Origin of the sequence: Streptomyces sp. NBC_01012 (genome assembly GCF_045162755.1) — a bacterium.
In the GTDB taxonomy this organism is placed as follows: Bacteria; Actinomycetota; Actinomycetes; order Streptomycetales; family Streptomycetaceae; genus Streptomyces.
On sequence record NZ_CP108688.1, the window covers coordinates 1,429,481 to 1,890,853 of the forward strand.

Below are 461,373 nucleotides of genomic sequence, written 5' to 3' on the forward strand. Positions count from 1 at the left end.
ACGCTTGTGAACACGACAGGCGCCCTTCCGCTTCATCTCGTCGGCCGCAGGGACGACCGCTGTTGCTGAAACCATCCTTCCCCGCAGTCGCACGGGGTTGCAGGACCTAGTCTGCCCATCCGGGGCTAACCGGAACGGGTTATTCCGCTAAGTGTCAGATCTTCCCGTACCGACTGAAGAGGAATCCTGCCTCCTCCAGGAGCGAGATGAGGGAGAAACGTTCCGGCACGGTGACGGCGGGGCCTCCCGCGATGCGCTGAGCGGCTCCGGCGGTGAGCAGCGGGGACAGGGTCAGGCAGAGCTCGTCCAGCACCCCGGCCGCCACGAACTGGCCGAGGAGCCGTGGCCCCCCTTCGGTGAGGAGCCTGCCGAAACCCCGCCGCCCCAGCTCCGTGACGGCGCGCGCCGGGTCGACGGCGGCTCCGTCCCCGGCGAACAGCACCTCGGCCCCCGCCTCCCTGGCCGCCGCGACCCGGTCCGTGGGTGCCGTCGCCCCGGTGACCACGAGGGTCGGGACCAGCGGCGAAGCGAAGAGCGGGAGTGAGAAGTCCAGGTCGAGGCCCGCGCTGACGACCGCGACGGCCGGGACGGGCCGCTGCCCCGCGGCAGCGCGCCGGGCGGCGAACGCGTCGCGGACCCGTGCGGGCCTGTAGCCCTCCTGACGCGCCGTCCCGGCGCCGACGACGACGGCGTCGGCCAGCGCCCGCAGGGTGCCGAAGATCCGCATGTCGGCGGGGCTGGAGATGCCCTGGGAACGGCCGTCGTGCTGGGCGGCGCCGTCCAGGGTGGAGACCATGTTGGCCCGGAGCCAGGGGCCGTCGCCGTGCGGATACGCGTAGGCGTCGGCCAGCTCGTCGAGCGTCCACTCGCGGTCGGCGGCGGAGACGGCCGGGGTTGTCAGGTCCGTCACAGGCAGCAGGCGTCGCATGCGCAGCAGTCTGGCACGGCCTCTACCATGGAGCGTTGTGTCGTCCTCCACAGCCGTGCCGGGGCAGAGCCCCATAGCCGAAACGGCCCCGCAGTCCCTGTGCGCCCTCGAACCGCGCGTCCCCGCCGACCGGCTGGTCGCGGAGATGGTGCCGCCGCCGCGCTTCGACTCGGTGCGCTTCGATACGTACGTACCCGACCCGAACCAGCCGAGCCAGACCGAGGCGGTCGAGGTCCTCGGCTCGTTCGCCGCGGGGCTCGGCGGAGCGCATGCCACGGGGTCGGGCAAGTCGGGAAGAGGCTGGTGGCGGGCGACGGGTGGGCGGTTCGGCAAAAAGACCCCGGATGCGTCGAGCGGGCCGCGTGGGGTCTATCTCGACGGCGGCTACGGCGTCGGCAAGACGCACCTGCTGGCCTCCCTCTGGCACGCCACCCCCGCCGCGCCCTCGCTCAAGGCCTTCGGCACCTTCGTCGAACTGACGAACCTGGTCGGCGCGCTGGGCTTCCAGCAGACCGTGCAGACCCTGAGCGGGCACCGGCTGCTCTGCATCGACGAATTCGAGCTGGACGACCCGGGCGACACCGTCCTGGTCTCGTCCCTGCTCAGCAGGCTCGTCGAGGCGGGCGTCGCGCTGGCCGCCACCTCGAACACGCTGCCGGGCAAGCTCGGCGAGGGCCGTTTCGCCGCGGCCGACTTCCTCCGCGAGATCCAGGGCCTCTCCGCACACTTCAGGCCGCTGCGCATCGACGGCGACGACTACCGCCACCGGGGCCTGCCCGAAGCCCCGCCGCCGTACTCCGACGCCCAGGTCACCAAGGCCGCGTACGCGCACCGGGGCGCCGCCCTCGACGACTTCCCGGCCCTGCTCGACCACCTCGCCCGGGTCCACCCGAGCCGGTACGGCGCGCTGACGGACGGGATCACCGCGGTCTGCCTCACCGGTGTGCAGCCGGTGCCCGACCAGTCGACGGCACTGCGCCTGGTGGTGCTCGCGGACCGGCTGTACGACCGTGAGGTCCCGGTGCTCGCCTCCGGCCTCCCCTTCGACCAGCTGTTCAGCGACGAGATGTTGAACGGCGGGTACCGGAAGAAGTACTTCCGGGCGATCTCACGGCTGACGGCACTGGCGCGTGACGCAAAGGGACTGGTGGAGCAGTAGGTTCGGGGGTCGAAGGGTGTACGGGTGCCTCGCGGCGCCGGATACACCCCTCCGACCGCGCACACCGTTTCGAAGGGATCCAGCATGGCTACCACGCGTCAGGCGCACACGGTCTGGGAAGGCAACCTGCTCGAGGGCAATGGCGTTGTCACCCTCGACTCCTCAGGGATCGGGGCGTACCCGGTGTCCTGGCCGTCCCGCGCGGAGAAGGCGAACGGCAAGACCAGCCCCGAGGAGCTCATCGCGGCCGCGCACTCCAGCTGCTTCTCGATGGCTCTGTCCAACGGCCTGGCCACGGCGGGCACCCCGCCCACCCGGCTGAACACGCAGGCCGAGGTCACCTTCCAGCCCGGCACCGGCATCACCGGCATCCACCTCACGGTGGAGGGCGAGGTTCCGGGCCTGGACGAGGCGGGCTTCGCGAAGGCCGCCGAGGACGCCAAGGCGAACTGCCCGGTCAGCCAGGCGCTCACGGGCACCACCATCACGCTCACCGCGTCCCTGGCCTGATCGACGGCTGATCAGCGGCTGATCGACGGCCTGATCGATCGTGGGTGTCCCCGGGGCCATCACCCGCCCCGGGGACACCCTCGGACACCCTCGGGACGCATGAGACGCGGTGACGCGCGTTGTTCACGAGCGCCATCGCGCGTGCTACACACATGCGGGTCACTTCACCTGTCCGCCAACAGGGAGTTGCCTCATGTCATCCGCACCTCGACGACTCGCAACACGACGACAGGTCCTGGCCGGCAGTGCCGCGACCGCCGCATCGGTCACCTTCACCGGGGCCTTCACCGAACTCTTCTCCGGCACGGCCGATGCCAGGGGCCACAGCGGCTACGGCCCGCTCCTGCCGGACCCCGACGGCCTGCTCGATCTGCCGAAGGGCTTCCGCTACCGGGTGCTCTCCCGGGAGGGCGACCCGCTCCGCTCGGGCGAGGGCCGGGTGCCCGGCCATCACGACGGCATGGCCGCCTTCGCCGGCCGCGGTGGCCGGGTCCGCCTGGTGCGCAACCACGAGAACCGGGAGGACGCGGAGATCGCCGTCCCCACGGTCGAGGGCCTCACCTACGACCCGATGGGCAGGGGCGGCTGCACCGCTCTCGAGGTCGACGGCCGGGGCGTGGTGCACGGCGAGCGCGTCGCCATCGCGGGTACGGCCGTCAACTGCGCGGGCGGTCCCACCCCCTGGAACACCTGGCTGACCTGCGAGGAGACCGAGGACAAGGCCGGCACCAACGGCTACACGAAGGACCACGGCTTCATCTTCGAGGTGGACGGCGCGGATCCGCACCGCACGGGCGCCGTCCCGCTGACCGCGATGGGACGCTTCCAGCACGAGGCCATCGCGATCGACCCGCACAACGGCATCGTGTACGAGACGGAGGACGCGTTCGACCGGCCGTTCGGGCTCTTCTACCGCTTCCTCCCCGAGAAGCCGCTCGGCGGTACGGGCTCCCTGCGGGCCGGCGGCGCGCTGGAGGCCATGCGGGTACCCGGTGTCCCCGACCTCTCCGTGATCCAGGAGACGGGTGCGAGCTTCGACCGGATCGAGTGGGTTCCCGTACCGGATCCGGCGGCCGCGCGGACACCGATCAGGCTCCAGGACTTCGGGCCGAAGGGCATCACGCACGCCCAGAAGCTGGAGGGCTGTTACTGGGGCGGGACATCGGTGTACTTCGTCTCCAGCTTCGCGCACAGCTCGGAGGGGTCGGCCGCCGACCACTTCGGCCAGGTGTGGCGGTACGAACCGGAGCGGCGCCGGCTCACCCTGGTGATCGCCTTCGGCCCGGACACCGACATCCAGCTGCCGGGCGAGTCCCCCGACAACATCTGCCTCGCCCCAGGGGGCGGCCTGATGGTCTGCGAGGACGGTGGCGGCGCGCAGTACGTGCTCGGGGTGACGCGGCGCGGCGAGGTCTACGCGATGGCCGGAGGGCGGCAGAACATCGGTACGGACGAGGAGCCGGAGTGGGGTGAGTTCGCGGGCGTGACGTTCTCGCCGGACGGCGGGACGATGTTCGTGAACTGCTACACACCGGGGACGACGTTCGCCGTGACGGGCCCCTGGCGCTGACCGAGGCCCTGACGGCAGTGGGCAGACGGGTGATCCGGCGGGGCGCCGGAGCGGCGTGAGGACCATCCGGTCGACCGACGGCTAGCGTCCCTCAGTGATCAAATCCGTTCGTACGACAATCGCCCTGGCGGTATTGGGCGGGGTGCTCGCCGGCTGCGGAAGCTCCGGCACCGCCCCCGCCGGAACCGCCGCACGTCCGACAGTCTCCCCGCGGCCGGCGACAGGGTCCCCGTCCCCCTCGTCCCCCTCGTCCCCCTCGTCGGCCGCGGAGAGCGAACCGCCCGTCCTGGCCCCCGGCCCCGGTGGTCTCACACCGGTCTTCGAACGACGGGCGGGCGGGTCCGCGGCGGGCAAGGTCGTGGCGCTCACCTTCGACGCGGACATGACGGCGGATCAGGGGCCGCGTGCCGCGGACGGCGAGCACTTCGACAATCCCGGCCTGATCGCGTCGCTCCGCCGGCTGAAGGTCCCTTCGACGGTCTTCATGACCGGCAGCTGGGCGCAGGAGTATCCCGAGCAGGCCCGCTCGATCGGCACCGACCCCCTGTTCGAGATCGCCAACCACTCGTTCAGCCACTACGCCTTCGCCTCGCCCTGTTACGGGCTGCCGACCGTCGAGAAGCCGGACATGCGGGGCGAGGTGGAGCGGACCTTCGCCGCGATCCGCGAGACGGGTGCGCGCAACGTCGTGCCGTACTTCCGCTTTCCCGGCGGCTGTTACGACGACGCCTCGCTCAAGGCGCTGGCCCCGACCGGGGTGACCGCGGTCCAGTGGGACGTGATCAGCGGCGACGCCTTCGCCACGGACACGGACGCGGTGGCCGAGCAGGTCCTGGACGAGGTGAAGCCGGGGTCGCTGGTGGTCATGCACTGCACCCGCAGCGCGGCCCCCGTCACCGAGGACGCCGTACGCCGGATCGTCCCGGAGCTACGGAAGCGCGGCTACCGCTTCGTCAAGGTCTCCGAGCTGATGCGGGGCTGAGAGCTGAGCCGCTCGACCGACGCCCGCGCCGTCAGCCGGAGCAGGCGGTGCGCGCGGCCTCCTGCCAGGCACAGACCGGGCAGAGTGTGTTGCCCTTCGTCGACTCCGGGTACTCGGTCGGCTTCCGGCACAGCACGCACTCGGCGTAGGGCGGGCCGGCGTCCACGGGTGCGCGGTCCGGCGCGGGCGTCTCGCAGTACGCATCGTCCATACGTACGAGCGTACTCACCCGCGCAGCGCGGCGATCCTGGAGGTGAACGCGGCCACCGCGACGGCGACCACGGCTGCCCCTGCCAGGGGCAGCAGCGGCATCCGTACCGTGCCGGTCAGCGAGCCCGAGACCAGCCCCGACACCGCGGCCCGCGCGGGCAGGTCCAGGTCGGGCCCGCGCAGCACCCAGGGGCCGCGCAGGCCGTACCGGCGGCCCGCACCTCGCAGCATCAGTTGGCCGACGACTTCTCCGGCTTGAGCTCACTGGGCCGTACGATCACGAATCCCTCGCCCTGGAGCATCAGCTGGACCGCCTCGCCCGAACCGCCGCGCACCATCGAGCCGAAGCTCTGCGAGCGGTGCAGCGAGGTGGACAGCTGGGCGCTCCAGCCGACGACCGCGTCCGTGTCGACGTACACCGGCTGCTGTGCGGTGACGGGGATCACGATGGGGTGGCCCTCGCAGATCAGGCCGAGCTTGCCGTATCCGCTGAAGACGCTGTTGAAGAGCCCACCGCCGGTCATCCCGGCGCCCTTCACCGTCTTGATCTCGTAGGAGAGGCTCGCGTCGAAGCAGAGGACGTTACGGCCGTTGACGGTCAGGACGTCGCCCTGCTCCATCTCGACGATGAAGCAGTTGGCCGCCTCGTGGGCGAACCATGCCTCGCCCTGGCCGGTCACCGCCATCAGCGGCAGCCCTTCGCCGGTCACGGCGCGCTTGAGCAGGCCTCCGATGCCCTGGCCCTTGCGCTCGAACTGGAGACTGCCCCGGAAGGCGATCATCGAGCCCTGCCGTGCGTGCATCTCACCGTTGACGGCGTACTTGATGGATTTGGCGTTCTGCAGGGTCATGCCGGGGACCGTGGTCTGCCGGGCCATGTGCTCATCGGCAAAGAGATCGCTCTTCATAGCGCGCATCCTCACCCGGAGCCCTCCCTTCCGCCAAGAACCGGTGGTCACGGTGGCCTGGCAGACTGGGTGCGTGAGCAGCGACAGCATTCCCGAGACCATTCCCGCGGCGCCGGCCGCCCCCGTCGAGAGCCCGTTCCGTACGGAGCCGACGGCCCGTGACGAAGCCCCGCAGTTCGTCCTGCCGCTGGTGGTGCACCTGGAGAAGACGGCACCCCCGGCGCGCAACGACGCCCTGGTGACCGCCGCCCGCGCGGTGCTCACGCTGCTCTCGGACCCCCGCTCGCTCGGCGGCGAAGGCGAAGGCGAAGGCGAAGGCGGCGTCGAGGGCGAGTGGGCGCAAGCCGTGCGCGACTGGCAGGACGCCCGCATCCGCAAGGTGGTGCGGCGAGCGCGCGGCGCTGAGTGGCGCAAGGCGTCCGCGCTGCCCGGGATCACGGTCACGGGCGAGCACGCCGAGGTCCGGGTGTTCCCGCCGGTGCCCCTGGACGGCTGGCCCAAGGAGCTGGCCAAGCTCCAGGTGTCGGGCACCGACCTGGACGACCCCGAGGCCCCGGCGGCGCCCGACCTGACCGGCCCGGTGCTGTGGATGAATCCGGACGTCGCCATGTCGGCGGGCAAGGCGATGGCGCAGGCCGGGCACGGTGCGCAGCTCGCCTGGTGGGAGCTGTCCGACGCGGAGCGCGCGGCCTGGCGTGAGGCCGGGTTCCCGCTCTCCGTCGCCACACCGGACGCCGCCCGCTGGCGCGAACTCACCGCGAGCGGACTGCCGGTGGTGCGGGACGCCGGATTCACCGAGGTCGCCCCCGGCTCCTGCACGGTCGTCGCCGACCACCCGGCGCTGCACCGCTGAGTCAGGTCGTCACCCCTGGCGCCTGACGTACAGCCGGTTGCCCTTCGGGCCGGTCCATTCGACCCGTACGACGCCGGGCACGGCCGCGTCGGCCAGGCGCGCCGGGTTGGACCAGTGCCCGAAGTTCGGGTTGCGGAAGAACGTCGCCCACAGAGCGCCGTCGGAGTCCTCGAAGAAGTTGTTGTGCCCCGCGCCGACGCCGACGGTCCAGCGCTGGGAGTACGGCCCTTCGAAGCTGTCGGAGACGGCGGCGATGGCGTCGTACTGGTACTGCACCCGGCCGGTCCCCGCCTCGTCGTAGCCCTGGCGCGCGGTGCCGTCGGCTTCGATCGACGTCCGGTCCCAGGCGGCGTGCAGGAGGAAGTACTTCCCGCCGTGCTTGAAAACGTACGCGCCTTCGAGGTACGGCTCGGGCGTGTAGGGCGTCTGCCGGAACTCGGGGAGGTCCGTCGGCGTGACGATGTCCTCCATGTCGTCGCGGAACTTCGCGTACAGGTTGTTGTGCAGCACGAGCCAGGCGTCGTCGCCCTCGGAGTAGAGGCTGCCGTCGATGTGGTGGTAGGCGCCGGGCTCGATGAAGGCCGGTCCCCCGATGAACGAGTCGCCGAACGGCTTCTCCAGATTGCCCTCGACGAGCCGGTACGGGCCCTCGACCCCGCCCTCGCTCACCAGCATGAAGGAGCCGACCTTCCGGGAGTGGTCACCCATGCACGCGACGATGTACCACTTCCCCCTGAAGCGGTGCAGCTCCGGCGCCCACGCCTGGCCGCGCTTGCCGAACTCCTCGTCGTGCCAGTACTCCTGCCACGGAGCGACGACCGTGCGCCCGGCGCGGTTCTCGTCGGCGAACTCGGGCGACCAGACCTTGCCCTTCTCCGCGTCCGGCCGGATCCCGGTCGTGTCGGCCAGCTTCCAGGGCCCCTCCAGGTCGCGGGCCACCCACACGAAGATGCCGTCGTTCCACGGGCCGGCAGCTTCGAGGCCCGGTACGCGGGTGGTGCCCGTGGCGACGTAGAGCGGACGGCCGTCGACGACGAAGCAGTTGACGTAGGTGTCTCTCATCCAGACCACCCCGCGCTCCTTGTCGCGGGGTCGCAACTCCAGCGGCAGGACGAAGGAGTTGTCCTCACGGGGCCACAGGTCCGGCCGGGTGTCCGCGAGACCGTAGGGCTCCTGGGAGGGCCAGTTCTCCGGGTGGCGCTTCGTCGTGGTCCGGTCGGGGCGGCCGCTCGCCGGGGCGGCGGAGGCCCGTGCGGCCGGCGCGGCGGCCACGGGCAGCGCGGCAGCCGCGCCCACTCCGGCCGCTCGGCTCAGCAGGGACCGCCGGCCGAGACCCGGCCTGTTCTCGGTGCTGGTCATGGGGCACGTTCTCCTTCGTCCGGCTCACCGGGAATGTCATGGACCGCCTGCACGGCCCTTGGGGCACGGCGCTCAGGATGCGAACGGCTGTTGATCTCCGTCAACGGAGCCCGGAATTAATCCGGCGTGTCCGGCAGGTCGTCATATCCGTGCTACTCCGCGTCTCCGCAGGTCATCGGGGTGTCGTTGAGTCCGAAAGGTGCATCACGATCAGATAACGGCGCCTATACGGGCCGCTCGGGAACCTCAAATTCAGCTGTCAACCAACTCGGGCCTGAAGGGGCCGAGCTTGGGGGCTGAGTCCTTGTCAGGGCGTTGCTTATGCTCCCGACTACCCCCTACGGCAGGGCGGTCACGGGGCACATCCACCGGTCGCCACGTTATGCGGGGACCGGGTCGGGCATGTTGACGAATACCCACGCCGAGCGTGCGCGGTCGCGCACGTTGACCCCGGCGACGTGGTCGGCGGGCCCAGCGAGGCCGCACCGCCGACAGGAGAAGTGGTCCCGGGTGGGCCGGTTGGCCCGTTCGGTGTTCCCGCAGCGCGGGCAGCGCTGCGAGGTGTAGGCCGGATCCACCTCCAGGTAGGGCACCCCGGCGCGGCGCGCCTTGTATTCGATGAAGGTGCCGAGTTGGTGGAAGGGCCAGGAGGACAGTCGTGCTCGCTGGTCGCGTCGAACCGTGACCCGCTCGCGGATGCCCCTCAGTTCTTCCAGAGCGATGCCGCGTTCGGTGCGTTGGGCGACAGCAACGACTGTCTTGGCGATCTTGTGGTTGATGTGCGTGGCGTGCCGGGCCTCCCGGCGCGCCCGCTTCTTCAGCAGCTGCCTGGAGGACCGTGTCCCTTTGGCCTGGATCTCGGCCTTCTTGCACGCCTGCCACCTACGGTATCGGCCGAGGCGGCGCCCGGAGTGGTTGTCGCCGTCGCTGGTGGTGGCGAGGTTGGCGATACCGCGGTCCACTCCGATCCAGCCCTTGGGCTCGAACACCTCCGGCTCGGGGATGTCGACGGTGGCGACCAGGAACAGCTTTCCGTCCCGCCGGACCAGGTCGGACTCACCCTGGCGGTGCTCGGCGAGCTGCTTGAGCGCCCCAGCCGAACAGGCGAAGCGGATGTTCTTGATCCGGCCCGCGAGCGTCCAGATCGACACCGTCCGTGCGTCGTAGTTCCACGACAGACACCGGTCGTCGTACGTGTGCGCCGCATCCGGTCGGAACACGATCGGCTTGGACTCCGCCTTCACGCGCCGCTTCGAGCCCGCAGCACCGAGGTTTCCGGCCTTGATGCCGGCCCGCAGCGCCTGGTAGGCGTCCGCGACCCGCTTGATCACATGCTGCGCAGCCTGGGCACCGAACCCCCGGCCCTTCAACTCGACGTAGCACAGCCCGCGCAGCTCACGGACCGATCCCTTCAACCCGAAATGCCGCCGGGAGACCTCCGACACCCAACAGGCCGCCTCGTTCGCCGCGCGCAGGGTCGACTCGACAGCCGACGCCTGCACGGCATCCGGCACGAGCTTGACCTGCACCACGAGCTTCATACCGATGACCGTACAAACCTCACCGGACATGTGGCCGACTTCCGTAAACCAGTCCCACCTTCCAGCGAACCAGCGACCACCTGTTCGACCCCCGGCGTTCTCCAGCTCCGCCGGACACCCCCTTCCGGGCGCGAACGCCCGGGATTCCTCGCAAGATCACGCTGAACGTCCCCCTTTCCGAGTTCACCGGCGTGTGGGCCATGTCCGAGGCCGGGCACGGGGCGGCAGCCGTCCGGATTCGGCCGCCGATGACCGGCCGTGACCGACATCGGTCCATATCGTGAACAGGGCATAGCGCTTTCCTGCCTGGTTCGCATAGAAATCGGCCATGCTCTGGGTCCTGCTTCTTGTGGTCGCGTGGGGCGCGGCCGCCGCATCCTGTATCCGTCTGTGCCTCGTCACCTCGGGTGCGGCGCAGCGACCGGCCGGTGCCGCGCGGGCGCCCGCCTCCCCCGAACTCAATCTGTACGAGACGGCGTTCCTTGCGGGCGGACCGCAGCGGGTGGCCGATCTGGCGCTGGTCTCCATGCATCTGCGGCGCAGGCTGCTGCTCGCCCGCACGGGCTGGGCGACGGTCGTCGACCCGGAGGGGCGGGACGAGGTCGAGCGCACGGTGATCCGCGCGATCGGCCCGGAAGGGCAGTCCCGGATAGCCCCGATACGGGCCGCGGCGGCGGCCACCGACGCCGTACGCGCCCTCGCCGACCACCTCGTCGCCGCGGGGCTCGCCGTGCCGCACGCGACCACGACGGTCCTGGAGTCGGCGGTGCGGGCCGTGCGCGGGGCGGGAGTGCTGGTGGTGGTCCTCGCGGTCACCGCGATGCTGATGCCGGGTCAGGGCACGGGCTACGGAGGCCCGGTGGCCGCCTGGTTCGGGCTGCCGCTCGTGCTGACGCTGGGCTGCCTGGCCATCGCACGGGTGGAGAACCCTCCGTACAGCCGGTGGGCCTCCCCCACGGGGCAGCGCTGGCTGGATTCGCTGCCGGCCCCGGCGCGTGGCGCGGACCGCGATCTGCTGGCCGCGCTGGCGGTGCGGGGCGTGGGAGCCCTGGAGGACCCGGACCTGAGGGCGGCACTGTCGAGCGGACCGCGCACCGGCGTCTGACGCGCGCGGTACGGGACAGAACAGCACCGGGGCCGCCTCCGTGGGGAGGCAGCCCCGGTGCTGTGTCCGGACCCGGTGTCGCTGGAACGACGGGCGGCGGCGTCACACGCGCCGTTGCCCGCCAACTGATCTTCCGGGTCGGGATGACCGGAAACGCTGGCTATGCGAGTCCGGCCACCAAGTCTGCGACGGACTTCCTGCGTCCGGTGTAGAACGGCACCTCTTCCCGCACGTGGAGCCGCGCCTCGGAGGCCCGCAGATGACGCATGAGGTCGACGATGCGGTACAGCTCGTCGGCCTCGAAGGCCAGCACCCACTCGTAGTCGCCGAGCGAGAACGAGGGCACGGTGTTGGCACGCACATCGGGGAAGCCGCGGGCCATCTTGCCGTGGTCCGCGAGCATACGGCGGCGGTCCTCGTCGGGGAGCAGGTACCAGTCGTAGCTGCGCACGAAGGGGTACACGCTGACGTAGCCGCGCGGCTCCTCGTCGGCCAGGAAGGCCGGCACGTGCGACTTGTTGAACTCGGCGGGGCGGTGCAGCGCCATGTTCGACCAGACCGGCTCCAGCGCGCGGCCCAGCTTCGTGCGCCGGAAGAGGTTGTACGCCTCCTGGAGCGCTTCGGAGGTCTCGGCGTGCCACCAGATCATCAGATCGGCGTCGGCCCGGAGTCCGGACACGTCATAGGTGCCACGGACCGTGGTGTCCTTCGCGTCGAGCTGGTCGAACAGCTCCTGGACCTCGTCGGCGTAACCGGCGCGGTCCTCGGGAAGGACGTCCTTCAGCTTGAAGACGGACCACAGGGTGTAGCGGATGACCTCGTTGAGGTCCTTGGCCTTCTTGCCTGCGTTCGGAAGCTTTTCTGGCGCACTCATACGGCTATTGTCCCGCCTCGCTCCCCGTGCCCCGAACCCGGGTCGGCGTGTTGCCGATCTCCCCTTCGGCATCGCCCGTGAGGTCCCGGGCGATCTCGTCGGCGGCGCGGTGCGCGCTCGCCACGCAGGCCGGGATCCCGACGCCGTCGTACGCCGCTCCGCACACCCGCAGGCCCGGCAGTTTGGCGACCTCGTCGCGGATGCGGGCGACCCGGGTGAGATGACCGACGGGGTACTGGGGCAGCCCGCCGATCCATCGGGTGACCTCGGTGTCCACGGGCCGTGCCGTCAGGCCGGCGGCGGAGGCGAGGTCGCCGAGGGACGCGGCGACGAGCTCGGAGTCCTCGCGGTGCAGATGCTCCTCCTCGCCGTAGCGGCCGACGGAGGTGCGCAGCACGAAGAGGTCGGGGGCCGCGTCGGCGACCCACCGCCACTTGTTGCTGGAGAAGGTGGAGGCCTTGATGGTGCGGCCGTCGACGGGCGGTACGAGGAAACCCGAGCGCCCCAGGAGCGCGTCGTTGCCGGCGATGTCGGAGCGCCTGAAGGCCATGGTGACCAGGGCCATCGAGGCGTACTCGACGGCGGCCAGCTCGACCGAGGCCGCTGGGCACTCGGCGGCGAGCAGGGTGGACGCGGACCAGGCGGGGGCGGCCAGGACGACGGCGCCGGCGGCGATCACCCTGCTGTCGGTGCGCACGTCCCAACCGTCGCCGGTCCTGGTGAGGCCGAGCACCGGGGTCTCGGTGAGGATCTCGGCGCCCCCCGCCCGTACGGCGTCGGCCACGGCGCCCGGCAGGGTGCCGATGCCGCCCTCGATGCCCTGGAAGACCGGTCCGGTCTGCTGCCGGGCGGCGGCCCGCTCCTGGATGCGGAGTACGCCGTCGAGGAGCGGGCCGCCCTCCTTCACCGCGTCGAAGAGCTGGGGTACGGCGGCGCGCATCGAGATCCGGTAGGCGTCGCCCGCGTAGACCCCGCCGAGCAGCGGCTCCACGAGCCGGTCGACGACCTCACGGCCGAGCCGGTCGGCGACGTAACTGCCGACCGCGACGTCGTCGCCGACGGCGGTCGGGGTGAGGTCGCGCTCCTCGGCGATCCTGGCAAGACCCTCGGGCGAGAGCACACCGCTGAGCGCCGCCGGGTCGCCGGGGACGCCCATCACATGTCCCTTGGGCATGGGGCGCAGGGCGTCTCGGGTCCAGATCGACGCGGTGGCGGTGGCGGGCGGCTGGAGCCGGTCGCCGATTCCGGCCGCGGTCGCCAACTCCACCGCTTCGGGCCGGCGCGCGAGCATCGACTCGGCCCCCAGGTCGACCCGGGTGCCGGCGATCTCACCGGTCATCAGCTTGCCGCCGAGCCGCGCGGTCGCCTCCAGGAGGGTGACCCGGATGCCGGAGGCCAGCAGCCGGTGGGCGGCGGCCAGTCCGGCGATGCCGCCGCCGATGACGACGACGTGGCCCGTACGCGTGGTGTCGCGCTGAAGAGAACGCTGCATGGGTCCACTCTCTCAAACCCGTCCCGAGTCCCGAACGTGACCGCTTCGAAACCGCTGACAGGAAACCCGCGCACCGGCCCCCCGCGTCGAACAGGCACCAGCAACCACAGCCCGGGGGGACGCGACATGCCTATCGACCGACACACGGACAGTCATCCACCGGTCAGCCGCCGTTCACGCGCGCTGGCGGCCTCCGCTCTGCTCGTGGCGCTCCTGGCCACCGCCGCGTGCTCCGGCTCCGACAGCGGTACGAAGGACCGGGGAGCGGTGTCCGACGGCAAGGCGGCGGCCCCCGCCGCGACCGGTGCCGGCGGCGAGTCCGCCACGCGGTCCACGGACGGCTCCTCGTCGGCTCCGAATGCGGACTCCACGGTCGCGGTCCACGTCATCCGCACGGCGACGCTCTCCGTCGAGGTGAAGGACGTCCCTGACGCCGTCGAGGCGGCCCGGGGCGCCGCGGAGGACGCCGGTGGACTCGTGGCGGACGAGAGCACGCGACGGGTCGACGACACCCACGACACGTCCCGTCTCGTCCTGCGGGTTCCCCAGGCCGGCTACGAGGAGGTGCTGAGGGGCCTCGCCGGGTCGGGGAAGCTGCTGTCCCGCACCTCGAACGCGAAGGACGTCACCGGGGAGGTCGTCGACGTCAAGAGCCGGATCGCCACCCAGCGGGCGAGCGTCGCGCGGGTCAGGGACCTGATGGACAAGGCCGAGGAACTCTCCGACGTGGTGACGCTGGAGGGTGAACTGAGCAGCCGGCAGGCCGACCTGGAGTCGCTGCTCGCACAGCAGGCGTCCCTGAAGGACCGTACGACGCTGGCGACCATCACCCTCGAACTCAGCGAACCGGCAGCGAAGTCCGAGGAGTCGGACGACGAGGACAGCGGGTTCGTCAACGCGCTGAGCGGCGGCTGGGGCGCGTTCGTGACGACGCTGCGCTGGATCGGGATGGCGATCGGTGCCGTGGCGCCGTTCCTGGCCACTGCGGCCGTCGTGGTGCTTCTGTGGCGGCTGCTGCGCCGCCGGCTGCCCCCGCGCCCCCGTACGGCACCCCGGCAGGCCACGGGAACCGCAGAAGCCACGGAGCCCACGGAGGCCCCGCAGCCCCGGTAGTTCACGCGGGCGCCGTAGCGTGGGCTCCTGACCCTGCACACGGCGGCGAAGGGACCTGGCAATGGCGGCGGAGCGACTGGTGGTCGTCGGAGGCGACGCGGCGGGCATGTCCGCCGCGTCGCAGGCCCGCAGGCTCAAGGGGCCGGACGCGATGAGCATCATCGCCTTCGAGCGGGGCGACTTCACGTCGTACTCCGCCTGCGGCATCCCGTACTGGGTGAGCGGCGACGTGGAGGGGCCCGACGCGCTCATCGCCCGTACGCCCGACGAGCACCGGGCCCGTGCGATCGATCTGCGCACCCGCACCGAGGTGACCGGGATCGATGTCGCCGGGCACCGGGTGCGGGCGCTGGACCGCGACAGCGGCGAGACGTACTGGACGGGCTACGACAAGCTGGTGATCGCCACCGGCGCGCGTCCGGTGCGCCCCCGGCTGCCCGGGATCGACGCCCCTGGTGTCCACGGGGTGCAGACCCTGGGCGACGGCCAGGCACTCCTGGAGTCGCTGGAACGGGCCCCGGGGCGCCGTGCGGTCGTCGTCGGCGCGGGCTACATCGGCGTCGAGATGGCCGAGGCGATGCTGAAGCGCGGCTTCGAGGTCACGGTGCTCAACCGCGGCGCGCAGCCGATGGCGACGCTCGACCCGGACATGGGGCGGCTGGTCCACGACGCGATGGACGGTCTGGGCATCACCACCGTCGACGGCGCCGAGGTCACCCGGATCGACACCGGCGACGACGGACGTGTCAGGGCGGTCGCCACCGAGGATGCCACCTACCCGGCGGACGTCGTCGTGCTCGGCATCGGCGTCGAGCCCGAGACGGCCCTGGCCCGCGAGGCCGGTCTGCCGCTCGGACCCCACGGCGGCCTTCTGACGGACCAGTCGATGCGGGTCGTGGGGCACGACGACATCTGGGCGGGCGGTGACTGCGTCGAGGTCCTGGACCTCGTGGCCGGCCGCACCCGGCACATCGCGCTCGGCACGCACGCCAACAAGCACGGCCAGATCATCGGGTCCAACGTCGGGGGCGGCTACGGCACGTTCCCCGGTGTGGTGGGTACGGCGGTGAGCAAGGTCTGCGACCTGGAGATCGCCAGGACCGGGCTGCGCGAGAAGGACGCCCGCGCGGTGGGCCTGCGCTATGTCACGGTGACCATCGAGTCGACCGGCCGGGCGGGCTACTACCCGGGGGCGGAACCGATGACGGTGAAGATGCTCGCGGAGTTCCGCACGGGCCGGCTCCTGGGGGTGCAGATCGTCGGCCGTGAGGGTGCGGCGAAGCGCGTGGACGTCGCCGCGGTGGCACTCACCACCCGGATGACGGTGGAGGCCATGACCGCCCTGGACCTCGGCTACGCCCCGCCGTTCTCCCCCGTCTGGGACCCGGTCCTGGTGGCCGCCCGCAAGGCCGTGACGGCGGTGCGGGCGGCGGGCAGCTGACCGGCGGGCAGCGGTACGGCCGGCAGTCGGCTAACGGGCCGTCCGCCGGTGGACGTACTCCACCAGGCGCGTCAGGGCGTCCGGGTCGGTGTTCGGCATGACGCCGTGGCCGAGGTTGAAGATGTGGCCTTCGAGGCCCGCGGCTGCGTCGAGCACCTCGCGGGTCTTGGCCTCCACCGCCTCGGTCGGCGCGAACAGCACCGCCGGGTCGAGGTTGCCCTGAAGTGCCTTGCCGGGGCCGACCCGGCGGGCGCCCTCGTCCATCGGGACGCGCCAGTCCACGCCGACGACGTCCGCGCCGGCCTCGCCCATCAGGCCGAGCAGCTCGCCGGTGCCGACGCCGAAGTGGATGCGGGGGACGCCGTACGACGCGACGGCGTCGAAGACCTTCGCGGAGGCCGGCATCACGGAACGGCGGTAGTCGGCGGGGGCCAGGGCGCCGACCCAGGAGTCGAAGAGCTGCACCGCGGAGACGCCGGCCTCGATCTGGACCTTCAGGAAGGCGCCGGTGATCTCCGCGAGCCGGTCGAGCAGGTCGGCCCAGAGCTCCGGGTCGCCGTACATCATGGCCTTGGTGCGCTCGTGGTTGCGGGACGGGCCGCCCTCCACGAGATAGCTCGCCAGCGTGAACGGCGCACCGGCGAAGCCGATCAACGGCGTGGCCCCGAGCTCGGCGGTCAGCATCCCGATGGCCTGGGTGACGTACGGGACGTCCTCGGGCGTGAGGTCGCGCAGCCTGGCCAGATCGGCGCGGGTGCGGATCGGCTCGGCGACCACCGGGCCGATGCCGGGCTTGATGTCGAGGTCGATGCCGATGGCCTTGAGGGGTACGACGATGTCGCTGAAGTAGATCGCGGCGTCGACCTTGTGGCGGCGCACGGGCTGCATCGTGATCTCGGTGACCAGCTCCGGCATCATGCAGGAGTCCAGCATCGCGATGCCCTCGCGGACCTTCAGGTACTCGGGCAGCGAGCGCCCGGCCTGACGCATGAACCAGACCGGGGTGTGGGGCACCGGCTCACGGCGGCAGGCCTTGAGGAACGCCGAATCATGGGTGGCGGAGGTGGTCCGCAGGCCCGCGGACGGGCCCTCCCCTGATCGGGCGGAGCTGGAGTCTGGGGGAAGGTCGTTGGCACTCACGCACAGAATCTTCGCATGGAGCGGGAACGAGCCGGACGTCGCATGGGTGTCCCTCCCTGCACGGCGCTCCGGTTCCGCCTACTCTTCCCCGCATGGCTCGGGCTCAGGGACAATTTTCCGATCAATCCGATGGCACCGACGGCGAGGAGGGCGCGGACGGCGACAGTGTCCCGCTCGTGTTCCGGTCGGCGGTCGAAGCGCTGCGTTCCGCGCGCCTGCGCCCCGAACTGGAGGTCGAGTCCACGCGGCCGCCGAAGCGGCTCGCCCCGCACGCGTACGCCCTGGAGGCCGCCGTCGTGGACGGCGAGGAGGATCTCGCCGACGGGCGTCTGGTCCTCCTGCACGACCCCTCAGGACATGACACCTGGCAGGGCACGTTCCGTCTGGTGACGCTCGTACGAGCGGAACTGGAACCGGAGATGGCGGCCGACCCGCTGCTGCCCGAGGTGTGCTGGTCCTGGCTCACGGGGGCACTGGACGCCCGGGGGCTCTCGTACGGGGAGGCCGGCGGGACGGTGACGCGTGCGGGGTCGCACTACTTCGGCACCCTGTCCGCGCGCCGCCCGGCGACGCAGATCGAGATCCGGGCCTCATGGACACCGCGCGAGGGACGGGGCGGGGTGCCGGACACGGCGGGGCACCTGGTCGCCTGGGGTGATCTGCTCTGTCAGCTCGCCGGGCTGCCGCCCTCGGGCACGGCGGACACGGCCGTGGTGACACTGCCCCAGCGGCGCGGGCCGCAGGTCTCATAACGCTGCGTCATCTTTCGGGAGAGCCGGTCGCACAGGGACCGGCTCTCTTTTCGTACAATCGATCGCGCGTCCTATTTGCCCGAATTGTTACTCACTAAATCGTGATCTTCCTCTAAAGGAGGACGCACCTGCTGCCGAAGAGGTCAATGACCCTTCAAGCATGGTTCGCCCCGGCTTCACCCCCCGAGCCGGCCCGTCCCACCACTCCACTCCCCCCAGGAGGCCTGGTGTCCGTTCTCCTCGAGCAGCCCGCAAGCCTGGTCGCCTACCGCCCGAACAAGCCGACGGCCATGGTCGTCGTGGCCGACCCGCGCGTCCGTTCCACCGTCACCCGCCATCTGTGGGCCCTCGGAGTTCGTGACGTCATCGAGGCGTCGTCCATCGCGGAGGCCCGCCCCCGCGTCGGCAACCCGCGCGACATCTGCGTTGCCGACGTCCACCTGCCCGACGGTTCCGGGCTGACCCTCCTGTCCGAGACCCGAGCCGCCGGCTGGCCGAACGGCCTCGCCCTCTCCGCCGCCGATGACATCGGCGCGGTGCGCAACGCCCTCGCGGGCGGCGTGAAGGGCTACGTCGTCACCGGCACCCGTACCAACATCGGCCACCCCACCCGACCGGGTGTCGCCCCGATCGGCGCCAATGCCGCCCGTATGCACCGCAGGCCCCCCGGCTCCCCGAGCCACCCGGGCGGCTACCGCGAACTCTCCGGCCGTGAGGTGGAGGTGCTCCGCCTGGTCGCCGAAGGCCAGTCCAACAAGGCCATCGGCGTCTCGATGGGCCTCTCCGCCCTCACGGTCAAGAGCCACCTCGCCCGTATCGCCCGCAAGCTCGGCACCGGAGACCGTGCCGGAATGGTCGCCGTGGCCCTGCGAACAGGCATCATCCACTGATCGCGGCACCCCGCCGGCACCTGCGTGGATGCGTAACCGGCCGGTTTACATGCATCGTCGCCCGTCGGCGGAACGTTCCGTCGACGGGCGACGCGCATACACAGATACCCTTGGCATGTGACCGACGCCCAAGAGACCGCAGCAGACACTTCACTGCGAACCACCGGGGGCGCTCCCCCGGACGACGTCGCCCCGGCGCCGATCCCCTTGCTCGAACCACGCGAGGGCATCCCCCCGGTGGTGGCGACGGACGACACGCTGGCCCAGGTGGTCGCGGACTTCGCCGCGGGCACAGGCCCCGTGGCCGTCGACGCCGAGCGCGCCTCGGGCTACCGCTACGGACAGCGCGCCTACCTCGTGCAGCTGCGCCGCGAGGGTGCCGGGAGCGCACTGATCGACCCGGTCGGCTGTCCCGACCTGTCCACGCTCGGCCAGGCGCTCACCGGAGCCGAGTGGATCCTGCACGCGGCCACCCAGGATCTCCCCTGCCTGCGCGACATAGGCATGACCCCGACCTCGCTCTTCGACACGGAGCTCGCCGGACGGCTCGCGGGATTCCCGCGCGTCGGCCTGGGCGCCATAGTGGAGAACGTCCTCGGCTACGCCCTGGAGAAGGGCCACTCCGCGGTCGACTGGTCCACGCGCCCGCTGCCCGACCCCTGGCTGCGTTACGCCGCGCTGGATGTCGAGCTGCTGGTGGACCTGCGCAACGCCCTGGAGGAGGAGCTGGACCGGCAGGGCAAGCTGGAGTGGGCGCTGGAGGAGTTCGCCGCCATCGCGTCCGCGCCGCCCGCTCCCCCGCGCAAGGACCCGTGGCGCCGCACATCCGGCATGCACAAGGTGCGCCGCCGCCGTCAGATCGCGGTCGTACGGGAGCTGTGGACCGCCCGTGACCAGGTGGCGCAGCGCCGTGACATCTCTCCGGGCAAGGTGCTCGGCGACGCCGCGATCGTCGAGGCCGCGCTCGCGCTCCCGGCGAACGTGACCGCGCTGACCGCCCTGCCGGGCTTCGGCCACCGCATGGGGCGCCGTCAGCTGGAGCAGTGGCAGGCGGCCGTCGACCGGGCGAAGGCGCTGCCCGAGTCGGATCTGCCGCAGCCGGGTCAGCAGCCGGCGGGCCCGCCGCCGCCCCGCTCGTGGGCGGACAAGGACCCGGCCGCCGCGGCCCGGCTCTCGGCGGCCCGTACGGCCGTGTCGGAGCTGGCCGAGCGGCTGCGCATGCCGCAGGAGAATCTGATCACCCCGGACACCGTGCGCCGGGTCTGCTGGGAGCCGCCCAAGGTCCTGACCCCGGACGCGGTCGAGACCGCGCTGGCCGGACACGGCGCGCGCCGCTGGCAGATCGAACAGGTCGGACCGCTGCTGCTGCGGGCCCTGGACACCAGCGCCTGACCCGCCCGTACGCGTCCGTGCCCCCTGCCGGCCTCCGGCAGGGGGCACACGCGTGTCGGGACCACCCCATGGACGGTGTCGTCCAGGAGGATCGGGGATCGGAGGGTCGAAGGGGATCGGAGGAGGATCGAATTCACGCCAGTTCCCCGGCCCTCCCTGGCCACCCGCCACGCCCCCTGCGCATGTGACGTTCGCCGCTCCGGCGACGGGGGGTGGGCAGTCCGGTTACCCGCAAGTAGCATGAGGGTCGTGGCGCGCCGATGCGTGCGCCCGCAGCAGTGCCATCCCGCACCCTGGAGGAGAGCCACCGTGCCTCGTACCATCCGGGACGTCGTCTTCGTCGACGGCGTCCGCACCCCGTTCGGCAAAGCGGGCCCGAAGGGCATCTACCACGAGACCCGCGCCGACGATCTCGTCGTGAAGGCCATCCGGGAGCTGCTGCGCCGCAACCCGGACCTGGACCCCGCGACGATCGACGAGGTCGCCATCGCCGCGACCACCCAGATCGGCGACCAGGGCCTCACCCTCGGCCGCACGGCGGGCATCCTGGCCGGTCTGCCGCAGTCCGTACCGGGCTACTCCATCGACCGCATGTGCGCGGGCGCCCTGACCGCCGTCACCTCGACGGCGGGCTCCATCGCCTTCGGCGCGTACGACGTCGTCATCGCCGGTGGCGTCGAGCACATGGGCCGCCACCCGATGGGCGAGGGCGTGGACCCCAACCCGCGTCTCGTGTCGGAGAAGCTGGTCGACGAGTCCGCCATGTTCATGGGCATGACCGCGGAGAACCTGCACGACAGGTACCCCACGATCACCAAGCAGCGCGCCGACGAGTACGCGGTCCGCTCGCAGGAGAAGGCCGCCAAGGCGTACGCCGACGGCAAGATCCAGCAGGACCTGGTGCCGATCTCCGTACGCCGCACCAATGCCGAAGCCGGGGAGACGGGCTGGGGCCTGGTCACCGCCGACGAGCCGATGCGGCCGGGCACCACGCTGGAGTCGCTCGCCGGTCTGAAGACCCCGTTCCGCGCCCATGGCCGCGTGACGGCCGGCAACGCCGCGGGTCTCAACGACGGCGCCACCGCCTCGCTGCTCGCCTCCGAGGAGACCGCCCGCGAGCTGGGCCTCCCGGTCAAGATGCGCCTCGTGTCGTACGCCTTCGCGGGTGTCGAGCCCGAGGTCATGGGCTACGGCCCGATCCCGGCGACGGAGAAGGCCCTGGCCAAGGCCGGTCTCTCCATCAACGACATCGGTCTCTTCGAGATCAACGAGGCGTTCGCCGTGCAGGTGCTCGCCTTCCTTGAGCACTACGGCATCGCCGACGACGACCAGCGCGTCAACCAGTACGGCGGCGCGATCGCCTACGGCCACCCGCTCGCTTCCTCCGGCGTCCGCCTGATGACTCAGCTGGCCCGCCAGTTCGAGGAGCAGCCGGAGGTCCGCTACGGCCTGACGACCATGTGCGTCGGCTTCGGCATGGGCGCGACGGTCGTCTGGGAGAACCCGAACTTCGACGGAGGCACCAAGTGAGCGAGCGCAGCGAGGGAACAGGCAAGAGGTGCAGCCTGAGCGAATGCTGGGCCGAGCGAAGCGAGGGTCAGGCATGAGCTCCACCACTGAGCTTCTGAAGGGTGCGGCCGAGCTGTTCCCCGGCGAGGTCGTCACCGAGGCGCACGTACGCCATCTCGACCTTCCCGGCGGTGCGGGGCGCTTCGCGCTCATCACGCTGGACAACGGCTTCGACCACACCAAGCCGACCACCATCGGCCCGCAGTCGCTGGCGAATCTGAACGCCGCCGTCGACCAGGTCGAGAAGGAGGCGGCCGAGGGCACGATCGTCGGTGTCGGTGTGACCGGCAAGCCGTTCATCTTCGCCGTCGGCGCCGACCTCAAGGGCGTCGAGCTCCTCAAGAACCACCAGGACGCGCTGGCCATCGGCAAGGGCGGCCACGACGTCTTCCGCCGCCTCTCCGGCCTCGCGGTGCCCACCTTCGCGTACTACAACGGCGCGGCGATGGGCGGCGGTGTCGAGATCGGACTGCACTGCTCGTACCGCACCGTCTCCAAGGCGCTGCCCGCCTTCTCGCTGCCCGAGGTCTTCCTCGGTCTGGTCCCCGGCTGGGGCGGCTGTGTGCTGCTTCCCAACCTGATCGGCGCCGACCGCGCCGTCTCGGTGATCATCGAGAACTCGCTGAACCAGAACCGCCAGCTCAAGGGCAAGCAGGTCTTCGAGCTGGGGATCGCCGACGCGATCTTCGAGGGCGCGGACTTCCTGGAGCAGTCGCTGATCTGGACCGCGTCCGTCCTCAAGGGCGAGCTCGCGGTGGAGCGTCCCGAGGTCGACCGCGGTGACGCCTGGGACCAGGCCGTCGCCCGCGGCAAGGCCGTCGCCGACTCCAAGGTGCACGGGGCGGCCCCGGCCGCGTACCGCGCGCTGGAGATCATCGCCGCCGCGAAGAGCGGCGACCTGGGCGCCGGCTTCGACTCCGAGGACCAGGCACTCGCGGACCTGATCATGGGCGGTGAACTGCGCTCCGGGATCTACTCCTTCAACCTGGTCCAGAAGCGCGCCAAGCGCCCGGCAGGCGCCCCGGACAAGGCCCTGGCCCGCCCGGTCACCAAGGTCGGCGTGGTGGGCGCGGGCCTGATGGCCAGCCAGCTCGCCCTGCTGTTCCTGCGCCGCCTCGAAGTCCCGGTCGTCCTCACGGACATCGACCAGGAGCGCGTCGACAAGGGCGTGGGCTATGTCCGGGACGAGATCGAGAAGCTGCTCGGCAAGGGCCGCATCAACCAGGACAAGGCCAACCGCCTGAAGGCCCTGGTCTCCGGTGTGCTGGACAAGGCGGAGGGCTTCTCCGACGCCGACTTCATCATCGAGGCCGTCTTCGAGGAGATCGGCGTCAAGCAGCAGGTGTTCGCGGAGGTCGAGGCGGTCGCCCCGGCGCACGCGATCCTCGCCACCAACACCTCGTCCCTCTCGGTCACCGAGATGGCGTCGAAGCTGAAGAACCCCGAGCGGGTCGTCGGCTTCCACTTCTTCAACCCGGTCGCGGTCCTCCCCCTCCTGGAGATCGTCCGCGGCGAGCAGACCGACGACGCCTCGCTGGCCACGGCCTTCGGTGTCGCGCGCAAGCTGAAGAAGACCGCGGTGCTGGTGAAGGACGCCCCGGCGTTCGTCGTGAACCGCATCCTCACCCGCTTCATGGGCGAGATCCAGAACATCATCGACGAGGGCACCCCGGTCGGGACGGCGGAGAAGGCCATCGAGCCCCTCGGCCTGCCGATGTCCCCGCTGGTGCTGCTCGAGCTGGTCGGCCCGGCCATCGGTCTGCATGTCTCGGAGACCCTGAACCGGGCCTTCCCCGACCGCTTCACGGTCTCGGAGAACCTCGCGGCGGTCGTCAAGGCCGGCAAGCGCGGCTTCTACGTCTACGACTCGGGCGCGCCGGTCCTCGACCCCGAGGTCGCGGCCCTCCTCAAGCAGGGCGACAGCGTCCTGACCGAGGACCAGGTCCGCGACCGTGTCCTGGACGCGGTGGCGCAGGAGATCGGCCTGATGCTGGCCGAGGGTGTCGTCGCCGAGGCCCAGGACATCGACCTGTGCCTGATCACCGGCGCGGGCTGGCCCTTCCACCTGGGCGGCATCACGCCGTACCTGGACCGTGAGGGTGTCTCGGAGCGGGTGAACGGCAAGCCGTTCCTCGCGCAGGGCGTGGCGAGCGTCCCGGCCTGAGCCGAGGCCTCACCCTTCCGCGCGGGACGCCTGGGACGCGCGGGACGCGCGTGAGCGGCGGGAGCGGGTCGTACGGATCGGATGGATCCCGTACGGCCCGCTCTCGCATGCTCGGGCCCTCAAGGCGTCCTCAGACCCGGGACCAGCCCTCCAGGGCCATCCCCTGCTGGTCCGGACGCTGTCTGGTCACGCTCAGCCCGCCCTCGCGGCCGATCGCGGCGACGACCAGCCGGCCCGCGCGGTCCCGGGCGAGCGCGGGCGCGCCTTCGCAGGGCTCGCGGGTGTCGGTCCACCACGTACCGGCGGACTCCAGCTCCGTCGGACAGGCGCTCACCGCGAGCGTGCCGCCCCCGACGGCCTGGGCCAGCACGGTGCAGTCGTGGCCGTCCACATCGCAGCGGGACAGGGCGACGGGGCCACGGCCCGAGCGGCCGTCCAGTGCGGTGGGCGCGGTGTCCTCGCCGCCGGGTCCGGGCAGCCGGTGGGCCATGACCTCACCCGTGGCGTCGTCGCGCCAGAAGTGGGTGACCCTGTCCTCGTAGGAGCCGATGCCCGACACCGACTCCGGGCGGGCGGTGAACGCCAGGTCGGCGACGGGCTCCAGCGGGACGCCCGGCTTCTCCTGACGCCACACGTACACACCGTCGTCGGCCGGCATGAGGAGCTCGACACGGCCCGACCCGGTGACGACCGGGGAGAGCCCCTCGCGCACGCCCTCGCAGGGCAGGGCCGTCCACTTGCTCCAGGTGCCGTGCTGACTGCGCCGGCGGGTGAACACCCCGCCGGTCGCACTGCGGACGAAGACGTGCACCTTGCCGCTCCCGTCGACGACGGCCACCGGCGCACCGATGGACGCCGCCGGAGCCGCGTCCTTGCCGTGCGGGTTGCCGATCGAGTGCCAGCCGGTCAGTGGACGGCCCGCCTGGTACTGGGTCGCGTAGACGATCTCGACGGGTGCCGCGGGGCTCCCGCCCTTGCGGCGCATCGCGAACAGGTCGATGTAGCCGCGGGGGCCGCGTGCGACGGAGAGGTACGGGAGTATCCGCCCGTCGGCGAGGAGGAGTTCGGGCGGGGTCCATGCGTCGGGCCGGGTCGCGGACTCGGTCCAGCGCACGATGCCCCCGCCCCTTCCGGCGGCGTACGCGGTGAGGCGGCCATCGCCGTCAGGCACGAGCCAGCCGGTCGTGCGCGGTGCGGCGGCAGCGGTGCCGGGCGGCGGGGCGGCCGGTCTGTCCGCGGGCCTGGACGAGGTCTCTTCGGCAGGGTGACCGGCACGCCTGAGTCCTGTACGCAAACCCATGGTGTTCCCCGCCCGTCCTACCGCATGCGCTTGACCGGTTCTGCTTTCACAGCGTCAACTGGCGTTCCGATCATACTCGACAGAGATCAACCGCGGCCTGCGCCCGCCTGCCTCCCTACGGTGCGGAGGTGTTCGCCATACGGCTGTGCCGGCGCCCGTACGTGACGTAGATGATCACGCCGATCAGCATCCAGACCCCGAACCGCAGCCATGTCTCCGCCGGCAGATTCAGCATCAGCCAGACCGAGGCCGCGACCGAGACGACCGGGAGCAGCGGGACCCAGGGGGTGCGGAAGGCGCGGTGGAGGTCCGGGCGGGTGCGGCGCAGCACGATGACACCGAGGGCCACGACCACGAAGGCGAAGAGCGTCCCGATGTTCACCAGGGTCGCCAGCTCGTCGATGCTCGTGAAGCCGGCCACGATCGCGATGATGACGCCGAGCAGGATGGTGGGGCGGTACGGGGTCCCGAAGCGTGGGTGCGTCACCGAGAAGAACCTCGGCAGCAGCCCGTCGCGGCTCATCGCGAAGAACACCCGGGTCTGGCCGAGCAGCAGGATCATGCAGACCGTGGTGAGTCCGACCGCGGCGCCGAAGCTGATGACGCCCGCGTAGAAGGGATGTCCGACGGCCTTGAAGGCGTCGGCGAGCGGGGCGCTCACGGAGAGTTCGGTGTAGTGCTGCATGCCCGTGACGACGATCGACACGGCGACGTAGAGCACGGTGCAGATGATGAGCGAGGCGAGGATGCCGCGCGGCATGTCACGCTGCGGGACCTTGGTCTCCTCGGCGGCGGTGGCCACGACGTCGAAGCCGATGAAGGCGAAGAAGACGATGGACGCCGCGGTGAAGATCCCCATGATGCCGAAGTTCGTCGGCGCGTATCCGAAGATCAGCTGGACCAGCGGTGCGTCCAGGCCGGATCCCGAGGTCTGCTTCTCCGCCTCGGGGATGAAGGGCGAGTAGTTGGCGGACTTGATGAAGAACAGGCCGGCGATGATCACGATGCCCACGACCGCCACCTTGATGACGACGACGATCGTGGTCACACGGGCGGAGAGCTTCATCCCCAGGACCAGGATCACTGTCAGGGCCAGCACCAGGGCGAAGGACAGGATGTCGAAGCCGAAGCCGTTCGTCGCATCCGTGCCGGAGAGCGCGTCGGGCAGCGACCAGCCGATGTTGTCCAGGAGCGAGCGGACGTAGCCCGACCAGCCGACCCCCACGACCGCGGTGCCCAGCGCGAACTCCAGCACCAGGTCCCAGCCGATGATCCAGGCGACCAGTTCGCCCAGGGAGGCGTAGGAGAAGGTGTACGCCGATCCCGCGACCGGGACGGTGGAGGCGAATTCGGCGTAGCAGAGGGCCGCGAGCGCGCAGACGATGCCCGCCACGACGAAGGCGAGCGCCGTGGCGGGGCCCGCCGTCTCCTTGGCGACCTTGCCCGTGAGGACGAAGATGCCGGTGCCGATGACGACCCCCACTCCGAAGACCGTGAGGTCGAGCGCGGAGAGGGATTTCCTGAGCGCGTGCTCCGGTTCCTCGGTGTCCTGGATGGACTGCTCGACCGTCTTGGTCCGGAACAGCCCCTTTCCGCTGGGGGGCGTGTCCTGCTGCGTGCTCACCGGCGTACCTCCGCGCACTCGTCGTGCACGCCATGATTCGGAACCGGGAGCCCCATCATGTCCGCGAAGGCATGGTACGGCCCGTTTTCACGCGAATGGGCCGGTCGGACCACCCGAGTGGGGTGGGCGACCGGCCCGGTGCGGCGCGGAGCCGATCAGTCGCGGACGGGCTCCACGGCGGGGCTCTCGTACCGGCCGTCGAGCTTCGCGACCAGGCCGGTGACCTGGCGGGCGACGTCCGGTGCGGTCAGCCCGATCTCCGCCATGACCTCGCCGCGCGAGGCGTGGTCGAGGAACACCGGCGGGATACCGAAGTCGCGCAGCGGTACGTCGACGTCCGCGTCGCGCAGCGCCTGGGCGATGGCGGAGCCGACACCGCCCGCCCTGCTGTTGTCCTCCACCGTGACGACGACCCGGTGCCGGGCCGCGAGCGGCGCCAGCGCCTCGTCCACGGGCTTGACCCAGCGGGGGTCGACCACGGTGGTGGAGATGCCCTGGGCGTCCAGGAGAGCGGCGATCTCCAGGCACATCGGGGCGAGGGCCCCGACGGAGACCAGGAGGACGTCCGGCGTCTCCGTGCCCGCCAGGCGCAGGATGTCCATGCCTCCCGCCTTGCCCACCGCGTCGACCGCGGGGCCGACCGCGCCCTTGGAGAAGCGGACGACGGTGGGTGCGTCGTCCACGTCGACGGCCTCGCGCAGCTGGGCGCGCACCTGGTCGGCGTCGCGCGGGGCCGCGATGCGCAGGGTCGGCACGCACTGGAGGATCGACATGTCCCACATGCCGTTGTGGGACGCGCCGTCCGTGCCCGTGACACCCGCCCGGTCCAGGACGAAGGTCACTCCGCACCTGTGCAGGGCGACGTCCATCAGGACCTGGTCGAAGGCGCGGTTCAGGAAGGTCGCGTAGACCGCGAAGACCGGGTGCAGTCCGCCGGTGGCCAGGCCGGCCGCGGAGACCGCGCCGTGCTGCTCGGCGATCCCGACATCGTAGATCCGGTCCGGGAAGGCCTCCTCGAACTTGCCGAGGCCGACGGGCTGGAGCATGGCCGCCGTAATGGCGACGACGTCCTCGCGCTCATGGCCGAGCTTGACCATCTCCTCGCCGAAGACCGAGGTCCAGTCGAGACCGGAGGTGGAGATGGGCAGTCCGGTGTCCGGGTGGATCTTGCCGACGGCGTGGAACCGGTCCGCCTCGTCCTGGAGGGCCGGCGTGTAACCGCGTCCCTTCTCGGTGATGCAGTGCACGATGACGGGGCCGCCGAAGCGCTTGGCGCGCTGGAGCGCGGACTCCAGGGCCTCGATGTCGTGGCCGTCGATCGGCCCGACGTACTTCAGGCCGAGGTCCTCGAACATGCCCTGCGGGGCGATGAAGTCCTTGAGGCCCTTCTTGGCGCCGTGCAGCGTCTCGTACAGCGGCCTGCCGACGACCGGGGTGCGCTCCAGGAGGTCCTTGCCGCGGGCCAGGAAGCGCTCGTACCCGTCGGTGGTGCGCAGGGTGGCGAGGTGGTTCGCGAGGCCGCCGATGGTGGGTGCGTAGGAGCGCTCGTTGTCGTTGACGACGATGACGAGGGGGCGGTCCTTGGCCGCGGCGATGTTGTTCAGCGCCTCCCAGGCCATACCGCCCGTGAGCGCGCCGTCACCGATGACCGCGGCGACGTGGTCGTCCTTGCCCAGGACCTCGTTGGCCTTGGCGAGGCCGTCGGCCCAGCCGAGCACCGTCGAGGCGTGGGAGTTCTCGATGACGTCGTGCTCGGACTCGGCGCGGGACGGGTATCCGGAGAGTCCGCCCTTGCTCTTGAGCTTCGAGAAGTCCTGCCGGCCGGTGAGCAGCTTGTGCACATAGCTCTGGTGGCCGGTGTCGAAGAGGACCTTGTCCTTCGGGGACTCGAAGACCCGGTGCAGGGCGATGGTCAGCTCGACCACACCCAGGTTCGGGCCGAGGTGTCCGCCGGTCTTGGAGACCTCCTCGACGAGGAAGGTACGGATCTCCCCGGCGAGCTGGTCGAGCTGCTCGAGGCCTAGCCGGTCCAGGTCGCGCGGTCCCCTGATGCGGGTCAGCAGGTCCACCCGTGCCTCCTTGCGTGTGAGCTGGTCGAGCGTGGCGATCCGATGAGTCTAATGTTCCGCCGGCGGCCCCGGTCATCGGGCGGCGCAATCGGTCGCGGCGCGCCGGGCGGGGCCGTACGCGCAGGTGCCCGGCATCACGGGGGATGCCGGGCACATGTGCGCAGGTACGACGGTCAGGCGCGACCCGCGGTCTTCTGCGTCTTGCGGGTGACGGAGTCGATGACGACCGTGGCGAGAAGCACAGCGCCGGTCACCATGTACTGGACCGGCGTCTTGATGCCTTCCAGCGACAGGCCGTACTGGATCGAGACGATCACCATGACGCCGAGCAGGGCGTTCCACGTGCGGCCCCGGCCTCCGAAGAGGCTGGTGCCACCGATGACGGCCGCCGCGATCACGTTCATCAGGAGGTCGCCGGTGCCGGAGCCCTGGTTGACGGCCGCGATCTTGGAGGCCCAGAAGAGGCCGCCGATCGCCGCGAAGGTGCCGGCTATGGAGAACACCGAGATACGGATCGCGGTGACGTTGATGCCGGCGCGGCGGGACGCCTCGACGCTGCCGCCGAGCGCGAAGATCTTCCGGCCGTAGGTCGTGCGGCGCAGGAGGAAGTCCGTGCCGATGAGGACGACGAGGAAGAGCACCAGGGCCAGCGGGAGACCGCGGTACTGGTTGAACATGATCGCCGCGGCGAAGGCGAACACCGCGAGCACGACGGTGCGCACCACGATGTCGGTGAGCGGACGGGACGGGACGCCCGCTGCCTCGCGGCGCCGGCTGTCCAGGAACGCCGAGAAGAAGAAGGCGATCACCAGGACGGCGGCCACACCGTAGGCGGCGGCGACGTCCGTGAAGTAGTACGTGGTCAGCTTGCCGACCACACCGTCGCTGTCGAGGTTGATCGTGCCGGTGTCACCGAGGAGCTGGAGCATGAGCCCCAGCCAGAACAGCAGTCCCGCGAGGGTCACGGCGAAGGCGGGGGCGCCGATCCTGGCGAAGAAGAAACCGTGCAGCGCGCCGATGACCGCACCGCTCACGATGGCGAGGACGAGGGCGAGCCACTCGTTCAGCCCGTGGGTCACGCTCAGTACGGCCACGACGGCACCGGAGACACCACTGACCGAGCCGACCGACAGGTCGATCTCGCCGAGCATCAGCACGAAAATGATGCCGACGGCCATCATGCCGGTGGCCACCATCGCGACGGCGATGTCACTGATGTTCTTCGCGGAGAGGAACTCGGAGTTCAGGCTCTGGAAGACCACGCAGATGATGATCAGGCCGATGACCACGGGGATCGAGCCGAGGTCGCCACCGCGCATCTTGCGCTTGAACTCGCTGATGTATCCGCCGAAGCCCTGCTCGCGCACGAGCAGCCGGGGGTCGACCACGGTGTCCGCACCCTCGGCGGCCTCCGGGTTGATCACGGCCGTGGACGTCTTGTCGGTCGTCACTTCTGGACCTCCGCGTTACGGGCCGCACGACGGGTCACGGCGTTCTCCGTGGCGCCCGTGATGGCGGAGATGATCTCTTCCTGCGAGGTGGTCTTCACATCGAAGATCCCGTTGTTCCGGCCCAGCCGGAGCACGGCGACCTTGTCGGCGACGGCCTTCACATCGGCCATGTTGTGGCTGATGAGGATGACCGCGTGACCGCGCTCACGCAGCCGCTCGACGAGGTCGAGGACCTGGGCGGTCTGCTCGACGCCGAGGGCGGCGGTGGGCTCGTCGAGGATGACGAGCTTGGGCTCCCCGAGCATGGAGCGGGCGATGGCCACGGTCTGGCGCTGACCGCCGGAGAGCGAGGCGATCGGGATCCGCACGCTGGGGATGCGGATCGACAGCGTGGACAGGAGCTCGCGCGAGCGGCGCTCCATCTCGACCTCGTCGAGGATTCCGAACTTGCGGATCTCCCGGCCGAGGTAGAGGTTGCCGACGACGTCGATGTTGTCGCAGAGCGCGAGGTCCTGGTAGACGGTCGCGATGCCCAGGGTCTGGGCGTCGTTCGGCTTGTTGATCTGGACCGGCCGGCCGTCCCACTCGATGACTCCGTCATCGATGGGGTGCACACCGGCGATCGTCTTGACCAGCGTTGATTTACCGGCACCGTTGTCGCCCACCAGGGCGACCACTTCACCGGCGTGGACCTCAAGCTCTACATCGGTGAGCGCCTGGACGGCACCGAATCGCTTGGAGACCCCTCGCAACGCCAACACGGGCGTAGCGGACACGTGAACCATCTCCTTCGCCGCCTGACCCGGCGGGGATACCGCTCCTGGGGGGAGGCGCGGTGGTCGAGCAGAAGAATTGAGAAACTGCGGAGTGTTCCGTCCGGCGCCCGGCCCGGTAGCGGGACAGTTGGTGGGCGGGGCGCCGGACAGGCTCTCGGTCCGCGCGGCCGGTCCTGCCGGCCGCGCGGGGGGGTGCTAGTTCTTCAGGTCGATCGCGTCGCAGGCCTTCTTGTACTTGGCCGTGCAGATCTCGTCGATCGTCCAGATCCCATCCTTGATGATGGTTTCCTTGATGTTGTCCTTGGTCAGCGAGACGACCGGCACGAGGACGGTCGGAACGCCCTTCGTGCTGGAGTTGTCGGCCTTGGACGTGGCGATGTCGTCGAGCGCGTCGCCCTTGGCCAGCGCCACCGCCATCTCCGCGGCGATGATGCCCTCCTGCGGGTACGACTTGTAGACGCTCATGTACTGCTCACCGGCGACGATGTGCTGCACACCGGCGAGTTCGGCGTCCTGGCCGGTCACCGGCGGGAGCTTGCTGATGCCCGCGGACTTGAGCGCCTGGATGGAACCGCCGGCCAGACCGTCGTTGGCGGCGTAGACGCCGTCGATCTTGTCCTTGCCGAGGGCGGTGATGGCGCCCTCCATGTTGGCGTTGGCGTTCTCGGCCTTCCACTCCTTGGTGTCGTACTCCTTGCCGTACGTCACCTTGCCGTCGAGCACCGACTTGGCGCCCTTCTTGAAGAGCGCGGCGTTCGGGTCGGTGATCGCGCCGTGCATCATCACGACGGTGGGCTTGGTCTTGCCGTCCAGGGCCTCCAGCAGGGCCTTGCCCTGCACACGGCCGACCTCTTCGTTGTCGAAGGAGGTGTAGGCGTCGATCGGGCCCTCGGCGAGGCGGTCGAAGGCGACGACGGGGATGCCCTCGTCCTTGGCCTTCTTGATGCTGGTCTCGATCGCCTTCGAGTCGACGGCGTCGACGATGAGCGCGTCGACCTTGTTCGTGATCATCGTGTCGACCTGCTGCGCCTGCAGCGTGGCGTCCTGGCGGGCGTTGGAGTAGACGACCTCCGCCTTGCCGCCCGTGAGCTCGCTGACCTTCTTCTCGATGATCGGCTTGTCGAACTTCTCGTAACGGGCCGTGGCGTTCTCGGGAAGGAGCAGACCGATCTTGAGATCGTCGCCCTTCTTCGCCGAGTCGGAGCCGGTCTTGTCGCCGGACTCCTTGGCGCTCCCGCAGGCGGCGAGAGAGACGGCCATGGTGGTGGCGGCAACGGCAACGGCGGCACGACGCATGCGCGTGTTCATTTCGAACCTCCCTGACGAGGCCGCGACGTTGCGGCCGAGGTGGCTGGAAGTCAACTCGGCCGCGACGCCAGCGTCAAGGAGTAAATCCTTAACGAGATGACAACGGTGCCATTCGTTATCTAAGTGAAGGCAGGAGTGGCCGAAGGGAGGGTGCTCTCCAAAAGGGTTGAATCCCCCATCTCGCTGAGCACGAGGGCCAGCGCGCCCAGCACCTCGGCCCGTCCGCCGAGCGCCCCGGGGAGCACGGAGAGCTGTCGCCCGGCGCTGGGAATCGCATAGCGGGAGACCGAGTCCCTGATGGGCGCCAGCACCAGTTCCCCCGCCTCCGCGAGTGATCCGCCGAGCACCACACGGCTCGGGTTGAGCAGATTGCACAGGTTGGCCACGCCGCTGCCGATGTGCCGCCCGACGTCCCCGATGACCCTGCGGCAGCCCGGATCGCCCTCGCGGGCCAGCTGGACCATCCGCTCCATGGTGAGATCGGCCCCGTGGCTGGGCTTCAGCAGCGGCAGGACGTACCGGGCGGCGGTGAAGGTCTCCAGGCAGCCGCGGTTGCCGCAGCGGCACACAGGGCCCGCCTCGTCGAGGGTGATGTGGCCGATCTCGCCGGCCGTACCTCCCGGGCCGCGGTAGATGTGCCCGTCGATCACCAGACCTGCGCCGACGCCGCTGGCGACCTTGATGTATGCCAGGTCCCTGACACCTCTGCCGCCGCCCCAGACGAGCTCACCGAGCGCGCCGAGGTTGGCGTCGTTGTCCACGTACACCGGGACGCCGAGGCGCCCCGCGAGCTCCTGGCTGGGGTTGATGCCCGTCCAGCCCGGCAGGATCGAGGTGGAGCCCAGGGTGCCGGATTCGACGTCGATGGGGCCCGGCACACCGAGGCCGACGCCGATCACCTTCCCCGGGTTGACCCCGGTGGTCTCGACGAGGCGGTTGACCAGCTGTTCCGCCCGGCCGAAGCCCTCCGCGGACGAGGCGTCCACATCGAGCGGCTCGGATTCCTCCGCGAGCACCTGGTGGGCCAGGTTGCCGATGGCCACCCGAAGGTGCGTATGCCCGAAATCCACCCCTATGACAATGCCGGCGTCACCGCTCAGGGAGACGCTCCTGGCACGGCGCCCGCCCGCCGAGGTGGGGGTCACCTCGACCGTGCCGGCTTCCTTGAGTTCACGAACGATGTTGGAGACGGTGGCTGCGGAGAGACCGGTGCTCCTGGCGATCTCGGCCTGGGTCAGGGACCCGGCCATCCTTACGGCACGCACGACCCGCTCAAGGTTGGCCCGATGCAGAGATGTCTGCGACCCCGGAGTCTCCATCGACTCACTCACTCCTGCCGTTTTCTCTAACATGTGAACCCTAAGCTGAGCGTTTTGGGGTGCCCCCCGTCAAGACCTTGAGCAGCGGCAGCCTCCGATGAGCATCGAGCCTCCACATCCGAACGGACCAGAAAGCGTCGCAAAGCGCATGAAACCGCCCCCGGCCGGTGACCGAGGGGCGGTTCGCTGCCCGGAGACTCTGTCTCCTGTCGATGACGGGTGCCCTCCCGCTGACGACAAGTCCTGTCGGCGGGGGCGCCCGCCCTACTTGAGCGCCCCCGCGGTCAGTCCGGCGACGACCTGGCGCTGGAAGACGACATAGGCGGCGAGTACCGGCAGCATCGCCATCACCAGTCCGGCGAAGAGCCCCGACCAGTCCCCCTTGTACCCCTGGCTGGTGGCCAGTTCGACGAGGCCCTGGGAAAGCACCTTGCCGTCCGGGTCGGTGTTCAGCACCGTCGGCAGCATGTACTGGTTCCACTGCCCCAGGAAGTTGAAGATGCCGACGCTGATCAGGCCCGGCTTCGCCATCGGCAGCATCACCTGGAAGAACGTCCGGGTGTGCGAGGCCCCGTCGAGCATGGCCGCTTCCGCGATCGAGGTCGGCAGCGTCCGGAAGAACGAGGTGAGGAAGAAGACGGTGAACGGCAGCGAGTAGGCGATGTAGACCAGGATCAGTCCGTGCACCGAGTTCAGCAGGCCCATGTTGTTCATGACGAAGAACAGCGGGACCAGCGCCAGGATGATCGGGAAGCTCATCCCGCCGATGAAGAGGAAGTAGATGAAGCGGTTGCCCGGGAAGTCGAACCGCGCCAGCACGTACGCCGCCATCGACCCCAGCAGCAGCGTGCCGATGAGTGAACCGCCCACCACCAGGATGGTGTTGAGGAAGTAGTCACTCATATGGGCCTGGTTCCAGGCCCGTGACCAGTTCTCGAAGTGCAGCTTGTCCGGCAGCGCCCAGGGCGTCGACAGGATCGAGTCGTCCGTCTTGAAGGACGCCATCACCGCCCAGAGCAGCGGCATGACGACGAGCACCGCCCAGATGACCAGCACACCGTGCGAGAAGACGTTGAGGACCTTGCCCTCGCTGCTCTTCGCCGGCTCCACGGCCGGGGCGTCCGTCTTCGTCACCGGCGAGCGCGGGGCCGGGACGGCGGGAGGAGTCTCAGTGACCTTCACGTGTGCTCACCTCGTGCAACTGTCGAGCCGGCCACCGGGACCGAACTGTTCCGCGCGCCACCGGTGCTCCGGTCGCCGTACTCCGCAACGAACCGCATCAGAACTCCAGCCGCTCACGCCGGCCCAGCTTCATCACGATGCCCGCGAAGAGCATGGTGACGATGAGCAGCCCGACGCCGATCGTGGTGGCGTAACCGGCCTGGGCGTCCCTGAAGGCCGTCTGGTAGACGTACAGCGGCAGGACGGTGGTGGAGTAGGCGGGACCACCCGGACCGACCGTCATGACCTGTACGGCGGTGAAGGCCTCCACCCCGAGCGCCAGGATGCCCATGTAGACCCAGCCGGACTGCACGGTGTCCCAGAGCAGCGGCAGCGTGATCCTGAAGAACGTCGTGATGCGGCTGGCGCCGTCGAGCAGCGCCGCCTCGTAGAAGTCCTTCGGGATCGACGCCATGCCTGCGGAGAAGAGGACGACGAAGAATCCGACCGTCGACCAGATCAGGACGACCATGATGCAGTAGAGCGCCAGATTCGGGTCGCCGAGCCAGTCCGGCTGAAGGCTCTTGAAGCCGACGGCCTTGAGCGTCGCGTTCAGCATTCCGGACGTCGGGTTGAACGCGAACTGGAACAGCAGGGCCACGATCACGATCGACAGGACCTGCGGGAAGAAATAGGCGATCTTGTAGAACGAGGAGCCCCGCACGCCGGCGACCGCGGCGTTCTTACGCCGCCGGCCGCCGACATTGAGCATGAAGGCGAAGAAGAGCGCGAGGCCCAGCGTCACCAGCGGCAGCAGCAGTGCCAGCAGCACACTGTGCTGCAGCGACTTCCAGAAGATGTCGTCCTTGAGCATCCGGCTGTAGTTGTCGAAGCCGACCATCTTGAAGTCCGAGCTGAGCCCGGTCCAGTCCGTGAACGAGTAGTAGATGGACTGGACGAAGGGCCAGATGACGAAGATGGCGTACAACGCCAGTGGGGCTACCAGGAACCCCACGATGAACCGGTACTTGCCGTGCTGCATCGTTTACCGACCCCGATTTCCGAGCGGGTGCCGCCGCTGGTGACGGTTGCTCACTGGTGCTTGTAGTGCTTGATGGACTGGTCCTTGGCCGCCGCGTCGGCGAAGGCCTGGATCTTCTTGATGGTCTCCGCCGGGGTCGCGCGGCCGGCCATCATCTCGCCGATACCGGCGATTCCGATCTGCTCCTTCTGCAGCTTCACGTACCAGTCCTGCATCCGCGGGTTGACCACGTTGTCGCCGGCCTTCGCCAGGACGTCGACGCCGGACTGCAACGCCGTGGACAGCTCCAGGCCGTCGGTACCTCCGTTGAAGGCACTGAGGGACTTCACCGACTTGGTGAAGTTCTTGGAGGACTCCTCGCTGAGCATGATGCGCAGCTGCTCCATGCCTCCGTCGGGGTTCTTCGCCTTCGCCGGCACGATGAAGGGCTCACCACCGGACGCCCAGAGGGTGCCGAAGGGCATCTTGTCGGAGGAGTCGAGGCTGGACGGCGCGCCGACCATCATCTTGAAGTCGTCGGGCGTGGTGGGCGCGGCCTCGTTCTCCACCCATGAACCGTTCGGGATGAAGAGCGCCTTGCCCTTGGTCCACTCGGTCTGCGACTGGATGTGGGTCAGACCGGGCGTGCCCTTGAGGACGTAGCCCTTCTGGAAGAGCTCGTAGTACGCCTCGAAGGCGGCCTTGACGGCCGGGTCCTTCCAGGCGTTGGGCTCCAGGTTGTCGATCTTGTCGAGGACCTCGCGGCCGCCGATCTTGCCGATGAAGGGGTAGAGCGAGAACGGAAGGTAGTACGGGTACTTGCCCGGGTACGTCCAGCCGGCGATGCCCTTCTTCTTCGCCTTCGCGCAGAGCGCGAGCATGTCGTCCCAGTTCTCCGGGTACGTCGCGTCGAGCTTCTCCAGGTTGGTCTGGGAGTACCAGACGCCGTAGACCGTGTACGCGTAGTACATGATCCAGACCGGGTCGCCGTCGAACTGGCCCATCTCCAGGACACCGGGGCGGAGCGTGTCGCGGACCTTCTTCGCCGGATCGTCGTAGGACGGGGCGTCCATCAGCGGCGTCAGGTCGGCGAGCTGCTTCTTGCCGACGAGGACACCCATGTCCATCTGCTCGGCACCCGAGTTGTCGATCAGGTCCGGCGGAGTGCCCCCGTTGAAGCGGGGCTGGAGGATCGACTGGATCTTCTCGGTCGCGGAGTGCTTGACCTTGGGTGCCTTGGGGAAGGCCTCGTTGTACTTCTTCTCGGCGTCGATGGCGTACTGCTCACCGAAGCCACCGTTGAAGATGACGACCTCAAGGGCTGCCGTCTCATTGACACCGAGCGGGTTCTTCTCGCTCTTGGTGCCCTTTTCGGCCTTCTCGTCGCTTCCGCTGTCGCTGCTGGCGCAGGCCGACAGGAAGCTCATCGTCGGGACGGCGATCAGGCCGAGTGCGGCAGAACGCTTGATCAGGTCGCGACGGCCAAGGCCCTCATTCGTGCGGCCGGAGGTGGATCCCATGCTCAAGTCCTCGCCTTCTCCAGGACTCAGGCGGTGTACCGGTCACCCGTAGTGAATTCGCCTACGGCGAAGGGCCCCGCCACCGCGGTCAGTTGCGCTTGGGTCGTGCAGATTGCCGGATTACCAGGTGCAGTGGGGGAGTTTCGGGGAAACGCACGGCGGGCCGCTCTCACGCCCACAGCTGTTCCCCCTCCCCCGTGTCCGCGTGCCGTTGTGAAGCGGCTGTGCAGACGCCGACAGGTATAGTCCACTTGCCGCCAACTGAGCAAGATCGAATGCATGGTTGAGCGGCAGTCTTTCCCGAGTTGAGACCTCACGGACACCTCGACACCGCGCGCCTGCGCGCGCGAGCACCTTTTTCCGCAATAGGGTCGAATCGCCGACGTAGACCCTGCGCAACACCCTTGACACATCCGGCCACTTGGCTCCCTACTGGAACCCGTATCCCATGATGACAACGTTGTCCATGCATGTCCCGGGAGGAACGGCTTCGTATGCAGCCCCCACGTGGTCCCCAGCAACGCTCGCGCCCCAGACACACCCAGTTCGCCACGGTCCTCGCGGCCTCTCTCGCCCTGGCCCTGGCGGCCCCCACCGCGGCACTCGCCCAGCCGTCCGCGACCGACCGGAAGCCGTCCGGCGACACGTCGTTCAGTTCCTCCTTCGAGGACGACGAAAAGCAGCCGGACTGGCGTAATACAGTCGAAGAAGACGCCGATGGAAAGAAAAGGGCATCGGGTGTCAACGGTGGATTCGCCGGCGGAATACCGGGCAATATCACCGATCAGGTCACGGATCTGCGCGCCAGCGACGAGAATGCCGACGGCGGCGAGGTCAAGGAAAACCTGATCGACGGGGAGCCCGGCACCAAGTGGCTCACCTTCGATTCCACGGGCTGGGTGGAGTTCGATCTCGCCGATCCCGCCAAGGTCGTGACGTACGCGCTCACTTCGGCCAACGACCACGAGGAGCGGGACCCCAAGGACTGGACCCTGAAGGGGTCGGCCGACGGCAAGACCTGGAAGGACCTGGACACCCGCACCGGCCAGACGTTCTCCGAGCGGCTCCAGACCAAGTCCTACGACTTCACCACGGACACCGCCTACCAGCACTTCCGGCTGGAGATCACGAAGAACAACGGCGCCGACGACGCGATCCAGCTCGGCGACGTGCAGTTCTCGGACGGGGACACCTCCGCCCCCGCCCCCGACGAGATGCGCACCCAGCCCGACCGGGGCCCCTCGGGCTCCCCCACCGCCAAGCAGGGCGCCGGGTTCACCGGAAAGAAGGCCCTGCGCTACGCGGGTACGCACAAGGCTGACGGCCACGCCTACTCGTACAACAAGGTCTTCGACGTCAACACGGCGATCACCAAGAACACGCAGCTGTCGTACCTGGTCTATCCGCAGATGAGTGAGACGGACCTGGACTACCCCGCGACGCATGTGGCGGTGGACCTGGCCTTCACCGACGGCACGTACCTGAGCGAGCTGAAGGCCACCGACACCAACGGCGGTGCGCTCACCCCGCAGGGCCAGGCCGACGCCAAGCGGCTGTACGTGAACCAGTGGAACAAGGTCGACGCCCGCATCGGCACGGTCGCGGCCGGCAAGACCGTCGACCGGATCCTGGTGGCGTACGACTCCCCCAAGGGCCCCTCGAAGTTCCAGGGCTGGATCGACGACATCTCGATCGCCCCGAAGGCCCCGGAGAAGCGCAAGGCGCACCTCTCGGACTACGCGTCGACCGTGCGTGGCACCAACTCGAGCGGTGACTTCTCGCGCGGCAACAACTTCCCCGCGACCGCCGTCCCGAACGGCTTCAACTTCTGGACGCCGGTCACCAACGCCGGTTCCACGAGCTGGCTGTACGACTACGCCAAGGGCAACAACGAGGACAATCTGCCCACGCTCCAGGCGTTCGGCGCGAGCCATGAGCCGAGCCCCTGGATGGGTGACCGCCAGACCTTCCAGATGATGCCGTCGGCGGCCTCCGGCACCCCGGACGCGGCCCGTACGAAGCGGGCGCTGCCCTTCCGCCACGAGAACGAGACGGCGACCCCGCACTACTACGGGGTGACCTTCGAGAACGGTCTCAAGGCCGAGATGGCGCCCACCGACCACGCGGCGCGCATGCGGTTCACCTATCCGGGCGATGACGCGAGCCTCGTCTTCGACAACGTCTCCAACGACGGTGGTCTCACCCTCGACCCGAAGACCGGTTCCTTCAGCGGCTTCTCCGATGTGAAGAGCGGCGGCTCCACCGGCGCCACCCGGCTCTTCGTGTACGGGTCCTTCGACGCGCCGGTCACCGACAGCGGCAAGCTGAAGGGCGGCGGCGGTGACGACGTCACCGGTTTCTTCCGCTTCGACGCGGGCAAGGACCGTACGGTCAACCTCCGTCTGGCCACCTCGCTGATCAGCGTCGACCAGGCGAAGCAGAACCTCGCCATGGAGCTGCCGGCGAAGAAGTCCTTCGACACGGTGCGCAAGGACGCGCAGAAGGCCTGGGACAAGATCCTCGGCAAGGTCGAGGTCGAGGGCGCCAACGCCGACCAGCTGACCACGCTCTACTCCAGCCTGTACCGGCTCTACCTGTACCCGAACTCGGGCTTCGAGCAGGTCGACGGCAGGAGCACCTACGCGAGCCCCTTCTCCGAGAAGGCCGGTGACGACACGCCGACCCACACCGGAGCGAAGCTCGTCAAGGGTGAGGTGTACGTCAACAACGGCTTCTGGGACACCTACCGGACGACCTGGCCGGCGTACTCCTTCCTGACCCCGAAGCAGGCCGGCAAGATGGTCGACGGCTTCGTCCAGCAGTACAAGGACGGGGGCTGGGTCTCCCGCTGGTCCTCCCCCGGCTACTCCGACCTGATGACCGGGACCAGCTCCGACGTGGCCTTCGCCGACGCCTACGTCAAGGGCGTCGACTTCGACGGCGAGGCGGCCTACGACGCGGCGGTCAAGAACGCCACGGTGACCCCGCCGTCCCCGGGCGTCGGCCGCAAGGGCATGGACACCTCGGTCTTCACCGGCTACGCGAACACCGAGACCCACGAGGGCCTGTCCTGGTCGCTGGAGGGCTACCTCAACGACTACGGCATCGCGCAGATGGGCAAGGCCCTCTACAAGAAGACGAAGAAGCAGCGCTACAAGGAGGAGTCGGAGTACTTCCTCAACCGTGCGCAGAACTACGTCAAGCTCTTCGACGACAAGGCGGACTTCTTCCAGGGCAAGAAGCCGAACGGTGACTGGCGGCTCCCCGCCGACGAGTACGACCCCCGCGTCTGGGGTTACGACTACACGGAGACCAACGGCTGGGGTTACGCCTTCACCGCCCCGCAGGACAGCCGGGGCCTGGCCAACCTCTACGGCGGGCGGGACGGTCTGGCGAAGAAGCTGGACACGTACTTCTCGACCCCGGAGACGGCCGGACCCGAGTTCACCGGCTCGTACGGCGGCGTGATCCACGAGATGACCGAGGCGCGCGACGTCCGCATGGGCCAGTACGGCCACAGCAACCAGGTCGCGCACCACGCCGCGTACATGTACGACGCGGCCTCGCAGCCCTGGAAGACCCAGGAGAAGATCCGCGAGGTGCTGGGGCGGCTGTACACGGGCAGCGAGATCGGGCAGGGCTACCACGGCGACGAGGACAACGGCGAGCAGTCGGGCTGGTTCCTCTTCTCCTCGCTCGGCTTCTACCCGCTGGTCATGGGCAGCGGTGAGTACGCGATCGGCTCGCCGCTGTTCAAGAAGACGACCGTGCACCTGGAGAACGGCCACGACCTGGTCGTCAGGGCGCCGAAGAACAGCGACAAGAACATCTACGTCCAGGGCCTGAAGGTCAACGGCAAGAAGTGGAACTCCACCTCGCTGCCGCACGACCTGCTCGCCAAGGGCGGTGTCCTGGAGTTCGACATGGGCTCGAAGCCCTCGTCGTGGGGCACGGGCAAGGACGCGGCCCCGGTCTCCATCACCAAGGACGACAAGGTGCCCACGCCGAAGGCGGATGTGCTCAAGGGCGACGGCGCGCTGTACGACAACTCCTCCGAGACCTCGGCCTCGGTCGAGTCGGTGGACCTGCCGGCCGCCGAGGGTACGAAGGCGGTCCAGTACACGCTGACCTCGGACACGGCGAAGAAGGCCCCGACGGGCTGGGTGCTCCAGGGGTCGACGGACGGCACCTCCTGGAAGGACCTCGACAAGCGGTCCGGCCAGACCTTCGCCTGGGACAAGCAGACCCGGGCGTTCTCGGTGCCCTCACCGAAGGCGTACACGAAGTACCGGCTGGTGACCACGGAGGCGGCGACGCTGGCGGAGATCGAACTGATCTCCTGAGTCTTCACCTTCCGTACGCATGAGGACGGGCCGCCCGAGCATCCGGGCGGCCCGTCCGCGTGTGCGGGGCGTCTCAGGACCGCTGGTCCGCCTTGTCCTTCAGGGCCTGTTCCACTGCCTCACGCACCCGCTCGTCCTCCTGCCGCGCGCGCCTGGCGCGCGCCCGCCGGACGAGGACGAACGCCGCGGCTCCCCCGCCGAGTACGAGGATCACGATCAGCAGGAGTGTCCAGGGAACGGCCCAGCCGTGGCCGGTGGCCGTGACGGGGTCGAGGGCGGTGGTGGAGCCGGCGGCGTCGGTGATGAGCGGGGTGACGGCGACGGTGGCGGTGAGCCGGAAGGCCGGGGTGACGTCGTGGACGGGGACCTTCACCTTCCAGTGCTCTCCCGGCAGCAGTTCCGGCGGCGCGTCGAGGGTGCCGGCATCGGTGCTCAGCGTCCCGAAGGGGCCGGTGAGGGTGACCTTCTGCTTCCCGGAGAGCAGCGCGTTGCCGGTGTTGTGGAGGTCGTAGGTCACCGTGGCGTCGCCCCGGGCGAACGGGTCGGCGGAGCCTCGGTAGTCGACGTGGGTGTCCTCGACGGTGAGTTCGGGGCGCAGGGCGCCGCTGACCCGCAGCTTGATCCGGATGCCGAGGCGCCGGTCGACGGCGATGCCCTCGGCGTCGTCGGACTGCTTGAGCGATGTCAGGATGCCGCCGACGTGGTCGCCGGGGGTCGCGTTGCGCGGGACCTTGACGGTGAAGGGGATCTCGGCGCTCTTGCCGGCGGCTATCCGGACGCTCTTCTTCTCCGCCCGGACCCAGGATCCGACGGAGCTGGACCTCTTCCCCTCGGTGAGGAGGTCGAGCTGGCCCTTCTCCGTCGTGAAGCCGTCGGCGGCGTAGACGGCGAGGGTCAGCGGTTCTGTGCCGTGATTGGCCACGACGAGGGCATCCTCGGCCTCACCGCCGGGGTTGACCGTGTAGCTGAAGCTCGACCGGTCCTCCCCGTAGTCGTTCGCGGCCGTCCGGACCGTCCAGGTGACGTCGCCCTCGGCCGCCCGGGCCTGCGGGGCGGCGAACGTGCCGGACACCAGGGCCGTGAGGAGGACGAGGAGGGCGAGGAGCGCGGTGCGGACGAGGAGGGCGGTGGTGGTGCGGCGAGGTGGTGCCACTGCGTGCATGGGGTCTCTCTCGGAATGGCGGCGTGGCAGGCCCCGGCGGACCGGAGCCTGCCACGCCGGTGGTGCGGGGAGGGTCAGCTGCTCAGCGCGGTGATGGTCAGCGTGGCGCGGTAGCCGCCCTTCTGGACGGAGTCCGGGATCTTCAGATCCAGGTCGGCGCCCAGCTTGGCGGTGCCGCGCTCGTGGCCCTGGGGCGCAGAGCCGAGGCCCCGGGAGAGGGACAGGCCGTCACCCTTGCCGTCGTAGCCGGAGGGGACCGCCGCTCCGGCCTTGGCGCCGGCGCCCTGGTCGAGGATGTACGGCGACCAGCCGAGGTAGGAGCCCGCGAACGTCTTCTCGGCGTCCTTGAAGTCGCTCACACCGGCCGATACGGCCCACGGGGACAGGGTGCGGCGGGTGTCCGACACCAGGATCGGGTTGATCTTGCCGGAGGCGGTGAAGTGGTCACCGTTCGCCTCCTTGGCGGTGCCGAGGTCCACCAGGCCGTTGTAGCCGTCGATGGTCCAGCCGAACTCGCCCGGAGCCGGCTTCGGCACGTTGACCTGGAGGGACTGGCCGTCACCGTGGTACGGGTGGACGCTCACCTTGTCGACGACCGAGCCGACGGGCTGGTCGGCGGTGGTGTTCTTGCACCAGTCGCCCTTGGAGACCTGGGAGTTGGGGGCATCGCAGCTGCCGCTGCGGATGTTCTCCACGACCAGCTTCTCGTCCCGGACCTGGACCTTGACGTAGCTGCGGACGTGCTCCTGGTTCTGGACCGAGTTGTACCAGTAGCTGTCCGGGTTCAGCGGGTCGGCGCCGTTGCCCGCGCCGCTGGTGCCGCTGTTGTCGGGCGGGGTGATGTCGTAGTACTTCGAGCCCGAGGCCGAGTTGGCCGTGACGTAGAGGACGCCGCCGGGGCCGGGGTAGACATCGGCCTGTCCCGGCTGCTCCTCGGGGTCGGCCTTCTCACCGTTCTTGATGAGGTAGCTGCGGGAATAGCTGTGGTCGTGGCCCTGGAGGACCATGTCCACGCCCAGCTTGGAGAAGGTCGTCGGGAAGTCGACCCGGCGGGCCTTGTTGTCCTTGTCCTTGGCGTGCGAGGCCGGGGAGTAGATGGAGTGGTGGTAGACGAGCACCTTCCACTTGGCCTCGGAGCCGTGCTGGTTGATGACATCCGTGACGTACTGGGTGTGCGCCTCGTCGCCTCCGCCGCCCTGGGAGGTGTCGTAGCTGTTGCTGTTGAGGTCGATGAACAGCACATCCTTGTAGATGTACCAGTAGTTGCCGCCCGAGGTGTCGGACGCCGGGTCGCCGTTGGCGTACAGCGCGTCCGAGTTGTCGGTGTTCGGCGTGGAGAAGTGCTGCTCGTACGCCTTGCCGCCGACGTCGTGGTTGCCGATGGTGGCCGCCCACGGGTACTGGCGCAGCTGGTCGGGCGCCAGGAAGGAGTCCCACTGGGACTCGTTGTTGGCGCTCTCGACCTGGTCACCGCCGGAGACCAGGATCTCGGCCTTCGGGTTGGCCTTGGTGGCCACGTCGAGGGTGTCCTGCCAGCCGGCCTGGTCCTGCGCCAGGTCCCCGGAGGAGCCTATCTGCGGGTCGCCGAGGAACAGGAAGTCGTACTCGCCCTCGAAGTCCTGGGTCGCGAAGGCGTACGTCTTGGACCAGTTGCCCTCGGCGCCGACGCGGTAGGAGTAAGCGGTGTTCTCCTTGAGGCCGGTGAGGGTGGCGTTGTGGTTGTAACCGTCGGTTCCGGCCGTGTTCTTGGCGCCCAGGGCGTCGAAGGTGGCGGCGCCGGAGGGGAATTCACCCCCGTCGAGCTGCGCGGTGGGCGCGAGCTGGACCTTCTGGGCGCTGCCGTCCGAGGCGTACCAGTTGACGGTGCGCTGGGTCTCGTTCGCGCCGACGCCCAGGACGATGCCGGTGAGGGTGGAGGACTCCGCCGCGGCGGCGGTCGTGGCCTGCCCGCCCGCGAAGGCCACGGTCAGACCGAGGAGCGCGGCGGTGGTGCCGGTGGCCACACGGTGCCGCAGGGGCTCTCTTCGGGCCTGCTGGGAAGAGTGCGTTCTCATGAAGTATCGATTCTTTTGTGTTCAAACGGTGTGCACGATGTGCACACTCGAAGGAGGACACCAAGCTCTCGGCACCGGGTGAACGGCGTGCGAATACCGCCGGGGCCACGGCTGAACATCACCGCCCGCCTGCCTCCTGCCTGCGGTTCTACGATGCGGTGACGCGCTGGACGAACCAGGCAAGGCCCATGACGGCGACCCCCGCCGACAGGGCTCCGGTGACCCACCGGGCGGATCGGGGTGAACGGCGTCCGAGCAGCAGGAGAAGCGGGAACAGCACGGCGGTCACGCCGAGTTGGACGGCCTCGATGCCGATGTTGAACACCAGCAGGGACCACAGCAGGGTCCAGGACCACGCGGCGTCGATGCCCAGCGCTCCGGCGAAACCGAGGCCGTGCACGAGGCCGAAGCAGAACACGACGCCGAGGCGGATCCACCCGGCGCGGTCCAGGGCGAACCGGCTCCCGCCGGGCGCCCTGAGCTCCGCGACATGGTCGCCGCCCCCTCGGAGGCGCCAGAGGTGCCAGCCCGCGACCACGGCGATGGACAGCGCGATGACGGGCTCCACCAGCGCTGCGGGGACATCGACCAGGCCCAGGGCGGCCAGCAGGAACGTCACCGAGTGGGCGAGGGTGAACGCGGTGGCGGCGAGGACGACTTCACGGGGCCGCCGGGATCCGGCGATGAGGGCGAGCAGGAACAGGATGTGGTCGGTGCCCGTCAGCAGGTGCTCGGCGCCGAGGCGGAAGAACTCCCAGAAGCGCTCCGGCCAGGACTGGCTGATCGAGAAGGCGGGGTGGCCGCTGTCGACCGCGGCACTGCCGGTACGGCCGTCGACGTCGTAGGTGACGATCGTCTTGGTCCCCTTGACGTAACCCTCCGGGTCGGGGAAGAGGGCGCTGCGGATCTCGTGGTCGCCGGTGCCGTGTTCGGCGCAGGTCCAGTCGAGCGTGAGCTGCGCGTAGGGCACGCCCTCCTCGGTGCCCATCCTGGTCCTGCCGACGGGTGCGGGCTCGCAGTCGGGGCCGCCCGTGGTGACCGAGAACCGCTGGGTGACGTAGTCGACGACGGTGGCGCGGTGGGAGTCGAGGGCGGCGGCCTGGGCGCGGGCGTCGCCGTTCTCGAACGCCTCGGTTCCGGCGCGGAAGAGGGGGTCGTCGGAGCCGGCGTCGGCGGCCGAGACGACGAGCAGGTCGTACTCCAGCTTCAGTTCGGTCCGCAGCGGCCCGTCACCGTCGGCGGTGACGTGTGCGTACACGGTGGAGGTGAATCCATGGGCGGCCGCGGGTCTGACGAGGCCGAGGAAGAGGAAAACCGCCGCGGCCAGGACGAGCAGCGGGCGGCGGACACGGTGCGACATGAGTCTCCTTGGGGTTGCCCGTGCACCGTGCTGGTCGTGGATGAACCACCGACGACCGATCAGCGAACCATGAGAAAATAAACGTTCGAAAGCCGTCGGAACGATGGAGATCGTGTGGAACGGGCGAGCAGGATGTGGGAAAACCGCCCCGTGCCGGCGGTGTGCGTCCCGCTCGCCCACCGGCCCGCCACCACACCCGCCCCTCCCGGAGGACGATCGTCGTGCACCGCCCGCCCCTGGCCGCCGTACTGGTGATGGCCGCCGCCCTGCTCGCCGGATGCGCTTCGGGCGACGACGACTGGTCGCAGCGGCGCCCGAGCCCCTCCGCCGTCGGCGCGCTGGGGGCGGGTTTCATCGGCCAGGACACCTCACCCGCACCGGAGTCGACGGTCACGCCGCGCCCGGGTTCCTGGTCCGAGGTACGGCCGGCGGCCGGCACCCGGGTCGTGCTGCTCGGCGCGGGCGGCGACCGCCCGACGAAGACCCTGGTGAAGGCGGTGAAGGCCTGGGCGGACGAGGCGGACGTGGATCTGCGGACCGAGACCGCGTCCGACGACACGGACCTGCTGCCCGCCGTCATCCGCGCCATCGACCTGCACCCGGACCTCGTCATCAGCGTGGGCAACGACCTCATCGACCCGCTGACGACGGTCAGTCCGAGCCATCTCTCGCAGGACTTCCTGGTCGTCGGGGCGGAGCTCGCCGAACCCACCGAGAACGTGACGGCGGTCGACTGGTCGGGGGCCTCGTACCGCGGGGAGGGGCTCGGCATGTCATCGACCTACGACCCCGCCTCGTTCACCGACGCCCGCTGCGCGGCTGCCGTCCGGGCGGGCACGGCGGCGGTGCTGACGGGGCATACGGGGATCGTGGTGTGGCTGGACGACCACTGAGGCCCCGCCCCTTGCCTGAGACCGCCCTTCGCCGGCGCCCGATGAGATAGTGCTCCGCATGTCCTCATCTCCCGTCCCCTCCCCCTGCTCCTGGATACGGACGACCGTGCGGGTGGGGATCGCCGTCCTCGCGATGGCCGCCGTGACCGCCACCCCGGCTTCGGCTTCGGCTTCGAAGAAGGTCGCGCTGACCCTGAAGGACGTCCCGCGGACCGTGGTCGCGTACAACGCGGACGAGGGGGCCGAGGCCAGGAACGGGGACTTCGTGGTACCCGTCGCCGTCGTCCCCGGCAACAAGGAACCGGCCCGCGACGTCAAGGTCGTGGTCGACGCCTCGGGACTCAAGGACATCGCCCGTGTGACCAAGGGCGGTTACGGCAACTGCACCGGCAGCGGCTGGGTCTACACCTGCGTGTACGGCACCCTCCAGAACGACGGCGAGAGCAACGCCCCCTTCGACATCATCGGCCTGGACGGCGTGAAGCCGGGCGACAGCGGCACGGTCACCTACACGGCGAGTGCGGACAACACGGAGCCGGTCACCGGCACCACCCGCCTGGTGGTGGGCGGACCCACGCTGGGCGCCCCGGACAAGGAGGCAGAGGTGAGCGGGGTGAAGCCGAGCCGACCAGCCACGTTCACACCGAAGTTCGCCAATCACAGCCGCTTCGCGGCCGACCGGGGCGTCGCACTGCGCATCCGCGCGGACGGCGGCCTCACCCTGAAGACCCGGCACAGCAACTGCTACTACACCGGGACGTCGCCCACATCGGCCTGGTGCCTCTTCTCCGCGAAGGCCGCACCCGGCACCGCGTACCGCACCGGTGCACCGCTCCCCTACGTCGCGGCCGACAAGGAGTTGAACGGCACCCTGTCCTACGACTGGTCCGCCACCCCGGAGAAGCCCGCCGGCCACACGGTGCGCGGCACGGGCGCTCCGATCACCCTGGTCCCCACGTCCGACGGCGCGTTCGGGAGCAACAGCGGTGTCGTCAAGGTGGAGACCACAGTGCAGGCGGACTACCGCCCGGTCACCGCCACGGTCCGTGGACGCGTCGGCGACACGGTGCGGGTACGCCTCGGCGTACGCGACCTGGGCCCGGGCAAGCTGCGGGGCGACGAGGCAATGGGCCGCTTCGAGGTGGTCCCGCCGGAGGGCGCCACCGTCACCTCCGTCCCGTACTCGTTCGAGGACACGGACCGGGACTGGGGGTGCGACCGACCGGAGAGGCCCGGCGGGGCCTTCGTCTGCGACCTCGCGGGCGAGGCGCTCTCCTGGGCCGGCCGGGATGACGGGACGACCGCCATCGAGTTCCACATCCGCATAGACCGGCAGGTCGAGGGCGCGCAGGGCACGATCCGCACGTACAACCCGTACGACCGCACTCCGGGCAACGACACCGCCGCCATCCCGCTCGATGCCTCACCCGCGCCGGCCTACCGCGCGCTCCTGCGCCCCGTGACCTGGGCCGCGATCGGAGGCGCCGCCGTCCTGGGCACGGCCCTGGCGGTCGTGTACCTGCGGCGCCGGAAGCGCACCGGCTGACCACACGGCCCCCGATGGACTCGCCTCCACCTGCCCTTTCGCCGACCGCTATCGGCTAGTCAGGGTACTTTTACGCGCTTTTACGGTGTCCCTACAGACTCTTTCCGTGATCCATGTCATCTCTTAGGCGATCAGGTGATCAGTACGACAATCATCTCGACTTGAAGGAGCCCCAGCATGCGCATTTCCGCTTCCGTCCGCTCCCGCAGTGCCCGCACGGGCATCACGATGGCCGCCGCGGCCGCCTTCGCCGGCGTCACCCTGGCCGCCGCCCCCGCCGCTTACGCCCTGCCCGGGGACAGCGGTGACATCGACGTCACGTCGGTCGGCTGGCACTCGCGTGGCGACCGCGACGGCGTCGAGGTCTGCAAGTTCGTGCTCAAGGCGAACAACTTCGAGTCCTTCCCCTCCGTCCCCTGGACCATCACCGCGCAGCCGCCGACCGTCCCCCCGGGCGACACGCTGCTCGGCACCCTCCCGCTCGTGAACGGCAAGGCCACCAGCCAGGAGTACCTGCTCCCCGAGGGCACGTACCAGCTGGTGTGGACCGTCCCGGCGGGCCCGAAGCAGAAGAGCTTCGAGGTCAACTGCGACCCCAAGCCCGGCCAGGGCGGCAGCCGCGGTGAGGGCAAGGACCAGGGCTCGTCGGGCGCCGAGAAGTCGTGGGAGAAGCCGTCGGGCGCGGTGCCCGCCGGCGGTGGCGGTGTCCCGGACATGGAGAGCGTCAGCTCCGAGAGCGACTCGAACATCGGCGCGTCGGCCGCGCTGGTCGCCGGCGCCGCCGGACTCGCGGGGCTGATCGTGGTGCGTCGATCCGCACGCCGCCGTGCCCGCAACGAGGCATAACCCGCGCGGCAGACGGCGACGACGAGGGCCGAGTCGTGCATGCCGGCTCACGATGACCCTGAGCGTGACCTTCTCGCTGGTGACCGGCGTCGTGTGGGCGAGCTCCGACTCGCCGGATGACGCCTCGTCGGTCACCGCCGCCCGCGGCAGCGACGCCGCGGGCGGCGGGGCCCCGCCGTTCCGCAGGGCCCCGCACGAGCCGCAGAAGAAGGTGCCCGCCTCGCACGCGCCGCTGGTCCACTCCCGGCCGGTGAAGGTCGCCATCCCCGCCATCTACATCGAGGCCCCGGTCGTGGGCCTCGCCCTCGACAAGAAGGGCCGACTCGGCGCCCCACCGCTGAACAAGCCCAAGCAGGTGGGGTGGTTCCAGAAGGGCCCCTCCCCCGGCGAGGCGGGAACCTCGCTGCTCGTCGGCCACCGCGACACCGCGACGGGACCCGCGATCTTCCTCAATCTCAACGCCCTGCGCCGCGGAGACACGGTGACGATCACCCGGGCGGACAAGAGGACCGCGGTCTTCACCGTCGACGAGATGAAGACGTACACGAAGGACAAGTTCCCCGACGACAAGGTGTACGGGGCGACGGGCCGGCCCGAACTCCGGCTGCTGACCTGCGGAGGGCGCTTCGACAAGAAGGCCGGCTACTCGGCCAACGTGGTCGTATTCGCCCACCTCACCTCGCTCAAGAAGAAGGCGGCCTGACACCGCCACGGGCTCCGGCTGGTACCTCGGGGGCAGAGGTACCAGCCGTCCGTGCTTCCCCGCAACACCGTACGGGTGACGCCAACTGATGCACCGTATAAGGGGACGGGGCAGCCGCTACGTTGCCGATATGCCGCTTCCGAAGGACCTCGACCCGTATGCCAATCCGCGCGCCTTCTACGGCGCCGAGCTCCGCCGCCTGCGCGAGGCGGCTGGACTGTCGCAGAACGAGCTGGGTGAGCGGGTGTTCTGCTCTGGTGCGTACATCGGGATGTTCGAGGCGGCGGAGCGACAGCCGCAGGAGGAGATCTCGCGGGGGCTGGACGAACTCCTTGGCAGTGGTGAGCACTTGCAGCGGCTGTGCCGACTGGCGCGGACGTCGAAGGTGGCGGGGTACTTCGCGGACGCGGCGGAGCTCCAGCAACGCGCCGTCTCCATCGCGGAGTACTCGCCCATGGCAGTCCCGGGGCTGTTGCAGACCGAGCAGTACGCGCGAGCGCTGACACGTACGGCTCAGCCTTACGCATCGAGCGAGGTCGTCGACAACCATGTCCGAACCCGCATGGAACGCGGAGAACTGCTCGACTCCCCCACGGCGCCCGTCCTCTGGGTCATCATCCACGAGGCGGCGCTCCGCGTTCCGTTGGGTGGGCCCGCCGTCATCGCCGAGCAGCTCGACCACCTTCACGCACAAGGCAGTGAGCGCCCGCGTGTGGTGGTCCAGGTGCTGCCGTTCGCAGGGGCAAGTCCCCTGCTGCACGGACCGGTTACCCTGATGCACTTCTCCGACGCCCCTCCCGTCGCCTACACGGAGTCCGCGTACAGCGGTCAACTCGTGGAGGACCCTGGGCTGGTGGAGCAATTCTCCTGCGCATACGATCTGGCCAGGGCTTCCGCGTTGTCCCCGGAGGCATCACTGTCCCTCATCAAGTCGGCTGCGAAGGGCTATGCGTCAGATGTTCACCTCTCGTGACATGTCCTCGGTAGCGTGGCGCAAGTCCTCGTACAGCAACGGGGACGGCGGAAACTGCGTCGAGGTCGCCGACGGCGTCCCCGGCCTCGTGCCCGTGCGCGACAGCAAGACACCCGACCGCACCCCACTCACCTTCTCCGCCGTGCGGTGGTCCCAGTTCGTCGATGCGCTGAGGTGCGGCTCCCTCTGAGTACCGGCGCGTCACTCCTGGCCGGACGGCCTCCGCTGGACGTTCACCGTCACCTGGACGCCACCGGCGACGGCACCGCCCGCGACTCCGACGGCCGCTGCGGCCTCGGCGTGGCCGGTGAGCGCCAGGACGACCGTGGCGACGCCTGAGCACAGGCCGGTGGCGGCAGTCAGCCAGGCCGGGATTCGGGCGTCCGTTCCGGGTACCGCCGGAGGGCGGGTGCTGGAGGTCATCGGGGTGTCTCCGTCCGGTCCAGGCGTGCGCTGACGGCCTGTTCCAGGGTGAGGCCGTCCGACGCGTCTGCGGGTTCCAGGAAGGCGTGGATCACGGCCAGGGCGACCGTGCCCATGAGTGAGCTCTCCCGTTCCCGGTCGACGACCCGGGCCCCCGGGTCGCCGATGGAGCGCAGGATCACGCCGTCCGTGGCGGCGGACAGGGCGTTGGCGAGGTCGTCGAGGTCGAGCCCGGCGCGCAATCGCAGGCCGCGTGCCTGGAGGACGTCGGCGTAGACGTGTTTCCAGGAGGAGAGGTAGCCCCGGTACGTCTCGGTGAGCGCCCGCTGGACCGTGTCGTCGCCGTCGGCGAGCGCCATCAGGACGAGGCTGAGCCGGACCGACGGCATACGGGCGCTCTCCGCCGTGTGCTGGTAGGCCGTCTCGTGGACGGCCTCCACGAAGTCCTCGCCGGTTACCAGCCTCCGGGTGGTGGCTGCCCGCTGCTTCAGATAGCCAGGATGGTAATTCGCGGGCCACATAGCGAAGTTGATCAGGTCGGCGACGAAGTCGGACTGTGAGCGCCAGGTGGTCCGCAGCCTCGGTACACCGCCCCGGGAGATGAACGGGGGCGGGTTCTCCGCCGCTGCCGCCGCGACCGCCCGCTGGGACAGGAAGCCCAGCAGCGGACGTTCAAGGGCGTGCGCGTTCCCGGCGGCGGCGCTCCGTAAGGCACCCGGCCCCAGGTGCTGCTGGATCAGCCGCATGCCCGCGGCCAGGTAGCCGGCGGTACTCAGACTGTTGGCGAGCTTCTTCCGGCCGGTGGCCGTGATTCTGCTGAGATGCCGCAGGACGTGGGAGATGTCCTGGTCGTAGGGGTAGGGCAGATGTGCCTTGTGCGAGATGTGCGGCTCGTTGGAGTTGTTCACCACTCGATGCTGACGTCGTGTCCCGGTCGGCACCAGGTGCGCACCTGCGCGAAATCCTCCGGCTCCTCAGCGTTCAGAGGTGCTCAGGGACGTTCACGGGCGGGCCGGTCGAGCCGGAGGCGGCCGCGGAGTTGGTGGGCGGCGTACGGCGCTGCCTGGAGGGCGAGACCGACCGCGCCCATGAGGGTCGCTGCGAGCGCGGCGCCCGGGTGTTCTTCGGCGATCCGTTGGCCCTGGATCACGGAGAAGGCGGAGCCGATGGCCATGACGGCGGTGGACGACACCCCCGCGATGGTGCTGGGGAAGCGGGACATGCGGCGCGCCTCGGCTCCCGAGCCGGGCAGCAGACTCGGGCCGAGCGCCGGCCCCTTGGGCCACAGTGCCTTGCCGCTCAGCCGGCGTTCGGACACGGTCAGCCCGGCGGCGCGGCGCAGGCGTGACCAGCCGTCGGCCCCTGCCGCGCCGCCGAACCAGAGGTCCCACGGGAACACGGCCCGCACCTGCTCCCCCGGTCCCCTGAGCTCCACCCCGAGTGGGACGCCGGTGCGGTCGTTCACCCGGACCAATGCGGTCACGGCGTGCGGGCCGGTCAACGGGAACCAGTACTCCTGCCCGCCGAGGTCCCGCAGTACGAGGTCGCGCTCCTGTACCCGGAGCACGGTGTCCCGGCAGAATCTGACCGTGGCGCCGAGTGCCGGATCCGGTGCGGGGCTCACATGTGCGCGGATGACGGGGTCGCAATGCCGCAGGCTCCACCAGGTCGCGGCCCGCAGCGCCAGCCGTGCGACCGGTGCGACGAAGGCGGCAGTGGCCAGCAGCAGGACGGCCCAGGCGGCCTCGGTGTCCGAGAAGAGGACGGCGGTGAAGGCGGCGAACCACACCGTGCCGGCCACGGCCCGCACAGCCCAGTACCAGTACGGGAACGCGCTGCCCGGCCCGAGTGCGGCGCCTCCGCCCCGGGCCACCAGCGGATCGTTCCTGTCGCGCACCACGTGCAGGGGGATGTCCGCCGCTGCCAGCAGGGCCTTCACTCCCGCCCGCTGGAGGAGTTGCTCGCCCTGCAGCCACCGTCGGGGCAGCGCGGGTGACTCGGGCAGCCAGTCCTCGACGTCGAACCGGCCGATGAGTGCCCCGTCCCGGTCCTGCAACTGGATCTCGCCCCATGAGCCGGGCAGGGCGGGCCCCATGCGCGTGCGGTCGTCGCCGGGGATGTCGACGAACACGGCCCGGGTGATGCCCGTACCGCCCACCGGATGGCGGACCGTGCGGCGGGGCGTACGCAGCACCAGGGCGCCGTCCTGCGCGTAGAGCCGCGAGACGTGGCACAGGCCGAGGCCTGGTCCGCGTGAGGCGGCGGGCCTGAGGGCGTGCTCGGGAACCCGCGCCCCCGGTTCGGGTATCGGCGCCCCCCGCGTTCCACAGGCCCTGCTCGGAGGGGTGTTGGCGCTGGACTTCACACGACTGACCGTATCGCGGTGCGGAGCGGTGGCACCGGTCTCCCTTCCTCCCGGCCGGTGCCCCGGAGGCGGCGGACCACCGTCCGAGCGGTGCCCGCCGCTCGGGGCCGGGTGTGACCGGTGTCCTCTACCATCGGTGCATGAGCGAGGAATGGGCCTGGCTGGAGGAGCGGCCGGTCTTCACCACCCACGGGGAGAAGGGTGGGAGCGTCACCCGGGTGCCTCCCGGTGCGGCGCTCGCGCGGCTGACGAGCGGATTCGTGCTCCTCGTCGCAGGTTTCGCCGTCAGTCTCGGGCTCACGATCGCCGGTTTCGGGCTCGTGTTCGCCTCCCGTGCGGAGACCGGTGGCGGCACGGGATGGTGGTGGCTCGTGCTGGGTGTCCCGGCGGCCGTCGTCGCGCTCATCACCTTCTCCGGGACCTTCACGACCGGCACCGAACTCATCATGCGAGGCAACGCACGCAACCTGGTCATGTTCGCCGGCGTGCTCTGCGGCGTCGCCATCGGGCTGGGCGGCCTTGCGCTCCGGTGGTCGTGGCGCGCGAGCGACATCCGGCTCCATCCGGAGGCGTTCGACTACCCCGGCTGGAACGACCACCAACGCTTCAACAGTGAACTCCTCGCCGTCGGGGCCGTCTTGGCGGCCGTCGCAGGCCTGGTCCTGGCGGTACTCGCCGTCCGGAGCGTGCGCCGGGCGCGGCGTGACGTCGAGCGCATCCTCCACCTGCGGCAGACCGCGCCCCGCAGTCCGGGCGTCGTCGCGAAGCTTCCCGATCCGCGCAGCTGGAACGGCGGCGGGGATGTACCGATCCGCTACGACGACGAGCACGGCCGGCACGAGATCCGCGTACGGGTCAACACCACCGCCGGGAAGATCCCCGTGCCCGGCACGCACGTCATCGTGTTCACCGGCCCGGACGGCGACCTACTGGTGGAGATCGACCCGGAGCACGCGCTCGAATACCACCCGGACAACCGCCCCTACGAGTCGAGTTCGAGCATGGGCGGAAACTGAGCGAGGGCCCGGCTCACGCCTCAGTGACCGCGCACGTGCAGGCCGAACCCCTGGCGACCCGGCGCCTCCAGGCCTTCCTTCAGTCGCAGTGACGGGATCTCGTAGTCACCGAAGTTCTGGCGCCGGAAGGCGATCGGCTCGATCGTCTCCAGTGTCAGCAGCCGCTCCTCCCAGGCCTTCGCCGCGTCCGCGAAGGCTCCGCCGCTGATCCTGTCGGTGCCGTACAGCACGAACGGCGGCAGCACTTCGATGCCCGGGTAGTACAGGATCCCATGGTGGATCGGGAACAGCAGGTCCTCGATCGGGCCGTTGATCCCGCGGTCCGTGTAGTGGGACTCGGGGCCGCCGACGGTCACCGACAGGATCGCCCGGCGGCCCTGGAGCGTGCCCTCGCCGAAGCGATCGCCGTACCGCGTCTCGTCGTGGACGCCGACCCCGTACGCGAAGTGGAAGGAGAACACCCGGTCCACCCAGCCCTTGAGGATCGCCGGCATCGTGTACCACCACATCGGGAACTGGAAGATCACCGTGTCGGCCCACAGCAGCTTCTGCTGCTCGACGGCCACGTCGGGCGTGAGCTCGCCGGCATCGTACGCACCGGCCGAACTCCGTACGACCCGGAGCGGGTTGGTGGCGTGCTCGCCGAAGTCCGCGGCGTCCACCACGGCCTTCCAGTTCATCGCGTACAGGTCGCTGACCCGTACCTCGTGCCCGGCGGCTTCGAGAGTGGAGACGGCGATGTCCTTGAGCGAGCCGTTCAACGAGCGGGGCTCCGGGTGGGCGTGGACGATGAGCGTCTTCATGGCTGTTCCTTTCCTGCCGGTCCTTCCGGCGAGGTGTGTCGCCACAGATGCTCGGCCGCCCGGTCCCATGTCGTACAGGGTCGGCCTCTTCCGTCGGACGGGACTTCCTGGTAACGCCAGGACCACCCTCACCTGCCCGGCCGAGGCCCATACTGGGGACATGGACGACCTCGCGGGCTTCCTGCGGATCCGGCGTTCCCGGGTCGACCCGGCCTCCGTCGGCATCCCCGTCGACAGCCGCCGCCGGGTCGAAGGGCTGCGCCGCGAAGAGGTCGCGCATCTGTCCGGGGTCAGCGTCGACTACTACGTACGCCTTGAGCAGGGCCGCGCGACCCAGCCGTCCGGGCAGATCCTCGACGCGCTCGCACGTGTTCTCGGCCTCGACGAGACCGAACGCGGCCACCTGCACCGGCTCGCGCGGCAGCGCCGCAGCCGGGCGAAGACACCGGGCGGGCGGGTACGGCCGGAGCTGCTGCGTGTCCTCGGCCTGATCCCCGACGCGCCCGCGCTGATCATGGACCACCGCCTGGACGTGCTCGCCGGGAACCGCCTGGCCGGGGCCCTCTACGGCCGGCCCGTGCCGGGCATGAACACCGCACGGCACATGTTCCTCGACGAGGCCGAGCGCGGCCTCTACGCGGACTGGGAGACGTGCACACTCGACGTGGTCGGGCATCTGCGGCTGGCCGCGGGCAAATACCCCGATGACCCCCGACTGGCCTCGCTCATCGGCGAATTGGCCATGGGAAGCGAGCGCTTCCGCCGCCTCTGGGCCCGCGCTGACGTGCGCGCCCGTACCCATGGACGTAAGGCGTACATGCACCCGCTGGTCGGGCTGCTGGAACTGCACCAGGAGAACTTCGCACTGCCGGGCGAATCAGGCATGGAACTGCTGGTGCTGTCCGCGGCCCCCGGCAGCCCCGCCGAGGACAGGCTGCGCCTGCTCGCGAGCCTGGGTGCGGACAGCACCGACGCGCATCCCACGGTGGGCGACCGGGTCAGCGAGTAACTCAGCGACGCTCGCCCGCCGCCCGCTGGGTCAGACCGTCGAGGATGAGGGCGAGGCCCGCCTCGAACGCCGACTCGTGATCGATCACCGGTACGTCCTCCGGTAGCTCCGCGGCGTTGCCCGAGTCGGGGTCCGCCTGCTCCTCCAGGACGCTGCCGACCGTGAAGCGCCCGGCCGCCAGCATCGCCGTCTGCGCGTCCCGCTCGGGAACGCCGGAGGTGACGAGGAAGGCCAGCTTGCGGCGGATCCGGTCGAGGTCGCCGGTGGGGACGGTGCCGGCGTGCAGCCGTGCGCCGTCCCGGCGCGCCAGCAGGGTGTTCCTGAAGCTGCGCGTGTTCTCCAGGAACCAGTCGCGCCAGTCGTCGCCCGGCTCGGGCAGCGGGGATGCCGCGTGGGGCGCCATCGCCGCTTCCGCCATGGCGGCCAGGAGGTCCTTCTTGGTGCGGAAGTGCCAGTAGAGCGACGGCTGCTCGACGCCCAGGCGCTTGGCCAGCTGCCGCGTGCTGACGGCGTCCAGGCCGACGTCGTCGAGCAGGCGGAGCGCCTCGGTGATGACGGTCTCGCGGTTCATCTTGGTCACGTTGACAATCTATCGCTGATAGATGACGCTGAAAAGCGGGACCATTCACCGATAGATTCTGGTCACGGACATGGATATGGACACAGGCATGGACACAGGCACGGGCGCAGGCGCCGACACAGGCGCAGGCAAGGGCGCAGGCCCGGGAAAGCGGCCCCTGCGGGTCCTCGTCGCCGGTGGCGGGATCGCCGGGCAGGCCCTGGCCTTCTGGCTCACCCGGGGCGGCCACCGGGTGACCGTCGCCGAGCGCTTCCCCGCCCTGCGGGCCACCGGCGCCCAGGTCGACCTGCGAGGACAGGGCATCGAGGCCATCAGCAGGATGGGGCTCCTCGACGCCGTGCGCGGCGCGCTCGTGGACGAGGCGGGTGTCGCCTTCGTCGACGAGCGCGGCAGGGCCAGGGCGACGATCCTGGCCAACACCTCAGGGAAGGGCCGCCAGACCCTGACCTCCGAGTACGAGATCATGCGCGGCGATCTGGTGCGCATCCTCAACGACGCGACGAAGGACGACACCGAGTACGTCTTCGGCACGAGCGTGGACAGCTTCGAGCAGGATGAGCGCAGGGTCGTCGCGCAGTTCTCCGACGGTTCGTCCGGAGAGTTCGATCTCCTGATCGGCGCGGACGGACAGGGGTCACGCATCCGGCGGGCGCTGCTGCCGCAGGACTTCGATCCGTACTGGCGCGTCGGCATTCACATGGCCTACTGGTTCGTCCCGCGCATCGCCTCCGACAGCAACATCCGGGACACCTACATGGCTCCGGAAGGCCGCCAGATCATGCGCCGCAGCCACAACCCGACCGAGACCCAGGCGTACTTCGTGATGCGCGAGGAATCCGATGAGGCCTCCGCGATCCACCGTGCGCCCATCGAGCGGCAGCAGGAGTTCTGGGCCGACCGTTTCCGCGACGCGGGCTGGCAGACCGGGCGTTTCATCGAGGGCATGGGGACGAGCCCGTTCTTCTACTCCCAGGAGATCGTCCAGGTCCGTACGGACACCTGGCACAAGGGCCGCGTGGCACTGGCCGGCGACGCCGCGCACTGCGCCTCCCCCTACAGCGGCATGGGCGTCTCGGGCGGCCTGGTCGGCGCCCATGTCCTGGCCGGTGAGATCAACCGCCACCCCGGCGACCTGCCGACCGCCCTGGCGAACTACGACAGGATGCTGCGGCCCTTCGTCGACCGGATCCAGGGCGAGGTCAACCCGCGGCTGCTGCGACTGGGCATGCCGATGACGCGGCGCGCCATAGGCGCCTTCCAGGCCACCACCGCGCTCGCCTGTTTCCTCCGCGTCCCCGAACTCGCAGCACGCCTCTCCCGGGAGGACCGCGGCGGGGACTGGCAGCTCCCGGCAGACCCGGCACCGGTCGGCACCGCGCCGTCATCGGGCAAGCACGTCACCTCTCGGCTCGAAGATCGGAGACCTGCATGAACGTGCCGGACCACCACAGCTCGCGCCCGGGAGACGGCCCCGTGTGGGGCAGGCGGGACTTCCTCGGCCGGACGGCCGGGGTCGCCGCAGGCGCGGCGTTCGCAGGCGCCCTTGCCTCCGAACCGGCGTCCGCGTCTCAGACATCGGGCGAACCGGCCTCCGCTTCACCGACCCCCGCTGCGCCGACCTCCGCTTCACCGGCGGCGTTCGAGGCCCGGCCGGTGCGGACCGAGTCCGGCCTGGTGTCCGGAGTCCCCGGCGCACGGCACGGTGTCACCGCGTACAAGGGCATCCCGTACGCCGCTTCCACCGCGGGCGAGAACCGTTGGCGTGCACCCAGACCCGCCCCGGCCTGGAAGGGCGTACGCAAGGCCGACACCTTCGGCGACGCGCCCCCTCAGGCCGGCAGCGGTTTCGCGATGAGCGAGGACTGTCTGAACCTCAACGTGTGGACGGGCGCGTCGAACCCGGGTGCGCGTCGCCCGGTGTACGTCTGGCTGTACGGCGGCGGCTTCTCCGGAGGGATGGGCTCGGACCCGCTCTTCGACGGCTCGACGCTGGCGGGCAAGGGCGTGGTCGTGGTGACCATCAACTACCGCCTCGGCGCACTGGGTTTCCTCTCCACGCCGGAGCTGAGCCGGGAGTCCGGCCATGACGCCTCGGGCAACTACGGCCTGCTGGACCAGATCGCGGCACTGAAGTGGGTGCGGCGCAACATCCGGGCGTTCGGCGGCGACCCGGACCAGGTCACGGTGGGCGGCCAGTCCGCCGGAGCCGGCTCAACGGACCTGCTCTCCATCTCCCCGCTGGCGACCGGCCTCTTCCGCAGGGCTGTCGCCCAGAGCCAGGTGCGCTTCCCCAGCGACCCCGAACTGCGCTATCTCGGCACATCGCACCGTAAGAAGTCCGTCGCCGAACAACAGGGTGCCTCCTACGCGGCGGACCACGGGGCAACGACCCTGGCCGAACTGCGTGCACTGCCGTGGCAGGACATCAACGACGCCGCCACGCTCAAGGACGAGACGGTCGACACCGGGACCGTCGCCAAACCACCGCTGTTCCGGCCCGTGATCGACGGCTGGGTGCTTCCTCTCAACGCACGTACTTCTGGACCCACCGTCCGCCCGGAGCCGACCACGACCTGCGCGGCGCCTACCACGGCTCCGAGATCGCCTACTTCTTCGGCAACCTTCACCCGGCCGACCAGGGATGGACCGACGAGGACCGGGAGACGGCCGACATCATGTCGTCGTATCTCGCCCACTACATCACCAAGGGCGACCCCAACGGCCCAGGGCTGCCCGAGTGGCCCGTACACGCCCCTGATTCACCGACGGTGATGGAGGTGGGCGAGCACTACGGGCCGATACGGGTCGCCCCGGCCCGCCGGCTCGACTTCTGGAAGCGGTACTTCGCCACGCAGGATGCCTGGTAGAAGGGCGGCCCGCGTCGGGGGCCCGTCGGCGGTATCCGTGATCTGTCGGCGCCGTGTCGGTGGGAGGTGCGACCTTGGACGGGTCGGTGCTTCCCGTGAGCACACTGCCCCGAAACGCAAGGAGCCTGTCATCGTGTCCTCCGCATCCCGGTGCCGACCGTGGAATGTTCACCGCCTGCCCTCCGCCGAGGCCAAGGTCTTCCTGGTCACCGGAGGTAATGCCGGGATCGGCTACTTCATCGCGGAGCAGCTCGCCTCCACCGGCGCCGTCGTCGTACTCGGCAGCCGGGACGCGGCGAAGGCCGACGCCGCCATGACCTCGATCCGCTCGCGCGTCCCCGGCGCGCACGTGCGGCACCTACAACTGGACGTCGCCGACCTGTCGTCCCAGAAGACCGCCGTGGAAGGGCTGGGCCTCGATCATCTCGACGCGGTGGTCCACAACGCGGGGGTCGCGCTCGACAACCCGCCGCGCCGAGAGACGAAGGACGGTCACGAGCTGATGTTCGGCACCAACCACCTCGGCCACTTCGCGCTCACCCAGTGGCTGGCTCCCCTGCTGCTCGCGGCGCCGGCTGGCCGCATCGTAACGGTGGGAAGCTTCGCGGCACGGTCCGAGCGGCTGGACCTGCGCGACCTGCAGTCGACCCAGGACTACCGGCCCAAGCGCACCTACGGCCGATCGAAGCTGGCGCAGATGTGCTTCGGCTTCGAACTCGATCGCCGCCTGCGCGCCGTCGGCAGCACGGTGCGCAGTGTGGTGGCCCACCCCGGCGGCGCACTGGACTCCCTCACCCCCTCCCGCCCGCCGGTGTGCGTGACCACCCCCGGCGAGCGGCTGCGCGCCCTGCCCGCCGGGCTCCTGGTGCAGGGCAAGGACGCCGGGGCATGGCCCGTCGTCCGCGCCGTCCTCGACCCGGAGGTGCGGGGAGGACAGCTGTACGGTCCGAGGTTCTTCGGCCTGCGTGGCACACCACGGCGTGAGCCCGTCCCCCCTCACATGGCCGACCCGGCCGTCGCCGCCGACCTGTGGTCAACCAGCGGGGAACTGACCGACACCGATGCACACCTCGGCTTCCGGTAGGCGCGGTCCACGCGGGGCTCGGCCCCCGATCGCCCGTCCCGAGCCGTGGACCAGACGCCCCGGACCTCGGCCCTTCGTGACGTCGCGCAATGTTCTAGTGACCTGAGTCAGAGGTTTGGCGTTAGTTGGTTATGAGTCGTCCAGGGCCGAAGATTCCGCCGTTGTCACTGACCGATGCTCAGCGGGCTGTGCTGGAGGGCTGGGTGCGTCGGCGGACGACCGCGCAGGCGCTGGCTCAGCGGTCACGGATCGTGCTGGAGTGCGCGGACGGTCACTCGATCATGGAGGTGTCCCGTCGGCTGCGGGTTGCACCGGACACTGTCCGCACCTGGCGGCGGCGCTTCCTGGAGAACGGCCTGGACGGCTTGTGTGACGAGCCCAGGCCGGGTGTCCCGCGGAAGATTACCGACGCGGATGTGGAACGAGTGATCGTCAGAACGCTCGAGGAGACGCCGAAGAACGCGACACACTGGTCGACGCGCTCGATGGCCGCCGCGACGGGCATGTCGCAGTCGACGGTATCCAGGATCTGGCGTGCGTTCGCTCTGGCCCCGCACCGCTCGCAGACCTTCAAGCTCTCCACCGATCCGTTCTTCATCGACAAGGTCCGCGACGTCGTCGGCCTCTATCTCGACCCGCCGGAGAAGGCTCTGGTTCTCTGCGTGGACGAGAAGTCGCAGATCCAGGCCCTGGACCGGTCCCAGCCGGTCCTGCCGATGATGCCCGGGGTTCCCGAGCGCCGCAGCCACGACTACATCCGCGCCGGCACCACCACTCTCTTCGCCGCCCTGGAAGTCGCGACGGGCAAGGTGATCGGATCGCTCCACCGCCGCCACCGGGCCGTCGAGTTCAAGAAGTTCCTGGCCAAGCTCGACAAGGAAGTCCCGGCCGGCCTTCAGGTCCACCTGATCCTCGACAACTACGCGACGCACAAGACACCGGCGGTCAAGAAGTGGCTGCTGGCACACCCGCGCTTCCACCTGCACTTCACACCTACCAGCGCGTCGTGGCTGAACCTGGTCGAGCGGTGGTTCGCCGAACTCACACAGAAGAAACTCAAGCGCGGAGTACACCGCTCCGTCCAAGCCCTCGAACGCGACGTCCGGGCCTGGCTGGCCGACTGGAACGACCAACCCAGGCCCTTCATCTGGACCAAGTCGGCCGACGAAATCCTCGACAAAGTCGCCGCCTACTGCCACCGAATCTCTGACTCAGGTCACTAGTTGTTGTTTCCCATTTCCTTGTTGAAGGCGTTCCCGAACTGGCGCATGTATTGGGTGGTGGCACCGACGCGCTGCTGCAGTCCGACGCGGGTTGCGACGTCCACGCTGGTGGCGACCCTCGTGCCCTCCGAGGGGGACTTTGCGTGTTCGGCGCTCCAATACGCGTACTCCTGCTCAGCGATCGCCTTGTGCGCGGCCTTGGCACGCGGATCGTCGTTGGGGATCTTGTACAACTCCTTAAACGCGGGATTGGCGAAGACCTTGTCGATTTCTCGCGAGCCGTGCTCACCGGCCACCGTCTTGATTCCGTCGATGGCATCGGCGACACGTGCACCGACCGTGTCCTGCCCTTCGAGGCCCTCCTCCTTGAGCACGCCGCGAATGTGCTGGATGGCCTTTTGGCGCGGAGCACCCGGCGCTACCGTGTCGCTCCTCAGGCTGAAGAGGCCCGCTGCTGCACCGATCTGCTTCTTGATCTCCTCCATCCGCTGCACCGGTGGCGCTTCACCGGTACGCGGCGCCTCGGCCGTGTCTCGCAAGGCCTCGTCCCTCCGCATGGCTCGGCTCACCGGTACGGGCCCGGACATCACGCGGCTCGCGTTCGCCTCAGCCTCGCGCTCGAACCGGTCGGAAGGATCACTGACGCGCAGCCCGTTGCCGTCGTCCGTACCGGCCACCGGCCCTGAACGCTGCTGGATGACGTGGGTCAGTTCGTGAGCGAGTGTCCGCTTGTCCTCGCCGCCGCTTCCGATGACCACGTGGCTGCCCGAAGTGTAGGCGTGCGCTCCTATCTCCGCCGCGGATGAACTCGCGGCACTACCGGTGTGGACGCGGACATCGGAGAAGTCGGCATCGAGTCGCGCCTCCATCTCGACCCGGGTGGTCGCGTCCAGGGGAGTGCCACTCTCGCTCAGGACTTTGTGAACGGCGGAGCGCTGGATCGGCGACTGGTCCTTCCCGTGACCACAGCCCGCGTCGTGCTGGTGCTGCTCCTGGGCCCGCAAGTGTCCGCTCTGGTGGAGCAACTGGACGACGGCGGCGTTTCCGGCGGCACGCTGCAGCCCGAGGAGCCCCCCGAGCGGTGTGCCCTTGCGCGGCGCCTTGAAGCCCGGGGCGTTCCGTCGGCCGTCTTCGGCCCGGAGGCCGCTGTCCTTGGCTGAAGCGTGCATGATGCTCTCTCCGCAGTGAGGGGTCGTCCATTCTCTTTCTACACGGTTGCGTTACCGGGGAGCCAGAAGCCTATTGACCAGAGCCTCGTCGGGTTCACTCGTCGAGGGTGTACCGGACGTGCGGGGCTTTGAGGTAGCCGGTGATGACGTGAGGGTGGCGTTACCGCCGGTGGAAGAACCTGCGGGTCCGGGCGGCGAGTTCGGTCCGGTTCCCGGCCAGGTGGGCGTGGGGCAGGCTGCGCTTGAGATCGGCGTTGCCGAGCTCGTCCGGGTTCGGCTCGGGTGAGTACGAGGGCGGGAAGTGGAGTTCGGCCTCGTCCTGGCGGTCGGCGATCAAGCCGCCGAACGCCACTTGCGGACGTGCTGGGCCCGGGAAAACGCCCTGATGGTGTCCTCAAACGGCCTCCGAAAACGGCCTCCGAGTCGGGCGTGAGGAGCCGGCTGGGTGTGCACCGTCGAAGGCAGGCGTGGGCCGGCCGTCAGTGGATGGCGTCGAAGAGGCGTTCCGGCAGGGCCACGTTCAGCGCTGTGACCACCGGCTTGCCGTGTTCTGTGCCCAGGCGTGAGACCGCGCCCGTGGCGAGTTGGAAGAGTTCGCCGCTTGCCGGTGTCAGCCGTAGGTAGCGGGCGATCAGGACGCGCAGGAAGTGGGAGTGGGCGACCAGCGCGATGTCCGCCTCGCCCAGTCGGGAGGCCGCTGCCCTGGCCTCTGCCAGGATGCGGTCCGCACGGTCGCCGACCTCCTGGGGGCTCTCCCCCGGGTGCTCCGTGGGGCCGGGGGCTACGCCGTCGGTCCAGAGGTTCCAGTCGGGACGGGTGCGGCGGATGTCGACCGTGGCGATGCCCTCGTACGCCCCGTAGTCCCACTCCCGTAGGTCCGGCGTCTCGCGGGGTGCGGTCAGGCTCGCCAGTTCGGCGGTGCGGCGGGCGCGGAGGTAGGGGCTGACCAGGGTGAGCCCGATCTCGCGTTCGGCGAGGAGCGGTACGAGGGCGCGGGCCTGGCGCTCCCCGAGCTCGGTGAGGGGCAGGTCGGTCCAGCTCGTGTGCTGGCCGGACCGGGACCACTCGGTCTCGCCGTGCCGGATCAGGATCAACTCACCCATGGGATGCTTCCGCTCTCTGCGCTGTGCTGCTGGTGCTTACGTGCCACTGGGGCAACCTGTCTGCCCACGATCGCATTCCGTCCGGTCCCGCGCAGAGTGGTGACCTGGGACATGGCGGGGCATGAGGGCGAGCGGCGAGTATGAGCCGATGCGCATCTCCGAGACGGAACGGACCGGCTCGGGCCACAGCTCCGGCCCCGCCCCCGGTCCCGATTACGGCCCCGGCCCCACGCTGGCGCAGCTCCTCGCGCTGGTAGCCGCCGGGACGCTCGACGTCGTCGTGGCGCCCTGCGGTACGGATGTGCCGGTGTCCGACGTGGTACTGCACGACCCGGGCGAGGAGAGGGACGAGAGGACGTGGGCCGTCACCGGGCTGGTCCTGCTCGTGGTCGGGGTCGAGGCCGCGTCGCCCGAGGCGGTCGACGTGCTGCGTGCCGCCGACCGTGCCGGGGCTGCGGCCGTGGTGATGCGGCGCGGCACCCGGGGGCCACGGGCGGCTCTGCTGGAGGCCGCGGAGCGGGGGCGTACGGCCTTGCTGACCCGGGGGTCAGGACAGGGGTGGACCGATGTGCTCGGGCGGTTGCGGACGGCCCTGGTGCACAGCGTCCCGGACCGGTTCGCTGGTGCGACCGGGGTGGCCGGGACGGACCGGGTGGACGGGCTGCGGCTGGGTGATCTGTCGGGGCTGGCCAACACCGTGGCGGACCTGGTCGGCGGCGCGATCACGATCGAGGACCCGCAGTCGCGGGTCCTGGCGTACTCGCGTATGGACCATGAACCCGATCCGATGCGCAGGCTCACGATCCTCGGCCAGGAGGTACCCCGCTGGCGGGTGGTCGAACTGCGCGAGAGCGGCTTCTTCCAGGCCCTGTGGAACACCGACGACGTGGTGCGGCTGCCCGCCGACGAGCGGTACGCCGAGCGGCTGGCCGTCGCGGTGCGGCACGGGTCCGAGGTGCTCGGCTCGATCTGGGCCGCCGCCGACGGGCGGCCACTGGCCGAGGACGCGGTCGCGGCGCTCGCGACGGCGGGCCGTGCCGCGGTCCCGCATCTGTCGCACCACAGGACATGGGGCCGGGCCGCCGCCTGGGCGCGCGAGGGCGCGGTGCGCGCGCTTCTGGCGGGAAACCCGGAGGCGGCCTACGACGTGGGAATCGCCCGGGACCGGCCGCACGCCGTGATGGTGGCGGAGGTGCACGAGGGTCGCGAGAGTGTGCCCGGTGACGCCGGTCAGCGGGTGCTCGACGTCCTCGCGTTGCAGGCCGCCGCCTACCGTCCGGGGTGCGTGACCGCCCGTTCGGGGCAGCGGCTGTACGCCGTGGTGCCGGCCCTGGACCGTGAGACGGACCCCGCGCGCACTCTGCTGGCCACGGTCCGCTCCGCACACGGCGGCGGAGTACCGGGCAGCGTGGTCTTCGCCGGGGCCGGGCCCGTCGTGGCTGACCTGGCGGAGCTGCCCGCATCCCGCGACGCCGCCGAGCTGGTGGTACGGGTGCTGAGGGAGCGGGCCACCCGTCGGCCGGCCGCTGGGGCCGGATCAGCGGCGGCGGTGGCTGTGGCTGTGGCGTCGTACGAGGATGTGGTGGCCGAGGCCTCGGTCCTGCGGCTGCTCGACCGGGTGGAGCCGCTGTGGGGCGCGATGCAGGGCCCGGTGCACGCGATGGTGGAGCACGACCGGGCGCACGGCTCGCGGTACGGCGATTCGGTCGCCGCGCACCTGGACGCCTTCGGGGACACGGCCGCTGCCGCGCGGCGCCTCAACGTGCACCCCAACACGCTGCGGTACCGGCTGCGCCGGGCCCGGGAGCTGTTCGGAGTCGACCTGGCCGATCCGGCCGTGCGGCTCCTGGCGGACGTCGGACTGCGCCTGGGCCGACGTCCGCCAGGGTGAGCACCGCGCCTTAGACCGTCCGGCACATGGTGGGTGGAAGAAGGAGCGGAGCTGGGTGCGTGCAGCTGCAAGGCGGAGGATTGAGGCAACGCGGAGCGATTGGGGTCTCCCCTGGTCGAGCGAAGCCGAGACCTCGGGGAAGATTGACGACAACGCCGCAGATGCGCGTGCCCAGCTCCGCGACGCCACCCACCATGTGCCGGACGGTCTTATTCATGATCATTCAGTTGTGGGGCCGGACAGGTGTACCGGTCAGGCCTGGTGGTGGCTGACGAAGACGTGCCGGGCCTCGCGCACCGAAGCTGTTCACGACGCCCCGCGACCGGACGAGCGCGGCGCACGAGCACAACCACAAGCAACGAGCACGAGCACGAGCCACCTCACGTAGGAGTGTGTATCAGGTGACATCCGATTCGGCCTCTCGACGCGAGCGCGCCCGCGAGGCGGCGCTCGCCCGCGCCGTCGATGAGGGCCTGCTCGGCCCCGGCTCGCCCCTGGTCGGTCTGCTCGACGTCGACGGGGTGCTGGCAGCGGTGGACGCGCTGAACGAGGCGTTCGACGGGCCGGCCACCGTCCACCACACGTTCGCGGCCAAGGCGTGCGGCCTGGTGCCGGTCCTGCGGTTGCTCGCCGAGGCCGGGATGGGCTGCGAGGTGGCATCGCCCGGCGAGCTGGAACAGGCGCTGGCAGCCGGTTTCAGCCCCGACCGGCTGGTCTTCGACAGTCCCGCGAAGACGGTCGAGGAGCTGGAGTACGCGCTGGAGCACGGCATCGCGATCAACCTGGACAACTTCCAGGAGCTGGAGCGCGTCGACCGCCTGCTGGCCGGCCGCGAGCCCGCCGGACCGATCGGACTGCGGGTGAACCCCCAGGTCGGCGCAGGCGCCATCGGTGCGATGAGCACCGCGACCGCGACGTCCAAGTTCGGCGTCGCCCTGCGTGACCCGGGGGCCGTGGACGCGGTGATCGACGCCTTCACCCGGCGCCCCTGGCTCAACCGTCTGCACGCGCACGTCGGCTCGCAGGGCTGCCCTCTGCCGCTCATCGCCCAGGGGGTCAGCGCCGCGTACGAGCTCGCGGAGCGGATCAACGACCGGCTGGGCCGGGCCAGGATCACCGGCCTGGACATCGGCGGCGGCCTGCCCGTCAACTTCGACAGCGAGGACGACGACCCCACGTACGCCGACTACGTCGCCGCACTGCGCGACGCCGCCCCTGGGCTCTTCGACGGCCGCTACACCCTCGTCACCGAGTTCGGCCGCTCGCTGCTGGCGAAGAGCGGCACCATCGCCTCGGTCGTCGAGTACACCAAGTCCGCCGGCGGCCGGCGGATCGCGGTCACCCACGCCGGAGCCCAGGTGGCCACCCGCACGGTGTTCATGCCGGACGCCTGGCCCCTGCGGGTCGGGGTGTTCGATGGCGCGGGCCGCCCCAAGGACGGGCCGCTCCAGGTCGTGGACATCGCGGGACCGTGCTGCTTCGCCGGGGACCTGACCGCGACGGCACGCGAACTCCCGGCGATCGAGCCCGGGGACGTGGTGGCTCTGTACGACACCGGGGCGTACTACTTCTCCTCGCACTTTTCGTACAACTCACTGCCCAGACCTGCCGTATACGGCTATCGGACGCACTCCCCCGGACAGGTCGGCCTCGCCACGGTCCGCGAGGCCCAGAGCGTGCGCGAAGTCGTCGAGGAGAGCGGCCTCTCCCACGCGGGCGCCCTCGTGGCGCTGTGTGCGGACGGCCCGGAGCGAGAGACGAAGGAGCAAGGAACGAAGAAGGAGGTGGCGGAGTGAAGCGTGTCCTCATATCCGCCGACATGGAAGGGGCGACGGGCACCGTCTCCCCCGCGGACGTCGCAGCGGGGACACCCCGCTACGAGCGTTTCCGCCGTCTGCTCACCCAGGACGTCAACGCCGCCGTCGCCGGGTTCGCCGAGGGCGGCGCGGACGAGATCGTCGTCAACGACGCGCACTGCGGCATGGACAACGTCCTCATCGAGGAACTCGACCCGCGCGCGGTCCTGATCGTCGGCCGGCACAAACCCCTCGGCATGATGGAGGGTCTTGAGGACGGCATCGACGCGGTGGCGTTCGTCGGTTACCACACCGGTGCGGGCGAACAGGGCGTCCTCGCGCACACCTACCTCTCGCACAGCATCCTCGGCGTCCGTATCGACGACGAGCCCGTCGGCGAGGGCCGCTTCAACGCTCTGGTCGCCGCCGAGGCGGGCGTGCCGGTCGTTCTCGTCACCGGCGACGACGTGACCTGCCGCGAGGCATCCGCATACGCCCCCGGCTGCCGGACCGTCGCCGTGAAGAGGGCGATCTCCCGGCACGCCGCAGTCTGTCGCACCCCGTCCGTCACGACGGCCGACATCCGCCGCGAGGCCGCCGAGGCCCTCTCGGCGCCCCCACCACGCCCCACCCCGCGTCCCGCACCGCACACGGTGGAGGTCGACGTGGACAGCCCGCACCTCGCGGACCGGGCGAGCGCGCTGTCCGGAGTCGAACTGTCCGGCCCCCGGACCATCCGCACCCACACCCCTGACGCCGTGACGGCACTGCGCCGCTTCCGGGCGCTCAGCTGGGTGATCGGCGGCGGTCGCGAGGGGGACTGGACCTGAGGACCCGGCGGCCCGGCGGCCCGGATCCGTGCCGCCCGGTCGCGAATCCTCGACGGCGCCCCGCACCGCCACGAGGGGTTTCCACCTCCCCGTACGGCGTCGCCCTGTACACCGTTGCCCATGACTGGAGCTGCCATGACTTCTTCCGTACCGCAGAGAGAGCCGCAGGCAGAACCGCAGACTCCTCGACCCGAGCTCAGCCGGTCCCTGCGCAACCGCCATATGTCGATGATCGCGATCGGCGGCGCGATAGGCGCCGGACTGTTCGTGGGCAGCGGATCCGTGATCAAGACGGCGGGGCCCGCCGCGATCGTCTCCTACTGCCTCGCCGGCGCACTCGTGCTGTGCACCATGCGGATGCTCGGCGAGATGGTCGTGGCGAAGCCGTCATCGGGCTCCTTCGCCGACTACGCCCGTACCGCCATCGGGCCGTGGGCGGGCTTCACCATCGGATGGCTGTACTGGTACTACTACGTCATCATCGTGGCCGTGGAGGCCGTCGCGGGTGCCGCGATCCTGCACGCGTGGATCGGGCTGCCGCTCTGGGTGCTGGCCATGGGCCTGATGGTCGTGATGACCGCGACCAACCTGCTCTCCGTGAAGTCCTTCGGCGAGTTCGAGTTCTGGTTCTCCTCCGTCAAGGTCGCCGCGATCGTGGCCTTCCTGATCGTCGGCGGTCTCTACGTCTTCGGCGGCTGGCCGGGCTCGTCCTTCGACTTCTCCAACCTGACCGCGCACGGCGGCTTCGCGCCGAACGGGTTCACCGCGATCTTCTCCGCGATCGTCGTGGTCATCTTCGCGTTCGGCGGAGCCGAGATCGTCACCATCGCCGCTGCCGAGAGCAAGGAGCCCGAGCGTTCGGTGGCCCGTGCCACCACCGGGATCATCTGGCGGATCATCCTCTTCTACGTCGGCTCGATCGTCCTGGTCGTCACCATCGTGCCGTGGGACAGCGCCAAGGTCCTGGCCAGCCCGTACGTCGCGGCCTGGAACATCATCGAGCTGCCCGGTGCGGGCGTCGTGATGGACGTCGTCATCCTCACGGCCGTCCTGAGCGTGCTCAACTCCTCGGTCTACGTCTCCTCGCGGATGCTGCGGGCGCTCGCCACCCATGGGGACGCCCCCGCCTGGCTGGTGGCGACGAACAAGCGCCGGGTGCCCGACCGCGCGATCCTGGCCGGAACGGTCGTCGGCTGGATCTCGGTACTCCTGGCCTATCTGTCCCCGGACACCGTCTTCACCTATCTCGTGAACTCGTCGGGCGCCGTCGCCATCTTCATGTACCTCATGATCGGTGCGTCCCAGCTGCGCATGCGACGCCGCCTGGAGCGTGAGGAGCCCGAGCGGCTGACCCTGCGTATGTGGCTCTTCCCGTACCTCACCTGGGTGGTCATGGCCGGCTTCGCGGCGGTGCTGGTGGCCATGGCCGTCATCGCCGACCAGCGCACCCAACTGCTGACCAGCCTGGGCAGTCTGGCTGTCGTCCTCGTCGCGTACGCGGTCCGCAGGGCACGGGGCAGCAGCCCGGCACGCGCCGAGGATGCACCGGTGCCCGCGGCACCCACCCGCTGACACCGCCGAGCACCGCGCCACCCTCCCACCCGCCGACACCACCGCACACCGGACCGCCCGCCCCTCGACAGCAGGGGCGGGCGGTCCGGTACTCGTACAAGCGGTGTCAGGCCTGCTCGCCCACCACCGTGACCGTGTACGGCCGGTCCGTGTCCACGGTGACGCGGACCTCACCGCCCTCGCGGACCACCTCGTACGTCGCCGCCACCGCGCCCGTGCGGTCGGGGACGGTCACCGTACGGGTGAAGTCGCCCGTGCCCGCCGGGGCGAACACACGCAGCTCCAGGTCGTCGAGCCACTCGCCGTCCGGGCGGCTCTCGTCCGCGCCGAGCGCCAGGACCGCGCCCTGGCGCACCAGCAGCGGCAGGCTGTCGAAGCCATGGGTCTCCTGGCGCCAGACGGGGCCCGTGACCGTGTCGCCGGTCAGCAGGTGGGTCCAGGTGCCCTCGGGCACGTAGTACTCGACGTGGCCGTCCTCGGTGAAGACCGGGGCGACCAGGACGTCCGGGCCCAGCAGGTACTCGCGGTCCGCGGTGCGGGCCGTCGGGTCGTCCGGGAACTCCAGCAGCAGCGGGCGCATCGTGGGGACGCCCGTACGGTGCGCCTCGACGGCAGCGCCGTACAGGTACGGCATGAGGCGGTGCTTGAGGCGGGTGAACTGCCGGGCCACGTCCACCGCCTCCTCACCGAACTCCCACGGCACCCGGTACGACGAGGAGCCGTGCAGCCTGCTGTGCGAGGAGAGCAGGCCGAAGGCGAGCCAGCGCTTGAAGACCGCCGGGTCGGGGGTGCCCTCGAAGCCGCCGATGTCGTGGCTCCAGAAGCCGAAGCCGGACAGCGACAAGGAGAGACCGCCGCGCAGGGACTCCGCCATGGCCTCGAAGGAGGACCAGCAGTCGCCGCCCCAGTGCACCGGGTACTGCTGGCCGCCCGCGGCTGCCGAGCGGGCGAAGAGCACGGCCTCGCCCTGTCCGCGCTCCGTCTCAAGCAGCTCGAAGACGGCCTTGTTGTAGAGGTGCGTGTAGTAGTTGTGCATGCGCTCCTGGTCGGAGCCGTCGTGCCAGACGACGTCCGTGGGGATGCGCTCGCCGAAGTCCGTCTTGAAGCCGTCGACGCCCTGGTCGAGCAGGCCCTTGAGCTTGCCCTGGAACCAGGCGGTGGCCTCGGGGTTGGTGAAGTCCACCAGCGCCATGCCGGCCTGCCACTTGTCCCACTGCCAGACGTCGCCGTCCGGGGTGAGGACGAAGTAGCCCTTGCGCACCCCTTCTTCGTACAGGGCGCTCTTCTGCCCGATGTACGGGTTGATCCAGACGCAGATCTTCAGGCCCTTGTCCTTGAGCCGGGCGATCATGCCCTCCGGGTCGGGGAAGACGGCCGGGTCCCACTCGAAGTCGCACCACTGGTACTCGCGCATCCAGAAGCAGTCGAAGTGGAAGACGCTGAGCGGGATTCCGCGCTCGGCCATGCCGTCGACGAAGGAGGTGACGGTGGCCTCGTCGTAGGACGTGGTGAAGGAGGTGGTCAGCCAGAGGCCGAACGACCACGCCGGAGGGAGGGCGGGGAGGCCGGTGAGGGCCGCGTAGCGGGAGAGGACGTCCTTCGGGGTCGGGCCCGCGATGACGAAGTACTCGAGCGTCTGGTCCTCGACGCTGAACTGCACCTGCCCCACGGCCTCGGAACCGACCTCGAAGGAGACCTTGCCCGGGTGGTTGACGAAGACGCCGTAACCACGGGACGAGAGGTAGAACGGGATGTTCTTGTAGGCCTGTTCGCTGCTGGTGCCGCCGTCGGCCTGCCAGATGTCGACGGCCTGGCCGTTCTTCACGTACGGCGTGAAACGCTCGCCCAGACCGTGGACGGTCTCGCCGACGCCCAGGGCGAGCTGGGCGAACATGTGGTGGCTGTTGTCGTCGTCGACCGTGGCGAACGCGCTGCCCTTCCGGCCTGCGGACGTCAGGAGCCGGCCGTCCCCGTCGAGGAACTCCAGGCCGAAGGCGCCTTCGGTGGGCAGCCGCAGGGTGAGCGGGCCGCTGGTCAGCTCGGCGGCCGTGCCCCGGGTACGGGTGGTGGCGACGGGTCCTGTTGCGGCGCCCGGGAGCTCGAAGTCGGGGCCCTTGCGCCGCTTGCCGGCGTGGTGGGTCAGGCGCACCGCGATGACGCCGTCGGCGGGGGCGTGGGCCTCCACGGTGATCAGCGGAGCGTTCAGAGTGTCGCCGCGGCGCTCGACGCGCTTGACGGCGGCGTAGGCGGCGAGGCGGTCCTCGTCGAGGCGGATGTCGCGGACTTCAGTGGCGTAGGAGGCATGCACACCACTGCGCATCTGCCAGAAGCCGTCGGTGAACTTCATGGGGGTCCGTTCCTGTGGGGTCCTGATTTTGATCGTACACAAAACAAATGCTTTTCGAAGCGCTTCGACGATCACCGCAGAGGATTCGGAACCCACCCCTCCGGGGGTCGGTGGACGCCCCGAAGTCCGCCATGATTCCCCTACGTGACATGCATGTCACAGACATGGTCTAGAAACAAACGCCACGATGCCGTATTAGTACTGTCAGCCAACAAATCGGCCGGACGGCAGCGCAGCCGACGGCCCATGTCGACAAGAGGCAGCACAATGTCGAACCGCTTCACTCCCACCCCGGCGGACAGGTTCACCTTCGGTCTGTGGACCGTGGGCTGGCGTGGCAATGACCCGTTCGGTGACGCGACGCGTCCGGCGCTGGATCCGGTGGAGTCGGTGGAGCGGCTCGCGGAGCTCGGTGCGCACGGTGTGACGTTCCATGACGACGACCTGATCCCGTTCGGGTCCTCCGAGGCCGAGCGTGCCCGGCTGATCGGCCGGTTCAAGGACGCCCTGGAACGGACCGGGATGAAGGTCCCGATGGCCACGACGAATCTGTTCACCCACCCGGTGTTCAAGGACGGCGGGTTCACCTCCAACGACCGTGACGTGCGGCGTTTCGCGCTGCGCAAGGTCATCCGCAACATCGATCTGGCCGCCGAGCTCGGCGCGAGCACGTATGTGGCCTGGGGCGGGCGTGAGGGCGCCGAGTCCGGTGGTGCCAAGGATGTGCGGGTGGCTCTGGACCGGATGAAGGAGGCCTTCGACCTGCTGGGCGACTACGTCACCGAGCAGGGCTACGACCTGCGGTTCGCGATCGAGCCCAAGCCCAACGAGCCCCGCGGCGACATCCTCCTGCCCACGATCGGACACGCCCTGGCCTTCATCGAGCGCCTGGAGCGCCCCGAGATGGTCGGTGTGAACCCCGAGACCGGACACGAGCAGATGGCCGGCCTGAACTTCCCCCACGGCATCGCCCAGGCCCTGTGGTCGGGCAAGCTCTTCCACCTCGACCTCAACGGCCAGTCCGGCATCAAGTACGACCAGGACTTCCGCTTCGGCGCCGGAGACCTGCGCCAGGCCTTCTGGCTCGTCGACCTCCTGGAGACCGCCGGCTACGACGGCTCGCTCCACTTCGACTTCAAGCCCGTGCGCACCGACGGCATCGACGGGGTCTGGGAGTCCGCGAAGAACTGCATGCGCAACTACCTCATCCTCAAGGAACGCGCAGCCGCCTTCCGCGCCGACCCCGCGGTCCAGGAAGCCCTGACCGCCTCCCGCCTCCACGAACTCGCCCGGCCCACCGCCGACGACGGCCTCAAGGCCCTGCTCGCCGACCGGTCCGCCTACGAGGACTTCGACGCCAACACCGCCGCGGAACGCTCCATGGCCTTCGAAGCACTCGACCAGCTCGCCATGGAACACCTCCTCAACGTCCGCTGACCCACCCACCGGGGTGCCCACCCGAACACAGGGCACCCCGGGCACCACCCCCTCCGTGACACCGCCGGAACCGCGCAGGGGTTGACGAAGAGGCCGTGGGAGCGTTCCCATGGGCCCCGGCCCCCCTCTCACCGCAAGGGCACCACCGTGACAGAACCTTCCCCGGACGGACGGCCAGGGCGCGGCAGCCGCCGCACCAGGCGGATCGTCGTTCCTCTCACCGTCGTCTCCGCAGTCGTCGCCGGCACCGTTCTTTCGGGGTGCGTCCAGCAGCGGGACGAGGACGTCTACACCGTCATGAACTCCTCGACCGACGAGTCGTACCACCGCTGGGACGGTGACACCCTCAAGCGCTGCAGCAAGCAGCTCGGGGTCACCATCGAGCAGCAGAGCGTGCCTGCCTCACAGCTGATGACGAAGGCGCTGCGCATGGCGTCGTCGAAGTCGCTGCCCGACGTCCTTCAGCTGGACGCGTCCGAGATGCCGACCTTCGCCGAGGCCGGCGGGCTGATCCCGCTGAAGGACCTCGGGCTGACCACGACGGACATCCCCGAGGGGATCGTCGACTTCGGCTCGTTCGACGGGAAGTACTACGGGGCCGCGCGCACGGTGAACACCCTGGCGCTGTTCTACAACAAGGACACGCTCGACAAGGCCGGCCTGGAGGTGCCCACCACCTGGGCCGAGATGCAGTCGACCGCCAAGAAGCTGACCCAGGGCAAGCGGTACGGCCTGGCGCTGAGCGCGGGCGGCGCGGAGGACGGCGTCTTCCAGTTCACCCCGTTCATGTGGTCCAACGGCGGCGACGAGTCGAAGCTCGACACCCCTGAGGTCGCCGGGGCGCTGGACTACTGGAAGGCGCTCCTGAAGGACGGCTCGCTCTCCAAGTCCACGGTCAACTGGACCCAGGCGGACGTGAACGACCAGTTCATGGCCGGCAACGCGGCCATGATGATCAACGGCCCGTGGCAGGTCGAGACCCTGAACACCAAGAAGGGGCTCAACTGGGGCATGGCCGAGATCCCGGTCCCCAAGGCCGGCGACGACTCGGTCGGGCCGCTGGGCGGCGGTGTGCTCACCGTGCCCAACACGGGCGACACCGAGCGCGAGAAGATGTCCGGCAAGATCATCGGCTGTATGTCGGGCGAGCAGGAGGAGATCTCCTACGCCATCAACAGCTGGATGGTCCCCGCCAACACCAAGGCGGCCGACATCTGGCGGAAGAAGACCCCCGAGCTGGCGGCGCTGGCCGACCAGGTCGCCACGGCCCGCTCCCGCACCGCGAAGGTCGGCGCGCAGTGGTCGTCCGTGTCGCTCGCGCTGCAGAGCGCCTTCCAGTCCGCACTCACCGGCCAATCCAGCGAGGCCGCTCTGAAGCGTGCCCAGCAGCAGGTCACGAGCGGGAACTGAGGTAACGAACCATGTCATCCACCACAGCCTCGGCCTCCGCGCTGCCGGCCGGCCCGAAGGCCCCGACGACCGGTGCGGCCGGTTCGGTCGGCAAGCCGGTGAACCCGCGTAACGCCAAGCGGCGCAGGACGCTCGCCCAGTGGGGGTTCATCGCCCCCGCCGTGATCTTCATGGCGCTGTTCTTCGGCTACCCGCTCGTCCGCAACATCGTGATGAGCTTCCAGGACTACTCGCCGTCCACGTTCTTCACCGGCGAGGCGCCGTTCAACGGCTTCGACAACTGGAGCAACGTCTTCAACGACGGGCTGTTCGGCAAGGCCCTGTGGCAGACGATCCTGTTCACCGTCGGATCGCTCGTCGGCCAGTTCTGCATCGGCCTCGCCCTCGCCGTCTTCTTCACCCGCCGCTTCCCGCTGAACGGGATCCTGCGCTCGCTGATCCTGCTGCCGTGGCTGGTACCGATGGTCGTCTCCGGCATCGTGTGGCGGCGCATCTTCGACCAGGACACCGGTGTCCTCAACTCCTTCCTCGGCACCGTCGGCCTCCCCGGTGACACGCCCTGGCTGACGAGCACCAGCATGGCGCTGATCTCGGTGATCCTGGTCAACATCTGGATCGGCATCCCGTTCAACATGGTGATCCTCTACGGCGGCCTCCAGGAGGTCCCCAGGGAGCTGAACGAGGCCGCCGCTCTCGACGGCGCGTCCGCCTGGCGTACGTTCCGCTCGGTCACCCTGCCGATGCTCAAGCCCGTCATCACCGTGGTGCTGGTGCTCGGCTTCATGTCGACGGTCAAGATCCTCGACCTGGTCCTCGCCCTCACCGACGGCGGGCCCGCCGACTCCACGCAGACGCTCGGCACGCTCACGTACCAGAACTCCTTCGTCCAGATGGACTTCGGTGCCGGTGCCGTGGTCGGCAACATCCTGATCCTGATCTCCGCCGTCTTCGCGGTGTTCTACCTGCGGGTCAACCGCAACGAGGGGAAGTGACCGGCATGGCGACCACCACCCAGATCCCCGCCGCCCCGGCTCCCGCCGTCCACCGGCCCAAGCGCCGCTGGGGTGCGACCGTCTTCGGCGTCGTCGTCCTCGCGGTCATGCTGTTCCCGCTGTACTGGATGATCAACACCGCGCTGCAGCCGGACGCCAGCCTGGTCGAGGTGGGCCCCGTCCCGACCGGCTTCGACTTCTCCGGCTTCACATCGGCGATCACCGAGCAGGGCACCAACCTGCTGACCTCGCTGGCCGTGGCGCTCGGCGCCGTGGCCATCTGTCTGGCGATCTCCGCGCCCGCGGCGTACGGCTTGGCACAGTTCAAGCTGCGTGGCAGCAAGACCATCGTCTTCGGCACGCTCATCACGCAGATGGTGCCGGGCATCGTCATCGCGAACGCCCTGTACAGCGCGTACGTGGACCTCGGCCTGGTCAACTCCTACTTCGGCCTGATGCTGGCGGACGCCTCGCTCGGCATCCCCTTCGCGATCGTCCTGATGCGGTCGTTCATGGTGTCGATCCCGCGCGAGGTCATCGAGGCCGCCGAGGTGGACGGCGCGGGCCGTATCCGTACGTTCGTCCAGGTCGTCCTGCCGATGAGCCGCAACTCGCTGATCACCGCCGGGCTGTTCTCGTTCCTGTACGCGTGGAGCGACTTCATGTTCGCGCTCACGCTGAACACCACGGACGACGTCAAGCCGATCACCCTGGGCATCTACCAGTACATCGGCGCGCACGTCGGCGACTGGGGCTCGGTCATGGCCGCCTCGGTGCTCTCGGCGGTGCCCGCCGCCGTCCTCCTCGTCCTGTCCCAGAAGTACATCGCTGCCGGAATCACCGGCGGCTCCGTCAAGTAAGGGTTTCCATGAGTGACTTCCCCGTCTTCCCGCCCGGATTCGTCTTCGGCGCGGCCACGGCCTCCTACCAGATCGAGGGTGCCGTGGAGGAGGACGGCCGCGGCCCGTCCATCTGGGACACCTACAGCCACCTGCCCGGCAGGACGGACGGTGGAGACACGGGTGACGTCGCCTGCGACCACTACCACCGCTACCCCGAGGACGTGGCGCTGCTGCGCGACCTGGGCGTGGAGTCCTACCGCTTCTCCGTCGCCTGGTCCCGCATCCAGCCCACGGGCAGCGGGGCGGTCAACGCCAAGGGCCTGGACTTCTACTCCCGGCTCGTCGACTCGCTCCTCGAAGCGGGCATCGAGCCGGCCGCCACCCTCTACCACTGGGACCTGCCGCAGGCCCTGGAGGACCAGGGCGGCTGGCGGGTGCGCGAGACGGCGGAGCGCTTCGGCGAGTACACCGCGATCATGGCCGAGCACCTGGGCGACCGGGTGCCGCGCTGGATCACCCTCAACGAGCCGTGGTGCAGCGCCTTCCTCGGCTACTCCGTGGGCCGGCACGCGCCGGGCGCCAAGGAGGGCCGGGGGGCGCTGGCCGCCGCCCACCACCTCCTGGTCGGCCACGGCCACGCGATGAGCGCGCTGCGCGCGGCGGGTGTCCGCGAGGCGGGCATCACGCTCAACCTGGACCGCAACGTCCCGGCCACCGAGTCGGACGCCGATCTCGCCGCGGTCGTACGCGCGGACACCCAGCACAACCTGGTGTGGACGGAGCCGATCCTCGCCGGCCGCTACCCGGCCACCGAGGAGGAGACCTGGGGCGAGCTGATCACCGGCCAGGACTTCCGCCGCGAGGGCGACCTGGAGCTGATCTCCCAGCCGATGGACTTCCTCGGCATCAACTACTACCGGCCGATCGTCGTCGCCGCCGCCCCGCACCGCGAGGCGGACCCGTCGCTGCGCGTGGCGACGGACAACCGTTACGCGGAGGGGAGCTACCCGGACGTCCGCAGGACGGCCATGGGCTGGCCGGTCGTGCCGGAGTCGTTCACCGATCTGCTGACGGTGCTGAAGCAGACGTACGGCGACGCACTGCCTCCGGTGCACATCACGGAGAACGGCTCGGCTGAGTTCGACAGCGTCGAGGCCGACGGTTCCGTCCACGACGCCGACCGGGTGACGTATCTGCGGGACCATCTGACGGCGCTCCGGGCGGCCATGGACGCCGGTGTCGACGTACGCGGCTATTACGTGTGGTCGCTGCTGGACAACTTCGAGTGGGCGCTGGGCTATGCGAAGCGGTTCGGGATCATCCGGGTCGACTACGACACCCTGGAGCGCACCCCGAAGGACAGCTACCGCTGGTATCAGCAGCTGATCGCCGCACACAAGGCCTGATCACCTGGTCCTGTGCCCGGAGCGGGGGCGTACGCGTGCACGAGGGCGCGTACGTCCCCGCTCCGCGTTTCGCGGGCGGTCACGGATCCTCACGGATCCGGGTGCGGCGCGACGAAGGCCCGCAGGAGAGGACGGTCGTCCCCTCGGCGGGTGGCCAGGAAGATCCGGCTCACGGTGGGAGGCCCTTCGAGCTCGATTCGGCGGGCACCCGCGGGGAGCAGCGTCGTGACGCTGTACGGAGCGACGCTGACCCCGCGGCCGGCCGCGACGAACATGAGGATGGTGTGCCAGTCCGAGTGTTCCTGCGCGACCCGTACGTCGACGCCGGCCTGCCGGAACGGCCGCGTGTTCAGGTCGAACGCCCGGGGGCCCGCCGCACGCGGGAACAGGATCAGCGGATCAGCGGCGAGCGCCCCTGCGTTCACCTGGTCCCCGTCGGCGGCGGGGTGCGTCGCGGGGACGACGGCGACGAGCCGTTCCGAAGCCAGGAGCACGAGATCGATGGCGTCGCGCTCCTCGGGGTCCCGCACGATCCCGATGTCGGCGGTGCCACGCTCCAGTGCCGCCAGGACATCGGTGGTGAAGCCGTCGTGCAGGGCGACCTGGACCTCGGGGCGGCGCCGGGAGAACGCGCGGAGGTGCTCGCTGACGATCTCGGTGGCGGAGGTGATGAAGGCGATGTCCAGGCGGCCGGCTTCACCGCGCCCGATACGGCCGGCCTCGTCGAGGTCGGCCGCCAGCCGGTCCAGCAGGCTCCGGGCCCTCGGCCGGAACGCCGCGCCCGCTTCCGTGAGCCGGACACTGCGGGAGGTCCGTCGGAACAGCTCGGCGCCGACGATCTTCTCCAGCCGCCTGATCTGCTGGGACAGGGCGGGCTGGGCGATGTGCAGCCGCTGGGCGGCACGGCCGAAGTGCAGTTCCTCCGCCAGAGCCAGAAAGTACCGCAGGTGGCGAAGTTCGATGCGGTGATCCATAAGCTGATCTTATCGATGGGCACTGGGCCTAGTATTGGACATATCGGTGCGTGGGGCCGGAGGCTGAGGGGAGCCACATCGGAAAGGTGATCCGTCCCATGCCGCATGCCTCCACCTCCGACTCCTCCGCCGACTCGATCCTGGTCTCCTCGATCGCCTCGCAGAGTGACGCCGACGCGTTCCGGGCGCTCAACGAGGAGTGGATCTCGCGCCTGTTCACCCTTCAGGCGGAGGACCGGGCCGTACTCGGGGATCCGTCCGGCCGCATCGTGGGCCCCGGCGGCGACGTGCTCATGGCGCGCGAGCCGGACAGCGGCACGGTGATCGGCTGCGTCGCGCTGCTGGCCTATCCGGATGGTGTGTTCGAGCTGGCGAAGATGGCCGTGGCTCCCGCCGCACAGGGCCGCGGCATCGGCCGCCTGCTCGTCGCAGCGGCGATCGACCGGACCCGGACACTGGGCGGTGCGCGGCTGTTCCTCGGCACGAACAGCAGGCTGACGCCCGCCCTTCACCTCTACGAGGACGCGGGCTTCGTGAGGATCGCCCGCGACCGTCTCCCGGTGGCCGACTACTACGCCCGCGCCGATGTCCTCATGGAGCTGGATCTCGGCCGGAGCGCTCCGTGATCAGTCCTCCGCGTCACGGACCAGGAGCGCGATCTGTACCCGGTTCTCGACCGCCAGCTTGGCGAACAGGCTGCCGGTGTGGGCCTTGACCGTCGCAACGGTGATGCGCAGCCGCTCGGCGATCTGCGGATTGCCCAGTCCGTCCGCGATGGCCCGGGCGGTCTCCCGCTCCCGTTCGGTCAGCGCGGACAGCCGCTCGCGCGCGGCCTCGCGGGAGCGGTCACGGGTGTGCGAGGACGTCGGTCCCGTGGCCGCGGCGATCACCCGTGCCGTCGCCGCGGGGGACAGCACGGGGTTGCCGTCCGCGACGGTCCGCACCGCGTCGAGGATGCGTGAGGGCGGAGTGTCCTTGAGGACGAAGCCGAGCGCCCCGGCGGCCAGCGCCCCGAGCACCAGGCCGTCGGAGTCGAAGGTGGTCAGCATCAGTACGTGCGGTGGCGCCGGTCTGGTGAGCAGCTCCCGGGTCGTCTCCAGACCGTCCCGGCCAGGCATCCGTACGTCCATCAGCACCACATCGGGCCGCTGTTCGTCCACCACGGCGAGCGCCGCGTTCCCGTCGGCCGCCTCCGCCACGACGGTCAGGTCCGGTTCGCCGTCGATGATGAGCCGCAGGGCCATGCGCACCAGTTGCTCGTCGTCGACGATGACGACGCGTACGGGACCGTGTCGGTCTTCCACTCATGCGCTCTTTTCGTGGCTGTGGGCGGGGCTGTGGGCGGGGCTGTCCGGCCAGGGCAGCCGTGCGGTGAGAACGTACCCGCCCTCGGGCGTGGGGCGGTGGTCGAGTTCGCCTCCCGCGAGAGTGATCCGTTCGCCGAGGCCCAGCAGACCGAAGCCGGAGGCCGGTGGCCGTGCGGCGTGTCGCAGGGAGGCCGGTCCGTTGCGGACGCCGATGCCGAAGGTGCCGCCGGCGGCACCGTCGAGGGTGACCCGCACGACCGCGCCGGGTGCGTGCTTGGCCGCGTTGGTCAGCGCTTCCTGGACGATCCGGTAGCAGGTGCGTCCGACGCCGTCGGGCGGGATTCCGGTCACGGCGTCGGTGAGTCTGATGTCGAGGCCCGAGGCGCGTGCGTCGGCCACCAGGTCGGGGACCCGGTCGAGCGAGGGCTGCGGAGGTTCCGGCCGGCCGGGGTCGGCCCGGAGCACGCCGAGGACCTCCCGCAGCTCTTCCAGTGCCTGGTGGGAGCTCTCGGCGATGCTGCGGACCAGGATGCGGTCCTCGTCGGCCGAGAGGTCGTCGCGGTGGTCGAGCACCCCGGCCTGCATCGCGACCAGGGAGATGCGGTGCGCGAGGACGTCGTGCATCTCGCGGGCGATCCGGTTGCGCTCCAGGGCCCGTGCCTGCGCCGCCCGCGCGCTCTGCTCCCGCTCCGCGCTCTCCGCCCGCTCCCGCAGGGACCGCAGCTCGACCCGCCGCGCCCCGGCCGCCATGCCGACGGCCACCGCGATCCCGGCGGTGGCCGCAGGCACCACGACCTGGATCCACCACAAGGTGTCGGTCGAACCGTCCACCGGATACACCCTGTTGGCGAACTGTGTCGCTGCCACATAGGCCAAGGTGACGGCCCCGATCTCCACCGCGCGGCGGCGGGTGCCGACCGAGCACAGGGCCAGCAGCGCGGCGCCGGTGGCGAGAGCCGACACCGTCGAGGCGACCGTGACCGCCAGGGCGATGGCCAGGGGCCACCGGCGCCGCCACAGGAGCACCGTCAGACAGCCCAGGGCCACCAGCGGGTCACCGACGAGGATCCAGGAGCCCGGGCCGCCGGGCCTGTGCCGCATCAGCGCGAGGGTCGTGAGCCAGATCGGCAGGCTCACGACCACAGCCACCATGAGCCGCCAGGCCTGCTGCCACAGCCCGAGCCGCGGCGAAACGTCCGTGTTCACCGGTCCATTGTCGCCACATCGTGCGTCCGGTGGATCAGCCCGAGGGTTGATACGCCTTGGACCCAGGTCCAAGGCGCACCTCTCCCCCGGTAGGAGCCGGTGCGGTCCGCCGGGCCGATGCGCCGGCCCGCCCCTGGTGAACAGACTCGTCCGCGTACCGGTAAAGCCCTCACAGGAGGACACCACATGCGCAGAAGTCTGTCCCTCGCTCTCACCGCCGCCGCTCTGACGGTGACCGCTCTTCCGGCGTCGGCGGCCACGGCGACGCCCATACCGAGCACCCTGCGGTGGGGCCCGTGCCCCGAGGGAGCGTCCGCGCCCCGTCTGGAGTGCTCGACGCTCGAAGTCCCGCTGGACCACAGCGATCCGGGAGGCCGTCAGATCGAGATCGCCGTCTCCCGGCTGCCGAGCGAGAAGCCGTCGCAGCGGCGCGGCGTCCTGCTGACCAACCCGGGTGGCCCGGGCGGCTCGGGGCTGACGTACCCGGCCGTCCTCGCCGCTTCGAAGCTGCCGCAGAAGGTGCTGGACTCCTACGACATCATCGGGTTCGACCCGCGTGGTGTCGGCCGCAGTACGCCGGTGACCTGCGACCTGACCGAGGAGCAGCAGCAGCGCGGCAACTTCCCGCCGTACGCGCACACCGCGGCCGACGTCACGCGGGAGGCCGGGTACGCGCGGAAGATCGCCGAACAGTGCCGGAACTCGTCGACGGCGTGGATGCTGCCGCACACCACCACCGCGAACACGGCGCGCGACATGGACCTCCTCCGGACGGCCCTGGGCGAGCCGAAGGTGTCGTACCTCGGCGCCTCCTACGGGAGTTACCTCGGCGCGGTCTACACGACGCTGTTCCCGGGGCGCGGCGACCGGATCGTGCTCGACAGCAACATGGGCCCCGGCGGCTACGACGCCACGGCCATGCGGTTGTTCGCCCGCGGGATGGAGGACCGCTTCCCCGACTTCGCCGCGTTCGCCTCCCAGCACCCCGAGTACGGGCTCGGCTCCACGCCGGAGCAGGTCACCGCCACGTTCTACGAGCTCGTGGAGCGGCTGGACGAGAAGCCGGTGCAGGGCGTCGACGGGATCGCGTTCCGCGGGTACACCTTCGAGCAGCTCTACGTCGATGCCTTGATGCCCCAGCTCGCCGAGTTCTGGCAGGCCATCGACACGGGCGGGGAGCTGCCGCTCCCGGAGCAGACACCGACCGCGGACGTCGAGAACCTGCTGGCCTCGCGTTTCGCCGTGGTCTGCGGTGACTCGCGCTGGCCGGGCACGGTCCGGGAGTACCAGCGCAACGTCGCCGTCGACCGGCTGAGGTATCCGATGCTGGGCGGCTCCACGGCGAGCATCAACCCCTGCGCGTTCTGGCCGCGGGAGCGGACCGAACCGCCGGTGCGCATCACCGGCCGGGGACCGTCGAACGTGCTGATGGTGCAGAACGAGCGCGACCCGGGCACGCCGCTGGCGGGCGCCCGGGAGCTGCGGCGGGCCCTCGGAAAGCGGGCCACGATGGTGACGGCCGACCAGGGCGGCCACGGTGTCTACCCGTTCAGCGGCAACACGTGTGCCAAGGACGCGACGACGACGTTCCTGACCACCGGTGAACGCCCCGCGCATGACCTCGCCTGCGCGGCGGAACCGGGCGAGTGAGCGAGTGACAGGGCCCCGGAGGCGCCGTCAGCGCAGGGCGTGCGCCGCCGGGTTCTCCAGCACCTCGTGCACCACACGGGCCGCCGCGCCCCGTGCCGCATCTCCGGAGACGGACGAGGCGCGGAGCCGGCTGCCCTTCTCGTGCCAGCGGCCCGACACCACCCGCGCCGCGAGCTGGGCGTCCGCCGGCCCCTCCAGCCAGGGCATCAGACCGCGGTAGATCCCGCCGAGCACGACGGCCTCCGGGTCGAAGAGGTTCACCGCGCCGGCCAGCACCACACCCATCCGGTCCCCCGCGGTCCGCAGGGCCCCCAGGGCCCGCTCCTGGCCTTCGGCGGCCCGCCGCTCCAGCTCGGCGATGCCCCGCGCACCGGGGCCCGGGTCGATCCCTGCGGCCCGCAGCAGGGCCGCCCGGCCGGCGTACTGCTCCAGGCAGCCGTGCGCGCCGCACCGGCACAGGGGGCCCTGCGGGTCGACGACGACATGCCCGATCTCACCGGCGAACCCATGGGCGCCCCGCAGCATTTCGCCGTTGACGACCAGCGCGCCGCCCACGCCGATCTCACCGGTGAGATAGAGGAAGGTGCGTACGCCGCCGAGTCCCCCGAACCACAGCTCGGCCAGGGCCGCCAGATTGGCCTCGTTGTCGGAACCGACGGCCAGCGCCCGCCCAGCAGGGCGCAGGGTGCTGAGCGCCTGCCCGAAGATGCCCTCGGCCGCGACCCTGCTCCAGCCGAGGTTGGGGGCCTGCCGGACGACACCGCCGGAGACGAGACCGGGCAGCGCCAGCTCGACGCCGACCACCCGCAGTTCCTGCTCCCTGGTCGAGGCGATGACCCTGTTCGTGAGGCGGGCGGCGTGGGCCAGGACGTCGGCGGGCGGGACGTTCCGGTGGTCGGTGTGCTCGGTGACGCGGACCCGGTCGGTGCCGGTGAGGTCCACGGCGCACACGGAGACGTAATCGATGTTGATCTCCACACCGAGCCCCGCGGGCCCCGTGCGGGAGAGCTTGAGCACGGTCCCGGGGCGGCCGGCCGATCCGCTGGAGGTCTTGCCCGACTCGCCGATGCAGCCCAGCGCGAGCAGCTCCTCGACGAGCGAGGAGACGGCAGCCCTGGTGAGCCCCACCAGGCTCGCCACCCGGGCCCGGGTGACCTCACCCTCGTCGCGGACGGTCCGCAGGACCAGGCTCAGGTTGTGACGCCGCACGGAGTCGTGTCCGGCCTTGGCCGCCGGCGAGGTGAGGGTGTTCTTCATGAGGCCCCGAGCCTAAGCGACGTACGCCCCCATCAGCGGCGTAGCGCCTGCCCGGGCCGGGTCCGGGACTGGTCAGGCACCCCACAGCCAGGAGCCGACGGCGGCCGATGCGACGAGCTCGCCCAGGCCGAAGGCGACCGGGACGGGCACCAGCAGGAACACGCCGGTGCGCACCAGGGCCGGCGCGACGACCGGTACCGCGTCGTAGGGACCGCCGGTGGTGGGGAAATCACGCCAGCGCAGGACCTCCCCGGAACTGGACGCCCAGAAGAAGAGCCCGGTCAGCAGGAGGACCGCGCCGGCCAGGAGCCCCAGGAAAGCGGTCGCCTCCAGGAGGTCGACGCGGACGTCGTGTTCCCGGACGACGAACGCGGCGACGGCCAGGCAGACTGCCGCCCCCAGTCCGTACGCCGCCCCGCGTGCCACGACCTCGCCCAGTCGCAGACGCGGTTCGAGCACCCCGTCCTCGCTCCTGCTCACCCTGCTCATGACCGCCCCCCTGCCCGCCGTGTGTCAGCGCCGCACCGCACAGTAGCAACGGCGAAGGGCCGCACCCCAGGGTGCGGCCCTCGCTCACTTCGCGGTGCCTCTACTTGCGGATGAGGCTGCGCAGCACGTACTGCAGGATGCCGCCGTTGCGGTAGTAGTCCGCCTCGCCGGGGGTGTCGATGCGGACGACGCCGTCGAACTCCACACCGGTGTCGGTGGTGACCTTGACCGTGGTGGGCGTGGTGCCGTTGTTCAGCTCGGTGACGCCGGCGAAGGAGAAGGCCTCCTCACCGGTGAGGCCCAGCGACTCGGCGGTGTGGCCCTCGGGGAACTGCAGCGGGAGGACGCCCATGCCGATGAGGTTCGAGCGGTGGATGCGCTCGTAGGACTCGGCGATGACGGCCCTGACGCCCAGGAGCGCGGTGCCCTTGGCCGCCCAGTCACGGGACGAGCCGGAGCCGTACTCCTTGCCCGCCAGGATGACCAGCGGGGTGCCGGCGGCCTGGTAGTTCTGCGAGGCGTCGTAGATGAACGACACCGGAGCAGCGTCAGCAGTCGCGGCCTGGGTGAAGTCGCGGGTGTAGCCGCCCTCGGTGCCCGGCGCGATCTGGTTGCGCAGGCGGATGTTGGCGAACGTGCCGCGGATCATGACCTCGTGGTTACCACGGCGCGAGCCGTAGGAGTTGAAGTCACGGCGCTCGATGCCGTGCTCCGTGAGGTACTTGCCGGCCGGGGTGTCGGCCTTGATCGCACCGGCCGGGGAGATGTGGTCGGTGGTGACCGAGTCGCCCAGCTTGGCCAGGACACGCGCGCCGGTGATGTCCTCGACCGGGCTCGTCTCCATGGTCATGCCCTCGAAGTACGGGGGCTTGCGCACGTAGGTGGACTCGGAGTCCCACTCGAAGGTGTTGCCGGTCGGGATCGGCAGCGCCTGCCACTGGGCGTCACCCGCGAAGACGTCCTGGTAGGACTTGTTGAACATGTCCTCGCCGATGGCGTTCGCCACGACGTCGTTGACCTCGGCCTCGGTCGGCCAGATGTCCTCGAGGTGGACGGGCTTGCCGTCCTGGTCGACGCCGAGGGCGTCCTTGGTGATGTCGACCTTCATCGAGCCGGCCAGCGCGTACGCGACGACCAGCGGCGGGGACGCCAGGTAGTTCATCTTGACGTCGGGGTTGATCCGGCCCTCGAAGTTACGGTTGCCGGAGAGCACCGAGGTGACGGCCAGGTCGTGGTCGTTGACCGCCTTGGAGACCTCGTCCGGCAGCGGGCCGGAGTTGCCGATGCAGGTGGTGCAGCCGTAGCCGACGAGGTTGAAGCCGACCTTGTCGAGGTACGGGGTCAGGCCCGCCTTGTCGAAGTAGTCGGTGACGACCTTGGAGCCCGGGGCGAGGGTGGTCTTGACCCACGGCTTGCGGGTCAGGCCCTTCTCGACCGCCTTCTTCGCCACGAGCGCCGCGGCGACCATGACGTACGGGTTCGAGGTGTTGGTGCAGGAGGTGATCGCGGCGACGGTGACGGCGCCGTGGTCCAGCTCGTACGTCGTGCCGTCGGGGGCGGTGACGGGGACCGGGTTCGTCGGGACGCCGTTGGAGGCGGCCGGGGAGTCGGAGGCCGGGAAGGACTCCTTGCCCGCCTCCTCGTCGTCCACGACGTAGTTGCGTACGTCCTGGGCGAACTGCGCCTTGGCGTTCGCGAGGACGATGCGGTCCTGCGGGCGCTTCGGGCCGGCGATGGAGGGGACGACCGTGGAGAGGTCGAGCTCCAGCTTCTCGGAGAAGTCGGGCTCGGCGGCCGGGTCGAGCCAGAGGCCTTGCTCCTTGGCGTACGCCTCGACGAGCGCGACCTGCTGCGCGTCACGGCCGGTCAGACGCAGGTACTTCAGCGTCTCGTCGTCGATCGGGAAGATCGCGGCGGTGGAGCCGAACTCCGGCGACATGTTGCCGATGGTGGCGCGGTTGGCGAGGGAGGTGGCGGCGACGCCCTCACCGTAGAACTCGACGAACTTGCCGACGACGCCGTGCTTACGGAGCATCTCGGTGATCGTCAGCACGAGGTCGGTGGCGGTGGTGCCGGCCGGGAGCTCGCCGGTCAGCTTGAAGCCGACGACGCGCGGGATGAGCATGGAGACCGGCTGGCCGAGCATCGCGGCCTCGGCCTCGATGCCGCCGACGCCCCAGCCCAGCACGCCGAGGCCGTTGACCATGGTGGTGTGCGAGTCGGTGCCGACGAGGGTGTCGGGGTACGCCTGGCCACCCCGGACCATGACCGTGCGGGCCAGGTGCTCGATGTTGACCTGGTGGACGATGCCGGTGCCCGGGGGGACGACCTTGAACTCGTCGAAGGCGGTCTGGCCCCAGCGCAGGAACTGGTAGCGCTCCCGGTTACGGCCGTACTCCAGCTCGACGTTCTGCGCGAACGCGTCGTTGGTGCCGAACTTGTCGGCGATGACAGAGTGGTCGATGACCAGCTCGGCCGGGGCCAGCGGGTTGATCTTCGCCGGGTCGCCGCCGAGCTCCTTGACGGCCTCACGCATGGTCGCGAGGTCCACGACACACGGGACACCCGTGAAGTCCTGCATGATCACGCGGGCCGGCGTGAACTGGATCTCCTGGCTGGGCTGGGCCTGCGAGTCCCACCCGCCCAGCGCCCGGATGTGGTCGGCGGTGATGTTCGCGCCGTCCTCGGTGCGGAGCAGGTTCTCCAGCAGCACCTTCAGGCTGTAAGGGAGGCGCGCGGAGCCCTCGACCTTGTCCAGCTTGAAGATCTCGTACGACTCGTCGCCCACCTGCAGCGTGCTGCGGGCGTCGAAGCTGTTCGCCGACACGACAGTCTCCTTCTTCGATGTGCGCGTACAACCGATCCGCGCCTCATGTGCGGCCGGCGCCGCCTGCGGCCCCCACGATCCGCTAAGGTAAGGATTAGTTAGGTAACCCTTACCGAGCGGCGGCTGCGGTGCGCCTCGGCAGATATCTCGATGTCGAGATAACTCTAGTACATCACCGCCGCCCGGTCATGCCCGGGCGCCCCTATCCGCGCCCATCCGGCTCAGACGTTCACCCCGCGATCTGACCCCTCACCCGATCGGTCGAGTCCCGCACGCGAACTCGCCGGGCGCGTCCGACCCTTCATACAGGCGCCCGACAGAGGCCCCGGCACCGGGCCGCCACTCGAACCCCACACCCCCCGCACGATCGCCATCTCATATCTGAGATAGCGTGCAGCCATGGAAGACGACTACCTCGCACGTATCGGCAAGCTCATCCGTGACGCCCGTCAGCACCGTGGCTGGACACAGACCCAGCTCGCCGACGCGCTGGCCACGAGCCAGAGCGCGGTCAATCGCATCGAGCGTGGCAACCAGAACATCAGCCTTGAGATGATCGCCCGCATCGGTGAGGCCCTCGACAGCGAGATCGTGTCGATCGGTTACGCCGGACCCATGCATCTGCGTGTGGTCGGCGGCCGTCGCCTCTCGGGCTCCATCGACGTCAAGACGAGCAAGAACGCGTGCGTCGCGCTGCTCTGCGGCTCCCTGCTCAACAAGGGCCGCACCGTGCTGCGCCGGGTCGCCCGCATCGAGGAGGTCTTCCGGCTCCTCGAGGTCCTCAACTCCATCGGCGTACGCACCCGCTGGATCAACGACGGCGTCGACCTGGAGATCCTGCCGCCCGCGCAGCTCGAGCTGGAGGCCATCGACGCGGACGCCGCCCGCCGGACCCGCTCCATCATCATGTTCCTCGGCCCGCTGCTGCACCGCATGGACAGCTTCACCCTGCCGTACGCCGGCGGCTGCGACCTCGGCACGCGCACGATCGAGCCGCACATGATCGCGCTGCGCCGCTTCGGCCTGGAGATCGCGGCGACCGACGGGCTGTACCACGCGCAGGTCGACCACGAGGTCCGGCCGGGACGCCCCATCGTGCTGACCGAGCGCGGCGACACGGTGACCGAGAACGCCCTGCTGGCCGCCGCCCGGCACGACGGCACGACGGTCATCCGTAACGCCTCCTCCAACTACATGGTCCAGGACCTCTGCTTCTTCCTGGAGGCGCTCGGCGTACGCGTCGACGGCGTCGGGACGACGACCCTCACGGTGCACGGGGTGCCGGAGATCGACGTGGATGTCGACTACTCCCCCTCCGAGGACCCGGTCGAGGCGATGAGCCTGCTGGCCGCCGCGGTGGTGACGGAGTCCGAGCTGACGATCCGCCGGGTCCCGATCGAGTTCCTGGAGATCGAGCTCGCGGTCCTGGAGGAGATGGGCGTCGACTGCGACAGGACCCCGGAGTACGCCGCCGACAACGCCCGGACCCGGCTGGTGGACCTGACGGTCCGGCCCTCCAAGCTGGAGGCGCCCATCGACAAGATCCACCCGATGCCCTTCCCCGGGCTCAACATCGACAACGTGCCGTTCTTCGCGGCGATCGCCGCATCCGCGCACGGCCAGACCCTGATCCACGACTGGGTCTACGACAACCGCGCGATCTACCTCACCGACCTCAACCGCCTCGGCGGCAGGCTGCAACTCCTGGACCCGCACCGCGTCCTGGTCGAGGGCCCGACCCGCTGGCGCGCCGCCGAGATGATGTGCCCGCCCGCGCTGCGTCCCGCGGTGGTGGTGCTGCTGGCGATGATGGCGGCCGAGGGCACCTCCGTGCTCCGCAACGTCTACGTCATCAACCGGGGTTACGAGGAGCTGGCGGAGCGGCTGAACTCGGTGGGCGCGCAGATCGAGATCTTCCGGGACATCTGAAAGCCTGCAAAAATGGCACCGTCACACCCCTTCTGACCTGCACAAATGCGAGTCGAGGTGGGGTGTGACGGAGTCCCTGGGACTTTTCTGGGACTTTGAACCAGGAGCGACAGCTCCTGTGCACCGCCCTCTTCACGTGATGAGCCATCCATCGAAGATGTCGGCTCCGGCGAGGCCCCTTAAGCGCAGTTCAGAGCCCATTTGGCGGCCCGCTTACCGTCTGCGGGCGTCCGGACCGTCACGGCCGACTGCCACACCTCCTCTGTGGAAGGGAGACTCGGCGTGCGTCACCGGCCCGGGCCGTGCGGTGCGGGGCCCGTCAGCAGGCATAGGTGTACCCCGACCCGGCGGCGGGGCAGTGCGTGCCGGATCCGGGGTGACGCGTGCCGTGGTGCAGCCCAGCACGGCCCGCAAGCTGCGCGCACATCACCTAAGCCCGCCAGTTAGGGCTGGTCAAGCTCCTGGTCGACGGGCCCACGGTGGAGATCCTTGCCGATGCCGACTACCAGGGCCTGGGCACCCTTCTTGCCGGTGGCCGGGTGGTGACACCACCGCACCGCAAGTTCAAGAAGAACGCCCCGGACTGGTACGAGGAGATGCACGAACGCCAGTGCAAGGCACACTCCTCACGCCGTATCCGGGTCGAGCACGGCATCGCCCATCTGAAGAACTGGCGGGCCCTGGCCCGCCACCTCCGCCGCCGCGAGCACATGAGCGACACCATCCAAGCGGTCGCCGGCCTGCTGTCTCACCAGCAGACCGTGGACCTGAAGCCGACACGGCAGACGTGAACCCAGGTCACACCGAAGCTCGCGACGTCTCACCGCCTACCGTGCACGAGCTCGTCAGGCGTCGCGACAGAGCCGGAATCATCTCCGTTGACGATGCCGGCGGCCGCCAAGTCGCGTCGTGAGCGGAGCCCCAGCTTGGCGAACACGTTGGATAGGTGATGCCCGACGGTGCGGTCGCTGATCCGCAGACGGGCCCCGATCTCCCGGTTGGTCAGATCGTCGGCGGCAAGCTGGGCAACCCGGCGTTCCTGTGCCGTCAGCGTTGCCATGGCCGTGCCGACGGCAGTGGCACGGCGTGCGGGTGCCATGATCAGACGCTGCTCACGCCGGGTCCGCTCGAGCATCGGGTGCGCTCCCAGTGCGTGGAACGTCTCGGCAGCGGCGTCGAGCTGCTGGCGGGCGTCTCGGCGCCGCCGCTGTCGCCGCAACCACTCGCCGTAGAGCAGACGGGCCCGTGCGTGGTCGAACGGGCGCCGGGACGCACCGGGCACGTCCAGCGCCGCCCGGTAGGACCGTTCGGCGGCGGGTTCGTCCAGCAGTGCGCGTGCCAGGTGCGCTGCGCTGTGAATCTCGCCCAGTGCGCGCCGGTGCGCCGTACCCAGGCGTCGAGCGCCTCGGCGCGGCGCTGGCCGATCTCCGGCCGCCGCGCGTGCACGGCCGCCTCGATCGTGTCCAGGCTTGCCAGCAGAGCGACGATCGGATGTGCTGCCTCGTGCCCGTGCTCGTCCAAGCGGGCGAGCAGGTCGAGTGCAGCATCGGCGCGACCGGCCGCCAGAGCGGCCATTCCACGGTTCCAGTGGGCCGAGGCGCTGACCGCACGGTCGCGGCGCGGCCCGGCCAGCTGCAGGGTCCGAACGGTCAGATGGTCGACGCTGCGGCCGTCACCGCGGGCGGCGGCGAGCCACCCGAGGCAGTTCCGGCACTCCGCAGCGATGTGCTCGGCACCGATCCGCTCGGCCGACGCCAGCCCCTCGGCCGCGGCGTCCTCCGCAGCGCCCCACCGGCCCGCGGCGATGTCGAGTCGCGCGATCCGAGCCAGCGCCGCAGCAAGCGAGGTGCCATCGGCGTGACGGCGGTGCCTGCGGACAAGGGCGTGCACGGCATCGGCGAGTGGCTCGTCGAGGCCCCACGCCAGTCCGAGCGGCGACGTCGGGAGCAGCTGCGACTCCACCCGGGAGATGTGCGCCATGACGTCGCTGAGTTCTGCCGGCGACGCTGCCCGTGCCGGGTCCGTCGCTGGCCCCCACCACGCCCGGACGATCGGGAGGACGTCGGGCAGCCCAGGGGTCGTCAGCCCCGCGAGACGGGTGAGGGTCTCGCCGACGAGGTCGTCGCGGGCCGCGGACCAGGCACCGACTGCTGGAAGGCCGCCCGGGACTCCGACATGGAATCCAAGGAAGCCTGGCTCGCCGCCAAGCGCCCCGAGGAACAGCAGGCTGCCGAGCAGTTCGACATGCCGCCGCACGAAGGGCCCGAGCGGGCCCTCGCCTGGGGCGAGCGCTCCCGTCACCAGTTCGTCACCGCCGCGTACAGCGTGCTGGTGAGCGAGGGCTTCTCCGTCACGTCCTGCGTGTTGAGTTGAGGGCCGACGGGCCCTGTCGCCACTGTTCTAACGCACGTCTCAACGGCCAGTTCGAACTCGACATGAAAAATCACCTCAAGGGCGCCGTCGCCAGTCCTCGGATGGCGCCCATTCGCGGAGATTGACTACGCCCTCCACGAAGCCCATCGGCTCCCAGACCACAACACTGATGCGGATTGCCCCTGGTGGCCGTGTCTCGTGGACATTCAGCGTCAGTTCGCGCCCATAGGGGCTCCTCTACTTGACGGCGGTGACCTTGCGTAGGGCGGCCTGCGCGGCCCAGTAGCCCGACATGCCGTGTGCACCGGCTCCTGGGGGCGTGGCGGCCGAACAGATGAAGATGCCGTCGACCCCGGTGGCGTAGGGGTGCAGAGTCACGCGGGGGCGGAACACGAGCTGCAATGGGTCGTTGGAGCCCGACACGATGTCGCCGCCGACGTAGTTGGCGTTCTTGCGGGACATCTCGGTGGTACTGCACACGGCCGTACCGCGGATGCGGTCGCGGAAGCCGGGGGCGAAGCGTTCGATCTGGGCGGCGATTGCCTCCGTCGCGTCCCCGGTGTAGCCGGCCGGTACGTGGGCGTAGGTGTAGAACGGGTGCACACCGTCGGCGGACCGCGACGGGTCGGCGACGTACTGCTGCGCGGCCAGGACGAATGGCCGGTCCGGCATGCGGCCACGGGCGACAGACGCTTCGGCTGACGCGATCTCCTCGAACGTTCCACCGACGTGCACCGTGCCGGCTTGTCGGCTCGGCTCGTGCGTCCACGGCACACCGCCCTCGACGGCGAAGTCGACCTTGAAGACGCCCGGACCGTGGCGGTAGGCACCGTACGCGCGCGCGACGTGCCGTGGGAGCCGGTCACCGATGATGTCGGCCGCGGCGCCGGGGGCGGTGTCGAGCATGACGACGTCGACGGGTCCAAGCTCGTCGACGCTGGTGACGGTGCGGCCGGTCTCGAACAGCACGCCCCGCTGCTTCGCCGCGGCGATCATCGCCGTGGAGATGGCGGCTGAGCCGCCCACGGCGGCACCCCAGCCGTAGCGGTGGGCGGCGGTGCCGAGCGCTACGCCGATTGCCGAGGACGCGAGGGTGTCGAGCGGGCGGAAGGCGTGCGCGGCGAGTCCGGCGAGCAGAGCGCGGGCCTCGTCCTGGTGCCAGCGCCGGGCCAGGAGCGATGCGGGCTGCCCGGCGTACAGCCCGAAACGGGCGAGGTGGAGCGGATGCCTGGGGACGTGGAGCACCGGCTGGAGGAACTCGTCGGCGATCGTGTCGAACCGGTCATCCAACGACCCGAACACGCGGGTCCAGGTGCGGCCGTCGCGCTCGCCGAGGCCGCGGCCGGTCTTCCCGATGGATCGGTAGGCGGCGGCGCCGCGGCCATGGTCGAGCGGGTGGGAGTACTGCACGGGCGGCTCCGCCCACGACAAGCCGTGCTCGGCGAGGTCGAACGCCTTGGAGAACCGAGTGGCGATCGCCAGGGGATGGATGGCCGCGCACACGTCGTGGACGAGGCCGGGAAGGGTCAGTTCCGCCGAGCGCGTGCCGCCCCCCAAGGTGTCGGCGGCCTCGATGACGCGCACGCGAATCCCGGCGTCGGCCAGGACGAGGGCGGCTGCGAGGCCGTTGGGGCCGCTGCCGACGACGACAGCAGTCGTCACGGCCTTTCCTCGTCCCGGCCCATGGCTGATGTGCCCGTCGGCGCGAGGGTAGCGCGCAGTCGCGGCTTGTCGAACTTGCTGACGGAGTTCTTCGGCACATCGTCGACGAAGGTCACCGAGGTCGGCAGCTTGAACTTCGCGATGCGCTGCGTCAGGAACGCGACGACTTCGTCCTCGTCGAGGGACGCGCCATCCTTCAGGGCGACGAACGCGACGGGCTCCTCGCCCATGACGGGGTGGGGGCGGCCGACGACCGCGGCTTCGAGGACGGCGGGGTGTGCGTGGATGGCGTGCTCGATCTCCTGGGGGTAGATGTTCTCGCCGCCGCGGATGATCATGTCTTTGACCCGGTCGACGATCCGCAGGTAGCCGTCCTCGTCGAGGATGCCGACGTCGCCGGTGTGCAGCCAGCCGTCTTTGAGGGCCTGGGCGGTCTCCTGGGGCCGGTTGAGGTAGCCGCGCATCACGGTGGGCCCCTGGATGACGATCTCGCCGCGCTCGCCGGGCGGCACCAGGGTGCCGTCGGGGGCCATGACGGCGACCCTCTGGCCGGGGAGGGCGACGCCGACCGTTCCGGGCTTGCGGACACCGTTCAGCGGATTGCTCGTCGAGGCGCAGGTGCCCTCGGAGAGCCCGTAACCCTCGATGAGCACCACGCCGAAGCGGTGCTCGATCCGGCCGATGAGATCGGCCGGCATCGGTGCCGCTCCGCAGGCGACGAAGCGCAGCGAGCTGGTGTCCGGCTCGATCTCCGCGGGCAGGTTCGCGAGCATCGTGTAGATCGCTGGAACTCCGGAGCAGTAGGTGGGACGCACGGTCTCCAAGGTCGTGAAGAAGGTCTGCGGGTTGAAGCGGCGGGCGATGGTCGCCTGCCCGCCCGCGCGTAGCGGCGACAGCACGCTGACCACGATGCCGTTCACGTGGAACAGCGGCAGGATCAGCAGGCTGTGGTCGCGCTCGTCGAGCTCCAGCGACTCGACCATGGTTCCCGTCATGGCGTCGAGGTTGGCGTGGGTGAGCTCGACACCCTTGGGGTATCCGGTGGTGCCGCTCGTGTAGACGAGCAGGGCCAGGTCGTCGAGGTCCGGCTCGGCCGCGTCCACGCCGATTCCATCGCCGGGCGAGGTGAGGTCCTCGGGCATGAGCGTCGTGACGCCCTTCAGCGCAAGGCCGTCGTGGGTGACCAGCACGCGCGAGCTGGAGTCGACGACCTGATATTCGGCCTCAGCATCGGCCAAGGCGGGGTTCACCGGTGTGACGACGGCGCCGAGGCGCCAGGCGGCGAACAGCGAGACCACGAGGTCCACGCGGTTCGGCAATCGGACGGCGACCACCGCACCGCGAGCCACGCCGTGGGCCGCCAGCACGCGGGACGCGGCCTCAACTCGCGCCGCGAATGCCTCGTTGGTGAGCGTGCCGACGGCCTCGTCGGACAGGCACGGACTGTCGGGCCGGGCGTCGGCCCGCCGTGAGGGAAGAGATGCGAGGTGCATGGCACGTCCTTGGAGGAATCGTTGCGGCCGATGAAAGGTCAGACGGGTGTCTCGTCGGGATGGCCCGGGCTCGCGGCGAGGGTCTGCTGTCGGTGGTAGCCGGCAGCGGTCCAGGTGACGTTGAGTGGGACGGGGCCGTCTGGGAGCCACGGTTGCTGCGCCACGCAGTCGGCGACCTTCCACGTCCCGCGCTCGACGACGCCCAACGCGGCGTCGATCACCTGATACTGCTGGGTACGCCGGTGGATGGGCTGGGACTCGACCCAGACCACGACCAGGTCCCCGGGCTCAAGGCCGAGGCGCTTTTGCACGGCCGCGACGAGGCGGGCGTCATGCATGTGGCCGTCGCCGAAGTTGAAGCCGAGGATGCTGTTGCACACGAACTCGCCCTCGCGGACAGTGCGGGTCTCGATGTCGCCGAGGTGCGCGTACAGAAGCGAGAACAAGCCGCGCCCCTGGCTGTGCATCGAGCGCCAGGCGAGCGCCTTCTGCAACGTCATTTCGGCATCGTCGCGTTCGTACGGAGTCGGGACCATGCGCTGCAGTTGGTCGATCTGGTTCTCCACGCCGGGCAGCTCATTGAGTCGCTCCTCCACGCCGGGCTTCATCGCCCACACCGCCGAGGCCCAGTTCCCTGCGTACTGGCGCATGGAGGGCAGGAAGGAGACGAGGTCGGGTCGCAAGTTGCCCAGGACCGGCCCCAACATCAGCAGCGCGAAGACCGGGACGAGCAGCAGCGGTTCGGAGAAGTTCCAGATGTTGTACGTGCCGGGGTCGAACCCGACCCACAAAACAATCGCGATGAACCCGAAGAAGACATTCCATTCCAGTGGGACGGCGATCGGGAAGGTCGAGGCGATGAAGATGTGGAAGGCCAGCATGCACAGTGCGCCGATCAGGGCCACGGTCGCGCTCGTCGTGAGCAGCAGGGTGATCGGGACGATGATCTCGACGGCAGTGCCGCCGACGTGCGCCATGAACCAGGCGACGCGGGAGGGGCGCAGATCGTTCGGGGCGTCTCGGTAGTGCATACGCTTGACGGCCCGTCCGGGCATGGCCGGGCTGTTGGAGACCATCGGCGGCACGACATTCTCGAAGTGGGCACCGAACTTGGACACGCCGGCGCCGATCCACACGACGCAGATGACGATCTTGAACACCACGACGAGATCGACGAAGTCCGCGGCGCTGCCGATGGCCCCCAGTAGCGCGGAGAACAGCATGATCGGCAGGTATTGCTCGGACCGGCCGGCCAGGAAGACGACCTTGTCACGCAGGCCCATCAGGGGCATGAGGACGAGAACGGGGATGAAGTGGTGCGGCGCAATGAGTTCCTGAGTGCCGGTGTCCGCCGGAAGGAACTCGCCCGGCACGGGCTCATCATGCGCGGCCAGCGGGTAGACGAGGCTGGCGAGCACACCGACGTAGAGCACGACGTCGAACCAGGTGCGCTCGTCGCCGCCGGTGAGCGGCACGCGGCTGCCCCAGGGCGCCATGCGGATGGTTCCGGGACGGATCCAGTACCGAATGTTGCCGATCATCGGGCGGAAGTGACCGCACAGGGGCCCGAACGCGCCGCCGAGCCCGATCACCTCCAGCAGCATCAGCCACACGGCCAGCTTCTGGTAGACGACGATGTTGTGGTACCAGGAGCCGACGTCGGTGAACTCGATCCCCGAGGTGGCCGATGTGATCCAGATACCGACACCGAAATAGAGGCCGAGCATCTTGAGGGTGTAGACGATGTTCAGCACGCGCGGTGTGCCGAACCCGTCGTCGACCCAGTGGGCGCTGAGGATGCGAACACGCTCGCGCAGGGCAAGCCCCAGGAAGGCTGCCGGCTCGACCGGCTGCGGCGACGGTTTGATGAAGCCCATACGTGCTCCTCGCGGTGGTGGTCCGGGCGGCACGCATCGGTCGCCGCCCCGCCGGGGTTGGCACGCCATCGGCTGTCAAGCGTCACGCGAGCCGGACGCACGGACTTTAAGGACTCGGCTAGACCTGGGACACTGTGCCCGCGAACCAGTAGAGTTGGCCGGGATTGGTCTCCGTACGGGCCACTCACGCAAGAGTCCGCCGCGCCCCTGTGCCCGGGGACCGACGCACGGCGAAAGGGCGACCATGGATTCCTCGGCAGACCGCGAGGAGATCGCCCGCCGCGCGACCGCCCGCGTCGCAGACATCGCCTCAGCCACCAGCGCGCAGCTCGACGACGTGGCGCGCGAGCTGCAGGTCGAACTCGCCCAGTCGATCTCGGAGCTTCGCGGAGACCATCTGATGCTCGACCTCCTCTACGCGAGTGTGGAGAGCAACGTGAAGACCTTCTTCCACGTCACGCAGTACGGAGTCCCCATCGACACGGTCGAGGCGCCGTGGCCGGCCGTCGAATACGCGCGACGTCTTGCGCAGCGTGAGATCTCCTCGAACGCTCTGCTGCGCGCCTACCGACTCGGACACCGGCGCGCCCTCGACTGGGTGGCCGGTGAACTGGCCGGCGTCGAGCCGGACGGCAGGGTCTCCTTCGCGGCGTTGCAGATGCTCCAGGACGCCGCCTTCGCCTACATCGACCGGGTGTCCGAACAGGTGGTGGAGGAGTACGAGACCGAGCGGGAGCGGTGGCTGACCAATCGCAGCACGATCCGCACGGCCACGCTCAGCGCACTCCTCGCCCAAGACGAGGTGGACGTGGCCACGGCGGAGCAAGTACTTGGCTACCGACTCCGCCATGACCACCTTGGACTTGTCCTCTGGGCGGACGAACGGATGGCCTCGACGGGCTCGTTGGAACGTCTTGGGCAGCTGACCCACGCGATAGCACAGGAAGTCGGTTCGGACTCGGCGCCGTTGTTCGTCCCGCAGGACCGCTCGCTCGGCTGGGGCTGGGTGCCACTGCACGCAGGGGCGAGCATCGACCTCGACCGCCTGGCCCGAGTCCTTGGTGAGGCGGGGGATGAGGTGAAGGCGGCGATCGGCGCGGTCGGCACGGGACTCGCGGGCTTCCGTGCGACACACCGCCAGGCATTGCAGGCTCACCAGGTCTCCGTCATCGGAGCTGATCGGGCCCATCAGATCACCTCGTTCACCGCCCCCGGCGTCCGGGCAGCCGCGATCCTCGCCAGCGACCTCACCATCGCCCGCGACCTCGTCACATCGATGCTCGGCGGACTCGTGCAGGACGACGAAGGTGTCGAGCGCTTGCGGGAGACCCTCACCGTCTTCCTCCAGGAAAACCAGAGCTTTGTCGCGACCGCCGCGAGGATCCACTTGCACAAGAACACGGTCAAGTACCGCGTGGACAAAGCAGTGCAGCTACGGGGGCGGCCAATCGACGAGGACCGGTTCGACCTCGAACTCGCGCTCGCCGCATGCCGTTGGCTCGGCCCCACCGTCCTCACCCGACCTCTGTGATCTCCACCAGATCCCCGCACGGCAGAGAACACGCTGGTCCACGACCACGGCACGAGCCGCACTTATTGGTGTGTCCGACCAACGACTTCTTCTTCGCCACCAACGAGTCTGGGCACCTTGCCACGACGGAAACCACGCCGTGCACCACGAGGATCACCAGCACACCGACTCGTTTCACAAAACCCTGGCCCTCCGCGACGATCACCGCACCGCCTATGACGCGGTGACGGCGCGGCGACCGCAGGAGCAGCGCGCCAGGGCGGCAAGAGCCTGCGCCCGTGGATCAGAACCATCTATCGCCTTGAACGTCACTCAAGACGATATGCCGAGACGAGGAGAGCACCATGGCCGAGCCGTTCAACAGCACGTTCACGATGTCGGAGGAGTGGTTCGACTCCAGCCGCACCCGCTGTGCGGCGCGCTTCTACCGGCCTACCGCCGCAGATCGGCCGCTGCCCGTCGTCGTGATGGCCCACGGCTTCGGATCGGTACGTGCGCTGCGGCTCTACGCGTACGCGGAACGCTTCGCCGCCGCCGGGTACGCCGTCGTGGTCTTCGACTACCGCAACTTCGGAGACAGCGAGGGTGAGCCGCGCCAGGTCCTGGACATCGCGATGCAGCACGAGGACTGGCGCGCCGCCCTTGACTACGCCAGATCTATCGAGGGGGTCGACCCCGCCCGAGTCGTGGCGTGGGGGACGTCATTCGCCGGCGGCCACGTCATCACCATCGCCGGGCAAGGAGAGCCCCTCGCCGCCGTCATCGCTCAGGTCCCGCACGTCAGCGGCCCGGCAGCGGTGAGGTCGACCGGCCTGCGGGCCGCTCTCAGGCTCGCCGTGCCCGGGATTCGTGACACGATCGCGGCCCTGCTCGGCAGCGAGCCTGTGTACGTCAACAGCGTCGACCGTCCCGGCCGCACCGCGATGATGACTTCGCCGGACGCCTATCCAGGCATGCACACGCTCCTGCGTGAATCGGGGCTGAAGGAGGACGCCTACCCCCACACCGTTGCAGCCCGCATCGCGGTCAGAATTGGCCTTTACTCGCCCCAGCGCTGGGCCGGGAAGATCACGTGCCCGGTCCTCGTCCAGATCGTCGCGCAAGACGCGATCACTCCCAAGCGCGTCGCCGAACGCGCAGCAGGCAAGATGCGGCACTCCACCGTCCGCGTCTACGAGGGGGGCCACTTTGATCCTTATGTCGAGCCCTTGTTCGACACCGCCATCGCGGACCAGATCGACTTCCTGCGCCACCACGTCCCTTCTCTGCCAAAGGAACCCGCATAAACTCCGTCCCAAACCGCTCTATATAGGCAGAGCCCTGTGACCGCACTCACCAGCCTTTTCCTGGCGCGAACCCGTCGACAGCACCCTCTGGCACAATCACCCCCCTGCACATTCGACACATAAGGAACCGCCGCCCGCCACCGCAATCCGGTCGGAACAGCGCGGTCATTCTCCCCTTGATCACGGTCGATACCAGGTGTCCCTTTTTGCCTCATCTGTGTTGCTGGGATGATGGTGCTGGTCGCGGCGGATGCGGACCTGGTCGGTGATGATGGCGGCGTCCGTTGCGTCGGTCTTGCCCTCGCCGCGGTAGCTCTCGGAGGCGCGGTGGATGGCCCGGCCGGAGATGTAGTGCACTGGCTGGGCATGGTTGACGAGGACGCCGATGGCCAGCGCGGCGCCGCCGTCGGCAGGTCGATCCCCCAGGCCACCGTCTCGCCCAGCGCCAGGACGTCGGTCAGGAGCTCGAGGAGATCGGGCTCGTCGTTGGCGACGCGCCGGGACAGCATCCGGCGGCCGTCCTCGTGGATCGCGACGCAGTGATGATGGATATTCCCTGCGTCGATGCCAGCCCAGATCATGGTCATGTGATGCCTCCGTGCGGTGTGGTGCCGGTGCCTGCCACGGACGGCCTCGCTGTCGATTCCCTACTCAGTGATCATTCGCAATTCCTAATTGGCAGCCGAGTCGTCGTGGGGCGCCGGGCGGCCAATCACTGAGAGCCACAAGCGGCAGAGCCTTTTGAACCACACCCGGCGCACCCGGTCCGGATGATCAGTCGTGTTCCCGTACACGTGCGCGAGACAATCACACGATCAAGCAGCCGAGTTGAACGATGCAGGCGCGGACGCGTAGAACTGCGACAACAGGACCTCCTGGAACTGCTCGGTTCGGTTCGCACCTCCCAGCTACCAAGGAACCCTGCCCGGCGTAGTCGTCGGCGCCGTGGTGCTGCGGGTCTTCGCCGTCCCGGGACCGGCCGTCTTCCGTCTCCTGACCGCCAGCCTGCTGATGCCGCTGGGCCTGTGGCTCATCACGCGCTCCCTCCGCCCGGCCCGGCAGCGGAACCCTCTACCCGCGCAATCGCCGGCCTGCCCTGGTCGTCGGGATCATCGGCGGAATCTACGTGACCTACGGCGGCTCCGTCCTCGGCCCCATCCTGGTCGGCCGGGGCATGCCTGTCGCCCAGATCGCCCCGGCCGCCCTCGCCTCCGCCACCTCGCTCGCCGGTGCTGCCGCCTTCACCCTGCTGTCCCTGACCGGCACCAGCGATGTCACCCCCGACTGGCGCCTCGGCCTGGCCTGCGGCCTCGGTGGACTGATCGGCGGCTACCTCGGCGCACGCCTGCAACGCCGACGGCCGGAAACCGCCCTGCGCCTGCTGCGCGGCGCACTCGCTGCTGCATAGAGCCGAAAGAGTGACAGCAGACGGTGGGAGCCGCCTGGGACTTTTCTGGGACTTTCGGCTGCATCAAGGGGCATGAGCGTGAAACAGGCGAAGGGATATTCACCCAGGTCAGCAGCCCAGTCCCATCAAACGTGGCAGGCCACGGGGTCCACTGGTCTCTTCCGGGACATCTGAGGGGCCGGGTGTCGTGCCCCTTGGCGGCAAGGAGCACGACACCCTAAACGCCTCACGACCTGTGGTTATACCCTTTCTCGACCTTCCATTGATCACCGCTGTTTTTCATCACCTTGTGCAACGCGCGTGCAAGATGATCTTGAATGGGTAACGCTGCGTAAGGAATACCTGATAGCCCGTCATCCTTCACGGAGAGTGCTCACCAGAGGTCTCGCAATGCCCGCACCGACGCTGCCACTGGCGTTCGGGACTGCTGCAGGGTTGGGTGACACCTGACCCGGCTTGCTGAGAGGCAGCGGCACCGTCACCGTCACCGGACCCCGCGGAGCTGGGCATCAGCCGGGGCGCGTTGCAGCAGGCGCTGGCACGACTCGCGGAGGACGGCGTCATCGCCCCGGCCCCGCGGTCCGGCTCGACGGGCTGGCGGCACGGACCCGGGGGCTCGGCCAACAGACCCGGACGGCGAAGCTGGACGAGGCGGAACAACTGCGCATGCCGCCGGCGTCGGCGGTCCTCGACCTGGAGCGGGTGCGCTCGCTCGGCGCGACGCCGGTCTGCCTGGAGCGGCAGATCATCTCGCCGGCCGGGATCCCCGGCTTGGCGGACAGGGAGCTGCGGGACCGTTCGCTCTGCGACGAGCTGGCCGCTCTCGGCGTACGCCCCTACTGCTTTTCCGGCGCGGCTGACGGCAGGCAGACCACGCGGGAAGGCGAACCGCCGGGACTTGCCTCGCTCCCGTCATCACGCGCCTTCACCCTCGTCACCGGACGGCGGGGCCGGTGCCGGGCCCGTACTGCCTCTGGGGACGAGTTCCACCGGCAGGACCACGTGGCGCTCCCGGTACGCCTCGGGGTCGTGGATCACGCGGTGGACCAGCTCCGCCGCCGCCTCGCCCAGCCGGCGGGCGGGCTGCGCCATCGTGGAGAGGTCCCACGGCTCGGACATCGCGTGACCGTCGAAGCCGAGGATCGACATCCGTTGCGGCACCGGGACGTTGACCCCGCGCAGCACCGTGAGGAGCCTGAAGGCGATGTCGTCCGTCTCCGCGAAGATCGCAGTGGGAGGCTCCGCGAGGCTGAGCAGCCGCCCCACCGCCGCTTCCAGACTCGGTCCCTGCCAGTCGGCGACATGGCGGACGAGGTCGTCGTCCCGCTCGATTCCCGCCTCCGACAGGGCGGTGCGATAGCCGTCGAGGCGGGCCCTGCTGCTCCAGGCGAATCCCGAGGCGTCCGCGGGCTCCAGGTAGGCGATGCGCCGGTGGCCCAGGTTGAGCAGATAGCGGGTGCCGCGCTGGGCGGCCTCCACGTCGTCCACGTAGACGCCGGCTCTGCCCTGTTCGTGCTGACTGACGAAGACCAGGGGCATGCCCAGGTCATCCAGGCGCGCACGCTCCTCCGGAGAGAGCGCGAAGCTGACGACGAGCAGGGCGTCGGCGTTGCGGCGGGCCGGCAGACGGTCGAAGAACTGTGCGCGCTGTTCGGCGGTGGTGACGCTGTAGACCAGCATGTCCAGGCCGGCCGCGTTCAGCGTGGGCGCCATACCGGCCAGCGCCGCGCCCAGGAACCAGGAGTCAAGGTTGGGCACGAGCACGGCGACCCGCCCCGTACGCCCCGTGACCAGGCTGGACGCGCTGCGCGAGATCGCGAACGACAGCTCGCGCGCCGCCTGTTCGACGCGCGCCCGGGTCTCCGGGGACACCGTCGACAGACCTCGCAGCGTACGCGAGACGGTCGAGGGCGAGACTCCGGCCCTCTGGGCGACATCCGCCAGCGTGGCGCCCCTCACTGCGGATTCACCGACCATGCGCTGGACGCTAACACAACGATCACCCTGCACGGCCAGCCGGTGTGGCAGCGCTGTCATCGTGCATCTTCACTGAACTCAGGCAACTGTGACCATTGACACGACTCATGGACCTCCCTAGCGTGACAGCGCTGTCATCAGACAGCGCAAGAGGGAGGGAGTGCACCATGACCCTGGACCGCAGAGCACTGCTGACGAGCGCTGCGGGCGTCGCCGCGGCGGGTCTGCTGGCCGGGTGCGGAGGAAAGGACCTCGACGACCTGCTCACGCAGGCCGCGACCGTCCCCCGAGAACCGGCCCGGCTCACCTGGTGGGTCTCCGAGATCCCCTCCCGGCGGGGCGCCGTCGTCGCGGATCTGATCATCCGCGCCTTCGAGCGGCGGCACCCTCTCGTCCGCGTCTCGAAGATCAACGCCCTGTCCACCTCGGACGGCAACCGCAGCGCCATCGCCACCCAGCTCGCCGGCGGATCCCCCCAGCCCGACGTGTATCTGGGCGACACGACGTGGCCCGCGCAGTTCGGCCACGCCTCGCTCGCGCTGCCGGTGGAGACGCTGCTTCCCACCGGCTTCTGGGACGCCTTTCCGGCCGCCCTGCGTGACAGCTCCACATTCCGTGGCAGCGCCTACGCGGTGCCGTTCTTCACCGACAGCACCTATCTCTTCTACCGCAAGGACCTCCTCGCCAAGCACGGGCTGCGCACCCCGCGCAGTTGGGAGGAGCTGCTGCACACCTCCCGCACGGTGCAGAGGGCCGGCGACGTGGAGACCGGATTCCTGTGGCAGGCCGGGGTGTCCGAGTCGCTGACGGCCAACGTCACCGAATTCCTCGCCGACGCGGGCGCCGAGGTTTTGGACGCGCGGGGCAGGGCCGTACTGGGCGGGGCCGAAGCGGAGCGGGCTTTCTCGCTCATGGCCGACTTCACCGCACACGGAGTCTCCCCCCGCACCGTGGCCACGTACAAGGAGTCGGACTCGCAGGACGCCTTCGCCAACGGACGCGGGCTGTTCCTGCGCAACTGGTCGTACGCCTGGGTCAATGCGAGCAATCCGAAGGTCTCCCATGTCAGCGGCAGGATCGCGGCCACGCTGCGTCCGGGCTTCGAGGGAACCGGCCGCTCCGGTGTCTCCTGCGCGGGCGGCTGGAGTAATTTCGTCAACCCCAGCTCCCAGGAACTGGGTGCCGCCGTGGAGTTCGCCCGGTTCTGCGCCGGGAGCGAGGTGCAGCGCCTCCTCGCCCAGGAGGCCGGAGTCATCCCCGCGATGACCTCAGTGCTGAGCGGCCCTCAGGCGCGTGCGGCGGGCGACCCGACGGTCCTGCGCGCCGCCGACCTGCGACTCGTCGCCCGGCCCGTGCAGACCCCGTACTACCCGCAGGTCAGCAAGGCGCTGTACACCCCGGCGAACGCGGTCGTACGCGGCAGCCTCTCCCCCTCGGCCGGTGTCCGCGCCGCACGCGAGGGGCTGCGTACGGCCCTGGAAGGAAAAGCGCTGTGAGTTCAGTACAGCAGACGAGGACAGCGGTAACGCCGACGACCGGTCGCACCGGCGACGCACTGCCCCAGTCCCGGCGGGACCCGAAGAGCGCGCCCCCAGGCTTCGCCGCCCGCCGTCGCGCCCGCACCGGGTGGCTGTTCGCCTCCCCCGCTCTCCTGGTCATCGCGGCGGTGACGGTCTTCCCCGTCGTCTTCTCGCTGGTGCTGTCATTCTGCGAGGTCCGGCTGGAGTACGGCGGCCTGCGGATCGGCTCGCCCACCCTCGCGCACTACGAAACGCTTCTGACGCACTCCGAGTGGTACAGGGCACTCGCGTTCACGCTGGGCTTCACCGTCGTCTCGGTCTTCGTCGAGCTGGTCCTCGGGACGCTCACAGCGCTCGTCCTGGAACGGCTCGGTGCTGCCCGCGGGTGGATCCTCGCCCTGCTCCTGCTGCCGTGGGCGCTGATCAACGTGGTCGCGGCGCAGCTGTGGTCGTATCTGTTCAACGGCACCTACGGCGCGGTGACCTGGCTCTGCGAGCAACTGCTCGGCACCCGGCCCGACATCCTCGGTGAGCCGGTGCCCGCGATGGCGGCGATGGTCGCCGTCGACGTCTGGAAGACGACGCCGTTCGTCGCGATCGTCGTGCTCGCCGGTCTGATGCTGATCCCGGGCGATGTCTACGAGGCCGCCGAGATCGACGGGGCGAGCGCCTGGACGACGTTCTGGAGGGTCACGCTGCCACAGCTGCGGCCCATCGTCGCCATCGCGGTCCTCTTCCGCATCCTCCAGGCGTTCGGGATCTTCGACCTGCCGTTCGTCCTGACCCAGGGCGGCCCGGGGACGGCCACCCAGTCGGTCGCGATGCTGGGGTACCGGATCCTCTTCCAGAACCTCGACTTCGGGGGCGGAGCCGCCGTCGCGGTCACCACCGCCGTCATCGTCCTGGCCTGCTGCCTGATGTTCCTGCGCGTCTTCCGCGCCCAAGTCGACGAGGAGGGGCGGGCATGAGCCGCCACGTCCCGCGCACAGGCGTGCGCCGCTACGTCAATGCCGTCAACATCGGCGGGCTGGTGATCGCCGTGTGCGCCACGCTGCCCCTGATCTGGATGGCGTCCGCCTCCCTCAAGGGGCCCGGCGAGATCAGCGCGACGCCGCCCTCGCTGCTGCCGTCCCATCCCACCCTCGGCAACTACGGGACGGCGTTCTCCCGGAACGGCATCGGCCACTACTTCCTCAACAGCGTCGTCGTGGCCTGTTGCTCGACGGTGCTGATCCTGTCCCTGGCATTCTTCGCCGGTTACGCCCTCGCCCGGCTGCCGTTGCGCGGCCGCGGGGCCATCATGACGGCGCTGCTGATGCTGTCGGTCTTCCCGCCGATCGCCCTGCTCGTGCCCCTGTTTCTCATGGAGCGTCAGGCAGAACTGCTCAACAGCTACCCGGGGCTCATCATCCCGTACGTGGCACTGAATCTGCCGTTCGCGATCTGGATCATGCGCAACTACCTCAGCGGCATCCCGAGGGAGCTGGAGGAGGCTGCGGCCATCGACGGTGCCGGCCCACTGCGCACCGCCGTGAAGGTGATCCTGCCGCTGGCCCGGCCGGGGATGTTCACGGCCGGGGTGTTCTCCTTCACCGCGACCTGGTCGGAATTCCTGCTCGCGCTCACCTTCAACGGCTCCGACGACCGCCGCACCGTCTCCGTCGGCATCGCCCTGTTCACCAGCCAGTACCAGGTGCCGTACGGGGTGATCTTCGCCGGTGCGATGGTCGCCACCGTTCCGATCGCGGTCCTGGTGCTGATCTTCCGCCGGTCCGTCGTCTCCGGCATGACCACCGGCGCGGTGAAGGGCTGACCGGGCCCGTACAGCGTGACGGCCGGTCCGGCCGTCACGCTCCCGACTTCCGCACATCCATCCGAACCCCGTCCTGGGCGCACGCCCGAGAGGTACACACATGCCCCATCACGACTCCCCCACCCCCTCCTCGTCCTCCCCTCACGACGCGGACTGGTGGCGGCAGGCGGTCATCTACCAGATCTATCCCCGCAGTTTCGCCGACTCCGACGGCGACGGCCTCGGCGACATCCCCGGCGTCACCTCCCGGCTGCCGTACCTCGCCGACCTCGGCGTGGACGCCGTCTGGCTGAGCCCGTTCTACCCGTCACAGCTCGCCGACGGCGGCTACGACGTCGCCGACTACCGCGATGTGGACCCGCGGCTCGGCACCCTCGACGACTTCGACGAGATGGTCGCCACGGCCCACCGACTCGGCCTGAAGATCATGGTCGACATCGTCCCCAACCACTCCTCCGACCAGCACGTCTGGTTCCAGGAGGCGCTCCGGGCCGCGCCCGGAGCGGCCGCCCGTGAGCGCTACGTCTTCCGTGACGGGCGGGGGGACGACGGTGAACTGCCGCCCACCGACTGGCCGTCCAGCTTCGGAGGCCCCGCCTGGACCCGGGTGGCGGACGGCCAGTGGTACCTGCACCTCTACGCGCCCCAGCAGCCCGACTTCAACTGGGACAACCCAGAGGTCCGTGAGGACTTCCACGACACCCTGCGCTTCTGGTCCGACCGGGGTGTGGCCGGTTTCCGCGTCGATGTCGCCCACGGCCTCGCCAAGGACCTGCGCGCACCGCTGCGCGACCTCGGTGACCAGCAGAGCTACCAGCCCGACGCCCTGCCGGTCGACGGCAGCCATCCCCTCTGGGACCGTGACGCGGTGCACGAGATCTACCGCGGCTGGCGGCAGGTGTTCAACACGTACGACCCGCCGCGCTTCGCCGTCGCCGAGGCCTGGGTCGGCACCTCACGGCGCATGGCGTACGCCTCCGCCGACGGGCTGGGCCAGGCATTCAACTTCGACTTCCTCGGCGCAAGGCTCGACGCCGACGAGATGCGCGCCACCATCGAAACGGCGCTCGCCGACGCCCGCGACGTAGGTGCGACGAGCACCTGGGTGCTCTCCAACCACGACGTCGTACGTCATGTCTCGCGCTACGCCCTGCCCGGCGACCACCGCAAGCGCGACGTCGAGGCGTGGCTGCTCACCGACGGCCGGGAACCGGCACCGGACCTGGCGGCGGGTGAACGCAAGGCGCGGGCCGCCGCCCTGCTGATGCTGGCGCTGCCCGGTTCCGCGTATGTCTACCAGGGTGAGGAGTTGGGCCTTCCCGAGGTCGCGGACCTGGACCGTGCGGACCTCCAGGACCCGATGTGGGTACGCAGCGGCGGACGCGTCAAGGGACGCGACGGCTGCCGCGTACCGCTGCCGTGGACCACCGAGGGCACCAGCTTCGGGTTCGGTTCCGGTGGCTCGTGGCTTCCGCAGCCTTCCGGCTGGGGCCGGTACGCGGCGGAGGCGCAGAGCGGGGACGCGGGATCCTTCCTGGAGCTGTACCGCGAGGCCCTGCGACTGCGTCGCACGCTGGTCGCGGACGAGGCGCTGGCGTGGGCCGGCTCGCAGGAGCCGGCACCTCAGGGGCTGCTGCACTTCGAGCGCGCCGGAGGCTGGCGGACCGCCAGCAACCTGTCCGACGAGCCTGTGCGGCTGCCCCAGGGGGAAGTCCTCCTCGCCTCCGCGCCGCTGACCGGTGACACGCTCCCGCCGTGGACCACCGTCTGGCTGCGGACCGGGGCCGCGTCCGTCTCCCGGTCCGGCCGCTGAGGCACGGCGTCAGGCCCCTGGCACCGTGAGCGGAGGGGCCGGCTCACGGCCGGGATCCGCGGTGCCAGCGGGCCGGGTCGATCCTGCCTGCGTACAGGGGGAGTTCGATCGGGAGTTGGCCGTCCTCGAACGGGTCCCACACCCGGGTGAGGCCCGCCGTCCCCCGTGCGCGCACTCTCCGTGCCTCGGCGAGGTCCAGCACGTCGGTCAGGACCTCCTCGGGGCCGGGCCCGGCCTCGGCGCGCGTATGCCCCTCGGGGTCCACGACGACGCTGCGTCCGATGCCGTCGGGCGACGCCGCGTTGAGGCTGGCCATGAAGACCTGGTTCACGATCGCGTTGGCCTGGGCCAGCACGACCTCCTGGGCGCGGTCGACAGTCGGTGTGCGCACCAGGTTGAGCACGAGGTCGGCGCCCTGCCAGGCCAGATGGCGGGTGGTCTCGGGGAACCAGGCGTCGTAGCAGATCGTCAGACCCACGCGTCCGTGGCCCTCCAGGTCGAAGAGCACGAAACTGCTGCCGGACGCCGTGGTCTCGTACGGCCGCCACGGGAAGATCTTCCGGTACTCCGCGACCCGCTCGCCGGTGGGCGAGTACACGGGGGCGGCGTTGTAGATCTTGCCGTCCGCCCCTTGTTCGTAGACGCTGCCGGGCACGAGCCAGATGCCCAGTTCGCGGGCGAGGGCCGCCAGCCGGGTGCCGCGGGGGCCGTCCAGCGGCTCGGCCGCCTCGGTCATGACCGTCCCGGGGTCCTCGCCGGGCTCGTGGCCGCACAGATGCAGCTCCGGGTAGACGAGCAGGCGTACGTCGGGATGCGCCTCGACGACACGGCGTACGTCCGCGGCGAACGCGTCCGGATCGTCGGCGGTGTGGTGGAGCGCCGCCGTCTGGACGAGGCCGATCGTCAGGGGGACCGTCATCTTGGGCAACTTTCCGCGCGAGGGGGGTGCTCCGTGGCTGTCTGGTGCAGTCCGGGGGCGCTGGTCCCCGCGGGCGCTGACGAGCCAATCACCACGTCTGCCTCAGGACAAGATCCCCTTACCCAGCGGGATCCACAGGGAGAACCAGTGGCTCCGTGGTAGAACGAGGGCCCCCGCGTCCGCGCTGCGCACGACCGCCCCGGACGCGCCTCACCGATCCGACAGGACACAGGAACACCCATGACCCTCACCCAGCTGAGGGCCTTCGTCGAGGCGGGGCGACTCGGGTCGTTCACCGCGGCGGCGCAGGCCATGGACATCGCCCAGGCGTCGGCCTCCGAACTGGTGCGGCGCCTGGAGACGGAACTGGACGCCGAGCTGTTCGCACGGGGCAGCCGCACCCTGACCCTGACCTCGGCCGGCCAGGAACTGCTGCCGTACGCCCAGCAGGCTCTGGAGGCCGCCGAGAGCGGGACACGGGCGGTGCGCTCCCTGGGCTCCCTGGGCGGAGGAACGGCGACCTTCGGTGTTCTGCGCAACGCGGACTACTACCTGCTGTCCAACCTCGTGCAGATGTTCCACGCCCGGTATCCGTCCGTCAGGGTCAGGCTCGTGGGGCAGAACTCGTCGGAGACCGCGGCCGCTGTGGCCGCGGGCCGGATCGAGGCGGGCCTGGTCGTCCTGCCGATCGACGACGAGGGGCTGGTGGTGACCCCGCTCCTGCGCGACGAGGTCTTCTACATCAGCGCGAGCGAGGAACGGACCCGCGTCCCGGTGACGATGGAGGCGTTCGCCAGGGCGCCACTGGTTCTCTACGACGCCCATTACGGCTGGCAGGATCCCACCCGGCGGCAGCTCGCGGAGCGGGCCCAGCTCGCCGGGGTCGCCATCGACCCGCTCATCGAGCTGGAGCGTGTGGAGGCCGCGCTGGGCCTGGTGGCGGCCGGGGTGGGCGACACGATCGCCAGCCGGGCGGTGGTCGCCGGTCCGTCGTTCCCGCCAGGGCTGCGCACCGCCTCGTTCGCCGACCCCCTCTACGACACGATCGCCCTCGTCAAGCGGCGGGGACATCCGCTGTCCCGGGCCACGAGGGAGCTCGCCCGGCTGGCCGAGGACACCCTGCGCGAACTCCGTACCGACCTCGGTCTCTGAGGCGGAGCCTCACCCCGTGGGTCAGGGAAACCCTGTGGATCGGACAGGACTCACCCCTCTGGTCCTGTGGCAGCGAGACGTCTAGCGTCCCTGCCATGCAGATCACGCACGACGAAGCACAGGCCCTCCCCCCGTTCCAGTGGCTCAAGAAGCCGTCCGTGGACGGTCCCCCCGCCCAGCGCGACCCCAAGGTGGTCGAGCGGGTCTCTCAGATGCTGAAGGAGATCGAGCACAAGGGCATGGACGCGGTGCGCGCCTACGCCCAGGAGCTGGACGGCTGGTCCGGCGACGTGGAGATCGGGGCCACCGAGCTCAAGAAGTCGGGGGACGCGCTGCCTCCGGACGTCCGCACCGCCCTGGAGATGGGCTACGAGCGCACCCACCGGTTCGCCTCCGCACAGCGCGAGCACCTGACGGACTTCGAGGTCGAGGTCGCTCCGGGTGTCGCCGGCGGCCAGCGCTACGTCCCCGTCTCCCGGGTCGGCGCGTATCTGCCGGCCGGCCGTTTCCCGCTGCTCGCCAGCGCCTTCATGACGGTGAACGTGGCGAAGACCGCCGGTGTGCCCACGGTGCTGGCGTGCACTCCCCCGTCGGGTGAGCACGGCGCGCACCCCGCCGTGCTGTACGGCGCCTATCTGTCCCGCGCCGACCGGGTGTTCGCGCTCGGCGGTGTCCAGGCGCTCGGCGCGATGGCCTTCGGCCTGCTCGGCGAGGCCCCGGTCGACATGCTGGTCGGCGCGGGCAACGCGTTCGTCACCGAGGCCAAGCGGCAGCTGTTCGGCCGGGTCGGCATCGACCTGCTGGCCGGCCCCTCCGAGGTCGCCGTCATTGCCGACGACAGCGCCGACCCCGAGTGGGTCGCGGCGGACCTGCTGGGCCAGGCCGAGCACGGCCCCAACTCGCCCGCCGCGCTGATCACCACGTCCGAGAAGCTGGGACGCGCGGTGATCGCGGAGATGGACCGCCAGCTGGAGTCCCTGGTCACCCGGGACATCGCCGGCCCCGCGTGGCGTGACTTCGGGTCCGTCGTCGTGGTGGACGCCCGGGCCGACGCCGTCGCCGTCGCCGACGTCATCGCCCCGGAACACCTGGAGATCCAGACCGAGGACGACGACTACTACCTGGAGAACCTCTCCAACTACGGCTCGCTGTTCATCGGGTCGTGGTCGACGGTCGCGTACTCCGACAAGGGCATCGCCGGCACCAACCACGTCCTGCCCACGGGCAAGACGGCCCGCTACAACGCGGGGCTCTCCGTCTCCCGCTTCCTCAAGCCGCTGACGTACCAGCGTGCCTCGAAGGAGGGGACCGTTTCACTCGCCCCCGCCGTCGAGCGCATCTCGGCCTTCGAGGGGCTGGCCGCCCACGGCGCCACGGCGACGCTCCGCATCGACCGGGTCGGGCGGACGTCCGGCGCGTTCGACGAGATCCCGGCCTCTCTGCGCGACCAGCTCTGACCGCTCTCCCGTGCCGCCGCTCCGCGTGCGGCGGCACGGGTTCGCCGGTGCGCGCCCGGCCGACGGCGTCCCCTGTCGGTCCCTCCGGGCGCACCGGCCCTCCATACACCGCCCACACCCGAGGTCCCCCATGCGCCACCGCCCGTCCGCCTCGTCCGCGCCTCCCGGGAGCGGGAGCGGCACCGCTCTCACCCAGGGCCTGAAGGGCCGCCAGATCACCATGATCTCCATCGGCGGGGTGATCGGCGCCGGCCTCTTCGTCGGTTCGTCCACCGCCGTGACCGCCGCCGGGCCGGCCGTCCTGATCTCGTTCCTGCTGGCCGCCGCGCTCGTGGTGCTCGTCATGCAGATGCTGGGCGAGATGGCCGTCGCCCAGCCGGACACGGGCTCCTTCTCCACCTACGCCGACCGCGCGCTGGGCCGCTGGGCGGGCTTCTCGATCGGCTGGCTGTACTGGTGGTTCTACATCCTCGTCATCCCCATCGAGGCCATCGCCGCGGGCGAGGTGATCGCCGGCCTGACCTCGGTCCCCAGCTGGATCCCGGCGCTCCTGGTGATAGCGGTCCTGGCGGGCAGCAATCTGCTCGCGGTGCGCAACTACGGGGAGTTCGAGTACTGGTTCGCCCTCCTGAAGGTCATCGCGATCGTGGCGTTCCTGGTCCTGGGCGTGCTCGCCGTCCTCGGCCTGCTGCCGGGCTCCGACACCCACGGCGTGTCGAACCTCTGGAGCCACGGCGGTTTCGCCCCGCAAGGCGCCATGGCCGTCATCGCCGGCCTGCTCACCGCTATGTTCAGCTTCCAGGGCAGCGAGATCGTCACCATCGCCGCCGCCGAGTCCGAGGAGCCGCGCAAGAACATCAAGAAGGCCGTCCGCGCCGTGGTCTGGCGGCTGGGCCTCTTCTACATCGGCTCGATCCTCATCGTGGTCTGCCTCGTGCCGTGGAACGCCGACGATCTGGCGGGCGGCTCCTACCAGGCTGCCCTCGACCGGATGAACATCCCGGGCGCCGCGTGGATCATGGACGTCGTCCTCGTCGTCGCCGTGAGCAGCTGCCTCAACTCCGCCGTCTACACCGCGTCCCGCATGATGTTCTCACTGGCCGGCCGGGGTGACGCCCCCGCCGCCTTCGCGCGCACCTCGCGGCGCGGAGTGCCGGCCAACGCGGTCGTGGCCTCCACCGTCATCGGGATCGCCGCGGTCGTCGCCAACTACCTGCTGCCGGACGTCTTCTCGTACCTCATCGCCTCCAGCGGAGCGATCGCCCTGATGATGTACATGGTCATCGCGCTCACCCAGTACGCGACGCGCCGCAAGGGCGGCCTGCCGGACGAGGTCCGGATGTGGGGGTTCCCCTACCTCACCCTCGCCACGGTCGCCTTCATCGCCTGGGTGCTGGTGCTCATGGCCGTACTGCCGGGTCACCGGCTGGAGCTGTGGCTCTCGCTGGGGCTCGCCGCCGTGCTCGTCGCGGTGGGGGCGGCGCGGCAGCGCCGGGCGGGTGCCCGCGGCGACGGCCCGGCGGCCGGCACCCGGGACGCGGTGCGGACACCGGAGCCGGCCGCCTGACCGGGCCGGGACGGATCGGGCGGGCGCTCAGTGGGCGCGGGCGTGCGTGGCGCGGGGGACGAACTCCGTCGGCAGGACCAGGCGTTCACCGGCCGGGTCGACCTCCTTGGCGATCCGCCGCACCAGCAGACGCGCCGCCTGACGCGACAGCTCCCGCAGGTCGTGCCGGACGGTGGTGAGCCGGAACACCTCCCAGGCCGCCATCGGGAGGTCGTCGAAGCCGATGACGGTGAGGTCCTCGGGGACCCTGACACCCGCCGCGAGCGCCGCGTTCAGGACACCGATGGCGACGACGTCGTTGCCGCAGAACACCGCCGTGGGCGGCTCGTCCGCGTCGAGGAGGGCGGGCAGCGCGCGGTAGCCGGTCTCGTACTCGAAGGCCCCGCGCACCACCCGGCTCTCCGGAAGCCCTACGCCCGCCTCGGCGAGGGCCAGCCGGAAGCCCAGCTCGCGCTCGCGCCCCGTCGTGGTGTTGGCGGAACCGAAGATCCCGGCGACACGCCGGTGCCCCAGGGTCGCGAGCTCCTGCGCGACGATCCGTCCGCCGCCCTCGTTGTCGACGACGGAGGCGAAGTCGTCGCTCCGTCCGGTGTCGCGGTTGAGGAAGACGTACGGCATGCCACGCCGCTCCAGCTGGCCCGGCAGGCGGGAGTCCGTGGTGGCGGTGGCGAGGACGACGCCGTCCATCGACTGGTCGAGCAGCTTCTCCTCGGCGACCGCCTCGTCGGACCGCTCGGTGATCAGCATCATCCGGTAGCCGAGACTGCTCAGTTCGTCGTGGAGCGGGGCGATGACATGCGGGTAGAAGGGGTTCGTCAGATCGGTGACGATGACGCCCACCCGCCGGGTGGCGCTCGTCGACAGCGTGCGCCCGGCCTCGCTCGGCACGTAGTTCAGCGCCTGGGCCGCCCGCCTGACCTTCTCGCGGGTGGCCCGGGACACACGGGGGTCGTCACGCAGCGCGCGCGAGACCGTGGGCTGCGAGACACCTGCCAGCTTGGCCACGTCGTGACTGGTGATCCCCATCGGCTCTCTCCTCGTCGCCACCCGGAGCCGCCCCACCGCGCCTCCGGTCCAGTATACGTATGCCGACGCACGCCCCGCATCGCACCGTCCGGGAAGTCGCGGCACCTCCGGAAAAGCACGTACCGCCAATTACCTCACCCAGTCCCCTTGACATCCACCGCGTCGGCGCCTGTCATGGAATACATACGTATTCATAAGCAAGGAGCAGTCATGGCAGTCATGCCCGATGTTGTCGTAACGCCCAGCGAGCTGGCCCGCCGCACGGTCCGGCGCGGCGACTTCGTCTCCTGCAACCAGGCCTTCATCGACTGCCGTACGCCCGGGTCGGACCGCAAGGAGAACTACGCGATGATCGGGCCGGGCGTCTCGCAGGCCGCCGGTCAGCACGTCAACCTCCGGCTGCCGCACGGCTACAACATCGGTGCCGCCGCGATGCCGCACGGCATCACCAACAACCTCCATCTGCACTACACCGCCGAGGTGTTCGTCTGCACCGAGGGCGAGTACCTGCTGCGCTGGGGCGTCGACGGCGCCGAGGGCGAACTCACCCTCAGGGCCGGTGACATCGCCTCCGTCCCCACCTGGATCTTCCGCGGCTTCACCAACACCGGTCCGGACGACGGCTGGATGTTCACCGTGCTGGGCATGGACCACACCGGCGGCATCATCTGGGGCCCCTCGGTCCTGCGGGAAGCCGGGAAGCACGGTCTGTACCTCTCCGCGGACAACCAACTGGTCGACACCGTCGCCGGTGACACCTTGCCGCCGGAGTCCGAGCTGGTCAGCCCGATGGCACAGGAGCAGATCGACCGACTGCGCCACTACACCCCCGACGAGATGAAGCGCCGTGTCGCCGCCGCGGACGAGCTGGTCTTCTCCGAGCACCCCTTCCTCGACAGCACCCTGCCCGGCGGCGGCGCCCGACTGAGCTGCGTCATCGGATACGGCATGACGGAGGACCCGCACCAGGAGCCCCGCGTGTTCAATCCGCACGGGCACAACGCCGCCTGGCTCCGCGCCGACCCGGGGCAGGGCGTCTCGGCGCACCGCCAGCACGAGACCCAGACCCTGATCGTGAAGGACGGCCTGTGGGAGGTCACCCTCAACCGCACCGACCCCCTCCCGGTCCGTCTCGGCCCCCGCGACATGGTCTCCGTCCCCCAGGACGCCTGGCGCACCGTACGTAACGTCGGCGACGAGCAGGGCGACCTCCTCGTGGTCAACTCCGGTGACGGGCGGGTCCGTCTGGAGTGGGACGAGGAGGTGCGCAAGAGCGCGGCGGACGCGGGCCTGGGCATCGACCACAACGGCTACGTCGCCCCGTACGCCCTGCTGCCCCGCTCCGCGCGCTCCTGGTGACCGGGGTCGAGCACGGGGACACGGGCCGTCCGCTGCCGTTCGTCGTGGTGCCAGGAATGCTCTGCGACGCGAGTCTGTGGCGCGACGTCGGCTTCCCCGAGGGCCACGACGTCCACCACGTCGCGCTGCGGCGCGGGGACATCGGAGCGCTCGCCGAGGACGTGCTCGCCGCGGTGGCGGGCCCGTTCGTGCTCGTCGGCCTCAGCCTGGGCGCCATCGTCGGCTTCGAGGCACTGCGCCGGGCGCCCGAGCGGATCGCGGGCCTGTGCGTGATGGCGGCCAACGCGGGCCCGCCGCGCCCCGAGCAGTACGCGGCCTGGCGGGCGATGGACGAGCTGATCGCGGCCGGCCGGTTCGCGGACGTCGTCGAGCGGACGCTGCCGGACATGTTCCCCGACCGCACCCCCACACCCGAGGCCGCCGAGCGCTACCGCGCCATGGCGCACGCGGTGGGCGCCACCGCCGCCCGCGCCCAGCTCGCCGCACAGGCCACCCGCACGGACGCGGCGCCCGCGCTGCGGACAGCCCGCTGCCCCACCGCCGTACTGGCCGGGGAGCGGGACACCCTGTGCCCGCCCTCCTACCACCAGGCGATCGCGGACTCGGTCCCCGGAGCCGCCCTGACCCTGCTGCCGGAGGCGGGACACCTGCTGCCGTGGCAGCGGCCGGAGGCGGTGACGGCCGCACTGCGCGGACTCGCCGCGGCCGCCGCCGGTACGGGACCGGCGCCCGCCGCTCCCTGAACGCACCACCCCCGCCCCTTTCATCCTCATCCTCATGGAAGAGAGCCGTCATGCCCCGACACCTCAAGTCCCCCGTCCCCGCCGCGCAGGTGAGCGCGGCGCGGGCCGATGTCGCCGAGCGCGTCCACGCCATCCTCGACGACATCCGCCGGCGCGGTGACGACGCGGTCCGTGAGTACTCCGAGCAGTTCGACAAGTGGAGCCCCGAGTCGTTCCGCCTGAGCGCCGACGAGGTCCGGCGGATCGTGTCCCAGGTGCCCGACACGGTCCTGGACGACATCCGCTTCGTACAGCAGCAGGTCCGTACGTTCGCGCAGGCCCAGCGTGACTCGCTGGCCGACGTCGAGATCGAGACGCTGCCCGGTGTCCGCCTCGGGCACCGGCACGTCCCCGTGGCCGCCGCCGGCGCGTATGTGCCCGGCGGCCGCTACCCGCTGACGGCGTCGGCCCACATGACAATCGTGACCGCCAAGGTGGCCGGCGTTCCCCGCGTCGCCGCCTGCACACCGCCCATCCGGGGCGAGATCCCCGCCGCGACGGTCGCGGCGATGCACCTCGCGGGCGCCGACGAGATCTACCTGCTGGGCGGGGTCCAGGCCGTCGCCGCGCTGGCCGTGGGCACCGAGACCATCGGCCGCGTCCCGATGCTCGCGGGGCCGGGCAACGCGTACGTGGCGGAGGCCAAGCGGCAGCTGTTCGGCGAGGTCGGCATCGACCTGTTCGCCGGTCCGACCGAGATCCTGGTGATCGCCGACGAGAACGCGGACCCGTTCGTCGTGGCCGTCGACCTGCTGTCGCAGGCGGAGCACGGCCCGGACTCACCTGCCGTGCTGGTCACGACGTCCGAGCAGCTGGGCCGCGAGGTCGAGCGGCACATCGAGCGCCTGCTGCCGGGCATGCCCACGAAGGACTTCGCCGAACCCGCCTGGCGCGACCACGGCGAGATCGTGGTGGCCGACACCCTCGACGAGGCCTTCCGGATCGCCGACTCCTACGCCAGCGAGCACGTCGAGGTGCTGACCGAGAACCCCCGCCAGGCACTGGAGAAGATGCGCGACTACGGTGCGCTCTTCCTCGGCGAGGGGACCTGCGTCTCCTACGGCGACAAGGTCATCGGCACCAACCACGTCCTGCCCACCCGGGGTGCCGCCCGCTACACGGGTGGTCTGTGGGTCGGCAAGTACCTCAAGACGGTGACGTACCAGGAGGTCACCGACACCGCGTCCTCCGCACTGCTCGGCGAGGTGTGCGGCCGGGCCGCGCGCGTCGAGCTCTTCGAGGGCCACGCCCGCTCCGGAGACGTCCGCGCCGCCAAGTACGGCAAGGGCACCCTGCCGTGGAACGAGGAGGGCGCCGCATGACCGGCCGCACCGTACCGCTGGCCGGCCGCACCGCGCTCGTCACCGGCGGCGGCAGCGGTCTCGGCCGGGCCGTCACCGGGTCGCTGCTCGCCGACGGCGCCCGCGTGGTGATCACGGGCCGCAACGAGGCCGCGCTCAAGGAGACCGCGGCGCACTTCGGCCCACGGGTCTCGTACCGCGTCTGCGACGTCTCCCGCCCCGACGACGTCGAGGAGCTCGTCCGGGGTCTGGCCGGTGAGGAGATATCGATCCTGGTCAACAACGCCGGGATCGCCGGCCCGGTCGCCCCGCTGACCGAGATCACCCCGCAGGAGTGGGACGAGGTCTTCGACGTGAACGTGCGCGGGGTGTTCCTGATGTGCCGGGCCTTCCTGCCCGCCATGACCGCGCGGGGCGCGGGCGACGTCATCAACATCGCCTCGGTGTCGGGCAAGCGCCCACTGCTGCGGCGTACCCCGTACTGCGCGTCGAAGATGGCGGTCATCGGTCTCACGACCACGCTGGCCGGCGAGGTCGGACCGCAGGGTGTCACGGTCAACTCACTCTCCCCCGGGCCTGTTTCGGGTCCCCGCATGGAGCGCAACTTCCGTCTGGAGGCAGAGCGCACCGGGAGCACCTACGCGCAGGCCGAACAGGAGTTCGTCGGTCGCTCCGCCCTGGGGCGGATGGTCACGGAGGACGAGGTGGGCGAGGCCGTCACCGCGATGCTGCGCATGCGCGGCCTGTGCGGGGCCGACATCGACCTCTCCGCGGGGATGGTGGCCCGGTGACCGCGCACCGCACACCGCACCGCAGCCTCAAGCAGCGGCTGGCGGACGGCGAGCAGCTGCGGGGCGCCCTGCTGAGGCTCCCCTCGGAGACGCTGGTGGAGATGGCCGGGGTCGCGGGATTCGACTACGTCGTCATCGACTGCGAGCACGGCCCCGCCGACACGGCCCTCCTCCAGCAGCACCTCACGGCCGCTGCGGCGCAGGGCACCGACGTCCTGGTCCGCGTCGGCTCGGCCGAGCCTGCACTCGCCCTGCGCTGCCTCGACCTGGGCGCGGCCGGGCTGATCTTCCCACATGTGGACAGCCACGAGGACGCGGTACGGGCGGTTGCGGCCAGCCACTATCCGCCGTGGGGGGAGCGAGGCTTCGCCACCTACAGCAGGGCGGGCCGGTTCGGCACGGTCACGGCGGCCGACCATGTGGCCGCGTCCCGCGAGACCCTGGTCGTGGCGATGATCGAGACCCGGCGCGCCTGCGAGGACGCCGACGCGATCCTCGGCACCGAGGGGGTGGACGCGGTCCTGGTGGGCCCCGCCGATCTGGCCGTGGACTGCGGCTTCCCGGGACCCGGCGTCGTCGACGGGCTGACCGCGCGGGCGCACGGCGCGGCGCGGGCCAACAACCGCGCGGTGATGACGATCGTGCCGAGCCTCGACGCCGGCCGGACCGCCGAGCGCCAGGGGGCGCAGCTCGTCCTCTACAACATGGCCCATGTCCTCATGGACACCATGCGAGCCCTCGCCGGACCCGGCACGACGGACGCGGCCGACGCCCCCGCCTGACCGGATCCGGGACGGCCGAGGCCCTGCCTGCGGCGTGGCGTCGCGCACCCCCGCGCGCCGCCCCGCCGGGCTCCCGGCTGCCGCTTTCCGGGGCCTGGCTACCCACTCCCGGCACACCCTTGACGCCCCGGACACGGGTCCTTAGTGTTCTCGACCGGTTCACTTGATTCATACGTATGCATTCCCCCATCCCCCGCGTGATCGGAGCAGCCATGTCCGCCACGGCGCCACCCGGCCCAGCCGTCACCTCCCCCCAGGCCGACCCGAACAGGCGGAAGGCGATACGCCGAGCGATCGGCGCGGGCAGCATAGGTAATTTCGTCGAACAGTTCGACTACGGCCTGTACGGCTACATGGCGCCGATCATGGCCCCGGCGTTCTTCCCCGAGAGCGACAGGACCGTGGCGATCCTGAGCACGTACGCGATCATCGCCGTCGCCTGCCTGTTCCGCCCTCTCGGCGGCACCCTCGTGGGCCGCTGGGGCGACCGGGTGGGCCGTAAGAAGACCCTGCTGTGGACCATCGTCGCCATGGGTGTGGCCACCGCCCTGATCGGGGCGCTGCCCACGTACCAGCAGATCGGCATCGGCGCCCCGGTGCTGCTCCTGCTGCTGCGCGTCGTCCAAGGCTCCGTCTCCGGCGGCGAGTACGTCGGAGCCGTCGCGTTCATCGTGGAGTGGGCGGAGCCGAACCGGCGCGCCTACTACACGTCGTACGCCTCCAACAGCTGCTTCGTCGGCACACTCGCCGGTGCCGGTACGGCGGCCCTGACCAGCTGGGTGTTCGAGGGCGAGGCCCTCGACTCGTACGGCTGGCGGCTTCCCTTCCTGCTGGCGATCCCGCTCAGCCTGGTCGGGGTGTGGCTACGCCGTCACATCGAGGAGACGCCGGAGTTCATCCGGGCCACCAACGAGGGGACGGACGTCGTCAAGGACCCGATCCGTGAGGCGCTGCGCTCCCAGTGGCGGCCGATCCTGGTCTTCTGCGGGATCTCGATCATGCTCGCGATCCTGTCCTACACCTGGGTCACGTTCTATCCCCAGTACCTGACCGACACCCTGGGCCTGCCGCGGTGGATGGCCCTCACCTCCAACGCCGTCTCCATCGCCGTCCTCATCCCGATGCTGCCGCTGGCCGGCATGCTGTCGGACCGCATCGGGCGCAAACCGATGCTGGTCACCGGCGCCATCGCCTGCATCGTGCTGGTCCCGGTCGCCTTCATGGTCGGCGAGCACGGCACCTTCGGGACGGCCGTGGCCAGCCAGCTCATCTACCTCGTGCCGGAGTTCTTCCTCACTGGCATCGTCACCGTCTGCGCGGCTGAGCTGTTCACCACCCGCACTCGGTTCAGCGCCAGCGCCATCGCGTACAACAGTTCGTTCTCCATCTTCATGGGCACCACGCCGTTCGTCGCGACGCTGCTGGTCAGCACCTTCGACACCATCTACGCCGTCTGGGCCTACCTGGCGGCGGGCGCGCTCCTGGCGCTGGCCGTCGTGAGCGCGTTCATGACGGAGACATACCGGAGTCAGCTCGGCGCGGACAAGTTCGCCCGCTAGGCCCCTGACGGGGCGACGCCGTCCCCGGCTACCCTCAATGACCAACTTCATACATACGCATTCACAAGCCCGCACCACTGGAACGGAAAGCACCATGGCCCTGGACCCCGTCGCGTACCTCCCCTACAAGGATCCGGACGACTTCATCCGCGAGGTGACCGACCGCATCTGGGTCGACCGCGACATCGCCCACATCGTCGACAACTACGAGCCCGACTCGATCGTGCACGCCAGCCTCGGCACCGTCGTCGGACGCGACGGCGTCATCGAGGGCAGCACGATCCGCATGGGCAGCACGCCGGGCCACATCGGCCAAGCCGAGGACGTGGTGTGGGAGGCCCGCGGCGACGACGCGTTCCTCAGCTCGCATCTGGTCTTCTCCGCCGACGAGCACCTCGTCGGCGGCCGCAACATCCGCATCCGCAAGCGCACCGTGGCCAACTGCCTGTACCGGCGCGGCCGGATGGTGGAGGAGTGGGTCGTGCGCGACGACCTCGCCGACTGTCTGCAGCGCGGCCAGGACCCGGCCGAGGCGGCCCGCGAGCTGACCTTCCAGGGGTACAGCGGCTCCATGCTCGACGAGCCGCCGCAGGACGTGCTGGTCGAGGGGGTCAGCGGTGAGCGTCCGGACGAGTTCCGCCCCGAGTGCGAGATGGTGCTCCGGTTCATCGACGAGGTGTGGACGCAGCGCCAGCTGAACAAGGTCCACGACTACATGGACCGTGACCTGTTCCTCCACACGATCGGCGACCGGACGGTCATCCGGCCCGAGCGCTACCAGGCCGATCTGCTCGCCATGGTCGGCCCGTTCCCCGACGCGCGGTTCGCGGTCCGGGACATCCAGACGAACTTCTCCCCGCGCTACGCGGGCCTGCGCGTGGCCGTCCTGTGGACCATGCACGGCACCTATCGCGGCACCCCGGCCTTCGGCCCGATCACCGGCAAGCCCGTCACGGTGCTCGGTGTCTCGCAGTTCCTGATCCAGGAGGGCCGTATCGTCAAGGAGGTTCGTGTCTACGACGAGATCTCGCTGCGCGCGCAGATCAACGCCGGCCGCGAGGAAGGCTCGCAGGTCGAGGCGAACATCTACTGAGCGCTCCGGCTGCGGGCGGCGGCCACCGGTCTTCCGGTGGCGGCCGCCCGCTTCGTCGACCGGTCCGGTCACCCGGTGGCCGTGATCAGCCGCGCGGCCTTCTTCCCGACGAGGACGCTCGGCAGGTGCGTGTTCCCGTGGGTGATCGTCGGGAACACCGACGTGTCGGCGACACGAAGCCCAGCGACGGTCAAGTACAGCACCAACACCGCACTCACACTCCTTGTGCTGATCCTTCTCGGGTGGGCTCGTCTCACGCTGCACCACTTCGACGCCCGGCTGACCTTGCGCGCCGAGAACCTCTTCCGCCCCGACTTCGAGGGGGAGTCTCAAGCCGGTCCGGCCCTGGGGAAGTGCGTGGAGGGGCGTCAATCAGGCGGTGGGGCGCCACCGGGGTAAAGGCCGCAGGCCCGGTCCAGGGCGGCCGGCGGAAAGGCCAGGGGTCTGAGAGTTACGCTGGGGCCCGTCTCCGTCGGCCGGGCCGTGCCCGGCACGCATTCCCTCCCACTCAGGAGTTCCGGGACATCTGAAAACCTGTAGGAATGACTCCGCCACACCCCTCCTGACCTGCATAAATGCAAGGTGAGGCGGGGTGTGACGGAGTCTCTGGGACTTTGAACCAGGAGCGAAGGCTAGCGTGCACCGCGCTCTTCACGTGATGAGTCATCGAAATATGTCGGCCTGAGCATGTAGTCGAAAAGCCCAGGTCAGCGCCCAGCACTTGATGTCGTCTGCGGCGAGGGCGGCGGGAATGCCGTGGGCCCGCGCCGCGGTCAGGTCGTGTGTGGCTCCCGGCAGTGCTTCCGAGGCCCAGATCAGGCGTCCGGCGGGATCGGCGAGGACCTGCACGTTCATCCCGTGATGCTTCTTCTTCCCTGAGTAGTACGGCCGGTCTGCGGCGATGCGGTCGACCGGCAGCACCGTGCCGTCGAGAATCACGTACGCCTTCTTCCGGACAGCTGGCATGGCCTGTTCCAGCGTGGGCGCGAGGGCGGCCAAGAGGTCGACGGCCTCGCGTATGTAGCGGTAGGCCGTGGCGATCCCGATGCGGAAGCCAGTGGCGAGGCGGGCGTAGGTGTCGCCGCAGCGCAGGTGGCCAGGACGAGCATTGCCTGTCGGCCGCAGGTCAGGCGACGCCACCGGGAGTGATCCGACGGCGGTGACCCGAGAGGAGACCGGAGAGGTGTTGCAGGGTGCGGCTGGACAGATCGATGCCGGACGGGTGGACAAGCACGTGAAGCTCCTGGCGGACTGATGATCTTGGTCGTGAACCCGTCTACCAGGAGCTCTCTTCGTGCCCCGCCGCCGGGGCTGCCGGTCCGACCACCTGTCAGGTTGGAAACTGCTCAGTGAGTCAGCAGCACAAGAGGGGCTGGGTAAGTTCCTGCGCAACAATCCGCCCGGACGGATGGACCTTCATCCGCATAGTCGGCGACGGCTACGACATCACCTACCCCTGCGGGAGCTGAACTGTGACCTCCCACCACAGCATCTTCATCCACCCCGGTCACCCTGTGGAAGCCCTAGTCGCAGACGTGGCGCTGGCTTGTGGCGGGAGGCTGCGGCGCGCCGTGAACGGGCCCGCGGATTACGTCGTAAGCCTGGGCGACACAACACTTGAACTAGAAATGGAGCATGAGTACGAGGAGGACAAAGGCATCCCGTTCGAGCGCTACCAAGTCGTTCTGGCTGTGCGGGAATCCAACAGCTCGACGGAGCGGGAAGACCTCGGCAACGGCTCAGGGCAAAGGCCCACGCGTAGCCCGGAGAACGGTCGTGGGCTGCAGGTACCCCTGGGACTTTTCTGGGACTTTCGCCAGCATCAACGTGCACGCGCGAGTACCTCTGCAGGCCACAGGTCTCAACTAGGTAACGAACGGCCAGGGGGTCGGGCCGTCGAGTGATCGAGAGCGGGAAGATGTGGTGGCCATGTACAGAACATGACCACTCGGGGGAACTATGAAAATCAGGAATCGCGCAGTTTCACTGATGAGCACCGCCGCGCTCCTAGGGGGGACGCTGGTCGGCCTCACCGCGTCCAGCGCCTCGGCCGCCGGAGACTGCAACACTTACACCATCGTGGTGAACAACTCCGCCGGTTCGGGCAAACTTCGCTGGAATGCTCCGCTCCGGCCGATGCCGTATGAGGCCTGTGGATCGCACGGTACCTTCGCCAAGGGTTCGAAGATCTGGTACTGGTGCTACGAGTACAACAACTACGGCAACATGTGGATATTCGGCCGACTCGACGGGACTCAGACCAAGGGGTGGATTTACGCGCCGAACGTGGCCCCTGTCGCAGATGTGAACCCGTGTTACTAATGCGGACCCTGTCGCAGATGTGAACCCGCGTTATGGCGTCTGACGCCAAAGGTTTCCGGCGACTTGCCATGCGTGACCGTTGCCAGAAAGCGGATCAGCGCACGGCGTCAGATGCGGCGCATCGCAAACCGGGCGCTCGACGCCGGTCCCCCGGCCACTCGCCGGCTGAGGCCTCTTCGTGGTGGGAGGACGCCGCCACCATGTCAATCATGTGGCGGTGGTCCTCCGGTCATCGACCTGTGCGGCAACTGTGTGATCGAGGCTGCTGACCGACCGTGGTGGGCACGGGCTGGGTGAGGCGTCCCACGGCGGGGGCACTGACGAGGACATGAAGCGGGAACTCGACGTCACCTTCCGTCATGTGCGTGGCCGTTCCCCGTTCGACATCGCGGCCTACCGCCGGTCCGCCCTCTCCCATGCCGCCCGCGGCAAGCTGCAGGCCACCGCGTTCGCCGCGCTCGAACAGGCGCAGTGGGACATCGTGGGAAGGGCCCTGGACGCCCCCGTCGCAGAACTGCTGTCGGGCGGCACGGCAACGCGGACCCGGCTGCCGGTGTACGCGAACTCCAACCGCGCCGTGACCGACGGCTTCCGCGCCATCAAGGCCGCCGTCTTCGACGACTTCCCGGCGCTCACGGCCCCGGCTCAGGACATCGCTGCGGCGAAAGAACTGGGCATCGCACGGGCCGAGGCGGTCCCGTCCCCACCGCGATCAGCGCCCATCTGTGCGCGGGCCTGCCGCACCTGGCCAGGTTGGAGTACGCATGGGGCGAGGTGCCGCGGCGGCACGAACTGCTGGCTGTGCACGAGCGGTTCGAGGACGGCAAGTTGGTGGTGCCCGAGGGCCCCGGCTTCGGTATTCGGCTGGACGACGCCGTCGTAGGCGCCCACACCTGACCGGGGCGGGAGCGAGCTCAGCGGACGCGGCGCCGTAGCCGGCGGTCTTCGTGGAGCGGGTCGAGGAGGTGCTCGACCCGTTCGGCGCCTGGGTTGTTGCAGACGGAGGCGTACGCGCGAGCCCTGTTCTCCAGGCGACTTGATCTCAAATTGATCAGCATGCTCCAGATCCGGTATGCCAGGATGCGGTCGCAGGCTCCGGCCTTGGGGGGTCCCTGAGCCGGTTGGGGCAGATCGGAGGAGCCGCGTGATCACCACGGAACTGGTCTGGTTCAAGAGCAGCGGGTCGAGCTTCGTCCCGTACGCCGCCCAGGTCGGATCGCCTGCCAGGCGTCCCAGGTGGGATGTGGGCGAAATTCCGGTGGGAGAGGCGCGGGTATGAGTGAGGGCGGCGTGGACGGGACAGTTGCGGCGGTGCGGCTCGCGGAAGGTGCGCCGCTTGGCAGCGCGCTCGATGCCGGCGAGCCCGGCGACTGGCTCGCTCTGGACGCAGGAGTGCGTGAGGTGGCCTGGTATCGCTCGGCTCCTCTGCCGGAGTGGGAGCACTCCGCCCCGCTGCCCGTCGACCTGGCTCAGCTCGACGAGTCCCGGCTCGCGCTTGCCCTCTGCCACCGCGACGGACGGATCCGCCAGGAGGCGGTGCGTCGGGCGGCCCCGTACCCCAGTCTGCTGCCGTTGATCGTCATACGCTGTACCGACTGGGTCGGCCCGATCCGAGGGCAGGCCCAGCGGTTGCTGCGCGAGGTACTGGATGCGGATGCGGCCGTCTGCCTTGCACCGTTGATCCTGCGCGTCGGCCGCCGACGCAGAGGTGCCTACGGCATCGAGGTGCTCGGGGAGATCCTGCGCCGGGCGGCCCATGGGCGACTCATCGCCCTCCTCTCCTCCTCCGACCGTGTCGTACGGCGGTTCGCCTACCAGGTAGCCGTCGACACTCGGCTGCTCGGACCCGCCGAGTTGGCCCGTGCGGCCGCTCAGGACAGGGACTCTCTGATCCAGGACCTGTGTGCCACAGCGGCGCTCGCAGCCCTGTGTGACGCGGAGGCGTACGGAGATGTACTGCCGCACTTGTTGACCGCGAGCAACCCGCGCACCCGTTCGGCAGGCGTGACCGCGCTGCGGAAGGTGGGGCGGCCGGAGGAGGCGACGCGGTTCCTCGGTGACCGGTCAGCTCTCGTGCGCGCCTGCGCCCGGTATGTCGTACGGCAGCACGGAGGCGACCCGGTGGCCTGGTACCGGGAGCGGTGCGCGTCACCGGGCTGCGCCGATGTGCCGCCCGGTGCGGTCATCGGGCTGGCCGAGTGCAGGAATCGGGCGGACGCCGGGCTGCTGTGGCCGTTGCTCGCGAACCCGGCAGCCGGGGTACGAGCGCGGGCTGTGGCCGGGCTGCGGACGTTGGACTGCGCACACTCGGAGCGCTTGCGGCCGCTTCTCGACGATCCCGCGCCCGGTGTCGTGCGCGAGACTGCCGTCGCCCTGCTGCCGTCGGCACAGGAACTGCCCGCTGACTGGCTGCTGGAACGCACCGGCTCCGAGCGGGCGCGGCACATTCGGCTCGCCGCGTTCCGGCTGCTCGTCGCTCGTGGCGGGATCGCGGCGCTGCGGGCCGCGGTCGCACTGCTGGAGGACCCGGATGCGAAGCTGCGGGCCTGGGCAGGACAGGCGGTCCAGGGTTGGCGTCCGTCGGTGGTGGAGCGGGGCTGCGCCGTGGAGGTGGGCGAACTGCTCAACCGGAGCAGGCACCTCTTCAGTGACTATGTGCTGCTGCGACGCAAGTGGGCAGCCGGAGTGCCCGGCTGAGTTCGCCCCATCGGCAGTGCCATGCCGGGGACCTGCGAGGTCCCGCCGAGGTCGGACCCTGTCACGGGAATCCCGTACGGACCCTCGCGACTCCCACGCATGACCGGTCAACTGGCGCCCGGCTCCCCATCCTTCAGGCCGATTCCGGGACCTGCTGGTTCTCCTCGCCCAAGAGGCTTTCGGCGGCGGCGCGCCATACCTCCGCGCTGAGATCGGGCATGCGCGCTGTCTGCACCTCGGTGGCCAGTTCCCGCAGGCGACGGCCCGCCTGCCGGTCGCCGCGGCGGGCGGCGAGCATCTCACGCAGCATCTTGAAGCGGATGAGGTCTCGGAACTCCAGGAGGTTCGCATCGCCCGCGATGCTGTCGACGAGCTGCGCGGCTTGCTCCATGTCCCCCTTGAGGAAGCTCAACTGGGCTTTCAGAAGGCTCAGTTCCTGTAGGTGCCGGGATACGCCGGTGAGCTGGAGTGCCGGCTCGACCGCGGCCAGGAGGACCTGGGCCTCCTGGGTCCGGGGCGGCATGGACTGGAGCGCCAGGGACGCGGCCGCCAGCCGCAGACGCAGCCAGAGAACCAGGTCCTCGCGGCTGGCCAGGGCGGCGAGTGCGGCCTGCATGTATTCGTACGCCCTGTCGGGGCTGCCACCGCGGACGCTGACGGTGGAGGCCGTCCAGTAGGCCTCCGCCGCGAGCGCGCCCGTGTCACGCGGCAAGGTCTCACAGGTCTCGGCGCTGAGTTTGGCGGCTTCGGCCAGATTACCCAGCTCGGCCTCGGCGGAGATGAGAAGCAGCTTGATGCGGACCAGGTCCGTCGCGAGGACGCGCAGTTGGTATTGGCGGCTGAGGTCCAGCGCCTCGCGCGCGGCCCGCCGGGTCTCCTCCAGATTGCCCAGGTTGCGATGACATCGGGCGATGCGTTGCAGGACGTGGACCTGAAGGGTCGGGCGGTTGAGTTCCTGGCTCACCTCCGCGAGCTTGCGGAGGACCTCCCACTCCTCCTCGAAATCGCCCAGCGCCGCGTGCTGCCGGGCGAAGAGGGCCAGGGCTTCCCAGCGCGTGGTCTCACTCACCTCCGCGGCGTTGTTCAGCGCGGTCGCGAGGAAGTCGCGGATCTCCGTGTCGCGCTCACCGTCCGAGCGTGACGAGAGGGTCATGACGAGATCGGCGAGATCGTCCTCGGTGTGTTCCGTGAAGCTCTCGACCGGGACATCGAGCCGTTCGGCGAGGTAGGACACAGCCCTGTCCGTGGGGCGTCGCGCTCCGGATTCGAGCCGGGACAGGTAGGCGGCCGACATTCCGGTCCCCGTCAGCTCCGACTGCGACTTGCCCTGCTGCAGCCGCAGTTGCCGCAAGCGTCGACCGAAGCTCGGCTGTTCCAGCATGATCCGCCACCGTCCTTGAGGGTCTCGACTCCAAGCGCCACAGGACGTCCCGCACAGAACGCCCGATGGGGGGACCGCACAAGCGGCACCCCCCACCGGGCAAAAGTCTGTCAAAGTTTGCCTCATCCGGCAAGTCGCTGGCGCATCTGAGCGCTTACGGCCAGTCGATGGGCGGGGCGACCGTCGACTGGCCGCCCGCCGCGGCGAGCTCCGCCGGGGAACCGGCGGACGAGTGGCCGGCGACAAGCAGGACGGAGAACGCGAACGCCGCAAGAGCGCCGGTCAGAACCTTCATGATGTACAAACCCCCAGTTGATACATACGAACGCGGGCACCGGGACGCGATCACCTTTGACCGCTCCCAGGCAGCGAGCAGACCGCCCGACCCCCGGGCGACCCGCTCGACGCCCCCGACATTAATGTCCGGAGGCCGCTTTGGCAAGAGTTGCCAACTCTTGGCAAGAACTCGCCGTTCACCTCGCCTCACCCGTTGGGACACACCCCCCACACTTCCCGTGCACCCCCACGCACCCCATGGCCGACGGAGTCACGGTGCGCCGGGCGTCATGGATAGAGTCGCCGTGCGTAACTGGGACCGTACCGCTCCTCCAGTGCCTCCAGAGAGACTTCGGTCCACTCGGTGGCCTTCGCGATCCGCGCCCTCGACGGCGCGGCGTCCGGAGCCCAGGACTCCGGATCCCACACCGCTCCGCGCATGAAGGACTTGGCGCAGTGGAAGTACGCCTCATCGACGTCCACCAGGAGCGCCAGGACCGGCCGGTTTCCCTTGACGACCATCCGGTCGAGCAGCTGCTCCGAACGCACCAGCCGAGCTCGGCCGTTGACCCGGAGCGTGTCACCCCTGCCGGGGATGACGAAGATCATCCCCACATGCGGGTTCTGCAGGACGTTGAGCCAGCTGTCGAGCCTGCGATTGCCCGGCCGGTCGGGGACCGCGAGGGTCGAGTCGTCGAGTACATGGACGAAGCCCGGCGGGTCCCCCTTCGGAGAGACGTCACAGGTGCCGTCCGAGGCCGCCGTCGCGATGAAGCACAGCGGCGCGTGCCGGATCCACTCCCGCTCGAACTCCCGCAGCACCGTCGACGCCTTGCTGAAGACCGCCGGGTTGGGCTGACCGATCAGACCCAGCAGCTCCTCCCGCGTGGTGATCTCCGTGTGGTCACCGGAACCGACGGGGCCGCCCGCCCTGTCGTCGGCGCGTCCGGCGGAGGCGCGTCCGGCGGAGGCGCGTCCGGCGGAGGCGCCCCCTGCGGACGGGCGACCTGCGGACGGGGCGCCTGCGGACGGGCGTCCCGTGTCCGGAGCTGGTTCACTCGGGGGCATCGGCCCGCACCTCCGTACGGATGACCACGGCCGCGCAGGTCTTCTCGCACAGGGCGAGGGCCGCGTCCGCGTCCTCTCCCACCGCGACGACCTGGCCGAGCCTGTCCCAGCTCGACCTGAGCGGCCCCACGGTGTCGCCCACCTCGGCCGACAGGGCAACGTCCAGGACGCCCTCCGACTCCCGGGCCCCGGCGAGCCCCTCGATCGCGGTCACCGTTCCCGGCTCCGCGCTCAGGAAGCGGGTGGCCGCTCCCTGCCGCAGCTCGGGCCCGGCCGTCAGCGGCGGCAGCGTCCCGCTCAGCCACGCCACGGTGTACAGCTCCACGTCGAAGCCGTACGCCGCCTCGACCAGGTCCCTGATCCGGTCGCCACCCGGGCGGTTGTGGGACTCGATCACACGCGGGCCCCGCGCCGAGAGCCGCACCTCGGTGTGGCTCGGCCCCTGCCCGAGGCCCACCGCGTCGAGGAACGTGGTCACACAGGCCTCGATCTCCTGTGCCGCCCCCGGATCCAGGCGCGCCGGAACGACATGGCCGAGCTCCACGAAATTGTCGAACGTGAGCTTCTCCGTGATCGAGACGACGACATGGCGCCCGTCGAACGTGAACGCCTCCACGGAGAACTCGGGCCCGTCGGCGTATTCCTCCATGATGAACCGGTCAATGGGGAAGGTCGTCGCGAACTGGTGGTCCACCCCGCGCAGTCGGCCCAACGCCGCCCATACGTCGTCGAGTTGGCCCTCGTCCTGGACCAGTTGCAGGCCGAGACTGGCGATTCCGTCAATCGGCTTCACGATGAACGGATAGCCGTGGTCCGCGCCGAACTTCTCCAGGCCTGCCCGGTCGGTGACCTCCTCCGCCGCGACGGTGATGTGCGGTGCCGTGGACTCCAGACGGCGGCGCATGCTGAGTTTGTCCCGCAGCAGCAGGGCGACGTCATGGGGGACGCCGCCGAGCCCGAGCAGATCGCTGATCCGCGCCGCCGGCTCCACCCCGGCCTCGCTGGTCGTGGTCACGCTCGTGAAGCCGTACACGCGGTGTGCCGCGGTGATCAGCGGCTCCAGCACGTCCCAGCGTGTGTAGTCGATCAGCAGCGCGGCATCGACCTCGGCCGCGTGCTCCGCCCGGAACAGCCCGGGCTGCTGGAGAAAGACGACGCCGAGGCCCTGCGCCTTGGCTTTGCGGACGTTCTCGATCCGCCCGCCGACGATCAGGACGTATTGCTGGGACATGAGGCTCCTTCGAAGGTGAGGGGGAGTGAGGACCGCGCTGTGCGCTTCAGGTCCCGTCCGCGATCTCGACAACGGCTCCACGCGTCAACTCCGATGCCAGGACGCCCAGTTCCTCAGGAGTAGCGCAGTCGAGCACGGCCCAGGCCAGCCGGTCCCCCGAATTCTCGGCGGGGCGCACCTGGGTGCCGGGCGCGAGTCTGGGCTCGTACCGGGCGACGTCCGGCCGGCCGGCCCAGGGGCCGAGGTCGAGTGAGACCAGCCGGCCAGGGCGCGGCGCCGACAGGAACAGGCTTCCCGCGGCGCGTACCGGGTCGCGGCCGTCGGGCGTCGACGGGAGCTCGCCGAGTGCGAGCCGCAGGCAGGCCGCGAAGACGTCGAACCCATGGGCACGCCCGACGAGCTCCAGGATGTGATCACCCGGCGTGCGGACGGCCACCTCCATGATCAGCAGGTCGTCGTCCGCGCGGGCCCTGAACTCCAGGTGCACGATCCCTGTGGAGATGTGCAGCGCCGCCACGACCCCCTCGCACAGGGCGTCGGCGGCCTTGCGCAGCAGCGGCCGGCCGGCGCCGTGGCCGGCCTCGTGGTGCAGCTCGACGAAGTGAGGGGGGCCGGTGGTCTCCTTGCGGGTGAGGTTGGTGAACAGGACACGCCCACGGTGCACCAGCGCTTCCACGCTGTACTCGGGGCCCTCGACGTACTCCTCCACCAGGAGCGGGCCTTCGAGGTCGCGCCGGGCCACGACGTCGTCCCACTCATCGGCGCTCACGATCCGTTCCACGCCCTGGCTGCCCTGGAGCGACACCGGCTTCACCACGACGGGGAGGCGCTCCAGCGCCCACTCACGCCGGTCCGACAGCCGGGTGGTGTGCCGATGGCCGGGCTGGGGCAGTCCCGCCCGCTCGAACTCGGCACGCTGCAAGGCCTTGTTGCGGGAGACGACCGCCGCGTCGAGCCCCGGGCCCGGCAGGCCGAGGCGGTGCTGGACGACGGCGGTGGCCAGGACATGGGCCTCAGCGAAGCCCCACACGCCGTCAGGGGCCAGCCGTCCGGCCAGAGCCATCGCCGGTGCCAGCCAGCTCTCGTCGCGTACCGCATCGGCCTCGTCCACCGGCTCGAAGTCCACGATGCAGGGGAATCGCGCGGTCAGCGCCGCGTACCGGGTGGGTGTCTCGACGACCCCCACCCGCAGCCCCAGCTCCCCCGCCGCGCGGAGGTATCCCTCGGCCATGACTCCGGCGCCGATCAGGACGACGGTTCGCTGCTGTCGGTCTGCTGCCATGTGCGGTTCTTCCTGACTGGTGAGTGCCTGCCGCGGCACTGGCTGTGGGTGACGGCTCATCTCGTTGCCTCGGTGCACAGCAGGTGCTCCAGGTCGGCCAGCAGGCGCTCGGCCCGTCCGGGCGGGTGCACCGCCGTGTCCACCTGGAGGACCAGCCGGAGGCCCGTCTCGTCGGCATCGACACTGAGGTAGTGGCCGGACTGCCACTGGAGGTCGCTGTCCACCCACTCGGTGCCGGCGTCCGCGGCGGCGCGGGCCAGCTCCGCCGGGTCCGTCTCCCGCAGCGGCAGAGTGGTGGCTCTGGGGCGGTAATTGAGCGTGGGGGTGATGTCGAGGCGTACGCCCCGTTCCTCCTGCACCGCCGCGTGCAGCTCGGCGAGGGGGCCCGGCGGGCAGGGGCCGGCCCCGAGGGCCCGCAGGGAGGCCCGCGCCGTCCTTCGTACCGCCTCGGCGAAGGACGCCCCTGTCAGGTCCACCCCGCAGAGCACCGGCTGGGAGTAGGGCAGTACGGCGTTGACGGTTTCGGGGCGCAGCCGGTTCGCCGAGATCAGCTGGACGAAGCCGTGGTCCGCAGCTGTCTCGGCTGCGCCCACCCACATCATCGCGGCGGTGAGCACCGACGCCGGGCTCTGCCCGGTGCGGGCGGCCACCGCTCCGACGGCGAGGTCGAGCGCAGCCGACCGGCGCCGCAGGAAGCGGTACCGCTCGCCGGTCACCGCACGGGGCGGCGTCCGCGGTGACGCCGCCATGCGCCGCATCACGTTCCCCGCGTGCCGCAGCGCGCGCTCGGCCGCGCGCTGTCCGGCCGGGGACGCCTCGGCCTCGGCCTGCTGGCGCGGCTGGAGACCGGGGGTGTCGGAGCGCGGCGCGGTGCGCGCGACCGGGTCGGCCGCCGCGCAGGAGGCGACCAGGTACGCGCTGACGGGCAGCAGGGCGTAGGCGTCCACCGCGACATGGCTGAACACCATGGCCAGGAAACGCGGCGTGCCGCCCTCGGTGACCAGGGCGGCGCGCACCGGCCACTCATCGGCCACGTCGAAGGGCCGCGCGACGAGTGCGGCGAGCACCGCGTCGGGGCCGTCCGCCGGCGAGTCGTGGACGGCGATCCGGAGCGTGCCTGTGGAGTGCACCCGTTGGTGCTCCGCAGGGGCGCGCACCACACGGCTGCGCAGGGACTCGAAGCGCTCCAGGAGCCCCCGGAGCGCCTCCGTGACGTCGTCCTCGCGCACACCGGGCCGCAGGGGGTAGAGCCGGGGTACGGCCAGACCGCGGCCGTGCGGGCGGGCCGCGTCCAGCTCGGCCAGGTAGTACCGCTGGCTCCAGGTGAGCGGGGCGTCCTGCCCCTCCTCCCCCGCGGTGAAGGACACGGTGAGGGCCCGGTGCTCCGCCGTCGCGGTGCGCTCCCCGTACCCGGCCCTCATGAGCCTGTCGGGGAGGACCATGTGAAGGCGAGCTTGTCGCCCGCCGCCCGGGCCCGGCCGAGCGCTTCGTCGCGGTCGGCCCCCTCCGCGATGATCCAGGCCGCGCGGTCCCGGTTGGAGCCGTTGGCCTCGTACGTGATCCCGGCCTGGACGCCCGGGCGCAGGTGCACCTCGTGGACGCCCTCCAGGGCCTGGGCCTCGGCGACTCCGTCGATGGCGTCGATGTGACCGCTCGCCTCGAGCATCAGGAAGTGGATCGCGGCGGTGCGGTCGCAGTTCAGGGTCAGGTCCGGTGTGCCGCCGAGCAGTGCGGTCATGTGGAGGCGGCAGATGTCGACTCCGCTGGCGATCCGTACGGCCTCGGGTATGCGGTCGCCCGCGATGCGGCCGTTCACCTCGATGACCCGGGCGTCGGTCCCGTCCGCGGTGAGCTTCAGCTCCACATGGGCGGGGCCCCAGGTGACACCGATCGCCTTGACGGCCAACTCGGCCTTGTCCAGGAGGATCTGTTCCTGCTCCGCCGGGAGCCGGGCGGGGAAGATGTGTCCCATCTCCAGGAACAGCGGGGGCTCGCTGCCGATCTTCTCGGTGAGGCCGAGGATCTTGCCGTGGACGATCTCGGCGGAGTACTCCGCTCCCAGGACACATTCCTCGACGATGACCTTCGCGGCCACGGGGTGGCCCAGGTACGCACCGAGCTTCATCACCTCGTCGGTGATCGCTGCCACGTCCTCGGCCGTCTCGCAGCGGCGGACGAAGAGACTGCCGGTGAGGTCCAGCGGCTTGACGACCACCGGGAAGCCGATGGCCCGCGCGGCGGCCACGGCCTCTTCGGAGGACTCCGCGACCTGGAACAGCGGGTTGAGGCCCGGGGTCCCCGACATGGCCTCGCGCATGGCCGCCTTGGAGCGGCAGACGGCGACGGCCTCCGGGTCGGGTCCCGCCATTCCGAGCCGGGCCGCGACCTGTGCGCCGAGGTCGCAGTAGTACTCGTACACCGAGGTCACTCCGACCAGCTCGCCGTGGGTCTCCAGCTCGCGGCAGAACGCGACGACGGCGTCGGCGGATTCCAGGTCACAGGCGCGGATCTCGACGCCGAGCTCGGCGTAGTCGTGCAGCAGCGAGGGGTGCAGGGCCGCCGGGTCGGCGGCGATGATGACCGGTGTGACGCCGCGCTCCAGTAGGAAGCGGGCGCAGTCCTGGCCCGCGCCGGTCCACGGCGAGTCGATGAACACCACGAAACGGGAAGACACTTGTAGCTCCAATCGGCCGGCTGTGCCGACTCTGCTGACAGGGGGTCACTTGCTTGCGGGGGTGGCGCCTGTGGGCCGGGGCTCCTGCGGTGCCGGGAGGTCGCGCATGGTGCGCAGCCGGGAGCACAGCAGCCACAGGACGCCGGAGCTCATGCCCGCGGCCGCGACGAACAGTGCGCCGCGCACGCCCAGCCACTCCCCGAGCGCCCCGCCGGCCACCGAACCGACCGGCAGGATGCCCCACACGAGGAAGCGGACGCTGGCGTTCATCCGGCCGAGCAGGTCCGGCGGACAGAGCGTCTGCCGGATGGTGACCTGGCCGACGTTGTAGACGACGATGCCGAAGCTGGTGGCGAACCAGGGGAAGGCGAACAGCACCGTCGCCCAGCCGTCGCCGGCCAGCGGGATCAGGAGGCTGGTCGGTATGGTCACGAGGTAGGCCGCCCACATCGCCCTGACCGGCCCGAATCTGGTGGCGACCCGGCCGGCGACGGCCGCGCCGAACACCCCGCCGACCCCACTGACCGCCATCAGCGCGCCGACGACGGTGCCGGACAGGCCGATCTCGTCGACGAGCAGCAGCATCACCAGGGGCGTGGCCATCGCGTAGAAGAAGTTGTACGTCGCGGCCGATCCGGTGATGGCGCGGAACACCGGATCGCTCAGCACGAACCGCAGACCCGCCTTGATCTCGGCCCCCATGCGCCTGCCGGGCGACCGGTCGGGGACCGGTTCGGGCGTACGGATGAGGGAGAGCTGCAACGCGGAGAACAGGTGGCCGACCGCCTGCACGCACACCGCCACGGTGGCACCGGCCGTCACGAGGACGCCGGCCAGGGTCGGGCCGAGCAGTCTGGACACGGCGCTGGTGCTCTCCAGCCGGGCGTTGCCCTCGACCAGCCGCTCCCGTCCCACGAGCACCGGGATGTAGGACTGGTAGGCGATCTCGAAGAACGCGGTGGCGAAGCCGAGGAACAGCGTCGAGACCATGAGGGCCGCGAAGGACATCCGGTCCAGGAAGAAACCGAGGCCGATCAGCAGCAGCAGGGCGGCCCGCAGCAGATCGCTGACGATCATGATCGGACGACGGCGGGCCCGGTCCACCAGCACGCCGGCGGGCAGGCCGACGATCAGGAACGCCGCCGTCTGCGCGGCGTTCAGCAGGCCCATCTGGAAGGGGGTCGTCGCCAGCGTGGTCGCGGCCACCAGCGGAATGGCCGTGCGGCCCATGTTGGTGCCGACCATGCTGACCGTCTGGGCGCCCCAGAACAGCCGGAACTGCGGGTCTTTCAGGAGGGACACGGGAGTACTCCTAGCGGCCGGTCGTGAGACAGGTGGTCCAGACGCCCGGCCCGGCGACGAAGGCGTTGTTGCTGCGGTTGACCCGTGTCCGCCCGTCGTGCCCGTCGATGTGACGGAGCAGGTCGAAGACATTGCCGGCGAGCGTGATGTTGCCCGCGTTGCGCCGGGTGCCGTCCGGGGAGACGACCACGGCGTTCGCCCCGATCGAGAAGTCGCCGGTGATGGGGTTGGAGGTGTGCGCTCCGTTGGCCTGGACGACGTGCAGCACCGTGCGCCCCGCACGCACCTCGGTGCCGAGGTCCGTCGTATGACGCAGCCGCAGATGACCGGGCTGGACCGTGGACATCTCGCCGGACGGTCCGCGCTGGCCGGAACCGGTGCCGGCGGTGCCGGCCTCGGCGGCGGTACGGCGTGCGCTGAGGTAGCCGCACAGGACGCCGTCCTCGACCAGGACCGTGGGGCCGCAGGGGGTGCCCTCCCCGTCCCAGGGCACCGGGAGGGGGCTGTCGTCGGCGGTCGGGTCGTCGACCAGGCTGACGCCGGCTGCGGCGACCCGCTCGCCGGTACGGCCCGCCAGCGGGGAACGTCCTTCCAGCACCGAGTCGAGCAGGAAGGCCGGCGCGACCAGGGTGAGCAGCCTGACCAGTACGCGGCCGTCCACCAGGAGGTCGTCGTAGGCGAGTTCCCCGACGGGGCGCTCGGCCAGGACGCGGGCGAGGTCGCGGAGTTCGGGCAGCTCCTTCTTCTCGACCGTGTCGAGTACGTCCCGCACGGTGCGGCCGTACGTCTGGTGGCCCATGTAGCCGATGCCGTCGCCGCGGGCGGTCAGCCGGGCGTGCACCTGGACGACACCCGTGGCGTACCGGGCGGGGGCGGCGCCCGCGCGGTGCAGACGCACCCTGGCGCGGTCGGCGCGTACCCGCAGCTCGACCTCCAGATCGTCGTCGGCCTCGCTGAACCGCCGTATGCGCTCGGCCGCCACGGCGTCCAGGTACGGCAGCGGGCCGTCGGGGACGTCCGGCGCCGTGGGGGGCAGGGGCGGCGGCTTGGCGGGCGTCGCGAGGGCGCGGCCGACCCCGAGGGCGGTGGCGACCAGGTCCGTGTCGGTGGAGTCGGGGGTGTTCTGCACGGCGTAGCCCTCGGTGCCGTCCGCCCACACGGTCACGGCCGTGGCGCCCGTGGTGACCTCGCTGTGGCGCTCGATCACACCGCCCCGGGAGACCAGTTCGTCGATCCCCTGCCGCACGGTCCACACCTCGGCGTCGGCGCCGTGCCTCGCCGCTTCCTCGACGAGTGTCTCGCTCGCTCGGCTCATCGCCCGGTACCGCCCACGAGGAGTGAGCCGACGCGCAGGGTGGGGCCGACCACGCCGACCGTCACCCACTGCCCGAACTTTCCGCACTTGGCCGCTCCGACGGTGCTGTCGTCGGCCACGGCATCGATGTCCCTGAGCACCTGCTCCCCCGTTCCCGTGATGGTCGTCTCCTCGACGGGGTCGGTGACCCGCCCGTTCTCGATCAGGTAGCCGTTGGTCACCCGGAATGTGAACTCGCCCGTGGACTCGATGACTTCGCCGCCTCCGACGTGCTGGGCGTAGATCCCGTAATCGGTGGAGGCGATGATGTCGTCGACGGTCGAGGTCCCCGCCGCCAGGCAGGTGTTGGTCATCCTGGGCTGCGGCGGCTGGAGCGCCGTGGTGCAGCGCCCGTTGCCGCTGGAGTCACGGCCGAGCCGCGCCGCCGACTCCTGGTCGGTCAGATAGCCGGTGAGCACCCCGTTCTCGATGAGGGTCGTGGGGCCGCCGGCGGTGCCCTCGTCGTCGTAGGCGTACGAGCCGACCGCTCCGGCCACCGTCGGGTCGTCCCGGAGTGTGACCAGGGGTGAGGCGATGTCCTCGCCGAGCCGTCCGGCGTAGACGGAGCCCCGCAGCACCTCGTCGCCCTCCAGCGGGTGGCAACAGGCCTCGTGCAGCAGGACCATGCCGCGGCCGCCCGCCACCACGACGGGCAGCCGTCCCACCGGTGCGGGCCTGGCCTCCAGGCCCGCCACCGCGCGAGCCGCCACCTCCCGGCCCGCCGCGCGTACGTCGATGCCGCTCAGCCGGCCGCTCACACCGGGGGTGTAGAAGCCGGTCGCGACGCGGCCTCCGCGCCGGGCGATCACCCGGACGGTGAGATAGGTCAGCAGACGGGTCTCGTCGAACAGCTCCCCGTCCCGCACCAGGCACATGTCCTGCTCACCGAGCTCGAAGTCGATGACGACCTGCGCGACCGCCGGGTCGAACGCCCTTGCCGCGGCCTCCAGTTCACCCAGACCGGAGAGGGCGGACGACAGTTCCATCCACTCCGGAGCCGCCCCCGAGACCGCCACCGGCGCCCGGGTACCGCCGTCACCCGCGTCGAGCCTGGCGACCGTCGGGTCGAGGCCGGAGACGGCCCGGTGCCGGAAGGAGTCACGCAGGACGTAGCGGGCGGCGGTGGCCTGGCCCCGCTGGACGCTGATGTCACTGACCCGCCCTTCGGCGAACCGCCCGCTCGTGCGGTGCCAGGCCTGTGCCATCGCCGATGTGGCCACACAGTCGCGCGGGCGCTGCCGGCTCGTCTCGGCGGCCAGGTCGTGGCCCACCGCCCGTAGGGTCTTGCTCAGGGGCATGGGGGTGCTTCTCCTCGGCTGTCGGTGCTGTGGGACGGGTGGGTTACTTGGCCGACCACATCCGGAACATGTAGCGGTTGGCCTTGTCGGTCTCGTCGACGGTCATGTCGATCTCACGCGGCTCGAAGCGGTCGTAGAAGGCCGTGCGGGTGTGCAGGAAGCGGTCGTCGGCGGAGACCAGCGTCTGTCCGCGCTCCAGCCGGATGCGGTACTGCACGGATGACTGGTCGAGGACCGCGTCGAAGAAGTCGAGGGCGTCGCGCTGTTCGGCGGTGATCGGCTCGCCCTTCTTCTCGTGGGCGACCTCGATGTACGTACGGAAGTAGCGGACGAGCGGCTCGCCGTCGGGGGTGTAGCGGATGATCGGCGAGCGGAAGAACCCGTTCTCCTGGGACAGCGCCATGCCACGCTTCTCGAACCAGAAGTCCTGGGTGAGGATCGCGAGGACGTCGGGGTGCAGCGAGAGGATCTCGTGCACCGGCTTGGCGTCGACGAGGATGCTCTCACCGCCGATGTAGGCCGACTGCCCGCAGGACAGCAGCAGGTAGTCGATGGGGTCGACGTCGTTGACGGCGTCGTTGTGCATGTAGGAGCCCTGCTTGGTCTGGTGGTAGCGGGCGCCTTCCTCGATGGTCTTGCGGACACCGCGGTCGTACACCTCGATCAGGCGCCATCCGTCGGTGTTCTGGACCATGGGCCGGCCCAGCGCCGTGCCCAGCACCCAGGCGTAGATGCCCTGTGCGCGGAGGGAGTCGATGCCCTCGACTCGGTCGTACACGATGAAGTGGGTGGTGGAGTCGATCACTCCACGGGAGGCCTCGATCTCCGCGGTGAACAGCGGGAGGGCTCCGAGGTCGACCTCGATGGCGTCGACGCGCCCGGTGGGGTGCCGCCGGCCGAGCTCCGCCACATAGGCGGCCAGTTCACTCCGGGTCCCCGCCGAGAAGGAGTGGAGTGCCTCGGCGGGGACTTCCAGGGTGCGCGGTTGAGTGGGCGCGAGCGCGGTGCTCATTGTCTGCAGTTCCTCTCTGGTTCCCATGCGGCTCCAACAGCCGAGCCACGTGCATTGCAGCACGTTGTCAACGACTTGACAAGACATTGACAGACTTGCCAATCTCGTCCTACCGTCCTGACCGTGCCGAGCAAGCGCACCACTGGGCACACGCGACGATCCTGAGTACGACCTCTTGGCAATGACTTGCCCTCTTCATGCCTCCATAGGCCCGCCCTACAAAGGCGTAGCGCGATTCATCTCTCGCGGCGAACGATCAGGAGTTTCAGGCGTGCAGCGAACCATCTATCCCTCATTCCGTTCGGTCCTCGCGGACAACGACGTGGTCCGCGTGGCAGGGGCCAACCACGCCCTGGGCGGCCTCCTCGCAGAAGAGGCCGGCTTCCAGGCCGTCTGGTCGTCCAGCCTCGAGGTGTCCGCCTCCCGTGGGCTGCCCGACGCGAGCATCCTGAGCATGACCGAGTACCTGGAGGCCGCGGCCAACATCCAGAAGGTGCTGCGGATCCCGGTGGTCGCCGACTGTGACACCGGCTACGGCGGCAACCTCAACGTGGCCCATATGGTCCACGAGTTCGAGGCCGCGGGCATCACCGGACTCTGCATGGAGGACAAGCTCTTCCCCAAGATGAACAGCTTCGTCGCGGGCGGCCAGACCCTGCTCGGGACGAAGGAGTTCGCGAGGAAGATCAAGATCGCCAAGGAGTCCCAGGCCTCCGCCGACACCTTCGTCATCGCCCGCACCGAGGCCCTGATCAGCGGCCTCGACGTCGAAGAGGCCCTGCTGCGCTGCCGCACCTACGCCGACTCGGGCGCGGACGCCGTCCTCGTGCACTCCAAGGCCAAGAGCCGCGACCAGGTCACCGCCTTCCTCGACGGCTGGGACTTCCGGGTGCCGGTGGTCATCGTGCCGACCACCTACCCGGACTGGCACATCGACGACATCAAGCAGGCCGGCGTCTCCGTCGTGATCTACGCCAACCAGGGCCTGCGCGCCACCGTCAGCGCCCTGCGTGACACCTACCGCGCGGTCTACGAGAACGGCGACACCACCGCACTCGAAGGCACCATCGCCTCGGTCCAGGACATCTTCGCCCTTCAGGGTCTCGACGCCTGGCAGAAGCTCGACAGCTGACCGCAGTACCGACCGCAGGGGTGAGCAGACAGAAGCGGACTGGACTCTTGGCAATCATCTCGACAGCGGACGAACTGGTCGACAGCGACGTCTACATCGACCTGGAGCGATCGGTGGGTCTCCCGCTCCACCTCAAGTGCGAGGGCTTCAACTTCGCGGGATCCGTGAAGCTCAGGGCCGCCACGTCCATGGTCGCCTCGGGCATCAGGAGCGGCCTGATAGACGAGAGCACCACACTCGTCGAATCGTCGTCCGGCAACCTCGGCGTGGCCCTGAGCGTGGTGGCCGCCGCCCGGTCGATCCGTTTCGTCTGCGTCACCGACCCCAAGTGCAACCCGGCGACGGTCAAACTGATGCGTGCACTCGGCAGCGAGGTCGTCGTCGTCGACGAGCCCGACGAGAGCGGCAGCTATCTCACGGCCCGCAAGGCCCTCGTACGCGAGTTCTGCGAGCGCGACGCGGGATTCGTGTGGCTCAACCAGTACGAGAACCCGGCCAACTGGCTCGCCCACTACGAGAACACCGCGCCGCTGATCGGCAAGCAGTTCCCCGACCTCGACGTGCTGTTCGTGGGCGCCGGTACCGGGGGCACCCTGTCCGGCTGCGCCCACTACTTCCGGGAGAACCGCGCGGCGGTACGCGTCGTCGCTGTGGACACCGTCGGTTCGGTCAACTTCGGCATGCCCCCTGGCCCCCGGCACCTGCCGGGTCTCGGCGCCAGTGTGCCCATGCCGTTCGTGGACCCGGCACTGGTGCACGACATCGTCACGGTGCCGGAGCAGGACGCGGTCCGCATGTGCCGGCGCCTGGCGAGGCACGGGTTCCTCCTCGGCGGCTCCACCGGAACCGTCGTGAGCGGGGCGGCCAGGTGGCTCGCGGAGCACGACCCCGAGCGGTCCCTGACGGCGGTCGCCATCTCGGCGGACCTCGGCGACCGCTACATCGAGACGGTCTACGACGACGCGTGGGTCCAGGACACCTACGGCATCCTCCTCACGGAACGGGAAGACAGCAATGGCTGAGCAGCAGGCCGGGCCTCCGGATTTCTCCGTCGTCCCCGGCGAGGCGGTGCACCGTGCCCTGGCCGGGCGCCGGGCCGACGTCATCGACCTGGTCGAGGACGCCTACCGGCTCCACGGCGAGGGCAGGACCGTGAACCCTCCGTCGTACTTCCTCCGCTTCCCCGACCGGCCGAGCAGCCGCATCATCGCGCTGCCCGCCTCGGTCGGCGGTGAGGTCGGCGTCGACGGCATCAAGTGGATATCCAGCTTCCCCACCAACCTCGGCCTGGGCATTCCGCGCGCCTCGGCGGTGCTCCTGCTCAACGACCCCCGCACCGGCTACCCCTACGCCTGTCTGGAGGGCTCCGTCATCAGCGCGGTGCGCACCGCGGCGTCAGCGGCGGCCGCCGCCCGCAGGATCGCCGCCCAACGCGGCACCCCGCGCCGTATCGGCTTCGTCGGCACGGGACTGATCGCGCGCTTCATCCATGACTACCTGTCCGAACTGGGCTGGGACATCGAGGAGTTCGGAGTCTTCGACCTCAGCGCCGACTACGCCGGGAGCTTCGCCGAGCAGGTCCTCGCGCCCACCGGACGGCCCGTCCGCGTCCACGACGACGCCGAGTCCCTGGTGCGTGCGTCGGATCTGGTCGTCTTCGCGACCACCGCTGCGGAACCGCATGTCACCGACCCTTCGTGGTTCGGCCACAACCCCCTCGTGCTCCATGTGTCGCTCCGCGACCTGGGCACCGATGTGATCCTGGGCAGCGCCAACGTGGTCGACGACGTCGACCACGTCCTCAAGGCCGACACCTCCGTGCACCTCGCCGAACAGGGCACAGGACACCGGGACTTCATCGACGCCACGCTGTACGACGTCCTCACGGACGGCTACACCGCACCCGCCGACCGGCCCGTGGTGTTCTCCCCGTTCGGTCTGGGCGTCCTGGACCTGGTCGTCGGTGCGTACGTCCACCGGCGGGCCGTCGCCGACGGCTCGGCCCTGCGCGTCGGCGGCTTCTTCCACGAGCTGGACCGCTACCAGAGCGCGGGGGCGTCGTGACCACCCCGCGGAACCTCGCGGAACTGCCCCTCGCACCCGGAGCCGCCCACCGCGCCCGCGAGCTCGGCCTCGGCGGGGACAGCGCTTTCGACACCTCGGCCGGCGTACTGGACTCGGTCGTCGGCACGGCCCGGCTGACTCCTCGGCGCACGGCGGTCGTCGACGGTACGTCCACCCTCACCTACGCGGATCTCCTCGGCCGCGTGGACCGCTTCCGCGCGGTGCTGGCCGCCGCGGGCTGCGGTGCGGGCAGCGTCGTCGCCGCCGTCGGCGACCGCTCGGCCGACACCGTCGCGGTCTTCCTCGCGCTCGAAGGCCTCGGCGCCGTGTATCTGCCGCTCTCCCCCGACTGGCCGGCGCTGCGCGTCGCCGAGGTCCTCCGGCGCAGCGAAGCCGCGCTGCTGCTCGACTACTCGGGCGACCCCGGGGGTGGCGGCCCGGGCGGTGGGACCGCGGTCAAGGCGGCCTCGGAACTCGGCATCCCCACCGTGGACGCACCCGGTGCGGACAGCTCCGTCCCGGCCCCGCCCACCCCCGTTTCGGGGGACCGGTCCACGGAAGCCAGGTACTGCATCTTCACGTCCGGCACCACAGGGCGTCCCAAGGGCGCGGCCGTCGAACACCGCGGCATGATGAACCACCTGTGGGCGAAGGTCGAGGACCTCGGGCTGACCGACGGCGACCGGCTGGCGTTCACCGCGCCGCTGGTCTTCGACATCTCCGTCTGGCAGATGCTGGCCCCGCTGCTCACCGGTGGCACGGTCGTGGTGGTCCGCGACCCCGATCTCACCTTCCCCCGGCGCCTGGCGACCGTCCTGGCGGACTCGGCGACCACCGTCGTCGAACTCGTCCCCACGGTCGTCGGCTGGATCGCCCGGGAGGCCGAGCGCCGCCCCGGCACCACCCTGCCGGCACTCCGGTGGCTGATCTCGACCGGCGAGGAGCTCTCCCCCGGCCTGGCGGCACGCGTGCTGGCCGCCGCCCCGCACATCCGGCTCCTCAACGCCTACGGGCCCACCGAGTGCTCCGACGACATCACCCACCACGAGATCACCGAGGCCGACACCGCGCGGCCCCGGCTGCCGGTCGGCTCCCCCGTCACCGGAGCGCGCCTGTACCTCCTGGCGCGCGACGAGGACGAAGGGCCGTGGAGGGCCGCCGAACCCGGTGAGGCGGGCGAACTGTTCGTGGGCGGGGTGGTCGTCGGGCTCGGCTACGTCAACGACCCGGACAACACCGCCGGCGCGTTCTTCGCCGACACCCTCGACCCCGGGTCGCCCACCGGGCGGCTCTACCGCACGGGCGACCTGGCCCGCTTCGAGGACGGCGTCGTCCAGTACCTGGGCCGCGTCGACCGGCAGGTCAAGGTCGCCGGCGTCCGTATGGAGCTCGACGAGATCGAGGTCGTGCTGCGACGGCACCCCGCCGTCGACAGATGCGCCGTCGCTGTCCCCGTCGTCTCCGGACGGCCCGAACTCGCCGCGTACTACACGCTGCGCAGTCCCGCGACGGCCGGAACGCTGAGCAGCTATCTGGCCGACGCACTCCCCGAGGCCATGGTGCCGCGCCACCTCACCGAGCTGGACGCGCTACCGCTGACCCCCAACGGCAAGACCGACCACCGTGCGCTGCGACGACTGACGCAGGACGGCACTTCCCCGGCAGAGGTGTGACATGGCGAGCGAGAACACGTCCCGAGACACGACCGAAGACAGCAGCTCCCACGTACCGGCCGCAGCCGGCGTGCGTGACGTGGCCGTCGAGGATCTGCCCGCACACGCCAGGCTGCTCCTCAAGATGGCCCGGCTGCGGCTCTCCCCCGACGACGTCGCGGAGATCCGCGGCCTCGCCAACAGCCCGGAGCTGAACTGGGGCGCCTTCATCGAGGCGTCCGCCTGGCACAAGATGCTGCCGCTGGTCGGCCGGCACGTCGACCGCTACCGGCTCGACCGCACGTCGGACGGGTCGGCCGGATTCCCCTACCCGTGGGTGTTCGTCGGCGCCTATCTCGCCAACCGCACCCGCAACCAGGCCCTCGCCGACGAGTTCGGCCGGGTCTTCGCCGAACTCAGCGCCCACGGGCTGCGGTTCGCGGTGCGCAAGGGCTTCTCCCTCGGCGAGGGCGAGTACCACGACCCCGCGCTGCGCCGCATCGCCGACCTCGACGTACTCCTCGACCGGGGCGACGCCCCCGCCGCGCACCAGGTGCTCGACCGGCTCGGCTACACCCAGGGGGAGGTCGCCGAGGACGGGGAGCGCATCGAACCGTACAGCCGTGAGACCCAGCTGTTCTGGAAGGTCAACCTCAGCAACCAGCTGCCGTACCGCAAGCCGGGCGGCCGTCCCGACATCACCGACTTCAACGTCGACATCTGCCACGACATCTTCCAGAAGAAGACGGGCATCTCGGTGGGCGCGGCAAAGCTCCTCGACCGTGCCGTCCCCGTCGTGCTGTGCGGCGCGCCGGCCTGGGCACCCGCGGCCGACGACCGGCTCCTCGACCTCTGCTCCCACCTCCACAAGGAGGCCGTGAGCCTGCACTTCGTCGAGGGCAAGCAGGACCTCCAGCTCAGCAAGTTCCTCGATCTGAGCCTGGTCGCCGAGGCCACCGGTGAGGACGCCTGGCGGCAGTTCCTCAAGCGCGTCGACGAGGTCGGCGCCGCGGAGATCGTCTACTACGCGCTGCACTTCACCGCCGTGCTCTACCCGGAGTCCGTCCCGGCCCATGTACTCGACGCGGTACGGCCCGAGGACACCGACTACCTGGAGCACTACGGCACCCTCGACGGGCAGCCCGTGCGCTGGCAGCAGGGATTCCTCTCGAGGCTGTTCAACTCCGGCCGGCACACGGCGGGAACCGTCTCGAATGTGCCGCTGCGGTGACCGGCGCGCTCTCCACCGCTCCGGAGCCATCGGCGGCCCGCACGGCCGGGACACCAGGTCTTCTCGTCCTGAAGGTCGGCGGCAGCCTCCTCTCCGACAAGCGGCACACCGGGCAGACCGACTACACGGCCATCGACGACTACGCAGGTCTGCTCGCCGGGCTGGTCGCCGAGTTCCCGGGCCGCGTCGTCCTCGTGACCGGCGGGGGCGCCCTGTGCCACCCGGTCGGCCTGCGCATCAAGGCGGCGGAGAACGACCCCTACGCCGCGGTCGCGCTGACCGAGCCGGCCTTCCTCATGCGCTGGGCCTGGACGACACGGCTGCGCGACCGGGGGGTCAGGGCCGTCCCGCTCCAGGTGACGTCCATGCTCAACGAGCTGCCCGACGGCACGACGGCCACCGAGACCTCGGTGGTGCGCCGCCTCCTCGACGAGGGAGCGCTGCCCGTCCTGTCCAGCGACTGCGTGATCACCGCCGGGGGCAACCTGCGCATCCTCAGCAGCGACGACGTACCCGCCGTCCTGCTCGGTCTGGACCTCGGCCCGGTACGCGTGGTGGCCCTCACCGACGTCGCCGGCATCCACACCGGCGAGGGGCCGGGCAGCCCGGTACTCGCCCGCCTCGACCCGGACGACATGGAGAGTGCGCGCCGCCTGTTCTGGACGGACGCCTGGGACGCCACCGGCGCCATGGAGGGCAAGGTCGAAGCGCTCGCCGCACACGCCAGGCGCGGTGCCGAATGCGTGATCACCCGGGGTGAGAGGTCCGCCCCGAGCCTGCGCCATCTGTTCGCCCCGCTGTCCGCCTGGCCGGCGGACACCCCCCGCACGCTGATCGCACGCCGCTCCCCCGTCCCGTCCCTGGAGGGCACCCCATGACCACCGCGCCCGAACGCGCCGACCGGGTCGTCCTGCTGAACCCGGGACCGGTCAACGTCCACGCTCGTGTCCGCGCCGCCATCGGCTCGCCCGACGAGTGCCACCGCGAGCCCGAGGCCCAGGAACTACTCGGCTCCGTGGCCCGGAAGATCGCCGAGGTGAGCGGCGGAGGACCGGACCACGCCGCGGTGCTGCTCACCGGTTCCGGCACGGCGGCCCTGGAGGCCGTCGTCAGCTCCGTCGTACCCACCGACGGCCGCCTCCTCGTCCTCGACAACGGCCACTACGGCGAACGGCTGCTCCGCATCGCCACCGTCCACCGCATCCCCGCCGACCGGCTGGAGTCCGGCTGGGCCAACCCCCTCGCGCTCGACGAGCTGGACCGGCGCCTCGCGGCCCACCCGGAGATCACGCACATCGCCGCCGTGCACCACGAGACCAGCACCGGAATGCTCAACCCGGTGCACGCGTTGGGAGCGCTCGTCGCCAGACACGGCAGGTCGCTGATCCTCGACGCCATCAGCAGCCTCGGTTCCGAGGAGCTCGACGTGGTCGCCGACCACGTCGACTGGTGTGTGGGCACCGCCAACAAGTGTCTGGAGGGGCTGCCCGGCATCAGCTTCGTGTGCGCGCCCCGGGAGCGGTTCGAGGCCCTGGAATCGGTGCCCGCCCGTACCTTCTACTTCGACCTGCACGCCAACTACCGCGCCCAGGTGGTCGCGTCCGTACCGCAGTTCACGCCTGCGCTCCAGGTGCTGCGGGCGCTGGACACGGCGCTGGACCTGACCCTCGAAGAGGGCGTCGCCGCCCGCGGCCGGCGCTACGGAGCGCGGGCCCGGGAGATCCGCGAGGGCCTGGAGAAGCGGGGTGTCGAGCTGCTCCTGCCGCCGCACCAGCGGTCCAACTCGATCACCAACGCCTACCTCTCCAACGGCATGACGTACGACGAACTCCACGACGGTCTGAAGGAGTTCGGATACGTCATCTACGCCACCCAGGGGAAGTCCGCCGGAGTGTTCCGGCTCGCCAACATGGGCCAGCTCACCGAGGCCGATCTCGTCGGCTTCTTCGCCGCCTTCGACACCGTCGTGGCCCGGCACACGTCCTCGCATGCCTGACCGACCGACCTTCGAGCACCCGACCTTCGACCTCCCGACCACCCGACCTTCCGGCCGATCAAGAGAGATGGAGTGGTGAACCGGTGACGACCGACACCTCCGTGAATCCCACGCCGATTCACCTGGCGATCGTGGGCGGCGGCCCCACCTGCACGTACGTCCTGGAACGGCTGGCCGCACTGGTCCACTCCCGGGGCACGTCCGTACCGCTGGAGATCGTCGTCTACGACCTCTCGGGCGAGTTCGGCCCCGGTCAGGTGCACAGCCCCGACCAGACGAGGACCAGCTACCTCAACCGGGTCGTCGGCCAGGTGGCCTTCGCCGCCGACGAGTCCGTCGTCGACGCGGGACCGCTGCTCCCCGCCGACGAGCGGCCCACCCTGCTGGACTGGTGCAGGAAGAAGTTCCAGGAGACCGGCGACCCGCGTTTCGACCTGGTCGCCGAGGACTGGCCCAAGCGCTATGTGCACGGGCTGGCCCTCAAGGACCAGTTCGCGCGGTACATCGAGATCCTGCGGGCCTCCGACGGCGTCACGGTGAGGCTCCAGCGGTCCGAGGTCGTCGACATGGAGGAGCGCGGCGACCGGTTCGCCGTCCTCACCGCCGACGGCGCCACTCCGTACGAGGCCGACTACGTCCTGATGCTCACCGGCCACTCCTCCAACCGCCCCGAGCTCGACCCCCACCAGGCCGCCTGGGCCTCCTTCGCAGCCGAGCACGGGAAGCATCTGATACCGAACGCCTATCCGCTGGAGCGCTCGCTGGATCCGGCCCGCACCGGTCCTGGCACCACGGTCGCCTGCCTCGGCATGGGCCTCACCGGCATCGACGTACTGCTCTACCTCACCGAGGGCAGGGGCGGCACCTTCGAACGCGACGCGGAAGGACAGCTCAGGTACCTGCCGACCGGCACCGAACCCGACTCCGTCGTGGCGTTCAGCCGGTCGGGCCTGTTCACCTTCGCGCGGCCGTACAACGAGAAGGAACGCGACATCGCGACCCTCGAGTACAAGGGTGCGTTCCTCACGGCGGCCGCCGTCTCCGAGCTGCGCCGCACCGTGGGTGTCCTCAACATCATCGGCGGACACGAGAAGCGCCAGCTCGACTTCGAGGCCCATGTCTTCCCGCTGGTGCACCTCGAAATGGCACTGATCTACTACAGCGCGCTGTACGGCCCCGAGTTCCGGGAGTCGGCCATCCGCGTCGTACGGCCCGCGTACGACAAGTTCCTCGCCGACGCCGGGGCGTTCGCCGACCACCACGAGGCCGGCGCCTTCCTGCTGGCCCCCCTGGAGGAGCTGGCCGGCTCCGTCGCCGCCCAGGTCGACGAGACGCTCGCGGGCCGGCGCACGGTCGCGGGGCAGCCGGTGCTGGACAGCGCGCTGCGTGCGTTCCTCACCGTGGTGTACGGCGCCGAACAGGCGTCGGAGCTGCTGACGCTCGCCGCGCGCCCCGAGGAGTTCGCCGCGGCCGTCGCCGCCGCCCGCTCACCGTGGCGGCACGCCGAACGCGCCGCCGACAACGTGTTCTCCTGGGAGAGGACGATCAGCCCTGTCCCCCGTACGGGCTATTCCGGTCCGCGGGAGTACGTGGAGACGTTCCTCGACTTCCTGGACGTCGACATCCGCTGGGCCTCCCAGGGAAACCTCAGCAACCCCGCCAAGGCGGCGGCCGACGCGGCCTGGCGCGACCTGCGCGGCGTGGTGATCGACGCGGTCGACTTCGGCGGGCTGCGCGCCTCCTCGCACCGCACCTTCCTCGGCGTCTACACCCCGCACCACAACCGGCTCTGCCAGGGTGCGTCCGTCGAGGCCATGGAGAAGGTGGCGGCGCTGATCCGCTCCGGCCACGTCGATGTCTCCGTCGGCCCCGAGGCCCGCGTCGACACGGACGAACAGGCCGGAAGGTTCCGGGTCGAGGGCCGGGTGACCGGCTCCACCAAGTGGGCCGACGTCCTGGTCGACGCCCGGGTGCACGCCTTCGACGCCGAGCGCGACGTGATGCCGGTCTACCCCAACCTGCTCAGGCGCGGCCTCATCCGGAAGTGGGCCAACCCCGGTGTCGGCGAAGCGGACTTCGTGCCCGGCGGCCTCGATCTCACCCCGGAGTTCCACCCGGTGAGGGCGGACGGCACTGTGGAGAAGAGGATCACTTTCCTGGGACCGCCCAGTGAAGGTGTGATGTACCACCAGATCGGCGCGCTCCGGCCGAACAAGGACCACCATGTCATCCGGGACATCCTCTGCTGGATCAACGCGTTCATTCCGCAGGGGGACCCGGCAGGCACGGAGCAGCAGCAGAACGAAAGGACCCTGGCATGAGCAACACGGACTACAGCGCGGTGGAGTACGGGGAGATCGACATCCCCGGACGCCTCAAGGAGATCACCGCGGCACACGAACGGCTGCGCACCGAGGCCGCCTCGCTCACCGAGGAGGCCGCGCGTGAGGCGATCGAGCTCCCCGGGTGGACCCGCGGCCATGTGCTGATCCATCTCGCGGACCTCTCCAACGCCTTCGCGCGCCAGGCGCGTTACGCGGTGGAGGGCAAGTCCGTCGAGGTGTACGACGGCGGTCGGCCGACCCGGGACCGGCGGATCGAGGAGCTTCACGGCAAGCCCGTCGAGTGGCTGCGCGAGCAGCTCTTCGAAGGCCTGAACGCCCTGGAGGAGGCATGGGCGGCTCTCGGCCCGGACGGCTGGAGCCTGCCCTGCTCGTACCGCAAGTCGCCGCTGTTCGCGACCCAGCTCGCCTGGTGGCGGGAGAGCGAACTGCACACCGTCGACCTCGGGGTGGGCCGCCACTCCGAGGAGTGGAGCACCGCGCTCTCCTCGCACGTCGTCCACTTCCTGCAGCCGCGCCTGCCCGAGGGGACGCGTCTGGTCGCCGATGACACCGGTCAGGAGTGGAGCACCGGCACGGGTGACGGCGTGGTGGTCCGCTCCTCGCTGACCTCCCTCGCCGCCTGGATCTCCGGGCGCCCGGCCGCGACCCGGCCCACCACGGCCGACGGCTCCCCGCTGCCCGAGCTCAACGCCTGGCCGTAAGAGATCCGCCGCCGCGCCCCGCCAGGGCGCGGCGCCTGTTCCTCCCAGAAGAGAGTTCTCATGACAAACGCCTCGACCGCCCTTCAGTCACCGCCGGCGCAGCCGTCGGACGGCCTGGGCACCCCGGCCGAACAGCTCGTCCAGGCCTTCCTGGACCGCGGGTTCAGCCACTTCACCGGCGTGCCCTGTTCGCTGCTCAAGGGCGTCTTCCGGGTGCTCGAAGGAGACGGCGCGGCGCAGGGCCGGGACCTGTCCTATCTGCCCGCACCGCGCGAGGACTCCGCGCTCGGTGTCGCCTCCGGGCTCGCCGCCGCCGGAGCCAGGCCGGTCGTCCTCATGCAGAACTCCGGTCTCGGCTACTCGCTGAACGTGCTCACGTCGCTGAACCTGATCTACGACCTCCATGTGCCGCTGATCGTCAGCTGGCGGGGGCACGACGGCAACGACGCGGTGGAGCACGACGTGATCGGCCGCGAACTGACCAATCTTCTGGACGTCTTCGGCCTCCGCCACACCGTGTTCGATCCGGAGCAGCCCTACGCATCCGTCGACCGGTGCCTCGCGAAGGCCGAAGACGGACGGTACACCCCCGTCCTCATCGTGAAGGAAGGCATCTGAACGTGTTCGGCATCCAGGACGCGATCCGCGCCGTGACCGAGAAGTACCCCACGTCCCTGTACGTCTCCACCTGTGGGTTCATCACCCGCGACCTGTTCAACATCGCCGACCGGCCGCAGAACTTCTATCTGGTCGGCTCCATGGGCATGGCCGCGCCCGTCGGTCTCGGGGTGGCGCTCGCCCGGCCCGACAAGCACGTCGTGGTGCTCGACGGCGACGGTTCGTTCGCCATGAACCTCAGTGTGCTCCCGATGATCGCCGAACACGCCCCGGACCTGGTGCACGTGGTGCTGGACAACGGGCTGCACGAGAGCACCGGCGGCCAGCGTCCCGTCCGTGTCGGCGACCCCGCAGCTCTCGCGCTCGCCGCCGGTTACCGGGCCGCGTACAGCGTCGACTCCGGTGACGAGCTCGACGACGTCCGCACGGAGCGCGGTGTCACCTCCCTGGTGCACGTCCGCTGCGCCCCGCGGGGCGGCCATGCGGGCCGACGGGTGGAGTGGACCCCGCAGCAGCTCGTGTCGCGCTTCCGCGCAGAGGCCGTGGCCTGACCGGCTCATCCTCGAACACCGGTGTACGCCCGCGCGCCGGGCGTACACCCCCAGGGGCCCTCACCGCCTCGGAAAGGAACGCACCGCATCATGGAAGGCACCGCCACGGCCCTGGAACTCCGGGTCCGCACCGTTCTGCTGCCGGTCCTCGGCCCCGCCGCGGACGGCTCCGCCATCGGCCCTGACACCGACCTGTGGGGGGCCGGCCTGGACTCACTGGGCGCCGTGTCCCTGATGGCCGGCCTCGAGGACGAGTTCGGGATCGAGTTCCCCGACGCCCTGCTCACCCGGGAGACGTTCTCCACCGTGAACCGCATCCTCGACGCGGTGGGCAGTCTGGAGGCCTCGTGATACCGGACCTCCGGGCCCTGCCGGTGCGCTCGTCGAGGCTGGTGGACCTGAACCGGCTGAGCGTCCGGATCTCCAGCAACCTGGAGCACTTCGACGCGTACTCCTACTTCTCCCGCTTCTCCCCCGGATCGGCGCAGTCCCCGCCTCCCGACTACGAGATCCACTGCGTGGACCTGGACCGTGACGCGTTCGACGTCGACGATCTGATCGCCAGGTCCGACCGCAGCCTGCGGGCCAAGCGTTTCCGGTCCGGCTACTACCTGAACCACATCTTCGGCGATCCCGCCCATCTCATCACCGAGGGCCACCGCCTGTACGTCTTCGGCCGCCGCCTGGAGCGAACGGTCTGGCCGTACTTCGTCAAGCGGATCCTCACCGATTTCTCCGTGGACCACGGCTACCTCCATCTCAAGGCCGGCGGCTTCACCTTCGACGACGGCGGAGCGACCCTGCTCGTCGGCCCCAACGGGGGTGGCAAGACCGTCTTCCTGACCCAGGCCTGCCTGGACGGGGCGCGCTTCCTGACCAATACCCATGTGCTGGTGCGGGACGGTGAGGCGTTCGCCGTCCCCTCGGCGGTGCGTGTGCGACGGGCCCCGCATCTGGCGGACCTGATCGACAGCCACCGGCTCACGCCCCATCTGGAGAGCGGCGACTACGTGGCCGCCCCGGAACTGCTCTTCCCCGGCACACCGGCCGACTCGGGCCGCGTACGCAACATCGTCATCACCGACCACAACCCGGACGGCCATCGCGGCTTCGAGCGGATCTCCTCCGGGCAGGCCGAGCTGTTCCTCGACCAGTTCGCGCTGGCCGTCACGAACTACGGCCTCAAGGACGACCTGCTGGCTCATCACGGCGGCGACTTCGAGAAGTTCACCGACGCGCTGCGCACGATGAAGCGCCGGCTGACCGAACTCACGGCGGGCGCCCGCTGCTACCGCGCCAACGTCGACATGCTCGACCCGGCCCGCCGCACCGAGGTACTCACCGAGCTGGCCGGGGCCACCACCGGACCGCACAGGTGACCCCCTTCGTCGCGGCGGTGGTGCTGTTCGCGGCGGTCACCCATGCGGGCTGGAACGCGATCACCCACCGGGTGAAGGACGAACTGGCCTGCCTGACCCTGGTCGGCACCGGACGCACCGCGTCGGGCGCCGTCCTGGCACTCCTCGCACCGCTGCCGCACCCTGCCGCCTGGCCGTACCTGATCGCCTCCGTGGTCCTGCACATCGGCTACCAGGTCGCGCTCATGCGCTCGTTCCGGCTGGGCGACTTCGGCCAGGTGTACCCCATAGCGCGCGGTGTCGCCCCCGTCCTGGTCATCCTGTTCTCCGTCTTCGTGCTGGGCGAGCGGATGGGCACGGCCGGGACCGCGGGAGTCGCCGTGGTCGCCGTGAGCCTCATCGGCCTCGCGGTGTGGGGGGTGCGCGGCCGCCCGGGCCGGCGGCCCGAGTGGGCGGCGGTCGTCATGGCGGCGACCACCGGGCTGACCATCGCCGCGTACACCGTGGTCGACGGTGTCGGCGTACGCGACGCGGGCGCCGCCCTCGGCTACGTCGCCTGGCTGATGATCCTCGACGGTGCGGCCATCCCCCTCTACGCCGCGGCCAGGCTGCGCGGCGGTCTCGCCGACCGGGTGCGGCCGGTCCTGGTGCCCGGGCTGCTCGGCGGTGTGCTGTCCGTCCTCTCGTACGGCCTGATCCTGTGGGCCCAGACGCGGGCGCCCCTCGCACCGGTCGCCGTACTGCGTGAATCGAGCGTGATAGCGGGCGCGGCCATCTCCGCGTTCTTGTTCAAGGAACGGTTCGGAGGCCCGAGGATCGCGGCGGCGACCGCGATGCTGGCGGGTATCGCGCTGATGGTCGGAACGACGTGAAGGTGAGCAGCTGTGGGAACCGAGATCGAGCGGAAGTTCCTGGTCAGGGGTGACGGCTGGCGCGCGCTTGCCGATGGGACCCGCCGGCTCAGGCAGGGCTATCTGTCCAGGGACCCGGCCAGGGAGGTCCGGGTCAGGATCGTGGACGACGCGGAGGCCTGGCTCACCGTCAAGGCGAAGCGCCCCGGTCCGGCCCGCGCGGAGTTCGAATACCCCGTCCCGGTGGCCGACGCCCGCGAGCTTCTCGCGTTGTGCACCGGCCGGCTGATCGAGAAGGACCGTCACCATCTGCGGGTCGCGGCCCCGGGCGAGTGGGTCGTCGATGTGTACACGCACGGCCAGGAGGGCCTGACGGTCCTGGAAGTCGAGTGGGACGGCTGGGCGGAGCCGGGGGCCACGCCCTTCACCCTTCCCGACTGGGCCGGTGAGGACGTGACCGGCGACCGCAGGTACTCCAACGCGAGCCTGGCGGCGCCGGAGGTCACGCCCGCGCGTCGGCCCGCGCGTTGACGCCCGGCTCCGCCGGCCCACGCTCCTGGAGGTGCGAGGTGGTGCGGCCCTACGGCGTGTAGAGGGCGTCGCTGCCGTACAGCTCCCTGGTGAACGCGGAGACGTCCGCGCTGCGATCGGCGCCGTCGAGGTTGTACGTCAGAAACACGCCGTACCCCTCGCTGACGGTACGGCGGGCGAGGTCGGCGACCGTGCTCTGCGAGGTCCCACCGATCTCGACGGCTGCCGGCGACAGCTTCGACTTCGGCAGCGCCATGCCGGGAACCTGCCAGGTGCCGTAGTACGGGTTCCACGCGTAGTCGAACGAGGACGAGACGTCCACACCGTCGTACGAGAGCCGCGAAGCGGCCGGGCCGATGTTGTACAGGCTGATGATCTTGTCCGGCATGTCCGCGCGCAGCGCCGACACCAGATGCACGAACGAGCTGTCGTTGGGCTGGCCCGTGCCGTTGTTCCCGTAGTCGGCGTACTCGTCGTCGAAGTCGATGCCGTCGAGACCGTACTCGGCCACGGTGTCCGACAGCTGCCCCGCGAACGCCGAAGCCGCTTGCTGGTCGGGGAAGTTGGCGAAGCCCGCACCCTCGTGGTTCCCCAGCACGGAGAGAACGACCTTGATGCCCTTCTCCTGCAAGGGCCGGATCTCCGTGGCTGCGTTGTCGAGGACGTGCTGCACGTTCTCGTTGAAGGACAGATACGCCGCCTTCGAGCCGGTGTCGTAGTTGATGTTCGCCGCGAAGATCACCGCGACGTCGAAGACGTTGCCACCATCGGCAAGGGTGTACTTGCCGACGTTGAGCATGCTGTTGTTGTTCACCTCGACGTACGCCACCGAGGTCGGCCCCTGTTTCGCGGGAGCGGGGGCTGGGGCGGGTGCGGGTGCGGGAGCCGCTGCCGCGCCGGTCGCGGCATTGGCGCCGAGAGTGAGGGCCGCGGCGGCCGTGAGCGCCAGCGCTGCTGTGCGCACTCTGCGTCGTACCGGAGTGAACATCGTTGATCGGTCTCCCCTCGCATGGACCGGCGCCCGACCTGTTGGAAGGCACCGAGTAAACCCCCCGAGCCTTCCGTTCCCCTCACCCGGTCAGGGGAATCTCGCCCGGACCCTCACGACTCCCTCGCAAGATCCCCGACAACTCCGCACCTAGGCAGGGCGGTCATCAGGACTACGTAGCTGACAGGCTGTCAATTCGCCGACAGGCCGTCGCCTCCGAGCTGCCACATCTCATAGTTTCCGCACTCCGCCGTGACTTCGGCCGCCTTCAGGGCCGCAGCGAAGAAGTCGTCCACGACAGGCGAGGTCTGTGATGCCGCCACCGCGAGGCACACCTGCTCGGACGCCAGGTCCGGGACGGGCACGTAGCTGATGTCGGGGTGTGAGTAGAACACGGTCGCCGAGCGGGCCAGGAACGAGATGCCCCGGCCCGCGGCGACATGTTCGAGCGTCTCCTCCACCCCGCGCACCACATACCCGGCGTTGGGGTGCGGACGCCTGGTGGGCTGCGTACTCGCGTCCATGTGCCAGACCAGCGGCTCGCCGACCAGGTCGGCCTCCGTGATCTGCTCCCGGCCCGCCAGTTCGTGTCGGGCGGGCAGCACCGCCACCCGCGGCTCGGTGTACAGCGGGGCGACGCGCAGGCCGGACTCGTCGATGGGCAGCCGCACATAGGCCACGTCGATGCGGCCGTCGAGCAACATCGGTGCCTGGTCGTCCCCTTCGATCCGCTGTACGTCCACCAGGACGTCAGGGTGCCGGGCGGCGAACAGCTGTGCCGCCGGGGCGACGGCGATGCCCGCACGGAAGCCGACCGTCATCCGCCGGCTGCCCCGCGCGGCCACGGTCACCCGGCGGCGGACCGCGTGCGCGGAGGCCAGCAGCGGGCCGGCGTCGGTCAGCAACTGCCGGCCGGCGTCGGTCAGGGCCACGCCGTGGCTGTCCCTCGTCAACAGCGGCGTACCGAGATCCTTCTCCAGCGCACGGATCTGCCGGCTGAGCACCGGCTGCGCGATGTGCAGCTCATCGGCGGCGCGGCCGAAGTGCAGCGTGTCGGCGACCGCGACGAAGTAGCGCACCTTGCGCAGGTCCAGATCCATGGAGCCTCCAGGTCCGGCGATGCCTTCAGGGTATCGCAGCAGCTGAAACAGGTCTTGGACACGCAACTCGGGCCGGTGACATGGTCGGTCCACGTCATCAGCCCACACCCGCAAGGAGTCGCACCATGCGCGTTTTCGTCACCGGCGGGACCGGCCATGCCGGTTCGCATCTCATCCCCGAGCTCATCGCCGCCGGGCACGAGGTCACCGGCCTGGCCCGGTCGGACGGGACCGCGACGGCGCTGTCCGCGCTCGGCGCGAAGGTCCGCCGCGGCGATGTCGATGATCTCGACGGACTCAGGGAGGCCGCCGCGGACTCCGACGGTGTCATCCATGTCGCGTTCAGGCGTGATGTGCTGCTGTCCGGCGGGCTGGACGCCCTGTCCGCCGCGGAGCTCTCGGCCGTGCACGCGTACGGCGAGGCACTGTCGGGAACCGGAAAACCGCTGGTCTGGGCCGGGAGCATCGGCTCACCCGCGAATCTGGGCGGGACCATAGCCTCCCCCGGGAACCTGGGCAGGCCGGCCACCGAGGAGGACCCGGCCCTTCCCGGCGGGGACGCGTACAAGGGCACCCTGCGGGTGCGTAACGTCGTGGAGACCGCGGTGATCGGCCTCGCCGAGCGAGGAGTGCGGTCTTCGGTCGTGCGGCTTCCCCCCGTCGCGCGCAGCACGACCGATCGTGAGGGCTTCCTCCCGGCGCTGATCGCGCTCGCCAAGGAGAGGGGCTTCGTCGGCTACCCCGGGGACGGCGCGAACCTGTGGCCCTCCGTACACATCCGTGATGCCGCCTCCGTGTTCCGTCTGGCGCTCGAGAAGGGTCCGGCAGGCAGGTACTGGCACGCGGTCGAGGACGGGGGCGGCGTCCCGTTCCGCGAGATCGCCGAGGCCATCGGCAGCCGTCTGGGCCTGCCGGCCGTGAGCGTTCCCGCCGACGTGCTGATGCTGCCGGGCTACTTCGGGTCCCTAGCGCATCTGGTCACGCTGGACCTCCCGGCGACCAACCTCATCACCCGCCGGGCCCTCGGCTGGGAACCCGCTCAGCCCGGACTGCTCGCCGATCTGGACAACGGCCATTACTTCCCACGCGCATGACAGCGAACTCGGCGGACGACAACAAACGGCTCTTCGGAGGGGCCTGGACACCATGACGACAACTGTGGGATTCATCGGAAGCGGCAACATCGGCACCGCCGTCGCGCGACTCGCCGTCGCGGCGGGATATCAGGTTGTGCTCAGCAACTCGCGCGGTCCCGAGACGCTCGCGGACGCGGTCGCGGAGCTGGGGCCGCGGGCATCCGCGGCGACGAGCGGGGAGGCCGCGGCAGCCGGTGACATCGTCGTGGTCTCGGTACCCGTCAGCGCCTTCCCCGACCTGCCCGCCGCACTGGCCGGGAAGACGGTCGTCGACACATGCAACTACGGCCCCGAGCGTGACGGGCACATCCCCGAACTCGACAACAGGTCGCTCACCTCGAGCGAGCTGCTGCTGCGGTACGTCCCTGACGCCCTGCTCGTGAAGGCGTTCAACAACATCTTCTTCAAGCACCTGCTGTCACTCGCCCGCCCGGCGGGGGCGGCCGACCGCTCCTGCCTGCCGATCGCCGGGGACTCCGCACCGGCGAAGGCGGCGGTCACCGCGTTCATCGAGTCCATCGGGTACGGCGTGGTGGACGCGGGACCGCTGGCCGACAGCTGGCGGCAGGCGACGGGGACGCCGGTGTGGGGAACCCCGTACGGCCCGTTCTCGGACGAGAGGGGCCGGCCGGTCGGCGAGGACGCCATCCGCGCGGCACTGGTCACCGCGGCGCGGTGACCACGGGCCGGCGCGGCACGATGGGAAGCTGCATGTAGCCGACGTGGTTCGGTCCGGTGTGCACGGTGTCGGTGGCGTCCGCGTGGTGGCCGGCGTCGCAGGCGTGGTGGGCGACGCCGTCGTACGGGTCCTCGCCCGGAGGGCGGCGTCCCGGGCGTCGTTCCAGGTGTGCGGCGTCCGGCGCGGTAACCTGGTCATGAGCGACGGCATCACGCGTCGCGCGGCGGTGGGGCTCGCCGTACCCGAACCGCGGCAACGCAGCCGCCAACAGTCCCTACCCGTGACCGACCCTGCCCGTGCACATGCGGCAGGGGCCACGCGTAGGGAGAAGCATGCGTTCGGACGAGACCGGGCCCTCGATAGCGGCAGAGCCCATGGACCCTGATGTGGACCTGACCGATTCCGATTCCGGGCAGAGCAGGACGCGGTGGTATGCGCGCCACGCCGTCCTGTTGGTGATCGCGCTCGGCGGGGCCCTGGGCGCCACGGCCCGCTTCGGTGCGGCCCAGGTGTGGCCGACCGCCGACACCGCGTTCCCCTGGACCACCCTGACCGTGAACGTCGCCGGGTGCCTGGTCATCGGGATCTTCCTCGTCGCGGTCACCGAGGTCTTCTCCGCCCATGCCCTGCTGCGGCCGTTCTTCGGCACCGGCGTACTGGGCGGCTTCACCACGTTCTCCACCTACTGCGTGGACATCGAGCGCCTGGTCACGGGCGACCGGGCGGGCATCGCGCTCATCTATCTGGCGGCGACAGCCGTGGCCGCGGTGGCCGCGGTGACCGCGGGCGCGTGGAGCACGCGCCGGATCCTGGCGAAGTGGAGCAAGTCATGAGCTGGAACACGCTGGCGGCGCTGCGGCTGACCGTCGTCGTCGATGACACCGACACCTGGCACCACAAGCCCGTGTACAGCGAGATCGTCCACCGGGCCCATGCCGCCGGGCTGTCCGGCGCCTCGATCTTCCACGGCATGGAGGGTTTCGGCGGCCGGCAGATCGTCCACACCACCCGGTTGCTGTCCATGGCCGACGACCTTCCCGTGGCCGTGGTCATCGTCGACACCGAGGAACGCGTCCAGGCCTTCGTCCCCCAGCTCGAAGAGATGAACATCGAGGGCCTGATCACCCTGGAGCCCGTCCAGGTCGTCAGCTTCGGCGGTGCCCAGGCGGTTCAGGCGGCCGAGAAGTGACCGATTTCCTGCTGGTGGCTCTCGGCGGTGCGGTCGGCGCTCCCCTGCGCTATCTCACCGACCGCTCCGTCCAGTCCCGCCACGACACCGTCTTCCCCTGGGGCACCTTCAGTGTCAACGTCGTGGGCTCCCTGATCCTCGGCGTCCTCACCGGCGCCGCGCTGTCCGGCACCGCGGGGCACACCGTGCAGCTGCTGCTGGGCACCGGACTGTGCGGGGCTCTGACGACGTACTCGACGTTCTCCTACGAGACACTCCGGCTGGCCGAGAGCGGCGCCAGGTTCTTCGCCGCGGCCAACGTCGTGGTCTCGATCGTGGCCGGCCTCGGCGCGGTCTTCGTCGGGATCGCCCTCGCCGAGGCGCTGTTCACATGAGCCCGGCGGCCGGCTTCGTCACCACCGTCGTCGAAGAAAGAAGAAGCTCATGACCTTCACCGTCAGCACACTGGACGCCATCGAGATCCTCGACTCCCGGGGCCGCCCCACCCTCGACGTACGCCTCACGCTTGCCGATGGCACCACCGCGGAAGCCGGAGTCCCCTCCGGTGCCTCCACCGGCACCCGTGAGGCCGTCGAACTGCGCGACGGCGACACCTCCCGGTACAACGGCGCCGGGGTACGGAATGCCTGCGCCCATGTACGGGGCGAACTCGCCGAGTTGCTGAGTTCCCGCACCTGGAGCTCGCTCGCCGAGGCCGATGCGGGGATGGCCGACCTGGACGGCACCGGCACCAAGTCCCGTCTCGGCGCCAACGCGATCACCGGCTGTTCCCTCGCGCTGGCCCGCGCCCTGGCCCGGTCCGCGGGCCAGGAGCTGCACGCCTACCTCGCCCCGGCCGGTGTCGCTCCGCGCCTCCCGGTGCCGCACTTCAACGTCCTCAACGGCGGGGTGCACGCCCCCAACCCGCTGGACTTCCAGGAGTTCATGATCGCCCCGCTCGGCGCCCCCGACCTCCCCTCGGCCGTCCGGGCCGGGGCCGAGGTCTACACGGCTCTGCGCAAGCGCCTGCACGAGGCCGGACATACCACCGGACTGGGCGACGAGGGCGGCTTCGCCCCCGGCCTCACCCGGCCGGAGGACGCCCTGCGGCTGATCGTCGCGGCGATCACCGATGCCGGCTACACCCCGGGACGCGAGGGCGTCGCCATCGCCCTGGACCCCGCCGCCGGGGAGTTCCGGCAGCAGGACGGCACCTACCTCGTGGCGGGCGAGTCCCTGAGCAGCGGCGACATGATCGCCCGCTACGAGCAGATCGTCGCCGACTTCCCCGTGTGGTCCGTGGAGGACGGGCTCGGCGAGGACGACACCGCCGGCTGGCAGCGGCTCACGGCCGCTCTGGGCGAGACCGTCCAGCTCGTCGGGGACGACAACTTCGTCACCGACGCGTCCCTCATCACGCGGGCCGTCACCGACCACATCGCCAACGCCGCCCTGATCAAGGTCAACCAGATCGGCACCGTCACCGAGACCCTGGACGCCATGGCCGTCTGCCGGGACGCCTCGTACGCCGCGATGGTCTCCCATCGCTCCGGCGAGACCCCCGACACCTTCATCGCCGACCTCGCCGTCGCCACCGGCTGCGGCCAGATCAAGTCCGGCGCCCCCGCCCGCGGCGAACGCGTCGCGAAGTACAACCGTCTCCTCGCCATCGCCGCCGCCCACCCCGGGCTGCCCTACGGCCTGGCGGCCAGGCCGGCATGACCGGCACGCCGCTGCTCCCGGGGCGGCACCGGCGCCTCGCCCGGGGCAGATGAGGGTCCGGGCGGGTCCGCCGACCCGCCGTGGACCCGCCCGTCGAGCAGCGTGGGTGCGCGGCGGCCCACGTCCCTCTCGCTGCCGGTGATCTCGTGCCGGGTGCGCCAGTCCTGCTTGCGCAGCACCTCGTCGATCTCCCAGCGCAGCAGTGCGAGTCGGCCGCCCAGCACCTCGTCGACGAGGGCGGGGCGCGGCCCCTGCCAGTTCAGGGCGTGCCGCAGGCAGACGCCGTGCGTATGCGTGTACTCCTGGGCGAGCGGCGGGTCGCGGAGCTCTGCGGTGAGCAGCGCCGTCTGCCTGCGTACGGCGGTGCGTTCCTCCAGGCAGGCGCGGCAGGGCGGCTCGGACAGCAGATAGCGGCCGGCATCGCTGTGCCGCTTGCCGTCCGCGTCGAGCAGCCGCTGGAAGCGTTTGATCCGGGCGTTCCAGCGTGCGCAGTTCTCGGTGATGACGGATGCGACGTTCGGTCCGCCCATGGCCGTCACGTCGTGGAGGTGGCGGGTGCAGAGCAGGGACTCCTCGCTCGCGGGACGTCCATGTCCGGAGGCCGCCGCCTCCCACTGCAACAGGCGCCGTACGGCGCGGTGTTCGGCCCGGCACAGCGGACAGCAGCCCGCCTCGGTGTCGGCCTCCCAGCGGCTGGTCACCGAGCGCCGCCGCCGTTCTTCCTCCTCCCGGAGCAACGGATCGATCCGGTCGAACAGCGCCGCCCTGACCTGTGCGTCCTCGTCCGCGCCGGCCAGCCACACGAGGTCACGCCGCCCCTTCGTCAGGAGCCCGGAGGCCGCGTCGGCAAGGCTCCGCCCGTACGCCTGCGGGGCGCGCGCCGCGAGTTCCGCCGTGTGCGGCAGGCAGACGGCGCCGCCCCGCACCGCCTCCCGCACCGACGGATGGCCAAGGGCGCCGAGCAGAGTCCCGAGCGCCCGCTCGGCCGCGTCGTCACCTGCCACGCAGCACGGACACCGGGCGGGGCGCGCGTCCGGCTCGTCGAGCAGTCGCGTTCCCCCGGCGAGTGCCAGGGAGTGGACCTGCGGCATCAGCCATGGGGCCGAGGCGTCCGCGAGCAGACGCCGGGTGTGGGCGGGGCAGAAGCCCACGGCGGCCCGGACCCGGGAGCGGGTTCCCTCCTCCGTATGGCTCTCGATGATGAAGTACGACAGCCAGCGCGTCGCGAACTCCTCGCGCCGCCGGCACACCGGACACAGCCCGTCGTCGAGGAGACGCGCGGCGTCGCTCAGGGCCCGCCTGTCGTGTTCCGCCGCCCTGGCCCGCCGCGACCGGCCGGGCCGGGGAAGTACGGACCGTTGGATCGGGGAGGTGGACATGGCTCCTCCTGGTCGAGAGTGTCAACCAGGGACCGTCAGCGGCTGTGGGCCGCGGTTCCGGTGAGCCCCATCACCGACGCGCTCGGCGCGCACTTCCAGTCTGCGCCTTTCGCGCGTTTTCGGTCACCCCGGACGCGCGCGCGGCGGGTGTTCCGCTCGCACCGGTCTCGCCGCGTGGCGCGTCACCGCCCGCTCAGGCCGCTGTCCGGTAGCCGGAGTCGAGCTCCGTGCGGAGCTGGTCGCGGTCGATGGCCTTCTCCCATTTGGCGACGACCAGGGTGGCCACACAGTTGCCCGCGATGTTCGTGAACACGAAGGCCGCCGAGAGGATGCTGTGCACGCCCAGGACCAGGGCGATGCTGCTGACGGGGATGGTGTGCGTCGAGCTGAGCGTCAGGGCCAGCACCGCGATCGCGGAGCCCGAGACCCCTGCCCCGCCCTTGGAGGTCAGCAACAGCACGAGCAGCAGGCCCAGTTGCGCGGTGAGGCTCAGGTCGGCTCCGGTGGCCTGGCCGAGGAACACACTCACGGCGGCGAAGTACAGGCAGGTGCCGTCGTGGTTGAAGCTGTAGGCCGTGGGCAGGACGAGGCCCACCACGGGTTCGTCCACGCCGAGCTTGTTCAGCTTGGCGGTCAGCTGCGGAAAGACGCTCTCCGACGAGCTGGTGCCCAGCACGAGGACCAGTTCGGCGCGGAAGTAGCGCAGCAGCTTCAGCAGGCTGAATCCCGCGTACCGCGAGACGGGCCAGAGCACCAGGAGGAAGAAGAGGACGACGATGAGGTAGAACACCCCGACCAGACGCCCGAGGGAGAGCAGGGTCCCCAGCCCGTATTCGGACACCGTGAAGCCGATGGCGCCGAACGCGGCGAAGGGCGCGATCCGCATGACCTTGCGGATGATCCAGAACAGTGCCTGCTGCACCGTGCCGACCGCGTCGAGCACGGGCTTCGCCTTCTCGCCTACGGAGGCGAGTCCGCAGGCGAACAGCACCGAGAAGACGAGGATCTGGAGGATGCTGCTCTCGGCGAACGCCTGCACGGCCGAGGTCGGCACCAGTCCGACGAGGAAGTCGTCGAATCCCTCGGACTTCGCCGGCGCGGCGGTGGAGGGGTCCGTGTGCAGGGTCGAGGGGTCGATGTGCATCCCGGAACCGGGCTCCAGCACGTTGACCACGACGAGGCCGATCACGAGCGCGATCGTGGTGATGACCTCGAAGTACACCAGGGAGCGCACCGCGATACGGCCGACCTTGCCGAGGTCGCGCACGCTGGCGATGCCGTGCGTGACCGTGCAGAAGATGATGATCCCGACGACCATCTGGATCAGATGGATGAAGATGTCGCCGAGGAACTGCAGATGCTGGGCGACCGATGGCACCAGGGCGCCGACGAGCACACCGAGTGCGACACCGACGAGCACCTGGAAGGCGAGGTCGCGGTAGAACGGCTTACGGGGCTTGCTGCCCTGCGTGGGCGCGTCCGACGAAGCGGGGACGCCCGGTGAAGTGGTTTGGCTCATGTCCGGTTTCTCCGTTGAATGTCCGGTGCCGATCCGAGGGCGGGGGTCAGTTCCCTTCGTGGCCGAGTACGTCCTCGGCGGGGCCGAAGACCTCGTCGACGCCGAGCCTGCGGGGAAGGAGTCCCTGCGCGAGGCAGGCGTCGATCACGTACTCGACGGGCCCGCGCAGTGCCTCGAAGCCGAAGAGCGTGGGGCGGGGCGTCCCTTCGGGGCGCTCCACCGTCGCGTCGGCCAGGCGCAGCAGCCGGTAGACGTCCCTGACCGCATCGGGGTGCTCGCGGCAGGTCGCCGCCCGCACGGCCACCATGTGGTTGATGGGCATGAATCCGTGCTGTCGCCACCACTTCCCGTCCCGCTCGGCGGCGTCGGGGACGACCCGGGTGAACTCGTCGCCGCCCGGCAGGTCGTTGCCGAGGACGGCGGCGTCGGCCAGGCCCTCGCGCAGCAGGTCGGGAAGGGACGCGGTACCGGTGATGTGCTCGACGAACGCCGGGTCCTCGTACTCCGCGACATGGGCTGCGTCGCGGGTGAGCCACCGGACGTCCTTCGCGGCGATTCCGTGGTCGTCCGCGAGGTGGGCGCGGACCCACATGCCCGTGGTCTGGGTGAAGGAGCGTACGGCGATCCGCTTGCCCGGCAGTTCCTCCGGGGTCAGGGGGCGCGAGGTGTGGGCGATCAGGCAGCCGCGCTGGAAACGGGAGGCCACCACGGCCGGGAGCAGCACCACGGGCCGGCCGTACGCGATGGCCTGGAGCGCGGTGACCACGGCCAGCTCGCTGACGTCGAAGGCTCCTTCGCGGACCATCGGGGCGAACGCGCGGTGGATGGGTGCGACGTCCTGGAAGTCGAGCCGTGCGTGCCTGCCGCTGAGCGCGCCGCTCTTGAGCGGGGCGGTGTGTGGATGGTCGGCCAGGGCCGTGCGCAGGGGGACGCGCTCAGTCATCGGAGCCTCCCGTGGTGGCCAGGGCCGGGTAGAAGGCGGCGGCCGTTCCCCCGAAGATCATGGCGAGGTCGGCCTCGGGGAGGCTCACGGTCTGTTCCCGCGCCTCGGCCAGGATGCTCCTGGGTGTGCCTTCGGCCGCGGGGAAGTTGGACCCCCAGGCGATACGTTCCGCCCCGTACGCCGCGACCAGGTCGGCCAGGAAGTCCGCCGTCGTGGACGCGCCCGTGGCGGACGCCGCCAGCGCCCGGTGGGTGAGCTTGAGGTGGACCCCGGGGAACTCGGCCATGGTGAACAGCTCCTGGGAGCGCCGGTAGGGCCGGCCGTCCGACAGGTCGGGGCGCGCGCAGTGGTCGAGCAGGACGCGGACCCCGGGGAACCGCCGCAGCAGGTCCCGCAGGGCGGGCAGGCCCCGCACGGTCATCTGCAGGCAGACCGGGATGCCGTGTTCCTCCGCGTAGGACCAGGCGGGGAAGGAGTCCTCGTGGCCGAGCCAGTCCGCCTGTCCGGGCATCGTGGTGCCGGTGGTGAACAGCCGGAAGCCGGAAAGGCCCTGGCCCTGCCAGTGCCGGATCCGCTCGACGGCGTCGGGCGCCATGGCGTCGAGGGAGTACACACCGACGAACCGGTCGGGGTGGGTGCGCACCGCCTCGACGACGTAGCGGTTGTCGTGGCCGTACACGGTGGAGGCCTGGACCACGACGGCCTTGGCGATGCCGGCGTCGTCCAGCCCCTCGACGAGCCCGGCGATGTCCACGGGGTGGTGCTGCGACCACGTGGACTGCCGGCCCCCGACGGGTGCGACCGGGTACTGCCCGGTGTCCGGTGAGATGACGTGTGTGTGGGTGTCTATGACGCTCATTGGAACCTTCTTCGACGTACGTGCGGCCCCATGGCCGAAGAGCCCTGCGGGTGTTCTCGTCAGGAGTCAGCGGCCCTGGCCGCGCAGCAGGGCGTCCAGGCGGGGGTAGACGGTGCGGGTGTTGTGTTCCTTGACGGCGGCAAGGCCGGCGGCGGACAGCCCGGCCTGCTCCAGGTAGCGGCGGGTGTCGTCGAAGTGGTGCCCGGTGCCGGGGTCGACCGCGCGGACGGCGCCGATCGCCTCGGAGGCGAAGAGCAGGTTGCGGGTCGGTACGACGCCGAGCAGCAGGTCGATGCCGGGCTGGTGGTAGACGCAGGTGTCGAAGAAGACGTTGCCGAGGAGGTGTTCCTCCAGCTCCGGCTTCCCGAGCGCCATGGCAAGACCGCGGAACCTTCCCCAGTGGTAGGGGACGGCGCCTCCGCCGTGCGGGATGACGAGGCGGAGTGTGGGGAAGTCGGTGAACAGGTCTCCCTGGAGCAGCTGCATGAAGACGGTCGTGTCGGCGTTGAGGTAGTGGGCGCCCGTGGTGTGGAAGGCGGGGCTGACACTGGTACTGACGTGGACCATCGCCGGGACGTCGTACTCGACGAGCTTCTCGTACAGGGGGTACCAGGAACGGTCGGTGAGGGGCGGCGCCGTCCAGTGTCCGCCGGAGGGGTCGGGATTCAGGTTGACCGCGACGGCGCCCAGTTCCTCCACGCACCTGCTGAGTTCGGGTATGCAGGTGGCGGGGTCGACGCCGGGTGACTGGGGCAGCATCGCCGCCGGCGCGAAGCGCTCGGGGTAGAGGGAACTGACCCGGTGACAGAGGTCGTTGCAGATCTCGGCCCACTGCGCGGACGTCGCGAAATCGCCGACGTGGTGCGCCATGAAGGAGGCGCGCGGGGAGAAGATCGTCAGATCGATGCCGCGCTCGTCCATCATGCCGAGCTGGTTCGCCTCGATGCTCTGCCGCAGGTCGTCGTCGCCGATGCGCAGATCGGCGGAGGCCGGGGCCGCGGACGGGTCGCCGAGCGCGGCGATCTGCCGTTCACGCCACTCACCCAGGGCGGCCGGCGCGGTGGTGTAGTGACCGTGACAGTCAATGATCATGTGTTTCCTTGCCAGTCGAGCTCGCCGTGCGGCGCCACCTCGGCGCCCGTGTGGGGCTGCCAGTTGCGTCAACTTAACAGCCGACATAATTGTTGACAATATGCTGGACAAGAAATTCGGCAAGACCGTCGGTCCTGATGAGAGGCCCCGCCGCCAGGTGTTCGGCGACTGTACTCGCCGGAAATCGGCGCATCGCCGTGAGCGGAGACGCCCCGGGCGGAACCCTCGGGCCACCCGCAGAAGTTGGTGCCGGAAATTCTGTTCGACCTCTTGACCGGTGGCTCCGGCGCACGCACAGTACTCGTTAATGCGCATCACTAATACGCATTAATAGCTGGAGGAACAGTGGCGGAGGAACCCACCAAGCGGGTCGGACGAGGCCGGACGCCCGCACCGGCGCGGCGCACCGGGCGTCCGCGTCAGGCGGAGGTCGCCCGGCTCGCGGGGGTCTCGCAGGCGACGGTCTCCCTGGTGCTGGGCGGGAAGAAGCAGGGCGCGGCCATCTCGCAGGAGACCCGGCAGAACGTGCTCGACGCCGCCGGGCGCCTGGGTTACGTACCCGACCCCGCGGCCCGTCGGCTGGCCGCCGCGCGCAACGACCTCCTCGGGGTCTTCAGCTTCACGGCGACCTTCCCCACCGACGTCCAGCACTCGTACTACCCGTTCCTGGTCGGCGTGGAGCGGGAGGCCGCCGCGCGCGGCTACGACCTGGTGCTCTTCACCGGGTCCAGCAGCGGCGGCGCGGGCGCCTCGGCACCTCGCGCGCTCAGCAGGGCGCGGCTCGCCGACGGCTGCCTCCTGCTCGGGCGCCACGCGCCGGTGGAGGAACTGCGCAGGCTCGTGGACGACGGGTTCCCCGTGGTCCACCTGGGGCGCAGGGACGAGCCCGAGGGGCTCGCCTGGGTCGGCGCCGACTATGTCAGCGCCAGCCGTGAGGTCGTCCAGCGACTCGCCTCGCTCGGGCACCGCCGCGTCGTCCTGGTGCGCGAGGACGACGAGGCACCCGCCTCCACCGACCGTGAGCAGGGCTTCCTGGAGGGCCTCAGGGCGGCGGGACTGCCCGAGGGACCCGAGGTGGTCTTCCGCAGCGCCGACCTCGCGCGCACCCTCACGCCGGAGCGCCTGCGGCAGTGGCTGGCCGACGGCGTCACCGCGTTCGTGGCCGAGGAGACCGACAGCGGCGCCGCCTGGCGCTCGCTGACCACGGCTGCCCGTGAGGCCGGTCTCGACTGCCCCCGCGACCTCTCGCTGGCGCTGCTCGGCAGCCCGCCGCCCGACCTGGCCGACGCACCGGAGCCCACGGGGTTCGACATCCCCCGGGCGCAGCTGGGCGCGGAGGCCGTACGCCTGCTCGCCACGCTCGTCGCCGGGGACGGCCTCCCGGAGCCCGCGGGCGGCCTCCCGGAGCAGCTGGTGACGCTGGTGGCCTGCGCCTACCGGCCGGGCGCCACGGCGGGAGCACCACCGGATCCGATCGCTCCAGCACGACCGCACAGCACCACCCGTACCGCACAAGGAGAACTGTGATCCCCGAACCGGACATCCTCATCGTCGGCGCCGGCCTGGGCGGCGTGGCCGCCGCGCTCGCCGCCTGCCGGGCCGGCCGGACCGTCGTCCTCACCGAGGAGACCGACTGGATCGGTGGCCAGCTCACCACCCAGGCCGTCCCGCCGGACGAGCACCCCTGGGTGGAGCAGTTCGGCACCACCGCCACCTACCGCGCGCTGCGCGAGGGCATCAGGGATCACTACCGCAGGTGGTACCCGATGCGTTCCGAGGCGCTCTCGCTGACCGGCCTCAACCCGGGGGCCGGCCGGGTCAGCAAGCTCTGTCACGAGCCGCGCGCCGCTCTCGCCGTCCTGGAGGGCATGATCGCCCCGCACCGGGCGTCCGGCCGGCTGACGCTGCTCACCGAGCACCGGGCGGTGGCCGTCGAGTCGGACAACGATGTCATCGGCCCGGTCACCCTGGAGAGCCTGCGCGACGGCACCCGCACGACGGTCCACGCGCAGTACGTCATCGACGCCACGGAGACCGGCGAGCTCCTCGAACTCGGCGGCGTCGAGCACGCCGTGGGCGCCGAGTCCCGCGCCGAGTTCGACGAGCCGCACGCACCCGAGGAGGCGCAGCCCCTGAACCAGCAGGGCATCACCGTCTGCTTCGCGCTCTCCCACCACGAGGGCGAGAACCACGTCATCGAGCGGCCCGCCGACTACGACTTCTGGCGTTCCTACCGGCCGGACTTCTGGCCGGGACCGCTCCTCGGCTTCCTCGCCCCCGATCCGCGTTCACTCGAGGCCGTCCCCCGTACGTTCGTCCCGAACCCGGAGATCGACCCGCTCGCCGTCAACGCCGACCAGAGCGCCGACGCGGGCGACAAGGAGCTGTGGGGCTTCCGCCGTATCCTCGCCCGCGGGATGCACACGGCCGGTGCCTTCGACTCCGACATCACCCTGGTCAACTGGCCGCTCAACGACTACTGGCTGAAGCCGCTGATCGGCGCGGGACCCGAGGTCTCGGCGCAGGCGGTCGCGGAGGCCAGGCAGTTGTCGCTCTCGGTCCTGTACTGGCTCCAGACGGAGGCGCCGCGCGAGGACGGCGGAAGGGGCTTCCCGGGCCTGCGGCTGCGCCCGGACGTCACGGGCACGGCCGACGGACTCGCCAAGGCGCCGTACATCCGCGAGTCACGCCGGATCAAGGCCGTCACCACCGTCACCGAGCAGGACGTCGCCATCGATGTCGTCGGTCCCTACGGCCGGACCGCGTACCGGGACTCGGTGGGGGTCGGCAACTACCGCATCGACCTGCACCCCTCCACGGGTGGCGACAACTACGTAGACATCGGCTCGGTGCCCTTCGAGATCCCCCTCGGCGCGCTCGTGCCGCGTCGGGTCCGCAACCTCCTGCCCGCGGGCAAGAACATCGGCACCACCCACATCACCAACGGCTGCTACCGGCTCCACCCGGTGGAATGGAACATCGGCGAGGTCGCGGGCGCACTGGCCGCGCACTGTGTCTCCGAGAGCGTCGGCCCCCACCAGGTGCAGTCCGACGACAAGCGGTTCGCCGAGTTCGCCCGGCTGCTCGACGCGCAGGGGGTCCAGCGCCACTGGCCCGACGTACGCGGTTACTGAGCGGTCGTCACGAAGGGCGACGAAGCCCGGCACCACCCGGAACGACGCTCCACCACGCGGAAATGCCGGGCGGGACAGCTCCACCTGTCCCACCCGGCCCGCCCGCGCACTGCCCACCCGCACAAGGAGGTGCCCAACCATGACCACCCACCGCATCCGCGTCGGCATCGACGTGGGCGGAACCTTCACCGACGCCGTGGCGGTCGACGCCACGACCCTGGAACTCCTGGGACAGGTGAAGGTCCCCACCAGCCACCATCACGAGGACGGCGTGGCCCACGGCATCGTGGAAGCACTCGACCGTCTGCTGGAAGAGACCGGCCGTGCCGCCGAGGACGTCGCGTTCCTCGCGCACGGCACGACCCAGGCTACCAACGCCCTGCTGGAGGGCGATGTCGCCACCGTGGGTCTGATCGGGATCGGGGGCGGCCCGGCCGCCGCGCTCACCCGCAGGCTCGCCGCTCTCGGCAAGCTCCAGCTCACCCCGGGCAGGACGCTTCCGCTCGTCTACGCCCATGTCGGCGACCCCGACGACACGGCGTCCGTCCGGCGCGCCGCCGAGAGCCTGGCCCAGGACGGCGCCCAGGTGCTCGTCGCCACCGAACCGTTCAGCGTGGACCGGCCCGAGGGCGAGCAGGCCGTCGTCGATGCGGCCCGCTCCACCGGGCTCCCGCTGACCGCGGCCCACGAGATCACCTCCCTGTACGGGCTGCACAAGCGCACCCGTACCGCCGTGGTCAACGCGGCGATCCTGCCGCGCATGCTGGCCACCGCCGATCTCGTCGACGCCTCGATCACCAAGGCCGGGGTCTCCTCCCCGCTGATGGTCATGCGCTGCGACGGCGGGGTGATGTCGCTCGACGAGATGCGGAGCAGACCGCTGCTGACGGTCCTTTCGGGGCCGGCCGCGGGGGTGGCGGGCGCGCTGATGCAGGAACGGATCAGCGAGGGCGTGTTCCTGGAGACCGGCGGCACCTCCACCGACATCAGCGTCGTACGACGCGGGAAGGTGGCCGTCAGGCACGCGACGATCCTCGGCAAGAAGTCCTATCTCAACGCCCTGGACGTACGCACCGTCGGTGTCGGCGGCGGTTCCATGGTGCGGATCGGCGGCGGCAAGGTCACCGGCGTGGGACCGCGCAGCGCCCACATCGCGGGGCTTCCGTACGCGTGTTACGCGTCGGCGGACGAGCTGCGCGACGCGACGCTCACCACCGTCAGGCCGATGGCCGACGACCCGGCGGACTACGCGGTCATCGACGCGGCGGGCGGGCGCTTCGCGCTCACCATGACCTGTGCGGCCAACGCCCTGGGCCGGGTGCCCGGGAACGACTTCGCCCGCAGCGACCAGGACGTCGCGAAGGCGGCGCTCGCCCCGCTGGCCGAGGCACTCGGGGTGGACGTGCCGACCGCCGCGACGCGGCTGCTCGACGCGGGAACGGCGCAGGTCGGCGCGGTCGTCGACGCGATGATCAGTGACTACCGGCTGGACAGGGACACCGCGCCGCTCGTCGGAGGCGGCGGCGGTGCCGCGTCCGTCACCCCGCACCTCGCCGCGAACAGCGGTATGGAGGGGCGCATCGCCCGGCACAGCGAGGTGATCAGCCCCATCGGAGTGGCGCTCGCCCTGGTGCGGGAGCAGATCGAGCGGATCATCCCCGGCGCGGGGCAGGAGCAGATCCTCGCCGTACGGGCCGAGGCGGAGGCGGCGGTCGTCGCCCAGGGCGCAGCGGCGGACGAGGTCGAGGTCGAGATCACCGTCGACCCGCAGACGAGCACCGTACGGGCCGTGGCCACCGGCGCGACCGAACTGCGCACCCAGGACCGGGCGCACCGCGCGGACGACGCGGAGCGGCTGCGGACGGCGGCGGCCAGCCTCAGGGCCGACCCGTCGCGGGTCGAGGTGCTCGCCGGGACCCCCGCGCACACGGTGTACGGGACGGAGGTCAGGCGCACCCTGCGCGCCACCCGGCATCCGGTACGGATCGTCGACGCCGACGGGGTGATCCGGCTGCATGTCGCGGATGCCCGGGTGGAGACCACCCGGGTCGCCGACGCACCCGGTGTACTGGCCGAGCTGGTGCGGGAGACCACGTCGTACGGCGACGGCGGGGTCCGCGCCCCTGCGGTACGGCTGCTGATCGGCTCCCGGATCGCGGACCTCTCGGGTGTGCTCGACCCGCAGCCGCTGCTGGCACTCGCCCGCAGCGAACTGACCTCACGCGCCGCCGACGAACCGGTCGTCGCCGTACTGGAGGTACGCACATGAGCGCGGCCGAGGCCCCGGCGTGGGAGACGGGCGACGATCTGGACCTGGCGGTGCGGCTGCTGGCCGCGACCCCCACCCACGAGGGCCGCGATCCGGAACTGCTGCGCCACTGGGCGCGTACGGCCGAGAAGTTCGGCTCGGCGCTGGCACCCGTCCCCTGCCGGGCCGGGATCACCGAGCGCGCCGACGGCCTGGAGCGCGGGCTGCTGGCCCGCTACACCTCACGGCCCGTGCCGACCGTGGAGCTCTACACCGACACGCTCGACGCCGCCGATGAGCTGATCGACGCCCGGGGCTGGCGCCACTGGTACCCGCCGGGCTCGGTGCGTGAGGCGGCGCTCGCCCACGAGGCCGTGCACGAACAGCTCCACCACGGCCCGGCCAGGACCGCGCTGAAGCGGGCCCTCGGCCATGTGGTCCTGCGCGCCGGACGGTTCCGGCTGTACGGGCATGTGGCGGGCGCGGAGGAGATCGCCGCCCACGCCTACGCACGTACCGTCTGCGGGCTCGGCCGCAGTCCCCTGCACCTCACGGCCGCGCTCGCCGACGCCGTGACCCTGAGAGGAGTAGCGCCATGGGCGTTGTCATCCTGATCGTCATGGCGGCCGGTGTCGCCGCGATGCTCACCCGTAAGCTCCCCACCGCCTTCGCCCTGGTCCTGCTGGGCATCGTCATCGCCTTCGTCGCCGGTGCGCCGCTGACCGGCAAGGAGAGCGTCCTGGACACGGTCCTCCAGGAGGGTGCTCCGATGCTCGCCTCCACGATGATCGCGGTCCTGCTCGGCTCGTGGCTCGGCAAGCTCCTCGACGAGACCGGCATCGCGGGCACCATCGTCCGCAAGATCGTGGAGTTCGGCGGGGACCGGCCGACGGTGGTGGCGCTCGGCGTCCTCGCGGTGTCCGCGCTCATCGGCACGGTGACGGGCTCGGCGCCCGCCGCGATGCTCGCCGGCATCATCGGCATCCCGGCGATGGTCGCCGTGGGCATCCCGAAGGTCACAGCCGCGGGCACCATCCTGATGGGGATCGCCGTGGGTGTGCCGTTCGAGCTGCCCATCTGGCAGTTCTTCTCCACCGCCCTGGACCTGCCGGTGCCGACGGTGCGCGGCTTCATGGTGAAGCTGTTCCCGCTGGCGCTGGTCGCGGCCGTCGCCTTCGTGCTGATCGAGTCGCGCCGTCGGGGCGTCGAGCACACCTGGTCGCTGAAGACGGCGGCGGACAGGCCGCGTTCGCGCCGCGAGCGGCTCGGCGACGCCCCCTGGTACGCCCTGCTCACCCCGGTCGTGCCGCTGGTGCTCGCCCTCGGGTTCGAGGTCGCCATCATCCCCGCGCTGCTGGCCGGGGTGCTCTACGCCCTGCTGACCACGACCAGGCCGCGCGACATGAACAAGCGGCTGCTGCGCACCCTGTACGGCGGATTCGAGGTCGCCGCGCCGCCCATCGCGCTGTTCATCGCCATCGGCATCCTGCTCGCCGCGGTACAGCTGCCCGGCTCGATCGACGCGCTCGAACCCCTGGTGAAGGCCGTCAGCCCGCAGAACCCGGTGCTGTTCGTGCTGGTCTTCACCGCGCTCGTGCCGCTGTGCCTCTACCGCGGCCCGCTGAACGTCTACGGCCTCGGCGCGGGCATAGCCGGAGTCCTCATCGCGGCCGGCATCTACCCCGCGGTCGCGGTGCTCGGTCTCGCCGCCTCCTACAACCAGGTCTTCGGGGTCGCCGACCCCACCAGCACCCAGACCGTGTGGAGCGCGCAGTACGCGGGCGTCGGCCCGCAGCAGGTCATGCTGCGCACCCTTCCCTATGTGTGGGCGGTCGCGCTCGGCGGGTTCTGCGTCACGGCCGCCACATATCTCTGACCAGCCGAACAGCTCTGAACATCCAACTCCCGGGACGGAGTACAGACATGAACGAGCAGCACGACAACACCCCGCGGCAGACCCCCGCACTCCCCGCGTCCCTCTCCCGCCGTGTCTTCCTGCGCGGCGCGGCGGCCACCGGCACGGCCCTCGCGGTCGGCGTCGGCACGGCGGCCCAGGCCTCGGCCGCGCCCGGCGGCTTCCCCGACTACAGCTACGTCAGGACGCTCCTCAAGCCGTCGGACCTCGCGTACAACCCGACCGGCGAGATCATCTTCCCGTGTGTGCGGGGCACGGTGGGCAGGCTGTCCGGCGCCCTGGGACGGTTCCACCTCTACTACGCGCCGCATGACGCGCCGGGCGGCGTCTGCCTGGCCTACGGCGACTCGCTGGAGGGGCCGTTCACGGAGTACCCGGACAACCCGATCGTCACCAACGACTGGCAGCCGCACTACAAGGTCAGTCATGTCTCCTCGCCGCACGTGCTGTGGAACGAGGACGAGAAGGAGATGTGGCTGTACTTCCACGGCGAGAACACCACCACCCGGCTGGCCCGCTCCAAGGACGGCATCAACTTCACGTACGACAAGGTCGTGCTGTCCACCTCGATGATGCCCGCCGGTTCGACCGAGACGTCCTACGCCCGAGTGTTCCGCCACGACCTGCCCGCGCTCGGCGCCCGTTACGTGATGATGTTCATGCTGAACAACACCACCGATCACCGCGACATCGCATGGGGCTGGTCGGCCGACGGGCGGGACTGGACCTTCGCCCAGGAGCCGCTGATCCGGCACACGGACGTCGGCGCGGTGAACGTGGGCGGCCCGCATCTGCTGACCCGGGGCGACAGCGCGTACGTCGTCTACAACAAGGACAAGGAGAGCGGCGGCGACCTGATGATCACCGAGGTCGGCAAGGACTTCTCCCGACGCGACCATCTGGGCGTCTTCCACGACTCGTTGGACGGCGCACCGGACAACGGCCGTACGGCGTCACCGAGTTTCGGCACGGAGAACGGCGTGCCGTACATGATCTACGAGGCCGGTGAGCGGCTCCAGGGCGCCATCGCGCTGGCCAGGGCGAAGTAGGCACGACGGCGCACCTCAGAGTGGAGCACCGCCCGGACGCGATGCCCTGTGCGCAGGGCGTCGCGCCCGGAACGGGCACCCTCAGAAGTCCAGGACCGGCGTGGCTCAGCCACCGCTGCCGAGCCAGGGGATCGGGTCGTTGTACTGGCCGTCGTAGATCACCTCGAAGTGGAGGTGCGGGCCGGTGGACAGGCCTGTCGAGCCGACGAGCCCGACGGGAGAGCCCGCGGTCACGCTCTGACCTGTCGTCACCTGGAGCGCGGACAGATGGCTGTAGGTGGTCTCGAGCCGCTTTCCGTCGAGCGTGCCGTGGTCGATCACCACCCGGTTGCCGTACGCCTCGGTCACGCCCGCGAACTCGACCCGCCCGTCCCGCGCCGCGGACACCTGGGCCCCTTGCGGTGCTCCGAAGTCGACGCCCGTGTGGAGCTTGGTGACCCCCGTCAGCGGGTGTGTGCGGGAACCGAACTCCGAGGTGACGGTGCGTGTGGTGACGGGGTGCGCAAGCAGCGCCCCGGGGGCCTTGTCGCTGTCCTCGGGGGTCTCCCGGACCAGCGCGTCGTACTGCGGCAACCGCTTCTTGACGCCGGCGACGAACTTCTGGGCCGCCTCGGGGATCTTGCCGGCCTTCTTGACCTCGTCCGTCCCGACGGCGTACGCGGCGAGCGTGAGGTCGGGAACCTCACCGTTGACCGTGCCCTTGGTGCGCAGTGCGGTCACCTTCTTCGCCAGGGAGCAGTCCTGCCGCCCCAGCGCCATGATCGCGTCCACCGTGTCGTGCGGCGAGGAACTGCCGTTGCCGTCCTCGTCCCGGCCCCAGGTCTTCCAGTCGGCATCCGTGAAACGGGCGACGCCCTGCTCGGAGAGGCTGGCGGTGTCCTCCTGCCACCCGGAGAGCTGGTCGATGTGTGCGGCCAGGAGTGCGGGGCTGACCCCCGTGCAGTCCGCGGTCGCCTTGCGCAGCCAGGGAACGTGGGAGGCGTCGACATTGCTGACAGCCGACTGGCTCGGGGCCGGGCCCTCCTCCATGGCCGTGTCGAAGCCGCCGGTGAGGGCGAGGAAGCCGAACACCGCGGGGACGGCCACGAGGCTGGGCAGCACGATCAGAGCCAGACGGCCACGGCCTCGGCCACGGCGGGGGCGATCGGCGGGCGGGTCCGTCTCGGCCGGATCTCTCTCGGCCAGGTCCGTCTCGACCAGGTCCGTCTCGGTCGGTTCCTCGGTCACGTGCCGGACCGGCTCCACGAAGGTGCCACGGCGGGGCAGGGTATCGGCGGGATGCGTCTGATCACGCTACGACGCTAGCAACGCGGTGACGGGGCGTCACCGGCCGCAGGGACAGACCGGGCTGCCCGATGGGGCACGGCCGATGCCCACCGGGCATCGCTCCGGGCATCATTCCGGGCGTCCGGCCGGCCCTGTCCACGGGACGGGATCCCTGCCGTGCGCCTCGCTGCGGCCCTCAGCCTTCCTCGGCGGTGAGCGGCGCCTCCGGTGCGGGGCCGGACAGAACCCGGCTCGCGTTGGCCTCGGCCTCGCGCTCGAAGCGGTCGGAGGGGTCGCTGACACGCAGACCGTCCCCGTTGTCGGTGCCCGCGACGGGGCCGGTGCGCTGCTGGATGACGTGGGTGAGCTCATGGGCGAGGGTGTGCTTGTCGCCCCCTCCGTCACCGATGACGACATGGCTGCCGGACGTGAACGCCCGGGCGCCGAGTTCGGCGCTGGACCGCCGGGCCTCCGTCCCGGTGTGCAGGCGTACGTCGGAGAAGTCGGCGCCGAGCCGGGCCTCCATCTCGTTCTTGAGTGGACCGTCCAGAGGGCTGCCCGCGCTGCTGAGCACCTTGTCGACACCGGAGCGCTGGACCGAGGGCAGGTCGGCGGCCGTCTCGTCGCCGTGGCCGCACCCGGCGGAGTGCTCGTGCGCGGACCGTTGCAGCATGCGCGTCACCGCGCTGTTGCCCACGCTGCGTTGCAGGGCGAGGAGCGCCTCGGGGCCCAGGGCCGCCGCGCCGCCGCCGGCCCTGGCCGGGAGCGGGGTGGGAGCGGGCGAGCGTCCGGCCGTGCCCCGACGCTGTTCGGCTGCGGCTGCCTTGCCGGGGTCGTGAGCACGCACGGGACAAGCTCCTTCGATGGCACGGGTCGACAGTCCTGCAATGGTGCTGTCTTTTCAGGTCTATCCGATCCAGCACCCCCGCAGGAAGGGGCGCAGGGGCAGCGCCCCTTGCCCCGAGAGCCCACGGCAGGAATCTCTTGATCAACAGGGCGTGGCATATGCGGGTGTAATGCCCCAAAGCACCATAATCACGAAGCGAGGCAACCGCTCGACATCGGCCTCTCGACATCAACCTGTCGCCATCACCTCTCGATACGCACCTGAGGAGAAGACGTGCTCTCGAAGACGAAGCAGACCGCCCGCGCCATGGTCACGACGCTTGCCGCGGCCGCCACCTTCACGATCGTCATGCCGACCGGAACCGCTTTCGCGATGAACGAGGTCAGCTGCGCCGAGCAGGGCGCCTTCCTGCGGATCCAGTCGCACCACAGCACCGGGATCAAGAGCGAGGACTGCTACGCGAACGCCGGGAAGGTCGACTTCAAGGGGTGGTGGATCGACAAGATCTCCACGGGGAACAACGACGTGAAGCTCTACGACGCCAACGGCGCCGTGGTGTCGATCCCCCGCAACCGCGTGGTCACCTACCCCAACAACCCGCCGAAGATCAACGCGGTCGAGATCCTCTGACCCTCGCGCGCGGATCGTCGAGCCCCTCCCCACGCGACCGGCGGCGGGAAGGGGCTCGGCCGCGTCACAGCGGTTTCGCCCCCAACGGCCGCCGTTCGGGGCGCCGGCAGGCCGGAACCCGGGCCTCCGTAAGGGGATTCCAGCGGCCGGATCCGGGGGCCACCCGGCCACGCCACCACGCTCCGTGAGCAGTTCGGCCCACCGAACAGATGTCCGCCCCCTGCGTCGGGCCGCTGGTCAGAGGGGGTCCACGGGGACACGTCGCCCCCGGCAGGCTCACCCGGGGCTGCACAGCTCCGAGAAAATGTGACTGAGCGGGACCAGCTCTGTGCTATTAGTGGCCATATTTTTTTCGTTGTTGTACCAGCCCAAAGCTGTAGCAACCGCATAGGATCATGCCGCACCGTGGGGCCCGACCCGCCCCGGCAGTGCCGTTCCCCCACCCCCCGATACATGCACCGCTTACTTTGCCTGCCCGTTCTCGACGGCCGGACGACGAGCGCCGTCGTCCTCCGACACCCCACGACCCGTTAACAGGTATCTGCGTGTTACCGATATTCAGCACCGGTTCCGGCCACGGAGCCGCGCAGTGAAAATCAATCGCCGCCTCGCCCTCCTGGTGACCGTCCCCCTGGCCGTGGCCGTCATCTTCTCGGTCCTGGCCCTCGCGCCCGCGACCAAGCAGGCGCTCCAGGCCCAGCGGCTCACCGCGATGGTCGCAGTCGCCACCGGCGCGGGTGATCTGGCCGACCAGTTCCAGCGTGAACGGGCCGCAGCCACCGCCTTCGTCTCACGACAGGCCGATTCGGACGCGTTCAGGCAGCGTTCCGACGCGACCGACAGGAGCGTCGCCGCGTTCCGGGACAAGGCCAAGAGCCTGTCCGGGGTGCCCGGCAGCGCGCAGAACTCCCTGGACCGCGTCGACCGCTTCCTCGACGAACTGCCCGCGCTCCGCGCCCAGGTGCGCTCGGGCAGCAGCACCATCTCGGCGCTCGCCTTCGGCTACCGGATCGTGATCGCCGATCTCAACGGCTACCGCGACGGCATCGCGCAGGCAGACGGTGTCGACGCCGACATCGCGGACCGGATCCGAGCTGCCGCCGCCCTGTCCGAGGCTGCGGAGCACACGGCCCAGCAGCAGGTCACCGTGATGAGGGCGCAGGCCGCCGGCGGCTTCACCACCGCTTCGCAGCGGACGTTCGACGCCGGACGTCTCGGCTACACGGAGTCCACCGGCATCATGTTCGACCTCGGCCCCGGCCAGTGGCGTACCTGGCTGGAGCGCACGCTCTCCGGCTCGAAGGCGCTGGAGGCCCGACGGATCGAGGACGAGATCGGGCGTACGGCCGCGGGTACGAAGCTCGCGGTCACTCCGGAGGAGTGGCAGAAGGCGTCGGACGACCGGCAGACGCTGCTGCGTTCGGTGGAGAAGCGCGTCGACGAGTCCGTCTTCTCGCTGGTCTCCGACGCGCGCACCCGGCTCATGTGGACGGCGGGCGCCGAAGTCACCCTGGTGGTGCTGACCCTGATCGTGGCCGTCCTCGTCGCGATCCGCCTGGGCCGTGTCATGATCCGGCGGCTGCACGATCTGCGTAATGCCGCGCACGAGGTCGCCCACACCGGTCTGCCCGCCGTGATGAGCGAGCTGTCCCGGCCGGGCGCACTGAGCGGTGCGACGCCGGAGCAGGTGGCCGAGCGGTCGGGCGACCCGGTCAGCACGACGGGCGAGGACGAGATCGGTGAGGTCGGCGAGGCGTTCAACGCCGTTCACCACGAGGCCGTCCGTCTGGCCGCCCAACAGGCCCACACACACGAACAGTTCGCCGAGACACTGGTCGGTGTCGCCCGCAGGGGAGCCCAGTTGACCGCCGTCATGGTGTCCGAGCTGGACACCGTGCAGCGCGACGAGGCCGACCCGGTGCGGATGAAGACCCTCTTCGCCCTGGACCACCTCGCCGTCCGTATGGAGCGCAACACCAACAACCTCCTGGTGCTGGGTGGTTACGGAAACGCCCGGGTGCGGGCGGCCGATGCCGCCTGCTCCACCGTCATCGTGGCCGCGGCACAGCAGATCGAGCGGTTCGACCGAGTGACCCTCGGGGTCATCGAGTCGGGGATCGGCATCACCGCCCGCGCCGTGCACGACGTGGCGCACATCCTGGCGGAACTCCTCGACAACGCGACCCGGTACTCGCCTCCCGACAAGCAGGTCGGGGTCGCCGTGTGGCGGCTGTGGGACCGGGCCGTCGTGCAGGTGGTCGACGAAGGGGTGGGCATCCCGGCGGAACGCCGGGCCGTCCACAACGCCGCACTGCTCGAACCGCAGACGGGCATCGGGGACGTGCGCTCCATGGGCCTGCACGTGGTGGCACGTCTGGCGGCGCGACACGACATCGTCGTCGAACTGCGTGACTCGTCGGGCCCCGGCACCATCGCCGAGGTCACGCTGCCCGCGAAGGTTCTGGCCCTCGCCCCGCAGGAAACCCCGGACCGACAACAGGGCCTGCTCGGCTCGGACCACGGGAAGGGCCCTGGCAACGATGTCAGGTATGAGTCCCCTCGCCCGATCACACCACCGGGGCCCGCGGTCCGCAGGCAGCCGGCCGGCGTGGGCGGACGGCCCGGCCGCGACAGCGCGTCCGTCGGCGCGGGCTCTGGCTCGGATGCCGGCGGAGATACGCCGCGCGGCCACGACGAGCCGGCCTCTCGCATCGCCGGAGTCAGTTCATCGGGGTTGCCGCTGCGACAACGCAGGGCACCGCAGCCCCCCTTGGGCAGACGGGACGGCGCCGAACAGCGCTCCGGCACCGCCGCCCCGAGGCCGGCGCCCCGTCGCCGGGACTCCCGGCAGGTCTCCGACGTCCTGGCGGCCTACGCGCAGGGGATCAACAGGAGCACGAACCACCGTGGGCGCTCCGCCACGGACGACGACACCGAACGGACGAAGACATGACCTCTTCCGCCGACCTGAACTGGATCCTGAGCGACTTCGCCGGACGCATCCCGGAAGTCACCCAGGCGATAGCCGTGTCCGTGGACGGACTCGCCCTCGCTTACACCGGTGTGGAGCGTGACGACGCCGAACGACTGGCCGCCATCGCCTCCGGGGTCGTCAACCTGCTGTCCGCGGCCGCCCAGTTGACGAACACCGACCCCGTCGAGCACAGCCTCACCGCGATGGAGGGCGGCTACATGTTCTCGATGGCCGTATCCAGCGGCGCGTCCCTGCTGGTGACGACGACCAGGGACGCGGACATCGGTGAGGTCAGCTACATGATGTCCGAACTGATCAACCAGGTCGGTGACGCACTGACGCCCCAGGTACGCGAGGCGAGCCTCCCGCCGGCGCGCTGAGGTGGCGCCGTTCGCCCGCGGCCCGTACCCCCGCTCCACAGCCAGTCCTGTCCGCCATGCTCGACACCACTGATGAGAGCCCTCATGTTCTTCGACATGCCCAGCGCCCGCCGCCGCAGATTCCGTCCGGCCTGTGCCGCCGCCCTGGCCCTCGGCCTGGCCGCCGCCACCGGTTGCAGCAGCGACAGCGGATCCGACGACGCCACCGTCAAGGTGGGCCTGGTCGCCTCCCTGTCCGGCACCTACGAGCCGGTCGGCACCGAGCTGCGCGCCGGCTTCGAGCTGTATCTGGACACCCATGACAACAAACTGGGTGGACGCAAGGTCCAGCTCGTCGTGGCCGACGAGGGCGACGGCCCGCCGACCGCCGTCCCCGCGACCACCAAGCTGGTCAAGAAGGACAAGATCGACGTACTGACGGGCTTCGTCGGCGGCGGCTCGGTCAACGCGGTGCTCCCGCTGGTCAACCAGGCCAAGATCCCCTTCCTGGGGTCGAACGCCCGGCCGCCCGTCAAGGACCTCACCTACGTATGGACGACGAGCTTCCTGTCCGACGAACCGGGCAAGGCCATCGCGCCGTACGTCAAGGAGAAGGTCGACGGCCCGGTCTACGCCATCGGGCCCGACTACCAGGGCGGTTACGACGAACTGCGCGGCTTCACCGAGGAGTTCAAGCGCATCAAGGGGAAGCTCGCCAACCCCGGCGGCAAGACCACCTGGACGCCGTTCCCGAAGACCACCAACTTCATGCCCTACTTCGCCGAGATCGCCAAGACGGACGCCAAGGCGGTGTACTGCTTCTACGCCGGCAAGGCCGCCATCGACTTCGCCAAGCAGTACGCCCAGTCCGACATCGCCGATCTGCCGCTCTACACGGCCTTCGTCACCGAGGGCAGCGTGCTCCAGGCCCAGGGCGCCGCGGCCAAGGACATCTACTCCGTCCTGAACTACGCGGCCGACCTCGACAACGAGGCCAACCGCACGTTCGCCGCCGACTGGACGGCCGAGCACGACACGCAGCCCACCACCTACGCCATGTCGTCGTACGACGCGGCCGCCGTCCTGGACAAGGCCATAGCCGACGCGGCGAAGGCCGGGGACGTGACACCGCAGACCATCAACGACGCCATCGGCGAACTGGGCCAGATCGACAGCCCGCGCGGCGCCTGGGAGTTCGGCGACAAGGCGCACTCGCCGGTGCAGTCCTGGTACCTGCGCCAGGTCAGGCCGGACGGCGCCCAGCTGGCCAACGTCATGGTCCAGGACCTGGCGACGCTCGGCAGCTGACGTGAACCTCCTCGATGCCCACCTCGTGCCGGCGGTGGACGGGGTGGCCTACGGGCTGCTGCTGTTCGTGGTCGCCTCCGGTCTGAGTCTCGCCTTCGGCACCGCCGGCGTACTGAACCTGTCGCACGGCACGCTGTACGCGATCGGCGCCTACACGGGCGCCGAGTTGAGTGACGGGACCTGGGGCGGCCTCGCCGTCGGGCTGGCCGCCGGAACCGCCGCGGCGTGCCTCGCCGGGGCGGGACTCTCCGCCGCGACGGCCCCGCTCGCCCGTCGTGGGCATCTCGCGCAGGCGCTGCTGACGTTCGGCCTCGCCCTGATCGGCGGCGATCTGCTCATCCAGCTCTTCGGAGCGGACGAGCTACCCGTGCGCGTCCCCGAGGCGCTCGACTCGTCGGTGACGCTGCTGGGCCACCGCTACCCCGCGTACCGTCTCGGGTTCATCGTGATGGCCGTACTGCTAGCGGCCCTCGGCACCTGGGTGCTGACCCGGACCCGGATGGGCGCGGCGGTGCGGGCCGCCGCCGACGATCCGCAGATGCTCGCGACCACAGGGCACAACCCCCGCGCGGTGCACACCGGGGTTCTCGCCGCCGCGGGGGCGCTCGCGGGGGCGGCGGGTGTGCTGGGGGCACCGATCATCGGGCCGGGGGCCGGTACGTCGGAGACGGTGCTGATGCTCTCCCTCGTGGTGGTCGTGCTCGGCGGACTGCGCTCGCTGTGGGCGACGCTGGCTGCGGCGGTCGGGGTGGGCGAGGTCCAGACGCTCGGCGTCTCGCTGGCGCCGGACCTCGCGCCGTATCTGCTCTTCGCCGCGATGGCGGCGGTGCTCGTACTCCGCTCGCGCTTCGCGGAACCGGCGCCCTCGCACGACGCGCACGGCCTGTCCGCCGACCCGCTGGACCGGCTCCGCCGCCGGCTCGCCGCACGGCTGCGGACCGGCGGGCGCGGGGCTGCCGGTACGCCCGCGCCGACGCCCTTCGCGGGCCGGAGCGCCATCGCCGGGCTCGGCCGGCTGCCGGGCGCGACCGCCTGGCGGCAGGCCGCTCCGTTACTCGTCCTGCTGGTGGTGCTGATCGCCCTGCCGGGGCTGCTCGACTCGTACAGCATCTCGCTGGCCGGCTCCGCCCTGGCCCTGGGGCTGCTCGCGGTCAGTGTCACCGTCCTGACCGGCTACGCCGGACTCCCCACGCTCGGGCAGACAGCGCCGTTCGCCGTGGGCGCGTACGCCACCGCGAACCTCGCGGACGCCGGGTGGACGGCGGGCCCCGTCCAGGTCGTCGTCTCGGCGCTCGCCGCCGCCGTCTTCTCCGGGGTCGTCGGGCCCGCCGTGATCCGGGCCCGCGGCACCACCGTGCTGATGATCACGCTCGCCGTCGGTGAGCTGACCGGCGCGGTCATCAATCAGCTCAAGTCCGTCACCGGCGGCGCCGACGGTCTTGTCGGCTTCCCGGCCACGCGGGCGCTGTGGGGCGGGGAGGGGATGACCGAGGAGAGCGACCTCTACACCTACGCCCTCGTCGTCGCCGCCGTCGCGGTCACCGTCACCCTGCTCGTGCTGCGCTCGCCCGCCGGGAAGCTGCTGACCGGCACCCGCGGCGCCGAGGCCCGCATGCGCGCCTCGGGACACCCCGTGGGCCGGTACCTGCTGACGGCGCACATCTGCGCGGGTGCGCTGGCCGGCGTGGGCGGCTCGCTGATGGTCACCGTCCAGCAGTACCTCTCCCCCGCCGACGTCGGCTTCGAGATCGCCGCCTTCGCCCTCCTGGCGGCCGTCATCGGCGGCACCACATCCGTGATCGGCGCCCTGATGGGAGCCGGGCTCATCGTCATCACCCGCGACTGGGTCGCCGGTTCGTGGCCCGGCCACGGTCCGCTGCTGCTGGGCGCCCTGTTCGTCGCCGCCGTGTACCTGCTGCCCCGAGGTCTGGCCGGCCTGCGCGGCGGATCCGGCCCTGCGGGGCGCGGGCCCGGGGGTTCCCCGCCCGATGTGCCGCCGCCCGCCGCTCCCGCCCCGACCCCCACCGGGAAGTCCTCACCATGACGCCCGCACCGAACGCCGCCTCGGTACCCCCGGTACTCGACCTGTCCCGTCTGACCCGCAGTTACGGCAGTCTCACCGCCGTCGACGACATCAGCCTGCGGCTGCCCTCGGGCGCCCGGCACGCCGTCATCGGCCCCAACGGCGCAGGCAAGACCACCCTGCTCGACCTCATCGCGGGCACCAACAGGCCCGACCGGGGCACGATCACCCTGGAGGGCGCGGACATCACCCGCACCGCCCCGGCCAGGCGCAGCCGCCTCGGGATCGCCCGCAGCTTCCAACAGCCTTCTGTGATCGGCGAGTTGTCGGTACTGGACAATGTCGTCCTGGCCGGCTGGCCGCACCACCCGAAGCGCCGCGGGGCGTGGCGCAGGCCCTCCCGCTACCGGCAGCAGGCGGAGTCCGCGGGTCACCACCTGGAGACCGTCGGCCTCGCGGACAGCGCCGGCCGGCCGGCCTCCGCGCTCTCCCACGGGCAGCGCCGCATGCTCGACCTCGCCGCCGCGCTGGCGGGCGATCCGCGTCTGCTGCTGCTCGACGAGCCGGCGGCCGGGCTGACCGACGACGGCATCGGCCGGCTTCTCGGCATCATCGGCTCCCTGCCGGAGAGCGTCTCGATCATCCTGGTCGAGCACCACGTCGAAGTGGTCGCCCAACTCGCCACGACGGTGACCGTGCTGAAGGAGGGGCGGGTTCTCGTCACAGGCCCGACCCGGGAGACGCTCGCGCACCCCGAGGTCCGCGATGCCTACCACCACACCGCCAACGGCCTCGCCGGCGAAGCGAGAGGATGACCGACCCCCGATGCTCGAACTCACCGGCCTGACCGCGGGCTACCACGGTGGCACCGTCCTGCACGGCCTGGACCTGTCGGTGCCGGCCGGCACGGTCCACGCCGTCGTCGGCCACAACGGCGCGGGCAAGACCACCCTCGTCCACACCGTCGCCGGACTGATGCGGCCGAGCGCGGGGACCGTGCGCCTGGACGGCCGGGACGTGACAGGGGAATCCGCGCACCGGATCGCCCGAGCCGGGATCGGTCTCGTGCCGCAGGGGCGGCGCGTGTTCGCCGGTCTCACGGTCGCCGAACACCTGCGTCTTTCCTACCGTCCGCCGCGCCGGGGCGACACCACGCGCCCCAGCGTGTGGACCCCCGCGCGCGTGCTGGAGCTGCTGCCCCGGCTGAGAGAGCGCCGGGGCAACCGGGGCACGGATCTGTCCGGCGGTGAACAGCAGATGCTGGCCCTTGCCCGCGCGCTGCTCGGCTCACCGCGTGTGCTGCTGCTCGACGAGCCGACCGAAGGCCTCGCGCCCGTACTCGTCCGGCAGGTGCACGAGCTGGTGACCACACTGGCGGACGAGGGCATCGCCGTACTTCTGGTCTCCCCCGGTGCGGCCGACGCCGCCGGGTGCGCCCGTACGCTCACGGTGCTCACCTCGGGACGGACGACGCTCCGCATGGACGGCGACGACGCCCGCGCCGACAGCTCCGCACTGCACGCCGCACTCGAACTCGCGCCGCCCACCCGCTGACCCGGCGCCGCCCGCACAGCCCTCACAGCCCTCACAGCCCTCACAGCCCTCACAGCCCTCACAGCACCACACGGCGTCCGCCGCGCCTACCCGGCCTTGATGCTGTGCCCGCCGAAGCCGCTGCGCCGGTCGGAGCCGCTGTTCTGGTCCTGCCACCACGCATCGAACTCCGGCTGACCCATCGCCGACCAGTCGGGGGTGTTCTCGACCTGGGCGCTGCCCATCCGGCGGGCGAGCGCGACCATGGCCGCGCCGACGGGGCCCCGTCCTGCGTCGTAGCCCTCCAGGACCTCGGCCCAGCTGTCCCCGGACTTCCACGCGGCCTCCAGGGCGTTGGCGTCCTGGAGCGCCTTCACACTGCCGGCCCCGATGTGCGGCCGGGCGACGCTCGCGGCGTCACCGACGAGCACCATCCGCCCCGAGGTGTACCGCGGCACCTCCAGGTCGTAGATGGGCTGGATGAAGGTGGTCTCGGCCGGTGTGCGGAGCACCCGGGCCGCCCAGTACGGCGGGAAGTGGTCGGCGACCAGGGCGCGCAGATAGGTGGTGAGCTCCGAGTTGAGCCGGCCCGGCGGCAGGGAGGTGGGCCGCGTCAGGTCGGGGTGGAGGCCTTCGGCCTGCGGGGGCGCGGTGTAGAGCACCCAGTTGAGCCGGTGCCCGCCGGCGCCGTCCGGGATCCGGTAGAGCATGCAGTGACCGCCGGGGAAGACGATGTTGTGCGCGTCATAACCGTCGGAGGGGAGGCCGTCGACGTCCGACGACGTACCGCGCCAGCCGATGTAACCGGCGTACGTCGCCTCGGCGCCGGGGAACATGGCCTCGCGGACGACGGAACGGTAGCCGTCCGCCCCGATCACCACGTCGAAGTGCTCCTGGTACCCGTCCGCGAGCCGCAGCGTCACGCCGTCGTCCGCGGGCTCCACACCGGTGACCACCGCGCCCGACCGGTAGGAGACCTCCTCGGGCACACGGCGGCGCAGCTCACTCCACAGCGAGCCCCAGTTGTAGGCACGGAAGGGGAACGGCTGCTCGCCGATGGCCCGGCCGTGGTCCGCGTGCCCGTCGCGCGCGCTCCACACCCGCCTCGTCAGCGGCGCCCAGGGCATCTCGGGAGCGACGTATCCGGCGTCCCTCAGCTCGTCGTACCGGTCGCTGTGCAGTGCGATGCCCACCCCCCTGTCCCTGAGCCGGGCGTCGGCACGCTCGAACACGGTGATCTTCCCGGCTCCGCCGCGCGACGCGGCCAGGGCTGCGGCGCACCCCGCTATGCTGCCGCCGACCACGGCGATGCTGCCTCCACGCATGACTGGCACTCCACTCACTCGGTGTTGCGGGCGCCGTTGCGGGTGCTGCCGCCGCAATGGCGCGTCCGGCCTGAACACGCCCTTGCTGGGCGGTTGTTGCCCCGTGGCCACCTGTGCCCGGGACACAGACCGCACCCTATCGAGGAGTGCCGGGCCGGTGAGCGCCGCCGGCCTCGGTGCTTGTGTCCGGCGGCCCCAGTGCCTGGGTCGCCGGCCTCAGTCCTTGTGTCCGCCCCCGCCTCCCGGATGCCGCATCCGGATCCATACGTCGCGCGCCTGCCGCCCCGCCCGCGTCCTGCTGCGGGCCACGAGGGTGCGCGCCTGGTCCGGGGTCTCCACCATGGGCCCGGAACCACGCAACGGCTTGCCCGCCGTCTCATGGAGGAAGAAGGTCGCGACGAGCCCGATGGCACCGGCGACCATCAGGTAGTACGCCGGGATCATGTCGTTGTCGGTCATCTCGACGAGGGCCGAGGCGAACAGCGGTGTGGTCCCGCCGAACAGTGACACGGAGATGTTGAAGGCGATCGACAGGGCGCCGTAGCGAAGGCGGGTCGGGAACAGCGCGGGGAGCGTCGAGGCCGACGTACCCGCGAAGCAGACCAGCAGCAGCCCGAGCACTCCGCAGCCGATCGCGGGCAGCAGGATGCCGCCCTGCCGGATGAGCAGGAACGCCGGGATCGCGAACACGATGAGCGCCACGCTGCCGGCCATGAACACCGGGCGTCTGCCCCAGCGGTCCGAGGACCTGCCGACCAGCGTGATGGTCAGCACCACGAGCATCATCGTGCCGAGGACCAGGAGCTGGGAACTCGTCTCCGGCTCGCCGAGCGTCTCGGACATGTACGTCGGCAGGTAGGAGGTCACCATGTAGTTCGTGACGTTGTAGAGGAGCACCAGGCCCATGCAGATGAGCACCGCCTCCCAGTGCTTGGTGAAGATCTCCTTGAGCCGTCCCTTGCCCGACTGGCGTGCCTGCTCGACGGGATCGCCCTCGGACAGGGCCTCGGCCTGCGCCTCCTCCTCCGCCTGGAAGGCGGGGGTCTCCTCCAGCTTCAGCCGCATGTAGAGACCGATCAGGCCCATCGGGCCCGCGACGAAGAAGGGGATCCGCCACCCCCAGTCCGTCAGCCCGTCCGTACCGAGTGTGGCGGTCAGCACCGTCACCAGGCCGGAGCCCAGCGAATAGCCGACGAAGGTACCGAAGTCCAGCCAGCTGCCGAGGAACCCTCTTCGCTTGTCCGGGGCGTACTCCGCGATGTAGGTCGTCGCGCCCGCGTACTCACCGCCCGTGGAGAAGCCCTGCACCAGACGGCAGACCAGGAGGAGCAGCGGAGCCGCGAAACCGGCCGCGGCGTACGTGGGGAGGAAACCGACGGCGAAGGTGCTCGCCGCCATCATGATCATGGTGATCGCCAGTACCTTCTGGCGCCCCACACGGTCACCGAGGGGACCGAACACAAGACCGCCGAGTGGACGCACGAGGAAGGCGGCGGCGAAGGTCGCGAAGGTCGACACCACCTGTGCGCCCGGCGAGCTCGACGGGAAGAAGACCTTCCCCAGGGTCCCCGCGAGATAGGCGTAGACACCGAAGTCGAACCACTCCATGGTGTTGCCGAGGGCCGCCGCGGTCACGGCGCGGCGCACCTTCGGCCGGTCCGTGACCATCACGTCCTCGGCGGCCAGGACCCTCTTGCGGCGTCGCAGCAGTGTGCGCACCATCCGGTCCGTCGCCGACCTGTCCCCCTGCTGCCGGAGAACGCGTGGGTGTGGTCTCCGTCCGCTCATGAGAGTCCTGCCCTCCGCCGTAGCTCCCCGGACCCCCCGCCCTACCGCGCGGCGTCAGCCTCGGTCTTCTTCCGAAAGGCCCACCTTTCCCGCCCGCACCACGAAATGCCGGGTGACTGTGCCGTAGGAGTGAGTCGGACGCCCCGTACGGGCGAGGCCGGGTGGCGGATTCCTGGACCCCTGCCGCCCCCGGCCGCCGTCAGACCCCGGCCAGCAGTTCCTCCACCGCCGCCGCCGTCCCCGGGTGACGGCCGGCGAGTATCGCGCCCGTCGGCACCGGGGCTTCCGTCTCCCACGGCTCGTCGCAGCCCAGCAGCGCGGCCACGCTGTCGCAGGTCTCCGGGTGCGCGGCGAGCAGTACGGCGCGGTGTGCCGAGCCTCCGCCCGTCTCCGCCCGCGCGGGCGGCGCGGCGGGATCCGCCGGGGCCGACTGCCACGGCGGGACCCAGGTGTCCAGCGCGGCGAGGCGGCCAGGGAAGACGCGCCCTGCCTCGCGGATCAGCAGCGGCGCGAGGTCGGCGCCGTCGGACCGCAGGGTGCTGATCAGCCTCGGCAGCCAGGGCAGCAGCACCGGGTCGGGCAGCCGCGCGAAGGCGTTCGAGACCGCCTCGACGACGAAGTCGGCCAGCTGCGGCACCGGTTCCAGGGCGTGCAGGAATCCGCTGAGGTAGCGCGGATAGGCGGGCACCACCAGCGGGTTGTCCAGCAGTGCGTCGCACCGCTCCCTCAGCTCGGCGCGGGAGAGCCGCCCGAGATGCACCTGGGCCGCCCACAGCAGCGCCACCCGGGAGGTCTCCTGCGGGTGCGACTGGGCGAGGGCCAGATCCAGCTGGGCCCGGTCGCAGCCGAGCGAGACGGCCAGGCTCTCCATGCTGAAGAGGAAGCCCAGCATCGCGGCGACCTGACGGACGGTCGCGTCCTCGTCGGCGAACGCCGTCGGCAGGAGCGTGCAGTAGTGCGCGTATCCCGTCCTGGCGAAGGACTCGATCCAGGCCGGCAGCTCCGGCCGGCTGATCCGGTAGTACGCCAGGAGCCGGCGCACCCGGCGCAGGACCTCCGGCGCTCCGTCGACGCTGCGCTCGGTGGCCAGCACCTCCAGTGCGCGGGTGCCCAGTTCGTCGGCGAGGCGTCCGCTGCCCAGCAGCAGCACGGCGTCCTCGACTGCGGCGAGTACCTGTGCCGCGGTGGCGTTCGGGGCGTACGCGGCGCGGCGCAGGCGCTGCTCCAGGACCTGCTCGATGCTCACGCCCTCGTAACCCAGCTCGATGAGCGCCCGCTGATGGGTGCCCAGTGCCAGGTCCCAGGATTCCTGGACCGACTGCTTGCCGAGCTCCCGCTCGCCCATGATCGGCCGGGCGGCGCCGTGCGGCATGAGGTGGCGCAGTATCCAGAGCACGTCGGAGCACTGCCTCAGCTCCGGCCGCGAGGTCATGTCCAGCAGGGCACGCCGCACACCGCGCTGCTGAAGCTTGAGGTCCAGCGGGGCGAGGCGGTCGTGCACGTCGCGGGCCAGCGGCGGTAGCGCGTCGTAACCGACCCGGCCGACCCGGTCGCCGCCCATCAGGATCTCGACCAGGCGGCGGACATCGCGTCTGCCCGGAACGGTCTCCTTCTCGATACAGGTGACCGCCGCGTCCTGGAAGTCGTACGGGGTGGGCCTGGCCCGGTCCCGCATGCCCGCCAGCAGGATCGATGTCTCGAACACGGCGATGGCGTCGGCGGTGGAGGCGAGATAGCCGTTGCGACGGGCCGAGCGCACGATCTCCACCGACCAGCCGAGGAGTTCGGTCTCGTCGAGCCGGTCGAGGACCGGCGGGTTCCGCAGGAATCCGGAGAGCTTGTCGGACGGTGCCTCCGCCGCCACGGGAGCAGCGGACCCGGCCGTCCTTCCCGGCTTCGACGCCTTGCCGGTGCCCGCCTGGCCGGCCAGCCGGTACGGCCGCACCTTGGTGCGCTTGATGTTCTGTGTCCACTGGGTGGCGGCGATCGACACGGACCCGGCGGCGAGGCCGAACTGCGCCTCGATCGCCGTGTGGCTGGACGGGATCAGCCCGTGCTGCCAGGTGCTCCCGCTCGGCGGGGTGATCTCGAAGGTGTCGCTGCCGTGGACACCGAACTCCTCGACGCGGCTGGAGGCGTGGAACGCGCCGCAGACGTAGAGGCAGTCCTCGGGGTCCGTGCCGGTCGTGGCGAGGTGCTCGCGCATCCGGGTCCACATGTAGCGCTCGCGGTCCTCGTCGACGCGGACCCGGTCCGTGTTCCCCGGGGCCAGACGGCGGAAGAGGCTGCCGATCAGGAGCATCACCTGGCGGTAGGTGTCGTGGTCGCTGTCGCCGAGCGGGAGTTCGACGTACTGGTGCCACCACTCCGACCAGTGCCGGACGCGGCCGTGGTGCAGGAGGTGCTCCTCCAGCTCGGCGAAGCGGGGCCGCAGGTCGCCGATCTCCACCCCGACCGCGTCGCCGTGCAGCGCCGCCTCCTCGTCGGCGGGCGGCGCGCCGGGCTCTGTCGGCGCCGTCGCACCGGCCTGCCACTGGAACACATGGTCCGAGGAACGGTCGACGAGGACCAGCTCGACGTCCGGGGTGTCCAGTGCGTAGGCGATGGCCTGGTATTCGGCCGATGCCTCGGTGATCGGAGCGACGACCGACAGCGGTGCCCATTCCGGGGGGAAGCCCTCGACCTCGCTCGCGAACGCCTGGACCGCCACCGGCAGCCGGCAGTTGCGCAGCTCGGTCAGGAGCGGCGCCATGTCCTCGCACAGCTCCAGATACACGACCTTCGGCTGCTTCTCCCGCAGCCGCCGCGCCATCGCGACCGCCGACGCGGGCGAGTGGTGGCAGACGGGGAAGATCTCCAGCGGCTCGCGCACCGCACGGTCGACGTCGTCGACGATGCCCAGGAGGATGCCTTGCAGCGCATCGGGGCCGTCCGCGAACTCCGTCGCCGCATCCTGTAGTTGTCCTCGCAGCGCCCCGAAGGGCGTCCCCTCGGCCAGGGCGCTCATGACAGGGTGGCGATCGCGTCGCGGCCGCCCTCCAGGAACTCCGGCCAGGAGCCCCCCTCCTCCTTGCTGCGCGGCTCGACGACGCCGTGCAGATACTTGTTGAGGATGGCCAGGTCCTCGGGTTCACGCCGGGCCAGCGATCCGACGAGCGAGGAGGCGAGGGTGCGGGCGGTCAGCGCGCGTTCGCCGAAGAAGTTGCTGTGCAGGATCGCGTCCTCCAGTACGCCGATCTGCTCGGCGCTCGACAGCGCGGACTCCAGCTTCTCGTCGTCGCTGCCCGCCGCGGCGGCCGACGCCCGGAGGTCGGCGAAGCTCTGCAGCAGCACATCGAGCAGGGTCGGCGGGACGTCCAGCTCCATGCGGTGGCGGCGCAGCAGCTCCTCGGTCCTGAAGCGCACGATCTCCGCCTCGCTCTTCTTGTTCGTCACCACCGGGATGCGGACGAAGTTGAAGCGGCGCTTGAGGGCCGAGGACAGGTCGTTGACCCCTCGGTCACGGCTGTTGGCCGTGGCGATGACGGAGAAACCCGGCTTGGCGAAGACGATGTTGTCGCTGTCCATCTCCGGCACCGAGATGTACTTCTCCGACAGGATCGAGATCAGTGCGTCCTGGACGTCGCTGGTGGAGCGGGTGAGCTCCTCGAAGCGGCCGATCGCCCCGGTCTCCATCGCGGTCATGATCGGTGAGGGGATCATCGACTCCCGGGACTGGCCCTTGGAGATGACCATGGAGACGTTCCACGAGTACTTGATGTGGTCCTCGGTGGTGCCCGCCGTGCCCTGCACCACGAGCGTGGAGTTGCGGGAGATCGCGGCGGACAGCAGCTCGGCCAGCCAGCTCTTGCCCGTGCCCGGATCGCCGATGAGCAGCAGCCCCCGGTCGGAGGCCAGCGTGACGATGGAGCGCTCGACGAAGCTGCGGTCGCCGTACCACTTCTGGGAGATCTCCCGGTCGAGGCCGTCGGCGCGCTCGGATCCCAGGATGAAGAGCCGGACCATCTTCGGCGACAGCCGCCAGGAGAACGGCTTGGGACCGTCGTCCACCGACTCCAGCCAGTCCAGCTCCTCGGCGTACTTGATCTCGGCGGGAGCGCGCAACAGGTCGGACATGGGTGTGCCTCTCTAGGATTTCGGATTCAACTGCACCGGGCCGTGGGCCGTCGGTCTCAGGTGAGGAAGGTCTTGAGCTCGTGGACGAGCTTGCGGATGTGGCCCGAGAGGACCGGTGTGCCCTGGTCCTTGAAGCGTTCGCGGAACCACGGGTTGACGCTGGCGCGGCCTGAGCTGGTCACGGAGCCGACCGGTATGAACTTGGCGCCGGAGCGGTGGATGGCGGCCATGCTCTCGAACAGCGGCTCGGTCTGCCATTCGTAGAAGTCGGAGATCCACACCACGACGGTGTTGCGGGGCTCGGCGATCTTCGGCTGGGCCAGCGCCATCGCGGCCGTGCCGTCGGTGCCGCCTCCGAGGTTGGTGCGCAGCAGGGTCTCGAAGGGGTCGTGTACCCAGGGGGTGAGATCGAGCGCCTGGGTGTCGTACGCGATGAGGTGGACGTCCACCTTGGGCAGACCGGCGAAGATCGACGCCAGGATGGTGCAGTTGACCATCGAGTCCACCATCGAGCCCGACTGGTCCACCACCACGATGAGGCGCTGCGGCGTCGTTTTGCGGGCGGTGTGGCGGTAGAAGAGCCGGTCGACGTAGAGGCGTTCCTCCTCGGGGCTCCAGTTGGTGAGGTTCTTCCAGATCGTGCGGTCGAGGTCCAGGTTGCGGAACACCCGCTTGGGCGGGACCGAACGGTCCAGGGCGCCGACCGTCGACTTCTCCACCTGCGTACGCAGGACCTCGGCGACCTCGTCGACGAAGCGGCGGATCAGGGCCTTGGCGTTGGCCAGGGCCACACCGGACAGGTTGTCCTTGTCCCGCAGCAGCTGTTCGATGAGCGACATGCTCGGCGTCAGCTGCCCGGCCAGCTTGGGGTCCCCGAGCACCTCACGCAGCCGCATCCGCCGGACGAGCCCCGCCTCGATCGAGCCCAGCTCGGGGCCGATCTCGGGGATGAGCCGGCTGAGATCGGGAGTACCGCCCCCGCTGCCCGTGCCGGTCGGGCTGACGCCCGCGCCTCCCGCGCGCCCGCCGCGCAGCTCGCCCGGCCCGCAGCCGAGCGCGCGCTCCAGCCAGCCCGCGTCGGACTGCCACCGGGACAACTGGCCGGCGGTGACAGTGCCGGGCGGGGAGTGGAAGACGTTCAGCAGGACCTTCGACACCAGCGCGGCGCGCCGGACCTCGGCGGCCGGGTCGCGGTCGTCGTCCCCTTCTCCCGCACCGTCCTGCGGGGTCATCAGCCCGTCGAACTCCTCGGCCAGCGCGGGGTGGCGCTGCACCACCGAGTCGACCGAGGCGTTCGGGTCGAGCAGCTTGGCCGGCAGGCCGATGTCCTCGACCACGGCGAGGCTCGCGGACTCCAGGGCCGGGTGCTCCTCGTCGTCGAAGAGCCGGGCGAGCAGGCGCCAGTACATGACCTGGCGGCGGTTGTCGTGCGAGGGCTCCCCGGCCGTCCCGGGGTTCTGCTGTCCGGTCATTTCCGCAGCAGCCTTCCCGCGCGCTCGCCGAGCACCTTCGCGGCGTCGGTGGCGGCCTTCTCTGCTCGGGCCCCGGCCTTGTCCGTCGTCCCTCCGGCCCACGCCCCCGCGTGCACCGAGGTCACCTTCTTCCGCACGGTGGTCTCGACGGCGAGCGGCTGCACGCGGAACGTCCCGGCGTCCCAGCGGATCAGCGCGACGCACGCGCCCGACCTGGCGACGGCCTCGGGTGTGAGCGGCCCTGCCGCCGGCACGCGGTCGGTGTCCACGGCCAGTTCGGTCCCGGAGACGGTGAAGGTCAGCCGGCCCTCGTCATCCGTCCGAGCGGTGTAGCCCTCGAGGAAGACGGGTACGGCGATGTGCGCAGGATGGCGGTCCAGGGGTGCGGTGACCTGGGCGGTCGCGGTGGGCAGTGCCACGCGGGCGGTGGCGAACGCGTCCGCCGGCTCACCGGGGCGGGCGTGCTCGTCGCTCCAGACGAGGTCCCCTTCGGCCGTGACCGGCATACCGGTGAGGTCCATCGAGCGGCCCTCGCCCGCGGCGGCGAGGAGCGACATATGAGGGCGCATCAGCTGCCAGACCCCCGCTCCGACGACCGTGTCGGGCTTCGGCACCGACACACTGGCGCGCACGAGGCGTGCCCCCGAGCCGTCGGCGGGCTCGAACACCGCGTGGACCTGCGCCTGCGCGGCGGTCGCATGCTCCTGTACGTCGATGCCGAGGGGCAGCAGCCGTCCGTCGGCGGTCCCGACAACGGGTGTCCCGGCCGCGCCGGGCACCGTCAGCAGCATCCCGCGCGCCCAGAGGTCACCCCAGCGGCGCACCGGGAAACGCTCCGCCGAGACGCCGGGACAGGACGCGGCGAGTTCGGCGGCGAAGCCGTCGAGAAGTGTCGCGAGGCGGCGCAGCGACGGCTCGGGAAGCATCGCGGACACGACCTCGGCCGCGCCTGACACCACCTCGTGGTCGATGCCCTGCCATCCGCAGCGCGCCAGATCGGAGAGCCAGGCGCGGGCGGCCGTCAGGAGATTGGCGGCCGGCTGCTGTTCCCGGGGCGCCGGTTCGGCCCCGGCGGAGCGAAGGCGGCCTGCGGCCTCGTCGACACGGGTCAGCAGCGCGTCGTGCACCGAGCCGAGCAGCGCGGTCCGCGCCCCGGCCAGGGCCACGAAGTGCTCCTCCCCCGCCGCTCCGGCAGCGGCCTTCTCCGCCGCTTCGGCGACCCTGGCGGCCAGCGGTGTCCCCGCCACGGCCCCCGCGAGCACGGTCGGTCCCCCGGCCTCCACGTGCTGGGGCCTGAGCAGCCCGGCGACGAGCGCCCGGTCGAAGGCGTCGACGGCGTCCAGGGCTTCGTCCAGCCCGTCGACGGGCTCGGTGAGCAGGCCCGCGCGCATCACGCCACCGCCCGGGTCGGCGGGAAGAACTGCATGTCGGGCAACGGCGCGGTGACCGGGCCGTGTTCGAGATAGGCGAGGTGTCGCAGGAACCGGCTGAAGACGGACGCCGCTGCCTTCGCCGCGTCCGGCTGGGGGCGGGTGCTCCGCATGGCCGAGGCCAGCGCGGCCCCGTCCACCTCACCCTCCGGGACCTCCGCCTTCAGGTACCGGACGACGCGCTCGGCGCCGTACTGCAGGACCGCCTCGTTGACCAGGGCGCCGATGTGGTTGCAGAACGAGCCGCGCGCACCTCCGCAGGGCCGGTTGTTGTTGGTGCTGCAGGCGAACGCGAAGGTCGCCGTGGCCACGGACGAGACATAGACCCGGCCGATGTCGGAGCCGCTGGACACCACACCCTGCAGACGCCCGTCGGCCAGCTCGACGAACGGGACCTTGGCGAGCTTGCGCGGCCTCGCGGGTGTGACCACCCGGGCCGTGCTCGACCTCTCCCAATCGGACAACGCGCCATCTCCAATGCACAGCTGAGGGGTTGTTCCCGCCGGATCGGCGGAACACAACTGAACCTACGCGCGCCCACTGACAACGCGGCTCGGAGAGGTGCGGAGAGCATCGGAGAGAGGAGAGACACGGGCGGATCGGAGCGGCCGTCCTCAGGGCCGGGCGGTCGGCCGCGGAGCGACCGGCAGGGCCGGGGTGAGAACGGGTTCGATGAGCCGGGCGAGCTGCTGACGCTGCGCCGGATCGAGTCGGCCCGTCGCCGGCGCCAGGGCTTCCCTGATCTCCTGGTTCAGCCGTGCGGTGAGTTCGCGTCCGGCGTCGGTGATGAGGACGTCGACGACGCGCCTGTCGTCCGGGTTCGCCGCCCGCGCCAGCAGTCCCCGGCGCTCGGCACGGTCGATGAGACCGGAGAGGGTCGACTTGTCCAGCCCCAGGAAGGCCGCGAGGTCGCTCATGCGGGGGCGCCGGTCGCGGACGATCCCGAGCACGCGCAGCTGGGTGAGGGACAGGTCGTGCTCGGCGCCGATGCGGGTGAGCACCCCCATGATCTGGAACGCGCTGCGGACGAGTCCGTCCAGCAGGGCGTCCGTCGAGTCGTCGGTGGTCATGCGCCCCACCCTACTTGACATCGTTTGCATTACCAACCATTCTCAATTCAGTTGGCAATGCAAACGAATCCATCGGGAGTCCCTCATGCACGCTGCGGTCATCACCTCGTTCGACGCTCCGCCGGCCTACCGCGAGCACCCCGATCCCGTCGCCACGGGCGAGCACGCCATGGTGGTGGAAGTCCTCGCCGCCGGCCTGCACCACCTGACCCGGGCGAAGGCGAACGGCACGCACTACTCCAGCACCGGCGACTTCCCGCTCGTGCCCGGCGCCGACGGCGTCGTGCGCGACGCGGCGGGCCGCCTTCGCTACGCGGTCCTGGACGACACACGGTTCGGCACGTTCGCCGAGCGCACGGTGATCGACGTACGCCGCAGTGTGCTCCTGCCGGACGACGCCGACCCGGTCCGCATCGCCGCCGCGATGAACCCGGGCCTGTCCTCCTGGGTCGCGCTGCGCCGCCGCATCGCCTTCCAGGAAGGTCAGCGCGTCCTCATCCTGGGGGCCACGGGCAACGCCGGCCGGATGGCGATCCAGATCGCGAAGCGGTTCGGTGCCGCGCAGGTCATCGCCGCAGGCCGGGACACCACCCGCTTCAAGGCCCTGGAGGTACTCGGCGCCGACCGGACGATCACCTTCGACGAGGCCGGGGCCGCGGCCGACGTCGATGTCGTCCTCGACTTCGTGTGGGGCGAACCCGCCGCCGGCGCCATGCTGCCGATGCTGACCGCACGGGCCGACCGCTCCGCCCCCCTGACCTGGATCCAGATCGGTTCCATGGCCGGCGCGACCGCCCCGGTCCCCTCCGTGGCGCTGCGCGCGGCGCGTATGCGGATCCTGGGCAGCGGGATCGGCTCGGTCCCGCCCCGTGACTTCGTCGCGGAGCTGCCGGAGCTGGCCGCGGCGGTCACCGAGGGCGCACTCGACGTCCGTGCCCGGGCCGTACCGCTGGCCGGGATCGCGCAGGCGTGGACCGAGCAGACCGGCGAGCGCCTGGTCTTCGTCCCGTAGCGCCCGCACCCCGGCTCTCGGCCCCCGCTGAAAACACTGGGCCGGGATCAGGCCGGGTGGTGGCTCTCCAGGTCCAGGAGCTGCCTCTTCCGGTCGAGGCCGCCCGCGTATCCCGTCAGGGCGCCGCTCGCGCCGATCACACGGTGGCAGGGGCGCACGACCAGCAGCGGGTTCGCGCCGATCGCGGTACCGACCGCGCGCACGGCCGCGCGCGAGGCACCGATCCGTGCGGCGATCTCGCCGTAACCGACCGTCGTCCCGTACGGGATGGCGTCCAGCGCCTTCCACACACGCCGCTGGAAGTCGGTGCCGCGGCCTTCGGCGTACTCGATACCGAAGCCGGTCAGGCTCCCCTCGAAGTACGCGCGCAGCTCGGCGGCGATCACGGTGAAGGCATCCGCGCTCTCGGTCCAGCCGTCCTGGACCGTCGCGCCGCCCTTCTGGCCGGGTACCGAGAGTGAGGCGAGGGCGGTGCCGCCCGGGGCGGTGGCCGACTCCTCGCCCACCAGCAGCAGCTCACCGAGCGGGCTGTCGATCGTCGTGTGGAGCATCGTCGTCGTCATGATGGACCTTCCGTGTTCGTGCTAGCGGGATTCGGACATCGCGTCGGCGTTCCAGAGGTGGTGCACGGCGTACGTACGCCAGGGGCGCCAGGCCCCCGCGTCGCCCGCGTGCCGCACGGCCCTCCGCACGGCCGGATCGTCGGCGAGCAGTACGTCGGGGTCGCCCAGCGCCCGCATACGGATGTAGCCGGCCGTCCAGGGATCGACGCCTGACAGGCCCAGGAGCTCCTTCTCGGCCAGGTCGCGGTCGGCGCCGGGGCCGAGCCCGATCCTGCCGTCCGCCAGGGCCGTGGCGAGGGCGCGCAGGGTGGCGCGCCGCGAGTCGGTCGTCCCCAGCTCCGCGAGGCCCGCGTCGGCGAGGTCGCCGGGGTCGGGGAACGTACGGGTGAGGCCGCCGCTGGGCACCTGGAGGGGGACTCCGTAGGCGGTCACCAGCGCGCTGCCGAGCCGGCGCCCCGCGGAGCGGGAAACCTGTTGCCCGATGACCGCGCGTACGGCCAGTTCGTGCACGTCGGCGGCGCCGGGGGCCCGCAGTCCCGGCGTACGGGCGACGAGCGGGGCCAGTGCGGGGTCCGCTCCCAGGCGTTCACCGACCGCGTAGGGGTCGGCGTCCAGGTCGAAGAGCCGGCGCATCCGTTGGGTGGCGGTCGTCAGATCGCGCAGATCGCCCAGGTGCAGCCGGCACTCCAGCCAGCCGTCGCCGGTCCGCTCGCGGACCTCGGCGATGCCGGTGCCGTGCGGCAGACGCAGGGTGCGCCGATAGGTACGCCCGCCCCGCTCGCCGACCATCTCCTCGATGCCGGTGAGGGCGCGGGCGGCGAGGTGGTCGAAGATCCCGGCCGCCGCGTACGGGCCCCGGTGGGCGAGCCGCAGCGGCACTCCCCCGCCCCCGTCGGCGATGCCGACGGAGCCGAAGCGTGAGGACCGGCCGGGCCTGCTGGTGCGCAGCTCGCCCGGGGTGAGCGCGTAGACCTCCCGGACCGTGTCGTTGAACTGCCGCACGCTGGCGAAGCCCGCGGCGAAGGCGATCTCGGCGGCCTGCATCGTGGTCGTCTGCAACAGGACCCGTGCGGTGTGGGCCCGCTGGGCGCGGGCCAGCGCGATGGGGCCCGCGCCGACCTCGGCGTTCAGCTGGCGCTGCACCTGGCGGGCGCTGTAGCCGAGGCGCGCGGCCAGCCCCGCGACGCCCTCGCGGTCGACGACCCCGTCGCCGATCAGCCGCATCGCCCGGCCCACCAGGTCGGCGCGCGCGTTCCAGTCGGCCGAGCCCGGCACCGCGTCGGGGCGGCAGCGCCGGCAGGCGCGGAACCCGCCGCTCTGGGCGGCGGCAGCGGTGGGGAAGAACATGACGTTGCGGCGCTTGGGTGTGGTGGCGGGGCAGCTCGGACGGCAGTAGATCCCGGTCGTGGACACGGCGAAGAAGAACTCACCGTCGAACCGGGCGTCGCGGCTGCTCACCGCCTCGTACCTGCTGTCGTCGCTGCTCATGCTTCAAGAGTGCGGCATCGCGCGTACTCGTGCTGGCGGGAATCGGACATCGCGTCCGGCGGCGCGGTGCGCCACGACCTGCGGGGCGACGGGCCCATCGCAGAATGCCGGCCACACTGATTGGAATCATTCCAGAAAAGTGGTTCACTGCGTAGGTGATCGAAACCGAGGCCAGGACCCTCCTGCGCGGAGCGTCATTGCGGGTGACCCGTCCCAGGGTCGCCGTGCTCTCGGCGGTCCACGAGGCCCCGCACTCCGATGTCAGTACCCTCCTCAGCCTGGTACGCACACGCATCGGCACGGTCTCGACCCAAGCCGTCTACGACGTACTCAAGACCCTCGTCGACGCCGGGCTGGCGCGACGGATCGACCTGCCGAATTCCCCGGCACGGTACGAAGGACAGTCCAGGGACAACCATCAGCACGTGGTCTGCCGCTCGTGCGGCACGATCGCCGATGTCGATGTCCCGCACGGCTCTCCGCCTCTTGAGGCGCCCCAGGATCACGGGTTCGCCATCGACCACGTGGAGGTGACGTACTGGGGCCTCTGCCCCGGATGCCGCACCGATCGTGGCCGGCAGGACCCGTAAGTCGGTGCACTGAAGTTTCCACACGGAGGAGCAGGACAATTTCTGAGAACACGAAGCCGTTGACCACTGCCGCCGGCGCACCGGTCGCGGACAACGAGAACGCTGTCACCGCCGGCCCGCGTGGCCCGATGCTGCTCCAGGACGTCTGGTTCCTGGAGAAACTGGCCCACTTCAGCCGTGAGGTCATCCCCGAACGTCGTATGCACGCCAAGGGATCCGGTGCCTTCGGCACCTTCAAGGTGACGCAGGACATCACCCGCTACTCCAAGGCCGCCCTCTTCTCCGAGGTCGGCAAGGAGACGGAGCTCTTCGCCCGTTTCTCGACCGTCGCCGGTGAGCGCGGCGCGGCCGACGCGGAGCGTGACATCCGCGGTTTCGCCCTCCGCTTCTACACGGAGGAGGGCAACTGGGACGTCGTCGGCAACAACACGCCGGTCTTCTTCCACCGCGACCCCCACCACTTCCCCGACCTGAACCGCGCCGTGAAGCGCGACCCCCGCACCAACCTGCGGTCGGCGGAGAACAACTGGGACTTCTGGACCAACCTTCCCGAGGCCCTGCACCAGATCACGATCGTGATGTCGGACCGCGGTATCCCCGACGGCTACCGCCACATGCACGGCTTCGGATCCCACACGTACTCGTTCATCAACGAGAGCGACGAGCGCTTCTGGGTGAAGTTCCACTTCCGTACGCAGCAGGGCATCAAGAACCTGACCGACGAGGAGGCGGCGGCGGTCGTCGCCGCTGACCGCGAGTCCTCGCAGGCGGACCTGTTCGACGCCATCGAGCGCGGCGACAACCCGAAGTGGACCTTCTACATCCAGGTCATGCCGGAGGCGGACGCCGCGTCGTACCGCTACCACCCGTTCGACCTCACCAAGGTCTGGTCCAAGAAGGACTACCCGCTCATCGAGGTCGGCGAGTTCGAGCTCAACCGCAACCCGGAGAACTACTTCGCCGACGTGGAGCAGGCCGCCTTCACCCCGGCCAACTTCGTTCCCGGTGTGGGTGCCTCGCCCGACCGCATGCTCCAGGGCCGGCTGTTCTCCTACGGTGACGCCGCGCGCTACCGCGTCGGGGTCAACCACCACCAGATCCCGGTGAACCAGCCCCGCGGTGCGAAGAACGTCAACACCTACCACCGCGACGGCCAGCTGCGAGTGGACGGCAACCAGGGCGCCACCCCCGGTTACACCCCGAACAGCTACGGCCGCTGGGCGGAGCAGCCGCAGTTCGCCGAGCCCGGTCTGGCGCTCGACGGTGCCGCGGCCGACCGGTTCGACTACCGCGAGGACGACGACAACTACTTCGAGCAGCCGGGCAATCTGTTCCGGCAGATGACCCCGGAGGAGCAGGACGCCCTGTTCGGCAACACCGCGCGGGCCATCGACGGTGCCTCGCAGGCCACCATCGAGCGTCACATCCACCACTGCACGCAGGCCGACCCGGCCTACGGCGAGGGTGTCCGCAAGGCCATCGAGGCGCTGAAGGCCGCCAAGTAGGTCCGAGCGACCGTGACACGAGGGGCCCCGGGTGACATCTCGTCGCCCGGGGCCTCTGTGCGGTGACGACACACCCTAGGTCAGCAGGGCCGTCCGCCCGAACATCTCGGCCGTGGCCCGCGCGCTGGGCGTGCCGGCGTCCAGGTCGGCGCCCGCGGCGACCAGCGCCGTGACGATCGCGTCCTCGCCCTTGAACAGGGCGCCCGCCACCGGCGACTGGTCCCGGGCGTTCCGCAGGTCGACATCGGCGCCGCGTTCCACCAGTGCCCGCACCGTCTCCGCCCGCCCGTGGTACGCGGCGAGCATGAGGGCCGTGTTGCCGTCCTGGTCCTGGACATCGGCCGGCAGCCCGTGGTCCAGGAACTCCAGGAGCTCCTCCGTCCGGCCCTCCCTGGCCAGATCCATCACGATCGCGACGAGCCGGCCGGTCTGTTCCTCGGATAGCGGTTCCATGCCCCCACTTTAGGGGCTGTCCCCGTGCCGGCCCTGGCCGTCCTCCTGCCCCGGCTCGGTCAGCTGCGCATCCAGGTCGTCGAACAGGAGGTCGGCGCGCTCGACCTGCCCCGTCCGGTACGCCGACCGCGCCACGAGGTGGGATGCCACCGGGCCGGTCAGCAGCTGGAAGAAGCCGATGAGGGCCAGCGTCGCCAGGTCCATCACGCTGTGCAGCCTCAGCGCGACCCCGGCGAGCACCACCAGCAGCCCGAGAGTCTGCGGCTTGGTTGCGGCGTGGCTGCGCGAGAGGACGTCGGGCAGCTTGAGCATGCCGACGACCCCGAGGAGGCAGATCGCCGCGCCGAGGAACACACATGCCGCCCCGGCGGTGTCCGCGACCTGACGCAGGACGTTCATCGCTCCCCCTCCTTCCCCGCGGCCCTCCGGCGCGACAGCGGTCGGTCGCGTACGGCGATGAAGCGCGCGATGCCGACCGATCCGGTGAAGCCGAGGAACGCCAGCACCAGCATGATCGGGAAGTAGAACGAGTCCCGGGCGAAGGCGGACTTGGCGCCCAGGCCCGCGATGACCACCGCCGCGAAGACATCGAGGCAGATGGCCCGGTCCAGCATGGAGGGCCCGCGGCTGATCCTGAAGAGCAGCAGTGCCACCGCCACGACGACGAGCACGACGGCTGCGGTCATGAGCACACGGTCGACCGTCTCGGGGCCGCTCATGTCCGCTCCTCCTCGATGCCTGGTCCGCCGGCCGGCGGTGGCTCGGACACCCGGTCGATCTCTTCCCTGGTGCCGAACGCCCGTACCGTCAGCTCCTCCAGCTTCCAGACGGAGTGGCGGGCGGCCTCCAGCTCCTCCGGTCGGTCCGCGTCCAGGACATGCAGGAAGAGCGTGGCGGTCGCTCTGCGTACCTCGACGACGGAGCCGCCCGGCAGGTTCGACACGGAGACGGCGGTCGCGGCGAGCATCAGGTCGCTGCGGCACCGCAGCGGGACGCCGATGACGGCGGGCCGGTGCGGGTGGCCGGCGAAGATCTGCCGGGTCACCTTCACACCCGAGGTGTACATGTCGTAGAGCAGATATCCGGCGAGCCGGAGGACGCCCCAGGGGTGCAGCCTCAGCCCCAGATCGACCTGCGGCAGCGGGAACGCCAGGCAGACCGCCACCGCGACGACCGCGCCGGTGACGACATTGGCCCAGGTCAGGGTGGACCACAGCAGGACCCAGATCAGGGTGAGCCAGGCGATCAGCGGAAGGTCGAGCACCCGCCGTCTGCGGCCGGCGAACTGAATGCTGAAGGGGGGCAGTTCGGGGTTGTGGTACGACAGGGTGATCAGGCGCCTCACCGGCCGAGCACCTCCTCCACATAGGGGCTGCGCGCGATGAGTTCGGCTGCGGACCGGTCGGTGAACGCCGCCAGCGGGCCGGCCAGGACGGTGAAGGCGAGACCGAGTGCGACAGCGGCCGCGGTCGCCGCCGTCATCGCCGTGGGCGGGCGGACCGTGGTGGTGACGACCCGGCCCTGAAGGGTGGCGGCCAGGGTCTGGCCCGCGGGTACGGGCCCCACCCCTTCGTCGCCCGTGCCGGGGATACGGTCGGGTCCGGCGTCGGTGTCGTCGTCCTCGCTGTCGTCGGCCGTCTCCAGGACGGTTCCGTAGGCGGCCTGGCCGGGTGGCTCGGTACGCCAGAAGGCCAGATTCCAGATCTTGGCCATCACATACAGGGTGAGCAGGCTCGTCACGGTCGCGCCCACGACGAGGATCCAGGCCCAGACCCCGCCGTCGGAGACGCCGGCCCGCATGAGCCCGAGTTTCCCGATGAAGCCGGAGAACGGCGGGATCCCGGCGAAGTTCATCGCGGGGATGAAGAAGAGGACCGCGAGCAGCGGAGCCGATCTGGCCAGCCCTCCGATCCGGGTCAGCTCGTTGGTGCCGCCCCGGCGTTCGATGAGTCCCGCCACCAGGAAGAGGGTGGTCTGGACGGTGATGTGGTGGGCGACGTAGAAGATGGCACCGCCGTACGACGCACGGGTGGCGAGGCCGATGCCGAAGACCATGTAACCGATGTGGCTGATGAGGGTGAAGGAGAACAGCCGCTTCAGGTCGGTCTGGGCGACCGCCCCGAGGATGCCCACGATCATCGACGCGAGGGCGACGGCCATGAGCAGGTCACCGAGCCGGTTGCCGGGGAAGAGCAGGGTCTCCGTCCGCAGCATGCAGTAGACGCCGACCTTCGTCAGCAGGCCGGCGAAGACCGCGGTGACGGGCGCGGGCGCCGTCGGGTAGGAGTCGGGGAGCCAGGCGGCGAGCGGGAACACGGCGGCCTTGATGGCGAAGACGGTGAGGAGCATGGCCTGGATCAGCGTCTGCACACCGAGGGGTAGTTCGGGCAGCCGGACCGCCAGCTGCGCGAGGTTGGCCGTGCCGGCGGCGGCGTAGGTCATGGCGATCCCCGTGAGGAACAGCATCGACGAGAACAGCGAAATGATCACGTAGGTGGAGCCGGACCGGATCCGGGGGCCTGTTCCACCGAGCGTCAGCAGGACGAAGCTGGCGACCAGCATGATCTCGAAGCCGACGTAGAGGTTGACGAGGTCACCCGCGATGAAGGTGAGGGAGACCCCGCCGACCAGGATCAGATAGGCGGGGTGGAAGACGGCGACGGGTGTCTCCTGGTCGCGGTCCGCCATGCCCTGGCCGAGCGAGTAGACCAGGACGGCGAGGGTGACCGCCGATGAGACGGTCAGCATCAGCCCGGAGAGCCGGTCGGCGACCAGCGTGATGCCCAGCGGCGGGGCGAAGTCGCCGAGATGGACGGACAGGGGTCCCTGGCGGTCGGCGGCGATCATCAGCGACACCGAGAGTCCGAGTACGGCGGTGAGGACGGCGACGCTGATGAAGCGCTGGAAGCGCGCGAGCCGTGTGCCGAAGGCGAGGCTCACCCCGGTGGCGCAGAGCGGCAGCAGCACCGGCAGCGGGACGAGGGCGTTCATCCGGTGCCTCCTCGGTCGTCCTTGTCGTTCATGTGCTCCTCCGGATCGGCTCGTCGTGCTCGTAGTCCTCCGGATCGGCTCCCAGCACGTCGTTCCACAGGTCTCCGCCGGCGTCCCGGCCCCGTGCCTGGAGGGCACGGTCGGCGCGCAGCCTGGCCCGCAGCCTGCGGTGTTCCTCGCGGTAGTGCGCACGCTCCTGCCGTGTGGGGCGGGGCCCCGACCTGTACTCCTGCCGGAGTTCGGCCCGCTCCCCCAGCACTTCGGCGCGCAGGAAGATACGCCGGTCCTCCAGGTCGTCGTGGACCTCGTCCGTGCCGGTGAGCTGGTAGCTGCGGTAGGCCATGGCCAGCAGGAACGCGGTGGTGGCGAGCGTGATGACGATGGCGGTGAGGGCGATGGCCTGGGGCAGCGGGTCGGTGACGCGTCGCAGCGGCACCCCGTAGAGCAGGGGTGCCGCGCCCGCCTTCCCGGTCGAGGAGAGGACCAGCAGATTGATGCCGTTGCTCGCGATCACCGCGCCGAGCAGGATGCGGGTGAGCGGCCGGGTGAGCATCAGCATGCCGCCGACCGCGCAGAGTACGACGGATGTGGCGATGAGCGAGGCGCTCATGTTCATCGCCGCTCCCCCTTCCCGGTGTCCGGCGCGGGGGACAGTGCGCCCGCAGCGCGCTCGATCTGGCGGTCGACCTTGGCGCCCAGCGCCCGCACGATGTCCAGGACCACGCCGAGGACCAGCAGATAGACACCGAAGTCGAAGAGGACCGCTGTGCCCAGGTGGTAGTCGCCCAGCACGGGCAGATGCCCGTGATAGGTCCAGGCGTGCAGCACCGTCCCGTCGGCGAGGCCGCCCAGGGCGACTCCGGTGGACACGAACAGTCCGAGTCCGGTGAAGAGCCCCGGTTGCAGCGGCGCGGCCTCGGCGAGCTCGAATCTGCCGCCCGCCAGATAGCGGGTGATGAGGCCGAGGCCCGCCACGAGTCCGCCGACGAAGCCGCCCCCCGGCATGTTCTCCGCGCAGAACAGCAGATACAGGGAGAGCACGAGGATGGGGTGGAAGAGCAGCCGGGCCACCACCTCGAAGACGATGGACCGGTGCTCGGGCGCGAGGGTGGATCCGGCCGCCAGCCAGCTGCGTTCGGGTGCGGTGTCGTCGCCGCTCTGCGGCAGGCCGGCGAGCCGTCGGCCCGACAGCGCCCAGGCCGTCTCGCCCTGTAGTTCGTCCCTGCTCAGGGCCGTCTCACCGCGCCGGTGCAGGTAGATGAGGCTGGTGACCCCGATCGCCGCCGCCGCGAGTACCGCGGACTCCCCCATCGTGTCCCAGGCACGCAGATCGACCAGGATGGTGGCCACCACGTCCTTGAGACCGTGATGGGCGACCTCCTCGACCATCGCGGCGCCCGCGGGTTCGGCGACGCGGGAGCCGCCGGCCACCCAGACGGCGACACCGACGGTCGCCGCCGCGGCCAGCGCCACGGGGATCCGCAGCGCCCGCCGCCAGGTGCCGATCGACTCCTCGAAACGCACCGGCATCCGACGCAGAACCAGGACGAACACGATCATCGACACCGTCTCGACGCAGAACTGGGTGAGTGCCAGGTCGGGCGCGCCCTGCACGACGAAGAGCACCGCGGTCCCGTAGCCGGTCAGTCCCGCCAGGACGACGGCCTTCATCCGGCGGCTGACGGTCAGACAGGTGAGCGCGGCCACGCAGGTCAGCACGGCCACCGCGCCCTGGAGCGGGACGTCCCACACCCGGGGTGCGACGGCTTCCTCCCAGGGGCGGTCCATGACCAGGACGGCCAGCTGGCCGAACAGCATCACCATCAGGGTGATGGCCAGGTAGCCGGAGAGCGAGCCTCGCTGGACGAAGCCGGTGACCTGGAGCGCGACACGTTCCAGGCCGAGCAGGAGGTGCCCGAAGACGCTGTCCGCGGTCGGCCAGGCAACCCGCCGGGAGAGCCGGGTGACCGTCGTACGGCCCATGAAGAGCACGGCGCCGCCCGCCCAGGTGACGGCGGACAGCAGCAGAACCGTCCCGAAGCCGTGCCAGAGGGCGAGGTGGAAGGGGTGCGCGGGGGCGGGGAAGCCGTCGGCGTACGCGGCGAACAGATGGTCCGTCCATCCGACTCCCGGGCCGAGTACGAGCCCGGCGAGGGCGAGGACCGCGGGCGGCGCCAGGATGGCGGCACCGACGCGGTGGACGGGGGTGACGGCGACACCCGGCTTGCGGGCGAACGCTCCCCACATGAAACGCAGGGTGTAGGCGACGGTCAGCACGGAGCCGATGACCGCGACGGCCAGCATCCAGCGGTCGGCGGCGTCGCCGTGCAGCAGCGCGTCGAAGGCGGCCTCCTTGGCGGCGAAACCGAGGAGGGGAGGCAGAGCCGCCATCGAGGCGGCGGCGAGCACCGCGACCGCGTGGACGTAGGGCGTGGTGCGGCCGAGACCGGAGAGTCTGCGCAGGTCACGCGTGCCGGCCGCGTGGTCCACGATGCCGATGACGAGGAACAGCGCGGCCTTGAACAGGGCATGGCCCAGGATCATCGCGACGGCGGCGAGCGCGGCGTTGCGGTTGCCCGCACCGGCGAGCACCGTGAGGAAGCCGAGCTGGCTGACGGTGCCGTAGGCGAGTACGAGCTTCAGGTCGTTGAGACGCAGGGCGCGCCAGCCCCCGAGGAGCATCGTCGCTCCGCCCAGCACGAGGACGACGGGACGCCAGACGGGCACGTCGGCGAAGGCGGGGGCGAGCCGCGCCACCAGGTAGACACCGGCCTTGACCATGGCCGCGGCGTGCAGGTAGGCGCTGACGGGGGTGGGCGCCGCCATGGCGTTCGGCAGCCAGAGGCTGAACGGCCAGATCGCCGACTTGGACAGGGCCCCGCACAGCACGAGGACGACGGCCACGGACACGGCGGCGGTCGGCTCGGGCGGATCGGCGACGATCGTGGAGATCCGGTAGGTGCCGGCCGCCTGACCAAGGATCAGGAAGCCGACCAGCATCGCGAGTCCGCCGAGGGTGGTGACCGTCAGGGCCTGGAGGGCGGAGCGGCGGTTCTTCTTGCGTTCGCTGGTGTGCCCGATCAACAGGTAGGAGAAGACGGTGGTCAGTTCCCAGAACACATAGAGGGAGATCAGGTCGTCGGCGAGGACGAGGGCGAGCATGGCGCCGGCGAAGGCCAGCAGATTCCCAGCGAAGGAGGCCAGTTGGGGCGAGGCGTCGGTGAAGTAGGAGGCGCAGTACAGCAGGACGAGCATGCCCACCCCGGCCGCGAGCAGCACCATCAGCTCGGCGAGCGCGTCCAGACGCAGGGCGACCGACACGTCGTACGTGCCGATCCACTCCCAGGACCAGGTGACCGCCCGGCCGTCCGACGTCGCACCCCACTCGGTGACGGCCCACACCGTGGTGGCTGCGGGGGGCAGCGCGAGCACGACGAAGGCGTACCTGCCGAGCCGTCGTACGAGCGGCACCGAGCACGCCGCCAGCACGAAGTGGCAGAGGATGAGCGCGATCACGACAGGCAATCCGGAACAAAGGGCACTGAATACAGATATATCCCCTGCCCTTGTTCACCCGTACGGCGCGCCGCGCAGCCCCCTGCACGCTGGTTACGGCCCATGTCGGCCGCCAGCGGTGTGACTAATATTCATGTGCCCACGCCCTCAACGTATTTGTCCGGTCACTGAACGGCGCCTTGCCACTCATGCGCGCCACACACCCCTCCTGGAGATGTCCGAGATGGCAGAACCGCTGCGCGTACTGGTCCACGGCGGCGGCATCGGCGGGCTCACCCTGGCCGTCGCACTCGCCGGGAGCGGGCACACGGTCGAGGTCGTCGAACTCCGGGACGAGCTGGACGCACTCGGCGTCGGCATCATCCAGCCGTCCAACGCCCTGCACGTCATGCGTGAGATCGGGGTGCTCGACGCCTGCCTGGCGGCCGGCTTCGAGTGGGAGGTGCTGACCATCTGCGACCAGGCCGGCGCCACGCTCGCCAAGATCCCTCAGCCCCGTATGGACGGCGTCCCCGCGAGCAACGGCATCCCACGCCCCGCCCTGGCCCAGGTGCTGGGCACCGCCGCCGTCGCCGCCGGCGTCCCGATCCGCTTCGGTACGACGATCGACGCGCTGGCCGACGACGGTGCCGGTGTCGAGGTGACCCTGTCCGACGGCTCGCGTGCCCGCTGGGACCTGGTCGTCGGTTTCGACGGCATCGGCTCCCCGCTGCGGACCAGGCTGTACGGCGATCGCTTCACCCCCGAGTACACGGGCTTCGCCAACTGGCGGGTCACCGTGGACCGGCTGCCCGAGATCCGGGGCGTCGTGGTGAGCGCGGGCCGGACCTCCACGAAGGCGCTGCTCACCCCGATCACGGACGAGCTGATGTATCTGGCCGCCGTGACGGCCGAGGAGCCGGACTTCCGGCCCGACCCCGCACGGGCGCACGAGCAGCTGCGCGAGCGTCTCGCCGGGTTCGGCGGGCCGGTCGCCGAGGCGCTGGCCTCGGTGAACACGGCGGACGGCGTCGTGTACTCGCGCATCTCGCAGGTCACCGTGGACGCGCCCTGGCATGTCGGCCGGGTCGTCATCGCCGGTGACGCCGCACACGCGAGCACCCCGAACCTCGCGCAGGGCGCGGCGATGGCGGTGGAGGACGCGTTGGTCCTGGCCCGGTCGCTGGACGCGGAGGAGGACGTCGCGGCGGGCATCGCGGCATGGGAGGAGCGCCGCCGTTCCCGCGCGATGTTCGTGCAGAACCTCTCGCGCGCGATCCTCAAGGAGGAGACGGGCACCGCGACGACGCCGGAGGAGGACGAGCTCCTGAAGACCGGGATGCCGGGCGCCGCCCACGCGCTGGTCGAGCCGTACTGACGTCAGGGCCGGGTCCGGGGTCCGGGGCCGGGTCCGGGTCCGGGTCCGGGTCCGGGTCAGTCCAGCACGGCGATGCCGTCGATCTCGACCAGCGCCTGTTCGTCCCAGAGTCTGACCGCTCCGATGACGGCCATGGCCGGATACTCGCGTCCCGCCAGCCTCCGCCAGATCCTGCCCAGTTCGGCGGCGTGGGCGCGGTAGTCGGCCACATCGGTGGCGTAGACGGTGACCCTGGCGAGAGCCGGCGGGGCGCCGCCCGCGGCGCGCAGGGCGGTGAACAGATTGCCCAGGGCGGTCTCGAACTGCTCCGGCAGGGTGGTGCCGACGACCTTCCCCTCGCCGTCCAGCGCCGTCTGGCCGGCCAGGAAGACCAGCCGGCCGCCGGTGGCCGTGACGGCGTGCGAGAAGCCGGTGGGCGGGGCGAGTCCGGCGGGGTTGACGCGGGTGAGCGGATTCATGCGGGCGGCTCCTGTGTCGCTGTCGCGTACAGCTCCTTGGCGATGATGGTGCGCTGTACCTCGGTGGCGCCCTCGTAGATCCGGGGCGCACGGACCTCTCTGTACAGATGTTCGAGCAGATGGCCCCGGCGCAACGCGCGGGCGCCGTGCAGCTGGACGGCCGCGTCCACGACGTACTGCGCGGTCTCGGTGGCGTACAGCTTGGCCATCGCCGCGCGCCGGGGCACGCCGGGCTCACCCGCGTCATGGGCTGCCGCCGCCGCGTACACCAGGAGCCGGGCCGCCTCGGTGCGGGTGGCCATCTCGGCGACCTGGTGCGAGACGGCCTGCAAATCGCTGAGCGGGGCTCCGAAGGCGGTGCGGTGGGCCGTGTGTTCCAGTGTCGCGTCGAGCGCGGCGCGCGCCATGCCCACGGCGAACGCCCCGACGCTGGGCCGGAAGAGGTTCAGGGTGTCCATGGCGACCCGGAACCCCCGGCCCGGCTCGCCGAGCACATCATCGGCCGTCACCGGTACGCCGTCGAAGTCCAGCGCCCCGATGGGGTGCGGGGAGAGCATCTCCAGGGGCTCCCCGGTGAGCCCCTGGCGGTCGGCGGGAACGAGGAACGCGGTGACGCCACGGGCTCCCGCGCTCTCGCCCGTGCGCGCGAAGACGGTGTAGAAGTCGGCCTCGGGGGCGTTGGAGATCCAGCACTTCTCGCCGCTGAGGCGCCAGCCGTTCCCGTCGGGCGCGGGCCGTGCGGCGAGTGCGAGCGCCGCAGCGTCGGACCCCGCTCCCGGCTCACTGAGCGCGAAGGCCGCGACGGCGCGGCCCGCGCGCACCTCGGGGAGCCATCGCGCGCGCTGGGCCTCGGTGCCCGCCGTGCGGACCGGGCCTGATCCGAGGCCCTGGAGCGCGAGCGCGGTCTCCGCCTCGGTGCAGCCGCGCGCCAGCGATTCGCGCAGCAGGCAGAGATCGAGCGCGCCCGAGCCGAGGAGCCGGTCGAGTAGCCCCAGTCTCCCGAGGGCCTCGACGAGCGGACGGTTGACGTGGCCGGGCTCGCCCTTGTCGGCGAGGGGACGCAGCTCGTCGCGGGCGAGTGTGTACAGCTCGTCGCACCAGGCGGATCGACCGGGATCGAGGGAGAATGCCGTCATACCGGCGCCTCTCTTGTCACGACTTATCGCGGACTGTTGACTACCGTCACTCGAACGATACGCTCGAAAGCCCCTAGGGGGGCGATGCTTCATGAAGCCGACCGGTACCGAGAGCGCGCACACCGACACCTTCGCGCGCGACCATCTCCCGTCCGCCGACGACTGGCCCGAGCTGGTCTTCGACCTTCCCGAACTGGCCTACCCCGACCGGCTGAACTGCGGATACGAGCTGCTCGACCGCACCGCCGACCGCTTCGGCCCCGACCGCCCCGCCTTCCGCGGCGCCGACGGCGACGTCTGGAGCTACGGCGAGCTGCGGGACCGGGTGGACCGGATCGCCCAGGTGCTCCACCACGACCTGGGTGTCGTCCCCGGCAACCGGGTGCTGCTGCGCGGCCCCACCACGCCCTGGCTCGCGGCCTGCTGGCTCGCCGTGATGAAGGCGGGCGCCATCGCCGTGACGGTGCTTGACCGGCAGCGCGCGTCCGAGCTCGCGACGATCTGCTCCCTCGCCCGCGTCCGCCACGCCCTGTGCGACGCGAGATCGGTCGACGACCTGGCCGGGGCCGAGGTGCCCGGCCTGCGCATCACGACCTACGGAAGCGACTCCCCCGACGACCTGACGGCGCTCGCCGCAGCGCGGTCCGGGCCCTGCCCCGCGGTGGACACCGCCGCCGACGACATCGCGCTCATCGCCTTCACCTCGGGCACCACAGGTCGGCCCAAGGGCTGTATGCACGCCCACCGCGATGTGCTGGCCGTCGCCGACACCTTCGCCCGCCACGTCCTGCGGCCGCACCCCGACGACGTATTCACGGGCAGTCCGCCGCTCGGCTTCACCTTCGGGCTCGGCGGCCTCGTCGTCTTCCCCCTGCGGGCCGGCGCCAGCGCCCTGCTGCTGGAACAGGCCGGCCCCAAGCAGCTGCTGCCCGCGCTCGCGGCCCACCACGTCTCCGTGCTGTTCACCGCGCCGACCGCGTACCGCGTGATGCTCGACGCGCTCGACGGCCACGACCTGTCCGCGCTGCGCCGCTGTGTCTCGGCCGGCGAGAACCTCCCGGCCGCGACCTGGCGGTCCTGGTACGAGCGGACGGGGCTGCGCATCATCAACGGCATCGGGGCCACCGAACTGCTGCACATCTTCATCTCCGCGGCCGACGAGGCCATCCGGCCCGGCACCACCGGAGTCCCGGTGCCCGGCTGGCAGGCGCGCGTGGTGGACGAGGACGGCCAGGAGCTGCCCGACGGAGAGCCCGGCCTGCTGGCCGTACGCGGCCCGGTCGGCTGCCGCTACCTCTCCGACGAACGTCAGCGGGTGTACGTACGCCACGGCTGGAACATCACCGGCGACACCTACGTCCGCGAGCCCGACGGCTACTTCCGCTATGTCGCCCGCGCCGACGACATGATCATCTCCGCCGGGTACAACATCGCGGGCCCCGAGGTCGAGGAGGCCCTTCTGCGCCACCCCGACGTGCTGGAGGCCGCGGTGGTCGGCCGGGCCGACGAGCTGCGCGGGCAGATCGTGGCGGCGTACGTCGTGCCACGCGAGGGCGCCGGTCTTTCGGCCGACGCCCTGCGCACGCACATGAAGGCCGAACTCGCGCCGCACAAGTGCCCGCGCGCCTTCGAGTTCCTTCCCGCGCTCCCGAGGACGGCGACGGGAAAGCTCCAGCGTTTCCTGCTGCGCGGCACCGCTCTAGAGTGATCACGTGGCCGAGTACACCCCCCGTTCCCTGATCGTCAGCCTCTACGGCGCGTACGGCCGTCGCCCCGGCAACGCGCCGCTGGCGGTGTCCGAGCTGATCCGGCTGCTGCACGTGGTCGGTGTCGACGCCCCTTCGGCGCGCTCGTCCGTCTCCCGCCTCAAGCGCCGCGGGCTGCTCACCCCGGCCCGTACGGCGGACGGGGCCGCCGGGTACGCCCTGTCGGACGACGCCCGTCAGCTGCTGGACGACGGCGACCGGCGGATCTACCGGCGGCCCGCGCCGCTGCCGGGCGACGGCTGGGTGCTCGCCGTCTTCTCGGTGCCGGAAGCCGAGCGCCACAAGCGCCATCTGTTGCGCTCCCGGCTCGGCCGGCTCGGCTTCGGGACGGCGGCGCCCGGGGTGTGGATCGCGCCCGCCGGGCTGTACGAGGAGACGCGGCACACGCTGGAGCGGCTCGGACTCGCCCCGTACGTCGATCTGTTCCGCGGGGAGCACCTCGGCTTCGCCGCGACGAAGGAGGCCGTGGCGCGCTGGTGGGACCTGGAGGCCATCGCCGGGCTCCACCTGGACTTCCTGGAGCAGCAGGAGCCGGTGCTGCGGTCCTGGGAGGCGCGGGCCGACGCGGGGACGCCGGATCCGGAGGAGGCCTACCGCGACTACCTCCGCGCACTGGACTCCTGGCGGCAACTGCCGTACGCGGACCCGGGGCTGCCCGAGGAACTGCTGCCCAAGGACTGGCCGGGCGGACGTGCGGCGGAGGTGTTCGGGCTGCTGCACGGCCGACTGCGGGACGCCGGCGCCAGGTTCGTCCGCGAGAGCCCCTGAGCCTCCCTGAGGCTCCCTGAGCCTCCCGCCGAAATCGTGATGCGCGGAGGCCGTGCGCCCGACAGGATGAGGCATGCCCTGGACCTTCACCGATGATGTGGACGCCTTCCTGGACGCGGCCGGAGCATCCCTGGCCGCCCGGCCCGTCGAGAACACCCTGCTCCTGACGGTCACCGCCACCCTGCGGTCGAGCGGGCCCGATGCCTACGGCGCGCAGCCGCCGGTGCTGGGCTGGTGGCGCGGGGCGGACGGCGAGGTGGCCGGCGCCCTGGTGCGCACACCGCCCTTCGTGCCGATCCTCGGCACGGTGGAGCAGGCGGCGCTCGGACCGCTGGCCGAGGCGCTGCCACTGCCCGGTGTCAACGCGGACCGCGACACCGCCCTGGCCCTGGCGGCCCGTTGGCCGAACCACCGTGTCGACGAGGAGCACCGGCTGTACCGGCTGGGCACGCTGACACCGCCCTCGCCGGCTCCCGCGGGCGCGCCCAGGACCGCGACCCCGGCCGACCGGGCGCTGCTGGTCGGCTGGATCCGTGCCTTCGGCGACGAGACCGGGCAGTCGGGCGACCGGGCGGAGCGGATCGTGGACGAGCGCACCGCACACGGCGGCTTCACGCTCTGGGAGGCGGACGGGCTGCCGGTGGCGACGGCGGGCGTCTCGCGCAGGATCGCGGACACGGTGCGGGTCTCGGTCGTCTACACCCCGCCCGAGCACCGGGGCCGGGGCTACGCGGCGGCGGTGACGGCGGAAGTCAGCCGCGTGGCCCGGGAGGAGGGTGCCCGGGAGGTGCTGCTCTTCGCGGATCTGGCGCATCCGACGAGCAACGGCGTGTACCGGCGCATCGGCTACGAGGCCGTCTCCGACCGCCTGTTGATCACCGCGGATCCGGAGTGACGGCCGGGGAGTCCGGCGGCGGGCCGAGCGTGAGCCGGGGTCTGGGGCCGTCGGTGCGGCCCGTCGGCGGGGTGCGGCTGCCCGCGCGGTACGGCAGCGGCCAGGAGACGCCCGGTCCCGTGTAGCCCTGCTCGGCCGCCGCGTGCAGGGTCCAGTGCGGGTCGTACAGATGGGGGCGGGCCAGGGCGCAGAGGTCGGCACGGCCCGCGAGCAGCAGCGAATTGACGTCGTCCCAGGAGGAGATGGCGCCCACCGCGATGACGGGCACATCCAGGGCGTTCCGGATCCGGTCGGCGTACGGGGTCTGGTAGGAGCGGCCGTACTCGGGGCGCTCCTCGGGGACGACCTGGCCGGTGGAGACGTCGATGGCGTCCGCGCCGTGCGCGGCGAAGGCGCGGGCGGCCGCCACGGCGTCCTCGTCGCTCGTACCGCCCCGGGCCCAGTCCGTGGCGGAGATCCGTACGGTCATGGGCCGGTCGTCGGGCCATACGGCGCGGATCGCGTCGAAGACCTCCAGAGGGAAGCGGAGCCGGTTCTCCAGGGGCCCGCCGTAGGCGTCGGTGCGCAGGTTGGTGAGCGGGGAGAGGAAGCCGGAGAGCAGGTAGCCATGGGCGCAGTGCAGTTCGAGAAGGTCGAATCCGCTGCGGGCGGCCCGTAGGGCGGCCTCGGTGAAGCGGTCCCTGACCGCGTCCATCCCGGCCCGGTCCAGCTCCTGCGGGATCTGGCTGACGCCTTGCTCGTACGGGAGGGGCGAGGCGGCGCTGACCGGCCAGTTGCCCTCCTCCAGCGGCTGGTCGATACCGTCCCACATCAGCCGGGTGGAACCCTTGCGGCCGGAGTGGCCCAGCTGGACGCCGATCGCGGCGCCGGGGGCTGCGTCATGGACGAAGCGCGTGATCCTGGCCCAGGCATCGGCCTGTCCGTCGCTCCACAGGCCGGCGCAGCCGGGCGTGATGCGGCCGTCGGGGCTCACGCAGACCATCTCGGTCATGACGAGACCGGCGCCGCCGAGCGCCCTGGCGCCGAGGTGGACCAGGTGGAAGTCCCCCGGGGTCCCGTCGGCCGCGGAGTACATGTCCATGGGCGAGACGACGACACGGTTACGGAGTTCGAGGCCGCGCAGCCGCAGCGGGGTGAACATCGGCGGGGTGTCGGGCGGACAGCCGAACTCGTCCTCGACCGCGCCCGTGAAGCCGGGGTCGCGCAGCCTCAGATTGTCATGGGTGACGCGGCGGCTGCGGGTGAGGAGGTTGAAGGCGAACCGCAGGGGTGGCTGGTCCACGTACTGCGGGAGTTCCTCGAACCAGCGCAGGCTGGCCGCCGCGGCGCGCTGGGTGGACAGGACGACGGGGCGGCGCTCGGCCTCGTACGCCGCGAGGGCGGTGGGCAGGTCGGGCTGTTCCTCGATGCAGGCGGCCAGGGCGAGGGCGTCCTCGACGGCGAGCTTGGTGCCGGAGCCGATGGAGAAGTGCGCGGTGTGGGCGGCGTCGCCGATGAGAACCGTGCGGCCGTGCGACCAGTGCGCGTTGGAGACGGTGGCGAAGGTGAGCCAGGAGGACTTGTTGGAGCGCAGCGGCCTCCCGCCGAGAGCCTCGGCGAACACCTCGGCGCAGAGTTCGGCCGACCCGGCGGTGTCGCGGGCGTCCAGGCCGGCGGCCCGCCAGACCTCTTCGCGCATCTCCACGATGACGGTGGAGGCCCAGGCGTCAAAGGGATAGGCGTGCAGCTGCATCACGCCGTACTCGGTCTCGGCGATCTCGAAGCGGAAGGAGTCGAACGCGAAGTCGGCGGCGAGCCAGATGTAGCGGTTGCGGTGCTCGGTGACCGTGGGGCGGAAGTGATGGGCGTGGGCCTCACGGGTGGCGCTGTGCACCCCGTCGGCCGCGATGACCAGGTCGTGGTGGGCGGCGAGCTCGGCGGCGGGCGGTGCCGCGGTTTTGAAGCGGAGCCGTACGCCGAGGGACGCGCAGCGCTCGTGCAGGATCCGCAGCAGCGTACGGCGGCCCAGCGCCGCGAAACCGTGGCCGCCCGAGGTCAGAGTGGCGCCCCGGTGCACGACGTCGATGGTGTCCCAGCGCACGAACGCCTCGCTCAGCGCCCGGTACACGACGGGGTCGGCGTGCTCGATGCCGCCGAGCGTCTCGTCGGAGAGGACCACGCCGAAGCCGAAGGTGTCGTCGGGGGCGTTGCGCTCCCACACGGTGATCTCGCGGCCGGGATCCAGCCGCTTCAGGAGGGCGGCGGCGTAGAGCCCGCCGGGACCGCCTCCGACGACCGCGATGCGCCTCGTGCCGGACCTCGTGCTGGACCTCGTGCCGGAGGAGGACATCGCGCTACCTGCCCTGCCACTTCGGTGGCCGCTTCTCGGTGAATGCGGCGTGGAACTCGGCGTAGTCGTCCCCGTGCATCAGGAGGGCCTGGGTGGCGGCGTCCATGTCCACGGCCGCGGCGAGCGGCATGTCGAGCTCGGCGGTGAGCAGTGCCTTCGTCCGGGCGAGCGCGAGGGCGGGGCCGTCGGCCAGCCTCCTGGCCAGAGCGGCGGCCCGGTTGCCGGCCTCCCCCTCGCCGGTGAGCTCGCTGATCAGTCCGATGCGCTCGGCCTCGGGTGCGCGGACGGGTTCGCCGAGCATGAGGATCCGGGTGGCGTGGCCGAGTCCGACGACACGGGGCAGCAGGTAGGCGGCGCCCATGTCGCCGCCGGACAGGCCGACGGCGGTGAAGAGGAAGGCGAAGCGGGCGGACGGGTCGGCGACGCGGACGTCGGCGGCCAGGGCGAGGACCGCCCCCGCTCCGGCGGCCACCCCGTGGACGGCGGCGACCACGGGGAACGGGCACTCCCGCAGAGCGCGTACGACCTGTCCGGTCATCCGGTTGAAGTCCAGGAGCTGCGCGGTGTCCATCGCGAGGGTCGCGCCGATGATCGCGTCGACGTCACCTCCCGAACAGAATCCGCGCCCCTCACCGGCGAGCACGAGGGCCCGCACGGAGCCTTCACGGGAGAGCTCGGCGAGGAGGTCGCGCAGGTCGGCGTAGGCGCCGAAGGTGAGTGCGTTGAGCTTCTCGGGGCGGGCGAGCGTGACGGTCGCCACCCCGTCGTCGATCGTCAGACGCAGATGCTCCCAGCGCTCCGTGCGCGGGGCGGAGCCGGTGAACGGGCTCATGGAAGGGTCCCCTCCAGCCGTCGGGCCGATGCTGATGCCCTACGAAGCTATCACCGATCTGTGACTGTCGTCAGGAGTACGCGATAGTGCGAACCTATGGCGAAGGTCCCCTTCGCTCCGGCCGACCGCCTCTATGTCTGCGGCGTCGCGCTTCGTATGGTTGAGCGCAGGAAGTCCTGGTACAGACCCCCGTACCCTCCGGTGACGGAGGACGCCGCCCCGGGCGCAGCCCGCCCGGAGCGCTGGTCCCCCGCCGGTGTCCCGCTCCCGAACGGAAAACCCGCCTTGCCGCCCGACGTCCCTGCGCCCCAGCCGCAGCCCCCCTCCTGGCGAATCGCCCTGCCGCACTCCACGGCCGCCGTTCCCATCGCCCGCGCCCTCATCCGTACGGCGCTGGCGGAACTCGACGCCCCCGCGGACAGCGACACCGCCGAGCTGCTGACCGCGGAGCTGGTCGCGAACGCCGTGGAGCACACCGACGGCTCGGGGCCCATCGAGCTGGTGGTCGAGCTTCTGGCGTCCGGCTGCCAGGTGGAGGTCCATGACCATGACCCGGGGCCACCGGGGAACCTGTCCCGTCTGCTGCCCGGCAGCACGCCGGACCCGTGGCAGGAGCACGGCCGGGGGCTGCTCCTGATCCGCGCGCTGAGCTCGGCCTGCGGTCACCGCACCACGGAGCAGGGCAAGGCGGTCTGGTTCACCCTTCCGTCGGGCCCTGCGTCCGCCCGGGGCTGACGAGCCGGGAGCGGCTGCGGCCGTATCCCGCGTACACCAGGGCGCCCACCGCGAGGAAGACGACGAACTGCAGCCAGGTCGTCCAGCCCGTCCCGTACATCAGGTAGAGACAGAAGCCGACGCCCAGAATCGGGCTGACGGGGTAGAGCGGCACCCGGAAGGAACGCTTCAGCTCCGGGTCGCGGCGGCGCAGCGCGATGACGGCGACATTGACCACCGCCATGGTGGCGAGCGTGCCGATGGTCGTCAGGTTCACGACGACGCCGAGGGACGAGAACGCCGCGGGGACCGCGAAGACGACGGCCACGATCCAGGTGTTGGCGACCGGCGTACGGGTCTTCGGCGACACCCGCTCGAAGACCCGGGGCACCAGTCCGTCGCGGGACATCGACATCAGGATGCGGGTCTGGCCGTACATCACCGCGAGGACGACGGACGCGATGGCGACGACCGCGCCGAAGGCGATGATCCCGCCGCCGATGCTCGACCCGGTGACCTGGTCCACGACCAGCGAGAGCGCGGCCGGCTTGTCGGACACGGCGTCCGCGCCCAGCGCGCCGATGGCGCCGAGTGCGACCGCGCAGTAGAGCAGCGTGACCAGGCCGATGCAGATCATGATCGCTATCGGGATGTTCCGGCGTGGGTTCCTGACCTCTTCGCCCGCGGTGGTGATGGCGTCGAAGCCGATGTACGAGAAGAACGCCACCGACGCACCGGCGGTGACCCCGGCCATGCCCTGGGGGGCGAACGGCGAGAGGTGCCCGTCCTTGAACGCGGTGAAGGCGATCGCGCAGAACGCGATCAGGATGCCGATCTTCAGGACCGCCATCGCCGCCGTGGCACCGGCACTCTCCCGGATGCCGCGCACGAGCAGGGTGGCCGCCATCATGACCACGATGACCGCGGGCAGGTTGATCACGCCGCCGTCGCCGGGCCCGGAGGACAGTGCCTCGGGGAGGTTCCAGCCGATGAGGCTGTCCAGCAGCTCGTTGACGTACTGGCTCCAGCCGACCGCCACGGCTGAGACCGATACGCCGTACTCCAGCAGCAGGCACCAGCCGACGAGGAAGGCGACCCGCTCCCCGAGCGTGGCGTAGGCGAAGGAGTAGGAGCTGCCGGAGACCGGGATGGCACCGCCGAGCTCCGCGAAGGAGAAGGCGGTGAAGATGCAGGTCACAGCGGCGAGGACGAAGGAGACCACGACGGCGGGGCCCGCTTCTGCGACGCTGTCGGACAGCCCGACGAAGATCCCTGTGCCGACGATCGCCCCGACGCCGAAGCACACCAGCTGGAACAGCCCCATGGTGCGCCGCAGACCGTGTCCTTCCAGGTCGGCGCCCGACTCGGCGAGCAGCAGGGCGGGGCTCTTGATGCGCGCTCCGGCCCTACGGGCAGGGCTGTGCGGGGTGGAGGAGGCGGGGGTCATGGGGGGACGGGGTCTCTTCTCTGGCGGTGCGGGGGACTGAGCCTGTGGGGGGGGGCTCGCACCTGGCATGCGCTCCGGACCGGGCACATGGAAAAGGGGTTCGGGCGTGCGAGCCCGAACCCCACCAAGTGGCACCATAGTAGCCATGTGACCGCATGTTCACCCAATCGGGTGCATGTTCATACGGACCTGCTCATACGGACCTGCTCATGCGCGGATGATCACACGCCGTGCGCGTCGCCTGCCAGCGTCGCGACGAGGACCGCCTTGATCGTGTGCATCCGGTTCTCGGCCTCGTCGAAGACGACGGAGTGCGAGGACTCGAAGACCTCGTCGGTGACCTCCAGCTCCGACAGACCGTGCCGGTCGTGGATCTCCCTGCCCACCTTCGTACCGAGGTCGTGGAAGGCGGGCAGACAGTGCAGGAACTTCACGTCGGCGTTGCCCGTGGCGCGCAGGACGTCCATGGTCACCGCGTACGGCGCGAGGGCGCCGATGCGCTCGTCCCAGACCTCCTTGGGCTCACCCATGGAGACCCAGACGTCGGTGACGACGAAGTCGGCACCCAGGACGCCCTCGGCGACATCCTCGGTGAGGGTGATGCGCGCGCCGCTGGACTCCGCGAGCTCGCGGGCCCGGTCCACGACCTCCCGCACCGGCCAGTAGGCGGTGGGCGCGACGATCCGGACGTCCATGCCGAGCAGGGCGCCGGTGATCAGGTAGGAGTTGCCCATGTTGAAGCGGGCGTCGCCCAGATAGGCGAAGGTGAGCTCCTCCAGGGGCTTCCCGCCGTGCTCGGTCATGGTCAGGACGTCGGCGAGCATCTGGGTAGGGTGCCAGTCGTCGGTGAGACCGTTGAAGACGGGCACACCGCCGTACGCCGCCAGCTCCTCGACGACCTGCTGGCTGTCACCCCGGTACTCGATGCCGTCGTACATCCGGCCGAGCACACGGGCGGTGTCCTTGACCGACTCCTTGTGTCCCATCTGCGAGCCGGACGGATCGAGATACGTCGTGGAGGCGCCCTGGTCGGCGGCGGCCACCTCGAAGGCGCAACGGGTACGCGTCGAGGTCTTCTCGAAGATCAGCGCGATGTTCCGGCCGCGCAGCCGCTGCACCTCGTCGCCCGCCTTCTTCGCAGCCTTGAGCTCGGCGGACAGAGCGATCAGGCCGCGGAACTCCTCGGCCGTGAAGTCCAGCTCCTTGAGGAAATGGCGGCCTGTGAGGTCTATGGCCATGGTGACTGCTCCTGGGTCGGACTGGGGGCATGCGGACGACTATCCTGGAAGTGTATACGAGAGACCGTATTGCTATACAGGGGTATGCGGCGCCTCGCACGGGGTGCCTCACACGGGGTCGCGCACCACCGGGCAGCTCATGCAACGGGGCCCGCCCCGGCCCCGTCCCAGCTCGCTGCCCCGGATCTCGACGACCTCGATGCCTTCCTTGCGCAGATAGGTGTTGGTGGTGGCGTTGCGCTCGTACGCGATGACGACGCCGGGCTCCACGGCCAGCACGTTGCAGCCGTCGTCCCACTGCTCACGCTCGGCGGCGTGCACGTCCTGGGTGGCGGTGAGCACCCGGATCGTGTCCAGGCCGAGCGCGGCGGCGATGGCCCGGTGCATGTGCTCGGGCGGGTGGTCGGTGACCTTCAGCTCACGTGGGCCGGCGCCCGGCTCGATCGTGTAGGAGCGCAGCATGCCGAGCCCGGCGTACTTGGTGAAGGTGTCGCCGTCGACCATCGTCATCACGGTGTCCAGGTGCATGAACGCACGGCGCTTGGGCATGTCGAGCGCCACGATCGTCCGGGCGGACCCGGCGTCGAAGAGCCCTCTGGCCAGCATCTCCACGGCCTGGGGGGTGGTGCGTTCGCTCATCCCGATCAGGACGGCGCCCCGGCCGATGACCAGGACGTCGCCGCCCTCGATGGTGGACGGGTAGTCGTCCTGGCCCTGCGACCAGTGGTGGAAGACGCCGGCCTCGGGTCCGGTGAACAGGGGGTGGTGCCGGTAGATCGCCTCGAAGTGCACGGTCTCGCGCTGTCTGGCCGGCCAGCGCATGGCGTTGATGGACACCCCGTCGTAGATCCAGGCGGAGGTGTCGCGGGTGAAGATGTGGTTGGGCAGGGGGCTGAGCAGGAAGTCGTCCAGATCCATCACATGGAAGCGGACGGAGGTCGGCTCGCCGTGCCGCTCCAGGAACTCCCGCTTCGTCATACCCCCGACCAGGGCCTCGGCCAGCTCGGCGGCCGGCAGCTCGTCGAAGGCGGCGCGCAGATGCTCGGTGGCGAGCGGGCCGTACTCCTTCTCCGCGAAGACCCGGTCCAGGACCAGCCGCCGCGCCACCGGGATGTCCAGGGACTCCCGGAGCAGCTCGCCGAAGAGATGCACCTCCACGCCCCGGTCGCGCAGCACATCGGCGAAACTGTCGTGCTCCTCCCTGGCGCGGCGCACCCAGAGCACGTCGTCGAACAGGAGCGCGTCCTTGTTCCTCGGGGTGAGCCGCTTCAGCTCCAGATCGGGGCGGTGCAGGATGACGCGGCGCAGCCGCCCGGCCTCGGAATCGACATGGAATCCCATGCCCTCATCCTCACCGCGCGGGGCGCCGTTCACCCTGCGAACCGCCACCGGATTCCGGGAGGGCCCTCAGAGCCGCGGGTCGACGGGCTCCGACTCCAGGGCGAGGACCGCGAAGACCGCCTCGTGGATCCGCCACAGCGGCTCCCCCTCCGCCAGTCGGTCGAGCGCCTCCAGACCGAGGGCGTACTCCCGCAGGGCCAGCGACCGCTTGTGGCCGAGGAACCGCGAACGCAGCCGCTCCAGATTCTCCGGCCGGGTGTACTCGGGGCCGTAGATGATCCGCAGATACTCGCGGCCCCGTACCTTGACGCCCGGCTGGAGCAGTCTGCCCTTCGCGTCCCGGACGAGGGCGCCGAGCGGCTTGACGACCATGCCCTCGCCCCCGCGGCCGGTCATCTCCAGCCACCAGTCGATGCCGGAGCGCACGGAGGCCTCGTCACCCGTGTCGACGACCAGGCGCCGGGTGACCTGGAGCAGGCCCGTCGGGTCGTGCTCGACGAGCCGGTCCAGCCATGCCAGCTGCTCGTCGTGCGGCACGGCCGCGAGCGAGCGGCCCTGCACCGCGAGGATCTGGAACGGCGCGATCCGGACGCCGTCGAGCCCCTCGGTGCTCCAGCAGTAGCGGCGGTACGCCTCCGTGAAAGCGGCGGCGTTCTCGGCGCGCTCCCGGCCGCGGCCGGCCAGGGCGCCGACATCGACACCGCGGGCAGCCGCCGCGGCCAGGGCGCCGCCGGCCACGGGCAGGGCCGCGCCCGCGGCCGCGCCCACCGCCGCGTACTGCGAGCGCAGCAGCCCGGCCGCCTTCAGGGACCAGGGCATCAGCTCGGTGTCGAGCACCACCCAGTCGGTGTCCCACTCCTCCCAGAGTCCGGCGGCGGTGACGGCGGCCCGAAGACGGCCGATGACGGTCTCGGTGAGCGCCGTGTCGTCCAGGAACGGCCGCCCGGTGCGGGTGTGCAGGGCGCCGGTGACATGGTCGGTACCGAACCGCTCGCGGGCGGCGTCGGCGTCGCGGCAGACCAGCGCCACCGCCCGCGACCCCATGTGCTTCTCCTCGCAGACGACCTTGGTGACACCGTCCGCGCGGTACTGCGCGAAGGCCTCCGTGGGGTGCTCGAGGAATCCCTCCACCTGCGAGGTCGCGGTCGGGGCCATGGTCGGCGGCAGGTAGGTCAGGAGCCTCGGGTCGATCGCGAAGCGGCTCATGACTTCGAGCGCCGCCGCCGCGTTCTCCTCGCGCACCGCGACCCTGCCCAGGTGCCGGGTCTCCACGATGCGACGGCCCTGCACATCGGCGAGGTCGAGCGGCCGGCCCTCCCGGCCGCCGGGTGCCTCGGTGGTCAGCGGCTTCACCGGCTCGTACCAGACGCGCTCGGCCGGTACGTCGACGATCTCGCGCTCCGGCCAGCGCAGCGCGGTCATCCTCCCGCCGAAGACCGCCCCGGTGTCCAGGCAGAGGGTGTTGTTCACCCAGGAGGTGACGGGCACCGGTGTGTGGCCGTAGACCACCGCGGCACTGCCTCGGTAGTCCTCGGCCCACGGGTAGCGCACGGGCAGGCCGAACTCATCGGTCTCGCCGGTCGTGTCCCCGTACAGCGCGTGCGAACGGACCCGGCCTGATGTGCGCCCGTGGTACTTCTCGGGGAGTCCCGCGTGGCAGACGACGAGCCTGCCCCCGTCCAGGACGTAGTGGCTGACCAGCCCGTCGATGAACTCGGCGACCCGCTTGCGGAACTCGGGGTGCTCGACGTCCTCCCGCTCCAGCTGCTCGACGGTCTCGGCGAGACCGTGACTGTGCTGGACCTTGCGCCCCTTGAGATAGCGGCCCAGCTTGTTCTCGTGGTTGCCCGGCACGCACAGCGCGTCCCCCGACTCGACCATGGACATGACGCGACGCAGCACCCCGGGGCTGTCGGGGCCACGGTCGACGAGGTCGCCCACGAACACGGCGGTCCTGCCCTCGGGGTGGACACCGTCCTTGTAGCCCAGCTTGGCGAGCAGGGTGTCCAGCTCGGAGCGGCAGCCGTGGATGTCGCCGATGATGTCGAACGGGCCCGTGAGGTGCCGGAGGTCGTTGTAGCGGCGTTCCAGGACGACTTCGGCCGTGTCGGCCTCCTCCTCGGTGCGCAGGATGTGGACCTTGCGAAAGCCCTCGCGCTCCAGACCGCGCAGCGAGCGGCGCAGCTCACGGCGGTGGCGCTGCACGACGTGGCGGGGCATGCCGGCGCGGTCGGGGCGGGTGGCGTTGCGTGCCTGGCAGACCTCTTCCGGCAGGTCGAGCACGACGGCGATGGGCAGCACGTCGTACTGCCGGGCCAGCTGGACGAGCTGCTTGCGGCTCTCCTGCTGCACATTGGTGGCGTCGACGACGGTGAGGCGGCCGGCGGCGAGGCGCTTGCCGGCGATGTAGTGGAGCACGTCGAAGGCGTCACCGCTGGCGCTCTGGTCGTTCTCGTCGTCGGCGACGAGGCCACGGCAGAAGTCCGATGAGACGATCTCGGTGGGCTTGAAGTGCTTGCGGGCGAAGGTGGACTTGCCCGACCCGGTGGCGCCGACGAGGACGACGAGGGACAGGTCGGTCACCGGCAGCGTGCGCGGGGCACCGGTCGTGGGACCACTGGTCATGGGACTGCTGGTCATGCGGCCTTCGCCTCCTTCGTCGTCTCCTGGGCCGTGGTCATCGTGAACACGGCCAGCTGTGTGGGAGGCCCCACTTCGGGGTCTTCGGGGCCCACCGGCTCGAACGCCACCGTGTAACCGTGGCGCCCTGCCACCTGCCCCGCCCAGTCCCGGAACTCCTCCCTGGTCCACTCGAAGCGGTGGTCGCCGTGGCGTGCGTGCCCGGCGGGAAGGGTCTCCCAGCGGACGTTGTACTCGACGTTGGGCGTCGTCACCAGCACGGTGCGCGGCCGCGCGGAGCCGAACACCGCGTACTCGAGGGCGGGCAGCCGCTCCAGGTCGAGGTGCTCGATCACCTCGCTGAGCACGGCGGCGTCGTATCCCTTGAGCTGCTTGTCGGTGTAGGTGAGCGCGCCCTGGCGGAGGGTGACCCGGCCGGCCTGCCGCTCGCCCATCCGGTCCAGCTTCAGCCGGCGTGCGGCCACGGTCAGCGCACGCATCGACACATCGACCCCGACGATCTCCGTGTAGCGCACATCCTTGAGCAGCGCCTGTACCAACTGGCCCTGCCCACAGCCGAGGTCGAGCACCCGGGCCGCCCCGGCTGAGCGCAGCGCCTCCAGGATGGCTTCGCGGCGCTGCTCGGCGAGCGGCACCGGCTTCTCCTCCGTGTCGGTGGTCTCGTCGACCGCGTTGTCCAGGCTCTCCACCTCCAGATCGTCCGACTCCGCCAGCCTGACCAGCTCCAGCCGCTCCATCGCCTGCCGGGTGAGACCCCAGCGCCGGGAGAGATAGCGGCTGGTGATCAGCTTCTGCTCCGGGTGGCCCGCGAGCCAGCCCTCACCGGCCCGGAGCAGCTTGTCCACCTCGTCGGGTGCGACCCAGTAGTGCTTGGCGTCGTCGAGCACCGGGAACAGCACATACAGCTGCCGCAGGGCGTCCGCGAGCCGCAACTCCCCCTCCAGCACCAGCCGTACGTAGCGCGAGTCGCCCCACTCCGGGAACTGCTCGTCCAGCGGTACGGCCACGGCGTCCACCCGTGTCCAGCCGAGCGGCGCGAAGAGCTTGTGCACCAGCTCCGCCCCACCGCGCGCGGGCAGCGCGGGCACTTCGATCCGCAGCGGCAGGGCTTCCGCGGCCCGCTCGGGCATCGCCCTGCACGCCCCGTTCAGCGCGGACTTGAACACCGTCGTCATCGCGACCGAGAGCAGGGACGACGCCGCGTACGGCCGGTCGTTGACGTACTGCGCGAGTGCCGCGTCGGGGGCTCCGCCCCGGCCCTTGCCCTTGCCGCGCCTCACCAGCGCCACCGGATCCACCTCGAGCAGCAGAGCCGCGGTACAGCGCTCCACGGACGCCTCCGGGTAGAAGACGTGCGCGGTGCCGTGCGCCGTGGAGAACGCCTGCGCCTTGTCGGGATGCTTGTGCAGCAGATAACCGAGATCGGTGGCGGGACGCTCAGAAGTGCCGGTCGTACTGATAGTCATGAACACGCGTCCGAGTATGGTCCGGTGACCTGTCCCCCACCAGGCATTTTCACGCCCCGGCCGCCTCCAGCTGGTCCGCCAGTGCCGCGATTTCGGACGGGCCGACCCGACAGCAGCCACCGACCAGCCGTGCGCCCGCCCGCTGCCAGTCCCGCACCCTGCCCGGCTCGAAGGTGCCGCGCCCCGTCCAGGCCCGGCCGTCCGCGTCCCACTTCTCCCCACTGTTCGGATAGACGACCACCGGTTTGCCGCTGACCGCCGCCGCCACCTCCACCGCCCGGCCGACGTCGGCGGGATCACAGCAGTTGACCCCGACGGCCACCACCTGGTCGACACCGGCGGCGAGCGCGAACGCCTCCGTCAGAGGCTGCCCGGCCCTGGTCAGGTCGCCCGCCACGCTGTACGAGAGCCAGACCGGCACCCCGATCCCCTCGGCCACCCGCAGCAGCGCCTCGGCCTCGTCGATGTCCGGCACCGTCTCCAGGGCCATCACATCGGTCCCGGCCCCGGCCAGTGTCTCCGCCCGGGGCCGGTGGAAGCGCTCCAGCTCCCGGACGGTGAGTCCGTACCGGCCCCGGTACTCGCTGCCGTCCGCGAGCATCGCCCCGTACGGTCCGACCGAGGCGGCGACCCACGACTCCCGGCCCGTCACCGCACCCGCCCTGCGCGCCGCCTCGACGCTCGCGGCCATCAGCTCCGACGCCCGTGCCCGCCCGGTCCCGCGCCTGGCGAACCCTTCGAAGGTGGCCTGGTAGCTGGCGGTGATGAGCACCTGTGCACCTGCCCGCGCATAGGCCGTGTGAGCGGCCTCGATCTGCTGGGGCGCGTCGCTCAGCAGCCGGGCCGACCACAGCGCGTCGGACAGATCGCAGCCCTGCGCCTCCAGTTGGTTGGAGAGACCCCCGTCCAGCAGAACGGTCCCCTCGGCGAGCGCTTCGCCGAGCGTACGGCCGGGCGCGCCGTCCGCGTCCGCTGTCCGGGCAGAGTGCACAGCTGCTCCTTCCTGTCGGCAGACGATGTCCGCCTGCTACCGGGGGGCGCCTGGTACCGGGGTCCGCCTGGTACCGGGGTCCGCCCGCTGCCGGGGTCCGCCCGCTGCCAGGTGCGCCTGTTACCGATGTCCACCGGCTTCGGCGGCCGCCAGGTGTCAGCGACCACCGGCTTGGGCGGCCGTCGGCTGTCAGCCCAGCTGGGACTGGACCTGCGACGCGATCAGTTCCAGATGGTCCAGGTCGTGGAGGTCGAGCACCTGGAGATAGATCCGCGACGAGCCGATCGCGGCGTACCGGCCGATCTTGTCGACCACCTCGTCGGGTGAGCCCGCCAGCCCGTTCGCCTTGATCTCCTCGACCTCCCTTCCGATGACGGACGCGCGCCGCGCCACCTCCGCGTCGTCCTTCCCGACACACACCACAAGGGCGTTGGAATACACCAGGTCGTCAGGGGCCCGCCCGGCCGCGGCAGCGGCGTCCCTGACCCGGCCGAACTGCCGCTCGGTGTCCTCGATCGACGCGAAGGGGATGTTGAACTCGTCCGCGTACCGTGCGGCCAGGCGCGGGGTACGGACCGCTCCGTGGCCGCCGATCAGGACCGGCACCTTCGTCTGGGCGGGCTTCGGCAGCGCCGGCGAGTCGGTGAGCTGGTAGTACGTCCCGTCGTAGCTGAACGTCTTGCCTGTCTCGGTCTCCCACAGCCCCGTGACGATCGCCAGCTGCTCCTCCAGCCGGCCGAACTTCTCCTTCGGGAACGGGATGCCGTATGCCTTGTGCTCCTCCTCGAACCAGCCGGCGCCGAGGCCCAGCTCGACCCGGCCGCCGGACATCTGGTCGACCTGGGCGACCTGGATGGCCAGCACCCCGGGCAGACGGAAGGTGCCCGCGGTCATCAGCGTGCCGAGGCGGATCCGCTTGGTCTCGCGGGCCAGCCCGGCCAGAGTGATCCAGGCGTCGGTCGGGCCGGGCAGACCGTCCCCGGAGCCCATGCGCAGATAGTGGTCGGATCGGTAGAAGGCATCGAAGCCGAGGTCCTCGGTGGCCTTGGCGACGGTGAGCAGGGTGTCGTAGCTCGCCCCTTGCTGGGGCTCGGTGAAGATTCGAAGATCCATGCCTCCATCCTGCACCTTCGAGGCCCCTGCGCCCCCTTTCCCCGCTCTCTCCGCCGAACACCCGGGGCACTACGCACGGCGCAGACGCAGACGCACGCCCACGGCACGCGTCGCGCGCCCGCCGCTCACGGCTGGCCCGCGACGAAGCCGGCCGGGCCGTGTATCACGCCGAAGGGGCCGTCACGCTCCCGCTCCAACTCCTGTTCGTGCTCACGCTCCTGCTCGGCAAGCAGCCTCAGCATCCCCTGCACCCGGTCCACCGACTCGTCGACGGCGTCTATCGCCTCGATGCACTGCCAGTAGAGCCCTCCCTCCTCCGTGCCGCAGGCGACACCCACCAGCGCGATGCCCGCCTCCCCGAGGAGCAGCAGGAGAGCGGCCAACGCCCTGGGCACATGGTCCACTTCTGTGAGCCGCGACGCCCGCACACCTCCGGCCGGAACCAGCGGATGGTCGAGCACCGCGCTGCCCAGGGCGCAGGTCTCGCTGAGCCCGCGCGCCTCCGTCCGTAACTCCGCCGGTCCGGACCTCGCGAGCTGCCCGCCGACCGCTCTGGCGAGCGCCTGGGCCTGCCATGCCTCCGCCATGACCGCCGACACTCCCCTGCTGCCCGCCAGCGCGCTCCGGCCCGCCGCGATCAGTCGCTCCGCTTCCATGCCGCTCCCCCGTCACCGAGATCACTCGTGTTGAAGAACCCACTCACCTCTTCATTACCCACAGTGAGGGTCACGGCACACGAAAGCCAGAGGAAATCGGAAATCTGTGGACAGGAAGTCGATTGTTAACAAGTCGATCACTCAAGAGAGTGACGCTCTGTCACTTTCGTGCCGTTCGATGCCGGAAAACGCGTCTCGTTGCGGTCGATCTTGGCGGCCAGGGCCCCCAGAGCGTCGATTCCCAGGACCTCGCAGAACTGCAGCAGATACGCCAGGACGTCGGCCACCTCGTCGGTGACACGGAACGCCGAATCGGGGTCCTCCATGACCCTCGCCGACTGTTCCGGCGTCAGCCACTGGAAGATCTCCAGGAGTTCGGAGGCCTCCACACTCAGCGCGGCGCTCAGATTCTTGGGGGTGTGGTACGGCCCCCAGGCCCGTGCCTCCGCGAAGTCGGCCAGTCGTCGTTGCAGTTGTGCCACATCCAGTTCCGTCACGGTGCCAGGTCTACCACTCCCGCACCGGCCGTCTCCCGGGCCACCGCCGCGGCCGCCTCACCGACCGTCCCCAGCAGACGCACCTGCCCGTTCGCGCAGACCGATGACGCCAGCGACAGCAGCACCGCGGTCTGGCGCGTGTCCAGGCTCCGGTCGAACCCGTCGGCCAGGACGGTGAAGGCCTGCATGGCCGACGGCACCTCCGCCGCAGGGTCCGCCACCAGCACATCAGGGCCGGTCAGCAGCACGAACGCATGGGCGAGACAGCGAAGTTCACCGTCACCGAGAGCGCCGACGGGTGTGCTGCGTCCCGGGCCCCGGCCGGCCAGGGCCCGCACTCTGCCGTCCTTCAGCCGCTCCACGGTCAGCCCCGTCACCCGTCGCGCACACCCGGCGTCCGCGACGGCGACCAGCCGGGCGTACCGCTGTGCGCACCGGCCCCGGGTACGGCGCAGGAGATCGGCGAGGTTGTCGCAGTACCGGTTCAGCTGCCCCTCGCCGGCGGCCACCGGCTCCCGCATCAGCCGAGGCTGTGGATCGCAGACGAACGCCGACCGCAGGGCGACCACCACCTGCTCGGCGGCGGCCAGCACCCTGAGCTGCCCGTCAGTCGTCCCGGCGACCCGCAACGGCAGCAGCGCCGTACCGAGCCGGTCGTCGGGGAAGGGGGCACGCGTCACGGGCACCGCCCCAGCGGTGTACCAGCCGGCCTGCACGGAGGAGCGCCGGGGATCCCGCAGCGCCGTGCTGAGCAGGGTCTCGCCGCAGTCGGTCAGCCGCTCGCCGACGATACGGAGCGCGGGCTCGGCCTGCACGGCGATATCCAGTCTCACCGGGCCGGCCGGGCCCTCCACCGTGCAGCCGATCCTGAAGCCGCGCCGCCCCTGCCCGTCGGCGCCGGCCCCTTCGGGAACCAGAGCCGCCGGGTCGGGGAAGACGTCCTCCAGCCGATCACCGGCGGCCAGCCGCGCGAGCGCCTCGTACCCGCGCAGGGCGGTCGACTTTCCGCTGCCGCTGCCTCCGGCGAGCAGGGTGAGCGGCCCGAGCGGGATGACGGTACGGCGGTGCGCGGCGAAGGCGGCGAGCCGGAGCTCACTGACGAACGGGCGGACGGGGCGGGCAGGGCGGTCCGGGCGGGCGGGGTGGTCCGCGCCGTACGGCCCGTACGGCCCGGACGGCACGGGGGCCGCCGCTCCCGGGAAGGTGGAGGTCACAGTCATGAGCGGACGGTACGCACGCCCTGAAGCGGCGAACCGTTCCGCCCGCACCACCTTCCTACGATTGAGGTACGCCCGCGGGGGTGACCCCCTCGACCTCCATGCCGACCGGCGCGAGCAGGAAGACATTGCGGTCCACCCGGTGCATCCCGCTGCCGAGACCGAAGACCACGCCACTGCTGAAGTCCAGGATCCGCTTGGCCACATCGGTCTCCGCGCCGGTCAGATCCAGCAGAACCGGGATCTGGGCCACCAGGTACTCGGCCACCTCCCGTGCGTCCGCGAACACCTGCACCCTCAGCACGACCATGCGCCGCTGCTCGGCCGACTCCCGCTGTTCCGGGACGGTCCTGTGATCGACCCGGGACGGCCATTCGTCACGGCCCCTCAGGGGTACGACCTGGGCGAGCCCTTCCCACTGTTCGTCGGTGGCGTCGTATCTGTCGTACCTGTCGTACCTGCTCACAGAACCACCCCGTCCGTATGCCGGTTGGCTGTGCGCCGGCTGCGCTCGCTGTTCATCGGGCAATTCTCTCGCCCCTCACCCGTTCGGCGTACCACCGACACGGTTCGGAACGTGATCGGCGACGTCCGGAGCGTCCGCTCCGTCCTGCTCGGGGAGTGTGCCGAGCGGTGTGAAACGGACCGGGAGATGCGCCGGAGCACGATGGAAGGGGCCCGGCCGCCAGACCAGCGCGCCGGGCTCGACGGCGAGTTCCAGATCGCAGAGCTGACTGGTGAGCTGTTCGATCGCGGTCATCGCCATCAGCAGGGCGGGCTGCTTCGCGGGACAGCGGTGCGGCCCCGCCGACCACGCCAGGTGAGCACCGTCACCGGAGCGCGCGGCGGGGTCCGAGCCGGAGGGCGGCGACTGGGTGTTGGCGGCGGCGAAGGAGACCAGCACCAGCTGCCCTGCGCGCAACGGGACCCCGTGGAACTCCGTGTCGTGACGCGGGAAGTGGGCCCCCATGTTGGCCAGCGGTGGATCGCGCCAGAGTACGTCGTCGACCGCCTCGTGCGCGGTTGTCGCGCCGCCGTGCAGGGAGCCCCCGTACCCGGTGTCGCTGAGCATGCGTAGCAGGGCGTTGCCGATCAGATTGGTCGTGGGCTCGTGGCCCGAGCTCATGATGAGCGTGATCTGACGCACGACCTCGTTGTCGTCGAGCCCGGCCGGATGTGCCAGCAGGTATGTGGTGAGGTCACGGCCCGGGCTCCGCCGCCGCGCGGAGACGAGCGCGCTGACGACGCCGACCAGGTCCTCGTACGCCGCTGTCGCGTCCTGGGCCGAGTCCAACATCGCGCCGGTACCGCGGACCACTCGCTCGGTGTCCTGGGGGGCCACGCCGAACGCGGAGGTGAAGACGTGCAACGGGAGCCTGCGGGCGTACTGGGAGATGAGGTCACCGGTGCCGGTGGCCGAGAACTCCGCGATGAGGCGCTGCGCGACCTGGGCGACCTCCGCACGCAGCAGGTGGGGTTCGATCCGGGCCAGGGTGTCGTTGATGGCATCGCGGTAGCGGGCGTGGACGGCGCCGTCGGTGAAGAGCGCGGCGGGACGGTATCCGAGCACGGGCAGAACCGACGAGTCTGCGGGGACGCCCTCCTGCCAGGCGCGCGGGTCCTTGGTGAAGGTCTCGGTGTCCCGCAGCAGGTCGACGGCCGCGTGGTAGTCGGTGACCAGCAGCGCGTCCACGTCCGGGGCGATGCGCACCCTGGCCAACGGCCCCTGGTCCCGCAGCCTGCGGTAGTGGCCGTGCGGATCGGCGGCGAAGTCGGCGCCGTACAGCGCGAGGGGTTCGCGGAGCGAGGGGACGGTATCGGGGGAAGTGCCGGTCACGGGAGGGGTCATGACGATTCCTGGGGCGCGGGCAGGCAGGTCAGCGCGTGCTCGGCGAGGGCGATCAGGGCGTCGATGCTGCCCCGGCGTTCGCGGGCGTCGCACTGCACCAGCGGGGTGCGGGGATCGAGGTCGAGGTGCTTGCGCAGGACCTCGTCCGCGTGGGCGGGGGCATCGGGGAAGCGGTTCACGGCGACGGCGTACGGAAGCCCTTGTTCCTCCACCATGTCCATGACGGCGAAGGAGTCCTCGAGCCGGCGGGTGTCCACCATGATCAGGGCGCCGAGCGCACCGCGCGCGATGTCCTCCCACAAGGGGAAGAAGCGCTCCTGTCCGGGCGTGCCGAACATGTAGAGCACCAGGTCGTCCTGGACGGTCAGCCGCCCGAAGTCGATGGCGACCGTGGTCGTGGTCTTCTCCGGAAGTCCGGCGGTGTCGTCGAGTCCCGTACTGGACTGCGTCATCGCCTCTTCCGTGTGCAGGGTCGGGATTTCCGACAGCGTACGGATCAGGGTCGTCTTGCCCACGCCGAAGGGACCCGTGACGACGAGTTTCATCAGGGTCTCGGCGGCACTCGGCAGATAGCCGATGCCGCCCCGGTCAGTGGAGGGAACGGAGTCCAACGAGCAGCCTCTCGACGAGCGACCGGTCGATCTCACCGGCACTGGGGATCGGTGGTCGAGCGTGCAGATGTCCTGCGGCCACGAGATCCGTGGCCAGGAAGACCGTGGCGCTGACCGGAAGGTCCAGATGGGCAGCGCACTCGACGACGGTGAGGGCTCCCGGCTTCAGGAGCTCACACAGCCTGCGCTGTTCCGAGCCGGTGTCCTGCGGCAGCTCGGAGTCCGTACGGATGAGCACGGCGAGCCGGTCGAGCGCGGGACCGGTGGGTGTGGAGCGGCCACCGGTGACCAGGTAGGCGGGAATCAGGCGGCGGCCTGGGCCTGGGGTCATGGCCGGGTGGCAGCGTCCGGTTGGCGGGTGGGGGCGTGCATGGCCCTGGTCAGCGCGGTGACCTGCACCTGCATCTGGTAGGCGATGTTCCCCAGATGCGCGTCGGGCGCCGCGAACAGAGCCAGAGTGGTGTTCCTGCCCGCCGGGACGACGACCGCGTAACCCAGATCGGACTCCACGACCGTCTGGGCCAGACTCGGCGAATCGGCCTCGGTGAAGGCTGTGGTGAAGGCGCGGGCGGCCGCGTGCAGGGTGGCCGTCATCGCGGCGACGCGCTCGGCGGACGCCCGGTCCAGGCCGGGCGAGGCGCCCTCGACGAGACCGTCGCCGGTGGCGACCACTGCGTGCTGTACGCCGGGCAGCTCCAGCAGGGGAGTCAGCACCCAGGCGAGATCACCGGCGGTGGGGGTGGTGCTCACGTCTCGTCGTCTCCTTGGTCGTCCGATGGGTGTACTGGGGGCGCCGGGGGCGCGAGCGCCTCCCTGCCGCTGAGGGTGCCTTGCTGGAGGGCGGTCCAGGCAGCCCCGGCCTGTTCGGGTGTACGGGTCACCGGCTCCTGCGCCGGCCGCTGCCCGGCCGGCGGCGGGCTCTGGGGGGAGGCCGTCCTGCGGGCTCGACGCCGCCGGGTGGGCAGCCCCGCCGGACGCGCCGTTTCCGCGGCGGCGGTCTCGGTCTCGGGCGTTGCGGGTGCGGGCGTTGCGGTCGCGGGCGTTGCCGGTTCAGGCATTGCCGGTTCGGGCGTTGCAGGTGCCGCCTCGGGAGTGGCCGGCGCGGCCTCGGGAGCAGCCGGAGCCGCCGCGGCCGAAGCGGGTTCGGGTGCAGTCGGCGTCGGCTGCGGCGCGGCGGGCGCGGTCGGGGCAGCGGGTTCCCCCCTGGCGGGCGACGGGATCGCGGCAGCTCCGGCCCCGGCTCCGGCCGGCCGCGCGAGCACCGGCTTCGGCGCGAGCACGGACAGGGTGCGGTCGTCGTCGATCACGGTCAGCAGATGCGCCGGAATCCGCAGCATCGTGCGCATCCCCCCGTACGGCGACGGCTCGATGTGGCAGCTGAAGCCGTAGCGCGCGATGAGCCGACCGACCACAGCGAAGCCGGTCTGCGGCGGGTCCCCCAGCTCCGTGAGCAGCACTTCGGAGGGGCCCGACAGGAGCGCGTGTGCCCGCTTCAGCGCGTCGTCGTCCATGCCGATCCCGGCGTCGTCGACGAGGATCAGGGCGCCGCGCCCGGCGGTCTGCTGGACCGTCACCGGGACCTCGGTGTCCGGGTGCGAGTACGCCGTCGCGTTGGCCATCAGCTCGGCGAGCGCGATGGCGAGGGGTTCCGCGGCCCGGGCGACCAGCGCGAGCCGCTCCTGGCGCAGATGGTTGGAGACCTTGATCCGCTCGTACCCCGCGACCCGTGACTGGGCTCCGAGCACGACCTCGACGAGCGAGGAGTTCTGCCGGGCGAGGCCGGGCCAGGCGTCGCAGAGCACGGCCGTGGCCTGGGTGCGGCGCAACGCCAGTTCGTTACGGAAGTCGAGCTGGAGGATCCGCGGGTCGTCGTACTCGTGCTGGAGCTCGTGCAGCAGATGCTGCGACTGGTTGAGCAGCGACTGGATCTTGGCCGAGGTGCCGCGCATGGCCGACCGCGCTGCCGCGTCGACGCGTCCGCGCTCCTCCAGGACCGCGGTGCGCGCGGCCTGTACGGCCTCGGTCAGCAGTCGGGCCGCGTCGCCCTCGATCTCGGCGGCCTCCCGCAGGCCCGGGACGGGTGCCGCCCGGTGGGAGAGCGCGGCGGCCGCGGCAGGTATCCGCTTCCTGGCCAGCTGGCGGATCTCCTCGGTGAGGGCGAGGGTGCGCGCCTCTGCCGCCCTGGCCTGACGCTCTGCCAGCTCGGCGTGCGCCGATGCCCCGTACGCGTCCCGCCCGGCCTGAAACGCGCGTGTGGCCGACCATATCGCCACTGCTACGGCGATCAGGGCCACGATCCATGCCACCACGGCGTCACCGCGTCTCTGTTGTCGGGGACGGCCTGCCGCCCGTTCGGCTGCGGGGTGTCCGGCTGTCGTGCCGGAGGGCCGTCACGCCGGCTCCCCGACCTCATGGGCGACCGCGGCCACGTCGGCCATCACCTGGAGAACACCGGGGAGTTCCGAGCCCCCGTCCAGATGGCGGTACTCGCTCCCGATGGTCACCACGAGTCGTTCGGGCAGGCCGAGCGCAGGGTAGCGGCCCTCGGTGATCACCCGGCGGGCCGCCTCGGCGGAGGGCACCCCTGCCGCGTGGAGGGTGTGGGCGCGCTCCCGTACGTATGCGAGGTAGGCCATGTGCTCGCGCACCCCGGCGGGATCGAGCACCGGTCCGTGGCCCGGCACGATCACCTCGGCGCCGGTGGCCAGGACGCGCTCGCAGGCATCGATCACATTGCTCAGGGGGCCCGCCCAGTGCACGGGATGGTCCCCGGGCTGCTGCGGGGACGAGGAGAAGATGACGTCTCCGCTGAACACGGTGCGCTGCGCGGGCAGATACACCATCAGGTCGCCCGCCGTGTGCGCGGGCGGCAGGGACGACAGCTGGACCGCGTACTCCCCCAGGGTCAGTTCGAGCTCACCGGTGAAGTAGGTCGTCGGCCGCACAGCCTCGGTGCCCGACCAGTCGAAGCCACCGAAGTGACGGCCGAGGTACGCACCGAGGGGGGTGGAGGGATCACTTCCGGCCACCAGCGCGTGCTGTTGCTGCGGGGTCGGGTCGTAGTGGATGTGCTCCAGCGCCTCGCGGGTCGCGATGATCTCCGCATCGGGGAGCACTCCCGCACCCCAGAAGTGGTCACCGTTGGCGTGGGTGACGATCACACGGTCGACGCTCACCCCGTCGGGCAGCCGCTTCTGGCTCTCCACCAAGAACTGTCCGGCCAGCAGCGTGTCGTAGGGGGTGTCGATCCACAGCGCGCCGCGCGGTGCCACGAGGAGACCGCAGTTGGCCAGGCCCCAGCCCCGTTTCGGCGGTAGCCAGGCATACAGGCCCCTACCGAGGTCGACGATGTCCCCACCCGTGATCGACATGGGGCGATTATGCCGACCTCGATCCGGGCACGCGTTCGAACTCGGCCAATATGCGCTCCCGGTGACGCAAAATCGCCCCTACCTCGGGCCAGCCCTCGCCGGTCGGTGACCGTCCGAGGTTGCCGCACATCGGGCCCACAGGAGATTTTCCACCTGATGTACGGGATTTCGACCGTCAGGAACGGGCCACGCCACGGATACCCACACAGCCGCGACAGAACCGGATCGGGCCGGCTACCCACCGAGCATGGCTGAAAATCGATGCCGCTTACGTGTCGGCCGCGGGGCTGCGGGAGCAGGTGCTTGCGGCCGGGGTCCGCTGGGCCTGCCGCGCCATCTGACCGGTCGGTGGCGCTGGACGCGGCCGAGGGGTCCGAACGCCGTCACGACACGCCGCGCACCGGGCCGATACGAGCGGCCCGGTGCGCGGTGGGGTGAGCGTGGAGGTCAGGCCTCCTCTTCGAAGTGGGCGTCCAGCGCCTCGTCGAGCTCGGCCGTCCACACCTTGAGGTCGCTCCGGGCCCCGGCCTCGACCTCGGCGTTGAACCAGCGGCGGCTCGACAGGTGGACCGTCACGGTGAACCGGCGTCCGAAGCGGCCGGTCTTGACCTCGACCGCGCCGATCTCGGCCCAGTCGAACTCCGCCTCCTGGTCGTCGAGCCGGAAGCGGACACCTTCGGCGTCCACTCTGATGGATCCGCGCCGGTCGCTGACCTCGAAGACGGGGCCGTCCTCGCCATCGGCACCTCCGCGCGACGCCTCGGACTCGGACTCAGCCTCAGTGGCTGCCTCGTCGTCCGACGAGGCAGCTGAACCCTCCGTGGCCGCGTCGCCTGCCTGGCTCGTGTCGCCGTCTCGGCTCGTGTCGCTGTCCTGGCTCTTGACGCTGTCCTTGCTCGCGTCGCCGTCGTCCGCCCCGGAACCGTCCACGGATCCGTCAGCCGCCTCCGTGGCGAGCGCGTCCGAGACCGCGGCCTCTCCGGTCCCCTCAGCCTCCCCTGTCGTCTCCTCAAGCCGCTGGGACGTCCCCTCCTCGGCTTCCGGCTCCGCCTCCGTCCGCGCGGGGGCAGGGGCCGTCAGGCCGGGGATGTACGCCGGGTCAGTGCCCGCGGCGAACTCTGGCTTGGTGTTCGAATCTATGCGCTGCTCCACGGCGGGCAGTATGGACGACGAACCTGTACGAGACCAGTCAACCGGGCCCCGCCCGGCCTGTCGGCGGGTCGCGGCCCGGCCGTGACACCGCCGTACGGAGCACCCGGACCCGGCAGGCACCGGAAAACGGACGACGGGTGGTGCGGGCTCCGCCGAACCCGCACCACCCGTCACTTCTGTCCCTCTGTCACACACCCGTGCGCCAGCGGTCCCGCCTCAGCAGGACTCAGTAGGCCCCGAAGACGTTGTCGATCGAGCCGTACCTGTCCGCTGCGTAGTTGCACGCGGCCGTGATGTTGGCGACCGGGTCGTAGCTGTCCATCGACGTACCGTCCACGTGGTACGCCTGGAAGGTCGGGTCGATGACCTGCAGCAGGCCCTTGGACGGGATGCCCGCAGCGGCGTTCGAGTCCCAGTTGTTGATGGCCTGGGGGTTGCCCGCCGACTCGCGGATGATGTTGCGGTGGATGCCCTCGTAGCTGCCGGGGATGCCGTGCTCGGCCATGACGGCGAGCGACTCCTTGATCCAGCCGTCGAGGTCGTCGGTGTACGAGACCGGCTCGGCGGCGGGCGTGCCCTCCGCGGCGAGGTTGGTGCTCGTACGCTCCGAGCGGTCGGCGCGGTCAGCGCTCTGCTCGGCACGGTCGGACGAAGCAGAGGCCTTGGATTCGGCCTTGGGGGCCTTGTCCGCCTTGTCGGATGACTTGTTCTCGGCCTTGGCACCAATGGTCAGCTTCAGACCGGGGTGAATCAGGTCGGGGTTTCCGCCGACAGCCTTCTGGTTCTCCTCGTACAGCGCCTTCCAGCCACCGCTCACGGAATGCTCGCGGGCGATCTTCGCAAGGGTGTCACCCAAGATCACGGAATACGTGGCGGACTCGGACTTCTTCGCTGCAATTCCCTTGCCGTTCACGGCAGTCGACGTCGCCGCCTTTTCCACGGCGGTCGGCTGTGCCGGGGCGGCGAAGGCGCCGGTCGCACCGATCACGGGGAGGGCCAGAGCGGCTCCGCCCGTGCTCACGGCGATGATGCCGCGGGTGAGCGAACTGGTCCTGGAACGACGGTGCTTAGCGATTTCGGGCATGCTGAATTCCTCTCCGTCGCCTACGAAGTGAGCTGTCGGGTTCGGGCTGGAGATGCCCGGCCGCATACGAATGCGACTTCACCCCGAGCCGCTCCGGAAACCGGATCGGCGCTTACTTGGGTCCCCCGCTCCTGCCGTACGAGAAGTGGTCGGGTAACCGGACGGCGGCAGGATTCGGCGTTCCGCCCGGAGTGATGGCGACCGTAGGCGAGAAATAGGGAAAGGAACAAGCCTGGTGCGGTGATCACAATTCATTCGCAAGATCGATTCTCGGGAATTCATGTAATCCACCCCACACAGCGCCGCCCATTCCTCTTGGCACAGAAGGGAACCGACCGCCGCGCTCCTGCGTCCGGGGCACATAAGGTGACCCTGGTCACTGAGTCCGATTCGGGCGATTTGCGCCCGAGCGAAGGCCTCAGGTCACACGAAATGGCCTTTTATGGATTACGGGATCAATTCCAAAAAGCGGCTCAAAACGGGCATACGACTCATGAATGACGCCTTCGGGCATACCGAGAGCGTTCGCGTGGAACCGATCCGCCTATGACGCAAAGCCCTCACCCCTCGGCCCCTCGGATCACCGTCCTGCCCGTTCAGCCCGGGGATCCGCCCTTCCGGGTCGTGGAGATCGACGGCGAGGTGGTCGGAAGCGCCACGGCCATGACGGACGTGCTCATCGCAGCCGCCGCGGCCGGCATCACGGTCGATGACCTCGACGACCCCGCGACCGTCCGGTGGGTGGGCGGAGGCAAGCTCAGCTGGAAGCCGCACTGAGAGGAGGAGGCAGCGGCGGCCGGGGCATACGCGCCGTCGGCCGCCACGGGAAGCCGGCCGCCCCGAAGGGCGGCCGCCGCACGAAGCAGCCACGACGAAAAGCGGTCCGGCGCGACAACGCGCCGGACCGCTTCTGTTGTGCGCCCGGTGTCAGCCCTCGATCCGGATGGCCAGCGCCGGGCAGACGGCCGCGGCCTGCTGGACGTCGTCGGCCCGGGCCGGGGCCGGTGCGGGGTCCAGCAGGACGGCGATGCCGTCGTCGTCCTGGTCGAACACGTCATCGGCGGCGACCACGCACTGCCCGGATGCCACGCACTTGTCCTGGTCGAGGGTCACTTTCATGAGCACTCCTTCGTCGTCGGTGTCGTTGTGCGTCGGGTGCGGCGGCCAGGGATCACCACGCCACGGGCAGTTCGTGGACGCCGTAGACCGACCCGTCGTGCTTGAAGGGGAGGTCCTCGATGCGGGCGTCCAGGCGCAGGGTGGGGATACGGCGGTACAGGGTGCTGTAGACGACCTGGAGCTCCAGCCGGGCCAGCGGCTGGCCGACGCACTGATGGACGCCGAAGCCGAAGGCCACATGACGCCGTGCGTCGCGCGTGAGGTCCAGACGGTCAGGATCGGCGAAGACCTCGGGGTCACGGTTGCCGATGTCGTTCGGCACGATGATCCCCTCACCCGCCCGGATGACCTCGCCGGCGATCTCGATGTCCTCCAGAGCAACGCGGCGACGCCCGGTGTGAGTGATGTTGAGATAGCGCAACAGCTCCTCGACGGCGCCGGCGACCACCTTGGGGTCCTCGGTCTCGCGCAGCAGGGCGAGCTGGTCGGGGTGTTCGAGCAGCGCGAGGGTGCCCAGGGCGATCATGTTCGCGGTGGTCTCGTGACCGGCGAGCAGCAGGAGTACGCCCATCTCCGCCGCTTCCCGGCGGGACAGCTCCTCGGCCCCCACCCGGGTGCCGAGCCCTGACAGGAGGTCGTCCGCGGGACGGGCGATCTTGTGCCCCATCAGCTCGTCCAGATAACCGATCAGATTGCCGTGGGCCGCGGCCCGCACCTCGGGATCCGCTGTGCGCCGGATGAGGGTGCCGCTGTTCTCCTGGAAGAAGTCATGGTCGGCGTAGGGCACTCCGAGCAGTTCACAGATGACGAGCGAGGGAACCGGGAGGGCGAACGCCTGGACGAGATCGGCCCTCGGCGGCCCGGACAGCATGGTGTCGATCAGCCCGTCCACGATCTTCTGGACCGCGGGGCGCATCGCCTCGACCCGCTTGATCGTGAACGGAGCTGTCACCATCCGCCGCTGCCGCGCGTGTTCGGGATCATCCATCAGGATGAAGCTGAAGCCGACCCCTCTGAGCGGCGCCTGAGCGGGATAACCGGGCCGGGTGATGTCGGCGCTGACCCTCGGGTCGGAGAGGAGGGTGCGCTGATCCGCGTAACGCGTCACCAGCCATGGTGTGCTCCCGTCCCACAGGCGGGCCTTCCTGAGCGGCCCCTGTTCCTGCTCGGCCTTCAGGCCGGGCGGCGGGTCGAAGGGGCAGCCCGCCGCCCTGTCCATCGGGAATTCCACAGCAGAGGGCACGGGCGCACCGTCCGTGTGTGCGGTACTGGTGGTGGTCATCGGTTCCTCACTTCGTCGTGCGGTGGGGGACGAGCCAGGCGGGGCGGCGTCAGCGGCAGGCCGTGACGGGTGCCGTCCAGAGCCCGACGACGGCGTCTATCAGACCGGTGGCGGTGTCATGCCAGTTCGCGCGAGGGGTCGAGGAGTTGTCGGCGAGTGCGCGTTCACGCTCCGCACAGGTGTGGATGATCAGGTTGCGCGACATGACGGCGCGCTCCACGTGGACGTCGGCAGGCAAGTCGGGCAGGCAGCGGTTCAGCCCTTCGAGCACCTGCAGCGTGGGCGGACAGGCCAGCGACTCCTCGGCCATGATGTCCCGCAGCGCCGGATCGGTCATGGCCTGGGCGCAGAACCGCGCGAACCAGGTGGGGCTGCCGAGTCCGGCCAGGTGTTCGGTGGTGGGCCGCACCAGGCAGCCCACCCACTCCCCTATGTTTGTGGGGTCTTCGACTCCGGCCAGGAGACGGGCGCGGGCCTCCTCGATCTGCCGGCTGTGCTTGCGGGCGATGGCGCGCACCAGGTCGGCCTTCGTGCCGAAGTGATAACCGACCGCCGCGTTGTTGCCCTGTTGTGCGGCCTCGCTGACCCGGCGGTTGGACACCGCGTAGACGCCTCGCTCGGCGAACAGTCGTTCCGCCGCGTTCAGGATCAGTTCCCTGGTCCCGCCGACCTGTTCGGTCCGCACCATCCGTTCCATCCGACATCTCCTCGGTCGAGGGCGTCCCGGAGCGTCCAGGAGAATCCAGCACCGGCGAGTCGGTCAAGCGACTGATTTAAAGATGGCCGAGATGGGTGCAGGGCCACCGCAGGAGGCCCTCCGAGCCACCGCGGACCCCGTCCCACCTGCCACGATCGGAGTGCGGACGGCGGAAGATCCACCTCCGCTCCCAGCCGTCCGGCACGGCCCGATGCGGCCGGGAGCCGGGCGGTACGACTCCGGCGTCTACCTGGAATTGGCGCAAAGGCACCGAGGCGGACAGCCGCACCCGGCGCATTCGGAAGAGTTGACCAGCAGGCAGTACCTGCAAGGAAAATGGACAATAAACCTTGCAAATGCAAGAGATTAATGTCTATCATGCGGCACATGCAGACCTACACCATCGGGCAGGCGGCGCGTCTTCTCGGCGTGAGCCCGGACACCGCCCGTCGCTGGGCCGATGCCGGGCGGGTCAGGACCCATCGCGACGAGAGCGGGCGCCGCCTCATCGACGGCGGCGATCTGGCCGCGTTCTCCACCGAGGTCGCCCAGACAGGACCGGGCGAGGAACCGGCCCCCTACACCTCGGCGCGCAACGCCTTCCCCGGCATCGTCACCGCGGTGAAGCTGGGTGATGTGGCCGCCCAGGTCGAGATCCAGGCCGGCCCGCACCGGCTCGTCTCGCTGCTGACCCGGGAGGCCGTGGAGGAGCTGGGACTCGAGGTCGGCATGCAGGCCACCGCCCGCGTGAAGTCGACCAACGTACACATCGACCGCACCTGACGCGGCGCCCGCCGCTCGCCGGCCGGCCCACACACACCCGTCAGTCCATCAGCCCGGCGGCGACGGCGGCCCCCAGTTCCCAGCACGCCTCGGTGTCGGCCTTGCCCGGCTCCCCGGTGACGGTCACGGCGTCGGCCGCGCGGCGCCAACCGAGGCCCGTCGTGATCGTCTCGATGCCCCGTACGGCGCCGGTGACATCACTGCCGCCGTGCACGTAGTAACCGAAGGAACGGCCCGACGTCTCGTCCAGGCACGGGTAGTAGACCTGGTCGAAGAAGTGCTTCAGAGCGCCGGACATGTACCCGAGGTTCGCCGGTGTGCCGAGCAGATAGCCGTCGGCCTCCAGCACATCGGACGCCGTGGCGGAGAGCGCCGCCCGCCGCACGACCCGGACACCTTCGATGCCCTCCGTCGTCGCGCCGGAGACCACTGCTTCGAGCAGGGCCTGACAGTTGGGCGAGGGGGTGTGATGGACGATCAGCAAGGTGGCCACATCTTCCGAACCTACCCGCTCACCGTCCCCGCCTCAGTCGGCGGCGCGGAAACCCCGCAGCCGGAGGCTGTTGCCGACGACGAAGACCGAGGAGAAGGCCATGGCCGCTCCGGCGATCATGGGGCTGAGCAGACCGGCCGCGGCGAGCGGGATGGCCGCCACGTTGTAGGCGAAGGCCCAGAACAGATTCGAGCGGATCGTGCCAAGCGTCCTGCGGGAGAGCCGGATCGCGTCGGCGGCCACCCGCAGGTCACCGCGTACGAGTGTCAGGTCACCGGCCTCGATGGCGGCATCCGTGCCCGTCCCCATGGACAGACCCAGGTCGGCCTGGGCGAGCGCCGCGGCGTCGTTGACCCCGTCGCCGACCATGGCGACGCTGCGCCCTTCCGCCTGGAGCTTCCGTACGGCCTCGACCTTGTCCTGAGGCATGACCTCGGCGATGACCTCTTCGATACCGACCTCGGACGCGACAGACGCGGCGACCGCCTTGTTGTCGCCGGTCAGCAGGACGGGGGTCAGCCCGAGGGCGCGCAGCCGCCGGACCGCTTCCTCGCTGGTCTCCTTGACCGCGTCGGCGACCTCCAGGACCGCGCGCGCCTCGCCGTCCCAGGCCACCGCGATCACGGTCCGCCCCTCCTCCTCGGCCGACTCCTTGGCGTACCTGAGCTCTTCGGGAAGCTCGATGGACCACTCGCCCAGCAGCTTCTCGCGGCCGACGAGGACCGCGTGGCCCTCGACGACGCCCTGGACACCGAGCCCCGGAACGTTGACGAAGTCCTCGGGGGCAGGCAGCGCGCCGACCTTCGCGGCGGCGCCTTCGGCCACGGCCCGGGCGATCGGATGTTCGGAGGAGTGCTCCAGTGCGCCGGCGAGGCGCAGCACCTCGGCCTCATCCGTGGCCCCTGCGGCGTGGACCTTCAGCAGCGCCATACGGCCTGTGGTGACGGTGCCGGTCTTGTCGAGGAGGATCGTGTCGACGCGGCGGGTGGTCTCCAGGACCTCCGGCCCCTTGATCAGGATGCCGAGCTGGGCACCTCGTCCGGTGCCGACCATCAGCGCGGTGGGCGTGGCGAGGCCCAGGGCGCAGGGGCAGGCGATGATCAGTACGGCGACGGCCGCGGTGAAGGCCGTCGTGAGTCCGGCGCCCGAACCGAGCCAGAAGCCGAGCGTCGCGAGCGAAAGCCCGATGACGACCGGCACGAACACCGCCGAGATCCTGTCGGCCAGGCGCTGTGCGGCGGCCTTGCCGTTCTGGGCCTCCTCGACGAGCCTGGCCATCCGGGCCAGCTGGGTGTCGGCGCCGACCCTGGTGGCCTCGACGACCAGACGGCCGCCCGCGTTGAGGGTCGCCCCGGTGACGGAGTCCCCGGCGGAGACCTCGACGGGCACCGACTCACCGGTGAGCATCGAGACGTCGACCGCCGAGGAGCCCTCGACCACTGTCCCGTCCGTGGCGATCTTCTCGCCGGGGCGGACCAGGAAGCGGTCCCCCACGTTCAGACCGGCGGTCGGCAGGGTGATCTCGCGGCCGTCACGCAGCACGGTGACTTCCTTGGCGCCGAGCTCCATGAGCGCCCTGAGGGCCGCGCCCGCCCTGCGCTTCGAGCGGGCCTCGAAATACCGGCCGGCCAGGATGAAGGCCGTGACACCGGCGGCGGCCTCCAGATAGATGTTCCCCGCTCCGTCGCTGCGGGAGATCGTGAATTCGAAGGGATGCGTCATGCCCGGCATCCCCGCCGTTCCGAAGAAGAGCGCCCACAGTGACCACAGGAACGCGGCCGATGTGCCGACCGAGATCAGCGTGTCCATGGTGGCCGCGCCGTGCCGGGCATTGGTCCAGGCGGCGCGGTGGAAGGGCCAGGCCGCGTACGTGACGACGGGGGCGGCCAGCGTGAGGGAGAGCCACTGCCAGTACTCGAACTGAAGGGCCGGGATCATCGCCATCGCGATGACCGGCGCGGCGAGCAGGACAGCGGTCACGAGCCGCTGACGCAAGGGCCGCAGCTCTTCGTCGGCGCGCTCGTCCTCACCGTGGTCGCCGGTGGGTGCGCCGGTGGTGCCGGGCTCGGGCCGGGGCGGCGCGGGCGGCCGGGCGGTGTAGCCCGTGGCCTCGACCGTGGCGATCAGATCGTCGACGGAGATGTCCTCGGCGAAGTCGACCCTGGCCTTCTCCGTCGCGTAGTTGACCGTGGCCTCCACGCCATCCATACGGTTGAGCTTCTTCTCGACCCGCGCCGCGCACGACGCGCAGGTCATGCCGCCGATCGCGAGCTCGACCCGGGTGGCACCGGGAGTGGCTGGAGTCATTTCCCCGCTCCTCGTCCGTACAGGACCTTGTATGCCCGTATACCCCTCAAGGGTATCTCTTCCTATGGCCAGGTATACCCCCCACCCGTATAAGTGGCAAGTTTCGGAGGTGCGTGATCGCAGATACCCCCAGGGGGTATGTACGAGCGGTCGCCGCCCGCCCGGTCACGGCCCGCCGGGTCCCGCGCTACAGCGAGGCGAGGCGGGCCAGCGTCTGTTCCAGTTCCTCGCGCAGCACACGGCCGGCTGCCTCGCCGTCCCCCCGCAGGACGGCGTCCACCAGCGCGGCATGCTCTTCGTCACCGTGGTTCGGATCCCCGGAGCGCAGGCTCAGCAGTTCGAGCATGTCGATCAGCCCCTTGCGCAACGTGGGGACGAAATCGGTGAACAGCGCGGAGAGCACAGGGTTGTGTGCGGCCGCCACTACAGCGGCGTGCAGGGCGATGTCCGCGTCGACGAACTCCGTGTCGCCGGCGCTCGCGGCGGCACGGCGTCCGGCCAGGGCCCTGGCGATACCGACGAGGTCACCCTCCGTCCGCCGCCGCGCGGCCAGTCGCGCGGCTTCGACCTCGATGCCGACCCGGACCTCGTAGACGTCGGTGACGGCCGCACGGCGCAACCGCGTGGCCCAGTCCTCCACGGGCTCGGCTGCGATGACGAAGACACCCGCCCCTTGTCGCGCCTGCACCAGCCCCGCCCCGGCGAGTGCGCGCAGCGCTTCACGGACCGTGGAACGCCCGACTCCGAGGTCCGCGGCGAGTGTCGTCTCGCCGGGGAGTTTCGTCCCCACGGGCCAGGCGCCTCCGGTGATCTGCTCGCGCAGATGCTCGGCGGCCTGCTCGACCAGGGGCGATGGCCTCAGGGGTCCCAGCGGCATATGAGTCACTTCCCGATCACACCTCAGGTTGTCTGAGGAGTTTGTTGAAGCTACTGTACCCGGCATGCCGCTGAACGAGCTCCTTCTCCTCGTCCGCCGCTGCGGGGCCTGACACGACCGACCGGCCCCCCGCAGCGGGTGCCGGGCTGTGCCGGTCGCTCCACGGCCGACCGAAAGCGTTTCTTCGCGATGAGTCTCTCCTCAAGCGCCCCGGCGCCCTCAGGCACCCCTGTGCCTACAGACACCCCGGCGCCCTCAGATATCCCGGCGCCCCCGGGCTCTCCTGCCGCCTCCGGGCCCACGGCGTTTCCCACTCTGCGCACGCCGTCCGGCGCCCTCCCTGCGGACGCACCGCCGTGGAACCCCCAGCGCCCGAGCGCGATGCCGCACCACCGCTACCGCTCCGCCCACGACCGGGTGGCACTGCCCCTGACGGGCCGCACCTGGCCCTCGCGCCGGCTCGAACGAGCCCCCCTGTGGGTGCCGGTCGACCTGCGGGACGGCAATCAGGCGCTGGCCGAGCCCATGGACACCGAGCGCAAGCGCCGCCTGTTCGATCTGCTGGTCACCATGGGCTTCAAGGAGATCGAGGTCGGTTATCCGTCCGCCAGCCGGACCAACTTCGACTTCGTCCGTCACCTCGCACAGAGTGGTGCGGTGCCCGACGACGTGACGATCTCCGTGTTCACCCCGGCGCGTCAGGACCTGATCGACCGGACCGTCGACTCCGTGGCAGGCCTCCCCCGCACTCTCGTGCACCTCTACACCGCCACCGCACCCGTGTGGCGGGACGTCGTCCTGGGGCGCTCGCGCGCCGAGGTGCGGACGATGATCCACAAGGCGGCGACGCATCTGTTGCGACGGGCGGAGGAACGACCGGGTGCGGACATCCGGTTCGAGTTCTCGCCCGAGGTCTTCAACCTCACCGAACCGGACTTCGTCCTGGAGATCTGCGACGGTCTCACCGAGCTCTGGGAGGCGAGTTTGGACCGCCCGGTGATCCACAACCTGCCGGCGACCGTGGAGATCGCCACCCCCACCGTGTACGCCGACCAGATCGAGTACATGCACCGCCACCTGGCGCGCCGCGATTCCGTGATCCTCTCCGTGCACCCCCACAACGATCGCGGTACCGGCGTCGCCTGCGCCGAGCTCGCCGTGCTGGCGGGCGCTCAGAGGGTGGAGGGCTGTCTGTTCGGCAACGGCGAGCGCACGGGTAACGTCGACCTCGTGACGCTGGCCCTCAATCTGTACGCGCAGGGCATCGATCCGATGATCGACTTCTCCGACATCGACACGGTCCGCGACGTCGTGGAGCACTGCAACCGGCTCCCGGTCCACCCCCGGCACCCCTACGGGGGCGAGCTCGTCCACACCGCGTTCTCGGGCACCCACCAGGACGCCATCGCCAAGGGCATGGCTCACCACGCGCAGCGGGCCGCCGAGTCCGGGACGAGCCCGGGGGAAGCCCCCTGGGAGGTGCCGTACCTGCCGATCGACCCGGGTGACGTCGGCCGTACGTACGAGGAGGTCATCCGCATCAACTCCCAGTCCGGCAAGGGAGGAATCGCCCATCTGCTCCGCACGCACCACGGGCTCGACCTGCCGCGGGCGATGCGCCCGGACTTCCCGCGCACGGTGCAGCACGTCACGGACGACACCGGGCGCGAGCTCTCCCACAAGGAGCTGTGGGACCTCTTCCGCGCCACCTACCTCGCCCCCGCCCACGACGGCCCCCTGACACTGGAGTCCTGGAGCACTTCGGAAACCGGCCCCGGCGAGCACGCGTTCACCTGCGAACTGCGCGCCGCCGGGCACGTCCGCTCCTGCCGCGGCACCGGAAACGGCCCGCTGTCCGCCCTGACGGACGCATTGCGTTCGGCGGGTGTCACGGTCGATGTCCTGAGCTACGCCGAACACTCCACCACCACCGGCCCCGGCAGCCCGGCCGTCGCCTACGCACAGTGCCGTACGGACGGGGTCACTTGCTGGGGATCCGGCTGGGACACCTCGGTCCTGGCCGCCTCCGTCCACGCCGTCATGGCCGCCGTCAACCGTGCAGGAGCACAACCCCGATGATGACCGAAACACCCCCTGTACTGCGCGTCCGCGACGTCGACCTCGTGCGCGACGGAAGCCACATCCTGAGCGAGGTGTCCCTGACCGTACGAGCCGGCGAGCACTGGGCGCTGCTCGGCTCGAACGGCGCCGGCAAGAGCACGCTGCTCAGCCTCCTCGGAGCGCTCGCGCACCCCACCCGCGGCACGGTGGAGGTCCTCGGACATCAGCTGGGCCGGGTCGATCTGCGTCAGCTGCGTACGTACGTCGGCCATGTCGACCCGCGCCACGCGCTGCGCTCGCCGCTGAAGGTCCGGGACGTCGTCCTGACGGGCCTGACCAACAGCATCGAGCCCCTGCCGCGCTGGAGGCCCATGCCCGAACAGGTGGAGCTGGCCGACACCCTCACCGGTCTGCTCGGCCTGGCCGGGCGTCGCGAGGCACGTTGGCCGACCCTGTCGCAGGGTGAGCGGGGGCGTGCCCTGATCGCGCGGGCACTCATGCCCCGGCCACAGCTGCTGCTCCTGGACGAACCGGCGACAGGGCTGGACGTAGCAGGACGTGAGCAGCTGATCGAGCGGATCGACACACTTCAGCAGAGCTCACCGAAGCTCGCCTCGGTCCTGGTCACGCACCATCTGGAGGAGCTCCCGCCGGGTACGACGCACGCGATGCTGCTGCGTGACGGTCGGTGCCTGGCGGCGGGCCCCGTCGACGAGGTGCTGACCAGCGATCAGATCAGCAAGTGTTTCGACCACCCGGTCCACCTCAGCCGCTTCGAAGGCAGGTGGAGCGTGCGGACGAGCCGCCGACCCCGCTGAGGGGCCCTACCGCACCAGGCAGGGCCGCTTGGCGTCGAACGTCCAGCCCGGCACGAGGTACCGCATGGCCTCGGCGTCGTCCCGCGCCCCCAGCGCCCGCTTCCGGTAGAGCTCATGGGCCGCGAGCAGGCGGTCCATGTCGAGCTCGACGCCCAGGCCGGGGGCGTCGGGCACGGCGATCTCGCCGTCGGTGATGCGCGGCGGGTCGACGGTGAGCCGCTCAAGGCCCTCCTGCCAGATCCAGTGCGTGTCCAGGGCGTTGTACGCGCCCGGGGCTGCGGCACCGCAGTGCGTGATCATCGCCAGTGAGATGTCGAAGTGGTTGTTGGAGTGGCAGCCCCAGGTCAGACCCATCGCATCGCACAGCTGGGCCACGCGCACGGACCCCTGCATGGTCCAGAAGTGCGGGTCGGCCAGCGGTATGGACACCGACTGGAGGGCCAGCGCGTGGGTCAGCTGGCGCCAGTCGGTGGCGATCATGTTGGTCGCGGTCGGCAGACCCGTGGCGCGGCGGAACTCGGCGAGGATCTCGCGCCCCGAGTAGCCGTCCTCGGCCCCGCAGGGGTCTTCGGCGTACGCGAGGGTGTCCACCAGCGGGGCGCACAGCTCGACCGCCTCGCGCAGGGACCAGGCGCCGTTCGGGTCCAGGGTGATCCGCGCCCCGGGAAAGCGGTCCTTCAGCGCGCGTACGGCCCGGACCTCCTCGGCACCGGGCAGGACCCCACCCTTGAGCTTGAAGTCCTGGAAGCCGTAGAGGTCGTGGGCGGCCTCGGCCTGGCGGACGATCGCATCGGGGGTGAGTGCCTCCTCGTGCCGGATGCGGTGCCACTCGACGTCGGCGCCCGGTTCGCGGACGTACTCGAGGTCGGTGCGGTCGGGATCGCCGACGTGGAAGAGATAGCCCAGCACGCGCACGGAGTCCCGCTGCTGCCCGTCGCCCAGCAGCGCCGCGACCGGTACGTCGAGGTGCTGGCCCAGCAGGTCGAGCAGGGCCGACTCGACGGCGGTGACCGCGTGCACGGTGGTCCGCAGGTCGAAGGTCTGGGCGCCGCGCCCGCCCGAGTCGCGGTCCGAGAACCGGCTCCCGATCTCGCGCAGCACGCGCTTGTAATCGCCCACCTTCGCCCCGACGACCAGCGGCTCGGCATCCCGCAGTGTCCGGGTGATCGCCTCGCCTCCGGGCACCTCCCCCAGCCCGGTACGGCCTTCGGAGTCCTTGAGGACGACGATGTTGCGGGTGAAGAAGGGGCCGTGGGCGCCGGAGAGGTTGAGCTCCATGCAGTCGCGGCCCGCGACGGGATAGACGGCGAAGTGGGTGATGGCGGGCTGACTCACGTCTCATCTCCATACGCAGATGATGTACATGTATGAGAACGGAGATTAGACGTGTGAACGCGACCCGGTCAATGGGTGTGCGCCCGGCCGATGCGTGGCCGGCCTGTGAACGGTAGGGGGCGGCGGCCACGCCGGACGGTTCAGCCGGACGCTTCAGAACGGATAGCGCTCGATGTCGGCCTGCGCGGTGATCCACTGCATCTCGGAGAAGGTGTCCAGACTCGCCCTGCCCCCGAAGCGGCCCCCTGTCCCGGATGCCTTGGTGCCGCCGAAGGGGGCGACCGCCTCGTCGTCCACCGTCTGGTCGTTGATGTGCACCGCACCGGAGTCGATCCGGTCGGCGAGCTCCCACGCGGCGAAGGCGTTGCCCGTCAGGATCGACACGGACAGTCCGTACTCGGAGGCGTTGATGAGGTCGATCGCCTCGTCGACGGTCTCGTACGCGACGACAGGAGCGACCGGGCCGAACACCTCTTCGGCGAACGCCGGGGAATCCAGAGGGACGCCGGTCAGGACGGTGGGCCGGTAGAACAGACCGTCGTAGGTGCCGCCGGCGGCGAGTTCGGCACCCTGCTCGACGGTGCGCGTGACGATCGAGTGGATCCTGTCGCGCTGCCGCTCGTCGATGACCGGGCCGAGCGGATTGGCCGGGTCGGTGGGGTCACCGACCGGAAGGGCGTCGGCCTTGCCGGCGAGCTTCGCGGCGTACTCGGCGGCCTGGGAGGCGTGCACCAGATGCCGCCCGGCGGTCATGCAGATCTGCCCCTGGTGCAGGAAGGATCCCCAGGCACCGGCCGAGGCCGCGGCGTCCAGGTCGGCGTCCGGCAGGACCAGGAGGGCGTTGTTGCCGCCCAGCTCCAGATGGACCTTCTTCAGCAGAGGGGCGGCGGCCGTACCGATGGCGCGGCCCGCAGGGGTGGAGCCGGTGAACGAGATGCAGGGCACGTCCGGATGGGCGACCAGGGCCTCGCCCACGTCGGATCCGCCCGGCAGAACATGCAGCAGCCCGGCGGGCAGCCCGGCCTCGGCCAGCAGCTCGGCAAGGGCGAGCCCGCCGGACACCGGGGTGCGCGGATCGGGCTTGAGGACCACCGCGTTGCCCGCTGCCAGCGCCGGTGCCACCGAACGCAGGGCGAGGATGGCCGGGAAGTTGAACGGACTGATGACCCCCACGACGCCCAGCGGGACGCGACGTACGGCGGAGAGGCGGGGCTTGGAGCTCCGCAGCAGCTCGCCGTAGGGCTCCGAGGTCAGAGCGGCGGCCTCGTTGAGCTCCGAGACGAGCAGACCGACCTCGAACCGCGCCTTGCCCTGTCCGGAACCGGCCTCCGGGACGAGCCACCGCACGATGCGGTCCGGGTCCCTGGTGAGCAGGGCGGACGCGTCGATGAAGACCTGGGCCCGCTCGGCGTAGCTGAGCTTCGCCCAGGCGCGCTGCGCCGTCCTCGCCGTGGCGACCGAGGTGTCGACGTCCTCGGCCGTGGCGGCGCCCACGGTCGCGACGACCTCACCCGTCGCGGGGGCGATCACCTCGGCGGTACCGCCGCCCGCGACGCGCCACGAGCCGTCGAAGATCTTCCTCGACCAGATCGGCCCGGACGCCGAGGAGGCGGTGTCTGTGCTGGTCATCATGGGTTCCTCTCACGAGTCGGCGCCGGCCGGTGGAGGGACGGGCGGCCGGCCCCTGCGGGGGCGACGGCTCCGGCCCGCCGGTTCCACCGCAGGCCCGTACACAGCCATCGTCCCCGCCGGGGCCGGGACGGGCGACCCGCCCCTGCCCCGGGGTGCACGGAGAGCAGGGGCCGTCGGATGCGACGGCCCCTGCTCCCGGGCGGGCGTGAGCCCGGCATGATCCGGACGAGAGGTCCTAGCAGCTGCCGTCCGAAACCTTCAGGCCCTTGTCGGCGCCGGCCGTCTCCTCCACGATGCTCGGCACGCAGCTCGCGTCGTCGAGGCTGTAGGAGTAGGGGATGCTGACGGTGGTGTTGGACTCCGGGTCAGGTCCGGCGGGGTTGTTGTCACTACCGGGCGTGGACCAGGTGACGTTGTCGAAGGTGTTGCCGCTGACCTGCCAGTACCCGGCCGCGTCCGTGTAGAACGTGCCCAGGACGTCCTTGGAGTCCTCGAAGTAATTGTTGTCCACCTTGGCACGCGCGCCGGCCCGGGAGTTGATGCCGGACTTGGTGAGGTTGACGTAGTGGTTGTTGTAGATGTGCGCGATGCCGCCGCGCAGCAGGGGTGCGCGCGAGTCGATGTTCTCGTACAGGTTGTGGTGGTAGCTGATGTAGCCGTTCGACACGTCGGACTCACTGGACCCGACGAGGCCACCACGGCCCGAGTTGCGCAGGGTGCTGTAGGACAGCGTGACGTACTGGGTGTTGTTCTTCAGGTCGAAGAGTCCGTCGAACCCTTCCGACTCACCGCCCGACGCCTCCAGGGTGGTGTGGTCGACCCAGACGTTACGGACGTTGCTCTCCATGCCGATGGCGTCACCGCCGTTGGACGTGGGCGAGCCGGACTTCTTGACGTTCTTGACGGTCACGTTCTGGATGATGATGTTGCTGGAATCGCGGACGTGGATGCCCAGTTGATCGAAGACAGCGCCACTGCCGACACCGACGAGCGTGACGTTGCTGATCTGCTTGAGCTCGATCACGCTGTCGGCGGTGTTGCAGCTGTCGCCCGACACCTTCGAGGTGTTGCCGTGGTTGATGGTGCCCTCGACCTCGATGGTGATCGGAGTACTGCTGTCGGCGCGACCGCACAGGGCTTCGTGAATCTCGGTGCCTGTGGAGGCCCGCACCGTCTCCCCGCCGGCCCCGCCGGTGGTCCCGCCGTTCTGAGTCGCGAAGCCGGTGGCACTGCCGGTCGCGGCCGACGCCTCGGGCATCGACAGCACCACACCGGTCGCGGCCGCCAGGGCCAGAGTGGCCAGCGCGGCGTTGAGTCGCAGTGCGACTGGTCGTCTCATGTTCGTGTCCCCATTCGTCTTCACGTGCTGGGTGTCGCCGCGGTCGCAACGGCGGACCTCCGAAGACTGCCGGTCGTCACCGGACAGCCCTCGTCGGCCGGTTGTGCGGGTGCTGCGCCTGCGCCGGACCGGTGGCGGCTCATGGCGCATGCGTCGCGACAGCCGTCGCCACACACGCCTCCACCGGACGGGACCCAGGAGGGGAAAGCGCTTTCTGCCGGTGACCCTAGAGCGCCCGGCGGCAAGTTGACAAGGTTCATGACATCTACTGGGCCCGTTCGGGACAGACGGAGCCTTCACGGCAACCGCCGTATTTCCACAGGCAGTTGGGGCACACGGTGGGTCGAAGGACCCCGTTCGGAAAAAGGTGTGGCCATCCGTACGGAGTCCGGACTACGCTCCCGCCGATGACTCTTCGATGTGTTGACAGATTGGGGGTCCCGTCCGCGCAAGGTGAGTGCTGATGCTCATCGGAACCGCGTTCGAGGATTCCCGCCTTTCCTTCTGGCTGCGCGTGCGCGAGATCGCCGTGCCGCCCCTCATGATCGAGACCGCGACGGCCCGGCGTACCGCCGGCGACTGGGCGGGCGCGTGTGCCGCCGCCGGATTCGACGTCGATCTCGACCTCCGTACCGTCGGACGGCTGTACGGCAAGGGCTTGGCCTCCCGCCTCCGGGCGGACCTCCGCCGGCTAGCGCCCGACCTGCTGCGTTGGCACATGCCCAGGACCGCACCGGATGGTTTTCTCCGGCCCGGCACGTCCGTGACGCTCGTGCGGTACGACGAGCCCGGGCGCACCCGCCCTGTGCGTCTGGTCGCGCGCACGGCTCCCGCGTGGGCGGAGGGCGGACAGCGGATCAGCCTCGCGCTGTGGGACGGGTACGGGCGTGAGGCATGGCCACCCGGCTACCGGACACCCGACCGGCGTTTCCGTCTCGATCTGCACCGCCATCTCTGGGACGCCGGCCGCAGCGGCGAACTCCGCGTGCGCGCCGGGGCAGACGGACCTGATGGCCCTTCCGGACCGTCGGGACCGTCGGGACCTTCCGTACCGCAGTGGGCATCCTCCCTGCCGGACTCGGGACCTTACGCGGTCGACCGGTGGGCCGCCGAGGCGGCGCTGCTGCTGGGAGCGCGGGGGCAGGCCGAAGGGGGCCGTGTCGCGGTGCGGCTGGGGGCCCGACGCCGTCTCCTCCTGCGCGTGCGGACGTCCCCGGGTGCTTCCGTGGACGCAGACCGCTCCCCCGAGGTGCTGTCGGCCGAAGTCGTACGCGCGGGTGCCTGTGCCGGACTTCCCGTGCTGCCCGATGCCGCCACCTGGGTGCTGCCCGATCTGGAGCTGCTGCGTGGCGGTTGGATCGCATCCGACGGGCTGCACCCTCTGGTCGCCGCTGCCCTGGTGCCCACAGGAGCGCGGACCATGTCCGTCGTCCACGGGGCGGACGTCGGAGCCCCTGCCGCGGCGCGCGTCGTCGACTGCCGGGGCGCACGGCACCGGATCGCCCCGGTGGACGGGGTGTTGGTGGCGCTCGACCACGACCCCGTCGAGCTCCGGCGGGAGGAACTGCTCGCCGCGCTCACCGGCACACCTCTCCCCTGCCTTCAGGCCATCGACGCGACGCACCGCAGGCCGGACTGGATCACCGATGTCCGTGAACAGCTGGCCCACGGGGATTCGGTGGGTGCGCTGGCCAGGGTCGAGAGCGTGCTCGGTGCCGGGGCGCGGCTCCGGGACGGCGATCTGCGCGACGCGCTGCTCGAAGCCGCCCGGCAGCGGGTCGAACACGGCCTGTTCAGGGCGGGGCTGACCGGGCCCGGCCCAGGCCGTGAGCCGCCCGTACCGCCTTCCCGGCCCGCCACCCACCGCACCAGGCCCCGGCACGCTGCCGGCCACTGACCTCGGGCCCGCTCCGTACGTAGCCCCTCGCGCGCCCACGCACCGGACGCCTGACCGACCGGGCGCCCGACCGACCGGGCGACCGGGCGACCGGACGCCCGACGACCGCCTTCGACGACCCCACAGGTGATGCCGCATGTCCACGTACCCCCCGCTCGACGAAACCCCCCTGGCAGCCCCGCAGCCGCAGGACTCCGCCCCTGCCTCCTCGCGCCCGGACTCCCGGATCGATGTGTCCGGCGCACTGCTCGCCCTGCTGCGCGACACCACCACCGCCCCACGCCCGGACCCACAACTGGAGGCGCTGACCCTGGCCGTGGCGGCGGATCTGCCGGTGCTGCTGTGGGGCGAGCCCGGCATCGGCAAGACGGCCGCGCTCACCCAGCTCGCCGGCACCCTGGACCTGCCGCTGACCACGGTGATCGCCAGCGTGCACGAGCCATCGGACTTCTCCGGCCTTCCTGTCATCGGGGACGACCCGTCGTCGAACGGCGTCCCGATGGCACCGCCGGACTGGGCGGTCCGGCTGGTGCGGGTGGGCCGCGGGCTGCTCTTCCTCGACGAGCTGTCCACCGCCCCTCCTGCCGTGCAGGCGGCTCTGCTGCGCCTCGTGCTCGAACGGCGGGTCGGCGCCCTGCGGCTGCCGCCTGGAGTACGGATCGTGGCCGCCGCCAACCCCCGGTCCTCGGCGGCCGATGGCTGGGAGTTGAGTCCGCCGCTCGCCAACCGGTTCGTGCACCTGCAGTGGACCCACGACGCCGACGTCGTGGTGCGGGGCCTGGGTGGAGTCTGGCCGCGGGCCACGCTGCCGATGCTCGACGCCGAACGGCTGCCCGAGGCCGTGGCGTTCGCGCGTCGCGCGGTGTGCGGGCTGCTGGGCGTACGGCCCGCTCTCGTTCACCGGCTGCCCTCGGGCGAGGCCGGACGCGGTGGTGCGTGGCCGTCACCGCGCAGCTGGGACATGGCGCTGCGTCTGACCGCCTTCGCGACTGCGGCCGGTGCGTCACGCGACGTCCTGTCCATGCTGGTCAGGGGGACCGTGGGGGACGGACCCGGGCTGGAGTTCCTGGCCCACGTCGACAGGATGGATCTGCCCGATCCGGAGGACCTGCTGGCCGATCCCGGGAGCGCGGAGCTGCCGGTCCGCGGCGACCTGCGCCAGGCGGCGCTGGACGCGGTGGTCGCCGCTGTCCGCTCACGTCCTGGGAAGGACCGGTGGGACGCGGCCTGGGCGCTGCTGGCGAGAGCGGCGGAGACGGGGGCCCCGGACCTGTTGGTCGTCCCGGCGACGACGCTGGCGACCCTGCGCCGGGACGACTGGGAGGTACCGCAGTCCATCGAAGGGCTCACCGGGGCCGTGGCCGTCTCCCGGCGGGCCGACCGCGCGAAGGTCCGGGCCATCGACGCCACACGGGCGGGCCGGTGAACGAGCCCACCCGCGGCAGGACGCCGCTCCCCCACGAGACCCGAAAGGCCCCTGAGGCCCGCAAGGTCCCCGAGGCCCCCGAGAGCACCCTGGACACCGGGAAGCTCTTCGCGGCCCGTCTTCAGGCGGTGCGCGTACGCCCGTACCTGGCGACGGCCCTGTTCGCCCTGCACCCCGTGGAGTCCCGCTCCGTACCGACGATGGCGGTCGATCCGTACTGGCGTTGCTACGTGTCACCGGCCTTCGTGGACCGTACGCCCGTGGAGGAGTTGGCCGGCGTCTGGGTCCACGAGGTGTCCCACCTGCTGCGTGACCACCACGGACGCAGCGACCGGTACGCGGACCGGCATGCGCTGACCGGGCCTGCGGAGCGGTTGCGGATGAACATCGCGGCCGACTGCGAGATCAACGACGACATCTTCGGCGAGGGGCTGGTGACACCCGAGGGAGCCGTCCGCCCGGAGCTTCTGGGGCTGCGGGACGGTGAGTTGATGGAGGACTACCTCCAGCAGTTCCGGCTCGGGCCGCACACCGCCCACCTGGCGTGGCTGGAGTGCGGCAGCGGCGCGGACGGCCTCCCGCGCGCATGGGACCTGGGCCCTGACGGGGCCCACGGCCTCAGCACGCAGGAACGGGACGCGGTCCGCTTCCGGGTGGCTCAGGGAATCGTCGGCCGCCCGGGGAACGCGCCGGCCGGCTGGCGGCGCTGGGCCGAGGAGGCGTTCCACCCGCCACAGCCCTGGCGGGAGTTGCTCGGAGCCGCGGTGCGAGCGGCGGCATCCGCGCCGGGCACGGGCGATGACTACGTGTACGGCAGGCCGGCGCGCCGTTCGGCGGCGGTCCCCGGCGCCGTACTGCCGAGCCTGCGGCACAGGCCGACACGGGTCGTCGTGGTGATCGACACCTCGGGCTCGGTCAGCGACGCGGAGCTGGGCAGCGCGCTGCTCGAAGTGGCGGCGATCTCACGGGCCGTGGGCAGCCGCCGCGACCTCGTCGGCGTACTGCCGTGCGACGCGGCGGCCGGCCGGGTCAGCCCCCTGTGCGGCGGTACGGAGGGCGTCGAGCTGGTGGGCGGCGGCGGAACCGACCTGCGTACGGGCTTCTCCCGCGCCCTGGAATCCCGCCCGCGCCCGGACGTCGTGGTGATGCTGACCGACGGCCAGACACCGTGGCCGTCCCGGCGCCCGCCCTGCCGGACGGTGGTGGGTCTGTTCGGCCGCCACTCGGGACGCTCGTCCTACGACGAGTCCGATCCGGAGTACGTCCCGGACGGGCCACCGGCGTGGGCGCGGGTGGTGAGGATCGGCTAGCCAACCTCGCCTTCGGCCCGCCACCGCCGCATCCACTTGTGGGCCGTGGCCCGCGATATGCCCATCTCGGCTGCGACATGGGCGACCGGCCGACCCGAGCAGACCCGCTCGACCGGCAGGCGCCTACCGAAAACGGTCAGCCGGGCATTACGGTGGGACACGAAGACCGCCGTGCGGTGAGTTCCTGGACAGCTCCCACCACACCGGAGGTCTTCGTCATGTTCAAGACCTGCCCAGTGTCAACAACGCTCGTGATCAATACACCTGGGGCCGACCGCCGATAGAGACGACCGCACGCCACGCGGGCCGTCCCGACATCGTCCGCGAGCTGCTCGACCGCCGGACGGGACTCGGTCCGAGGCGGACGTCCCGCCCTGTCTGTTCGGCGTTCGCTACTCACTGTTCGGCGTTCGGCGTTCGTCCTTCGTCGCTCGGCTCAGACGGACGGGATGCGGAAGTAGTGGCCCGCGTCGAGATCCTCGATGAGCCCCGGCTGTGTCGGCTGCCACCCCATCAGCTCGCGGGTCACCGCGCTGGAGGCCGGCTGATCGGCGGAGAGCACCATGGTCAGCCAGCCGAAGTGCTCGGGGGCGTCCTCCGGCGGTACGGAGGCAGTGGGCACGTTCAGATTCCGGCCGATGGCCTCGGCGATGTCGCGGAGGGGCACGCCCTCGTCGGCGACGGCGTGCAGGGTGGACCCTGCCGGGGCCCCCTCCAGTGCGACGCGGAACATGTGCGCGGAATCCAGACGGTGGACGGCGGGCCAGCGGTTGGTCCCGTCGCCGTAGTAACCCGATACTCCCTTGTCCCTGGCGGTGCCGACCAGGTTCGCGACGAAGCCCTTGTCCCCTTCCCCGTGGTTCGTCCGCGGCAGGCGCACCACGGACGAACGCACACCACGGGAGGCGAGCGCGAGCGCCCATTCCGCGGTGGCGATCCGGGCCGTTGGACCAGCGAGCGCCGGATCATCGGCCGCGCCCGGCGGGATCTCGTGTCCGTCGCGCTCGGTCGCCACGCGCCCGGGCTCGGCGGGCGTCCCCGAGGCCACCACGAACGGCTTGTCCGAGCCGGTCAGCGCCTCACCCATCGCCTCGACAGCACGACGGTCCGCGTCCGCTGCGCCCTTGAAATCCCCGCCCGCGAACGCGAGCTCGTGATTGAACGCGAGGTGGATCACCCCGTCCGCCGCGGCGGACGCACTGCGCAGGGCACCGAGATCACCGAGGCTGCCGCGGACCACCGTGGCCCCTTCGGCGGTCAGGGCGTCGGCGGAGGCGTCCGAACGGGCCAGCCCGACCACCTGATGCCCTGCTCCGATGAGGTCGGGGACGACAGCCGAGCCGATCCAGCCCGATGCCCCTGTGACGAAAACACGCATGTGAAACGACCTCCTTGTACCGACGGTTTTCGACAGGCGGTACGAAAATCCGATTGACAGCAGTCACTGTCATCAGGATAGCAACCGATGACAGTGGCTGCCATCGGACACGTCGGAGGCCGTGGACGACGGAAAGGTACGGGACAGGGGGGCGACGAAGCGCCGCACGAAATCGTCCGGCCAGGGATAGGCATGAGAGACGGTGAGCTGATGCGCGAGTCCATGCAGACCCAGCCAGAGCGCGACCGCGTCGGCGGACGGGTCCGTACTGTTCGAGCGCCCGGCAGCGACACAGTCGGCGAGAACTCCGGCGAAGAGGCGCGGGGTCCGCGCACCGAGGCGGGCCAGATCGTCGACGACGACGGGGTTCCGGAGCCCGCCGTACATGGCGCGGTAGCGACCGGGATGGGCAGCGGCGAAGTCGAGATACGCGTAACAGGCGGCATACAAGCCCCGTTCGACGTCGCCGGCATCCTCCACGGCGGCCACGAGTCTGCCGGACAGTTCGGAGAAGGCTTCACGGACGACGGCGAGCACGAGGGCAGGCCGGTCGGGGAAGTGCGGATAGATCGACGGCGCGGCGATCCCCACCGCTCGCGCCACTGCGCGCAGGGTCACATCCCCGCCGTCGTCGCGATCGAGCAGACCGGTCGCGGCGGCCAGGATCTCGGCGCGCAGCCGGACGCCCTCACCTCGACGGTTGCGCGGACGGGCGACCCGCCGGGACGCCACCGGGTCACGACCGATGTCCACAATCTCAGGCACTTGACCACCCCTCAGGCATCCGAGCCTCACACTCCTTCATTACTTACAGCCGTAAAGCTACAAGCGTTAACCGAAGCACGCAAGAGGGTGCTTCAATATACTTTCGCGTGTAAGGTGACAGCATGGAACACACTGAAAAAGCCGCATCGGCCACACCCGGACCGACGCGCAGGCGTAACCGTCGGGGCGAGGGTGGCCGCCTGCGCGACGACATCGTCGCCGCCGCGGTGGAGCTGCTCGACGAGGCCGGCGACGAGCGTGCCATCACCCTGCGGTCGGTCGCCCGCCGGGTCGGGATCGCCGCCCCGTCGATCTACCCGCACTTCCCCGACCAGCCGGCCATCATGCTCGCGGTCGTGCGCCAGGAGTTCACCGGGCTGGGGAACGACCTGCGCTCCGCCCTGGAAAGGACGGGCGACGATCCACGGCAACGCCTGTACGCCGTGTGCCACACCTATCTCGACTTCGCCCGGCTGCACCCCGAGCGCTACCGCACGATGTTCGGCGGGCTCTGGATGCCGGACCTGGGCGAGAGCTCCGTGACCAAGGAGGACATGGCGACACTCGGCATGGAGACCATGCAGATCCTCGTCGACGCCCTCGGCGACTGCGCAGCCGCGGGATACTCCGCCAGCACCGACCCCTCCACCGACGCGGTCGCGCTCTGGCTGGGTATGCACGGGCTCGCGCACCAGCGCGCCGTGACCCGGGCCTTCCCCTGGCCGGAAGACATCGACGAGCGCATCATCCACACGCTCGCCCGCCTGGACGCAGCCGACGCCTGAGCCCCCACGGGGCCTGCCTGACACGCCTGACAGGGGTGCACCGGCCGCATCGACGGCATCGGCCGTATTGACCGTATTGACCGCATCGAACCGAGGAGAAGCCCCGTGGCCAGCTTCGCCAGCCGTCCGGTGCCGCCCGCGCTCACGCGCCCCAGCCTCCGCCGACCGCTCTGCTCGACAGGTACGAGTCACGCAGCGCCTTACGCAGGCCGGGCACGGCGGCGTCGTAGCGCTCGGCGAGCGCCTTGAACTCCTGCTGGTGCGCCCGGCGTTCCTTGCCCGTGAACACGCTGCTCGTCTCGACTTCGGCCGCCAGCACCGCCATGGTCAGCTCGTCCATGGGGACCGCGTCCGGAGGGGAGCCTCCGAGCACGACGTCGCGTACCGTCCGCTGCAGGGCGAGCACCTGCTCGGGATCGTTGACGACGACCCGGTCCACGCCGAGCATTCCCAGCTTCTTCTCGTGCCGGACTGTGATCGCACCCGCGTCGGCAAGCTGGTCACGGATGGGCTTTTCGGCCCGGTGAGCCTTGTTGTGCACGTACGAGAGCCAGCGCTTCGGGCTCTCGGGCAGCTCGCGCCACACCTCGGCGAGGAAGGCATCGCCCTGCGGCGCGACGGCGGCACGGCGTACGACCTTCCCTCCCTCGGTGCCGATCAGCCCGGCGACGGCCAGCTCGGTCAGCGTGCCGGCACGCAGGAGCTGACCGCGCCCCTGGAGGTTGGAGAGCTCGAACTTCCCTTTGTCCACGGTGTAGCAGACCAGGTACAGGCGCTGGGGCAGGGTCAGTCGCATGACTACTTGTCCTCCGAGGTCGTGGTGAGGGTGGCCGTACGCACGGAAGGCGTGGAAACGCCCTGTGCCTTCAGTCGCTTGCCCGCGCTCCGTGCTGCCCACAGGACCACCAGGAGGGCCAGGGCAAGCAGCGGGTAGCCCATCGCGATCTTCGCGAAGGCGAGCCAGCCCGTGGCGTCCTCCTCGTACAGCCACTGCTGGACGAGGAACCTGGCCGCGAAGACCCCTGTGAGGGTGAGCGTGGCGATGTCGTAGTAGCGCCGTGAGGGCTTGTCCCTCAGCCAGGCCGTTCCGGTGCCGTTGAGCGCGCCCCAGACAATGCCCGCCAGGGGCCGTCGCACGAGGACCGAGAGGAGGAAGAGCCCACCGAAGAGGAGGTTCGACCAGATACCCAGAAGGAAGAAGCCCTTGGCCGATCCGGTCTTCCAGGCGACGAACGAGGCGACCGCGACACCGAACAGGCCGGAGAGTGCGGGCTGGACCGGTTCCTTGCGCACCAGGCGCAGCACGGACAGCGCCAGTGCGACCCCGATGGCGGTGCCTATGGCGGATGTCAGCCCGAGGGAGGCGTTGGCGAGCACGAAGGCGACGATCGGCAGCATCGTGTAGACCAGCCCCGATGCGCCACCCATCTGCTCCAGCGGCGTCTGCTTCGCCCTACGGTTCGTGCGCACTTCCGGCTGCTCGTGATCGATGGTCGAGTGGGTGGGACGGACAGGTTCAGTCATGATTCAGATCAATCCCGTGAGTGGTGCGGTCTGTACGGTGTCGGGGGCCGGGTATCGGTCGGCCGGCGTTCGGCGCATCGGCCGGCCTCAGGCGACGGGGTCGCCGACGACTCCGCCGGTGGCCGTGCGGATCACGTGGGCGTAACGCCGGGCCAGTGCCACCACGTCGGTGAACTCCGTGAGGTCGGCGTCGGCGAGGAGCGCGCTGCCGATGTACTCATCCAGCACGCGCACGACCGACGCGGTGGCCGCCGCATGCATACGGACGTCGAGGTCGTCCTCCGGACGACCGATGCGATCACCCATGCGGTCGCCGATGATCCCGCACATCTGTCGTTCGACCTGGTCGCAAGCCATCAACCACGCCGTACGGAGCGCCGGCTCGGTGTCGGCGAGCCGGATCATCTTCATCGCGAGCATCTCGTCGGCCAGGTCGACGGGCGGCGTCCGATGGCCGGGCTCGACCAGTTCCGTGGCCAGGTGTTCCTCGAGGGAGCGTGCCCGGGGCCAGTCGCGCAGCACTGTCATCAGGGTGACGGCGCCCTGCATGACGATCGGCTCGGCGCAGCTCTCCTTGCTGCGGAAGTGCCGCCAGATGGTCCGCGTCGAGAGCCCCACCGCCTCGGCGATCCGGTCACCGCTCGTGGCAGCCACGCCCTGCTCCCAGAACAGGCGCGCCGCCTCCCGGGAGATCTCCAGCCGCAACCGCACACGGCGCTGCTCACTCATCCCCCCTGCGCTTCGCTTGGTCGTCATCATGCGCCGGTGCCACCACCCTTCCTTCGTACGTCCTCAAACGACAATATGTCACTTAGCGACATGACGCAAGAATGGCGGCGGTCCCCGTTGTCAGTGCCCTCTGCTGTGATGGAGGCACGAAGCGATGAAGACGAACCCGGCGCCGCCGGGCCCGTGGCACCTGAACCCCAGGTCGGAGACCGGAGCGAACGATGAAAGCAGCGCGATTCAGCAGGTTCGGAAGCCCCGATGTCCTGGACATCGCGGATCTCCCGGATCCGCACCCCGGACCCGGCCAGGTCCGGATCGCGGTGCGCGCGGCCGGCGTCAACGCCAGCGACTGGAAGAAGCGCCAGGGGCTGATGGACCAGGAGCTTCCGCAGACCCTCGGCCACGAGGCGTCGGGCGTCGTCGACGAACTCGGCGAGGGCGTGTCGGGCGTCGCCGTCGGCGACCGCGTGTTCGGCCTCTCCGGCGAGGGCGCCACCCAGGCCGAATCGGCGGTGCTGGACCACTACGTACCCATCCCGCCCTCGCTCGACTTCGCCACAGCCGCCGCTCTGCCATCCACCGTTGAGACGGCCGCGCGCGCTCTGGACCAGCTCGGTGCGGGGACAGGCGACACGCTCCTGGTCAACGGCGCCTCGGGGAGCATCGGCAGCGCCGCGGTCCAGCTCGCCGTGGCACGCGGGGCACGGGTGATCGGCACCGCAGGGCCGGCCAACCATGCGTACCTGCGCTCACTCGGAGCCGAACCCGTCTCCTACGGGGACGGCATGGCCGAGCGAGTCCGCGCGCTGGCTCCCGGCGGCACCGACCTGGCGCTGGATGTCGCCGGCAGCGGCGTACTGCCCGAGCTCATCGAGCTCGCGGGCACCCCGGCGAAGGTTCTGACGATCGCCGACTTCACGGGCGCGCAGGAGCACGGGGTGAGGTTCAGTCGCGGCGACACGGGCCGCGCGCTGTACGTGCTCGATGAGATCGGCCCACTGATCGAGGCCGGACGCTTCATACCCCCCGCCGTCCGGACGTTCCCGCTCGCCGACATCGTCGAGGCACACCGCGTCGGCGAGGAAGGCCGCGTACGGGGGAAGCTCGTGCTGCTGGTCGACTGAGCGGGGACACCGGACAACTCGAGCGACGGCCCCCGGCCCCCGCGGAACTGGCGGAACCCGCGGAACCGGCGGAACCGGCGGAACCAGGGGCCGCGCGGGATTCACCGGACGGCGGCGCGGCGACGCGCCGGGTCGGCGAGGACGGCCGCACCGTAACCGGCATCGTCGGGGTTGAGGTCGGTGCCGGGTGCCACGACGCGGTCGATACGGTCCAGCACATCGGGTTCCAGGACGACATCGGCGGCGTCCAGCTGACCGCGCAGGTGCTCGGCGGTACGGGGACCGATGATCGCCGCGGAGACCGCGGGGTGCGTCGTCACGAAGGCCAGCGCCAGCTGGACCAGCGTCAGCCCCGCTTCGTCGGCGATCCGGGCCAGTTCGGTGGCGGCATCGAGCTTGGCCTGGTTGCCCGGCACGTCCAGGTCGTAGTGCGAGAGCGTGGTACGGAAGGGCATGGTCCGCGTGCGATGGCTGGACGGACCCGTCGCGTCGCGGCGCCAGCGGCCCGACAGCCAGCCACCGGCCAGCGGGCTCCACGCGAGTACACCCATCCGGTACGCCTCACAGGTGGGCAGCACATCGGCCTCGACGCCCCGGACGAGCAGCGAGTAGGGCGGCTGTTCGCAGACGAACCGCTCGCGCTGCCGTCGCTCCGCGGTCCACTGCGCCTGCACGATCGAGGAAGGGGCGAAGGTCGAGGATCCCGCGTAGCGGATCTTGCCCGCACGGACGAGATCGGAGAGCGCCCCCAGTGTCTCGTCGATGTCGGTGTCGGGATCGGGCCGGTGCACCTGGTAGAGGTCGATGTGATCGGTCCCCAGGCGGTGCAGGCTCGCCTCGCAGGCGCGGATGATCCAACGCCGTGACGCGCCGCGCTCGTTGGGTCCCGGGCCCATCGGGCTCGACACCTTGGTGGCCAGGACGACGTCGTCGCGCCGACCGGCGACGGCCTTCCCGACGATGCGTTCGGACTCTCCATCCGCGTACACATCGGCCGTGTCGATGATGTTGACGCCGGCGTCGAGCGCCGCGCGGATGATGCCGATCGAGTCGTCGTGGTCGCGGTTCCCCCATGCCCCGAACATCATCGAACCCAGGCACAGCGTGCTGACCTGGACTCCAGTACTTCCCAGCGTGCGGTATCGCATGGCGTGGACCGCCCTTCCATGGACGCGGCTGCAGGCCGGAACGGGGGCGAGCGCCTGCTACCGTTCCGACAAGCGGAGTCGGCTCCGCTTGCCCTCCACGGTAAGCGGAGCCGACTCCGGATAGCAAGCCGAAGAGGAGCACCCATGCCCGATGCACCCGACATGACCGATACACCCGACAGACCGGCCCGCGCCGACGCCCGGGCCAACGAGGACAAGCTGCTCGTCGCGGCCGCAGCGGCCTTTGCCCGGGACGGCGCCGATGCGACCCTCAAGCAGATCGCCAAGGACGCGGGCGTCGGGATCGGCACGCTGTACCGGCGCTTCCCGACCCGTGAACAACTCGTCGACGCCACCTACCGCTACGAGACCTCCCGCCTCGCCGCCGAGGCCCCAGGTCTCCTTCACGAGCTGCCCGCCGATCTGGCACTCCGGGCCTGGATGTCCCACGTCCTCGACTACATCGCCACCAAGCACGGCATGGCCGACACGCTCAGCACCCTCCTGCGGGGCGACGAGCGGCTGAGTTCACGGACACGCGACCAACTGACCGGCGCGGTCGAGCAGTTCCGCCTGGCCGGCGTCGCCCAAGGCGTGATCCGCGCGGATGTACCGTCCCCCGACATCCTCATGGGTCTGGCGGGTGTCACCCTCGTCGGCGGAGCCCCCGGCCAACGAGCACAGGCCGAGCGCCTGCTCGATCTGCTGATGGACGGCATCACCCGACCCGACCGGCACCGCGACGGATCGCCGCCGCACCTTTCCGGTGCGCGATCTTGACACCGTCGCCGACCAGTGGTGGTTTAGACCACTCCACCACCTGTACGTGGTGGTCCACTTCCGTGGAGGTGCAGTGATCCGTATGCCCAAAAGCCATCCGTACTGTCTTCCCCGCGTCCCCCGGCTCCCGCTTCTCGGCGCCGTCGCCCTGCTGGCCCTCGGCACGCTCTCCGTTCCCGCCCACGCGGCCGGCGAGCCGGCCACCACCGCGCCATCGCCCTCGCCCGGCGCCTCAGCCTCGACGGCTCCGCCCGTCGTCACCCCCACCCCGCAGCACATGACGTCGGCCGGGCCCGACCTCCGTGTCCCGGAGCGGGTGCACCTCGTCCTCGGCGACGACGTCGACGCAGCGAGCACCGATGTCATCGAGCGGGCACTGACCTCGGCCGGGGCCCGCCACCTCACCACGAGCAGAGCCGGGGGCAGGGACGCGACAGCGGCCTCGCGCGGCCATGGAGCGAGGCTGACCGTCGTGGCCGGTTCCATCAAGGACCGGTCGGTGGCCGACGCCCTGCGCGCCGCAGGCGGCACCGTCCCTGACACCCTGGCAGCGGAGGGCTACTCACTCGCTTCCCGGGGCGACAGCGTCGTCCTCGCGGGCAACGACGGGGACGGCATCTACTACGCGGCCCAAACACTGCGGCAGCTGGTGACCGGAAAGCACAGCCTGGCGTCCGTATCGGTCACCGACCACCCGGCGATGCCCCTTCGCGGCAGCATCGAGGGCTTCTACGGCGCACCCTGGTCACACAGCGACCGGCTCGACCAGCTCGCCTTCTACGGCGACATCAAGGCCAACACCTACATCTACACACCGAAGGACGACACGTATCTGCGGGAGGAGTGGCGTGAGCCCTACCCCGCCGACAAGCTCGCGGACCTGCGTGAACTGATCGATCAGGCCACCGCCCATCACGTCGACTTCACCTACGCGCTCTCCCCAGGCCTGTCCGTCTGCTACAGCGACCCCGATGATGTGAACGCTCTCGAGGAGAAGCTGGGCACCCTCTACGAGCAGGGCGCCCGCAGCTTCTACGTGGCGCTGGACGACATCAGCTACACCGAGTGGAACTGCGACGCCGACCAGGAGAAGTACGGCGCCCCGGGCAAGGCCGGCGCGGGACAGGCCCAGGCCGACCTGCTCAACGCCGTACAGCACGACTTCATCGACGCCCACGCGGACGCCGAGCCGCTGCAGTTCGTGCCCACGGAGTACTCCGACACGGCCGACTCCGCCTACAAGTCCGTGCTGCGCGAGCAGCTGGACCCCAAGGTGGTCGTGCAGTGGACGGGCACAGCCGTCGTGCCCCCTTCGATCAGTCTGGAGGACGCCCGGGCCGCCTCGGCTGTGTGGGGGCGCAAGGTGTTCCTCTGGGACAACTATCCGGTCAACGACTACGGCCAGACGACCGGCCGGCTGCTGATGGCCCCGTACGACAAGCGCGAGGCCGGACTGCACGAGGCGCTGAGCGGCATCGTGCTCAACCCGATGAACCAGGCCGCGGCGAGCAAGGTCGCACTGTTCGGCGGAGCGTCGTTCGCCTGGAACGACGAGGACTACGACCCCGATCGCACCTGGCGCGCGGCCGCCGACTACCTGGCCGACGGTGACCCGGCCACCGCACGGGCCCTGCTGGCCTTCTTCGACACCGAACATCTCGCGCCGACCTTCGGCGACACGAACTGGCAGCCACAGGCACCCGAACTGAACGCGCGGCTGGCGGACTTCACCGAGGCCTGGAACAGCGACTCCCCCGCCCAGCGCAAGGCCGCGCTGCGCAAGCTCGCCACCTATGCCGAGGTACTGGCCGGAGCGCCCGAGCAGATACGCGCCGGTGTGGCGGACCCTGCTTTCCTGGCGCAGACCAAGCCCTGGCTCGACTCCCTCGACGTGTGGGGCGACGCCCTGAACGCCACCCTGGACGGACTGCGGGCCCAACTGCACTCGGGCAGCGGGGATGCGGACTTCGCCAGGGCCGCCGACCTGGCCGAGCAGGCCGCCGCATTCACCACCATCCCGGACACGACCCGGCCGCAGGGCCCGGTCAAGGTGGCCGACGGGGTGCTGGACACGTTTATCGAACAGGCACCGAAGATGTGACGCTCGCCCCGGGCGACGCTTCGCGCGGTGCCCGGGGCGCCGCACGGCCGCAGTGGACAGCGACCGACCTCATGGCCACCGATCGCCCGGCGGAACAGGCACCACGTGGGCAATTCCGTCGGGCGATCGGAACGGGCCGTCGGAAGCGACGAGTTCGCTCGCACGAGCGCGAATCACGTGCGGAACGTGCCCCCGGACCTCGGCTCGCCCACCACGCAACCCGATCGGTCCCCCTCTCCCCTCCGCCGCCTCCTGACGGCTCCTGACGCCCCCTGAGCGCTTCCTGACGCTCCCCGAGGCGGGCCCGTCGGTGCGTATACGCGGGCGTCTGCCGCCTCCGGGAATCCAAGGGCGCCATTGTTTCCATTTCTAAAACTTCCGGCAGAGCAATTTCCGTTTCTGCAGCTCACCGAAGTGAACATTGGTCTGGACCTCTAACGGATCCGGAGCCTCTTTACCGCGCGCGTATTTTCATGCACCATGACGTGTCCGCATCAAGCGACGCGCGTAGATCGAAATGGGAAAGCGGCACCTGAGTTCCCACGACGAGACGCGCCGGGGAGGTGATGTTGCCGACAGCGGGAACAACGAGCGCGGCGGGTGTGCCCTTCGGGCGCAGCCACCGCCACCAGGTCCGTCACCAGGATACGTGCGCCGTCAGCGAGTTCCAGGACGGACGGTGCCGTGGTGATCTCCACCGGCCGTTGCCGCTCGCAGAGTTGCTGCTCGTGTCTGCCGGATGGCCCAGGAGTTCCACCGACGGGCCCCTGACTTTTTCCGCTCATCGCGCACATCCCAATTCGGGCGCGGATGGAGCAACCGCTCCGAAGCATCGCCAGCACAACTCCGTCTCACCCTCAGATTAATAGGAGGAAAACTTGTTCTCCCGAATTCTTTCAGCGAAGGCCCCCAGGCGGGGACTCACTGTGATCGGTGCCGTCGGCGCGAGTGCGGCGCTGATGCTCGGCATGACGGCAGGCACCGCGTCGTCGGCGCCGCTGCCGTCCGACAACCCCGTACCCCTGGGCCAGGGGTACATGGGCGTCGGCTACGTCCAGGACAGCAAGGACTTCGTGCCGGACACGCGGGAGTTAAACCTCGACGACTCGGCGGGCCCGAGCCTCAGAGCGAACCCCGAGGGTGTCGACATCTCCCACTACCAGGGTTCGATCAACTGGAGCTCGGTCCGGAACGCCGGGATCGAGTTCGCCTGGATGAAGGCGACCGAGGGCACCACGTACAAGGACCCGACCTTCAGCACCAACTACCTCAACGCCTACAACGCCGGCGTGATCCGGGGCGCGTACCACTTCGCGCGTCCCGACGCCTCGTCCGGTGCGGCGCAGGCGAACTTCTTCGCCGACAGCGGCGGCGCCTGGTCCCGCGACAACCTCACACTGCCCGGCGTGCTGGACATCGAAGGCAGCTGCTACGGCAAGTCGGCCGCGGCGATGCAGTCGTGGATCCTCGACTTCTACAACACCTACAAGGCCAGGACCGGCCGCGACGTGGTGATCTACACCAGCCCGAGCTGGTGGAACTCCTGCACCGGCGGCTGGAGCGGCATGTCCGCCAAGAGCCCGCTGTGGGTCGCCCACTGGACCTCGGGCAGCCCGACCATCCCGAGCGGATTCCCGGCCTGGACCGTCTGGCAGTACTCCTCCACGGGCTCCGTGAGCGGCGTATCCGGAAACGTTGACCGTGACCGCTTCAACGGCGACCGCTCGCGTCTGCTCGCCCTGGCCAACAACACCCCCTGATGACGGCCTCGGGCACCTGGTGATCGGCTCCCCTGGCGGAGCGGGCCGTCCGGATCCGCTCCGCCAGGGGGTGCGCCCCGCTCGCCCTCCGGCAACTCAGGTCGGCACAACGGAAGTTCGCGAAGGAGAGAGAAGTATGAGCTCGGCAGCAAAGCAACCCCTCAGCAGGCGCGGCGCTCTGCTCGCCGGAACGGCGGTCCTGGTCGGCGGCCTCGGAACGGCGGACCGGACGGCCGCTGCCGTACGGCCTCCCGAAACGGGCCGGTCCCCGTCGGCCGCCCTGACCCCGACGCAACGCGCGGGACAGCGCGTCATCTACTCCTACCCGGGACTCACGCCCCCGGCCAAACTGCTGGACGCGATCAGCGAGGGCCACGCAGCCGGGGTGATCTTCTTCGGGGAGAACATCGAGAGCCTGAGCCAGATCGAGGGCGTGATCCAGCAGATGAACGAGGCGAACGCGTCCGCCCCCGTCAAGGCCCCACTGCTCCTGATGACCGACCAGGAGGGCGGCATGGTGCGCCGGCTGCCCGGTGAGCCGGTGGCGTCCGCCAAGGACGTCGGCGCCTCGACCGACCCGGAGGGCCAGGCCACGTACACCGGCACCGGCGCGGGCCTGAACCTCGGCGGCGTCGGCATGAACGTCAACCTGGCGCCGGTGCTCGATGTCTACCGCACCGCCGGTGACTTCACCGACCAGTACGAGCGGTCGTACAGCAAGGACCCGAGCTCGGTCAGCGCCTGCGGCTCGGCGTTCATCACCGGGCAGCAGGACGCAGGGGTGGCGGCCACAGCCAAGCACTACCCCGGCCTCGGTCCCGCCTCGGCAAGCCAGAACACCGACCTGGGGCCGGTCACCCTCACCACGTCCGCGGCCACCCTGCGCAGCGTCGACGAGGTGCCGTACCGGGCGGCGATCTCCGCCGGGACGAAGCTGGTCATGCTCTCCTGGGCCGTCTACCCGGCGCTGGACGCCGCTCTGCCCGCCGGCCTGTCCCCGACCGTGGTCGGCGAGTTGCGCGACCGGCTCGGCTTCAAGGGCGTGACCATCACCGATGCCCTGGAGGCCGGGGCGCTCCAGGACTACGGCAGCGTGGCGAAGCGAGCCGTGCTGGCTGCCGAGGCAGGCATGGACCTGATCCTGTGCTCGGCCCGCGACTTCGACCAGGGTGACGACGCGGTGGCCGCGCTGCGCGACGCCTTGGCGGCAGGCACTCTCGACGGGGCAGCCTTCGACGCGGGGGCGCAACGCGTCAACGCCCTCCGCAGCGGCCTGGCCTGACGACCACCGCGGCCCGACGCCCTGCCGACGGTCTCCTCCACATTGAGGCGCAGTCCTGGGCCGGCCGGCAGATTCTCGCCTCGTAGTCGAGAGCCTCCATCACCGACCAGTGGGTGATGGAGGCTCTTGGCGGCCGGGGCGGTGGAACTTCACGTCGTGGCGGGCCCAGTCGTGGCGGGCCCACATGCGGGCGAAGTCGTCACTCCTGGTCGTCAGCTCCCGATCAGATCGGTGAGCACCTTGCCGTGGGGCGCCCGTACGCGTGTCGCGGTCACCGTGGGCCGGTGGCCAGCCGATGTCGCCGCGCGGGCGGAGTCGTAGAGGCGGGTACGTTCGGCCCCGTCCAGCCGGAGTGCGCGCGAGAGCGTGGAGTACGGAGTCAGGAGCTCCGGTGAGGTTCCCGCGTCCGAGCCGGATGTCAGTGGTCCACGTCGCCCTGGCCTCACCGGCTCCGCCGCCCTACCCACCGTGTCGGTCCCGGCTGTCGTGGCCGTCGTCGCGCCCTCACGGGCCGCCCTCGGCCGTGCCCGGCAAGGAGCTCTTCGTCGGGACGAAGTTCCGGATCAGCGACCGGCGCTCCTGCGTGTGCGACAGCGATCTGTGGCCCCACACGTCGCTGGGACCCACCGACACATCTCACCCCATGGGCCATGAGTTCCTCGGCGCACGGCGGCCGGTGGGGCGCGGACGGCGTGAGCTGACCGGTGGCGAGGCATCCGGCAACGGGCCCACGCGGGTGAGCAGGACCGGACACACAATTCCAGCCACCCCTGGGGGAGAGACCCCCCTGTTCGGGCACAGGGGTGCCCGAACGGACCTCCTGTCAGCCTGCTTTCCGCTTGAACGTCCCGCAACTCCATACGTACACGACATGGCGACGGAAGGAGCCGGCTGCTCCAACACAAGCCTGACACCGCGCGGACCGCCTACCCACACCGCCCCGTGGATACATACCAGCGAATCCCGGATGGAAATGATATCCCACCTAAAACACCCAAGCTAGACTAAATCATGATCATCGGGCAGGAATTCACGGTGATTCGCACCCCCCGACCGCACGCCCGATTGCTGGACATAGATTCCGCCAGGCTGACCGCATGTCGTTGACATGACTGGGACAGCTCACAGAGACTCACATCCGGTAGGGCTGATTCCGGCAGCTAGTCGAATTCCGGAAAGGAACCCCGGACGACCTGCGATGATGCCGGGCGCCCAGATACCGCCGTACACGTGTCATGGCACCTCTTCGCCTTCTACCCCACCCCCGTGCGATGGAATTGCTCCCCCGCCTCCCCCATGCGATGGAATTCCGGACACGGACGTGCGGTTGTCCGGCGAATCACACCGGAAGCCCGGCCCAGGGACCGACCGCCCTGGGGTGGGTCGTCGTGGACGATTCCACACCGGGAAATCCGAAATAATTCAGTCATGCGCCAGGGCCGCGGCCCGGCGCACACCAGGTCATTTCGAAGGACACAGCACAGCCGGGCGTAACGAATGGATGCGTGCCATGGATATTGATCAGAATGGCTGCGAAGTGTCCCAGCCGGTCGGTGACTGGCTTCCCAGCTCGATCCAGGTCAGAATCCTGGAAGGTGTTGCGGCCGGCTTCACCAGCGGCCGCCTCTCGAGAGAGCTGTACCTGAGCTCGAAGACCATCGATTACCACATCCACGTCATGTCCGACAAGCTTCAGGCACCGAATCGTGTCGCATTGGTTTCGAGGGCGTTCGTCCTCCAGATTCTACGGACAGATGCCTGGCCTCCCCGCATCGCCTGGGAAGCTGCGGATTAGCGCTTGGCCTCCATGGTCTTGGCTCGCTCGACAAGAGCGCGGATCTGCGCACCGGACCGATTTGGGTACCGCCCAGCGGGTACCGACCAATCCGCAGAATAGTCTCGAACCCGGTCCTGCGCAGCCTTCTTTAGGGTTTCTCCTAAACCCGCGATATGCGCACAGCACGTCGTTGACACGACCAGGGGTGCCCTCCAGGATGGAAACCGATAGCTGCTCCTCGATTTCGGTATCACTCAGGATTCCGGAACAGGCACCTTCACAGAACTCCTGACGAGGAACTCCTGGCGAGCGCAGCGTGACATCCAAACAGGCCGTTCACCGACGTCGTCGGAATCCCAGCCCTGGAGGAGTGACCCGTGTCGAATCTGGATGAGCTTACAAGTTCACCTCAAACAGCGCTGGACCCTCAGGATGAGGTGAAAATAGTTGGCCAGTACTACGACGACAAAACAGCCCGGCTCATTCGCAAATACGGGCCCGGCCCCAGGATTCACTACCACGTAGGTCACTACCCGTCCTCCGAAGCACCGCTGCGTGCCGATGATGTGACGCCGGATGACATTCGCGCCAGCATACGGCTTCATCAAGAGGGCCTGCTGCGGTACGCGGCCAAGATCTGGGGCGCTGAGCAGCGGCTCTCAGGCAGGATCCTGGACGTCGGCTGCGGTCTCGGCGGCGGCTCGCTCTTCTGGGCGCAGGAATACGGCGCCGATGTCACGGCGGTCACCAACGCGCCGGAACACGCGCCGGTGGTCGAAGGGTTCGCGCGGGAATGCGGTGTGGACGCAAGGGTCCGCACGCTGGTCAGCGATGCGAAGCGGCTGCCCCTGGACGGCGCCCCCTATGACGCGGCAGTGGCGATCGAGAGCAGCGGATACTTCGACCGACCTCTCTGGTTCGAGCGTCTGGCGCGCGTGCTTCGACCGGGCGCGAGTGTGTGCATCGAGGAAGTGTTCATCACACGCCCTCACGGCGCCGATGTGTGGGCCGAATACTTCTACACAAAACCGGCTACGGTGCTCGACTACGTAAAGGCCGCGGAGGCCGCGGGCTTTGAACTGGTCGATGACGTGGACGCCACATCGGAGACCGCGCCGTTCTGGGAGGAGAGTGCCGCCTGGACGAAGGCGGCGCTGGAAAGTGACAGCAGCCTCTCACCGGTCGACCGCAGGCAGCTGCGGATATCTCTGCTGGCGAACCAGGCACTCGGCACCGAATGGCAGGCCGGGGGCGTGCGACTGGGTTTCCTGCGCTTCGAGCTCAAGTAAGCAACGGAACGAGTAACCACGCCGAAAGCCGGCACGTAAGCCGGGGCTGTGAGTCACCACGCACGACGAGAGCCTCTGGAGACGGCGGGCAGGGGCGCGGTGGCGTACCGGCACGATCCTGCGCGGGCTCACCGCCGGCCGGTGGAGCTGAACCGCCGCCGGCTTCCCGCCGTCTCCTGCGACCTTCACACGGATACGGAGTTCTTCATGACGCTCGACCAGTCTCCCGCCCACAGCGATGTCCTCAACGTGTACGACGGGTTCGGCCGGATCTACGGTTCCGCGTGGGGCCCCAATATCCACTACGGCTACTGGGAGAACGACGCGGACGACAGCTCCGTGGAGAAGGCCACGGACCGTCTGACCGATCTGATGATCTCGGGTCTCGCCGCGCAGCCCGGCCAGCGGGTCCTGGACATCGGCTGTGGCATCGGATACCCGGCGCAGCGGCTCATCCGCACCTCCGACGTGGACGTGGTGGGCATCACCGTCAGCCGGATCCAGGTGGCGGACGCCACGAAACTCGCGGCTGAGGCCGGGCTCGCCGACCGGGCCACGTTCCAGTTCGGGGACGCGATGGACATGCCCTTCCCGGACGGATCGTTCGACGCGGCCTGGGCGTTCGAGTCGATGTGGCACATGCCCGACCGCGGCCAGGTGATCTCCGAGGCCGCCCGTGTCCTGCGCCCCGGCGGCCGCTTCGCCGTCGCGGACGTCATCCAGCGGGACCCGATCAGCCCTGAGGGACGCGTGGTCCTGGACCACGTCGTCGAGCACTACGGAGTGCGCTCCTTGGGCACTGTGGACGAATACCGGACGGCGCTGGCCGAGAACGGTTTCGTCGACGTGGAGATCACCGACATCACGGACAACGTCATCCGCACTCTTGGGCTCATGGCCGACGCCGTGGAGACCGTCCGCGACGACCTGGCCGAACTGGTCGGCGAGCAACAGGCCGCCTCGCTGCTTGAGTTCATGCGTAAGTTCGGATCCGTCCCGGAGAGCGGCTACCTCTTCGTGACCGCCGTCCGCGCCTGACCCCGCCTGCCCCCGGTACCCGCCTGGGCGCCTCCCTGGCCCGAGCGCGAGCGCCGCCCCCCGGGCCCCGTGCGTCCTATGGCGTTCGACGGTCCGTAAACCACCACCACCACGACCGTCGAGGCCCCCGAGCTGTTGATCGAGATGTCCGGCATCTCCATCAACAGCTCGGGGGCCTCGCTGGTTTCATCCCGTCCTGCTGCGTGGAGCGCGTGTCACTCCTGCCGCACCCGCAACTCGGTCAGCGCCCGGAGCGGAAACACCGGCCGGTGACGCGGCAGCGGCCCAGGGGCCGCCGTCAGACCTGGCATCCTGCCGGCGAGGGCCTGTATCGCGATCTCCAGTTCCGCGCGGGCGAATCCGGCTCCGAGGCAGAAGTGGATTCCGTGCCCGAACGCAAGATGCGAGGCGGACCCGCTGCCCGGACTGAACGCGGCAGGACAGGCGGAGGCCTGGCTGTCCCGGCCGGCCGCTCCGTACAGCAGCAGCAGTCGGCTCCCGGCTGCCAGACGGACGCCGCCGACCACGACGTCATTGACCGCGGTCCGGTACATGCCGGCGAGCGGGCTGTCGAACCGCAGCCCCTCCTCGACGAGGTCCCGTGTGGAGATCGTCCCGTCGGCCACCTCGGCCCAGCCGCCGGGCGTCTGAAACTGCTGGAAGAGGATGGTGCCGAGCGCCTCGGCACAGGTCATGTGTCCCGCGAAGATCAGCGTGGGGATCATGACGGAGGCCTCGTCGGCGGTGAGCGTGCGCCCGGCCTTGCCCTCGTGGAGCAGCTCGCTGATCAGGTCGTCCTGCGGCGAGGCGAGCCGCTCCTGCACGAGTGACCGGGCGAACGCTCCGAATTCCATGAGCCCGCGGGCGTATTCACGCAATCCCTCCACATCGGCCTGGCCTCGGACCATCATGAGTTCGATGCGTTGCTCGGACCACGTGCGGCAGCGGTCGAGGTACTCGTCCGGTATCCCGAGGCGCCGGCCGATCACCTCCAGGGAGTACGGCACCGCGAAGTCCGTGATGAAGTCGAACTCCTCCATGACCGCGACCCGTTCGACGAGCTCGGTGGCGATCGAGCGGATCGTGGGTTCGAACGCTCTCACCCTGGCCGGCGTGAACCCGACATTGAGTACTTCCCTGATCCTGGTGTGCTCGGGAGGGTCGAGCGAGCCGACGGCCAGCGCATCAGCACCGCGCCATGTGCGCAGCATGTGGCTCACGTCGTCGGGCAACGCGACCGCGGGGCGGGGATTGTGGTCGCGCGCCGAGAAGTTCCGGTCGTCCCGCAGCACGGCAACCATGTCCTCGCGCCGGGTGACGCACCAGGCGTCGAGCAGTGGGGCGTAGAACATCGGTTCCGTCTCGCCGGTGCCGGCCAGAAATGAATACGGGTCGTCACGGTGCGCGCCGTACGGATCGAACGGCCTTTCCTCACGCAATTGCCCCGAATCAATGGACATCGCCATTCCGCCTCTCAAGCTTTCCGTGAGTCATTCCCGGCAATGATCAGTGATGTTGTGTGATATCGCTCGGCCTCGGAGCTGTTCAGCGACCTCGGCATGGCCGACCGCACGCGCCCGCGTGCGTACCTGTTCCGCTGCACCTGCGAGGGAGTTGCCGTGCGCGGAGAAGGCACACACCGCTCGACGGCTCAACTGTCGTACGCGCGTGTGACCTTGGGCGCAGCCCAGCGGCCACCAATCCACAGAGTAGTCCCGATCCGGCCCTGCATCGAATTCTTTGGGGTTTTTCCTAAACCCGAAGGTGCGCACGCCCAATCGTTGACACACCCGGCCCAGCGCACCAGGATGACAATCAGAACGATCACGTAAATTCCGGCGCGTCTCCCCGGGCTCACATTGCGAGGATATATGCGCAACATATCCAGCACAGCGGCTTCGTCCGCATACACCGAACTGACGTCGTGACGGTCTTCGGCACCGTGGTCCGAACCCTCGATTCCGGCGGAGGCCGTCAGTGAGTACCCCAGCCCAATTACCTTTCGCGCAGACGAATGTGCTGCACCTCGCGCCAGAGCTGCGCACGCTCCAGTCCCGGGGCGCGGTCCACCGGGTTCGGACTGCCGAAGGCCACGAGGCGTGGCTGGTCACCGGTCATACCTGGGTGAGGCAGTTGCTCGACGACGACCGGCTCGGCCGTTCGAATCCGGATCCGGAGGCTGCGGCGAAGGACAGCGGTTCCGCCGTTCTCGACGGCCTGCTGGGCGACTTCGCCACCGACCACGGCCGGTTGCGGGCACTGTTGGAGCCGCATTTCTCACCCGAGCGGATGCGGGCACTGCGGCCCTACGTCGAAGAAGTGACCGGGCAGCTCCTGGACCAGGTGGCCGGCCGACAGCAACCGGTGGACCTGCGCGAGGCGTTGGCGCTGTCGCTGCCGATCCAGGTGATGTGCGAGTGGCTGGGCGTGCCCCAGGAGGACAAGGACCGGTTCGGCGGCTGGACCCAGGACGCGGCCAACGTGGGCGACCCGGTCAGGTCCAAGCAGGGGCTGGGTGAGTTGTTCGCCTACTGCAAGCAACTCGTCGCCGACAAACGGCGAAACCCGGGCGATGACGCGATCTCCAGGATCTGCGCGACCGAGGGGATCAAGGACAACGAGGTCATCGGGCTGACGGCGTTGTTGCTGTTCGGTGGTTACGAGACCACCGTGGCCCGGATCGGCACCTGTGTGTCGCTGTTGCTGGCCGACCCCGAGCAGTGGCAGGCACTGCTGCGCGACCCGGATCTCATCCCCGGCGCGGTCGAGGAAACCCTGCGGATGTCGATGCCCAATCCGCACAACGGCGGCATGCCGCGATACGCGCTGACGGACTTCGAGATCGACGGGGTCACGATCCGTACCGGCGACTTCGTGCTGTTGAACATCATCGCGGCCAACCACGACGAGAAGGCCTTCGCCTGCCCCGACCGTGTCGACGTCACTCGCGACACCACGGGCAGTCTCGCGTTCGGGCACGGTGCGCACCACTGCGTGGGCGCGACGCTGGCCCGGATGCAGCTGCAGGCGGTACTCACCCAGCTCGTCGCGCGATTCCCGACCCTGCGTCTCGCTGTCGGTACGGAGGAGCTGAGGCTGCGCCTCAACACGCTGATCGGCGGGTTGATCCAACTTCCGGTGACATGGTGATTGGATCCTGATGCTGCACGGAATATCCAGTGGCGTAGTCGCGAAGAGCCCCACCTCGATCCGCGCGTATCTCTTGTTGATGCGGCTGGACCGGCCCACGGGGTACGTGCTTTACCTGCTCCCGGGGCTGTGGGCTGTCGCCCTCGCGTCCGGGCAACGACCTGACCCGCTGACGGTGGTGCTCCTCGCTGTCGCCGCGGTGCTGGTGCGCGGCGCCGCCTGCGCGGTCAACGACGTGATCGACAAGGAAGTCGACGCCAGGGTCGCCCGTACCGTGTCGCGCCCTGTCGCGTCGGGGACGGTCGGCGTCGGGAACGCGCTCCTGTTCGCCGCCGCACAGGCCGTGGTCGCGCTCCTGGTCCTGGCGCTGGTGAACGTGGAGACGTCCCTGGTCGCGGCGGCCTCGTACCCGCTGATCGTCGCGTACCCCTACATGAAGCGCATCTTCTTCTGGCCCTCGGCGTTCCTGGCGCTGGTGATGAGTGTCTACGCGCTGATCGGCTGGACGGCGGCGACCGGAAGCGCCGACTACTCGCTCGCGGTGTACGGCCTGTACGCCGGTGGAGCCTTCTGGACCATGATTCACGATGCGATCTACTCCCATCAGGACAAGGAGTACGACCGCCAGATCGGTGTCAAGTCCTCCGCTCTGCTGTTCGGCGGGGCCACCAAGGCGTGGCTGACGCTCTTCGCCGCGATCAGTGTCGGCGGCGTGCTGCTGGCCGGCTCCCGGACGTCGATGGGGTGGGCGTTCTATCTGATCGTCGCGCTCGCGGCAGTCTTTCTGTTTTCGCTGATCGTCCGTGTGGACCTGGACGACCCGAAATCGTGCTGGGACGCCTTCGTCTCCAACACCAGCTTCGGCTGGCTCATTCTCGCGGCCATGGTCGCCGGGCAGTTCACATGAAGGGTGAGCTACGCATGACCGATTCGATGTGGCAGGGCCCCGGCGTCGACCTGGACGCCTATCTGGCCCGCGTGGGCTACCGGGGCGACGTGGCGTGCGACCTCCCCACACTGCGGGGCCTGCACACCGCCCACGTCGACGCGATCGCCTTCGACAACCTCGACGCGCTGTTCGGCCGCACCTCGGTACCGCTCGACCTGGACAGCGTCCAGGACAAGATCGTGCGACAGGGCCGCGGTGGCTGGTGTCTGGAGCAGGTCGTGCTGATGGCGGCCGTGCTCGACCGCATCGGGTTCACGTTCACGGCATTCGCCGGCCGGACGCGGATCCGCACCGGGAACAAGTTCGGGCCCGCCCTGCACGTGGCCCTGTGTGTCGAGCTCGACGGTGAACGCTGGATCCACGACGTGAGTTTCGGTGCCTACGGACCGCACGAACCGATCCGGCTCGCGGAGAACGCGCGGCTGGACGGCAACGGGTCGTTCGATCTCGTACGGGAGCCGTCCGGTGAGCACGTGCTGCGGTTCCTGCGGCCGGACGGACCGGCGGAGCTCTACGGCTTCACCACGGACGTGCGCCATCCCTCGGACTTCGAGATCCTCAACCACTTCTGTCTCACACATCCGCGCTCACCGTTCAACCACCAAATGGTTCTCCAGCGCACACAGCCCGGGGTGAGGCATCTGCTCGCCGGCAGCACACTCACGGAGATACGCCCCTCGGCGCCGGCGACCTTCCGGGAACTCGACAAGGACGAGCTGCTTTCCGCTCCCGAGGAGATCTTCGGGATCACCCTGGAACCGTCCGATGTCCAGACGCTCCGGAAATTCCTGGACGACCGTGATGCGTAGGCACACCGGAGGACACACCGGCCGGCACACCGCGCTGCCGTACGACCGCTGTCCCACGGACTTCGAGCTCCTCAACCACTCCTGCCCGAGCCTGCTCTGACCTGGACCGAGGTCACCATGAACGACATACCCGATGAGGCGGATTCCGGCGCGTCCACCGTCGCGCGACGGCTGCGCTCGCTCCCGGAACACGACCCGCACGACGCCGTGGAGAACGCCGTCCTCAGCAGGCTCGCGGGCAACTGGCACCGGCGCGCCACGGTCAAGCAGGAGGAACCGAACCTGGACGACGTCTTCGAGCTGGACCGGCCGGACTTCCCCGAGGCCCTGCTGCCGTTCCGCGAGCACCCCACCTACCTCGCGCTGGACGACGGGATGCGGGCCCAGATTCTCGCGTGGGGCTGGATCTCGTTCAACAAGAACATCATGGACATCGAGCAGCATGTGGTGAACCCGGGCTTCGCCCTGGTCGCGCGGGACGTCTTCGACACGGGCATCGACAGCGAGTCCATGACGCTCGCGGTCACCCAGGCCATGGTCGACGAGCAGTACCACACACTGATGCACCTGAACGCGAGTGCCGTGACGCGCCGCAAACGCGGCTGGCGGATGCCGGAGACGGCGCTGCCTCTCGCCTACAAGGCACGCAGGCAGGCACACCGGATCGCCACGGCCGGGACCGACGAGGAGCGGGCCCTGGTGTCGCTCGCCTTCACCACGGTCGCGGAGATCTCGGTCAACGCCCACCTGGACCTCGTCGCCGCGAACCACGAGATCCAGCCCGTGAACCGTATGACGGCCGTCCTGCACAACCGCGACGAGTACTGCCACGCCTCGATCGCGGACACCCTCGCCCAGGAGGCGTGGAGGCACTTCTCCCCCGGCCGGCGCGACTACTTCCTCGCCGCGCTGGCCGACGGGATGGAGGCCTTCGCCGCACACGACTTCACCACCTGGGCGAGGATCCTGGACCTGCTCGGTGTGGAGGGGGGCGAGGAGATGCTCCGGGACGTCAGCAGTGCCTCCGGCGGCAAACGGCTCCTCCAGGACTTCAGCGGGTTGCGGCAGCTCTGCCAAGAGCTGGACGTCCTGGACACCCTCCCCTTCGACTGGTCAACGGTGTCGACCCGAACCCCCTGACCGCCACCCCACCCAAGGTGCTGACCATGCGCGTCCTGCTCATCGACAACTACGACTCCTACACGTACAACCTGTACCAGTTGCTGGCGAAGGTGTACGGCGTCGCCCCCGTCGTCGTACGCAACGACGCCGATGACCGGGACCGGTTCGACCCGCAGGACTTCGACGCGGCGGTCATCTCCCCCGGCCCCGGCCACCCGGCCGTCCCCCGCGACTTCGGCCGTTCCCGCGAGGTCCTGGAGAACTCGGGGCTGCCGGTCCTGGGGGTGTGCCTGGGACACCAGGGCGTGGGTCTGCTGGCAGGCGCGCCCGTCACACCGGCGCCGGAGCCCAGGCACGGCCATCTGTCCACGATCCGGCACAGCGGCACGGGCCTCTTCGCCGGCGTCCCGCAGGACTTCACCGCCGTGCGCTACCACTCGCTGAGCGTCGCCGAACCCGTGCCCGCGCACCTGGAGGTCACCGCGCGCGCCGAGGACGGCGTGCTCATGGGCCTGGCCCACCGCGAACGGCCCTGGTGGGGCGTGCAGTTCCACCCGGAGTCGATCTGCACGGAGCACGGCGCCCGCCTGGTGGCCAACTTCCGGGACCTGGCGCTGGCAGGGCGCGACGGGGACACGGGTCCGTACGAGGGCAGGTCCGGGGCCGTACCTCTCTCCGTACCGGACACGACGTCTGACGTGGCATCGGATACGTCACCCCTGCCGCGGCTGCGCGCCGAGTACGACGTCCTGGACCGGGCCGTGGACGCGGAGGCCGCGTACCTGTCGCTGTACGGGACGAGCACCCGCGCCTTCTGGCTCGACAGCTCGCACGTGGAACCCGGTCTGGCCCGCTTCTCGTTCTTCGGCGCCGCCGAGGAGCCGGACGCGGAGATGCTGAGCTACCGCGTCGAGGACGACCACACCGACGTGGACCACCCCGACGGCGCCTCTCGCCGGGAGGACGGCAGCATCTTCGACGCACTCGACCGCCGCACCGGCCGTGTGGTCGAGGGGGCCGGGGAGCTGCCCTTCGACTTCACCGGCGGTTACGTCGGCTACTTCGGCTACGAGCTGAAGGCCGACCTCGGCGGACGGCGCGCCCACCGGTCGAGGACCCCGGACGCGGTGTGGCTCCAGGCGGACCGCTTCGTCGCCGTGGACCATGCCGAGAACCGCACGTACGTCGTCGCCGTCTGCGAGCAGCAGGACACCGACGCCGCCCAGAAGTGGATCGGAACGGTCGTCCCGGCCCTGGCCGAACTCCCCGCCGCGCACACAGACACCTCGCCCCCGCCGTCCCCCGAGCAGCACGACGCCTCGGCATGGCTGGCCCGCCCACGCGCGCAGTACCTCGCGGACATCCAGGAGTGCGACCGCAGGCTGCGCGAGGGCGTGAGCTACGAGATCTGCCTCACCACCAACCTGCGCCTGCCCGCGCCGGCCGACGACCTCGCCTACTACCGGCGCCTGCGGCGGCTCAACCCCGCCCCCTACGCGGCGCTCCTGCGCCTCGGCGGCCTCGCGGTGTTCAGCTCCTCACCCGAGCGGTTCCTCAAGGTGGACGCCGCCCGTACGGTGGAGGCCAAGCCGATCAAGGGGACCGCGCCCAGGCACCCGGACCCGGACACCGACGAGGCCACGCGTCGCGCGCTGCGCACGGACCCCAAGACGCGGGCCGAGAACCTGATGATCGTGGACCTGCTCCGCAACGATCTCGGGCAGATCTGCGAGATCGGCACCGTCACCGTCCCCTCGCTCATGGCGGTGGAGTCCTACGCCACCGTGCACCAACTCGTCTCCACCGTCACCGGCACCCTGCGCAAGGGCAGTTCGGCCGTGGACGCGGTCCGGGCCTGCTTCCCCGGCGGGTCCATGACGGGGGCGCCGAAACTGCGCACCATGGAGATCATCGACGGCCTGGAGGGCGAGGCCCGAGGTGTCTACTCCGGTGCCATCGGCTTCGTCGGCTACACGGGCACGGCGGACCTGAGCATCACCATCCGTACCGCCGTCCGCCACGACGGCGAACTGACCATCGGCGCAGGGGGCGCCATCGTCCTCGACTCCGACCCGGAGGCCGAGTACGAGGAAATGCTCCTGAAGGCCCGGACCACCCTGCGCGCACTGCCGAAGGAGACGTGCACGCAGGAGAAGGCCGGCCGGCGATGACACGTACGGCGGCGCCCCGACCCGGAGTAGGACGCTTCGGCGCCGAATCCTCATGCCACTCCGACTCGTTGACCCCTCGACACCATTCTGCGCAGGCGCCTGTGTGAGGAGTTTCGATGAAGGATCTCGCGGACTCGACGGAATCGATGGAGCAGCTCGCCACGGTCTGGCGGGCACTGGTACTCGACCGCGACCCGGGGGCAGACGTACGTGACCTTCCGGGCATCGCCGTCCGCTGGGTGGACTGCCGTTTCGCTTTCTGGAACTGCGTCACGCTGACCGACGTGAAGGCCGACGCGCCACTCGCGGAACGGCGTCTGGCCCAGGCCGCGGACATCATGCGCGCCAAGCGGCAACCCGGCTTCCTCTGGCTCTTCGAAGACCTGCTGGACGACGGGGCACGGGCGGCGCTGGACGACGCCGCCGACCGGGCGGGCCTCCAACTCGCCTTCCCAGGAACCGGCATGGCAGGCGACCTGCTTCCGGTTCCCGATCCGGTCCACCCCGACCTGACGTTCGCGCGTGTCCGCTCCGACGACCAGCTGACCGCCTACGCGGACCTCAACTCACGCGCCTACGGCTTCGACCTGGACGACGGCCGCGACGGGCTCGTCGGCTCCACACTCTGGAAGCAGGACATGCACGCCTATCTCGGCCTGCGCGACGGTGTCCCGGTGGCGTGCGCCGCAGCGGTGGCAGCCGAGGGCCGCCTCTTCGTCGCGTTCGTTGCCACGGACCACGCGTGGCAGCGCCGGGGCTACGGCGAAGCCGTTACGAGGAAGGCCCTTCACGAGGGCGCGCGTGCGACAGGGCTGACCCGTGCCACTCTGCACGCGACGGAGGCCGGGGCACCCGTGTATCCGCGTATCGGCTTCCGGCCGAACTCCCCGATCCGCTTCTACGGGCTGCGGGGCTGAGCTTTCGCCGGAGGGGAGGCCGGTACGGGTCGATGACCTGCGGTCCTGCCGGCGCGTGAGTGCCCTGGGCCCGGTGGGGGTGTGCCCCCATGGAGAAGGTTGTGCCCTTTTGGTGCCCGCTGTCCCGCGAACTCGTCAGGGGTGTCATCACCTTGTAACTGGCCTTTCCTCGCGATCACCGCGGAAGGCAGGGTGTTGATCAACCGACCGCACAGCCGAGTCGCGCGTTCAGCCGACCGGCCGCACATCAGCAACGCTCACGGGGAGACCCCACATGCTTCGCAGCCACCGCAAGACCGTCCTCACCGCCGCCGCTCTGATGGCGACAACCGCGCTCCTGACGTCCTGTCAGGACGGTGACTCCGGCGACGGGAAGGCGAGCAGCACCTCCAACTCCTCGGCTTCGGACTCGGGGGCGAAGGGGACGTCCGGCAGTGACGACAAGGGCTCCGGCGGCAGCGAGGTACAGACCGACAGCACGGCTGGGAGCAAGTCCGGTGGCAAGAAGGTGACCGGTACCTGGTTCGGCACGGTTTCGTATCTCGCCCCCGGTAAGTACACCGTCTCCGATCTCAAGGACACCGAGCAGCAGTTCTTCACCTCCACGGACACCGACATCCAGGGTGCCGGAACGATCTGCGGGGACGCGGCCGGCCAGGCCGCCACGCCGTGCAGCGAGGACGAACTCGAGGCCGCGGCCAAGGACGGAGTCTCCGCCACGGTCGAGCTCAAGGACGGCGTCGCCGTCAGCGTCGTCGAGGACCACTCCGGCGGCGATGGTGCCGACAAGACGTCCGGCCTGTGGAGTGGCAAGCTCGCGAATCTGGCCCCGGGAAAGTACTCCGTCGTCAATGACGAGGGCGAGCGGGCGTTCGTCACCTCCACCGAGACCGTCATCAACGGAGCCGGCTTGATCTGCGGCGATCGTGAACAGATCAAGCAGTGCACCGAGGACGAGCTCGAGGCCGCCGCCGAGAACAGTGTCGACGTCGTCGTCAAGGTCGAGCATGGCATCGCCGTCACCATCGACGAGAACCACAACTGAGCCGTCGCCACCTGCCGATGGGTGCCTGATCCACGCACAAGCTGTCCACCCGGCCATGCGCTGACCGTGCTCGGCGCGTCGATCGCCCTGCGGTGCACCCAAGGGCTGTCCTGTAACCCCTGGCGGGCGCCCGTTCACTCTTGGCACTTCGGGGCAGCAGTGACTTTGTCCGAGCAGTACCCCGTCGCACCCGTCCTTTGGAGGACCGTTGCCCGGCATACCTGTCAGTGACATCGATCTCTACACCGATTCCGCGCGTGTCGACCCCTATGCCATCTATGACGAGCTGAGAGCACTGGGGCCGGTGGTGCATCTGTCCCGCTACGGCATGTACGCGTTGCCGCGCTACGACGAGGTGCGCGCCGCCTTGATGGACTGGGAGACGTTCTCGTCGGCACGCGGTGTGTTCGTGGACCGCGATGTGAACGCCCAGCTCGAGGGGATCACGCTGTGCAGCGATCCCCCCGAGCACACGGCGATGCGAACGGTGCTGGGACGGCCACTGCGGGCGGACCGGATGCGTGAGGTCACTCCGCGCCTCGAGACCGAGGCCGACCAGGTCGTCGAGCGGGTGGTCGACCAGGGCCGGTGCGATGTCGTCACCGAGCTGGCGGAGTACCTCCCCATGACCGTGGTGTCGGATCTGGTCGGCCTCCCGGAACACGGACGGGAGAAGATGCTCGAATGGGCCGCCGCCATCTGGAACACCCAGGGCCCCGCCGACGAGCGTGCCGCCGCGGCGGGGCCCGTGGTCGAGGAGTTCATGTCCTTCGCCATGAACGACGCCGTGCCGGGGAGGATCGATCCCGACGGCTGGGCGGCACAGCTCTACGAGGCTGCCGACCGTGGCGAGATCTCGTCCGACAAGTGTCCGATGATGATGCTCGACTACGTCACTCCGAGTCTGGACACGACGATTCTCGCCATCGCCAACATGGTGGCGCTGTTCGCCCGACACCCTGACCAGTGGGACCTGCTGCGTGATGACCGATCGCTGATTCCGCACGCGATCAACGAAACGTTGCGCCTCGAGTCACCGGTGCCCCAGTTCAGCCGCTCGCTCACCGAGGACCATGAGATCGGCGGCGTCGAACTGCCCGCCGACTCCCGGGTCGCGCTGCTCTACGCCTCCGCCAACCGCGACGACCGGCACTACCCGGACCCGACGCGTTTCGACATCACCCGTCGCCCGTCGGACCACCTCGCCTTCGGGCGCGGCGAGCACGTGTGTGTCGGGATGAACCTGGCCAGGCTGGAGATGAGCGCGCTCCTGGAGCGGCTCGCCGACCGGGTCGCCCGCTTCGAGATCCTGGAATCCAGGCCGGTGATCAACAACGGGTTGCGCGGTTTCGACTTCCTGGACGTGGCGTTCGAACCGGTGGCCGCCTAGTTCCGGAGTCCGCCCAGTTCCGGAGTCCGCCGATTCTGACCGCCGGACAGTCGTGAAGGAGGACCATGTCGTCCGCGCAACCGATCGCCGAACTCGCCCGCCGCCTGGGCGAGCGGCTGAACGCAGACCGCCTTTCCCATCCGGGTGATCCGTCGTATGCCGGGACGACGACACTGTGGAACGGTGCGGTGCACTCCCGACCGGCCCTGGTCGTACGGCCCCGCACCGGAGCGGAGACCGCTGCCGCTGTCACGTCGGCAAGGGAGTCCGGTGTAAGCATCTCCGTGCGCGGAGGAGGGCACGACTGGGCCGGACGTGCGCTTCGCGGCGGACTGGTGATCGATCTCGGCAGTATGCGTGGCGTACAGGTGGAAGGCGATGCCGCTGTCCTCGGGGGAGGAGGGCGCGTCGGTGATGTCATCGCGGCTGCCGGTCCCTACGGCATGAACGTCGCCGCGGGCACCGCCGGCGCCGTAGGTATGGCCGGCCTCACTCTCGGTGGGGGCTACGGTCCGCTGCTCGGCACGGCCGGACTGGCCGCCGACAACCTGCTCGCAGCAGAGGTCGTACTCGCCGACGGCCGGCTCGTGTCGACCGAGGACGACCCCGAACTGCTCTGGGCCTTGCGAGGCGGCGGCGGGAACTTCGGCGTGGTCACCTCCTTGCGCGTGCGTCTTCACCCCGATCGCGGGCTCGTCGGCGGCATGGTGGTGTTCCCCTGGCAGGAGGCGTCGACCGTCCTGTCGCGTTTCGCGGAACTCATCGCCGAGGCGCCCGACGGGCTCACTCTCCTGCTCGAGATGACCGTAGCCCCCGGTGTCGGGCCGTGCCTGGTCGTCGTGCCGGTCTGGTCCGGTGACCCACGGCACGCCGACGCCGCCATGGCCCAGGCCATGCGCCTCGGTACACCGCTCGCCAACAGCGTCGCCGCCACCACCCAGAAAGACCTGTGGGGACAGTTCGACCAGAGTGTCCCCACAGGGATGCACTGGGATCTGCGCACCCGCAACATCGCCGAGCTCACCACCGAGGTGACCGACCTCCTGACCGGCTGGGCGGAGAGCCGCCCCGGCCCAGGAGCAGGAATCGGACTGCGCCAGTTCCACGGCGTCGCCACCCGGACAGGCGCCGACGACAGCGCCTTCGGCCTGCGTAGCAGCCATCTGGCCGTCGAAATCTCCGCGGGCCGCGGGGCCGATGAGGATCCGGCCGCCTACCGGGCCTGGGCCGACGGCGTCAGCAACGCCCTCGCCGCCTTTGCCGTACCAGGGGGGTACCCCAACTTCCTGCTGCCGGACCAGAAGGAACAGGTCGCGCACGCCTACGGCTCCCACGCCGCCCGCCTCGTCGCGGCCAAGGAGCTCTACGACCCCGCACACATCTTCACGGCAACGCCGCTTCCCAGCCATGACGCGCTGAACAACTGAACTGGACGCAAGCAGAAATCGACTCACAAGGAGAACGTATGGCTGTCTGGGAGATCGTTCGGGCAGTGGTTCCGCAGGGAAAGGAGGAAGAGTTCGAGGCCGCGGTCCGATCGCACCTGCCGCTCCTCGATGAGGAAAAGGGCTGCCTCGACGCCAAATTGCTCCGAGCCATCGACAAGGAAGGCGTCATTCTGCTCTGCGTACAGTGGGAGTCGGTGGACTACCACACCGAGGTGTTCGCGAAGACCGAGGCTTTCGTCAAGTTCTCCAGCGCGATGGCTCCCTTCTTCATGGAGCCTCCCGAGGCATTTCACGCCAACACTGTCATTGACGGCTTCTGATCTGCTTGACAGCTGGGCTCTCTTGGCGCCAGCAGCCGGACCAGTTCGCCCCTTCCACGCTCGATCAAGTCAAACGCCGCCACTGGGTCCGTACCCGGCGGCAGCGGAGTATCGGTCAGCACGTCCGTAAGCGTGTACCGGCCGAGCAGCCACCGCTGCAGGGCACGCCAGTCCGTGCCCCGGACGGAGCGGGGATCGATGGCCCAAGGGTCCGTCTCGTACTGAGTGGCATCGGCGCCATGGGCATGAAGCAGACCGGAACGACGCACCAGACAGGGGAAGCAGACACCGCAGTTGGCGATGGGCGGCCCGCCGCTCCGCCGGGTGGGCGGCTTGCCACAGCTCAGTGTGGCTTCCAGGTCGGACCGTGCGAGACCGGCATCTCTGCCCCTCGCGCACACCTCGCCCTTTGTCAGCTGCGCCCAGGGATTGATCACACTCACGGCGCCGCTGCCCTCGCCAACAGCGCCCACCACGGCGTTCAGGTGAGAAAGCGTCCGCGGGTGAACCGAGCGCGTGGAGCAGGCAGCCGAGCGTGCCGGGGTCAAAGGCGGGTTGAGAGCAAGCTGGCCGTTCTCAGGGATGTGGACGGTGGCCACGCCATGCGCGGCGGCGGCACGTATCGCACCTGCCGCATACAACAAGCCGCGGGTGCGGGAAGAGGTTTCCAGCCTGAGCCCCGATCCGTCACCCCTCGGAGTCTGACTCATCTGCAGCAGCGTCACCGGTCGTGACGCGGACAGTTCCTCGACGGCCTTGTACACCCGCTTCTGCAGGCGCAGCAGTCCGATCTCGCGAAACATCACCAGAAGAAGTGGACGCGAGTCGGCAGAGCGCGAGCGCGCTGCCGCCCAGCTGATGGAGTCCAAGCCTCCGGAGAACAAAGCGACTTCCGATGCGCGCGGAGCGTCGGGGAAAACCATCGCGTCGTTGACCTGATGGCCCGTGAGCGGGCGAAACTCCATATTCCACAGATCCCCCGTGAGGATCTGGAGCAGCCCGGCAAGCTGGTGGTGGACCGCCTCGCTGCGCCATCGCTCGTACTCCGTGACAGGCACGGAAAGGTGGATGTGCCGCGTCCACCGGTCCCCCGCTCGCGCCCGGCGTACGTACTTGTCCGCGATGAACGCGGCCCGGGCGATCCGGAGGAGATCCTCAGCCCATTCGGGAACCGGACCGGGCAGACGGTGGCGGCCATGAGTGCGGTGCTCGTCCTCCTGGAAAGCGTCCTCCCCGATATCCGTCCAGCGGTCATCGGGGGACCGGTCCCGGTGATGGCCGCGCCACCACAGAAATTGCTCGGACGACGTCATGCTGCGGCTCCCCCTTCGCCGATGGCTTCATCAGTGATCAACCCGAGCACCCTGCCAACAGCCTTCGGAACCAACCCCTCGGCAACCTTGGGCAGCACGGTGGAGGGATCATCCACAGCACCTACGGCTGATTGAGCGGTGTCCACGGCCTTCGCGAGTTCCGCTGCCTCGCCGGACTCCTCACACGGGTTCGGCACCAGATCCACCAGCTTCTCCGCGACCCAGTCCGCAATCCTGCCCTCCGGATCGGTGGCGAGGAGCGCCGGCACGGCCAGTTTCACGTGCTCGGCGACAGCAGACCGGAGAAATTCCCCCACCATGTCGGCGAAGAACACTTGATAGAGATCGCAGAGTATGTCCCAGGCGAAGCCGGCCCCTCCTGATGCCGCCTCCATGGCGTCGTCCATCTCGGGATGTCGGCCTCGAAGATCGCGGACGGCCTCCGCCACTCCCCTTCGCACCGCGGAGTCAGCCAGCGTGCCCCCGCCACCGCCGACTTCCGGGACAAGACGGGCGATGAGTTCGTCCTCCGACCGTGCACCTTGCACGGCCAAGGATCCCAGGGCTGCGGCGAGCCGTTCACCAGCCGCACAGGCAGTGTCGTACAGGCCGAATGCCGACCGGTCGTCACGGAGCGTCTCATGCAGCGCACGTAAGTGATCCGCTGCGATCTCGTCCAGCCGCTGGTCCGCATTGCGCGAATCGTCATCCCACCGCGCCAGACGTCTCGCTGCGGAATTCCATCTGCCCCCGCTGGGCCCCTTCCACCGCGTAGATGTGCCCACGACGCCCCTTCGCCGATGCCGTCCCACCGCTGTCCAGACATGGCATCAGATGAACGGAACCCCAGGTAGGGCGGGACTCGGCCACGGTGGCTCGTACGGCCGACCGCGCACCCGGCAGACTCGGTCAGGTCACGCGGCTCACACGGGTACACCGGCCTTTAAAATCGCAGGTCAGGAGCTCTTCGTGACGGGCTCAAGGATGGCGACGCACTCCACATGATGCGTCATCGTAAAGATGTCGACCTGAGCACGTCATGGAAAAGACCAGGTCAGAGCCACTTCTCCAGCTCCCCCGCACAGCGTGAGTGCGCCCGGAGCGTCGAACGAGCGTCGCGGTTGACAGCTCACCCCGCCCACTCGGGCCAGACGAAGCCGGCACGACCAGTTGTCTCCGCTGGCCCCGTTCCGCTGACTCCAGAGGCCGGCCGGCTCCCCGTGCGAGTGCACTCTGCGGCCGACGGTACGTACCGCGGCGCCGTCGGCCGCCGCAAGGCTCGGTGGTCGCGCGGAGCGCCTGGGTGTGCTGATGTGCGGGATGCGAGGGACTATCGGAGCATGAGTGGTGATGATCCACTGGCGCCGGGTGGAGAGTGGGACGGGCGGAGGCGCTCAGGGCAGGCCGCAGGCGGTACCGTGCCGCCGGCCCGGCCCTCGGGCCCGTCGGCCCGGCGACGGAGGGGACGGCCGTGAACGAGGAGCGTCTCCTCAGGCGGTACCAGGCGCTCATGGGAGCCGTGCCGCAGTCGGTGTGGGTGATGTCGCCCGGCGGTGTCGTCACCGTGTTGTCCGGAGGCGGGATCGCCGAGAAGCTGTGGGCTCCCGGCACTGATACCTCGTGGATGGATGCCGTGCATCCCAAGGACCGGGACTGGTTCCAGCGGGCGTGGCGCAGGGCCACGCAGCAGCGGTCCCCTCTCGATACGATCGTCAGGGTGCGGCTCGACGGTGCCGTCGACCGCTTCCGCCACGTCAAAATCATCGCTGCGCCCGTTGTCGACGAGGACGGTGAGGTGGAGTTTGTCGGAACGGCCACCGACGCGGAGGAACACTGGCGCGGTCGTATGCGGGAGAAGTTGCTGGCTCGTATGGCGGCGGTGCCCGCGGCCCGCGATCTTTCGGAGGCTTTTCTGACGACGGCCGCAGCCGTGGTGCCCGAGCTCGCTGATGCGGTGGCCATCTTCCGTCTCGTGGACGGCGTCGAGGCCGGTGTGCGGCCCGCCGACGCACCGGCCGCAAGGTCGCCGGAGCTTGTGGGGATCGCCCCCGGGCTGCCTTCCCTGCCCCCGCTCGACGCCGATTTTGTGCTGGGCCCGATCGCCCAGCGAGCGATCGAGAGCCAGGAGGCCAGCCTGTTGGCCTTCCCCCCTGACGGGCCTCCCGGGGACGGGCTCTCGGACGTTTCGGTGCGGTGGCTGCGGGAGGCCGGGGCGACTGGCGTGGCGTTGGTGCCCGTGGTGGTGGACGGTCGGACCGTCGCGCTGGCGACGATCGCAACCTGTCGGGGCAACCCGCCCCCGGACGAGGCCGACCTCTCGCTGCTGCGGGACCTCTTTCAGCAGATGAGTGGGCCGCTGCGCCGGACGATGGAGTTGCAGAGCATCCGTGGCAAGGCGCTTGCGCTGCAGCAGTCGTTCCTGGCGGCCCCGCCGTCCATCGACGGTCTCACGATCACCGCGCTCTACCATCCGGCGGACTCGGCGGCGGAGGTCGGCGGGGACTGGTACGACGCCGTCCGGCTCTCCGCCGACGCCCTCGCCCTGTCCATCGGCGATATCGCGGGGCACGACCTCGACGCGGCCATGGCGATGGCACGGGTCAACAGCATCCTGCGGGGACTCGCGTACGACAGCGGCCCGGCCGCCAGTCCTGCGGTCACACTGAGCCGTCTCGACCGCATCGTGCAGGCGCTCGACAGCCCGGCGATGGTCACGGCGGTACACGCGGTCCTGCGCCGCCGGACACACGGCGGCTGGTACATCGCCCTGTCCAACGCCGGGCACCCGCCGCCCCTGCTGATCCCGGCGGACGCGCCATCGCGGTATCTGAACGACCTCACAGCCCCGGACCCGCCCCTGTGCGTCACCGACAGCCCCACCCGCGCCACCCTCTACGCAGACCTGCTTGAGGGCGACACCCTGGTGTTCTACACCGACGGGCTGGTGGAGACGCCGGACACGGACATCGGCGACAACCTCAGAAGGCTGCGTGAACGCACCGACGCGCTGGCCCGCCGAAGCCCTCCGCTGCGCTCCCTGATCCGCGGCCTTCTCCCACCTCTTCACCACCGCCGAGACGACATCGCCATCATCGCCCTGCAAGCCCGGCCGGACTCATGACCCCCCTTACCCAGCACCTCATCGCTTGCACCCGGAACAGTGCCTCTATACCGTCGAGAAGGCCCGTCCCGGACGAAAGAGGCTCTGCATGAACACGCCGAACGACCGTCAGGACGGACTGGCAACCACACGCGCCCACTCCGCCCGGGTGTACGACTACATCCTGGGCGGCAAAGACCACTACCTTGTGGATGCGGAAGCGGGCGACGCCATGGCCCGGCACTGGCCCGCCCTGCCCGTGCACATGCTGGAAAACCGCCGGTTCATGCACCGAGCCGCCCGCTTCCTGGCAGAGGAACGGGGCATCCGCCAGTTCCTCGACATCGGAACCGGCCTGCCGACGTCGCCTAACCTGCACGAGATCGTGCAGGAAGTGGGTCCGGAATCCCACGTGGTCTACGTCGACAACGATCCCATCGTCCTCGCTCACGCCCGCGCCCTCCTGCAGAGTTCACCCGAGGGCGCGACCGCCTACGTGGACGCGAACATGCACGACCCCGACGCCATCCTGGACAGCCCCGAGTTCCAGGAGCTGATCGACCTGAGCCGGCCCGTCGGCCTCATGGTGATCGGCATCATGCACTTCATCCTGCCGCCCGACGACCGGCGTCTGATCGCCAAGCTGCTGGATCCACTGCCGTCCGGCAGCTACCTGGCCATGACCATCGGCACCGCAGACTTCGCACCCGAGGAGGTCAACCGAGTCGCCCAGGAATACCGCCAGCAAGGCATGCCCTTCGTCCTGCGCGAACTCGCCACCGCCACCTCGCTCTTCGACGGCCTGGAACTGCAGGAGCCGGGGGTCACCCAGGTGCACTCCTGGCGCCCCGGCCCTGAACAGAACGGCATCAACGGCAACGACATCGCCATGTACGGGGCAGTCGCCAAAAAGCCCTGAGCAGCCGCGGAGGCGAACCGGGTAGGGAATCCGCGAGTCCGCAGGGCACGCCCGCCACCCAGCTGCTGCATGAGGGGCAATACGCAGCTGCGATCCGCAAGGGGTTCGCGGATACGTAGTGGGCGAGTGCCAAGCAGGCGGGTTGGATCAGGGCCGATGAAGCACGGCGCAGCCTGGTACTCCAGCTGCAGATCGTGATCTTCATGCCTGGGATGTGGCTTGTCGCCGGTAATGACTGGCTCTTGATCGTGCCTGGTGGCGGCGTCGCCAGACGGACCAGGCGAGCCGGTGGGCCGGTGGGCCGGCCGTGATCGGGTCGGACAGCGACAGTGACGAACAGGCGCTGGATCTCGCTGCAGGTCAACGGGATCAGGTCGTCCAGTGCGGGTCGGTGTGCGTGTTCGTCGGCGCGGACGACGGCGAGGAAGGCATAGGCCAGCATCGCGAGGGTGACCCAGCGGGCCCAGGAGGGGTAGCGGCGGACCTGGTGCTCATCCAGTCCGGCCAGCCCCTTCTCGCTCTGGAATGTCTCCTCCACCCGCCATCTGGAACCTGCGACCTTGACCAGGGTGGGAAGGGACGCCGGGGCGGCGGAGCGACACCGGTAGTAGGCGAGTTCGCCGGTGGTGGGGTTACGGCGGATCAGGAGCTGGTGGTGGCCAGGTCCCGCTTCGGCGAGGCCAATGACGGCCCAGTCGTAGAACCGCTGTCCCTTCGCGCCAGGCCCGACCGACAGCTTCTGCCAGGCTCGCTTCGGCCCTTCCGCGCCAGGGCATCCACGCGGAAGATACCCGCGCCGGTGGGCACTTCGGCCGAGCAGGCCACCGCGAGGACATAGCCAATCTCGCGTTCCTCCAGGGCCGCCCGTAGTTTCGGGTTGCCGCCGTAGACCTCGTCCCCGTTGACCCGGCCGACGCGGTGCCCGGCGTCCAAAAACCGTTCGATCATCACCCGGGCCAGTTCCGGCTTGGTCGAGAAGACGACGTCCTCGCAGAGCCCGGCGTTCCGGCAGCGGTCCGGGTCGTACGTCCACGAGCGCGGGGTCTGCGCTCAGCGTCGCCTCTCCTTGGCGCCCCATCGATGCTCGCCACCTTGACAGGGTCCGACCTGCCCGGCAAGGAGCCTGACTCCCCATCAGAACGAGCGTCATTTCAACGTCAAGATATCGCCCGTAACGCCCACAGCGCACATAATGCGCACGCGAGAAACCGCAGGTCAGGAGCCCTTCGCGACCGGTTCGAGGATGGCAACGCACTCCACATGATGCGTCATCGGGAACAGGTCGAACGCCCGCAGTGTCCGGACCTTGTAGCCGCCGTCCTTGAAGTACGCCAGGTCGCGCGCGAGGGCGGCCGGGTCGCAGGCCACGTATGCGATCCTGCGCGCTCCCAGCGAGGCCAGGTGCTTGACCGTTGCCTTGCCGGCGCCCGCGCGGGGCGGGTCCAGGACGATCAGGTCGCACTCCGTGATGCCCGTGCGCGGCAGGACCTGGTCGACCTTGCCGTGTTCGATGCGGACCCGGTCCAGGTCCTTCAGGTTGTGCCGGGCGTCCTCGACCGCGCGCTTGCCGGACTCGATGCCCAGGACCGCGCCCTTCTCGCCGATGCGCTGGCCGATGGCACCGGCGAACAGGCCGACGCCGCAGTAGAGGTCGAGCGCCATGTCGTTCTTGCGGGGCAGCAGGCCCTGCATGACCGCGCGGACCAGGGTGTCGGCCGCCTGCGGGTGGACCTGCCAGAAGCCGCCGGAGCCGACGCGGTACGTGCGGTCGTCGGCGCGCTCGCGGACGAAGGCGCGGCCGTGGACGCGGTGGACCCCGCCGTCCTTCTCGTCGACGCGGAGTACCGAGACCGGCTTGTCCAGCTCGACGAGCGGCAGGCGGCCGCCCTCGCGCGGGGTCAGGATGACCTGGCGGTCGTGGGAGCCGGTGGCGGAGATCGCCTCCACCGTGGCCATCTGCGGCCAGTCCTGCTTCTCGATGCCGAGTTCGGAGACACCGGGGGCCGCGATCAGGCAGTGATCGATCGGCTGGACCTCGTGCGAGCGGTGCTTGCGCAGTCCGACCAGGCCGTCCGCGTCGATCGCGTACTGGACGCGGGTGCGCCAGGCCGGGACCTCGCCCGGCGGAAGCTTGTCGCCCTCGGCGGGCATGACCGTGCCGTCCCAGCCGGCCTCCTCGGGCGTGAGGCCCGCGAGGCGCTGGAGCTGCTCGGTGATCACTTCGCCCTTGAGCCGGCGCTGGGCGCCGGGCTTGGCGTGCTGCCAGTCGCAGCCGCCGCACTTGCCGGGTCCGGCGTACGGACACGGGGCCTGGACCCGGTCCTTGGAGGCCTCGACGACCGTGACCGCGTCGGCGCGCAGGAAGCGCGAGTCGCTCTCGCCCTCGGTGACGCGGGCGATGACCTTCTCGCCGGGGAGGGTGTGCCGCACGAAGAGCACCTGGCCCTCGGGCGTGCGGGCGATGCAGTGGCCGCCGTGGGCGACGGGGCCGACCTCGACCTCGTACTCCTGACCGATCAGGGACTCCCCGGTCTGCGACGACGTGGATTCGTTCTGCATGAGGGGGTGGCTCCAGAGATCAGGAAAAAGGGGAAGAGAAAGGGAAGAGAACGGGGAGTGGTGGAGAGGGTGGAGGGACGTTTTGCCGCCGGTGGCTGCCAGCCCACCAGTCTACGTGGGCCGAAGCCGGACGCTCACCACGGGAGGAGCCCCGGATCAGCCCCCGGGGCCAGCCCCCAGGTCAGCCCCCGTGGCCGCCGCCCCTGTGGCCCGCGTCCTTGTGCCGCCGCTCCACGGGCCCGCGCCGTACCGTTCCTGGCGCGTGCCAGTTCGCGCGTCTCCTGGCCCGCACCTTCGCGGCCTCGGAGGACTCCAGCTGGTACGGCACCGAGGTCACCATCACGCCCGGGGTGAACAGGAGCCGGCCCTTGAGCCGCAGCGCGCTCTGGTTGTGCAGTACGTGTTCGTACCAGTGGCCGACCACGTACTCCGGGATGTACACGCTGATCACATCGCGCGGGCGGTCCTTGCGCAGGCTCTTGACGTACTCGATGACCGGCCGGGTCACCTCGCGGTAGGGCGAGTCGAGGATCTTCAGCGGGATGTCGATGCCGCGCCGCTCCCAGTCCTGCCTGAGCGCCTTGGTCTCCTCCGCGTCGACGCTGATGGACAGCGCCTCCAGCTGGTCCGAGCGCACCAGCTTGGCGTACGCCAGTGCGCGCAGCGTGGGCCGGTGGAGCTTGGAGACCAGGACGATCGAGTGGACCCGTGAGGGCCGCATGAGCTCGTCGGACGGGAGGACGTCGGGGGCGGCGATCTCCTCGGTGATCCCGTCGTAGTGCTTGCGGATCGCGGTCATCGTGCCGAAGAAGATCACCATGCCGAGCAGCGCGACCCAGGCACCGTGGGTGAATTTGGTGGCCAGGACGACGACCAGGACCAGGCCGGTGAAGAAGGCGCCGAAGGTGTTGATCGCCCGGGAGCGGATCATGTGCCGGCGTACGGCCGGGTCCCTCTCGGTACGCAGATGGCGGTTCCAGTGCCGCACCATGCCGGTCTGGCTGAGCGTGAAGGAGACGAAGACTCCGACGATGTAGAGCTGGATGAGCCGGGTCGTGTCGGCCCCGTAGATCCAGACGAGCAGGGCGGCGGCCCCGGCGAGCAGCACGATGCCGTTGGAGAACGCGAGCCGGTCGCCGCGGGTGTGCAGCTGGCGGGGCAGATAGCGGTCCTGGGCGAGGATCGAGCCGAGCAGCGGGAAACCGTTGTACGCGGTGTTCGCGGCGAGGAAGAGCACGAGGGCGGTGGCTGCCGCCAGGAAGACGAAGAGGAACGTCCCCTCCCCGAAGACCGCGGCCGCGACCTGGGAGATGACCGGGTCCTGGGTGAAGCCCGGACCGACAGCGGCGCCGTTGTGGATCAGGTCCCGCGCGGGGTTCTCGGCCATCTTCACATCGGTGGCCATGGCCAGGGCGATGATGCCGCAGAACATGGTGACAGCCAGCAGGCCCATCGCCGCGAGGGTGTTCGCGGCGTTCTTGCTCTTCGGCTTACGGAAGGCGGGGACGCCGTTGCTGATCGCCTCGACACCGGTGAGGGCCGCGCAGCCGGAGGAGAAGGCGCGCAGCAGCAGGAAGACGAGGGCGAAGCCGGCGAGCCCCTGGTGCTCGGGCTTGATCTCGTACTCCGAGGTGGGCGCGTGCATGGTGTCGCCGAGTGCCAGCCCCCGGAACGCACCCCAGAGGATCATCAGGAAGACCCCGGCCACGAACAGATAGGTCGGGATGGCGAAGAGCTTCCCGGACTCCTTGACGCCGCGCAGGTTCATCAGGGTCAGCAGCACGATGGCCCCGATGGCACAGGCCGTCTTGTGCTCGACGACGAAGGGGATGGCGGAGCCGAGGTTCTCCACGCCCGAGGAGATCGACACGGCGACGGTGAGGACGTAGTCGACGAGAAGGGCGCTGGCGACGGTCAGACCGGCCTTCGGGCCGAGGTTGGTGGTGGCGACCTCGTAGTCGCCGCCTCCGCTCGGGTAGGCGCGTACGTTCTGCCGGTACGAGGCGACGACGGTGAACATGAGGACCACGACCGCGACCGCGATCCACGGGCTGAAGTGGTACGCCGACACGCCCGCGATGGACAGCACGAGGAGCACTTCGCCGGGTGCGTACGCGACGGAGGACAGCGGGTCGGACGCGAAGACGGGAAGCGCGATGCGCTTGGGGAGAAGCGTCTCCCCGAGCTTGTCGCTGCGCAGCGCCCGGCCGATCAGGATCCGTTTGGGCACGTCGGTCAGTTTGGACACGGTGAGGATCGTAAGCGTTGCCGGGACACGTCGCCCGAAGCACCACCCCCTCGGCGGGCCGAAAACCTTCATAATTACCCGCCCTCACCGGAAAAGTCCATGGAATCCTTGACGAAATCCTTGCGGCGCGGGCGGGCCGCGGCCCTCCGGCGTCCACCTTCCACGGCTCGGAAGCCGGCTCGCTGCGCCGGCCCGGACGCCCCCTTTTGCTCTCCGGCCCGTGGGATACGCACACTCGGATGAGGCAGTGCGGGTGTCGCCGCATAAGCTCATCCACGGGCAACGCCGAAGGTGGTTGCCCCATCGTTTTGCCCCGCAAGCTGAGAGAGAAGTGTGAGCAGGGTGTTTTCGCAGGTCATCCGGACGACCAGGACGGCGAGGTAGGCGCGAGGTGCACATCGTCATCATGGGCTGCGGGCGCGTCGGAGCCGCCCTCGCGCAGACCCTGGAGCAGCAGGGGCACACGGTCGCCGTGATCGATCAGGACCCCACGGCGTTCCGTCGCCTCGGTTCCGGATTCGGCGGCAGGCGGGTCAGCGGGGTCGGCTTCGACCAGGACACGCTGCGTGAGGCGGGGATCGAGGAGGCCGGGGCGTTCGCGGCCGTCAGCAGCGGCGACAACTCCAACATCATCGCCGCCCGGGTGGCCCGCGAGATGTTCGGCATCGAGAACGTCGCCGCGCGTATCTACGACCCGCGGCGCGCCGAGGTCTACCAACGCCTGGGTATCCCCACGGTCGCCACGGTCCGCTGGACGGCGGACCAGATGCTGCGGCGGCTGCTGCCGGCCGGCGCGGAGCCGTTGTGGCGCGACCCGAGCGGGGGTGTGCAGCTCGCCGAGGTGCACACCACCCCGTCCTGGATCGGGCACAAGATCAGCACGCTGCAGGAGGAGACGGGCGTCCGTGTCGCCTTCCTCACCCGGTTGGGTGAGGCCATACTGCCCACGTCGCAGACGGTTCTGCAGGAGGGCGACCTGGTCCACGTGATGATGCGTACGGACGAGATCGCGAAGGTCGAGGAGGCCTTTGCCGAAGGTCCCGAGGAGGGCGGTCACTGATGCGCGTCGCGATTGCCGGGGCCGGTGCGGTGGGCCGTTCCATCGCGGCCGAGCTCCTGGAGAACGGGCACGAGGTACTGCTGATCGACAAGGCGCCGACCGCCATCTCGGTGGAACGCGTCCCGATGGCCGAGTGGCTCCTGGCGGACGCCTGCGAGATCACCTCGCTCGACGAGGCGGCGCTCCAGCGGTGCAACGTCGTGATCGCGGCGACGGGGGACGACAAGGTCAACCTGGTCGTGTCGCTGCTCGCGAAGACCGAGTACGGGGTGCCGAGGGTCGTGGCCCGGGTGAACAACCCGAAGAACGAGTGGCTGTTCAACGAGTCCTGGGGCGTCGATGTCGCCGTCTCCACGCCGCGTCTGATGTCAGCCCTGGTCGAGGAGGCGGTGAGCGTCGGTGATCTGGTCCGGCTGCTGCGCTTCAGCCACGGCGACGCCAACCTGGTCGAGCTGACGCTGCCCCCGGAGTCGGCGCTGGCAGGCACCCGGGTGAGCGAGGTGGCCTGGCCCGACGACACCTCGCTCGTCACGATCATCCGCGGCACGCGTGTGCTGACGCCGAGCCCCGACGAGGCCCTGGAGGCCGGTGACGAGCTGCTGTTCGTGGCCGCGCAGGCGCGCGAGGAGCAGCTGGAGGACCTGCTGTCGGTGCGCCGCGAGCCGGCGGGCGACTGAGGCCGGCCGAGCACCGTGTGAGGGGCCCGGACCGCCGTACGGTCCGGGCCCCTCACATGTGCGGCTGGGCAGACGCCGGAGTCAGGGCCGGCGGTGCTGCCCTCTGCTTCCGGTGTCACGCTCGGCATCGGCGGGCCCCGGTGCCAGGAGGTCCTGTTCGGCCTGGGCGAGCCCGGGGGCCAGGGTGTTCTCTGCGGCCTTACGGGCCTTCTCGGCCTCCTCCTCCGCCTCCATCTCGGCGAAGACATCGATGGGCGGCGGCGCCTTGGCGAGGAAGACCCAGGTCAGATACACCGCGAGCAGGAACGGCGGGATCTTGAGCGAGACGAGGACCCAGCCGAGCTGGGCGGTGTCGGCCCACCAGTACAGCGGGAAGAGGATCGCGCACTTGGCGAGCAGGATCAGACCCCAGGCGTAACTGGCCTTGGCGTACGCCTTCTTGCGGCCGGGGTTCCTGGTGCGCCAGGAGAGGTTCTCCTTGAAGACCGGGCCGAGGATCAGCCCGATCAGCGGCACCCCGGCCAGCGTCGTGACGAGGTACGCGAGGGCGAGTCCGAGCGTGTAGAGCATGCCCGGCAGATAGAAGTCCTTGGCGTTGCCCGTCATCATCGCGAAGACCACGCCGAAGCCCACCCCGAAGACGCCGCTGAAGGCGTGCTTGACGGTGTCCCTGCGGATCAGTCGTACGACGACGAGGACCAGCGAGATCGCCAGGGCGGCGATGGCCGAGGCCTTCAGGTCCTTGTTGATGGTGAAGATCGTGACGAAGAGCAGCCCGGGCAGGACTGTCTCCACCATGCCGCGCACGCCGCCGAAGGCCTCGAAGAGCGCGGCTTCCGTGACCGCCTTCGCGTCGGCGTCCTGCTGGTCGGTGCGGTGGGGCTGGTCCGTTTCGGACGTCGGCTTGTCGAGAGACGTCACCGGCTACTCCTTGCCGAGCGGTCGGAGTTCGTATTTGGGGTTGAACAGCACCCGGCGCCCGTGACTCATGGCTACACGGCCCGATGCGATGAGCTTGCGGCCCGGCTCGATGCCGACGATGGAACGCCGGCCCAGCCAGACCACGTCGAGCGGCGCGGTGCCGTCGAAGAGCTCCGCCTCCAGGGCGGGCACTCCGGCGCGCGGACGCAGGGTGACGGTCCGCAAGGTACCAGTGACCTTGACGATCTGGCGGTCCGAGCACTCGGAAATGCGCGTGCAGCCCGATGCCTGCGTGTCCTCCCGCAGCTCCTCGGACTCGAGGTCCTCCTGGGAGCTGGACAGCCGGTCGAGTATGCGGCGGAAGCGGCCGGACGGCCTCGAAGTCCTGCCTGACTTCTCGGGTCGGGGAACAGCGCTCATACCCGAAGGGTACCGGTCTCGGGTACGGGAGGCGGTCCCGGACGGGTGTCACCCGGACGAGTGACCAGCGGCGCCCCCGGGATCACTCGGGAAGCGGCCGTCCGTGCTCGAAGCGGTAGCCCATGCCGGGCTCGGTCACGAAGTGCCTGGGGTGCGAGGGATCCGCTTCGAGCTTGCGGCGCAGCTGCGCCATGTAGACCCGCAGATAGTTGGTCTCGGTACCGTACGAGGGCCCCCAGACCTCCTGCAGCAGCTGCTTCTGGCTGACGAGCCGCCCGGCGTTGCGTACGAGGACCTCCAGGAGGTGCCACTCGGTGGGCGTGAGCCGTACGTCACGGCCCTCACGGTGGACCTTCTTCGCCGCCAGGTCGACGGTGAACCCCTCGGTCTCGACGGTCACCAGGTCGTCGCCCGCGTCCTGGCCGACCGGTTCGGCCCGGCGTACGGCGGCTCGCAGCCGGGCCAGGAGCTCGTCCATGCCGAACGGCTTCGTGACGTAGTCGTCGGCCCCCGCGTCCAGGGCCTCGACCTTCTCGTCGGAGGTGTGGCGGGCGGAGAGCACCAGGATCGGCACCCTGGTCCAGCCGCGGAGTCCTCTGATCACCTCGACGCCGTCCATGTCGGGCAGCCCGAGGTCGAGGACGACGACGTCCGGATGGCGGGCCGCCGCGAGCCGCAGGGCGGTCGCCCCGTCGGGTGCCGCGTCCACCTCGTATCTGCGCGCCTTCAGGTTGATCACGAGGGCGCGCACGATCTGCGGCTCGTCGTCGACCACGAGCACCCGGGTCATCGCGGGCCTGCCTTTCCGGAGTGGGTGTGGGGGGCGGCTGTGCGCCTCGGGGATCTCATGGGGTGACCTCCGCGGGCGGCACGGGGCCGGCCCGCACCTGTCCCGGGGCCGCGGTGAGCCGGAGGACCATGGTGAGGCCGCCGCCGGGGGTGTCCTCGGCGTCCAGCGTGCCGCCCATGGCCTCCACGAAACCGCGGGCGACGGCGAGTCCGAGCCCGACCCCGGCGCCCCGCGGCGCGTCACCGTACCGCTGGAACGGCTCGAATATCGTCTCCTTGCCCTCGTCGGGCACTCCCCTGCCCCGGTCGGCCACCCGTAGCTCGACGCGTTCGCCCAGGGCGCTGGCTGCGACGGTGACGCGTTCCCGGCCTGGGCTGTACTTGACGGCGTTCTCGACGATGTTGGCGACGGCACGCTCCAGCAGCCCGGGGTCGACGGCGACCATGGGCAGCGTCTCGGGTATGTCCAGGTCGACGCTGCCCTCCGGTACGCCGCCGAGTGCCATCGGCACGACCTCGTCGAGGTCGAGCTCGCGGATCAGCGGGGTCACGGTGCCGGTGTGCAGGCGTGACATGTCGAGCAGATTGCCGACCAGGTGGTCCAGACGGTCGGCGCCGTCCTCGATGGCCGCGAGGAGCTCCGCCTCGTCGGCCTCGGACCAGGACACGTCGTCGGACCGCAGGGAGCTCACCGCGGCCTTGATGGCGGCCAGCGGGGTGCGCAGGTCGTGGCTGACGGCGGCGAGCAGCGCGGTCCTGATCCGGTTGCCCTCGGCCAGCCGACGGGCCGCCTCCGCCTCCCCCACCAGACGCTGCCGGTCGAGCACCACGGCGGCCTGCGCGGCGAAGGCGCCGAGGACCCGGCGGTCCTCCGCGGGGAGCACACGGCCGGAGAGTGCCAGCGCCATGTGGTCGCCGACGGGCATGTCCACGTCCGCGTCGTCGGGCCGGGCCACCGGGGCGGGGCCGACGGATCCTGCGCAGGTCCAGGGCTCGACATCGCTCTGGCGCTCCAGGAGGGCGACCGACTCCATGCCGAAGGTCTCGCGCACCCTGCCCAGCAGGGCGTCCAGAGCCGTCTCGCCCCGCAGGACGCTGCCGGCGAGGGTGGAGAGGATCTCCGACTCGGCGCGCAGCCGCGCCGCCTGATGGGTGCGGCGGGCGGCCAGGTCGACCACGGACGCGACCGCCACCGCGACCGCGAAGAAGATCACGATGGCGACGAAGTTCTCGGGGTCCTGGACGGTCAGGGTGTGGGTGGGCGGCGTGAACCAGTAGTTCAGGAAGAAGGAGCCCGCAGCCGCGGACGCCAGCGCCGGGGCCAGCCCTCCCAGGAGGGCGGCGGAGACGGTCAGGAAGAGGAAGAGCAGGACGTCGTTGGCGAGCCCCGGCCCGTTCTCCAGGCCGTGCAGGAGCAGGGTCAGCAGGGCCGGTCCGCCCACCCCTGCCAGCCACCCCGAGATGATCCGGGTGGTGCTGAGTCTGGCCCCACGCGCGATGGGCAGCCCGCGCCCCTTGGCGATCTCCTCGTGCGTGACGATGTGCACGTCCAGGTCAGGGCCGGACTCCCGGGCGACGGTGGCGCCCACCCCGGGGCCGTAGACGTACTGCCAGGTCTTCCGGCGGCTTGAGCCGAGGACGATCTGGGTGGCGTTGACGCCCCGCGCGAACGCCAGGAGCGCGAAGGGTATGTCGTCGCCGATGACGTGGTGGAACGTGCCTCCGAGGTCCTCCACGAGGGTGCGCTGGACGGCGAGCTCCTTGGGCGAGGCGGAGGTCAGCCCGTCGCTGCGGGCGATGTACACCGCGAGGATCTCGCTGCCGGACCCCTTGGCGGCCATCCGGGACGCCCGGCGGATGAGCGTACGGCCCTCGGGGCCGCCGGTCAGTCCGACGACGATGCGCTCGCGGGCCTGCCAGGGGGCGCTGATGTCGTGTTCGCCCCGGTACTGCTGGAGGTACTCGTCGACGCGGTCGGCGACCCAGAGGAGTGCCAGCTCGCGCAGGGCGGTGAGGTTGCCGGGGCGGAAGTAGTTGGACAGGGCCGCGTCGACCTTGTCGGACTGGTAGATGTTGCCGTGGGCCATGCGGCGGCGCAGAGCCTGGGGCGACATGTCGACAAGCTCGATCTGGTCGGCCCGCCGGGCGACCTCGTCGGGGAGTGTCTCCTGCTGCCGCACCCCGGTGATCGACTCCACGACGTCGCCGAGGGACTCCAGGTGCTGGATGTTGACGGTGGAGACCACGTCTATGCCGGCCTTGAGGAGCTCCTCGACGTCCTGCCAGCGCTTGGCGTTGCGGGAGCCGGGCACATTGGTGTGGGCGAGCTCGTCGACGAGTGCGACGGCCGGCGCCCTCTCCAGGACCGCGTCGACGTCCATCTCGGCGAAGACCCGCGAGCGGTACTCGATGTCGCGCCGGCGTATCTGCTCCAGGCCGTGCAGGAACGCCTCGGTGCGCGGCCGGCCGTGGTGCTCGACGAACGCGACGACGCAGTCCGTGCCCCGCTCCACCCGGCGGTGGGCCTCGGACAGCATCGCGTAGGTCTTGCCGACGCCGGGTGCCGCACCCAGGTAGATCCGTAGCTTGCCGCGTGCCATGGGCCCCATTGTCTTCTTCCGGGCGGCCGTCGCCGATGCGACGGTCCTGGTCGAAGCTACCCCGGCGGGGTGCGGGGCACCGCCCCGGGCGGTGTCCGCAGGGTCCGTATTGACGGAATTCTGACGCGGGCGGGCACGGACGATGGGGTGGCCGGGCACGGACTGCGGGGCAGGACCGCCGGGGACGGACCTCCCGCCCGGTCAGCCGCTCCCGCTCACCCGTGTTCGACGATGTGCCCGTCGCTGAGTTCCAGCACCCGGTCGGCGAAGCCGAGCAGCTGCGGGTCGTGGGTGGCGACGAGCACGGTGACGCCCTCGCTGCGTACGACGGCGCGCAGCAGCTGCATGACCGCGAGCCCCGTCTCCGCGTCGAGCTGCCCGGTGGGCTCGTCGGCGATCAGGAGGGCCGGCCGGTTGGCCAGGGCGCGGGCGATGGCGACGCGCTGCTGCTGGCCGCCGGAGAGCTCCCCGGGCCGCTGCTGGGCGTGGTCACCGAGGCCCACCAGGGAGAGCAGCAGCGCCACCCGCTCCTCGCGCTCGTGCGGGTCGGTCCTGGACAGCCGCATGGGTACGCCGATGTTCTCCGCCGCGGTCAGGATCGGGATCAGGCCGAAGGACTGGAAGATGAAGCCGATCCGGTCCCTGCGCAGCTCCAGCAGCCCGTCCTCAGCGAGCCCCGAGAGGTCGGTGCCACCGACGGTGATCCGGCCGCTGTCCGGTGCGTCGAGCCCGCCGACGAGGTTGAGCAGGGTGGTCTTGCCGGAGCCGGAGCGGCCCTTCAGCGCGATGAGCTCGCCGCGCGGGACCTCGAAGGACACCCCGCGCAGGGCGTGCACGGCCGCCGCCCCGGTGCCGTACGAGCGGTGCAGGTCGTCGACCCGGATCATGGGCCCGTCGAGGGGGCCGTCGGCCACGGCCGTGCCGCTCTGCCCACCGGTGTGCTGTGTCATCGCTCTCCCCCGTGCGTACGCGTCGCGCGTACCGCTCCGTGCGTGCGCCGGCGCACGCACCGCTCCTCGGCCGCGGCCAGTATGTGCATGCCGGGGCCGGTGGGGCAATGCCCCCAGGGGCGGAGGATCCGGGCGGGGCCGTCTGTTCCTGCGGGCCCCGCCCGGGAGGGATCAGGGTGCCGTGTCCTCCTCCAGCAGCTCGCTCAGCGCGGTGTTGAGGGCGAGGACGTTGACCCGGGGCTCCCCCACGAAGCCGAGGATCCGGCCTTCGGTGTGGTCCCTGACCAGCTCCGCGACCCGCTGGACCGGCAGTCCGTCGTGCTCGGCGACGCGGCGGACCTGGAGTGCGGCGTACGCCGGTGAGATGTGGGGGTCGAGGCCGGAGCCGGATGAGGTGACGGCGTCGGGCGGCACGTCGGCGGGGTCCACCGGGTGGCCGGGTACGGAGTTGTCGGCGACGACGGCCGCCTTGGCGTCGGTGACCTGGCGGATCAGCTCCTCGTTGTCCCCGGACAGGTTGGTCGCTCCGGAGAGGATCAAGGCGTACCGGGTGTTGACGCTGTTGGTGCCGAGGCCGTTCGAGGGGCGGGGCTGGAACCAGGTGAGGTCCGGCTCCGGGGTCTCCTGGCCCTCCTTCGCCGGCAGGTCGTAGCGCTGGCCGATGAGCCGTGAGCCGACGACCCGGCCGTCGACGGTGACCTCGGAGCCGTTGGCCTTGCCGGGGAGGACCGCCTGGGCGACGCCGGTGACGGCGAGCGGGTAGAGCACCCCGCACAGGGCGGTGAGGACGAGCAGGGCGCGGAGCCCCGCTCCGAGGAGTCGGGCGGTGGTGCCCGCGGAAGTGTTCATGGCTGTGTGCACGCTCCGGTTTCAGCGCAGTCCGGGGACGAGGGAGAGGGCGAGGTCGATGAGCTTGATCCCGACGAACGGGGCGACGAGTCCGCCGAGCCCGTAGACGGTGAGGTTGCGCCGGAGCATCAGGTCGGCGCCGGCCGGCCGGTAGCGCACCCCGCGCAGCGCGAGCGGGACCAGCGCGACGATGATCAGCGCGTTGAAGATCACCGCCGAGAGGATCGCGGTCCGGGGCGAGGACAGGTCCATGATGTTGAGCTTGTCCAGGCCCGGATACACGGCGGCGAACATCGCGGGGATGATCGCGAAGTACTTCGCGACGTCGTTGGCGACCGAGAACGTGGTGAGGGCACCCCGGGTGATCAGCAGCTGCTTGCCGATGGCGACGATCTCGATGAGCTTGGTGGGGTCGGAGTCCAGGTCCACCATGTTCCCGGCCTCCTTGGCGGCCGAGGTGCCGGTGTTCATGGCGACCCCGACGTCCGCCTGGGCGAGGGCGGGGGCGTCGTTGGTGCCGTCCCCTGTCATGGCGACGAGCCTGCCGCCGGCCTGCTCCCGCCTGATGAGGGCCATCTTGTCCTCGGGCGTCGCCTCGGCGAGGAAGTCGTCGACCCCGGCCTCGTCGGCGATGGCTTTCGCCGTCAGCGGGTTGTCCCCGGTGATCATGACCGTACGGATGCCCATGCGCCGCAGCTCCGCGAACCGTTCGCGCATCCCGGGCTTGACGACGTCCTTGAGGTGGATCGCCCCGAGTACCCGGGCGCCCGCGCCCTCCTGGACGGCGACCAGCAGGGGTGTGCCGCCCGCCTCGGCGATCAGGCCGGTCAGCGCCCCGGCGTCGGCAGGCACGGTGCCGCCCTGCCCGGTGACCCAGGCGATGACGGAACCGGCCGCTCCCTTACGCACCCGGCGGCCGGCGAGGTCCACGCCGGACATCCGGGTCTGCGCGGTGAACTCCACCCATGTCGCGCCGGACAGCTCCGCTTCGTCCTCCTCGCGTATGCGCGGACCGTGGAGCTCCTCCGCCAGTGCCACGACCGAGCGGCCCTCGGGCGTCTCGTCGACCAGCGACGAGAGCCTGGCGGCTGCGGCGAGATCCCCCTCGGTGACGCCGTCGACGGGCAGGAACTCGGCGGCCTGCCGGCTGCCCACGGTGATCGTGCCCGTCTTGTCGAGCAGCAGCGTGGAGACGTCGCCCGCGGCCTCGACGGCCCGGCCCGACATGGCGAGCACGTTGCGCTGCACCAGCCGGTCCATGCCGGCGATGCCGATCGCGGACAGCAGGGCGCCGATCGTCGTCGGGATGAGACAGACCAGCAAGGCGGTCAGCACGGTCATCGACTGCCGGCTGCCCGCGTGGACCGAGAACGGCTGGAGGGTCACGACCGCGAGCAGGAAGACGACGGTGAGGGACGCCAGCAGGATGTTGAGCGCGATCTCGTTGGGCGTCTTCTGCCGGGCCGCCCCCTCCACCAGGCCGATCATCCGGTCGATGAACGTCTCGCCGGGCCTCGCGGTGATCTTGACGACGATCCGGTCCGAGAGCACCTTCGTGCCGCCGGTGACGGCGCTGCGGTCGCCGCCCGACTCCCGGATCACCGGGGCGGACTCCCCGGTGATCGCCGATTCGTCGACGCTCGCCACCCCGTCGACGACGTCGCCGTCGCCGGGGACGAGGTCACCGGCCTCACAGACCACCAGGTCACCGACGCGCAGCTCGGTGCCGGGCACGCGTTCCTCGTTCGGGCCGACGACGCGCCGGGCGACGGTGCCGGTCCGCGCCTTGCGCAGGGTGTCCGCCTGGGCCTTGCCCCGGCCCTCGGCCACGGCCTCGGCGAGATTGGCGAAGAGCGTGGTCAGCCACAGCCAGGCGGTGATCGCCCAGCCGAATCCGTCCGTCGGGTCCAGGACCGCCAGAACGGTGGTGAGCACGGACCCGACGAGCACCACGAACATCACCGGGGACCTGGCCATGCTCCGGGGGTCGAGCTTGCGTAGCGCGTCGGGCAGGGACCTGACCAGCTGGGCGGGGTCGAAGAGGCCGCCGGCGGGCCGCCCGGTGGGTGCGTCCTGGGTGCGGCGGGGTGCGTGGGTGACGGCGGACATCGGGTCCTCTCGCTTCGAAGACTTCGCGGATCTCGGCAGGGCGTTCATGACGCCAGCCCTTCCGCCAGCGGCCCGAGGGCGAGGGCCGGGAAGTAGGTCAGACCGGTGACGATCATGACGGTGGCGAGCAGCAGCCCGCTGAAGAGCGGTTTCTGCGTGCCGAGGGTCCCCGCGGTCGCGGGTACGGGGCTCTGCCGGGCCAGCGATCCCGCCAGCGCGAGGACGAACACCATGGGCAGGAACCGGCCCAGCAGCATCACGACCCCGAGGGTGGTGTTGAACCACTGGGTGTCCGCGTTCAGGCCGGCGAAGGCGGAGCCGTTGTTGTTGGCGCCCGAGGTGTAGGCGTAGAGGATCTCGGAGAAGCCGTGCGCCCCGGTGTTGGTCATGGAGTCGCCCGGGGTGGGCAGGGCCAGCGCCGCGGCGGTGAAGCCGAGCACCAGGGCCGGGGTGATCAGGATGTAGCAGGCCGCGAGCTTGATCTCCCGGGTGCCGATCCTCTTGCCCAGGTACTCGGGGGTACGGCCCACCATCAGCCCTGCGAGGAACACGGCGACGACCGCCATGATCAGCATGCCGTAGAGGCCTGAGCCGACCCCTCCGGGGGCGATCTCGCCGAGTTGCATGCCGAGCATGGCGATGCCCCCGCCGAGGCCCGTGTACGAGGAGTGGAAGGAGTTCACCGCGCCCGTCGACGTCAGGGTGGTGGCCACCGCGAAGATCGACGACCCGGCGATGCCGAAGCGGGTCTCCTTGCCCTCCGTGGCCCCGCCCGCGAGGTCGAAGGCCGGCCCGTGGTGACCGAACTCGGTCCACATCATCAGGGCGGTGAAGCCCAGCCAGATCGCGGCCATGGTCGCGAGGATCGCGTACCCCTGCTTCAGGGAGCCCACCATGCGACCGAACGTCCGGGTCATCGCGGAGGGGATGAGCAGGATCAGGAAGACCTCGAAGAGGTTGGACAGCCCGTCGGGATTCTCGAAGGGGTGGGCGGAATTGGCGTTGAAGTAGCCGCCGCCGTTGGTGCCGAGCTCCTTGATGGCCTCCTGGGAGGCGACCGCGCCGCCGTTCCACTGCTGGGTGCCACCGCCGAACTGCCCGACCTCGTGGATGCCGGAGAAGTTCTGGATGACACCCGTGGCGACCAGGACGAGTGCGCCCACGACGGAGACCGGCAGCAGGATGCGCACGGTGCCGCGCACCAGGTCGGACCAGAAGTTGCCGAGTGCGCCCGTACGGGACCGGGCGAAGCCCCGTACGAGCGCCACGGCGACGGCCATGCCGACCGCGGCCGAGACGAAGTTCTGCACCGCGAGGCCGCCGGTCTGCACGACGTGGCCCATGGCCTGCTCGCCGTAGTACGACTGCCAGTTGGTGTTGGCGACGAACGAGGCCGCCGTGTTGAACGCCTGGTCGGGATCGATCGAGGCGAAGCCGAGCGAGCCGGGCAGCGAGCCCTGGAGCCGCTGGAGGAGGTAGAGGAACAGGACGCCGACCGCGGAGAAGGCGAGGACGCCGCGCAGATAGGCGGGCCACCGCATCTCGGTGGCGGGGTCGGCGCCGATGGCCCGGTAGATCCACTTCTCGATCCGCAGGTGTCGCGTCGAGGAGTAGACCCGGGCCATGTGGTCGCCGAGCGGACGGTGGGCCAGTGCCAGTGCCGCGACGAGCGCGAGCATCTGGAGGGCACCGGCGAGGACGGGGCTCATGTCGGCGCTCAGAACCTCTCCGGGCGGAGGAGGGCGAGGACGAGGTAGCCCAGCAGGGCGACGGCCACGACGAGGCCGACGATGTTCTCGGCGGTCACAGCTTGGTCACCCCCCGGGCGACGAGTGCCACCAGCGCGAACACCGCGATCGTGGTGACGACGAAGGCCAGGTCGGCCATCGTGTGCTCCTGGGTGAGGTCGGTTTCGGGGACCTCCTGAGCAAACCCCCGCACACGGCACACGCCGCCCGCGTTGACGGCTTCCCTACGCCCCCGGACCACCCCTTGACGTCGCCCGTACGCCCCCGATACGCGCCCCTGACGGACCCGTGCAAAGGCCGGTGGGCCGCACCCCGTGCAGGGTGCGGCCCACCGGCCTCGTGCGAGCCGTCGTGCGCCTCAGCGCACCTCGGTGATCTCGGGCCCACGCTGGAGCTGGCCCATGCCGCCGGAGAACTTCGAGCTCTCCTGGTCCTCCTGCTGCACGCCCTCGGGCACCATCTGCGCGTCGTTGGGGAGCTTGAGGACGACCGGGTCACGCGGGGCCATCGGGCCGTCACCGCGCACGACGACGGTGTCCCGGAAGATCGTCTCCAGCAGGCCCGCGGTCTCCGGCTGCACCGCGCCCTGACCGGAGATCACTCCGCGCAGGAACCAGCGCGGTCCGTCGACACCGACGAAGCGCACCAGCTGTACGCCGTTCTTCCCGTCCGGAAGCTGTACGGGGACCTGGGCGCGCAGCTCCCAGCCGAGCGGGCCCTCGACCTCGTCGATGATCCCGCCCTGCTGGGTGATGCCCGAGGCGATCTCCTCGCGCACCTCACCCCAGATGCCCTCCTTCTTGGGAGCGGCGAAGGCCTGGAGCTGGACCGCGCTGTCGCGCAGCACGACGGTGGCGGCGACGATCGCGTCACCGGCGACCTCCACGCGAAGCTCCATGCCCTCGACCCCGGGCACGAAGATGCCGCCCAGGTCGACGCGGCCCTCGGCGGGCTGGGAGACCTCGGAGATGTCCCACGGCCCGTCGGGGCGGGGGGCCGGCGGAAGGTTCGTGCGGCGCGGGCCGTCCTCGGCCGCGGTGTCGTCGAGCTCGTCGGCGACCTGCTCGGCCTCGCGCGCTTCGTCCGCCGTGTCCTCGGCGGAACCACTGTTCTTGCGACGTCCGAACACGTCAATGTCCTTCCCGGTCGGATACGACCGAAGCGTAGCTGTTCCCACCCTGGGTGTTACCGCCCGTGACGCCGTCCACTGCGGCGTGACCGCCGGTGGATCCGAAGCCCCCTTCGGCCCGCGCCGAGCCGGGGAGTTCCGTCACCTCGTGGAAGCGCACCTTCTCGACCTGCTGGACGACCAGTTGGGCAATCCGGTCGAACCGTTCGAATCTCACGGTCTCGCGTGGGTCGAGATTGACCACGATGACCTTGATCTCTCCACGGTACCCGGCATCGACCGTCCCCGGTGCGTTCACCAGGGCCACTCCACAGCGGGCCGCGAGGCCCGAACGGGGGTGCACGAAGGCCGCGTAGCCGTCGGGCAGCGCGATCGACACCCCGGTGGGCAGCGTCACCCGCTCGCCGGGGGCGAGATCGGCGGCCTCGGTGGTGACCAGATCGGCCCCGGCGTCGCCCGGGTGCCCGTAACCGGGAATCGGCACGTCCGGGTCGACCCGGCGGATGAGTACGTCGACGGGGTGGCGCATCAGGGGTTCACCTCGAAGGCGCGGGCGCGCCTGACCTGGTCGGAGTCGGACATCGCGGCCCGGATCTCCTCCGGCCGCCCGTTGTCGATGAAGTGGTCCACCTTGACCTCGATGAAGAGGGCCTCGGCACGGACCGCGACGGGCCCTTCCGGGCTGCCTATGCGTGCCGTCGCACGGCTGTAGATCTTTCTGCCCTTCACGGCGGTGACCTCGGCGGCCAGGAAGAGCACCGTGTCCACCGGCACCGGCAGGACGTAGTCGGTCTCCAGCCGGCCGGTCACCGCGATCACCCGCAGCAGCCAGCTCAGCGCGCCGAGCGTCTCGTCCATCGCCGTGGCCAGCACACCGCCGTGCGCGAGTCCGGGAGCGCCCTGGTGGGCGGGTTTCACGGTGAATTCGGCGGTGACTCTCACGCCTTCGCCGGCCGTCGTCCGCAGATGCAGTCCGTGCGGCTGTCCGCCACCGCAGCCGAAACAGTGTTCGTAGTGCGACCCGAGGAGCTCACCCGGTGCGGGAGCGTCGGGATGGCGGACGGGCTTCGCCGCTCCGGGCGGGGGCGTCAGGCGTGCAGATGTTCCACTCACAGCCGCAGACCTTACCCGCGCGGCCGATCCCGGGGCACGCCGTGCCAAGCTTGCCTTCATGCAGCCTTCCGCACCCCCCTTCGACGAACGTCTCACCGCGCCCCGTTCGTGGTGGCTCATCGCATTCGGGCTCGGCGTCGCGTGCGCGCTGATGTTCCTGCCGCTGGGCGCCGTTCCGATGCTCGGCGGCCTGGTCGCGGGCACGGCCGCGGCGTGCGTGGGCGTGAGCTCGTACGGCTCCGCGCGCATCCGGGTCGTGGCGGGCTCCCTCGTCGCGGGCGATGCCCGGATCCCCCTGGAGGCGCTCGGTGACGCCGAGGTGCTGGACGGGGACGAGGCACGCGCCTGGCGTTCGTACAAGGCGGATCCCCGGGCGTTCATGCTGCTGCGCAGCTACATCCCGACGGCGGTGCGGGTGAAGGTCACGGATCCGGCGGACCCGACGCCGTACGTCTATCTGTCGACCAGGGAGCCGCAGGCTCTGGTGGCGGCTCTCGCGCCCGTACCTGCCTGATCCGGCGCCTGCCCGATCCGGGGAGAAAAGCACCCCGGGGGTCAGCGGCCCGGGTCGTCCAGGCCCTCGGGGAGCTCCTCGGCGGGCCGCGCGGGCTGTTCGAGCGGGGGAAGCTCGGGGAGGCGGTCCCAGGGGATCTGCCGCTGTCGCAGGTCCTTCCTGACCCGGTCGGCGAGCCTTCCGGTGTCCCGTCGGTTCATCAGTGCGCCGACGGCGGCACCGATCATGAACGGGATGAGATTCGGCAGGTCGCGCGCGGTGCGCTTCATGATCTGCTGGCGCAGTTCGCGCTTCATCTGCCCGCCGAGCGCCGCGTTGAGCGTGGTGGGGCGTGAGACGTCGATGCCGCGCTCTTCCGTCCATGCCGTCAGATACGCGCCGCTGCGCTGGCCGATATTGCCCGGCGGTCTGCGGCCGTAGACCTCGTGGAGCTCGGCGACGAGCTTCATCTCGACGGCGGCCACTCCGGTGATCTCGGTCGCCAGCTCGGCGAGCATGGCGGGCGGTACGGGCATCATCGCCGCCGCCCCGATGCCCGCGCCGACGGTGGCGGTGGCCTTGCGGGCGCCCGCGACGAGCTTGTCGGCAAGCTCTTCGGGGCCCAGCTCCGGGAATTGCGCGCGCAGGGTGGCGAGGTCCCGCACGGGGACACGGGGCGCCATGTCGATGATGCGGTCGGCCACCATGCCGACCACGGCTAAGGCGCCGTCCTTGCTCCTGCTCACGCCTCGTTTCAGTGTGTGCAGGCGACCGGAGTCCTTCGGGGACCCTGCCGGTCCGTCCTGCGTGGGCGCGGGTGAGGAATCCGCCGCCCTCACGGCTTCGAGCGAGGCCGGACGGCCTCGCTCGTCGTCAGGTGTGCCGGGAGAGGCAGGCAGGGCGGCCTGGTGCGCGGCAGTGGGGCTCTCGCCCTCCGCCGGGCCTGTGCCGCCCTGATGTGCCTCCGACGACTTCGTGCGCCGCAAGCGCCGCTTCCGGAACGGTGTGTCGCCTGCCACGGCCGGAGGCCCTCAGTCGCAGTCGCGGCAGATGGGCTGGCCGTTCTTCTCGCGTGCCAGCTGGCTCCTGTGGTGCACGAGGAAGCAGCTCATGCACGTGAACTCGTCGGCCTGCTTGGGCAGGACCCGCACGGCGAGCTCTTCGTTGGACAGGTCGGCTCCGGGGAGCTCCAGTCCTTCTGCCGCGTCGAACTCGTCCACGTCGACGGCGGATGCCGTCTTGTCGCTCCGACGAGCCTTGAGCTCTTCGAGGCTGTCCTGATCGACGTCGTCGTCGGTCTTTCGTGGGGTGTCGTAATCCGTTGCCATGTCGCTCTCCCCCTCATGGGTGTCTGCGGTGTCTCAGCGCACGTAACGCGTGAGAGGCCGGACTTGTGCCCGACCCGAGGCGGAGATTTTGCCTCACATCAAGGTCTGTTACTCAATCGACACCCAACCGGATCCCTCATGAGCGATCAGCTTGGGTGGCGATGGGGACCGTACACGGTCCGATTGCTGCAGTTCACGGGCGCCACCCCGTGTACTTCCCGTGATATCGCACCCCGGAAACCCGGACGTTTCCAGGCTTTCGTGCAGAATTGTGATCACGGAGAGTGGAGAGCCCCGAAATCGCTCCTGTGATCGATCACACAGGGACAGAACGGGAGCGAGGCTCGAAAATTCCGCCCAAAGCGAACAGAGCGATCCAATGCGGCTTCACACCGTGAAGCGTCTCAGACCGGAAGGGTGACGCGCATCACGAGACCACCACCCTCGCGGGGCTCCGCGATGATACGGCCTCCGTGGGCCCGCGCGACGGATCGCGCGATCGACAGGCCGAGCCCCACGCCCTTGTCGCTGCCCGTGCGCTCCGTACGCAGCCGTCTGAACGGCTCGAAGAGGTTGTCGATCTCGTAGGCGGGCACCACGGGACCGGTGTTGGAGACGGTCAGGAGCGCCTGACCGTGCTGGAGCTCGGTGGTGGCCTCGACCCAGCCGCCCTCCGCCACGTTGTAGCGCACGGCGTTCTGCACGAGGTTCAGCGCGATCCGCTCCAGGAGCACCCCGTTGCCCTGGACGACCGCCTGGCTCCGCTCGCCACGCACCTCGACCCCGTTCGCCGCCGCCTCGGCCCTGGTCTGGTCGATGGCGCGATCGGCGACCTCGGCCAGATCCACCGGCTTGCGCTCGACGATCTGGTTGTCGCTGCGGGCCAGCAACAACAACCCTTCGACCAGTTGTTCGCTTCGCTCGTTCGTGGCCAGGAGCGTCTTGCCGAGCTGATGGAGCTCGGGTGAGGCCTCCGGATCGGAGAGATGGACCTCCAGGAGCGTGCGGTTGATCGCGAGGGGCGTGCGCAGCTCGTGCGAGGCGTTCCCCACGAAGCGCTGCTGGGCGGTGAAGGCGCGCTCCAGGCGGTCCAGCATCTCGTCGAAGGTGTCGGCGAGCTCCTTCAGCTCGTCGTCGGGGCCGTCCAGCTCGATCCGGCGGGACAGGTCCGTCCCGGCCACCCTGCGGGCGGTGCGGGTGATCCGGCCCAGCGGGGACAGGACGCGGCCCGCCATGGCGTAGCCGAAGGCGAAGGCGATGACACTGAGGCCGACGAGGGCCAGCAGCGCCCTGTTCAGGAGGGAGTCGAGCGCGTGCTGGCGCTGGGCGGCGGTGCAGTTCTTGATCGCCTCGTTCAGCTGGCCGTTGTTCTGGGCCGAGCCGAGCTGCGGACAGGTGTCGCTGGAGATCTGGACGTTCGTGCCGGAGACCTGGAAGGCCGGGCCGCCCGCGTCGTGCAGGGCCTGGGCCGCCAGCATGTAGATGATCGACAGCAGCAGGATGCCCGCGATCAGGAACATGCCGCCGTACAGCAGGGTGAGCCGTATGCGGATGGTCGGCCGCAGCCAGGGGTACGGGGACTCCTGGGCCTTGGGTTCCCAGGTCGGCTTCGGGGGTGTCCTCGTGGGGGACGGGGAAGCTGCCATCATGCCCTCAGATCCGGTATCCGGAGCCGGGGACGGTGACGATGACGGGCGGCTCACCGAGCTTGCGGCGCAGGGTCATGACCGTCACCCGCACCACGTTGGTGAAGGGGTCGGTGTTCTCGTCCCATGCCTTCTCCAGCAGCTGCTCGGCCGAGACGACCGCGCCCTCGCTGCGCATCAGGACCTCGAGGACGGCGAACTCCTTCGGAGCCAGCTGGATCTCCTGGTCGTCCCGGAAGACCTCGCGGCGGTTCGGGTCGAGCTTGATGCCGGCCCGCTCCAGGACGGGGGGCAGCGCCACGGTCGTACGCCGCCCCAGGGCGCGCACCCGCGCCGTCAGCTCGCTGAAGGCGAAGGGCTTGGGCAGGTAGTCGTCCGCACCGAGCTCGAGGCCCTCGACCCGGTCGCTGACATCGCCGGACGCGGTCAGCATGAGCACCCGGGTGGGCATGCCGAGCTCGACGATCCTGCGGCAGACGTCGTCGCCGTGCACCACCGGGAGGTCCCGGTCCAGCACGACGACGTCGTAGTCGTTCACCCCGACCCGCTCCAGGGCCGCCGCCCCGTCGTACACGACGTCGACGGCCATGGCCTCCCGGCGGAGCCCGGTCGCCACCGCATCGGCGAGCAGCTGCTCGTCCTCGACGACGAGTACGCGCACGGCGTAGTCCTTCCGTAGATCTTCGAGAAAAAATCGGCGAGCGGCCCTCGTTCCGGCCGCTCGTCGCACGTCAGCGCACCGACTGTGCGCGTCCATCCTGCCCGTAACGCGCATAAACCGGCGGTAAGACGGCGCGTCACGGTCCGCCGCTCCAGGGAATTGAACGGATTCCTGGGCCAGTTGAGGTTTCTCGCGGGCCGACGCCGGGGAGGACGCTCTCACACCCCGCGATCACGCCCTGCATGTGGCGTACCACAGCCCGTCCTGCATCCAGAGGGACTGCGTGATCGGAGGGCTGCGTGACCAACCGCGCTCCGGCCCCCCGGCCGGAGAACCACCGGGCACACCCCCGTGCCACCGACCCACGACGAGGGGGCGCTTCATGGACGCTTTCACCGCAGGTCTGCTGCAACGAATCAAGACCACCGAGTCCGACCTCACGAGGGCTCGCGAGACGGGTGACGACTTCCTCGCGGATGTCGAGCAGGGAGAGCTGGACGACCTGCACCGCCTCGCCGCCGAGCACGGAGTGGAAATCAGCGCCACGAGCGTCTGAGCCGCCATGGGAGGGCCCCGGAAGCCGTCAAGGCTCTCCGGGGCCCTCTTCTCGTGCCGACGGGCCTCCTGGGACCACGGCGGCCCCGGGAGGACTGACGTCAGTCGTGCCAGGCGCCCAGCTCGTCGAGGATCGCCTGCAACGGCTCGAAGACTCCGGGGGTCGCCGCGACCGTCAGGTCTCCGTCCGCGGGCCTTCCGGGCCGTCCTCCGGTGAGGGCGCCCGCCTCCCTGGCGATGAGATCGCCGGCCGCGACGTCCCAGGGGTGCAGTCCCCGCTCGTAGTACCCGTCGAGGCGGCCCGCCGCCAGGTCGCAGAGGTCGACGGCGGCCGAACCCCCGCGCCTGATGTCACGCAGCCGCGGAATCAGCTGCTGGGCCACGGCGGCCTGGTGGGTGCGGACCTCGGTGACGTAGTTGAACCCGGTCGACACCAGCGCCTGGTCGAGAGGGGCGGTGGGGCGGCAGCGCAGCGCGTCGCCGTTCCCGTACGCGCCGCCGCCGAGCACCGCGTGGAACGTCTCGCGCCGCATCGGGGCCTCGACCACACCGACGACCCGCTCGCCGTCGCGCTCGGCGGCGATGGAGACGGACCAGGTCGGCAGACCGTAGAGATAGTTCACCGTGCCGTCGAGCGGGTCGATGACCCACCGGATGCCGCTGGTGCCCTCGACGCTGGCGCCCTCCTCGCCGAGGAAGCCGTCGGCGGGGCGCTGCTCCGAGAGATAGCCGGTGATGAGCTTCTCCGCCCGGATGTCCATCTCGGTGACGACATCGATCGGGCTGGACTTGGTCGCGGCCACCCCGAGGTCGGCGGGACGGCCGTCACGCAGCAGCGCGCCCGCCCGGCGGGCCGCCTCCAGGGCGAGGTCGAGGAGTTCGGACAGGAGGGGGTCGGTCACAACGCTCCAGAGGTGGTTCACGGGGCCGGAAACCGCTGGTCGACGGCCGGAACGGATTGCGTGCCGCGGCACTAGTACGGGCTGTCCGCTCCCGCGGCGGCGGGCTTGGCGACCCTGGCCGGACAGCAGCCCACCGGACAGAGGTCGTGGGAGGCACCGAGCGCGCCCAGGGCGCACGGGGCGACCGGGCGGTCCTGCTCGGCGGCGGCCCGCTCCAGCAGGAGCTCGCGCACCGCGGCGGCGAACCGCGGGTCGGCACCCACCGTCGCCGATCGGCGCACCGGCAGTCCGAGCTCGGCGGCCTTGGCCGTGGCCTCGGTGTCGAGGTCGTACAGCACCTCCATGTGGTCCGAGACGAAGCCGATGGGGGCCATGACGACCGCGGGGACACCGTCGCCGTGGAGCGTCTCCAGGTGGTCGCAGATGTCGGGCTCCAGCCACGGGATGTGCGGGGCGCCGCTGCGCGACTGGTAGACGAGCTGCCACGGGTGGTCGACGCCCGTCTCCTCGCGCACGGCCTCGGTGATCAGCCGGGCTACGTCCAGGTGCTCGGCCACGTAGGAGCCGCCTTCGCCGTGCGTCTCCACCGGCCCAGAGGTGTCGGCGGCCGAGGTCGGGATGGAGTGCGTGCTGAACGCGAGGTGCGCACCCGCCCTGACGTCCTCGGGCAGCTCGGCCAGCGACGCCAGCACGCCGTCGACCATGGGCCGTACGAAGCCGGGGTGGTTGAAGTAGTGCCGCAGCTTGTCCACCCGGGGCACCGGGAGCCCCTCCGCCTCCAGGGCGGACAGCGAATCGGCGAGATTCTCCCGGTACTGACGGCAGCCGGAGTACGAGGCGTAGGCGCTGGTGGCGAGCACGGCGATCCGGCGGTGGCCGTCCGTGATCATCCGGCGGAGGGTGTCGGTGAGGTACGGGGCCCAGTTGCGGTTGCCCCAATACACCGGGATGTCGAGGCCGTGCTCGGCGAAGTCCTTGCGCAGCGCGTCCAGCAGCGCCCTGTTCTGCGCGTTGATCGGGCTCACGCCGCCGAAGAGGAAGTAGTGCTTGCCGACCTCCTTGAGCCGTTCTTCGGGGATGCCCCGGCCGCGCGTCACGTTCGCCAGGAACGGGACCACGTCGTCGGGGCCTTCGGGACCGCCGAAGGAGAGCAGCAGCAGGGCGTCGTAGGGAGCGGGATCACGCAGATCGGACATGCCCCCGATCCTGCCACCTCGTGCTCGCGGACCACTCCCTGGGTTACTGCCCAGGAGGCCGTGAGTAAGATCCCCCTCCAACTGGCCGGGATCCTGCCTTCCCGGCCGTGGCGGGAGGCGCGCGGAAGATGACCGACACCTACGCACGGACGGCGCACACCTGGCGCAACTGGGCGGGCAACGTCACCGCCCGGCCGACACGTGTGGAGTCACCCGCCTCGGTCGACGAGCTCGCCGAGGTGGTCCGCAGAGCGTCGGAGGACGGCCTCAGGGTCAAGCCGGCCGGTACCGGCCACTCGTTCACCGCGACAGCGGCGACCGACGGGGTCCTCATACGCCCGGATCTGCTCACCGGCATCCGTGACATCGACCGCCGGGCGATGACCGTCACGGTCGAGGCCGGCACCCCGCTGAAGCGGCTCAACGCCGTGCTCGCACGGGAGGGGCTCTCCCTCACCAACATGGGCGACATCATGGAGCAGACGGTCGCGGGGGCCACCTCGACGGGCACCCACGGCACCGGCCGCGACTCTGCGTCGGTCTCCGCGCAGATCCGCGCGCTCGAGCTGGTCACGGCCGACGGGACGGTGCTGCGCTGCTCGGCCGACGAGCACCCGGACGTCTTCGCGGCGGCCCGGATCGGCCTGGGGGCGCTCGGTGTGGTCACGGCGGTCACGTTCGCGGTGGAGCCGGTCTTCCTGCTGACGGCCCGCGAGGAGCCGATGCCCTTCGACCGGGTCACGGCCGACTTCGATCAGCTGGTCACGGAGAACGAGCACTTCGAGTTCTACTGGTTCCCGCACACCGGTAACTGCAACACCAAGCGCAACAACCGCAGCGCGGGCCCCGCCGCTCCGCCCGGGCGGGTCAGCGGCTGGATCGAGGACGAGCTCCTGTCCAACGGCGTCTTCCAGGCCGCCTGTCTGCTCGGCCGTACGGTCCCCGGGGCCATCCCGTCCCTCGCCAGGATCTCCAGCCGCGCCCTGTCGGCCCGTACGTACACCGACATCCCGTACAAGGTCTTCACCAGCCCGAGGCGGGTGCGCTTCGTCGAGATGGAGTACGCCCTGCCGCGCGAGACCGTGGTCGAGGCCCTGCGCGAGGTCAAGGCCATGGTGCAGCGCTCGCCGCTGCGCATCAGCTTCCCGGTGGAGGTCCGTACGGCGCCCGCGGACGACATCGCGCTCTCCACGGCCTCGGGCCGGGAGAGCGCGTACATCGCGGTGCACATGTACCGGGGCACACCGCACCAGGCGTACTTCACGGCCGTCGAGCGGATCATGACGGGCTACGCCGGCCGCCCGCACTGGGGCAAGATCCACACCCGGGACTCCGGCTATCTGGCCGGGGTGTATCCCCGCTTCGGAGAGTTCACCGCCGTACGCGACCGCCTCGACCCCGACCGGCTCTTCGCCAACGACTACCTGCGCCGCGTGCTCGGGGACTGAGCCCCCGGGCCTTCGCGTACGCCGTCGGGGAGGCTCACCCGTCGGTTCCGGACTCGGCCGCCCCGCCCTGGCGTTCCTGGGCGTCGCCCGCACCGGTCGGGTCCGGTGCGGCCGGTGTGGTGGCCGCGTCGCCCGGAGTGGTCGGGGCGGTGGTGTCCGGCGTCGTGCCACCGCCGGATGCCGAGGGCGTGGGGGTGGGGCCGGTGACCGCGCCGTCGGTGGCCGTGGGGTCGGGTCCGGTGCTGTGTCCCGTGCCCTCGTCGGTACCGGGCGAGGTCGTGGCCCCGCCGCCGGGCACGCCCCCGTCGTCCTTCTGGTCCCCGTCGCTGCCGTCGTCCTTCCGGTCCGTGCTGTCCGAGGGTGAGGGTGTGGTCGTGCCCCCGTGGCGCTCGCCGCTCACGACGGAGCCGATGGTCGTGCCTCCGTTGCCCCCGAGGTCGTGCCCGGAGACCATTTCGTACACGGTGATGCCGGCCATCGACAGGACGAAGACCCCGGTGGCCGCGAGGGCCGACCGCTTCCAGCCGCGGACGCGGGTGCCGTGCGTACGGGCGTCGGAGTAGGAGTCGTCCATGAGCACGTCGCCCGGACGCGGGTCCGGCGGGGCTCCCGGATCCTTGCCGCCCGGACGCGCTTCGCCCGGCCGGACCTGTCCGAGCAGCGTGGTGCGGTCGGTGCCGGACCCCGCCGTGCGCAGGATCCGCGTGGCGTCGTCCTCGACGCCGACCTCGCGCAGGACCCGCGTCGCGTCGTCCTGCGGCTGGTGCGGCTGGTGCGGCTGGTGCGGCTGGTGCGGCTGGTGCGATCCGAGAGGCGTCTCCCTCGTCCGGACGCTCACCTGGCGGCCGGCCGGGCTCTTCACCTGGACGGTGACCTCGCGGATCTGTTCCCCGGTACGACGGAAGAAGTGCTGGAAGACCGAGCCGCCGCAGGTGGCGACCACGCTCATCACGCCGGCGCCGGCGATGGTTCCGTACACACCGAGCTGCGAGGCCATGACCGCCGCCGCGACTGCCGCGACCGCACTGCCCGCGACCTGCGGGAGGCTCAGATCTATGCGCCTTTCTTTGCGTTCCGCATCATTCTGCGGCTTCTGAACCATGATCAGCCCCTGCTAGACAACTACCCCACCTTGCACCAGGAAAGGACATTTGAGCGAACTAGATGGTTCCGATTCTGGAGATTGTGTGAAGCAGCTAACGCGTCGCGGGCATCGGGACGACCCAACTCCCGTACCCGGTGAGAACTTCGGCGGCGCGCCGGTCCACCCCGGTGGCCCGAATGGAGTACTGTGGCGAGCCCTGGGGCCGGACTCCCACATGGGTATCCGGGACTGACGGGAGGGGGCCGAAGGACGGCACTCGAACCGGCGGCGCCGCGGCATCGCACGGACGCCCGCTGCATGGAGTGACCCCCCGGTCGCTGCACGTCGCGAACAGTGACCGTGTCATCGTGGCGTTCCAGGGCCAACGCCCGACACGCGGGTAACTTGGCAAGGTTGTGGCAGGCTGAAGCCGGGCAGGTCACACTCGACTAGCGGAAGCAGCGACGCACGTGACGTCGGCAGGCACCACCCGGGAGGTTCCCATGCCCGAACTGCGTGTCGTGGCCGTCTCAAACGACGGCACACGACTGGTGCTCAAAGCTGCGGACAGCACGGAGTACACGCTTCCGATCGATGAGCGGCTGCGTGCCGCCGTGCGCAACGACCGCGCTCGGCTCGGCCAGATCGAGATCGAGGTGGAGAGCCATCTCCGCCCGCGTGACATCCAGGCGCGTATACGCGCCGGCGCCTCCGCCGAGGAGGTCGCCCAGTTCGCCGGCATCCCGGTGGACCGGGTGCGCCGCTTCGAGGGCCCGGTGCTCGCGGAGCGTGCGTTCATGGCCGAGCGCGCCCGGAAGACTCCTGTGCGCCGTCCCGGTGAGAACACCGGACCCCAGCTCGGCGAGGCGGTGCAGGAGCGGCTGCTGCTGCGCGGAGCCGATCGGGAAACCGTCCAGTGGGACTCCTGGCGCCGGGACGACGGCACCTGGGAGGTCCTCCTCGTCTACCGCGTCGCCGGTGAACCGCACGCCGCGAGCTGGACGTACGACCCGCCGCGGCGGCTCGTACAGGCGCTGGACGAAGAGGCGCGTTCGCTGATCGGTGAGACCGACGATGTCGCGGCTCCCGAGCCGAGCTTCCCGTTCGTGCCCCGGATCGCACGGCTGCCGCGCGACCGGCCCCTGGACCGCGCGCTCGACCGGCAGACCGAGCGCCCCGCTCCCCCGGCGCCGGAGCCGGAGGAGCGCGTCAGCGGTGTGTCGGCGGGCGAGCGCGATTCGCTGACCAGCCTGCTGGAGGCGGTGCCGAGCTTCCGTGGCGACATGGTCGTCCCTGAGCGTCCTTCGCAGCCCGAGCCGCCCGCGATCGAGCCCGCGCCGCAGCAGGAGCCCGAGGCCGACGAGCCCCCGGCCGCGGCGGCGTCCGCCGGTGCGGGTTCTGCCTACGCCGATGTGCTGATGCCGCGCGCGGTGGCAGGTCACCGCGACCGGCTGACCGGGACGACGGACCGCCAGGCCGAAGCGGACGGCGTGCGTCCGGGCCGCAGAGCCGCGGTGCCGAGCTGGGACGAGATCGTCTTCGGTACCCGCCGGAAGAAGCAGGACTGAGGGAAAGCCCGGCACCTGTGACACGAGGAGGGCCTGTACGCAGCCGCGTACGGGCCCTCGCTCTGTCGCGTCAGTCCGGGTCCGGGCCCGTGGCGACGGGCCTGGAGGTGTCCGCCGTCCACTCCGACCAGGACCCCGCGTACAGGGCGGCCGGGTGTCCCGCGAGCTCCAGCGCCAGCACCTCCTGGGCGGCCGAGACGCCCGAGCCGCAGTAGACGCCGACCTGGGTGCCCGCGTCGGCGCCCAGGGCGGAGAAGCGGGAGGCGAGCGAGGCCGCGGGCAGGAAGCGCCCGTCCTCGCCGACGTTCTGCGTGGTCGGGGCGGACACCGCCCCGGGGATGTGGCCGCCGACGCGGTCGATCGGCTCCACCTCCCCCCGGTAGCGCTCTGCCGCCCGGGCGTCGAGCAGCAGACCGGAGCGGGCGAGTTTCGCGGCCCCGTCGGCGTCGAGGAGGGCGAGCGCGCCCGGCCGGGGCCTGAAGTCGCCCTGGGCGGGCTCCGGGACGCTGGTGGTCAGCTCGCCCGTCCATGCGGCGAGGCCGCCGTCCAGCACCCGGACGTCGTCGTGCCCGGTCCAGCGCAGCAGCCACCATGCTCGGGCCGCCGCCCAGCCCTGGGCGCCGTCGTAAGCCACCACGGGCGTGTCCTGGCCGACGCCCGCCCGGCGCATGACGGCCCCGAAGGCCTCCGGGTCGGGCAGCGGGTGACGGCCGCCGCTGCCGGCCGGTCCCGAGAGCTCGGATTCGAGGTCGACGAACACGGCCCCGGGGATGTGCCCTGCCTCGTATGCGGTGCGGCCGTCCGGCCCGCCGAGCTGCCAGCGGACGTCCAGGAGGACCGGCGGACGCGGCCCCGCCGACTCGCTCACGTATTCGGATGCGGTGATGATGGGCTTCATGGATGCCATCCTCGCGCAGCGGCGGCCCGACCGGTGACGTATCCGCTAAGTGGATGTACCCCATCAAAACGGTCTTCGGCCTGATGGGAAGCCGGAAAACGCGGCGCGGCCGGGGTGCCTGCGGGCCTCAGTGGTGCGAGCATCTGCACGGAGCGTACGCACTCGTATCCGTACCGCCGGACACCGTGCGGGCTCCGCCCCCGTACGGCCACCCGAAGGTGCGAGGAGAGAGAAGATGACCGAGGCTGCCACCCGGCGCCTGCCTGGAGCACCGTGCTGGGTGAGTCTTATCGTGCACGGTCTGACCGCCACCGAGGACTTCTACAGCCAGTTGTTCGGCTGGGAGTTCCGGCCCGGACCCGAGCAGCTGGGGCCGTATGTCCGGGCGTTGCTGTGCGGCAAGGAAGTGGCCGGTATCGGTCAGCTGCCGCCCGACCGGCACCTCCCGATCGCCTGGACGACCTATTTCGCCACCCAGAACGCGGATGCCACCGCGGAGTCGATCCGCTCCTGCGGCGGAACGGTGGCCGTCGGCCCCCTCGTCGCCGGGAACGCGGGCCGCCTCCTGGTGGCGTCCGACCCGACCGGTGCCGTCTTCGGTGCCTGGCAGCCCGCCGAGCACCTCGGTGCGGCTCTCGCGGGCACACCGGGCACTCCCGTGTGGAACGAGCTCCTGACCCGGGAGACCGCCTCGGTCGCCAAGTTCTACCAGGCGGTGTTCGGGTTCGAGACCGAGGCCGTCGTCTCCGCCGACTTCGACTACCAGACCCTGCACATCCAGGGCCGCCCGGTGGCCGCCCTGCACGGCGTGGGGCACGCCCTGCCGCGTGACCGCGGCCCCCACTGGATGACGTACTTCCAGGTCGCCGACACGGATGAGGCGGCGGCACGCGTCGTGGAGCTCGGCGGGCATGTGCTCCAGCCGCCGAGGGAGGGTTCCAGCGGGCGGCTGGCCACGGTGGCGGACCCCGAGGGTGCGGTGTTCACGATCGTGCGGCCGCCCGGCAGCTGACCTCGGGCCACCCCGCTGCGTCACGCCCCGCCGTCGGCGCGCGATGTCTTCGCGTCCTGTTCGGAGAAGACGGGCACATGCGTTCTTCGCCGGGATCAACGCGATCCTCACGATGTACATGAACCTGCTGAGTATCGGGATCCCGCTGTGGATCGTGGGACGCACCGACGTCTCGGCCGCGCTGAGAACATCCGCTGCCGGGCCCCGGAGCTCTCCCTGTCAGCTCGCCGTACGGGCGCGGAGGGCCAACGCCTTGATCTGGGCGGCGAGTTCGGGAACGGGGCCGGCCGTCTCCTGGGCCGGGACCACGTCCCGGATGGACAGCGGGCTCAGGGGCGAGGTGGTGGGCGCGCCCCATTCCGCCTTCCAGTCCCGGGCCTGCTGGGACGAGCTCGCGTACACGATGCGGCCGAGTCCGACCCACCCGTGCGCGGCCGCGCACATCGGGCAGTGCTCACCCGAGGTGTAGACGGTCGCCGCGGCCCGCTCCTCGGGGCTCAGATGGGTGGCGGCCCAGCGGGCGAGTTCGAACTCGGGGTGCTTGGTCGGGTCACCCGTGGTGGACTCGCGGTTGCGGTCCTCGGCCAGGATCTTGCCGTCCGCGTCGACGAGTACGGAGCCGAACGGCCGGTCGCCGGCGTCCACCGCCTCGGCCGCGAGTTCCACGCAGCGGCGCAGATAGGCCAGGTCGGCTTCGGTGACGCCTGCGGCGCGACCGCCGTCTCCCTCGGGAAGGTCGTCGTCGGCCACTGTCACTCCGTCTCTGTGGGGTATCGGTGCGCCCGGTGCGCGGCCACGGTGGCCAGGGCCTGCCAGGCCGACTCGGGCCTGAGGGTCTCTTCCGGGTCACCGTTGTAGGGGTCGAGCAGCACGGTTTCCGCACCGGCGAGGCGCAACTGCTCGATGTCGTCGAAGATCTGCTCGATGGTGCCTTCGCCGGCACGGCGGTCCGGGTGGACAACGGGCTTTTCCATGAGCCGCAAAGTGATGCGCGGCACCAGATCGGGCACCGGCCTCTCAAGTTCGGCCGCAATATCCTTGAGGCGGTCGACCGCCTCAAGGAACCAGGGCAGTGTGAAACGCAGTGGATGCCATGGCATACCGAGACGCGCCGCCCGACGCATTGCGACATCGCTGTTGCCGCCGACCCAGATCGGAATCTGCCCGCTCCGGTAGTCGGCTTCGTCGTCCCATGCGGTGCGTAGTTCCCGAAGGTGTTCGTCGGTCAGTGCGCCGCGCTTTTCGAAGGGGACTCCCAGCGCCTCGAATTCCTCCCGCGCCCAGCCGACACCGACCCCGAGAATAAGCCGTCCGCCGGAGAGTTCATGCAGGTTGGCCGCCATTCGGGCGGTCAGCAGGGGGTGCCGGTAGGGCAGGATGAGAACCGTGGTGCCCAGCTGGATCCTGGTCGTGATTCCGGCCAGCCAGGCGAGCGTGGTGAACGGCTCGTAGAACGGGGCGGGATACTGCTCGGCGACATCCGATGTGATCACGACATGGTCGGAGACCATCAACAGGTCAAAGCCGAGACCTTCCACTGTTTCGGCCCACCGGGCAAGATTGTCCGGGGTCGCGCCTGGGCCGAAGTTAGGAACATTTACGCCTATCCGCATGCTCCGAGAATAACAACTCATGGACATCGATGTGGAGTTACCGACGAGTGCCACGCCGTCCCGAATGGAAAAGGGCGTGACATACGGTCCGTGCATTCCGGTCATGTCCCTTCATCCGAGTGCCGGGGACGTCGTGTCGGGGACGTCGTTCCGAGGGCGTCGCGTCGGGGGCGTCGTGCCGAGGGGAGGAGCAGCAAGGCGGCCAGTGCGGCCGCGGTCGCCGGGAAGAGGGCGGACGGGCCGCCGGCGGAGAGCAGCGGGCCACCCGCGAGCGAGCCGACCCCGGTGCCGACGTCGAAGGCGGAACGCCTGCGCCGGTCGGACTCCACCGGGCCACGGCCGGTCCGCGCGGCCGGATCCGCCGGCGTGATCAACGCGACCGGGCCGCGCCCGGGGGCAGGGCGTGGAGCCGGCGCAGCGCGGGACGCGGCCGTAGGTCCTGGATCAGGCGCAGGCCGATGATCAGGCGTAAGCCGTGGGACGTCTTCTCGGGCACGTGGACGAAGGTACCCCCGCCGGGCGGCGAAACGGGCTCCGTACATGCGGAGTTCACAGTGCGGCGCACGAACGGGGCCCGGTTCGGGAGGGCGGTTTCTAGGGATCGTCGCAACACGTGGCTGGTTTGATCAGACGGCGATCAGTTTATGCAGGCGCTCGGCTGGGGTTTCCCAGCCGAGCGTTTTGCGTGGGCGGCCGTTCAGTTCAGCGGCGACGGCGTCGAGGTGTTCGCGGGGGTGGGCGGCGAGGTCGGTGCCCTTGGGGAAGTACTGACGGAGCAGGCCGTTGGTGTTTTCGTTCGAGCCTCGTTGCCAGGGGCTGGCGGGGTCGCAGAAGTAGACCGGGACCTGGGTGGCGATGGTGAAGGAGCCGTGGCTGCCCATCTCGCTTCCCTGGTCCCAGGTCAACGATCGTCGCAGGTGAGCGGGCAGGGTCTGGACCGTGGAGACCAGCGCGTCCCGGACGCTTTCGGCGCCGTGGTCGCCGGGCAGATGCAGGAGCATGACGTAGCGGGTGGCGCGCTCGACCAGGGTGCCGATGGCCGACTTCCCGTCCTTGCCGATGATGAGGTCGCCCTCCCAGTGGCCGGGGACGGCTCGGTCCTCCGCCTCCGCAGGTCGTTCGCTGATCATGACCATCGGGGTGGCGAACCGTGGCCGGCGCTGCTGGGCCTGGCGGCGGGGTTTGCGTCGGGCGCGGCCCGTGCGCAGAGCGCGGGCCAGCTCGCGGCGTAGTTCGCCCCGGCCCTGGACGTAAAGGGCCTGGTAGACGGTCTCGTGGACCACGTGCATCTCCGGCTGCTGGGGGAACTGTGCCCGCAGAGCCTGGCAGATCTGTTCAGGGCTCCACCGAATGTGCAGGTGGTCCTGGATGAAGTCCCGCAGTCTGGGGTTCTGGCCGATCTTCCCGGGCTTGGGGCGGGGCCGGCGGGCATCGGCGCGGGCCTGGGCTGCGTGCGGCCGGTACTGGCCGTTGCCCGGATGCCGGTTGCGGCGGATCTCCCGGCTGACCGTGGACGGGCTGCGGCCGAGTTCGGACGCGATCGCCCGGATCGTCGCCTTCTCCCGCAGCCGGTCGGCGATGTGGATCCGGTCGCTTTCCCGCAGATACCGCGAGGGACCAGGCGGGGGCGCCACCGTGTTGATCGGTGGCGCCCCGACATGCCCGCCGGACGGGGCGCGGCCGTTACGCCAGCGCCGTCCGGTCTTCTCGTTGATGCCGACGGCCCGGCACGCCTCTTTGTTGCTCACGCCCTGCTGCATGAGCTGAAGGTAGAAGCGCCGCTCCTCGGACAAGGAACGGCGCCCCTGGATGACGGACCTGTCCCGGATCTTGAAATCCATCGCATCCCCTGAACTGGGGTGTTGCGACGATCTCTAGAACCCAAGGGAGAGAGCCGGGCCCACGTACCGTCCGGGGCGTACCGTCCGGGCTACTTCTGCTGGTCGGTGACCTCGGCCGTGACCTTCTGGATCGCCTTGAGCGCGAGGTCGGGGCGGTCGGTGTGGATGTAGTGGCCGGTCTTGGGGGCCATGCTGAGCGTGCTGCGGCCGGAGATGGCGAGCCACTCCTTCTGCCCGTCGGCCCACATCTTCTCGAGGGCCGTCTCGTACTCCGGGACCTGGGCGTACTGGGATTCGTGCCTGAGTATCTCGACGGGAATGTCACCGGCGGAGTGGACCTCGCCATCGGCGATGACGTACTTCTCCGGGTTCTGCCCCTCGTTGACCCCGATCGTCTGCTCACGCAGCTGGCCACCGATCCCGGTGGCGTCTTCCGGGATCACCTTCGAGACATCGGCGGTCAGCGTGGGAATGGTGGCGTCCATCAGGACCAGGCCCTTGATCCGGTCCTTGTGGTCGGGGGCGTAGCGCGCGGCGATGTAGCCGCCCAGCGAGTGGCCCGCCAGCACGACGGGACGGTCGCCGGCGAGCCGGTCGAGCACCGAGGTGAGGATCTCACCACTGTCGTTGATGCCCTGCATACCCTTCGGCTTGTCGCTCTTGCCCTCGCCGAGCCGGTCGTAGGAGCAGACCCGGGCCTTGCCGCTCAGACTCTTCTGGAGCGGAGCCATCGTGTCCAGCCCGTCTCCCCCACCCGCCATCAGCATGACCAGCGGGCCGCTCCCCGACCCGTCGCCGGAGCAGGAGACGTTCACCGAACTGCCCCCGACGGAGAGCTTCTTGGTCCCGGTGAACGGGTCCCCCAGGGAGCCCTTCCCGGCCGAGGTGGAGTCGTCCTTGACGTACTCCTCGTAGGCGACAAGCCCCACACCGCCCACGACGCAGCAGACAGCGATGACGGCGATGGACTTGACGAGGGTGCGGACCATGGGGGGAACTCCAGGAAGCGTGGGCGGGACAGGGTGCGGAGGACGGGACACTCCGGAAGTGCGACTGACAGAACTCTATGAATTCGGGGGTTGACGGGTCGTCACCCTGCGGTGGACACAACCACGTAGCTCTCCAGGGGGACAGCGCCCGATCGCGCTCTTCAACGGTTGACGTCGTGCCGCGGCACGCCGTGCGGGTTCCGGTGAATCGCGTTCAACTTCTTGACGTGTCAGCAACAACGCCGCAATCATCTGGTCACCGAGAGAGCGCTCTCTCGGAGATTTTGGCGACCAACTAGGAGACGCCATGCAGAGCAGTTCATCCCTCCCGGTGACCAACGGCAGAAGATCCCTGGTTCTGGCCGTGGTCGTCGCTGTCCTCGCGAGCCTGGCTCTCGCCCTGAACGGCAACACCCCCGCCAAGGCCGCGGACTCCACCCTGCTGTCGTACGACAAGCCCGGCACGGCCTCGACGTACCAGGACGCCAACAGTTGCGTCGGCTGCACCCCGGCCAAGGCGTTCGACCACGACCCTGCCACCCGCTGGGCCACCAGCGACAGCGACGGCTGGGTCGACCCCGGCTGGATCAGCGTCGACCTGGGGGCCACCGCGCACATCACGCAGGTCGTGCTGCAGTGGGACCCGGCGTACGCGACGTCCTACGAGATCCAGACGTCGCCCGACGGCAACGACTGGACCAGCATCTACTCCACGACCGCCGGCAAGGGGTTCAAGGAGACCCTGGACATCGAGGGTGACGGCCGCTACGTGCGGATGTACGGCACCGCGCGCAGCAACGGCTACGGATACTCGCTGTGGGGCTTCGACGTCTACGGCACCGGCGGCGACCCGACCCCGCCGCCCGCCGCGCCGCCGGCGCCCAACGACCCGCCGCAGCTGGTGTGGAGCGACGAGTTCGACGGCCCGGCCGGCAGCAAGCCCGACACCGCCAAGTGGTTCCAGGACACCGGCCGGGGCGAGAACGGTGAGCTGGAGGAATACACCGACGGCGACAACACCACCATGGACGGCGAGGGCAATCTCGTCATCGAAGCCAGGAGGGAGGCCGACGGCTCGTACACCTCGGGCCGTATCAACACCTCGAAGTCACTGAACTTCGCCTACGGCCATGTCGAGGCCCGGATCAAAGTGAGCGGCACGCAGGGCCTGTGGCCGGCGTTCTGGATGCTCGGATCCAACTTCAACGAGGGCACCCCGTGGCCGAACTCGGGTGAGATCGACATCATGGAGCACGTCGGCAGCGTCGCGGACTCCGTGTACTCCACGCTGCACGCGCCCGCCTACAACGGCGGTGGCGGCTACGGATCTCCGTACACCGTGGCCGGCAGCGACTTCGCATCGGACTTCCACGTCTACGCCGTCGACTGGGACGCCGACCACATGACGTTCTCCGTGGACGGCAACGAGTTCTTCACGGCGGACAAGGAGACGGTGGAGGCCACCCAGGGCCCCTGGGTCTACGACCACCCGTTCTACATCATCCTCAACAACGCGGTGGGCGGCGACTGGCCCGGAGCCCCGGACGACTCGAGCGTCTTCCCGCAGCAGATGCTGATCGACTACGTGCGGGTCTCGCAGTAACGAGCAGCGAGTAGCGAGCAAGCAGGGAAACGACGGCGACAGCGCGCCGGCTTCAGTGTGATGACGTGCCGTCAACTAATGAAGACGCCCGCACCCGGTCTCCCCACCGGGTGCGGGCGTCAGGGCGCCGCGGACACCGCCCGGGGCGACACGGAGCCAGAGCATGGCGTCTCCATGACCGTCGAGGGCCGCGGGATGGATGTCCGCCTCGAAGTAGAGGATGCCTTGGAGGGAGCCGGGAGAGAGCGGGCGGGCAGTGTCTCGCCGCCACGGCGCGGACCGGTGGTCCCGCCACGACGGCAGGTGACGTGGGAGACGTCGCAACCGCGGCATCGGTCGCGTACGTGTGCGGCGCTGCACCACATCGCACGACGCGATGTCGCCCCAGGCATCAAGCGGATGACACGGGCAGAACATCCGGCGACAGCGCACCCGTGCGGGCGGACGCAGCAGTCACACGGCGCCGGTGATGACGGCGGCAGAGAACCTCGTAACAGGCCTCACCCAGCGGCCGGTTCACATCACCGACCGCGACCTGCGCCCCCTCGATGACCATCTCGCCATCCATGGTCCGCGCGTTGTGGGTGGCACGGGCTCCGCACCAGCAGAGAGCTTCGACCTGAAGCTGCTCGATCCGGTCGGCCAGCTCGATCAGTCGCTGCGAACCGGGAAAGAGTTTCGTGCGGAAGTCCGTCGTGATACCGAAAGCGAAGACGTCCATGTCCAAGTCGTCCACGACGCGAGCCAGTTGATCGATCTGGGCCGGAGCCATGAACTGCGCCTCGTCCACGATCACGTAGTCGACCCTGCCGCCCTTGGTCAGCTGAGCGACCAGATACGCGTACAGGTCCATCCCGGCGACCACCTCGACGGCCTCCGTGACCAGGCCGAGTCGCGAGGACAGCTTCCCCTCACCCGCCCGGTCGTCCCTGGTGAAGATCACGCCCTGGAGCCCCCGGGCCGAGCGGTTGTGTCCGATCTGGAGAGCCAGTGTGCTCTTCCCGCAGTCCATCGTCCCGGAGAAGAACACGAGCTCGGGCATCGGAGGGTGCGCGCCTTTCGGAGGTGGGTGCGGGGAGCAGGGGCGGGAGAAGGCCGGCTACGAGCGTACTTCGAGGAGCGGGACCAGCTGTTCCAGGGGGGTGAGCGAGCCGTGCATCCCCACCATCGCGGACTCGTGGGGCTCCTTGGCCGACGCGGTGATCACCACGTCGTCGTGGGCGGCCGCCACCACGTCGCCGATCCTGCCGTACACCCGCTCGTCGATCCGCGGGCCGAACCAGCCCGCCGCGACGGCCTCGTCACGGCTCGCCACCCAGAACTGCTCGCCGAGCACCTCGCGCCAGACGGTCAGCACGTCGGCCTCGGCACCGGGGACCGCGTACACATGGCGGGCCCTGCCCTCGCCGCCCAGCAGGGCGACACCGGCGCCCAGCTCCCAGTCCTCGTCGAAGTCGATCCGTGAGTGCTCGTCGAACGGGATGTCGATCATGCCGTGGTCGGCGGTGATGTAGAGCGCCGTGCGGGGCGGCAGCTGCTCGGCGAGGCGCCGGGCGAGCCCGTCGACGTACATCAGCTGGCCCCGCCAGGCGTCGGAGCCGACGCCGAAGCGGTGCCCCTGGCCGTCGACCTCGCTGTAGTACGTGTAGACGAGGGACCGGTCACCCGCGGCGAGCCGCTCGGCCGCGAGGTCCATCCGCTCCTCGCCCGTGAGCCGGCCGAGGAAGGAACCGCCGCTGAGGGCCACCTTGGTCAGGGGGGTCTGCTCGAAGCCCGGGGCGGAGACCTGAGCCGTGCGCACACCGGCCGCGTCGGCGAGCTGGAAGACCGTCGGGTACGGCTGCCAGGCCTTGAGGTCGGTCCACGGCTTCCAGCGGAGCTGGTTCATGAGCGCGCCCGTACCGGGGTTGCGCACCGTGTAGCCGGGAAGACCGTGCTCGCCGGGGGGCAGGCCCGTACCGACGGAGGCGAGCGAGGTCGCCGTGGTCGCCGGGAACCCCGAGGTGATCGGCCGGCCCGTGCCGCCCCGGGAGGTGGGGAGCAGGGAGTACAGGAAGGGCGCCTCGTCCGGGTGGGCCCTGATCTGCTCCCAGCCGAGTCCGTCGATCAGGAAGACGCAGTTCCGGTCGGCGGGGGTGAGCTCCGGGATCACCGCGTCGAAGCCGGGTACGCCCTGGCCGGCGACGAGCGTCGGCAGCAGATCGGCGAGCGAGCCACTGCCGTACTCGGGAACGGGCGCGGTCTCGGGAGCGAGCAGAACGGGGTCCTGCCAGGCGGGCTGGACCATCAGCGGCCGGTCGCCGCGGTCGCGGCCGTGGCCTCGGAGAGCGACTGGGCGAAGGCGAGGGTCTGGCGCACGGTGTCCAGGCCGTCCCCGGCCTCGCTGACGCGGAGGCTCAGGTCGTCGGCGGTGGAGCTGCCGGTGTAGCCGTGGTCCGCCTCGCAGTTGGGGTCGCCGCAGGCCGCGGGCTCCAGGTCGATGCGGGAGACGGCGCCCCAGCCGATGGTGAGGACGACCTCGCGCGGCAGCGTGCCGGGCACGTACTTCTCGGGGTTGGCGACGACACGGCTGACCACGACGGACGAGATCCGGTCGAGCTTGACCGACTCGGTGGACGTCGTGGCGTACGGCGTCGGGGAGCTGGTGTCGGCGGCCTGCTCATCGGTGTGGCTGACGATGAAGCGGGTGTCCGTCAGGACGAGGACCGTGACATGGCGGCGGACCTCGTTGGAGTCGAAGGTGGTCTCCTGGTGCACCAGATACGAAGCGACCGGCTCTCCGCCGACGGCGGCCTCCACCGCCTCGGCCACGAGGGCCGGGTAGTAGCCGCTGCGCTCGATCGCCGTGCGCAGCCCCTGGGTCGTCGTACCGGTCTTTGCCATGGGGACCATCCTACGGGGGGCCGGTGGCTGCCGGGGACGCCCTGCACGGGTCTCCGGGCGGTCAGTAGCTGGGGAGCCGGCGGGGGCCGAGATCGTTGCGGGCCGGCGGCGGTGCGAGCCGGACGCTCGCCCCGAGCACCGTCAGTCCGTGCGTGGCGACGACCACGGGTTCCAGGGTGACCGAGACCACCTCGGGATGGTCGTCGACCAGCCGGGACACCCGCAGCAGGAGCTCTTCGAGCGCCGCGGTGTCCGTCGGCGCGGAGCCGCGCCAGCCGAACAGCACCGGGGCCGCCTTGATGGAGCGGATCAGTTCGGCCGCGTCGCGGTCGGTGGCGGGCACGAGCCGGTGGGCCGTGTCGCCCAGCAGTTCGGAGGGCGCGCCGGCCAGGCCGAAGGAGAGGACGGCACCGGCCGCCGCGTCGATGGACGCCCTGACGACGGTGTCGACGCCCCTGGGTGCCATGGCCTGGACGACGGGCCGTAGTTCGGCGGGCGCGCCGAGCAGACCGGTCAGTTCGTCGTACGCACGGCGCAGGGCGTGCTCGCCGGAGAGGTCGAGCCGGACACCACCGAGGTCGGCGCGGTGCCGGAGGTGGGGCGCGGTGGTCTTGAGCGCCACCGGGTAGCCGAGCTTCGCCGCGGCGGCGACGGCTGCCTCGGGGTCAGGGGCCGGGAGCGCCGGCCGGACGGTGACGCCGTAGCGGGCGAGCAGCTCGCGTGCCTCGTCGTGGGTGAGCGGGCGGCCACGGGGGTCGGGGGTCGGGCCGAGCAGTGTCTCGATCAGTGCGGCGGTGCCGTGCTCGTCGATGGTGTCGTCCAGGAATTCGGGCACCTTGCCGGGGGTGGCCGCCTGGCGCCGCCACTGGGCGTACTTCACTGCCTCGGCGAGCGCGCGTACGGCTCGCTCGGCGGCGGGGTAGGCGGGGATCCGCCCGGCGGAGGGCCCGGGGGTCGCGGGGTCTGCGGGACCTGAGGGGCCTGCGGGGGCGCGGGACGCACCGGACGCGTCGGGTGCGGGGGCGCCGACCGGGGGCTCGCCGACCGAGGCGGGCGCGCCGGGCCGGGGTGCGCCGGGGGGTTGGGCGCCGGGTGCCGATCCGCCGGGGGGCTGGGCGCCCGGTGCGGAGATGCCGGGGGTCCGGGATCCGGGCACCGATTCCCCGGGGGCCCGGACGCCGGACGCGGAGGCGCCGGACGCGGAGGCGCCGGGCGGCTGCGGATCCGGGGCGGTGGCGGACGCGGCCGGCCGGGACGCGGCTCCGGACCCTGGCCCTGGCCCTGGCCCCGTGGCCGTGCCCGTGGCGGCGGCGAGGGCTCCCGCCAGGCCGCCCATCTCCACATGGACCACCGCCACCGGCTTGGCCGGGCCACCGGCCACCGCCTCGCGCAGCGCGGCCCCCAGGACCTCGCCCTCGCCGGTCTCCGCCTCGCCGTTCTCCCCCACCCACGGGATCGCGGTCACGACCACGGCGTCGCAGGCGCCGTCGGCGAGCGCCTCGGCCAGGGCGTCCCGGAAGTCCTGCGGGCTCGCCACCGTGGTGAGGTCGCGGGGCGGGCGCGGGCGCAGCCCCTCCGCCAGGCAGGCGTCGTAGGTGAGGAGACCGAGCGACTCCGAGTTGCCCAGGATCGCCACCCGGGGACCGTCGGGCAGGGGCTGGCCCGCGAGGAGCAGGCCGACGTCGACCATCTCCGTCACGGTGTCGACACGGATCACGCCCGCCTGACGCATCAGCGCGGAGACCGTCGCGTCGGGGATACGGCTGACGGGCACGGCGTGCCCCTGCGGGTTGGAACCACTGTGCCGGGCGCCCTTCACCACGACCACCGGCTTCACTGCGGCCGTCCGGCGGGCGAGCCGGGTGAACTTGCGCGGATTGCCGAGTGATTCGAGGTACAGCAGGGCGACATCGGTGTCCTGGTCCTCGTACCAGTACTGCAGGAAGTCGTTGCCGGAGACATCGGCACGGTTGCCCGCGGAGATGAACGACGACAGCCCCGCACCCCTGCGGTGCAGGCCCGACAGGAGGGCGATCCCGATGGCGCCCGACTGGGTGAAGAGCCCGATGCGGCCTGCCTCGGGCGACTCGGGGGCGAGGGAGGCGTTGAGGCGGACCGCCTCGGAGGTGTTGATGATGCCGAAGGCGTTCGGGCCGATGATCCGCATGCCGTACGAGCGCGCCTGACGGACCAGCTCCCGCTGCCGTTCCCTGCCTTCGGCGCCGCGCTCCGCGTAGCCGGCGGACAGCACGACCAGGCCCTGGACCCCGTGTTCCCCGCAGTCGGCGACGACCTCGGGTACCCGGTCGGCGGGGACGGCGACGACCGCGAGGTCGACCTGCTCGCCGATCTCGCCCACGGAGCGGTGGGCGGGCGCCCCTTCGACCGCGCCGGTGTCCGGGGCGAACGACGTGTTCACCGCGTACGCGTGTCCGGTGAAGCCGGAGCCGAGGAGGTTGCGCAGCACGGTCCGGCCCACTCCGCCGGGCGCCCGGCCGACGCCGACGACCGCGACGGACCCGGGGGCCAGCAGCCGCTGGACGGACCGCGCTTCGGCCCGCTGTTCACGGGCGCGCTGGACGGCGAGGGACTTGGCCGTGGGTTCCAGGTCGAGGGTGAGGTGGACGGAGCCGTCCTCGAAGCTGCGCTGCTGGGTGAACCCCGCATCCCGGAACACCTTGATCATCTTGTTGTTGGCGGGCAGCACCTCTGCGGCGAAGCGACGGATGCCCCGCTCCCGTGCCACCGCCGCGATGTGTTCGAGAAGGGCGGACGCCACTCCACGGCCCTGATGGGCATCCTGCACGAGGAAGGCGACCTCGGCCTCGTCCGCCGGGGCGGAGGCGGGCCTGCCCTGCGTGTCGATCCGGTCGTAGCGGACGGTGGCGATGAACTCGCCGCCGACCGTGACGGCAAGTCCCACCCGGTCGACGTAGTCGTGATGGGTGAAGCGGTGCACGTCCCGGGCGGACAGACGCGGGTACGGGGCGAAGAAGCGGTAGTACTTCGACTCGTCGGACACCTGCTCGTAGAAGCTGACCAGCCGTTCGGCATCGTCCGTGGTGATCGGCCTGATGCGCGCGGTGCCGCCGTCGCGGAGCACCACGTCCGCCTCCCAGTGGTCGGGATACACGTGAGGCGGACTCTGCTCCGGAGTGGGCTCCATGGGCCAAGACTACGACCCGGGGCACCGGTCGCGGCGAGACCTCGGCAGGGGCACGCTGAGGGTGCCGACGGGCGGTGAGCGGCCGACGACGGTGGCGGGCACGGCGGACGGTCGCGGGCACAGCAGTACGCACTGCATGAGAGACTGGTCTAGACAACCCATAGATTCGTGAAGGGCAGAACCATGGCTGAGCGCCGCGTCAACGTCGGTTGGGCCGAGGGCCTGCACGCCCGCCCCGCTTCCATCTTCGTCCGTGCCGCCACGGCCTCCGGCGTCCCCGTGACGATCGCCAAGGCCGACGGCAACCCGGTGAACGCCGCCTCCATGCTCGCGGTGCTCGGCCTGGGTGCCCAGGGTGGCGAGGAGATCGTGCTCGCGTCCGAGGCGGACAACGCCGAGGCCGCCCTCGACCGCCTGGCGAAGCTGGTCGCCGAGGGGCTCGAGGAGCTCCCGGAGACCGTCTGACTCCGGTCGCTTCGAAGCGGAGTTTTTCTGCGGAAAGGCCGCGGCACCCCACCGGGAGCCGCGGCCTTTCTGTATTCCACGACAACGCACACAGCGCTCGTTAAAACATGGATCAGGGCAGCAGAAAGAAAGCCCTGCGATAATTACTCTCTTTGTATACGGCGCTTTTGTTAATGGCGGGATCCTGCGATGTTGACGGGGTGTTGCGAAGTCCTCACCCCGGCCGCACGCGCAGTCCGCACGCCCGTCGCCTGCCCGGCCGTCCGCGCGCCCGTCGCCTGCCCCGGCGTACGCCGCAGCCGATGCGCCGCGGTGGCCCGCTCCGCGTGCTGGACGGCGAGCGCCCTGGCCCGCTCCGCGTCACGGCGCGCCACCGCGTCGACGAGGGCGCCGTGCTCGGCCCAGGAGTCCGCGGGGGCCGGCGGCTGCTCGACGGCGTACATCCAGGCGATCTTGTGCCGGAGCTGGGTGAGCAGCGCGATGAGCGCGGGGCTTCCCGAGGCCTGCGCCAGCGTCTCGTGGAACCAGCCGCCCAGGGCGCGCAGGTCCTCGCCCTCCCCCCGGCGTACGCGCTCCTGCCCCAGCTTGACCAGGCCGCGGAGCACCTTGAGATGCGCCTCGGTGCGGCGCTGGGCCGCGCGTGCGGCGCCGAGGGGTTCCAGGAGCATGCGGATCTCCAGGAGGTCGGCGGCCTCCTGCCCGGTCGGCTCGGCGACACAGGCGCCGGCGTGCCTGCGGGTGACGACGAACCCCTCGGACTCCAGGGTGCGCAGCGCCTCGCGCACGGGCACACGCGAGACGCCGTAGCGACGCGCGAGCACCTCTTCGGTGAGGCGGCTGCCCCGTTCGAAGACACCGGAGACGATGTCGTCACGGATTGCCGTGCATACCGAATGCGCGGGAATACGCATGTCCGAACCTCCGCCTTAATCACCGCGAAACGCGGCCGATCGACGCCTGTTCTGTGACTCTATTGCAATCAGCCAGAATTTCCGATGGCGGGGTGGAATCCATGGATATCTTTTGGCCGTCGAGACACTCGGCGACGAGTGCGGCACGCGCCCCGTGAGGAGGGGCGGGGTGGGGTCAGACCTGGACGCCGTGGGCGCGGAGGTAGGCGACGGGGTCCATGTCCGAGCCGTAGGCGGGGGTGGTCCTGGCCTCGAAGTGCAGGTGCGGCCCGGTGGAGTTGCCGGTCGAGCCGGAGAGGCCGATCTGCTCGCCCGAGCCGATGCTCTGACCGACGAAGACGCCGATCGAGGAGAGGTGGCCGTACTGGGTGTACGTGCCGTCCTTCATCTTGAGCACGATGTTGTTGCCGTACGCGCCGCCCCAGCCGGCCTCGACGACCGTGCCGGCGCCGACGGCGACCACGGAGGTGCCGGACGCGGCCTGGAAGTCCACGCCGGAGTGCGTGCCGGAGGACCAGAGCGCGCCGCCCGACTTGTATCCGGTGGTGACGTGCGAGCCGGCGACCGGCAGGTGGAAGGCGCCCCGCCGGGCACGCTCGGCGGCGCGGGCGGCGCGCGCCTTCTCCTCGGCGACCTCCTTGGCGCGGGCCTCGGCCTTGCGCCTGGCCTCCGCCTTGGCCTTGGCCTTGGCCTTCGCTTCGGCGGCGGCCTTCGCGGCGACGTCGGCCTGGTGTTGCTGGACCTTCGCCTGGGCGGCGATCTGGTCGGCGAGGGTGGCGTCGAGGGCGGCGGTCTGGGTCAGACCGGTACCGGTGACGGCCTGGGAGTCGGCCGCGAGAGCCGGGGAGGCGGTGGCGCCGATGACGCCGGTGGTGGCCAGGGCGGCGACGCCGGCGACCTTGGCGCTCCTGCGCGTCAGGCGGCTCGGGGCACGGTGCTTCCCGGTGGCACGGATGAACGCCATGGAGGGGCTGGGTCCTTTCCTTCCTTCTCGCCTACCGGGTTAGCGGTGGGGGTAACCCCAGGCCGTTCAGGCACTGGGGGAGGGTTCGGAGCAGGAAGGTCTCCTACGGGCCTCCAGGCCTCCGACGAGGCGCAGAGATCCGATTAACCCCAGGGACTTCATGGGTCCCCGGCTCCCCAGGCTCGCGCCTGACGGGGACTCGGCGATGGCTGCCCGGCGCCGCGGATGCGGCATTCGTCCGGCGGACAGCCGGGCCGACGCTAGAGCGGGCCGCTTCACGCCGCCAAACGAAAAGGGCCTTTTGTCGCACATCACACAGGATGAAAACGGCATTTCTCTGCACATCGGACAAACAACAGGACCCCGGCGGAAACCACCCGCCGGGGTCCTGCATGTCCTGTTCCGTCAGCCGCTGACGACCGACACCTCGCCGATGCCGAGTGCCTTCACGGGCTCGGCGATCTGCGCGGCGTCCCCGACCAGGACGGTGACCAGCCGGTCGACCGGGAAGGCGTTGACCACGGCGGCGGTCGCCTCGACCGTGCCGGTGCCGGCCAGGCGTGCGTACAGCTCGGCCTGGTAGTCGTCCGGGAGGTGCTGCTCCACCTGGTCGGCCAGGGTGCTTGCGACGGAGGCCGCCGTCTCGTACTTCAGCGGGGCGACGCCCACGAGGTTCTGCACGGCCGTCTCACGCTCGGCGTCGGTGAGTCCCTCGGCCGCCAGGGTGCGCAGGACCTTCCAGAGGTCGTCGAGCGCGGGCCCGGTGGACTCCGTGTCGACGGAGCCGCTGATCGCGAGCATCGCCGCGCCCGTGGTCCCGGACGAGGAGCCGGGCGCCGTCGAGCGCAGCACCTGCCCGAAGGCCCGGACACCGTAGGTGTAGCCCTTCTCCTCACGCAGCACGCGGTCGAGCCGGGAGGTGAGGGTGCCTCCCAGGCAGTACGTGCCGAGCACCTGGGCCGGCCACACGCTGTCGTGCCGGTCCGCGCCGATACGGCCGATCAGCAGCTGCGTCTGGACGGCTCCTGGGCGGTCCACGATGACCACACGGCCGGTGTCGTCCGCGGTGATCGGAGGCACGGGCCTGGCCTGGCCCGCGTTGCCCGACCAGTCACCGAGGGTCTCGGCGAGCAGCGCGTCCAGGTCGACCCCGGTGAGGTCACCGACGACGACCGCCGTCGCCGTGGACGGACGCACATGGGCGTCGTAGAAGGCGCGTACGGCCGCGGCGTCGATCCGCCCGACCGTCTCCTCCGTGCCCAGACGCGGACGCGACATCCGCGCCGTGGCGGGGAAGAGCTCCTTGGAGAGCTGCTTGGCGGCCCGCCGGGCCGGGTTGGCCTGCTCGTGCGGGATCTCGTCGAGGCGGTTGCCCACCAGACGCTCGACCTCGCTCTCCGCGAAGGCGGGGGCCCGCAGGGCCTCGGCGACCAGGCCGAGTGCCTTGGTCAGCCGGGAGACCGGGACCTCGAGGGAGACGCGGACGCCCGGGTGGTCGGCGTGTGCGTCGAGCGTGGCGCCGCACCGCTCGAGTTCGGCGGCGAACTCCTCCGCGGAGTGCTTGTCCGTGCCCTCGGACAGCGCGCGCGCCATGATCGTGGCCACTCCGTCGAGGCCGTCGGGCTCGGCGTCCAGCGGGGCGTCGAGGAAGATCTCCACGGCGACGACCTGCTGGCCGGGACGGTGACAGCGCAGCACGGTCAGCCCGTTGGGCAGGGCGCCGCGCTCGGGCGCGGGGAAGGCCCAGGGCCTGGCCTCGCCTGCGGTCGGCTGCGGGTGGTACTCCATCGCTACTCCAGTCACGGCGGCGTCGGTCACTTGTCGGCCCCTTCGGGCGCGTCGGTGCCCTCTGTCTCATCGGCCGGTTCGACCGGCTCGTAGACCAGGACCGCACGGTTGTCGGGGCGCAGGTGTGCCCTGGCGGCGGCCTTGACCTCGTCGGCCGTCACGTCGAGCACCCGGCCCACCGCGGTCAGGGCGAGCTGCGGGTCGCCGAACAGGACGGCGTACCGGCAGAGTTCGTCCGCGCGGCCGGCGACCGTGCCGAGACGGTCCAGCCACTCGCGCTCCAGCTGCGCCTGGGCGCGCTCCATCTCCTCGGGCGTGGGGCCCTCTTCGGCGAAGCGGTTCAGCTCCTCGTCGACGGCCGCCTCGATCTGCGGCACCTCGACGCCCCCGGACGTCTTGACGTCCAGCCAGCCGAGCGAGGGCGCGCCGGCCAGCCTGAGCAGCCCGAACCCCGCGGCCACCGCCGTACGGTCGCGGCGCACCAGCCGGTTGTGCAGGCGGGACGACTCGCCGCCACCCAGCACCGTCAGCGCCAGGTCAGCGGCGTCGCACTCGCGCGTGCCGTCGTGCGGAAGCCGGTAGGCGGCCATCAGCGCACGCGCGGGAACCTCCTCCTGGACCACTTCGCGCAGCTGTTCGCCGATGGTGCCCGGCAGGGTGCCGTCGCGCGGCGGCTGCTTGCCGTCGTGGGACGGGATGGAGCCGAAGTACTTCTCGATCCAGGCGAGCGTCTGCTCCGGGTCGATGTCCCCGACCACGGAGAGCACCGCGTTGTTCGGCGCGTAGTACGTGCGGAAGAACGCCTGTGCGTCCGCCAGCGTCGCCGCGTCCAGGTCGGCCATCGAACCGATCGGCGTGTGGTGGTACGGGTGGCCCTCCGGGTAGGCGAGGGCGGTGAGCTTCTCGAAGGCCGTGCCGTACGGGACGTTGTCGTAGCGCTGGCGTCGCTCGTTCTTCACGACGTCCCGCTGGTTCTCCATGGACTCCTCGTCGAGCGCGGCGAGCAGTGAGCCCATCCGGTCGGCCTCGAGCCACAGGGCGAGCTCCAGCTGGTGCGTGGGCATCGTCTCGAAGTAGTTGGTGCGCTCGAAGCTGGTCGTGCCGTTCAGGGAACCGCCGGCTCCCTGCACGAGCTCGAAGTGCCCGTTCCCCTTGACCTGGCCCGAGCCCTGGAACATCAGGTGCTCGAAAAGGTGAGCCAGGCCCGTGCGCCCCTTGACCTCGTGGCGCGAGCCGACGTCGTACCAGAGGCAGACCGCGGCGACGGGGGTCAGATGGTCCTCGGAGAGCACCACGCGCAGGCCATTGGCCAGACGGTGCTCGGTCGCCGTCAAGCCGCCGGAGCCGGCCTGGGCTGTGGCCGTGTGACCCATGGGCATGTACGTCCCTTCGATCGGTACAGGTTTTCCTGCCGGACCTGCCACTCTAGGCAGGCGCACGGGTACCTGGCGAAGTTCCCGCCGGGTGAATGTTGTCTTGGACTCCGCCGTCGACGGGGCTCCGTCGAGGCTCTGTGGACCGCTTCGGACGGGTCGAGGTCGGCGTTGTCAGTACGGCGGTCCACAATGGTCGGCGTCAGAACCTGAGGTTGCCCGCCCGAATCTGTGAAGGAGTCGCAGCCGCGATGGCCCGCCGCAGCACGAAAACCCCGCCGCCGGACGACTTCGAGGAGAAGATCCTCGACATCGACGTCGTCGACGAAATGCAGGGCTCCTTCCTCGAGTACGCGTACTCGGTGATCTACTCCAGGGCGCTGCCCGACGCCCGCGACGGCATGAAGCCGGTGCACCGCCGCATCGTGTCCCAGATGAACGAGATGGGACTGCGCCCCGACCGTGGGTATGTGAAGTGCGCCCGTGTCGTCGGCGAGGTGATGGGCAAACTGCACCCGCACGGCGACGCGTCGATCTATGACGCACTGGTGCGCATGGCACAACCGTTCTCGATGCGCCTGCCCCTCGTCGACGGGCACGGCAACTTCGGCTCCCTGGGCAACGACGACCCACCGGCCGCCATGCGGTACACCGAGTGCCGGATGGCCGACGCCACGTCACTCATGACGGAGTCGATCGACGAGGAGACCGTCGATTTCCAGTCGAACTACGACGGCCAGGAGCAGGAGCCGGTCGTCCTCCCGGCGGCGTATCCGAATCTCCTGGTCAACGGCGCTTCCGGGATCGCGGTCGGCATGGCCACCAACATGCCCCCGCACAATCTCGGCGAGGTCATCGCCGCCGCCCGCCACCTCATCAGGCACCCGGGCGCCGACCTCGACACGCTGATGCGCTTCGTCCCCGGCCCCGATCTGCCGACCGGCGGCCGGATCGTCGGCCTCGGCGGCATCAAGGACGCCTACGCCGCCGGGCGCGGGACCTTCAAGATCCGCGCCACGGTCGCCATAGAGAACGTCACGGCCCGCCGCAAGGGTCTCGTCGTCACCGAACTGCCGTTCACCGTCGGTCCGGAGAAGGTGATCGCCAAGATCAAGGACCTGGTCGGCTCGAAGAAGCTCCAGGGCATCGCCGACGTCAAGGACCTCACCGACCGGGCGCACGGTCTGCGTCTGGTGATCGAGGTCAAGAACGGCTTCGTGCCGGAGGCCGTGCTGGAGCAGCTCTACAAGCTGACGCCGATGGAGGAGTCCTTCGGCATCAACAACGTCGCGCTGGTCGACGGACAGCCGCTCACCCTGGGGCTCAAGGAGCTCCTCGAGGTCTATCTCGACCACCGCTTCGATGTGGTGCGCCGGCGCAGCGAGTTCCGCAGGACCAAGCGCCGCAACCGGCTGCACCTGGTCGAGGGGCTCCTCGTGGCCCTGCTCGACATCGACGAGGTCATCCGCCTCATCCGGGACAGCGACAACTCGGCGCAGGCGAAGGAGCGCCTGATGGAGCGTTTCTCGCTGAGCGAGATCCAGACCCAGTACATCCTGGACACCCCGCTGCGCCGGCTCACCCGCTTCGACAGGATCGAGCTGGAGTCCGAGCGCGACAAGCTCACCGAGGAGATCGCCCAGCTGACCGCGATCCTGGAGTCCGACGCCGAGCTCCGCAAGCTGGTCTCGTCGGAACTCGCCGCGGTGGCCAAGAAGTTCGGCACGGAGCGGCGTACGGTGCTGCTGGAGTCGGCGGGCTCGCAGATCGCCGCCGTGCCGCTGGAGGTCGCCGACGACCCGTGCCAGGTGCTGCTCTCGTCGACCGGACTCCTGGCCCGTACGGCCAACGCCGAGCCTCTCACCCAGTCCGAGGACACCAAGCGCACGAAGCACGACGCGATCGTCTCGGCCGTACCCGCGACGGCACGCGGCGAGGTGGGCGCGGTGACGTCCGGCGGACGCCTGCTCCGGCTCTCGGTGATCGACCTGCCGCAGCTGCCGGACACCCACGCCGCTCCGAACCTGTCGGGCGGTGCCCAGATCTCGGAGTTCCTGACGCTGGAGGCGGACGAGGAGCTGATCTGTCTCACCACCCTGGACGAGGAGGCGCAGGGGCTTGCCATCGGCACCCTGCAGGGGGTGGTGAAGCGCGTGGTGCCCGACTACCCGCCCAACAAGGACGAGTTGGAGGTCATCTCGCTGAAGGACGGTGACCGGATCGTCGGCGCCACGCAGTTGCGTACGGGCGAGGAGGACCTGGTGTTCATCACGTCCGACGCGCAGCTGCTGCGCTATCCGGCCTCGGCGGTGCGTCCGCAGGGGCGCGCGGCGGGCGGCATGGCGGGCGTCAAGCTCTCCCCGGACGCCACCGTTCTCTCGTTCGGCGCGGTTGATCCCTCCGCGGATGCCGCGGTGTTCACGGTCGCCGGGTCGCACGGCACGCTGGACGACTCCGAGCGGACATGGAAGCTCACTCCCTTCGACCAGTACCCGCGCAAGGGCAGGGCGACGGGCGGGGTGCGCTGCCAGCGCTTCCTCAAGGGGGAGGACGTCCTGGTGTTCGCCTGGGCGGGCGGGACCCCGGCACGTGCGTCCCAGAAGAACGGCGCACCGGCCCAGCTGCCGGCCCCCGATCCGCGCCGTGACGGTTCGGGCACCCCGCTGACGAGCCCGGTGGCGGTGATCGCCGGACCGCTGTAGGACGCGGACACCGGCCGGACGGCGAGGGGCTCAGGCCTCGTCGTCGTCCGGCTGCCGCACGTACCGCAGGACGCCCCACATGCTGCGTTCCAGCTCGTCGGCGGCGTCCTGCGCGGCGTCGTGGTGGCCTGTGTCCCGCACCGGGTCCTGCGAGGAGTTACGCACCGGGTCCTGCGACGGGTTCCGCACCGCGTCGCGGCAGCCGTCGAGCTCCTTGTGCAGCGCTTCGGCGTCGATGCCGGAACCGATCAGCACGAGCTGGGTCCGTCGCGCTTCTGCGCGGTCCCAGCGCTGCGGCACGAAGCTCAGGAACCGGCCGACGGCGTGCACGACGTACCGGTTGGCGGGGTCACCCGCACCGAAGTCGGCGAATCCCTTGATCCGGTAGAGGCCCGGGGGCCTGGAGTCGAGGAACGCCATGAAGCGGCGGGGGCTGAGCGGCACGTCGGCCGTGAAGGAGACGCTCTCGTACGCCGTGTGCAGATGTTCCTCGTGCGTGCGGTCGGCCTCGGGGAGCAGGTCCTCGAACGTCAACTGGCGGAACGTGTCGTCCTCGTCGGGCCTGAGCACCGGGTCGAAGAGCAGCTCCGGGTCGATCCTGCCGTACGTGGAGTGGATGACCGCGGCCCTGCCACCCGCCGTGCCGGCCACCTCCCGCACGGCCCGCAGTTCCGCGTCCCCGACCCGGTCGGTCTTGTTCAGGACGATCAGGTCGGCGACCGCGAGATGGCGGTCGATCTCGGGGTGGCGCTCCCGGGTGGCGGGGAATTCGGCCGCGTCGACGACCTCCACCAGGCCCCCGTACCTGATGTGCGGGTTGTCGCTGGCCAGCAGCATCCGTACGAGCTCCTGAGGCTCGGCGAGACCGCTCGCCTCGATGACGATCACATCGAGGCGGGCGGCCGGTGCCGTCAGCGTCTCCAGGTAGCTGTCGAGTTCGCTCGTGTCGACGGCGCAGCACAGACAGCCGTTGCCCAGCGAGACCGTCGAACCGACCTGGCCCGACACGGTCATGGCGTCGATCTCGATGGCCCCGAAGTCATTGACGACGACGCCGATCCGGTTCCCCGCCCGGTTGCGGAGCAGATGGTTGAGCAGCGTCGTCTTGCCTGATCCGAGGAAGCCCGCCAGGACGACGACCGGGATCTGCGGGGCGGGGGTCGGGGTCAACGGGGCCTTCCTCGGGTCGGTCAGAGCGCCGGTACGGGCTGCGGGGGCGGCGGTCCGGCATAGCGTGCCGCCGGGCGGATGATCTTCGAATCCTCCGCCTGCTCCAGGATATTGGCGCTCCAGCCGACCATGCGCGCGGCACAGAAGGTGGGCGTGAACATCTCCCTCGGCAGTCCGCAGAGCTCCATGACGACGCCTGCGTAGAACTCCACGTTCGTGTGCAGCTCGCGTCCGGGCTTGAGCTCGGCGAGGATCGCCTCCACCTGGCGTTCCACCTCCACCGCGAAGTCGACGAGCGGGCCGCCGAAGCTCTGCGCCACCGAGCGGAGCATGCGTGAGCGGGGGTCCTCGGTGCGGTAGACGGGGTGCCCGAACCCCATGATCCGCTCCCCCGCGACGACCCGTCCGCGGATCCAGCTGTCGATCCGCTCCGGGGTACCGATGGCGTCCAGGGTGTCCAGGGCCCGGCTGGGCGCGCCGCCGTGCAGCGGACCGGAGAGCGCGCCGACGGCTCCGCCGAGGCAGGCGGCGATGTCGGCGCCGGTGGAGGCGATCACCCTGGCGGTGAACGTGGAGGCGTTGAAGCCGTGGTCGATGGTGGAGACGAGGTACCGCTCGACGGCCGCGGCCCGGTCGGCGTCCGGCTCCTCACCGGTGAGCATGTACAGGTAGTTCGCGGCGAACGGCAGGTCGTCACGCGGTTCGACCGGCTCCAGGCCCTGGCCGAGGCGGTGGAGAGCGGTCAGCACGGTGGGCACAGCGGCGCATGCGGCGAGCGCGTCCTCGCGGCGGCGGTCGGCGTCGATGTCGTACACCGGGCGGAATCCGGCCGAGGCCCCGAACAGTGAGAGCGCGGTGCGCAGCCCTGCCAGCGGCCCGGAGAGCACACAGGCCCGGGCGATGGAGGGCAGTGCCTCCCGCACCTCGGCGGGCAGCCGGCGCAGACCGGCGGTGCGGGCGGTGAAGCCGTCGCTCGCCGCCCGGTCGGGCAGGTCACCGTGGACCATCAGATACCAGACGTCCTCGAAGCTGCGGTTCTCCGTCAGCTCGATCGCCGAGTACTGACGGTAGTGGTAGAAGCCCTCGCGTCCGCGCACGTCTCCGAGCGCGGTGTCCGTGACGAACACACCGGCGAGGCCCCGGGGCACGTCGAGCGGGGCGGTTTCCATGGGCGAGGCAGGCATGGCGGTCTCTCCTCCACCTGAGATGAACATTGATTCGACTGTCTATGCTTGACTAATTGGTTGTCAATATTGATTGAATCAATGCATAGCCTCCGTGAAGGTGATCCGCCGTCCATGGATATGGATGTGGATACGGTTGGCGCCATGACGCATGACTCGGCGCACGGACCCGGCACGCAGAACGCGCGGCCCGAAGAGGCGGCCGGCAGGCTCACCACCCGGGAGGCGGCCGAACGCCTCGGGGTGAAGCCCGAGACCGTGTACGCGTATGTGAGCAGGGGGCAGCTCGCCAGCAGGCGGACCCCCGGCGGTCGCGGCAGCACGTTCGACGCCGCCGAGATCGACGCCCTGGCCCGCCGGACCGGGCGCAGGGAGCCGTCACCGTCCACGACGGGTGACCTGGTCTTCCGTACCGGCATCACGCTCATCGAGCCCGACCGCTACTTCTACCGAGGCGTCGACGCCACCGAGCTCGCCCTCCGTTACGGCTACGAGGAGGTCGCCGAGTGGATCTGGACCGGCGAGCTCCACCCCGGCACCCGCTTCACCGCGGCGCACGAGCCCCTCGCGGCGGCCCGGCGCACGGCGGCCGCGATGCCGCGTCACAGCAGCTCGACAGACCGGCTGCGAGCCGCTGTCGCCGCGGCCGCGTCGGCCGACCCTCTGAGGTTCGACCTCTCCCCCGAGGGGGTGCTGAACAGCGCACGCAGCCTGATTCCCACCCTGGTGGGCGCGCTGCCGACAGCCGGGGAGCCCGGGCGGCCGGACGTCGTGGACCCGGAAGCGGGCGGTGGCGCTCTCGCTGCGCAGCTGTGGCCGAAACTCACCGCCAGGGCGCCGGACGAGGCATCAGTGGCTGTGCTCGACACCGCTCTGGCGCTGCTGGCCGACCATGATCTCGCGGCCTCGACGCTGGCGGCCCGTGTCGCCGCTTCGGCCCATGCGCACCCGTACGCCGTCGTCTCCGCGGGCCTCGGTGTGCTGGAGGGCCCGCTGCACGGCGCCGCGAGCGGGCTGGCGCACCGCATGCTGTCCGAGGTGCTGGACCGGGGCGGCGCCGCCCCGGTCGTCGCCGACCACCTGCGCACCGGCCGACGGGTGCCGGGGCTCGGCCACCGCCTCTACACGGGCGAGGATCCGCGGGCCGTCGCCCTGTTCGCGCTGCTGGACGGACTGCCGCAGGCGGCTCCCGCGATGGCGGCGGCGCGTGACGTGGTGGCGACCACCGCGCGACACACGCCTCTGCACGCCAATGTCGACCTGGCTCTGGCCGTCTTCTCGGTCAGCTACGACATGCCCGCCGAGACGGGCGAGACGGTGTTCGCGGTGTCCCGCACGGCGGGCTGGATCGCCCACGCGATGGAGGAGTACACGGAACGACCACTGCGGATGCGGCCCAGCGGGCAGTACACCGGCCCGCGTCCACCCCAGCCGCTGCCGGAGCATGCAAATTAGCTACAGCCGACGGAAATTCTCACCGGGCCTCCGCCCTGGGCGGTCGGGCGGTGGATCCGCGGACGACCAGCTCCGGCTCGAAGAGAAGCTCGTCGGACGGCACGGTACGCCCACCGATCTGCACCGAGAGCAGTTCGACCGCGGCCCTGCCCATCGCTTCGATCGGCTGACGCACCGTGGTCAGCGGCGGCTCGGTGCAGTTCATGAACGCCGAGTCGTCGTAGCCGACGACGGAGACGTCCCCGGGGACCGACAGCTCGCGCCGACGCGCGGCACGCACCGCGCCGAGGGCCAGCGGGTCGCTCGCGCAGATGATGCCGGTGACCCCTTCGTCGAGCAGCCGCGTGGCGGCGGCCTGGCCGCCCTCCAGCGAGAACATCGCGCGGGCGACCCACTCGTCCGGCACACCGGCCCCCGACCGGGCGGCCAGGGCGCGGGCCGCGGCGAGCTTGCGCTGCGAGGGCACGTGGTCGGCCGGGCCCAGGACGAACCCGATCCGCTCGTGGCCCAGCGAGACGAGATGACGCCAGGCCTGCTCGACGGCGACCGAGTCGTCGCACGAGACCCCGGGGAATCCGAGACGGGCGATTGCGGCGTTGATCAGGACGACCGGGATCCTGCGGTCGGCGAGCACCTTGTAGTGGTCGTGGGGGGCGTCGGCCTGGGCGTACAGCCCACCGGCGAACACGACTCCTGACACCTGCTGCTGGAGCAGGAGCTCGACGTAGTCGGCCTCGGAGACCCCGCCCTTGGTCTGCGTGCAGAGCACGGGCGTCAGCCCCTGCTGGGCGAGCGCGCCCCCGACCACCTCGGCGAACGCCGGGAAGATCGGGTTCTGCAGCTCGGGCAGGACCAGTCCGACCAGCCGGGCGCGCTCTCCGCGCAGCTGGGTCGGACGCTCGTAACCGAGCACGTCCAGGGCCGAGAGGACGGCCTGCCTCGTGGCGTCCGAGACGCCGGGCTTGCCGTTCAGCACGCGGCTGACCGTGGCCTCGCTGACTCCTACCTTCTGGGCAACCTGAGCAAGTCGTCGCGTCATGAACGCAAGATTAGCGCAAGAAACGCAAAAAGATTGCGTGGGTGCGGAAGTCCGTACAACGCTCACAGATGGAGAGCGGGAGGGCAAGAGCCGAGCGGGAGGGCAAGAGCCCTGATTCGACCGACCACCGGTCCGCCCACCCCGCCCCGCCTGCGCCCGCCTCGTCCGCACCGCCCCGCCTGCGCAGCCGCCCCCGCTACGCCGCGCCCGCCCCGGTGAGCGACCGGACCTCCGTCTCCGCGTGCTTGGCCAGGTCCGGCGGCTGGGGTGAGGTGACCGTGCCGATCCAGCCGGCCAGGAAGCCCGCCGGGACCGACACCAGTCCCGGGTTCTCCAGAGGGAAGAGCGCGAGGTCCACGCCGGGGAAGAGCGAGGAGGGGCTCCCCGAGACGACCGGCGAGAGAACGACGAGCAGGACGGCGGGGACCAGCCCGCCGTAGACGGCCCAGACCGCTCCCCTGGTGGTGAAGTTCCGCCAGAACAACGAGTAGAGCAGCACCGGGAGGTTGGCGGAGGCCGCGACCGCGAAGGCGAGCCCCACGAGAAACGCGACGTTCAGATTCTGGGCCAGGAGGCTGAGGGCGATGGCCACCACTCCGATGCCCGCCGCGGCCACCCTGGCCACGCCGACCTCGCTCCGCTGCTTGGCACCCGCCCTCCGGAACGAGGCGTAGAGGTCGTGGGCCACCGAGGCGGACGAGGCGAGAGTGATACCGGCGACGACAGCGAGGATCGTGGCGAAGGCGATGGCCGCCACGACGGCGAAGAGCACGGTGCCTCCCGTGGAGCCCTCGCCACCTCCCAGGACGAGCGCCAGGAGCGGAACCGCCGTGTTCCCCGAGGCGTTGGACGCCCGGACATCCGCGGATCCGACGAGCGCGGCGGCTCCGAACCCGAGCACGATGGTCATCAGATAGAAGCTGCCGATGAGCCCGATGGACCAGACGACCGAACGCCGGGCCGCACGGGCCGTGGGGACGGTGTAGAAGCGCGAGAGGATGTGCGGCAGTCCGGCCGTGCCGAGGACGAGCGCCACGCCGAGGCTGATGAAGTCGAAACGCGCCGTCCAGCTCCCGCCGTACCGCAGTCCGGGAGACAGGAAGTCCCGCCCGTTTCCGCTGCGTTCGGCCGCCGAGTTGAGCAGGGCGTTGAAGTCGCCGTGGAAGTGGAGAAGGACGAGCACGGTGAGCGCGACGGCGCCGCCCATCAGCAGGACCGCCTTGACGATCTGGATCCAGGTCGTGGCGCGCATACCGCCGAGCGACACATAGATCACCATGAGGGCGCCCACCCCGACCACGGTCCAGGACCGGGCGGTGTCGCTCGTACCCCCGAGCAGCAGTGCGACGAGGCTCCCGGCGCCGACCATCTGGGCCACCAGATAGAGCACCGAGACGGTGACGGAGGAGGTGCCCACCGCCGTACGCACCGGGCGCTCCGCCATCCGGGCGGCGACCACGTCGGCGAGCGTGAACCGTCCGCAGTTGCGTACGAGTTCGGCGACGAGGAGCAGCACCACGAGCCAGGCGACGAGGAATCCGACAGAGTAGAGCATGCCGTCGTAACCGAACAGGGCGATCAGCCCCGAGATGCCGAGGAAGGAGGCGGCGGACATGTAGTCACCGGCGATGGCGAATCCGTTCTCCATGGGGGAGAACAGCCGTCCGCCGGCGTAGAACTCCTCGGCCGACCCCTGCCTGTTGCGGCTGACCCAGGTGGTGATGCCGAGCGTCACGGCGATGAACACGCTGAACAGCAGCAGCGCCAGTGTCTGATGGTCGCCCCTCACCGGTCGGCCCCTCTGGTCATCTCCTGGGTGTCCCAGCGCAGTTCCAGCGCCGCCCGGTCGCGGTGCAGACGCGCATGCCGGGCATAGGCCCAGGTGAGGGCGAAGGTGGTGAGGAACTGGCCGAGTCCCGCCACCATGGCCACGTTGAGCGCGCCGACGACGGGACGCGCCATCAGGTCGTGCGCGGTGGTGGCGACGATGACATAGCCGAGGTACCAGAGCAGGAAGGCGAGCGTCGCGGGGACCACGAACCGCCGGTAGCGACGGCGCACTTCGCGGAATGCCGGACTGCTCTGCACCTCCAGATAGATCTCGGCCGCACTGTCGCCGCGACGCTCCACCGGCCGGAACCGCTGGTCGGGCACCTCGGCCCCCGCACCGCCCGGCTCGCCCCACGCGGAGGCCGGCGCCTCGTCCCACGGGTCGACGAGCCGCATCGCTGCCGCGTCCGGTCCTGCTTCCTTCTCCACCGACAACTCCCTTGTCCACGCGCCTTCTCAGCCGCGTAGCCAAGAATGGGCAGATCAGGAAGATCCCGGGCAGTTCATTCGCTCTGCTTCACCTTTTCAGGTGACGGAAGTGCCAGGTGGGTGCGCGAGCCCCCGTTGGTACGCATAGCGCACGGCTCCGGTCCTGTCGCGCGCCCCGGTCTTGGCGAAGAGATTGTTGATGTGGGTCTTCACCGTGGCCCGGGAGATGTGCAGCGCCCGCGCGATCTCGGCGTTGGACAGCCCGTCCGCGATGAGGACCAGCACCTCGGCCTCCCGGGGCGTGAGCCCGTCGGGCAGCTCAGGCGACGGCGGTGCCCCGACGTCGGCCCCGGCCTCGGCGGGCTGGGCGGTGACCCGCGCCAGCAGCCTGCTCTGCACCTTCGGCGAGAGGCCCGCCTCGCCGGAGATCACAGCCTCGACGGCTTGCGCGATCTCCTCACCCCCGGCGTCCTTGGTCAGATAGCCACGCGCACCCGCCCGCAACGCGGTGAACAGCGAATCGTCGTCCTCGAAGGTCGTGAGAACCACCACCTGGGTGCGGGGGTACTCGCTGCGGATCCTGCGCGTGGCCTCGACACCGTCGCAGCGGGGCATCCGCAGATCCATCAGGACCACGTCGGGGTCGGTCTCGGCGACCAGTGCGACCGCGTCGTCGCCGTCCTTCGCCGCCCCGACCACCTCGATACCGGGGAGCAGCCCCAGCAGCATGACGATGCCCTCACGCACCACCGACTGGTCATCGGCGACCACCACCCGCGCACTCACGCGGGCACCCGCAGATTCACCACGAACCCCTCCTCGTCCGGCCCTGCCCGCAGCGTCCCGCCGAGCAGCTCGGCGCGCTCCCGCATCCCCACAAGACCGTATCCGGAGCCACTGACAGCGAGCTCGCCCGCCGGGCGGCGCCCGCCGGAGTCCCGGACCTCCAGGGCGACCGCGTCCGGCTGGTACTCGAGCCGGACCGAGACGACCGCCCCCGGAGCGTGCTTGCGGGTGTTGGTCAGCGCCTCCTGCGCCACCCTGCGCACCGTCTGCGAGGCTTCCGCGGTCAGCTCCCTGCGCTCCCCCGCCACCGCCACCTCGGCCGGCTGACCGGCCACCAGCTGCCGCAGGAAGTCCTCCACCGGCGTCATCTCCCCGCGCAGCGCCGAGAGCGCCTGACGCGTCTCCGTGAGGCCGTCGAGCGCCATGGAGCGGGCCGCCACCACTCTCTCCAGCACCTGGTCGCGGAATTCCGCGGGAGACTCCCGTTCGATCAGCAGCCGGGCCGCTTCCAGGTGCACCAGCTGGGCGGAGAGGCTGTGCGCGAGCACATCGTGGATCTCACGGGCGATCCTGGATCTCTCGGCGAGCGCGGCGGTCCCGGCCTCCGCCTCCCTCGCGGCCCGCTCCTGGGCGAGGAGACGCTGCGAGCTGCCCCGGGCCTCGGCGTCGAGCCTCAGCACATACCCGCCCAGGCACAGACTGCCCGTGGTGATCACGGTCGTCGGCCAGCCGTCGCCCTTGACCACGGCGTACGCGATGAGCGCCACCGCGGTGAGCGGCACGGCCGCGAACAGCGGGAGCCGCTCCATCGCGACCACGGCGCACCCGCACCACAGCGCGACGGCGAGTGCGCCGCCACCCATCTCGCGAGCCATGAACGCCACAGCGATGAGCAGCACCATCAGCCCGAGTGAAGGCCCGAGCCGGTGCCCTCTGGTCGTCACGAAGAACGCTCGGCCGGCCACCGCGCAGCCCACCGTCACCGCCAGGCCGACGGCCACCTGCCAGAGGGCGAAGCGCCCGTCCCTGAAGGCGTCCCAGAGGAATCCGGCGAAGACCGCCGTCCAGACGAACCGGCCGATCATGGCCCGTGCCCGGGTGCGGGGCGTCGGGGTGAGGGCCTCCTTGGAAGGCCAACTGGTCCACGTCCTGCGGTTCACGCCCCGCCCTTCGACCAGGCCGATCCGGCCTCCGACGGCGTGCCGCCGGCCGGAAACCCTGCGGTGACACCGTACTGCTCGCGTATGCCCCCGGCCCGCAGGGCCAGCACACCGCTACGGGCGAACAGCATCGCCGCGAGGGACACGAGCAGGGACGCCGTCCCCTGGTGCACACCGAGGAGGACAGCGGTCAACGCCAGCAAGACCCGCAGCCCGATCCCTCCCGCCCAGACGAAGAGGGTGGCCTTGGTGCCCCGGCTCCAGAAGGACTCGTCCGGCTCCTGCCACAACCGGGCGGTCCAGCCCCATCCCGCGCCGGTGACCAGTCCCACCACGAGGCCCACGCCGAGCAGCCCCGCCGACAGGGTTTCGTGATGGGGATCGAGGACGTCGTCGCCGCGAAGGGCGATGACGCACAGGACCACAGGCAGCGCCCACCATCGCTTCCCGCCGCCGACCCGCTGGGCCGAGAACTGGCGCACGACGACGAGCGCGACAACCGCGACGGTCACCGAAACGTTGACGAGCTCTGTCATGACAGCCTCCGAAGGCGTGTGGATCCGATGTCTTCGACGCTACGGAGGCGCGGGGATCATGGGATCGGCCCAGGGGCTGACCGTGGGTGGAAAAGGGTCTCCACCCACGGGTGGAGCGTCAGACGTCGATGCGCGAGCGGTCCAGGGTGGCCGCGGAGCTGGTGATGAACTCCTTACGCGGCGCGACCTCGTTCCCCATCAGCAGATCGAAGATCTGCTCGGAGGACTCCAGGTCGCCGATGTTGATCCTGCGCAGCGTGCGGTGGCGCGGGTCCATCGTGGTCTCCGCGAGCTGGTCCGCGTCCATCTCACCGAGGCCCTTGTACCGCTGGATCGAGTCCTTGAACCGGACGTTCTTGCGCTGCAGCTCCAGCAGGGTCTGCCGGAGCTCGTTGTCCGAGTAGGTGTAGATGTACTTCTCCTGGCCCTTCTTGGGCTGGACGAGCTCGATCCGGTGCAGCGGCGGCACGGCCGCGAAGACCCGCCCCGCCTCGACCATCGGCCGCATGTAGCGCTGGAAGAGCGTGAGCAGCAGGGTGCGGATGTGCGAACCGTCGACGTCGGCGTCCGTCATCATGATCACCTTGCCGTAGCGCGCGGCGTCGATGTCGAAGGTCCGCCCCGACCCTGCTCCTATGACCTGGATGATGGCACCGCACTCGGCGTTCTTGAGCATGTCCGAGACGGACGACTTCTGGACGTTGAGGATCTTCCCTCGGATCGGCAGCAGTGCCTGGAACTCGCTGTTCCGGGCAAGCTTCGCGGTACCGAGGGCCGAGTCGCCCTCCACGATGAAGAGCTCACTGCGCTCCACGTCGTCGCTCCGGCAGTCCGCGAGCTTCGCGGGCAGCGAGGAGGACTCCAGCGCGGTCTTGCGGCGCTGCGCGTCCTTGTGCTGGCGGGCGGCGATCCGGGTGCGCGCGGCCGCCACCGCCTTCTCCAGCACCGCCCTGGCCTGGGCCTTGGCGTCGCGCTTCGTGGACGTCAGGAACGCCTTGAGCTCCTTGGCGACCACATTGGACACGATCCGGTTGGCCGCCGAGGTGCCGAGCACCTCCTTGGTCTGCCCTTCGAACTGCGGCTCCGCGAGCCGCACGGTGACGACCGCGGTCAGGCCTTCCAGGGCGTCGTCCTTGACGATGTCGTCCTCGGCGACCCGTAGCAGCTTGGCGGACCGCAGGACCTCGTTCACGGTCTTCGTGAGCGAGCGCTCGAAGCCGCTGACGTGGGTGCCGCCCTTGGGGGTGGCGATGATGTTGACGAAGGACCTGAGGGTCGTGTCGTAGCCGGTACCCCAGCGCAGGGCGATGTCGACGCCCAGCTCACGGGTGACCTCGGTCGCCGTCATGTGCCCGCGGTCGTCGAGAACCGGCACCGTCTCCTTGAACGTCCCCGTGCCGCTCAGACGCTGGACGTCGCAGACGGCCTTGTCCTGCGCGAGGTACTCGCAGAACTCGCTGATCCCGCCGTCGTAGTGGAACGTCTCCTCGGTCTTCCCCTCGCCGTCCAGGCCCCGCTCGTCACGTACGACGATGGTGAGACCGGGCACGAGGAACGCGGTCTGGCGTGCCCGCTGGTACAGCGTCTCCAGGCTGAGCTTCGCGTCCTTGAGGAAGATCTGGCGGTCGGCCCAGTACCGCGTACGGGTACCCGTACGCGTCTTGGGGATGCGCTTGCTCTTGCGGAGGCCGTTGGCGGGGTCGAAGGGGCTGTCGGGCCCCTGCTCGGTGAAGATGCCCGGGACACCGCGCCGGAAGCTGATGGAGTGCGTGGTGCCGTTGCGGTCGACCTCGACGTCCAGCCGGGCCGAGAGCGCGTTCACCACGGAGGCGCCGACGCCGTGCAGGCCGCCCGACGCCGAGTAGGACCCGCCGCCGAACTTTCCGCCGGCGTGCAGCTTGGTCATGACGACCTCGATGCCGGAGAGCCCTGTCTTGGGCTCCACATCGACCGGGATGCCCCGGCCGTTGTCGCGGACCTCGACGGAGGAGTCGTCGTGGAGGATGACCTCGATGGTGTCGCAGTAGCCGCCGAGAGCCTCGTCGACCGAGTTGTCGATGATCTCCCAGAGGCAGTGCAGCAGTCCCCGGCTGTCCGTGGACCCGATGTACATCCCGGGGCGCTTACGGACCGCCTCGAGCCCCTCCAGGACGAGAAGGTGCCGCGCGGTGTAGTTGGAGCTGTCCTTGTCTGCGCCGTCTGCTCCGGTCAGCAGCGCAGTGGACGGCACGGAATCGGCGGTCACGCGGTTCGCTCCTCGCTGAATTTCGATCGGGGGCCCGGTGGGTATCGGGCTCGGCCTCGGTAGCCGCTGAGAGCCTACAGAGGCCTGGTAGAGCGGTTGTAACGCCACCCAGGGGGAATCCTTATGCTAGTCCAGCCTCGCATACGCGTTCGATCATTCCTTGGAGTGACTCGCACATCACGTTCCCATCGAGGCATGAACCATTTAGGCTCCGGGCACGTCCTCATGAACAACCGGCAAGCCAGCCGGCGGACCGGCCCACACAAGCAACGCGAAACCGTAGCGCTACGCAATACGGCACATTCGCCGCCAACCGTCAACAGACAGCCATCCCGAGAAGAAGTTTCGAAGAAATGCCACGAGCGGGAACGTTTTCGGCCTGGTTGGATGTTGACCCTGGTACGACAGCTCGTCGAGCTAGAGAAGAGGCGACGTGACTACTGTTCTGACCCCCGCGAGCCCGCTGACCGCAGCAGACCGCTGTGACCGTTGCGGCGCCCAGGCATATCTGCGCGTCGTCCTCATCAGCGGCGGTGAACTGCTCTTCTGTGCCCACCACGGGCGCAAGTTCGAGCCGGAACTCAAGAAGATCGCCGCGGAAATACAGGATGAGACAGATCGGCTCACTGCCGTCCAGGCCAGTGCCGCCGACGAGGAGCACTGACACCTCGCATCCACGACGAGCCATGGGTACGGTCCCGGACCGGCCGACGGGCGGCCTTCCCGAGGGGAAAGCCGCCCGTTCTCATGAGCTCGGACGCGAGGCGTCCTCCTCCGCCGTCAGCTCCGGTCGGCCATCCACCGGATCGCGGCGGACACACGCGTGTACACCCCGGGGCTGTCCGGGTTCCCGCAGCCGCTGCCCCAGGAGACCAGCCCTATGAGGCGCCCACGGGCCACCAGCGGCCCTCCGCTGTCTCCCTGGCAGGCATCCCGCCCACCGGCCGTGTCACCGGCGCAGAGCATCGACGAGGCGTCGTAAGCGCCCCGTGTGCCGCCGGGATACGCCCGGGCGCAGTCGCTGTCCGGCAGTACGCTCACCGGTGCGGCCCGCAGCTCGGCGGCGTAGGCGCCCGACCCGGTCGTGTCCCCCCAGCCGTACACCGTGGCATCGGTGCCCGGTTCGTATGCCTTGTTCCCCTCCCCGGCCATCGGGATGACGCTGTCCTCCGGCAGGGTCCCGGCCAGAGTGAGCACCGCCAGGTCGGCGGAGTTCGTCCGCGGGTCGTAGCCGGGATTGACCCACGTCGACCGCACGGGGACCTCCTGGCCGCCCGGTCCGCTCAGCTGGTCCCGTCCGGCGATGATCCGCAGGTCCCCCACCTCGGAGGCCGGCGCCCCCAGGACGTCCTCGCCGAGGCAGTGCGCGGCCGTGATCACCTTGGTGGGCGCGATCGCCACCCCGCCGCAGAACTGACCCGCACGGGTTCCTCCGAACCGGTCACGGCTCGACAGGGCCACGGCCCACGGGCTGTCCGCGACGGCCGCCGGCCTCCCTCCGACGATGATGCTGTCCGCGACGGCGGGGGCCGGTGGCCCGAGGGGTATCACCGCCGCAGCGGCCGCCAGGGTGAGGGCGACGGGAAGGACACGGACGAGAACGCGGGGCATGAAGGCTCCTGACGCCGAGGTGAACAGTGCCCACTCAGCGTCATCCGCCCCGGTGCCGCCCGCACGCGGACAGACATGGGCCGGGGCCCGGAACCTGTTCAGGTTCCGGGCCCCGGCCCATGTCTGTCCGCGATCTAGTCGAGGTAGTCGCGCAGGACCTGCGAACGCGACGGGTGACGCAGCTTCGACATCGTCTTGGACTCGATCTGACGGATGCGCTCACGCGTCACCCCGTAGACCTTGCCGATCTCGTCCAGCGTCTTCGGCTGGCCGTCGGTGAGACCGAAACGCATCGAGACGACGCCCGCCTCACGCTCGGAGAGCGTGTCGAGCACGGAGTGCAGCTGCTCCTGGAGCAGCGTGAAGCTCACCGCGTCCGCCGGCACGACCGCCTCGGAGTCCTCGATGAGGTCTCCGAACTCGCTGTCCCCGTCCTCACCCAGCGGGGTGTGGAGGGAAATCGGCTCACGACCGTACTTCTGGACCTCGATGACCTTCTCGGGGGTCATGTCGAGCTCCTTGGCCAGCTCCTCCGGGGTGGGCTCACGGCCCAGGTCCTGGAGCATCTGGCGCTGCACCCTGGCGAGCTTGTTGATGACCTCGACCATGTGCACCGGGATACGGATGGTGCGGGCCTGGTCGGCCATGGCGCGGGTGATCGCCTGGCGGATCCACCAGGTGGCGTACGTGGAGAACTTGTAGCCCTTGGTGTAGTCGAACTTCTCGACCGCGCGGATCAGACCGAGGTTGCCCTCCTGGATGAGGTCCAGGAAGAGCATGCCGCGACCGGTGTAACGCTTGGCCAGCGAGACCACGAGGCGGAGGTTGGCCTCCAGCAGGTGGTTCTTGGCCCGGCGGCCGTCCTCGGCGATGATCTCCAGCTCGCGCTTGAGCTTCGGCGCGAGCTTGTCGGAGTTCGCGAGCTTGTCCTCGGCGAAGAGGCCGGCCTCGATGCGCTTGGCGAGCTCGACCTCCTGCTCGGCGTTGAGGAGGGGGACCTTACCGATCTGCTTGAGGTAGTCCTTGACCGGGTCGGCCGTTGCGCCGGCGACGGCGACCTGCTGCGCGGGCGCGTCGTCCTCGTCGTCGTCGGAGAGGACGAAGCCCTTGTTCTCGCCCTCGCCCTCCTCTTCCTCGCCCTTGCCGGCCTTGACTTCCTCGACCGCCTCGTCACCGTCGAGCAGTTCGTCGTCCTGCTTGCCGGTCTTCTTCGCGGCCGTCTTCTTGACCGCGGTCTTCTTCGCGGCGGTCTTCTTGGCAACCGTCTTCTTGGCTGCCGCCTTCTTCGCAGGAGCGGCGACGGCAGCGTCCTCGGCCACCACGTCCGCGCTCTCGGCCGCCGGGGCGGCAGATGCCGCGACGGTCCGCGTCACGGCCGTCTTGGCCGCGACGGTCTTGGTGGCGGTGCGCTTGACCGGGCTCTTCGCTGCGACGCTCTTGCGGGCGCGCTTCGGCGACTCCGCGGCACTGACCATCAGCGTCACACCCTCTTCCTCGAGGATCTGGTTGAGGCTGCGCAGAACATTCTTCCACTGGGTTGGCGGAATCTGGTCAGCCTCGAAGGCCCGACGCACGTCATCGCCGGCGATCTGCCCATCAGCCTTTCCCCGCTCGATGAGCGCCATCACAGACTCGGACTCGGCGATCTCCGGCGGGAGCGTACGGGATGTGCTGGCCGACACGAACAACCTCTCGGAACGATGGAAACGGCTTCCGGCCCTGCCCTGGAGAGGGCTGGAGCCGACGACCGTCGGCTGGGGATGTTGCCGACGGCGCGGGTTTGGCCTCAGAACTGCACAGCGCACTGTGTGGCTGCTGTATTCCTTCCGCGGCGGTCACCTCTTAGGTCATCGCACTGTTTCGAGGAGTGTTACGCCCAATTCGCGTGGCCCCAGTCACACCTCATTCGCGACAAACAGCGCCAGAGGTCACATCTCCGTATAAACACGCCGCCGAACCGCGAGGGTCCGGCGGCACACGGTCCGCATACCCCGACCTGCTGTGTTCAGTGCTCGCGAGGCGCGGGAACCACCCGCTCGCCGTCGGTGTGGCCGACCAACAGCTGCCGCATCGCGGCCTCGGCGCCGGCGGAATCGCCCGACGCGAGGGCCTCCACGATCCGCGCGTGGTGCCCGAGGGACGCCTCGGCGGGCCGGTCACAGCCGGTGACGGGGCCGCCGGAGACATGCAGGGCGGCCGACACGATGCCCGAGAGGTGTTCGAGCATGCGGTTGCCCGCCGCCTGGATCAGCAGGGCGTGGAACTCCGCATCGGCCCGGGAGAACGTCACGGCGTCCCCCTGCCCCATCGCGTGCCCCATGATCTCGATCATGTCGCCGAGGCGCTGCTGGATGTCGTCGCGCCCATGGCCTGCGGCCAGCCGGGCGGCGAGCGGCTCGATGGTCCACCGGAGATCGTCCAGCTCGCGGCGCTGGTCATCACGCTGCGGGCCGAAGGCACGCCATTCGATGATGTCGGGATCCAGCAGATTCCAGTCGCTCACCGGGCGGACCCGGGTGCCCACGTTGGGCCGGGCACTGACCAGGCCCTTGGCCTCGAGAACGCGCAGGGACTCCCTCACAACGGTGCGGGAGACCTCGAATCGCTGTCCGATCTCCTCGGGGACGAGCGGACGGTCGGCACCGAGGTCACCGGAAACAATCATCTGGCCCAGCTGCTGGACCAGTTGGCCGTGAAGTCCACGGCCACGACTGGCCGTGCCACGTCGGCTCGCCCGCCCCAGTTCGGATTCGGCGCCACCCCAGGAACGGAGTGCGGCGCGCTCGCCGGCCGGCACCTCCGTGTACGGGTAACGGTCGAGTTCGCCCGGACCGGCGAGGCCGGAGTCGGCGGAGCGGGCGGCGGTCATCATGGTGTGCGCAAGGGTACTCACGCATCCTTTGTCGGCGCGGCTCACCCGACCCTTGAGGTCTTTGCTGAAAAGCACACGAAAGGGTGATCGGCACCCGCCCCTCAATTGACGCGTTATCGGTAGAAATCATGTCTTTTCAAGAGAGTTGCCCGCCCCTGACCGTCGAGCACGAGGCCACATGATCACCAACGGGCTCTCCCGCGAAGGCTGGTGAACACATACGCGCAGATCAGGGCAGACAACGACAAGGAAAGCGCCAGGCCCACTGGCTGGGCCACCACCCGCACGGCGGCCATGGCCCAACGGTCCGTCTCGTACGGCCACTGCGCACCGCTCAGTTCACGCAGCCGCCCCGGCAGTCCGGCGATCGAACGGGCGGACGGAACCACCAGGAGCTTCTGCATGAGCGGTACGACAAGAACCGGAACCGCCAGTACGGCCGCCACTCCGGCGACGGCCAGCCTGAACACTCCGGCCCCCAGCAGCCCCGCCCAGGCGCACCCGACCGACAGACCCACCCAACTCACGGCGAGCTGAGGTCCGTTCGCCGGGACTGTCACCAAGTCACCGCCGTACACGAGGCGCAGGGCCCATGCGCCCGCCAGCACGGAGGAGACGGCGAGCAGCAACGCGACGCCCGCCGAGACCACCAGCTTGGCGAGCAGGAGGCCGAGGCGGCGAGGGACCGTCCCCCGCCCCGCTGCGAGCGCCGGGTAGCGGAACTCGTCGCCGAAGGAGAGAGCACCCAGCAGCCCGGCGGCGAACGCGGCGGGGGGAAGCGGCAGCAGGTCCGGCCAGGCGACCAGGAGATGCGGCAGCGGCATCCCTCCTGAGCGGGCCAGCAGCACGGACAGAGCCGGCGAGACGACCAGAACGGCCGCCATGATCAAGGCGGTTGTCCTGACACCGAAGAGGCGGCGCAGCTCGTAGCGCAGGGGTCGGAGCGGACCGCGAGCGGGCCGTACGGGGATCGGCGGGGGCAGCTCGGAGATCGCCACGGCCGAGGCGGGGCCCGGCAGGACGGCTCTCACCGGCCCGTCCGCCGAACCCCTGGCCGGAGCGGCCACCGGGCCGGCGTCCCCGGTCTCGTCCGCGAGTTGATGGACGGGGAGGCCATGGCGGTACGCCGTGTCCCCGATCTCCGCGCAACTGCTGCCGTACACCGACAGCCGGCTGCCGTCCTCGGCGACCACCTCGACGGAGCGCTGGGCGGCGCGGGCCTCGCGGCTGACCACCGCGGCCAGCCGGGCCGCGTGCGGGGTCCGCACGGCGACCCGCGGCCGCAGACGGGTACGGGAGAAGTCCGCGACGTCCTGGTCCGCGACGAGGCGCCCCTCGTCGATGGTGACCACACGATCCGCCGCGCGGGCGGCCTCCTTGGGGTCGCACGTCGTGTGCAGGACCGTGCCGCCCTCGGCCGCGTGTGCGCGGAGCAGACCGTGGAGCCAGCTCCTCTCACGCGGCGAAAGGCCCTCGGTCGGCTCGTCGAGTACGAGCGTGTGGGGGTCACCCAGCAGCGCCGAGGCGAGGCCGAGCCGCCGGTCCATGCCGGCCGAGAGGGTTCCGATGCGCTGGTCACCCAGCCCCGCGAGGCCGACGACCTCGAGCAGTTCGTCGGCCCGGGACGCGGGGACCCCCGCTGCGGCGCAGAGCATGCGGAGCTGACCGCGCGCGGTGCGCGCCGGGTGCCCCGGCACATCGCCGAGCAGCACGCCGACCTCGCGGGCCGGATGGCCGATGCAGTGCAGGGGGCGGCCCTTGAAGTAGGTGACGCCTCTGCCCGCTTCGAGTTCGAGCATCAGACGAAGGGCAGTGGTCTTGCCGGAGCCCGGAGCGCCGAGCAGCGCGGTGACGCTGCCGGGCGGCGCTTCGAAGGTCAGGTCGTCCACGACGGGCGGACGGTCGCGGCGGGGAGTGGTGGTGAGTCCGATGGCCTGGAGCATCGCTTCTCTCGCTGAGGGTGAGACCGCTCGGCGGCAGGGTGGGGTACCCCAGCAAGATAACGCGACATTTCAGACTTTTTGCGCATCGGTGGATCTATGGGCGTTCCGCAGGCGCGCTCGACGCCGACCCGCCCGGCGGGCAGGAACGCGGACGGGCGCGGGGTCAGACCTCCGGCCTCAGCATCGGGGGGTTGAGCACCGTCGCCGCACCGGCCCGGAACAGCTGCGCGGGTCGGCCCCCCTGCCGCGTGGTCGTCCCTCCGGACGGCACCAGGAAGCCGGGCGTGCCCGTGACCTTGCGGTGGAAGTTCCGGGGGTCGAGCACCACGCCCCACACCGCCTCGTACACCCTGCGCAGCTCGCCGACCGTGAACTCCGGCGGGCAGAACGCCGTGGCGAGCGAGGAGTATTCGATCTTCGAGCGGGCCCGCTCCACCCCGTCGTCGAGAATCCTCGCGTGATCGAAGGCCAGTGAAGCGGCCTGCTCCCCGTCGCGGGCGAAGCTGCCCCCGGGTCCCAGCAGGTCCTCGACCGACGCCCAGCGGGCACTGTTCGCGTCGCCGCCCGCACGGGGCGCCGGAAGGTCGGGCGCCAGCGCGAGGTGGGCGACGCTGACGACCCGCATCCGGGGATCGCGGCCCGGGTCACCATAGGTGGCGAGCTGTTCGAGATGGGCGCCGTTTCCGGCGGCGGGGGTCGACGGGTCGTGTGCGCAGAGCCCGGTCTCCTCGACGAGTTCACGCGCTGCAGCCGCTCCCAGATCCTCATCGGCCCTGACGAATCCACCGGGCAGTGCCCAGCGCCCCTGGAACGGCGATTCGCCACGGCGTACCACCAGCGCGCAGAGGGCGTGACGTCGCACCGTGAGGACAACCAGGTCGACGGTGACAGCGAAGGGCGGGAAGGTCGACGGGTCGTAGCGCGGCATGCCGAAATCATAGTCGTCTTCCTGACGATAAACACACCCTTCGCAACACCGGTTCCACGCCGGGGCACGGCCGGTCAGTCGCGGCTCCCGGCGCCACGGTGCCCCAGCCGCCGCGTGTCACGGGCCCGGCCCCGGCTCACGGCAGGTCCAGGCCGGGAAGCGGTACCGGGCGACGGCCGCTCCGCAGCCTTCCGCTTGCGCCGTGCGGCCGGGGCACGCGGGGGCCGTGGCTCGGTCCGTCGCTCCGCTCGACGCTCTTCGTGTTCCTGAGGGGCGCCCTCGCCGTCGCGCAGCGTGCGCTCCCCTCGGAGGCAGCTGCGCAGCGTTTCCGGATCCAGGCCCTGGTTGCACGCCTGGTGCAGCAGTTGGGCGAACGTGTAGTCGGGGTCGGCTCGCAGCGCGAGCCCGAGTGCCACTCTGGCTCCCGCCTCGTCACCCGTGGACCAGGAGACCCAGCCGGCCAGCGTGAGCGGCGCCGCGGCGTGTTCCACGTAGGCGCCGACGCACCGGCGGGCGAGGGAGCGCCACAGCCGCAGCGCGGTCCCGGCCTCCGGGCCCTCCATCCACTCGGCGGCCCGGTCCCTGGTCTCGCGGTCCTGGAGGCCCAGGATCACAGCCGCAGCCTCGTCGGGCGTGATCAGACCGTCGTCGCCGCTGTCCGTCCCTGCGGATCCGGAGGCCGATGCGGCCCCCAGGCGCTCCATAAGGGCATGTGCGAGCGCCAGAGTCTCTCCCGCCACCTCAGCGCGTCCGCCGACGTCGAGGATGCGGGACACCAGGACGGCACCCGCCGAGTCCAGAGCCCGCTCCTGCTCCTGTGCGGCGGCCCGTTCCCACGGCATGAGCCGCGCCTCCATGTCCCGCAGCGACCCCTGCACCTGGACACCGGCGTACGCGGCGGCGGCCGCCATCACCGTGGTGCCCGGGAGTGCCAGCGGACTGCCCTCGGGCGGACAGCAGCGGTCGTCCGGGCAGCAGTAGGACCAGTAGCGGCCGTCGGAGATGCAGAGCGCTTCGAGCACCGGGACGTCGAGCGCCCCGCAGGCCGTGCGCAGGCGCTGTGCGAGCGGCCTCAGCCGCTCCATCGTCTGCGGAGCGCTCTCCCCCTCGGCCGGGTCCTGGCAGAGGAACACCAGGATCGCGTCAGGCCTGGATTCACGCCTCTCGCTTCCCGCGATCAGGGATCGCGCCAACTGGTCGGCGACGGGCGCCCACTCCTGCGGCTCGGGCGGGATGCCCAGCCTGAGCCGGCCGCCGAAGCGGCCCCGGCCACCGTGCAGCGCCACCATGACCACGCTGTCGTTCGGATGGAAGCCCATCAGGTACGGAAGGGCGTCGGCAAGTTCGGCGGGACCGCGCAGGGTGACCTGCTGGACCCCGGACGGTCCGGCGTTTTCGTCGTGCTTGTTCATGGCACGACCGTCCCGCGCTCCGCCGATTTCCGCGACCCCCTGTGGATAACTTGTCCACAGGTACGGCCCGTTGCTCGCCGTGTGCCGAAGGCGTCGGGTTACATGGGGGTATGAGCCTCTTTCAGCCGTTCGGCGCGCTCGTCCGGGCGTCCTGCCCGGCCCGGGTGCCGTACCCCTCGCGCCCGCTCAGCCCGCCGTTGCCAGCACCAGCGGGAGCACCTGGTCGCTGCCTGCCTGACGGAGCAGGCGGGCGGCCACGGCGAGGGTCCAGCCGGAGTCGGTGCAGTCGTCCACGAGCAGGACAGGCCCGGGAGAGCCGGCCAGGGCGTCGGCCAGCTCCTCGGAGACGGTGAAGGCATCGGAGAGCGCCTTGAGGCGCTGCGCGGAGTTGCTGCGGCGCGCCGCGTGCGTGCCGTTGGGCCCGGTGTGCGTCAGGGCTCCCAGGAAAGGGAGACGGCCGGTGGCCGCGATCCCCCGGGCAAGGGAATCGACCAGCTGCGGGCGGGTCAGGGACGGCACGGCGACGACTCCCACCGGCCGTGCGCCGGCGTCCGCCGCCTTCGACGCCCAGCCGCCCGGGGAGCGCGCCCAGTCGGCGAGGACCGACACGGCGGCCTGGAGGACGTCGTCGGGGACGGGCCCGTCGGGCGCGTTCTCCGCCAGCAGCGGGCGCAGCCGGTTCCCCCAGCCGATGTCGGAGAGCCGCCCGAGCGCACGCCCCGTGGAGCACTGGTCCTTGGCCGGGATGCGGCCCTTGAGCTCGATGCCCAGCGCGGGCATCCCCGTCGGCCACATACGGCGCGGCTCGACCTCGATCCCCGGGCGGTCCAGCTCCTTCGCGGCCCCCGTCAGTCCCTCCGCTGAGACGGAGGAGTCGGCCCAGGCTCCCGCGCAGTTGTCGCAGCGACCGCACGGGGCTGCCCCCTCGTCGTCCAGCTGCTGCCGCAGGAACTCCATCCGGCACCCGGACGTGCTCGCGTAGTCGCGCATGGCCTGCTGCTCCGCCGCACGCTGCTTGGCGACCCACGCGTACCGCTCGCCCTCGTAGACCCACTCGGCTCCCGTGGCCGTCCAGCCGCCCTTCACCCTCTTGACCGCGCCGTCGACGTCCAGCACCTTCAGCATCGACTCCAGCCGGCCGCGCCGAAGGTCCACCGCCGCCTCCAGGGCCGGCACCGACAGCGGCCGGCCCGCACCGGCGAGCGCCGAGAGGGTCTGGCGGACCTGTGCTTCGGGCGGGAACGCCGTATCGGCGAAGTAACGCCAGATGGCCTCGTCCTCCTTGCCCGGCAGCAGCAGCACATCGGCGTGTTCGACCCCGCGTCCCGCACGCCCCACCTGCTGGTAGTAGGCGATGGGTGAGGACGGCGAGCCCAGGTGCACCACGAAGCCCAGGTCCGGCTTGTCGTAGCCCATGCCCAGCGCGGAGGTGGCGACCAGCGCCTTCACGCGGTTCTCCTGGAGATCGACCTCGGCCTGCAGCCGGTCGGCGTTCTCCGTCTTGCCCGTGTACGAGGCCACCCGGAAACCGTGCCGGCGCAGGAAGGCCGTGGCCTCCTCGGCCGCCGCGACCGTCAGGGTGTAGATGATCCCCGAGCCCTGCAGGTCGCCCAGATGCTCGGCGAGCCAGGCCAGCCGGTGCGCGGCATCCGGCAGCCGGACCACACCGAGCCGCAGGCTCTCCCTCTCCAACGGCCCGCGCAGCACCAGCGCCTCGCCCGCACCGGTGCCCAGCTGCTCCGCCACGTCCGCCGTCACGCGCGCGTTGGCCGTCGCCGTCGTGGCCAGCACGGGCACGCCGGCGGGCAGCTCGGCCAGCATCGCCCGGAGCCGGCGGTAGTCGGGGCGGAAGTCGTGTCCCCAGTCGGAGATGCAGTGCGCCTCGTCGACCACCAGCAGTCCGGTCGTGGCCGCGAGCCTCGGGAGCACCTGGTCACGGAAATCGACCGAATTGAGACGCTCCGGGCTCACGAGGAGGACGTCGGTCTCACCGCGCTCCACCTCTCCGTAGATCGTTTCCCACTCCTCGGGGTTGGCCGAGTTGATGGTGCGCGCCTGGATCCCGGCCCTCGCCGCCGCCTCCACCTGGTTACGCATCAGCGCCAGCAGAGGCGAGATGATCACCGTGGGGCCTGAGCCGCGCCGGCGCAGCAGGGCGGTGGCCACGAAGTACACAGCCGACTTCCCCCACCCCGTCCGCTGGACCACCAGCGCACGGCGACGCTCCTCGACCAGGGCCGCCACCGCCTGCCACTGGTCCTCCCGCAGCCGTGCCGCGCCCACCGGGGCGCCGACCAGCTCGGCGAGGACGGTATCGGCTTCGGTACGGAGCTCCAGGTTGTCCATGCCCCCATGCAACCCGATGGCACCGACAATCGGCGAATCCGCCGAGCGCGGTGCATGTTTCCGCTGGTCCTCGCGGTCCAGGGTCCCCGAATGGCTTCGTTGGCCACCGAACGGGCAGGGATATCCGTGTCATTCCGTCAGATACCCGTCAGCTGCGCCAATTGCTCGTTGCCGCCTGCCGATACGCCAGGAAGAATTGGAGTCGCTCCCCGCACGGTCTCTTCGCGGGCCCGGAAGGGCTGTGCCGCGGCGCGCCCTCACCCGACCCTGCCCGCACCGTGGGCGCGTAGCGAAGGGAGGACCGTGACCTTCGGATTCGCTCCGTCCGCCGCCACTTCACGGTCGGCGTCCGCGGACTCCGTCAACCACGTCGCCAGAATGCTCGAACCGGCCGAGTGGGCCGCGGCGGGCATACCCCTGCTGCGCAGTCCACGCGAGGTCGTCAGCGGCCTCCACGCACGACACCGGCCGACTCCGGCCACCGCTGTCGTCGCCGTACTCGACCATGAGGAACGGCTCACGGCCAGCGCCTCGTTCGCCCGGCGGCCCGCCGTGGCCACGGACGGCTGGGAGTTCCGCAACGCCCTGCTGGCACATCTGCGCAGGGTGATCCCTCATGATCTCCGCCGCCGTACCCCGGTCCGTACCGCGGTCCTGCTCTACTGCCGCGAGGGCGACGAGCGCTGGACGGAGGAGGACGGAGCATGGATGTGGGGCCTGCGGGACGCCTGCACACTGCACGGTCTGCGCTGCGGGGCCTACATCACCCTGACGCGCGGAGGCTGGCAGGTACTCGGCGAGGGCAGGGGCGGCCGGAGACCGACGCTGCTGTCAAGACCGTCCGCGCTGGCGGACACCTCCGCCGAACACGACCCCGTTCCGCTGAGCTCGGGTGGCGGGGCGGCCGAGGCACTGCGGCGCGGCGCCGCCCGCTGAGACGGGACGTGGGCCCCGGACGCCCTCACGGACGGCCGGGACCCACGACGTACGACTCGGTGCGGCTCAGACTCCCGCGCCGAGAGCCGAGTTGATCCTCTGCGGGTCTCCGCACACGATCAGCAGCGCGCCGGCGCGCTCACGCACGTCGGACAGCGCGCGAGCAGCGGTGGCGTCGAGGTCGCCGTTGACCGCGACGACCACCACGGAGCGGGTCGCGCAGCGGCCGATGTCCGCCGTGCGGGCGAAGAAGACGTCGTCACCCGCATCGTGCTGCGCCCAGTACGCGGTCTCTCCGAAGGAGAGCTCGTGAGCGGCCCAGGCGTGCTGTTCGCCGGTGGTGAGCACCAGGATGTCGCCGGGTGCACGCCCGGAGTCGAGCAGCAGGTCCACCGCCTCGTCGGCGGCGTCGACGGCGCCGCCGTCCGGAGCCGGAATCAGCTGGAACTGTGCCGCCAGGCGCTCCTGCGACGGCTTCGGTCCCGCGGGAGCCGGAGCGGCGGCCGAGGGAGACGCGGACGTGGGGTGCGGGCGCGGCGCCGGGGGCGCGGGCCTCGCGGGGCCGCGGCCGGGGCTTCCGGGACGCGGGGTGGCCGCGGAACGCGGACCGGGTACGGGTCGAGGGGTCGGCGCGGTGCGGCCGGCGGCCGGAGTGACGCGGGGACCCTGGGCGCTCTCGGGAATCTGAGGCTCCTCGGGGATGAGAGGCATGAATGGTTGTCTTTCACAGCCGACGCGAACACGTCGGCGGCTGGGTGCGCCTGTGCGATCAGAAATCGAAGCCGAGCTGGCCCCCGCTTTCCAGTGCCGCCGCCTCGGCGGAGAATCGGACCTTCTTCAGGTGCTGCCACTTGGGCAGCGCGTCGAGGTAGGCCCAGCTGAGACGGTGGTGCGGCGTAGGCCCCCGCTCCTCCAGCGCGGCCCGGTGCACCGGTGACGGGTACCCGGCGTTCGCGCCGAAGGCGAAGTCTGCGTACTGCCCCGTGTCCGCGCCCAGTTCGGCCATCATCGTGTCCCGGCGGACCTTGGCGATCACCGAGGCCGCGGCCACGGCGATGCAGGACTGGTCGCCCTTGATCACGGTACGGACGTTCCAGGGCGTTCCGAGGTAGTCGTGCTTGCCGTCGAGGATCACGGCGTCCGGTCGCACCGGCAGCGCGTCGAGCGCCCTGACGGCAGCGAGACGGAGTGCCGCGGTCATGCCGAGGTCGTCGATCTCCAGGGGTGACGCGTGGCCCAGCCCGTAGGCCGTGACCCACTTTTCGAGCATCGGGGCGAGTTCCGCCCGGCGCTTGGGGCTGATCAGCTTGGAGTCGGTGAGGCCCTCAGGGGGTCTGCGAAGTCCGGTGACGGCCGCGCACACGGTGACGGGACCGGCCCACGCTCCGCGTCCGACCTCGTCGACACCTGCGACGGTCCTGGCACCGGACGTGGCGCGCAAGGAGCGCTCGACGGTGTGCGTGGGTGGTTCGTACGGCATGGCGCCTGCCAGGTTACGCCGATGGACACGGCAAGAACACCCCGGGGCACGTCGAGGGCACCCGACATGCCCCGGGGCGGCGGGGCGGCGCCGTTCAGTACGCGTCGCCGGAGCGTTCCTCCCCCTGCCCGTCCCGCCGGTCGGACTCCGTCCCGAGGCCGTAGCAGTCGGTCGTGTCGCTGTCGGCGGGACGCTCCTCCAGGATGTCCCTGGCCCGGACTTCGCCCCAACTGGTCGCGTACCACGGGGTGTCCAGGCGGGAGAGGTCGCGCTGGAAGTTCTCCAGGACACAGGACCTCAGCGGTTCCGGCAGCTTGTCCAGGGCCGGTACGGCGTCCGCCGAGAGCCTCTTGAGGTAGTCGAGGTCGATCGTGCGGTCGCTGCGGTAGCGCTCGACGTTCTGCTGGGCGATCAGCCCGTCCGGCGAGATCAGCCCGAAGGCCAGCACACCGACGGCCGCACTCGCGGCGATGGCCCGCGGCAGCAGCCTGGCGCCGAGGACGCCCGCGACCAGGACGAGTATCAGCACCACCCCGAGCCAGAGCTCCACCGCGGCCACGGAGATCCGCAGCCGGGTCAGCCCGAAGGCGTCCACGTAGAGATCCATGCGGCGCAGCGCCGAGGCCACGACGACCAGCGTGAGGACGCACAGGGCGCCGAGAACGCCCCGCACCAGGGTCCGGTCGCGCGGCCCGCCCCGCGGGGCCCAGCGCAGGGCGAGGGCGACGACGAGCAGGATGAGCACGGTGGCACACAGGAGCTGCCAGAAGCCCTGCCGGGCGTACTCGGCGTGCGTCAGCCCCGTCTCCTTCAGCACCTTGTCGTACCCACCGAGGAGAACGACGAGCTGGAGCGCGACGAAGGCGGCGAAGAGCAGATTGAGCACGATCAGCGGAAGAGCCCACTCCGCTCTGTTCCTGGCTCTGCCCGGACGGACCGCGATGTGGTCCCAGCGCACCGGCGCCGCGGCGCTGTACGCGGCCGCGAGCGCTCCCGCGAGGCCCACGGCGAAGAGGAACAGGCGCCACGGGCTGTCACCGACCGACGCATCAGGGGTGAGGCTGCCCAGCAGGTCGGCGAAGGCCGCGTCCGCCGAGGCGAAGAGGGCACCGAACACGACGAGCAGGACGACGGCCACCGCCGCACTGCGCACCACGGTGCGTATCCGGCCGCGGGAGTCGTCCGTACGGTCGCGCACCCCGCGCCACCCCCAGCGCACCCCGACCGCGATCGAGGGGAACAGCCCGAGCGATCCGAAGAACACACCCGGCCAGCTGCGGCTTCCGTGCAGGGCCAGCGAGCCGAGGGCGATGGCCGACACCACGGCGAGGAAGACCGGCCACCCCGCGTCACGGAGCGCGGGGATCACCAGGAGCCCCAGACCGCCGACCGCCCAGACGGCGGTCCAGGGCCGCAGCACGCGTCCGGCCGAGCGTGCGGCGAAGAAGGCGCCCAAGGCGGCGGGCACGGCCACGATCAGCAGGTTGGGGCCCAGGCCGTCGGCGAGCAGCAGGGCACCGAGCAGGGCCGTGGCGAAGACCGCTCCCAGTGTCGCCGGCCCGATCGCGGGCGGGGGCGGCGGCCGTAGTTGCGTCAGCAGACCGATCGGCTCATGCCGTCCGGGGCGCTTCCATACGTCGGCCCCGGGCGGCATCCCGGGTGCGGTCTCGGGTGATGGCTCAGGTGATGTCTTCGGCGGGCCGGCCGCGGCGGGCGCGGCAGACGCACCGGACCCGGCAGACGCGTCGGACCCGGCGGAACCACCGGACTCGGCAGACGCATCGGACCCGGCAGGCGCATCGGACGAACGATCGGACATGGGACCCCTCCCCGACCGGGGTCCGCTCGCACGGCACATCGCGGCACGAAGGCCCCGGCTTCTCTAGGCGCACGCCCACCAAGATCGATGAGGGCGGCGTGGCCGAAAGGGTAAGGGGGGCCCGGCTTACTCGGCCTGCCTCGTCCGACGCTGTGGCAGGACCGTGACAGTGGACCTGCCACGCCCGCGCCTGTGCGGTCGGTCAGCGGCGCGCCGGGGCGGAAGGGACCCAGTCGGGCAGCTCTTCCGTCCGGGCCGACCAGTCGGCCGGAGGGGCACCGGCCCGCGTCGCGGCGACGATTCCACCGACGATGGCGCAGGTGGTGTCGACATCGCCGCCCGCCTGTGCCGTCGCCCAGAAGGCCTGTTCGAAGTCGCCGAGGCTGCGCGCCGCCGACCAGAGGGCGAACGGCACCGTGTCGTGCGCGCTCGTCCGGCGGCCGTTGCCGAGCACCGCGGCGACCGTCCCCGCGTCCCCGTAGTCGAGCATGTCGCGCGCCCTGCGCAGCCCGGCGCCGACGGCGCTGCGCGGCACGAGAGCGACGACGCCGTCGATCAGCTCCTCCGGCTTCGGCGGGCCGCCCGGCGCCGCGGCGAGGGCCGCCGCCGCCGCGACGGCCATGGCCCCCACGACGGCCTCACGGTGCTGATGGGTGGTGTACGAGGAGATCTCGGCCTGGTGGGTCGCCTGCTCCGGATCGTGTGCGTACCAGGCGCCCAGCGGCGCGATACGCATCGCCGAACCGTTCCCCCAGGAGCCCTGGCCCTGGAAGAGCCCGGATGCCAGCTCCCGCCAGTCGCCGCCCTCCCGCACGAGCCTCAGCAGCCGGTTGACCGCGGGCCCGTAGCCCCGGTCGAAGTCATGGTGCAGGGCGAAGGAGTGGGCGAGGGCGTCCTGGTCGATACGGTCGTGCGCGGCCAGCACGGCGAGCACGGAGCAGGCCATCTCGGTGTCGTCGGTCCACTGCCAGTCGCCGGGCGGCAGCTCACGGCTCTTGAGCAGGGGGTACTGGGCCGGGACGAAGAACTGGGAGCCGAGGGCGTCTCCCACGGACAGTCCACGCAGGCTGCCCAGAGCGCGTTCGAAACGGTCGGAAGCGGAGTCAGCGGTCATCGCCCCTCCACTCTATCCGGTGATGCCGTACGGCTCAGGGGTACGCCACTGCTCGAAGGGCCGGTCGAGCGTGTAGCGGCCGTCCTCACCGAGCAGAAGCGTCCTGGATTCGCCGTTACCAGGATTGGACAGCGACTCGAACTCCGCCACCGACCAGTGGAACCAGCGCATGCAGAAGAGCCTCATGGTCAGCCCGTGGGTGACCAGCAGGACGTTCGGCGGGTGGTCGGGGTCCTCGAAGCTGCGGTGCAGGCTCTCCAGGAAGGCGTCGACCCGGTCGTACACATCGGCCCCGGACTCACCCTGCGCGAAGCGGTAGAAGAAGTGCCCGTACGCGTCCCGGTAGGCCTTCTGCAGCCTCACGTCGCCGCGGTCCTGCCAGTTGCCCCAGTCCTGCTCGCGCAGCCGGGGCTCCTCCCTGACGCGTACGTGCTCCGCTTCGAGAGCGAAGGCCCTCAGGGTCTCGTGGGTGCGCCGGTAGGGCGAGACATAGACGCTGACGTGCTCGTCGCCGAACATCCCGCGGAGCCGGGAACCCGTCGACCGCGCCTGACGCAGGCCCTTCGCGGTGAGCCTGAGCGCGTGGTCGGGCTCGCGTTCGTAGACCGTGTCGTCGGCATTGCCCTCGGATTCACCGTGCCGGACGAGAACGATGCGTTGCGGTCGTGCCATGTACAGACCCTAGATGCCGTCGGGCGCGTTCGAGCAATTGTGCGGGCCCCATCGGGCGTATGTGTGACCAAGGAGACGGCCGCAGCGGTGCGGGTCAGACCGTCCACGAGGGTTCGAGACGCACCACGTCACCCGTGAGCGACTCGACGTCCCTCTCGGTCTCCGCCCGGGCCGAGAGCCGGGCGACACCCTCGGGCCGGTACTTGCCCCGTTCGGCGCTCGACTGCCACATGGACAGCACCAGGAACTCATGCCCCGGAGCCTCTCCGCAGACCCCACGCAGCATCCCGGGCGACCCCGCCATGGCCGGGTTCCACACCCGTTGCTGCATGAGCGAGAAGTGCTCGACACGGTCCTCGTGCACCTGGCTGTGCGCGACCCTGACCACGTCGGCGTCGGTGAAATCCGGCACAAAGCCGGTCTTCACGTCGAAGCGGTACTCGAAGAGCTTGACCTGCATGTCCTTGTACATGCCTGACTGGGCCGCGGCCATCCGGTCATGGCCTCGGGCCATGAAGGAGTCGTAGAAGACCCGGTTCTCCCAGAACGCGAACACATGGGCGACCTCGGGCTGCCCCCGGCTCCACCCACCGCTCTGACTCCGGAATCCGGGCTCCCCGAGCAGCGCCGCCCACTTCCGCTGCCCCCGCTCGAAACCGTGGCGGTCCACCACGGTGCAGCGAATCCACTTGACCAGCACCGCGCCATCCTACGGCGCCGGGCGCGGCGCGGGTCACGCGCAGGACCGCCCGGGGACCGGCCGTCGCCGGCCACGTACAACTCCGGCCAGCCCACTGGCCCGAATGCGATGTATGTCCTCAACGCGGTTGGATCCACGGACAGTTGCGGAGATGATCTGAGGAGGGCAAACGGTCCGTCGGTCCCGAAGCGAGGAGGCATGTCCGGTGAGCACCCCCAAGAAGGACATCGAGAAGGTCGAAGTGAGGGTCAAGTGGGATCCCAGTGACGTCGGTGAGCCCGACAACGACCTGGACATCATCGCCGCCACCTACTCGACGGAAGAGCCTTACGGCAGTCCCGTCTATCTCGTGCACTTCGACAGCAGGTCACCGGACGGGACGATCACGCTGGACCGGGACAGCCGGACGGGGCAGGGCTTCGGCTTCGACGAGGTCATGACGCTCGAACTGGACCGGTTGTCGGACGCGTACGCCAGGGTCGTGGTCGGCGTGGCCATCCAGCAGCGCGACGGCCACAAGACCTTCGGTCAGGTCGAACAGACGGGTGTGCAGATCCGCGAGGGCTATACGAATCTGGCGGAGGACGACTTCTCCTCGGTGGCCGGCAACACCGCCGCGGTCGTCGCCGAATTCATCCGGGACTCCTCGGGGTCCTGGGGCTTCAACGAGGTGGTCCGCGGCTTCGACGGTGATCCCGATTCGTTCGCCGCCGCGATGGGGAGCCGCTGAGAAAGGCGTTGAGTGAGGGGCGCCGGCCCTGGAAACCGCCCTGGGCCGGCGCCCCTCACTCGGACCTCACTCAGAGATCACACCCGATGAACGGTGTACTGGCGGAGAGCACTTATTCCTGACGTGCGCTATTCCTCGGTATCCGACTCTCGATCGGGGAACGCACGCAGCCTCAGCTGTGGCGCCCGGTGGTCGGCGAGCCACCGCATCCGGTTGTCATCCGCAGTGAACCCGGCGCGTGCCGTCTCGGTCCACTCTTCTCGGTCGAGGACTTCGAGGTACGTGTCTCGGAGCGCTTCCTGCTGAGTCGCAGTGCACCCCGCAGCCTCGGGAGGCTCCGTGGTCAGGTGTTGAGTGAGCACCGCGATCGTGAAGTAGCGCTCGTTCGTCGGGCTGAGCGAACCCACATGGCGAGCATGAGCTTCTAGAACCGCTCTCGAATGGGGGTAGTGAGCGAGGGTAAGCCCCATTCCCCCGCAGTCGCTCATCAGATGGAGCAGTCGACCGATGTGGTCGACCATCTCGCTGTCGGTACCAAGGTCTGCAAGCGCCTCATGGAGTCTGGCGACTGTGGCGACCTTGCCGGCGAAGTATCCGTTGAGGAAGTCGCCGTCGCAGGCCCTGCGAAGCAGCCATGGTCGGGCAGCCGGGTCGTCGAGTCTGCAGAGAGCTTCGACGACATAGACGCGTCCCCAGCCGGTGACTCGCTCGGCAAGCCAGAGCAGGGCCTCCACTCCTCCTGGCCGACTCTCGAAAGCATGCGCCGCCAGTGGCCCGAAGCGGTTGGAGAGCAGTCCGATCGTTTGAATCAACGGGATGTCATCGGCTGTTCCCACGGCAGCGAGCAGGGCCAGTCCCACGGTGACCGAGCATCGGTCGGTGCCTTGTCGCACCAGCCAGCGGCCCGTTTGGCGAACGCGCTCTCTGTCCGCCTTCTCGGCTGCAGCGGCGATGTGCTCGTTGGGGTGGATTGGGATGTAGACGTCGTGGAAGGCATCGGCCAACGCATCCGGAAGGGCAGAGGCCCGCGCGAAATGTGCATCGAGGATGAACGCCGCGTTCTTGCCGACCGAGTGCCGGTCCTGAGGTGTTCGCGGGCCTTTCCGGTGACGGTGCGCCCCGTCGTCGGGGTACGGCTCCCCGTCGCGATGAAGCGGCTCCCCCGGAGTCAGCTGATGCAGCCGGAGGGCATGGTCGAACAGTGTTGTCGGTGATCCGGGCAGTCCTACCCCGGTCGTCTCGCTCATCGGCGGACGGGGGACTCGATTCTCTTGATCATGCCCCGGAGAATGCCATGACAGCGATCGCAGCGACAAGCCCTCGACGCGGCGGCACGCTGCATCAAACACAACAGCCAGGCGTCACATGCGCCGAAGGCGGTGGAGCCTCAAGACCGACTCCACCGCCCTGACCAGGCAACCTATGCCTCAGCGGTGCCCAGAATCCTGGCGGCGGGGCACCTATTCTCGACGTCCACTATTCCCCTGGCTGAGGATGTCGAGGTCGTCATCCCCCTCCCCGCGCAGCCAGGTAGACGGCCCAGTCCCGTTTCACATGACCAACCCACTCGACGGCTGTGTTGATGTGGATGCCTAACATCTCGCTCAGGATCGGTGCAGGCAGGTCTGAGGCCAATGCCATCAGCGCAGTGTTGCGAGAGGCGCGGACGTCGATCCCGTGTCGCAGCAGTCGCCCTGAGAGCTTGGGGCCCTCAATGGGACGGCCAGCGAGAGCTCCTGGGAAGATCCAGCTAACGGCTCTGGGAGTTAGGCGCCCCACGAGGGACCGCGATGTCGCCTTTTCCATCTGCTCGTTGAGCAGTCTGGCCAGTGCGGGCGGCAGCAGCAGCGGGTGGCTGCCCATCTGAATATAGGCGTTGCCCTCGCGGACCTGGATGTCCTGATGCACCAGTTGAGCGATGCGAGTTACGGGCATGCCGTAGAGCAGCGTCAGGGCCCCCGCTGACCGAACGTCCAGCGGCAGGCCAGAGTCATGAACGCATCGGTGGAGCAAGGCCAGATGCTCGTCCTCGTCCAGGAAATTGGAGGGCTCCCCATCGGGCCGCCAGGGGACGTGAAGGTCGGAGATGAGACGGCACCGCCGAGCCCATCGCAGGAAGTCACGCAGGTTGCACTGTGTGCTCGCGCCGGCAGCAAGCCACTGGTCCAAATGTGGCTGCCGAACATCCGCCAAGGAGAGCCCCTGCCCTTCGATCCACTCCAGAAATGCGTGAGCCACGGAGACTTGCGTGCGGGCGTACTTGATGGTGGAAGTCGTGTTACCTCTGGCGCTAGCCTGGTGTCGAACTCGCCGTAGTACAACCCATTGCGCATAGGGCTGAAGGATACTCCGGCGCTGGGTTGCGACGGTGGTCAAGTAGTTCTGCAGCCAGCGTTCCATTCCTGCCACGTGTTCGTCCCGCTCCGGGAGAACAGCGACATGGACGAGCAACTGCCTTAAGTGAACTGCCGCCTGACGGCCCGGGAACGTGTCGAGCAGTTCGTGTGTTACCGAGTATCCCGAGATGAGAAGGTCCCGCAGCATGGCTGCTCCGCTATTCCCCCTCCGCATCCAGAGCAAGACCGAGCGCGGTTTTTCTACTGCGGCGAGAGCACTGATGAGAGGCTGGAGCGGCGTACCTTCAGTGGGGCCAAATTGCTCATTCAGCTGATCCCGGAGAACACATCGCGCACACTCTCCATTCCTATAAATATCGCCTGCGTTGCCGCATGTGGAACAGGGATAGGTCAGATCAACGCCTACACAGGGGCCACAGACTTGGCGCTGCTGTTCGTCGATGCCGATCAGCGGACGTCGTTCGCCGCACATGACACACTCAGCTGGGTTCACGCAGATGTGGCGGTAGCAACCGTCACAGACAGGACCCATGGGCCACCATGCTGTTGTCGGCCTCTGGCGAGCGCACCGTGCGCACGTCCGCTGCGGCCGGTCTCGACAGCTCCGACAGACCGGGGTATCAGTCGTGACACGGAGGCAAGGACGTTCGCGCCCGCAGGAAGAGCACGTCATGGTCGGGCCTGGATCGCAGTTGCCACAAAGGTCCGGATGTCCATCTCGCGCACGGGTCTTGATGCGACGTATACGGCCGCAGGAACCACACAAGCGCTGAGGATGAACGTAGCAACTGGAGCACACAGGGCCAGACGTAGTGTTTGCTTTAACGGGCCGCGTATCACCACACCGGACGCATTTCCGTTTAGGCCGGGAATAGCAGCCCTCACAAAAGGGCTTCCCATCCGGGCCGCGGTTCACCACTCGGCGCGCGCGCCCGCAGACCGTGCACGCCTCATGCCGTGCGGGGTCGCTGCCGTAGCAGTTCCGGCAGATGGCACCGCCGGCGTCTCGGGCGTTGACTGGTGCGGTCTTCCCGCAGCGACTGCACGGAAGTGCGGTCGCGCGGGCTTTGCACATCTGACAGATGCGTGCTCCTTCGCCGTTGGTGAGGCGAAGCACTCGGCGCTTTTCACAGCTGGCGCATGGCGGGACGACCACTTCTGTGCACCCTGCGGACTCCAGTTCCGTTAGCAGCCGGAACATGGCCATAGGTAGCTTCGCGCTGCCACTGGTCAAGGCGTCAGAGTGCTCGACAACGTGTTCCTGTAGCCAGTACAGAGCCTTTTCTGGCGCGACTCGGTCTACGACTGCACGCAGCTCAGACAATGACAGTGAAGGTAGTTGCGGGGCAAGGAGGGCAACAACCTCGCCCAGGCGCTCATGGCGTTTCACGAGAAGTCCGGGCGCCGAATCGAGGCCCGTCGTGGTTGAGGAGGTGCGCTGGTGCCGCTCGACGGCCCGGTGCCGGTCTTGCGTACCGATTGCTCAACGGTGGTCACTTCGATCAGCTCCTGAACACCGCAGCCAAGAATGTCGCACAAGGCTGCGAGCGTGTCCATGGACAAGCGTTGCGGCGGCTGAGTGACCAGGCGGTACACCTGCTCGCGAGACAGATGCACACCGCGCTCCGCGAGCAACGGCACCAGGTCGCTGGTCTGGAACATGCCTTGCTTTGCCATGATCTGACGTAGGTGCCAGCGATAGCCCATCTTTTTGATCATTGCTGCGACTCCCAGAGTGATGCGTGCCGCCGCTGCAACGATTGTTGCACTAAGCGATTGCGGAACTCGTCGGAGACTCCTGTGTAAATCGCGGTGGTGGAAGCATAGGAATGCCCAACCTGGTCTTGCACAAATTTCTCGGGGTAGCCGAACTCGACCAAGTGCGTTACATACGAGTGCCGGAGGGAGTGCAGGTCGAGCGCTTCGGGAAGTCCAGCATCATTCCGAGCCTGTTCGAAGGCTTCGTTGATACCTCGCCAGGAAAGTCGGCCCCGGCGTTCAGTCACCCAAAGCGCAGGGTGACTTCCCGGCGAAAGGAGTGGACGCGCCTCCGACACCCACTGCTGAAGCACGGGAACAATCCAGTCCATTTCGGGGACGGTGAGTACAGTCCGGCGCTTGGGCTGTCCGCCGCGTGATGACTTGCCGAAGCGGACGAACAACGCCCCGTAGGCGCCGTAGTCAGCGGCTCTCGGATTTCTCCGCAGGTCAACAACGTCCAGCCCCCAGGCTTCCCTTCGACGGAGACCGAAGGCGTATACGGTCTTGAGCAGTGTGGCGTCCCGCATGGCAGCTGCCGCCCCCTTCCGGCGGCGAGCTCGGATCTCCTCGACTCTTGCGTCCGCAGCGTCCAGCAGCGATTGCACTTCGTCGTACGTCAACGGCCGCCGGCCTGGGTTCCCCTCGTATTCTGAAGCGTGCGCAACCGTGTTCCATTCGTGCAGGATTTGGGTGGGGGATGCGTCGAACCGCTCTTGGCATACCGCTGGCCAGGAGTACCGCGCATCCGTGACGTACTCCATGAACAGCCGGAGTCCGTTCTGGTATCCCCGGGCCGTCGACACCATCACCGGCCGCGGACCAGACCGGAGATGACTGATGAACTCCTCCGCCTCCTGGGCCTGCCACTGCCAGGGGTACTGCCCGGTGAAATGTGCGAATCGTCGTACGAGATCGATCCTCGCCTTGATCGTGTCCGCCTTCAGGAAGCGGGCCCTCTGCTGCGTCGCCCACCCATCCAGCATCGCCGCGAACATCGCTGGGGCGGGGTCAAGGTGCACCACACCGTCGACGAGTAGCAGACGTGCCGATCCAGCCAATTCAGCCGCTTTAGTCACGTTGCATTCAACGCAACATCGTTGAATCGGTTACGGCGACACGCCTGACCAGCAGAAACAGGGCCGGCCGCCCCGGGTGTAGGCCCGGGGCGGCCAGGTATCACTTCTTCTTGGTCTTGCCGGTCTTCGTCTGCGACAGCGCGCTGGCCGCCACGGACTTCTGCGCCGGGGTTGCCTTCGGGCTGTTCAGCAGCTTGCTGGCCTTCGAGGCGACCTTCTTGCTGGTCTGACGCTTGTTCGCCATGTTCATCACTCCCTTCCTGGTTGCTTTTGCATCGCAGACCAGGACGTGATGTCATGCAGGCTCCTACACCGCGCAGGACACAACGTTCCTGACTGCAACGATCGCCCGGCCTCCCACAAGGCTGGGCGTTCGTCATTCCAGGGAGCTTGCACCCCCGGAACGATCTTCTCGCGCCTTTGGCGCGACGCGCGTTCCCGGAACGCAGTCGTGGTGTACCGACCGCAGAAGGGAGGGGCGCCAGCCCAGGGCCGACGCCCCTCCCTCACAGAGATCACGCTTCGGGTTCAGCTACGCCGTATGTTGCATCCGACGCAATTCCGCCCAGTTTCAGCTGCACCCGCTGGTCGAGCCGCAGCCCTCGCAGATGTAGCAGGATCCGGCCCGCTGCATCTTCGTACCGCACGAGAAGCACAGCGGCGCGTCCGCGCTGATGCCGAGCTGCATCTCGACCAGCTCGGCCGAGGTGTGCGCGGCCTTCGGGGCCGGCTTCTCCGCAGGGCTCTCCTCGGGCGACGCGACCGCCTTCAGCGGCTGGGTCTGCGCGGGAGCGGACTGCACCAGGCTCTCCGCACCGAGCTCCTCGTCCCCGAACGCCGGCTCGTACGAACCGGTGTCGAGGTGGCGCTGACGCTCCTCGGCCGAGTGGATGCCGAGCGCGGAGCGCGTCTCGAACGGCAGGAAGTCGAGCGCCAGGCGGCGGAAGATGTAGTCGACGATCGACTGAGCCATCCGCACGTCGGGGTCGTCCGTCATACCGGCCGGCTCGAAGCGCATGTTGGTGAACTTGGAGACGTAGGTCTCCAGCGGCACGCCGTACTGCAGACCGACGGAGACCGCGATCGAGAAGGCGTCCATCATGCCCGCGAGGGTGGAACCCTGCTTGGACATCTTCAGGAAGACCTCACCGAGACCGTCGTCCGGGTAGGAGTTGGCGGTCATGTAGCCCTCGGCGCCGCCCACCGTGAACGAGGTGGTGATGCCGGGACGGCCCTTGGGCAGACGCTTGCGGACCGGGCGGTACTCGACGACCTTCTCGACCGCGGCGCGGATGGTGTCCTCGGTCTTCTCGGTCACCTCGGCCTTCTTCTCCTCCCACTTCTTGGTGGAGAGGGGCTGGCCGACCTTGCAGTTGTCGCGGTAGATCGCGAGCGCCTTGACGCCCATCTTCCAGGCCTCGAAGTAGACCTCCTCGACGTCCTCGACGGTGGCCGTCTCCGGCAGGTTCACCGTCTTGGACAGCGCGCCGGAGATCCACGGCTGGATGGCCGCCATCATCCGGACGTGGCCCATGGCCGAGATGGAACGCTCGCCCATGGCGCAGTCGAAGACCTCGTAGTGCTCGGTCTTGAGGCCGGGGGCGTCGACCACATTGCCGTTGTCGGCGATGTGGGCGACGATCGCCTCGATCTGCTCCGGCTGGTAGCCGAGACGGCGCAGGGCCTGCGGAACCGTGCCGTTGACGATCTGCATCGAGCCGCCGCCGACGAGCTTCTTGAACTTGACCAGCGCGAGGTCGGGCTCGAGGCCGGTGGTGTCGCAGGACATCGCGAGACCGATGGTGCCGGTCGGGGCGATGACCGACGCCTGGGCGTTACGGAAACCGTTCTTCGCGCCGAGGCGGATCACGTCCTGCCAGGCCTCCGTGGCGGCGGCCCAGACCGGCGAGTCCAGGTCGTCGACGTGGACGGCCGCGGCGTTGGCGTCCGAGTGCTGCTTCATGACGCGCTGGTGCGGGGCCGCGTTGCGGGCGTAGCCGTCGTACGGGCCGACGACCGCGGCGAGCTCGGCGGAGCGCCGGTAGGACGTGCCGGTCATCAGCGAGGTGATGGCTCCGGCGAGCGCACGGCCGCCGTCGCTGTCGTACGCGTGCCCGGTGGCCATCAGCAGGGCGCCCAGGTTGGCGTAGCCGATGCCCAGCTGACGGTAGGCGCGGGTGTTCTCGCCGATCTTCTGGGTCGGGAAGTCCGCGAAGCAGATCGAGATGTCCATCGCGGTGATGACCAGCTCGACGACCTTGGCGAACCGCTCGGCCTGGAAGGACTGGTGGCCCTCGCCGTCGTCCTTGAGGAACTTCATCAGGTTCAGCGAGGCCAGGTTGCACGAGGTGTTGTCCAGGTGCATGTACTCGCTGCAGGGGTTCGAGCCGTTGATGCGGCCGGACTCCGGGCAGGTGTGCCACTTGTTGATGGTGTCGTCGTACTGGATGCCGGGGTCCGCGCAGGCCCACGCGGCCTCCGCCATCTTGCGGAAGAGGGACTTGGCCTCGACCTCTTCGATGACGTCACCGGTCATCCGGGCGCGCAGCCCGAACTTCCCGCCGGCCTCGACGGCCTTCATGAACTCGTCGTTCACACGGACCGAGTTGTTGGCGTTCTGGTACTGGACGGACGTGATGTCGTCGCCGCCCAGGTCCATGTCGAAGCCCGCGTCGCGCAGGGCGCGGATCTTCTCCTCCTCCTTCACCTTGGTCTCGATGAAGTTCTCGATGTCGGGGTGGTCGACGTCGAGGATGACCATCTTGGCCGCGCGGCGGGTGGCGCCACCGGACTTGATCGTTCCGGCGGAGGCGTCGGCGCCCCGCATGAAGGAGACGGGTCCCGAGGCGTTGCCGCCGGAGGAGAGCAGTTCCTTGGAGGAGCGGATACGGGACAGGTTCAGGCCTGCGCCCGAGCCGCCCTTGAAGATCATGCCCTCTTCCTTGTACCAGTCGAGGATCGACTCCATGGAGTCGTCGACGGCCAGGATGAAGCAGGCCGAGACCTGCTGCGGCTGGGGCGTTCCGACGTTGAACCACACCGGGGAGTTGAAGCTGAAGATCTGGTGCAGGAGGGCGTACGCCAGCTCGTGCTCGAAGATCTCGGCGTCACCGGGGGAAGCGAAGTAGCTGTTGTCCTCGCCGGCCTTCCGGTACGTCTTCACGATCCGGTCGATCAGCTGCCGCAGACCGGTCTCGCGCTGCGGCGTGCCGACAGCCCCCCGGAAGTACTTGCTGGTGACGATGTTGACCGCGTTCACCGACCAGAAGTCGGGGAACTCGACGCCACGCTGCTCGAAATTGACCGAGCCGTCGCGCCAGTTGGTCATGACGACGTCACGGCGCTCCCACGCGACCTCGTCGTACGGATGCACGCCAGGCGTCGTGTGGATGCGCTCGATGCGCAGGCCCTGCTTGGTCGCAGTCGACTTGGCTCCCTTGGTGCGGGAACCTCGTGCCGGGCCGCTCGCCGTCTCTGTCATGCCGCCTCCCATATGTGGGCAAAAACGCCCTGAAGTGCCCAGTTCTTCCCAGGGCACAGTGTGTGTCTGATGCTCCTGACGCCGCGCACGGCGTCTCGGAACAGGTCTGGTGCCGCCTGCCGCCGGCTCCGCCGTCCTGCCGGCCGGCTCCGTGATCAATCAGCGGCGACTGCGGCGGGCTCGGGGACCTCGAGGGTCTCGCCGCTCCCGCATGGTTCTGCACCGGGCCGCTCCTCGCGGAGCTCCGCGATGGCGGTCTCGAAGTCTTCGAGTGAGTCGAACGCGCGGTACACCGACGCGAAACGCAGGTACGCCACGAGGTCGAGCTCCTGCAAGGGGCCGAGTATGGCCAGACCCACGTCGTGCGTCGTCAGCTCGGCGCTCCCCGTGGCCCGCACGGCCTCCTCGACCCGCTGGCCGAGCTTCGCCAGGGCGTCCTCGGTGACCGGACGGCCCTGGCAGGCCTTACGGACCCCTGAGATGACCTTGGTGCGACTGAAGGGCTCGGTCACGCCACTGCGCTTGACCACCATCAGCGAGCAGGTCTCCACCGTCGTGAAGCGACGGGAGCAGTCGGGGCACTGGCGGCGCCGTCGGATCGACGTCCCGTCGTCCGTCGTGCGACTGTCCACGACCCGACTGTCGGGGTGCCTGCAGAAGGGGCAGTGCATGTCTCCGAACCCTCCTTCACAGCACGACTGAATAGCCCTCCGTGCCCTGTTCGGGCCCCCTGAGGACAGTCACCAGCATAGGCGATGAACTCGGCTCCGAGGGACCGGGGACCACTACTTGTGGGCGGCGACAGCAATGCAACCACTACATCTAGGGTTTTGCTCCACCCCTACCCCCCGCGCGTGTCGCGCGTTTCCCGGAGCCGCGGGCAGCCTACGGCCCGGCAAGAGGCTACGGGAGGCGCGACACCAGGGCCCCGCCGGGTCCGCTCGCGGGGGCGAACCCGTGCGGCGCCCGGGAGCAGGGCGGCGGACCGCCCGGAACCTCCACCCCGCACGCCGGAAGGGACCGGCGGAACGCTAGCGTGACCCGGGGAACGGGGCTCGATTCCGGTCCGTCGCACAAGGCTCATACACCTCTCGGCAAGCACGCGGTAGGCCTTTATTTGTTTTTCACTCGAACGTGTGTTTGGCGCAACCTTTCGAAAGCTACTACCGTTGCCTAACTAGGGAGACCATTCGAGAGGGGCCGACGTGACCACCACCGCAGACAGTGCCACCATCACTGCCCAGGACCACCGCTCCCAGAGCCGACTTGAGCCGGTGCATGCCATGAATGACTCAGTCATGAACGCGGAGGGGCCCGAGCCCACCCGAGCCGGGCGCTCCTTGCCCGGCCGCCCTCCAGGAATCCGGGCGGACAGCTCCGGGCTCACGGACCGGCAGCGGCGTGTGATCGAGGTGATCCGGGATTCGGTGCAGCGCCGGGGCTACCCCCCGTCGATGCGCGAGATCGGTCAGGCCGTGGGGCTGTCCAGCACCTCTTCCGTCGCCCACCAGCTGATGGCTCTGGAGCGTAAGGGCTTCCTGCGCCGCGACCCTCACAGGCCGCGGGCCTACGAGGTGCGGGGCTCGGACCAGCCCAGCACCCAGCCGACCGACACCACGGGGAAGCCCGCCGCTTCGTACGTCCCGCTGGTCGGCCGGATCGCCGCCGGCGGGCCGATCCTCGCCGAGGAGTCCGTCGAGGACGTCTTCCCGCTCCCCCGCCAGCTCGTCGGTGACGGCGAGCTCTTCGTGCTGAAGGTCGTCGGTGACTCGATGATCGAGGCAGCGATCATGGACGGGGACTGGGTCACGGTGCGCCGCCAGCCGGTCGCGGAGAACGGCGACATCGTGGCAGCCATGCTGGACGGCGAGGCCACGGTCAAGCGGTTCAAGCGCGAGGACGGCCATGTGTGGCTCCTCCCGCACAACTCCGCCTACCAGCCGATTCCCGGTGACGAGGCGACGATCCTGGGCAAGGTCGTGGCGGTGCTGCGGCGGGTGTGACCTCCGCCGGTTCGGACTGGGCCCCGGGATCCCTGCGCCGATCCCGGGGCCCTGACGCGTCCGCGTGGCCCTCCACTCACCGTGCGGTCGGTCCTGGCAGCCGCCCTCGGCTCACTGCGCGGTCCTGGCCGCCGCGTCGATGGCCGCGAGCGAGCGCCGCGCCTGGTTGCGGTCCGTGGTGTACCAGAAGTCGGGCAGCGAAGCGCGCAGATAGCTGCCGTACCGGGCGTTGGCCAGCCGGGGGTCGAGCACCGCGACCACACCCTTGTCGCCCATGGCCCGGACCAGTCGGCCCGCGCCCTGCGCCATCAGCAGCGCGGCGTGGGTCGCCGCCACCGCCATGAAGCCGTTGCCGCCGGCGTCCTCGACCGCCTTCTGCCGGGCGCTCATCAGCGGGTCGTCGGGCCGGGGGAACGGAATCCGGTCCATGATCACGAGCTGACAGCTCGGCCCCGGGACGTCGACGCCCTGCCAGAGGGACAGCGTCCCGAACAGACAGGTCTCCGGGTCCGCCGCGAAATTCTTGATGAGCTCCCCGAGCGTCTCCTCGCCCTGGAGCAGGACCGGCTTGTCCTGTCGTCCACGCAGCTCCTCGGCTGCCGCCTGGGCCGCCCGCATGGACGAGAACAGGCCGAGCGTGCGACCGCCCGCGGCCTCCACCAGCTCCGCCAGCTCGTCGAGCATGTCGGTGCGGGACCCTTCCCTGCCGGGCGTGGCCAGGTGCCGGGCGACGTAGAGGATGCCCTGCTTCGGGTAGTCGAAGGGCGAGCCGACGTCGAGGCCCTTCCACTGCGGGATGTCGTCGCCCGCCGTGCCCTCGGGCGCGAGTCCCAGCGATGCCCCCACGCCGTTGAAGTCGCCGCCGAGCTTGAGCGTGGCGGAGGTCAGCACCACCGAGCGGTCGGCGAAGAGCCTCTCGCGCAGCAGCCCGGACACGGACAGCGGCGCGATCCGGACGGACGCCCCGAAGCGGTCGTGCCGCTCGTACCAGACGACGTCGTACTCGGAGCCCTGGGTGATGCGCTCCGCGACGTTGTGGATGGACTCCACCGACGCCATGGCCTGCTTGCGCACCGCGTCCTCGTCCTGGACGGACTTGTCCCGGGTGCCGCCGAGGGCCGAGATCACCGTACGCGCGGCGTCGCGCAGGGCCATCAGCGCGTAGCCGAGGTCCTCCGGCACCTCTTCGAGGCGACCCGGGAGCGCCAGCTCCATGACCCTCTCGAATCCCTCCGAGGCGGTCAGCAGGGCGTCGGCCGCCTTCTCGTTGACCAGCTTGGCCGCACGACGCACCGCACGGTTCACCTGGCCGGGGGTGAGCTCCCCGGTGGCCACCCCGGTGACCCGGGAGACCAGCTCATGGGCCTCGTCGACGATGAGCACCTCGTGCTTGGGGAGCACCGGGGCGCCCTCGATCGCGTCGATCGCGAGGAGGGCGTGGTTGGTGACGACGACATCGGCGAGCTTGGCCCTCTCCCGGGCCGCCTCGGCGAAGCACTCGGCGCCGTACGCGCACTTGGTGGCGCCGAGGCACTCGCGCGAGGAGACGGAGATCTGGGACCAGGCACGGTCCGAGACTCCCGGCGTCAGGTCGTCCCGGTCGCCGGTCTCCGTCTCGTCCGACCAGTCCCTCAGCCGCAGCAGGTCCTGGCCCAGCTTGCTGGACGGAGCCGCCGCCTCGAACTGGTCGAAGAGCCCCTCCTCCTCGTCCTGCGGCGCCCCCTCGTGGAGCCGGTGCAGGCAGAGGTAGTTCGACCGGCCCTTGAGCATCGCGAACTGCGGCCGTCGGCGCAGCAGCGGGTGCAGCGCGTCGACCGTGCGCGGAAGGTCCCGCTCCACCAGCTGGCGCTGGAGGGCCAGCGTCGCGGTGGCCACCACGACCCGCTCGCCGTGGGCCAGCGCCGGCACCAGGTAGCCGAGGGACTTGCCCGTGCCGGTGCCGGCCTGGACGAGCAGATGGGCGTTGTCGTCCACAGCCTCGGCGACGGCCTCGGCCATGGAGACCTGGCCGGGGCGTTCCGTGCCGCCGACGGCGGTGACGGCGGCATGGAGGAGCTCGGGGAGAGATGGCTTCGTCATAGCGCGTCCACCCTACGGCGCCCCACCGACAGCAGCGGTCCGTCCCGGACTCACGCGGAGGGGTGGAGCGGGTTGGGGACGGTGCCGTGGACGGCGGCGTGCGGTCGCTGCGGCCGGTCCCGGTAGCCGTCCAGATGCAGACGGTTGCGGTTCAGGCACAGGCGCTCGATCGTCGGCGTCAGCATGTCGAAGATCTCGAACCGCTCCTTGAGCTCGGGGAACCGGGCGTGGTGCCTGAGGATCTCGGCACGGAGGAGTGACCAGAATTCACCCTCAGGTAGGTCCAGTTGTTCCTCGCACAGGGGTGACAGATAGCGGAAGACACCCACGAAGAGTCCCGAGTGGATGAACTGGGTGAGGAAGGAGGGATCCTCCGTGAGCAGGACGTCCCTGACGTGCGTGGGCATGGTCGCGTGCTCGGGCAGCGGCCGGGCACTGACGTTCACGTCGTCGACGAAGTCCTTGATCGCGAGCCGTACCGGGACGTCGTTCTCGTCGAAGACGACGATGGCGTTCTCGCCGTGCGGGGAGAACACCGTGCCGTAGCGGTACAGGAAGTGCAGCAGCGGGGGCATCAGCGCGGTGAACAGCCGGGTCAGCCAGACGGCCGGGGTCAGTCCCGAGCGGACGACGAGCTCGGCGGTGAAGGAACGGCCCTCGGGGTCCGTGTGCAGCAGCGAGGCCAGCGTACGAGCGCGTTCGCCGGGGGCGAGCCGGGGCTGGAGCGGCTCCCGCCAGATCGCTCCGAGGATCTCCTTGAACTGGTAGGGAGACTCGGGGAGGTGGTCGTACAGCGGGTGCTCGACGGACACCGAAGCGACCTCACCGAGCAGGATGACACCGCAGGTGTCACGGAGGAACGGATCGCCTTCGCACAGGCCCTGGACCCAGGCGGTGACGGCCGGGGCGGCGAGGGTGCGTTCGGTCGGCAGGCCCCGGTAGACGAGGGTGTTGAGAATCGACAGGGGCAGCTTGACCGTGTGCCGGTCGGGCCGGTCCACATTGGTGAAGGTGCGGATCGACTGCTGCGGCAGCCGGAGGTCGTCGTCGGCGTGCAGGGGCACGATCTCCCCGTCGGCGATGGCGGGGGCGAAGAGCGGCACGATCCATTCGTCCCACTGCCATGGATGCACGGGGAGGAACAGGAAGTCGGCGGGGTCCAGGCCCCGGGCGCTCAGAAGCGCGGCGAAGGAATCCCGGACGCCCTGGTCGAGTTCCTGGTCGTAGAGGTCACCGGGGGTGGCGACAGTGCCCACTCCTCGGTAGCTCGCTATCCGGGTGCTGACGGCGATCCAGGGCAGTGCGGTGGCGGAGCGGGCTTCCGGTGTGAAGCGGGCGGCGTCGGCGGCGGAGAATCCGAGGCGGCCCTTGTTCGCCACGAGCCAGGGATGTCCTGTCTGGTGGCCTTCGAGCTCGGCGTACGGGAGCTCGGCGAGCTGCCCCGCGCGCAGTGCGGTGTGGTCGAGCCGGGCGTCGGCCGTCAGTGTGGCGGTGAGCTCACGGATGAGGTGGCCGAGCGTGGCGCCGTCGAGGCCGAGGAGACGGCGGCCACGGGCGAGGAAGCGCAGCGGGTCGCGGAAGGGAGTGCCGTCGGTGGTCGTGTTCCCGGCGCCGCCCTCACGGATCGTCTCGGGGTCGACGCACCAGCTGCCGTAGACACCCCGCCGGGCGTGGAAGCTCAGGGTCGCGCCGTCGTCGAGCGTCAGGGTGTGGTCACCGCTCCGCCCCTCGCCGCCTTCCCTTCGGGGCACGGGCTCGATGACTTCCTCGTAGGCGAACTCACCGAGCATCTTGGCGAGCAGTCTCACCGCCACCCGGTCCCAGACGATCCGGTTGAGTTCCGGGGTGTCGAGCGGCGCATGGGGCTTCGCCGGCTGGTGGCTCGCAGGATATGTCGGCACGGGGACTCCTCCGGGTGGGACCGATGGGGTTCGAGCGGGCTGTGCTGTGCGGCATGTTGTTCACAGGCGGTCGCGGTGGGCTCGGTCGCGGACCATCAGGGCGGCCCGCTTGTCGGGCAGGTCCACTTCCGCGCAGAACCGGAAACCGGCGCTCAGGAAAGCGGAAACGGACGGGGTGTTGCGCAGGTCCGGCTCCGCCACGACACGTCCGCAGAGCGGCCGGTTGTCGAGTACGAGGTCGGAGACGGCACTGAGCAGGACGGTCCCGATGCCCCGTCCTCGGTTGCCCACTCCCCCGATGAGGAGATGGACACCCAGGTCGTGGGGGCGTGCGGGGTAGTGACGGGCCAGCGGGTCGAGATCGGCGCGGTAGATCTCCCAGTAGCTCATGGGCCTGCCGTCGAGGATGCCGAGGCAGGGGACGCTGCGTCCGTCGCCCGCGAGCTGCCGGCTCAGGTGCGCCGCGGTGACCTTCTCGGGTCCGGAGAGCTCCCAGAAGGCGGCGACTGCCGGATCGTTCATCCAGCGGCTGATGACGCCCAGGTCGCGCGTGGGCTCCACCGCGACGAGCTGGAACACCCCGGCGGGCGTGGTGACCGGACTCCACGCGCCGGGGTCGCCCACGAGGGCGGATGCGTCGGTGACCGTCGGCGGACTGTCACCGAGCAACGCGAGGAGCTCCTCGGTGAGCCGTAGCTCCAGGGTGTCCTCGGTGCCGGTGGCGTCGGGCGGGACGGCACCGGCATCGGGGTGGGCATCGGCTTGATGCACCGTGACGCTCTCCTCTCGTGGGTCCAGACGGTCAGGCCTCGTCGCTGCGGAGCGGATTGGCGATGGTGACGTACACGGACTGGGTGTCGACCGGCCCGACGAGCTCGTCCAGTCCGTGCATCCGGGTCAGCAGATTGGCCTTGCAGCGGAGCTTGTCGGTCTCCAGGAGGTAGGAGGGGAGCGAGGAGCCCAGCCCCGCCGCACCCTCCAGGAAGCGGCGGAACGCTGCGAGGAGCAGCTGTTCGTCGGCGAGCCGCTGGGCGCCGAAGGCGCCGATCAGCCCGAACACGTTGTTGATGCCGAGGTAGTAGGCGAGCCGCTCGTCGGTGACGCTGTCGGCGACGAAGGTGTCGCTGATGGCGCCGATGCCCGGGAGCCGGCCTTCGAGTGCGGCCCGGTGGGACTCACGGAAGTAGTAGCCCTGGTTGTCGCGGTACCTGCCGCCGACGGGCCAGCCGTCCGCGTCGAGGAGTACGAGCGTGTTCTGCTGGTGGGCCTCCAGGGCGACCCCCGCGTGGGCGTCGAGCCAGAGGACGGGGAGGACCACACGGTCCAGGTAGCGCAGGAACCACTCGGCGGACACCGCACCGGTGGTCCTGCCCGTGCGGGCGGCCAGCGAGGACACGGTGTCGGCGAGCCGCGAGTGCGTGCCGGGGCGGCCGGGCCAGGGGCGGGGGGCGGTGAGGCCGGCGATGCACACCGCGTCGTCGGCCGGGCCGAACGGATTGTGGCGGAGCATCACGTCGAGGCCGGGGACGGGGCTGCCGTCCGGCCGGTCGACGGCCAGCCAGGCGGGGTCCCGGACGATGTCGAAGCCCGGGTGTGCCTCCCGCCACCGGTCGGCGAGGCCGGTGCGCAGCAGCCGGTGGACCTCGGCTCCGCGGTGGAGCTCCTTACGGAGGTTCTCCCGGCGCGAGTTGGTGATGCGTACGCCCAGGGACAGCTTGAGCATGAGGTCGGAGCCGGGGCGGTGCACGGTACGGACGGACGAGGTGGGGTACCAGTGCTCGCCGTGCGGACCGAGGTCGTGCAGGAGTCCCTTCTCGTACAGGGCGGCGACCTCGGGACGGCGCAGGACCTCCGCGGCCTGCCAGGGGTGCAGCGGGAGGGGCGTGGTCCCCTCGGGGAGGCTCAGCCCTTCGGCGTGGGGCGCCAGGAGCGCCTCGGCGGAGACCGGCCTGCCGGCCCTCGTCCACGTCGACTCCGTGGCCAGCAGGGAACGGTCCACGGCCATCCAGTGGAGCGGGAAGGAGCCGCGCAGTTCGGGTGAGTAGAGGAGCGCCTCGGACTCGGAGAGACCTTCGCGGCTCTTGGGCGTGGGGTGCAGGGGGTGGCCGAGGACGAGTGACTGCTCGGCGGTGAGGAAGAGGTCGGCCTCGGGCGAGGCGGCGGGGGTGCGGCGCCGGTCGTCGATGAAGACCGCCGTGTGCCGTACGGAGTCGGCCACCCTGGCCACCAGGTCGACTCCGGTGTTCCGCTCGCTCTCACGGCTCAGCAGCGCGGCCACCGTGACGGCGTCGGCACCCGGGGCGCCCTCGGGTGCGCTCTCCAGACGCGGTGTCCCGAAGCGGTGCCAGCCGGTCGCCGACCAGTGGGCGACGGGGACGAGCAGGGCGGTGCCGCTCGCGGGGAGCGCGATGCGCAGGATGTTGCCCTGCGGGCGCGGCAGGTCGTTCTCCCTGGTCCAGCAGCGCAGCAGATTCTCCGTACCCGCCGCGTCCGAGGCCCGCAGCGGGTCCGGATGGTCCAGCGGGTCCTGGGCGGTGTGGCCCGGGCGGTCGGCGGGGACGGCGCCCGTGTGCGGGTCGGTCCCGGTACGCAGGGTTCCGTCCGGACCGGCCTTCTGGCGCGGCACGGTCGTCGACTCGACGGCGAGAGGGCCCTCCGGCAGGTCCTGTCCTCGCTGCTGGCTGGTGAGGGGGCCGTCGGCCTCGGGCGCAGGGGTGGGGTTCACGGCGGTCTTCCTTGTGAGGGGTCCGGGGTCAGCGGGTCGGCCCGGCAACGGCCCGGCGGTACGGAGAGCGCTCGGCCGCTCTCAGAGCGTCGGCGAGGCGGTCGACGACCGCGGTCGCCTGTTCGTCGGTGAGAGTGAGGGGAGGGAGCAGCCGCACCACGGCGCTGTGGCGTCCGCCGAGTTCGACGATGAGGCCGCGGCGCAGACACTCCTGCTGCACCGCGGCGGCGAGGGCGGGATCGGGTGGCGGGGCGGAGCCGTTCTCCGCGGTGACGGTGAGCGGATCGGCCTCGGGATCGACGAGTTCGATGCCGAGCATCAGACCGCGGCCGCGGACGTCGCCGATGCTGGGATGGTCGGCGCCGAGCGCCTGGAGCCTGGCGAGCATGCGCGCGCCCAGTGTCCCCGCGCGTTCGGCGAGTTGGTTCTCCCGCACGTGGGCGAGAGTGGCGGCGCCGGCCGCCATGGCGAGCTGGTTGCCCCGGAAGGTGCCCGCGTGGGCACCCGGTTGCCAGAGGTCGAGCTCGGCACGGTAGACGATCACCGCGAGAGGCAGCGAGCCACCGATGGCTTTCGAGAGCACCATCACGTCAGGCACGATACCGCTGTGCTCGACCGCCCAGAAAGTGCCGGTCCTGCCGACCCCGGTCTGCACCTCGTCCGCGATGAGGGCGATGGAGCGCTCCTGGGTGATCTCCCGCATCCTGCGCATCCAGCCGTCCGGGGCGGGATTGACCCCGCCCTCGCCCTGCACCGGCTCCAGGATCATGGCGGCGGGAGCGGGTACACCGCTCTTGGGGTCGTCCAGGAGGTACCGCGTCCAGTGGGCGGCGATGTCCGCGCCCCGCTCCCCGCCGGCTCCGAAGGGACAGCGGTAGTTCTGGGGGAACGGCAGCCGAGTCACCCCGACGTCCGGCGCACCGCCGGAGGCGGCCAGCGCGCCGGCGGTCATCCCGTGGTACGCCCCGGTGAAGGCCAGGAGTCCGCTGCGTCCGCTCGCCGCGCGGACCAGCTTGAACGCCGCCTCGACGGCATCCGTACCCGCCGGGCCGCAGAACTGGATGCGGGCGTTGTCGGCCAGCTCTCGGGGCAGGGTGGCGAACAGCTCGGTCGTGAAGGCGTCCTTGACGGGCGTGGCGAGATCGAGCACATGCAGCGGCGCCCCTGAGTCGATGACCTTCCTGATGGCTTCGAGCACGACAGGGTGGTTGTGCCCGAGGGCCAGCGTGCCCGCACCTGACAGACAGTCGAGGTAGCGCCTGCCGTCCGCGCCCTCGATGGTCATGCCCCGCGCGCGTACGGGCACGATCGGCAGGGAGCGGGCATACGTACGGGCGGCGGACTCACGCAACGCCTGCCGCCGCAGGATCCCTTCGTGCGCAGGGGGATGTGACACCGGAGCTGGTTCGGTCACGGCCACGGCTGTTCGGTCCTCCTGCGGTAACAGTTGCGTTGCACCTCACCACGGCTTTCCGTGGGCGAACCGCGCCGATGAACGCTGTCCGGGTGTCCTCCGCACGTACCAACGACGCGGAACGCGGGAGATCACGGGTAAATCGGAAGATCCTTGCGCAGGCGGAACCGTGGCCCTGCCGCGCACCGTCCCCATCGGCACCGGCATAGTAGGGGCCGCACTCGGGACGGAGCCGCCGCTCCGATGGGGTACGCCGCGGCCCGCAGGGCCGTGCCGCGCACACCAAGTCCGCAGTGCGGTACCGAAGTCAGTGACGAAGTCCCAGGGGGATCACCAGATGCGACCCATGCGCCCGATCGATACCACTCGCCGCGGGGGGAGCGCCCGTCGCGCCCCCCGGGTGTTCGCAGCGGCCGCCGTTGCCGCTGTCCTGACGCTCACCGCCTCGGCCTGCGGGCCCGAGGACGACGGCGCGATCAGTGAGCCGAGCAGTTCCACCGGTCAGTCCTCCGACGGGAAGGTCGCGATCCCGGACGACCTCAAGGACCGGCTCAAGGAGCACGGGATCGACCTCGACAAGTGGAGGAACGGCGAGTGGAAGAACTGGGACAAGGACAAGTGGCTGCGTGAGGCCAAGGACTACGTCAACCCCATCATCGAGGACCTCTGGGACCCGGACCGGATGCGGGACGCCGAGAAGCCCCCGGAGAACCCCGTCGACAACGACATCTCCGGCGACGAGGGCGTGACCGACCCGACCCCCGCACCCGTCGACGCGGCGGACCTGGGGACGCCGTACCACGACAGTGCGCCGGAGTCCGGCAAGCTCCTGTTCGACGGCCCCGAGGGTTCGATGGTCTGCTCGGCGACCGTGGTGCAGGACCCGGCCCACCCGGGCAAGTCCAACATGGTGTGGACCGCCGGGCACTGTGTGCACGCGGGCAAGAACGGCGGCTGGTACCGCAACATCGCGTTCGTCCCCTCGTACAACGACAGCGGGAAGTCGACGGCCGAGCTGCAGAACGCCTCCAAGGAGGAGATCGCTCCGTACGGCGTGTGGTGGGGCCAGTGGGCGCAGACCTCCGACGAGTGGATCAACCAGGGCGCGGCGACCGGCGGTCAGGGCGCTCCGTACGACTTCGCGGTGCTGCAGGTCGCTCCGGAGAAGGGCTCGACGGGCAAGTCCCTGGAGGAGACCGTCGGTTCGGCACTGCCCGTGGAGTTCAACGCGCCGGCGGTGCCCGAGATCGACAGCATGACGGCGACCGGCTACCCGGCGGCCCCGCCGTACGACGGCCAGAAGGCGCTCCAGTGCACCGATCAGCCTGGCCGCCTCACCGTCTTCGAGAAGCAGCCGACGATGTACCGCATCGGGTGCACGATGACCGGCGGCTCCTCCGGTGGCGGCTGGGTCGCGAAGGGCCAGGACGGTAAGCCGGCACTGGTCTCCAACACCTCCATCGGCCCGGTGACGGCCGGCTGGCTGGCCGGTCCCCGCCTGGGCGACGAGGCCAAGGGTGTCTACGAGGCCGTCAGCAAGAAGTACGCGGGCCAGTAGGACCCGACCCGCACACGGCGGAAGGCCGGGCTCCCCTGCGAAGGGGGAGCCCGGCCTTCCGCCGTGTGCGTCCTCACCTGGTCGGTGGACCGACGGACCGGTGGACCGACGGACCGGTGGACCGACGGACCGGTGGACCGACGGATCAGTGAGCCACCGGCACGAAGACGGCGAGCTCGGCCGCCAGTTCCTCGTGGACCCGCGCCTTGAGCAGTGTGCCCTCCGGCGTGTGCTCCTCGGAGATCACCTCGCCCTCGGCATGCACCCGGGAGACGAGCGCCCCCTGGATGTAGGGCACGAGTGCCTCGATCTCCACGGACGGCCGCGGCAGCTCGGCGTCGATGAGCGCGAGCAGCTCGTCGATACCGGCGCCGGTACGCGCCGACACCGCGATGGCGTGCTTCTCGGTGCGCAGCAGGCGCTGGAGCACGAGCGGGTCGGCCGCGTCCGCCTTGTTGACCACGACGATCTCGGGCACGTCGACCGCGCCGACGTCCCGGATCACCTCGCGCACGGCGGCGAGCTGCTCCTCCGGCACCGGGTGGGAGCCGTCCACCACATGCAGGATCAGGTCGGATTCGCCGACCTCCTCCATGGTGGAGCGGAACGCCTCGACCAGGTGGTGGGGAAGGTGGCGCACGAAGCCGACGGTGTCGGCCAGGGTGTAGAGCCGGCCGCTCGGCGTCTCGGCCCGGCGGACGGTCGGGTCGAGGGTCGCGAACAGGGCGTTCTCGACGAGCACACCCGCGCCGGTGAGCCGGTTGAGCAGCGAGGACTTGCCGGCGTTGGTGTATCCGGCGATCGCCACCGACGGCACCTTGTTGCGCTTGCGCTCCTGGCGCTTGATCTCCCGGCCGGTCTTCATCTCCGCGATCTCACGGCGCATCTTCGCCATCTTCTCGCGGATCCGGCGCCGGTCCGTCTCGATCTTGGTCTCACCGGGACCACGGGTGGCCATGCCGCCACCACCGCTGGAACCGCCGCCGCCCATCTGCCGGGACAGGGACTGACCCCAGCCGCGCAGCCGCGGCAGCATGTACTGCATCTGTGCCAGCGAGACCTGCGCCTTGCCCTCACGGGACTTGGCGTGCTGGGCGAAGATGTCGAGGATCAGGGCGGTCCTGTCGACCACCTTGACCTTGACGACGTCTTCCAGGTGGATCAGCTGGCCGGGGCTGAGCTCACCGTCGCACACGACGGTGTCGGCCCCGGATTCGAGAACGATGTCGCGGAGCTCCAGCGCCTTGCCCGAGCCGATGTAGGTGGCCGGGTCCGGCTTGTCGCGCCGCTGGAACACGGCGTCGAGCACCTCGGCACCGGCCGTCTCGGCGAGAGCCGCGAGCTCGGCGAGGGAGATCTCCGCGTCATGGACGGTCCCCGATGTCCAGACACCGACGAGCACCACGCGCTCCAGGCGCAGCTGCCGGTACTCGACCTCGGTGACGTCCTCGAGCTCGGTGGAGAGGCCGGCCACACGGCGCAGGGCCGCACGGTCGGAACGGTCCAGCTGGTCGCCGTCCCGCTCTCCGTCGATCTCGTGGCTCCAGGCGACGTCCTCTTCCATCAGGGCGTCGGCCCGGAGGCCCTCGGTGAGGCTCCCGGAGTTGTCTTCCGTGGCGCTCCGCGCGTCCTGCGCGTCCTGGGGAAGGGAGGAAGAGGAGGTCATTGGATCCTTACGTCGATAGAAGTCCGATACGTCAGTCACAACGCGTGACCCTGCCGGAAGATTCCCCTGGAAGGGTTCCACCGGCCAGCCGCTGTGCCGACGCGTCGATAGTGGCATGTCCCCGCCGGGGTCGTCACTCGGGTTTCGTCGCCCTCGCCGGGCCCTTTCCGGCCGTGGCGCTCCGTGGCGTCCCGCTGCGCCAGTCCGGATGTCCCGGCATCGGCGGGGTCTTCTTCCCGTAGAGCCATCCGTCGAAGAACCCCGTCAGGTCCTGTCCCGCGATCCTCGACGCCAGGGCGGTGAACTGGCGGGTGGTCGCCGATCCGTTCCGGTGGGCGCGCACCCAGGTCCGCTCCAGGCGGTCGAAGGCGGCCTCGCCGATCTCCTCGCGCAGCGCGTACAGGACGAGCGCGCTGCCGTCGTACACGATCGGTCTGAAGAGGCTGATCTTGTGGTCGGGGGTGGGTACGTCGGGACGGGCCGGCGGACCGCCCGCTGCGCGCCAGCTGTCGGAGGCGGCGTAGGCCTCACGCATCCGGCGCTCCATCGGCTTCTTCGCGTGTTCTTCGGCGTAGCGGGCCTCGTACCAGGTGGCGTGCCCCTCGTTGAGCCACAGGTCGGACCAGGACCCGGGGGAGACACTGTCGCCGAACCACTGGTGGGCGAGCTCGTGCACCATGACCGATTCGACGTACCACTCCGGATATCCGGTCCCGGTGAACAGGGAGCGTTCGAAGAGCGAGAGGGTCTGTGTCTCCAGCTCGAAACCCGTACGGGTGTCGGCGACCAGGAGTCCGTACGTCTCGAACGGGTACGGGCCGACCTGCTTCTCCATCCAGTCCAGCTGCGCCGGGGTCTTCTTCAGCCAGGGCTCCAGCTTCTCCCGGTCGGCCGCGGGGACCACGTCGCGTACGGGCAGTCCGCCCGGTCCTGTACGGCGCCGCACGGCGGAACGGCCGATGGACACCTGGGCGAGTTCCGTCGCCATCGGGTGTCCGCTCCGGTAGGTCCAGGTGGTCGTGCCCGCATGGTCCTGTTTCCCGGTGGGAAGGCCGCCCGCCACGACCGTGAGGTCCTTCGGCGCGGTCACCCTGAAGGTGAAGTACGCCTTGTCGGCGGGGTGGTCGTTGCTGGGAAACACCCGGTGTGCGGCGTCGGCCTGGTTGGCCATCGCGAGACCGTCGGCGGTCCTGACCCAGCCGCCCACGGACTGGTCCCCCGAGGGGTCGCTCGTGTGCCGGACGGTGATCCGCAGCGGCACCCCCGCGGGGAGCCCGGAGGGCGCGTCGACGACCAGGTCCTCCCCCGCGGTGGCGAACTCCGTGTCCCGCCCGTTGACCTCGACGGACCGGACGGTGCCCCGGGCGAAGTCGAGGTTGATCCGTTCCAGGGGTGCGGTGGTCCGCGCGTCGATGGTGGTCACGGCGTCGAGGGGCTCGGTGTTCCTGCCCTTGTAGACGAGTGCGATGTCGTACGACAGCACGTCGTAGCCCGGGTTGCCCAGATGAGGGAACAGACGGTCGCCGATGCCGAGCGGTTCGGGGGCGGGAAGGGTCGCGGCGACAAGGGTGACCGATGCGGTGGCCAGCAGGGCGGCACGCAGTCGGCGGGAGGTGAGCGGCATGGACTACGGCTATCAGCGCGCGCCGTTCCCACGGGGGTGGCGCGCGCCGCACCACCCGAACGGGGCGGCAGGAAGCGGCGGAGGACGGGCCTGCGGTCAGCCCATGGCGGCGGGCTGCTGGGCGCGGCTCACGTCGTACACGCCGGGTACGTCGCGCATGGCCCGCATGAGGACGGGCAGCCCTGCGGCGTCGGGCAGCTGCAACGTGTAGGTGTGCCGGACGCGCTGTTCGGTGGGCGGCTCGACGGTCGCCGAGACGATGGCCGCGTCCGCGGTGGCGATGGCTTCGGTGAGGTCGGCGAGGAGCCGTGGGCGCCCGAAGGACTCGGCGACGAGGGTGACCCGGTAGTCGGGGGTGCCGCTCCGGTCGTCCGGGGCGTTCCAGCGTGCCCCGACGACTGCCCGGCCACCCGCCCGCATCCGGGCCACCGCGGGGCACTCCTCGCGGTGGACGGTGACGGCACCGCCGCGCACCGTGAAGCCGATGATGCGGTCGGGCGGTACGGGGGTGCAGCAGCCGGCGAGACGCACCGGGGCGCCAGGCGTGTCGACGGCGACGGTCGGGGCGCCACCGGCGGGCCGCTCCCTGCTGTCCGGCACACCGTCGGCGGGCCGGTCCTGGGGCCTCGGTGCGTCGGTCCTGCTCCGGCTGGGTCCCTGTACGCCGTCCGGGTGGGCATCGAGCCATGCCGTGATCGCGATCCGGGCGGCAGGGGTGCGCGTGTGGTCCAGCCACTCCGGGGACGGCCCGGACGAGGCGTCCTGGGCGAGCAGCAGCTGCACGGTGTCACCGTCGTGCAGGACGGTGCTCAGCGTGGCGAGCCGGCCGTTGACACGGGCCCCGATACAGCCGTGCGCGTCGTCGCCGTACTCCGCGTAGGCGGCGTCGACGCAGCTGGCGCCCGCGGGCAGCCCGAACGTGCCGCCGTCGGTACGGAAGACCGTGACCTCACGGTCCTGCGCGAGGTCGGCGCGGAGCGTGGCCCAGAACGTGTCGGGGTCCGTCGCCGATTCCTGCCAGTCCAGGAGGCGGGAGAGCCAGCCGGGCCTGGTCGGGTCGGCGCGCTCGCCGTCGGCGGGTTCGGTCTGGTGGGCGGCGTTGGTGCCGTCCTGGGTGTACGGGTTACCGAGGGCGACGACACCCGCTTCGGCGACCTTGTGCATCCGGTGTGTGCGGATCAGGACTTCGGTGACCGCGCCCTCGGGTCCGACGACCGCCGTGTGCAGCGACTGGTAGAGGTTGAACTTGGGAGTCGCGATGAAGTCCTTGAACTCGGAGATGACCGGGGTGAAACAGGTGTGCAGCTCCCCCAGGACCGCGTAGCAGTCGGCGTCCTCCCCGACCAGCACCAGCAGCCGTCCGAAGTCGGTGCCGCGCATCTCGCCGCGTTTGACCCTCACCCGGTGGACCGAGACGAAGTGGCGCGGTCTGATGAGCACTTCGGCGCTGATACCGGCTTCCCGCAGGGTCGCCCTGACACCGTCGGCGATCTCCGTGAGCGGGTCCTCCGCGCCGTCCCAGGCGGAGATGAGGTTCTGTGTGCGCTCGTACTCGTCCGGGTGCAGGATCGCGAAGACGAGGTCTTCGAGCTCCGTCTTGAGTGCCTGCACGCCGAGGCGTTCGGCGAGCGGGATGAGCACGTCCCTGGTGACCTTGGCGATCCTGGCCTGCTTCTCGGGGCGCATCACGCCGAGTGTCCGCATGTTGTGCAACCGGTCGGCGAGCTTGATCGACATGACACGGACGTCGTTCCCGGTGGCGACGAGCATCTTGCGGAAGGTCTCCGGCTCGGCGGCGGCCCCGTAGTCGACCTTCTCCAGCTTGGTGACGCCGTCGACCAGGAAGCAGACCTCGTGGCCGAACTCCTTGCGCACCTGGTCGAGGGTCACCTCGGTGTCCTCGACCGTGTCGTGGAGGAGCGAGGCCGTCAGTGTCGTCGTCTCCGCGCCGAGTTCGGCGAGGATCAGGGTCACCGCCAGCGGGTGGGTGATGTAGGGCTCACCGCTCTTGCGCATCTGGCCGCGATGGGAGGTCTCGGCCAGGACGTAGGCCTTGCGCAGAATGGCGAGGTCGGCGTCCGGATAGTGCGCGCGATGGGCCTCCGCGACATGCCCGATGGCATCGGGCAGCCGGTCACGGGAGACCGGCCCGAGCAGGGCGACTCGGCCCAGCCTGCGCAGATCGATCCGTGGACGACCGCGCTTGCGAAGGGGAGCACCTGGATTGGTGGCCTCTGCGCTCATGGGGACCTCCGGCAACGTCGACCGGCGGTGGGTGCGGATACACCCCCGGGCCGGTGCTTGATGCTATCGACCCCACCACGTGGCGCAGTACAGCTCTCGCCCAGCGTGAAACGGATCACCCATTCGAGCGAAGCTCTAACCGATCATCGTTTCGAGCCAGGAGGGGTCGATCACGCCCTCGGCGACGATCACCGCGGGCCCTGTCATGTCGATCCCGCCGTCCGGGTACTCGGTGATCACCAGGGTGCCGCCGGGCAGGTCCACGGTGTACGTCGCCGGGGCACCGGTCTCGGCCGGGTCCGCACCGTCCCTGCGGGCCGCGGCGACCGCGACCGCACAGGCGCCCGTGCCGCAGGACCGGGTCTCGCCGGAACCGCGCTCGTGGACGCGCATGGCGACGTGCCGGGGCCCGCGGTCCACGACGAACTCGATGTTGACCCCGTCGGGATAGACGGACTGCGGGCTGAACGGCGGTACGGAGCGGAGCTCTCCGGCGTGGGCGAGGTCCTCGACGAACGCGACGGCGTGCGGATTGCCCATGTTGACGTTACGGGCCTCCCAGCTGCGGCCGTCCACGGTGACCGTGACGCCGTCCCCGGGAAGCTCGGCCCGCCCCATGGAGACCGTGATGTCGCCGTCCTTGGCGATGTGCACCCGCTTGACCCCGCCCCGGGTCGCGACGGCCAGATCACCCTCGTCGACGAGTCCGGCGCGCCGCAGGTGGCGGGCGAACACCCGCACGCCGTTGCCGCACATCTCGGCGATCGAACCGTCCGCGTTGCGGTAGTCCATGAACCACTCGGCCTGCCCGGCCATGGCCAGTGCCTCCGGGTGCGCCGCGGACCGCACGACGTGCAGCAGCCCGTCGCCACCGATGCCCGCCCGGCGGTCGCAGAGCCGGGCGACGACGGAGACCGACAGGTCGAGGGCGTTGTCCGGGTCCGGAACGATCACGAAGTCGTTCTCCGTGCCGTGGCCCTTGAGGAAGGTGATCTGCGAAGTGCTCACGGTGCAACTGTACGAGCCCACACCCGGGCCCCGCGAAACCCGGGGCCCCGCCGGGCCGCAGGCTCAGGAGCGGAGACGGGCCACGCGCCACACGGCCAGGGCCACCAGCGCGGCGCACACGGCGACGTACAGCCCGATCACGCGCCAGTCGGGGCGCTCGTTCGATCCCCTGGTCGGCAGACCGGGCCAGGTGTGACCGACGCGGCGGGCGGCCATCATGCCCCAGCCCGCGGCGCAGCAGCTGATCAGCAGTCCCAGCATGGCCACGACGGCACCGCCGCCGCCGAACTCGAAGGCGAGCGGGAAGGCGAACATCAGGGAACCCACCCCCGCGAGCCCGACGATCGGTGCGAGCTGCCAGATCCGCAGCCGACGGGCGGGGCGGAGCTCGACCTCGACCTCGGGGCCCACCTCGTGCTCGTCCGGCCCGTCAGGGCTCAGGCGTCCTGCCTCGTGCTGCGTATCCGGTACGTCTCTGTCTGTGTCGCGAGGGCCGGCCTCCATCGCCACGCGCCCTCCCAACTCGGACTCCACTGGTCGATCGATGCTCGATGATGGCACGGCCCAGGCTGCCGAAATGACGGGCGGAGCTTCCCGATGCCATCACGTGATCAGGCTGTTACAGCCCCGCTTCAGGGGCCCGCGGGTCGGACGCCCCCTGCTGGCCGACGAGTCGGCAGAGGGGCAGCGACAGCCCCAGGTCAGCGCCGAATTGGCCGGTGACGTGCGGCCCGTGGAAGGAACCATCTCGATCATGTCGAACAAGCTTGCGCGGGGCATCGGGAGCTCCTTCAAGCCCTGCACGTGCCACCCCAACTCCCACGGGCGCCACGCTATTTGTGCGAGTGGTGACAGACCATCGCGCTTCCTCACGCAGGGGTTTCTCTGCGAGCATCTGGCGATAGCAGTCCGCCGTGTCATTAATGGGGGCCGTGTCCGATGAGAGAGCTCTTGCCTGCCGACCCACGTGCGGTGGGGCCGTATCGCCTGCTGGCCCGCCTGGGTGCTGGAGGGATGGGCCAGGTGTTCCTGGGGCGTTCTCGTGGCGGACGGGATGTCGCGGTCAAGCTCGTGCGGCCGGAACTCGCGGAGGATGTGCAATTCCGCCAACGGTTTGCCCGGGAGGTACAAGCCGCTCGACGCGTCGGGGGTTTCTACACCGCGCAAGTGGTGGACGCGGACACCGAGGCCACCCCGCCATGGCTGGTCACCTCCTATATTCCTGGTCCGACCCTGCGTGAAGCGATCGTGGCATGCGGCCCGCTGGCCACCGACGCCGTCGCGGTACTGGGAGCGGGCCTCGCCGAGGGGCTGAAGGCGATTCACGTCTGTGATCTGGTCCACCGCGATCTGAAGCCCGGGAACGTGATCCTCGCGGGGGACGGGCCTCGCATCATCGACTTCGGCATCGCCCGCGCACTCGATGCCGGCTCACACCTCACACAGACGGCTGCGATCGGCACTCCGGCCTTCATGTCTCCCGAGCAGATCCGGGGCCGGGAGATCGGGCCGGCCAGCGACGTCTTCTGCCTCGCTGCGGTCCTTGCCTACGCCGCCACCGGGCGAGGCCCCTTCGGAGAAGGCCCGACCGAAGCTGTCGTCTACCGCGTCGTCCACGACGAACCCGATCTCCCCGGCATTCCCGAGGAGCTCGCCACACTGGTCCGCGCGGGCCTTGCCAAGGACCCGGACGACCGGCCCGGCGTCACCGAGGTTCTGGACCGCTGCGCCGCGCTCGCCGGATACCCCGGACTGCGTCTTCCGGTCAAAGTCACCGAAATGATCGAAGAGCAGGTGGCAAGGACCGCATACCTGACCGCCCAGACCATCCCCCAGCCCTCGTCACCCGTCGAGGAAGGTACCCCCGAAATCGCCACTCCGGGTTCCCGGTCGATTCAGGCAACTGTCCGGTACAAGACGGACGCCGGCCCTGCTTCGATAACCCTGCCGTGGCTTCCAGGGGAGACCTCCGGCGCACGGAAGGCGACCGTCCTTCGCTGGCACAAGCAAGTGGGAGACGTGGTCGCGAAGGGCGAGCCGCTGCTTGAGGTCTCATCGGTCCGGGGCGACACAGTGATCACCTCTCCGGCCGGCGGCACATTACTGGCTGTGCACCGTCCCGCGGGCAGGACCGCGAGGGCCAGGAGCGTGATCGCGGCCGTCGGCAACCCCGGGGCAACCGTTCCGCGCCCTCCACTGTCCCGCGTGTCGGTTATCGCCCTCATCTCTTCCGCCGCATTACTGGCGGCCGCGATACTGGTGACACCGCAGATTGTTCGACAGTATCAGGCCTATTTTTCGAACGACCCGGATCCATTCTCCGCAGAAGTGGGAGACTGCATCAGGGCGGATTCGAATGCTCTCACCAATGAAGATTTCACCGAAAGCGCCAGGAGAGTCGGCTGCTCAAGCTTTTTCGCCACTCACGAAGTAATAAGATTCGGAGAATATTGCGAGTCGCCCGACGGCACAGCAAGGCGCCTTATCGATTACAGCGGTTCGGAACGGTATATTCAAGATCGATATATGTTGTGTCTCATTCCGAAGAGCTCATGACATGATCTTGCTGAAGCTTGCCGCCGTCCCCGGCGAGGGGCCACACGTTTTCGATGCCTCCGCGCACGCCGGCGGGCCGGGCAGCGCGGCAGCGCGACGAGTTGCGGGCAGGGCACCCGGGTGGCCGGTACGGGCCAAGGAAGCCCAGGCCGCGCGTACGCCCCGGTTCCGTCCCGCCCAGCTGGCACCCGCGGTGCGCACGGCCGCCCTCGGGCTGTCCCGCGTGATGCGTGGCAGCGGTACGGTGCGTCGCCTCACCCCCTGAGACCCGGTGGACCCAGGGGACGGCGATCAGGCTGTCACCGCTCGTTCGACCAGCTCCAGCGCCCGGCGCGGGAGTTCTCCCCGCTGTTCCTGCGCGCCGCTCAGCCACCGGACGCGCGGGTCACGCCGGAACCATGAATCCTGGCGGCGTGCGAAGCGTTTGGTGGCGCGTACGGTCTCCACGCGCGCCTCGTCCTCGGTGCACTCCCCGGCGAGCGCCGCGAGCACCTGCTGGTAGCCGAGCGCACGCGATGCGGTACGCCCCTCGCGCAGCCCCCGGTCCTCCAGGCCGCGTACCTCGTCCACGAGCCCGGCCTCCCACATTCGGTCCACCCGGGTACGGATGCGTTCGTCGAGTTCGGGGCGTTCGACGTCCACACCGATCTGCACGGCGTCGTAGACCGCCTCGCCGCTCGGGAGGTTGGCCGTGAAGGGCTTGCCCGTGATCTCGATGACCTCGAGGGCGCGGACGATACGGCGGCCGTTCCCGGCCAGGATGGCGCGGGCGGCCTCCGGGTCGGCGGCGGCGAGCCTGGCGTGCAGGACGCCCGAGCCGTGCTCCGTCAGCTCCTGTTCGAGCCGGGCGCGTACCCGGGGGTCGGTTCCCGGGAATTCGAGGGCGTCGATCGCGCCCTTCACATAGAGACCCGACCCGCCCACCAGGACGGGAGTCCTTCCTTCGGCCAGCAGCCGGTCGATCTCGGTGCGGGCGAGACGCTGGTACTCGGCGACGCTCGCCGCCTCGGTGACCTCCCAGATGTCCAGGAGGTGGTGCGGGACGTCGGCCCGCTCGGGAGGAGTCAGCTTGGCCGTGCCGATGTCCATGCCCCGGTAGAGCTGCATGGAGTCGGCGTTGACCACCTCGCCACCGAGCTGCTGGGCGAGAAACACCCCAAGATCGGACTTTCCGGCCGCGGTGGGACCGACGACGGTGATGACACGGGGGGTGGGAGCTGGTCTTCTCACCGGGACAGTCTCCCAAACTTCGACGTGCGCTCCGACCGGAGGAGAGTTCGCTCGCCGACGAGTAAAATGTCATCACAGTCCCCCAGCACGGAAGGTGACCCATGGGTTTCCTGGACAACCTGAAGACCAAGCTGGCCCCGGCCAAGGACAAGGTCGGCGACCTCGCGCAGCAGCACGGGGGCAAGATCGAGCAGGGCCTCGACAAGGCTGCCCGCACGGTCGACGAGAAGACCAAGGGCAAGTACAGCGAGAAGATCGAGTCCGGCACGCAGAAGGCCAAGGAGGCGGTCGACCGCCTGGGCCAGAAGGACGAGGGCGGCACTCCGCCGCCGCCGGCGTCCTGACCCGGTCCCGGCGCGATCGAGGGCCGTGGAGCGAAGTGGCTCCGCGGCCCTCAGCCGTGCCGGTGAAGGGCGTGGACGCGCCGGTGAAGGGCGCCGACGGCCGACCGCCGGGTCATGACCAGGCGGCGACGAGGTACCCCACGCCGTACGGGGCATCCTCGTACAGCAGTCGGCCGCCGAGACCCGCACCCTCGGCCGCGCCCGCGAGCACCTGCCAGGGCGCCCGTCCTGCCGCCTTCAGCTCGTACGCGAGCGACTCGTCCAGGGCGCTCAGCGCCGCCACATCCGCGCTGCCCAGCGCCCGGGCGGCCGCCGCGTCGAAGTCCGCCGCCCGCTCGTCCAGATAGCCGGGCGACTTGACCGTACGACAGGCACTGCCGTCGCCCATCACCAGCAGGGCCACCCGCTCCGCCCGGGCCGCCAGGTCCGCTCCTGCCCGCAGGCACCGGTCGGCGGCGAGCGGCTCCCCCACGCCCAGCCCCTCCGCCCCGGCACCGTCCCACCCGCGGCGCTCCAGCAGCCAGGCGCCGACGGCGAGGGACGCGGGGAGCGGGCGTGCGGGTGCGGGAGAGCCGGTGGGTGCCTGCCCCAGCCGCACGGTCAGGTCGACACCGAAGCCGCCGAAGGAGCCTGTCGACCCCGACGGGAACAGCCCGCGGTCGTCCGGTCCCGCGGGGCCGGCCACGATCAGCAGATCCGGCTGCGCGGCGGCGAGCACGCCCACCGCGTCGAGGCACGCGCTGCGTGCGGCGTCGAGCTCGGGCGCGGCTCCCGCAGCCACCTCGGGGACCAGGACCGGCGGGCAGGGGCAGACGGCTGCGGCGACAAGCATGCCGGTCAGCGTAATCGGCCCGGCCGTCCTCAGTCGCAGCCGCATCCCGGGGTGGCGGCCGCGGGCAGCGGGGCGGGCGCCCCGATCCCGGGCAGCCCCAGCATGACTCCGGCGGGGCGTTCGGCGGGAGCCGCGTTGCGCTTCTCCCAGGCGTCTCCCGAACGGGTGCGCCGGACGCCCAGGGGTGTGCCCTCGGCGAGCAGGTGGTGCGGGGCGGCGTAGCTGATCTCGACCGTCACGACGTCCCCGGGGCGTACGTCCTGGGACGGCTTGGTGAAGTGGACCAGGCGGTTGTCGGGAGCACGCCCGGAGAGCCGGTGCGTGGCGCCGTCCTTGCGGCCCTCGCCCTCGGCGACCATGACGTCCAGGGTGCGGCCGACCTGCTTCTTGTTCTCGTCCCAGGAGATCTCCTCCTGGAGGGCGGACAGGCGCATGTAGCGCTCCTGGACGACCTCCTTGGGGATCTGTCCCTCCATGTCCGCGGCCGGGGTCCCGGGGCGCTTGGAGTACTGGAAGGTGAAGGCGTTCGCGAAGCGGGCCTCGCGCACGGCGTGCATGGTCTGCTCGAAGTCCTCCTCGGTCTCCCCGGGGAAGCCGACGATGATGTCGGTGGAGATGGCGGCGTCCGGCATGGCGGCGCGCACCTTCTCGATGATCCCGAGGAAGCGCTCCTGACGGTAGGAGCGGCGCATGGCCTTGAGGATCGTGTCCGATCCTGACTGCATCGGCATGTGGAGCTGCGGCATCACGTTCGGCGTCTCGGCCATCGCCGCGATCACGTCGTCGGTGAAGTCGCGGGGGTGGGGCGAGGTGAAGCGGACGCGCTCCAGGCCCTCGATCGTGCCGCAGGCCCGCAGCAGCTTGGAGAACGCCTCCCGGTCACCGATGTCGGAACCGTAGGCGTTCACGTTCTGCCCGAGCAGCGTGATCTCGCTGACCCCCTCGGCGACCAGGGCCTCGATCTCCGCCAGGATGTCGCCGGTGCGGCGGTCCTTCTCCTTGCCACGCAGGGCGGGGACGATGCAGAAGGTGCAGGTGTTGTTGCAGCCCACGGAGATCGACACCCACGCGGCGTAGGCGGACTCACGGCGGGTGGGCAGCGTCGAGGGGAACGCCTCCAGGGACTCGGCGATCTCGACCTGCGCCTCCTCCTGGACCCTGGCCCGCTCCAGCAGCACCGGCAGCTTGCCGATGTTGTGCGTGCCGAAGACGACGTCCACCCAGGGGGCACGCCGCACGATGGTGTCGCGGTCCTTCTGTGCCAGACAGCCGCCGACGGCGATCTGCATCCCGGGACGCTTCGTCTTCATGGGGGCGAGGCGGCCGAGGTTGCCGTAGAGCTTGTTGTCGGCGTTCTCACGCACGGCGCAGGTGTTGAACACGACGACATCGGCATCACCGTCGGAGCCCTCGGGGGCGCGTACGTATCCGGCGCCCTCCAGCAGCCCCGACAAGCGTTCGGAGTCGTGGACGTTCATCTGGCACCCGTAGGTGCGCACCTCGTAGCTCTTCTGGACGTCCACTGCTTCGCTCCGGTTGCCGCTGGTCATGGGACAAGGGTAGGCGGTGACGCCGGTCCCCCCGCCGCCGGTTCTCCCGCCGGCGGAGCCGGTGCCCACGTTCCGGCCTGGCCAGGGCGGTGTGCGGGCTGGCAGGATCGCGCCATGCAGCACGTACTGTCCCGGTTCGGCCGGCGACGCACCCTTCAGGGGGGCGCCGCCCTCCTGGTCGTGCTCGGACTGCTGCTGTGGTGGGTGCTCCCGATCGGGAAGGCGGAGCCGAGCGGTTCGCTCACGTTCTCCACCGGCGTACGCAGCGGGGTCTACCAGCGCTACGGCCAGCGGCTGGAGGGCGCGCTGGACAAGGACATGCCCAAGGTGTCGATACACCTGCAGACGAGCGAGGGCTCGCAGCAGAACATCGAACGCGTCGCCACGGGCAAGGCCGACTTCACCATCGCCACCGCCGACGCCGTCGCCACGTATCTGCAGAGCGGCAAGCCCGGCGCGGGCCGGCTGCGTGGCTGCGTCCGGCTGTACGACGACTACATCCAGCTGGTCGTGCCCAGCGACTCCACGATCCGCAGGGTCTCCGATCTGCGGGGCAAGCGGGTGGGTGTGGGGCAGCAGGGTTCGGGCGTGCTTCTCGTCGCCGACCGGCTGATGAAGGCGGCGGGCGTCGATCCGGAGGCGGACATCACTCCTGTCGGGGCCGGGATCGACACGATGCCGGAGAGGCTGGCGGACGGGCGGCTGGACGCCTTCTTCTGGTCCGGGGGGCTGCCCACGGGCGCCGTGCAGGATCTCTCGAAGAAGTTCGCGATCCGGCTGGTGCCGTTGGAGGACGCGCTGGTGACCGAGCTCCAGGCCGTCGGCGGGTCCACACGCTACTACCGCTCCGCGGTGATGCCGGCCGACGCCTACCGTCACGCACAGGGTGACGCGGTGAAGACGGTCGCCGTCTCCAATCTGCTGATCACCACGGACCGTACGGATCCGCTGACGACCGAGGCGTTCACCCGGACCGTGATCGACAGCCGGGACCGGATCGGCCGTGAGGTGCACTCCGCGCAGCTGGTGGATCTGCGGACGGCCATCTACACCGATCCGCTGCCCCTGCACGAGGGCGCCAGGCGCTACTACCGCTCGGCCAAGCCCTGACTCATGTGTGCGGAGGGTTGCGCGGCACGGTGACCGTCACCCGCAGGCCGTGCGGCGGATGCGTCTCGTAGCGGAGCGATCCCCCTCCCGCCGCGAGCAGGGCACGCGAGATGGACAGTCCGAGACCGGATCCCTTGACGTTCTGGTGCCGCCCGCTGCGCCAGAAGCGGTCGCCGATGCGCTCCAGTTCCTGTTCCGTCAGACCTGGCCCCCGGTCGGCGACGACGACCGTGACGCCCTCGCCTTCCGACCCGGCGGTGACCCGGACCTCCTGGCCTTCGGGGGTGAACTTGAGGCCGTTGTCGATGATGGCGTCCAGCGCGCTGGACAGGGCGATCGGATCGGCCCAGCCGGTCACGGCGGGCACCCCGTCCAGGACGAGCCGTACGCCCCTCTCCTCGGCCAGCGGACGCCATGAGGCGACGCGTTCCGCGGCGAGCGCGGCGATGTCGGTGAGCCGGAGATCGGCCTCCGTGTGCTCGGCCAGCGCCAGGTCGAGGAGGTCGTCGAGCACCTGGGCGAGGCGCTTGCCCTCCGTGCGGACCGAGGCGACCTCCTCGTTGCCGTCGGGCAGTTCGAGGGCGAGGAGCTCGATGCGGAGCAGCAGCGCGGCCAGCGGGTTGCGCAACTGGTGCGAGGCGTCGGCGACGAAGGCGCGCTGCTGCTCCAGCACGTCCTCGACGTTGTCGGCCATCTCGTTGAACGAGCGGGCGAGCCGTCTGAGTTCGGGCGGCCCGCCGGACGCGGCGACCCGCGACCTCATCCGGCCGCTCGCGATGTCATGGGTGGCCGCGTCCAGGACCCGTACGGGCAGCAGGACCCATCCGGTGAGACGGAACGCGGCGCCGACCGCCACCAGCAGGGCGGCCGCCTCGCCGATGGCGATGAGCAGCCAGCCGCGCACCGTCCTGGACCGCATGTCGCCGGTGGGCGAGTCGGTCACGACGACGGCGACCACGTCACCGTCGCGTACGACCGGGGACGCGACGACGATCCGGTCGTCCTGCCAGGGCCAGACCTGGGAGGGGTCGTGGGAGCGGCGGCCGAGCAGGGCCTCCTCGAAGGCCGCTCTGCCCTCCCCGTCGGCGGGCAGGGACCAGGAGCCGGGCGCCTTCGCGAGCGCCGTGTCGTCGCGGTAGAAGACTCCGGCGCGGATCCCGTACACCGAGTGGTAGGCCTCGAGTTCGGTCTGGAGTATCCGCTGCCGTTCGTCGGTGCCGACGAGGGGTTCGTCGACGAACTGGGCCAGCGCGCCGAAGCGCGCCGTGTCGTCGATCCGGTCGATGACGACCCGCTGCTGTTCGGCGGCGGCCACCCGGACGGCCAACGGGAAGCCCAGGGCGAGGAGCACGGCTGCCATCAGGATGATGAGCAGGGGGAGCAGACGGGTGCGCACGGGGGCGTACGTCCTCAGGCCGGCGGCGGGACGAGCCGGTAGCCGACTCCTCGCACGGTCTCGACCAGAGCGGGCAGCCGCAGCTTGGAGCGCAGCGAGGCGACGTGCACCTCCAGGGTGCGTCCTGTCCCCTCCCAGCTGGTCCGCCACACCTCGCTGATGATCTGCTCCCGGCGGAAGACCACCCCGGGGCGCTGCGCGAGCAGCGCGAGAAGGTCGAACTCCTTGCGGGTGAGCTGGACCTCCTGGCCGTCGACACTGACCCTGCGGGTGGGCAGCTCGATGTGGACCGGGCCGATCCGCAGGGCGGCGAGCGGCGTCGGACCGGTGTCCTCACCGGCGTTCCTGCGCCGGGCGACGGCATGGATACGGGCGAGGAGCTCACCGGTGTCGTACGGCTTCACGACGTAGTCGTCGGCGCCGAGGTTGAGGCCGTGGATCCTGGAGCGGACATCGGCCCGCGCGGTCACCATGATCACCGGGATCGCCGAACGCTTGCGGATCTTCCCGCACACCTCGTAGCCGTCCTGGTCGGGCAGCCCGAGGTCCAGGAGGACGACCCCGAAGGGCTCCTTGTCGGCCGGCAGCAGGGCCTGCAGGGCCTCCTCGCCGCTGCGGGCGTGCACGACCTGGAAGCCGTGACGTGAGAGCACGGCGGACAGGGCAGCGGCAACGTGGTCGTCGTCCTCGACGAGCAGCAGTCTCATGCCCCCCCTTTCCGTGCCTTTCGGCGTCATCCCGTGGCCGAGCCACGTTCTTCGCGACGGCCGGGAACCGTGCGTGACGATCCACCGGTGTTCCGCCCGACGAATCTTCCCGTACCGCGGCGATTCATGTGATTCCCGTACCAGGGCATCCACGCCGATGACAGGTACGCCAGTCAAGTCCCCGCCGGTTACCACCAGGTTTCCGTTACCCACCCGGTACGCCGCCGGGTGCCCCGTGACGTCCCCTTCACGCCGTGTGTCCGGTTGCGGCCGGATCGTTATGCTCAATTTCCGCTCAGATGTAATGACGCTGGTAGCACTGCGTCACTAGGGTCCTTGCCTAACCGAGGAGGACGGAGCAAGAAGCCGATGAGCGGAGTTTCAGTGACCAAGGCCGCCGAGGATGCCGCACCTGCGGGTGGTGACCTTGTCGTACTGAGCGACGTCAACAAGCACTTCGGCGCGCTGCATGTGCTCCAGGACATCGATCTGACCATCGCCCGCGGCGAGGTCGTCGTAGTCATCGGGCCCTCCGGGTCCGGGAAGTCCACGCTGTGCCGCACGATCAACCGCTTGGAGACGATCGACTCGGGCGCGATCGCGATCGACGGCAAGCCACTGCCCCAGGAGGGCAAGGAGCTGGCGAGGCTGCGTGCCGATGTCGGCATGGTCTTCCAGTCGTTCAATCTCTTCGCGCACAAGACGGTGCTCGAGAACGTGATGCTGGGCCAGGTCAAGGTCCGCGGAACGGACAAGAAGACCGCCGAGGAGAAGGCCAGGAGCCTGCTCGACCGCGTGGGCGTCGGCGTCCAGGCGGACAAGTACCCGGCGCAGCTCTCGGGCGGCCAGCAGCAGCGCGTCGCCATCGCGCGTGCGCTGGCGATGGACCCCAAGGTGATGCTCTTCGACGAGCCCACGTCGGCGCTCGACCCGGAGATGATCAACGAGGTGCTCGAGGTCATGCAGCAGCTGGCCCGCGAGGGGATGACCATGGTCGTCGTCACCCACGAGATGGGCTTTGCCCGCTCGGCCGCCAACCGTGTGGTCTTCATGGCGGACGGGAAGATCGTCGAGGAGGCGACTCCCGATCAGTTCTTCAGCAATCCGCGCAGCGACCGGGCCAAGGACTTCCTGTCGAAGATTCTTCACCACTGACTACCGACGACCTACGACACAAGGATTGTTGACATGAAGCTCCGTAAGTCGGCCGCTGTTGCGGCCATCGCTGTGCTCGCCCTGACCGCCACCGCGTGCGGCGGCAAGGAGGGCTCCGCCGGCGACAAGCCGTCGGGCGTCAAGCCCGGTTCGTCGGAGGCGCCCGAGCTGCCGAAGTACACGGTCGCGACCGATGTCGACCTGGACTCGCCGGTCTTCAAGGAGGCGAAGAAGCGCGGCAAGCTGGTCATCGGTGCCAAGGCCGACCAGCCGTACCTCGGCTTCGAGGACCAGTCGACCAAGGAGCGCTCCGGTTTCGACATCGAGATCGCCCGTATGATCGCGGCCGACCTCGGCTTCACGGACAAGCAGATCGAGTGGAAGACCGTCGACTCCGGCATCCGTGAGACGGCCATCGCCAAGGGTCAGGTCGACTTCATGGTCGGCACCTACACGATCAACGACGAGCGCAAGAAGCAGGTCGGCTTCGCGGGCCCGTACTACAAGGCCGGCGCGGACCTGCTGGTGCGTCAGGACGACACCTCCATCACCGGCAAGGAGTCGGTGAAGGACAAGAAGGTCTGCTCGATCGTGGGTTCCACCCCGCTCCAGGAGATCAAGAAGCCCGAGTACGGCGCGAAGGTCGTCGAGCTGGCCAAGTACTCGGACTGCGTGCAGCAGCTCCTGACCAAGCAGATCGACGCGGTCACCACCGACGACGCGATCCTCAAGGGATACGCCGCCGCCAACTCCGGCAAGCTCAGGGTCGTCGGCAAGCCCTTCACCGACGAGCCCTACGGCATCGGTCTGAACAAGAGCGACAAGGTGCTCCGCGAGGCGATCGACAAGTCGCTGGAGACCCACACCGAGGACGGCACGTACAAGAAGATCTACGAGGCGACCCTCGGCCTGTCCGGCTCGGACTACATCGAGCCGCCGGCCATCGAGCGCTACTGACGCAGCCCCGTCGCTGACGTCCTGTCGCCGACACCCTGTCACTGACGCAGCCCGTCACCGACGTTCTGTCACTGACGCCGCACACGTGAGTGAAGCGTCCCGTACGTCGCCGCCCATCGGGCGCAGCGGCGTACGGGGCGCCCTTCCCCTGCCCTGATGCCGCTGACCGCCGACGCGGAGACCCCATGAACGTATTGCTCGACAACTTCCCGGAATTCCGCGACGGCTTCATAGGCACTGTGTCGATCACCGTCATCAGTTCGGTCATCGCCCTGGTCCTGGGCATCGCCATCGCCGGCTGCCGGGTGTCCCCCGTGCCGCCGCTGCGCTTCTTCGGCACCGCCTGGGTGACCCTGCTGCGCAACACCCCGCTGACGCTTCTGTTCCTGATCTTCTTCTTCGTGGTGCCGGAGATCTTCTTCCCGGGCATGAGCCCCTTCCTGCTCGGCTCGCTGGCCGTCGGCTTCTACACCTCGTCCTTCGTGTGCGAGGCGGTCCGCTCGGGCATCAACACCGTCCCACTGGGGCAGGCCGAGGCCGCACGCTCCATCGGCATGACGTTCACGCAGACCCTGCGCATCGTGATCTTCCCCCAGGCGACGAGGATCGTCATCCCGCCACTGAGCAGCATCTTCATCGCGCTCACGAAGAACTCGGCGATCGCCGGCGCCTTCAGCGTCAGCGAACTCTTCGGGTGGCAGAAGCTGATGAGCGACCGGGGCTACGCGATCGGACCGATCTTCATCTGGGTGGCACTCGGCTACCTGGTCATCACGTTTGTCATCAGCGGTCTGTTCCGGCTGCTGGAGCGCCGCATGGAGGTCGCCCGATGAGTGCCAGCGTTCTCTACGACGCCCCCGGCCCCAAGGCGGCCACCCGTAACCGGATCTACGCGGTGGTCGGAAGCCTCGCCATCATCGCCCTGATCTCGGTCGGCCTGATGCGACTGGCCGACAAGGGGCATCTCGCCCCCGAGATGTGGGACATCTTCAACTACTCGGGCATCCGGCAGAACATCGCCGACGGCGTGCTCGCCACGCTCAAGGCCTTCGGCCTGGCGGCGATCGGCTCGCTGATCTTCGGAGTCGTGCTGGCCGTCGGCCGGCTCTCCGATCACAAGCCGGTCCGCTGGGCCGCCACCACCTTCATCGAGCTCTTCCGCTCGATCCCGCTGCTGATCACCATCTACGCCATCTGGGTCGGCTTCCTCACCGACTACTCGATGTGGGCCCTGGCGCTCGGACTCTCCATCTACAACGGCAGTGTCCAGGCCGAGGTGCTGCGCGCGGGCATCAACTCCGTGCCCAAGGGCCAGAGCGAGGCGGCCTACGCCCTCGGAATGAGCAAGACCCAGGTCATGGTCAGCGTGCTGATGCCGCAGGCGGTCCGCGCCATGCTGCCGACGATCATCAGCCAGCTGGTGGTGACCCTCAAGGACACCTCGCTCGGCTTCATCATCCTGTACCCGGAGCTGCTCCAGACGGCGCGCCTGATCGCCGCCAACACCCAGGTCAACGGCCAGTACGCGTACGTCTCGACGATCGCCGTCATCGGCACGATCTATGTGGCGATGTGTCTGCTCCTGTCGGCACTCGCCACCTGGATCGAGAAGCGCGGCAGGCGGGCCAAGACGGGGATCGCGGTGGCCACGGCCGCCGAGACCCCGGGAGCCATCCCCGCCGGCGGTCTGACGGTCCCTCCCGCCGAGGACCCGGCAGTCGGACCCGACGCCGACGCCGACGAGGGGACCGGCAAGAAGGGCTGACGGACCGCTCGTCGCCTCTTCGCATCCCGCTCAGGACAGCCCGTCGGTACACCGGCGGGCTGTCCGGGGTTTCGGAGGCCGCACGGGTTGCGTGGGGCGGCAACGCGGGCCTCCCGTCCACTGTCGCTTGACGCAAGCAGCGGCAGTGGGTTGCATTCGTTCTGTGATCGCGCCCCGAACCACCGCCGCCGCACCCCCTGGTTCCCCCTCCGCATCGACAACCTCCGCAGCCACTCCCACCAGCGCCGAATGGCTCACACCGTGGACCCGGTGATCGTCGTCGGCGCCGGGCCGGTCGGGCTGGCGCTGTCGCTCGCCCTCGCGGCTCAGGGAGTGCCGTCCGTCCTGCTCGACGAAGGTCCCGGCAGGGACGAACCGCGCCCCGCCCGTACCGTCGTGCTGCGCGAGGACACCGCGGACCTCGTGGCACGGCTGGGCTGTTCGACGCTCCACGACGCGGGGCTGCGGTGGGCCGGCTGGCGGTCCGTGCGGCGTAAGCAACTGGTACGGGCCGTACCTCTGGGCGAGGAGGCGGGCACCGTCCCGCTGCCCGCACCCGTCCATCTGCCGCAGCACGCGCTGGCCGGCGGTCTGCGGGCCGCGGTCGCCGCGCAGGACCTGGTCACCATGGTGCCGTTCAGCAGGGTCGACACCCTGGAACAGGACGCGCACGGGATCACGGTGCACACCCGGGAGCCCGGATCGACCTGGTGGCGCGGGAGTTATCTGGTGGGCTGCGACGGCGCGCGCTCCACCGTACGCAAGCTCCTGGACATCAGGTTCCCGGGCCGCACGGCGGTCGAGCGGCACGCCGTAGCCGCGCTCCGTGCCCAACTCCCCTGGCCTGGAGAGGCGGTGCTCCACCGGGCTCCGCCCTGGCGCACCGGCGGTTCCGAGATCACCGCGCGACCGCTGCCCGACGACGTGTGGCGGCTGGACTGGCTCCTTCCACCGCGCGGCGAGCTCGTCACTCCCGACGCGCTGATCACCAGGATCCGCGACACCCTCGAAGGCTGGTGCGGCGAGACTCCGGCGTACGAACTGCTCGACACGGGCGTGTACACCCTGCACCACCGGCTGGCCAGGCGCTGGCGGTCCAGGCGCGCCTTCCTCGCCGGCGACGCCGCGCACCTGCTGGGCGCGCTCGGCACCCAGGGCCTGGACGAGGGGCTGCGGGACGCCGAGAACCTGGCCTGGAAGCTGGCCCAGGCCTGGCATCAGAGCGCCTCCGAGCTGCTGCTCGACAGCTACCAGGCCGAGCGCAGGGCGGCCGTCGCGGCCCGACTGCGCGCCGCCGACCAGTCACTGCCGATACTGCGGGGCGGCGGCGGTCTCCGGACGCTCGTACCGGGCTCGGCGCGGGGTCACGACACCTTGCTGGCCGACGGTCATCTGGGGTGCGGGCCACTGGGCGCGCCCCCCGCGTACGCCCACTCCCCCCTTGCACCTCGACGCGCCGAGGCTCATGCGTCGGTGGGGACGGCACCCGGGGCGCCCGTCGCCGATGTGCGGGTGACGGCGCCTGACGGGAACACCGTGCGGCTGCGCGACCGGCTGGGTCTGGGGCCGCTGCTGGTGATCCTGGTCGCACCGGGCACGGGCGTGTGGGACAGACGACACTGGCTGACCGCCGGGGTCATGCCCCGGCTCGTCGACGCGGTGGAGGCCCTCCCCGTGAACGCCGAGCTGCTGGTGACCGAGAGCTATCCGGGAGCCACCGCGCACACGGTGCTGCTGGTCAGGCCGGACGGGCATCTCGTCGCGGCCTTCAACGGTGTACGCCCCGCCGAGCTGCTCGCGGCGGCAGACACAGCGCGCGGGGGTGGCGCGGACACGGCGCACGGCGGCCAGGACCGCACCACCACGAGCTCCGACCGGACCGCGGACGTCAATTGACCGCCGCAGGCGCACATGGTGTACTCCAGATCATGACCGACACCGATGTGCGCCTGTGGCGGAGGGTCCATATGGACCTCGTCCGCTATGCGGGCTGCGTGTGTCGCCCGTCCTGCTGAATCGCCTCTCATCGCACGTCGTGCTGTTGCGCGCACGGCTGTGCTTCCACGCGAACTTCTCAGGACGGTCCCTGTGTCTGCATCATTCCCCACCCTGCCCACGCCCGTGTCCGCATCCGCTTCCGCCGTCGAGACGGACCCGGCGCTCCTGGCCACCGCCGACGTGAATGCTCCGGCCACCGCCGGTGCGGACGCCCTGGCCCAGGCCCCCGCACCGGCCCCGACCGCGGCGGAACTGCTGGCCTTCGTCCGCCGGACCGCGCAGGACGCCGCGCTCGTCGGCTCACTCCCACTCGACCCCGAGGGGCGCACCTGGCTGCGGCTCGAGGGTCCCGGCGGCAGCGAGGCGTGGCTGATCGGCTGGCCTCCCGGCACCGGCACGGGCTGGCACGACCACGCCGAGTCGACCGGGGCGTTCACCGTCGCCGCGGGCGCGCTCAAGGAACACTCGCTGGCCGCCCGGCTGCCCACCGACGGCTGGAAGACCCTCGAACTGAGCGAGGGCATCGACCGGGAACGGCAGCTGGCGACCGGCCAGGGCAGGGCCTTCGGCCGGCACCATGTCCACGAGGTGCTCAACGAGTCCGGCGATGAGCACGCCGTGTCGGTGCACGCCTACTACCCGCCCCTGCCGCAGATCCGCCGCTACAGCCGTACGGGCGCGGTGCTGCGCCTGGAGCAGACCGAGCGCCCGGAGGACTGGCAGTGAGCGAAGGGGGCCAGGACCGGCAGAAGCCGGTGGGCATCGACGAACTGCTCGACCGGGTACGCGCCGGTTACGAGCGGGTGGGGCCCGAGGAGGCGGCGGCAGCGGCCGCCGAGGGCGCGCTGCTGGTCGACATCCGTTACGCGGCGCTGCGCGAGAAGGACGGCCTGATCCCAGGGGCTCTGGTGGTCGAGCGCAACGAGCTGGAGTGGCGGCTCGATCCGCAGGGAAGCCACCGCGCCGAGGAGGCGGTGAGCCATGATCTGCGGGTCGTGGTGATCTGCAACGAGGGTTACGCCTCCAGTCTCGCGGTCTCCTCCCTGCGACAGCTGGGGCTGCACCGGGCCACGGATCTGACCGGCGGCTTCCAGGCGTGGCGCGCGGCCGGCCTCCCGGTCACCCCCTGACCGGAGCACCCGGCCCCCGCCCCGGCCCCCGTCGACTGAGATGACCGGTGACGCTGTCACCGGTCATTCGTCTGCTCGCAGCTCGCAGGACCGAATGGCGCTCCTGCCCACTCGAACGCTGCTCTCCGGTGGAGCAATCCTCGCGCACGACGGACATTCACCTCATCACCGAGGACCGGAATGTACGGAGATGTCGCGCCGATGGAAACCGCTCAGCTCACCCCGGACCAGCTCGACACACAGGCCGCCCGGCTCCATGACACCGACGCCTGGCAGCGCATCGTCACAGGCTGGGAGCAGACCGCCCAGGAGCCGGTGCCCGCACCGGCGACATCCGTCCCCGGTCACGAAACGCGGCCCGCCCCTCCGGCCGCTTGGCGGGACCTGCTGTCCGTGCCCGTCGACAGGCTCATCGAGGACTCCCTGCGGACGCTGGCCCCGCGCCCGCCACGCGAGCGCCCGCTTCCCGGGCGCCTCGGCGCCGCGCTGCCCGAGCGTCTGCATGCGTGGCGCCGCATCGGACAGCCGGATGTGCGCCCGTCCACGCATCTGGGCCACGCCCGGCAGATCCTGACCGAGTGGGGATGGCAGAACACCCCCTACCGGCTGCGCAACGCCCGTGGTGCGCGCTGCCTCTGCGGAGCGATGCTGACCGCCCACCGGCTCGGCTACGGATCGCTGGACACCGTCGACCGCGCCGGGGCCTGGCTCATCACCGAGCTGCGCTCACAGGGCTGGACCGGTCTGATCGGCCCCTGGAACCGGCACCCCGGCCGCACGGCCGCCGACGCACTGGCCCTGATCGACGCCACGATCCGCCGGGCGTCGATGGCAGGCCACTGAGCTCCTCACACTCCACCGATCAGCACGGACCGGCATCGGCAGCCTTCGGCCCCCTGCCCCATGTCCGCAGGCCATCCGGTCAGAACGGTCTCCACCTTGCACGCCGGTCGAAGGCCGCCGTACGCAACCTCGCCCGCGGATGGGCCCTCAGACCGCGCGCACACGGCTTCCGCGTCGACGTCATATCCTCGGGCGGCACAGGCACCGCTGGGCTGCTGGAGCTGGTTCCGCCCGAGATACTCAAGGAAGCCGAAGGCGCCGTCCCCCTCGGCCTGCTCGCCGAGCGCGAGGAGATAGCCGTCGTCACGACGTTCCTCGCCTCGGATGCCTAGAGCTGCGTCAACGGTGCCGAGTTCTCCGCCGACGCTGGATACGCCCAGGTGCGAGCCCGGGGCGAACACGCGTCAGCCGGTTCAGGACAGGACGGAGGCGAAGGCTCCCGCCGCCGCGGCGGCCAGGGTGACCACCGCGGCAAAGGCAGCGGCGGCTCGGGTGAGAGCGGCCGGGTAGGTGGCGCCGTCCATGCGTGCGAGCTTGGCCGCGCCACTGGCGACCAGCAGCCGCAGTCGAGGCCGTCTGCGGAGCCGGCATGGGCGCCACGATGGTGCTCGGCCCGTCCCGCGGCAGGCAATCGTCCCGGCCCACATGATGGGCCGGGTGGCCTCCGCAGTAGATCCGGCATGTGCTGCGGCACCACCCTGGCGATCCGTCAGGTGTGTCGGTTGTCCGACAGGGGAAATCACTGCTACCGCTGATCGCTGTACCGTCGGCCTCGCTCCCGGTCCAGCCCCCAGCGCCACCCTGCGCTGCATGTCAGTTCGTCACGGCTGCGCGAGGACGAGGCCTACCTGGCGGCCTCCGGGCCGACGGGCCGCGTGTCTCCCGTCTCCACGCGGAAGGGGTATGTCCCGGCTGCGGTGAACGCGTCGTGCATCGGCCTGATGAGCGAGGTGAGGCGACGGACGTCGGCGTCGCCGATCGGCGTCCACAGCGCCGCGCAGTGCTCGTCGGTCTCGACCTCGATCTGCTCGCGCGCCGTGATGCCGGCATCGGTAGCGGTGCCGTCGGCGTCGAGCCAGCCGCGAGCAACGAGGCGTGTCGTTGCCGCGGCCACCTCTTCGTCGTCCCACAGCCGGGTGGCACGCGCGATCGCTTCCGGGAAGTGACCTGTCGCGGTTTGCAGCACGTTGCAGTCACACGGCCCGATGCCGTTGGCGGCGAGCACGGTGAAATGCGCGTCGCCGCGCCACTCGCGCAGCACCGTGATCTGCTGCCACAGCGCGACGAGCGGATCGGCCGGGAGAAGGACCGAGGCGTTGGAGGCAGCCATCGCCTTCCCGGCGTAGTCGGCGCTCGCGACGACCGGGTCGATCAGCGATCGCGCCTCGGCGATCTGATCGGCGGTGAGGCTCACGCCGACGCGCTGCAACGCACGGTCGACGGCTGTGAAGCGAGCGGCCTGCCATTCCTGTGGCGACGCTGTGTCCCAGACGCCTGCCATGGCCTGCACCGACCGCGGGCTGAAGTTGTAGAAGACTGCGAGCGTGACCTGCCATGGGACTGCGCCCATAGGGGCTGACCGGAACGCGAAGTACGCCGGTGCGTACTCGGTCACGCCCAGCTTGGCGGCCTCTTCCGGTGCCTCGGGGATGAAGTAGACGAAAAGGTGGGTCGCGTTGATGGTGAGGCTGACCTCGCGGACGGCGCTCAGATCCCTGTCGGCGCGAGCGAAGGTGCTGGCGAAATGCATCGTGGTCTCCCGGCAAGTGGAATGATCAAGGTCGTTCTTGGTGCGTCCGGTACGTCAGGACGGCTCTGGCGCGGTGATCCGTGCGGAGATCGCGCCGAGTTCCTGCACTTCGATCCGGACCGTGTCTCCCGGTGCCAGGTAGGGGCGGCGGCCGGACAACTCCTGGATGCAGCCGGTGCCCACAGGGCCGCTGGCGATGATGTCACCGGCTCGCAGCGAGGTGCCGCGCGACGCGTGCGCCAGCATCTCGCCGAACGACCAGTGGATCTCGTCCCAGCTTCCGCCGCCGTAATGCTCATCGTTGACGTACCCGTCCATCCGCAACGCATAGCCCCGACCCGAGCGGTAGGGCTCCAGTTCGTCGGGGGTGACGAGGAACGGGCCAAGGCTGGTCGAGGCGTCCTTGCTCTTGGACGGGCCGTACACGAACCCCATCTCGCTCGCGGAGATGTCGCGTGCGCTCCAGTCGCAGTAGACCAGGTAGCCGGCGATGTGATGCTCCGCCGTGGCGGCGTCGAGGTTCGAGCAGTCCCCGGCGATCACCGCAGCGACCTCGACCTCGTAGTCCCACAACTGAGCGCCCGGGGCGATGGCGACAGCGTCGTGCGGTCCCTTGATCGCCGCCGGGTTGGAGAAATAGAAGAGCGGATACTCGTACCAGACCGGGCTGACCCTGTCGTCGCCGACGGCTGCCTTACCCGCGTTCCTGATGTGACGTTCGAACGCGGCGAAGTCCCGGACCGCCGGGGGAACCGGTATCGGTGCCAGCAGGTTGACGGTGGCCGGCTCGACGATCTCGGTCGGTTTCCTGGTTGCGGCGGCGTCCAGCCCGCCTTCGGCGCGCAGCAGCTCCAACAGGCCCGTGCCCACGGCGTGGATCTCGTTGTCGCGCATCACGCCGCAGCGCGTGGAGCCGTCCGCGGAGCGGTAGCTGACCCATTTCATCGGGCAAGCACCTCCCGGGTGCGGTCGTGGAGGCGTTGTGCGTCGGCGAGGGAGGATGCCTGCCGGTCCGGGATCTCCTTGACGGCGGTCTCGAAACGCCCTGCGCCGCCGAAGTCGAGCACGACCGGATCGACAGTGCGGCCGAGCAGGCCGGCCGGGCCGTGACTGAGCAGGCCGTGGCTGAGCAGGCCGTGACTGAGCGGGAAACGGCTGAGGCAGGTCGGCGCGGAGTCGGATGCCGGGCCGTCGGCGGTCTCCGTACGCCTGGGGCGCTGGAACCGGGCGCCGGGCTCGGCCTTGACCCCGTCGGTCCGGACGGCCACGGCCCGGTCCCCACGCCCGCTGCCGTCCGTGCCCCCACTGATCCCGATCGTCATCACGCGGCCACCGTCCGCGCGAACTTGACGATCTCCTCGACGAACAGCTCGGGCTGCTCCAGGGCGGCGAAGTGGCCGCCCGCGGGGATGTCGTCGTTGAAGTAGCGCAGGTCGCGATAGGCGCGCTCGGCCCAGATGCGCGGGGTACGGGTCAGTTCGTCCGGGAAGACGCTGACCCCGACGGGAAGGTCCAGCTCGCTCGGAACGAGCGGCTGCCGGGCGTACTCCCAGTACAGGCGGGCAGAGGAAGCAGCGGTGCCGGTGAACCAGTACAGGGAGATGTGGTCGAGGATCTCGTCGGGGGTGAGGGCGTCGGGCCAGGTCCAGTCGAGGAGCTTCTCGTAGATCCAGGCGGCCTGCCCGGCCGGGGAGTCGGTCAGGGCGTAGCCGATGGTCTGCGGCCGGGTGCGCTGCACCACGTGGTATCCGGAATGGACGGCGAAGAAGCGGCTGCCCTGTTCGAGTGCGGCCTTCTCCTCAGGGGCCGGGGCGTCGCCGACCGGTGGTGCGGCGAGGAACTCGGGGAAGTTGACGTGGATCGCACGCAGGCCCGCCAGGCGCTGCGCCCCCATGCGGGTCGCGACGACACCGCCCCAGTCGCCTCCCTGGGCCAGGTAGGAGTCATGGCCGAGGCGTCGCATAAGCACGCCGTACGCGCGGGCGATCCGGTCCGGGTCCCAGCCTGTCGAGGCGGGTTGGTCGGAGAAGCCGTAGCCGGGCATCGAGGGGACGACGAGGTGGAAGCCGTGCTCGGTGAGCGGAGCGACGGTCTTGAGGAACTCCAGGAACGAGCCCGGCCATCCGTGCAGCAGCAACAGGGGGGTGGCGTCGGGGCGGGGTGAGCGTACGTGCATGAAGTGGAGGCCGAGACCGTCGATGGTCGTGCGGAACTGGCCCAGCTCGTTGAGCCGCCGCTCCAGATCGCGCCAGTCGTACCCGGTGGCCCAGTACTCCAGCAGCCCCTCGAGGCGCTCTCGCTGCACCCCCTGGCTGTTGTCCGGCGCTGTCTCCCGGCCGGCAAGGCGTACCCGGTGGAGCCGGTCCTTCAGATCCTCCAGGGCACTGTCCGGAATGTCGATACGAAACGGTGTCACGCGGTCCGATGTCATGGTGACCACGGTGCGGCCGCGACGAGCGCGCAGTCCAATGATTGTTCCGGAACATGTAATACAGGATGCGTATAAGGCCAGGCTAGAGTGGGGTGATGTCCGAACGCTTCCCCGCACCCGTGGACCTCGACCTTCGGCTGGTGCAGTGCTTCACGGTGGTCGCCGAGTACCAGCACTTCGGCCGTGCCGCCGAAGCGCTGCACACCACCCAGCCGTCGCTGAGCCGGCAGATCCGCCGCCTCGAACAGCAAGTGGGCGTCCGCCTGCTCGACCGCACCACGCGCGGCACCCGGCTCAGCGAGGCCGGCGAGGTTTTCCTGCCCCGGGCCCAGGGGCTGCTGCGCACCGCGGTCGAGGCGATGGCCCGCACTCGGGCCGCGGCCCGGCCCAGCAGCGTCACCATCGGCTACACGAAGGGGCTGGTCATCACTCCGGCCGTGCGCGCCCTGCTCGACCGCAATCCCGATGCCGAGGTCCACACCCGCCTGCTCGCCTGGAACGACTCGCGCGGCGCGCTGCTGGAGCACCGCGTCGACGCGGTGGTGACGCGCCTGCCGTTCCCCACCGACCAGCTGCGCGTCACCGTCCTCTACGACGAACCGCGCGTACTGGTCGTGCCCCGGGACCACCGTCTGGCCGGCGAGGAGTCGGTCACCCTCGGCGACATCACCGACGAGCCGATCCCCCACGTACGCCAGTCCGACCCGTCGCTGAACGCCTACTGGCGGCTCGATCCCCGGCCCGACGGGCGGCCCGCGCCCGACGGCCCCCTGGTCGAAGCCCTTGAGGACAAACACGAACTCATCGCCGCCGGGCAGGCCGTGGCCATCGGGCCGCCCCTGGACCACGCGACCGGCCTGCATCCCAGCCTCACCACCGTCCCGTTGCGCGGAGTCGAACCGAGCCAGGTCGTACTCGCCACGCGTTCCGGCGACCGCGGCCGTCTGGTCACCGCTTTCCGTAAGCATGCCGAAGCTCTGCTCACCGGAACCCACCGTGCGGGACCGACCCGCACGACATGATCAACGGGGGCTCCGCCCACACACAAGCGATCACGGCCCTTGCCCGGTTTACCGCCCCAGCGTCCCAGCGTCCCGACGAGCTCGGGGACTCCTCCGGCGACGTCCCGCGCACCGCTGAACCGGACGACGCCGAGCGCGCCGCGCCCGATCAGGCATGGACAGTACGGCGCGGTCAGGCCGCACCTCGCGCATTCGGTACCACGTCCGGTGTGCACCGCACTCACCACAACCGGAATCAGACATGGGCGTAGACGGTAGCGGTGACGCCGACGTGGGCGTGGCCGAGGAGTTCCTTGATGACGACGAGTTCGACGCCCTGCCAAGGGCGTGTACTCGGGCCGCATCGTGGGCTACTCGATCGACACCTGGATGAAGTCCGGTCTCTCGGTGAGGGCCTTGAATCCGTCGCGGCCCGTCGCGGCCAGGTCGCCGGATGCATCGTGCATTCCGACCGCGGGGCGCAATTTCGCTCACCGAATTTCGTGTCCGTTCTCGCACGTCACAGCACGATCGGATCGATGGGAGAGCCGGTGCCGCAGGCGACAACGCGGCCATGGAGAGCTTTTTCGCGCTGCTGCGGAAAACGTCCTCGACCGCCGTGCGCTCATCAGCTACGCAGGACGTTGGAACCTCACGGTTGCCCTCCCTGGTGGCACGGCCGGCTCCGCGGTCATGGTCTGGATCTTCGCAGCCCCCGGCCCTCGAGAAGCAACCGCCGCCTCTGGCCCGGTTCCTCGCCCGCCTGCCCCGCGCCTTCACGGCCTCGCGGACCGGGTTCGGCCGGGGCCCCGAAGCGTCGGCCTGTCCGGACGCCCCCGGCCCCCGGTCAGAACGGCTCGTCCAGTCCCTCCGTGTCCTCCCCCTCGGCCTCGATCGCCTGACGCACCACGCGCAGGGCCATCCCCTCGCCGTACCCCTTGCGCGCGAGCATGCCCGCCAGTCGGCGCAGGCGCTTGTCGCGGTCCAGCCCCCGGGTGGCGCGGAGCTTTCGCGCGACGAGCTCCCTGGCGGTCTCCTCCTCCTGTTCGGGGTCGAGCTGCCCGACCGCCTCGTCGATCACCGTCGGGTCCACCCCCTTGGTGCGCAGCTCCCGCACGAGGGCCCGCCGGGCGAGCCCTCTGCCGTGGTGCCGGGACTCAACCCAGGCGTCCGCGAACGCCGCGTCGTCGATGAGCCCCACATCCTCGAACCGCGAGAGCACCTCTTCCGCGGCCTCGTCGGGGATCTCCCGCTTGCGCAGTGCGTCGGCCAGCTGCTTCCGGGTGCGCGGAGTGCCGGTCAGCAGCCTGAGGCAGATGTTGCGCGCCTGCTCGACCGGGTCTCGCGGTTCCCCCTTCTCGGCCCTCGACGAGGAAGGGGAACCGCTGCTTCTGGTACGGGAGCGGGAGCGACGCCCCGCCCCCTCGCCGAACCCGGCCCCCCGACCGGGCTCCGGGGGCCCCCCGGACGGTTCTGCGGCGTACTCGGGACCGGGGTCCGCGCTCGTGTCAGCACCCGGCCACTCCGTGCGACGCGTCATGCCCTGGCCCTAGCTCTTGGCCGCCGCGGCCTTGGCAGGCTTGGCCTTGGTCGCGGGAGCCGGTACCGACTTGGCCGCCGCATCAGCCGGTGCACCCGCGGTGACCGCCGCATCGGCAGCGGGCTCCGCCGCGGCGTCCTCGGCACGGACACCGACGCCGAGCTTGTCGAGGATCTTCTTCTCGATCTCGTTGGCCAGGTCGGGGTTGTCCTTGAGGAAGTTGCGGGAGTTCTCCTTGCCCTGGCCGAGCTGGTCACCCTCGTACGTGTACCAGGCGCCGGCCTTGCGGACGAAGCCGTGCTCCACGCCCATGTCGATCAGACCGCCCTCACGGCTGATGCCCTGGCCGTAGAGGATGTCGAACTCGGCCTGCTTGAACGGCGGCGCCACCTTGTTCTTGACGACCTTGACGCGGGTGCGGTTGCCCACCGCGTCGGTGCCGTCCTTCAGCGTCTCGATCCGGCGGATGTCCAGCCGCACCGAGGCGTAGAACTTCAGCGCCCGGCCACCGGTCGTGGTCTCCGGCGAACCGAACATCACGCCGATCTTCTCGCGCAGCTGGTTGATGAAGATCGCCGTGGTCTTCGACTGGTTGAGCGCACTGGTGATCTTCCGCAGCGCCTGGCTCATCAGACGCGCCTGCAGACCCACGTGCGAGTCACCCATCTCGCCCTCGATCTCCGCACGGGGCACCAGGGCCGCGACGGAGTCGATGACGATCAGGTCGAGCGCGCCGGAGCGGACGAGCATGTCCACGATCTCGAGCGCCTGCTCGCCGTTGTCCGGCTGCGACAGGATGAGGTTGTCGATGTCGACGCCGAGCTTCTTCGCGTACTCGGGGTCGAGGGCGTGCTCCGCGTCGATGAACGCCACCGAGCCGCCGAGCTTCTGCGCGTTCGCCACGGCGTGCAGCGTCAGCGTCGTCTTACCGGAGGACTCCGGTCCGTACACCTCCACCACACGGCCGCGCGGCAGCCCGCCGACGCCGAGCGCGACGTCGAGTGCGGTGGATCCGGTGGGGATCACCTCGACCGGTTCGTTCGGCCGCTCACCGAGGCGCATCACCGCGCCCTTGCCGAATTGCCGTTCAATCTGTGCGAGTGCGGCGTCCAGCGCCTTCTCGCGGTCGGTTCCTGCCATGGGTTCCACCCGATTTGCTTGAGTCGATCGCTTCACGTCACAGACGCTAACCCCTGCCACTGACAATGGGCCTCGACGTCCTCCCGGCCTGTGGACAACTCCACAGCCGGACCGGCAAAACCCGGCCGGAATCCCATGAGAATGGATGTTCGATTTCACTGTCAAGCGCACCGCGCCGGTCCGGCACGGCCGAGCGTAGTGGCTCGCGACGGCCGGCATAGAAGAGGTCAGTGAGCCGTCGGGCCTGCGTCGCCGGCCCGGCCCACGTCGTCCCCGCCGCCCGACACGGCCCGCCTGATCCTCGACAGCACCGGTTCACCACGGCTCCAGCGACGGCCGCCCTGCACCCTCGGATCGTCCGTCACGTCGTAGCGCTTCACGTAGGCGCCCAGGAAGGCCTGGAGCGTCGCGACCGCGGGAATGGCGATCAGTGCCCCGACCGCACCCATCAGCGCGGTGCCCGCGACCACCGAGCCGAAGGCGACGGCGGGATGGATGTCGACCGTCCTGGCGGTGAGCTTCGGTTGCAGCATGTAGTTCTCGAACTGCTGGTAGACCACGACGAAACCGAGGACCCACAGCGCGTACCACGGGTCGACGGTGAAGGCGATCAGCATGGGCAGCGCACCCGCCAGATACGTGCCGATGGTGGGGATGAACTGCGAGACGAGACCGACCCAGACCGCGAGTGCCGGTGCGTAGGGCACGCCGAGTGCCACCAGCAGGACGTAGTGCGCCACGCCGGAGATCAGCGCCATCAGTCCGCGCGAGTAGATGTAGCCACCGGTCTTGTCGACCGCGATCTCCCAGGCGCGCAGCACCTCGGTCTGCCGGGAGGGCGGCAGCACCGAGCACAGCGCGCGCCGCAGCCTGGGTCCGTCGGCCGCGAAGTAGAAGGAGAACAGGAAGATCATCAAGAGCCGGAACATCCCGCCGAGCACGGTGGTGGAGACGTCCAGCACCCCGGTCGCACTGTTCTGCACGTATTTCTGGAGCCAGTCGGAGTGCAGCAGGCTGTCCTGCACCTGGACCCGGGAGAGCTCCGTGTGGAAGGTCTGGTTGACCCAGTTGATCACCGAGTCGAGGTACTTGGGGAACTCCTCGACCATGTCGACGATCTGGCCGGCGAGCATCGAGCCGAGCAGGAAGACGAAGCCGATCCCGGCGACCAGCACCGCGAGGAAGACCAGGAAGGTGGCGAGCCCCCGGCGCACCCCGTGGTCGGCCATGCGGCTGACCGCCGGCTCGACGGCCAGCGCCAGGAAGAAGGAGATGAGGATGTTGATCAACAGCCCGATGAGCTGGTGGAAGGCCCAGCTCCCCAGCTGGTAGCACCCGAAGAGCGCCAGCGCCATGACCATCGCGCGTGGCAGCCAGGCGGGCATGCGGGCGGGGCCGGTGCCGGGCGGCGGATTCGGCGGAGCGGGCGTCTGGATCTGCGCGGTCTCTTCTGTGGGTGCCACGCGACAAGTCTCGCTCACCGCGGTGACAGTCGACCGCCCGGCCCGGCAGGGGCCGCACGGGCGACGGTGGGACGGGTGCGGCGCAGGTGATGCGGGGTGCTGGTGGGCGCTGCCGGCCGGCTCAGCGCTTGTCCGCGGGCACGCCCATCGCCGAGCAGACCCCGCGCCAGACGTCCTTGGCCTCCCAGCCCGCGGCCAGGGCCTCGTGCACCGTACGGCCGCCGAGCTCCGCCATGACGTGATCGCGTGCGAAGGAGTCGGCGTACGTCTCGCCGAAGTGATCCGCCATCCGTTCCCAGAAAATCGTCAACCGCATGCCCCCAGTATCCCGCTCCTATGAGTGCAGCCGGACCGGGAGGGCCCTGCCGGCGGCAGTTTCCCCTCTACGGTCGGTCCATGGCTGGAACCGGAGCACATCCCCTCGCCCGCGCCGAGCAGTTCGTCTGGCTCACCGCACGCGTTCTCGAACAGCGGCGGTTCGCCCATCTCTTCCTGGAGGGGAGCGCGGACACCGTCGAGATCGCGCTCACCGCCTACCGGAACGAGGACGGTGGTTACGGCCACGCGCTCGAACCCGATCTTCGCGGGCCCGTGAGTCAACCGCTGCACACCGCTCACGCGCTGAGCGTTCTCGACTCGATCGGCCGCTGCGAAGGTCCACGGGTGGAGCGGATCTGCCGCTATCTGACGGACGTGTCCACCAAGGAGGGCGCGCTGCCCGCACTCCACCCCTCCCAGCGCGGCTACCCCGCGGCGCCCTTCATCCCCGTCGTCGACGACCCGCCCGCCGAACTGCTGGCGACGGGCCCGGTGGTCGGGCTGCTGCACCGGAATCAGGTCTGGCACGCCTGGCTGTTCCGGGCCACCGACTTCTGCTGGGCCGCCGTCGACGCCCTTGAGCAGTCCCATCCGTACGAGATCGAGGCGGCCGTCGCCTTCCTGGACGGTGTTCCCGACCGCGGACGCGCCGAATCGGCCGCCGACCGGCTGGGGCGACTCGTGCGCGACCAGCGACTGGTGGTGCTCGATCCTCGGCGCCGCGCGGAGTACCCGGTGGCCGCCGGCTACGCCCCCGAGGAACATCACTTCCCTTACGACTACGCCCGTACGCCGGGGTCGCTCGCCCGTCGGTGGTTCAGCGACGGGGAGCTGGAGAGGTCCCTGGATCATCTGGCGTCCGAACAGGAGGAGGACGGCGGCTGGCCGGTCAACTGGCGGCAGTGGGCACCGGGGACGGCCCTGGAGGGCCGTCCGATCGTGACGCTGAAGGCGTTGCAGACGCTCCGGGCGTACGGCCGGGCCCTGCGCTGATCCGTCCGTCCCCTTCAGAACAGGGCGCGCGCGACCGCTGTGACCACGACGGCGGTGCCGACGACGACGAGGAAGGGAGCCCGCAGGACGAGGGCGAGCGCGGCGGCTGCGAGCCCTGCCGCTCTGGCGTCCAGCACCAGCTGCTGTCCGTCGGCGAAGGTCTGCTGTGCGGTGAGGGCTGCGAGCAGCGCCACAGGCACCAGCGCGGAGAGCCGTTGCACCAAGGGGCGCTCCAGAGCTCCCGCGGGCACCAGGAGACCCAGGAGCTTGGCGAGATAGCAGCCCACGGCGGTGAGCCCGATGGCGATCCAGATGTTCATCGGCCCTCCCCGGGCGTCGTGCGTCCGATGTCGGTCCCGTCGTCCTCCGCGCCCCTGCCTCTGCCCTTGAGGAAGAGGACGAGCGGAGCCGCCAGCGCCGACACGAGTACGGGCGCGCCCGCCGGCAGCACCGGCAGGAGTCCCAGCACCAGCACGACAGCGAGCCCCGCGGTGACACGCTCCGTGGTGCTCTTCAGCATCGGCGCGAGCAGGGCGAGGAACACGGCGGGACCGGCGGCGTCGAGACCCCAGGCGTCGGTGTCGCCGAGCGCCTCAGCCCCGAGTGCGCCGACCAGCGTGGTCAGGTTCCACAGGACGTAGAGCGTGAGCCCCGTGACGGTGAAGCCGATACGCGCGGCACGCCTGGTGGGCTGGGGCAGGGTGACGGCGGTCGTCTCGTCGATGACCCATTGGGCGGCGAGGGGACGCAGGGCGCGCGGCAGGGCGAGGAGCTGCGAAAGCCGCAGTCCGTAGAAGGCGTTGCGGATGCCCAGGAAGAACGCTCCGGCCGCCGCGGTGTAGGGGTTGCCGCCCACCGCGAGAGCGCCCACGAGAGCGAACTGGGAGGCGCCGGTGAAGACGAGGAGGCTCAGCGCGCAGGTCTGGAGAAGGCTCAGTCCTGAGCCCGCCGAGGTCACGCCGAAGGCGAACCCGGAGAGACCTACCGCTGTGCCCACGCCGAGTGCGTCCCGGACGACGGCGCTGTCCGGCTTCTCGCGCAGGGATGCTGTCTGTTCTGCCACGCCCGGAACGCTACGGGGAAAGATCCCTGCCGGTCTTGTACATTCCTGCGCGCTCACGCCGGTAGGCGCCCGGAGGCACTCCCACGATCCGGGTGAAATGACGGTTGAGATGGGGCTGGTCGGTGAAGCCGACGGCAGCGGCGGCCTCCGCGGGCGCGGTCCCCGTGTCGAGCATGCGCCGCGCACGGCGGACCCGGGCGTCGGTGAGCCAGGTGTGCGGGGGCATCCCGTACTCCTTCTTGAAGGCGCGCAGCAGCGCGAACGGACTGGTGCCCAGCTCGGCGGCGAGCGCTTCCAGGGTGGGCGGCCGCGCCATCCGCTCCTCCAGCGCGTTCCGCGCACGTGCGGCATCACGGGCACCGGCGAAGCGCGAGGCCCTGCCCGGCAGCACGTCGCCGTGGCGGTCGAGCAGCCGGGCGACCAGGACGCGCAGGACGCTGTCGGCGGCCAGGGCGTTGCCCTCCTCCGCCGCCCGGTGGACCTCGGTGATCAGCCGGGCTGCGTACGGGTCGGGCACGCCGGTCTCGGCGAAGCCGACGGTGCCGCGCAGATCCGTCAGCTCGGCCGCGATGTCGTTGACCACCTGGGCCGACGGATAGAGCGTGGCGTACACCCATCCCTCGGGCACCCCGGCGCGTGCGGTGTGCGGCACCTCCGGATTGATCATGATCACGGTGCCGGGTCCTGCGTGCATGGTGCCGTCGGGGAGTCCGACGTCCTCGACCCCGCCGGTGATCGTGGCGATGACGTAGCCCTCGTGGCTGTGGCGGGGAAAGGTGTGGCGAACGTACCGGGCCCGCAGCAGATGCAGGTCGGGCAGCTCCGCGTACTGCCAGTGCCTCGCCCATTCCTGTGTCGTCCCGGGCTCGGTCATGCTCGTATTCTCGCAGGTCCGGGCGGGTGGCCGAAGTCCGGGAATGCGGGCGGGCGGCATCTCCACCGGCCGTTGTCAGTGGCGGGGTGCACGATGGGGGTCATGGCAGGTTCCGCACTCGATTCGTTCTCGCCCGCGACCCGTAGCTGGTTCGCGGGCGCCTTCGACGCGCCCACCTCGGCCCAGGAGGGCGCCTGGCGGGCCATCGGCGAGGGTTCGGACGTGCTGGTCGTCGCTCCGACCGGTTCGGGCAAGACACTCGCCGCCTTCCTCGCCTCCCTGGACCGGCTGGCGGCCGTGCCGCCGCCCGCCGAGACGAAGAAGCGCTGCCGGGTGCTGTACGTGTCACCGATGAAGGCCCTCGCGGTGGACGTGGAACGGAATCTCCGTTCTCCGCTGACCGGGATCCGTCAGGAGTCGGTGCGCCTGGGCCTGCCGGAGCCGGAGATCCGGGTGGGGATCCGTTCCGGCGACACCCCGCCGGCCGAGCGCCGTTCGATGGCGACGAAGCCCCCGGACATCCTGATCACCACCCCCGAGTCCCTGTTCCTGATGCTCACGTCGTCGACCAGGGACGCGCTCGCCGGGATCGAGACGGTGATCGTGGACGAGGTGCATGCCGTCGCGGGCACCAAGCGCGGTGCCCACCTCGCGCTGTCGCTGGAGCGTCTGGACGAGCTGCTGCCGAGGCCCGCGCGGCGTATCGGGCTGTCGGCGACGGTCCGCCCGGTCGACGAGGTCGCCCGGTTCCTGTCGCCGCAGCGGAAGGTGGAGATCGTCCAGCCACGCTCCACCAAGGAGTTCGACCTCTCCGTCGTGGTTCCGGTGGAGGATCTGGGCGAGCTGAGCGGCTCCCCCGCCACGGGCGACGAGGGCGGCCAGGCGGAGAAGCCGTCGATCTGGCCCCATGTCGAGGAGCGGATCGCCGATCTCGTCCAGGCACACCGCTCCACGATCGTCTTCGCCAATTCCCGGCGGCTGGCGGAGCGCCTGTGCAACCGGCTGAACGAGATCGCCCACGAGCGGGCGACCGGCAGCGCCTTCGAGGAGGATCCGGGGGCGGGCCGGCCCCTGCCCGAGGCCCACTCCCCCGCCGAGATCATGGCCCAGTCCGGGGCCGCCAAGGGTGCACCGGCGGTCCTGGCCCGTGCGCACCACGGCTCGGTGTCCAAGGAGCAGCGCTCCCAGGTCGAGGAGGACCTCAAGGCGGGCCGGCTGCCTGCCGTGGTCGCCACCTCCAGCCTGGAGCTGGGGATCGACATGGGCGCGGTCGACCTGGTGATCCAGGTCGAGTCGCCGCCGTCCGTGGCATCGGGACTGCAGCGGGTGGGGCGCGCCGGGCACCAGGTCGGCGCCGTGTCCACCGGGGTGGTCTTCCCCAAGTACCGGGGTGATCTGGTGCAGGCCGCCGTCGTCACCGAGCGGATGCGTGAGGGCGCCATCGAGGCGCTGCGGATCCCGTCCAACCCTCTGGACGTCCTCGCCCAGCAGATCGTCGCCACGGTGGCGCTCGACAGCTGGCAGGCGGACGACCTGCTGGCCCTCGCCCGCCGGGCGGCCCCCTTCGCCGCGCTCCCGGAATCGGCGTTCACCTCCGTGCTCGACATGCTCGCCGGGCGCTATCCGTCCGACGCGTTCGCGGAGCTGCGCCCCCGCGTGGTGTGGGACCGCGTCACCGGCACGGTCACGGGCCGCCCCGGCGCCCAGCGGCTCGCCGTCACCTCGGGGGGCACCATTCCCGACCGCGGGCTCTTCGGCGTCTTCCTGGCGGGCGCCGACCCGAAGAAGGGCGGCGGACGCGTCGGCGAGCTGGACGAGGAGATGGTCTACGAGTCCCGGGCAGGTGATGTCTTCACCCTGGGCACCACATCCTGGCGGATCGAGGACATCACCCGGGACCGGGTCCTGGTCTCGCCCGCCCCCGGGGTCCCCGGCAGGCTGCCGTTCTGGAAGGGCGACCAGCTGGGCCGGCCGCTGGAGCTGGGCCGTGCGCTGGGTGCGTTCCTCCGCGAGATCGGCGGGCTGTCCACCGAGGACGCCAGACTCCGGCTGCTCGCCGCGGGGCTCGACGCCTGGGCCGCCGACAACATTCTGTCCTACCTCGACGAGCAGCGCCGGGCCTGCGGCCACGTCCCCGACGACCGGACCATCCTGGTCGAGAGGTTCCGTGACGAGCTGGGTGACTGGCGCGTCGTGGTGCATTCACCGTTCGGCGCCCAGGTGCACGCCCCGTGGGCCCTGGCCCTGTCCGCCCGGCTCGGCGAGCGGTACGGCATGGACGCACAGGTCATGCACGCGGACGACGGCATCGTGCTGCGGCTGCCCGACGCCGATCTGATGGGTCTGGACCTCCTCGACTTCGATCCGGTCCAGGCGGACGCCCCGGGCGAGGCCGGAGGCGGACCGGCGCGCGGCGAGCCCGGCCCGGTGTTCCCCGCCACCGGGTACGACAGCGAGCAGCCGCCCGTCGGAGCCACCGACGTGGTGTTCGACAGGAGCGAGATCGGCCAGGTCGTCACCGAACAGGTCGGCGGATCCGCCCTGTTCGCCTCCCGGTTCCGTGAATGCGCCGCGCGTGCGCTGCTGCTGCCCAGACGCAGCCCGGGAAAGCGCACCCCTCTGTGGCAGCAGCGCCAGCGCGCCTCCCAGCTGCTCCAGGTGGCCTCCGAGTTCGGCTCGTTCCCGATCGTCCTCGAAGCGGTCCGCGAGTGCCTTCAGGACGTCTTCGACGTCCCGGGTCTCACCGAGCTGATGGGCGACCTGGAGTCGCGCCGTATCCGTCTGGTCGAGGTGACGACGCCCGAGCCGTCACCGTTCGCCCGTTCCCTCCTCTTCGGCTATGTCGCGCAGTTCCTGTACGAGGGTGACTCGCCCCTCGCCGAGCGGCGGGCGGCTGCGCTCTCGCTCGACTCCCATCTCCTGGCCGAGCTGCTCGGCCAGGCGGAGCTGCGGGAGCTGCTGGACGCCGACGTCCTGGGCGAGCTGGAGCGGGAGCTCCAGTGGCTGACCGACGACAGGAAGATCAAGGATGTCGAGGGGGTCGCCGATCTGCTGCGGGTGCTCGGCCCCCTCACCGACGCCGAGCTGGCGGAGCGCGGCGCGCGGAGCGGATGGGCGGCGGAGCTTGAGGCGTCCCGGCGCGCCATCCAGGTCCGCATCGGCGGAACGGCTCACCGGGCGGCTGTCGAGGACGCGGGCCGGCTGCGGGACGCGCTCGGCACCGCGCTTCCGGTGGGAGTCCCCGAGGCGTTCACCGAGCCGGTCAAGGATCCGCTCGGCGACCTCCTCGCCCGGTTCGCCCGTACGCACGGCCCGTTCACCACGACGCAGGCGGCGAGCCGTTTCGGCCTGGGCACCGCCGTCACGGACGGGGCGCTGCAGCGGCTCGCCGCTTCGGGCCGCGTCGTCCAGGGCGAGTTCCACCCCGCCGGCATCGGCCAGGAGTGGTGCGATGCCACGGTCCTGCGCAGGCTGCGCCGTCGTTCGCTGGCCTCGCTCCGCCAGGAGCTGGAGCCCGTTCCGCCGACCGCGCTGGCCGGCTTCCTCCCCCAGTGGCAGCACGTCGGCGACAACAGTCTGCGAGGCATCGACGGACTGGCCCGCGCCATCGAGCAGTTGCAGGGCGCCCCCGTCCCCGCGTCCGCCCTGGAGAAGCTGATCCTGCCGAGCAGGGTCGCGGGCTACACCCCCGCCATGCTCGACGAGCTGACGACCACAGGCGAGGTCGTCTGGGCGGGCGCGGGCGCCCTCCCGGGAAAGGACGGCTGGCTCTCCGTCCATCTCGCCGACAGCGCGCCGCTGCTCCTCCCGCCGCCCCTCCCGCTGGAGGAGACCGCGTTGCACGAGTCGGTTCTGACCGTGCTCTCCGGTGGGTTCGGGCTCTTCTTCCGGCAGATCGCCGATCAGGTCCGTGCCACCACCCATCCGGACTGCACCGATCCGCAGCTGGCCGAAGCCCTCTGGGATCTGGTCTGGTCGGGCCGCCTCACCAATGACACGCTCGCGCCCCTGCGTTCGCTCCTCGGATCGGGGCGTACGGCGGGCTCCACCGCCCATCGCGCACGGCGCAATGTGCCACGCGGCCGTTACGGGACGCTGACCGCGGCCGCCCGTCCCGCGTCCCGCACCGGTCCGCCGACGGTGTCCGGACGCTGGTCGCTGCTGCCACCGCCCGAGCCCGAGCCGACCCATCGCGCGCATGCCCTGGCCAGGACGCTCCTGGACCGCCACGGTGTGGTGACGCGTGGCGCGGTGCAGGCCGAGGGCGTCGAGGGCGGGTTCTCGGCGGTCTACCGGATCCTTGCCGCGTTCGAGGACAGCGGGCAGGCCCGCCGTGGTTATGTCGTCGAGGGGCTGGGAGCGGCCCAGTTCGCCATGGACGGCGCCGTGGACCGGCTCCGCGCGGTGTCCACCGCGCGCGACCGCGCGGACCCGGGCGCCGCTCCCCGCGCGCTGGTCCTCGCGGCGGCCGACCCCGCCAACGCGTACGGCGCCGCCCTGCCCTGGCCCGAGTCGCCGGACGGCGCGGGACACAAGCCGGGCCGCAAGGCGGGTGCGCTCGTGGTCCTCGTGGACGGCGAGCTGACGCTCTACATGGAGCGTGGCGGCAAGTCCCTCCTCGCATGGCCCACGGACCCCGCCGACCCGGCGCTCCACGCCGCGGCCGGGGCCCTCGCCTCGGCCGCCCGCGCGGGGACGCTGGGCACGATCACGGTGGAGCGTACGAACGGCGCTTCCTCCCTCACCTCCCCGCTGGGCCGCACCCTGGAGGCGGCCGGCTTCCTCGCCACTCCGAGAGGCCTGCGGCTGCGCGCCTGAGCACGACCGGCTTCGGCGCGAGCCGGGGACCCCCGCGCGGCACGGTCGGCGCATCATGGACGCATGCCCGAAGGTGACACGGTCCTGCAGACCGCCCGGCGTCTCGACGCGGCACTCGCCGGCCAGGTGCTCACGGTCGGCGACCTGCGGGTCCCCCGCTTCGCCACGGCCGATCTGTCCGGCCGGACGGTCCTGGGCGTCACGGCACGCGGCAAGCACCTGCTGACCCGCTTCCAGGACGGCCTCACTCTTCACAGCCATCTGCGCATGGAGGGTGCCTGGCGTGTGTACGACGCCGGAGAACGCTGGCGGGGCGGGCCCGGCCACCAGATCCGCGCCGTGCTCGCCACCGCTGAGCACACCGCCGTCGGCTATCGACTGCCCGTGCTCGAACTGCTGCGCACCGTGGACGAGGGGCAGGTCGTGGGGCACCTGGGGCCCGATCTGCTGGGTCCGGACTGGGACCCGGACATCGCTCTGCGTCATCTGCTCGCCGACCCGGGGCGCCCGGTCGGGGACGCGCTACTGGACCAGCGCAATCTGGCCGGTATCGGCAATGTCTATATGTGCGAGCTCTGCTTCATGGCCCGTGCGACGCCCTGGCTTCCGGTCGGCGAGCTGCCCCCGAGGACCCCGGCACGTCTGGTCAGCACGGCCGAACAGCTCCTGGCGGCCAATCGCGACCGTCCGATGAGGACCACGACCGGCGCGACCCCCGCCCTGTCCCGGGGCCGCACGCGGGAGCGTCTCTTCGTCTACGGGCGGGCCGGGCGCCCCTGCCTGCGCTGTCGCACGACCGTCCGGGTGGCGGACCGTGACAACCGTCCCGCCTACTGGTGTCCGCACTGCCAGACCGGACCGGTCCCCGTCCCGTGATCGCTAGGAGGATATGTCCCTGCGGTCCGGGTCAGGACCGTCCGGGTCACGACCGTCCAGGTCACGACCGCCCAAGCCGGGACCACCCACAGCGCGCTCACTCCGCACCGTGGACGCCACATGGACGGGCAGAAGGCTCAGCCCCCATCCCCCGGCCGCCACCGCGCCCTCGACCAGTCCGGTGTGCCTGGGCTCAAGAAGCAGCCGCAGCACCGCCCACCACCACACGCCACCGAGGACGAGCGCCGGCACCCATCGCCGCACCATGGCTGCCTCCTCCGGCCGACGCTAGTACGGCACGATCTCCTGGCGGGAGGGCGCATCGGTGCACGACCAGGCGTGCACACGGCGCAAGCGGAACCACAGCGATTCCGGCGGCCTTCCGGCCTCTCCCGCAGTTTCTCCCGGGTCGGCGCCGACTGCATCCCGCGGCTGCCCCGGGCATGCCGGTGCCCCGCGGACGGGATCCGCGGGGCACCGGTGGAGGATCGACTTCTACTTGTCGTCGTCGGTGAGGGAATCCTTGAGTCCCTTCGCGCGATCGCCCGCGGCGCCCAGCGTGTCCTCCGCCTTGGCCTTGGCCTGGTCGGACTTGCCCTCGGTCTCCTTGCGGCGGTCGCCGGTGACCTTGCCGGTCGCTTCCTTGGCCTTGCCCTTGAGCTTGTCCATGGCGCTCTTGTCCGTCACGGTGATTCCTTCCTCGGGTGCGAGGGGGTACGAGTTCGGCTTCAGGCGCTTTCCGCCTGGAACATCCAGGCGTGCTTCTCGAGATCCGCGGTGAGCGTGATCAGGATGTCCTGACTGACGGGATCGGGTTCGTCGGTCGCCTCGATCCGCTCCCGCATGCGGTCGATGACCACACGGAGCGCGTCGACGAGCACCTTCACCGCCTCGACGTCCTTGATCCAGCCGTCGGGCACGGAATCGATCGCCGTCGTCTTCGCGAGCGTCCGGGACCGGCCGTCCGGGTTGACGCCGACCGCGGAAGCCCTCTCCGCCACCGTGTCCGAGTGCTGCCGCGCCGTGTCGACGACCTCGTCGAGCTGAAGGTGCACGGAGCGGAAGCGCGGGCCGACCACGTTCCAGTGGACCTGCTTGGCCACCAGCGAGAGGTCGATCAGATCGACCAGCGCACCTTGCAGCGCGTCTCCGACGGCCTTGCGATCCGTATCGGACAAGGCGCTCTTCACGACAGACATGCACTTCTCCGTTCAGATTGCTGTTCGTCTAGCTTGTTCGCCTTACCATCTGTCCACAATGTCACATATGACCCTAAAGGGGCATCCGAGTGCTGTTCCGGGGAATTGCCCTTCGGCCTCACCCCCCGCCTGCCCCGCGAACGGGCTCGCACACACCGGATACGCGAAAGCCCCGGCCGGCCCCTCTCGGGGCCGGCCGGGGCTTTCGTTCACCATGGACCGTGCGGTCAGGCGGCGACGACATCCACCGCTTCTGCGGGCGCCTTGATGGTCACCCGTCCCGTCGGAACGCCGGCGACCGACGCGACAGAGACGGAATTGAGCATCGGGCGTACCGGCACAGGCACTGCATCACTGGCTGCTGCCGACTCGGCCAGCTCGGCCAGCGACAGCTCATCGCTCACTTCACGCATGAGCTCGGACATCCGTACGTCCAACGCGTCGCAAATGGCGGAGAGCAGCTCGGAGGACGCCTCCTTCTGCCCCCGCTCCACCTCGGAGAGATAGCCGAGCGAGACTCGGGCGGACGAGGAGACTTCGCGCAGAGTACGGCCTTGGCGCTGGCGCTGCCGACGCAGCACGTCACCAAGCAGGCGACGGAGCAGAATCATCGGTGGCTCCCTCCTCGGACCGCGTAGCCGTATCCTTCACGCCCCACCGTACCGCCTTGCGCTGCGGCCGTGCGGGGAGCGATGTCGTGTTCACTCAGGGCTGCAAACATCAATTCCCCCCGTTCTGTTCCGTATCCTGTGTCCTCGCATTTTCACCGAGTTCGCCGGAGAGCAGGTGGAGCAGGCTCCGCACACTCTCCTTACGGATGTCCGCCCTCCCGCCGTTCAACCTCAGCTCGGCCACTTTCTGTACACCCCCCGGCCCCGAAACGGCTATGAAGACCGTTCCGACGGGTCTGCCGTCCTGCGGCTCGGGCCCGGCGACCCCGGTGGTCGAGATGCCCCAGTCCGCGCCCAGCACCCGGCGTACACCTGCGGCCATCTCCAGGGCGACATCCGGGTCCACCGCGCCGCGACCGTCCAGCAGCGCGGCGTCGACACCCAGCACATCCCGCTTCAGAGACGTGGCATACGCCGTGACGGACCCGCGGAAGCACTTCGAGGCCCCGGGGACGGAGGTGAGCTCGGCGGCCACCAGACCGCCGGTGAGGGACTCGGCGACCGCGAGCGTCTGACCGCGCCCCTGAAGCTGCCGCAGGACCTGCGGGGCCGCGGACGTCACCGCTCGGCCTCCGCTGCGCTCCGGGTGCCGGCCGCGCTCTCCCCGGCCGCCTCCATGGCGGCAGCGGCCCGCTCCGCCTCGATCCCGCGGCGGCGCAGCACGACGGCCTGGCGTACGTAGTCGAGGCCGGTGACGACCGTCAGGACGACGGCCACCATCATCACCCAGAAGCGCATGGTCGCCAGGGGGCCCGTCAGCGCCAGGACGTACATGCCGACGGCGACGCCCTGGGCCAGGGTCTTCATCTTCCCGCCCCGGCTGGCGGGGATCACCGAGTGCCTGATGACCCAGAAACGCATGAGCGTGATGCCGAGCTCACGGAAGAGGATCACGCCGGTGATCCACCAGGGCAGATCCCCGAGCCAGGAGAGGCAGATCAGCGCCGCACCCATGATCGCCTTGTCCGCGATCGGGTCGGCGATCTTCCCGAAGTCGGTGACCAGGTTGTACGCGCGTGCCAGATGGCCGTCGAACACATCGGTGATCATCGCGACGGCGAAGGCCGCCCAGGCGAAGGAACGCCAGACCGGGTCGTAGCCGCCGTCGTGCAGGAGCAGCATGACGAAACCGGGGACGAGCAGCAGCCGCGCCATCGTGAGGATGTTCGCGATGTTCCACAGACCGGCCTGGTTGACGGCCGCCGCGCCCAGCTTGCCGCCGCGGGGCGCCGGCGTCGCGCCGGAGCCGCCTGCCGCGGATGCCGGGGCTCCCGTCATCTGGCCGCCTCCGCGAGCTCGTGGTGTTCGGCCACGAGGTCCACTCCCTCGGTGCCCACTGCCTTCGCTTCGACCATACGGCCCGGCACGAGCCCCTCGCGTGCGGTGAAGACGACCTGGCCGTCCGTTTCCGGCGCCTGGTGGGCGGCCCGGCCCACCGCCACGGGTCCGTCCTCCTCGGACTCCACCGACTCGACGAGGACCTGGAGGGTTTCGCCGACCCGCTCCTCGGCACGCTGCGAGGTCAGCTCCTCGGCGAGCTGCGAGATGTGCGCGAGGCGCTCGGCGATGACATCGGCGTCCAGCTTGTTCTCGTAACCGACCGCCTCGGTGCCGTCCTCGTCGGAGTAGCCGAAGACCCCGATGGCGTCCAGGCGTGCGCCGGTGAGGAAGCGTTCCAGCTCGGCGAGGTCGGCCTCCGTCTCACCGGGGAACCCCACGATGAAGTTCGATCGCGCACCGGCCTGCGGCGCCTTCGATCGAATGGTGTCCAGCAGTTCGAGGAAACGGTCCGTGTCACCGAATCTGCGCATCGCGCGCAGCACGCCGGGGGCGGAGTGCTGGAAGGAGAGGTCGAAGTACGGGGCGACCTTCGGCGTCGAGGTGAGTACGTCGATCAGGCCCGGCCGCATCTCGGCGGGCTGCAGATAGCTGACGCGGATCCGCTCGATCCCGTCGACGTCGGCGAGCTCGGGCAGCAGGGTCTCCAGCAGCCTGATGTCACCGAGGTCCTTGCCGTACGAGGTGTTGTTCTCGGAGACCAGCATGACCTCCTTGACGCCCTGGCCGGCGAGCCAGCGGGTCTCACCGAGTACGTCGGACGGGCGCCGTGAGATGAACGAGCCGCGGAAGGAGGGGATGGCGCAGAACGAGCAGCGCCGGTCACAGCCCGACGCGAGCTTCACCGAGGCCACCGGGCTGGTGCCCAGCCTCCGGCGCAGCGGCGCCCGCGGCCCGGAGACCGGCGCGATGCCTTCCGGCAGGTCCGCGGGGGCCGGTGTGATCTCCTGGGCGTGCCCGGGGAGCGCGACGGCTGTGTCCTGGCGCTCGGCCGGGCTGATCGGCAGCAGCTTGCGCCGGTCGCGCGGGGTGTGGGAGGCGTGGATGCCGCCGTTGAGGATGGTCTGCAGGCGGTCGGAGATGTCGGTGTAGTCGTCGAAGCCGAGCACCCCGTCCGCTTCGGGCAGCGCCTCGGCAAGGTCCTTGCCGTAGCGCTCGGCCATGCAGCCGACGGCCACGACGGCCTGGGTTCTGCCGTGATCCTTCAGATCGTTGGCTTCGAGCAGGGCGTCGACGGAGTCCTTCTTGGCAGCTTCGACGAACCCACAGGTGTTGACCACGGCGACATCCGCGTCCGTGGCGTTCTCGACGAGCTCCCAGCCGTCCGCTGCCAAGCGGCCTGCGAGCTCCTCCGAGTCCACCTCGTTACGGGCGCAGCCAAGAGTGACAAGGGCGACGGTACGGCGTTCGGGCATGGACTCAAGACTACTTTGTCCCGGCAGTCCTCCTGCCGTGCAGGGTTCACTGCTACGCGGAGTGACCGAACAGTCGGTGAAGGGGCGGAAAACGAGAACGGTGAGTGCCCAGCACCTGCCGGGCACTCACCGCGGGAAGAGTGGAGAGGTCAGCCGACCTCGGGGTCACCCTTGGTGTACGAAAGCCGCTCGACCTGACCCGATTCAAACTGGTCTTCGACCTGCTTGCCGTTCACGAAGAGCTCGATCGCCCCGGCGTCCCCGAGGACGAGGTCGACGCGCTCCTTGTCCTGGAAGGTCTTGGAGTCACCCTCGGCCAGCAGACCGTCGAAGAGCACCCGTCCGTTGTGGTCCTTGGCGGAGATCCAGCTCTTGCCCGAGTTGGCGCTGATCCTGACCGTCACCTTGTCCCGGGGAGCCGCGGCGATGGCGCTTTCGGAGGGAGCGGGCTTGGGGTCGGCGGGCTTGGTCGGGGTGGGCTTGGCCGTGGCCTTGTCGGGGGTCGAGCCCTCGGCGACCTGCGTCGAGCCCGAACCCTCGTCGTCGCCGCTGAAGAGCGTGAAGCCGACGAAGCCGACCACGGCGACGATCGCGGCCACCATGGCAGCGGTCCAGTTGGGCCGGCGGGGTTCGGAGCGGATACGTTCCGCCTCGAACAGCGGGGCCGCGGGTGTGGGCGCGGGACGGCCGCCGTGCTCGGCGTCGAACTCCTCGATCAGCGGATCGGGGTCCAGCCGGACGGCGCGGGCGAGCATACGGATGTGGCCGCGGGCGTAGACGTCGCCGCCGCAGCGGGAGAAGTCGTCCTCCTCGATCGCGTGCACGATGGGGATGCGCACCCGGGTGGAGCTGCTGACTTCCTCGACCGTCAGACCTGCGGCGATACGAGCCTGCTGAAGCGCGCGACCGATCGAAGGCCGGTCGTCTTCGGGGGAGTTGCCGATGGACACGGGGGCGCCTTTCGAGCGTGAGCCACCTGCTGGATGTTCAGTCTAGGGGTGGTACGAAAGGGTGGGGCAACCGGGAGCGACGACTTTGTACGCCATCGGGTTCGCCGGGAAACCCCTCGGGCAGGACACAGGACGGAGGACGGGGCGGATCATCCCGCTACTCCTCCCTTCAACTTGACGTACGACCGGGCGAAACGGTTGCCCGCAACGCTCCTACGGAGCGGTTTCCCCACGAATGACGGCCAACACTCCGTCGAGCTCGTCGGGTTTCACCAGGACATCGCGTGCCTTGGAGCCCTCGCTGGGGCCCACGACGTTGCGCGACTCCATCAGGTCCATCAGCCGGCCCGCCTTCGCGAAGCCGACCCGCAGCTTGCGCTGGAGCATCGATGTCGATCCGAACTGGGTCGACACGACCAGCTCGGCCGCCTGACAGAGCAGATCGAGGTCGTCGCCGATGTCCTCGTCGATCTCCTTCTTCTGCTTGGTGCCGACCACGACGTCCTCGCGGAAGACCGGCGCCATCTGATCCTTGCAGTGCTGGACGACGGCCGCGACCTCGCCCTCCGTGACGAAGGCCCCCTGCATACGGGTCGGCTTGTTCGCCCCCATCGGCAGGAACAGGCCGTCGCCCTTACCGATGAGCTTCTCGGCGCCGGGCTGATCGAGGATGACCCGGCTGTCGGCGAGCGACGAGGTCGCGAAGGCGAGCCTGGAGGGCACGTTCGCCTTGATCAGACCGGTCACGACATCGACCGAGGGCCGCTGCGTGGCCAGCACCAGGTGGATACCGGCGGCGCGTGCCAGCTGGGTGATACGGACGATGGAGTCCTCGACGTCGCGCGGGGCCACCATCATGAGGTCCGCCAGCTCGTCGACGATGACCAGCAGATACGGGTAGGGCGAGAGCTCCCGCTCGCTCCCCTCGGGCGTCTTGGCCTTGCCCGTGCGTACCGCGTGGTTGAAGTCGTCGATGTGCCGGAAGCCGTAGGCCGCGAGGTCGTCGTAGCGCAGGTCCATCTCGCGCACGACCCACTGGAGCGCCTCGGCGGCCTTCTTCGGGTTGGTGATGATGGGGGTGATGAGGTGCGGGATGCCCTCGTAGGCGGTGAGCTCGACGCGCTTCGGGTCGACGAGCACCATCCGTACGTCCTCCGGCGTCGCCCGCACCATGACCGAGGTGATCAGGCAGTTGATGCAGGAGGACTTGCCGGAACCGGTCGCACCGGCGACCAGGACGTGCGGCATGTTGGCCAGGTTGGCCATCTCGTAGCCGCCCTCGACGTTCTTGCCGAGCGCGACCAGCATGGGGTGATCGTCCTCGGCCGCGTCCGCGAGGCGCAGGACGTCGCCGAGGTTGACCATCTCCCGGTCGGAGTTGGGGATTTCGATGCCGACGGCGGACTTGCCGGGGATCGGGGAGATGATCCGGACGTCCGGGCTCGCGACGGCGTACGCGATGTTCTTGGTGAGGGCGGTGATGCGTTCGACCTTGACCGCCGGCCCGAGTTCCACCTCGTACCGCGTGACGGTCGGGCCGCGGGTGAAGCCGGTGACGGACGCGTCGACCTTGAACTCCGTGAAGACGGTGGTCAATGACGCGACGACCGCGTCGTTGGCCGCGCTGCGCGTCTTGCCGGGACCTCCGCGCTCCAGCAGGTCGAGCGACGGCAGCGAGTAGGTGATGTCGCCGGAGAGCTGCAGCTGCTCGGCACGGGCGGGCAGCGGCTCGGACCGCTCGGGGGCGGGCTTCGTCAGATCGGGCACGCCGTCGCCCGAGGACGAGGAACTCTTCTCGGCCCGGCCGTCGTCGGACGGTGCCTTCTGTGCCGACCTCGCACCGGGGACCGGAGTGCTGCCGGACCGCTCCCGGTCCCGGTCGGTGGAGACGCCCTGGGTCAGATCGGCGACGACCGGCGAGGGGGGCATGCCGTTGAGCACCGCGCCGTCGAGCGCGGCTGCCGCGGCCGCCGCGACGTCCACGGCGTCCATGGAGCGGTTCATCGCGGGCTGCGCGGACGGCTTGCGCGACCGGCGCCGCTTGGACAGCGCCTCGCCCTCGGCCTGGTCCGGGTCGTACACCCCGTCCGGCTCCTGGCGCCGTGCCGAGGACCGCCGCGAGCGCTCGGGCAGCGCCTCGCGCCACTGCTCCTCGTATCGCTCGTCGTCGCTCTCGTCCTCCTCGCCCGGTACGTACTCCGGGTCGACGATGCCGAGCCTGACGCCGAGCTGCCGCAGCCGGCGGGGGATGGCGTTGACCGGGGTCGCGGTGACGACCAGGAGTCCGAAGACCGTCAGCAGCAGGAGCAGCGGGACGGCGAGCACCTCGCCCATCATGAAGACCAGCGGCTGGGAGGCGGCCCAGCCGATCAGACCGCCCGCGTCCTGCATGGCGTCGGTCCCGTCCTGACGGCCCGGCGATCCGCAGGCGATGTGGACCTGGCCGAGCACACCGATGACGAGCGCGGAGAGCCCGATGACGATACGGCCGTTGGCCTCGGGCTTCTCCGGATAGAGGATCAGCCGCACGGCGACGGCGCCCAGCAGTATCGGCACGAGCAGATCGAGCCGCCCGAACGCACCGGTCACGAGCATCTCGACGAGATCGCCGACAGGGCCCCGCAGATGCGACCAGGTGCCCGCAGCCACGATCAGCGCGAGCCCCAGAAGCAGCAGGGCGAGTCCGTCCTTGCGGTGGGCCGGGTCAAGTCCCTTCGCGCCGCGCCCTATGGAGCGGAACACCGCCCCGACGCCGTGCGCGGTACCCAGCCAGAGGGCGCGCACGAGCCGGTACACGCCCCCCGTGGGGGACGGCGCGGGCTTGGGTGCGGGTTTCTTCGCCGCCGCCTTCTTGGCCGGTGCCTTTTTGGCGGGCGTCGTCTTCTTCGCCGCCGCCTTCTTTGCGGGCGCGGCTTTCTTCGCCGGTCCCTGGGTACGACCGGCACGCTTCGCGGTGCCCGCCGTACCCAGGGAACCCTTGCCGGACGTACGTGAGGCCATGTGACTGAGGTTACCGGTGTCGGCGCCCGTGGACACGTGTGCCCACGGCTTCACCCGTCCGTGTCGCCCCTGCGGGGGCGCTCAACTGACGCACCATCAGTCGCCGGGGAGGTCAGCTCTGCGAGGGCAGGGGCGCCGGGGAGCCCCCCGCACCGGGCTCCAGCGCGTCGAGCGCGCGGCGCAGTCCGGTGAGCTTCCGCTCGAGATGCGCGGCCGTGGCCACGGCCGCCGCGTCCGCCGATTCGTCGTCCAACTGCTTGGAGAGCGCCTCCGCCTGCTCCTCGACCGCGGCGAGCCGCGCCGAGAGCTCGGCGAGCAGACCGGCCGGTTCCTTCTCGTCGGCTCCCTGCTGGGCCCCGCCTTCGAGCTGGAGACGCAGCAGTGCCGCCTGCTCACGCAGCTGGCAGTTCTTCATGTACAGCTCGACGAAGACCGAGACCTTGGCGCGCAGCACCCAGGGGTCGAACGGCTTCGAGATGTAGTCCACCGCACCCGCCGCATAGCCACGGAACGTGTGGTGCGGACCGTGGTTGATCGCGGTCAGGAAGATGATCGGGATGTCCCGGGTCCGCTCCCGCCGCTTGATGTGTGCGGCCGTCTCGAATCCGTCCATGCCGGGCATCTGTACGTCCAGCAGAATAACCGCGAAATCGTCCGTGAGCAGCGCCTTGAGCGCTTCCTCCCCTGACGATGCCCGTACCAGTGTCTGATCGAGCGCAGAGAGGATGGCCTCCAGCGCCAGCAGATTCTCCGGCCGGTCATCGACCAGGAGGATCTTGGCCTTCTGCACCATGGCCCGCCCTCCTCGCCCCGGCATCGCACCGGGTGCCGCCCCAGGGGACGACTCCCTTACGCCGTCCGTCCTTGTGCCGGTCATGGTAGCCGCACCCCGCCCGTCACCACACCCTGTCACCGCGATGTCACTGTGCACATAACGAAAACGCGGTCGAAGACCAGAAGGTTCCCCGGAATCCACTCACTCACACCCGTCCGCACAGAGTCGGCCGGTGGATTCCGGTGAACTGCTCGCCGCCCGGTCACTCTCCGCGCATCCACTTCTCCATCACCGACAGAAGATGGTCGGAATCGACAGGCTTGGTGACGTAGTCGGAGGCTCCGCACTCGATCGCCTTCTCACGGTCACCCTTCATGGCCTTCGCGGTCAGTGCGACGATCGGCAGCCCCGCGAACTGCGGCATGCGCCGGATCGCCGTCGTCGTCGCGTAACCGTCCATCTCGGGCATCATGATGTCCATCAGCACGATGGTCACATCATCATGCTGCTCCAGGACTTCGATGCCCTCGCGCCCGTTCTCCGCGTACAGCACCGAGAGTCCGTGCTGCTCCAGCACGCTGGTGAGCGCGAAGACGTTACGGATGTCGTCGTCGACGATCAGCACCTTCTCCGCGTGGAAGCGGAACGTCCGGCGGGGCTCGGGCTCCTCCTGCGGGCTCTGCACCCACTCCCCTGACGCGCCCTCGTCCTCGGACCTGCCGTTCGCCAGCGCGGGGCGCTGTGCGGCTCCGCCCAGGGCCTTGCGCCGGCGCCTGAACACCCCTGCGGAGTTGGCCGGGTCGCCGAGGGGCTGCTCGGCCCCGGAGTCCTGCGCCGCCTCCAGGTGCAGGGCGCCCTCGGCGGAACCCGCGTGGACCTCGATGGGGCCAGGACCCATCTGGGGATAGCCCTGCGGAGGCAGCTCGCTCGGGTGCAGAGGCAGGTACAGCGTGAAGGTCGAACCACGTCCCGGCTCGCTCGCCGCGTGGATCTCCCCGCCCAGCAGACGGGCGATCTCACGGCTGATGGAGAGGCCGAGGCCGGTCCCCCCGTACTTACGGCTCGTCGTGCCGTCCGCCTGCTTGAACGCCTCGAAGATCACCAGCATCTTGCTGGAGGCGATCCCGATTCCGGTGTCGGTGACGGAGAAGGCGATCAGGTCGCCGTCGGCGTCACGCAGCGAGCCGGCCTCCAGCAGGTGCTCCCTGATGGCGTTCGGCACATCGGCACCGGCCGGCCTGATGACAAGCTCCACGGCGCCGCTGTCGGTGAACTTCACCGCGTTGGACAGGAGGTTGCGCAGGACCTGGAGCAGGCGCTGCTCGTCCGTGTGCAGCGTGGCGGGGAGCTCGGGCGACACCCGTACGGAGAAGTCGAGCCCCTTCTCCGCGGTGAGCGGCCGGAACGTCGCCTCCACGTAGTCGACCAGCTGCACCAGCGCGATCCGGGTCGGACTGACGTCCATCTTGCCCGCCTCGACCTTCGACAGGTCGAGGATGTCGTTGATCAGCTGGAGCAGGTCCGAACCCGCCCCGTGGATCGTCTCGGCGAACTCCACCTGCTTCGGCGAGAGATTGCCCTCGGCGTTGTCCGCGAGCAGCTTGGCCAGGATGAGCAGCGAGTTGAGCGGCGTACGCAGCTCGTGCGACATGTTCGCCAGGAACTCGGACTTGTAGCGCATCGAGACGGCGAGCTGCTCGGCACGCTCCTCCAGGACCTGGCGCGCCTCCTCGATCTCGGTGTTCTTCACCTCGATGTCGCGGTTCTGCTGGGCCAGCAGCTCCGCCTTCTCCTCCAGCTCCGCGTTGGAGGCCTGGAGCGCCTTCTGCCGGTTCTCCAGCTCCTGCGAGCGGTCGCGCAGTTGCTCGGTGAGCTCCTGGGACTGTTCGAGGAGCTTCTCGGTCTTGGTGTTGACGCTGATCGTGTTGACGCTCGTGGCGATCATCTCGGCGAGCTGGTTGAGGAAGTCCCGCTGGATGTGTGTGAACGGCTGGAACGACGCCAGCTCGATGACGCCCAGCACCTGGCCCTCGAAGAGCACCGGGAGCACGATCACATGCGCCGGCGGTGCCTCGCCGAGCCCGGAGGAGATCTTCAGATAGCCCGGCGGCACGTTGTCCACCTGGATCGTCCGCTTCTCCTCGGCCGCCGTGCCGATGAGGGTCTCACCGGGCCGGAAGGAGGTCGGCATGGAACCGGCCGAGTAGCCGTAACTCCCGCGCATCCGCAGCTCGTACGAGCTCTCCCTGCCGCCGTCGGACCCGACCTCGTCGCCCTCCCCCGTGGTCATCGCCAGGAAGAACGCACCGTGCTGCGCGGAGACGACCGGGGTCAGCTCGCTCATGATCAGCGAGGCGACGTCGTCGAGATCGCGACGGCCCTGCATCAGACCGGAGATCCGGGCGAGGTTGCCCTTGAGCCAGTCCTGCTCCTTGTTGGCCAGGGTGGTGTCGCGCAGATTCGCGATCATCGTATTGATGTTGTCCTGGAGCACCTGGATCTCGCCGGCCGCGTCCACGTCGATCTTGAGGTTGAGATCGCCGCGGGTCACCGCGGTGGCGACGGCCGCGATGGCGCGCACCTGACGGGTCAGGTTCCCTGCCATCTCGTTCACCGACTCGGTGAGGTCGCGCCAGGTCCCGTCGACGTCCCGCACCCGGGCCTGGCCGCCCAGCTGCCCTTCGGTGCCCACCTCGCGGGCCACCCGGGTCACCTGCTCGGCGAAGGAGGAGAGCTGGTCGACCATCGTGTTGATGGTGTTCTTCAGCTCAAGGATCTCGCCGCGCGCATCGATGTCGATCTTCTTGGTGAGATCACCCTTGGCGATGGCCGTGGTGACCGTGGCGATCTGGCGCACCTGGCCGGTCAGGTTGGACGCCATCGAGTTCACGGACTCGGTGAGGTCCTTCCAGGTACCGGAGACGCCCGGTACGCGCGCCTGGCCGCCCAGCTCGCCCTCGGTGCCCACCTCGCGGGCCACCCTGGTCACCTCGTCGGCGAAGGAGGACAGGGTCGTCACCATGGTGTTGACGGTGTCGGCGAGTTCGGCGACCTCGCCCCTCGCCTCGACGGTGACCTTCTTCGTCAGGTCACCGTTGGCGACGGCGGAGGAGACCCTGGAGATGTTGCGCACCTGGCTGGTCAGGTTGTTGGCCATCAGGTTGACGTTCTCGCTGAGGTCCTTCCAGATGCCCGTGGCACCACGCACGCGCGCCTGGCCACCGAGGATGCCCTCGGTGCCGACCTCACGGGCGACGCGGGACACCTCGTCACCGAAGTTCATCAGCTGGTCGACCATCGTGTTGACGGTGGTGACCAGTTCGAGGATCTCGCCCTTGGCGTCGACGGTGATCTTCTTGGAGAGGTCGCCCTTGGCGACCGCTGTGGTGACCTCGGCGATGTTGCGGACCTGAAGGGTCAGGTTGTTCGCCATGCCGTTGACGGACTGGGTGAGGTCCTTCCACGTACCGGACACACCCTGCACCTCGGCCTGACCGCCGAGGATGCCCTCCGTACCCACCTCACGGGCGACCCGGGTCACCTGCTCGGCGAAGTTCGACAGCTGGTCGACCATCGTGTTGAGGGTGTTCTTCAGCTCGAGGATCTCGCCCCGCGCGTCCACGTCGATCTTCTGCGACAGGTCACCGCGCGCCACGGCCGTGGCGACCTGCGCGATGTTACGGACCTGAGCGGTGAGGTTCCCCGCCATGCCGTTCACCGAGTCGGTCAGATCGCGCCACACACCGGCCACACCCGGCACCTGGGCCTGCCCGCCGAGCCGCCCGTCCGTGCCCACCTCGCGGGCCACCCGGGTCACCTGCTCCGCGAAGGCGGAGAGCTGGTCGACCATCGTGTTGATGGTGTTCTTCAGCTCGAGGATCTCGCCCCGCGCGTCCACGTCGATCTTCTGCGACAGGTCGCCCCGGGCCACCGCCGTGGTCACCTGCGCGATCTGGCGCACCTGGGAGGTCAGGTTCCCCGCCATGAAGTTGACGGAGTCCGTGAGCTCCTTCCACGTACCCGAGACGCCGTCCACGCGCGCCTGACCGCCGAGGCGGCCCTCCGTGCCCACGTCCCGCGCCATCCGCGTCACCTGGTCGGCGAACGACGACAGCTGCGCCACCATCGTGTTGACGGTGTTCTTCAGCTCCAGCATCTCACCGGCCACATCGACGGTGACCTTCTGCGACAGGTCACCGTTGGCGACGGCCGTGGTCACCTGCGCGATGTCACGCACCTGGCCGGTGAGGTTGCGGAAGGCGGTGTTCACCGAGTCGGTGAGGTCCTTCCACGTCCCCGCCGCCCCCGGCACCTCGGCCTGACCACCGAGACGGCCCTCGACACCGACCTCCCGGGCGACCCGGGTCACCTCCGAACCGAAGGCCTGGAGCTGGTCGACCATCGTGTTGACGGTGTTCTTCAGCTCCAGCATCTCACCGGCCACGTCGACCGTGACCTTCTGCGTCATGTCACCGCTGGCCACCGCCGTGGTCACCTGTGCGATGTCACGCACCTGGGTCGTCAGGTTACGGAAGACCGTGTTCACCGAGTCGGTGAGGTCCTTCCAGGTGCCCGCCGCACCCGGCACCTGGGCCTGGCCGCCGAGCAGCCCCTCGCCACCGACCTCGCTGGCCACACGTGTCACTTCGTCCGCGAAGGTGCGCAGCGTCTCGGTCATCTGGTTGATCGTCTCGGCGAGCTGTGCGACCTCACCGCGGGCGCTCACCGTGACCTTCTGGGTCAGGTCGCCGTTGGCAACGGCTGTCGTCACCTCGGCGATGCCACGCACCTGCGACGTCAGGTTCCCCGCCATCGTGTTGACGGAGTCCGTGAGGTCCTTCCAGACCCCCGCCACCCCGGGCACCGTCGCCTGCCCGCCCAGTTCACCCTCGGTGCCCACCTCACGGGCCACCCGGGTCACCTCGGAGGAGAACGACGACAGCTGGTCCACCATCGTGTTGACGGTGTTCTTCAGCTGGAGCATCTCACCGGCCACATGGACGGTGACCTTGCGTGACAGGTCCCCCTTGGCGACAGCTGTCGTCACCAGGGCGATGTCGCGCACCTGTGCGGTCAGCCGGTAGGCCATGGTGTTGACGGAGTCCGTGAGGTCCTTCCAGGACCCGGACATACCGCGTACCTGGGCCTGCCCGCCCAGCTTGCCCTCGGTGCCCACCTCGACCGCGACGCGCGTCACCTGCTCGGTGAACGCGGACAGCTGGTCGACCAGGTTGTTGACGGTGCGGGCGACCTTGAGGAACTCACCGCGAAGCGGACGTACGGTCTCGTCCACCGCGTGCGTGCGCAGTTCCATCCGCTGCTCGAGATCACCGTCGGCGACCGCGGAGAGTACCCGGCCGACCTCGGACACGGGTCGCGCCAGATCGTCGACGAGCTCGTTGGAGGCATCGATCGCGGCCGCCCAGGAGCCCTCGCAGGCGCCGGTCTCCAGACGCTCGGTGAGTTTCCCCTCACGCCCGACCATGCGCCGCACACGGGCGAGCTCGCCGGTCAGATGGAGATTGCGGTCGGCGACCTCGTTGAAGACGGCGGCGATCTCCGTGAGTACGCCGTCACCCGAGACGGTGAGCCGCCTGCGGAAGTTGCCGTCACGCATCGCCACGAGGGCCGCGAGCAGTCTGTTCAGAGCTGCCGCGTCCACGTCGATGGTCCCGTTGCGCTGCTTTTTCACGGACTGCCCGCCTTTTGTGCGCGTTCCTGAACCCCGCGCCGCCACGCCAGACTCCACCGTGTCCCTCCCGCAGGGGTTGACCGTATCGCTCGGGCCGTTATCGGAAGCTTGCCCACTTCCACTTTGGCTCACCGCCACAGCACACCGTCAACGGGTGACTATGCGGTCGTCAAATCGTTGAAACGTACCAGGCCGGAACGGGAGGGCGAGGAAGGTCTCACTCTCGTCCCATTTCCCTCACCGGGGGGCCCATAGTTGTGCGCACGGCGCACTGCCGTCGGATGCCCTGTGTACCCAAGTCTGCCCTCGTGTACCCGGGACGCCGGGCGAACGTCTAGCCTGGCAGACGAATCGAAGCGGCGACATACGGGCACAGGACTCGGGGAAGCGACGAGACACCATATGGGGAGTGCTGTGATCACCGCGCGCGCGGCTGCCACCTTCGATCCGGTCGGACGCTCGGTCGCGACCGCCCGCGCGTTCGTCCGTGACACCCTTCAGGGGTGGGGTTACACCGACGTCGTTGACGACGCCGTCGTCCTTACCAGTGAACTGGTGACCAATGCGGTCGTGCATGCGGGCACGGCGGCCGATGTGCTCTGCCTGCGCACCGAGGACGGCGTACGCGTCGAGGTCTCCGACCACTACCCGGAGCGGGAGGTCCCGCTCCAGAGCTCAGGACTCGACTTCGGCAGCCCGGACCGCGAGGGCGGCCGTGGCCTGCTCCTCTGTGCGGCGCTCGCTTCCCGCTGGGGAGTCGAGTACACCCCGACGCACAAGCACGTCTGGTTCCAGCTGGACCTTCCCGAACGTCCCGTGGGCATCCGCTCGGCGAGCCCGGTCCTGCCCACCGCGCTCCTGCCGGTCGCTGAGCAACGCGTACGGGTGGCGGTCGTCCAGATCGACGGCTCGGGCTCCATCGCCTCGTGGAACGAAGACGCGTCCTTCCTCTTCGGGTACGCCGCGGACCAGGTCGACGGCAAGCAGCTCACCGACTTCGTGGCGTGGCCGCACACCCCGGGCACCAACACCGGCATCGCCGACGCGCTCCAGCTCTCCCGCTGGGAGGGCAGCTACGGCATCCGCGGCGCCGACGGCCGTGTCATCCCCGTGTACGCCTCGCACCTCAGAGTCCGCGATCCCGACGGCGAGCCCTCCACGGTCTGCCTCCTCGTACGCGATGACGAACGTGCCGTGCTGCAGACGCCGGTGCGCGCCCCCGTGACCGACACTTCGGCCGAAAATCGCAGTACGGACCCCTTCGAGGTCTTCATCGGCTCCCCCGCCCCCGACGACCTCGACGGACTGCTGCAACGCACGGTCGAGCGCGCCCGCGACATGCTGGACGCCGATGCCGCCTTCCTGCTGCTGGCCACCGATGACGAGACCGAGCTCGAGGTCCGTGCGACCACCGGCCTCCCGTCGGCCCGCCAGCGCTTCGCACGGGTCCCTGTCGAGGCCGGCACGGGCCGCTACGGCTCCGCCCGTATGCCCGCCGTCCACGAGGACCTCACCGTCGTCCCGGGCGCCGTACCGCTGCTCGTCGACACCGGGATGCGTTCGGTCGTCACGGTCCCGCTCAAGGTCGAGGGCCGCCTCACCGGATCCCTCGGGGTCGCGGCCGAGGCAGCCGGGAGGTACTCCAACGAGGAGGCCCTGCGGCTGCAGTTCGCCGCTGACCGCATCGCGCTGGCTGTGGAGTCGGCCAGGCTGGGCGAGCTCGAACGCCTGCGCCGCGGCTCGCTGTCCTTCCTCGTCGAGGCGTCCGATCTGCTGGCCGGCACCCTGGACAGGGACCAGACCCTCGCGCTGATGGCACAGATGACCGTGCCCACGCTGGCCACCTGGTGCGCCGTCTACACGATCGCGGACCAGTCCTCGGAGCCGTATCTGTCCTACGTGCTCCACGAGGACGAGGAACGCATCGACGGCCTCAAGGCGCTGCTCTCCTCCATCGCCCCGCCCGACCCCGTCCCGGCCCCTGGTGCCCGCCTGTGGGCGGCGCCTACGGAAGCCGGCCACCAGGCCGCCCTGCGCACCTCCACACGCACCCTGAGCAGGGACGCGCCTCTGAGTATGGGGGCGGCCACCCGTACGACGCTGGCCACGGCGGCCGCCGTCGGAGGCGAGACGGTGGTCCTGCCACTGGTGGCGAGGAACCGTGTGATCGGCATGCTGACGCTCGGCAAGCCGTCCGACGAGCACTTCCGCCAGGAGATCCTGGAGCTGGCCGAGGACCTGTCACGACGGGCCGCCCTGGCCCTCGACAACGCCCGTCTGTACTCGGAGCGCATGGCCATCAGCCAGTCGCTCCAGCGCAGCCTGCTCCCGCCCGGCCTGCCCGATGTGCCGAACGTCGAGATCGAGGTCATCTACCGTGCTGCGGGCGAGGGCAACGAGGTCGGTGGCGACTTCTACGACGTGTTCCCCATCCGCGACGGCGCCTACGGCTTCGCCATCGGTGACGTCTGCGGTACGGGCCCCGAGGCGGCAGCCGTCACCGGCCTCGCCCGTCACGCCCTGCGCCTGCTGGCCCGCGAGGGCTTCAGCGGCCCCGCGGTGCTGGAGCGTCTCAACGCCGCCATCCTGGACGAGGGCGCGCGCAGCCGCTTCCTCACGCTGCTCTACGGGGAGTTGTGGCCCCAGGAGGACGGCAGC

Annotated in this window: 384 protein-coding genes, 16 pseudogenes and 2 riboswitches (1 of these 402 running past the window's edge); of the genes and pseudogenes, 169 read left to right on the forward strand and 231 right to left on the reverse strand. The window is 70.3% G+C overall.

The features are described from left to right. Positions 1-154: 154 nt before the first annotated feature. On the reverse strand, positions 155-928 hold the full coding sequence (locus OG623_RS06175) for a pyrimidine reductase family protein (RefSeq protein WP_406145006.1): 774 nt from the start codon (positions 926-928) through the stop codon (positions 155-157). Positions 929-965: 37 nt separating this feature from the next. On the opposite strand from OG623_RS06175, the gene zapE reads away from it, so the two are divergent. The 4 genes from zapE (at position 966) to OG623_RS06195 (ending at position 5,149) form a co-directional block, all read left to right on the forward strand. After that, positions 966-2,087: a cell division protein ZapE gene (zapE, locus tag OG623_RS06180; RefSeq protein WP_406145008.1), complete on the forward strand. Its 1,122-nt coding sequence runs from the start codon at positions 966-968 to the stop codon at positions 2,085-2,087. Between the two features lie 84 nt (positions 2,088-2,171). Continuing rightward, complete coding sequence (locus OG623_RS06185; protein WP_362894356.1) at positions 2,172-2,597, forward strand: OsmC family protein; 426 nt, start codon at positions 2,172-2,174, stop codon at positions 2,595-2,597. A gap of 193 nt (positions 2,598-2,790) precedes the next feature. After that, entirely contained in the window at positions 2,791-4,167 is a 1,377-nt protein-coding gene (locus OG623_RS06190; RefSeq protein WP_406145010.1) for an alkaline phosphatase PhoX, read from the forward strand. Between the two features lie 94 nt (positions 4,168-4,261). Then, a complete protein-coding gene (locus OG623_RS06195) occupies positions 4,262-5,149 on the forward strand; it encodes a polysaccharide deacetylase family protein (RefSeq protein ID WP_406145012.1) in 888 nt (295 codons plus the stop codon). 31 nt (positions 5,150-5,180) lie between these two features. Here the strand turns inward: OG623_RS06195 and OG623_RS06200 are convergent, their stop codons facing one another. Genes OG623_RS06200 through OG623_RS06210 form a run of 3 tightly spaced genes read right to left on the reverse strand, consistent with a single transcriptional unit; the run spans position 5,181 to position 6,267 of the window. Then, positions 5,181-5,360, reverse strand: coding sequence for a hypothetical protein (locus OG623_RS06200; protein WP_406145014.1), 180 nt, complete (start codon positions 5,358-5,360; stop codon positions 5,181-5,183). Positions 5,361-5,374: 14 nt separating this feature from the next. Next, a complete protein-coding gene (locus tag OG623_RS06205) occupies positions 5,375-5,590 on the reverse strand; it encodes a hypothetical protein (RefSeq protein WP_406145016.1) in 216 nt (71 codons plus the stop codon). Further along, positions 5,590-6,267 (reverse strand): AIM24 family protein, encoded by a 678-nt coding sequence (locus OG623_RS06210; RefSeq protein WP_406145018.1) that lies wholly within the window; start codon positions 6,265-6,267, stop codon positions 5,590-5,592. Before OG623_RS06210 ends, OG623_RS06205 begins: the two co-directional genes overlap by 1 nt. Positions 6,268-6,340: 73 nt before the next feature. Between OG623_RS06210 and OG623_RS06215 the strand changes: the two genes are divergently transcribed. Then, positions 6,341-7,120, forward strand: coding sequence for a peptidyl-tRNA hydrolase (locus OG623_RS06215; RefSeq protein ID WP_406145020.1), 780 nt, complete (start codon positions 6,341-6,343; stop codon positions 7,118-7,120). A 9-nt stretch (positions 7,121-7,129) separates the two neighbouring features. On the opposite strand, the gene OG623_RS06220 is transcribed toward OG623_RS06215, so the two are convergent. Further along, entirely contained in the window at positions 7,130-8,479 is a 1,350-nt protein-coding gene (locus OG623_RS06220; RefSeq protein WP_406145022.1) for a family 43 glycosylhydrolase, read from the reverse strand. 380 nt (positions 8,480-8,859) lie between these two features. After that, complete coding sequence (locus tag OG623_RS06225; RefSeq protein WP_406145024.1) at positions 8,860-10,020, reverse strand: RNA-guided endonuclease InsQ/TnpB family protein; 1,161 nt, start codon at positions 10,018-10,020, stop codon at positions 8,860-8,862. Between the two features lie 328 nt (positions 10,021-10,348). On the opposite strand from OG623_RS06225, the gene OG623_RS06230 reads away from it, so the two are divergent. Then, complete coding sequence (locus tag OG623_RS06230) at positions 10,349-11,125, forward strand: TIGR04222 domain-containing membrane protein (RefSeq protein WP_406145026.1); 777 nt, start codon at positions 10,349-10,351, stop codon at positions 11,123-11,125. A gap of 160 nt (positions 11,126-11,285) precedes the next feature. Here the strand turns inward: OG623_RS06230 and hemQ are convergent, their stop codons facing one another. After that, positions 11,286-11,999 (reverse strand): hydrogen peroxide-dependent heme synthase, encoded by a 714-nt coding sequence (gene hemQ / locus OG623_RS06235; protein ID WP_406145028.1) that lies wholly within the window; start codon positions 11,997-11,999, stop codon positions 11,286-11,288. 4 nt (positions 12,000-12,003) lie between these two features. Beyond that, positions 12,004-13,491: a protoporphyrinogen oxidase gene (gene hemG, locus OG623_RS06240; protein ID WP_406145029.1), complete on the reverse strand. Its 1,488-nt coding sequence runs from the start codon at positions 13,489-13,491 to the stop codon at positions 12,004-12,006. A gap of 126 nt (positions 13,492-13,617) precedes the next feature. Here hemG and OG623_RS06245 point away from each other — a divergent pair, with 126 nt between their 5' ends. Both OG623_RS06245 and OG623_RS06250 read left to right on the forward strand, forming a co-directional pair. Beyond that, a complete protein-coding gene (locus OG623_RS06245; RefSeq protein ID WP_406145031.1) occupies positions 13,618-14,604 on the forward strand; it encodes a DUF4349 domain-containing protein in 987 nt (328 codons plus the stop codon). Positions 14,605-14,665: 61 nt separating this feature from the next. Next, positions 14,666-16,045 (forward strand): FAD-dependent oxidoreductase, encoded by a 1,380-nt coding sequence (locus OG623_RS06250; protein ID WP_406145033.1) that lies wholly within the window; start codon positions 14,666-14,668, stop codon positions 16,043-16,045. Positions 16,046-16,075: 30 nt separating this feature from the next. Here the strand turns inward: OG623_RS06250 and hemE are convergent, their stop codons facing one another. Continuing rightward, entirely contained in the window at positions 16,076-17,185 is a 1,110-nt protein-coding gene (gene hemE / locus OG623_RS06255; protein ID WP_406145035.1) for a uroporphyrinogen decarboxylase, read from the reverse strand. A 92-nt stretch (positions 17,186-17,277) separates the two neighbouring features. Here hemE and OG623_RS06260 point away from each other — a divergent pair, with 92 nt between their 5' ends. From OG623_RS06260 to OG623_RS06280, 5 genes are all read left to right on the forward strand, one after another. Next, a complete protein-coding gene (locus OG623_RS06260) occupies positions 17,278-17,937 on the forward strand; it encodes a DUF3000 domain-containing protein (RefSeq protein WP_406145037.1) in 660 nt (219 codons plus the stop codon). Positions 17,938-18,164: 227 nt separating this feature from the next. Further along, entirely contained in the window at positions 18,165-18,827 is a 663-nt protein-coding gene (locus OG623_RS06265; RefSeq protein WP_033300087.1) for a response regulator transcription factor, read from the forward strand. A 117-nt stretch (positions 18,828-18,944) separates the two neighbouring features. Continuing rightward, positions 18,945-20,219, forward strand: coding sequence for an HRDC domain-containing protein (locus OG623_RS06270; protein WP_406145039.1), 1,275 nt, complete (start codon positions 18,945-18,947; stop codon positions 20,217-20,219). A gap of 309 nt (positions 20,220-20,528) precedes the next feature. After that, positions 20,529-21,749 carry a thiolase family protein gene (locus OG623_RS06275; RefSeq protein ID WP_406145041.1) on the forward strand — a complete coding sequence of 407 codons (1,221 nt, stop codon included), beginning with the start codon at positions 20,529-20,531 and terminating at the stop codon, positions 21,747-21,749. A gap of 73 nt (positions 21,750-21,822) precedes the next feature. Next, positions 21,823-23,952 carry a 3-hydroxyacyl-CoA dehydrogenase NAD-binding domain-containing protein gene (locus tag OG623_RS06280; protein WP_406145043.1) on the forward strand — a complete coding sequence of 710 codons (2,130 nt, stop codon included), beginning with the start codon at positions 21,823-21,825 and terminating at the stop codon, positions 23,950-23,952. 130 nt (positions 23,953-24,082) lie between these two features. On the opposite strand, the gene OG623_RS06285 is transcribed toward OG623_RS06280, so the two are convergent. The 10 genes from OG623_RS06285 to ngcE form a co-directional block, all read right to left on the reverse strand. Then, positions 24,083-25,252, reverse strand: coding sequence for a hypothetical protein (locus tag OG623_RS06285; protein WP_406145045.1), 1,170 nt, complete (start codon positions 25,250-25,252; stop codon positions 24,083-24,085). A gap of 115 nt (positions 25,253-25,367) precedes the next feature. Beyond that, positions 25,368-26,876 (reverse strand): amino acid permease, encoded by a 1,509-nt coding sequence (locus tag OG623_RS06290; RefSeq protein ID WP_406145047.1) that lies wholly within the window; start codon positions 26,874-26,876, stop codon positions 25,368-25,370. A 155-nt stretch (positions 26,877-27,031) separates the two neighbouring features. Continuing rightward, the gene (dxs, locus tag OG623_RS06295) at positions 27,032-28,945 is read right to left on the reverse strand and encodes a 1-deoxy-D-xylulose-5-phosphate synthase (RefSeq protein WP_406145049.1); all 1,914 of its coding nucleotides are present in this window, start codon (positions 28,943-28,945) and stop codon (positions 27,032-27,034) included. A gap of 173 nt (positions 28,946-29,118) precedes the next feature. Beyond that, a complete protein-coding gene (locus tag OG623_RS06300; protein WP_406145051.1) occupies positions 29,119-30,396 on the reverse strand; it encodes a sugar ABC transporter permease in 1,278 nt (425 codons plus the stop codon). Further along, positions 30,393-31,181 (reverse strand): ATP-binding cassette domain-containing protein, encoded by a 789-nt coding sequence (locus OG623_RS06305; RefSeq protein WP_406145053.1) that lies wholly within the window; start codon positions 31,179-31,181, stop codon positions 30,393-30,395. The genes OG623_RS06300 and OG623_RS06305 overlap by 4 nt, the downstream gene beginning before the upstream one ends. A gap of 186 nt (positions 31,182-31,367) precedes the next feature. After that, positions 31,368-32,480, reverse strand: coding sequence for a sugar ABC transporter substrate-binding protein (locus tag OG623_RS06310; protein WP_406145055.1), 1,113 nt, complete (start codon positions 32,478-32,480; stop codon positions 31,368-31,370). A gap of 119 nt (positions 32,481-32,599) precedes the next feature. Continuing rightward, entirely contained in the window at positions 32,600-33,799 is a 1,200-nt protein-coding gene (locus OG623_RS06315; protein WP_406145057.1) for an ROK family protein, read from the reverse strand. Positions 33,800-34,063: 264 nt separating this feature from the next. Next, positions 34,064-34,981: a carbohydrate ABC transporter permease gene (locus tag OG623_RS06320; protein ID WP_406145059.1), complete on the reverse strand. Its 918-nt coding sequence runs from the start codon at positions 34,979-34,981 to the stop codon at positions 34,064-34,066. Between the two features lie 97 nt (positions 34,982-35,078). Beyond that, complete coding sequence (locus tag OG623_RS06325) at positions 35,079-36,002, reverse strand: carbohydrate ABC transporter permease (RefSeq protein ID WP_406145061.1); 924 nt, start codon at positions 36,000-36,002, stop codon at positions 35,079-35,081. Positions 36,003-36,052: 50 nt separating this feature from the next. Continuing rightward, positions 36,053-37,501 carry an N-acetylglucosamine/diacetylchitobiose ABC transporter substrate-binding protein gene (ngcE, locus tag OG623_RS06330; protein WP_406145063.1) on the reverse strand — a complete coding sequence of 483 codons (1,449 nt, stop codon included), beginning with the start codon at positions 37,499-37,501 and terminating at the stop codon, positions 36,053-36,055. Positions 37,502-37,995: 494 nt separating this feature from the next. On the opposite strand from ngcE, the gene OG623_RS06335 reads away from it, so the two are divergent. Beyond that, positions 37,996-41,844 (forward strand): GH92 family glycosyl hydrolase, encoded by a 3,849-nt coding sequence (locus OG623_RS06335; RefSeq protein ID WP_406145065.1) that lies wholly within the window; start codon positions 37,996-37,998, stop codon positions 41,842-41,844. 73 nt (positions 41,845-41,917) lie between these two features. Here the strand turns inward: OG623_RS06335 and OG623_RS06340 are convergent, their stop codons facing one another. The 3 genes from OG623_RS06340 to OG623_RS06350 form a co-directional block, all read right to left on the reverse strand. After that, positions 41,918-43,006 (reverse strand): WxL protein peptidoglycan domain-containing protein, encoded by a 1,089-nt coding sequence (locus OG623_RS06340; RefSeq protein ID WP_406145067.1) that lies wholly within the window; start codon positions 43,004-43,006, stop codon positions 41,918-41,920. A gap of 74 nt (positions 43,007-43,080) precedes the next feature. Further along, positions 43,081-45,060, reverse strand: a complete 1,980-nt coding sequence (locus OG623_RS06345; protein ID WP_406145069.1) for a fibronectin type III domain-containing protein — start codon at positions 45,058-45,060, stop codon at positions 43,081-43,083. A 148-nt stretch (positions 45,061-45,208) separates the two neighbouring features. Continuing rightward, positions 45,209-46,420, reverse strand: a complete 1,212-nt coding sequence (locus tag OG623_RS06350; RefSeq protein ID WP_406145071.1) for a HupE/UreJ family protein — start codon at positions 46,418-46,420, stop codon at positions 45,209-45,211. 221 nt (positions 46,421-46,641) lie between these two features. Here OG623_RS06350 and OG623_RS06355 point away from each other — a divergent pair, with 221 nt between their 5' ends. From OG623_RS06355 to OG623_RS06380, 6 genes are all read left to right on the forward strand, one after another. Further along, the gene (locus OG623_RS06355) at positions 46,642-47,313 is read left to right on the forward strand and encodes a hypothetical protein (RefSeq protein ID WP_406145073.1); all 672 of its coding nucleotides are present in this window, start codon (positions 46,642-46,644) and stop codon (positions 47,311-47,313) included. 58 nt (positions 47,314-47,371) lie between these two features. Beyond that, positions 47,372-48,859 carry a hypothetical protein gene (locus tag OG623_RS06360; RefSeq protein ID WP_406145075.1) on the forward strand — a complete coding sequence of 496 codons (1,488 nt, stop codon included), beginning with the start codon at positions 47,372-47,374 and terminating at the stop codon, positions 48,857-48,859. 177 nt (positions 48,860-49,036) lie between these two features. Beyond that, positions 49,037-49,705 (forward strand): hypothetical protein, encoded by a 669-nt coding sequence (locus OG623_RS06365; RefSeq protein ID WP_406145077.1) that lies wholly within the window; start codon positions 49,037-49,039, stop codon positions 49,703-49,705. A gap of 52 nt (positions 49,706-49,757) precedes the next feature. Then, positions 49,758-50,408: a class F sortase gene (locus OG623_RS06370; RefSeq protein WP_406145079.1), complete on the forward strand. Its 651-nt coding sequence runs from the start codon at positions 49,758-49,760 to the stop codon at positions 50,406-50,408. Between the two features lie 130 nt (positions 50,409-50,538). Further along, the gene (locus tag OG623_RS06375; RefSeq protein ID WP_406145081.1) at positions 50,539-51,381 is read left to right on the forward strand and encodes a Scr1 family TA system antitoxin-like transcriptional regulator; all 843 of its coding nucleotides are present in this window, start codon (positions 50,539-50,541) and stop codon (positions 51,379-51,381) included. A gap of 1 nt (position 51,382) precedes the next feature. Beyond that, a complete protein-coding gene (locus OG623_RS06380; protein WP_406145083.1) occupies positions 51,383-51,571 on the forward strand; it encodes a DUF397 domain-containing protein in 189 nt (62 codons plus the stop codon). 11 nt (positions 51,572-51,582) lie between these two features. Here OG623_RS06380 and OG623_RS06385 read toward each other — a convergent pair whose 3' ends face one another. The 3 genes from OG623_RS06385 to OG623_RS06395 form a co-directional block, all read right to left on the reverse strand. Beyond that, positions 51,583-51,804: a hypothetical protein gene (locus OG623_RS06385; protein ID WP_406145085.1), complete on the reverse strand. Its 222-nt coding sequence runs from the start codon at positions 51,802-51,804 to the stop codon at positions 51,583-51,585. Continuing rightward, complete coding sequence (locus OG623_RS06390; RefSeq protein ID WP_406145087.1) at positions 51,801-52,712, reverse strand: hypothetical protein; 912 nt, start codon at positions 52,710-52,712, stop codon at positions 51,801-51,803. Before OG623_RS06390 ends, OG623_RS06385 begins: the two co-directional genes overlap by 4 nt. Before the next feature lie 83 nt (positions 52,713-52,795). Beyond that, positions 52,796-54,169 carry a hypothetical protein gene (locus OG623_RS06395; protein WP_406145089.1) on the reverse strand — a complete coding sequence of 458 codons (1,374 nt, stop codon included), beginning with the start codon at positions 54,167-54,169 and terminating at the stop codon, positions 52,796-52,798. Between the two features lie 140 nt (positions 54,170-54,309). Between OG623_RS06395 and OG623_RS06400 the strand changes: the two genes are divergently transcribed. Next, complete coding sequence (locus OG623_RS06400) at positions 54,310-55,185, forward strand: hypothetical protein (protein ID WP_406145091.1); 876 nt, start codon at positions 54,310-54,312, stop codon at positions 55,183-55,185. A 20-nt stretch (positions 55,186-55,205) separates the two neighbouring features. Here the strand turns inward: OG623_RS06400 and OG623_RS06405 are convergent, their stop codons facing one another. After that, positions 55,206-55,988, reverse strand: a complete 783-nt coding sequence (locus OG623_RS06405; protein WP_406145093.1) for an NAD(P)H-dependent oxidoreductase — start codon at positions 55,986-55,988, stop codon at positions 55,206-55,208. A 160-nt stretch (positions 55,989-56,148) separates the two neighbouring features. On the opposite strand from OG623_RS06405, the gene OG623_RS06410 reads away from it, so the two are divergent. After that, a complete protein-coding gene (locus OG623_RS06410) occupies positions 56,149-56,997 on the forward strand; it encodes a helix-turn-helix transcriptional regulator (RefSeq protein WP_406145095.1) in 849 nt (282 codons plus the stop codon). Position 56,998: 1 nt separating this feature from the next. On the opposite strand, the gene OG623_RS06415 is transcribed toward OG623_RS06410, so the two are convergent. After that, complete coding sequence (locus OG623_RS06415; RefSeq protein WP_406151698.1) at positions 56,999-57,568, reverse strand: TetR/AcrR family transcriptional regulator C-terminal domain-containing protein; 570 nt, start codon at positions 57,566-57,568, stop codon at positions 56,999-57,001. A gap of 97 nt (positions 57,569-57,665) precedes the next feature. Here OG623_RS06415 and OG623_RS06420 point away from each other — a divergent pair, with 97 nt between their 5' ends. The 5 genes and pseudogenes from OG623_RS06420 (at position 57,666) to OG623_RS06440 (ending at position 62,751) form a co-directional block, all read left to right on the forward strand. After that, entirely contained in the window at positions 57,666-59,009 is a 1,344-nt protein-coding gene (locus tag OG623_RS06420; protein WP_406145097.1) for an FAD-dependent monooxygenase, read from the forward strand. Continuing rightward, positions 59,006-60,040 (forward strand): annotated as a pseudogene (locus OG623_RS06425) (carboxylesterase family protein); the annotation flags it as partial. The gene OG623_RS06420 and the pseudogene OG623_RS06425, both read left to right, overlap by 4 nt. Next, a pseudogene (locus OG623_RS06430) lies at positions 59,992-60,312 on the forward strand (carboxylesterase family protein); the annotation flags it as partial. The pseudogenes OG623_RS06425 and OG623_RS06430, both read left to right, overlap by 49 nt. A gap of 265 nt (positions 60,313-60,577) precedes the next feature. Beyond that, on the forward strand, positions 60,578-61,528 hold the full coding sequence (locus OG623_RS06435) for an SDR family NAD(P)-dependent oxidoreductase (protein ID WP_406145099.1): 951 nt from the start codon (positions 60,578-60,580) through the stop codon (positions 61,526-61,528). A 131-nt stretch (positions 61,529-61,659) separates the two neighbouring features. Then, positions 61,660-62,751 (forward strand): IS630 family transposase, encoded by a 1,092-nt coding sequence (locus OG623_RS06440; protein ID WP_406144628.1) that lies wholly within the window; start codon positions 61,660-61,662, stop codon positions 62,749-62,751. On the opposite strand, the gene OG623_RS06445 is transcribed toward OG623_RS06440, so the two are convergent. From OG623_RS06445 to OG623_RS06455, 3 genes are all read right to left on the reverse strand, one after another. Beyond that, the gene (locus OG623_RS06445) at positions 62,748-63,920 is read right to left on the reverse strand and encodes a DUF4157 domain-containing protein (protein ID WP_406145101.1); all 1,173 of its coding nucleotides are present in this window, start codon (positions 63,918-63,920) and stop codon (positions 62,748-62,750) included. The genes OG623_RS06440 and OG623_RS06445 overlap by 4 nt on opposite strands. 160 nt (positions 63,921-64,080) lie before the next feature. Further along, a complete protein-coding gene (locus OG623_RS06450; RefSeq protein ID WP_406145103.1) occupies positions 64,081-64,257 on the reverse strand; it encodes a hypothetical protein in 177 nt (58 codons plus the stop codon). Positions 64,258-64,399: 142 nt separating this feature from the next. Continuing rightward, entirely contained in the window at positions 64,400-65,023 is a 624-nt protein-coding gene (locus OG623_RS06455; protein WP_406145105.1) for a histidine phosphatase family protein, read from the reverse strand. A gap of 148 nt (positions 65,024-65,171) precedes the next feature. Between OG623_RS06455 and OG623_RS06460 the strand changes: the two genes are divergently transcribed. The 4 genes from OG623_RS06460 to OG623_RS06475 all read left to right on the forward strand — a co-directional run bounded on the left by OG623_RS06460 (position 65,172) and on the right by OG623_RS06475 (position 71,112). Further along, complete coding sequence (locus OG623_RS06460; RefSeq protein WP_406145107.1) at positions 65,172-66,914, forward strand: PucR family transcriptional regulator; 1,743 nt, start codon at positions 65,172-65,174, stop codon at positions 66,912-66,914. 401 nt (positions 66,915-67,315) lie between these two features. Continuing rightward, on the forward strand, positions 67,316-68,710 hold the full coding sequence (locus tag OG623_RS06465; protein WP_406145109.1) for a diaminopimelate decarboxylase: 1,395 nt from the start codon (positions 67,316-67,318) through the stop codon (positions 68,708-68,710). Continuing rightward, positions 68,707-69,540: a M55 family metallopeptidase gene (locus OG623_RS06470; RefSeq protein ID WP_406145111.1), complete on the forward strand. Its 834-nt coding sequence runs from the start codon at positions 68,707-68,709 to the stop codon at positions 69,538-69,540. The genes OG623_RS06465 and OG623_RS06470 overlap by 4 nt, the downstream gene beginning before the upstream one ends. A gap of 135 nt (positions 69,541-69,675) precedes the next feature. Continuing rightward, the gene (locus OG623_RS06475) at positions 69,676-71,112 is read left to right on the forward strand and encodes an amino acid permease (RefSeq protein WP_406145113.1); all 1,437 of its coding nucleotides are present in this window, start codon (positions 69,676-69,678) and stop codon (positions 71,110-71,112) included. A gap of 106 nt (positions 71,113-71,218) precedes the next feature. Here OG623_RS06475 and yicI read toward each other — a convergent pair whose 3' ends face one another. Continuing rightward, on the reverse strand, positions 71,219-73,459 hold the full coding sequence (yicI, locus tag OG623_RS06480; RefSeq protein WP_406145115.1) for an alpha-xylosidase: 2,241 nt from the start codon (positions 73,457-73,459) through the stop codon (positions 71,219-71,221). Between the two features lie 267 nt (positions 73,460-73,726). Here yicI and xylA point away from each other — a divergent pair, with 267 nt between their 5' ends. From xylA to OG623_RS06505, 5 genes are all read left to right on the forward strand, one after another. After that, entirely contained in the window at positions 73,727-74,896 is a 1,170-nt protein-coding gene (gene xylA / locus OG623_RS06485; RefSeq protein ID WP_406145117.1) for a xylose isomerase, read from the forward strand. A 147-nt stretch (positions 74,897-75,043) separates the two neighbouring features. Then, positions 75,044-76,306, forward strand: coding sequence for an ABC transporter substrate-binding protein (locus OG623_RS06490; RefSeq protein ID WP_406145119.1), 1,263 nt, complete (start codon positions 75,044-75,046; stop codon positions 76,304-76,306). Between the two features lie 11 nt (positions 76,307-76,317). Next, entirely contained in the window at positions 76,318-77,298 is a 981-nt protein-coding gene (locus tag OG623_RS06495) for a carbohydrate ABC transporter permease (RefSeq protein WP_406145121.1), read from the forward strand. A gap of 5 nt (positions 77,299-77,303) precedes the next feature. After that, positions 77,304-78,158 (forward strand): carbohydrate ABC transporter permease, encoded by an 855-nt coding sequence (locus OG623_RS06500; RefSeq protein WP_406145123.1) that lies wholly within the window; start codon positions 77,304-77,306, stop codon positions 78,156-78,158. Positions 78,159-78,166: 8 nt separating this feature from the next. Then, positions 78,167-79,546 (forward strand): GH1 family beta-glucosidase, encoded by a 1,380-nt coding sequence (locus tag OG623_RS06505; RefSeq protein ID WP_406145125.1) that lies wholly within the window; start codon positions 78,167-78,169, stop codon positions 79,544-79,546. Positions 79,547-79,635: 89 nt separating this feature from the next. On the opposite strand, the gene OG623_RS06510 is transcribed toward OG623_RS06505, so the two are convergent. Continuing rightward, complete coding sequence (locus tag OG623_RS06510; RefSeq protein WP_406145127.1) at positions 79,636-80,520, reverse strand: LysR family transcriptional regulator; 885 nt, start codon at positions 80,518-80,520, stop codon at positions 79,636-79,638. A 98-nt stretch (positions 80,521-80,618) separates the two neighbouring features. Between OG623_RS06510 and OG623_RS06515 the strand changes: the two genes are divergently transcribed. Beyond that, positions 80,619-81,146 (forward strand): GNAT family N-acetyltransferase, encoded by a 528-nt coding sequence (locus OG623_RS06515; RefSeq protein WP_406145129.1) that lies wholly within the window; start codon positions 80,619-80,621, stop codon positions 81,144-81,146. Here the strand turns inward: OG623_RS06515 and OG623_RS06520 are convergent, their stop codons facing one another. Both OG623_RS06520 and OG623_RS06525 read right to left on the reverse strand, forming a co-directional pair. After that, positions 81,147-81,824: a response regulator gene (locus OG623_RS06520; protein ID WP_406145131.1), complete on the reverse strand. Its 678-nt coding sequence runs from the start codon at positions 81,822-81,824 to the stop codon at positions 81,147-81,149. Then, positions 81,825-82,979 carry a sensor histidine kinase gene (locus tag OG623_RS06525; protein WP_406151700.1) on the reverse strand — a complete coding sequence of 385 codons (1,155 nt, stop codon included), beginning with the start codon at positions 82,977-82,979 and terminating at the stop codon, positions 81,825-81,827. Positions 82,980-83,219: 240 nt separating this feature from the next. Between OG623_RS06525 and OG623_RS06530 the strand changes: the two genes are divergently transcribed. Next, entirely contained in the window at positions 83,220-84,683 is a 1,464-nt protein-coding gene (locus OG623_RS06530; RefSeq protein ID WP_406145132.1) for an alpha/beta hydrolase, read from the forward strand. A gap of 27 nt (positions 84,684-84,710) precedes the next feature. Here OG623_RS06530 and OG623_RS06535 read toward each other — a convergent pair whose 3' ends face one another. The 3 genes from OG623_RS06535 to acnA form a co-directional block, all read right to left on the reverse strand. Beyond that, positions 84,711-85,940: an ROK family protein gene (locus tag OG623_RS06535; RefSeq protein ID WP_406145134.1), complete on the reverse strand. Its 1,230-nt coding sequence runs from the start codon at positions 85,938-85,940 to the stop codon at positions 84,711-84,713. 72 nt (positions 85,941-86,012) lie between these two features. Continuing rightward, on the reverse strand, positions 86,013-86,429 hold the full coding sequence (locus OG623_RS06540) for a DUF6336 family protein (protein ID WP_406145136.1): 417 nt from the start codon (positions 86,427-86,429) through the stop codon (positions 86,013-86,015). Between the two features lie 100 nt (positions 86,430-86,529). Then, entirely contained in the window at positions 86,530-89,256 is a 2,727-nt protein-coding gene (acnA, locus tag OG623_RS06545) for an aconitate hydratase AcnA (RefSeq protein ID WP_406145137.1), read from the reverse strand. Between the two features lie 399 nt (positions 89,257-89,655). Between acnA and OG623_RS06550 the strand changes: the two genes are divergently transcribed. Further along, positions 89,656-91,185, forward strand: a complete 1,530-nt coding sequence (locus OG623_RS06550; RefSeq protein WP_406145139.1) for a helix-turn-helix domain-containing protein — start codon at positions 89,656-89,658, stop codon at positions 91,183-91,185. A gap of 479 nt (positions 91,186-91,664) precedes the next feature. Next, positions 91,665-91,976, forward strand: coding sequence for a transposase family protein (locus tag OG623_RS06555; RefSeq protein WP_406145141.1), 312 nt, complete (start codon positions 91,665-91,667; stop codon positions 91,974-91,976). A gap of 29 nt (positions 91,977-92,005) precedes the next feature. Here OG623_RS06555 and OG623_RS06560 read toward each other — a convergent pair whose 3' ends face one another. Both OG623_RS06560 and OG623_RS06565 read right to left on the reverse strand, forming a co-directional pair. Then, on the reverse strand, positions 92,006-92,284 hold the full coding sequence (locus OG623_RS06560) for a helix-turn-helix transcriptional regulator (RefSeq protein ID WP_406145142.1): 279 nt from the start codon (positions 92,282-92,284) through the stop codon (positions 92,006-92,008). Positions 92,285-92,286: 2 nt separating this feature from the next. Next, on the reverse strand, positions 92,287-93,165 hold the full coding sequence (locus tag OG623_RS06565) for a hypothetical protein (protein ID WP_406145144.1): 879 nt from the start codon (positions 93,163-93,165) through the stop codon (positions 92,287-92,289). A 162-nt stretch (positions 93,166-93,327) separates the two neighbouring features. Here OG623_RS06565 and OG623_RS06570 point away from each other — a divergent pair. Further along, a pseudogene (locus OG623_RS06570) lies at positions 93,328-93,528 on the forward strand (hypothetical protein); the annotation flags it as partial. Between the two features lie 267 nt (positions 93,529-93,795). On the opposite strand, the gene OG623_RS06575 reads toward OG623_RS06570, so the two are convergent. The 3 genes from OG623_RS06575 to OG623_RS06585 are packed head-to-tail and all read right to left on the reverse strand — an operon-like array spanning position 93,796 to position 98,590. Beyond that, positions 93,796-95,220, reverse strand: a complete 1,425-nt coding sequence (locus tag OG623_RS06575) for a phytoene desaturase family protein (protein WP_406145146.1) — start codon at positions 95,218-95,220, stop codon at positions 93,796-93,798. Beyond that, positions 95,217-96,713 (reverse strand): class I adenylate-forming enzyme family protein, encoded by a 1,497-nt coding sequence (locus OG623_RS06580; protein WP_406145147.1) that lies wholly within the window; start codon positions 96,711-96,713, stop codon positions 95,217-95,219. The genes OG623_RS06575 and OG623_RS06580 overlap by 4 nt, the downstream gene beginning before the upstream one ends. 38 nt (positions 96,714-96,751) lie before the next feature. Next, a complete protein-coding gene (locus OG623_RS06585) occupies positions 96,752-98,590 on the reverse strand; it encodes a DUF3556 domain-containing protein (RefSeq protein WP_406145149.1) in 1,839 nt (612 codons plus the stop codon). Positions 98,591-98,834: 244 nt separating this feature from the next. On the opposite strand from OG623_RS06585, the gene OG623_RS06590 reads away from it, so the two are divergent. Together OG623_RS06590 and OG623_RS06595 are read left to right on the forward strand one after the other, a co-directional pair. After that, positions 98,835-100,121, forward strand: a complete 1,287-nt coding sequence (locus OG623_RS06590; protein WP_406145150.1) for a PucR family transcriptional regulator — start codon at positions 98,835-98,837, stop codon at positions 100,119-100,121. A 344-nt stretch (positions 100,122-100,465) separates the two neighbouring features. Beyond that, positions 100,466-101,407: an alpha/beta hydrolase gene (locus OG623_RS06595; RefSeq protein ID WP_406145152.1), complete on the forward strand. Its 942-nt coding sequence runs from the start codon at positions 100,466-100,468 to the stop codon at positions 101,405-101,407. Between the two features lie 240 nt (positions 101,408-101,647). Here OG623_RS06595 and OG623_RS06600 read toward each other — a convergent pair. Further along, positions 101,648-101,994, reverse strand: a pseudogene (locus OG623_RS06600) (IS110 family transposase); the annotation flags it as partial. A gap of 328 nt (positions 101,995-102,322) precedes the next feature. Between OG623_RS06600 and OG623_RS06605 the strand changes: the two are divergent. Next, positions 102,323-102,815: pseudogene (locus OG623_RS06605) on the forward strand (TSUP family transporter); the annotation flags it as partial. Positions 102,816-103,271: 456 nt separating this feature from the next. After that, positions 103,272-103,640, forward strand: a pseudogene (locus OG623_RS06610) (UTRA domain-containing protein); the annotation flags it as partial. 90 nt (positions 103,641-103,730) lie between these two features. On the opposite strand, the gene OG623_RS06615 reads toward OG623_RS06610, so the two are convergent. Further along, a complete protein-coding gene (locus tag OG623_RS06615; RefSeq protein WP_406145153.1) occupies positions 103,731-104,792 on the reverse strand; it encodes a LacI family DNA-binding transcriptional regulator in 1,062 nt (353 codons plus the stop codon). Positions 104,793-104,959: 167 nt separating this feature from the next. On the opposite strand from OG623_RS06615, the gene OG623_RS06620 reads away from it, so the two are divergent. From OG623_RS06620 to OG623_RS06635, 4 genes are all read left to right on the forward strand, one after another. Beyond that, positions 104,960-106,288: an extracellular solute-binding protein gene (locus OG623_RS06620; protein WP_406145155.1), complete on the forward strand. Its 1,329-nt coding sequence runs from the start codon at positions 104,960-104,962 to the stop codon at positions 106,286-106,288. Beyond that, positions 106,285-107,280: a carbohydrate ABC transporter permease gene (locus OG623_RS06625; RefSeq protein ID WP_406145156.1), complete on the forward strand. Its 996-nt coding sequence runs from the start codon at positions 106,285-106,287 to the stop codon at positions 107,278-107,280. The genes OG623_RS06620 and OG623_RS06625 overlap by 4 nt, the downstream gene beginning before the upstream one ends. After that, entirely contained in the window at positions 107,277-108,125 is an 849-nt protein-coding gene (locus tag OG623_RS06630) for a carbohydrate ABC transporter permease (RefSeq protein WP_406145158.1), read from the forward strand. Before OG623_RS06625 ends, OG623_RS06630 begins: the two co-directional genes overlap by 4 nt. A 100-nt stretch (positions 108,126-108,225) precedes the next feature. Beyond that, the gene (locus OG623_RS06635) at positions 108,226-109,938 is read left to right on the forward strand and encodes a glycoside hydrolase family 13 protein (RefSeq protein WP_406145159.1); all 1,713 of its coding nucleotides are present in this window, start codon (positions 108,226-108,228) and stop codon (positions 109,936-109,938) included. A gap of 43 nt (positions 109,939-109,981) precedes the next feature. Here OG623_RS06635 and OG623_RS06640 read toward each other — a convergent pair whose 3' ends face one another. After that, positions 109,982-110,857: a carbon-nitrogen hydrolase family protein gene (locus OG623_RS06640; protein WP_406145160.1), complete on the reverse strand. Its 876-nt coding sequence runs from the start codon at positions 110,855-110,857 to the stop codon at positions 109,982-109,984. A 240-nt stretch (positions 110,858-111,097) separates the two neighbouring features. Between OG623_RS06640 and OG623_RS06645 the strand changes: the two genes are divergently transcribed. From OG623_RS06645 to OG623_RS06655, 3 genes are all read left to right on the forward strand, one after another. Further along, positions 111,098-112,009, forward strand: a complete 912-nt coding sequence (locus OG623_RS06645) for a LysR family transcriptional regulator (protein ID WP_406145162.1) — start codon at positions 111,098-111,100, stop codon at positions 112,007-112,009. 95 nt (positions 112,010-112,104) lie between these two features. Beyond that, the gene (gene hisD, locus OG623_RS06650; RefSeq protein WP_406145164.1) at positions 112,105-113,466 is read left to right on the forward strand and encodes a histidinol dehydrogenase; all 1,362 of its coding nucleotides are present in this window, start codon (positions 112,105-112,107) and stop codon (positions 113,464-113,466) included. Positions 113,467-113,596: 130 nt separating this feature from the next. Beyond that, positions 113,597-115,033 carry an amino acid permease gene (locus OG623_RS06655; protein ID WP_406145166.1) on the forward strand — a complete coding sequence of 479 codons (1,437 nt, stop codon included), beginning with the start codon at positions 113,597-113,599 and terminating at the stop codon, positions 115,031-115,033. 27 nt (positions 115,034-115,060) lie between these two features. Here the strand turns inward: OG623_RS06655 and OG623_RS06660 are convergent, their stop codons facing one another. Continuing rightward, on the reverse strand, positions 115,061-116,164 hold the full coding sequence (locus OG623_RS06660) for a LacI family DNA-binding transcriptional regulator (RefSeq protein WP_406151701.1): 1,104 nt from the start codon (positions 116,162-116,164) through the stop codon (positions 115,061-115,063). Between the two features lie 105 nt (positions 116,165-116,269). On the opposite strand from OG623_RS06660, the gene OG623_RS06665 reads away from it, so the two are divergent. The 7 genes from OG623_RS06665 to OG623_RS06695 all read left to right on the forward strand — a co-directional run bounded on the left by OG623_RS06665 (position 116,270) and on the right by OG623_RS06695 (position 123,726). Continuing rightward, the gene (locus tag OG623_RS06665; protein WP_406145167.1) at positions 116,270-117,418 is read left to right on the forward strand and encodes a cupin domain-containing protein; all 1,149 of its coding nucleotides are present in this window, start codon (positions 116,270-116,272) and stop codon (positions 117,416-117,418) included. Then, positions 117,415-118,161, forward strand: coding sequence for an alpha/beta fold hydrolase (locus tag OG623_RS06670; protein WP_406145168.1), 747 nt, complete (start codon positions 117,415-117,417; stop codon positions 118,159-118,161). The genes OG623_RS06665 and OG623_RS06670 overlap by 4 nt, the downstream gene beginning before the upstream one ends. Positions 118,162-118,211: 50 nt before the next feature. Continuing rightward, positions 118,212-119,522, forward strand: coding sequence for a histidinol dehydrogenase (gene hisD / locus OG623_RS06675; protein WP_406145170.1), 1,311 nt, complete (start codon positions 118,212-118,214; stop codon positions 119,520-119,522). After that, positions 119,519-120,292: an SDR family NAD(P)-dependent oxidoreductase gene (locus tag OG623_RS06680; RefSeq protein WP_406145172.1), complete on the forward strand. Its 774-nt coding sequence runs from the start codon at positions 119,519-119,521 to the stop codon at positions 120,290-120,292. The genes hisD (OG623_RS06675) and OG623_RS06680 overlap by 4 nt, the downstream gene beginning before the upstream one ends. Beyond that, positions 120,289-121,074 carry an HpcH/HpaI aldolase/citrate lyase family protein gene (locus OG623_RS06685; RefSeq protein WP_406145174.1) on the forward strand — a complete coding sequence of 262 codons (786 nt, stop codon included), beginning with the start codon at positions 120,289-120,291 and terminating at the stop codon, positions 121,072-121,074. The genes OG623_RS06680 and OG623_RS06685 overlap by 4 nt, the downstream gene beginning before the upstream one ends. 212 nt (positions 121,075-121,286) lie before the next feature. Further along, positions 121,287-122,633 carry an MFS transporter gene (locus OG623_RS06690; protein WP_406145176.1) on the forward strand — a complete coding sequence of 449 codons (1,347 nt, stop codon included), beginning with the start codon at positions 121,287-121,289 and terminating at the stop codon, positions 122,631-122,633. Between the two features lie 94 nt (positions 122,634-122,727). Then, positions 122,728-123,726 carry an ester cyclase gene (locus tag OG623_RS06695; RefSeq protein WP_406145178.1) on the forward strand — a complete coding sequence of 333 codons (999 nt, stop codon included), beginning with the start codon at positions 122,728-122,730 and terminating at the stop codon, positions 123,724-123,726. A gap of 68 nt (positions 123,727-123,794) precedes the next feature. Here OG623_RS06695 and OG623_RS06700 read toward each other — a convergent pair whose 3' ends face one another. Then, on the reverse strand, positions 123,795-123,935 hold the full coding sequence (locus OG623_RS06700; RefSeq protein WP_406145180.1) for a GMC oxidoreductase: 141 nt from the start codon (positions 123,933-123,935) through the stop codon (positions 123,795-123,797). 502 nt (positions 123,936-124,437) lie between these two features. Next, positions 124,438-124,960 (reverse strand): annotated as a pseudogene (locus OG623_RS06705) (transposase family protein); the annotation flags it as partial. A gap of 755 nt (positions 124,961-125,715) precedes the next feature. Here OG623_RS06705 and OG623_RS06710 point away from each other — a divergent pair. From OG623_RS06710 to OG623_RS06725, 4 genes and pseudogenes are all read left to right on the forward strand, one after another. Further along, positions 125,716-126,048 carry a hypothetical protein gene (locus OG623_RS06710; protein WP_406145181.1) on the forward strand — a complete coding sequence of 111 codons (333 nt, stop codon included), beginning with the start codon at positions 125,716-125,718 and terminating at the stop codon, positions 126,046-126,048. Positions 126,049-126,313: 265 nt separating this feature from the next. Then, positions 126,314-126,556: pseudogene (locus OG623_RS06715) on the forward strand (hypothetical protein); the annotation flags it as partial. After that, positions 126,520-126,945: an enolase C-terminal domain-like protein gene (locus OG623_RS06720; protein ID WP_406145183.1), complete on the forward strand. Its 426-nt coding sequence runs from the start codon at positions 126,520-126,522 to the stop codon at positions 126,943-126,945. The pseudogene OG623_RS06715 and the gene OG623_RS06720, both read left to right, overlap by 37 nt. Positions 126,946-127,323: 378 nt before the next feature. Continuing rightward, a complete protein-coding gene (locus tag OG623_RS06725; RefSeq protein WP_406145185.1) occupies positions 127,324-128,745 on the forward strand; it encodes a hypothetical protein in 1,422 nt (473 codons plus the stop codon). 133 nt (positions 128,746-128,878) lie between these two features. Here OG623_RS06725 and OG623_RS06730 read toward each other — a convergent pair whose 3' ends face one another. From OG623_RS06730 to OG623_RS06780, 11 genes are all read right to left on the reverse strand, one after another. Then, positions 128,879-130,126 (reverse strand): helix-turn-helix domain-containing protein, encoded by a 1,248-nt coding sequence (locus OG623_RS06730; RefSeq protein ID WP_406145187.1) that lies wholly within the window; start codon positions 130,124-130,126, stop codon positions 128,879-128,881. 154 nt (positions 130,127-130,280) lie between these two features. Then, a complete protein-coding gene (locus OG623_RS06735) occupies positions 130,281-130,421 on the reverse strand; it encodes a hypothetical protein (RefSeq protein ID WP_406145188.1) in 141 nt (46 codons plus the stop codon). Positions 130,422-130,690: 269 nt separating this feature from the next. After that, positions 130,691-131,470 (reverse strand): MSMEG_1061 family FMN-dependent PPOX-type flavoprotein, encoded by a 780-nt coding sequence (locus tag OG623_RS06740; RefSeq protein ID WP_406145190.1) that lies wholly within the window; start codon positions 131,468-131,470, stop codon positions 130,691-130,693. Next, the gene (locus OG623_RS06745; protein WP_406145191.1) at positions 131,457-132,701 is read right to left on the reverse strand and encodes an ATP-grasp domain-containing protein; all 1,245 of its coding nucleotides are present in this window, start codon (positions 132,699-132,701) and stop codon (positions 131,457-131,459) included. Before OG623_RS06745 ends, OG623_RS06740 begins: the two co-directional genes overlap by 14 nt. Before the next feature lie 46 nt (positions 132,702-132,747). After that, positions 132,748-133,983, reverse strand: a complete 1,236-nt coding sequence (locus OG623_RS06750; protein WP_406145192.1) for an ATP-grasp domain-containing protein — start codon at positions 133,981-133,983, stop codon at positions 132,748-132,750. A gap of 56 nt (positions 133,984-134,039) precedes the next feature. Beyond that, positions 134,040-135,425, reverse strand: a complete 1,386-nt coding sequence (locus tag OG623_RS06755; protein ID WP_406145193.1) for a hypothetical protein — start codon at positions 135,423-135,425, stop codon at positions 134,040-134,042. Beyond that, positions 135,401-136,657: an ATP-grasp domain-containing protein gene (locus OG623_RS06760; RefSeq protein WP_406145194.1), complete on the reverse strand. Its 1,257-nt coding sequence runs from the start codon at positions 136,655-136,657 to the stop codon at positions 135,401-135,403. Before OG623_RS06760 ends, OG623_RS06755 begins: the two co-directional genes overlap by 25 nt. 45 nt (positions 136,658-136,702) lie before the next feature. Continuing rightward, the gene (locus OG623_RS06765) at positions 136,703-137,959 is read right to left on the reverse strand and encodes an MFS transporter (protein WP_406145196.1); all 1,257 of its coding nucleotides are present in this window, start codon (positions 137,957-137,959) and stop codon (positions 136,703-136,705) included. Positions 137,960-137,969: 10 nt separating this feature from the next. Continuing rightward, positions 137,970-139,274 (reverse strand): metallopeptidase TldD-related protein, encoded by a 1,305-nt coding sequence (locus OG623_RS06770; RefSeq protein ID WP_406145197.1) that lies wholly within the window; start codon positions 139,272-139,274, stop codon positions 137,970-137,972. Continuing rightward, the gene (locus OG623_RS06775) at positions 139,271-140,611 is read right to left on the reverse strand and encodes a TldD/PmbA family protein (RefSeq protein WP_406145199.1); all 1,341 of its coding nucleotides are present in this window, start codon (positions 140,609-140,611) and stop codon (positions 139,271-139,273) included. The genes OG623_RS06770 and OG623_RS06775 overlap by 4 nt, the downstream gene beginning before the upstream one ends. A 43-nt stretch (positions 140,612-140,654) precedes the next feature. Then, positions 140,655-141,623: a TauD/TfdA family dioxygenase gene (locus tag OG623_RS06780; RefSeq protein ID WP_406145200.1), complete on the reverse strand. Its 969-nt coding sequence runs from the start codon at positions 141,621-141,623 to the stop codon at positions 140,655-140,657. Between the two features lie 271 nt (positions 141,624-141,894). Here OG623_RS06780 and OG623_RS06785 point away from each other — a divergent pair, with 271 nt between their 5' ends. The 15 genes from OG623_RS06785 (at position 141,895) to OG623_RS06855 (ending at position 156,653) form a co-directional block, all read left to right on the forward strand. Further along, complete coding sequence (locus OG623_RS06785) at positions 141,895-142,755, forward strand: isocitrate lyase/phosphoenolpyruvate mutase family protein (RefSeq protein ID WP_406145202.1); 861 nt, start codon at positions 141,895-141,897, stop codon at positions 142,753-142,755. A gap of 47 nt (positions 142,756-142,802) precedes the next feature. Beyond that, positions 142,803-143,777 carry a 2,3-diaminopropionate biosynthesis protein SbnA gene (sbnA, locus tag OG623_RS06790; RefSeq protein ID WP_406145203.1) on the forward strand — a complete coding sequence of 325 codons (975 nt, stop codon included), beginning with the start codon at positions 142,803-142,805 and terminating at the stop codon, positions 143,775-143,777. After that, positions 143,770-144,819, forward strand: coding sequence for a 2,3-diaminopropionate biosynthesis protein SbnB (gene sbnB, locus OG623_RS06795; protein WP_406145204.1), 1,050 nt, complete (start codon positions 143,770-143,772; stop codon positions 144,817-144,819). The genes sbnA and sbnB overlap by 8 nt, the downstream gene beginning before the upstream one ends. After that, a complete protein-coding gene (locus OG623_RS06800) occupies positions 144,816-146,492 on the forward strand; it encodes an amino acid adenylation domain-containing protein (RefSeq protein WP_406145205.1) in 1,677 nt (558 codons plus the stop codon). The genes sbnB and OG623_RS06800 overlap by 4 nt, the downstream gene beginning before the upstream one ends. A gap of 1 nt (position 146,493) precedes the next feature. Next, positions 146,494-147,702: a nucleotidyltransferase family protein gene (locus OG623_RS06805; protein ID WP_406145207.1), complete on the forward strand. Its 1,209-nt coding sequence runs from the start codon at positions 146,494-146,496 to the stop codon at positions 147,700-147,702. Then, entirely contained in the window at positions 147,699-148,580 is an 882-nt protein-coding gene (locus OG623_RS06810) for a hypothetical protein (RefSeq protein WP_406145209.1), read from the forward strand. The genes OG623_RS06805 and OG623_RS06810 overlap by 4 nt, the downstream gene beginning before the upstream one ends. Further along, complete coding sequence (locus OG623_RS06815) at positions 148,577-149,698, forward strand: pyridoxal-phosphate-dependent aminotransferase family protein (protein WP_406145211.1); 1,122 nt, start codon at positions 148,577-148,579, stop codon at positions 149,696-149,698. The genes OG623_RS06810 and OG623_RS06815 overlap by 4 nt, the downstream gene beginning before the upstream one ends. 83 nt (positions 149,699-149,781) lie before the next feature. Further along, entirely contained in the window at positions 149,782-152,019 is a 2,238-nt protein-coding gene (locus OG623_RS06820) for an FAD/NAD(P)-binding protein (protein WP_406145213.1), read from the forward strand. Next, positions 152,016-152,744, forward strand: a complete 729-nt coding sequence (locus OG623_RS06825) for a maleylpyruvate isomerase family mycothiol-dependent enzyme (RefSeq protein ID WP_406145215.1) — start codon at positions 152,016-152,018, stop codon at positions 152,742-152,744. Before OG623_RS06820 ends, OG623_RS06825 begins: the two co-directional genes overlap by 4 nt. Before the next feature lie 60 nt (positions 152,745-152,804). Then, a complete protein-coding gene (locus OG623_RS06830) occupies positions 152,805-153,362 on the forward strand; it encodes a thiamine pyrophosphate-binding protein (RefSeq protein WP_406145217.1) in 558 nt (185 codons plus the stop codon). 2 nt (positions 153,363-153,364) lie between these two features. Beyond that, positions 153,365-153,913 (forward strand): thiamine pyrophosphate-dependent enzyme, encoded by a 549-nt coding sequence (locus tag OG623_RS06835; protein ID WP_406145219.1) that lies wholly within the window; start codon positions 153,365-153,367, stop codon positions 153,911-153,913. A 90-nt stretch (positions 153,914-154,003) separates the two neighbouring features. Then, positions 154,004-154,264 (forward strand): phosphopantetheine-binding protein, encoded by a 261-nt coding sequence (locus OG623_RS06840; RefSeq protein WP_406145221.1) that lies wholly within the window; start codon positions 154,004-154,006, stop codon positions 154,262-154,264. Further along, positions 154,264-155,292, forward strand: a complete 1,029-nt coding sequence (locus OG623_RS06845; RefSeq protein WP_406151702.1) for a FomB family phosphonate monophosphate kinase — start codon at positions 154,264-154,266, stop codon at positions 155,290-155,292. Before OG623_RS06840 ends, OG623_RS06845 begins: the two co-directional genes overlap by 1 nt. After that, positions 155,289-156,143: an EamA family transporter gene (locus OG623_RS06850; RefSeq protein WP_406145222.1), complete on the forward strand. Its 855-nt coding sequence runs from the start codon at positions 155,289-155,291 to the stop codon at positions 156,141-156,143. The genes OG623_RS06845 and OG623_RS06850 overlap by 4 nt, the downstream gene beginning before the upstream one ends. Positions 156,144-156,155: 12 nt before the next feature. Beyond that, on the forward strand, positions 156,156-156,653 hold the full coding sequence (locus OG623_RS06855) for a CYTH domain-containing protein (protein WP_406145224.1): 498 nt from the start codon (positions 156,156-156,158) through the stop codon (positions 156,651-156,653). Between the two features lie 49 nt (positions 156,654-156,702). Here OG623_RS06855 and OG623_RS06860 read toward each other — a convergent pair whose 3' ends face one another. Then, the gene (locus OG623_RS06860) at positions 156,703-157,641 is read right to left on the reverse strand and encodes an endo-beta-N-acetylglucosaminidase H (RefSeq protein ID WP_406145226.1); all 939 of its coding nucleotides are present in this window, start codon (positions 157,639-157,641) and stop codon (positions 156,703-156,705) included. 191 nt (positions 157,642-157,832) lie between these two features. Beyond that, on the reverse strand, positions 157,833-158,741 hold the full coding sequence (locus tag OG623_RS06865) for a LysR family transcriptional regulator (RefSeq protein WP_406145228.1): 909 nt from the start codon (positions 158,739-158,741) through the stop codon (positions 157,833-157,835). Between the two features lie 125 nt (positions 158,742-158,866). On the opposite strand from OG623_RS06865, the gene OG623_RS06870 reads away from it, so the two are divergent. Continuing rightward, positions 158,867-159,835 carry an SDR family oxidoreductase gene (locus OG623_RS06870; protein ID WP_406145230.1) on the forward strand — a complete coding sequence of 323 codons (969 nt, stop codon included), beginning with the start codon at positions 158,867-158,869 and terminating at the stop codon, positions 159,833-159,835. After that, positions 159,816-160,556 carry an NADPH-dependent F420 reductase gene (locus OG623_RS06875; RefSeq protein WP_406151704.1) on the forward strand — a complete coding sequence of 247 codons (741 nt, stop codon included), beginning with the start codon at positions 159,816-159,818 and terminating at the stop codon, positions 160,554-160,556. The genes OG623_RS06870 and OG623_RS06875 overlap by 20 nt, the downstream gene beginning before the upstream one ends. Here the strand turns inward: OG623_RS06875 and OG623_RS06880 are convergent. Beyond that, positions 160,540-160,824 carry a hypothetical protein gene (locus OG623_RS06880; RefSeq protein WP_406145232.1) on the reverse strand — a complete coding sequence of 95 codons (285 nt, stop codon included), beginning with the start codon at positions 160,822-160,824 and terminating at the stop codon, positions 160,540-160,542. The two genes, OG623_RS06875 and OG623_RS06880, sit on opposite strands and share 17 nt — an antisense overlap. Positions 160,825-160,888: 64 nt before the next feature. Between OG623_RS06880 and OG623_RS06885 the strand changes: the two genes are divergently transcribed. From OG623_RS06885 to eno, 4 genes are read left to right on the forward strand one after another with little or no spacing between them, the layout of a single operon-like run. Further along, on the forward strand, positions 160,889-161,389 hold the full coding sequence (locus OG623_RS06885; protein ID WP_406145234.1) for a fluoride efflux transporter FluC: 501 nt from the start codon (positions 160,889-160,891) through the stop codon (positions 161,387-161,389). Continuing rightward, positions 161,386-161,745 carry a DUF190 domain-containing protein gene (locus OG623_RS06890; protein WP_406145236.1) on the forward strand — a complete coding sequence of 120 codons (360 nt, stop codon included), beginning with the start codon at positions 161,386-161,388 and terminating at the stop codon, positions 161,743-161,745. The genes OG623_RS06885 and OG623_RS06890 overlap by 4 nt, the downstream gene beginning before the upstream one ends. Next, positions 161,742-162,119 (forward strand): fluoride efflux transporter CrcB, encoded by a 378-nt coding sequence (gene crcB / locus OG623_RS06895; RefSeq protein WP_406145237.1) that lies wholly within the window; start codon positions 161,742-161,744, stop codon positions 162,117-162,119. Before OG623_RS06890 ends, crcB begins: the two co-directional genes overlap by 4 nt. Before the next feature lie 49 nt (positions 162,120-162,168). Continuing rightward, positions 162,169-163,446 (forward strand): phosphopyruvate hydratase, encoded by a 1,278-nt coding sequence (eno, locus tag OG623_RS06900; RefSeq protein WP_406145239.1) that lies wholly within the window; start codon positions 162,169-162,171, stop codon positions 163,444-163,446. Here the strand turns inward: eno and OG623_RS06905 are convergent. The 5 genes from OG623_RS06905 to OG623_RS06925 all read right to left on the reverse strand — a co-directional run bounded on the left by OG623_RS06905 (position 163,419) and on the right by OG623_RS06925 (position 169,238). Further along, positions 163,419-164,825, reverse strand: a complete 1,407-nt coding sequence (locus OG623_RS06905) for a hypothetical protein (protein WP_406145241.1) — start codon at positions 164,823-164,825, stop codon at positions 163,419-163,421. The two genes, eno and OG623_RS06905, sit on opposite strands and share 28 nt — an antisense overlap. 193 nt (positions 164,826-165,018) lie before the next feature. Beyond that, a complete protein-coding gene (locus OG623_RS06910) occupies positions 165,019-166,344 on the reverse strand; it encodes a cation:dicarboxylate symporter family transporter (protein ID WP_406145242.1) in 1,326 nt (441 codons plus the stop codon). A 46-nt stretch (positions 166,345-166,390) separates the two neighbouring features. Next, the gene (locus OG623_RS06915) at positions 166,391-167,287 is read right to left on the reverse strand and encodes a hypothetical protein (protein ID WP_406145244.1); all 897 of its coding nucleotides are present in this window, start codon (positions 167,285-167,287) and stop codon (positions 166,391-166,393) included. Further along, the gene (locus OG623_RS06920; RefSeq protein ID WP_406145246.1) at positions 167,280-168,146 is read right to left on the reverse strand and encodes an amidohydrolase family protein; all 867 of its coding nucleotides are present in this window, start codon (positions 168,144-168,146) and stop codon (positions 167,280-167,282) included. Before OG623_RS06920 ends, OG623_RS06915 begins: the two co-directional genes overlap by 8 nt. Before the next feature lie 66 nt (positions 168,147-168,212). After that, the gene (locus OG623_RS06925) at positions 168,213-169,238 is read right to left on the reverse strand and encodes an amidohydrolase family protein (RefSeq protein WP_406145248.1); all 1,026 of its coding nucleotides are present in this window, start codon (positions 169,236-169,238) and stop codon (positions 168,213-168,215) included. Between the two features lie 345 nt (positions 169,239-169,583). Between OG623_RS06925 and OG623_RS06930 the strand changes: the two genes are divergently transcribed. From OG623_RS06930 to OG623_RS06955, 6 genes are all read left to right on the forward strand, one after another. Next, a complete protein-coding gene (locus OG623_RS06930; protein WP_406145249.1) occupies positions 169,584-170,765 on the forward strand; it encodes a LacI family DNA-binding transcriptional regulator in 1,182 nt (393 codons plus the stop codon). Continuing rightward, on the forward strand, positions 170,762-172,372 hold the full coding sequence (locus OG623_RS06935; RefSeq protein WP_406145251.1) for an FAD-dependent oxidoreductase: 1,611 nt from the start codon (positions 170,762-170,764) through the stop codon (positions 172,370-172,372). Before OG623_RS06930 ends, OG623_RS06935 begins: the two co-directional genes overlap by 4 nt. Positions 172,373-172,511: 139 nt before the next feature. Next, positions 172,512-174,641, forward strand: coding sequence for a hydantoinase/oxoprolinase family protein (locus OG623_RS06940; RefSeq protein WP_406145253.1), 2,130 nt, complete (start codon positions 172,512-172,514; stop codon positions 174,639-174,641). Then, positions 174,638-175,234, forward strand: a complete 597-nt coding sequence (locus OG623_RS06945; RefSeq protein ID WP_406145254.1) for a hypothetical protein — start codon at positions 174,638-174,640, stop codon at positions 175,232-175,234. Before OG623_RS06940 ends, OG623_RS06945 begins: the two co-directional genes overlap by 4 nt. Further along, positions 175,216-176,496 carry a TRAP transporter large permease subunit gene (locus tag OG623_RS06950; protein ID WP_406145256.1) on the forward strand — a complete coding sequence of 427 codons (1,281 nt, stop codon included), beginning with the start codon at positions 175,216-175,218 and terminating at the stop codon, positions 176,494-176,496. Before OG623_RS06945 ends, OG623_RS06950 begins: the two co-directional genes overlap by 19 nt. A gap of 47 nt (positions 176,497-176,543) precedes the next feature. Then, on the forward strand, positions 176,544-177,584 hold the full coding sequence (locus OG623_RS06955) for a hypothetical protein (protein ID WP_406145257.1): 1,041 nt from the start codon (positions 176,544-176,546) through the stop codon (positions 177,582-177,584). 105 nt (positions 177,585-177,689) lie between these two features. Here the strand turns inward: OG623_RS06955 and OG623_RS06960 are convergent, their stop codons facing one another. Further along, positions 177,690-178,811: a M23 family metallopeptidase gene (locus OG623_RS06960; protein ID WP_406145259.1), complete on the reverse strand. Its 1,122-nt coding sequence runs from the start codon at positions 178,809-178,811 to the stop codon at positions 177,690-177,692. Positions 178,812-179,067: 256 nt separating this feature from the next. Next, positions 179,068-179,697: pseudogene (locus OG623_RS06965) on the reverse strand (DUF4157 domain-containing protein); the annotation flags it as partial. 306 nt (positions 179,698-180,003) lie between these two features. On the opposite strand from OG623_RS06965, the gene OG623_RS06970 reads away from it, so the two are divergent. From OG623_RS06970 to OG623_RS07000, 7 genes are all read left to right on the forward strand, one after another. Beyond that, positions 180,004-180,327, forward strand: a complete 324-nt coding sequence (locus tag OG623_RS06970) for a beta/gamma crystallin domain-containing protein (RefSeq protein ID WP_406151705.1) — start codon at positions 180,004-180,006, stop codon at positions 180,325-180,327. A gap of 589 nt (positions 180,328-180,916) precedes the next feature. After that, positions 180,917-183,280 carry a nitrate- and nitrite sensing domain-containing protein gene (locus tag OG623_RS06975; RefSeq protein ID WP_406145261.1) on the forward strand — a complete coding sequence of 788 codons (2,364 nt, stop codon included), beginning with the start codon at positions 180,917-180,919 and terminating at the stop codon, positions 183,278-183,280. Beyond that, positions 183,277-183,681 (forward strand): roadblock/LC7 domain-containing protein, encoded by a 405-nt coding sequence (locus tag OG623_RS06980; RefSeq protein ID WP_362889093.1) that lies wholly within the window; start codon positions 183,277-183,279, stop codon positions 183,679-183,681. Before OG623_RS06975 ends, OG623_RS06980 begins: the two co-directional genes overlap by 4 nt. An 84-nt stretch (positions 183,682-183,765) precedes the next feature. After that, positions 183,766-184,968, forward strand: coding sequence for an ABC transporter substrate-binding protein (locus tag OG623_RS06985; protein WP_406151707.1), 1,203 nt, complete (start codon positions 183,766-183,768; stop codon positions 184,966-184,968). Between the two features lies 1 nt (position 184,969). Next, positions 184,970-187,012, forward strand: a complete 2,043-nt coding sequence (locus tag OG623_RS06990) for an ABC transporter permease (protein ID WP_406145263.1) — start codon at positions 184,970-184,972, stop codon at positions 187,010-187,012. Further along, on the forward strand, positions 187,009-187,806 hold the full coding sequence (locus tag OG623_RS06995; RefSeq protein ID WP_406145265.1) for an ABC transporter ATP-binding protein: 798 nt from the start codon (positions 187,009-187,011) through the stop codon (positions 187,804-187,806). The genes OG623_RS06990 and OG623_RS06995 overlap by 4 nt, the downstream gene beginning before the upstream one ends. A gap of 10 nt (positions 187,807-187,816) precedes the next feature. Continuing rightward, positions 187,817-188,545: an ABC transporter ATP-binding protein gene (locus tag OG623_RS07000; protein WP_406145267.1), complete on the forward strand. Its 729-nt coding sequence runs from the start codon at positions 187,817-187,819 to the stop codon at positions 188,543-188,545. An 86-nt stretch (positions 188,546-188,631) separates the two neighbouring features. On the opposite strand, the gene OG623_RS07005 is transcribed toward OG623_RS07000, so the two are convergent. The 8 genes from OG623_RS07005 to OG623_RS07040 all read right to left on the reverse strand — a co-directional run bounded on the left by OG623_RS07005 (position 188,632) and on the right by OG623_RS07040 (position 199,725). Next, on the reverse strand, positions 188,632-189,849 hold the full coding sequence (locus tag OG623_RS07005; protein ID WP_406145269.1) for an FAD-dependent monooxygenase: 1,218 nt from the start codon (positions 189,847-189,849) through the stop codon (positions 188,632-188,634). Positions 189,850-190,065: 216 nt separating this feature from the next. Beyond that, positions 190,066-191,571, reverse strand: a complete 1,506-nt coding sequence (gene proP / locus OG623_RS07010) for a glycine betaine/L-proline transporter ProP (protein WP_406145270.1) — start codon at positions 191,569-191,571, stop codon at positions 190,066-190,068. A gap of 265 nt (positions 191,572-191,836) precedes the next feature. Beyond that, positions 191,837-194,644 (reverse strand): hypothetical protein, encoded by a 2,808-nt coding sequence (locus tag OG623_RS07015; RefSeq protein ID WP_406145272.1) that lies wholly within the window; start codon positions 194,642-194,644, stop codon positions 191,837-191,839. Continuing rightward, on the reverse strand, positions 194,641-195,753 hold the full coding sequence (locus OG623_RS07020) for an AAA family ATPase (RefSeq protein ID WP_406145274.1): 1,113 nt from the start codon (positions 195,751-195,753) through the stop codon (positions 194,641-194,643). Before OG623_RS07020 ends, OG623_RS07015 begins: the two co-directional genes overlap by 4 nt. A 56-nt stretch (positions 195,754-195,809) precedes the next feature. Then, entirely contained in the window at positions 195,810-197,225 is a 1,416-nt protein-coding gene (locus OG623_RS07025) for a vWA domain-containing protein (RefSeq protein WP_406145275.1), read from the reverse strand. After that, entirely contained in the window at positions 197,222-198,616 is a 1,395-nt protein-coding gene (locus OG623_RS07030) for a hypothetical protein (protein WP_406145277.1), read from the reverse strand. The genes OG623_RS07025 and OG623_RS07030 overlap by 4 nt, the downstream gene beginning before the upstream one ends. Next, complete coding sequence (locus OG623_RS07035; protein WP_406145279.1) at positions 198,616-199,119, reverse strand: hypothetical protein; 504 nt, start codon at positions 199,117-199,119, stop codon at positions 198,616-198,618. Before OG623_RS07035 ends, OG623_RS07030 begins: the two co-directional genes overlap by 1 nt. Before the next feature lie 150 nt (positions 199,120-199,269). After that, positions 199,270-199,725, reverse strand: coding sequence for a MarR family winged helix-turn-helix transcriptional regulator (locus OG623_RS07040; RefSeq protein WP_406145280.1), 456 nt, complete (start codon positions 199,723-199,725; stop codon positions 199,270-199,272). An 85-nt stretch (positions 199,726-199,810) separates the two neighbouring features. Here OG623_RS07040 and OG623_RS07045 point away from each other — a divergent pair, with 85 nt between their 5' ends. Continuing rightward, the gene (locus tag OG623_RS07045) at positions 199,811-200,737 is read left to right on the forward strand and encodes a zinc-binding alcohol dehydrogenase family protein (RefSeq protein WP_406145282.1); all 927 of its coding nucleotides are present in this window, start codon (positions 199,811-199,813) and stop codon (positions 200,735-200,737) included. A 47-nt stretch (positions 200,738-200,784) separates the two neighbouring features. Here OG623_RS07045 and OG623_RS07050 read toward each other — a convergent pair whose 3' ends face one another. Further along, positions 200,785-201,300, reverse strand: a complete 516-nt coding sequence (locus tag OG623_RS07050; RefSeq protein ID WP_406145283.1) for a methylated-DNA--[protein]-cysteine S-methyltransferase — start codon at positions 201,298-201,300, stop codon at positions 200,785-200,787. Positions 201,301-201,321: 21 nt separating this feature from the next. After that, positions 201,322-202,788 (reverse strand): AlkA N-terminal domain-containing protein, encoded by a 1,467-nt coding sequence (locus tag OG623_RS07055; RefSeq protein ID WP_406145285.1) that lies wholly within the window; start codon positions 202,786-202,788, stop codon positions 201,322-201,324. A 155-nt stretch (positions 202,789-202,943) separates the two neighbouring features. On the opposite strand from OG623_RS07055, the gene OG623_RS07060 reads away from it, so the two are divergent. Continuing rightward, a complete protein-coding gene (locus tag OG623_RS07060; protein ID WP_406145286.1) occupies positions 202,944-203,378 on the forward strand; it encodes a Fur family transcriptional regulator in 435 nt (144 codons plus the stop codon). 38 nt (positions 203,379-203,416) lie between these two features. Further along, positions 203,417-204,883, forward strand: coding sequence for a catalase (locus OG623_RS07065; protein ID WP_406151708.1), 1,467 nt, complete (start codon positions 203,417-203,419; stop codon positions 204,881-204,883). 75 nt (positions 204,884-204,958) lie between these two features. Here OG623_RS07065 and OG623_RS07070 read toward each other — a convergent pair whose 3' ends face one another. From OG623_RS07070 to OG623_RS07100, 7 genes are read right to left on the reverse strand one after another with little or no spacing between them, the layout of a single operon-like run. Beyond that, entirely contained in the window at positions 204,959-205,336 is a 378-nt protein-coding gene (locus OG623_RS07070; protein ID WP_406145289.1) for an ankyrin repeat domain-containing protein, read from the reverse strand. A gap of 9 nt (positions 205,337-205,345) precedes the next feature. Continuing rightward, positions 205,346-205,735 carry a monovalent cation/H(+) antiporter subunit G gene (gene mnhG, locus OG623_RS07075; RefSeq protein WP_406145291.1) on the reverse strand — a complete coding sequence of 130 codons (390 nt, stop codon included), beginning with the start codon at positions 205,733-205,735 and terminating at the stop codon, positions 205,346-205,348. Beyond that, the gene (locus OG623_RS07080) at positions 205,732-206,055 is read right to left on the reverse strand and encodes a monovalent cation/H+ antiporter complex subunit F (protein WP_406145292.1); all 324 of its coding nucleotides are present in this window, start codon (positions 206,053-206,055) and stop codon (positions 205,732-205,734) included. Before OG623_RS07080 ends, mnhG begins: the two co-directional genes overlap by 4 nt. Next, positions 206,052-206,681, reverse strand: coding sequence for a Na+/H+ antiporter subunit E (locus OG623_RS07085; RefSeq protein ID WP_406145294.1), 630 nt, complete (start codon positions 206,679-206,681; stop codon positions 206,052-206,054). Before OG623_RS07085 ends, OG623_RS07080 begins: the two co-directional genes overlap by 4 nt. Next, positions 206,678-208,327 (reverse strand): Na+/H+ antiporter subunit D, encoded by a 1,650-nt coding sequence (locus OG623_RS07090; protein ID WP_406145296.1) that lies wholly within the window; start codon positions 208,325-208,327, stop codon positions 206,678-206,680. The genes OG623_RS07085 and OG623_RS07090 overlap by 4 nt, the downstream gene beginning before the upstream one ends. A gap of 28 nt (positions 208,328-208,355) precedes the next feature. Beyond that, positions 208,356-208,937, reverse strand: coding sequence for a Na(+)/H(+) antiporter subunit C (locus OG623_RS07095; protein ID WP_406145297.1), 582 nt, complete (start codon positions 208,935-208,937; stop codon positions 208,356-208,358). A gap of 2 nt (positions 208,938-208,939) precedes the next feature. Further along, positions 208,940-211,843, reverse strand: coding sequence for a Na+/H+ antiporter subunit A (locus tag OG623_RS07100; protein ID WP_406145299.1), 2,904 nt, complete (start codon positions 211,841-211,843; stop codon positions 208,940-208,942). 223 nt (positions 211,844-212,066) lie between these two features. Here OG623_RS07100 and OG623_RS07105 point away from each other — a divergent pair, with 223 nt between their 5' ends. Then, positions 212,067-213,200: an FAD-dependent monooxygenase gene (locus tag OG623_RS07105; RefSeq protein ID WP_406151710.1), complete on the forward strand. Its 1,134-nt coding sequence runs from the start codon at positions 212,067-212,069 to the stop codon at positions 213,198-213,200. A 56-nt stretch (positions 213,201-213,256) separates the two neighbouring features. On the opposite strand, the gene OG623_RS07110 is transcribed toward OG623_RS07105, so the two are convergent. Both OG623_RS07110 and OG623_RS07115 read right to left on the reverse strand, forming a co-directional pair. Continuing rightward, positions 213,257-213,658: a RidA family protein gene (locus OG623_RS07110; RefSeq protein ID WP_406145300.1), complete on the reverse strand. Its 402-nt coding sequence runs from the start codon at positions 213,656-213,658 to the stop codon at positions 213,257-213,259. Beyond that, entirely contained in the window at positions 213,655-214,794 is a 1,140-nt protein-coding gene (locus OG623_RS07115; protein WP_406145302.1) for an acyl-CoA dehydrogenase family protein, read from the reverse strand. Before OG623_RS07115 ends, OG623_RS07110 begins: the two co-directional genes overlap by 4 nt. 91 nt (positions 214,795-214,885) lie before the next feature. Here OG623_RS07115 and OG623_RS07120 point away from each other — a divergent pair, with 91 nt between their 5' ends. The 3 genes from OG623_RS07120 to OG623_RS07130 all read left to right on the forward strand — a co-directional run bounded on the left by OG623_RS07120 (position 214,886) and on the right by OG623_RS07130 (position 218,223). Next, positions 214,886-216,502 (forward strand): AMP-binding protein, encoded by a 1,617-nt coding sequence (locus OG623_RS07120; protein WP_406145304.1) that lies wholly within the window; start codon positions 214,886-214,888, stop codon positions 216,500-216,502. Between the two features lie 4 nt (positions 216,503-216,506). After that, on the forward strand, positions 216,507-217,328 hold the full coding sequence (locus OG623_RS07125; protein ID WP_406145306.1) for a PaaX family transcriptional regulator C-terminal domain-containing protein: 822 nt from the start codon (positions 216,507-216,509) through the stop codon (positions 217,326-217,328). 73 nt (positions 217,329-217,401) lie between these two features. Continuing rightward, the gene (locus tag OG623_RS07130) at positions 217,402-218,223 is read left to right on the forward strand and encodes a GNAT family N-acetyltransferase (RefSeq protein WP_406145307.1); all 822 of its coding nucleotides are present in this window, start codon (positions 217,402-217,404) and stop codon (positions 218,221-218,223) included. Here the strand turns inward: OG623_RS07130 and OG623_RS07135 are convergent. Together OG623_RS07135 and OG623_RS07140 are read right to left on the reverse strand one after the other, a co-directional pair. Beyond that, positions 218,204-220,552: a bifunctional salicylyl-CoA 5-hydroxylase/oxidoreductase gene (locus tag OG623_RS07135; protein ID WP_406145309.1), complete on the reverse strand. Its 2,349-nt coding sequence runs from the start codon at positions 220,550-220,552 to the stop codon at positions 218,204-218,206. The genes OG623_RS07130 and OG623_RS07135 overlap by 20 nt on opposite strands. A 4-nt stretch (positions 220,553-220,556) precedes the next feature. After that, positions 220,557-221,384, reverse strand: coding sequence for an enoyl-CoA hydratase family protein (locus tag OG623_RS07140; RefSeq protein ID WP_406145310.1), 828 nt, complete (start codon positions 221,382-221,384; stop codon positions 220,557-220,559). 285 nt (positions 221,385-221,669) lie between these two features. On the opposite strand from OG623_RS07140, the gene OG623_RS07145 reads away from it, so the two are divergent. After that, complete coding sequence (locus OG623_RS07145; RefSeq protein ID WP_406151712.1) at positions 221,670-222,119, forward strand: ATP-binding protein; 450 nt, start codon at positions 221,670-221,672, stop codon at positions 222,117-222,119. On the opposite strand, the gene OG623_RS07150 is transcribed toward OG623_RS07145, so the two are convergent. From OG623_RS07150 to OG623_RS07240, 19 genes are all read right to left on the reverse strand, one after another. Next, positions 222,082-223,545 carry an amino acid permease gene (locus OG623_RS07150; protein ID WP_406145311.1) on the reverse strand — a complete coding sequence of 488 codons (1,464 nt, stop codon included), beginning with the start codon at positions 223,543-223,545 and terminating at the stop codon, positions 222,082-222,084. The two genes, OG623_RS07145 and OG623_RS07150, sit on opposite strands and share 38 nt — an antisense overlap. 221 nt (positions 223,546-223,766) lie before the next feature. After that, a complete protein-coding gene (argF, locus tag OG623_RS07155; protein ID WP_406145313.1) occupies positions 223,767-224,783 on the reverse strand; it encodes an ornithine carbamoyltransferase in 1,017 nt (338 codons plus the stop codon). Positions 224,784-224,891: 108 nt separating this feature from the next. Next, entirely contained in the window at positions 224,892-226,124 is a 1,233-nt protein-coding gene (locus OG623_RS07160; RefSeq protein WP_406145314.1) for an arginine deiminase, read from the reverse strand. Between the two features lie 66 nt (positions 226,125-226,190). After that, positions 226,191-228,749 carry a polynucleotide kinase-phosphatase gene (locus OG623_RS07165; protein ID WP_406151713.1) on the reverse strand — a complete coding sequence of 853 codons (2,559 nt, stop codon included), beginning with the start codon at positions 228,747-228,749 and terminating at the stop codon, positions 226,191-226,193. A gap of 11 nt (positions 228,750-228,760) precedes the next feature. Next, positions 228,761-230,236, reverse strand: coding sequence for a 3' terminal RNA ribose 2'-O-methyltransferase Hen1 (locus OG623_RS07170; RefSeq protein WP_406145316.1), 1,476 nt, complete (start codon positions 230,234-230,236; stop codon positions 228,761-228,763). Positions 230,237-230,279: 43 nt separating this feature from the next. Continuing rightward, positions 230,280-231,221, reverse strand: a complete 942-nt coding sequence (gene mmuM / locus OG623_RS07175) for a homocysteine S-methyltransferase (RefSeq protein WP_406145317.1) — start codon at positions 231,219-231,221, stop codon at positions 230,280-230,282. A 189-nt stretch (positions 231,222-231,410) separates the two neighbouring features. Continuing rightward, a complete protein-coding gene (locus OG623_RS07180) occupies positions 231,411-232,334 on the reverse strand; it encodes an LLM class F420-dependent oxidoreductase (RefSeq protein WP_406145318.1) in 924 nt (307 codons plus the stop codon). A 125-nt stretch (positions 232,335-232,459) separates the two neighbouring features. Beyond that, the gene (locus OG623_RS07185; RefSeq protein WP_406145319.1) at positions 232,460-232,990 is read right to left on the reverse strand and encodes a DUF6099 family protein; all 531 of its coding nucleotides are present in this window, start codon (positions 232,988-232,990) and stop codon (positions 232,460-232,462) included. 137 nt (positions 232,991-233,127) lie between these two features. Then, positions 233,128-233,487 carry a nucleotide pyrophosphohydrolase gene (locus OG623_RS07190; protein ID WP_406145321.1) on the reverse strand — a complete coding sequence of 120 codons (360 nt, stop codon included), beginning with the start codon at positions 233,485-233,487 and terminating at the stop codon, positions 233,128-233,130. Beyond that, positions 233,484-234,707 carry an ATP-binding protein gene (locus tag OG623_RS07195; protein ID WP_406145322.1) on the reverse strand — a complete coding sequence of 408 codons (1,224 nt, stop codon included), beginning with the start codon at positions 234,705-234,707 and terminating at the stop codon, positions 233,484-233,486. The genes OG623_RS07190 and OG623_RS07195 overlap by 4 nt, the downstream gene beginning before the upstream one ends. Before the next feature lie 55 nt (positions 234,708-234,762). Beyond that, on the reverse strand, positions 234,763-235,170 hold the full coding sequence (locus OG623_RS07200; protein WP_362888998.1) for a cell division protein SepF: 408 nt from the start codon (positions 235,168-235,170) through the stop codon (positions 234,763-234,765). A gap of 75 nt (positions 235,171-235,245) precedes the next feature. Then, complete coding sequence (locus tag OG623_RS07205) at positions 235,246-236,553, reverse strand: cytochrome P450 (protein WP_406145324.1); 1,308 nt, start codon at positions 236,551-236,553, stop codon at positions 235,246-235,248. Then, a complete protein-coding gene (locus tag OG623_RS07210; protein ID WP_406145326.1) occupies positions 236,550-237,164 on the reverse strand; it encodes a GTP-binding protein in 615 nt (204 codons plus the stop codon). Before OG623_RS07210 ends, OG623_RS07205 begins: the two co-directional genes overlap by 4 nt. Next, a complete protein-coding gene (locus OG623_RS07215; protein ID WP_406145328.1) occupies positions 237,142-237,495 on the reverse strand; it encodes a DUF742 domain-containing protein in 354 nt (117 codons plus the stop codon). The genes OG623_RS07210 and OG623_RS07215 overlap by 23 nt, the downstream gene beginning before the upstream one ends. Continuing rightward, complete coding sequence (locus OG623_RS07220; protein WP_406145329.1) at positions 237,492-237,914, reverse strand: roadblock/LC7 domain-containing protein; 423 nt, start codon at positions 237,912-237,914, stop codon at positions 237,492-237,494. Before OG623_RS07220 ends, OG623_RS07215 begins: the two co-directional genes overlap by 4 nt. Continuing rightward, positions 237,911-239,473: an ATP-binding protein gene (locus tag OG623_RS07225; RefSeq protein WP_406145331.1), complete on the reverse strand. Its 1,563-nt coding sequence runs from the start codon at positions 239,471-239,473 to the stop codon at positions 237,911-237,913. Before OG623_RS07225 ends, OG623_RS07220 begins: the two co-directional genes overlap by 4 nt. Positions 239,474-239,554: 81 nt before the next feature. Next, positions 239,555-240,535, reverse strand: coding sequence for an MBL fold metallo-hydrolase (locus tag OG623_RS07230; RefSeq protein ID WP_406145333.1), 981 nt, complete (start codon positions 240,533-240,535; stop codon positions 239,555-239,557). Positions 240,536-240,982: 447 nt separating this feature from the next. Beyond that, positions 240,983-241,687: a hypothetical protein gene (locus tag OG623_RS07235; RefSeq protein ID WP_406145335.1), complete on the reverse strand. Its 705-nt coding sequence runs from the start codon at positions 241,685-241,687 to the stop codon at positions 240,983-240,985. 226 nt (positions 241,688-241,913) lie between these two features. Continuing rightward, positions 241,914-242,771 (reverse strand): transglycosylase SLT domain-containing protein, encoded by an 858-nt coding sequence (locus OG623_RS07240; RefSeq protein WP_406145336.1) that lies wholly within the window; start codon positions 242,769-242,771, stop codon positions 241,914-241,916. A 4-nt stretch (positions 242,772-242,775) separates the two neighbouring features. Then, positions 242,776-242,961: riboswitch (cyclic di-AMP (ydaO/yuaA leader) on the reverse strand. Between the two features lie 356 nt (positions 242,962-243,317). Here OG623_RS07240 and OG623_RS07245 point away from each other — a divergent pair. Beyond that, positions 243,318-243,548 carry a hypothetical protein gene (locus tag OG623_RS07245; protein WP_406145337.1) on the forward strand — a complete coding sequence of 77 codons (231 nt, stop codon included), beginning with the start codon at positions 243,318-243,320 and terminating at the stop codon, positions 243,546-243,548. Between the two features lie 150 nt (positions 243,549-243,698). Here the strand turns inward: OG623_RS07245 and OG623_RS07250 are convergent, their stop codons facing one another. From OG623_RS07250 to OG623_RS07260, 3 genes are read right to left on the reverse strand one after another with little or no spacing between them, the layout of a single operon-like run. After that, the gene (locus OG623_RS07250; RefSeq protein WP_406145339.1) at positions 243,699-243,890 is read right to left on the reverse strand and encodes a ferredoxin; all 192 of its coding nucleotides are present in this window, start codon (positions 243,888-243,890) and stop codon (positions 243,699-243,701) included. Between the two features lie 52 nt (positions 243,891-243,942). After that, positions 243,943-245,172: a cytochrome P450 gene (locus OG623_RS07255; protein WP_406145341.1), complete on the reverse strand. Its 1,230-nt coding sequence runs from the start codon at positions 245,170-245,172 to the stop codon at positions 243,943-243,945. 49 nt (positions 245,173-245,221) lie between these two features. Beyond that, positions 245,222-245,869, reverse strand: coding sequence for a TetR/AcrR family transcriptional regulator (locus OG623_RS07260; protein ID WP_406145343.1), 648 nt, complete (start codon positions 245,867-245,869; stop codon positions 245,222-245,224). Between the two features lie 387 nt (positions 245,870-246,256). Between OG623_RS07260 and OG623_RS07265 the strand changes: the two genes are divergently transcribed. Then, complete coding sequence (locus OG623_RS07265) at positions 246,257-246,652, forward strand: molybdopterin-binding protein (RefSeq protein WP_406145344.1); 396 nt, start codon at positions 246,257-246,259, stop codon at positions 246,650-246,652. A 40-nt stretch (positions 246,653-246,692) separates the two neighbouring features. On the opposite strand, the gene OG623_RS07270 is transcribed toward OG623_RS07265, so the two are convergent. The 3 genes from OG623_RS07270 to OG623_RS07280 all read right to left on the reverse strand — a co-directional run bounded on the left by OG623_RS07270 (position 246,693) and on the right by OG623_RS07280 (position 250,329). Then, on the reverse strand, positions 246,693-247,145 hold the full coding sequence (locus tag OG623_RS07270; protein ID WP_406145346.1) for a flavodoxin family protein: 453 nt from the start codon (positions 247,143-247,145) through the stop codon (positions 246,693-246,695). Positions 247,146-247,178: 33 nt separating this feature from the next. Next, positions 247,179-249,452, reverse strand: coding sequence for a heavy metal translocating P-type ATPase (locus OG623_RS07275; protein ID WP_406145348.1), 2,274 nt, complete (start codon positions 249,450-249,452; stop codon positions 247,179-247,181). A gap of 187 nt (positions 249,453-249,639) precedes the next feature. After that, the gene (locus tag OG623_RS07280; protein ID WP_406145349.1) at positions 249,640-250,329 is read right to left on the reverse strand and encodes a FadR/GntR family transcriptional regulator; all 690 of its coding nucleotides are present in this window, start codon (positions 250,327-250,329) and stop codon (positions 249,640-249,642) included. Positions 250,330-250,710: 381 nt separating this feature from the next. On the opposite strand from OG623_RS07280, the gene leuA reads away from it, so the two are divergent. Further along, entirely contained in the window at positions 250,711-252,408 is a 1,698-nt protein-coding gene (gene leuA / locus OG623_RS07285) for a 2-isopropylmalate synthase (protein WP_406145351.1), read from the forward strand. Continuing rightward, positions 252,405-253,208 carry an ABC transporter ATP-binding protein gene (locus tag OG623_RS07290; RefSeq protein WP_406145353.1) on the forward strand — a complete coding sequence of 268 codons (804 nt, stop codon included), beginning with the start codon at positions 252,405-252,407 and terminating at the stop codon, positions 253,206-253,208. The genes leuA and OG623_RS07290 overlap by 4 nt, the downstream gene beginning before the upstream one ends. A gap of 6 nt (positions 253,209-253,214) precedes the next feature. Here the strand turns inward: OG623_RS07290 and OG623_RS07295 are convergent, their stop codons facing one another. The 3 genes and pseudogenes from OG623_RS07295 to OG623_RS07305 form a co-directional block, all read right to left on the reverse strand. Beyond that, positions 253,215-254,543, reverse strand: a complete 1,329-nt coding sequence (locus OG623_RS07295) for an enolase C-terminal domain-like protein (RefSeq protein ID WP_406145354.1) — start codon at positions 254,541-254,543, stop codon at positions 253,215-253,217. Positions 254,544-254,696: 153 nt separating this feature from the next. Further along, a complete protein-coding gene (locus OG623_RS07300) occupies positions 254,697-256,172 on the reverse strand; it encodes an aldehyde dehydrogenase family protein (protein WP_406151715.1) in 1,476 nt (491 codons plus the stop codon). 241 nt (positions 256,173-256,413) lie between these two features. Then, positions 256,414-257,514, reverse strand: a pseudogene (locus tag OG623_RS07305) (polysaccharide lyase family 1 protein); the annotation flags it as partial. Between the two features lie 463 nt (positions 257,515-257,977). Between OG623_RS07305 and OG623_RS07310 the strand changes: the two are divergent. From OG623_RS07310 to OG623_RS07320, 3 genes are all read left to right on the forward strand, one after another. Beyond that, a complete protein-coding gene (locus tag OG623_RS07310) occupies positions 257,978-259,411 on the forward strand; it encodes a hypothetical protein (protein WP_406145356.1) in 1,434 nt (477 codons plus the stop codon). Between the two features lie 136 nt (positions 259,412-259,547). Continuing rightward, entirely contained in the window at positions 259,548-260,837 is a 1,290-nt protein-coding gene (locus tag OG623_RS07315) for an AAA family ATPase (RefSeq protein WP_406145358.1), read from the forward strand. 89 nt (positions 260,838-260,926) lie between these two features. Then, positions 260,927-262,147, forward strand: coding sequence for a DUF2201 family putative metallopeptidase (locus OG623_RS07320; RefSeq protein ID WP_406151717.1), 1,221 nt, complete (start codon positions 260,927-260,929; stop codon positions 262,145-262,147). On the opposite strand, the pseudogene OG623_RS07325 reads toward OG623_RS07320, so the two are convergent. The 3 genes and pseudogenes from OG623_RS07325 to OG623_RS07335 all read right to left on the reverse strand — a co-directional run. Continuing rightward, positions 262,147-262,308: pseudogene (locus tag OG623_RS07325) on the reverse strand (helix-turn-helix domain-containing protein); the annotation flags it as partial. The gene OG623_RS07320 and the pseudogene OG623_RS07325 overlap by 1 nt on opposite strands. Positions 262,309-262,583: 275 nt before the next feature. Further along, the gene (locus OG623_RS07330) at positions 262,584-263,525 is read right to left on the reverse strand and encodes an SDR family oxidoreductase (RefSeq protein WP_406145360.1); all 942 of its coding nucleotides are present in this window, start codon (positions 263,523-263,525) and stop codon (positions 262,584-262,586) included. Between the two features lie 72 nt (positions 263,526-263,597). Then, positions 263,598-264,290 carry a TetR/AcrR family transcriptional regulator gene (locus OG623_RS07335; RefSeq protein WP_406145362.1) on the reverse strand — a complete coding sequence of 231 codons (693 nt, stop codon included), beginning with the start codon at positions 264,288-264,290 and terminating at the stop codon, positions 263,598-263,600. 122 nt (positions 264,291-264,412) lie between these two features. Here OG623_RS07335 and OG623_RS07340 point away from each other — a divergent pair, with 122 nt between their 5' ends. Then, positions 264,413-265,075 carry a TetR/AcrR family transcriptional regulator gene (locus OG623_RS07340; RefSeq protein WP_406145364.1) on the forward strand — a complete coding sequence of 221 codons (663 nt, stop codon included), beginning with the start codon at positions 264,413-264,415 and terminating at the stop codon, positions 265,073-265,075. Positions 265,076-265,217: 142 nt separating this feature from the next. On the opposite strand, the gene OG623_RS07345 is transcribed toward OG623_RS07340, so the two are convergent. The 3 genes from OG623_RS07345 to OG623_RS07355 all read right to left on the reverse strand — a co-directional run bounded on the left by OG623_RS07345 (position 265,218) and on the right by OG623_RS07355 (position 267,328). Continuing rightward, complete coding sequence (locus tag OG623_RS07345) at positions 265,218-265,871, reverse strand: GPP34 family phosphoprotein (protein ID WP_406145365.1); 654 nt, start codon at positions 265,869-265,871, stop codon at positions 265,218-265,220. Positions 265,872-265,873: 2 nt separating this feature from the next. Then, positions 265,874-266,599 carry a DUF3159 domain-containing protein gene (locus OG623_RS07350; RefSeq protein WP_406145367.1) on the reverse strand — a complete coding sequence of 242 codons (726 nt, stop codon included), beginning with the start codon at positions 266,597-266,599 and terminating at the stop codon, positions 265,874-265,876. Positions 266,600-266,686: 87 nt separating this feature from the next. Next, complete coding sequence (locus OG623_RS07355; RefSeq protein ID WP_406145369.1) at positions 266,687-267,328, reverse strand: TetR/AcrR family transcriptional regulator; 642 nt, start codon at positions 267,326-267,328, stop codon at positions 266,687-266,689. Positions 267,329-267,549: 221 nt separating this feature from the next. Between OG623_RS07355 and OG623_RS07360 the strand changes: the two genes are divergently transcribed. Beyond that, entirely contained in the window at positions 267,550-268,452 is a 903-nt protein-coding gene (locus tag OG623_RS07360; RefSeq protein ID WP_406145370.1) for an NADP-dependent oxidoreductase, read from the forward strand. Between the two features lie 101 nt (positions 268,453-268,553). Here OG623_RS07360 and OG623_RS07365 read toward each other — a convergent pair whose 3' ends face one another. Continuing rightward, positions 268,554-269,600 (reverse strand): aldo/keto reductase, encoded by a 1,047-nt coding sequence (locus tag OG623_RS07365; RefSeq protein ID WP_406145371.1) that lies wholly within the window; start codon positions 269,598-269,600, stop codon positions 268,554-268,556. Between the two features lie 144 nt (positions 269,601-269,744). Here OG623_RS07365 and OG623_RS07370 point away from each other — a divergent pair, with 144 nt between their 5' ends. The 7 genes from OG623_RS07370 to OG623_RS07400 all read left to right on the forward strand — a co-directional run bounded on the left by OG623_RS07370 (position 269,745) and on the right by OG623_RS07400 (position 279,627). Then, positions 269,745-270,380, forward strand: a complete 636-nt coding sequence (locus OG623_RS07370) for a TetR/AcrR family transcriptional regulator (protein ID WP_406145373.1) — start codon at positions 269,745-269,747, stop codon at positions 270,378-270,380. A gap of 73 nt (positions 270,381-270,453) precedes the next feature. Then, on the forward strand, positions 270,454-272,481 hold the full coding sequence (locus tag OG623_RS07375) for a beta-N-acetylhexosaminidase family protein (RefSeq protein WP_406145374.1): 2,028 nt from the start codon (positions 270,454-270,456) through the stop codon (positions 272,479-272,481). Positions 272,482-273,440: 959 nt separating this feature from the next. Next, complete coding sequence (locus tag OG623_RS07380) at positions 273,441-274,241, forward strand: GH25 family lysozyme (protein WP_406151719.1); 801 nt, start codon at positions 273,441-273,443, stop codon at positions 274,239-274,241. Between the two features lie 136 nt (positions 274,242-274,377). After that, positions 274,378-275,523 (forward strand): glycoside hydrolase family 3 N-terminal domain-containing protein, encoded by a 1,146-nt coding sequence (locus OG623_RS07385; RefSeq protein WP_406145376.1) that lies wholly within the window; start codon positions 274,378-274,380, stop codon positions 275,521-275,523. Between the two features lie 1,510 nt (positions 275,524-277,033). Further along, on the forward strand, positions 277,034-277,318 hold the full coding sequence (locus tag OG623_RS07390; RefSeq protein ID WP_406145378.1) for a LuxR C-terminal-related transcriptional regulator: 285 nt from the start codon (positions 277,034-277,036) through the stop codon (positions 277,316-277,318). 359 nt (positions 277,319-277,677) lie between these two features. Then, the gene (locus OG623_RS07395) at positions 277,678-278,589 is read left to right on the forward strand and encodes an SAM-dependent methyltransferase (RefSeq protein ID WP_406145379.1); all 912 of its coding nucleotides are present in this window, start codon (positions 277,678-277,680) and stop codon (positions 278,587-278,589) included. Positions 278,590-278,796: 207 nt separating this feature from the next. Further along, a complete protein-coding gene (locus OG623_RS07400) occupies positions 278,797-279,627 on the forward strand; it encodes a methyltransferase domain-containing protein (RefSeq protein ID WP_406145381.1) in 831 nt (276 codons plus the stop codon). A gap of 215 nt (positions 279,628-279,842) precedes the next feature. On the opposite strand, the gene OG623_RS07405 is transcribed toward OG623_RS07400, so the two are convergent. Continuing rightward, positions 279,843-281,087, reverse strand: a complete 1,245-nt coding sequence (locus tag OG623_RS07405; protein ID WP_406145383.1) for a cytochrome P450 — start codon at positions 281,085-281,087, stop codon at positions 279,843-279,845. Between the two features lie 664 nt (positions 281,088-281,751). Here OG623_RS07405 and OG623_RS07410 point away from each other — a divergent pair. The 10 genes from OG623_RS07410 (at position 281,752) to OG623_RS07455 (ending at position 292,948) form a co-directional block, all read left to right on the forward strand. Next, complete coding sequence (locus OG623_RS07410) at positions 281,752-282,777, forward strand: cytochrome P450 (protein ID WP_406145384.1); 1,026 nt, start codon at positions 281,752-281,754, stop codon at positions 282,775-282,777. Positions 282,778-282,787: 10 nt separating this feature from the next. Next, positions 282,788-283,684, forward strand: a complete 897-nt coding sequence (locus tag OG623_RS07415; protein ID WP_406145386.1) for a UbiA family prenyltransferase — start codon at positions 282,788-282,790, stop codon at positions 283,682-283,684. A gap of 14 nt (positions 283,685-283,698) precedes the next feature. Beyond that, positions 283,699-284,535, forward strand: coding sequence for an arylamine N-acetyltransferase (locus tag OG623_RS07420; protein ID WP_406145387.1), 837 nt, complete (start codon positions 283,699-283,701; stop codon positions 284,533-284,535). Positions 284,536-284,652: 117 nt separating this feature from the next. Further along, a complete protein-coding gene (locus OG623_RS07425; protein ID WP_406145389.1) occupies positions 284,653-285,675 on the forward strand; it encodes a diiron oxygenase in 1,023 nt (340 codons plus the stop codon). Between the two features lie 26 nt (positions 285,676-285,701). After that, on the forward strand, positions 285,702-287,828 hold the full coding sequence (gene pabB, locus OG623_RS07430) for an aminodeoxychorismate synthase component I (protein ID WP_406145391.1): 2,127 nt from the start codon (positions 285,702-285,704) through the stop codon (positions 287,826-287,828). 116 nt (positions 287,829-287,944) lie between these two features. After that, a complete protein-coding gene (locus tag OG623_RS07435; RefSeq protein ID WP_406145392.1) occupies positions 287,945-288,745 on the forward strand; it encodes a GNAT family N-acetyltransferase in 801 nt (266 codons plus the stop codon). A gap of 274 nt (positions 288,746-289,019) precedes the next feature. Further along, positions 289,020-289,790: a hypothetical protein gene (locus OG623_RS07440; RefSeq protein WP_406145394.1), complete on the forward strand. Its 771-nt coding sequence runs from the start codon at positions 289,020-289,022 to the stop codon at positions 289,788-289,790. Positions 289,791-289,998: 208 nt separating this feature from the next. After that, the gene (locus OG623_RS07445; RefSeq protein ID WP_406145396.1) at positions 289,999-291,180 is read left to right on the forward strand and encodes a cytochrome P450; all 1,182 of its coding nucleotides are present in this window, start codon (positions 289,999-290,001) and stop codon (positions 291,178-291,180) included. Between the two features lie 65 nt (positions 291,181-291,245). Beyond that, complete coding sequence (locus tag OG623_RS07450; protein WP_406145398.1) at positions 291,246-292,607, forward strand: FAD-binding oxidoreductase; 1,362 nt, start codon at positions 291,246-291,248, stop codon at positions 292,605-292,607. A 38-nt stretch (positions 292,608-292,645) separates the two neighbouring features. Next, positions 292,646-292,948: an antibiotic biosynthesis monooxygenase family protein gene (locus OG623_RS07455; protein WP_406145399.1), complete on the forward strand. Its 303-nt coding sequence runs from the start codon at positions 292,646-292,648 to the stop codon at positions 292,946-292,948. On the opposite strand, the gene OG623_RS07460 is transcribed toward OG623_RS07455, so the two are convergent. Further along, the gene (locus OG623_RS07460; RefSeq protein ID WP_406145400.1) at positions 292,918-294,261 is read right to left on the reverse strand and encodes a hypothetical protein; all 1,344 of its coding nucleotides are present in this window, start codon (positions 294,259-294,261) and stop codon (positions 292,918-292,920) included. The genes OG623_RS07455 and OG623_RS07460 overlap by 31 nt on opposite strands. After that, the gene (locus OG623_RS07465; protein WP_406145402.1) at positions 294,258-294,668 is read right to left on the reverse strand and encodes a hypothetical protein; all 411 of its coding nucleotides are present in this window, start codon (positions 294,666-294,668) and stop codon (positions 294,258-294,260) included. The genes OG623_RS07460 and OG623_RS07465 overlap by 4 nt, the downstream gene beginning before the upstream one ends. A gap of 1,064 nt (positions 294,669-295,732) precedes the next feature. Between OG623_RS07465 and OG623_RS07470 the strand changes: the two genes are divergently transcribed. Both OG623_RS07470 and OG623_RS07475 read left to right on the forward strand, forming a co-directional pair. Then, positions 295,733-297,382, forward strand: a complete 1,650-nt coding sequence (locus tag OG623_RS07470; protein WP_406145403.1) for a SpoIIE family protein phosphatase — start codon at positions 295,733-295,735, stop codon at positions 297,380-297,382. Positions 297,383-297,470: 88 nt separating this feature from the next. Next, complete coding sequence (locus OG623_RS07475) at positions 297,471-298,280, forward strand: SAM-dependent methyltransferase (protein WP_406145405.1); 810 nt, start codon at positions 297,471-297,473, stop codon at positions 298,278-298,280. A gap of 201 nt (positions 298,281-298,481) precedes the next feature. Here the strand turns inward: OG623_RS07475 and OG623_RS07480 are convergent. The 3 genes and pseudogenes from OG623_RS07480 to OG623_RS07490 form a co-directional block, all read right to left on the reverse strand. Next, positions 298,482-299,321 (reverse strand): annotated as a pseudogene (locus tag OG623_RS07480) (IS701 family transposase); the annotation flags it as partial. A gap of 174 nt (positions 299,322-299,495) precedes the next feature. Next, positions 299,496-300,839, reverse strand: a complete 1,344-nt coding sequence (locus OG623_RS07485) for a class I SAM-dependent RNA methyltransferase (RefSeq protein ID WP_406145406.1) — start codon at positions 300,837-300,839, stop codon at positions 299,496-299,498. Positions 300,840-301,020: 181 nt separating this feature from the next. Further along, a complete protein-coding gene (locus OG623_RS07490) occupies positions 301,021-303,087 on the reverse strand; it encodes an APC family permease (protein WP_406145408.1) in 2,067 nt (688 codons plus the stop codon). Between the two features lie 391 nt (positions 303,088-303,478). On the opposite strand from OG623_RS07490, the gene OG623_RS07495 reads away from it, so the two are divergent. Further along, positions 303,479-304,147, forward strand: a complete 669-nt coding sequence (locus OG623_RS07495; RefSeq protein ID WP_362888865.1) for a TrkA family potassium uptake protein — start codon at positions 303,479-303,481, stop codon at positions 304,145-304,147. Next, the gene (locus OG623_RS07500) at positions 304,147-304,824 is read left to right on the forward strand and encodes a potassium channel family protein (protein WP_406145410.1); all 678 of its coding nucleotides are present in this window, start codon (positions 304,147-304,149) and stop codon (positions 304,822-304,824) included. The genes OG623_RS07495 and OG623_RS07500 overlap by 1 nt, the downstream gene beginning before the upstream one ends. Before the next feature lie 81 nt (positions 304,825-304,905). On the opposite strand, the gene OG623_RS07505 is transcribed toward OG623_RS07500, so the two are convergent. From OG623_RS07505 to OG623_RS07565, 13 genes are all read right to left on the reverse strand, one after another. Then, the gene (locus tag OG623_RS07505; protein ID WP_406145412.1) at positions 304,906-305,745 is read right to left on the reverse strand and encodes a DUF3159 domain-containing protein; all 840 of its coding nucleotides are present in this window, start codon (positions 305,743-305,745) and stop codon (positions 304,906-304,908) included. Between the two features lie 3 nt (positions 305,746-305,748). Further along, entirely contained in the window at positions 305,749-306,165 is a 417-nt protein-coding gene (locus OG623_RS07510) for an OB-fold nucleic acid binding domain-containing protein (RefSeq protein WP_406145414.1), read from the reverse strand. 82 nt (positions 306,166-306,247) lie between these two features. Continuing rightward, positions 306,248-306,955 carry a response regulator gene (locus tag OG623_RS07515; protein ID WP_406145416.1) on the reverse strand — a complete coding sequence of 236 codons (708 nt, stop codon included), beginning with the start codon at positions 306,953-306,955 and terminating at the stop codon, positions 306,248-306,250. 55 nt (positions 306,956-307,010) lie between these two features. Next, the gene (locus OG623_RS07520; RefSeq protein ID WP_406145418.1) at positions 307,011-309,554 is read right to left on the reverse strand and encodes an ATP-binding protein; all 2,544 of its coding nucleotides are present in this window, start codon (positions 309,552-309,554) and stop codon (positions 307,011-307,013) included. Between the two features lie 215 nt (positions 309,555-309,769). Continuing rightward, entirely contained in the window at positions 309,770-310,504 is a 735-nt protein-coding gene (locus tag OG623_RS07525) for an ABC transporter ATP-binding protein (protein ID WP_406145419.1), read from the reverse strand. Between the two features lie 171 nt (positions 310,505-310,675). Continuing rightward, positions 310,676-311,353 (reverse strand): potassium-transporting ATPase subunit C, encoded by a 678-nt coding sequence (locus tag OG623_RS07530; RefSeq protein ID WP_406145421.1) that lies wholly within the window; start codon positions 311,351-311,353, stop codon positions 310,676-310,678. Between the two features lie 21 nt (positions 311,354-311,374). Beyond that, a complete protein-coding gene (gene kdpB, locus OG623_RS07535) occupies positions 311,375-313,462 on the reverse strand; it encodes a potassium-transporting ATPase subunit KdpB (protein WP_406145422.1) in 2,088 nt (695 codons plus the stop codon). Between the two features lie 44 nt (positions 313,463-313,506). After that, a complete protein-coding gene (gene kdpA / locus OG623_RS07540; protein ID WP_406145424.1) occupies positions 313,507-315,171 on the reverse strand; it encodes a potassium-transporting ATPase subunit KdpA in 1,665 nt (554 codons plus the stop codon). Positions 315,172-315,179: 8 nt separating this feature from the next. Further along, entirely contained in the window at positions 315,180-315,269 is a 90-nt protein-coding gene (gene kdpF, locus OG623_RS07545; protein ID WP_382983685.1) for a K(+)-transporting ATPase subunit F, read from the reverse strand. Continuing rightward, positions 315,266-315,403: a hypothetical protein gene (locus OG623_RS07550; RefSeq protein ID WP_406145426.1), complete on the reverse strand. Its 138-nt coding sequence runs from the start codon at positions 315,401-315,403 to the stop codon at positions 315,266-315,268. Before OG623_RS07550 ends, kdpF begins: the two co-directional genes overlap by 4 nt. A gap of 165 nt (positions 315,404-315,568) precedes the next feature. Beyond that, positions 315,569-316,339 carry a DUF3710 domain-containing protein gene (locus tag OG623_RS07555; RefSeq protein WP_406145427.1) on the reverse strand — a complete coding sequence of 257 codons (771 nt, stop codon included), beginning with the start codon at positions 316,337-316,339 and terminating at the stop codon, positions 315,569-315,571. Between the two features lies 1 nt (position 316,340). Continuing rightward, complete coding sequence (dut, locus tag OG623_RS07560; RefSeq protein WP_406145428.1) at positions 316,341-316,868, reverse strand: dUTP diphosphatase; 528 nt, start codon at positions 316,866-316,868, stop codon at positions 316,341-316,343. Further along, positions 316,868-317,452 carry a PaaI family thioesterase gene (locus OG623_RS07565; RefSeq protein ID WP_406145430.1) on the reverse strand — a complete coding sequence of 195 codons (585 nt, stop codon included), beginning with the start codon at positions 317,450-317,452 and terminating at the stop codon, positions 316,868-316,870. The genes dut and OG623_RS07565 overlap by 1 nt, the downstream gene beginning before the upstream one ends. Before the next feature lie 58 nt (positions 317,453-317,510). Between OG623_RS07565 and OG623_RS07570 the strand changes: the two genes are divergently transcribed. Then, positions 317,511-317,966: a DUF3093 domain-containing protein gene (locus tag OG623_RS07570; protein ID WP_406145431.1), complete on the forward strand. Its 456-nt coding sequence runs from the start codon at positions 317,511-317,513 to the stop codon at positions 317,964-317,966. A gap of 41 nt (positions 317,967-318,007) precedes the next feature. Here the strand turns inward: OG623_RS07570 and OG623_RS07575 are convergent, their stop codons facing one another. From OG623_RS07575 to OG623_RS07590, 4 genes are all read right to left on the reverse strand, one after another. Continuing rightward, a complete protein-coding gene (locus OG623_RS07575; protein ID WP_406145432.1) occupies positions 318,008-318,964 on the reverse strand; it encodes a hypothetical protein in 957 nt (318 codons plus the stop codon). 12 nt (positions 318,965-318,976) lie between these two features. Continuing rightward, positions 318,977-319,273 (reverse strand): DUF4193 domain-containing protein, encoded by a 297-nt coding sequence (locus OG623_RS07580; protein ID WP_003965732.1) that lies wholly within the window; start codon positions 319,271-319,273, stop codon positions 318,977-318,979. Between the two features lie 404 nt (positions 319,274-319,677). Beyond that, positions 319,678-320,919: a sensor histidine kinase gene (locus OG623_RS07585; RefSeq protein WP_406151721.1), complete on the reverse strand. Its 1,242-nt coding sequence runs from the start codon at positions 320,917-320,919 to the stop codon at positions 319,678-319,680. A 7-nt stretch (positions 320,920-320,926) separates the two neighbouring features. Beyond that, positions 320,927-321,580, reverse strand: coding sequence for a response regulator transcription factor (locus OG623_RS07590; protein WP_385033062.1), 654 nt, complete (start codon positions 321,578-321,580; stop codon positions 320,927-320,929). A gap of 382 nt (positions 321,581-321,962) precedes the next feature. On the opposite strand from OG623_RS07590, the gene OG623_RS07595 reads away from it, so the two are divergent. Next, the gene (locus OG623_RS07595) at positions 321,963-322,136 is read left to right on the forward strand and encodes a hypothetical protein (protein ID WP_167359495.1); all 174 of its coding nucleotides are present in this window, start codon (positions 321,963-321,965) and stop codon (positions 322,134-322,136) included. A 100-nt stretch (positions 322,137-322,236) separates the two neighbouring features. Here OG623_RS07595 and OG623_RS07600 read toward each other — a convergent pair whose 3' ends face one another. Together OG623_RS07600 and OG623_RS07605 are read right to left on the reverse strand one after the other, a co-directional pair. Further along, positions 322,237-323,037 (reverse strand): inositol monophosphatase family protein, encoded by an 801-nt coding sequence (locus OG623_RS07600; RefSeq protein WP_406145433.1) that lies wholly within the window; start codon positions 323,035-323,037, stop codon positions 322,237-322,239. 71 nt (positions 323,038-323,108) lie between these two features. After that, entirely contained in the window at positions 323,109-324,233 is a 1,125-nt protein-coding gene (locus OG623_RS07605) for a ferrochelatase (protein ID WP_406145434.1), read from the reverse strand. A gap of 128 nt (positions 324,234-324,361) precedes the next feature. Here OG623_RS07605 and OG623_RS07610 point away from each other — a divergent pair, with 128 nt between their 5' ends. Beyond that, complete coding sequence (locus OG623_RS07610; RefSeq protein ID WP_406145436.1) at positions 324,362-325,681, forward strand: D-arabinono-1,4-lactone oxidase; 1,320 nt, start codon at positions 324,362-324,364, stop codon at positions 325,679-325,681. Between the two features lie 34 nt (positions 325,682-325,715). On the opposite strand, the gene OG623_RS07615 is transcribed toward OG623_RS07610, so the two are convergent. Further along, positions 325,716-326,783 carry a hypothetical protein gene (locus OG623_RS07615; protein WP_406145438.1) on the reverse strand — a complete coding sequence of 356 codons (1,068 nt, stop codon included), beginning with the start codon at positions 326,781-326,783 and terminating at the stop codon, positions 325,716-325,718. Between the two features lie 485 nt (positions 326,784-327,268). On the opposite strand from OG623_RS07615, the gene sepH reads away from it, so the two are divergent. Continuing rightward, positions 327,269-328,333: a septation protein SepH gene (gene sepH, locus OG623_RS07620; protein WP_406145440.1), complete on the forward strand. Its 1,065-nt coding sequence runs from the start codon at positions 327,269-327,271 to the stop codon at positions 328,331-328,333. A 70-nt stretch (positions 328,334-328,403) separates the two neighbouring features. On the opposite strand, the gene OG623_RS07625 is transcribed toward sepH, so the two are convergent. Next, complete coding sequence (locus OG623_RS07625) at positions 328,404-329,231, reverse strand: sulfurtransferase (RefSeq protein WP_406145442.1); 828 nt, start codon at positions 329,229-329,231, stop codon at positions 328,404-328,406. A 235-nt stretch (positions 329,232-329,466) separates the two neighbouring features. On the opposite strand from OG623_RS07625, the gene OG623_RS07630 reads away from it, so the two are divergent. Then, on the forward strand, positions 329,467-330,243 hold the full coding sequence (locus tag OG623_RS07630) for a VOC family protein (protein WP_406145443.1): 777 nt from the start codon (positions 329,467-329,469) through the stop codon (positions 330,241-330,243). Between the two features lie 219 nt (positions 330,244-330,462). On the opposite strand, the gene OG623_RS07635 is transcribed toward OG623_RS07630, so the two are convergent. The 5 genes from OG623_RS07635 to OG623_RS07655 form a co-directional block, all read right to left on the reverse strand. Then, positions 330,463-330,993, reverse strand: coding sequence for a nucleoside deaminase (locus OG623_RS07635; RefSeq protein WP_406145445.1), 531 nt, complete (start codon positions 330,991-330,993; stop codon positions 330,463-330,465). Positions 330,994-330,995: 2 nt separating this feature from the next. Continuing rightward, positions 330,996-331,856, reverse strand: a complete 861-nt coding sequence (locus OG623_RS07640; protein ID WP_406151723.1) for an LLM class flavin-dependent oxidoreductase — start codon at positions 331,854-331,856, stop codon at positions 330,996-330,998. A gap of 370 nt (positions 331,857-332,226) precedes the next feature. After that, entirely contained in the window at positions 332,227-332,352 is a 126-nt protein-coding gene (locus tag OG623_RS07645; RefSeq protein WP_406145447.1) for a hypothetical protein, read from the reverse strand. A 130-nt stretch (positions 332,353-332,482) separates the two neighbouring features. Next, positions 332,483-333,604, reverse strand: a complete 1,122-nt coding sequence (locus tag OG623_RS07650; RefSeq protein WP_406151725.1) for an IS30 family transposase — start codon at positions 333,602-333,604, stop codon at positions 332,483-332,485. Positions 333,605-333,786: 182 nt separating this feature from the next. Further along, on the reverse strand, positions 333,787-334,686 hold the full coding sequence (locus OG623_RS07655) for an alpha/beta fold hydrolase (protein ID WP_406145448.1): 900 nt from the start codon (positions 334,684-334,686) through the stop codon (positions 333,787-333,789). Between the two features lie 430 nt (positions 334,687-335,116). Here OG623_RS07655 and OG623_RS07660 point away from each other — a divergent pair. Continuing rightward, positions 335,117-336,289 (forward strand): annotated as a pseudogene (locus OG623_RS07660) (family 16 glycosylhydrolase); the annotation flags it as partial. A 391-nt stretch (positions 336,290-336,680) separates the two neighbouring features. On the opposite strand, the gene OG623_RS07665 reads toward OG623_RS07660, so the two are convergent. The 4 genes from OG623_RS07665 to OG623_RS07680 form a co-directional block, all read right to left on the reverse strand. Continuing rightward, positions 336,681-337,331: a thymidine kinase gene (locus OG623_RS07665; protein ID WP_406145450.1), complete on the reverse strand. Its 651-nt coding sequence runs from the start codon at positions 337,329-337,331 to the stop codon at positions 336,681-336,683. A gap of 57 nt (positions 337,332-337,388) precedes the next feature. Further along, positions 337,389-338,576, reverse strand: a complete 1,188-nt coding sequence (locus OG623_RS07670) for an alkaline phosphatase family protein (protein ID WP_406145452.1) — start codon at positions 338,574-338,576, stop codon at positions 337,389-337,391. Continuing rightward, complete coding sequence (locus OG623_RS07675; RefSeq protein ID WP_362888809.1) at positions 338,576-339,172, reverse strand: DUF5998 family protein; 597 nt, start codon at positions 339,170-339,172, stop codon at positions 338,576-338,578. The genes OG623_RS07670 and OG623_RS07675 overlap by 1 nt, the downstream gene beginning before the upstream one ends. Before the next feature lie 61 nt (positions 339,173-339,233). Then, positions 339,234-342,338, reverse strand: a complete 3,105-nt coding sequence (locus tag OG623_RS07680) for a GNAT family N-acetyltransferase (protein WP_406145453.1) — start codon at positions 342,336-342,338, stop codon at positions 339,234-339,236. 183 nt (positions 342,339-342,521) lie between these two features. On the opposite strand from OG623_RS07680, the gene OG623_RS07685 reads away from it, so the two are divergent. Next, positions 342,522-342,803, forward strand: coding sequence for an HPr family phosphocarrier protein (locus OG623_RS07685; RefSeq protein WP_018520603.1), 282 nt, complete (start codon positions 342,522-342,524; stop codon positions 342,801-342,803). Between the two features lie 170 nt (positions 342,804-342,973). On the opposite strand, the gene OG623_RS07690 is transcribed toward OG623_RS07685, so the two are convergent. The 4 genes from OG623_RS07690 to OG623_RS07705 form a co-directional block, all read right to left on the reverse strand. Beyond that, positions 342,974-343,714 (reverse strand): GntR family transcriptional regulator, encoded by a 741-nt coding sequence (locus tag OG623_RS07690; protein ID WP_406145454.1) that lies wholly within the window; start codon positions 343,712-343,714, stop codon positions 342,974-342,976. 175 nt (positions 343,715-343,889) lie between these two features. After that, positions 343,890-344,678 carry a M23 family metallopeptidase gene (locus OG623_RS07695; RefSeq protein WP_406145455.1) on the reverse strand — a complete coding sequence of 263 codons (789 nt, stop codon included), beginning with the start codon at positions 344,676-344,678 and terminating at the stop codon, positions 343,890-343,892. Positions 344,679-344,691: 13 nt separating this feature from the next. Next, positions 344,692-344,893: riboswitch (cyclic di-AMP (ydaO/yuaA leader) on the reverse strand. Between the two features lie 190 nt (positions 344,894-345,083). Beyond that, positions 345,084-346,466, reverse strand: a complete 1,383-nt coding sequence (locus tag OG623_RS07700; protein ID WP_406151726.1) for a M16 family metallopeptidase — start codon at positions 346,464-346,466, stop codon at positions 345,084-345,086. 26 nt (positions 346,467-346,492) lie between these two features. Beyond that, the gene (locus OG623_RS07705) at positions 346,493-347,845 is read right to left on the reverse strand and encodes a M16 family metallopeptidase (RefSeq protein ID WP_406145456.1); all 1,353 of its coding nucleotides are present in this window, start codon (positions 347,843-347,845) and stop codon (positions 346,493-346,495) included. Between the two features lie 245 nt (positions 347,846-348,090). Between OG623_RS07705 and OG623_RS07710 the strand changes: the two genes are divergently transcribed. Next, a complete protein-coding gene (locus OG623_RS07710; RefSeq protein ID WP_406145457.1) occupies positions 348,091-350,541 on the forward strand; it encodes a DNA topoisomerase (ATP-hydrolyzing) subunit A in 2,451 nt (816 codons plus the stop codon). Positions 350,542-350,571: 30 nt separating this feature from the next. Here the strand turns inward: OG623_RS07710 and OG623_RS07715 are convergent, their stop codons facing one another. Further along, complete coding sequence (locus OG623_RS07715) at positions 350,572-351,711, reverse strand: CobW family GTP-binding protein (RefSeq protein WP_406145458.1); 1,140 nt, start codon at positions 351,709-351,711, stop codon at positions 350,572-350,574. Positions 351,712-351,731: 20 nt separating this feature from the next. Further along, positions 351,732-352,880, reverse strand: a complete 1,149-nt coding sequence (locus OG623_RS07720; protein ID WP_406151727.1) for a citrate synthase/methylcitrate synthase — start codon at positions 352,878-352,880, stop codon at positions 351,732-351,734. A gap of 159 nt (positions 352,881-353,039) precedes the next feature. Between OG623_RS07720 and OG623_RS07725 the strand changes: the two genes are divergently transcribed. Further along, positions 353,040-354,350, forward strand: coding sequence for a citrate/2-methylcitrate synthase (locus OG623_RS07725; protein WP_406145459.1), 1,311 nt, complete (start codon positions 353,040-353,042; stop codon positions 354,348-354,350). Between the two features lie 19 nt (positions 354,351-354,369). On the opposite strand, the gene OG623_RS07730 is transcribed toward OG623_RS07725, so the two are convergent. From OG623_RS07730 to OG623_RS07760, 7 genes are all read right to left on the reverse strand, one after another. Then, positions 354,370-355,389 (reverse strand): LacI family DNA-binding transcriptional regulator, encoded by a 1,020-nt coding sequence (locus OG623_RS07730; protein ID WP_406145460.1) that lies wholly within the window; start codon positions 355,387-355,389, stop codon positions 354,370-354,372. Positions 355,390-355,585: 196 nt separating this feature from the next. Continuing rightward, positions 355,586-357,178: a cation acetate symporter gene (locus OG623_RS07735; RefSeq protein ID WP_406145461.1), complete on the reverse strand. Its 1,593-nt coding sequence runs from the start codon at positions 357,176-357,178 to the stop codon at positions 355,586-355,588. After that, a complete protein-coding gene (locus OG623_RS07740; RefSeq protein ID WP_406145462.1) occupies positions 357,175-357,648 on the reverse strand; it encodes a DUF485 domain-containing protein in 474 nt (157 codons plus the stop codon). The genes OG623_RS07735 and OG623_RS07740 overlap by 4 nt, the downstream gene beginning before the upstream one ends. Positions 357,649-357,744: 96 nt before the next feature. Next, a complete protein-coding gene (locus OG623_RS07745) occupies positions 357,745-358,434 on the reverse strand; it encodes a response regulator (protein WP_406145463.1) in 690 nt (229 codons plus the stop codon). Next, entirely contained in the window at positions 358,431-359,594 is a 1,164-nt protein-coding gene (locus OG623_RS07750) for a sensor histidine kinase (RefSeq protein WP_406145464.1), read from the reverse strand. Before OG623_RS07750 ends, OG623_RS07745 begins: the two co-directional genes overlap by 4 nt. Beyond that, positions 359,591-360,130 (reverse strand): DUF1453 domain-containing protein, encoded by a 540-nt coding sequence (locus tag OG623_RS07755; protein ID WP_406145465.1) that lies wholly within the window; start codon positions 360,128-360,130, stop codon positions 359,591-359,593. The genes OG623_RS07750 and OG623_RS07755 overlap by 4 nt, the downstream gene beginning before the upstream one ends. A 118-nt stretch (positions 360,131-360,248) precedes the next feature. Beyond that, positions 360,249-362,375: a type IIA DNA topoisomerase subunit B gene (locus OG623_RS07760; protein WP_406145466.1), complete on the reverse strand. Its 2,127-nt coding sequence runs from the start codon at positions 362,373-362,375 to the stop codon at positions 360,249-360,251. A 433-nt stretch (positions 362,376-362,808) separates the two neighbouring features. Here OG623_RS07760 and OG623_RS07765 point away from each other — a divergent pair, with 433 nt between their 5' ends. Further along, positions 362,809-363,039 (forward strand): hypothetical protein, encoded by a 231-nt coding sequence (locus OG623_RS07765; RefSeq protein ID WP_073748127.1) that lies wholly within the window; start codon positions 362,809-362,811, stop codon positions 363,037-363,039. A 116-nt stretch (positions 363,040-363,155) separates the two neighbouring features. Here the strand turns inward: OG623_RS07765 and OG623_RS07770 are convergent, their stop codons facing one another. From OG623_RS07770 to OG623_RS07800, 7 genes are all read right to left on the reverse strand, one after another. Next, complete coding sequence (locus OG623_RS07770) at positions 363,156-363,986, reverse strand: S1 family peptidase (RefSeq protein WP_406145467.1); 831 nt, start codon at positions 363,984-363,986, stop codon at positions 363,156-363,158. Positions 363,987-364,120: 134 nt separating this feature from the next. Beyond that, positions 364,121-365,668 (reverse strand): RNA polymerase sigma factor, encoded by a 1,548-nt coding sequence (locus tag OG623_RS07775; RefSeq protein ID WP_406145468.1) that lies wholly within the window; start codon positions 365,666-365,668, stop codon positions 364,121-364,123. A 323-nt stretch (positions 365,669-365,991) separates the two neighbouring features. Beyond that, positions 365,992-366,858 (reverse strand): FadR/GntR family transcriptional regulator, encoded by an 867-nt coding sequence (locus OG623_RS07780; RefSeq protein ID WP_406151729.1) that lies wholly within the window; start codon positions 366,856-366,858, stop codon positions 365,992-365,994. 182 nt (positions 366,859-367,040) lie between these two features. Then, complete coding sequence (locus OG623_RS07785; protein ID WP_406145469.1) at positions 367,041-368,801, reverse strand: ATP-binding cassette domain-containing protein; 1,761 nt, start codon at positions 368,799-368,801, stop codon at positions 367,041-367,043. Positions 368,802-368,964: 163 nt separating this feature from the next. After that, complete coding sequence (locus tag OG623_RS07790; protein ID WP_406145470.1) at positions 368,965-369,729, reverse strand: NUDIX domain-containing protein; 765 nt, start codon at positions 369,727-369,729, stop codon at positions 368,965-368,967. 74 nt (positions 369,730-369,803) lie between these two features. After that, positions 369,804-371,141, reverse strand: coding sequence for a DUF4192 domain-containing protein (locus tag OG623_RS07795; protein WP_406145471.1), 1,338 nt, complete (start codon positions 371,139-371,141; stop codon positions 369,804-369,806). 186 nt (positions 371,142-371,327) lie between these two features. Next, positions 371,328-373,487: a RecQ family ATP-dependent DNA helicase gene (locus OG623_RS07800; RefSeq protein WP_406145472.1), complete on the reverse strand. Its 2,160-nt coding sequence runs from the start codon at positions 373,485-373,487 to the stop codon at positions 371,328-371,330. A gap of 303 nt (positions 373,488-373,790) precedes the next feature. Here OG623_RS07800 and OG623_RS07805 point away from each other — a divergent pair, with 303 nt between their 5' ends. Continuing rightward, positions 373,791-374,423, forward strand: coding sequence for a hypothetical protein (locus OG623_RS07805; protein ID WP_406145473.1), 633 nt, complete (start codon positions 373,791-373,793; stop codon positions 374,421-374,423). A gap of 66 nt (positions 374,424-374,489) precedes the next feature. On the opposite strand, the gene OG623_RS07810 is transcribed toward OG623_RS07805, so the two are convergent. The 6 genes from OG623_RS07810 to OG623_RS07835 form a co-directional block, all read right to left on the reverse strand. Then, positions 374,490-375,134 (reverse strand): hypothetical protein, encoded by a 645-nt coding sequence (locus OG623_RS07810; protein ID WP_406145474.1) that lies wholly within the window; start codon positions 375,132-375,134, stop codon positions 374,490-374,492. 58 nt (positions 375,135-375,192) lie between these two features. Continuing rightward, a complete protein-coding gene (locus OG623_RS07815; protein WP_403998238.1) occupies positions 375,193-375,903 on the reverse strand; it encodes a ribonuclease HII in 711 nt (236 codons plus the stop codon). Positions 375,904-375,997: 94 nt separating this feature from the next. Further along, positions 375,998-377,722 carry a DUF4153 domain-containing protein gene (locus tag OG623_RS07820; RefSeq protein WP_406145475.1) on the reverse strand — a complete coding sequence of 575 codons (1,725 nt, stop codon included), beginning with the start codon at positions 377,720-377,722 and terminating at the stop codon, positions 375,998-376,000. A gap of 202 nt (positions 377,723-377,924) precedes the next feature. Further along, entirely contained in the window at positions 377,925-378,836 is a 912-nt protein-coding gene (locus OG623_RS07825) for an ADP-ribosylglycohydrolase family protein (RefSeq protein WP_406145476.1), read from the reverse strand. 12 nt (positions 378,837-378,848) lie between these two features. Further along, entirely contained in the window at positions 378,849-379,508 is a 660-nt protein-coding gene (locus OG623_RS07830; RefSeq protein ID WP_406145477.1) for a histidine phosphatase family protein, read from the reverse strand. 94 nt (positions 379,509-379,602) lie between these two features. Beyond that, positions 379,603-380,208: a YdbC family protein gene (locus tag OG623_RS07835; protein WP_406145478.1), complete on the reverse strand. Its 606-nt coding sequence runs from the start codon at positions 380,206-380,208 to the stop codon at positions 379,603-379,605. Positions 380,209-380,413: 205 nt separating this feature from the next. Between OG623_RS07835 and OG623_RS07840 the strand changes: the two genes are divergently transcribed. Further along, the gene (locus tag OG623_RS07840) at positions 380,414-380,938 is read left to right on the forward strand and encodes a TerD family protein (protein ID WP_406145479.1); all 525 of its coding nucleotides are present in this window, start codon (positions 380,414-380,416) and stop codon (positions 380,936-380,938) included. Positions 380,939-381,066: 128 nt separating this feature from the next. Here OG623_RS07840 and OG623_RS07845 read toward each other — a convergent pair whose 3' ends face one another. The 7 genes from OG623_RS07845 to nrdR all read right to left on the reverse strand — a co-directional run bounded on the left by OG623_RS07845 (position 381,067) and on the right by nrdR (position 390,284). Continuing rightward, a complete protein-coding gene (locus OG623_RS07845; protein ID WP_406145480.1) occupies positions 381,067-382,185 on the reverse strand; it encodes a hypothetical protein in 1,119 nt (372 codons plus the stop codon). Between the two features lie 259 nt (positions 382,186-382,444). Further along, a complete protein-coding gene (locus tag OG623_RS07850) occupies positions 382,445-383,482 on the reverse strand; it encodes a hypothetical protein (protein WP_406145481.1) in 1,038 nt (345 codons plus the stop codon). Positions 383,483-384,681: 1,199 nt separating this feature from the next. Beyond that, positions 384,682-385,014, reverse strand: coding sequence for a helix-turn-helix transcriptional regulator (locus OG623_RS07855; RefSeq protein WP_267942484.1), 333 nt, complete (start codon positions 385,012-385,014; stop codon positions 384,682-384,684). Further along, positions 385,011-386,132: a tyrosine-type recombinase/integrase gene (locus OG623_RS07860; protein WP_406145482.1), complete on the reverse strand. Its 1,122-nt coding sequence runs from the start codon at positions 386,130-386,132 to the stop codon at positions 385,011-385,013. Before OG623_RS07860 ends, OG623_RS07855 begins: the two co-directional genes overlap by 4 nt. Before the next feature lie 100 nt (positions 386,133-386,232). Then, positions 386,233-386,376: a hypothetical protein gene (locus OG623_RS07865; protein WP_267942482.1), complete on the reverse strand. Its 144-nt coding sequence runs from the start codon at positions 386,374-386,376 to the stop codon at positions 386,233-386,235. Positions 386,377-386,703: 327 nt separating this feature from the next. Further along, positions 386,704-389,613, reverse strand: coding sequence for a vitamin B12-dependent ribonucleotide reductase (locus OG623_RS07870; protein ID WP_406145483.1), 2,910 nt, complete (start codon positions 389,611-389,613; stop codon positions 386,704-386,706). 155 nt (positions 389,614-389,768) lie between these two features. Continuing rightward, entirely contained in the window at positions 389,769-390,284 is a 516-nt protein-coding gene (nrdR, locus tag OG623_RS07875) for a transcriptional regulator NrdR (RefSeq protein WP_406145484.1), read from the reverse strand. Positions 390,285-390,818: 534 nt separating this feature from the next. Here nrdR and lexA point away from each other — a divergent pair. Further along, positions 390,819-391,616 carry a transcriptional repressor LexA gene (gene lexA, locus OG623_RS07880; RefSeq protein WP_406145485.1) on the forward strand — a complete coding sequence of 266 codons (798 nt, stop codon included), beginning with the start codon at positions 390,819-390,821 and terminating at the stop codon, positions 391,614-391,616. Positions 391,617-391,727: 111 nt separating this feature from the next. Here the strand turns inward: lexA and OG623_RS07885 are convergent, their stop codons facing one another. The 5 genes from OG623_RS07885 to OG623_RS07905 are packed head-to-tail and all read right to left on the reverse strand — an operon-like array spanning position 391,728 to position 399,741. Next, positions 391,728-393,695, reverse strand: a complete 1,968-nt coding sequence (locus tag OG623_RS07885) for an ATP-dependent DNA helicase (protein ID WP_406145486.1) — start codon at positions 393,693-393,695, stop codon at positions 391,728-391,730. Between the two features lie 50 nt (positions 393,696-393,745). Further along, positions 393,746-395,596, reverse strand: coding sequence for an IucA/IucC family protein (locus OG623_RS07890; RefSeq protein ID WP_406145487.1), 1,851 nt, complete (start codon positions 395,594-395,596; stop codon positions 393,746-393,748). A 60-nt stretch (positions 395,597-395,656) separates the two neighbouring features. Then, positions 395,657-396,367 carry a GNAT family N-acetyltransferase gene (locus tag OG623_RS07895; RefSeq protein ID WP_406145488.1) on the reverse strand — a complete coding sequence of 237 codons (711 nt, stop codon included), beginning with the start codon at positions 396,365-396,367 and terminating at the stop codon, positions 395,657-395,659. A 31-nt stretch (positions 396,368-396,398) separates the two neighbouring features. Further along, a complete protein-coding gene (locus OG623_RS07900; RefSeq protein ID WP_406145489.1) occupies positions 396,399-398,321 on the reverse strand; it encodes an IucA/IucC family protein in 1,923 nt (640 codons plus the stop codon). A gap of 28 nt (positions 398,322-398,349) precedes the next feature. Continuing rightward, positions 398,350-399,741 carry a diaminobutyrate--2-oxoglutarate transaminase family protein gene (locus OG623_RS07905; protein WP_406145490.1) on the reverse strand — a complete coding sequence of 464 codons (1,392 nt, stop codon included), beginning with the start codon at positions 399,739-399,741 and terminating at the stop codon, positions 398,350-398,352. Between the two features lie 340 nt (positions 399,742-400,081). Here OG623_RS07905 and OG623_RS07910 point away from each other — a divergent pair, with 340 nt between their 5' ends. Then, positions 400,082-401,293: a trypsin-like serine peptidase gene (locus OG623_RS07910; protein WP_406145491.1), complete on the forward strand. Its 1,212-nt coding sequence runs from the start codon at positions 400,082-400,084 to the stop codon at positions 401,291-401,293. Positions 401,294-401,438: 145 nt separating this feature from the next. Here OG623_RS07910 and hflX read toward each other — a convergent pair whose 3' ends face one another. The 5 genes from hflX to OG623_RS07935 all read right to left on the reverse strand — a co-directional run bounded on the left by hflX (position 401,439) and on the right by OG623_RS07935 (position 408,339). After that, positions 401,439-402,959 (reverse strand): GTPase HflX, encoded by a 1,521-nt coding sequence (hflX, locus tag OG623_RS07915; protein ID WP_406145492.1) that lies wholly within the window; start codon positions 402,957-402,959, stop codon positions 401,439-401,441. Between the two features lie 133 nt (positions 402,960-403,092). Continuing rightward, complete coding sequence (locus OG623_RS07920) at positions 403,093-404,583, reverse strand: M1 family metallopeptidase (RefSeq protein WP_406145493.1); 1,491 nt, start codon at positions 404,581-404,583, stop codon at positions 403,093-403,095. A gap of 96 nt (positions 404,584-404,679) precedes the next feature. After that, complete coding sequence (locus tag OG623_RS07925) at positions 404,680-406,827, reverse strand: RelA/SpoT family protein (RefSeq protein WP_406145494.1); 2,148 nt, start codon at positions 406,825-406,827, stop codon at positions 404,680-404,682. A gap of 135 nt (positions 406,828-406,962) precedes the next feature. Further along, positions 406,963-407,835 (reverse strand): diaminopimelate epimerase, encoded by an 873-nt coding sequence (dapF, locus tag OG623_RS07930; protein WP_406145495.1) that lies wholly within the window; start codon positions 407,833-407,835, stop codon positions 406,963-406,965. 63 nt (positions 407,836-407,898) lie between these two features. Continuing rightward, positions 407,899-408,339 (reverse strand): hypothetical protein, encoded by a 441-nt coding sequence (locus tag OG623_RS07935; RefSeq protein ID WP_406151730.1) that lies wholly within the window; start codon positions 408,337-408,339, stop codon positions 407,899-407,901. A gap of 435 nt (positions 408,340-408,774) precedes the next feature. Here OG623_RS07935 and OG623_RS07940 point away from each other — a divergent pair, with 435 nt between their 5' ends. Both OG623_RS07940 and OG623_RS07945 read left to right on the forward strand, forming a co-directional pair. Further along, positions 408,775-410,391: a protein kinase domain-containing protein gene (locus OG623_RS07940; protein WP_406145496.1), complete on the forward strand. Its 1,617-nt coding sequence runs from the start codon at positions 408,775-408,777 to the stop codon at positions 410,389-410,391. 163 nt (positions 410,392-410,554) lie between these two features. Continuing rightward, a pseudogene (locus OG623_RS07945) lies at positions 410,555-410,656 on the forward strand (IclR family transcriptional regulator); the annotation flags it as partial. A 26-nt stretch (positions 410,657-410,682) separates the two neighbouring features. Here the strand turns inward: OG623_RS07945 and miaA are convergent. Further along, positions 410,683-411,621: a tRNA (adenosine(37)-N6)-dimethylallyltransferase MiaA gene (gene miaA, locus OG623_RS07950; protein WP_406145497.1), complete on the reverse strand. Its 939-nt coding sequence runs from the start codon at positions 411,619-411,621 to the stop codon at positions 410,683-410,685. Positions 411,622-411,722: 101 nt separating this feature from the next. Between miaA and OG623_RS07955 the strand changes: the two genes are divergently transcribed. Continuing rightward, complete coding sequence (locus OG623_RS07955; RefSeq protein ID WP_406145499.1) at positions 411,723-411,965, forward strand: antitoxin; 243 nt, start codon at positions 411,723-411,725, stop codon at positions 411,963-411,965. 112 nt (positions 411,966-412,077) lie between these two features. Here the strand turns inward: OG623_RS07955 and OG623_RS07960 are convergent, their stop codons facing one another. Then, the gene (locus OG623_RS07960) at positions 412,078-412,797 is read right to left on the reverse strand and encodes a class III extradiol dioxygenase subunit B-like domain-containing protein (RefSeq protein ID WP_406145501.1); all 720 of its coding nucleotides are present in this window, start codon (positions 412,795-412,797) and stop codon (positions 412,078-412,080) included. A gap of 29 nt (positions 412,798-412,826) precedes the next feature. Continuing rightward, a complete protein-coding gene (gene miaB, locus OG623_RS07965; protein ID WP_406145502.1) occupies positions 412,827-414,347 on the reverse strand; it encodes a tRNA (N6-isopentenyl adenosine(37)-C2)-methylthiotransferase MiaB in 1,521 nt (506 codons plus the stop codon). A gap of 114 nt (positions 414,348-414,461) precedes the next feature. On the opposite strand from miaB, the gene OG623_RS07970 reads away from it, so the two are divergent. Next, positions 414,462-415,457: a TAXI family TRAP transporter solute-binding subunit gene (locus tag OG623_RS07970; RefSeq protein WP_406145504.1), complete on the forward strand. Its 996-nt coding sequence runs from the start codon at positions 414,462-414,464 to the stop codon at positions 415,455-415,457. Between the two features lies 1 nt (position 415,458). Here the strand turns inward: OG623_RS07970 and OG623_RS07975 are convergent, their stop codons facing one another. Beyond that, a complete protein-coding gene (locus OG623_RS07975; RefSeq protein WP_406145506.1) occupies positions 415,459-416,853 on the reverse strand; it encodes an ATP-binding protein in 1,395 nt (464 codons plus the stop codon). A 14-nt stretch (positions 416,854-416,867) separates the two neighbouring features. Beyond that, entirely contained in the window at positions 416,868-417,560 is a 693-nt protein-coding gene (locus OG623_RS07980; protein WP_362888698.1) for a response regulator transcription factor, read from the reverse strand. A 369-nt stretch (positions 417,561-417,929) separates the two neighbouring features. On the opposite strand from OG623_RS07980, the gene OG623_RS07985 reads away from it, so the two are divergent. The 10 genes and pseudogenes from OG623_RS07985 to OG623_RS08030 all read left to right on the forward strand — a co-directional run. Beyond that, positions 417,930-418,715 carry an amino acid ABC transporter ATP-binding protein gene (locus tag OG623_RS07985; RefSeq protein ID WP_406145508.1) on the forward strand — a complete coding sequence of 262 codons (786 nt, stop codon included), beginning with the start codon at positions 417,930-417,932 and terminating at the stop codon, positions 418,713-418,715. A gap of 33 nt (positions 418,716-418,748) precedes the next feature. Then, positions 418,749-419,672: a glutamate ABC transporter substrate-binding protein gene (locus tag OG623_RS07990; protein WP_406145509.1), complete on the forward strand. Its 924-nt coding sequence runs from the start codon at positions 418,749-418,751 to the stop codon at positions 419,670-419,672. 185 nt (positions 419,673-419,857) lie between these two features. Continuing rightward, positions 419,858-420,505, forward strand: a complete 648-nt coding sequence (locus tag OG623_RS07995; RefSeq protein ID WP_406145510.1) for an amino acid ABC transporter permease — start codon at positions 419,858-419,860, stop codon at positions 420,503-420,505. Then, on the forward strand, positions 420,502-421,437 hold the full coding sequence (locus OG623_RS08000) for an amino acid ABC transporter permease (protein WP_406145512.1): 936 nt from the start codon (positions 420,502-420,504) through the stop codon (positions 421,435-421,437). Before OG623_RS07995 ends, OG623_RS08000 begins: the two co-directional genes overlap by 4 nt. Before the next feature lie 261 nt (positions 421,438-421,698). Continuing rightward, positions 421,699-423,333: an FAD-dependent monooxygenase gene (locus tag OG623_RS08005; protein WP_406151731.1), complete on the forward strand. Its 1,635-nt coding sequence runs from the start codon at positions 421,699-421,701 to the stop codon at positions 423,331-423,333. A gap of 32 nt (positions 423,334-423,365) precedes the next feature. Further along, positions 423,366-423,452, forward strand: coding sequence for a putative leader peptide (locus OG623_RS08010; protein ID WP_311605579.1), 87 nt, complete (start codon positions 423,366-423,368; stop codon positions 423,450-423,452). Between the two features lie 196 nt (positions 423,453-423,648). Further along, entirely contained in the window at positions 423,649-424,161 is a 513-nt protein-coding gene (locus OG623_RS08015; protein ID WP_406151732.1) for a cysteine dioxygenase, read from the forward strand. After that, the gene (locus tag OG623_RS08020) at positions 424,158-424,565 is read left to right on the forward strand and encodes a rhodanese-like domain-containing protein (RefSeq protein ID WP_406145513.1); all 408 of its coding nucleotides are present in this window, start codon (positions 424,158-424,160) and stop codon (positions 424,563-424,565) included. Before OG623_RS08015 ends, OG623_RS08020 begins: the two co-directional genes overlap by 4 nt. 201 nt (positions 424,566-424,766) lie before the next feature. Continuing rightward, positions 424,767-425,408 (forward strand): hypothetical protein, encoded by a 642-nt coding sequence (locus OG623_RS08025; RefSeq protein ID WP_406145514.1) that lies wholly within the window; start codon positions 424,767-424,769, stop codon positions 425,406-425,408. A gap of 104 nt (positions 425,409-425,512) precedes the next feature. Then, positions 425,513-425,740 (forward strand): annotated as a pseudogene (locus tag OG623_RS08030) (SDR family oxidoreductase); the annotation flags it as partial. Positions 425,741-426,252: 512 nt separating this feature from the next. Here OG623_RS08030 and OG623_RS08035 read toward each other — a convergent pair. From OG623_RS08035 to OG623_RS08050, 4 genes are read right to left on the reverse strand one after another with little or no spacing between them, the layout of a single operon-like run. Continuing rightward, complete coding sequence (locus OG623_RS08035; protein ID WP_406145515.1) at positions 426,253-427,158, reverse strand: SCO6745 family protein; 906 nt, start codon at positions 427,156-427,158, stop codon at positions 426,253-426,255. A gap of 54 nt (positions 427,159-427,212) precedes the next feature. After that, positions 427,213-428,103, reverse strand: coding sequence for a fumarylacetoacetate hydrolase family protein (locus OG623_RS08040; protein WP_406145517.1), 891 nt, complete (start codon positions 428,101-428,103; stop codon positions 427,213-427,215). Further along, entirely contained in the window at positions 428,100-428,483 is a 384-nt protein-coding gene (locus OG623_RS08045; protein ID WP_406145518.1) for a hypothetical protein, read from the reverse strand. Before OG623_RS08045 ends, OG623_RS08040 begins: the two co-directional genes overlap by 4 nt. Then, positions 428,480-429,598: an epoxide hydrolase family protein gene (locus OG623_RS08050; protein WP_406145520.1), complete on the reverse strand. Its 1,119-nt coding sequence runs from the start codon at positions 429,596-429,598 to the stop codon at positions 428,480-428,482. Before OG623_RS08050 ends, OG623_RS08045 begins: the two co-directional genes overlap by 4 nt. A gap of 86 nt (positions 429,599-429,684) precedes the next feature. Here OG623_RS08050 and OG623_RS08055 point away from each other — a divergent pair, with 86 nt between their 5' ends. Both OG623_RS08055 and OG623_RS08060 read left to right on the forward strand, forming a co-directional pair. After that, positions 429,685-430,611: a LysR family transcriptional regulator gene (locus OG623_RS08055; protein WP_406145521.1), complete on the forward strand. Its 927-nt coding sequence runs from the start codon at positions 429,685-429,687 to the stop codon at positions 430,609-430,611. A 321-nt stretch (positions 430,612-430,932) separates the two neighbouring features. Further along, positions 430,933-431,295 (forward strand): annotated as a pseudogene (locus OG623_RS08060) (IS3 family transposase); the annotation flags it as partial. Between the two features lie 142 nt (positions 431,296-431,437). Here OG623_RS08060 and recX read toward each other — a convergent pair. From recX to OG623_RS08080, 4 genes are all read right to left on the reverse strand, one after another. After that, positions 431,438-432,130 (reverse strand): recombination regulator RecX, encoded by a 693-nt coding sequence (gene recX, locus OG623_RS08065; RefSeq protein ID WP_406145523.1) that lies wholly within the window; start codon positions 432,128-432,130, stop codon positions 431,438-431,440. A gap of 9 nt (positions 432,131-432,139) precedes the next feature. Continuing rightward, a complete protein-coding gene (recA, locus tag OG623_RS08070; RefSeq protein WP_406145524.1) occupies positions 432,140-433,270 on the reverse strand; it encodes a recombinase RecA in 1,131 nt (376 codons plus the stop codon). Between the two features lie 227 nt (positions 433,271-433,497). Beyond that, positions 433,498-434,655, reverse strand: coding sequence for an AI-2E family transporter (locus OG623_RS08075; RefSeq protein ID WP_406151734.1), 1,158 nt, complete (start codon positions 434,653-434,655; stop codon positions 433,498-433,500). 199 nt (positions 434,656-434,854) lie between these two features. Continuing rightward, on the reverse strand, positions 434,855-435,049 hold the full coding sequence (locus OG623_RS08080; protein WP_406145525.1) for a DUF3046 domain-containing protein: 195 nt from the start codon (positions 435,047-435,049) through the stop codon (positions 434,855-434,857). Positions 435,050-435,129: 80 nt separating this feature from the next. Between OG623_RS08080 and OG623_RS08085 the strand changes: the two genes are divergently transcribed. Continuing rightward, complete coding sequence (locus OG623_RS08085; protein ID WP_406145526.1) at positions 435,130-436,044, forward strand: hypothetical protein; 915 nt, start codon at positions 435,130-435,132, stop codon at positions 436,042-436,044. 14 nt (positions 436,045-436,058) lie between these two features. On the opposite strand, the gene OG623_RS08090 is transcribed toward OG623_RS08085, so the two are convergent. Genes OG623_RS08090 through OG623_RS08100 form a run of 3 tightly spaced genes read right to left on the reverse strand, consistent with a single transcriptional unit; the run spans position 436,059 to position 437,981 of the window. Next, the gene (locus OG623_RS08090) at positions 436,059-436,364 is read right to left on the reverse strand and encodes an AzlD domain-containing protein (protein ID WP_406145527.1); all 306 of its coding nucleotides are present in this window, start codon (positions 436,362-436,364) and stop codon (positions 436,059-436,061) included. Continuing rightward, the gene (locus OG623_RS08095; protein ID WP_406145528.1) at positions 436,361-437,107 is read right to left on the reverse strand and encodes an AzlC family ABC transporter permease; all 747 of its coding nucleotides are present in this window, start codon (positions 437,105-437,107) and stop codon (positions 436,361-436,363) included. The genes OG623_RS08090 and OG623_RS08095 overlap by 4 nt, the downstream gene beginning before the upstream one ends. 10 nt (positions 437,108-437,117) lie before the next feature. After that, the gene (locus tag OG623_RS08100) at positions 437,118-437,981 is read right to left on the reverse strand and encodes an AraC family transcriptional regulator (protein ID WP_406145529.1); all 864 of its coding nucleotides are present in this window, start codon (positions 437,979-437,981) and stop codon (positions 437,118-437,120) included. Positions 437,982-438,083: 102 nt separating this feature from the next. Between OG623_RS08100 and OG623_RS08105 the strand changes: the two genes are divergently transcribed. Together OG623_RS08105 and OG623_RS08110 are read left to right on the forward strand one after the other, a co-directional pair. Next, positions 438,084-442,799 (forward strand): DEAD/DEAH box helicase, encoded by a 4,716-nt coding sequence (locus tag OG623_RS08105; protein WP_406145530.1) that lies wholly within the window; start codon positions 438,084-438,086, stop codon positions 442,797-442,799. 63 nt (positions 442,800-442,862) lie between these two features. Continuing rightward, positions 442,863-443,675 carry an Fpg/Nei family DNA glycosylase gene (locus OG623_RS08110; RefSeq protein WP_406145532.1) on the forward strand — a complete coding sequence of 271 codons (813 nt, stop codon included), beginning with the start codon at positions 442,863-442,865 and terminating at the stop codon, positions 443,673-443,675. Positions 443,676-443,678: 3 nt separating this feature from the next. Here OG623_RS08110 and OG623_RS08115 read toward each other — a convergent pair whose 3' ends face one another. The 11 genes from OG623_RS08115 to OG623_RS08165 all read right to left on the reverse strand — a co-directional run bounded on the left by OG623_RS08115 (position 443,679) and on the right by OG623_RS08165 (position 458,715). After that, entirely contained in the window at positions 443,679-443,942 is a 264-nt protein-coding gene (locus tag OG623_RS08115; protein ID WP_406145534.1) for a hypothetical protein, read from the reverse strand. 228 nt (positions 443,943-444,170) lie between these two features. After that, the gene (locus OG623_RS08120; RefSeq protein WP_406145535.1) at positions 444,171-444,362 is read right to left on the reverse strand and encodes a CsbD family protein; all 192 of its coding nucleotides are present in this window, start codon (positions 444,360-444,362) and stop codon (positions 444,171-444,173) included. 41 nt (positions 444,363-444,403) lie between these two features. Further along, positions 444,404-444,874 carry a Dps family protein gene (locus OG623_RS08125; protein ID WP_406145536.1) on the reverse strand — a complete coding sequence of 157 codons (471 nt, stop codon included), beginning with the start codon at positions 444,872-444,874 and terminating at the stop codon, positions 444,404-444,406. A 227-nt stretch (positions 444,875-445,101) separates the two neighbouring features. Then, positions 445,102-445,485 carry a helix-turn-helix domain-containing protein gene (locus OG623_RS08130; protein ID WP_014153702.1) on the reverse strand — a complete coding sequence of 128 codons (384 nt, stop codon included), beginning with the start codon at positions 445,483-445,485 and terminating at the stop codon, positions 445,102-445,104. Between the two features lie 109 nt (positions 445,486-445,594). Next, a complete protein-coding gene (locus tag OG623_RS08135; protein WP_406145538.1) occupies positions 445,595-446,107 on the reverse strand; it encodes a CinA family protein in 513 nt (170 codons plus the stop codon). After that, on the reverse strand, positions 446,104-446,823 hold the full coding sequence (gene pgsA, locus OG623_RS08140; RefSeq protein ID WP_406145539.1) for a CDP-diacylglycerol--glycerol-3-phosphate 3-phosphatidyltransferase: 720 nt from the start codon (positions 446,821-446,823) through the stop codon (positions 446,104-446,106). The genes OG623_RS08135 and pgsA overlap by 4 nt, the downstream gene beginning before the upstream one ends. Continuing rightward, the gene (gene rimO / locus OG623_RS08145; protein WP_406145541.1) at positions 446,820-448,298 is read right to left on the reverse strand and encodes a 30S ribosomal protein S12 methylthiotransferase RimO; all 1,479 of its coding nucleotides are present in this window, start codon (positions 448,296-448,298) and stop codon (positions 446,820-446,822) included. The genes pgsA and rimO overlap by 4 nt, the downstream gene beginning before the upstream one ends. 149 nt (positions 448,299-448,447) lie before the next feature. Continuing rightward, complete coding sequence (locus tag OG623_RS08150) at positions 448,448-449,248, reverse strand: helix-turn-helix domain-containing protein (RefSeq protein ID WP_406145542.1); 801 nt, start codon at positions 449,246-449,248, stop codon at positions 448,448-448,450. 213 nt (positions 449,249-449,461) lie between these two features. Continuing rightward, on the reverse strand, positions 449,462-452,248 hold the full coding sequence (locus OG623_RS08155; RefSeq protein ID WP_406145544.1) for a DNA translocase FtsK: 2,787 nt from the start codon (positions 452,246-452,248) through the stop codon (positions 449,462-449,464). A 112-nt stretch (positions 452,249-452,360) separates the two neighbouring features. After that, positions 452,361-453,041: a two-component system response regulator gene (locus OG623_RS08160; protein ID WP_406145545.1), complete on the reverse strand. Its 681-nt coding sequence runs from the start codon at positions 453,039-453,041 to the stop codon at positions 452,361-452,363. Positions 453,042-453,285: 244 nt separating this feature from the next. After that, positions 453,286-458,715 (reverse strand): HAMP domain-containing protein, encoded by a 5,430-nt coding sequence (locus OG623_RS08165; protein ID WP_406145546.1) that lies wholly within the window; start codon positions 458,713-458,715, stop codon positions 453,286-453,288. Positions 458,716-459,117: 402 nt separating this feature from the next. Between OG623_RS08165 and OG623_RS08170 the strand changes: the two genes are divergently transcribed. Continuing rightward, positions 459,118-461,373, forward strand: partial view of a SpoIIE family protein phosphatase gene (locus OG623_RS08170; RefSeq protein WP_406145547.1) — the 5' portion only. 372 nt of this gene lie beyond the right edge of the window; the window shows 2,256 of its 2,628 coding nt (coding positions 1-2,256); the start codon lies at positions 459,118-459,120; the stop codon falls past the right edge of the window.

Bases quoted from the DNA above. Each gene is read 5' to 3' on its own strand.
- OG623_RS06415 (WP_406151698.1), bottom strand. From the start codon at position 57,568: ATGAACCGCGAGACCGTCATCACCGAGGCGCTCCGCCTGCTCGACGAC.
- OG623_RS07705 (WP_406145456.1), bottom strand. From the start codon at position 347,845: ATGCCCATGGGTCACACGGCCACAGCCCAGGCCGGCTCCGGCGGCTTG.
- dut (WP_406145428.1), bottom strand. From the start codon at position 316,868: ATGCGCCACCCCGTCGACGTACTCATCCGCCGGGTCGACCCGGACGTG.
- OG623_RS07015 (WP_406145272.1), bottom strand. From the start codon at position 194,644: ATGAGCGCCCTGGCCGAGGGGACGCCCTTCGGGGCGCTGCGAGGACAA.
- sbnB (WP_406145204.1), top strand. From the start codon at position 143,770: ATGGCTGAGCAGCAGGCCGGGCCTCCGGATTTCTCCGTCGTCCCCGGC.
- OG623_RS07940 (WP_406145496.1), top strand. From the start codon at position 408,775: ATGAGAGAGCTCTTGCCTGCCGACCCACGTGCGGTGGGGCCGTATCGC.
- OG623_RS06595 (WP_406145152.1), top strand. From the start codon at position 100,466: ATGGCCGAGCCGTTCAACAGCACGTTCACGATGTCGGAGGAGTGGTTC.
- OG623_RS07345 (WP_406145365.1), bottom strand. From the start codon at position 265,871: ATGCGACTGACCCTGCCCCAGCGCCTGTACCTGGTCTGCTACACCGTG.
- OG623_RS07935 (WP_406151730.1), bottom strand. From the start codon at position 408,339: ATGGAGGCCGGCCCTCGCGACACAGACAGAGACGTACCGGATACGCAG.
- OG623_RS07165 (WP_406151713.1), bottom strand. From the start codon at position 228,749: ATGACCAGTGGTCCCACGACCGGTGCCCCGCGCACGCTGCCGGTGACC.
- OG623_RS07280 (WP_406145349.1), bottom strand. From the start codon at position 250,329: ATGCCGCTGGGACCCCTGAGGCCATCGCCCCTGGTCGAGCAGGCCGCC.
- OG623_RS06560 (WP_406145142.1), bottom strand. From the start codon at position 92,284: ATGGCACCCGCACGCCGTGCCACTGCCGTCGGCACGGCCATGGCAACG.
- OG623_RS06200 (WP_406145014.1), bottom strand. From the start codon at position 5,360: ATGGACGATGCGTACTGCGAGACGCCCGCGCCGGACCGCGCACCCGTG.
- OG623_RS07450 (WP_406145398.1), top strand. From the start codon at position 291,246: ATGTCGTCCGCGCAACCGATCGCCGAACTCGCCCGCCGCCTGGGCGAG.
- OG623_RS06440 (WP_406144628.1), top strand. From the start codon at position 61,660: ATGAGTCGTCCAGGGCCGAAGATTCCGCCGTTGTCACTGACCGATGCT.
- kdpB (WP_406145422.1), bottom strand. From the start codon at position 313,462: ATGTCCGCCGTCACCCACGCACCCCGCCGCACCCAGGACGCACCCACC.
- OG623_RS07955 (WP_406145499.1), top strand. From the start codon at position 411,723: ATGGGTTTCCTGGACAACCTGAAGACCAAGCTGGCCCCGGCCAAGGAC.
- recA (WP_406145524.1), bottom strand. From the start codon at position 433,270: ATGGCAGGAACCGACCGCGAGAAGGCGCTGGACGCCGCACTCGCACAG.
- OG623_RS07205 (WP_406145324.1), bottom strand. From the start codon at position 236,553: ATGACCCCTCCCGTGACCGGCACTTCCCCCGATACCGTCCCCTCGCTC.
- OG623_RS06455 (WP_406145105.1), bottom strand. From the start codon at position 65,023: ATGGGTGAGTTGATCCTGATCCGGCACGGCGAGACCGAGTGGTCCCGG.
- OG623_RS06770 (WP_406145197.1), bottom strand. From the start codon at position 139,274: ATGAGCCGAGCGAGCGAGACACTCGTCGAGGAAGCGGCGAGGCACGGC.
- OG623_RS06475 (WP_406145113.1), top strand. From the start codon at position 69,676: ATGACTTCTTCCGTACCGCAGAGAGAGCCGCAGGCAGAACCGCAGACT.
- OG623_RS06885 (WP_406145234.1), top strand. From the start codon at position 160,889: ATGCGTTCGGACGAGACCGGGCCCTCGATAGCGGCAGAGCCCATGGAC.
- OG623_RS06210 (WP_406145018.1), bottom strand. From the start codon at position 6,267: ATGAAGAGCGATCTCTTTGCCGATGAGCACATGGCCCGGCAGACCACG.
- OG623_RS07985 (WP_406145508.1), top strand. From the start codon at position 417,930: ATGAGCGGAGTTTCAGTGACCAAGGCCGCCGAGGATGCCGCACCTGCG.
- OG623_RS08055 (WP_406145521.1), top strand. From the start codon at position 429,685: ATGTCCGAACGCTTCCCCGCACCCGTGGACCTCGACCTTCGGCTGGTG.
- OG623_RS06400 (WP_406145091.1), top strand. From the start codon at position 54,310: ATGAGCGAGGAATGGGCCTGGCTGGAGGAGCGGCCGGTCTTCACCACC.
- OG623_RS06690 (WP_406145176.1), top strand. From the start codon at position 121,287: ATGTCCGCCACGGCGCCACCCGGCCCAGCCGTCACCTCCCCCCAGGCC.
- OG623_RS06565 (WP_406145144.1), bottom strand. From the start codon at position 93,165: ATGGCGCACATCTCCCGGGTGGAGTCGCAGCTGCTCCCGACGTCGCCG.
- OG623_RS08010 (WP_311605579.1), top strand. From the start codon at position 423,366: ATGACCGACACCGATGTGCGCCTGTGGCGGAGGGTCCATATGGACCTC.
- OG623_RS08155 (WP_406145544.1), bottom strand. From the start codon at position 452,248: ATGGCCTCACGTACGTCCGGCAAGGGTTCCCTGGGTACGGCGGGCACC.
- OG623_RS07385 (WP_406145376.1), top strand. From the start codon at position 274,378: ATGAGCTCGGCAGCAAAGCAACCCCTCAGCAGGCGCGGCGCTCTGCTC.
- OG623_RS07800 (WP_406145472.1), bottom strand. From the start codon at position 373,487: ATGGACAACCTGGAGCTCCGTACCGAAGCCGATACCGTCCTCGCCGAG.
- OG623_RS06530 (WP_406145132.1), top strand. From the start codon at position 83,220: ATGCGCAGAAGTCTGTCCCTCGCTCTCACCGCCGCCGCTCTGACGGTG.
- OG623_RS06950 (WP_406145256.1), top strand. From the start codon at position 175,216: ATGGGCGTTGTCATCCTGATCGTCATGGCGGCCGGTGTCGCCGCGATG.
- OG623_RS06230 (WP_406145026.1), top strand. From the start codon at position 10,349: ATGCTCTGGGTCCTGCTTCTTGTGGTCGCGTGGGGCGCGGCCGCCGCA.
- OG623_RS07265 (WP_406145344.1), top strand. From the start codon at position 246,257: ATGCAGACCTACACCATCGGGCAGGCGGCGCGTCTTCTCGGCGTGAGC.
- OG623_RS07855 (WP_267942484.1), bottom strand. From the start codon at position 385,014: ATGATCAAAAAGATGGGCTATCGCTGGCACCTACGTCAGATCATGGCA.
- OG623_RS06505 (WP_406145125.1), top strand. From the start codon at position 78,167: ATGAGTGACTTCCCCGTCTTCCCGCCCGGATTCGTCTTCGGCGCGGCC.
- OG623_RS06365 (WP_406145077.1), top strand. From the start codon at position 49,037: ATGCGCATTTCCGCTTCCGTCCGCTCCCGCAGTGCCCGCACGGGCATC.
- OG623_RS07070 (WP_406145289.1), bottom strand. From the start codon at position 205,336: ATGGAACCGCTATCCGAGGAACAGACCGGCCGGCTCGTCGCGATCGTG.
- OG623_RS08125 (WP_406145536.1), bottom strand. From the start codon at position 444,874: ATGTCTGTCGTGAAGAGCGCCTTGTCCGATACGGATCGCAAGGCCGTC.
- OG623_RS06345 (WP_406145069.1), bottom strand. From the start codon at position 45,060: ATGAGAACGCACTCTTCCCAGCAGGCCCGAAGAGAGCCCCTGCGGCAC.
- OG623_RS07700 (WP_406151726.1), bottom strand. From the start codon at position 346,466: ATGGAGTACCACCCGCAGCCGACCGCAGGCGAGGCCAGGCCCTGGGCC.
- OG623_RS06190 (WP_406145010.1), top strand. From the start codon at position 2,791: ATGTCATCCGCACCTCGACGACTCGCAACACGACGACAGGTCCTGGCC.
- OG623_RS07180 (WP_406145318.1), bottom strand. From the start codon at position 232,334: ATGGATCTTCGAATCTTCACCGAGCCCCAGCAAGGGGCGAGCTACGAC.
- OG623_RS07420 (WP_406145387.1), top strand. From the start codon at position 283,699: ATGACCGATTCGATGTGGCAGGGCCCCGGCGTCGACCTGGACGCCTAT.
- OG623_RS07830 (WP_406145477.1), bottom strand. From the start codon at position 379,508: ATGGCACGACCGCAACGCATCGTTCTCGTCCGGCACGGTGAATCCGAG.
- OG623_RS06535 (WP_406145134.1), bottom strand. From the start codon at position 85,940: ATGAAGAACACCCTCACCTCGCCGGCGGCCAAGGCCGGACACGACTCC.
- OG623_RS06325 (WP_406145061.1), bottom strand. From the start codon at position 36,002: ATGCAGCACGGCAAGTACCGGTTCATCGTGGGGTTCCTGGTAGCCCCA.
- OG623_RS07195 (WP_406145322.1), bottom strand. From the start codon at position 234,707: ATGACTGTGACCTCCACCTTCCCGGGAGCGGCGGCCCCCGTGCCGTCC.
- OG623_RS07425 (WP_406145389.1), top strand. From the start codon at position 284,653: ATGAACGACATACCCGATGAGGCGGATTCCGGCGCGTCCACCGTCGCG.
- OG623_RS07315 (WP_406145358.1), top strand. From the start codon at position 259,548: ATGTCCACGTACCCCCCGCTCGACGAAACCCCCCTGGCAGCCCCGCAG.
- OG623_RS06280 (WP_406145043.1), top strand. From the start codon at position 21,823: ATGAGCTCCACCACTGAGCTTCTGAAGGGTGCGGCCGAGCTGTTCCCC.
- OG623_RS07090 (WP_406145296.1), bottom strand. From the start codon at position 208,327: ATGAACGCCCTCGTCCCGCTGCCGGTGCTGCTGCCGCTCTGCGCCACC.
- OG623_RS06635 (WP_406145159.1), top strand. From the start codon at position 108,226: ATGCCCCATCACGACTCCCCCACCCCCTCCTCGTCCTCCCCTCACGAC.
- OG623_RS07380 (WP_406151719.1), top strand. From the start codon at position 273,441: ATGCTCGGCATGACGGCAGGCACCGCGTCGTCGGCGCCGCTGCCGTCC.
- OG623_RS07665 (WP_406145450.1), bottom strand. From the start codon at position 337,331: ATGCCCGAGCTCGTGTTCTTCTCCGGGACGATGGACTGCGGGAAGAGC.
- OG623_RS08130 (WP_014153702.1), bottom strand. From the start codon at position 445,485: ATGATTCTGCTCCGTCGCCTGCTTGGTGACGTGCTGCGTCGGCAGCGC.
- OG623_RS07400 (WP_406145381.1), top strand. From the start codon at position 278,797: ATGACGCTCGACCAGTCTCCCGCCCACAGCGATGTCCTCAACGTGTAC.
- pgsA (WP_406145539.1), bottom strand. From the start codon at position 446,823: ATGACGGGAGCCCCGGCATCCGCGGCAGGCGGCTCCGGCGCGACGCCG.
- OG623_RS07500 (WP_406145410.1), top strand. From the start codon at position 304,147: ATGCGCGTCGCGATTGCCGGGGCCGGTGCGGTGGGCCGTTCCATCGCG.
- OG623_RS06725 (WP_406145185.1), top strand. From the start codon at position 127,324: ATGAGTGAGGGCGGCGTGGACGGGACAGTTGCGGCGGTGCGGCTCGCG.
- hflX (WP_406145492.1), bottom strand. From the start codon at position 402,959: ATGACCTCCTCTTCCTCCCTTCCCCAGGACGCGCAGGACGCGCGGAGC.
- OG623_RS07795 (WP_406145471.1), bottom strand. From the start codon at position 371,141: ATGAACAAGCACGACGAAAACGCCGGACCGTCCGGGGTCCAGCAGGTC.
- OG623_RS07240 (WP_406145336.1), bottom strand. From the start codon at position 242,771: ATGCCCGAAATCGCTAAGCACCGTCGTTCCAGGACCAGTTCGCTCACC.
- OG623_RS06360 (WP_406145075.1), top strand. From the start codon at position 47,372: ATGTCCTCATCTCCCGTCCCCTCCCCCTGCTCCTGGATACGGACGACC.
- OG623_RS07670 (WP_406145452.1), bottom strand. From the start codon at position 338,576: ATGGTCCAGCCCGCCTGGCAGGACCCCGTTCTGCTCGCTCCCGAGACC.
- OG623_RS07625 (WP_406145442.1), bottom strand. From the start codon at position 329,231: ATGAAGCCCATCATCACCGCATCCGAATACGTGAGCGAGTCGGCGGGG.
- OG623_RS07095 (WP_406145297.1), bottom strand. From the start codon at position 208,937: ATGAGCGCCTCGCTCATCGCCACATCCGTCGTACTCTGCGCGGTCGGC.
- OG623_RS07055 (WP_406145285.1), bottom strand. From the start codon at position 202,788: ATGAGCAGCGACGACAGCAGGTACGAGGCGGTGAGCAGCCGCGACGCC.
- OG623_RS07440 (WP_406145394.1), top strand. From the start codon at position 289,020: ATGCTTCGCAGCCACCGCAAGACCGTCCTCACCGCCGCCGCTCTGATG.
- OG623_RS06665 (WP_406145167.1), top strand. From the start codon at position 116,270: ATGGCAGTCATGCCCGATGTTGTCGTAACGCCCAGCGAGCTGGCCCGC.
- OG623_RS07465 (WP_406145402.1), bottom strand. From the start codon at position 294,668: ATGGACGACGCCATGGAGGCGGCATCAGGAGGGGCCGGCTTCGCCTGG.
- OG623_RS06185 (WP_362894356.1), top strand. From the start codon at position 2,172: ATGGCTACCACGCGTCAGGCGCACACGGTCTGGGAAGGCAACCTGCTC.
- argF (WP_406145313.1), bottom strand. From the start codon at position 224,783: ATGGCCATAGACCTCACAGGCCGCCATTTCCTCAAGGAGCTGGACTTC.
- OG623_RS07340 (WP_406145364.1), top strand. From the start codon at position 264,413: ATGGAACACACTGAAAAAGCCGCATCGGCCACACCCGGACCGACGCGC.
- OG623_RS06695 (WP_406145178.1), top strand. From the start codon at position 122,728: ATGGCCCTGGACCCCGTCGCGTACCTCCCCTACAAGGATCCGGACGAC.
- OG623_RS06500 (WP_406145123.1), top strand. From the start codon at position 77,304: ATGGCGACCACCACCCAGATCCCCGCCGCCCCGGCTCCCGCCGTCCAC.
- OG623_RS07790 (WP_406145470.1), bottom strand. From the start codon at position 369,729: ATGCCGCGCTACGACCCGTCGACCTTCCCGCCCTTCGCTGTCACCGTC.
- OG623_RS06580 (WP_406145147.1), bottom strand. From the start codon at position 96,713: ATGCACCTCGCATCTCTTCCCTCACGGCGGGCCGACGCCCGGCCCGAC.
- OG623_RS06310 (WP_406145055.1), bottom strand. From the start codon at position 32,480: ATGAACACGCGCATGCGTCGTGCCGCCGTTGCCGTTGCCGCCACCACC.
- OG623_RS07850 (WP_406145481.1), bottom strand. From the start codon at position 383,482: ATGCTGCGGGACCTTCTCATCTCGGGATACTCGGTAACACACGAACTG.
- OG623_RS07825 (WP_406145476.1), bottom strand. From the start codon at position 378,836: ATGACCGCTGACTCCGCTTCCGACCGTTTCGAACGCGCTCTGGGCAGC.
- miaB (WP_406145502.1), bottom strand. From the start codon at position 414,347: ATGACCAGCGGCAACCGGAGCGAAGCAGTGGACGTCCAGAAGAGCTAC.
- hisD (WP_406145164.1), top strand. From the start codon at position 112,105: ATGCAGATCACGCACGACGAAGCACAGGCCCTCCCCCCGTTCCAGTGG.
- OG623_RS07435 (WP_406145392.1), top strand. From the start codon at position 287,945: ATGAAGGATCTCGCGGACTCGACGGAATCGATGGAGCAGCTCGCCACG.
- OG623_RS06495 (WP_406145121.1), top strand. From the start codon at position 76,318: ATGTCATCCACCACAGCCTCGGCCTCCGCGCTGCCGGCCGGCCCGAAG.
- OG623_RS06445 (WP_406145101.1), bottom strand. From the start codon at position 63,920: ATGCACGCTTCAGCCAAGGACAGCGGCCTCCGGGCCGAAGACGGCCGA.
- OG623_RS07390 (WP_406145378.1), top strand. From the start codon at position 277,034: ATGGATATTGATCAGAATGGCTGCGAAGTGTCCCAGCCGGTCGGTGAC.
- OG623_RS06745 (WP_406145191.1), bottom strand. From the start codon at position 132,701: ATGTCCCAGCAATACGTCCTGATCGTCGGCGGGCGGATCGAGAACGTC.
- OG623_RS07120 (WP_406145304.1), top strand. From the start codon at position 214,886: ATGAAGCCGACCGGTACCGAGAGCGCGCACACCGACACCTTCGCGCGC.
- OG623_RS06840 (WP_406145221.1), top strand. From the start codon at position 154,004: ATGGAAGGCACCGCCACGGCCCTGGAACTCCGGGTCCGCACCGTTCTG.
- OG623_RS08000 (WP_406145512.1), top strand. From the start codon at position 420,502: ATGAGTGCCAGCGTTCTCTACGACGCCCCCGGCCCCAAGGCGGCCACC.
- OG623_RS07275 (WP_406145348.1), bottom strand. From the start codon at position 249,452: ATGACTCCAGCCACTCCCGGTGCCACCCGGGTCGAGCTCGCGATCGGC.
- OG623_RS06245 (WP_406145031.1), top strand. From the start codon at position 13,618: ATGCCTATCGACCGACACACGGACAGTCATCCACCGGTCAGCCGCCGT.
- OG623_RS06995 (WP_406145265.1), top strand. From the start codon at position 187,009: ATGACGCCCGCACCGAACGCCGCCTCGGTACCCCCGGTACTCGACCTG.
- OG623_RS06980 (WP_362889093.1), top strand. From the start codon at position 183,277: ATGACCTCTTCCGCCGACCTGAACTGGATCCTGAGCGACTTCGCCGGA.
- OG623_RS07570 (WP_406145431.1), top strand. From the start codon at position 317,511: ATGCAGCCTTCCGCACCCCCCTTCGACGAACGTCTCACCGCGCCCCGT.
- OG623_RS06860 (WP_406145226.1), bottom strand. From the start codon at position 157,641: ATGTTCACTCCGGTACGACGCAGAGTGCGCACAGCAGCGCTGGCGCTC.
- OG623_RS06940 (WP_406145253.1), top strand. From the start codon at position 172,512: ATGACCACCCACCGCATCCGCGTCGGCATCGACGTGGGCGGAACCTTC.
- OG623_RS07405 (WP_406145383.1), bottom strand. From the start codon at position 281,087: ATGTCCATTGATTCGGGGCAATTGCGTGAGGAAAGGCCGTTCGATCCG.
- OG623_RS06250 (WP_406145033.1), top strand. From the start codon at position 14,666: ATGGCGGCGGAGCGACTGGTGGTCGTCGGAGGCGACGCGGCGGGCATG.
- OG623_RS07485 (WP_406145406.1), bottom strand. From the start codon at position 300,839: ATGCAGAACGAATCCACGTCGTCGCAGACCGGGGAGTCCCTGATCGGT.
- OG623_RS07885 (WP_406145486.1), bottom strand. From the start codon at position 393,695: ATGACGAAGCCATCTCTCCCCGAGCTCCTCCATGCCGCCGTCACCGCC.
- eno (WP_406145239.1), top strand. From the start codon at position 162,169: ATGACCTTCACCGTCAGCACACTGGACGCCATCGAGATCCTCGACTCC.
- xylA (WP_406145117.1), top strand. From the start codon at position 73,727: ATGTCGAACCGCTTCACTCCCACCCCGGCGGACAGGTTCACCTTCGGT.
- OG623_RS07150 (WP_406145311.1), bottom strand. From the start codon at position 223,545: ATGACCCCCGCCTCCTCCACCCCGCACAGCCCTGCCCGTAGGGCCGGA.
- OG623_RS06620 (WP_406145155.1), top strand. From the start codon at position 104,960: ATGACCCTGGACCGCAGAGCACTGCTGACGAGCGCTGCGGGCGTCGCC.
- OG623_RS07160 (WP_406145314.1), bottom strand. From the start codon at position 226,124: ATGGGATTCCATGTCGATTCCGAGGCCGGGCGGCTGCGCCGCGTCATC.
- OG623_RS07690 (WP_406145454.1), bottom strand. From the start codon at position 343,714: ATGCGTATTCCCGCGCATTCGGTATGCACGGCAATCCGTGACGACATC.
- OG623_RS07365 (WP_406145371.1), bottom strand. From the start codon at position 269,600: ATGCGATACCGCACGCTGGGAAGTACTGGAGTCCAGGTCAGCACGCTG.
- OG623_RS07630 (WP_406145443.1), top strand. From the start codon at position 329,467: ATGACCGAGGCTGCCACCCGGCGCCTGCCTGGAGCACCGTGCTGGGTG.
- OG623_RS06815 (WP_406145211.1), top strand. From the start codon at position 148,577: ATGACCACCGCGCCCGAACGCGCCGACCGGGTCGTCCTGCTGAACCCG.
- OG623_RS06755 (WP_406145193.1), bottom strand. From the start codon at position 135,425: ATGGTCCTCCCCGACAGGCTCATGAGGGCCGGGTACGGGGAGCGCACC.
- OG623_RS08110 (WP_406145532.1), top strand. From the start codon at position 442,863: ATGCCCGAAGGTGACACGGTCCTGCAGACCGCCCGGCGTCTCGACGCG.
- OG623_RS08040 (WP_406145517.1), bottom strand. From the start codon at position 428,103: ATGAAATGGGTCAGCTACCGCTCCGCGGACGGCTCCACGCGCTGCGGC.
- OG623_RS06405 (WP_406145093.1), bottom strand. From the start codon at position 55,988: ATGAAGACGCTCATCGTCCACGCCCACCCGGAGCCCCGCTCGTTGAAC.
- OG623_RS07925 (WP_406145494.1), bottom strand. From the start codon at position 406,827: ATGAGCGCAGAGGCCACCAATCCAGGTGCTCCCCTTCGCAAGCGCGGT.
- OG623_RS06915 (WP_406145244.1), bottom strand. From the start codon at position 167,287: ATGACTGAGCGCGTCCCCCTGCGCACGGCCCTGGCCGACCATCCACAC.
- OG623_RS07675 (WP_362888809.1), bottom strand. From the start codon at position 339,172: ATGGCAAAGACCGGTACGACGACCCAGGGGCTGCGCACGGCGATCGAG.
- OG623_RS07350 (WP_406145367.1), bottom strand. From the start codon at position 266,599: ATGACTGAACCTGTCCGTCCCACCCACTCGACCATCGATCACGAGCAG.
- OG623_RS07515 (WP_406145416.1), bottom strand. From the start codon at position 306,955: ATGACCCGGGTGCTCGTGGTCGACGACGAGCCGCAGATCGTGCGCGCC.
- OG623_RS07990 (WP_406145509.1), top strand. From the start codon at position 418,749: ATGAAGCTCCGTAAGTCGGCCGCTGTTGCGGCCATCGCTGTGCTCGCC.
- OG623_RS06865 (WP_406145228.1), bottom strand. From the start codon at position 158,741: ATGGATCTGGACCTGCGCAAGGTGCGCTACTTCGTCGCGGTCGCCGAC.
- proP (WP_406145270.1), bottom strand. From the start codon at position 191,571: ATGGTGCGCACACTGCTGCGACGCCGCAAGAGGGTCCTGGCCGCCGAG.
- OG623_RS08090 (WP_406145527.1), bottom strand. From the start codon at position 436,364: ATGAACATCTGGATCGCCATCGGGCTCACCGCCGTGGGCTGCTATCTC.
- OG623_RS07290 (WP_406145353.1), top strand. From the start codon at position 252,405: ATGATGACCGAAACACCCCCTGTACTGCGCGTCCGCGACGTCGACCTC.
- OG623_RS06585 (WP_406145149.1), bottom strand. From the start codon at position 98,590: ATGGGCTTCATCAAACCGTCGCCGCAGCCGGTCGAGCCGGCAGCCTTC.
- pabB (WP_406145391.1), top strand. From the start codon at position 285,702: ATGCGCGTCCTGCTCATCGACAACTACGACTCCTACACGTACAACCTG.
- OG623_RS07755 (WP_406145465.1), bottom strand. From the start codon at position 360,130: ATGACAGAGCTCGTCAACGTTTCGGTGACCGTCGCGGTTGTCGCGCTC.
- leuA (WP_406145351.1), top strand. From the start codon at position 250,711: ATGCCGCACCACCGCTACCGCTCCGCCCACGACCGGGTGGCACTGCCC.
- OG623_RS06645 (WP_406145162.1), top strand. From the start codon at position 111,098: ATGACCCTCACCCAGCTGAGGGCCTTCGTCGAGGCGGGGCGACTCGGG.
- OG623_RS06380 (WP_406145083.1), top strand. From the start codon at position 51,383: ATGTCCTCGGTAGCGTGGCGCAAGTCCTCGTACAGCAACGGGGACGGC.
- OG623_RS07185 (WP_406145319.1), bottom strand. From the start codon at position 232,990: ATGGAAGCGGAGCGACTGATCGCGGCGGGCCGGAGCGCGCTGGCGGGC.
- OG623_RS08160 (WP_406145545.1), bottom strand. From the start codon at position 453,041: ATGGTGCAGAAGGCCAAGATCCTCCTGGTCGATGACCGGCCGGAGAAT.
- OG623_RS07710 (WP_406145457.1), top strand. From the start codon at position 348,091: ATGGCCCGCCGCAGCACGAAAACCCCGCCGCCGGACGACTTCGAGGAG.
- OG623_RS06175 (WP_406145006.1), bottom strand. From the start codon at position 928: ATGCGACGCCTGCTGCCTGTGACGGACCTGACAACCCCGGCCGTCTCC.
- OG623_RS06340 (WP_406145067.1), bottom strand. From the start codon at position 43,006: ATGCACGCAGTGGCACCACCTCGCCGCACCACCACCGCCCTCCTCGTC.
- OG623_RS07960 (WP_406145501.1), bottom strand. From the start codon at position 412,797: ATGCTTGTCGCCGCAGCCGTCTGCCCCTGCCCGCCGGTCCTGGTCCCC.
- OG623_RS06920 (WP_406145246.1), bottom strand. From the start codon at position 168,146: ATGAGCGTCATAGACACCCACACACACGTCATCTCACCGGACACCGGG.
- OG623_RS07815 (WP_403998238.1), bottom strand. From the start codon at position 375,903: ATGCCGTACGAACCACCCACGCACACCGTCGAGCGCTCCTTGCGCGCC.
- OG623_RS06905 (WP_406145241.1), bottom strand. From the start codon at position 164,825: ATGTCCACCTCCCCGATCCAACGGTCCGTACTTCCCCGGCCCGGCCGG.
- OG623_RS07820 (WP_406145475.1), bottom strand. From the start codon at position 377,722: ATGTCCGATCGTTCGTCCGATGCGCCTGCCGGGTCCGATGCGTCTGCC.
- OG623_RS06205 (WP_406145016.1), bottom strand. From the start codon at position 5,590: ATGCTGCGAGGTGCGGGCCGCCGGTACGGCCTGCGCGGCCCCTGGGTG.
- OG623_RS07610 (WP_406145436.1), top strand. From the start codon at position 324,362: ATGACCGACACCTACGCACGGACGGCGCACACCTGGCGCAACTGGGCG.
- OG623_RS06510 (WP_406145127.1), bottom strand. From the start codon at position 80,520: ATGGATCACCGCATCGAACTTCGCCACCTGCGGTACTTTCTGGCTCTG.
- OG623_RS07475 (WP_406145405.1), top strand. From the start codon at position 297,471: ATGAACACGCCGAACGACCGTCAGGACGGACTGGCAACCACACGCGCC.
- OG623_RS07080 (WP_406145292.1), bottom strand. From the start codon at position 206,055: ATGAGCGGCCCCGAGACGGTCGACCGTGTGCTCATGACCGCAGCCGTC.
- OG623_RS06550 (WP_406145139.1), top strand. From the start codon at position 89,656: ATGGAAGACGACTACCTCGCACGTATCGGCAAGCTCATCCGTGACGCC.
- OG623_RS07105 (WP_406151710.1), top strand. From the start codon at position 212,067: ATGGCAGAACCGCTGCGCGTACTGGTCCACGGCGGCGGCATCGGCGGG.
- OG623_RS07115 (WP_406145302.1), bottom strand. From the start codon at position 214,794: ATGACGGCATTCTCCCTCGATCCCGGTCGATCCGCCTGGTGCGACGAG.
- OG623_RS07685 (WP_018520603.1), top strand. From the start codon at position 342,522: ATGGCTGAGCGCCGCGTCAACGTCGGTTGGGCCGAGGGCCTGCACGCC.
- OG623_RS07005 (WP_406145269.1), bottom strand. From the start codon at position 189,849: ATGCGTGGAGGCAGCATCGCCGTGGTCGGCGGCAGCATAGCGGGGTGC.
- hemG (WP_406145029.1), bottom strand. From the start codon at position 13,491: ATGCAGCGTTCTCTTCAGCGCGACACCACGCGTACGGGCCACGTCGTC.
- OG623_RS06985 (WP_406151707.1), top strand. From the start codon at position 183,766: ATGTTCTTCGACATGCCCAGCGCCCGCCGCCGCAGATTCCGTCCGGCC.
- OG623_RS06285 (WP_406145045.1), bottom strand. From the start codon at position 25,252: ATGGGTTTGCGTACAGGACTCAGGCGTGCCGGTCACCCTGCCGAAGAG.
- nrdR (WP_406145484.1), bottom strand. From the start codon at position 390,284: ATGCACTGCCCCTTCTGCAGGCACCCCGACAGTCGGGTCGTGGACAGT.
- OG623_RS07810 (WP_406145474.1), bottom strand. From the start codon at position 375,134: ATGCCTCTCATCCCCGAGGAGCCTCAGATTCCCGAGAGCGCCCAGGGT.
- OG623_RS06680 (WP_406145172.1), top strand. From the start codon at position 119,519: ATGACCGGCCGCACCGTACCGCTGGCCGGCCGCACCGCGCTCGTCACC.
- OG623_RS06225 (WP_406145024.1), bottom strand. From the start codon at position 10,020: ATGAAGCTCGTGGTGCAGGTCAAGCTCGTGCCGGATGCCGTGCAGGCG.
- OG623_RS06260 (WP_406145037.1), top strand. From the start codon at position 17,278: ATGGCTCGGGCTCAGGGACAATTTTCCGATCAATCCGATGGCACCGAC.
- OG623_RS07050 (WP_406145283.1), bottom strand. From the start codon at position 201,300: ATGACGACGACGATGCTCCACACGACGATCGACAGCCCGCTCGGTGAG.
- OG623_RS06515 (WP_406145129.1), top strand. From the start codon at position 80,619: ATGCCGCATGCCTCCACCTCCGACTCCTCCGCCGACTCGATCCTGGTC.
- OG623_RS06710 (WP_406145181.1), top strand. From the start codon at position 125,716: ATGAGCACCGCCGCGCTCCTAGGGGGGACGCTGGTCGGCCTCACCGCG.
- OG623_RS06350 (WP_406145071.1), bottom strand. From the start codon at position 46,420: ATGTCGCACCGTGTCCGCCGCCCGCTGCTCGTCCTGGCCGCGGCGGTT.
- OG623_RS07680 (WP_406145453.1), bottom strand. From the start codon at position 342,338: ATGGAGCCCACTCCGGAGCAGAGTCCGCCTCACGTGTATCCCGACCAC.
- OG623_RS07730 (WP_406145460.1), bottom strand. From the start codon at position 355,389: ATGACGCGACGACTTGCTCAGGTTGCCCAGAAGGTAGGAGTCAGCGAG.
- OG623_RS07215 (WP_406145328.1), bottom strand. From the start codon at position 237,495: ATGACCCCAGGCCCAGGCCGCCGCCTGATTCCCGCCTACCTGGTCACC.
- OG623_RS07040 (WP_406145280.1), bottom strand. From the start codon at position 199,725: ATGACCACCGACGACTCGACGGACGCCCTGCTGGACGGACTCGTCCGC.
- OG623_RS07230 (WP_406145333.1), bottom strand. From the start codon at position 240,535: ATGTCGATCACGGGTGGGGACATCGTCGACCTCGGTAGGGGCCTGTAT.
- OG623_RS06830 (WP_406145217.1), top strand. From the start codon at position 152,805: ATGACAAACGCCTCGACCGCCCTTCAGTCACCGCCGGCGCAGCCGTCG.
- OG623_RS06735 (WP_406145188.1), bottom strand. From the start codon at position 130,421: ATGAAGGTTCTGACCGGCGCTCTTGCGGCGTTCGCGTTCTCCGTCCTG.
- OG623_RS07920 (WP_406145493.1), bottom strand. From the start codon at position 404,583: ATGCCGCTCACCTCCCGCCGACTGCGTGCCGCCCTGCTGGCCACCGCA.
- OG623_RS06805 (WP_406145207.1), top strand. From the start codon at position 146,494: ATGGCGAGCGAGAACACGTCCCGAGACACGACCGAAGACAGCAGCTCC.
- kdpA (WP_406145424.1), bottom strand. From the start codon at position 315,171: ATGAGCCCCGTCCTCGCCGGTGCCCTCCAGATGCTCGCGCTCGTCGCG.
- OG623_RS07595 (WP_167359495.1), top strand. From the start codon at position 321,963: ATGGACGCTTTCACCGCAGGTCTGCTGCAACGAATCAAGACCACCGAG.
- OG623_RS07720 (WP_406151727.1), bottom strand. From the start codon at position 352,880: ATGGAAACCGCCCCGCTCGACGTGCCCCGGGGCCTCGCCGGTGTGTTC.
- OG623_RS06630 (WP_406145158.1), top strand. From the start codon at position 107,277: ATGAGCCGCCACGTCCCGCGCACAGGCGTGCGCCGCTACGTCAATGCC.
- OG623_RS06890 (WP_406145236.1), top strand. From the start codon at position 161,386: ATGAGCTGGAACACGCTGGCGGCGCTGCGGCTGACCGTCGTCGTCGAT.
- OG623_RS07970 (WP_406145504.1), top strand. From the start codon at position 414,462: ATGCAGCACGTACTGTCCCGGTTCGGCCGGCGACGCACCCTTCAGGGG.
- OG623_RS07370 (WP_406145373.1), top strand. From the start codon at position 269,745: ATGCCCGATGCACCCGACATGACCGATACACCCGACAGACCGGCCCGC.
- OG623_RS06220 (WP_406145022.1), bottom strand. From the start codon at position 8,479: ATGACCAGCACCGAGAACAGGCCGGGTCTCGGCCGGCGGTCCCTGCTG.
- OG623_RS06925 (WP_406145248.1), bottom strand. From the start codon at position 169,238: ATGATCATTGACTGTCACGGTCACTACACCACCGCGCCGGCCGCCCTG.
- OG623_RS07245 (WP_406145337.1), top strand. From the start codon at position 243,318: ATGACGCAAAGCCCTCACCCCTCGGCCCCTCGGATCACCGTCCTGCCC.
- OG623_RS06640 (WP_406145160.1), bottom strand. From the start codon at position 110,857: ATGACGGTCCCCCTGACGATCGGCCTCGTCCAGACGGCGGCGCTCCAC.
- OG623_RS07585 (WP_406151721.1), bottom strand. From the start codon at position 320,919: ATGGCAGCTTCCCCGTCCCCCACGAGGACACCCCCGAAGCCGACCTGG.
- OG623_RS07615 (WP_406145438.1), bottom strand. From the start codon at position 326,783: ATGGTTCAGAAGCCGCAGAATGATGCGGAACGCAAAGAAAGGCGCATA.
- sepH (WP_406145440.1), top strand. From the start codon at position 327,269: ATGCCCGAACTGCGTGTCGTGGCCGTCTCAAACGACGGCACACGACTG.
- OG623_RS06590 (WP_406145150.1), top strand. From the start codon at position 98,835: ATGGATTCCTCGGCAGACCGCGAGGAGATCGCCCGCCGCGCGACCGCC.
- OG623_RS06750 (WP_406145192.1), bottom strand. From the start codon at position 133,983: ATGGCAGCAGACCGACAGCAGCGAACCGTCGTCCTGATCGGCGCCGGA.
- OG623_RS07530 (WP_406145421.1), bottom strand. From the start codon at position 311,353: ATGAACACTTCCGCGGGCACCACCGCCCGACTCCTCGGAGCGGGGCTC.
- OG623_RS06740 (WP_406145190.1), bottom strand. From the start codon at position 131,470: ATGCCCCCGAGTGAACCAGCTCCGGACACGGGACGCCCGTCCGCAGGC.
- OG623_RS06825 (WP_406145215.1), top strand. From the start codon at position 152,016: ATGAGCAACACGGACTACAGCGCGGTGGAGTACGGGGAGATCGACATC.
- OG623_RS08025 (WP_406145514.1), top strand. From the start codon at position 424,767: ATGGAAACCGCTCAGCTCACCCCGGACCAGCTCGACACACAGGCCGCC.
- OG623_RS06410 (WP_406145095.1), top strand. From the start codon at position 56,149: ATGGACGACCTCGCGGGCTTCCTGCGGATCCGGCGTTCCCGGGTCGAC.
- OG623_RS07910 (WP_406145491.1), top strand. From the start codon at position 400,082: ATGCGCCCGATCGATACCACTCGCCGCGGGGGGAGCGCCCGTCGCGCC.
- OG623_RS07785 (WP_406145469.1), bottom strand. From the start codon at position 368,801: ATGCTCCAGGCCATCGGACTCACCACCACTCCCCGCCGCGACCGTCCG.
- OG623_RS07130 (WP_406145307.1), top strand. From the start codon at position 217,402: ATGCCCTGGACCTTCACCGATGATGTGGACGCCTTCCTGGACGCGGCC.
- OG623_RS07260 (WP_406145343.1), bottom strand. From the start codon at position 245,869: ATGGAACGGATGGTGCGGACCGAACAGGTCGGCGGGACCAGGGAACTG.
- OG623_RS06970 (WP_406151705.1), top strand. From the start codon at position 180,004: ATGGTCACGACGCTTGCCGCGGCCGCCACCTTCACGATCGTCATGCCG.
- OG623_RS08035 (WP_406145515.1), bottom strand. From the start codon at position 427,158: ATGCATTTCGCCAGCACCTTCGCTCGCGCCGACAGGGATCTGAGCGCC.
- OG623_RS08105 (WP_406145530.1), top strand. From the start codon at position 438,084: ATGGCAGGTTCCGCACTCGATTCGTTCTCGCCCGCGACCCGTAGCTGG.
- OG623_RS06730 (WP_406145187.1), bottom strand. From the start codon at position 130,126: ATGCTGGAACAGCCGAGCTTCGGTCGACGCTTGCGGCAACTGCGGCTG.
- OG623_RS06655 (WP_406145166.1), top strand. From the start codon at position 113,597: ATGCGCCACCGCCCGTCCGCCTCGTCCGCGCCTCCCGGGAGCGGGAGC.
- OG623_RS07045 (WP_406145282.1), top strand. From the start codon at position 199,811: ATGCACGCTGCGGTCATCACCTCGTTCGACGCTCCGCCGGCCTACCGC.
- OG623_RS07725 (WP_406145459.1), top strand. From the start codon at position 353,040: ATGACGCATGACTCGGCGCACGGACCCGGCACGCAGAACGCGCGGCCC.
- OG623_RS06385 (WP_406145085.1), bottom strand. From the start codon at position 51,804: ATGACCTCCAGCACCCGCCCTCCGGCGGTACCCGGAACGGACGCCCGA.
- OG623_RS06540 (WP_406145136.1), bottom strand. From the start codon at position 86,429: ATGAGCAGGGTGAGCAGGAGCGAGGACGGGGTGCTCGAACCGCGTCTG.
- OG623_RS07695 (WP_406145455.1), bottom strand. From the start codon at position 344,678: ATGGCGTTCATCCGTGCCACCGGGAAGCACCGTGCCCCGAGCCGCCTG.
- OG623_RS07640 (WP_406151723.1), bottom strand. From the start codon at position 331,856: ATGCGGATAGGCGTAAATGTTCCTAACTTCGGCCCAGGCGCGACCCCG.
- OG623_RS07870 (WP_406145483.1), bottom strand. From the start codon at position 389,613: ATGACAGAGACGGCGAGCGGCCCGGCACGAGGTTCCCGCACCAAGGGA.
- ngcE (WP_406145063.1), bottom strand. From the start codon at position 37,501: ATGGGATCCACCTCCGGCCGCACGAATGAGGGCCTTGGCCGTCGCGAC.
- recX (WP_406145523.1), bottom strand. From the start codon at position 432,130: ATGACGCGTCGCACGGAGTGGCCGGGTGCTGACACGAGCGCGGACCCC.
- OG623_RS06315 (WP_406145057.1), bottom strand. From the start codon at position 33,799: ATGGAGACTCCGGGGTCGCAGACATCTCTGCATCGGGCCAACCTTGAG.
- OG623_RS07135 (WP_406145309.1), bottom strand. From the start codon at position 220,552: ATGTCCTCCTCCGGCACGAGGTCCAGCACGAGGTCCGGCACGAGGCGC.
- OG623_RS06870 (WP_406145230.1), top strand. From the start codon at position 158,867: ATGCGCGTTTTCGTCACCGGCGGGACCGGCCATGCCGGTTCGCATCTC.
- yicI (WP_406145115.1), bottom strand. From the start codon at position 73,459: ATGAAGTTCACCGACGGCTTCTGGCAGATGCGCAGTGGTGTGCATGCC.
- OG623_RS06955 (WP_406145257.1), top strand. From the start codon at position 176,544: ATGAACGAGCAGCACGACAACACCCCGCGGCAGACCCCCGCACTCCCC.
- OG623_RS07780 (WP_406151729.1), bottom strand. From the start codon at position 366,858: ATGATGACCGCCGCCCGCTCCGCCGACTCCGGCCTCGCCGGTCCGGGC.
- OG623_RS06460 (WP_406145107.1), top strand. From the start codon at position 65,172: ATGCGCATCTCCGAGACGGAACGGACCGGCTCGGGCCACAGCTCCGGC.
- OG623_RS07110 (WP_406145300.1), bottom strand. From the start codon at position 213,658: ATGAATCCGCTCACCCGCGTCAACCCCGCCGGACTCGCCCCGCCCACC.
- OG623_RS07520 (WP_406145418.1), bottom strand. From the start codon at position 309,554: ATGGCACGCGGCAAGCTACGGATCTACCTGGGTGCGGCACCCGGCGTC.
- OG623_RS07030 (WP_406145277.1), bottom strand. From the start codon at position 198,616: ATGCGCGCGGGCCTGCTCACCGAGCCCGTCGACGGGCTGGACGAAGCC.
- OG623_RS07770 (WP_406145467.1), bottom strand. From the start codon at position 363,986: ATGCCCCGCGTTCTCGTCCGTGTCCTTCCCGTCGCCCTCACCCTGGCG.
- OG623_RS07510 (WP_406145414.1), bottom strand. From the start codon at position 306,165: ATGAGCGCTGTTCCCCGACCCGAGAAGTCAGGCAGGACTTCGAGGCCG.
- OG623_RS07330 (WP_406145360.1), bottom strand. From the start codon at position 263,525: ATGCGTGTTTTCGTCACAGGGGCATCGGGCTGGATCGGCTCGGCTGTC.
- hemQ (WP_406145028.1), bottom strand. From the start codon at position 11,999: ATGAGTGCGCCAGAAAAGCTTCCGAACGCAGGCAAGAAGGCCAAGGAC.
- OG623_RS06335 (WP_406145065.1), top strand. From the start codon at position 37,996: ATGCAGCCCCCACGTGGTCCCCAGCAACGCTCGCGCCCCAGACACACC.
- rimO (WP_406145541.1), bottom strand. From the start codon at position 448,298: ATGCCCGAACGCCGTACCGTCGCCCTTGTCACTCTTGGCTGCGCCCGT.
- OG623_RS07355 (WP_406145369.1), bottom strand. From the start codon at position 267,328: ATGAGTGAGCAGCGCCGTGTGCGGTTGCGGCTGGAGATCTCCCGGGAG.
- OG623_RS07020 (WP_406145274.1), bottom strand. From the start codon at position 195,753: ATGTCCGACCTGTTGCGCGCTCCCGCCGAGATCAAGTACGCCGAGGAG.
- OG623_RS07025 (WP_406145275.1), bottom strand. From the start codon at position 197,225: ATGACCGGACAGCAGAACCCCGGGACGGCCGGGGAGCCCTCGCACGAC.
- OG623_RS08100 (WP_406145529.1), bottom strand. From the start codon at position 437,981: ATGACCGAGCCCGGGACGACACAGGAATGGGCGAGGCACTGGCAGTAC.
- OG623_RS06420 (WP_406145097.1), top strand. From the start codon at position 57,666: ATGGACACAGGCACGGGCGCAGGCGCCGACACAGGCGCAGGCAAGGGC.
- OG623_RS07255 (WP_406145341.1), bottom strand. From the start codon at position 245,172: ATGACCACCACCAGTACCGCACACACGGACGGTGCGCCCGTGCCCTCT.
- OG623_RS07360 (WP_406145370.1), top strand. From the start codon at position 267,550: ATGAAAGCAGCGCGATTCAGCAGGTTCGGAAGCCCCGATGTCCTGGAC.
- OG623_RS06370 (WP_406145079.1), top strand. From the start codon at position 49,758: ATGACCCTGAGCGTGACCTTCTCGCTGGTGACCGGCGTCGTGTGGGCG.
- OG623_RS07525 (WP_406145419.1), bottom strand. From the start codon at position 310,504: ATGACACAGCACACCGGTGGGCAGAGCGGCACGGCCGTGGCCGACGGC.
- OG623_RS07845 (WP_406145480.1), bottom strand. From the start codon at position 382,185: ATGAGCGAGACGACCGGGGTAGGACTGCCCGGATCACCGACAACACTG.
- hisD (WP_406145170.1), top strand. From the start codon at position 118,212: ATGCCCCGACACCTCAAGTCCCCCGTCCCCGCCGCGCAGGTGAGCGCG.
- OG623_RS07980 (WP_362888698.1), bottom strand. From the start codon at position 417,560: ATGAGACTGCTGCTCGTCGAGGACGACGACCACGTTGCCGCTGCCCTG.
- OG623_RS07300 (WP_406151715.1), bottom strand. From the start codon at position 256,172: ATGACCAGCACAGACACCGCCTCCTCGGCGTCCGGGCCGATCTGGTCG.
- OG623_RS07865 (WP_267942482.1), bottom strand. From the start codon at position 386,376: ATGGCGAACAAGCGTCAGACCAGCAAGAAGGTCGCCTCGAAGGCCAGC.
- mnhG (WP_406145291.1), bottom strand. From the start codon at position 205,735: ATGAACGTCCTGCGTCAGGTCGCGGACACCGCCGGGGCGGCATGTGTG.
- OG623_RS07000 (WP_406145267.1), top strand. From the start codon at position 187,817: ATGCTCGAACTCACCGGCCTGACCGCGGGCTACCACGGTGGCACCGTC.
- OG623_RS08085 (WP_406145526.1), top strand. From the start codon at position 435,130: ATGGCTGGAACCGGAGCACATCCCCTCGCCCGCGCCGAGCAGTTCGTC.
- OG623_RS08075 (WP_406151734.1), bottom strand. From the start codon at position 434,655: ATGCCCGCCTGGCTGCCACGCGCGATGGTCATGGCGCTGGCGCTCTTC.
- OG623_RS06775 (WP_406145199.1), bottom strand. From the start codon at position 140,611: ATGCCCCTGAGCAAGACCCTACGGGCGGTGGGCCACGACCTGGCCGCC.
- OG623_RS06525 (WP_406151700.1), bottom strand. From the start codon at position 82,979: ATGGTGGCTGTGGTCGTGAGCCTGCCGATCTGGCTCACGACCCTCGCG.
- OG623_RS07250 (WP_406145339.1), bottom strand. From the start codon at position 243,890: ATGAAAGTGACCCTCGACCAGGACAAGTGCGTGGCATCCGGGCAGTGC.
- OG623_RS07605 (WP_406145434.1), bottom strand. From the start codon at position 324,233: ATGTCCGATCTGCGTGATCCCGCTCCCTACGACGCCCTGCTGCTGCTC.
- OG623_RS06305 (WP_406145053.1), bottom strand. From the start codon at position 31,181: ATGGTTCACGTGTCCGCTACGCCCGTGTTGGCGTTGCGAGGGGTCTCC.
- OG623_RS06945 (WP_406145254.1), top strand. From the start codon at position 174,638: ATGAGCGCGGCCGAGGCCCCGGCGTGGGAGACGGGCGACGATCTGGAC.
- OG623_RS06780 (WP_406145200.1), bottom strand. From the start codon at position 141,623: ATGAGCACCGCGCTCGCGCCCACTCAACCGCGCACCCTGGAAGTCCCC.
- OG623_RS07415 (WP_406145386.1), top strand. From the start codon at position 282,788: ATGCTGCACGGAATATCCAGTGGCGTAGTCGCGAAGAGCCCCACCTCG.
- OG623_RS08080 (WP_406145525.1), bottom strand. From the start codon at position 435,049: ATGCGGTTGACGATTTTCTGGGAACGGATGGCGGATCACTTCGGCGAG.
- OG623_RS07995 (WP_406145510.1), top strand. From the start codon at position 419,858: ATGAACGTATTGCTCGACAACTTCCCGGAATTCCGCGACGGCTTCATA.
- OG623_RS07455 (WP_406145399.1), top strand. From the start codon at position 292,646: ATGGCTGTCTGGGAGATCGTTCGGGCAGTGGTTCCGCAGGGAAAGGAG.
- OG623_RS07310 (WP_406145356.1), top strand. From the start codon at position 257,978: ATGCTCATCGGAACCGCGTTCGAGGATTCCCGCCTTTCCTTCTGGCTG.
- OG623_RS07140 (WP_406145310.1), bottom strand. From the start codon at position 221,384: ATGAGCCCGTTCACCGGCTCCGCCCCGCGCACGGAGCGCTGGGAGCAT.
- OG623_RS06375 (WP_406145081.1), top strand. From the start codon at position 50,539: ATGCCGCTTCCGAAGGACCTCGACCCGTATGCCAATCCGCGCGCCTTC.
- OG623_RS07460 (WP_406145400.1), bottom strand. From the start codon at position 294,261: ATGACGTCGTCCGAGCAATTTCTGTGGTGGCGCGGCCATCACCGGGAC.
- OG623_RS06615 (WP_406145153.1), bottom strand. From the start codon at position 104,792: ATGGTCGGTGAATCCGCAGTGAGGGGCGCCACGCTGGCGGATGTCGCC.
- OG623_RS07580 (WP_003965732.1), bottom strand. From the start codon at position 319,273: ATGGCAACGGATTACGACACCCCACGAAAGACCGACGACGACGTCGAT.
- OG623_RS07655 (WP_406145448.1), bottom strand. From the start codon at position 334,686: ATGGTCCGCACCCTCGTCAAGTCCATCGCCGTCATCGCTGTCTGCTGC.
- OG623_RS08115 (WP_406145534.1), bottom strand. From the start codon at position 443,942: ATGGTGCGGCGATGGGTGCCGGCGCTCGTCCTCGGTGGCGTGTGGTGG.
- OG623_RS06910 (WP_406145242.1), bottom strand. From the start codon at position 166,344: ATGAGCCAAACCACTTCACCGGGCGTCCCCGCTTCGTCGGACGCGCCC.